The following is a 331,780-nucleotide window of genomic DNA, read 5'->3' as shown; positions in this document are numbered from 1 at the left end:
TGATAGCATTCTTCAGGAAGATCGTTATCCATAAACCCTACTTGATTCAATTTAGAGAACTTTGTTGATCTTTATTTGGGAAGCAACCTATAAATTATATGATCTTTAATTTTTTTGCTAGGATTTTTCTTAAAAAATAAATTCGTTATTTATCAATTCATTATGTTAATGGGCGGTTAGCAAATTCACCCCACCAAGCCATTAATTCTACACGTTTGGTAAGATATGTTGAACGATTGTATGCTTTGCGCACTTCATTTTTATCGGTATGAGCCAGCGCAGCCTCTATAACATCAGCGTTAAAACCAGCTTCATTTAAAGCAGTACTTGCAATAGAACGCATTCCATGAGCAACAAGTTTTCCACCGTAGCCAATTCTTTTTAACGCAGCATTAGCCGTTTGGCTATTCATTGGTAGTTTTGGATCATTTCTGCTTGGAAATACATGCTCAAGATGAGCACTGATAGGCTTCATAAGCTCCAAAATTTCTAACGCCTGAGAAGATAAGGGGACAACGTGTTCACGCTTAACCTTCATCCTCTCTGCCGGGATTATCCAAAGCTTGGCATTGAGATCTATTTCTATCCATCGAGCACCTGAAGCCTCAGAGGGACGAACAAGTGTTAGCAACTGCCACTCTATTAAACAGCGAGTTGAAACAGACAGATTGGACATCATAAGCGAGCGCATAAGCTTTGGCAGTTCCTCTGGCCGCAGCGTGGGCATGTGCATTTTTTTAGGCTTTTCAAAAGCCATTCCAATCCCTGATGCAGGATTAGCATCGATCAACCCAGTATTAACCGCAAAAATCATTATCTCGTTAATACGCTGAACTAAGCGGCGAACCGTTTCAAGAGCGCCCCTAGCCTTAATCGGTTCCAGTGCTTCAACCAGCTTACGAGCTTTGATTTCCTGCACCGGTATCTCACCAACAGCAGGAAAAACATCTTTTTCAAGTGAACGCCAGATATCCTTTGCGTAATCCGGCGTAACGCTGGCCTTTTTCAAAGCAAACCAGTTAGCGGCAACGGTTGAGAAAATACTATCTAATGCGATCTGGTGCTGTTCTGTGACTTGTTTAGCCTGCGTCTGTGGGTCGATACCATTAGCGAGTAATGCGAGGTAATCAGTGCGCAGGCGTCGGGCATCGGCCAGCGACAGAGCAGGGAAGGCACCGAGGCCCATCATGGTGCGCTGTTTTGTCGCTGGCCTTTGATAACGGAAACGCCAAAGCTTCTTTCCTGTGGTTTTCACTACCATAAAAAGTCCGTCGCCATCATGCAGCGTCAGATCTTTATCAATGGCTTTGGAACGAAGTATTTCTGTGTTGGTGAGAGGGCGCGTAGTCCTTGCCATGCGGGGCTTTCCTGCGTGAATTGGTATACGTTATTGGCATACATTTTAACGTATACCAATTCGTATACCAATAATCACTGGATTTAGCCGGAATTCCTCGGACAATTACAGACACAAAAAAGCCCGCAGGGCTTGTGCCGTGCGGGCTTTCAGGATTTCACCGGACGTGTCCGGATCATTATGTGGTGGAGCTGGCGGGAGTTGAACCCGCGTCCGAAATTACTACACCGTCGGCACTACATGCTTAGTCCAGTCTTTACATTCGCCGGTCAGCTGCGGACGGACACGCCACTGACAGACTAGCCTGATTAAGTTTAACGCTTCAACCCCAGGCAGGGCATCCACGCGATCTCTTTTGGGTTTGACCTCTCTTGATCCCCGTCCTAAGAGCGGAGGCTAGGGAGAGAGGGCTCTCAGCAGGTTATTAAGCTGCTAAAGCGTAGTTTTCGTCGTTTGCGACTATTTTTTTGCGGCTTTTTACGAGGCCAACCGCCCCTCGGCATGCTCCTAAGGCTTCACAATCCCGTCGAATCCAGAATCAGCCCCAGAACTTCAAATACTAGCAAAAAAGCGTATCGAATTCCAGTATTTAACGATTGGCATTCTTCATAATACGCGCTTTGTCCATTTGCCATTCACGATCTTTGATGTCGTTACGCTTGTCGTGCTCTTTCTTACCGCGAGCCACGCCGATTTTTAACTTACACCAGGCGTTTTTCCAGTAGAGCGACAGCGCGACAACGGTATAGCCCTCGCGATTAACGCGGCCATACAGTGAATCCAGCTCACGCTTTTTCAACAGCAGTTTACGGCTGCGGGTAGGATCGCAGACTACATGCGTTGAAGCCACGGCGAGCGGCTGGAAGGTTGAGCCGAACAGATAGGCTTCGCCATCGCGCAGCAAAATGTAGCTGTCGCTGATGTTCGCTTTACCTGCACGGAGTGATTTAACTTCCCATCCCTGTAGCGACAAACCGGCTTCGAACTCTTCTTCAATGAAGTATTCGTGGCGGGCGCGCTTGTTCATGGCAATGGTGGCAGAACCGGGTTTGTGTGCTTTTTTCTTTGTCATAATGCCGCGTATTTTACATCACTTGGTCGGTTATCGCATCCCCAGTCCAGCGGGGCAGCAGGAAACAGGGTATTCTAGCACACCATGACAATGAGGAATTTTTGTTTAATCGCTGAAAATGCTATTATTTAGCGGTTTTGTGACGAACAGGAACCATTATGGCTCAGATTAGTCGTTCGGCGCTGGTCCCCTTTAGCGCCGGACAAATGTACCAACTCGTAAACGATGTCGATGCCTATCCGCAGTTTCTGCCGGGCTGCACCGGTAGCCGCGTGCTGGATGCCTCTGAAAATCAGATGACGGCGTCAGTCGACGTGTCTAAAGCGGGCATCAGTAAAACCTTTACTACCCGTAATACGCTGACCGACAACCAGAGCATTCATATGCAGCTGGTCGACGGCCCGTTCCGCAAGCTGACCGGCGGATGGCGCTTTATCGATCTCGGCGATGATGCCTGTAAGGTCGAACTTAGCCTGGAGTTTGAGTTCACCAATATGCTGGTTGAAATGGCATTCGGTCGCATCTTCAAAGAACTGGCCAACAGCATGGTGCAGGCGTTCACGCAACGCGCCAAAGAGGTTTACAGTGCCTGATATCTCGGTTGAGGTGGTGTACGCCCTGCCTGAAAAACAGTATCAGCAGTACGTAAAGCTGGAAGAGGGCAGTACGGTCGAGCAGGCCATCAAAAAATCAGGTTTGCTTGAGCTGCGGCCTGATATCGACCTTGCCAGCAATAAAGTGGGCATTTACAGCCACCCGGTGAAACTGACGGATATCGTGCAGGAAGGCGATCGGGTTGAGATCTACCGTCCGCTGATTGCCGACCCGAAAGAACTGCGTCGTCAACGCGCAGAACGCGCGGCCAGCAGCAAGAAATAACCGGTCAGATCGAAGAACATGAAAAAGGCGCTGATGAGCGCCTTTTTGCTTTCTGCGGGTTAATCACCGCCGCGATGGCGACGGTCAGAATCAACCGTTAGCCTTCTTGCGAGGACAGGGCAGGTTTATTGTCGATGTTGGTCAGCACACCGTTGCGGTCGAAGGTCAACGTCAGTGTCTGCTGTTTGACCTTCTCATGGCCAGGTTCCTGACGGAATACGTAGTACCAGACATTGCTACCAAACGGATCTTTCATCATCGGCGTACCCAGTGTATAGGCCACCTGCTGCTGAGTCATGCCGGTATGAATCTTGGCAACATCATTGGCAACCAGATAGTTTCCCTGATTGATATCGGGACGATAAACCACGCGCTCTAAAGTGGAGCATCCGGCGGTCATCATCAACATTACCACTGCCGCGGCAGTCAGCGTTTTACAGCGCATCTATACATTCCTTTTCTGGGGCCAAACGCCTTTTACAGGCTGTTCTTCTGCCATCAAATTCTGAACTCTGCCTGCGGCAGGCTTTATTATTCAGGCGACAATAGCTGTCGATGATAATAAACCTTTTCGCTATTGGAAACCTCTACAGAGCATGCATATGACCACGCTGTGTTAAAAAAGTGCATATCAGGCGGCTAAAAGTTCTTTAGCATTAGCCAGCGTGTTGCGGGTGACCTCGCTGCCGCCCAGTAAACGCGCCAGTTCCTGCAAACGTGCGCGCTTGTCCAGCGGCTGCATATGGGTTTCCGTCATTTCGCCGTCAGTCTCTTTGCTGACAAAGAAGTGCTGATGTCCGCAACCGGCGACCTGCGGCAGATGCGTAACGCACATCACCTGTGTTGATTCGCCCAACTGGCGCAACATCTTGCCGACGACGGCGGCGGTAGGGCCGCTGATGCCCACGTCAACTTCGTCAAAGATCATCGCCGGGGTTTCCATCTTGCGGGCCGTAATCACCTGAATGGCCAGCGCAATTCGTGACAGCTCACCGCCGGAAGCAACTTTGCCCAACGGCTGTAAAGGCTGCCCGGGGTTGGTCGTCACCTGGAAATCAATGCGGCTTGCGCCATCCGCCGTTAACTGATCGGGATTAAACACCAGGTCGATGGCAAAGCGGCCGTGCGGCATCGAAAGCAAATGCATGCTCTGGGTAATTAACTGCTGAAGCTCATCCGCAAAGCGGCTACGTTGTTCGTGCAGTCGTTCCGCGCACTGTAAGGCCGCCTGATAATGTTCGGTGACCAACGTTTGCAGACTTTCCTGATCGCTTTCCTGCTGGGATAACAACTCTGCTTCATCCAGCAATTGCTGATGGAGAGCGGGTAAGCCTTCCGGCGTGACATGGTGCTTACGCGCCAGCGCGATTTGCCGCGAGATACGCTGTTCCAGTTCATAAAGGCGATTGGGATCCAGATCGAGGCTGTCGCAGTAGTGACGCAGTTCGTCGCTGGCTTCGCTCAACTGAATGGCCGCTTCTTCCAGCAGGTTATAAACCCCGCTGACCTTGTCATCCAGTGCGGTAAGCTCTGACAGCATCTGGCGTGCGCTGTACAGCATACTGTTGAGGTTGGTGTCATCGCTGTCCGCCAGAAGCTGAAGTGCCTGCTGGCTGGTTGAAAGCAGCTGTCCGCTGTTGGCCAGGCGTTTGTACTCTTCGTCGATCTGCTCGAACTCACCTGCCTGCGGGGCAAACTCGTTCAGTTCTTTGAGCTGGTACTGCAGTAATTCGCGACGGGATTCACGTTCCTGCGCCTGCTGCTGATGCTGCGCCAGGGTACGGCAGCTCTGATGCCAGGTCTGATACGCCGCACGCATCTCAACCAGCAGCGCGTCATGCCCGGCATAGGCATCCAGCAGGTGTTTTTGATGGTCGGGCTTGAGCAGCAACTGGTGCGCGTGCTGTCCATGAATCTGAATCAGCAACTGGCCTAAATCGCGAAGCTGTGAAAGCGGAACCGCCGTGCCGTTAATAAAACCGCGTGAGCGGCCATCGGCACTGATCACGCGGCGCAACAGGCACTCATTGCCATCATCCAGTTGGTTGTCGCTGAGCCAGCGCTGAGCGGAAGGCGAGGCTTTGATTTGAAAGCGCGCGCATAAATCTGCGCGGTTGGCACCCTGACGCACCATATCGGCATCCACGCGACCGCCGAGGCACAATCCGAGCGCATCGATAGCAATAGATTTACCGGCACCGGTTTCACCGGTAATGGCCGTCATGCCACGTTGAAAATCAATGTCGAGCTCACGAACGATAGCGAAATTGCTGATGGTCAGTTGTGCCAGCATAGCGTCACCTGTATGAATAAACACATATGGTTTTTCATACAGTATAAACTGGTTTTTTATCCAGTAAAGAGGGCGCGCTCACTTTCAGAACAATTTTTTTGACCAGCCCAGTTTGGAACTCAGCGTGTTGAAATAGCTGTAGTTTTTGGGATGGATAAGATTGAGATGGTTTTCGCTGCGGCGGACCAGCACATCTTCCCCTTCCTGAATAGGCAGCGCAATCTGGCTGTCGCAGCTGATTTCCAGGTCGTTGCGGCGGGCCGAAAAGCGCAGGCGAATGGTGCTGCTGCTGTTAATCACCAGAGGCCGGGCCGATAAGGTGTGCGGAAACATGGGCACAATCGTTATCGCGTCCAGCGACGGCGTTAAGATCGGGCCCCCTGCGGACAGGGAATAGGCCGTAGATCCGGTCGGCGTAGAAATGATCAGGCCGTCTGAGCGCTGTGAAAAGGCAAAAACCTCATCAATGTACACTTCAAACTCGATCATGTGGGCGACTTTGCCCGGATGGAGTACCACTTCATTAATTGCGCTGCCGATGCGGGGTGAACAGTCGGTTTTGCATACCTGCGCTTCCAGCAGAAAGCGGCTTTCCACAAAATAATTGCCGTTCAGCACGTCATCAAGCTGATGGTGCGCGTTATCCGGATCCAGATCCGTCAGAAATCCCAGATTGCCGCGGTTGATGCCAATCACTTTTATGTCATACCGCGCCAGTACTCTGGCTGCGCCTAGCATATTACCGTCACCGCCGACCACGACGGCTAAATCCGCCTGCTGGCCGATTTCTGCCAGCGTGCCAGTCTGGACATCGTCCAGTGAGAGTTCCTGCGCAATCTGCTGTTCGACAATGACACGGTAGCCCTTACCGGTCAGCCAGCGGCACAGCATTTCATGCGTGGTGAGCGCGGTGGGATGGCGTGGATGGCCCACAATTCCAATGCAGTTAAAGTGTTTGTTCATCGAGTGGGTCTTCCTCATAAGCCAAATCGGCACGATGATGTGACGTGTTCCCTTGAAACCGCCAAACCAATCCCCATAATAAGCCAACCAGCGAAGTGAATGTGCAAAACGCGGAGAAATTCATGAGTAGTAAAGAACAGAACACCCCAAACGAGCAAGTCTCAGAAGAAATTCAACAGGAACAACAGCAACCTCAGGACGCGGAGACAGCAGGTGAGGTGGATCCGCGTGATGAGCGCATTGCTCAGCTCGAAGCTGAGTTAGCGCAGTTGCAGAACGGCGTGCGTGACGCGCAGCTGCGTGCACAGGCAGAGATTGAAAATGTGCGTCGTCGTACCGAGATGGACATTGAAAAAGCGCACAAATTTGCGCTGGAGAAGTTTGCCAACGAGCTGCTTCCGGTGATTGACAGCCTGGAGCGTGCGCTGGAGCTGGCGAACAAAGAAGATGAGAAATCCGCTTCGATGGTGGAAGGCATTGAGCTGACGCTGAAATCGCTGCTGGGCGCAGTGCGTAAATTCGGTGTTGAAGTGGTCGGTGAAACCGGCGTGCCGTTCAACCCTGAAGTCCATCAGGCGATGTCGATGATGGAATCTGACGAGGTCGAGCCTAACCACGTGATGATGGTGATGCAACGCGGTTATACCCTGAATGGGCGTCTACTGCGTCCGGCCATGGTTGCAGTGGCCAAGGCGAAAGCCTGATTGTAGCCTCATCTCACAACGGCCGCGTCAGTGCGCGGCCGTTGTGTTCAGGCTGCCGGTTCAGGTAAAACCGGTGTCCAGTCAACAGGATCTCTGCCGCTTTCTTTTAACAGGGCGTTAGTTTTTGAGAAATGCTGGCAGCCAAAAAAGCCGCGGTGTGCCGAAAGGGGAGAAGGATGCGGTGCCTGCAACACATGATGGCGCTGGCGATCAATGATGCTGCCTTTCTTCTGCGCATGCGAACCCCACAGTAAAAAGATTACCCCTTCACGCTGCGCGTTAATCGCGTCAATCACCCTGTCGGTAAAGGTTTCCCAGCCCAGCCGGGCATGAGAATGCGCTTTGCCCGCTTCCACCGTTAACACGGTATTCAGCAACAGCACGCCTTGCTCTGCCCAACTGGCCAGATAGCCATGACTGGGTTTCTCAAAGCCCGGAATATCCTGCTGCAGCTCTTTATACATGTTCTGAAGGGAAGGCGGAATGGGCACGCCCGGCAATACAGAAAAAGCCAGACCATGTGCCTGATTCGGCCCGTGGTAAGGATCCTGACCCAAAATCACCACTTTCACATCGCCTAACTCCGTTAAGCGAAAGGCATTAAAGACGTCTTTCTGCGGCGGATAAACGGTCACGCCTGCAGCCCGCTGGTTAGCGACCTGTTTCAGGGTTTCAATGAAATAGGGCTTCTCTTTCTCTTCAGCCAGCACATCGTGCCAGGTCAGCTTTGCAGCCATAATCAACTCCCTTGTGTTCTGAACGCTAAGCTTAGCTGTTCAGTATCCAGACATGAAGCCTAAAATTAGTTTAAAAATTCAATAAAATGTAGTCCCGCTACGTTTTAAAAATCAATCGCTTAGCAATGTGGCCAAAAAGTGCCCGATTGTACTTGATTCAGGTCAAAACTAACGTCATGAGCGAGTGATATACCAGTTGCTCATCATTGATTTATTGACGGTATTGGTCCAGCCAATGCCTTGCAGGAGAAACTGAGATGATCACAGGTATTCAAATTACCCAGTCACACAATCCGGCCTTAGTGAATTCGTTCTGGCTGTTAGATGAAGAAACCGCTCAGGCACGTTGTCTGTGTGCCGTAGCAGGCTATCAGGACGATCAGATTGTCGCGATTGGTGAGTTAGGGGACATGGCTTACCGTGAAGTACCGGTCGAGATTAAACCCCAGGTGCGCGTGGAAGGCGGGCAGCACTTAAACGTTAACGTCCTGCGCCGTGAAACGCTGGAAGACGCCGTGAAACATCCTGAGAAGTATCCGCAGCTGACCATTCGTGTTTCCGGGTATGCCGTGCGCTTTAATTCGCTGACGCCTGAACAGCAGCGTGACGTCATTGCCCGTACCTTTACGGAAAGTTTATAAACTGCCTGTGTGCTGAAATAAAACGCAGCGCCAGAAGGACAAATCTCTACGCGTTAACAGACAGATAGAACATGACTGTCGTCGGGTGAAATATCCAGCCGGGCGGCTTTATGATGTTTGATGCTGAATGGAGACGAAACCGGGCTTTACCCACCTGAACAATGAAAAATCGCCTCTCAGGAGGCGATTTTTTTAGAAGCGTGCTGTTTTATTCCGCATTCTCACTGCCGGATGAGCTGCCACTTGGCTTGCGGCGTTTACCGACATTTTTAAGATCGCGATGGCGTTTTTTCACCCGCGGTTTCTCTTCTTCTTTGGCTTTTCGCTCTGCACGCTTCGCAAGCGCCTTTTTCGACGGTTTTCCGGTGGTTTTTGGCGAAGGCGCACGCGTGACCGGACGCAGCTCGTCAATCACCCGTGCTTTAATCGGCTCGTCAACGTAGCGGCTGACTTTACCCAGCAGCAGATGGTCATGGGCTTCGACCAGCGAAATGGCGATGCCTTTACGACCGGCACGGCCCGTACGGCCGATGCGGTGCAGATAGGTATCCGCCGTGCGTGGCATATCGAAGTTAATCACGTGGCTCACATCCTCCACGTCAATCCCGCGTGCGGCGATATCGGTGGCGACCAGCACGTTTACCCGACCTTCCACCAGACGTTTAATCGCCTCATTGCGTTTAGCCTGGACCATTTCCCCTTCCAGGTAGCTGGTGCGGATTCCGGCATCATGCAGCCAGCTGACCAGTTCATGCAGGCGTTCACGTTTACGCACAAACACAATGGATCGGGTCACTTCCGGCTGCTTTAACAGGTGAACCAGCAGTTTGGTTTTGTGCTCAAGATCGTCGGCGCGGTGATACCACTGCTGAATTTTCTTACGCTCGCGACGGCTGGGATCGGCTTCCAGTTCAACCGGCTCGTTCAGCAGGCGCTCGGCAAAATCTTTAATATGCTCGCCTTCCAGCGTGGCGGAGAACAGCATCGTCTGTTTACGCCAGCGCGTTTCACCCGCGATGGTTTCGATATCCTGGGCAAATCCCATGTCCAGCATGCGGTCTGCTTCATCCAGGATCAGCGTTTCCACTGCGCGGCAGTCAAAGTTTTCTTCTTTGATGTACTGCAGCAGACGGCCGGTGGTGGCAACCACAACGTCCTGATTTTCGCTGAACACTTCGGCGTGGTTCATAAAGGCCACGCCGCCGGTGATAGTGGCGATATCCAGATGCGTATGTTTCGCCAGTTCCCGCGCCTGGTCGGCAACCTGCATCGCCAGTTCACGGGTGGGCGTTAAAATTAAAATACGTGGCGGGCCAGACTTCTTGCGTGGAAAATCGAGCAGGTGCTGCAACGCCGGTAATAAATACGCGGCGGTTTTCCCGGTCCCGGTAGGTGCCGAACCCAGAACGTCGCGGCCCTCCAGCGCGGGGGGAATGGCAGCAGCCTGAATTGCTGTCGGGCGCGTATAGCCTTTCTCCTGCAGCGCTTCAAGCAGGCTTTCGTCGAGTTCAAGTTCGGAAAATGTGGTTACGGTCATGTTCTACCTCAGTTTGGGGCGCTGATTATAGACAGATCGGACATAATCTTCATCTGTTTATCGGTATTGACTGCGTCAGATTACGTCAACGGCGTGAATTCCCCAACCTGGCACGTTACACTTGGCGCCAGCTATACGGCAGAAAAACAGGTGAATGGTCGCTGAGTATGATGCAGGACAAGCCGCAGGCGCGGCCGCAGTTAAAAAAGAACGGGTTTACTTTCAAGCAGTTTTTTGTCGCACACGATCGCTGTGCAATGAAGGTCGGTACTGATGGCATTCTGCTGGGCGCGTGGGCACCGGTCGCCGGGGTAAAGCGCATCCTTGATATCGGTACCGGTTCGGGCCTGATTGCGCTGATGCTGGCCCAGCGAACGCATTCTGATGTGGTGATCGATGCGGTGGAGCTCGATGCCGACGCTGCGCAACAGGCCAGCGAGAATGCCTGTCAGTCACCCTGGGCTGCGCGTATTCATGTTCATCAACAGGATATCGCGCAGTGGGCGGAAAACAGCAATACGCGCTATTCACTGATCGTCAGTAATCCGCCTTACTTTGCACCTGGCGTGGCCTGCTCAACGTCGGCACGCGACAGCGCACGCGCGACCGGTACCTTAAACCATCAGACCTTATTACGTTGCGCAGCGTTGCTCATAGAAGAAGAGGGCTTCTTTTGTGTGATATTGCCTGAGACGACAGGGCAGGAGGTGATTGCGCAGGCACAATCGGAGGGCTGGCATCTGCGCTTTCGCTTCGATGTGGCGGAATATGCTCACCGTCCGCCGCATCGTGTATTGCTGGGGTTTTCACCCAGTCCGGGTGAAACCCTGTTTGAACGCCTGGCTATCCGCGATGCCGACCGGCAGTATTCTGACGCCTGGCAAAGCCTGACGCGTGACTTCTATTTGTTTATGTGATCGCCGGGCTGCAGGACGGTCGGTTGCGCTTCCGCCAGCGTATCGGGATAGTCGCGAATAAAATGCAGTCCGCGGCTCTCTTTGCGTTGCAGCGCACAACGCACCATCAGCTCTGCCACCTGTACCAGGTTGCGCAGTTCCAGCAGGTTGTTTGACAGCCGGAAGTGGCGATAGTACTCGTCGATTTCCTGTTGAAGCAGGCTGATGCGGCGCAACGCGCGTTCCAGCCGCTTAGTGGTACGGACAATGCCGACATAATCCCACATAAACAGCCGTAGCTCATGCCAGTTATGCTGAATGACCACGCGCTCATCGGCATCATCCACCTGGCTTTCATCCCATGCCGGTAAACGATCTACGGTCTCCGTTTCAGGTAAGATCCGCATCAGATCCTCCGCGGCAGACCAGCCATATACCAGACACTCCAGGACAGAATTTGAGGCGAGGCGGTTGGCACCGTGCAGCCCGGTATAACTGACTTCACCGATTGCATATAAACAATCGATGTCGGTGCGGCCATGCCGATCGACGACCACGCCACCACAGGTGTAATGCGCGGCGGGCACCACAGGGATTCTGTCCTTTGTCAGATCAAAGCCAAAGGTCAGCAGTTTTTCGTAAATCATCGGGAAGTGGGAACGGATGAAGGCCGGCGGCTGGTGGCTGATATCCAGATACATGCAGTCTACGCCCAGCCGTTTCATTTCATGATCGATGGCGCGGGCGACGATATCGCGCGGGGCCAGCTCCGCGCGTTCGTCGAAGTCAGGCATAAACCGCGAACCATCGGGCCGCACCAGCCAGGCGCCTTCGCCGCGCAGGGCTTCCGTCAGCAGAAAGTTTTGCGCCTGCGGATGAAACAGGCAGGTAGGGTGAAACTGGTTAAATTCCAGGTTAGCGACCCGGCATCCTGCTCGCCAGGCCATCGCAATGCCGTCACCAGAGGCGACATCGGGATTCGTGGTGTACTGATAAACTTTGGCCGCGCCGCCCGTGGCCAGCACGACGGCGCGCGCCTGGCAGGTTTCGACCCGTTCGCGATTGCGGTTCCAGATCCAGGCCCCCATTACCCGGCGGGGGCCCGGTAAGCCCAGTTTGTCTGACAGGATCAGATCCACCGCGTTAGTGCGTTCCAGGATGCGGATATTCGGATGACGCAACGCCTGGCCGACCAGCGTGGTTTCCACTTCCCGGCCGGTGGCGTCGGCGCTGTGCAGAATACGGCGATGGCTGTGGCCGCCTTCTCGCGTCAGGTGGTAACGCATTTCACCGCCGGCCTGAGGATCGGTATCAAACGCCACGCCATGATCGATCAGCCACTGCACGCAGTGCCGCGCATTGCTGGCGACAAATGAAACAGCCTCACGATCGCACAAGCCCGCCCCGGCAATCAGCGTGTCTTCAACGTGAGAATCCACGCTGTCAGTTTCATCAAACACTGCCGCAATGCCGCCCTGCGCATACAGCGTTGAGCCTTCATTAACCTGCGCTTTACTGAGCACAGTGACCCGGTAATGCGAGGCCAGCCGCAACGCCAGTGACAGTCCCGCCGCACCGCTGCCCACAATAAGCACATCACACTGATAATCTGAGGGGGAGAATATTGTCATAGTGTTTAATTTACTAAACAAGAATGACCCGAGCATAAGCCTTTGATGGTTTTTTGTGAAGTATTTTGAACACGCAAGCAGGCGTAATAGCGGGCTAAATCTAATTTATGAGATATATCAAATGGTTAGTTGTTTAACCGTTTAAAATCCGTTTTTCATACCAAACTTAATCGAATACAAGGATTTAAAGATGAAAAAGCGGCTGTCATAGGTTACTCTGCCTGCGATTTGCGCGTGTTACATTGAACGAAAATCAACAAACTGTGTAATCCTGCAGCAAAGCGGCCGAAAATGAACTTTTCGCCACGTAATGACTCAAAGCGCATGCTTGCTCAATAGCTGTGTGCTGGCAGTTCCTTAACGCATAAGAAAGTATTTGGGGAGACTTTACCTCGGATGAGCGAGCAGTTAGCGGACCAGGTTCTGGTTGAACGGGTTCAGAAGGGGGATCAAAAAGCTTTCAACTTACTGGTGATCCGTTACCAGCATAAAGTCGCGAGCCTGGTCTCACGGTATGTGCCTTCAGGCGATGTGCCTGACGTCGTTCAGGAATCATTTATTAAGGCGTATCGGGCACTGGATTCTTTCCGTGGCGATAGCGCGTTTTACACCTGGCTGTATCGGATTGCCGTGAATACAGCCAAAAACTATCTGGTTGCTCAGGGACGCCGTCCGCCTTCCAGCGATGTTGATGCAATTGATGCGGAAAATTTCGAAAGTGCGGGTGCGTTAAAAGAAATTTCGAACCCTGAGAACTTAATGTTGTCTGATGAACTGAAACAAATCGTCTTTCGTACCATCGAGGCGCTTCCTGAGGACTTGCGAATGGCAATTACCCTCAGGGAACTTGACGGTCTGAGCTATGAAGAGATCGCCGTCATTATGGATTGCCCGGTGGGCACGGTAAGGTCACGTATTTTCCGTGCACGTGAGGCCATTGATAATAAAGTTCAACCGCTTATCCAACGTCAGTGATAACGGCTACTGGAAGGGTATTAGGCATGCAGAAAGAAAAACTTTCCGCTTTAATGGATGGTGAGGCTTTAGATAACGCGCTGATTTCAGCCCTGTCTAAGGATGCAGATCTACAAAAAAGCTGGGAACGCTACCATCTGATTCGCGATACCATGCGCGGCGATGTTGGTGAACACCTGCATTTTGATATTTCTGCTCGCGTTGCCGCTGCCATCGAAAACGAGCCACAGCGTAATGTGACGTCCCTGATTCCTGAAGCACAGCCCGAGCCTTCTCGCTGGGAAAAAATGCCGTTCTGGCACAAAGTTCGCCCCTGGGCGGCCCAGATTACGCAGGTCGGCGTCGCCGCCTGTGTTTCCCTGGCGGTAATTGTGGGTGTTCAGCACTATAACCAACCCACCAACGGCAGCGTGGAAAGCTCTGACTCACCGGTATTCAACACCTTGCCAGTGATGGGCAAAGCGTCACCTGTCAGTCTGGGTGTCCCTTCGGATATGTTTGGTTCAGGCAATGCCTCACAACAGGTGCAGGACCAGCGTCGCCGCGTGAACGCCATGCTGCAGGACTACGAACTTCAGCGTCGTCTGCACGCCGATCAGCTGCAGTTCGAAACCAATGCGCCAAAACAAGCGCAGGCCAATGTACCGGGTAATCAGTCATTAGGAATGCAGCAGCAGTAATGAAGCCGCTATGGTATGCCGTTAGTCTTCTGACGGGCAGCCTGTTGTGGTCCACTGCCGCCCCAGCGCAGGTTTCTGCGTCTGGGGCGTTATTACAGCAGATGGAGCAGGCAAGTCAGACGCTCAACTACGAATTCGCCTACATCAACGTTTCCCGTCTTGGTATGGAATCGCTCCGTTATCGTCACGCAGTAATCGACGATCGCGTCTATGCACAGATTCTGCAGATGGACGGTCCGCGTCGCGAAGTCATTCAGCGCGGCAACGACATCAGCTATTTCGAACCGGGTATTGAGCCTTTCTCGCTTCCCGGCAATCACATCGTCGATGCGTTGCCATCGATTATCTACGCCGACTTTGCCAAGCTTGATGCGGCTTATGACTTTATTACCGTCGGCCGTTCCCGCATTGCCGATCAGATGTGTGATGTGGTGCGCGTAGTGTCGCGCGATGGCACGCGCTACAGCTATGTTGTATGGCTGGATGTGGATACCAAGCTGCCGCTGCGCGTAGATCTGCTGGATCGTGACGGTGAAACGATGGAACAGTTTCGCGTGATCAGCTTCGCGGTGGATGATGGCGTACGCAACCTGATGCAGGGCCTTGAAAAAGCCAATCTGCCGCCGTCGCTCTCATTAACCAAATCAGACAACGCGACGCTGGACTGGGAGCCCGCCTGGCTTCCCGCAGGGATGACGCTCGTTTCCCAAAGCCGGCGTATGCTTCCCGCGTTAAATAAATCCCTTGAATCCCGGCTGTACAGCGATGGTCTGTTTAGCTTTGCTGTAAACGTTACGCCGGCAGATAAAAACAGCGTCGCACAGACATTGCGCACGGGACGTCGTACGGTGGAAACCGTAATACGCGATAATTACGAAATTACGGTCGTTGGCGAGTTACCGCCTGCGACGGCCAAACGTATCGCGGACAGTGTTAATCCTGGGGCAAAAAAATGATGAGAGAATGGGCCACCGTGGTGGCATGGCAGGATGGTATCGCCACACTGCATACCGAAGCCAAAACCTCCTGCAACAGCTGCCAGGCACGCAAAGGCTGTGGCAGCCATATGCTGAATAAGCTGGGGCCAAAGAATGCGCATGTGATGCAAATCGCCAGCAGCAAGCCCCTGGCTCCGGGCCAACGTGTCGAACTGGGCATCAAAGAGAGCAGCCTGCTCGGTTCGGCACTGCTGGTATACATGACGCCGCTGTTTGGCCTGTTTCTGTTCGCAGGTCTGTTCCAGGCCCTGTTCGGCAGCGACCTGGCCGCCGCCTGCGGCGCGCTGTTAGGCGGAGTTGGCGGCTTTATCGTCGCCAAAGGCATTTCCATGAAATTTGGCGATAGTGAGGCCTTCCAGCCGGTTATCCTTAATATCGCCTTGCCCCCAGATGCGCTTCGTGTTGAAAGCGAAGCCTGACCCCTGCTTAAGCCGCACTTGTTGCGGCTTTTGTCTTAAGCCTGACGTGCAAAAAACTGTTTCGTTTCCACGACGTTCCATTCTTTTATGCGCGGCCTTAACAGTGTAATATGCGTCGTCATTAATGAGGCTGACAGGATTGTGGGTTAAGAGCGATCTTCCTGAATGTGTCTGTGCTCAGGTTTCTAACTGATTCTCTACGTGAAGATATCTCTATAAATGAAGCACATAAGAAATTTCTCCATCATCGCCCACATTGACCACGGTAAATCCACGCTCTCTGACCGCTTGATTCAGATCTGTGGCGGATTAACTGACCGCGAGATGGCCGCGCAGGTTCTGGACTCAATGGACCTTGAGCGTGAACGTGGTATTACCATCAAAGCACAGAGCGTGACGCTCGATTACAAAGCCCAAGACGGTGAAACTTACCAGCTCAATTTTATCGACACGCCGGGACACGTTGACTTCTCATACGAAGTTTCCCGCTCACTGGCCGCCTGTGAGGGTGCGCTGCTGGTGGTGGATGCCGGACAGGGCGTTGAAGCGCAAACCCTGGCTAACTGCTACACCGCGATTGAGATGGATCTGGAAGTCGTGCCGGTGCTGAATAAAATCGATTTGCCTGCCGCCGATCCTGAACGTGCTGCACAGGAAATCGAAGATATTGTCGGTATTGATGCCACCGATGCCGTGCGTTGCTCGGCGAAAACCGGTGTCGGCGTACCTGAAGTGCTGGAGCGCCTGGTGCGCGATATTCCGCCGCCAGAAGGCGATCCGGAAGGGCCGCTGCAGGCACTGATTATCGACTCCTGGTTCGATAACTACCTGGGTGTTGTCTCGCTGGTTCGTGTGAAAAACGGCACCATGCGTAAAGGCGATAAAATCAAGGTACTGAGTACCGGCCAGGTTTATAACGCCGATCGACTGGGCATTTTCACGCCGAAGCAGGTTGACCGCACTGAACTGAACTGTGGCGAAGTCGGCTGGCTGGTCTGCGCCATTAAAGACATTCTGGGCGCGCCGGTGGGCGATACCCTGACAACAGCACGTAACCCGGCGGACAAAGCGCTGCCTGGCTTTAAAAAAGTGAAGCCGCAGGTTTACGCCGGTCTGTTCCCGATTAGTTCTGATGACTACGAAGCGTTTCGTGATGCGCTGGGCAAGCTGAGCCTGAACGATGCTTCTCTGTTCTACGAGCCAGAGAGTTCAACCGCGCTGGGCTTTGGCTTCCGTTGCGGCTTCCTGGGTCTGCTGCACATGGAGATCATTCAGGAACGTCTGGAACGTGAGTACGATCTCGATCTGATCACGACCGCACCGACGGTGGTGTACGAAGTGGAAACCACGGGCGGCGAAGTCATTTATGTGGACAGCCCCTCGAAGCTGCCACCGCTCAATAACATTGAAGAGTTGCGTGAACCGATTGCGGAGTGTCACATGCTGCTGCCGCAGGAATACCTGGGCAACGTCATTACGCTGTGCATCGAGAAACGTGGCGTTCAGACAAATATGGTTTACCACGGCAATCAGGTTGCGCTGACCTATGAGATTCCAATGGCTGAAGTGGTGCTCGACTTCTTTGACCGTTTGAAATCAACATCGCGCGGCTATGCTTCACTGGACTACAATTTTAAACGTTTTCAGGCCTCTGACATGGTGCGCGTCGACGTGCTGATTAACTCAGAACGCGTTGATGCGCTGGCGCTGATTACCCACCGTGATAACGCACCTTATCGTGGACGTGAGCTGGTTGAGAAAATGAAAGACCTCATCCCACGTCAACAATTTGATATTGCGATTCAGGCGGCAATCGGCAACCACATTATCGCTCGCTCAACCGTCAAACAGCTGCGTAAGAACGTCCTTGCCAAGTGTTACGGCGGTGACGTCAGTCGTAAGAAAAAGCTGTTGCAGAAGCAGAAAGAGGGTAAGAAGCGAATGAAGCAGGTCGGTAACGTTGAACTGCCGCAGGAAGCATTCCTCGCCATTCTGCATGTCGGAAAAGACAGCAAATAAGGATCTTAAATGGCTAATATGTTCGCGCTAGTCCTGGCGATAGCGACATTGATTACTGGTATTCTCTGGGTGATCGATCGTATCAAGTGGGCACCACAGCGCCGGGCGCTGCAGGCGGCGGCACAGGCGCAGTCAGGCGGCACGCTCGATAAAAAAACGCTGGCAAAAATGGCACCTAAGCCGGGCTGGATTGAAACCGCTGCCTCCGTATTTCCGGTGCTGGCCGTGGTATTCTTTGTGCGCTCATTTGTATATGAGCCTTTCCAGATCCCGTCAGGATCGATGATGCCCACGCTGCTGATTGGTGACTTTATTCTGGTCGAGAAGTTTGCTTACGGCATTAAAGACCCGATTACGCAAACCACGCTGATTCCTACCGGTCATCCTAAGCGTGGCGATATTGCGGTCTTTAAATACCCAAAAGATCCCAGCCTGGACTACATCAAGCGCGTGATTGGCCTGCCGGGCGATCGTGTAACCTATGATCCCTACAGTAAAACGCTGACTATTAATCCGGCCTGCGATAATGGCAAGCCTTGCAGCAAAGCGTTGCCCGTCACCTACAGCAACATTGAGCCAAGCAAGTTTGTTCAGACGTTTAGCGGGTTTGATGGTAACGAAGCCGGTAACGGGTTCTACCAGGTGCCGCTGAATGAAACCATGCGCGGTGGATTACGTCTGGCCACGCGCAAAGAAACGCTGGGCAATGTGACGCATGACATTCTGTTGGTGACGGAAGCACAAAGCCAGGCGAGCATGTACTATCAGCAGCCCGGCCAGCCGCAGGCGAGCTGGGTTGTGCCGCAGGGGCAGTATTTCATGATGGGTGATAACCGTGACAACAGCGCCGACAGTCGCTACTGGGGCTTTGTTCCCGAGCGCAATCTGGTCGGTAAAGCGGTCGCCATCTGGATGAGCTTTGAAAAACAAGAAGGCCAGTGGCCAACCGGCGTACGACTGAGTCGTATCGGCGGTATCCATTAAGCCAGCCTGAGAGTCAGGCAAAATAGGGTGGCCTCCGTCATGGGGGCCACTGCACACCAAACAGAATGTGTTGGATTCTCAGCCCTGTTTGGTATGCAGAGTGACAGACGCAAAACAGAACTGGAATCGCATGAACCCCATCCTGATTAACAAGCTTCAGCGCAAACTGGGCTACACTTTTACACATTCTGAACTTTTACAGCAGGCGTTGACGCATCGCAGCGCCAGTAGCAAGCATAACGAACGCCTGGAGTTTTTAGGCGATTCGATTCTGAGCTACGTGATTGCAAATGCGCTCTACCACCGTTTTCCGCGTGTGGATGAGGGCGACATGAGCCGCATGCGCGCGACGCTGGTGCGCGGTAATACGCTGGCAGAGATGGCGCGTGAATTCGATTTGGGTGAATGCCTGCGTCTGGGGCCCGGCGAATTAAAAAGCGGCGGCTTCCGTCGTGAATCTATTCTGGCGGACACCGTGGAAGCGCTGATTGGTGGTGTCTTCCTCGACAGTAATATTCAGACGGTCGAAAAGCTGATCCTTGACTGGTATCAGACACGCCTGGACGAAATCAGTCCGGGTGATAAACAAAAAGATCCGAAAACGCGCCTGCAGGAATACCTGCAGGGCCGTCATCTGCCGCTGCCAAGTTACTTAGTGGTGCAGGTTCGTGGCGAAGCCCACGATCAGGAATTTACCATTCACTGTCAGGTGAGTGGCATGGCAGAACCGGTGGTGGGCGTGGGCTCCAGCCGCCGTAAAGCTGAACAAGCAGCGGCTGAACAGGCGCTGATTAAACTTGGTCTGGAATAACAGTATTATCCCGGCGCCGCAACCGGCGCTGAAAACCTCAGGACTCGAATGAGCGAAAATGTTACATACAGCGGCTTTGTCGCGATAGTTGGCCGGCCTAACGTCGGTAAATCCACCTTACTGAACCAGTTACTGGGGCAGAAGGTTTCAATTACGTCGCGTAAGCCGCAAACCACCCGTCACCGCATTATGGGCATCCATACGGAAGGCGCTTATCAGGCGATTTACGTGGATACGCCCGGCCTGCATATGGAAGAGAAGCGGGCGATCAACCGCCTGATGAACCGTGCGGCCAGCAGTTCTATCGGTGACGTTGAACTGATCATCTTTGTGGTTGAAGGCACGCGCTGGACGCCCGACGACGAGATGGTGTTAAACAAGTTGCGCGATGGCAAAGTGCCGGTTCTGCTGGCGATCAATAAAATCGACAACATCCAGGATAAAAGCGTCCTGTTACCGCACCTGCAGTTCCTCAGCGAGCAGATGAACTTTATTGATATCGTGCCGGTTTCGGCCGAAAGCGGTAAAAATGTCGACACCATCGCCGCCATCGCCCGCAAGCATCTGCCGGAATCTGACCATCACTTCCCGGAAGATTACATTACCGATCGCTCACAGCGCTTTATGGCATCCGAAATTATCCGTGAAAAGCTGATGCGTTTCCTCGGTGCGGAACTGCCTTACTCGGTCACAGTCGAAATCGAACAGTTTGTGTCTAACGCGCGCGGCGGTTATGACATCAACGGTTTGATTCTGGTCGAGCGCGAAGGGCAGAAAAAAATGGTGATTGGCAATAAAGGCGCCAAAATCAAAACCATTGGTATTGAAGCGCGTAAGGACATGGAAGAGATGTTCGATGCCAAAGTGCATCTCGAACTGTGGGTTAAAGTTAAATCCGGCTGGGCAGATGACGAACGTGCGCTGCGTAGTCTGGGTTACACAGACGATCTCTGAATAAATGGAAGGCTGGCAACGCGCCTTTGTGCTGCATAGTCGTCCTTTCAGCGAAACCAGTCTGCTGCTTGACCTGTTTAGTGAAAGTGAAGGCCGTGTTCGTGTCCTTGCAAAAGGAGCACGATCACGGCGTTCTCAGTTAAAAGGCACGCTTCAGCCTTTTACCCCGCTGCTGGTGCGCTGGAGCGGTCGTGGTGAGGTGAAAACGCTGCGCAATGCCGAAGCGGTTTCGCTTGCTCTCCCCCTCAGTGGTATCACGCTTTACTGCGGCCTGTACGTCAACGAGCTGTTGTCTCGGGTACTGGAACAGCACATCCCCTTTTCCGACCTGTTTTTTGACTATCTGCAATGTATCCAGACGCTGGCCGCCGCCGAGGGTTCACCCGAACCTGCACTGCGTCGTTTCGAGCTGGCGCTGTTGGGGCACCTTGGCTATGGCGTGGATTTCCTGCACTGCGCAGGCAGTGGTGAACCGGTCAGTGAAGACATGACCTACAGCTACCGGGAAGAGAAGGGCTTCATCGCCAGTCTGGTGCTCAATCAGCGCAGCTTTACAGGTAAACACCTGCAGGCGCTCTCCACGCGTGAATTTCCTGATGCGGATGCCCTGCGCGCGGCGAAGCGCTTTACCCGCATGGCGCTAAAACCCTATCTGGGGGGCAAACCGTTAAAAAGTCAGGAGCTTTTCCGTCAGTTTACACCGAAAAAAAAGCCCGATATTGCCGGCGAGCCCTGATGCGGGTCGTAGCGGAATCGCATCAGGGCGCGTTACACTCCATACAATGACCATAATGAACCGAGGATTGTCATGGCTGAGTTACTGTTAGGCGTTAACATCGACCACATTGCTACCGTCCGCAACGCGCGTGGCACCCATTACCCTGATCCGGTCCAGGCGGCTTTTATCGCCGAACAGGCGGGCGCGGATGGGATCACGGTGCACCTGCGGGAAGATCGCCGCCACATTACCGACCGCGACGTGCGTATTCTGCGTGATACCATCGAAACGCGGATGAATCTCGAAATGGCGGTCACCGATGAGATGCTGAACATCGCATGTGACATCAAACCGCACTTCTGCTGCCTGGTGCCGGAAAAGCGTGAGGAAGTGACCACCGAAGGCGGACTGGATGTCGCCGGACAACAGGAAAAACTTAACGCCGCGGTAAAAAAACTCAGTGAGGCGGGCATTTTGGTATCCCTGTTTATCGATCCCGATCACCGGCAAATCGAAGCGGCTGTCACCAGCGGCGCGCCTTATATTGAAATTCATACCGGTGCCTATGCTGAAGCACCTGAAGGCCCGGCACGCGACGCTGAGCTGGCCCGGATCCGTCAGGCGGCCACCTTTGCGGCCAGCCGCGGATTAAAAGTTAACGCCGGTCACGGTCTGACTTACCACAATGTCCTGCCGATTGCCGCGCTGCCGGAAATGCATGAGCTGAACATCGGTCATGCGATCATTGGTCGGGCGGTGATGAGCGGCCTGCCTGACGCCGTCAAAGCCATGAAACAGCTGCTGCGAGAAGCGCGTCGCTAATGGCTATTCTGGGACTGGGCAGCGATATCGTCGAAATAGAGCGGATTGCCGATGTGATTTCTCGCTCTGGCGATCGACTGGCGCGTCGCGTGCTGAGTGAGGCCGAATGGCAGCAGTATCAGCAGCATCGTCAGCCGGTGCGTTTTCTGGCTAAACGTTTCGCCGTTAAAGAAGCGGCAGCCAAAGCGTTTGGCACCGGCATTCGCGGCGGACTGGCATTCAATCAGTTTGAAGTTTACAACGATGCGCTGGGTAAACCGCTCCTGCGTTTTTTCGATCATGCTGCTGAGGTGGCGCAGCGGCTGGGTGTACAGCATGTCCATGTCACCCTGGCCGACGAGCGCCACTATGCCTGTGCTACGGTCATTATCGAAAGCTAACCGTGCAGGGCAACAAACTTATCCCACAGCGCATCGCGTGATTCGATGTGCTGGGGATCCGTCACAATGGTGTTATCAATAGGGCAAACCCGCTGGCAGGTCGGCACATCATAATGTCCCACACATTCGGTACAGCGGCTCACCTCAATCTCATAAATCATCTCACCCATCGAAATAGCCTGGTTCGGGCATTCGGGTTCACACATATCGCAGTTAATGCATCGTTCTGTAATCAGTAAAGACATCGCGGTTTCCCAATCGATAAATACTTTTTGTCGTTTTGGCGACATAATCTGTTGCGGTAGTAAATATTCCTGATGAGATATGTCGAACCCTTAGACGACTTTTGTAACTTTCTAATTGCAAGCCTGGCTGGTCATTAACATAAAGTTGGAATGTTAAAGGTCATGCGGAGTCGGCTGACACTAGCATATTCTTTCAACGTCAAACATGATGCGAATAACTAAAAAAAGTCATACGCACCATTAATGTTCGTTACTTACTGATTATTCGATGATTTAAATCTATATAGTCTTCATGGAGAGTAAGCATAAAAGTATAACTTTTAGCAAATTCAGCGATACACGTGCGGGGACAGCGCCGCGTGTAGAAAAAACCACCACAGCGAGAATTGTAAGGATTATGCAGAAAAAAGGGGTGATAGAAATATTTTGTCATAAAAATGACAGAGATCAGGTGCGTGATTAAGAGTTTTCCGATAATATGCATTCATCAATAATATCGATGGATTGTGTCAGGTGAAAAAAAGAATTTTTTTGATAGCCGGCGTGGCTGTTCTGGCTGCAACAACCGCTTATGGAAGCTTATCCGCGGGTGGATCTCGGCCTGATTTCGTTACAGCAGCAGAAAATAAAACGAATAACTTCCTGCAATACAGCTATGGTAAGGGTAAATGTAAAGCCGCGCCCGGAACGGCAATGAGCTGGGACATGGAATGTAAGTATGACGGTGGCAAGAAAGTGGTTAAATTCGCTCTCTACTCCGCTGAGCATGCAACAAAAAAATCTGTTGATACCTTTTATCTCGTTGCAAAAAATCAGGCTGCAGTCGACTCAGCCAGCACAGGTATGGGGCAATATTTGCCTATTTCTACGCAAGATATAAGCAGTAGTTAGTCGGCCTTAATACACAGCTAATACTCAATTCAGTTTTAGAAGCCAGCGATATCGCTGGCTTCCTTCATTGTACTTTACAACAATCGCAATATCAGATGCGTTTTCCCTTCTTCCTAAATCAGCTTCTTCACCAGCGCCTCGCTGTGGCGAATATGGCTGGACGCGCGCTCAGGATCGTTCTGTACCAGCGCCATAAAGAGCAGGTCCGTTAACGCCAGCTGGGCGGTAGTCGAGGAGATCGCGGCGCTGCGCGTACTCTGTTCTTCTGCAACGGTGTACAGGCAGTGCGTGGCGCACTGCTGCAAAGTGTTAGGCGTAAAGCCGGTAAAGGCCAGCACGTCCGCGCCCACCCGCACTGCTTCCTGCGCGGCCAGGTTAATCTCACGACGTTCACCCGTGTAAGAGATCGCCAGCAGCACATCGCCGGATGACATGGCCTGTACGCTGGCCAGCAGCGCGTGCATGTCCTGCTCCGCGACGGCATTGATGCCAATCTTCATTAGCTTCCAGGAAAAATCCTTTGCCACCAGGCCGGATGCGCCGATTCCGACCAATAAAATACGGCGTGCGCGCTTAAGCAGCTGCAAGACGGCATTCAGCTTCTCTTCGCTGTTAATATCCAGGGTCGCGCGAATGGCCGACAGCTTTTCTGTCAGTAATTTTTCACCCACAGCCTTAAGGGGATCGTCACTGAGGATCTGATTATGCACGGTGATGGCATCTTTATCGGCCAGCGATTCGCTCAGTGCCAGCTTGAGTGCCGGAAAACCTTTATATCCCAGTTTTTGCGCAAACTTAACGACGCTGGACTGACTGACGCCAGCTTCTTCTGCCAGCTTTTGTGAACTTAAATGCCGTGCCCGATCCGGTTGTGACAGTAAAAAATCCGCCAGCCGGCGTTCGTTCAGCGCCAGTGAAGGATAAAGCTGGCGAATGCGCAGCAATGAACTCATGCTCAGTCCTCATGATGTAGCGGTGCGTCCGCAAGGAATAAATGATTCTAAAAGCATTGTAGCCACTGGAATAAAAAATGACAGTCATCGCCTCGCTGCGCGAAGATGACTACAATAGAGGCTGTTGATGCATATTCGTTAAAAAGGAGAGTTGTTTGACCAACGAGAGACAACGTCGCGTGGTGTTTTTCGACCTTGATGGCACATTGCACCAACAGGATATGTTTGGCACTTTCATGCGCTATTTGCTGCGCCGTAAACCCCTGAATCTGCTACTGGTCGTGCCTTTGCTGCCCGTCGTCGGCGCAGGGCTGCTGTTCAAAGGGCGTGCGGCCCGCTGGCCGATGAGCCTGTTACTCTGGTCAATCACTTTTGGCCGATCTGAAACCACCCTGTTACGACTGGAGGCCGAGTTTGCTCAGTGGTTTCGCCAGCGCGTGAAAGCGTTTCCGGTGGTGCAGAAGCGTCTCAGCGAGTACCTCAGCAGCGATGATGCGGATGTGTGGCTGATTACGGGCTCGCCGCAGTCGCTGGTGGAGCAGGTCTATTACGATTCGGCGTTTCTGCCCAGAGTAAAGTTGATTGCCAGCCAGATGCAGCGCGGCCTGGGGGGGCGCGTGCTGAAATTGCGCTGTCTGGGCCACGAAAAAGTGGTGCAGTTAGAAGAGCAAATCGGCACACCACTGCAACTCTATAGTGGTTACAGCGACAGCAAGCAGGACAACCCGTTATTGTTCTTTTGTCAGCATCGCTGGCGCGTCACGCCGGCAGGTGAATTGCAGCAGTTAGAATAACCTGTACTGAGCTTCGGTTTTGCCGGCATGCCCGGTATAATGCGCCGCTTTTTGCTGCCGGGAGTGGTTCGTGTGACACAAGAACAAGATGAATACTGGATGCGCCGGGCGCTGACGCTGGCGCAACGCGCATGGGATGAGGGCGAGGTGCCGGTAGGCGCCGTCCTGGTTCACGGCGACCGCGTCATTGGCGAAGGCTGGAACCGGCCTATCGGTCAGCATGATCCCACCGCGCACGCAGAGATTATGGCGCTTCGTCAGGGCGGGAAAGTACTGGAAAATTACCGTCTGCTGGATACCACGCTTTATGTGACGCTGGAGCCGTGCGTCATGTGCGCCGGCGCGATGGTGCATAGCCGGATAGGTCGTCTGGTTTATGGCGCGCACGATGTGAAAACCGGCGCAGCCGGTTCGCTGATTGACGTGCTGGGCCATCCGGGGATGAACCATCAGGTAAGGTTAGATCACGGCGTGCTGGAAGACGCGTGCGCGGCGCTGCTGAGCGACTTTTTCCGCATGCGTCGTCAGCAACAAAAAGCGCTGCGACAGGCGCAGCGCGAAAGCTAATTCATTGCCACTTGTGGCGAAACGGCAGGATAGCCTTTGCCCATCTCCGCTTCCAGCGCGGCCTGCTGGGCAAGGCGCTTTTCCTGCTCCTGCAAATAGCCCACCAGGCTAATCTCATATTTACGAATATTTTCCACGTAGTTATACGCTTCCTGGCCCCGCGCGTAGCCGTAGGTCGTTTGCGCGTAATAACGCTTCTGGCTCAGCATCGGCAGGCGCAGTTTCACATCAGCCCAACTGTCCGGGTTGCCACCCTGTTTTGCCGTGAGCTTACGGGCATCCAGCATATGAGCATAACCCATGTTGTAGGCGGCCAGCGCAAACCAGATACGTTCGTCTTCCGGAATGGACTGCGGGACTTTATCCATCATATTTTGCAGATACTGGCTGCCGCCGCGAATACTTTGCTCAGGATCGGTTCGATCGCCCACTTCCACGCTGTCGGCAGTATTGCGCGTCAGCATCATCATGCCGCGCACGCCGGTCGGTGATGTCGCCTGCGGATTCCAGTGTGATTCCTGATAGGAGATAGCGGCCAGCAAACGCCAGTCGATATTACTGGCGTATTTCTCAAATAACGGTTTGATATCAGGCAGAACCGTATCAATCGCACGCAGGAAGGTGCGCGTATCCACATAATCAAAAGTGCCAACGTGCCCGAGGTATTTCTCTTCCAGCCGCGCCATTGCGCCTTCTTCGCCCATGCCATTAAAGAAATCCAGCATGGCTGCGTTCAGGCTGTCGTCGCTTTCGCGGGGCATATACCACGTCACCGGCTCTTCATCCGTGACGTCAAAGGCGACCGCCAGTTGTGGATGGATGCGCTGAAGCAGTGCGATGGTGACGGAATCGCCAATCGTATAATCCAGCTTGCCCTCGGCGACGGCCTCAAGTAGCGCTTTCGGGCTTTGATCGGTCGAGATAGCCCAGTCAAGGTCGGGATAGTGATCCGCTCTGGCGCTCTTGAGTGTAGACAGATAAGCCGATCCGGAGGCAACGACGAGCCGTCCCTTTAAATCGCCCAGGTTTTTCGGGCGAGTTTTATCCACACGATAAACCAACTGCTGGGAAACGCTGTAATAGCTGGGGCCCGTCTGATAGCGGTTCAGTCGCTCATTATTATAGATAAGGCCTGCGGCCAGCAAATCGGCTTTGCCGTCGTCAAGCGCATCAAACAGGTCGCTGATATTCGCGCGCACCGTGATTTCCAGCCTGACGCCCAGATAACGGGCGAAACGCTTCGCCAGCTCGTAATCCATCCCGGCCGGTACTTTATTCACGGTGTAGTAAGTCAACGGTGAGTTTACGGTACTGACCCGTAGCACTCCCCGTGATTTAATCTGTGAAATCGTATCCTGCCCGCTCCCATGCCAGGGAATGGACGGCCACAGTGCCAGTGCTAACAGCACGGTGAGCAGACCGATAAACAGATAATTTAATTTCAGGCGTTTCAAATAGTTATCTCTCGATGGCTCCAAGGCCTCTGTCTTTTAAGGCAGTATTGATTTTGTTTTAACTCCCAGAGCGAGGGGCATTTTGCGCAACAAACTTAGGCAGAGCAACTTATAAAGCAATTTTTGCGCAATTATCAGCCAAATCTTGTTGGCCATAAATTTTGCGCAAACGGTTTCGTCGCGGAGTGGCTTTCTCTATAATACGCCCCGTTTTCCCCCTGTTGCGCCCAATGAAGCGTCGCACCCGGCGTTTCAAAGACGAGAGATCTTATGATGGAAATTCTGCGTGGTTCGCCCGCCCTGTCGGCATTTCGTGTAAACAAACTGCTGGCCCGCTTTCAGGACGCTCATCTGCCGGTGAGTGATATTTACGCTGAGTACGTCCATTTTGCCGATGTCAGCGCGCCGTTGAGTGAGGATGAAAAATCCCGTCTGCAGCGCCTGCTCAAGTACGGTCCTTCTCTCGCTGAACATGCGCCACAAGGGCGTTTGCTGCTGGTCACGCCACGTCCAGGCACCATTTCGCCATGGTCTTCAAAAGCGACAGATATTGCGCATAACTGCGATCTGTCACAGGTCCGTCGACTGGAGCGCGGTCTGGCGTTTTATGTTCAGGCACCCCAGTTGACGGAAACCCAGTGGCAAACGCTGTCAGCGCTGCTGCATGACCGCATGATGGAAACGGTGTACAGCGACCTCCATCAGGCCGAACAACTGTTTGCCCACCACGAACCTCAGCCGGTCAAAAGCGTTGATGTGTTGGGTGAAGGCCGTCAGGCACTGGTTCATGCCAATACATCGCTGGGCCTGGCGCTGGCAGACGACGAAATTGACTACCTTCTGGCAGCCTTTACGAAGCTGGGCCGTAACCCTAACGACATCGAACTCTATATGTTTGCTCAGGCGAACTCCGAGCACTGTCGTCACAAGATTTTTAACGCCGACTGGATTATTGACGGCGAAAAACAGCCGAAATCGCTGTTTAAAATGATTAAGAACACCTTTGAGCAAACGCCGGATTATGTCCTGTCGGCTTATAAAGACAATGCGGCGGTAATGGAAGGCTCTGAAGTAGGACGCTTCTTTGCGGATGCCGAAAACGGGGAATATGGCTACCACCAGGAGGCGGCGCATATTCTGATGAAGGTCGAAACGCATAACCATCCTACGGCGATTTCGCCGTGGCCTGGCGCGGCAACCGGCTCCGGCGGCGAAATTCGTGACGAAGGGGCGACCGGACGGGGCGCGAAGCCGAAAGCCGGTCTGGTCGGCTTCTCGGTGTCGAACCTGCGTATTCCGGGCTTCGAGCAGCCGTGGGAAGAGGATTTTGGCAAGCCCGCGCGCATCGTCAGCGCACTGGACATTATGACTGAAGGCCCTCTGGGCGGCGCGGCGTTTAACAACGAGTTTGGCCGTCCTGCATTGAATGGCTATTTCCGTACCTATGAAGAACAGGTCAACAGCCACAACGGCACCGAACTGCGCGGTTACCACAAGCCGATTATGCTGGCGGGTGGCATCGGGAACATCCGTGCCGATCACGTCCAGAAAGGCGAGATTACTGTCGGGGCAAAGCTGATCGTACTGGGCGGCCCGGCAATGAATATCGGTCTGGGCGGCGGAGCGGCCTCATCTATGGCATCGGGCCAGTCTGACGCTGATCTCGACTTTGCCTCCGTACAGCGTGATAACCCGGAAATGGAACGGCGTTGCCAGGAAGTGATTGACCGCTGCTGGCAGTTAGGCGACGACAACCCGATTCTGTTTATCCACGATGTCGGTGCGGGCGGGCTGTCGAACGCCATGCCTGAGCTGGTCAGCGATGGCGGTCGCGGTGGACGTTTCAACCTGCGTGATATCCTCAGCGATGAGCCAGGGATGAGCCCGCTGGAAGTCTGGTGTAATGAATCGCAAGAGCGTTACGTCATGGCGGTGGCACCCGAAAAGCTGGCTGAATTTGCGGCGATTTGCGAGCGTGAGCGCGCGCCTTTTGCGGTTATCGGTGAAGCCACAGAAGAGCAGCATCTGACGCTCAACGACAGCCACTTTGATAACAGCCCAATTGATATGCCGCTGGATGTGCTGTTGGGGAAAACCCCGAAAATGACACGCGATGTCGTCAAACAGCAGGCGCAGGGCACACCGTTACACCGTGATGGCATCGTCTTAACGGAGGCGGTGAATCGCGTTCTGCACTTACCGACCGTGGCGGAAAAAACCTTTCTGATCACCATCGGCGATCGCAGTGTGACCGGCATGGTGGCACGGGATCAGATGGTAGGACCCTGGCAGATCCCGGTAGCCAACAGTGCGGTCACGACCGCCAGCCTCGACAGCTATCATGGTGAAGCGTTCGCTCTGGGCGAACGCGCGCCGGTGGCGCTGCTCGACTTTGCCGCCTCAGCACGACTGGCTGTTGGTGAAGCGCTGACAAACCTGGCCGCCACGCCCGTGGGGTCATTGAAGCGTGTGAAACTCTCGGCAAACTGGATGTCAGCCGCGGGTCATCCGGGCGAAGATGCGGGCCTGTATGACGCCGTGAAAGCTGTCGGTGAGGAGTTGTGTCCGGCACTGGGCATTACTATCCCGGTGGGTAAAGACTCCATGTCGATGAAAACCCGCTGGCAGGAAGGCACTGAACAACGCGAAATGACGTCGCCGCTGTCGCTGGTGATTACCGCCTTTGCTCGTGTCGAAGATGTTCGTCGCAACGTGACGCCTCAACTGATGGCGGATCAGGACAACCTGCTTCTGCTGATCGATCTGGGTAACGGTGCCAATACCCTGGGCGCAACCGCGCTGGCGCAGGTGTATCGTCAACTGGGCGACAAGCCTGCCGATGTACGTGATGCACAGCAGCTGGCAGGCTTCTTTAATGCGATGCAGGCGCTGGTCAGCCAACAGAAACTATTGGCCTACCATGACCGTTCCGATGGGGGCCTGCTGGTCACGCTGGCAGAAATGGCCTTTACCGGCCACTGCGGTGTAGATGTTGATATCGCGGCGCTGGGCAGTGATGCGCTGGCGGCGCTGTTTACTGAGGAACTGGGCGCAGTCATTCAGATCAAGGCCGCCGATCGTGAAGGTGTCGAGCAGATTCTGGCTCAACATGGACTGGCGCAGTGCAGCCATGTGCTGGGCAGCGCACAGCCGGGCGATCGCTTCGTGATTCGTTCAGGCGGCAGTGCTGTGTACAGCGAAAGTCGCACCACGCTGCGTACCTGGTGGGCGGAAACCACCTGGCAGATGCAGCGTCTGCGTGATAACCCGGCCTGTGCTGATCAGGAACATCAGGCAAAACAGGACGACAACGATCCGGGTCTTAACGTCAGCCTGAACTTCAGGCCGGAAGAGGACGTTGCCGCGCCGATGATTGCGACAGGTGCCCGTCCGCGCGTGGCCGTGCTGCGTGAGCAGGGTGTTAACTCTCATGTGGAAATGGCCGCAGCCTTTGACCGCGCAGGCTTTACCGCCGTGGACGTTCATATGAGCGATCTGCTGGCAGGACGCATCGATCTGGAACGTTTCCAGGCGTTAGTGGCCTGTGGTGGCTTCTCTTACGGTGACGTACTGGGAGCCGGTGAGGGCTGGGCGAAATCTATCCTGTTCAACCCGCGTGTGCGCGATCAGTTCGAAGCCTTCTTCCATCGTCCGCAAACGCTGGCGCTGGGTGTTTGCAACGGTTGCCAGATGATGTCCAACCTGCGCGAGCTGATTCCTGGCAGCGAACTGTGGCCGCGCTTCGTGCGTAATCAGTCTGAGCGCTTTGAAGCGCGCTTCAGCCTGGTTGAAGTGGCCGCCAGCCCGTCATTACTGCTGGATGGCATGGCGGGTTCGCGGATGCCTGTTGCGGTATCACACGGAGAAGGTTTTGTAGAAGTGCGCGATGGTGCTCACCTGGCGGCGCTGGAATCCAAAGGGCTGGTGGCGCTGCGCTTTGTGGACAATAGCGGTAAGGTGACGGAAACCTATCCGGCCAACCCGAACGGTTCGCCAAATGGCATCACTGCCGTGACCAACGAAAGCGGGCGCGTCACCATTATGATGCCGCATCCTGAGCGTGTTTTCCGTACGGTCAGCAACTCCTGGCATCCGGCGGAGTGGGGGGAAGACAGCCCATGGATGCGCATTTTCCGTAACGCGCGCAAACAACTGGGTTAATTGCCGTAAAAAAATGGGGAGGCTAGGTGCCTCCCTTTTTTTATGGGCACGAGATGTTGGCAAAAGGAGACAGCCGTCACCTTTTGATGTCGCTGATTGGTGACATCTATCTCTATGATTTTATTATACGGCAGAGGTACGATGAAAATGTGTTGGCATTTGGCGACACATTTGCCAGACCGGATGGTCTGAACGGGCCGCTTTCACTGCTCGCTTACCTGCAAGAGCCTGAACAGAAAGGGGCTTTTATTGTTGGCATGATCTTTGCTACAATTATCGCGCTGCTCATTCACTTGTTTATGAATGCCACCGCGCTGCGGTCAGAGCTCATAAAGCCCGAATGACGCACCAAACGGAGCCTGCCGTCCACCACACCGATAATCGTATGCATTGCATCGTTATCAAGCATCGGACGTAACGTTGAGTTAGGCTCCACCCATTCTCACGCGCGGCTAAGGCGGCGCGTCTGCGGCGGGCCAGATGGTCTGCCGTTTTCTTTTCTGCCTCTTTCTTCTCCGGGCCGACTCCGCTAGCATCCGGTAAGCGTATCTTTATGGAAGCCGTCGCGTGAAAAAATGGCGTTTTTTCCCCCAATCTCTGCGTCAGCTGGTGCTGATGGCCTTTTTGCTGGTGCTCCTGCCCTTACTGGTACTGGCCTGGCAGGCATGGGAAAGCCTCTCCGCACTCAGCAATCAGGCGGCGGACACTAACCGCAACACCTTTACCGATGTCCGGCGCAGCGAAGCCATGGCACGAACCGCCATTGAGCTGGAGCGCAGCTATCGTCAGTATTGCGTACTGGGTGATGCCTCGCTGGCGAAGCTGTATCAGACGCAGCGGATTCGTTACAGCCAGATGCTCAGCTCCCATGCTGATAATCTGCCCGATTTACCGGCTTTTAAGACGCTACGGGACACGCTGCCGCTGTTGGAAACCCTGCAGTGCCAGAACGGTAATCCGATGGGCAGTGCTGCGCAGGCGCTTGACCGTTTTTCCGCAACCAACGCACAACTGGTGCACGACACGCGGGAGGTGGTATTCGCCCGCGGCTTACAGCTTCAGCGCGAAATCGCCGATCGCGGTCAGTTCTTTGGCTGGCAGGCGCTGATTCTGTTCATTATCAGCCTGACACTCACGCTGCTGTTTACCCGCATGATCATCGGTCCGGTCAAAAGTGTCGAACGGATGATTAACCGCCTTGGCGAAGGGCGGGAACTGGGCAGCAGCATGGTGTTTCGGGGGCCACGGGAATTGCGTTCGCTGGGGCAACGTATTGTCTGGCTGAGCGAGCGGCTGCACTGGCTTGAATCTCAGCGACACGAATTTTTACGCCACCTTTCACACGAACTGAAAACCCCGCTGGCCAGTTTGCGTGAAGGCACGGCGCTTCTGGCGGATGAAGTCGCGGGCGTGCTAAATCCGGAGCAGAAAGAAATCGTCTCCATACTCGATACCAGCAGCCGTCATTTGCAGCACCTGATTGAACAATTGCTCGACTACAACCGCAGGCTCGCTGATGGGCCAATCACGCTTGAGGCGATCAAACTGGACGATATCGTGCATGACGTTGTGAATGCCCACGCCCTTTCGGCGCGTAACAAACAGATGCATGTTGAGATCGATCTGAAGGCCACAGATTGCCTGGCTGAGCCTATGCTATTAATGAGCGTAATTGATAACCTCTACTCTAACGCCGTGAACTATGGCAATGAATCCGGTAACATCTGGCTTCGTAGCCAGCAGCAGGGCGATACAGTCATCATTGAGGTCGCTAACAGCGGTACGCCCATTCCCGAGCATGAGCAGGCAATGATCTTTGAGCCCTTTTTTCAGGGCAGCCATCAGCGCAAAGGGCCGGTTAAAGGCAGTGGGCTGGGGTTAAGTATCGCAAAGGATTGTCTGCGCCGTATGCACGGCAACCTGCAACTGGTCAGCCGCGATGACGCGGATGTTTGTTTTCGCATTGAACTGAATACCACCGCCGGGAAAGTCTGAAGTATGAAATTTTTTGCCGCGATTCTTATAAGCGCACTGAGCACCCTGATGCTCAGCGGCTGTGCCTCCTCACCGGCGACCTCGGCATCCCAGCCCGCACCAAACTCTGTCGCGGTGCCTGAAACGCGCCTGGTGGATTATCTGACAACCCGCTGTAGCGATATCTGGCATATTGAAAACACTGCCGCGCTTGCCAATCCCCTTTACTGGATGCGCAGTATTGACTGCGCCGAACGACTTTCGCCCGCGGAAGCCCGCGCCGAGGCGCACCGCTGGCCAGTAGACAGCTGGTCGCGAGCCTTTAAACAGGGCGTACTCATGGCAAATGGCAACGTAACGCCACTGGAACGGCGCGACTATATCACCGAGCTGGACAGCTACAGTGAGCAGTTCCCGCAAAACCTGCGGGCACTCATCCAGCTCTGGCGCAGTAACCAGGCGGCACAGCTGGATTTAAGTGCGCTACGTTCGCGGTACGTCCATCTGCAGCAGAGCAGCGATGCGCAGACGGATGCGCTGCGTCAGCAGCAGATAAAATTACGGCAGCAGTTAAGCGATACGCAAAGCAAGCTGGAGCGGTTAACCGATATCGAACGCCAGCTTTCGTCGCGCAAAACCTCAGAGATGCCAGAAGGCAGTCATGGAACGGCGTTGCCACAAGAGGAAGAGCAGTAATGATAAAACATGCGGCACATCTGCTGCTGGTGGATGATGATCCCAGCCTGCTGAAACTGTTAGGGATGCGGCTGAGCAGCGAAGGCTATCAGGTGACCACCGCAGCCAGTGGGCCTGACGCGCTTCGGCTGTTGCAGAAAGAGAAAATCGATCTGGTGATAAGCGATTTGCGCATGGATGAGATGGACGGCCTGGCGCTTTTTGGCGAAATCCAGAAACGCCATATGGGCTTGCCGGTCATCATTTTAACCGCACACGGTTCGATTCCAGAGGCCGTCGCGGCAACCCAGCAGGGCGTATTTAGCTTTTTAACCAAACCGGTCGATCGCGATGCGCTTTATAAGGCAATCGATGAAGCGCTCGCGCAGCGCGTCCCGGTCAGCGACGACCGCTGGCGGGAAGCCATCGTAACACGCAATCCTCAGATGCTGCGCTTACTTGAACAGGCGCACATGGTTGCCCAGTCGGATGTCAGCGTGCTGATCAACGGGCAAAGCGGGACGGGTAAAGAGGTGCTGGCGCAGGCTATCCATGCGGCCAGTCCGCGCGCCGACAAGCCGTTCATCGCGATCAACTGTGGTGCCTTGCCCGAGCAGTTGCTGGAATCGGAGTTATTTGGTCACGCGAAAGGTGCCTTTACCGGTGCGGTCAGCGCACGCGACGGCCTGTTTAAAGCGGCCGAAGGCGGGACGCTGTTTCTGGACGAAATCGGCGATATGCCGCCCGCGCTGCAGGTTAAACTGCTGCGGGTCATACAGGAGCGTAAAGTCCGGCCGCTTGGCAGCAACAACGATATTGATATCAATGTGCGGATTATCTCCGCCACGCACCGGGATTTACCGAAAGCGATGGAGAAAAACGAATTCCGTGAAGATCTCTTTTATCGCCTGAACGTCGTTAACCTGAAAATACCGGCGTTGCATCAACGTACCGAGGATATTCCGCTGCTGGCTAATCATCTGCTGCGCCAGGCCGCGGACCGTCACAAACCGCAGGTGCGCAGTTTTTCGGTGGATGCGATGAAGCGCCTGATCTCCGCCAGCTGGCCTGGTAACGTGCGTCAGTTAGTGAATGTGATTGAACAGTGCGTGGCGCTCAGTTCCTCGCCGGTGATTAGCGATGCGCTGGTAGAGCAGGCACTGAGCGGCGAAAACAGCGCATTACCAACCTTTGTCGAGGCGCGTAATCAGTTTGAACTCAATTACCTGCGCAAGCTGTTGCAGATGACCAAAGGAAATGTGACCAACGCGGCGCGTCTGGCTGGACGTAACCGTACTGAATTCTATAAGCTGCTGTCACGTCACGAACTGGACGCCAGTGACTTTAAAGAGTAATTTTCTGCCGCACCAGCCTGCAGCATGGCCAGCGACATTTATACTTAAAAAATCCCTCTGACCACGGAGGGCGCGAGGAAAGGGTCTGACATGAAAAAGATCGATGCAATAATTAAACCATTCAAACTTGATGATGTGCGCGAAGCGCTTGCTGAAGTCGGCATCACCGGGATGACCGTAAGCGAAGTGAAAGGCTTTGGCCGTCAGAAAGGGCACACGGAACTCTACCGTGGGGCAGAGTATATGGTGGACTTTCTGCCGAAGGTAAAAATTGAAATGGTGGTAGGCGATGATATCGTGGACACCTGCGTCGAAACCATCATGCGCACCGCGCAAACCGGCAAAATTGGCGACGGCAAAATCTTCGTTTTCGATGTCGCTCGCGTGGTGCGTATCCGTACCGGTGAAGAAGACGAGGAAGCGATTTAATCGTGTCCTTGTCGAAAGCCCGCCTGTCGCGGGCTTTTTTATTATTACATCACCTTATGCGGACCAAACACCTCATAGTGAATCCTGTCCGCCGTCACGCCGACCGCCAGCAGCTGCTGAATGACGAACTGCATAAAGCCCAGCGGCCCACAAAGATAGAAGTGGGTATTCACCTCCTGCAGACGTGGTGAAACGCTCGCCAGATCCATAAGGCCTTGCGCATAATAACGACCTGCATCACCCTGATTTGGCTCGCGATACCAGATATGTTGGGCAAAATCAGGCAACAGGGCACCGGCTGCGCGCACTTCATCTGCAAAGGCATGCTGCTGGCCGTTTTCAGCGGCATGTAACCAGTTGACCGCTGCCGGGTGCTGCCGGGCAGCCAGCGCATGCAGCATGGCCAGCATCGGCGTTTGCCCTACGCCCGCTGAAATCAACGTGACCGGCGTCGTCGGACTTGCCTGGAGAAAAAAATCCCCGTGTGGAGGCGTCAGCTGAATCTCATCGCCTGCTTTGGCTTGTTGATGCAGCCAGCCTGAGACTCTTCCCCCGGCTTCCTGTTTTACCGCAATTCGGTAGGTCTGCGCATTGCTGACGGTGGTGAGTGAGTACTGACGAATTTGCTGATAACGGAAGCCCGCTGGCTGCAGATGCAGTGACACATACTGCCCCGGCCTGAAGGACGCAATGGGTTTACCATCAACAGGAGCGAGGGTAACGCTTTTGATCACGTCACTTTGTTGCTCAATCGCGCTGATGAAGAAGGCTCTCGTGCCGCGCCAGCCGCCTTGCTGGTGTGCCGATGCCTGATAAAGGGCTTCTTCACGCTGGATAAAGATATCGGCCAGCACTGTGTAGGCGCGTCTCCAGGCGGCGAGCACCGCTTCGCCAGGATTCAGCATGGCGTCGATAGAGGCGAGTAAATACTCACCCACAATTTTATATTGCTCAGGCTGGATCGTCAGGCTGGCGTGCTTTTGGGCAATTTTTTCGACGGCTGGCCGTAGCGCCGTCAGATTGTCCAGATTGGCCCCGTAGGCGCAAATCGCATTAAACAGCGCTTCACGCTGTGCGCCATTGCGCTGGTTAGCCCTGTTAAAGACATGCTTTAACTCTGGATGATGAGAGAGCATCTGACCGTAAAAATGGGCCGTCAGATCGGGGCCGCATGCCGCAATCGCGGGAAGGGTGGATTTCACAATGTGAATCGTCTGGGCATCAAGCATGGGAATACCTTACTTAAAGTTGCATTTTAAATGCATCTTATAGCCGGGTGTTTTGTTCTGTAAATAGCGTTGTGGTTTACAGGAAGACTGAGCGGCAAATTTTCAGACGGAGAAATGGAAAATTTCCGTTACAGGGTGCGGGGAAAAACAGCGGGAAACCGCTTGCAAAGCGAGCCAAAAACACATCGCCAATGCGAAGCCAAACGTTTGCGTAAAAAGAGGGGATTGGCCCTACCGTCCCCTGGTAAAAGGGTTTACACTGTCTGCCTTCGCCCTTTGGGGGCGTAATTTGCCGATTTAAAGATAGCCAGTCAGGAGATGCGGATGTTAAAGCGTGAAATGAACATTGCCGATTATGATGCCGAGTTGTGGCAGGCGATGGAGCAAGAGAAAGTGCGTCAGGAAGAGCACATTGAACTGATTGCTTCTGAAAACTACACCAGCCCGCGTGTAATGCAGGCGCAAGGTTCACAGCTCACCAATAAATATGCTGAAGGCTATCCTGGCAAACGTTATTACGGCGGCTGCGAGTATGTAGATATTGTTGAGCAGTTGGCTATCGATCGTGCGAAAGCGCTGTTTGGTGCAGATTATGCCAACGTACAGCCGCACTCAGGTTCACAGGCTAACTTTGCTGTGTTTACCGCCCTGCTGCAGCCAGGCGATACCATTCTGGGTATGAACCTCGCGCACGGTGGTCATCTGACGCACGGTTCGCCTGTTAACCTGTCGGGCAAACTCTACAATGTCGTGCCTTATGGTATCGATGAAACCGGTAAAATTGACTACAACGAACTGGCTGAGCTGGCAAAAACGCACCAGCCTAAGATGATCATTGGCGGTTTCTCTGCGTATTCGGGTATTTGCGACTGGGCCAAAATGCGCGAAATCGCAGACAGCGTTGGTGCCTGGTTGTTTGTGGATATGGCGCACGTTGCGGGTCTGATTGCGGCTGACGTTTACCCGAACCCTTTACCGCACGCGCACGTTGTGACTTCTACAACCCACAAAACGCTGGCCGGTCCGCGTGGCGGCATCATTCTGGCGAAAGGTGGCGACGAAGAACTGTACAAAAAGCTTAACTCTGCGGTTTTCCCTGGCGGCCAGGGCGGCCCGCTGATGCACGTCATTGCGGGTAAAGCCGTGGCGTTCAAAGAAGCGATGGAACCCGAGTTCAAAACCTACCAGCAGCAGGTGGCAAAAAACGCGAAAGCGATGGTCGAGGTCTTACTGGAACGCGGTTATAACATCGTGTCAGGCGGCACTTACAACCACCTGTTCCTGATTGATCTGGTGAGCAAAAACCTGACCGGTAAAGAAGCGGATGCGGCACTGGGCCGTGCCAATATCACCGTGAACAAAAACAGCGTGCCGAACGATCCGAAAAGCCCGTTTGTCACCTCCGGTGTACGTATCGGTACCCCAGCGGTCACGCGTCGTGGCTTTAAAGAAGCGGACGTGCGTGAACTGGCCGGCTGGATTGCTGACGTGCTGGACGATGTGAACGACGAAGCCACGATTGAACGCACGAAGCAAAAAGTGCTGGATATCTGTGCGCGCTTACCGGTTTACGCCTGATCCCGTCAGGTGAGTCAACGGTTGAAAAAGGATGGCCCCGGCCATCCTTTTTTATTGCCCGTCTCACGTGGCTCTGACAAAGTATCGACCTCTTAACACGACCGGTCACACTATTGCTGGAGGGAACATGGCAATCGGCTCCGCCAGATGGCTTGGATTAAGCTATTTCACCTACTTTTTTTGTTACGGTATTTACCTGCCTTTCTGGGGCGTCTGGCTAAAAGGCGTGGGACTGAACCCCGAACAAATTGGCCTGCTGCTTGGCTGCGGCATGGTGGCGCGTTTTGTAGGCAGTTTGTTCATCGCCTCGCAGGTTAAACATCCTTCTCAACTGATTACGGCGTTGCGGCTGCTGGCGCTGCTGACCTGTCTTTTTGCCGTGGGATACTGGACTGGACAACAGTGGTTGTGGCTGCTGTTAGTGATGACCGGCTTTAATCTGTTTTTCTCCCCGCTGGTGCCTTTAAGTGACGCGCTGGCGGCGACCTGGACGCAACAAATTGGTCTGGCCTACGGGCCGGTGCGCCTCTGGGGTTCTCTGGCCTTCGTCATCAGTTCGTCGTTGACCGGTATGCTGGTGACAGCTTTTTCATCCCAGGCGATTTTAATGCTACTGTCAGCGGGCGTCATAAGTATGCTGGCGGGTATGTTGCTGACGCCGCAAACACACCCTCAGGGCAGCGAACGCAAGAGCAACGTCAGCGGTGGCTGGCAGGCCTGGCGCGATCTGATAAGGGAAAACGCGGTCTGGCGTTTCATGGTGTGCGTCACCCTGCTGCAGGGAGCGCATGCGGCCTATTACGGCTTCAGCGCGATCTGGTGGCAGGAAAGTGGCTATTCCGCCTCGCGCATTGGTTATCTGTGGTCGCTTGGCGTGGTGGCAGAAATTGTGATCTTTGCGCTGAGTCACCGTCTGTTTCACCGCTGGCAGGCGCGGGATTTACTGCTGCTGTCCGGCGTTTGCGCGTTAATTCGCTGGAGCCTGCTGGGGGCCAGCACGGCACTGCCGGTGTTGATTGTGGCGCAAATTCTCCACTGCGGTACGTTTACGGTCTGCCATCTTGCAGCCATGCGTTTCATTGCTTCACGGCAGGGTGCGGAGGTGATTCGGTTGCAGTCGCTCTATTCGGCGCTGGCGATGGGCGGCGGTATCGCCGTGATGACGATGATTTGTGGCGTGCTGTTTACCCATCTTCATGGACAGCTGTTTTGGGTGATGGCGCTGGTGGCGCTGCCTGCGCTGTTTCTTCGCCCGCGTCAGGACTCCAGCAAATAACGAATGCGTTGCTGATGATATTCGGTCAACGGCAATTCTGCATGGATCAGCGGGGGCGAAAACAGCGGCAGGGAGGTGACATAAGGCGAGATGATCAAATCAACTTCGCGCGGCGCGCCGTCGCGCTGAAAGTCATCCACATGCTGATAGGTGATATTAACGGGTAATAAGGTGATTTCCCGGATCTGCTGCTCAACGTCCTGTTCCAGCGCCGGATCGTCACCCGTCAGGAGCAGCACCTGTTTTTCCTGAAGGGCGCTGCTCTGCATCAGCCATGCACCAAAAATAATGGTTATCAGACTGACTTCTTCCGGTTTAAAACAAATCGCGTATTCCTGCTCAAACGTCACCAGCGCCTGCTGAGTGGTTCGCAGCAGGCGCGGATAAAGCCTGGTTACGTCTTGTGCCACACTGTCATCAATGCCAATAGTAAAGTAAGTGCGATCCAGCGCCTGCGCCAGGTGCGTATACAGTTGCTGCTGGAGTTCGGCACGTTCAGGAAAAGGGGTGCCTGACGAAGCCTCGAAGTCATCGATCAGCTGATGCGTGGCGCGCATGAGCCGCTGTTCACTGGCGTGACGGATGGCGTCCGGATGCGGCGCGTGGATGAGGCTGAACAGTAATGTCCAGAAGTCGGTTTCACTCGCATCCGGTGCGAGATGGCACCGTTTTTTCCAGTGACGAATGACATCAGTGGCCGCGCGGCGCTCCGCCTTCATCGCCAGCCAGGCCTGCTGTTGTGCAGTAAAGAGGGCAGGCTGGCGCTGGCACAGGCCGTATTTCATAAATATTTGTAAAAAGAGTTGATCGCGTGTACTGAAAGGGCGATCAAGGCACAGGCTGCAGTGCTGGATGAGTGCCTGTAGATTGGTTTCATCGTAGAGCGCCTTCTCAATTTTCATTTGCTTAAGGCGCTGGCGAAGCGGTGTCGCAAAATGCTCACAGACAAACGTCTGCGACAGACGCAAACTGCGCCGCAGGTTATGTATAAGACAAATTCGTCTGTCCAGCTCTGTACCATGAATGCGCAAGCTGCCATCCACCATTTGGTGAAGTTCCAGTTGATGATAGCGCTGTATCTCATCACCCACGGCGGCAATATCTTGCCTGGCGGTGGCAGCATCCACGCCGTTAAGCAGGCTTAACCGCGTGAGCGTCAGCACGGGAGTGGGCAGAAACAGCAATAACAACAGGTGGCAGCGGCGCTGAGAAACGGTGAAGAGTGGTGCTGAAGATGTAGCAGAACTCATCAATCAATATTCCCGCTGGCTATTTTTAGCTAAGAATAGTCAACTGCCCTGACCGGTGAATGGTTTACCCGGTTTTTTGTTCAGAGGTTTAAGGCGGGTCACAAAATTTTGTTACTTATGAAACCTTTTTATCAGGAACGTTACTTTATAACATTATGAAACGCATGTTTTTCGCACTGCTAACCCTGATAAGTTCGTCAGTACTGGCACATCCTCACAGCTTTATTGATATGAAAACGGAACTGGTTGCTGACGGCGATCGGTTTACGGGCTTGAAAATGATCTGGACCATGGATGAGATTACCTCCGCCGATCTTCTTTACGACGCGAGCGATGCGAAACCGGGCACCGTGGTCTGGAAAAAACTGGCAGCCGGCGTAATGGCGAATGTGCTGGGACAACATTATTTTTCTGAAATCTGGCATAACAAGCAGCGGGTGAAGTTCTTGAATCTACCAAAAGAATACAATCTGTCACGCAGTGGCAACAAAGCGGTGCTGGAGTTTGTGTTGCCGCTGGCCGAGCCACCTACATTAACCGGTCAGCGCTTTGAGATTCTCACCTTCGATCCCACATATTTCGTCGACATGTTCTATGACAAGCCTGACGCCTTAACCGTGCCGCCAGCGTTGCAGTCACGCTGCGCCTTCACCTTGCATACGCCAAAGCCGAATGACTCGTTGAAGCAGTATGCCTTATCGCTCGACAAGGCCGATGCGCCACCCGAAGAGATGGATCTGGGCAGGCAGTTCGCGCAAACGGTGATTCTGACATGTCACTGACGACCATAGCGCGGCCCAAAAAACGGCTGTGGCCACTGGCAGTATTCATGGTCGGGCTGGTGACGGCGGTCAGCGCGATCTGGCTGTACTGGCCGCAAATTCTGCTGCAAAGTGTGCTCTGGCAAAAAATCCTCAACCGCGAGATGACGCAGCTCCTGCAACAGGTTGCCGAACATCCGCACCGGGCTGGCCTGTCATTACTGGCGTTTAGTCTGGTGTACGGCATCCTGCATGCGTTAGGACCTGGGCACGGTAAGGTTGTTATCACCACTTTCCTGGCCACTCATCCGGCAAAACTGAAAACCAGCATGAAGCTGACGCTGCTGGCATCGCTGTTACAGGGTTCGGTCGCGATTGTTCTGGTAACCCTGATGCTGGTGGTATTGCACACCTCATCACGCCAGTTGCATCTGAGCAGTTTCTGGCTGGAGAAGGGCAGTTATCTTCTGGTGATTGCCCTGGGAATCTGGACAGGTTATCGGGCGGTCAACTCTCTGTGGCGACTGTTCCGACCGAAACCGGCGATGAACATTCGTGCTCTGCATCCACACCATCATCATGATGATCAGTGCGGCTGCGGTCATGCTCATCTGCCCAGTGCACAGCAGGTAGCCGGTGCCGTTAACGTGAAAACCCAGTTACTGGTGGTGCTGTCGATGGGGCTGCGGCCCTGTTCAGGAGCCATCATGATGCTGCTGTTTGCTAAGGTGATTGGCGTTTACCTCTGGGGCGTCCTCTCGGCGGCGGTGATGGCGATGGGAACGGCCCTGACCATTTCGGCGATTGGTCTGCTGGTGCAGCGATCGCGTTCGCTGGCGCAACGGCTGAGTGCAAACAGCCACATAAGCGATCGCGCACGCAGTCTGTTGCCTCTGTTGGCTTTGCTGGGAAGCGTCATGTTAATCGTTGCGGGCTGTGCGTTATGGCAATCTGCTCAGCCGGGGTTGGCGGGCGGCATCCGGCCTTTCTGATTTCTATAGCAGCGAAAAGCGTTTTTCGCTGCTCATTCTGCAATATATTCCTCACTATTTTTTATTTTTCTGCTGACTGTTTAGTGGTGAAATTTGTTTTCACTGTCTACGCTGTTAATAGTTAAATCACCTCCCAATAATGGGATGAATAAAAACGGAACGATTCCGTGCTTTGCGAGGAAAATATCTCATGGCTGATACCCGTATTAATAATGGCTACACCGATCCGCTGGTAACTGGAACAGCGGGTTTGCCCCTAAAACGTATTTCATGGAGTGCCGTTTTTGCCGGTGTTATTTGCGCACTGATAATTCACATATTATTAACTCTGCTGGGAACAGCTATCGGCGCGACGACTATTGATCCCCTGCAGGAAGGCAATCCGTTTAAACATCTGGGCACCGGTGCGCTGGTGTGGACGGCGATTGAAATGCTTCTCGCCATCGTCGCGGGCGCCTATGTTGCCGGACGTCTGGCACAGCGCGAAGGCGCGCTGCATGGGTTACTGATGTTTGGCATAAGCACGGTGATAACGATTTATTTAGCCATCAGTCTTGCCAGTAGCGTATTAGGCGGTGCGATGAACATTCTGGGCACGGGCTTCCAGGCTGTCGGTCAGGGTATTTCAGCCGCTGCGCCATCTGTTACCCAAATGGCAAAAGACAAGCTGCAGGAAAACAATATTAATTTAAATGACATGCAGCGTGAGCTGGAAACGACGCTGCGTCAAACAGGCAAGCCTGAATTACAACCTGAAAAACTGAAGCAGGATGCGAATAATGAAGCGCAGAATGCAGAGAACCAGGCAAATAACACCGCTAATCATCCGCAAACCGCAGACACGGATTTAGCTAACTGGTTTAAAGGCGTTATTGATCGTCATGCTGATACATTACAGGCAGCCGATCGTGAGGCGTTGAAAAATATTATTAAAGCGCGCACCGGCAAAAGCGATCAGGAAGCAGAGCAGATCGTTAATCAGGCAGAGCAGAGCTATCAGCAGGCTATGCAGAAATATCAGGAGCTGAAACAGCAGGCAGAGCAGAAAGCCCGTGAAGCCGGTGAGCAGGCGGCTAAAGCGACAGCGAAAGCCAGCTGGTACGCCTTCTTTATCCTGATTATTGAAGCAGTCCTGGCAGGCGTGATGGGCATGGTGGGACGTCGTACTCAGCCACGTCAGGTGTTGGCGAACGAACGTCGCTAACCGAAAGGCGTTAAAAAAGGCGGCACAGAATGTGCCGCCTTTTTCTTTAGCGCTTCAGCGCTTCGCTCAGTTCATCGCGCATGGACGACAGCAGCGCTTTAACCACACGAGGATTACCGGCCACAATGTTACCTGAATGCAGGTAACCATGATTGCCGGTGAAGTCAGTAACCAGTCCGCCCGCTTCACGCACCAGCAGTTCACCCGCGGCAAAATCCCACGGTTTCAGACCGATTTCAAAATAGCCATCCACACGACCTGCGGCAACATAGGCCAGGTCCAGTGCGGCAGAGCCGGTACGACGGAAGTCCGCACACTGTGTGAACAGTTTGGTCATGATGTTCATGTAAGCCGGCGCGTGCTGTTTTAGCTTGAACGGGAAACCGGTCGCCAGAATGGTGCCATCCAGATCGCGAGCGATGCTGCCGCGCAGACGGTAGCCGTTAAGCTGCGCGCCCTGGCCACGTACGGCACTGAACAGTTCATTACGCATAGGATCATATACCACCGCCACTTCAGTACGGCCTTTAATGCGTACGGCGATAGAAACAGAGAAGTGGGGCAGGCGTTTGATAAAGTTGGTCGTGCCATCCAGCGGATCGATTACCCATTGAATGTCCTGATCTTCACCTTCAAGTTCACCACTCTCTTCAGTAATAATGGTGTGCTTCGGGTAGGATTTACGAATCACTTCGATAATCAGGCGTTCTGCGTCGCGGTCAACATTGGTTACGAAGTCGTTACTGCCTTTCTGGCTGGCTTCGACGGCGTCCGGGGTTTCATAATTCTTGGCAATTAAATTTCCGGCCTTGCGCGCTGCGCGCACGGCAATGTTGAGCATTGGATGCATCGGTATCTCTCGCTGGATGTTAAAGAACGGGGAAAACGGCGCGGAGTATAGCAGGGTGTTCGGTAAATGTCCTGCTTTATGTTAGAGTACGCGTCATCATTTTCTGACCGATCCCAATTATGCTGCAAAATATTCGTATCGTACTGGTAGAAACTTCTCACACCGGCAACATGGGCTCCGTCGCGCGCGCGATGAAAACTATGGGCTTAACTAACCTCTATTTGGTCAATCCGTTAGTGAAGCCGGATTCACAGGCTATCTCGCTGGCTGCCGGGGCCAGTGACGTGATTGGCGAGGCGAAAATTGTCGACTCACTGGATGACGCGATTGCCGGATGCAGTCTGGTGGTCGGCACCAGTGCACGTTCCCGCTCGCTGCCGTGGCCGATGCTGGATTCACGTGAATGTGGCCTGAAAAGTATTGAAGAGGCCCGGCAGGCCCCCGTCGCCCTGGTGTTTGGTCGTGAGCGTGTCGGGCTGACTAACGATGAATTGCAAAAGTGCCATTATCATGTGGCCATCCAGGCGAACCCGGAATACAGCTCGCTTAACCTGGCGATGGCGGTGCAGATCATTGCCTATGAAGTCCGCATGGCCTGGCTGCAGGCGCAGGAAAACGCCAGTCCCAAAGCGCAGTACGAGGAATCACCTTATCCGCTGGTTGACGACCTGGAGCGTTTCTACCAGCACATGGAACAGATGATGCTGGAAAGCGGATTTATCCGTGAAGCCAATCCCGGCCAGGTAATGAGCAAGCTGCGTCGTCTGTATACGCGTGCCCGTCCTGAGCGCGACGAACTCAATATTCTGCGCGGGATGCTCGCCTCGTTTGAGAAGCGTAAAGGACCGAAACAAAACGGCCCTGAATAGTTGAGTAAAACGCCAGGTTAAATAGTTGAGTAAATTACTTGGTTAAATAGTTGACCAAATTACTCGGGAATGTCAGACTTGCCGTCATCTTCGCTAATCCTCCGATAACCGGACGCTATTGAGGTTGTATGCTATGAGACTGACATCCAAAGGACGTTACGCTGTTACCGCTATGCTGGACGTTGCCCTGCATTCTCACCAGGGCCCTGTTCCACTGGCTGACATCTCTGAACGCCAGGGTATATCGCTCTCTTATCTGGAGCAGCTGTTCTCGCGGTTACGTAAGCACAATCTGGTATCCAGCGTTCGTGGTCCGGGTGGCGGTTATCTGCTGGGCAAAGAAGCCAGCGCGATTGCGGTGGGTGAAGTGATCACTGCGGTTGATGAATCTGTGGACGCCACCAAATGCCAGGGCAAAGAAGGCTGTCAGGGTGGCGAGCGCTGTCTGACCCATGTGTTGTGGCGTGACCTGAGCGTCCGTATTAGCGAATTCCTGAACAACATTACGCTGGCTGAGCTGGTGAATAATCAGGAAATCCTGGATGTGGCCGACCGCCAGAATGCTAACGACAATCGTCGTTTCCAGCACGCCCGCGCACAGGAAATCAACGTTAACCTCCGCGCCTCCTAATCCTCTGCTTCTCCGGCCCTTACTGCTAACGCGGCAGGGGCTGAATCTGCTATAAATACGTATGATTTTTTATACGGAGCTGTAGCGCAATGAAATTACCGATTTACCTGGATTATGCCGCCACGACGCCGGCCGATCCGCGTGTGGCCAGCAAAATGATGCAATTCCTGACGCTGGATGGCACGTTTGGTAACCCGGCCTCCCGTTCGCACCGTTTCGGCTGGCAGGCAGAAGAGGCGGTGGACGTTGCGCGCAATCAGGTCGCGGAGCTGGTCAATGCCGACCCACGTGAAATCGTCTTCACCTCCGGGGCCACCGAATCCGACAATCTCGCCATTAAAGGCGCAGCCCATTTCCACCAGTCGCGTGGTAAACACATCGTCACCAGCGTAACCGAACATAAAGCGGTCATCGATACCTGCCTGCAACTTGAACGTGAAGGTTTTGAGATCACCTGGCTGACGCCAGCAGCGAATGGCCTGATCGCGCCTGACGACCTGCGCGCCGCGCTACGTGACGACACGGTGCTGGTTTCCATCATGCATGTGAATAACGAAATCGGTGTGATTCAGGATATCGCTGCGCTGGGCGCCCTGTGCCGGGAGCGGGGCATCCTGTTCCACGTCGATGCGACGCAAAGCGTCGGGAAACTGGCTATCGATCTCGCTGAACTGCCTGTTGATCTGATGTCGTTTTCCGGTCATAAAGTTTATGGTCCTAAAGGCATTGGCGCGCTCTATGTCCGTCGTAAGCCGCGTATCCAGATTGATGCGCAGATCCACGGCGGCGGTCACGAGCGCAATATGCGATCGGGCACCTTACCGGTGCACCAGATTGTCGGCATGGGTGAGGCTTACCGCATTGCCAAAGCGGTGCGTGAAGAAGAGATGGCTCGCTTGTCGCTGTTGCGTGACAAACTGTGGCACGGCATCCGTGAGACAGGCGGCGTAACGGTGAATGGTGATTTGCAACACAGCTGCGCCAACATACTTAACGTCAGTTTTGCTGATGTTGAAGGTGAGTCGTTGATCATGGCGCTGAAAGATCTTGCGCTGTCGTCCGGATCGGCCTGTACTTCCGCCAGTCTGGAACCTTCCTATGTTCTGCGCGCACTCGGTCTGAACGAAGAACTGGCCCACAGTTCACTTCGCTTCTCACTGGGGCGGTTCACCACTGAAGAAGAGATCGATTATGCCATTGCGCTGGTGCAGAAGTCCGTGACGCGCCTGCGTGAACTCATGAAGTCATAATCAGGCCTGAAGAGGCTGACCACTGCGCACCGGCAACGCCTGCGGTGTGCGGCGTAACATCTGTATGAAAAGCCATCGCAAAACAGGCTGGATGAAACGAATAACGAATACGGAGCCCTACAATGAGTACACAACCGATGAATATCACGCTCAGCAACCAGCCCGCCGATGCGCGCTGGGGTGAAAAAGCACTGTTAAGCAGCAATGAAAACGGTATGACCGTGCACCTGCGTGAAGCCGATGCGTTGATGAGCATCCAGCGTGCCGCGCGTAAGCTGGATGGGCAGGGCATCCGTCATGTTGCCCTGACGGGCGAAGGCTGGCATCTGGAGCAGTGCTGGGCCTTCTGGCAGGGCTATCGCAGCCCGAAAGCCAAAAACAGCGTTGACTGGCCGCAGTTGGGTGAACATGAACAGGCGGAGTTTGATCGCCGCCGTAAGATCGTAGGCTGGGTGCGCGATACGATTAACCTGCCTGCAGACGATTTAGGGCCAGAGACGCTGGCGCACAGTGCCGTAGATTTACTGAGCGAGTTAGGTGGCGAAGCGGTCAGCTATCGCATAACCAAAGGCGATGATTTACGTGAGCAAGGCTATATGGGCCTGCACACGGTAGGACGGGGCTCAAACCGTCCGCCGGTTTTCCTGGCACTGGATTTTAACCCCACCGGCGATAGCGAAGCGCCGGTTTACGCCTGCCTGGTCGGTAAAGGGATTACCTTCGATACCGGTGGCTACAGCCTCAAAACCAGTGCCACCATGGACTCCATGAAGTCAGATATGGGCGGTGCCGCGACGGTGACCGGTGCACTGGCCATGGCCATCGTGCGCGGACTGAAAAAGCGCGTCAAACTCTACCTGTGCTGCGCGGATAACATGGTCAGCAGCAACGCCTTTAAGCTGGGTGACATCATTCGTTACCGCAATGGCAAGTCGGTAGAAGTGATGAACACCGATGCGGAAGGTCGTCTGGTCCTCGCAGATGGTCTGATCGATGCCAGCGAGCAGAATCCGACGCTGCTGATCGATGCGGCAACGCTGACCGGTGCCGCGAAAACGGCGGTGGGCAACGATTATCACGCCTTGTTTACCTTCGACGATGTGCTGGCGCAGTCGGTGATGGGCAGTGCGGTCAGTGAAAACGAACCGTTCTGGCGTTTGCCGCTGGCAGAGTTCCATCGCAGTCATCTGCCGTCAAACTTTGCCGATCTGAATAACATTGCCAGCCCGGCACATTCTGCCGGTGCCAGCAGCGCGGCGGCGTTCCTGTCCTATTTCGTCAGCCACTATCAGCAGGGCTGGTTACATATCGACTGCTCGGCGACGTACCGTAAGAGCGCGGTCGATCAATGGTCGGCAGGCGCAACCGGCCTGGGCGTGCGCACTATCGCCAACCTGTTACTGAAATAAATGCAATCTCCGCGGTGACCTGGTCACCGCTTTTTGAAGGTAGAAGTGAATGATGAACCGTCTTGAAGAGGTGCTGAAGCTGGCCGCCACGGAGCCTGCCCATCGTCCTGAGTTTTTTCAGCTACTGCTGGAGGCGGATGCATGGGTGCCGGGGGAAAGCACCCAGCAGCAGTTGGATGCCAGCACGCCTGTCGACCTGCAGCACTGGGAAAAAGAAGATGGCAGCAGTGTGATCCCGTTTTTTACCTCCGAACAGGCGATGAGCGAGGCGATCAACGATGAGCAGCCTTATGTGCGGCTGCCGGTACGTACGCTGTTTGAAATGACCCGTGGCGAAACGCTGTTTCTTAATCCAAAGTTGCCCACGGGCAAAGAGTTTTCTGCGGCGGAAATCAGTCATCTGCTGGGGGAAGAGGGTAGTGCCCTGATGCAGCAAACGGTGCTGGAAGGCGGTCAGTCACTGCTGCTGTCAGAAATCGCGGAACCGCCCGCGCAGATGATCGACTCGCTGACGCAGTTGTTCAGCAAATACAAGCAGGTTAAACGCGCTTTCATTGCCAGCATTCGTGAACAGGCAGATGATGCGCCTAATCTGTTGATTGGTATTGAAGCGGACAGCGATATTGAGGCAATTATTCAGGCGGCCGGCAGCGTAGCCACCGATACATTACTGGATGATGCACCCATTGATGTGTGTGAGATTACGGCAGAGGACCGCGGAATCAGTCACTTCTTTACCGCGCACATTACGCCCTTTTATGAACGCCGCTGGGGCAGTTTCCTGCGTGAGTTCAAAGGTGGTCAGCGGATCATCTGACACACTGCGCGGCCTGTTCGGCCGCGCGTTTACCGTTACTTCGCAATCGGCAAATCATCCCGGCTGCCCCATTCGGACCAGGATCCGTCATACAGCGTCACTTCCCTTGCACCCAGGGCCGTCAGCGCCAGAATCAACACCACCGCAGTCACGCCAGAGCCACAGCTGGCTACGATGGGTTTGCTGATATCCACACCGGCTTCCGCAAAGCGTGAACGAAGTTCGGCTTCCGGCTTGAGTGCGCCCTGCTCGACCAGGGTATTCCAGGGCAGATTAAGGCTGTTGGGAATGTGCCCACGGTGCAATCCCGGACGCGGTTCATCGACCTCAGCATTAAAACGGTTCGCCGCGCGCGCATCGACAATTTGCGCGCCGCCTTCATGGCTAATCAGCAAGACATCCGTCAGGCGTTTCACCAGGCCTTCATCGAACTGTGCATCAAACTCACCTTCCGGCAGACTGACCTCGCCCTCAGCCAGCGCATAACCCGCCGTTTTCCAGCCCTGCAGACCGCCAGCCAGAATGGAGACCTGTGCCACGCCAAAGGCGCGCAGCATCCACCACGCGCGGGGCGCAGAAAACAGATTGCCTTCATCATAAACAATCAAATGCTTATCACTGTTGATGCCCAGTTCGCGCATCGCCACCGCGAAGCTTTCGGCCCGGGGTAACATGTGGGGATAAGGGCTGGTGTGATCGGAAAGCGTTTCAATATTGAAAAAAGGCGCACCAGGCAAATGCTCCGCCAGATATTCTTTTTGAATATCGCGCGTGGCTTCCATGCCCGGCGGCAGCATACGCGCATCCAGAACCTGGAGCGTGCCGTCATTAAAATGTTCTTGTAACCAGTCGGCGGACACAAACAGTGGCGTCGTCATAACAACCTCTTCTCTGCAATCTGTGATGCCAGTGTCGGGCAATGTGCCCACCATCTCAAGAGAAGCGTTGATTAAATGCGAAGGTTGATGTGAAATCGTGCAGCATTATAAAACAATTCCCCTGGGGCACGGTGAAGGATTTACCATGAAACAACGCATTAACCGGTTGCTGTTCAGCATGCTGATCGGCGGGGCGCTGCTGTCTGCCGCCACGTTACCTGCTTTTTCCGTCAGCGCTGAAACGCCTGCCGCCAGTGCGCAGGTCAGTAAGCCGCTGAGCATTATCGACCTCTCCGAGCTCCAGCTCGATGGTGCCGCCGCACTGGTGTTAACGTTCAATCAGCCGCTTGATGATAAGCAGGACGTGGCCAAAAAAGTCCGGCTGACGGACGATCAGCGCGGCAAGGTGGATGGCGGTTGGGAGCTGTCCGGGAATCGCAAGGCGCTGCGTTTTCGCCATCCTGAACCCTCACGGCACTTTACTGTGACCGTCGATCCGGGCTTGCGCGCCGCCAGTGGTGAAACGCTGACCGCGGCTTACAGCCAAAAAATCACCACGCGCGACATTGAGCCGATGGTGGGCTTCGCCAGTCGCGGTTCTTTGCTGCCATTGCGTATTGCGCAGGGCCTGCCGGTGCTGGCCTTGAATGTCGATCAGGTGGATGTCGATTTTTTCAGGATTAAAAACGCGGGCCTGGCGCAATTCCTGTCCCAGTGGAATAACGGGAGTAATCTCTCAACCTGGCAATCTCAGGAGCTGCTTAAAACCAGTGAGCTGGTTTACAGCGGCCGCTTTGAGCTTAACCCGGCACGTAATACGCGGGAAAAACTGCAGCTGCCGCTAAAAGACATCAAGCCGCTTCAGCAACCGGGCGTTTATCTGGCCGTGATGAAACAGGCCGGCACGTATCATTACAGTATGCCAGCCACGCTCTTCACCCTGAGCGATATCGGCCTGTCACTGCACCGTTTTCCGGGCCAGTTTGAGCTGTTTGCCCAGAGTCTGGAAAACGGCGATCCGCTCTCAGGCGTCAATGTCAGAGTCCTGAACGATAAAGGGCAGGTCCTGCAAAACGGCACCAGCGACAGCAGCGGGCATGTGCGTCTGAAAGCCGAAGACAAGGGCAAGTTCCTGTTGGCAATACAGGGCGATCAAACCTCCCTCATCGATCTGGCTCGCCCGGCATTAGATTTAGCCGAATTTCCCGTGGCGGGACCGGAGGGCTATGACAAGCAGCTGTTCGTGTTTGGCCCGCGCGATATCTACCGTCCCGGCGAAACGGTGATCGTCAATGCGCTGCTGCGTGATGCTGATGGCAAACCGTTACCGGCCCAGCCGGTTAAAGCCGAAGTGGTACAGCCCGACGGTGAAGTGGTGCGCACCTTTGTCTGGCAACCGCAGGACGGGTTGTATCAGCAGCGATTCAGCCTGCCCACGACCGCCATGACCGGTGGCTGGATGCTGCGACTTAACACCGGTGATAACCTGCCGCGTCAGTGGCATTTCCGCGTCGAAGATTTCCTGCCAGAGCGCATGGCGCTGACGCTGAAAAACGATGAGCAACCTCAGCCTGCCGATGCGGATATCACCTTTAACGTTGAGGGGCGTTATCTCTATGGTGCGCCTGCGGCGGGGAATGCGCTGCAGGGGCAGCTCTATCTACGTCCTGCCCGGGACGCGGTGGCAGCGCTGCCTGGCTATCAGTTTGGGGATATCACTGAGGAGGGCGTCAAACGCAGCCTGGGTGATGTGGATATCAAACTGGATGCGAACGGCAAAGCCCAGCTAACCGTCGAGAATCAGTGGGACCAGCTTCACTCGCCGCTAAACCTGATTTTACAGGCCAGCCTGCTGGAAACGGGTGGACGGCCTGTGACCCGACGTGCCACTCAGGCGATCTGGCCCGCGGAGGCGCTGCCGGGCATTCGCCCCCTGTTCGGCAACAAGTCGATTTACGATTACCGCAGTGACAGTTATCGCGATGAGCCGACCGTGCCGGAAAACAGCCTGGCCGATTTTGACATTGTTTACGCCAACAGTCAGGGCGAAAAGCTGGCGGCAGAAAAGCTGAATGTGCGCTTGATTCGCGAACGTCGTGACTACTACTGGAGCTTCTCTGACAGTGAAGGCTGGCAGTCACGCTACGACGCGAAAGATCTGCAGGAAGATGAGCGATCGATTACGGTGCCCGCTGAGGGCAGTACCAAAGTCAGCTTCCCGGTCGAGTGGGGCAGCTACCGACTGGAAGTGCAGGCGGGTGAAAAAATTGTCAGCAGCGTGCGTTTTCAGGCGGGCTATGACTGGCAGGATAATACTAATGGTACGGGCGCTCTGCGCCCGGATCAGGTCAAACTCCGCTTAGACAAAGCCGCTTATCAGCCCGGAGAAACCGTGCATCTGCAGGTGGAATCGCCCACGGCCGGTAAGGGCTATCTGATGGTTGAGTCCAGCAGCGGCACGCTGTGGTGGCAGCCGCTGACCGTTCCGCAGGGCGGGACGACGGTGGATGTGCCGATTGCCAACAGCTGGCAGCGTCACGATCTCTATTTTAGTGCCATTGTCGTACGGGAAGGGGACAAGACCAGCGGCGCTACGCCAAAACGTGCCGTCGGACTGCTACATCTGCCGATGGCGACCGACGCGCGCCGCCTGACCCTGACGCTGGATGCGCCCGAAAAGGTTCGCCCTGAGCAGAACCTGACGGTCAATGTGCAGGCCAGTCGTGAAGGCGGCCCGCTGCCGGATAAGGTGCATGTGCTGCTGTCGGCGGTGGACAGCGGGGTTTTGAGCGTGACGGATTACAAAACCCCGGATCCCTGGCAGGCCTTTTTCGGCCGTAAACGTTATAACGTCGACCAGTACGATGTGTTTGGGCAGTTGATTGAAGGCGGCGGACGCCTGGCAGCGCTGCGCTTTGGCGGCGACGGCGAAGACGACACGCTGACGCGCGGCGGCAAGAAACCCGTTACCCACGTCAACATTGTGGCGCAGCAGCTACAGGCTGTTACGCTGGATAAAAACGGCAAGGGCTCGATCACGCTCCCTGTCCCGGCATTTAACGGTGAACTGCGCCTGATGACGCAGGTCTGGAGCGATGACAGCTTTGGCGCGGCAGAGCGCAAGCTGGTTGTGGCGGCGCCGCTGGTCAGTGAACTGGCCACGCCGCGCTTCCTGGCCAGCGGCGACAGCGCATCGCTGGCGCTGGATATCACCAACCTGACTGATTTACCGCAAACGCTGAAGGTGGATCTCGCAGCCCGGGGGCTGATTGCGCTGTCCGGCGCGGCCACGCAAAACGTGACGCTGGCCAAAGGTGAGCGGAAAACGCTACAGGTGCCGGTCACCGCGCAAAATGGTTTTGGTGACGGTGACGTTCAGGTCACGATTTCGGGCCTGAATCTGCCGGGTGAGCAGGTGCGGCCCAGCCAGCAGCAGTGGAAAATTGGCGTCAGGCCCCCTTATCCGGCCCAGACGCTCAGTTTTGACGCGGTGATCAACGGTGAGCAGCCGTGGCAGGTAACGGCGGCAGCCTTTGCCGGCCTGGACGCGGCTACGCTCAGTGGACAACTGACGCTGAGTAATCGCCCACCGTTGAATATTGCGCGCTATATCAGTGCGCTTTATGCCTATCCCTACGGTTGTCTGGAGCAAACGGCGAGCGGGCTGTGGCCATCGTTGTACACCAGCCAGGCGCAACTTACCGCCATGGGTATCAAAACCAGCTCTGATGAGGTTCGCCGGGCAGCGGTGGAAACCGGTATTGCCCGGTTGGCGGGCATGCAGCGCGCGGACGGCAGCTTTGGTTTATGGGGCAAACAGAGCGAAGAAGAATTCTGGTTAACGCCTTACGTGACGGATTTCTTACTGCGCGCCAGTGAGGCGGGCTATGCGTTGCCTGATGAGGTCGTCAGCCGGGCGAACGCGCGCCTGCTGCGTTATCTTCAGGACCCGGCGCAGATCACCGGAGGCGGCAGCCAGCACGTCGAAGCGTTACGTTTCAGCGTGCAGGCTTATGCCGGACTGGTGCTGGCGCGCCAGCAGCGGGCACCGCTGGGTGCCTTACGTGCGCTGTATGAAAAGCGTGACAAGGCCCAGTCGGGCCTGGCGCTGATGCAGTTGGGCATTGCGCTGAAGCTAATGGGTGATGAACAGCGTGCGCAACTGGCAGTGATGCAGGGGGCAACGCTGCCACGCGCTGAGAACCGCTGGTTTGGCGACTACGGCAGTACCGTGCGCGATCAGGGCATGATGATTGCGCTGCTGGCTGAAAATCAACTGCAGCCGGACCTGCAAAACGGCCTGCTGCTGTCACTGTCTAAAGAGGTGACGGGCAAGCGCTGGTTCTCCACTCAGGAGAATAATGCCCTTTACCTGGCGGCCCGGACGCTGCAAACCGCCAACGGGCAACGCTGGCAGGCGCAACTTTCGGGTAGCGATCAGCCTGTGAGCGGAGATGCGCCGCTAAATAAAGGACTGGATCATCAGCAACTGACTCAGGGCGTTGACGTACGTAATGTCGACAGCACGCCGCTGTACGCCAGTCTGAACGTGGTCGGCTATCCACTGAGTCCGCCTGCGCCAGTCAGCCATATGATGGCGATTAAACGCGAGTACTTTACGCTGGATGGGCAGGCTGCCGATTTGAATAATCTGCGCAGCGGGGAACTGCTGGTGGTGCGCCTGACGGTCTCAGCCAAACGCAGCATTAGCGATGCGCTGGTGGTGGATTTATTGCCCGCCGGTCTGGAGCTGGAAAATCAGAACCTGGCGGACAGCAGTGCCAGTCTGGGGGACAGCGCCGATGCCTTAAAAGAGAGCATGATGGATATGCAACAGGCCAGCATCAGGCATATTGAGTTCCGTGATGACCGCTTTGTTGCCGCTCTGGCCGTCGATACGTATCGTCCCACCACGCTGATTTATCTGGCGCGGGCAGTCACACCGGGGCGCTATCAATTGCCCCCGCCGCAGGTGGAATCCATGTACGTGCCCGAATGGCGCGCCATTGGCAGCACACCGCAGCAGCTGCATGTACAGTAATCGGGTGCGTGCGTGATCAGGCACATCAGAAAGCGGTGGCTGCTGGCGCTGCCGCTTTGTGTTCTGGGGCTGCTGCTTGCGCTGCTGATACTGGACCGGCTGTCACCACTGCCGCTTAAAGCGGTCCAGCCTGCGCGAGTAGTGGTCGCGGAGGACGGTACGCCGCTGTGGCGATTTGCCGACAGTCAGGGGATCTGGCGCTATCCGGTCACGCCCGAAGAGGTTTCGCCCGCCTATATCCAGGCGTTGCTGACCTATGAAGATCGCTGGTTCTGGTATCACCCTGGTATTAATCCGCTGTCTGTGCTGCGGGCCGCCTGGCAGAATCTTCGCTATCGTAGTGTGATTTCCGGTGGCAGCACCTTAACGATGCAGGTGGCACGGCTTATCGACCCGCAGCCGCGGACGCTGCGCGGCAAGCTGATTCAGACATGGCGTGCCCTCCAACTGGAGTGGCACCTGTCAAAACGCGACATCCTGACGCTTTATCTTAATCGCGCGCCCTTTGGCGGCACGCTGGAAGGCATTGGCGCAGCCAGCTGGAGCTGGCTGGGCAAATCCCCGTCGCAGTTAACCCGCGGGGAAGCCGCCTTGCTGGCCGTGCTGCCGCAGTCACCCAGCCGCCTGCGGCCCGACCGCTGGCCGGAACGGGCTGAGGCGGCACGTAATAAAGTGCTGGACCGTCTGGCGCAATATCACGTCTGGTCTGCGCGTCAGGTGGCCGAGATCCGCCAGGAGCCGGTCTGGCTGCCACCACGGCAAATGCCGCAGATGGCGCCCTTGCTGGCCCGGCGGCTGTTGTCGATCAGCACTCACGAAAAAGTCGTCTCAACGCTGGACCCGTCGCTGCAGCGTGAGCTGGAAAGTATGACGCTGAACATCAAAAATCAGCTGCCGCCGCGCACCTCGCTGGCCATTCTGGTGGTCGATCACACCACCATGGCCGTACGTGGGTATGTTGGCTCCGTTGACTTTGCTGACGACAACCGCTTCGGGCACGTCGATATGATTGCCAGCGTACGCTCACCGGGATCGATCTTAAAACCCTTTGTTTATGGCATGGCGCTGGATGACGGGCTGATTCATGCCGAGTCGCTGCTGCAGGATGTGCCGCGCCGTTTTGGCGACTACCGTCCGGGTAACTTCGATACCGGTTTTCATGGGCCGGTCAGCGCCAGCGAAGCGCTGGTGCGTTCCCTTAATCTGCCTGCGGTGCAGGTGCTGGAAGCGCTGGGTCCCAAAAATGTCGCGGCCCGCCTGCGCAATGTCGGGCTTAACCTGCGCTTTCCGCCCGGCGCCGAGCCGAATTTGTCATTGATCCTGGGGGGCACCGGCGCGCGCATGGACGAGATCGTTGCGGCGTACAGCGCTTTCGTGCGTCAGGGCAACGCCGCGCAACTGCGCTGGATGCCCGATCAACCGTTGCAGCAGCGGCCTCTGCTTTCGCCCGGCGCGGCGTGGATTATCCGCCATGTCCTGGCGGGTGAAGCGCAGCCTGCGGGCAAAGGGAACCTGCCTGCGGTTGTACCGCTGGCGTGGAAAACCGGCACCAGCTATGGCTATCGCGATGCCTGGGCGGTGGGCATGAATCCCCGCTATCTGATCGGCGTCTGGGTTGGCCGTCCCGATGCAACGCCCGTCGCAGGGCAGTTTGGTTTTGCGTCTGCCGTTCCCGTGATGAATCAGGTAAACAGCGTACTAATGAACCGTTTAGCCGGACAGGAGGTGCCCGTTGATCCTCGTCCCGCATCGGTTACGGTGGCCAGCATCTGCTGGCCGGGCGGACAGCCGCTGCCTGTGGGTGATGAAAACTGCCGCCAGCGCCGCCAGAGCTGGGTGTTGAATGACACGTTGCCGCCCACCTTGCTGGCATCGGGCCAGGAAAGCCTCAGCGGTTTACGGTTGCGCTACTGGCTAAATGACCAGGGCCGCCGCGTGGCGGCTGACTGTCCGCACGCTGTCAGCCACGATCGTTTACTGTGGCCCTTACCGCTGGAAGCCTGGCTACCGTTGCAGGAGCGACGGCGTCAGCGGTTACCGGCTATCGACAGTCAGTGCCCGCCACTCACGCAGGGCAGCAGTGCGCCGCTGATTGTCACAGGCGTCATTGACGGGCAACGGGTGCAGCCGTTGCCGGGTAATTCCACCCTGGTCATGCCGGTGGCGGCACAGGGCGGGCAGGGTAATCAGCGCTGGTGGTTTTTGAACGGTGAACCCGTGACGGCGGAAAACCAGAGCGGCACGCTGTCGCTGCGTCTTGATCGCTCAGGTGACTATCAACTGGTGGTGATGGATGAAGCCGGGCAGCTTGCGACCGTTAACTTCACACGGGGATGATGGTTTTTTGCGCTAAATCAGATTTGAAAGCCTTCCGCATCGACACAGATCAAGATTTTTCAAGAAATTATGGGTTCTGTGATAGGCAACGTCACACTCAACCCCTATAATCGGCGCCGTTTCTTAGCCGGGGCGTGCGCCCTCGGTTTCTTCAGAACGTCAAGACAGAGGTCATCATGGCAATCGAACGTACTTTTTCTATCATCAAGCCAAACGCCGTCGCGAAAAACGTGATCGGTGCTATCTACAACCGTTTTGAAAGCGCAGGCTTCAAAATCGTTGGCGCAAAAATGCTGCAGCTGAGCAAAGAGCAGGCTGAAGGTTTCTACGCAGAGCACCAGGGCAAGCCGTTCTTCGACGGTCTGGTTGAATTCATGACCTCTGGCCCGGTTGTGGTTTCTGTACTGGAAGGCGAAAATGCCGTTCAGCGTCACCGTGACCTGATGGGTGCAACTAACCCAGCCAACGCACTGGCCGGTACACTGCGTGCTGACTATGCTGACAGCTTTACCGAAAACGCTACTCACGGTTCTGACTCTGCAGAGTCTGCAGCCCGTGAAATCGCGTACTTCTTCGGCGAAAACGAAATCTGCCCACGTACCCGTTAATTACTGACGCGTACACGGCTTTACAAAAATCTGCTGACCCGCGGTCACTCGCACCTGTTATCGGGCAGCAGATGTTGTACAATATTGCGCCTTCATTGAGCCAGCTTAGTGAAGGCGTAATTTTTTCTTTTCCCAACCGCGCCATAACGTGTAACAACGAGGCCAGAGAACACTATGTCCGAACAGATTGTGACGCCCGCGTCCACCTCACCGCTTTCCGTTTCGCCCAAAAGCCAAAAAATTAACCTGCTGGATCTTAACCGTCAGCAGATGCGCGAATTCTTTGTGTCCCTGGGTGAAAAACCGTTCCGTGCCGATCAGGTGATGAAGTGGATTTACCACTACTGCTGCGACGATTTCGAGCAGATGACCGACATCAATAAAAAGCTGCGTAACCGCTTAATGGAACTCACCGAAATTCGCGCGCCGGAAGTGGCCGAAGAGATGCGTTCAACGGACGGCACCATTAAGTGGGCTATTCGCGTGGGCGATCAACTGGTGGAAACGGTATATATCCCGGAAGGCGACCGTGCCACGTTGTGCGTGTCCTCCCAGGTGGGCTGTGCACTGGAATGTAAATTCTGCTCAACGGCGCAACAGGGCTTTAACCGCAATCTGCGCGTCTCCGAAATTATCGGCCAGGTCTGGCGTGCGGCAAAAATTGTCGGTGCAGCCAAACTGACCGGCCAGCGTCCTATCACTAACGTCGTGATGATGGGCATGGGCGAACCTCTGCTCAACCTGAATAACGTCGTCCCGGCAATGGAAATCATGCTGGATGATTTCGGTTTCGGTTTATCAAAACGCCGTGTGACGCTGTCGACCTCGGGCGTGGTTCCGGCTCTCGACAAGCTGGGTGACATGATTGACGTGGCGCTGGCTATCTCGCTGCATGCGCCCAATGATAAACTGCGCGATGACATCGTGCCGATTAACAAGAAGTACAACATCGAAACCTTCCTGGCGGCAGTCAAACGCTATATTGGTAAATCCAACGCCAACCAGGGACGTGTCACGATTGAGTATGTGCTGCTGGACCACGTGAACGACAGCACCGATGATGCGCATGAGCTGGCGGCACTGCTCAAAGAAACGCCGTGCAAAATTAACCTGATCCCCTGGAACCCCTTCCCGGGCGCACCTTATGGTCGTAGCTCAAACAGCCGCATTGACCGCTTCGCTAAGGTGCTAATGGACTATGGCTTTACCACCATTGTGCGTAAAACCCGCGGGGACGATATTGATGCCGCCTGTGGTCAGCTGGCGGGTGAAGTTATCGACCGCACCAAACGTACCCTGCGTAAGAAGATGGCCGGTGAAGCCATATCTGTGAAGGCGATCTGAAAGGCGGACGAACAGGGTTTCTGATCGGTTACCGGCGTGGCAGGCTGCTGCTCACCACACGGATGACAGGGAGGAAACCTTATGCGCAAAGGAGCAGGTGCGCGGCTACTGGCCGTTTTTGTTGTAAGCGGTTGTGTCAGTTCACCGTCGCAACCCGGGGCCGCAGAATTGCGTTTACAGCTGGGTATGCATTACCTTGCCGTAAACGATTACAGTGCGGCGCGCCGTAATTTCCTTCGCGCGCAGGCGGCAGCGCCAAAGGATTATCGGGTGCAGCTGGCCTTTGCCAGGCTCGCTCAGCGTCAAGGGCAAACTTCTGCTGCGCATCTTCATTTTTTACAGGCGCAGCAAATTGCCCCATATAATGGTTACATCGCTAACAATTACGGTGCGTTTCTTTGCACTTTAGGGCAGTATGATGAAGCGCATCAACAGTTTATCCGGGCAAAAGATGCGCAGGAAGGAGACGCCCGCATCGATGCGTACGAACTGTCGGGATATTGTTATCTGCGGGCAGGGGACAGACAGTCAGCGCGAGCAGCATTGTCTTATGCGCGTGATGCGGACAGAAGTAAGGGAGAATCGCTGCTGGCTGAAGCTGAAAGAGCGGTCGAACATGACCAATGGGCTAACCTGGCGCTATTGTTAGAGCTTTACCAGCCGCTGCCGGAGACGGCACGCAGCCTGGCGTTACACATACGTTTCGCCGCGCAACAGGGAAATCACGCAGACGTTTCACGTTATGGCGACCAGTTAGCGCGACGTTTTCCGCAATCGATACAGTACCAGCGTTATTTAGCTAATGAATACTGAAGCCACTCAAGAAAATTCTGCAGTTCATTCCACAGGTGCCCGCCTGCGTATCGCCCGTGAGCAAATGGGACTTACGCAGCAAAATGTCGCTGAACGCCTGTGCCTTAAACTTTCTACCGTGCGTGATATTGAAGAAGACAAGTCACCTGCGGATTTAGCCTCTACCTTCCTGCGCGGTTATATTCGTTCCTATGCGCGTCTGGTGCATATTCCTGAAGAGGAACTGCTGCCGATGATGGCAAAACAGACGCCAGTGCGGGCAGCCAAAATCGAACCGATGCAAAGCTTCTCATTGGGTAAACGCCGCAAGAAGCGGGACGGCTGGTTAATGATCTTCACTTGGCTGGTGGTCTTTGTTGTCGTTGGTCTGACGGGGGCCTGGTGGTGGCAAAACCATAAAGCCTCTCAGGATGAACTGGTGTCGATGGCCGATCAAAATGGCAGCAGCGGTGACAACAGCCAGTCGATTCCCTTAGGGCAAAACAGTGGTTCGTCCTCCGCGCCAGCGGATAACAGTACCAGCGTGCCGTTAACCAGTGGAAACAGCGCGGCGACCTCTGCTCCTGCTAACAGCGGCACAGCGGCCAGCACGCCCGCTGAAAACGACAACGCAAATGCAGCCACCTCCTCTTCGGCAGAGAACAATGCCGTGGTTTCACCCAGTCAGGCACCCGTAGAGAACACTACCGCACCGACGTCGCCGAACGCTACGCAGCCCATGCCTGTGGGCGCAGCGGCCGTCAGCGAACCTGCCGCCGATCCGAATGCGGTGGTGATGACTTTCACGGCTGATTGCTGGCTGGAAGTCAGCGATGCGACGGGCAAAAAACTGTTTAGCGGTATTCAGCGCAGTGGCGGTAAACTGAGCCTGTCAGGAACGGCCCCGTATCGTCTGAAAATTGGTGCGCCGGCAGCTGTTCATGTCGAATATCAGAATAAACCCGTTGATTTAAGTCGCTTTATCCGTAATAACCAGGTTGCTCGCCTGACGTTGGGTGCGCAATAACAGCGTAACGCGTGTTCCGGGCAATTGTGGAGAAGAAATATGCATAACCAAGCACCCATTATCCGCCGTAAGTCCAAACGTATTTACGTCGGCCAGGTGCCGATTGGCGATGGTGCGCCCATCGCCGTTCAGTCAATGACGAACACCCGCACCACCGATGTGGCCGCGACGGTCAGTCAGATCAAAGCCCTTGAGCGCGTGGGGGTGGATATCGTTCGCGTGTCGGTGCCCACGATGGATGCCGCCGAAGCGTTTAAACTGATTAAGCAGCAGGTCAATGTCCCGCTGGTCGCCGATATCCATTTTGACTACCGTATCGCGCTGAAAGTGGCGGAGTACGGTGTGGATTGCCTGCGCATCAACCCCGGCAACATTGGTAACAACGAGCGTATCCGCTCTGTTGTTGACTGTGCCCGCGATAAAAATATTCCCATTCGCATCGGGGTTAACGCCGGATCGCTGGAAAAAGATCTGCAGGAAAAATACGGCGAACCTACGCCGCAGGCCCTGCTGGAATCGGCCATGCGTCATGTCGATCATCTGGATCGCCTCAACTTCGATCAGTTTAAAGTCAGCGTAAAAGCCTCGGATGTGTTCCTGGCCGTTGAGTCCTATCGTCTGCTGGCCAAACAAATTGAGCAGCCGCTGCACCTGGGGATCACCGAAGCGGGCGGCGCACGCGCGGGGGCAGTAAAATCCGCCATTGGTCTGGGGTTACTGCTTTCAGAAGGCATCGGCGACACACTGCGTATCTCGCTGGCCGCTGACCCGGTAGAAGAAGTCAAAGTGGGCTTTGATATCCTGAAGTCGCTGCGTATCCGTTCACGCGGCATTAACTTTATTGCCTGCCCGACCTGTTCTCGTCAGGAGTTTGACGTGATTGGCACGGTAAACGCGCTGGAGCAGCGACTGGAAGACATTATCACGCCGATGGATGTCTCTATCATTGGCTGTGTGGTGAATGGCCCGGGCGAAGCGACAGTGTCTACGCTGGGCGTGACCGGCAGCAACAAGAAAAGCGGTTTCTACGAAGACGGTGTCCGTCAGCGTGATCGTCTCGACAATGACAATATGATCGATCAACTGGAAGCACGCATTCGCGCCAAAGCGGCGATGCTGGATGAAACCCGTCGTATCGACGTACAGCAACTGGAAAAATAATCCTTTGCGCGTACGGCATGCACGACTTTTTTAGCTGAGCCTGTGCGGTTTCATCCTCATGAGGTATGATGCCGGACAGGTTTTTTTGCATTAAGAGATTTTAACGTGGCGAAGAATATTCAAGCGATTCGCGGGATGAACGATTTTCTGCCTGCGGATACGGCCATCTGGCAACGAGTTGAAGATGTCCTGAAGTCCGTGCTGGCGAGTTATGGTTACAGCGAAATTCGCTTACCTATTGTAGAGCAAACTCCCCTGTTCAAACGTGCAATCGGTGAAGTCACCGATGTGGTTGAAAAAGAGATGTACACCTTTGACGATCGTAATGGCGAAAGCCTGACGCTTCGTCCGGAAGGGACGGCAGGCTGCGTGCGTGCCGGTATCGAACACGGCTTGCTTTACAATCAGGAACAGCGCCTGTGGTACATGGGCCCTATGTTTCGCTACGAGCGTCCGCAAAAAGGGCGCTATCGCCAGTTCCACCAGATTGGTGTGGAAGTCTTTGGCCTGCAGGGGCCGGATATTGATGCCGAGCTGATTATGCTGAACGCCCGCTGGTGGAAAGCGTTAGGTATCGCCGACCATGTGCGCCTTGAACTGAACTCTATCGGTTCACTTGACGCGCGCGCCAGTTACCGCGAGGCGCTGGTTGCCTTTCTGGAACAGCATAAAGAGGCGCTGGACGAGGACTGCAAACGCCGCATGTACAGCAACCCAATGCGCGTGCTTGACAGTAAAAACCCGGATATTCAGACGCTGCTGAACGATGCGCCTCAGCTTGGTGACTTCCTCGATGAAGAATCACGTGCCCACTTCGATGGCCTGCGCGCGCTGTTAGATGATGCCGGTATCGCTTACACGGTGAATCAGCGCCTGGTACGTGGGCTCGATTATTACAACCGCACGGTGATTGAATGGGTCACCGACAGCCTTGGCTCGCAGGGCACCGTGTGCGGCGGCGGACGTTACGATGGCCTGGTCGAACAACTGGGCGGACGTGCGACGCCAGGTGTCGGTTTTGCCATGGGCATGGAGCGTCTGGTGTTGTTAGTGCAGGCGGTGAACCCAGAATTTGAACCCGCGCGTAATGTCGATGTCTATGTTATCGCCTCAGGTCAGGGCGTTCAGTCAGCGGCAATGCAGCTGGCCGAAAAATTGCGTGATCAGCTGCCCGACATGAAGCTGATGACTAACTTCGGCGGCGGGAACTTCAAGAAGCAATTTGCACGCGCAGATAAGTGGGGCGCTCGCGTGGCGCTGGTGCTGGGTGAAGATGAACAGAAAGCCGGCCAGGTCGTGATCAAAGATCTGCGCAATGGCGAACAGCAAACGCTGGCGCAGGCGGATGCTGCGGCTGCACTGCGCACGCTGTTACAGTAAGCGCGTTATGGCACAACCATTGAAAGGAGAGGGATTGCGTGGAAGTGTATAGCAATGAGAACGAACAGGTTGATGCGCTGCGTCGCTTTTTCGCCAACAACGGTAAAGCATTAGCCATTGGTGTGGTTATCGGTATTGCTGCATTAGGTGGCTGGCGTTACTGGTCGAGCCATGAGCAGGACTCTGCTAAAACCGTGTCGGCTGAGTACCAGAAACTCACCAGCGCCATGCAGGTCAGCAAGCCTGAAACGCTGGAAGCCGTTAACACGTTTGCCCGCGAAAACAGCAACACTTATGGTGCCCTGGCGGCGCTGGATCTGGCGAAGCAGTATGTCGACAGCAATCAGCTGGACAAGGCCGAGAGCCTGCTGCAAAACGGATTAAAAGACACCAAAGATGCCAATCTGCAGGCGGTAATTAACCTGCGCCTGGCACGCATTCAACTGCAACAGAATCAGGCTGATGCGGCACTTAAAACCCTTGACGGTGTGAAGGGTGATGGCTGGACAGCCATTGTGGCTGACATCCGCGGCGAAGCGCTGCTGAGCAAAGGCGATAAGCAGGGCGCGCGCGATGCATGGAGTAAAGGCGTCGAATCTGACGCGTCTCCGGCGCTGAAGCAAATGATGCAGATGAAGATGAATAACTTAAGCTAAGCCAGTCAAGAGAGAGCGCATGGAATTACGTAAATACCTGCTGCCGGGGCTGATTTCAGTCACCCTGCTCAGCGGTTGCTCGCTGTTCAGCGGCGAAGAAGATGTAGTGAAAATGGCCCCATTGCCGAAAGTGGAAAACCAGTTCACGCCGAAGACAGTATGGAGTACAGGCGTGGGCGACGGGATTGGCGATTTCTATTCCAACCTGCATCCGACCTGGCAAGACGGCACCGTTTATGCGGCTGACCGCTTTGGTATCGTAAAAGCGCTCGATGCAGCGGATGGCAAAGAAAAATGGAAAGTCGACCTCTCTGAGAAAACCGGCTTCTTCTCTAAAAACCTGTCTGCCATGCTGTCTGGTGGTATTACCGTCAGCGGCGATCGCCTGTATATCGGCAGTGAGCGCGGTCAGGTTTATGCCCTGAACACCAGTGATGGTTCGATTGTATGGCAAGCCAAAGCGGCTGGCGAAGCGCTGTCGCGTCCTGTGGTCAGCGATGGCCTGGTGCTGATTCATACCAGTAACGGTATGTTGCAGGGTCTGGATCAGGCGACCGGGGCGGTGAAGTGGACCGTGAACCTGGACATGCCTGCGCTGTCGCTGCGCGGTGAATCAGCCCCGTCAGTTGCCTTTGGTGGCGCGATTGTGGGCGGCGACAACGGACGCGTCAGCGCCGTGATCATGAATCAGGGCCAGTTGATTTGGCAGCAGCGTATTTCACAGCCGAGCGGGGCGACGGAAATCGACCGCCTGAGCGACGTGGATACCACGCCGATCATTGTAAATGGTGTGGTTTACGCGCTGGCGTACAATGGCAACCTTTCCGCACTGGATCTGCGTTCAGGGCAGATTTTGTGGAAACGTGAAATTGGCGGCGTGAAAGATCTGATTGTCGATGCCGGGCGTATCTATCTGGTAGATCAGGACGATCGTGTGATTGCCCTGAATGCGGATGGCGGTGTCGCTATCTGGCGTCAAAGCGAGCTGCTGCATCGTAATCTGACCTCACCGGTGCTGTATAATGGCTACATCGTCGTCGGTGACGGCGAAGGCTACCTGCACTGGCTGAACACCACGGATGGCCGCTTTGTTGCCCAGCAAAAACTGGACAGCTCGGGCTTCCAGACTGAGCCTGTTGTCGCCAGCGACAAGCTGCTGATTCAGTCGAAAGATGGTGAAGTTTATGCCATTACCCGCTAACGGGTAAGTTGTCAGGCAGGGTTATCCTTCCGGCACAGCGGCTCCTGATTTCATCAGGGGCCGTTTCGTTTTTAGTCAGGCATGGTATCCTTTGCGCCGTAAGCCTGAACTGAACGGCTAAAGCCGTTATAATCACGCCATTCGGGCGAATTAATACATTATTGAGGCATTGTTATGGTACCTGTGGTCGCGCTGGTTGGGCGTCCCAATGTGGGAAAATCTACGCTGTTTAACCGTTTAACTCGCACACGAGATGCGCTGGTAGCGGATTTTCCTGGACTGACTCGCGATCGCAAATATGGTCGCGCCGAAGTGGAAGGGCGCGAATTCATTGTTATCGATACCGGCGGTATTGATGGCACCGAAGACGGTGTTGAAACGCGTATGGCGGAACAGTCGCTGCTGGCGATTGAAGAAGCCGACGTGGTGCTGTTTATGGTGGATGCCCGTGCAGGCATGATGCCCGCCGATCAGCAAATTGCAAAACATCTGCGCGCACGTCAAAAAGCGACATTCCTGGTCGCGAATAAAACGGACGGGCTCGATCCGGATCAGGCGATTGTGGATTTCTATTCACTGGGTCTGGGGGAGATTTACGCTATCGCCGCGTCCCACGGCCGTGGTGTGACCAGCCTGCTGGAGACGGCGCTGCTGCCGTGGATGGAAAAGGTTGATCCCGTAGAAGTCACCGAAGAAGATGAAAACGAAGCCTACTGGGCCGCGTTAGCCGCAGAAGAGAACGGTGAGGAAGAGGAAGAAGAGGACGATTTCGACCCGACCACACTGCCGATCAAGCTGGCGATTGTCGGACGTCCAAACGTCGGTAAGTCTACGCTGACTAACCGCATTCTGGGTGAAGATCGCGTGGTCGTTTATGACATGCCAGGCACCACGCGCGACAGTATCTACATCCCGATGGAACGTGACGATCGTGAATATGTGCTGATCGATACCGCCGGGGTGCGTAAGCGCGGCAAAATCACCGATACGGTGGAGAAATTCTCGGTCATCAAAACCCTGCAGGCGATTGAAGACGCTAACGTGGTAATGCTGGTGATCGATGCGCGCGCCGGCATTTCCGATCAGGATTTGTCACTGCTCGGCTTTATCCTGAACAGCGGCCGCTCACTGGTGATCGTGGTGAATAAGTGGGATGGTCTGTCGCAGGAAGTGCGTGATGAAGTCAAAGAGACGCTGGACTTCCGTCTGGGCTTCATCGACTTTGCGCGCGTGCACTTTATTTCTGCGCTGCATGGCAGCGGTGTAGGCAACCTGTTTGAATCGGTAACCGAAGCGTACGACTGCTCAACGAAGCGTGTAAACACCTCGCTGCTGACGCGCATCATGAACATGGCGGCAGAAGACCATCAGCCACCGCTGGTGCGTGGTCGCCGCGTTAAGCTGAAGTACGCCCACGCGGGTGGCTATAACCCACCGATTGTGGTGATTCACGGCAACCAGGTGAAAGATTTACCGGACTCCTACAAGCGTTACCTGATGAACTATTTCCGTCGTTCTCTGAACGTAATGGGCACGCCAATCCGCATTCAGTTTAAAGAGGGTGAAAACCCGTATGAAGGCAAGCGTAACCTGTTAACGCCAACGCAACAGCGTAAGCGTAAGCGTCTGATGGCGCACATGAAGAAAAATAAGCGTTAACTAATCGAGGGCCAGATGGCCCTCTTTTTTTGCCCTGGCATTGTGCTTATTTACACAATGGTGAAAAACGCTGCGCCAGAACTGTGGGCATTTCGTACCCGACAGCGGCAAGGTCCACTGCACAGGATGGGATATCCGCTGTCACAGGGCGCCTGTCTGTCCCGATTGTCATCAATCCTTACGTGACTGAGGCGAGGTGACTGATGACGTCTTCCAGCATGCGGGTTTACTTTCCCGATACCGACTGACGTACATCCTTGTCCCCTTAAAAGCTCAAAACATCACTTTAGTTGTCCGCTGGGCTACTCTCTGGATCGGCGTGGCCTTATCCAGCGTAAAAATTTGTAGCGAAAATGCTATTGCTTAGTAACAAACAGGTTTAAAACTTCACTGCATAACGTACCAGGTGGTACAATTTCGCCGCGTCATGACGGAGTATCGCCTGCTCTGGCTTCCTCCGGAAACATATCATTCATTTCATGGACGCAGGTCTGATTTAATTGGAATTAAAACAACGCTGTCTCATTAACCTGCAACGTTAACCGCGATACGCGCGAAAAGCGGCGGGCGAAAGAGCGGACTTTGTTTATCAGGAGAGTAAGTGTTATGGCTGAAACATCCTCTCGATCCGGTAAAGGATTGAGAATATGGTCTGTGCTGCTCGGGCTGGTGCTACTGGCAACCGGCCTGTTCTTTGCTGTTGGCGGGGGACAACTCGCAACGCTTGGCGGCAGTTGGTATTTCCTGGTTGCGGGCATCGTTATCGTGCTGTCAGCCATTCAGTTTTTCCGGGCAAAATCCTCAGCGGTTGTGCTTTTCCTGCTGGTATTTTTAGGGACTCTGGTCTGGGCGGTGGTGGACGCTGGCCTGGTCTTCTGGCCACTGGTTTCTCGCCTGATGGTGCCCGCCGGTTTAATGATTCTGGCCTTCCTTACCTGGCCCGCCTTACGCAAGCGCGAGAATAAACCTTCGCTGGCAAAACTCTCTTATGCGCTGTCTGCCGTCATCGCCGTGGGTATGGTGGCTACATTAGTCCAGATGTTCCAGCCGCATCCAACCGTGGCGGCAACGGGTCCTGAACTGCCGCTGATTCCGGTAGAGAAATCGAAGCAACAGCAAAACTGGGATAACTACGGTAATACCGCTGGCGGCAGCCGTTTTGTCGCGCTCGATCAGATTACCCGTGACAACGTGAAGGATCTGCAGGTTGCCTGGACTTACCGTACGGGTGACATTCCCGAAAGCCCAACCGGTAACGGTGCGGAAGATCAGGAAACGCCGTTGCAGGTCGGTAATACACTTTACCTGTGCACGCCGCACAATAATGTCATCGCCGTCGAAGCTGACAGTGGAAAGCAGATCTGGAAGCGTGAAATCAACGCACAGGCTGAAGTCTGGCCGCGCTGCCGTGGTCTGGCCTATTTCGACGCGACGAAACCGCTGAACCAGCCAACGCAGCCCGGCTCAACGCCAGTACCGGCCGTAACGCTGGCGGCAGGAGACAGCTGTCAGCGCCGTATTCTGATGAATACTATCGATGCGCGCCTGATTGCGATCAACGCCGACAACGGTGAATTCTGTGAAGACTTCGGTAACCATGGCATCGTCGATCTGAAAGCGGGCTTAGGTGATGCGCCGGATCCGCTTTATCAGCTGACTTCAGCCCCAACGCTTGCCGGAACCACGGTGGTCGTGGGCGGCCGCGTGGCGGATAACGTGAAAACCGACATGCCTGGCGGCGTGTTGCGTGGTTTTGATGTGATCACCGGTAAAATGCGCTGGGCGTTTGACCCGGGCAATGTCGATCCTAATGCCATCCTGATGCCTGGCAAGGACTATACGCGCAGTACGCCGAACTCCTGGGCGCCGATGTCGTACGATGCGGCCATGAACACCGTGTTCATTCCTATGGGCAGCTCCTCCGTTGACCTGTGGGGAGCCAATCGTACCGCGCTGGACCATAAATATGGAGCCTCGGTACTCGCGCTGGACGCGACAACCGGTAAAGAGAAGTGGGTTTATCAGACCGTTCATAACGATCTGTGGGACTTTGACCTGCCGATGCAGCCCAGCCTGATCGACTTCCCGATGAAGGATGGCAGCACCAAACCTGCGGTCGTCATCGGCGGTAAAACCGGCATGATTTTTGTGCTGGATCGTCTGACCGGTAAGCCGCTCACCAAGGTTGAAGAGCTGCCGATGCCGCAGGGTGACATCCCGAACGAGCAATATACAAAAACCCAGCCGCATTCGACCGGTATGCCGATGATTGGTAATCAGACGCTGAAAGAGTCGGATATGTGGGGCGCAACCCCGTTCGATCAGCTGGCCTGCCGTATCGCGTTTAAGTCAATGCGCTACAACGGCCTGTTTACCGTACCTGGCACTGATAAGTCGCTGAGTTTCCCGGGTTCACTGGGCGGGATGAACTGGGGCAGTATGTCCACCGATCCGAATAACAACCTGTTGTTTGTTAACGACATGCGTTTAGGATTGTGGGTACAGATGATCCCGGTTGATACCAGCAAAATTTCACGCGGCAGCAACGGGGGGGAAGCCATCAATACCGGTATGGGCGCGGTTCCGTTGAAAGGCACGCCTTATGCCGTGAACAAAAACCGCTTTATGTCACCGTTGGGTATTCCTTGTCAGGCGCCACCGTTTGGTACCCTGTCTGCGATTGACATGAAAACCCAGAAAATCGTCTGGCAGGTGCCGGTAGGTACGGTAGAAGATACCGGTCCGTTCGGCATCAAAATGCGCGCGAAAATGCCTATTGGCATGCCGACGCTGGGCGGTACGCTGGCGACGCAGGGTGGACTGGTGTTTATTGCCGGTACTCAGGACTACTACCTGCGCGCGTTCGATAGCGCCACCGGTAAAGAAGTCTGGAAAGCCCGTTTACCTGTCGGCAGTCAGGGTGGACCGATGAGTTATGTCTCACCGAAAACCGGTAAACAGTACATCGTGATTTCCGCCGGCGGCGCACGCCAGTCGCCGGATCGTGGTGACTATGTGATTGCTTATGCGCTGCCAGACAGCAAATAAGCGACGATAAAACAAAAGGGCCATCGTGGCCCTTTTTTTTGCGTAACGGAAAACCCGTTTTCCCGACAGGATAAGCTGCGGGTTCATAAGACGTGCCGCAGGGCAAACCCGAAGCCGCCTTCTGAGAAGGCGGCTTTGTTACTTACCGTCGCGCAACAGCGACTTGAGTTCTGGCGGCGCCTGTTGCTCGGGAACCAGTATGACGACCGTGCCGGACTGCTGGCGCGTGGCATATTGAATCTGGATGCGGAAGTAACGTTGATCCCCGCGTCCCACCTCTGCTGCTTTTTCCTCGGGTTCGCCCAAAGGCATCGCCCGTTCCAGTACCTGACAGACGTGCGCTTTTTCGGGAGGCGGAAGTTCGCCCAACGGAAATCGACGCTCATTCCGTAAGCCAGGAATAAAAGCAAAGCCGCCTTCTTGCGTTACCACAATCGTTGCGTCATCGGTGAGCTCGGGGAGTTGACTCATAACACGCCTACCTCTTTCCACGCTTGTTCAATTGCGCTCGCCACCGTGGTGTCGAAGCGCTTTTTACCATGCTGCACGGTGAGCTGTGCAAAGGCTTTGAAGTCAGCATCCTGATGTAAATCTTTATCGCACAGCGTGTCGTACCACGCCTGACCCGCTCGCTCCCAGGCATATCCGCCCAGGGCTTTTGCGGCCAGATAAAAGGCACGATTAGGGATCCCGGAGTTCAGGTGCACACCGCCGTTATCCTCACGTGTTTTAATATAGTCCTTCATGTGGCCTGGCTGAGGATCTTTCCCCAGCATCGGGTCATCGTAAGCGGTGCCGGGATGTGACATTGACCGCAGACCTTTACCATTGATGCCTTTTGCCAGCAGCCCTTCACCGATGATCCAGTCGGCCTTATCGGCTGTCTGTTTCAGACTAAACTGTTTCACCAGCGAACCAAACACATCAGACATGGACTCGTTCAACGCACCGGCCTGTTCAAAATAGATCAAACCGGCTTCGGTTTCTGTGACGCCGTGCGACAACTCATGCGCCACCACATCAATCGCAATCGTGAAGCGGTTAAAGATTTCGCCATCACCGTCGCCAAACACCATTTGCTGACCGTTCCAGAACGCGTTTTGGTACTTCTCACCGTAGTGAACCGTCCCAGCTAGTTTCAGACCGTGATTATCCAGAGAATTTCGTTTATAGATTTGCCAGAAAAAGTCGTGTGTGACACCAAGATAGTTCCAGGCTTCGTCGGCAGCAACGTCACCATTTGAAGACTGGCCTTCTTTACGCACCAGCGTGCCAGGTAATGTTTCCTGGTTTTTGGCATCATAGATTTCACGCTCAATCTTCCCGGCCTGCGTGGTTTTTGGCGCTGCCGTCTTTTTCCAGTGTTCAGCCATCAGGTGCTGAACATGGGTCAGTGTACGACGTGCCTGCTCCTGCTGGTGGCCGGTGCCGTGATCGATAATCTTGCGAAGAATATAGGGAGGAATAACGCTGAAAGCCATTTGAGACTCCTTGGCATGAGGGATGTACCAAGAAGTATAGTTAAGAAATGCTTTTCTTTCGTCTCGGTTTTTCAGGAATAAGTTGCGTGACCTGGCTTTCAACCCAGCCATCATCAAGGCGGGTGCGTAACCGATCGCCCTTATTCAACTGACCAGTTTTTTTCACGACCTGTCCATGGGTATCCGTCGTAACGCTGAAACCCCGCGCCAGCGTGGCGAGCGGGCTGACGCCTTCCAGTTGCGCGGCAAGCTGACCAAAACGTTGTTTATCGCGGTTAAGCATTTTTTCCATGGCCTGCTGCAGACGATAGTGCCAGTTCTGCAGACTTTTTTGTGCCTGATACAGGCGTTCTTGTGGCTGCTGTTGGGCCAGCCGCTGTGCCAGGCGATCCTGCTGACGGCTGGCGTGGCGAAGCCGTGTTTCCATCGCATCGCCCAGGCGCTGTTGTAGCCGGAACAGCAGGGTCTGCTGGCGCGCGAGGCGCAACTGCGGATGTTGCTGCTGCAGGCGATGGTCTAAACGGCTGAACAGACGCTGCTGACGCGCCAGATAGTAATCCATTGCCATTTCCAGCCGCTGCTGTTGTGACTGAAGTTGACGCAACAGCTCAAGCTGATTACGGCTGACAATTTCGGCCGCAGCCGATGGCGTTGGGGCGCGCAGGTCAGCGACAAAATCAGCAATCGTGACGTCAGTTTCATGCCCGACAGCACTGACCACGGGAATGTGGCTGGCAAAGATAGCGCGCGCCACGCGCTCGTCATTAAAGCTCCACAGATCTTCCAGCGAACCGCCGCCGCGTCCCACGATTAACACGTCGCACTCTGCACGCTGGTTAGCGATTTCAATCGCACGTACGATCGCGGCAGGCGCATCTACGCCCTGTACGGCGGTGGGATAAATCACGACCGGTAGTGAGGGATCGCGACGGTGAAGCACGCGCAGTACATCGTGCAGCGCCGCGCCGGTAGCAGACGTTATGACGCCGACCTGCTTTGCCGGTTGCGGCAAGGGCTTCTTATGTTCTGGTGCGAACAGGCCTTCCTGTGCCAGCTTTGCTTTCAACTGTTCGAACTGCTGCTGGAGCAGGCCTTCACCGGCGGGATGCATGCTTTCAATAATCAGCTGATAATCGCCGCGCGGCTCATACAGCGTGATATTGGCGCGAACTAAGATCTGCTGACCATGTTGCGGGCGAAAGGTCACACGACGGTTGCTGTTACGAAACATCGCGCAGCGCACCTGTGCACCATCATCTTTCAGCGTGAAGTACCAGTGGCCAGAAGCCGGCTGGGTAAAATTAGAGATTTCGGCACTCAGCCACACCAGGCCCATCTCATTTTCCAGCAGCTGACGCACTGTGGTATTGAGACGACTTACGGTAAAAATATTGGCGTTCGGTGGCAGCGACATGTGACGAAGATCAAATTCCAAATCAGTAGGTTAATTAGTCGATACTACAGGCCCTGTTGCGCGGATCAAGACTTTTTCTAAAAAACTAGTGGAGGCAATCGATTACGCCCTGTATAATGCCGCGGCAATATTTTATCTATTCTCACGCACCCGAGGTGGAGTATTGCCATGTTAAGAATCGCTAAAGAAGCACTCACTTTCGACGACGTCCTGCTCGTTCCTGCTCACTCCACCGTCCTGCCTAATACGGCCGACCTCAGCACGCAACTGACCAAAAATATTCGCCTGAACATTCCCATGCTTTCTGCTGCGATGGATACCGTGACCGAAGCGGGCCTGGCGATTGCGCTGGCACAGGAAGGCGGTCTGGGCTTCATTCATAAAAACATGTCAATTGAACGCCAGGCAGACGAAGTCCGTAAAGTCAAAAAACATGAAAGCGGCGTGGTTACCGAACCACAGACCGTACTGCCCACCACTACACTGGCCGAAGTTAAAGCGCTGACCGAGCGTAATGGTTTTGCCGGTTACCCTGTGGTGAACGCGAAAAACGAACTGGTGGGCATCATCACCGGTCGTGATGTGCGCTTTGTGACCGATCTGAACCAGCCTGTCACTGCCGTGATGACGCCGAAAGAGCGTCTGGTGACGGTGAAAGAAGGCGAAGCCCGCGACGTCGTTCTGCAAAGAATGCACGAAAAACGCGTCGAGAAAGCCCTGGTCGTGGACGACAGCTTCCATCTGCTGGGCATGATCACCGTAAAAGATTTCCAGAAAGCCGAACGTAAGCCTAATGCCTGTAAAGATGCGCAGGGCCGTCTGCGTGTGGGTGCTGCTGTCGGTGCCGGTGCGGGCAACGAAGAGCGCGTGGATGCACTGGTGGCTGCCGGTGTTGACGTCTTACTGATCGACTCTTCTCATGGCCACTCTGAAGGTGTACTGCAGCGCATCCGGGAAACCCGCGCGAAATACCCTGATCTCGAAATCGTCGGCGGCAACGTGGCGACTGGCGCAGGTGCGCTGGCGCTGGTTGAAGCGGGCGTAAGCGCCGTTAAAGTGGGCATCGGTCCGGGATCCATCTGTACGACCCGTATCGTTACCGGTGTCGGTGTTCCGCAGATCACCGCCGTTTCTGACGCTGTTGCGGCGCTGGAAGGCACGGGCATCCCTGTTATCGCTGACGGCGGTATCCGTTTCTCAGGTGATATCGCCAAAGCCATCGCGGCAGGTGCTTCCTGTGTCATGGTAGGTTCTATGCTGGCAGGTACAGAAGAATCGCCGGGTGAAATCGAACTTTACCAGGGCCGTGCCTTTAAATCCTATCGTGGGATGGGGTCACTGGGTGCGATGTCTAAAGGTTCATCAGACCGTTATTTCCAGACCGACAACGCCGCTGACAAGCTGGTGCCGGAAGGCATCGAAGGCCGTGTAGCCTATAAAGGCCGCCTGAAAGAGATCGTGCATCAGCAAATGGGCGGTCTGCGTTCATGTATGGGTCTGACCGGTTGCCCGACCATTGACGATCTGCGCACTAAAGCAGAATTCGTCCGTATCAGCGGTGCGGGCATCAATGAGAGCCACGTGCACGATGTGACCATCACCAAAGAGTCGCCGAACTACCGCATGGGTTCATAACCCCGCAAGATTTCCCGCCCGGCGACAGCCGGGCGCTTTACTTTATCAAGTCACCGTTTTGGAAAACCCTCAATGACGACGGAAAATATCCATAAGCACCGCATTCTGATTCTCGATTTTGGTTCTCAATACACGCAACTGGTGGCGCGTCGCGTCCGTGAGCTTGGCGTGTACTGTGAACTCTGGGCCTGGGACGTTACCGAAGCGCAGATTCGCGAGTTCAATCCCAGCGGTATCATCCTGTCGGGTGGCCCGGAAAGCACCACCGAACACGACAGTCCGCGCGCACCTGACTACGTTTTCACGGCTGGCGTGCCCGTGCTGGGCGTCTGTTATGGCATGCAAACCATGGCTATGCAGCTGGGTGGTAAGGTCGAAGGCTCTAACGAGCGTGAATTTGGCTATGCGCAGGTAGAGGTGAACACCGCCAGCGCACTGATTCGCGATATCGAGGATGCTATCAGCGCATCAGGCAAACCGTTGCTGGATGTCTGGATGAGTCACGGTGACAAGGTGACCGCGATTCCGGCTGACTTCGTCACCGTTGCCAGCACGGAAACCTGTCCGTTTGCGATTATGGCGAACGAAGAGAAGCGCTTCTATGGCGTGCAGTTCCACCCGGAAGTCACCCATACGCGCCAGGGCCTGCGCATGCTGGAGCGTTTCGTTATCGATATCTGCCAGTGTGAAGCGCTCTGGACACCGGCCAAAATCATTGAGGATGCCGTTGAGCGCCTGCGTGCACAGGTGGGCGACGACAAAGTCATTCTGGGCTTGTCCGGTGGTGTCGATTCCTCTGTGACCGCGATGCTGCTGCACCGTGCGATTGGTAAAAATCTGACCTGCGTTTTCGTGGATAACGGTCTGTTGCGTCTGAACGAAGCGCAGCAGGTGTTGGATATGTTTGGCGATCACTTTGGTCTGAACATTGTTCACGTCGATGGTGAAGCGCGCTTCCTGGATGCGCTGGCCGGAGAAAGTGACCCTGAAGCGAAGCGTAAAATCATTGGCCGCGTTTTCGTCGAAGTTTTTGACGAGCAGGCGCTGCGCCTGGAAGACGTGAAGTGGCTGGCACAGGGCACCATCTATCCGGATGTGATTGAATCCGCTGCCTCTGCCACCGGTAAAGCCCACGTCATCAAATCACACCACAACGTCGGCGGCCTGCCAAAAGAGATGAAGATGGGCCTGGTCGAGCCATTACGTGAGCTGTTTAAAGACGAAGTGCGTAAGATCGGTCTGGAACTGGGCCTGCCGTACGATATGCTCTATCGCCATCCGTTCCCGGGCCCGGGTCTGGGCGTACGCGTACTGGGTGAGGTGAAAAAAGAGTACTGTGACCTGCTACGCCGTGCGGATGCCATCTTTATTGAAGAGCTGCATAAAGCCGATCTCTACAATAAAGTCAGCCAGGCCTTTACGGTGTTCCTGCCCGTCCGTTCCGTGGGCGTAATGGGCGATGGCCGTAAATACGACTGGGTCGTTTCACTGCGTGCGGTCGAAACCATCGACTTCATGACTGCCCACTGGGCGCACCTGCCGTATGATTTCCTGGGCCGCGTGTCCAATCGTATCATTAACGAAGTGAACGGCATTTCCCGCGTGGTCTATGACATTTCCGGTAAGCCACCGGCGACGATTGAGTGGGAGTAATCCCGCTTCCGGCATAGCCTGACAGTCGGTTATATCAAGCACGAAGCCCGCATGATTGCGGGCTTTTTTATTCTCCGTCCTTCGGCTGTCTTGCGAGACCCTGTCGAAACCCATAAGGCACAGCCTCTGCTGATGCGGAAAAGGGTAACGCGGGGCACCAGGTCGACATATAAGGCAAAAAAATCAGCCGGCGTTATCCGGCTGATTTTATTAACAGTATTTCTGCCGGAGAGAAGGAGACGCACCTCCCCGGTCGGGCAATGCTTACTTAAGATGTTCCTTCAGCTCCACGGACGCCTGGCTTATCGCTGTGCGTACCGTTGGCTCTTTACTCAGGGCATTCAGCAAACCAAAGTCGTGGATCATGCCGTTGTAGCGGGTAACGGTTACCGGCACGCCGGCCGCGTCCAGTTTACGGCCAAACGCTTCCCCTTCGTCGCGCAGGACATCCAGTTCGGCGGTCTGAATCAGCGTCGGCGGTAAACCCGCCAGTTCTTCTTTGGTCGCGCGCAGCGGCGAGGCCAGAATGCTGTTCCGATCTTTTTCTGAGGTGGTGTAGTTGTCCCAGAACCACTTCATCATGTTACGGGTCAGGAAGTAGCCATTGGCAAACTGCTTATAAGAAGCATCGTCAAAGTTTGCATCGGTGACAGGCCACAGCATTACATCGTAGCGAATAGCCGGGGTTTTATTCTGCTTAGCCTGCAGCGCAACGGCGGCAACCATATTTCCGCCTACGCTGTTCCCCACCAGAGCCAGGCGCTTACCGTCCACCCCAATTTCAGCGCCGTGTTCGGCTACCCATTTTGTTGCCTCGTAAGCCTGGGTAATGGCGACCGGATAGTGCGCTTCCGGCGAAGGCGTGTAGTTTACAAACACGGCCGCAGCACCGGATTCATTCACGAGATCGCGTACCAGACGTTCATGTGTCGGAAAATCACCCAGCACCCAGCCACCGCCGTGGAAAAACATAAACACAGGCAGTACGCCAGCGGCATGGGCTGGTTTGACTATTGTCAGCGTCAGCGGTTTACCCAGTGCCGTAATGGTCTTTTCAGAAATCTGTGCAGGCGGCAGCGCGGCACCTTTCTGCGCCCCTGTAAGCACCGCGCGGGCTTCTTTAGGGGATAAGGTTTCAATCGGTTTTCCGCCGCTACTGTTAAGCGCGTGAAGAAATGCCGCCACGCCAACGGTGGGCTCCGGTGCGTTTTCGACCGGACTGGCCCATGCTGATGTCATCTGGCTGGCTAACAGTAAAGCACCTGCGGTGAGTTTCACTTTCATTGGGGTTTCCTTGTATTTGCTATTAAGTAGTGTGCTATTTAGTTTGGCTACAATGCCAGTGAATTATCATCTTGTAAACAACTAAATAGTGAGCGATATAAATTTTTACTGTCTCACGGTGGGATGAACGCGCCAAAACAGCGCCAAATAGCGGGGGCGGAATAAAAAATAACTCTGTTTATTAGTGGCTTAAAACGGTGGGTGATAATTTAACGCCTGCTGTTTTTTTGCGCGCTACACTCATGTTGAAGCCGCTACGTTCGCGAACAGGCTATCCATTATTGGTACGTCTTGATCGAGCCGAGTTAAATCAGGGCAGTGCAACAGCCGCGCTTGCGCCGCTGATATGGAAAATGTTCGGTGTCGAGGGGGAGACTGACACGCTCGGTAAACAGCTTTTGCCAGAAGCACAACCGCGCTACCGGGACTGGTTGCAGCGCATTGCGGATCAGGCTAGCGGTCAGTCCCCTTAGCGCACTGGCGTAACCGGGGAGGAAAACCGTGCAAAAACCTTTGCGTCACCTTGCCATGCGTTTCAGCGCAGAAATGCTGATTTATGCGTTAATGGGATGCTCGCCGCTGATCATCGCGCTTACGGCAGGGCAGGTTGCCAGTGTGGCCGGTTGTCCGCTGAATGAGAGCCGCGCGTATCCCTGCTTTATTCTGGGATACGATACCGGCCAGCTCCTTTACAGGATGGGCGTTTCAGGCTGGTTCAGTCTGTATAGCCTGCCGCTGGGGGCGATGCTCATGATGCTACGCACCGCAGCCTTCTTTGGGCAACTGTATTCACATTACCGTGCCAGGGGCAGCTAACGTGTCATGCCGCCGCAGGCGAAGTGAAGTCAAAGCCGGTGCTTTATTGCACTATAACAGCCTGTCTCTGATCCCCGGGAACCCTCATGCTGACCCTGAAAATTTTTTGTCTCTGCTTTCTTACCGTCATTGTGCTGTCGCTCGCGGCCAGTCTGGCGCAGGCGACGCGCGGCGCTGATGCCCTGAATCAGGGCGGTTGGGCGACTGCCCGGCGGGATTCGGCAGGGCTCGCTCCCGATCCGCATGTTAACGCCAGTCAGGCCATCATTCAGGTTTATGCCGCGCCGACCTATGGCTGGAAGGGTGCCGTTGCGGTGCATCCGTGGATTATTTTTAAACGCGCAGGTGAAACCCGCTATACGCGTTATGAAGTCATCAGTTGGGGCAGTGGCGATAAGGTAAGGCGCAATGCCTCTTTGCCAGATGGTTACTGGTACGGTGCAAAACCGCGTTTGCTGGTGGAGCACCGTGGCCCTGAAGCGCAGAACCTGATTCCGCAGATTGAAGCCGCCATCAAAACCTATCCCTGGCCCACGACCTATCATGCCTGGCCCGGACCGAACAGTAATACTTTTATGGCGCACATTGGGCGCAATGTGCCCGCGCTGAAACTGAATCTGCCTGCTAACGCTCTGGGGAAAGACTATCGGCCATTATGGCGTCCGGTTGGCTTACCGCCTTCAGGTCGCGGGGTTCAACTGTCCCTGCTTGGCGTGGCGGGCGTAACGATCGGCGTGCAAGAGGGCGTTGAGTTTAATCTGTTAGGGCTGAGTGCTGGCGTCGGATTTGCGCCGTTTCAGCTGCGCCTGCCTTTTATCGGCGGTGTAGGGCATAACAACCTGCAACATGATCATCCCTGATTGCCGGCCAGGGTGAGGCGTCGGGCGCATTGACGTCCTGCCCTCGTCTACCCTGACGCGCTAACGGCCCACAGGTTAGCGCGTCCCGGCAGAAACGGTCAGCAGACGCCGAAATCACCATCTTCGTGATAAAGATTCACGCTGTCTGCTTTAATTTCAATTTCCTTTTTGCTGGCATCATCTACGCGCGCGCACCAAAGCGTGTCGCCTTCTGCACGCAGCACGACCATTTTAGGACCGCCCGTTTTCGACTGAACCAGGTCATCAGGGTTAAACATATTTCCTCCGTTGTTTTCTGATGGTTATGTCTGGCATCGCAGCCTCGCATTTTTTGCGCGGCCTTTTCCATTTTAGACACAACCCGTTTTACCTGCCGTCCGACTGCTCGCATCCTGTCCGCACATCACAAAAATACCGCAAGGTTGTCAGTTGACAACCGTAAAAATATAAGGAATGCTACGCGCCATGGTGGACAGAAAGCGGCACCCGAATAAAGAGATTGAGGCAGCATTACGTTACGCAGAATCTTACGGATGGCGGGTTATTGCCTCCGGTCATCATGCATGGGGAAAGCTGTATTGCCCCTCAAATCTTGAGACATGCCGGTGTGGGGAATTTTGTCTGACCTGTATCTGGCACACACCAAAAAGCGCGACGAACCATGCAAAAGCATTGCGGCGCGTCGTAGATAACTGTAGTGAGATAAAAAAACGCAAGCGAGGGCATTAACATGACGGAATACTGTTTCACCTTGCGGTTTGAACTGCCTGAAACGCCAGCATCCATTGATACACTACTGGAAAAACTGGCCGAGGCAGGATGCGATGATGCGCTGGTGGGCGCGGGAACCGCTGGCAAGCTGGCGCTGGAGTTTACCCGCCAGGCGATGTCGGCCAGCGATGCGATCGACAGTGCGATCCGGGATGTACAGGTTGCCATTCCTGGCGCGATCATGATCGAAGCGGCACCGGACTTTGTCGGCTTAACCGATGTGGCTGACCTTATTGGCGTGTCGCGTCAAAATATGCGCAAACTGATGCTGACGCACAGCAAACAGTTTCCGCTGCCGGTGCATGATGGCAAAACTGCTATCTGGCATTTAGCCGACGTGCTGGAGTGGCTGGGGCAGCGCAATCACTACCAGCTACCCGCGGTCACCTGCGAACTGGCGCAGGTAACCCGTCGGCTTAACGTGTTGGGTTCCGTACAGCGCTACGGTTACCAAAAAACTAAGCCCTAGTGCGGCAACAGGAAAAGCGTCGCCAGGCCCAGGAAAATAAAAAAGCCACCGGTATCGGTAATGGCCGTAATCAGAACGCTGGAGCCCACGGCGGGATCGCGTTTCATTTTGGTCATTACCAGCGGCACCATCACGCCCATGATGGCTGCCAGCAAAAGATTCAGCACCATCGCCAGCATCATCACGCCGCCCAGTGCCATATTGCTGTACATGAGCCAGGTGATGGCACCCATAATCCCGCCCCAGAACAGGCCGTTAATCAGGGCGACGCCAATTTCTCGCTTAAACAGAAACGAGAAGTTGCCCGGTTCAACCTGATGCAGCGCCAGGGCGCGGACAATCATGGTAATGGTCTGGTTACCGGTATTGCCGCCGATGCCGGCGATAATCGGCATTAAAGTCGCAAGCGCGACAATCTGTGAGATAGTGCCCTCAAACAGCCCAATCACGCGGGAAGCGATAAAGGCTGTGCAGAGGTTGATGGCCAGCCAGGCCCAGCGATTTCGCACCGACTTACGGACCGGAGCAAAGACATCCTCTTCCTGGCTGATCCCGCCCATTTTGCGGATGTTGCTTTCATTTTCTTTGTTTACCAGGTCGACCACATCTTCAATCGTGATACGGCCAATGAGCTTGCCCTGGGCGTCCGTCACCGCTGCGGAAATCAGGTTATAGCGTTCAAAGGCACTGGCGGCGTCTTCGGCTTTATCGTCCAGCTGAAAGGTGGTGGGATGGGAATCCATCACCTCGCTCACCAGGGTTTTGGGTTTATTCAGCAGGATATCCGTCAACAGCAGTTCGCCGAGCAGCTGATTCTGTTCATTGGTAATGAAGATTTTGTCCGTGCCATCGGGCATGCTTTTGCCTTTGCGCAAAAACCGTTGCACGGTCGCCAGCGTGACGTCCTCGCGTACTGTGAGGATATTGAAGTCCATCACCCGACCCACGCGATCGCGGTCAAACTTCATCACGCTCAGAATACGCGCCCGTAGTTTGGGCTCCAGAGAGGTCAGTAAGCGCCCGGTGAGGCCGCGCGGCAGATAGCGCACCAGCCAGGCCTGGTCGTCAATATCCAGCGGCGCGATAGCCTGGAGAATATCGCGGTCGCTCATCTCGTCGGTCAGGCTGTCCCAGACGGTTTCTGACGCTTCAACCAGCACATGGCCGCGTTTTTCCGGCGGCACCAGGCTCCAGAGCGCCAGGCGGGCTTCTTCAGGCAATGCTTCAAGGATGTCGGCCAGGTCAGCCGCATGGAGCTGGTCGATGTCTTGTTGCAGAATTTCCCGATGTATCACATTTTCACGTTGCTGCTCAGGCGAGAGATGACCGGCTTTATTCCGTAGTGTCTCGCTGAGACCCTGCTCATTGAGCAGCAGCGTCAGAATACGATGACGAATTTCATTTAAACGTTGAGTGTGTGAGGCAGACACATTGCATCCCTTTAGTCTGAAAGCACCTGCACGAAGTGTAGCCTTTTGACTGAAAAAGGGAGGCAAAAAATCGTCCCGCAGGCGGGAATGCGCGCGGATGTGTCAGCGAAAAGCCTGTAAGGGATTAACGACTGCTGGAAAGCGTCGGGATAGCAGGCGCGGATTCAGTTTGCTTTTGCTGATGATGCTCGAAGGCCGCAGGCAGGATAAAAACGAGACGGCTAAACAGAATGATAAAACTGATGAGTAAAACAACCCGCGTCATACTGACGCTTTTTTTACGTCTTCGGGGAGAAAGGGCGCTGTTCACGCAAAGAAATTCCTGTAATAACCCAGACCGGGCGACAGCAATATTTAGTCACAGTCGCCCGGGTAAATCAACCGCTGTTTAAAAAAAATACAACGGCTCAATAGCTGGCTTTCTGGGCCAGCAGGGTCGCAAAACGGCAGTTAATCCGGTTGCCGTTTTCATCTTTGCGATGAAGCTGTCCCCAGTTTTCGTTGTATTTCACAATGTGCCAGTTGCGGTAGTAATGGCTTAACTCACCGGATTTAAACGCGAAAGGGAAGTCAGACGGACAGGGCGCATCCTCGGTATTCATCGCGGCCACAATCAGGTTAAAGCCGTTTTTCACGGTACAGGCTTGCATATCCGCGATGAGCTGGGGAATGGTGGCCGGTTGCAAAAACATCATGACCACCGTCGAGATGACCACCTGCCAGGCCCCGTTAAAACGCACCTGATTTAAATCCTGCAGCGCCGTATGAATGCCGGTCAGCCCTTCAGCGGCGATGATCTGATTGAGCCGTTCCAGACTGGCGGGATTGTGATCCCAGGCCGTCACGTCAAAACCATGTTGGTTAAGGAACAGCGTATTACGTCCGCTTCCGCACCCCAGATCAAGCGCTTTTCCTGGTGTCAGTTTAGGCAGCGCCTCGGCCACCTCCGAGTGCACAGGGGTTAAGCCATAGGTTTCTGAAAAATAGTTATCGGTTCGCAATGTCATGATTATCCGTTCGGTAATGCGGGCAGCAAGTGCCCGCACAATCAGGCTTCTGCCAGAATCAGCTTCCAGCCGGTGACCTCATTCCAGTAGTTTTGCTCACGCTCCAGATCGAGCTGGACCAGGTTATTTTGACTGAAATAGCCCGCCGGGAAGGTAAGCGTCCAGTGGCCCTCATCACAGGTCAGCGTTAACGCGTCAGGACGTGTAGTCGCCTGGCGCTGGTTGTTCAGTAAGGTGCCAAGGCGCAGCAGGAATATCAGCGGCAGAAACTGTTTTTTCTTAAACAGCGTGACGCGAGGCAGTTCATCCACTTTGACGGCTTTACGGTGGAATCTGACCAGTGCTGCCAGCAGCATCTGCTGATCCTGGTTGAACCCCGGCAGGTTGGTGTTCTGCAAAATATAGGCTGAGTGGCGTTGCATACCGCTGTGGTTGATCGTCAAGCCGACTTCGTGCAGCATCGCCGCCCATTTCAATAGCGCCGCCAGCTGAGGATTCGCGAGTTTGGGATTCTGGTCGCGCCATTGCAGATAGAGCTGCTCGGTGGTTTCCAGCACTCGACGCGCCTGGTCGCTGTCGATGGCATAGTGATTCGCCAGGCTCTGAGCGGTGCGGCTGCGAATATCCCGATGGCGGAAACGGCCTTCCATCTCATAAAGTACGCCTTCACGCAGCGCGCCATCGCTCAGGGTCAGTTCACGAATCGCCAGCGCATCAAACACGCCGCAAAGAATCGCCAGCCCCGGAACAAATACGCTTTTGCGCTCTTCAGACAGGCCTGGCAGACTCAGCGCAGCGAACGATTTATGCTTGATCACTTCATCATAAAGCTTTGTCAGTCGCTCTGGCGTAATCAGCTTCTCTTTCTCGCCCATCGCCAGCAGCACTTCGCAGGCCGCTTTGATGGTGCCGGAAGCACCAAGGGCATATTGCCAGCCGTGCAGACGATATTGCCACGCCAGGGTTTCCAGCTTCTGCGTGGCGGCCAGCCGGGCGCGACGGAAGTTTTCAACGCTGATTTCGCCGCCAGGGAAGTAAAGCTGGGCAAAGCTGACGCAGCCCATACGGCGGCTTTCGACCAACTGGGGCTCAAAATCTTCACCGATGACGAGCTCTGTCGAGCCGCCACCGATATCAATCACCAGCTTGCGTCCTTTTTCCGGTTGCGTATGTTCGACGCCCATAAAGATCAGGCGCGCTTCTTCGTGACCGGAAATCACCTCTATTGGATAAGGAATGACCTCTGCCGCGCGCTGTAAAAACGTCTCAGCGTTAACCGCCTGACGCAGCGTATGTGTGCCGACAATCGTCACGTTGCTGGCATTAAAGCCCTGCAGGCGTTCGGCAAACAGTGCCAGGCAGTTCAGACCGCGCTCCATGGCGTCTTCGCTCAGGTAATTTTTGGCATCCAGGCCATCAGCAAGATGCACGCGCTGCTTCAGTCGCCCCAATACCTGCAAAGCCCCATCCACCACACGGGCAATGACCATGTGGAAACTGTTTGAACCGAGATCGATGGCCGCAAACTCTTGAGGTTTCGGCGTACTTTTTTGGGATATTGGCATAGGCGTTATTCAGGTTGTTCCAGCTTCTTAATGTATTCGTAAATCGCCATTTGCGACCGCACCTTACGACGATTGCCGCGCTGAACGTATTGGTTACTCAGCTCTTTATCCACGACGCGCGCTTTAACCGTGTCGCTGAGCTGAATGGCAATGATGTCCAGAATGCGCTGCTTTATTTGTGGATCCAGGATAGCCACGGCCACTTCGATACGGTAATCAATGTTACGCGTCATCCAGTCAGCCGAGGAGAGAAACACTTTCTTGTCCCCACCGTTTTCAAAGATATAAACGCGGTCATGTTCCAGGAAGCGATCAACGATACTGATCACACGAATATTTTCACTGATCCCAGGCAAGTCCGGAATCAATGAGCACATCCCACGAACCAGTAAATTAACATTTACGCCAACGCTGGAGGCCGTATAAAGCCTGTCTACCAGCCCTTTGTCCACCAGGTTGTTAATTTTAAGAGTTATGCCACTGGGGCGCTTTTGTTGGGCATTCGCAATCTCGTTATCGATCAAATCATACAGCATCCGACGTGAGTTTTGCGGAGAAACCATCAGGTGATCAAACGTCACCGGGCGGTACGGGTTTTCGATAAAGTTAAAGACCCGGCGCACTTCATTGGTGATCCGCGCATCGGCGGTCAGCAGCGAGTAGTCCGTGTACAGACGCGCGGTTTTCTCATTAAAGTTACCGGTGCCGATGTGGGCATAGCGCACGATTTCTTCGCCTTCACGACGGGAAATCAGGAACAGTTTGGCGTGAATTTTCAGGCCAGGCGCCGAGAAAATAACGTGAACACCGGCTTCTGTCAGGCGCTTAGCCCAGTAAATATTGGCTTCTTCATCGAAACGCGCCTGAAGTTCGACGACCACCGTCACTTTCTTACCGTTATAGGCGGCGTGAATCATCGCATCCATGATGCGGGAATGCTTGGCGACGCGGTAAATATTAATTTTAATCGCCAGCACGCTGGGGTCGAATGATGCCTGGCGTAGCAGTTCCAGCACATGCTCGAACGTGTGATACGGATAATAAAGCAGGACGTCGCGATTACGAATGGCGTCAAAACCGTTGCGGAAGCCGTCAAAACCAATGTGGCGAATCTGCGGCATCGGACGGTTAATCAGGTTGTTTTTCCCGACGTTAGGAAACCCGATAAAGTCTTTGAAGTTGTGATAGCGTCCGCCTGCCAGCACGGAGTCGTAGTTGGAAATCGACAGCTTGTCGCACAGCAGCGCCACCATAGAATCCGGCATATCGCGCTGATAGACAAAACGCACAGGTTCTGCCGTCAGACGCTGTTTCAGGCTGGAGGACATTAGTTCCAGCAGGCTGGACTCCATTTCGGTGACCAGATCGTACTCCGCATCGCGCGTCATTTTCATTGAATAGGCGTTCAGCGTGTCGTAATCGTAGAAACCTTTGAAAATATCATCCAGGCAGTAGCGCAGGATATTATCTAACAGGATCATCGGCTTGCGGCGGCGCGGCGGCTCCGCAGGCAGGTTAATAAAACGCGGGACCTTGTCTGACGGGATTTCCAGCAACGCGTACTGAATATCGCTGCCGCGAATGATCTCGACCGCCAGATAGGTGTAATCGTCTTTCAGAAACTCCGTCAGGTCGGTTTCATGGGTAATCAGGATCGGCGTGATGTGCTGACGCAGTTCATGCTTAAAGTAGTGACGCAGCCAGCTTTGCTGATTAGGTGAAAGCTGACGTTCGTTAATCAGAAAGATTTGATTGCGCGCCATTTCCAGCAACAGGTCGTTGTAGAGCGCATCAAATTCCTGATCCGATTTCAGTACGCGCTGCTGAATCTTCTTCAACAGGTGGCGCGGTGTGCTGGCGGAGCCTTGCTCTTCGCCAATCAGGATGCGTCGTTTCAGGTCGGCAAACCGGACCTTGTAAAATTCGTCGAGGTTATTTGAGTAAATACCTAAGAAACGCATACGTTCAATCAGCGGATTACTTTTGTCTGCCGCTTCCTGCAAAACACGTTCGTTAAAGCACAACCAGCTCATTTCTTTTTCAATATAAAGCTTTACCTGACCCATTCTCACTCCGTATGACGGTTGCAGGACTGACGACGCTACAGTATCCATCAGCATTATGGCGAGAGTATGGCAGGCTTGTCCAACAGCAAAAGTTGTCTTATCAAGCCGCTACGGGCAACATAGCGACTCATTTTCGCCGCATAATCAGGGCCGCATGAGCGTAAACCATATTCCCGTCCAGTTTAGCGATCGCCGACGTCGTGCTATTGACCGTTACACGCGGCGCCTCGTCACGTGCTGCGGGGTCGCTATTCTGTTACTGATGATGCTGCTGTTCTTTTGGTTGCTCTGGGTGGTCCTGCCGTTATTTAGCGCACCGGGTGTGCACAGTCTCAGTCATCAGCGGCTCTGGGATGCATCGCCCGCACTGGCCATTGGTAATAAAGGCAGCGTTGGCTGGCGTATCAGTCGTGATGGCAAGGCACGATTTATACCGCTGAATGGCCAACCGCCTGAGCCCGCGCTGATGCTGACGCCCGCGCCGCAACAGGTGGTAACGAGCGCCGATGGCAATACGGTGCTGCTCAACGCACAGGGCAGTTTAACCCTGTTGCAGCCGGTGATAAGCAAAGGCGAAGGCGAGTGGCATTTTCCGTTGGGCGATAGCGGCTTTCGTCTGCCCCAGGGCGACGTAAAAGAAATGGCTGTCGCCACACTTCGTCCCGATCAATGGCGGATTGCAGCGCTCACTGACGCGGGCGTCAGTCTGTTAACGCTGGAAACTAACCGCCAGGCTGCGCTCATCCAACTGCCGGGTCTGCAGCCTGCGCATCTGGTGCTTTCGCCTAAAGGCGACCTGCTGTACACCACCGAAGGCCGCCTGCTGCGGGTCTGGCAAATCGATGACGGACGGGCCTGGCTGCGGGAAACGCAGATGCTGCCGGAAGTGCCCCAACATATGCAGTTACTGGCCGGAGGCCAAACGCTGTTAATTCAGGACAGTCACGGTATTACGCAATGGTTTTCCATTGCTGGCGATAACGGCCTGCGCCTGCACGCCATCCGCACGTTCGCACACAGCGCCGGACAGGGTCTGATCGTCAGTGAGGCGCAGCGCCGGGTTTTCGCTACCTTTGATCAAACCGGTCTGCTTAAGGTCTTTGCCAGCAAACAGGATGGGCCCATTCTGCAACACCAGTTAGCACCCGGCATCCTGCAGGCGCAGTTTTCGCCGCAGGGTGACAGCCTGTTGCTGGAGCGATCGTCAGGTTGGGAAACCCTTAAACTGACCAATCCCTGGCCGGATGTGACCTGGCGTAACTTCTGGCAAAAAATCTGGTATGAAAACTATCCCAAAGCCGACTGGGTCTGGCAGTCCACCAATGCCGGAGACAGCTATCAGGCGAAGTTCAGTTTAATTCCGATGGTGGTGGGCACGCTGAAAGCGGCCAGTATGGCGCTGCTTTTTGCCACGCCGCTTGCCCTGGCGGCCGCGATGTACACCGCCTGGTTTATGGCACCCGGTTTACGTCGTTGGGTGAAGCCTGCGATAGAGATGATGGGGGCGTTGCCCAGTGTGGTGATTGGGTTGATTGCCGGATTATGGTTAGCGCCCCATGTCGGTCAGGCATTAACAGGAATTCTGTTGCTGCCGGTCACGCTGGCGGGCAGTCTGCTTGGCTGCGGTATTCTGGCCCGCCGCTTACCGGCCCGCTGGCGGCAGCCGGGCCATGAGGTTATCCTGCTGCTGCCCGTGCTGCTTATTGTCGCGGCGTTAACGCTCTGGCTACCGACGCTTATCGTGCCGGATGCCGGTGACTGGCTGCCGCATTACGCGCAGCGTAATCTGCTGATAGCGGCGCTGGCGATGGGGTTTGCGCTGGTGCCGATGATTTTTACGCTGGCGGAAGATGCGCTGTTCAGCGTTCCGGCGTCGCTGGGGCAGGGCTCACTGGCGCTGGGCGCCACGCCGTGGCAAACCCTGACGCGGGTCGTGCTGCCGGGAGCGTCAGCCGGCATTTTTGCCGCGCTGATGATTGGTTTCGGACGGGCCGTAGGCGAAACCATGATTCTCTTAATGGCCACCGGGAACACGCCGCAAACTGAAGGCGGCCTGTTCAGTGGCCTGCGCACGCTGTCAGCCAATATCGCGATTGAAATGCCTGAGGCGGCCGTTGGCAGCGCACATTACCGGATTCTGTTTTTAAGTGCGCTGTTGCTGCTGGTCTTCACGTTGATGATCAATACGGTTGCCGAGCTTATCCGCCAGCGTCTGCGCCTGCGTTTTAGCCAGTATAAGGAGCAGGCATGAAGGCGATACGACAAAACGATCGCTGGCGTTGGCTTACGGCGGGTGCCGTGACGGTCTGTTTACTGGCCTTTACCCTGTTGATCGCGCTGCTGGGATGGCAAGGGCTGCGCGCGTTCTGGCCCCATCCCGTCGATCTCTATCAGTTCACACTGCCTGATGGCAGCAAAACCCGTGTACTGGGCGAAACGCTTGAGCGGCAATCGCATTATCCGGCGCCTGACGCCGCGTCAGACGGCAAACCGGGCGACGTACATCGCTATCTGATTAAGACCGGCAACCGGGACTGGGCCGCGCCTGACTTTCGGGCGGTGCTGAGTCAGCAGGCACCGATTGTCAGCCAGCCGGACGACGTGATGGTGCTGCAGCGGCGCAGTCAGGGGAATGCCTATGGCTGGTTTGTCGGCCTGCGGGAAGAGAATGATGTTCTTACGGCAAAAGACATTATGGCGCTTCTGCAACAGCGCCTTGAACAGGTAAAGCTTATCGAGCAGCAGGCCAGCGAGATGCGTCGGGTCGATATTGCCCGGTTGAATGAACAACTGGACCAGTTGGACGATCAGGCTGAGCATCAGCGCGCGGCAAAGCAGTTCGATTTGCAGGCGCAGTCAGAATACGAGGCCAACCAGGCGGCGCTGCAACGCCGCCTTCTTCAGCTCAATGACAGGCTGAACAGCCTGCAAGCGGAAAGCCAGCGTGATGCGCTGATTCTGCGCGATGTGAACGGCACTGATCATCGCATCCCTCTGTCGCAGATTGTGGAAGCCTGGCAACCCAACGCGATGAGCCTGACGCAAAAAATGGGGCATTTCTGCCAGCAGGTGTGGCGCTTTATTAGCGATTCGCCTGCCGAAGGAGAAAGCGAGTTTGGCGTGTTTCCGGCGATATTTGGCACGGTGCTCATGGTGCTGCTGATGTCTGTAGTTGTGATGCCGCTGGGCGTTATCGCGGCGCTGTGGCTACATGAATATGCGGAACGCAACGCGTTGACCCGTCTGGTACGCATCGCCGTGGTCAACCTGGCGGGCGTACCCTCGATTGTTTATGGCGTATTTGGGCTGGGCTTTTTTGTCTGGCTGGTGGGCGGCACGGTGGACCAGCTGTTTTACAGCAGCACCTTGCCCGCCCCGACATTTGGTACGCCCGGTTTGCTGTGGGCGTCGCTGACACTGGCCCTGCTGACCTTGCCGGTGGTGATTGTCGCGACGGAAGAAGGGCTTTCCCGCATTCCCGACAGTCTTCGGCAGGGCTCGCTGGCGCTGGGGGCGACCCAGGCCGAAACGCTCTGGAACGTGGTATTGCCTATGGCCGTTCCGGCCATGTTAACCGGCCTGATTCTGGCCGTGGCACGTGCCGCAGGCGAGACCGCGCCTCTGATGCTGGTGGGCGTGGTTAAAATGGTGCCGGAACTGCCGGTAGATGCGGTGTTCCCTTACCTGCACCTCGACAGAAAATTTATGCATCTGGGCTTTCAGATCTACGATCTCGCCTTTCAGAGCCCTAATACCGAAGCCGACCGGCCGCTGGTTTTCGCCACGGCGCTGCTTCTGGTGCTAATTATTCTGTTGCTGAACCTGTTAGCTATGGGCCTGCGTCACCGCCTGCGTGAACGCTATCGCCTGATGACTCAATAACTGACGATGACTATGATGCCCGAAACTGATATTGCGCTAACCGTTGATCATCTGTCGCTCTGGTACGGTGAGCGCCAGGTGCTTCAGGATGTCTCGCTGCAACTGCCCAAAAATCGCATCACCGCATTGATTGGCCCGTCCGGCTGTGGCAAATCAACGCTGCTGCGCTGCTTTAATCGTATGAACGACGTGATTGATCGCTGCCGCATCGAAGGGGACATTCTGCTGGATCAGCAGTCGATTATGCGACCTGCTCAGGATGTCTCTGCGCTGCGTCGCCGGGTCGGGATGGTGTTTCAGCGGCCCAATCCGTTCCCCAAATCGGTTTACGAAAATGTGGTGTACGGACTGCGGCTGCAAGGGGTGCGCGATAAGCGCGTACTGAATGAAGCCTGCGAACGGGCACTCCGGGCGGCGGCGCTGTGGGGCGAGGTGAAAGATCAGCTGGCACAGAATGCGCTGACGCTTTCCACGGGGCAGCAACAAAGGCTGGTTATCGCCCGCGCTATCGCGATTGAGCCGGACGTCCTGTTACTTGATGAGCCAACATCCGCGCTGGACCCGATTTCTACCCTGGTGATCGAAGAACTGATGAGCACGCTCAGGCAGCATTTCACGCTGGTGCTGGTCACCCACAACATGCAGCAGGCTTCACGCGTGTCGGATTACACAGCCTTTATGCATCAGGGATCGCTGGTGGAGTTTGACACCACAGACAGGATTTTCACCACACCACAGGTGCGCCGGACAGAAGATTACATCACCGGGCGTTACGGTTGAAAGGGCAGGGAGCCTGGCTCCCTGAGCATTAATCGTGGGCGTAGCCCTGAGCGGGTAAGGGATGACCATCCAGCCAGGCTTTTCCCTCACGCATGGTCAGTCGGCCTTCGGTAAACCAGTTAATTACCAGTGGGTAGATGGCATGTTCCTGATGCTGCACGCGTTCGGTAATCTCGGCCTCGCTGTCTTCAGCAAACACCGGCACCCTGGCCTGCAAAATGACCGGGCCACCATCCAGTTCATCGGTCACGAAGTGCACGGACGTACCGTGCTCCTTATCGCCGTTTTCCAGCGCCTGGCGGTGCGTATGCAGACCGGGATATTTCGGCAGCAGCGACGGATGAATGTTCAGCAGACGGTCAGAGTAATGCGCCACGAAGCCCGGACTCAGAATGCGCATATAACCCGCCAGCACCACCAGATCCGGTGCATACGCATCGATCTCACGCATCAGTTGCCGATCAAAACTGTCGCGATCGTTAAAGTCACGTGCATCCAGCGCTTTTGCCGGGATCCCGGCCTCCTGCGCGCGAACTAAACCATAGGCGGAGGTTTTGTTACTGAACACGGCAGCGACGCTGCCGTGAATACGCCCGTTTGCACAGGCGTCGAGGATGGACTGAAGGTTACTTCCGTTACCCGAAATCAGTACAACCAGCTTTTTCATGAATGAATAACCACACGCTCTTCCGAGTCTGAGGCGTTAATCACACCAATTTTCCAGGCGTTTTCCCCGGCAGCACGCATCAGGTCAACGGCCTTATCCGCGTCAGCCGGGCTCAGCGCGATGATCATGCCCACGCCGCAGTTGAAGGTGCGATACATCTCATGACGACTGACATTGCCCGCCTGCTGCATCCAGCCGAACACGGCAGGCCACTGCCAGCTTTTCTCGTCAATCACCGCCTGAGTATTGTCGGGCAGGACACGCGGAATGTTTTCCCAGAAACCGCCACCGGTGAGGTGAGCAATCGCGTGCACATCCACCTGCTCAATCAGGCTGAGGATGTTTTTGACGTATATGCGCGTCGGCGCCAGTAAGTGATCGGCCAGCGGTTTGCCTTCCAGTTGCTCAACCAACGGATCGGTGCCGCTGACTTCCAGAATCTTACGCACCAGGGAATAGCCATTTGAGTGCGGGCCGCTTGAGCCCAGGGCGATCAGCACATCACCGTCCTGAACCTTGCTACCGTCAATGATTTCTGACTTTTCAACCACACCGACGCAAAAGCCCGCGACATCGTAATCTTCGCCATGATACATGCCCGGCATTTCAGCGGTTTCGCCGCCCACCAGCGCACAGCCTGACTGCAGACAACCTTCGGCGATACCGGTGATGACCGCCGATGCGGTTTCCACATCCAGCTTGCCGGTCGCGTAGTAATCCAGGAAGAAGAGAGGCTCCGCGCCCTGTACCACCAGGTCGTTAACACACATAGCAACCAGATCGATACCAATGGCATCGTGACGTTTGAGATCCATCGCCAGACGCAGCTTGGTGCCCACGCCATCGGTGCCGGAGACCAGCACAGGCTCACGGTATTTTTGCGGCAGCGCACAAAGCGCACCGAAGCCGCCTAGTCCACCCATGACTTCCGGGCGACGCGTCTTTTTCACTACGCCTTTAATACGGTCAACCAGAGCGTTACCAGCATCAATATCAACACCGGCGTCTTTGTAGCTGAGAGAGGTCTTATCGGTCACTGCGAGGTCCCCACGCGAGTTGCGGTTGGTGGTTTAATATAAAGCGCGGCAATTCTATCAGCGCAGGCAAACGTTTGCGAGTCTCAGATTGCGTCCCCGACAATTTTCATCAATCCTTATTTTATGCGGTGGATTGCGCAAGCACATGTGGCGCGATGTTAAAAAGGCGGTATAATCCCGCGATTTTTTTTTAGCTCAACTCACTCCGGGAGAACAACAATGAAGATCGTGGAAGTTAAACACCCGCTGGTCAAACATAAACTGGGACTGATGCGTGAGCATGATATCAGTACGAAGCGTTTCCGTGAGCTGGCCTCTGAAGTGGGCAGTCTGCTGACCTATGAAGCCACGGCCGATCTGGAAACCGAAAAGGTCACCATTGAGGGCTGGAATGGCCCGGTTCAGGTTGATCAAATTAAAGGCAAAAAAATCACCGTTGTGCCCATCCTGCGTGCCGGCCTGGGCATGATGGAAGGCGTACTGGAGCACGTGCCCAGCGCGCGCATCAGCGTGGTAGGCGTGTACCGTGACGAAGAAACGCTGGAGCCTGTACCTTATTTCCAGAAGCTGGTGTCCAACATTGAAGAGCGCCTGGCGCTGGTGGTCGATCCGATGCTGGCGACGGGCGGCTCCATGATCGCCACTATCGATCTCCTGAAAAAAGCCGGCTGCAGCAGCATTAAAGTGCTGGTGCTGGTCGCTGCGCCAGAAGGCATTGCCGCACTGGAGAAAGCGCACCCGGACGTGGAGCTGTACACCGCCTCCGTGGACCAGGGCCTGAACGACAAGGGCTACATCATTCCGGGCCTGGGTGACGCGGGCGATAAGATTTTCGGCACCAAATAATGACCTGTTCAGGCGGCTTCATGCAGCACCTTGCTGTCAGCCTGCAGGCGCAGGCCGAGCCGCTTTTTTTCGCAACAGCCAATAACCTTCATCAGCCGACCAGAGAGTCGGCTTTTTTTTGACCAAAAACAGACTATCAACTCAAGGGGACTTTTAATGACTCGTCGCGCTATCGGCGTTAGCGAACGGCCGCCATTACTGCAAACGATTCCGCTCAGCCTGCAACATCTGTTCGCCATGTTCGGCGCAACGGTGCTGGTACCCATCCTCTTTCATATCAACCCGGCTACGGTACTGCTGTTTAACGGTGTCGGGACGCTGCTGTATCTGTTTATCTGTAAAGGCAAGATCCCCGCTTATCTGGGATCCAGTTTTGCCTTTATTTCACCTGTTTTACTCCTGCTGCCGCTGGGTTACGAAGTGGCGCTGGGGGGATTTATTCTCTGCGGCGTGCTGTTCTGTCTGGTCGCGTTGATCGTCAAAAAAGCCGGTACCGGCTGGCTGGATGTGATGTTTCCGCCTGCAGCAATGGGCGCTATTGTGGCGGTCATTGGTCTGGAGCTGGCGGGCGTCGCAGCAAACATGGCAGGCCTGCTCCCTGCTGAAGGTCATGCGCCTGACGGGACAACCGTGCTGATTTCGCTGGTCACCCTGGCCGTCACCGTTTTTGGCTCGGTGTTATTTCGTGGCTTTATGGCCATTATCCCGATTTTGATCGGCGTGCTGGTGGGCTACGCGCTTTCCGCTTTTATGGGCATTGTGGACTGGCGCGGCGTGGAAAATGCGCCGTGGTTTGCATTACCGACGTTTTATACGCCGCGTTTTGAATGGGTGGCGATGTTAACGATCCTGCCCGCCGCGCTGGTGGTGATCGCCGAACACGTGGGCCACCTTGTGGTCACGGCCAATATTGTTAAGCGTGATCTGGTCCGTGATCCCGGCCTGCATCGTTCCATGTTCGCCAACGGTTTATCGACCGTCATCTCAGGTTTCTTTGGATCCACGCCAAACACCACCTATGGTGAAAACATCGGCGTAATGGCCATTACCCGCGTGTACAGCACCTGGGTGATTGGCGGCGCGGCCATTTTCGCGATTTTGCTCTCCTGCGTGGGCAAACTGGCAGCGGCTATACAAGCGATCCCGGTGCCGGTCATGGGCGGCGTGTCCTTGCTGCTGTACGGCGTCATCGGTGCCTCCGGTATTCGTGTCCTGATCGAATCCAAAGTGGACTACAACAAAGCGCAAAACCTGATTCTGACCTCCGTGATCCTGATCATTGGCGTCAGCGGCGCGAAAGTGCACATCGGTGCCGCCGAGCTGAAAGGGATGGCGCTGGCGACGCTGGTTGGCGTTGCGCTGGCGTTGATTTTCCGCGTCATTTCCCTGCTGCACCCGGAAGAAGTGGTGCTTGATGCAGAAGAGACACGCGACACATCGTCATGATGAAGGCCTGAAGACGCGGGCAGGGACGCCCGATTCATCTCTTCGCAAAAACTATGATAGACTGCCCCCGATTTTTGCCTGTTCGCTTGCTGAGGTGCTTCTGAACACGCCGGCACAATTGTCATTGCCACTCTATCTACCTGACAACGAAACCTTTGCCAGCTTCTGGCCGGGGGAAAACCCCTCGCTGATCGCTGCGATCAAGGGGGCGCTAAGCCAACAACATGGCAGCTATCTCTACTTCTGGTCGCGCGAAGGAGGAGGGCGCAGCCATCTGCTGCACGCTGCCTGCGCTGAAATGTCCGCGCGTGGTGAAGCCGTGGGCTATGTACCGCTGGATAAGCGCACCTGGTTTGTTCCAGAGGTGCTGGACGGCATGGAACAACTGCCGCTGGTTTGCATCGACAATATCGAATGCATCGCGGGAGAAGAAGCCTGGGAAATGGCGATTTTTAATCTCTATAACCGCATCCTGGAAACCGGCAATACCCGGCTCTTTATTACCGGCGATCGTCCCCCGCGTCAGCTGAACCTGCATTTACCCGATCTGGCATCACGGCTCGACTGGGGGCAAATCTACCGTCTGCAGCCGCTCTCCGATGAAGATAAGTTACAGGCTTTACAGCTTCGCGCCGGACTGCGTGGGTTCGAACTGCCTGAAGACGTCGGCCGGTTTTTACTGAAGCGGCTGGATCGGGAGATGCGCACGCTGTTTGATACGCTGGATCGTCTGGATAGCGCCTCTATCAGTGCGCAACGCAAACTCACGATCCCGTTTGTTAAAGAAACGCTTGGACTTTAAAGAATCGCCAGTACCGCCTCGAGCGGACGGCCTAAGCGGGCCCGATCGCCATTGATCACAATGGGCCGCTCAATCAGAATGGGATTTTCCACCATCGCGTCCAGCAAAGCGCTTTCGCTTAACGCTGCCTGATCCAGCGCCAGGGCGGTATAGGTCGGTTCGTTGCGGCGCATCAACTGACGCGCGCTCTCCATGCCCAGTTTCTGCAGCAGAATCTGCAACGTCGCTTTGTCGGGCGGCGTCTCCAGATAGCGCACAATCACCGGCTGGATGCCACGCTGCTCCAGCAGTGCCAGAGTTTCCCGACTCTTACTGCAACGGGGATTATGATAAAGCGTCACCATACTGCTTATCCTTTCTGATATTGCTTAAAGCGTTGCTGCAACTGGCGCAACTGATCGATGCGCGCATCATAACGCGCCTGTTTCAGGCTCCCCAGCGGCACCTGGGCACTGGCCTGGCTCAGGGCACTGATGGCCTGAGCGATCTGACCATTTAAGGCCAGACTTTCGGCACGGGCAAACAGCTCTTCGTCGGTATGGCCCTGCTGTGCTGAAGCCTGAGCCAGCAAATCCCATCCGTTGGTGTCATCTTTGTGTGTCCATGTATAGCGGTTCAGAATGCGGCTGGCATTGGCGGGTTGCTTCGCTTCAACATAAGCGTTCGCCAGGTTGAGCTGAACGACCGGGCTGGTTTTAGCCGCCTGCGTCGCGGTCAACAGTGCAATGGCCTGCTGTGGCTGATTCAGGCCGATATCAATATCCGTCATCAGGTCAAGCAGCCAGACGTTCTCAGGCTGCTTAGCCAAAAGTGGCGTCACAATCCTTTTGGCTTCGCCATAGTTTTTGGCCTGCAAAAACTGCACCGCCTTACCGTACCGGGAAGCCAGCTGCTCGCGTGCATTACCGTTGGCATACTGGTTCAGTAACTCATCGGTCAGTTGATTACGGCCGGTCGGATACATGCCCAACGTGCGCACCTTTGCCAGATAAAAGTCCTGAGAAGACTGGACTACCACCGCGCGCATCTGGTTTGCCCGGTTGCGCGCATCGGCGAGACGGCTGTCTGGTAAGGGGTGAGTCAGCAGAATTTCAGGCGGTTTGGAAGAAAACCGGCTCTGATCGGCCAGTTTTTGCAGAAAGTCCGGCATGGCCTGCGGGTTAAAGCCCGCGCGCTGCAAAACCTGAATACCAATGCGGTCGGCTTCCTGTTCGTTATTCTGCGTAAAACTGATGATGCCCTGCTGGGTACCCGCCAGTGTACCGGTTAAGGCGGCCATGCCCGCCTGTGGGCTGGCCATCGCCAGCAGGATCGATCCCAAAGCCCCTACCCAGGTCAGCGGGGCATTGCGCTTTTGATCTTCCATCGCCCGCGCCAGGTGGCGCTGCGTCACGTGGGAGATCTCGTGCGCCATCACCGAGGCCAGCTGGCTTTCAGTATCGGTGAAGCGGAATAGCGCGGCGTGCAACACCACATTGCCACCAAAAAACGCAAAGGCGTTAAGTTCATCATTTTGAATCAGGAAAAAGTGGAAAGGCGTTTTAACCGCGTCCGCGTGAGAAACCAGCCGTTGACCGAGCTGATTGATGTACTGATTTAGCAGAGGATCGTTAATCAGCGGGGCGCTGGCACGTAGTTGCCGCACATAGAAATCCCCCATCTGCAACTCCTGATTAATCGACAGCGTAGAGCCTGCGGTCGTGCCCATATCCGGCAGGGAGTCGCTGATATCCGCCTGCGAGGTCAGCGGACAGGATAACGTGAGTGCAGGGAGTAGCGCAGCAATCAGCGTTTTTTTTAACCGGTTCAACATGCCTGAATCCTGTAATGAATCCCTGAATGGGACAGGTAAGCCGCTAATATGTTCTGTTTTACCCACGAATAGCGAGGCGTCCTGTGTATCTTAACCACAGGGCATGAAGAATGAAATGACGTTGTCGCGCGCACTGCGCGGCAGGATTGTGATAATGCTTCAAACCTGACGAAAAAATTTGACGGTGTAATGATCTGCAAAGCGCCTGAATAACAGCCTGTCCGGATGAAAATGTCCGACAACGTTGGCATAAACGCAAGGGCCGAATACAAAGATACACGCGGACTGACATGCGGGCCGGGTAGCCACACGGCGGACGCGCTGAAAAGCAACAAAAAAACTGAACATACTGGCCATTTTCCCAGGTATTCTCTGAAAAAAAGGCCCTGTACCGTAACGATTATCAGAAAGGTAAATTAAAAATATTGATGGTGAAAATGCCTTTATTGCCGACAGGCTATTTATGGCTGGCAAGGAAGCGCCAGGAAATCGCGTTATCCAATCACGAATCGTGACACGCTTTATGAACCACCTTAAATAAGAAAGAAAAAACACGGTCGATAAAAAATACTTTTTATCACGCTCCGTTTTTATTTTATGGCCGTCCCGACAAAATGCTATTAAGAATTTCAGCTGCTCTCCGCGCTGTACCACTGTGATATAGATAAGCCGCCGTCATCTTCAGGAGCCGCCGACGTTGCGGTAGCACGGTATACATCAGATTTAAACAGCAGGAGAGTGAGTGATGCGACCAGCAGCCTTTATTATGGTAGCGGCGGTAGCGGGATTTATTGGCGGGAATGTTATGCAGTTGCCAGTATTAGTCGACAAGGTCAGCGGTAAAGTTGCCAGTAAAACAGAACCCAGTGATTACTGGAGCACTCCGGCCATTCAGGGCTATGGAAAAATACATTATGTGGATACACCCGCGTATAAACCCGGCACGGTAGCGGATCTCAGTAATAAAATTGTTTTTCAAATTAATCGCAGTGAAGGCGATATTCGTCGGCCTAATCTGGGGCTGGAGCGCGTGGCACGCGTCACGAATCTCTATTACGCCGCAGGTGTACCGTTAGGTAAACTGAATTTCGTCGTGTCAATTAACAGTGATGCCGTTCCCGCCGCACTGAATAATGAACAGTTTCATAAAGCATACGGGGTGGATAATCCTAACCTCCAGTTAATTAGCGCACTGGAAAAGGCGGGCGTGAAAGTGTCCATTTGCGATCAGTCAGTGGCGTTTCACCATTTCGAGCGTGACTGGATTGATACGCGCGTCACCCACACGATCTCCAGCGGCACCACCGTTGCCACGCTGCAAAACCAGGGTTATGCCTTTTTGATGCTGTAAGTCTCGCGATGGCGGTGCGCGCCGCTGTCACCTTAACGTCATCTTTCCGCGATGTGCATGTCATAAAACGCCTTTAGTGTAAGCGCCAATGAGATCGATCTCATTGGCGACTGACGAGGGTGAAATGAGTGACTTAATTCGTGTGGCAGAACGGGCTGGGGTTTCGCGCGCCACCGCCGCACGTGCCTTTTCCGATCCCCATCTGCTTAAACCCGGCACGCTGAAAAAGGTGCTGGATGCCTCGGAAGCACTGGGTTTTCGCCCCAACCATATTGCGCGCCAGCTCCGTACGCAGAGTTCGACCACTCTGGGCGTACTGCTGCCATCACTCAGTAACCCGGTGTTTGCGTTACAGCTTCAGGCGATGGAGCACCAGGCCCGGCTGGCGGGTTATGGCCTGCTGGTCGCGACAACGGATTATCAGCCAGAACGTGAGGCGGCGATCGTTGAACACATGCTGCGTCAGCGCGTAGCAGGGATGGTCCTGACCGTGTCAGATGCTGACAGCAGCGCCGTATTACCCACCCTGGCTGAAGCCCGCATGCCTTTCGTTCTGGCGCATAACATGCCGCAGAACACCGCCTGGCGCAGCGTCTGTGTGGATAACCGCCGGGCAATGGCAGAAGCCACTGCGCACCTGATCGCGCTGGGCCATCGGCATATTGTCATGGCGGCAGGGCCGATGTTGCAGTCTGACCGTGCACGTCAGCGCTACCTCGGCTATTGCGATGCGATGCAGCAGGCAGGCTTTACGCCCAGCGCGCTGGTTGATATGCCCAGCCACATTCACGCCCTGTTCGATCCCTTTTTACCGTTGATGACGGGCAGCGATCCGCTGACCGCCGTAATTTGCAGTAACGACCTCCTGGCCATCAGCCTGATGGGGGCGGCCGCGCGTGCAGGCATTAACGTACCGCTACAGCTGTCTGTTATGGGCTTCGATGGTATTGCCATCGGTGAACAGCTTTCGCCTTCACTGGCCAGCGTGGTGCAGCCCAGCGAGCAGTTGGGTGCCTGCGCCATCGATATGCTTCTCGATTCGTCTGCTGAGGCTTCGCGCTTACTGGACCACCACCTGCGTTCAGGCGAGAGCATCGCAGCAATTTTTCATTCTTCAACATCAGGAAAACATCATGTCTACACACAATAAAATTGCGCTGTTTGCCAGCGCGGCGTTGCTTACCGCCTGTGCATTATCCAGCCCGCTGGCGCAGGCCGAGGAGAATGCGATTTGCTACAACTGCCCACCGGAATGGGCAGACTGGGCGACACAGCTCCAGGCGATCAAAAAAGACACCGGTATTGTCGTGCCGCAGGATAATAAAAATTCCGGCCAGGCCCTGGCGCAGCTCGTCGCCGAAAAAAATAACCCCGTCGCCGATGTGGTGTATTACGGTGTCAGTTTTGGGATTCAGGCGGCACAGGCGGGCGTGGTGACCGACTACAAACCCGCCAACTGGGATCAGGTTCCGGCAGGGATGAAAGACCCGCAGGGTAAGTGGGTCGCGCTGCACTCTGGCACCATGGGGTTTATGGTTAACGTCGATGCTCTGGGCGGCGCGCCGGTGCCGACGTCCTGGGACGACCTGCTGAAGCCAGAATACAAAGGCATGGTGGGTTATCTGGATCCCGCCAGTGCGTTTGTCGGCTATGTCGCCGCCGTGGCGGTGAACCAGGCGAAAGGGGGCACGATGCAGGATTTTACCCCCGCGCTGACGTGGTTCAAAAAGCTGCAGGCCAACAAGCCGATTGTGCCTAAACAAACCGCCTATGCCCGCCTTATCTCTGGCGAAATCCCGATTTTGCTGGATTACGACTTCAATGCCTATCGCGCGAAGTATAAAGATCACGCCAACGTCGTCTTTGTCATTCCTCAGGAAGGCACGGTGACGGTGCCTTACGTCATCAGTCTGGTAAAAAACGCCCCGCATGCTGCCAATGGCAAGAAAGTGATGGACTACGTGCTGTCGGATAAAGGGCAGGCGATTTGGGCTAACGCCTATCTGCGCCCGGTGCGGCCTTCTGCGATGTCCGCAGAGGCTAAAAAGCGCTTCCTGCCCGACAGCGATTACGCGCGCGCCCATACTGTTGACTACCAGCAGATGGCTGATGCACAGAAAGCCTTCTCTGCCCGTTATTTGAGTGAGATTCGGTAATGGCCTTGTCGAATGCCCGCAGCGGTTTACCGGTGGCCTCGCGCCACCGGTCTCGCCGACGTGAGCAGGGGGCCAACTGGCCATGGATGCTGCTGCCGGCCTTACTGTTTTTTGCCGCCTTCTGGCTGTTGCCTTTTGCCCGTTTATTACAGATGGGCATGACGCCGGATCGCAGCACCCGGCACAGTGGTTACTGGACAGTGATTACCCAGCCCCAGTATCTGCAAAGCCTGTTTAACACCGTCCTGTTGTCGCTGGCGGTCACACTGGTCACGCTCGCGATTGCCAGCGTGGTGGGCTGTTTTCTGGCTCGCCAGCGCTTCGCCGGGCGCGGCACCTTACTGGCGTTGCTCACGTTCCCCCTGGCGTTCCCGGGTGTGGTGGTCGGGTTTTTAGTGGTGATGCTGGCGGGACGGCAGGGCGTGCTGGCGCAGATCAGTATGCAACTAGTTCATGAACGCTGGACGCTGGCCTACTCGCTCACGGGGCTGTTTATTGGCTATCTCTACTTTTCACTGCCCCGCGCCATTGTCACGCTGGTCGCCGCCAGTGAAAAACTGGATCGTTCGCTGGAGGAGGCCGCCCGCTCATTGGGCGCCAGCCAGTGGCGCATTATTTGTGACGTGATTGTGCCGGGCCTGAAACCGGCACTGCTCTCCAGCGGTGCACTGTGTTTTGCCACCAGTATGGGCGCATTCGGCACCGCCTTTACGCTGGGCACCGACCTGAGCGTACTGCCGCTCACGATTTACGGCGAGTTTACTAACTATGCCAACTTCGCCACGGCGGCGGCGCTGTCGGTGGTCATGGGCGCGGTGGCCTGGCTGGGATTGATGCTGGCACGTGTACTGACCCAATCCCGGGAGGAGAAGACCTCATGAAACGGCGTGGACTGTTCTGGCTGCAAATCGCGATCACGACGCTGACCGCCCTGTTCATGATTGTGCCGGTGGTGTTATCCATGCTGGCGGGCGTCACGCAAAACGACTTTGTCGGCCTGCGTAGTGGGCTGACGTTGAAGTGGGTTGAACAGGTGTGGGACATGTACAGCGACACGTTTTGGCTGTCGCTGATGATCGCGGTGAGCTGTTTGCTTGTCACGATGGTTGTCGGCGTGCCCGCCGCCTGGGGATTACTCAAGTCGCCGTCGCGCTGGTCGTCACGTATTGAAGAGTGCCTGATGCTGCCCGTGGCGCTACCGGGCCTGGCGACGGCGCTGGGGATTATCCTGCTGTACGGCCAGTTTTCCGGCCTGCGCGACAGTTGGGTCTTTATCCTGATTGGCCATGTGCTGTTTACGCTGCCGTTTATGATTCGCCCGGTTCTGGCCGTGATGCAGGCTATCCAGTTGCCCCGACTGGAAGAGGCAGCCGCCAGCCTAGGGGCAGGCTTCTGGCAGCGTTTTTTCACCGTGGTGGTTCCCAACTGCCGTAACGGCATTCTTGCCGGGGCTTTTATGGTGACAACGCTGTCGGTCGGCGAATTCAATATTACCTGGATGTTACATACACCGCTGACCAAAACGCTGCCTGTGGGCCTGGCCGACAGCTATGCCTCCATGCGGCTGGAAGTCGGCTCGGCGTACACCTTGATCTTCATTTTAATGATTTTACCCCTGCTGCTGATGCTTAACGCCTGTAATCACTGGCTTGAACGTCAGTCACGTCAGCCACTCAGCGAGGAAAAGGCATGAATAACGATGCTGTTAACGTTACGTTGCGCGGCTGCGCGCGCCGTTTTGCGCATCACCAGGCGCTGCATCCTCTGGATCTCAGCGTGCACGCTGGCGAAACCCTGGTGCTGCTGGGGCCATCGGGCTGTGGCAAAACCACGACGTTGCGCATTATCAGTGGCCTGGAGCGTACCGATGCGCCGGGTGAAGTCTGGTTTGACGATCGCAACGTGACCGATTTGCCGATTGAAAAACGTAACGTCGGGATGGTGTTCCAAAACTATGCGCTGTTTCCCAATCTCAACGTGGCGCAAAACGTGGCCTACGGCCTGAAAGTGCAGGGCATCCCGCGTGCCGAACGCGAGGCACGAGTCCAGGAGATGCTGGAACTGGTCGATCTGACTGCACTGGCCCAGCGCCATATCGATAAACTCTCTGGTGGTCAGAAGCAGCGCGTTGCGCTGGCAAGAGCCCTGGCGGCCCGGCCTAAAGTGTTGCTCTTTGATGAGCCGCTGGCGGCGCTGGACGCCAAACTGCGCGAACGCCTGCGCGCAGACATCGGCGATCTGCTGAAAAAGCTGGCGATTACCGCCGTCTATGTGACGCACGATCAGCAGGAAGCCATGGCACTGGGCGACCGTATTGCGGTCATGGAGCAGGGCCGCCTGGTCCAGATTGCGACGCCGCAGGCCATTTATCAGCGTCCGGCTTCGCGCTTTGTGGCGGACTTCGTGGGCGCGATTAACTGCATTGAAACCGATGAGCAGGGGCAGCCGGTGAGATTCTGTCGTCCAGAGGATGTCCTGCTGGCAGAAGCGGGGCGCTATGCCCGACACGGCTGTATCGTCGCCAGCACCTTTCTCGGTGCCTCTCAACGCCTGCAGATCGATATTGGCCTGGATAAGCCCATCCAGGTTGAGCGTCACGCGCGCGAAAACTGGCATGCCGGGCAGCGTATCAGCTGGTCACTGGCCGGGCAGGCCGCGCTGGAATTTACCGCTTAAGGAGTGAAAGAGTGTCCGCTAATCCTACGCTGATCGCACAGATCAGTGACTTACATATTAAAGCGCAGGGGCGTTTGTCGTATAAGAAAGTCGATACGCACACGGCGTTACTGCGGGCCATCGCCACGCTGAATGCACTGCAACCGCGTCCTGACGTGGTCGTGATTACCGGTGACCTGGTGGATTTCGGCACCGCCGCAGAGTACCAGACGCTGCGCCAGGCGCTGGAGGGGCTGGAACGGCCCTTTTACCTGATGGCAGGTAATCATGACGACCGCCAGGCCCTGCGGGCCGCGTTTCCCGATCACACTTATCTGCAACAGGGCCCGACGCTCAACTGGCGGCTTATCGTCAGGGACGTCCAGCTACTGGCGCTGGATTCCAGCGTGCCGCACCAGCCATGGGGTGAACTTGATGATCGGCAGCTTCGCTGGCTGGATGACGCACTCACTGCGTCACCAGACATGCCCACATTCGTGATGCTGCACCATCCGCCGTTTGTCTGCGGTATTGATCATATGGACCGTCAGCGATTACGTCAGCCCGAAGCACTGGCGGCGATTATTGCCCGCCATCCCCAGGTTGAACGGGTGCTGTGTGGGCATGTACATCGGGCTGTTCAGACGCGGTTTGCCGGCACGCTGGCCTGTATTGCGCCCGGCGTTTCTCACCAGGTTGCGCTGGATCTGCAACCGGATGGCCCGGCCAATTTTGTGCTGGAACCGGCGGGGTTTTTGCTGCATCGCTGGCAACGGGAGCAGGGCATGACCACCCACCAGTGCGCAATCGGCGACTACGACGGCCCCTGGCCCTTCTATGACGAAAACGGTTTAATCGATTAAATGCGCGTCAGGGCGATTTTTTGAACTGTACTGTGCTTAAGCCTGCTCAAAATGTCCTACAGCGTGTAGACTTACAGGCTGTAGAACCGCGATATGATAAAAACAACAGAGCCAGGCACAGCACAATGAATTTTCGCACTGTGGCGTCAACGCCATGTTAATGAATTTCCGTCCAAGAGCTGACTTACGCACGCTTATTGCGCTGCTGGTCATCATCAGCATCGTTATCACCCTGGCCAATAATTTATATGCCACATGGCGCGTGCAGCGCATGGTGCTGATCGACAGTACGCTGGAAGCCAACCGCGCCTACGCGGCTAAGCTGGCCTCGACCAGTGAGGTTTTTTTTCGTCTGGCGCAGTCACAGTTGCACTTTAGTGCCAATGTACTGGGAAAGGATTTCGATAACGAAGAACTGTTAAAAACGGAAGTGAATCGCCTGCGCGAGCAGACGGACAGTTTTAACTCGGTGGCCGTCGTGGATGAAAACGGTACGGTGCGGGCCATCTCGCCGGAGTCGCTGACCCTGACCGGCATGCATCTGACCAGTGATGCGTCACGTGAAGCGCTGCAAACCCGGCAGCCCATGATCAGCAAGCCCACGGTTTCCGCCGCCAATAACCTGCTTATCTTTGTCTCATGGCCCATCTGGAACAGTCAGGGACACTATCTCGGTTATGTCGGCGGCACCATTTACCTGAAAAAGAAAAGCATTCTGAATGCCCTGCTGGGTGAACAGTTTTACCGGGACGGCACCAGCGTCTTTGTGCTCGACAGCAATAATCAGGTGCTCTATCACCAGAACCGGCAACTGGTTGGCAAAACCATACCGCCGCTGTTGAGCGACCGTGAACGGCAGGAAAAAGATAACGGTTCACTGGTGTTAACAGAAACCGACAAACCCACCCGGCTGGCGGGCTATGCCATCGTTCCAACCACGGGCTGGATGGTCGTGGCGCTAAAACCGGTAGACGCGACGCTGCAACCGCTGTCGGGTCTGATACTTAAAGTCCTGAAACACTCGGTTCCCTTCGCGCTTCTGACCTTGCTGGTGGCGGTGATTCTGGCCCGGATGATCGCTATGCCGCTCTGGCAACTGGCCCGCAAAGCCAGCAAGATTGATGGTCAGAGCGCCACCAACGATATCGGCGGCATTCATGCCTGGTATTTTGAGGCGGCGCAGGTGAAACGTGCCCTGCTGACCGGTATCGGGCTGGTGCAGGATAAGATTGGCCGTCTGAGCTCTGAGGCACAAACCGATCCGCTGACCCAGCTCCTCAACCGACGTGGCCTGAATGCCGTGCTCGATTATTTCCAGACGCTGCAACAGCCTTTTGCCGTGCTGGCACTGGATATCGATCATTTCAAAAACGTTAACGATAACTGGGGCCATGACGTCGGCGACCGGGTGATCCAGCAGGTGGCCAGAACGCTCCAGCAAAGCGCCAGAAAGCAGGATATTGTCAGCCGTAACGGCGGGGAAGAGTTCCTGATGCTGTTACCGGATACCAGTCTGGCCGACGCCGAGGCCATCGCTGAGCGCATACGTCTGAGCATCGCAGGCGAGGCGGTGGAAAATGTCGGCAATATCACGCTCTCAATTGGCGTGGCCGAATGGAGTGCACGCCGCGTGCCGCTGGAAACCAGTCTGAAGCGTGCCGACGATGCGCTCTATCAGGCCAAAAACGCAGGACGTAACTGCACTGTCGTCGCGAAATAGCGCGAAAGCGGCGCACCCCTTTCATCGTCTGAAGGCAGAAACGATGCCCGATGCAGCAGGGCTGCGCTCAGGAATTGATATGTTCCCGGCAGTAGCGTCGCTTCCAGCTGGCGGGCGTTAAGCCCGTTAGCTTGCGAAAAATCTGGCGAAAGTATCCGACATCATTAAAGCCACACTGACGCGCCACATCGGTTAACGAGAGGGAATCCCCGGTCAGCAATTTTTCTGCCATGACGATACGCTGGCGGTGAATGGCTTCCGTCAGCGTTAAGCGGAAAACGCGCCGGTAAACCCGCCCAAGGTAATCTGCATTACAGTGCAGCGTTTTCGCCAGACCCGAGGTGGACAGGGGCAAATGATACTGCGTGCGAATCAGCTGATTCGCCTTCCAGGCCAGATCGGCACCGGGGCTGTCAACGGTGTTCTCTTGCATGGCCGGGACGGTAAGCTGCTGCAGGATAAGCAGTAAAATACACTCCAGCGCCACGCTACGGTGAATATTCTGCTGTTCACTGAGAAACTGCCGGAACAGGGCAATGACATAAGCCGGATCGCCTACGCGCGTATGTTGAGGAAGGTGCAGCAGGCTCTGGTGTAACGTTGTCTGCGGTACAGGATGTTTCAACCAGTCGAAATGCAGCCAGTAAAATTTCAGATCAGGCGGAAATACGCCTTCTCCCACATGCCAGTGCCCGGGCCTGAGCAGTAAACTTTCTCCCGCCGTCACGCGAAACAGCACGTCGTCCTCACGGATAGTGAGTTGCCCACGCTCAACGAAAATAATTTCCCAGGAGGTCAGTCTGCGCGCCGGATGTGACCCTGTCCCGCGCGAAATAAACAGACCGCCGTTTTGCACCCGAACCGGAAACGCGATGGATAAGTCGAACATCATGATGCCTTTTCCCGCTGCTGATAGCGTTTTTTAGACTCTTCTCCCTGATTATTAACTAAAAATAGCCGCCGTGTCTGATCAAGCTCACAGTTTAACGCTCAGGTCGGAATCCTCCCTTTTTTATACTTTTTCGTTCTCTTGTGGGTTAGCCGATTCCTGACAGAATACATCGGGTAAGGCGCCAAAACACCGATAAGCCCGTTATAAAGCGGGCAACCCTCTCTGTCCTGCATGAGGAAGACTTTATGACGTCTACGACACTTGAACAGAACACACTGGCGCAGTCGAACACACAGCAGATACTGTCCCTGCGTGAAAAAATCGGCTACGGACTGGGTGACGCCGGTGGCACCGTCATTACCTGCCTGATAACGAATTTTCTAACCTTTTTCTACACCGATGTGTTTGGCTTAACGCCAGCGCTGGTCGGTACGCTGTTTATGGTGCTGCGCATTTTTGATGCGATATCAGATCCGGTGATGGGCGTGATAGCGGACCGCACGCACAGCCGGTGGGGCCGCTTTCGTCCCTGGCAACTGTGGATAGCCCTGCCTGTCGGAATTATTGGCACGCTGACTTTCACCGCGCCCGCGCTTAGCATGGACATGAAAATGGTCTGGGCCTTTGCGACCTATCTGCTGCTCTCACTCAGCTATACCGCCATCAATGTGCCCTATTGCGCGCTGATTAACACCATGACGACGCGCCACTCGGAAGTGTTGTCCTGTCAGTCCTGGCGCTTTGTATTGTGTGGTGTGGCTGGCTTTCTGGTCTCAGTAGGGCTGCCGTGGCTGGTCGCTGAACTGGGAAAAGGAAACGCGGTGCTCGGCTATCGCGCAGGGGTCGGGATCCTGTGCGGACTGGCGGTGGTGATGTTTCTGTGCTGTTTCTTTTGGGTGCGGGAGCGCGTACCGCTGGATACGTTGGGCAAGTTCACCCTGCGGGAACATCTGGCCGGGTTACGCAAAAACGATCAGTTGTTACTGATGCTGCTGATGTCCTTTTTGCTGATTAACGTCTTCAACATCCGCGGCGGCGGCTACATGTACTTCATTACCTATGTCCTTCAGGGAAGCACGGCCTATACCTCCCTGTTTTTTACCATGGTGACCTTAGCCTCCATTTTGGGCTCGTTCATCGTGAATCCGCTTTCCAGACGCATTGATACCGTCCGGCTTTACTTCTGGACCAATATCGTGCTGGCGGCGGTGGCGCTGTGCATGTGGTTTCTGCCGGTTGGGCCGGCGTGGCAGGGTCTCTGGCTGGTGGTCATTCTGAGTAATGGTGTCATTCTTGGGTTTACCCTGCCGCTGCACTTCGCCCTGATGGCCTTTGCCGATGACTATGGCGAGTGGAAAAACGGCGTCCGGTCATCGGGGATGAATTTCGCCTTTAACCTGTTCTTTATCAAGCTGGCATGGGCATCCAGTGCCGTCATCATCAGCCTGCTGTTTATTGCGGTGGCCTATAAACCGGGCACAGGCAATCAAACCCCGGCTTCGCTGCATGCGATTACCGCAATGGAAACGCTGTTACCGGCCCTCTTTCACCTGCTGCTGGCCTTTACCGTCCGTGCCTGCAAGCTGACTAACCCGATGATGGCGCAGATTTCGCATGACCTGCGTATTCGCCATGTCCAGTCTTAAGGAGAGCATGATGTCTGTAAATGAAGTCGATCTGCATAAGCTCCAGATTCACGATCCGTTTCTTGGTCAGTATCAGCATCTGGTGCGGGACGTGGTGATCCCTTATCAATGGGCCGCGCTTAACGATCGTGTTGACGACGCCGAACCGAGCCATGCCATAGCCAATTTCCGCATTGCGGCGGGCCAGCAGACGGGCGAATTCTATGGGATGGTGTTCCAGGACAGCGACGTGGCAAAGTGGCTGGAAGCCGTGGCCTGGTCACTGTGTCAGAAGCCGGATGCTGAGCTGGAGAAGACCGCCGATGAGGTCATAGAGCTGGTCGCGGCGGCGCAATGTGAGGATGGCTATCTCAACACCTACTTTACGGTAAAAGCCCCGCAGGATCGCTGGACGAATCTGGCCGAGTGTCATGAGCTCTACTGCGCCGGACATATGATTGAGGCGGGCGTAGCGTTTTTTCAGGCCACCGGCAAACGACGACTGCTGGCGGTGGTGTGCAAACTCGCCGATCACATCGACAGCGTGTTTGGCCCCGGCGAGCAGCAGCTGCACGGTTATCCTGGTCACCCGGAGATCGAACTGGCGCTGATGCGGCTGTATGACGTGACCCAGGAGCCGCGCTACATGGCGCTGGCCGACTATTTTGTCACGCAGCGGGGAACGCAGCCGCACTTCTATGATGATGAGTACCAGAAGCGTGGTCAGACGTCGTACTGGCACACCTATGGGCCCGCGTGGATGATCAAGGACAAGGCTTACAGCCAGGCGCACCAACCTCTTGCGGAACAGCAGCAGGCGGTGGGGCACGCCGTGCGCTTTGTCTATCTGATGACCGGTGTCGCGCACCTCGCACGGCTGAGCCAGGATGAATCGAAACGACAGGACTGTCTGCGTCTGTGGCACAACATGGCGCAGCGACAGCTCTATATTACCGGCGGCATCGGTTCGCAGAGCAGCGGTGAAGCGTTCAGTAGCGATTACGACTTACCGAACGATACGGTTTATGCCGAAAGCTGTGCCTCGATTGGGCTGATGATGTTTGCCCGTCGCATGCTGGAAATGGAGGCGGACAGCCAGTACGCCGATGTCATGGAGCGCGCCCTGTATAACACAGTGCTGGGTGGTATGGCGCTGGACGGAAAACATTTCTTTTACGTCAATCCGCTGGAAGTCCATCCGAAAAGCCTGCCTTTTAATCATATTTACGATCATGTGAAACCGGTTCGTCAGCGCTGGTTCGGCTGCGCCTGCTGCCCACCCAATATCGCCCGTTTGCTGACCTCTCTCGGCCACTATGTTTATACGCCGCGCGAGGATGCGCTGTTTATCAATCTCTATATTGGTAACCGGGTCGAGATCCCGGTTGGCAATCAAACGTTGGGCTTGAGGATCAGCGGTAATCTTCCCTGGCAGGAAACCGTCACGATCACCATCGATTCCACCCAGCCTGTGAACCATACGCTGGCCTTGCGCCTGCCCGACTGGTGTACGTCGCCGCAGATAACCTGTAACGGGACGGAAGTGAACGAGGCGGCGCGCAAAGGTTACCTGTATCTGACCCGTCACTGGCAGGAAGGCGATACGGTAACGTTAACCCTGCCCATGCCGGTGCGCCGGGTTTACGGTAATCCGCTGGTGCGCCATGTGGCGGGCAAGGTGGCCGTTCAGCGCGGGCCCTTGATCTATTGCCTGGAACAGGCGGATAACGGCGAGCAGTTACATAATCTGTGGCTGCCTGCGTCGGCGACATTCCGTACCTTTGCAGGGAAGGGGGTTTTTGCGCACAAGGTGCTGATTCAGGCGGAAGGGATCAGAAAAGCGGCGCGTGAACCTGAGCAACAGCTGCTGTGGCATTACGATCAGGCACCTGCGCTGGCGCAACCCCAGACCTTAACCTTTATTCCCTGGTTCTGTTGGGCCAATCGCGGAGAAGGGGAGATGCGTATCTGGGTGAATGAGGCATAACGGCGTCATCTCTGCCAGCAGCCGGGCCCGGTGTCCGGTCTGAAATGCCGCAGGCGCGATCTGACTCGTAGCGTCTGCGGTGTTCAACGGCCTGTCGCCAGCGGCGAGGATTTTTCGTCAGCGCGGTTTTCGCGCCTTTTCAGCCCCCAAATATCCGGTACAATCGTGGCCCCTTATGACGTCATGGACCCAACGGCATGCTGGCTTTATTGATTCAATGGTACAAACGCCGTTTTAGCGACCCACAGGCGATTGGCCTGCTGGTGATTCTGCTGGCGGGATTTTGCATTCTGTTCTTCCTGAGTGGCCTGCTGGCACCGTTGCTGGTGGCCGTGGTGCTTGCTTATCTGCTTGAGTGGCCAACCGTGCGTCTGCAACGTATTGGCTGCACGCGCAGCTGGGCCACCAGCATTGTGTTGGTGCTGTTTGCCGGCATCCTGCTGGTGTTAGTGCTGATCGTCGCGCCTGTGGCGTGGCAGCAGGGCATTAACCTGACGCGGGATCTGCCTAACATGCTCAACAAGCTCTATCTCTACGCGGCCGATTTGCCCCGACGTTTCCCGGCGCTGGTCGATGCCGGCATTATTGATGTGATTGTCGAGAACCTGCGTGGTCGTCTGAGCGGCGTGGGTGACTCACTGGTGAAATACTCACTGGCCTCGCTGGTCGGGTTGATGACGCTGATGATTTATCTGGTGCTGGTGCCCCTGATGGTGTTCTTTCTGCTGAAAGACAAAGACCAGATGCTGAACGCCGTGCGACGTGTTCTGCCGCGAAACCGTGGTCTGGCCGCCGAAGTGTGGCAGGAAATGAATCAGCAAATCACCAACTATATTCGTGGCAAGGTGCTGGAGATGATCGTCGTCGGCATCGCCAGCTGGCTGGCGTTTCTGTATCTCGGTCTCAACTACTCTCTTCTGCTGGCGGTGCTGGCGGTGCTGGTGGGCATATCGGTCCTGATTCCCTATATTGGCGCCATGCTGGTAACGATACCGGTCATTGGCGTCGCCCTGTTTCAGTGGGGGCTGGGCACGGAATTCTGGACATTGCTGACCGTCTACCTGGTCATCCAGGCGCTGGACGGCAATGTGTTAGTTCCGGTGTTGTTCTCCGAAGCGGTTAATTTGCATCCGCTGGTGATTATATTATCCGTGGTGATCTTTGGTGGGTTATGGGGCTTCTGGGGCGTATTTTTTGCGATTCCGCTCGCCACGCTGGTGAAGGCGGTGGTGCATGCCTGGCCGGATGCCACGCTTGACGAAACGCTGAGTCGGTAAACAATCAGGGCGCGGTTTTCACCGCGCCCTGAGAGGCTCATGCAGACTTAAGATAGTCCATCACGATGTCGTGGTGATTGGACGTTTTGAAATCGTCGAACACTTTTTCAATCTTGCCGTTGGCATCGACCAGGAAACTGATGCGGTGGATGCCGTCGTAGGTTTTACCCATAAAGGTTTTTTCACCCCAGACGCCAAACTGCTGGCATACCTGGTGATCTTCGTCCGACAGCAGCGTGAAGTTAAGCAGCTCTTTTTCTGCAAAACGTGACAGCTTTTCCGGTTTATCCGTACTGATTCCCAGGACTTCAACGCCCGCCTTTTTTAGCTCATCCATGTTGTCACGCAGACCACATGCCTGAACGGTACAGCCTGGCGTCATGGCTTTAGGGTAAAAGTAGACCAGAACGCGCTGACCCTGGAAGTCGGCTAAATTCACTTGTTCGCCATCCTGATCGGGCAAGCTAAATTTCGGTGCGGTATCACCGGCTTTCAGTGGATTCATCACATCTCTCCATTTTTTCGGTTCATGCTGTGGTTAATACACCATGAGGCGAGAAACAGCCAAATGGAAAATTATCAATTTCAGACGGTTTCCTCACCTGACCGTACTTTTAACGTAGCAGAACAGTCTGCGAGGCGCTCGTCTTTACCTGCCGGGTACAACCAGTTCGTGGGTGTCCGCATCGCTCAGACTGTAAAGCCGTAACGAACTCTGTGCATTCAGTTCCTGACATAACGCATTAAACGCCAGTTCAAATGCCGGGCCGTCGCTGCGCGTCGGGCTGTGTGCCGTCATCTGAATATAGAGTGTGGCGGGCTTGCCGTGTTGAGCAGGCTGAATACGTGAAACCAGTTCCGCAATGTTCATCTGGTGCTTATCAGTGAGATCCGTAAAGCGCTCAATGATATGCGGTGAGTCAGCCACCTCGACCTGGATAAAGGCCGTGTCGGGCATCGGTGGGCGTGCGGTAGCGTGCGTACGCTTCATCACGATCAGCAGTTCCAGCTCTGCGCCTTTGAGCGGGAGCGTGGACTCAATCAGCGTGATCGCGTTCCAGCTGCCGGACAGCAGCATAATGAACGTGAATTCATCCCCAAGCATGGCAAGGCGACTGTCTTCGATGTTGCAACCGCAACTGCTGACGTGGCGAGTAATCGTATTAACGATACCCGGACGGTCAACACCCAGAGCGGTGATCACCAAGTGATGGGGTTGAGATTGCGACAAAATAGGATTCCCTGTGCATTTGCTAATAACCATAAGGTAAACATAAAAAAAACTGCTGACAAGCGCGGGAATAGCGGAGCTTGCTTGCTTTTCCCTAAGTGTAAACCGTACCATGAAGCACTTGTTTGTCGAGGGGATCGCCAATGTTTACGGGAAGTATTGTTGCACTCGTTACGCCGATGGATGACAAAGGTAATGTCTGCCGTGCGAGTTTGAAAAAACTGATTGATTACCATGTCGCCAGCGGTACTGCGGCGATCGTTTCCGTCGGCACCACCGGCGAATCAGCTACCCTGAGCCATGAAGAACATGGTGATGTGGTGCTGCAAACCCTGGATCTGGCGGATGGGCGTATTCCCGTGATTGCCGGCACCGGCGCCAATGCGACAGCGGAAGGCATCTCGCTGACCAAACGATTTGAAAATTCAGGCGTTGTTGGCTGCCTGACGGTCACACCTTACTATAATCGTCCTACCCAGGAAGGCTTATACCAGCACTTTAAAGCGATTGCCGAGAGCACCAGCCTGCCGCAGATGCTGTATAACGTCCCTTCCCGTACCGGTTGTGATATGTTGCCGGAAACCGTTGCCCGCCTCGCTGAAATCAAAAATATTATCGGAATCAAAGAGGCAACCGGGAACTTATCGCGTGTCAGCCAGATCCAAGAGCTGGTTGATGATGCGTTCATCCTGGTGAGTGGCGACGACGCCAGCGCACTGGACTTTATGCAACTGGGCGGTAACGGCGTCATTTCGGTGACGGCAAACGTAGCAGCACGCGAAATGGCCGAACTGTGCAAACTGGCACAGCAGGGCAATTTCGTTGAAGCTCGCCGTCTGAATCAGCGTCTGATGCACCTGCATCAGACGCTTTTCTGTGAACCTAATCCAATCCCGGTTAAATGGGCGGCAAAACAGCTAGGATTAATCGCTAATGACACGCTGCGTCTGCCAATGACGCCACTGACGGCGGTTGCACAGCCAAAAGTGGAGCAGGCGCTGGTGAAAGCGGGTTTGCGATAATTTAGGGAGTGTGAATGAATTACTCAGTAAAGCGGTCAACGATTGCAACGGTGGTGGGGCTTTCCACCCTGATGCTGTTGTCGGCCTGTTCGAACGATCAGCGTTATAAGCGCCAGGTCAGCGGTGATGAATCTTACCTGCAGGCCAGCGGGCTGCGTGAGTTAAAAGCGCCGCCGGGCATGATTCTGCCTGTTCAGAACGGCGAATACGATATCCCACCGTCAACCAGTCAGGCACCGGTTGGCAAGCAGCTGGATATCCGTCCACCGGCGCAGCCGCTGGCCTTGATGAACGGCTCACGCGCGCAGTTCAGCAATAACACCGGCGCACTGATTTTCGACAACAACCGTGGATCAATTTGGTCGCAGGTTGTGGGCGTTGTGCAGGCGAAAAACTTCCCGATTGCGTCGCGCAATGACGCCGGACAGCAGCTGACCACCGACTGGGTGCAGTGGAACCGCGCAGATGAAGACAAGCAATATCGCGGGCGTTACCAGATCAGTGTGAAATCACAGAGCTATCAGCAGGTGCTGACCGTGCGTCTGCTGGAACTGCAGCAGGAAGGCACTAACATCACCTCGCCAGAGCAGATCCAACGCTATACCGCGCAGATGCTGAATGAGATTGCGGCGGGCATGGACAAGGTTGCCACGGCGAATGAAAACGCCGCAGCGGGCCGCGTGAACGGTGCGATTGATGTGCAGAGTGCAGCGGATGATACCGGCCTGCCTATGCTGGTATTACGTACGCCGTTCAACGTCGCCTGGCAGCGCCTGCCTGCGGCAATGAAACGCGTCGGCATGGACGTCACGGACACGACCCGTTCAACCGGCAGCATGAAAGTGACCTACAAAGCGCCGGGCAGCAGCACCTGGGACAGCCTTGGCGCCAAAGATCCTGAACTGCCAAACGGCGATTACAAGGTTCAGGTTGGCGATCTCGATAACCGAACCAGTCTGCAATTCATTGATCCTAAAGGCCATGTGCTGACGCAGGCGCAAAATGATGCGCTGGTGTCGGTGTTCCAGGCCGCAATGAACAAATAAAATTACCCCAGGCCGGAGATTCTCCGGCCTTTTTATTTTGTTTTTTGGCATAATAGCGCACGTCGAGGTAATCGATTGCGTCACGGCAATCGACCTGAATATGTTGCCTCAGAACCGGATCTTTCATGTTTGGAGTTAATAAGATGCAAAAGCGAGCTGAGTTGTATCGCGGTAAAGCGAAAACCGTATACAGCACCGATAACCCGGATCTGCTGATACTTGAGTTCCGCAACGATACATCAGCAGGCGATGGTGCCCGCATCGAGCAGTTTGATCGCAAAGGCATGGTCAACAATAAGTTCAACCATTTCATCATGACGAAGCTGCAGGAAGCGGGCATTCCGACGCAGATGGAAGCCCTGCTGTCGGATAACGAAGCGCTGGTGAAAAAGCTTGAGATGGTACCGGTAGAATGCGTCGTTCGTAACCGCGCAGCGGGTTCGCTGGTTAAGCGCCTGGGCGTTGAAGAGGGCATGGTACTGAATCCCCCGCTGTTCGACCTGTTCCTGAAGGATGACGAGAAGCATGACCCGATGGTCAACGAATCCTACTGCGAAACCTTTGGCTGGGTCAGTAAAGAAAACCTGGCGCGGATGCGAGAGCTGACGTACAAGGCGAACGACGTACTGAGCAAACTGTTTGATGATGCCGGGCTGATCCTGGTGGACTTCAAGCTGGAGTTTGGCCTGTTTAAAGGCGAGGTCGTGCTGGGTGATGAATTCTCCCCGGACGGTGCGCGCCTGTGGGACAAAGAAACGCTGGATAAAATGGACAAAGACCGCTTCCGTCAGAGCCTGGGTGGCCTGATTGAAGCTTACGAAGCGGTGGCCCGTCGCCTGGGCGTGAAGCTGGACTGAGTCTGCCCTTCGTCTGCCGGCAAAAGGAGAGCGCGGGCTCTCCTTTTTCATTTTGGTGGAAAGCTGGTGATTGCGGCCCCACACAACTAAAATCATGCCATCTGCATAACAGGCCACAGGGAGCAAAACATGCGCTGGCAAGGACGTCGCGAAAGCGACAATGTTGAAGACCGCCGTAATCAGTCATCAGGCATGGGAGGAGGACGCATTCCTCTGCCACGCGGTAAAGCGGGCATTATCATGCTGATTCTGGTCGCCGTCGCGGGTTATTACGGTTATGACCTGACGCCGTTGCTGACGGGCGGCGAGGCGACGCCGGGTAGCCAACAGCAACAGCGCAGCGCCGATCCCCATCAGGATGAAGCGGCCAAATTTACCTCGGTCATTCTGGCGACGACCGAAGATACCTGGGACAAGCTGTTCAGACAAATGCATAAGCAGTACACGCCACCCAAACTGGTAATGTATCGCGGTGCCACGCGCACCGGCTGCGGGACCGGGCAGTCGGTTATGGGACCGTTTTATTGCCCGGCAGACCAGACCGTCTACATCGATCTTTCGTTCTATGACGAAATGAAACACAAACTGGGCGCAGGCGGTGATTTTGCGCAGGGTTATGTGATTGCACACGAAGTCGGCCACCATGTGCAGAAGCTGCTGGGCATTGAGCCCCGTGTACGCCAGATGCAGCAGGGCGCCAGCCAAAGCCAGATCAATCAGCTGTCCGTTAAAATGGAACTTCAGGCCGACTGCTTTGCCGGCGTCTGGGGCCACTATATGGAACAGGAGAAGATCCTTGAGGTGGGCGATTTGCAGGAAGCCCTGAATGCCGCCGAAGCTATTGGCGACGATCGCCTGCAGCAGAAAAGTCAGGGGCGCGTGGTGCCCGACAGCTTTACCCATGGTACATCGCAACAGCGCTATACCTGGTTTAAGCGTGGCTTTGACACCGGCAATCCTGGCCAGTGCGATACCTTCGCCGGTAAAGGATGACGCTGGCGGCCGCCAGCCGCGCGATGGCGTCGGCGGGCATACGGCGGGTAGCCGTTATCAGTGGTGATGCTGACTACAGCCTGACGATGGCTGCGCGCTGGTTCGACGCACTGGCGGGCGACTGGCTGTGCCTGAGTGACGTCCCTCTCGGCCCCGGCCCGCATTGTGTGCCAGCGGCGTTCCGTACCTTACTGGGGCGTGAGTTTCATCATGCCGTCTTCGATGCCCGATCGGGCTTTCATGCCGAGGCATTCGCCGCGCTGGCGGGCACGCTGACGGCTGGCAGCTGGCTGCTGCTGTTAGTGCCGCCGTGGCGACAGTGGCCACAGCAACCCGACGCGGACAGCCTGCGTTGGGCCGACGTCAGCGAACCCATTGCCACACCTCACTTTATCCGCCATCTGCAACGCCTGATCGAACAGGATGCGCAGGGACTCTTACTGCGGCAGCCGTCGCCACTTAACGTGCCCGACTGGCCAGCCTTACCGGAATGGCACAGTCAGGCAACCGTCCAGCAGCAGACAATCCTATGCCAGCTGAACGGCCTTTCTGCAGGCGTGGCGGTCCTGACCGCTGCACGCGGCAGAGGGAAATCGGCTCTGGCCGGGATGCTCGCCCGCCAGAACACACGTTGCCTTATTACCGCCCCGGCAAAAGTGGCCACGGGCGTCCTGTCTGCCTTCGCGGGTGAGCACTACCGCTTTATGGCGCCCGATGCCATTCTGGCTCTGGAAACCGTGCCAGACGTTGACTGGCTTATTGTCGATGAGGCGGCGGCGATTCCCGCACCGCTGCTGCATGCGCTGGTAGCGCGTTTTCGTCGCGTGTTGCTGGTAACGACCATTCAGGGTTATGAAGGCAGCGGACGTGGCTTCATGCTGAAGTTTTGTGCGGAGCTGGAGCAGGTGCGCCATTTTACGCTGGATGAACCGCTGCGCTGGGCGCTCAACGATCCGCTGGAAAACTGGCTGAATCAGGCGCTACTGTTTGAAGAAACGCCCGATATGCCCCCTGCGAGAGTGGGCGGTCCGCGTCGGGCGGAACGCACGGATATGCCCGCCTTACGGGCGGCTTATCAGCTGCTTACCAGCGCTCATTATCGCACCTCACCGCTGGATTTACGCCGTCTGCTGGATGCGCCAGGTATGCACCTGTGGCTGGCGGGCACTGTCCCGGCATTGCAGGGCGCGCTCTGGCTGGTGGAAGAGGGCGGACTGAGCGAGGCGTTAGCTCAGGCAGTATGGGCGGGCCACAGACGGCCGCGCGGCAATCTGGTGGCGCAGTCACTGGCGGCCCATGCCGGTTTCACCGACGCCGCCACGCTGCGGGCTTTACGTATCAGCCGGATTGCCGTGGCACCTCGCGGACGCCGTCAGGGAACCGGCAGGCAACTGGTCACGGCGGCCTGCGCGGCGGCGACCGGATACGACTATATCTCGGTGAGTTTCGGCTACACTGAAGCGTTATGGGCGTTTTGGCGCGCCTGTGGCTTTACGTTAGCGCGCATTGGCAGCCAGCGCGAAGCCAGCAGTGGTTGCTATGCCGCGATGGCGCTGCTGGGACTGACGTCGTCCGGCAGGCAGTTGCAGCAGAAAGCGGCGCAGCAGCTGGCGCGGGACTGGTCATTTCTCAGCGCACATATACCACTACCACTGGCATTGCCCTTGTCCGCAGCCGATGACTGCGCGTTTACCCCGTTTGATGCCCGGCTCGCAGCCGGGTTCGCCTGGGCACAACGCCCGTTTGAAGCAAGCCTGGCGGTGCTCCAGCGTCTGGTCATTGTCAGCCAGGCTCCGTTACGCCTTCTCAGGCAGGCCGTCAGGGCCGACACCAATCTGTCCCGGCTGGCGCAGACCGCGCAGCTAAACGGACGCAAGGCGTTAATCACCGCACTGCGCGCGGAAGCCGCAGAAGCACTTCTGGCGTTGCAAAGCATTGATGGCGAAGGGTTTCGTCAGCAATTGCAATAAATCCACCAACTCGTTCAAATATTCCCAATATGATCCTGCGCCAGGGCGCGTAGAGTAGTAGCAGGAGGTCGATATGACACTGAGATATGTAATTGTTCAGCAACCCCCAAAAGTTGCCCAGCTGTTTTTGCTTTACCATGCCGTGGGTGATAACCCTGACGCCATGGGGGAAATTGGCAGCTGGTTTGCGAAAACCTTCCCTGCGGCGCTGGTCGTGTCGGTGGGATCGCCAGGGCCTGGCGGTCAATGGTTTAGTGAGGCCGGACTTCATGATAAAAGCGAGCAGCAGTGCGTTAACGCCAGTATGCCGCAGTTTGTTGAGTCCGTTCGTCACTGGCAGCAGCAGAGCGGCATAAGTCCGGAAGCCACGGCGCTGGTCGGGTTTTCACAGGGCGGAAGCATGGTGCTGGAGGGCATCAAAGCGCACAACGATCTGGCGGGCCGCGCAGTGGTGTTCAGCGGACGTTTTATTACCCTGCCGGAGAGCGCCAGCACCCGCACGACGGTGCATCTGATTCATGGCGATTATGATGACCGCGTGCCACTGGCACATGCTCATCAGGCCGAACAGCGTTTAACCGCACTCGGCGGTGACGTCACGCTGAATGTTGTGGACGATCTGGCCCACGCCATCGACCACCGCAGCATGAATTTTGCCCTGCATCATCTGCAGTACACGGTGCCGAAACGCTACTTTGACGAGGCGTTGGGCGGGGCTAAACCCGGCGATGATGATGTGATTATGACAATGTAACCGGGCACGCCCTCGCGACCGCGAGGGCGCAAACGCGTTATTTCTTCTTCGGCCAGTCTTCGTCGTCATCCCATTTGTCGTTGAAATCACGATGAGGCGGGAGATCGGGCTTGTTATCCATAAACTTTTTGTGATCGATGCGTTTCAAATCCTTATACACATTCATCAGCACACCGACCATCAGCAGGACCACCAGGATCCACCAGTAATCTTTAATAAACTCCACAGGCCCGCTCCTTTCCTCGCTGTCAGGCGATCAATTGTTCCATGATGCGTTGATACATCCGGCTCAGCATCTGCAAATCGGATGCTTTCACGCACTCGTTGATTTTGTGAATCGTGGCATTCACAGGCCCCAGTTCGACCACCTGCGACCCCATGCGGGCAATAAAACGCCCATCAGAGGTGCCACCAGACGTCTGCAACTGCGGCTTAATTTCATTATAGTGCGTAACGGCGTTGACTACGGCATCCACCAGTTTACCGCGTGACGTCAGGAAGGGCTGACCGGACAGCTTCCATTCAATGGTGTAGCGCAACTGATGGCGATCCAGCAGTTCTGTCACACGTTGCTGGATCAGGCTGTCGGTGAGTTCGGTACTGAAGCGGAAATTGAACTGCACGAACAGTTCACCGGGGATCACGTTATTGCTGCCGGTGCCTGCCTGGATATTGGCGATCTGCATACTGGTGGCCGGGAAGAACGCGTTGCCCTGATCCCATTCGGTCGCCACCAGTTCATTCAGCGCGGGCATCGCGCGGTGTACCGGATTATCGGCAAGCTGTGGGTAGGCCACATGGCCCTGTACCCCATGTACCGTCAGGTTAGCCGTAATCGAGCCACGGCGGCCGTTTTTCACGACGTCGCCCACGATTTCGCTGCTGGAGGGTTCGCCGACCAGGCAATAATCGAGACGTTCGTTACGCGCCATCAGCCGCTCGACCACTTTGACCGTGCCGTTGGTGCCGCTGGCTTCTTCGTCAGAAGTAATCAGAAACGCCAGTCGCCCTTTGTGGTGAGGATTGACTGCGACAAAACGTTCTGCGGCAACCACCATGGCGGCCAGCGAGCCTTTCATGTCGGCAGCACCACGACCAAACAACATGCCGTCGCGAATGGTCGGCTCAAATGGCGGATTGATCCAGCGGCTGGCGTCACCCGGTGGCACCACATCGGTATGACCAGCAAAGGCCAGGGTTTCCCCTTCACCGCGCGTAGCCCAGAAGTTCAGCGTGTCGTCGATGTTCATGGTTTCGATGTGGAAGCCGATTGCCTGCAGGCGGGCAATCAGCAGCGCCTGGCATCCGGCGTCATCGGGGCTGAGAGAGGGACGACGAATAAGCTGCTGCGTCAGCTCAATGACCGGACAAAACATATTATGACTTCTCCTGAAGAAGATTCTGGTAAAGGGTTTCACTGAAACCCAGCAGCAAGGTGCCATCGGCGGTGCGCAGCACAGGGCGCTTAATGATCGCGGGCTGCGCCAGCATCAACGCTTTGGCGCTGGCGGCATCCGTAATGCTGTCACGCTCGGATTCGGGCAGCTTGCGCCAGGTGGTACCGCGCGTATTCAGCAGGTCCTGATAACCGAGGACATCGATAAACTGCTGGAGCTGTTCGTCGGTCAGGCCGTCAGCCCGGTAATCATGAAAGCGATAATCCACGCCGGCCGCCTCTAAAAAACGCCGTGCTTTTTTGATTGTGTCGCAATTTTTAATGCCAAACATGACCCATTGCCCGCTCATCGCCTACTCCTGTCCCGTAAAAATGCGCTGAGCAGTTTACCATAGTGTGATCTTATGCAGCATCCGCCAGCGGCGCTCCGCATCGAATAAAATACGTAAACAGACAGCCCTGAGGTGTACGTAAACGGTTTCAGTTTGAGCGCTAATGATTTCCTGGTTTATCACTTCTCCTTTAAGAATTTCCTTAAATGCCATTTTTAGGCTACGTCCTGGTTAAGCACCCCGCGAAACCTGTCAGGCTAAGGCTTTGCTGAAATGTGCGTCAGCCAGCAAATCAGAAAAGACTCAGCTTTTTTGCGTCTTTGCCGATAGTACTAACAGGTGTAAACGTATTCACCAGGCGAAAAAAAAGGCGTAATATTGCCACTACAATAAGAGAGGGTTCTATGATTGACACCGAAATGGGGAACTGGAAAGAATTTATCGAAGCGATGTTACGTAACAAGTAACACGTGACGAGAAAAGCAGGGCACTTTCCCCTCTGCTGTAGTTCTTACCACACACAGAAATAAAACGGCCGCTGTTTCCAGAGGCCGTTTTTTTTGCCTGTCTGGTTCGCCAGACAGGCGGGCAGGTTAGTCGGGATGTTTCTCTTTCAGCGGGAAACGACGACGCACCAGCACAAAGAACAGCGGTACAAACAGGATGGCTAACAGCGTGGCGGAAATCATTCCCCCCATCACGCCGGTGCCCACGGAGTGCTGACTGCCTGACCCTGCGCCGCTACTGATCGCCATTGGCAGGACGCCGAAGATAAAGGCCAGTGAAGTCATCAGGATCGGGCGCAGACGCTGGCGTGAAGCCGCAAGCGTGGATTCAATCAGCTCGCCGCCCTTGCTGTTAAGCTCGTTGGCGAACTCGACAATCAGGATGGCGTTCTTCGCCGAAAGCCCGACGACGGTCAGTAGGCCGACCTGGAAATAGACGTCGTTTTCCAGCCCGCGCGTCCAGGTGGCGATCAGGGCGCCGACCACACCCAATGGCACAACCAGCATCACAGAGAACGGAATCGACCAGCTCTCATACAGGGCCGCCAGACAGAGGAACACGACCAGCAGCGAAACGGCGTACAGCGCCGGAGCCTGAGAGCCGGACAACCGCTCCTGATACGACGCCCCCGTCCACTGGAAGCCCACACCGAGCGGCAGGGATTCAACCAGCTTCTCCATTTCGTTCATCGCGGTACCGCTACTCACGCCCTCTGCGGCTTCTCCCACGATCTCCAGTGAGGAGTAGCCGTTATAGCGTTCCAGACGCGGCGAGCCCGTTTCCCAGCGGCTGGTGGCAAAGGCCGAGAAGGGCACCATGGTGCCACTGCTGTTACGCACGTACCATTTGTCGATATCATCGGGCAGCATGCGATAGGGCGCATCAGCCTGCACATACACTTTTTTTACCCGCCCCCGATCCAGAAAGTCGTTCACGTAGCTTGAGCCCCAGGCGGTGGCGAGCGTGTCGTTAATGGTATCCAGCGACACGCCCAGCGCCTGCGCTTTACGCTCATCAATATCAATTTGCAACTGTGGGCTATCATCAAGGCCGTTATGACGGACACGGGACAGAAGCGTATCTTTGCTGGCTTTGTCCAGTAGCATGTCGCGCATGGCCATGAGCTTGTCATGCCCGATGCCGCCATGATCCTGTATCTCCAGGTCGAAGCCCGATGAGCTACCCAACCCGGTAATGGCCGGCGGGCTGCTCGCAATGACCATGGCCTCATTGATGTGTTTAAAGGCTTTACCCGCGCGCTTAATGATGGCGAACGAGGTACGATCGGCGCCCGGTCTGTCACCCCAGTCTTTCAAACGGATAAACAGACGCGCGACGTTTTGTCCATTCCCGCCGGGGCCTGAACCGATCGTTGAGAAGACCGACAGCACGTTATCTTTCTCTTTCGTCAGGTAGTATTTTTCCACTTTGGCCACCACCGCCGAGGTCTGATCCATGCTGGAACCGGCGGGCAACTGGACCTGCGTCAAAATCATGCCGCGATCTTCCTGTGGCAAAAACGACGAAGGCAGGTGAAGAAACAGAAACGCCATGACGCCAATTATCCCCACATAAAGCAGCAGCCAGCGGCCGCCTGTGTGCAGAATGCGGGCAACGCCACGCTCATAGCGATCGGCATTGCGGTTGAAATGATAGTTAAACCAGCGGAAGAAGCCGCGCTCGCCGTGGTGTTCACCTTTGGCGATGGGTTTGAGCAGCGTGGCACACAGGGCTGGCGTCAGGATCATTGCGACCAGCACGGACAGGATCATGGCGGAGACAATCGTCACCGAAAACTGGCGGTAGATGGCGCCGACGGTGCCGCCAAAAAAGGCCATGGGAATAAAGACGGCGGACAGCACCAGCGCAATCCCCACCAGCGCGCCCTGAATTTGCCCCATTGATTTTCGGGTGGCTGCGCGCGGCGAGATCCCTTCCTCGCTCATGATACGTTCGACGTTTTCGACGACCACAATGGCATCGTCCACCAGCAGGCCTATCGCCAGCACCATGGCGAACATGGTCAGGGTGTTGATACTGTAGCCGAAGGCAAAGATCACACAGAAAGTGCCAAGCAGCACCACCGGCACGGCGATGGTAGGGATTAACGTGGCCCGGAAGTTCTGCATAAACAGATACATTACGCCAAATACCAGCAGAATGGCTTCCAGCAGGGTTTTGACCACATCGGTGATTGAGGCTTTGACAAAAGGCGTGGTTTCATAAGCGATCTTCGCTTCCAGCCCATGCGGAAAATAGTGTGATAACTCATCCAGACGTGCCCGCACCAGCTTATCCGTGTTCATCTCGTTGGCACCGGAGGCCAGTTTGATGCCCAGTCCGGAGGCGGCCTGGCCATTGTAGCGGCTGAGGGAATCGTATTTTTCAGCGCCGAGTGCCACCGTTGCGACATCGCCCAGCGTGACGACGGAGCCATCGGGATTATTCTTCAGGGTAATCGCTTTAAACTGGTCGGGCGTTTGCAGCATCGACTGCGCGTTCACCGTGGCGTTCAGCGCCTGATTATTGACTGCCGGCAAACCGCCTACCTGGCCGACGGCCACCTGAGTGTTCTGGGATTTGATGGCATTCACCACATCATCGGTGGTCAGGGCATAGGCGGTCAGCTTGTAGGGATCGAGCCAGATGCGCATGGCATATTGGGTGCCGTAGGCATCCACTTCACCGACACCATCAATTCGGCTTATGGGATCCTGAATATTACTGGCGACATAATCAGCAATATCTTGTTTGTTCATGCTGCCGTCAGTGGAGACAAATGCCACCATCAAAATATTACTGTCACCGGTTTTATTGACGGTCACACCTTGTGACTGCACCGGTTGAGGTAACTGACGCAGGGCTGCCTGTAACTGATTCTGGACCTGCTGACGTGCTTCGTCGGGATTGGTGCCGGCAGTAAAGGTGAGGGTGATTTGCGCCTGGCCGGTATTGCTGCTGTTCGAGGACATATACATCAGATTATCGATACCGGTCATATTCTGTTCGATAACCTGGGTAACGGTATTTTCCAGCGTTTGCGCCGAGGCACCAGGATAGGTCGCGGTTATACGCACGTTGGGCGGCGCTAAGTCGGGATATTGCTCAACGGGAAGCGAAATAATGGCGAGCGTGCCGCAAAGACACAATAAAATTGCCAAAACCCAGGCAAAAATAGGGCGGTCGATAAAGAAATTCGACATGGAATCGGCACTCCTCACTGCTTTTATTATTAATATGACCGATGCAGCGCGTAACGTACGAAAGTATTCCATGACATCACGCACGACCAGGCGACTACTTTACGTGCGGGCAGGGTTTGAAAAGTGGAGAAATTATAAAGAATGTGTAAATTGGCGCGCTTTTTCTCAACGATGTCGACGTTCAAGCCACAGGATGGTCGCCGCAACGCGTGAGCGAACCTCAAGTTTGCGCAGGATATTGCGAAGATGTACCTTCACCGTCTCTTCTGAAATTTGCAAGGTATCAGCAACGGCTTTGTTGGACAGGCCTCGCGCCACCTCCTGAAGCACGTCGCGTTCGCGTTCGGTCAGCAAACGGAACGGATCGTCGCTGTTGTGACGCGTCGCGAGCGAATGCCGGACCGCCTCGCTAAAGACATTTTCGCCCTGTGTGGCCTGTACGATCTGGTTTAGCAGGATTTCCGGTTCACTGTCTTTCAGCAAATACCCATCGGCTCCCGCATCCACCATGGCGAAGATATCACTGCGCGCATCCGACACCGTCAGCACCAGTATCCGCGAGTGGATGCCTTCATGACGAAGCGCTTTCAGCGTGTCCAGGCCCGACAACCCTTTCATATTCAGGTCGAGCAGGATGACGTCCGGTGTCAGGCGACGGGCCTCGGCCAGTGCTTCGGTGCCGTTGCTGGCTTCCGCGACGACCTGAAGCGTCGGGTCAAGCGCCAGTAACTGCCGAATACCGCGACGCATAAGCGGATGGTCGTCCACAATCATGATTGTTAAAGTCGGTTGTTCCATGTTTTCTCCCTGTCACCTGACGCTGCAGGTTGTCGCATGGGCAATGCGGTTCGTCAAGCGGCGGCTGCAGCGACCCTCTGTGGTGCTGTCATTGTAATGATTAACCCGATGGCCTGCCGTTGATCTGCCACATGCCCTGTGATGCGAGATGCAATAAAAGTAAAGCCGTGTTACGTGCGGCTAGTCAATCTCTGATGCCGGACGTGGTGGAAAGCGCAAAACAATCTGTGTTCCACACGGCTGCGAACGAATGTCTAACTGGCCAGACAAGCATGCTGCGCGCTCGGTCATGGTGATGAAACCATAATGCCCCGGGGGTTCTTCTGTGCTGATCATGCCCGTGCCGTCATCAGTGATTGTCAGTGAATGCTCACCTGTATCCGTGATCTGGTAGTCGACGGTAATCAAACGGGCATTCGCATGGCGAATGGCATTCAGGACGGCTTCCCGGGCAATTTGCAGGACGTGGACCTGTTGCCGGGCATCCAGTTGCTGCAGGCCTGGCTGGCAGGTCAACCGGATATCAGCTACAGTCTGAGACTGAAGCGGCGCAATCATCACGTGCAGAGCAGCCTCCAGATCGGCCTTTTCGATCGTCAGACGAAAGGTCGCCAGCAGTTCGCGTAGCTGGCGGTAAGCCTCTGCCAGTTCGCGATCAAAATCTGCAATGATCGCCTGTGCCGACTGATCGGAGGCGGACAGGCTGCGCCGAAGCTGCATCAGCTGTATCCGCAGGTAAGTCAGTGACTGCGCCAGCGAGTCGTGCAGTTCACGTGCAATCGTGGCGCGCTCCTCAATCAGCAGCATTTGCTGGTACTGCTTCTGGGTTTGCCAGATCCAGATCGACCGTCCCAGCATCGCGGCCAGGCTGCCCATTAGCGCGGCGGAAGGGGCCGCGCCGCCGGTTTGCCAGCGCAGCGTGCCAACACGTTGATCGTCCTGTTTCAGCGGTAAATGCTGCCAGGCCAGCGCGGGATCGTGCTGGCCCGCCTCACAGGTAAACTGCTCGCCCTGAAGCTGAATGAAGGCAATATTCTCTTTGCCGACGATGCGGTTCAGCACATCATCGAAAAGCGCCGGTTGCAGCGAACGGCTGGTCAGGATTTGTGAGCTTTCATAGAGTAAGGAGAGCGTATGATTCGCCTGGGTTAAGTCCCGGGTTTTGTCGCGGACCCGTTGTTCCAGTTGCTGATAATGGCACTGTAATTGTGCAGCCATGCTGCTGAAAGTCTGTGACAGGACTTTCAGCTCGTTCTGCTGCTGCACATGCAGGGGCGGAAAGGCAAAATTGCCGCTTTCCACATAGCGGCTGGCTCTGACCAGTGCATTGAGGGGTTTAACGACCCGCTGGCGGGTAAAGCGGATCGTCATCAGAGCGAGCGCAACAATGGCGATCACGCCCGTCAGGCTGCTGATGGCCACGACGCGCATTTTCAGTTCGGCGTAGCGCTGTAGCGCCAGTACGAAGCGGTTAATTTCGTCAACGTAGTTGGGCATTTGTTGCCGCCAGGCATCTGACGCGTTCGCCTGCAGATGCTGTGCCAGACCGGGCCAGCCTTCGCGTAAACGCTGATAGTGATTAATAACCTTGCGCGGCACCCAGGGGCGATCGAGTTCCTGTAGCACGGCGGCATCGAGCGTTTGTTGATATTGCGCCAGGTGCGCCGTCAGCAGCTGCGGATCTGCTCTGGCATCCCAGGCCAGGCGGTAACTTTGCATTCGCAGCGATCCGGCCAGATTAATGGCTTCCGCATCGCGCAGGCTACTGGAAAGCGTCAGCAGCGCCAGGCCGGTCGTCAGTAACGCCAGCAAGACAATCCACGTTAACGACAGCGCGATACTTCTGGTAACAGAGCGTTTAACAATCACGACAATAACACCTTTACTGACAGGGAATCATAAGAGCGGTGCCAGAGACACCCGACGACTTATTACAAAATGCCCGAAAACAGCGGCGCTGTGTACGCAAACTCACCCCCGTTGACGTTTCCCAGGAATGTCCACTTACGGATGAACATTACTGCCATAGCTTTACACCTTGCCCATGTTGGCTTTCATTGCCTCGCTAATACTCAACACCATGTTTTACTCAGTGACCCACGCAAGTTCGGAGGAAGTATGAAACGATTACCTGTGTACCTTAGCGCTGCTCTGTTGGCCACTGCTTCATTCTCTACTCTTGCTGCCACGGCAGTGGACCGGCAGGAAGCCCAGGGGCTGCAACGTATCGGCAGCGTCTCGGTGACAAATGTGAACGGCTCTCTGGATGATGTCACCCGCCAGCTTTCGCAGGAGGCCAAATCAGAAGGTGCCCGCCATTTCCGTGTCATCGGGGTTGATAACCCCGGCGACTCCAGCCTGTGGACCGGCACTGCCGAAATTTACCGCTAAACCCCTCTGTTACCTTCCCTGTAGCCCTTACCGGTCGCCTGTCGGCCGGTTTTTTTGTGATCTCAGAAAAGTTTTTTACAAATCGTCCGGCTTATCTCCTCGGTATATTTTGCTTCGATGTTGCATAACGGTTAGGATTCATCGCCGTAAATTCCCGCGCTGCTTTTCGTTAACTCACAGGCAAACGCACAGAGGAAGAAAACCCATTTCGCACTGCTAAACGCAATCGTTTGGATGCGCGATGACTTATGGTCAGGACAAACAGGAAGGCTATGAAATCTACGAAGAAAACCGCAGCAGACATGCGCGCTGCGAAACGACGCTGGCTCAATTCCCACGACTCCGGCTATAAGAAAGCCATGGGTAATCGTCACGTACAGATGATCGCTATCGGTGGCGCAATTGGTACAGGTCTGTTCCTGGGCGCAGGTGCCCGCTTACAGGCTGCGGGTCCCGCTCTGGCGGTAATCTATCTGGTCTGTGGCATTTTCTCCTTCTTCATTCTGCGCGCGCTGGGCGAACTGGTTTTACACCGTCCCAGCAGTGGAAGCTTTGTTTCCTATGCACGCGAGTTTATGGGTGAAAAAGCCTCCTATGTGGCAGGCTGGATGTATTTTGTTAACTGGGCCATGACCGGGATTGTCGATATCACCGCCGTGGCACTGTATATGCACTACTGGGGCGCGTTTGGCGATGTCCCACAATGGGTGTTTGCCCTGGGCGCGCTGGCGATTGTCGGTACCATGAACATGATCGGCGTAAAGTGGTTTGCCGAAATGGAGTTCTGGTTCGCGTTAGTCAAGGTGCTGGCGATAGTGATATTTCTGGTGGTCGGCGTGGTGTTCCTGGGCAGCGGTAAACCGCTGGACGGCAATGCAACAGGTTTCCACCTGGTCACGGATAACGGCGGCCTGTTCCCGCACGGCCTGTTACCGGCGCTGGTGCTGGTGCAGGGGGTGGTCTTTGCCTTCGCTTCGATCGAACTGGTGGGTACGGCCGCAGGTGAGTGTAAAGATCCGGAAACCATGCTGCCGAAAGCGATCAACAGCGTAATCTGGCGTATCGGTTTGTTCTATGTCGGTTCCGTGGTGCTGCTGGTGCTGTTACTGCCGTGGAATGCCTATCAGGCCGGGCAAAGTCCGTTTGTGACCTTCTTCTCTAAACTGGGCGTGCCGTATATCGGCAGCATCATGAATATCGTGGTCCTCAGCGCCGCGCTGTCCAGTCTGAACTCCGGTCTGTACTCGACAGGCCGTATTCTGCGCTCCATGTCGATGGGCGGCTCAGCACCGAAATTCATGTCTAAAATGAGCAGCCAGCAGGTGCCTTATGCCGGGATTCTGGTTACCGTTTGCGTCTATGTTGTCGGCGTAATACTCAACTACTATGTGCCGTCACAGGTGTTCGAGATTGTCCTGAACGTCGCGTCACTGGGGATCATTTCGTCCTGGGGCTTTATCGTGCTGTGCCAGCTGCGTCTGCGCAAAGCTATTAAAGAAGGCAAGGCCGACGACGTCAGCTTTAAGCTGCCGGGCGCGCCTTTCACTTCCTGGCTGACGCTGCTGTTCCTGTTCAGCGTGCTGGTCTTAATGGCGTTTGACTATCCAAACGGCACGTACACTATTGCCTCTATTCCGCTGATTGCGGTGATTCTGGTTCTGGGCTGGTTTGGTGTGCGTAAGCGCGTTAACGAAATTGCCGCCACGGAGCACGAGCATCACGAGCACGATGGCAAATCATCCTGACGGTGATCTTGCCTGAAATATCAATGCCAGCCTGCGTGCTGGCATTTTTTTTCGGTGTTTCGGGCGGTCTTGATGATTGCGTGCGCAGACACGTAATTCAGATAGTTTTCTTGCATCCCACGACCTATCATCATTGGCTCCCTTCTTACTTGCGGAGCGCCTATGTCGTCCAGAATCACTATCATCAAAGATAAGCTGCTGTCTGAGAACTGGTTTGTGTTGCGTAACATCACCTATGAGCTAACCGACAGCCATGGCGACGTCGTGCGTCACAAACGCGAGGTGTACGATCGCGGCAACGGTGCGACAATTCTGCTCTATAACCGTGAAAAAAACAGTGTGGTGCTGACGCGCCAGTTCCGCGTGGCGACCTACGTGAACGGTAATGAAGACGGAATGTTAATTGAGGCCTGCGCGGGTTTACTGGATGACGACTCGCCAGAGGATTGCATCCGTAAAGAGGCCATTGAAGAGACCGGCTATGCGGTAGGCGAGGTCGAAAAACTGTATTCGGTCTACATGTCACCGGGCGGCGTCACTGAACTGATTCACTTCTTTGCGGCGGAATATCACGAATCCCTGCGCGAGAACGCTGGTGGCGGTGTCGAAGATGAGGCCATTGATGTGCTGGAAATGCCTTTTCCTCAGGCCATGGCGTGGGTGAAAGACGGACGCATTCGTGATGGTAAAACCATCATGTTATTGCAGCACGCCCTGATCGCAGGCAGGCTAACGCTGTAATCCTGCACGAAGCCGATGCGCAAACCATCGCATCGGCTTTCCGCTTTATACGCACGTCATCACGCTGTCGGCGACGCACTCCGGGTGCGCCTGCAGACGCGCCAGTGCCTCGGCATACGAAGGCATCGAATGGGCCGCACCCGGTCGCTCCACACATAATGAGGCAAACGCGGCCGCATACAGCGCCGCCTGATCCAGCGCAACGCCCGCCGCGAGCCTGGCCGCCAGCGCGCCGTTAAACGCATCACCCGCGCCGGTCGTATCCAGCGGGGTGGCAGGAAACACGGGAATATGCCGTTGCTGCTGGCCGTCAGACAGTAACGCACCCGCCGTCCCCAGTGTAATAATGATCTGGCGCGCCCCTTTGCGATGCAGAATTTCTGCCGCCTGCCGGGCACTGCGGATATCGTTGACGTTGATGCCGGTCAGCAGCCTCGCTTCCGTACTGTTCGGGGTCAGCAGATCGACTTTTGCCAGCAACGTATCGCTGATTTTTTGAAACGGCGCGGGATTAAGAATCACAAAGGTATTGGCGGCCCGCGCATTATCAATCATGCGCTGTATCGCGCTCAGGTTGTTCTCGAGCTGGACCAGCAGAATGTCCGCCGCCGCGACGGTGGGTTTGCAGCGCGTGACTTCCGCCGCCGTCACGGTAAGGTTGGCGCCTGGATAGACGGAAATCATGTTTTCGGCGTCGTTTCCGGCAACGTAGATCAACGCATTGCCGGTGGGTTTCTCCTTACAGGTGAACAGTGTAATCGCATCAAACCCGGTTTTTTCCAGATGGCGGCGGGCAAACACACCAAAGTCGTCCTTGCCCACTTTGCCAATATAGTGCACCCGGGCACCCGCGCGCAGTGCGGCGGTGGCCTGATTCGCACCTTTACCGCCCGGTCCCATCATGCTGTGCTGAGCAATCAGCGATTCGCCCGGCAGGGGAAAGCGGCGCATACCGGCGACAATATCCAGATTGAATGAACCAAACACACAGACTTTGCCTTTCATTTTCGCTCCCCAAAGTGGCGTTCGGCAGCCAGGCAGGCACCACGGCAGCCCGTGTAATCGGTGGCATGACTGAACACGATCCGTAAACCGTGGCGCGTGACGGGCGGCCGCAAACTGCGCTGAATGTGGTGTTGTAACTGCGCCAGCGGAAAACCGGCCATCGCCAGCACGCCACCGCCCAGAATCAGGTATTCCGGATCGAGGATGTTCATTTCACTGGCGATCAGGTGCGCCAGCCGCTGGACGAAGGCCTGCAGATCGGGATGATCCCCGTGTCGCGCAAACAGTTGTGACAGGGCGGTGTCCGGCTGATGCGTCGCCGCCCACTGGCTCAGCCAGTGACCGGAGATCAGCGTTTCCGCACAGCCGCGATTGCCGCACGGGCAGGGCAGGTCATTGCCGGGCAGGGGAATATGCCCCAGTTCACCCGCGCCGCCATGATGACCATGATAAAAGCGGCCTTCCAGCCACAGGCTGTTGCCTAAACCGGTGCCGGGATACAATCCCACCGCGTTGTCGGGCAGGGCATCAAGCTGTAGCAGATCCCATAACATCAGGTGGTTGACGTCTTTATCCATGGCGACCGGCACGCCCAGTCGCTTGCTCAACTGGGCTGCCACAGGTTGCCCATCCAGTGCCTGAATAAAGGGTAACGAGATAACCTGCTGACGATCGCGGCTGAGAATACCCGGGAGCCCGAGCATTACGCCGCTAATCGCTTGTGACGCCAGCGTGTCAATAATCACATCGCCCAGGGCGTGAAGCGCATCCGTTTGCTGTGCCCAACTGGCGGTCGCTATTTTACGGAATCCGCACCAGTGCTGGCCGTCTTCCATCAGTTGCAGTCGGGTGCTGGTGCCACCGATATCCATTCCAAGCCAGCGTTGTTTCATGCAGACTCCTGTGCCAGTCCCTGTGCGGCATCAATGCTGCTGCGCATCATGTCCCAGGCGGTGCTGAGATCGTCATGCACGTTGAACAGGCCTGAGGTGCCGACAATCAGCACGTCTGCGCCCGCCTCCAGTAGCGTGCGGTAGGTTCGTTGATTACAGGAGCCGTCAATTTCGATGAGGAAGTCATAGCCCTGTGCCTGTTTCAGGGCCTTAAGCTGCTGGATCTTCTGCACCATCTCGGGAATAAATGGCTGCCCGGCATAACCCGGATCGACCGTCATTACGGTGATCTTCTCCAGCAGATGAATATAGTGATGAATAAACGACACGGGCGTAGCGGGATTTAAAACCACGCCCGGCTTTTTCCCCAGATGGCGGATCAGGTTGATCACCCGGAAGGCATCGCGGTTGATGGTCTCCGCATGCGGACAGATATAGTCTGCTCCCGCTTTCGCGACGGCCTCGATAAAATCGGTCGGCTGTTCCACCATCAGGTGAACGTCTATCGCTACGGGCGTATGCGGACGAATTTGCTCAATAAAGAACGGCGACAGCGTGATGTTTTTGACGTAATGCCCGTCCATGATATCAACGTGCAGGAAATCAGCGCGGGTGTTCAGGACCGCCAGCTGCTGTTTAATCTCCATCAGATTCATGCACATTAATGACGGCGAGATTTGAATACGCATCATACTTCCTTTTTCTCAGTCAAGGGATTCAGGGCCGCGCTTAAACGTTTGCTGCGCGTTACGGCCCGGCTTTCATTCAGTCGGGCTTTGCCCTGTTTAACGGCCAGCACCACAATCAATACCGCGCCCCACATTGCCAGGCTGACGTGCGGACTGATGTTCATCAGACTGAACCCGGTGGAAAGAATTTGTAGCGCGATCAGCGCCAGCACGACGCCGGTGACCCGGCCAAAGCCGCCATTGGGATCGGTGCCACCAAGGATGATGGCCAGCACGGTGAGTAAGAGATAGGCATCGCCATAACCCATGCGGGCGGAGTTAAAGCGCGCCATCATCACCAGCCCCGCCAGTACGCACAACAGGCTGGAAAGGATATATACCAGCATCACCATGCGGTGCGTGTTGATGCCGCTAAACCAGGTCGCGTTGATGTTGCTGCCGCCCATATAGATGCACTTACCGGCGCGGGTTTTGCCCAGAAACAGGGCCAGCAGGGCGGCCGCCAGCAGAAAGAGCCACAGGGGCAACGGCACGCCCAGTAAGGTATCGGCACCCAGAGCCCTTACAACGGGAGGCATACCGCTTACCGCCGCGCCTTTGGTCAGCCAGATACCGATGCCGTTAATCGTGATCATGGTTGCCAGCGTCACCAGGATGGGATGTGCGCCAATGCGCGTTACCATGACGCCGGTAATCAGGCCAATGAGTGCAGCAATCAGCATCGCACCCAGTACTGCCAGCAGTAACCACACGAGTTGCTGAGCGGTTCCGGCCCCGTCCGGCACCCTGTTTAGTAAGACCCAGGCGATAAACAGGCTGGTCAGATTGGCGGTGGTGATAAGCGCCAGATTGAGTCCGCCACTCAGGATGGCAATAAACATCGCCAGGGTGAGTAAGCCCAGTTCCGGCAGTTGGAACGCCATGCTGAGGAAAGTGGCGTCGGTAAAAAAGCGGCCGGGTAACAGAATGCCGAACAGCGCCAGCGAGAAGGCAATCAGAAGCAGCAGGCCAACATTGGTGCCATCCGGTTTTAACGCAGCGAATCTTTTCATCTCTGTTTCTCTCCTCAGACAAAGCTGACGTCAGTTTCTTTGCGCTTCTTAAAGTGGGTGACAGCAATGGCGGCCATGATGACGGTACCGACCACGATGTTCATGAAGTAGTTGGATACGCCAATCAGGTTGAGTCCGTTCTTCAGAACCGCGATCAGGAAAACCCCCATCAAGGTGCCACTGACGGTGCCCTTGCCGCCCATCAGACTGGCTCCGCCCAGTACGGTTGCCGCCAGCACATCCAGCTCACCACCCACCAGGGCGTTGGGGACGACTTCACCCATGCGGTAGACCTGAACCAGTCCGCCAATCGCGGCCATGGCCCCCAGCCAGCCATAGGCAAAGAGGGAGATCAGGCCAACGCGAATCCCGATACGCCGTGCGGATTCCGCATCGCCGCCCACGGCATAGAGTTGACGACCTAAATGTGTTTTGTTGAGGAGCAACGCTGTCAGCGCCGCAATGAGCAACAGGATGAGCAGCGGCAGGCCGAGCTGAAAGGCTTGTCCCTGCCATTCGAACGGCAGCACGTTACGCAGCGTGATCCACCAGTCCGGAAGCTGATACAGGCTGCGTCCACCGGTCACCCACATCAGCAGGCCATACAGCAGCGACTGCATACTAATGGTGATGATGATGGAGACGACCCGGAGCCAGGTGATCAGCCAGGCGTTAATGACACCAAACAGCGTGCCGCAGGCTATCGCCAGTGCAATACTCAGCGGCGCGTTAGCAAACTGGTAATGCACAAACAGCGAGGCGATCAGGTACTGCACCACAGAGGCGACGGCCGCAAAGGAAATATCAATGCCGCCGGTCACCAGCACGACAAACAGTCCGAGGGCGAAAATGCCGGTAACCGCGTAACTCTCGGCCAGATCCAGCAGGTTTTGCACGGTCAGAAACTGGTCGCTGGCGAAGGAGAAAATCACAATGAACAGCAACAATACCCACGTCAGCCAGCCCTGGCTGGAATGAGGACGTAAACGGGAAAAATCAGGCATTGATCACCTCCGCCAGTTGCTGTTGCGCTATGCGGTCTGGTTGATATTCGGCCTGGATGGTGCCCTCGCGGAAATGCAAAATGCGGTCGCAGTTGTACCAGACCTCGGGGACTTCATCGGAAATCAAAATGATCGACAGGCCTTCGCGTGCCAGTTCGTGAATAAGTTGATAAATACTCGCTTTTGCCCCCACATCCACGCCGACGGTGGGCGAATCGAGGATGAGCAGGCGCGGCTGCGTCAGGACCCATTTCGCCAGCACAATCTTTTGCTGATTGCCGCCGGACAGCGTTGAGATGGCTAACTGTGGATCGGCAACGCGCACGCCCAGTTGCTGAATCCACTGAAGAATCAGCTTGTTCTTGCGGTATTCATCAATCAGGTGGAAGCGGTTTTGCAGCTGGTTAAGAATGGGCAGCACCATATTGTCGGCCACCGATTGTTGCTGAATCAGCCCCAGCGTCAGGCGATCCTCAGATACATAGCCAATCCCGGCTTTGATGGCATCTTCATGACTGCGAAAGCGCACGGGTTTACTGTCCAGCCAGATCCTGCCGCGGTCAGGCCGGGTCATGCCGAACAGGGAAAGCGCCAGCTCAGTACGTCCCGATCCCAGCAGACCACACAGCCCCAGCACCTCACCTTCGTACAGCCGAAAATTAACATCGTGGTACTGACCTGCACGGTGCAGGTTTTCCACTTCCAGAATGACCCGATCACCGTTGCGCGTAGAAGTTTTTAACTGATAATCAAGTTTTTGCCCGGTCATCAGCTCGGTGAGATGGTGCGGCGTCATAGCCTGCGCCGGCCAGCAGCCAACCTTGCGGCCGTCGCGAATGACGGTTACGCGATCTGATATTTCCAGCACCTCGTCCAGGCGATGGCTGACAAAGACCACACAAATCTTTTTCTGTTTGAGATAGCGTACCGTGCGCAGCAGTTGATTGACTTCGGTACGGGTGAGGGAAGCGGTGGGCTCATCCATGATCACCAGCCGCGCATCCGCCGCCAGCGCGCGACAAATGGCGACCTGTTGTCGCTGAGCGATGGAAAGGTGTGCGACACTCTCGTCAAGATTGAGGTCAAACTGCAGTTCCTCAACAATACGCCGGGCACTGTCAACCAGGGTTTTGCGCTGATGCCAGCCAAATAACCCGCGCAGATTGTGTTCAAATGCGATGTTTTCGGCCACGCTCAGGTTCGGGAACAGGGACAGATCCTGATAGATGACCTGAATACCAAAGTCTCTGGCCTGCTGAGTCGAGAGGCGGGGCAAGCAGTCTCCGTCACCTAAACGAATTTCGCTGCCACGATCCGGCGCATGTACGCCGGATATCACTTTAATGAGCGTACTTTTGCCACAACCATTGGTACCGGCAAGGCAGTGCACTTCGCCCGCCAGCAAGGTCAGCGAGATATCGCTCAGAGCACGATTCCCCCCAAAGGTTTTCGACAGTTTTTCCAGGGTGATAAGCCTTTGCGGCGCGACCGATTGCATCATTACAGCCCCAGCTTGATCAGGTTAGGCAGGTTAGCTTTATCCAGACTTTCCGTGTTGTTGCCCAGAATGGTGTGCGTTGTCTGATCCACTTTCACCTTGCCCAGGCCGTCAATCGTCATACCGTCCGTAATCGGTTCGTTCTTCTCCACCTTCTCGGCAATACGGATAAACACTTCACCGGCGGTATGTGGATTCCAGATATAGCCGCCCTTGATCGCCCCGCGGTTAACCAGTTGCGCGCCCTGACCCGGACTGAACGCCCCAATGACACAGACCTGATTGGTTTTATTGCGGTTCATAACGGCGCGACCGGCACCAATAGGGCCCTGCGAACCGAAGGCTAAAATGCCTTTCAGATCGGGATACTTAGACATCAGTTCATTGGTGGTACGGATGGACTCGTCCAGGGATTCGCCTACGCCAAATTTGTCCGTAACCAACTGCATGTTGGGATAGTGCTGCTTTTGATAATCCAGCGCGGCATCGGTCCACTGCTGATGAAGCGGCACCGTCAGGCTCCCCACGTATATGGCGTATTTCCCTTCGTCATGCATACATTGCGCCAGCGCTTTCATATGATTGATGCCGTGCGTTGCGGCATCCACTAATTCAAAGTCCCAGTTTGCAAACTTCTGGCCTGGCGATTCGTGGGTAATGACTTTGATGCCGGCTTCACGGGCGCGCTGCAAGACGGGCTCAAGCACTTTGGGGTCGTTGGGGACGACGCCGATAATGTCCACTTTCTGGGCAATCAAATCTTCAATGGCACGCACCTGCAGGGCTGGATCGGCTGCGGTCGGCCCCACCATCCAGGCGTCAATGCCGCGTTTGGCCGCTTCGCTTTTAATTCCGGCTTCCATAGCGTTGAACCACGGAATACCACCGATTTTCACCACGATGCCCATGCGTATTTTGTCCGCCGCATGGGACTGAAAAGCCAGTAATGCGAACAACGAACAGGCGATAAGCTGTTTTTTCATAAAGGCTCCATTTAATTATTTATAAGCTGCACAGACTGGGGGCGCTGCGAGCAGTCAATAATATTGACGCCGTTCCAGGCCAGTTCCTGTTCCAGCTCTTTATCTTTCAACTGGTCAGTAATGAGAAAATCCACATCACGGTAATGGCAAATACGCGCGAATGAGGGCCGAAGAAACTTAGAGCTATCCAGTAATAAATGTTTTCGTTCTGCTGCCAGAATCAGCTGTTGTTTTAAATGTGCATGACGTTCATTTCCTTCGCGTAAATAACCGTCATTGCCCAGACTGCTGCATGAAAAAAAGATCTTATTTATTTGAAACTCTTTTAACGGCTGCTCGGTAACAATGCCGTGAAAATCTTCATAACGATCTGAATATTCTCCGCCCAGACAAATGGTGCGAATACTGCCGCGCGCTGCCAGCGTCTGGACAATGCGTAACGAATTGGTTAATACCGTTAATTCAATATCCGGTAATTGCCGTGCCAGATAAAAACACGTGGTACTACTGTCGAGTAATAAGCAGTCGCCCACACTAATAAAATCCAGCGCGCGTTTCGCGATTGCCATTTTGGCGTCAACATGTTCGTTTACGCGTTGACGAAAAGACGATTCAGATTCATTAATCTCGCGATTATTAACCTGTAGCGTTGCACTGTGTCGTTTAGCCGGAACCGCACCACCATGGCTTCGCTGTAAAATACCTTTCTTTTCCAGTTGTGCTAAATCGCGGCGAATCGTTTCCTGAGAAACCCGACATAACGCGGTGAGTTCAGCGACAATAACCCGTCCGTTACACATTAATTCATCGATAATTCTCTGCTGGCGTTCAATCGGCAACATAATGGCCTCCGATGGCTATAAAGTACTGGAAGGCACGCGGCAAAAATGTGGCCTGAGCGTGGGTACGCAGGACCTGTTTTTGCAACGCGCATAAAGAGATCAGTGTTGGGTTTTAATGAAACGAAATGAAAGCAATAATATTATTTAGTGATTTGTCTCACTAAATAAGGGTTATTTAGCGGTCTCAGGATCCGCTGTGAACATTTTATCCTGCATTCTGCGGCGACTCTATCATGCCCGCTTTTGCCCGTTTATGTGTATTTGACCGCTTTGCCTGTCCGGATAGTCCGACGAATCCGATTGAGAGAACGCTGACGAATACGCATGATGACCGCATTGCGCACGACAGGGCGCTACGGCTGTTGCAAAATGGATGTTTTTTAGGCAGTTAGCTGCGCTTGCTGGGCACTTCACAGAATGCGAACGTCGTGACGTGCGCGATTACGCTATCATCTTCCACTCAGAGAAGTTGGGGCTCGATTTTCTTAATGTGGTACAGGATGAAATCGCTGTTTGCGTTGCCTTTATTCATGGTCGCCGCCGTCCAGGCTGAACCGGTGCAGAAACTGTTTTCTGACTGGCAGTTAACCTGCAATAACGCGGCCTTTTGCGTTGCGCGCAGCACGCAGGGTGACCGTGGTTTGGTGATGACCCTGTCGCGACATGCCGGGGCGGATGACCAGCCCCTGTTACGTATTGATTACGGCAGTGCCTATAGTGGTGCGCTGCCGGGGCCGGCGCTCAAAGATAATCTGCTGGTAGATCAGCGTCGTCTTCGTCCTGATTTCAAGCACTGGGACGTAGAGCCGCATCATCTTGCCACCCGCAACCCGATTGCCATTAACGAATTTCTTGAACTCACCATGGATGCAAAAAATCTGCAGCTGACGTTCAGCGCCAGCCCACAGGTTTCATTGCGTGGCATGAAAGCGGCCCTGTTGTACATGGACGACGTACAGGGGCGGGTGAATAGCATGAGCGCCTGGGTTCGACGGGGCGAACGCAACGGCGTGCCTGCTGCTCCGGCGATTCCGCAGCTGCCACCTCCCATGGCCGCGCCTGTACCGCTGACGCGGGAAGAAACCAGTGGCCTGATTGATTACGGCACCTGGCGGGTTAATTCAGATACCTGTTCGCTCGATCCACTGCGACGCGAAGTCAGCGTCTCGCCGCTGACGGACAAAAAAGCCTTGCTGCTGGTGAGCTGTGAGATGGGGGCGTATAACGTGATCGATCGGGCGTTTGAAGTGACGCGCGCGCCGCCCTATGTGGCACGCGGTGTCAGCCTGACTTTACCCTTTACGCCGCCCGAGGGAGGAGAGCGCCAGCTGGAGCTGATTAATGCGGATTACGATGCGGCAACCGGCCAGCTTTACACCTTTGGTAAAGGGCGGGGACTGGGCGACTGCGGTACAGCGTCCCGCTGGCAGTTTAACGGTGAGCACTTTGTGTTAGCGGAATATGCCGAAGAATCAACCTGCGATGCCTGGCACAGCAGCGATGACTGGCCCACGCTCTGGGTAAGCCAGTCAGCCTCTGCGGATGGCAGCCGTTAAGGAATCGCCTGCACCATCATGGGGGAACCGGTCTGATTGCCCACCAACTCCGCCAGCAGGTTATTTACACCGTCACTCATTGGCGTGAAGCGGGTCAGGGGAGATCGGGTCACCACCACAAAAACGCCCACATTATTCTGCGGCACCATCGCTATATAGGTGATGAAACCCCCGCCACCGCCGGTTTTCTGAATGATCCCCGGACGCCCCTTTGACGGTCCCATATAAACCCAACCCATGCCGAGAGCGTCGGCTTTACCTGGCACGTCCATTCCATCCACCTTGTGAAGCTGATCGCGACGGTAGATTAATGTCTGCAGGCGATCGATCTGTGGCGTGCGGCGATTCACGGAGGAGTTCAGAAACTGCTGCATCCAGCGTCCCATATCATCCGGCGTTGAATAGACGCCACCGCTGCCGATAGCCGCCAGCGTGTTATTACACGGACTGGCTCCTTTTTCCGCCACCATTAAACGGGCGCACTGTTCGGGTGACGGGGTAAACGTGGTGTCCTTCATGCCCAGCGGGCGGGTGATCAGCTGCTGAAACAGGGCCGGATAAGGTTTATCCGCCGCACGTGACAGCGCATCACCCAACAGATCGTAACCCAGGTTGGAATAGGCCGCATTGGTGCCGGGTGCCGCTTTCAGGCTGGCGGTGTTCAGCCAGTTCCAGCGCTCACTTTGCGTAGGCCAGACAAAAACCGGACGATGCGGCTTACCGCCGGGCTGCTCGCGCGGCAGGCCACTGGTGTGAGTGGCGAGGTTAATCAACCGAATCGGTTGACCGTCGAAACCAGGGACCCGTTTTCCCGGAGGCGCATACTTACTCAGCGGATCGTCCAGACGAATCTCGCCGCGCTCGGCCATTTTTACCATCACCTCACTGGTCATTAATTTACTGAGCGAGGCAATACGAATTAACGAATCCTTTTGCGGACGAATATTGTTGCCGGGCCGGGTATCACCAAAGCTGGTAAAGACGCGCTGATTACCGTCTATTGCCACCAGGGCCATGCCGGTGGCACCACTGGCATAAAAGATATGCTCTGCATAGCGATCGACAATCTGGGAGGCCAGTAAGGGATCGGGCGCAACCTGCGCCGTGCTTTTAAGGGGAAGCAAAGAAACCAGTAAAGCCAGTAAATAAGGAGTGCGCATTTTCAACGGAGAGGGCTTCGCTATAGGAGTCGGGTGAAAACCTATAGTAATCAGTTTAAGGATGACGGGAAGAGCAAAGCACAGTTTTTTTTATTTCAGATTACAGTCAGCTGGCGATGGCGGCCATGGACATCAGCGGACGGGGGATATGTTTTGCCCCGCAGAGGCCGCCGGACCGAGCCGCTGCACTGGCGGCGTGGCGCGCCGCAGTTCATGGCCGTTTGTACATGCGCCTGGGATGGCCCACTTTGCCATACAGCATTTCTACCGTCAGAAAGCCGGTTTCCACGCAGTGCTCCAGATAGCGACGGGCGGTTGTTTTACTGAGCCCGGTTTCGGTCATCACCTCATCAACCGAAAAAAGCCGCGTGGTGGCTGGCGTAAAAAGTGTCTGGACCCGCGCGAGAGTCGTTTCCTCAATACCTTTGCTGCCGTTATCGTGCGGGTAGTTCTTCGCCTGTAGCTGATAAAGGACATCGACATTTTTCTGATCGACAATCTTCCATGTGCGCTGCTGGTCTGCGAAAGCGATAAAGTTGGCAAGCGAGCGGTTAAGCCGTTTCCAGGACACAGGTTTAAGGACGTAATCGAAGGCACCGTTGCGGATGGCCTGGCTACAGGTATCCATATCACTGGCCGCCGTAATAAAAATAATGGAACAGTTTGCGTGGGCCAGCAACGGATCGCCAATCAGGGTGATGCCTTTGCCATCGGGCAGATAATTATCCAGCAATAGCAGCTGTGGCGCACTGATGGCAAGCTGCTGTCTGGCTTCTGCCAGTGACCCGGCGATACCGATCAGCCTGAGTTCAGGGTGTTTACCAATCAGTTCGGCATGAAGCTGAGCCAGTTCAGGCTCATCTTCCACAATCAGGACAGTCACAGGCTCATGTTGCATCGCGGACCTTCTCCGTTTCCGTTACGGGACAGCGGTGGGTTTGCGCGCAGGGGATAAACAGCGAGAAAATGGCGCCACGTGGCACATTGTCGCTGACCTCAATGGTGCCCCCTGCGCGGGTAATATAGCTTTTTGTTAAATACAGCCCGATACCGTGATCGCCCCGGGTTTTCGTGGTGACGCCACGTTCAAACATGTGTTCGCGGATGGCAGGTGCAATGCCCACGCCGTGATCCGCCACTTCGATGATCAGCTCACGGGCGCTGAGCTTAATCAGCACTTCAACAGGTTCATGAGGCATCGGGGCGCGTTGCGTGGCTTCAATCGCGTTGTCCAGCAAATTGCCAATGACCGAGATCAGTTCAGCCTCTGACAGTGGGGGAAAGGGCTTGTCCATCAGGCATGCGGGATCAAAGTGGAGGATAACGCCTTTTTCTCTGGCGCGTGCCGCTTTGCCCAGTAACAAGCCGCACAGCAGTGGCGAGCTGAAGCGTGCGGAGACAAAGTCCAGCCACTCCTGCTCGTGTTCTGACTGCGCCTCAATGTAGTCAATCGCGTCTTCAAAACGCCCCATGTGCAACAGCCCGGAAAGCGTGTTCATTCGGTTAAGCTGCTCATGCCGCATAATGCGCAGATTATCGACATAACGTTTCACCTGGCTGAGCTGGGCGCTAAGGGAGTCGATGTCGTTAAAATCGCGGAAGGAGATTACCCAGCCCATCAGCGCGTCCTCCAGCATGATACGTACCCGGCTGGCGATGACGGTGAGCGCGTTAAACTGGCTAATCTCATCGTGGGTATCTTTCTCCAGCATCACGGGCTGCGATAAAAAGGGGACGGGCGAAATGATCTGGCTGACAGACTGCCCTCGCAGCGCCTCGGCGGACTGTGAAAGGCCTAACAGCTTTCGGGCGGCCTGGTTGATCACTTCGATCTGCAGGTGTTCATTGATGACAATCACGCCTTCATAGATCGATTCCATCATGGCGTTTTGCTGACGGACCATCAGGCCGATCTCGCGCGGTTCCAGCGAGAAAATCTGTTTTTTAATATTGCAGGTGAAAAACCAGGAGAAAATAAACAGGGCGATAAGCACCAGGGCCGCCACGATCAGCAGGTTGATCATGTTGCTGAACGTGATGGCATCCAGATAGCGGGCGAGATAACCAACGGACACGATACCGACCACCTGCCCGCGATCGTTCAGGATAGGCGATTTGCTGCGCAGGGAGATTCCCAGTCCGCCTGTCCGGATGGTGGTGATACTTTTCCCTGCCAGTACTGCCGCGTTGTCTCCGCCGACCAGGGGTTTGCCAACCCGGTCCGCCGTCACCGAGTGAAAAAGGTGCAGGCCACGGTTATCGCCAATCACCATAAAACTGGCATCGCTTTTCCGGGCAATAGCCCTCATCAGCATATTAATGGCCGGGATATCCCGATCCGCCACCGCTTTTCTCAGTTCCGGAATCAGCGCGATTTCGTCTGCCTGCACCTTCGCGCGCATGCTCATCGCCTGATAAAGCTGCCGGGTGATGCTGACGTAGTAATAGCTTCCCAGTAACACGAACAGGACAGACGAAAAAACAACGAGCGAAAGAAACAGCTTTGTTTGAAATGACAATTTCATGACTGTCACGCGCATTTTGGAATAATAACTTCAATGTATCATCTTTTTAACAACAGACACTACATGCGTTTATCTGTTTGATATTAATGGGATTAAATCGTTTTCAGAGGGCAGGGAAGCGTCAGCAAAGGACAAACAACGGCTGCGGGGAATAAAAACCATAAACACCACGACGATTACCAGGATGCGGATCACGCTCTGGAAATAACACCATTAAAACTTTATGCCAGATACCTTCTCCTTCACGTAATTCCGCTTTTTTTCACGGCATTCTGAAAAAAAACGATGATGCAAAGAGGTTAATAATGCGCTCACCTGATAATTCTTTTCTGTCTGATACGCTGGCCCGTTCACCGCGCAGGAAAACCCTGAAGGAGCAGTGGTGGCATATTATGGATAACTGGAAAGTCGGGATTATCCCTCTTCCTCTGTTTGTGCTGGCCGGTGTGCTCATTGCACTGGACTGCCTGAGCGGGAAACTGGCCAGCGATATCGTCGTCATGGTCGCCACGCTGGCCTTTTTTGGTTTTGCCTGCGGTGAATTTGGTAAACGTCTGCCGGTGGTGGGCCGTCTGGGCGCCGCAGCTATCTGCGCAACCTTTATTCCCTCTGCGCTGGTCTATTACGGGTTACTTCCCGATATTGTGGTGACCTCAACAACGCAGTTCTATAAATCGACCAATATTCTCTATCTCTATATTTGCTGCATCATCGTCGGCAGCATCATGAGCATGAACCGTACGGTGCTGATTCAGGGCTTTCTGCGCATCTTTTTCCCCATGCTGTGCGGTGAAATCGTGGGCATGATTGTCGGCATGGGCGTCGGATTAGCGTTGGGGCTGGAGCCGTTCCAGATTTTCTTTTTTATCATTCTGCCCATTATGGCGGGTGGCGTCGGCGAAGGGGCCATTCCGCTCTCCATCGGCTATGCGGCGTTGCTCCATATGGATCAGGGCGTGGCGCTGGGCCGTATCCTGCCGATGGTGATGCTGGGGGGCGTGACCGCCATTATTATTTCCGGCTGCCTGAACCAACTGGGTAAACGTTATCCGCACCTCACCGGGGAAGGCCAGCTGATGCCGAATGTCACGAACGTTGAGCCCGAGCCGCTGCAGTCCGTTTTTTCCGGTAAAGTTGACGTAACGGCCATTGCCTCCGGGGCGCTGCTTGCGGTGCTGCTCTATATGGTAGGGATGCTGGGGCAGAAGCTGACAGGGCTGCCTGCGCCGGTAGGGATGCTGTTCCTGGCCGTGCTGGTGAAACTGGTCAATGGCGTTTCGCCCCGTATTCTGGCCGGTTCTCAGGTGGTCTATCGCTTTTTCCGCACCGCAGTGACCTATCCCGTCCTGTTCGCTGTCGGTGTGGCCATTACGCCGTGGCATGTGCTGGTCACCGCGTTTACGCTCACCAATCTGCTGGTCATTATCAGCACGGTCAGTGCGCTGGTCGCAACGGGCTTTTTTGTCGGGAAAAAGATTGGCATGCATCCCATTGATGTCGCCATTGTTTCCTGCTGCCAGAGTGGGCAGGGCGGGACGGGCGATGTAGCCATTCTTACCGCCGGTAACCGCATGGGCCTGATGCCGTTTGCTCAGATCGCGACGCGTATCGGTGGAGCCATCAACGTTTCGCTCTCTTTGCTGCTGCTGAGCCACTTTTTAAAGTAACGGTTGTTAAGGTCAGCAAGGCGACCTGTAAGGTGCCTTGCTGACGCGTTTCGTCTGCTTCAATCGTATGTTACCAGGGCGCGAGCACTTCACTTCATATGTTTAATGACGAGAGGGCTTTGCACTTTTAAGGGTCTTTAGCGTCAGTTGAATCCCGTCTCAGGCATTCTGATAAAGATCCCAGCGGTTGCCATAGATGTCTTCAAACACTACCACCGTGCCGTAGGCTTCCTGTCTGGGTTCCTCACAAAAGTGCACCCCTTTTGCCTTCATAGCGTGATAATCCCGCCAAAAATCATCCGTCTGAAGAAACAAAAAGACACGGCCACCGCACTGGTCTCCGATAAAACCGGCCTGACGTTCGTTTGATGCGCGCGCCAGCAGAAGATGGCAGTCGCTGTCGGGGTTCGGTGAGACGACAACCCAGCGCTTGCCCGGTTGGGGCGTGTCTTCAATTAGGGTGAAACCCAGTTGATCCCGGTAGTACTCAATGGCGCGGTCGTAATCATCAACCACCACGGCAATATAGCCCATGCATCGCTTTTGCGTTCTCATCCTTTACCTCGTCAGCGGATCACCAGAAAAACTGAGTTCACCTCACTGTCGCTGAAACGGAACGGGCGATGCAACGTTAATCACACTTATTGTTTCTGTGCTGCCAGCCATTGAGCGTCCGGGCGAGGAAAAGGATTTGATTGCAACGGGCACGGCGAAAAACGTGGTTACCGAAGAAGGTGGGTTTTCAGAAAGCAGCACGCCAGCGTCAGGCTGGCGTGCTGAGAGCAAAACCGCGATCCGGCTGAGGAAGCCGGATCGCGTGAGTGCGAGGATTATGCCGGTTTCAGCAGGGCTTCGGCATGGCTGACGATGTTTTCTATCGTGAAGCCAAACTCCGCGAACAGCTTTTCTGCTGGCGCAGATTCACCGAATGTAGCCATCCCGACAATGGCACCGTCCAGCCCGACATACTTATACCAGTAATCTGCAATGCCTGCTTCCACGGCCACGCGTGCTTTCACAGCGGAAGGCAGCACAGATTCGCGATAAGCCGCATCCTGCGCGTCGAACAGATCCGTTGAAGGCAGTGAAACGACCCGCACCTTATGGCCGCCGGTCGTCAGCTTCGTTGCTGCGCCCAGCGTGATCTCCACTTCAGAGCCGGTGGCAATCAGAATGACGTCTGGCGTGCCCTCACAGTCTTTCAGGACGTAACCGCCGCGTTTGATATTCGCCACCTGTTCCGCCGTACGCTCCGGCTGTGCCAGATTCTGACGCGACAGGATCAGGGCGGTAGGCCCATGATGACGCTCAATCGCAGCCTGCCAGGCTACAGCGGTTTCCACCTGATCGCACGGACGCCAGACGCTCATATTCGGCGTAACGCGCAGGCTGGCAATCTGCTCTACCGGCTGGTGGGTTGGACCATCTTCACCCAGACCGATTGAGTCATGGGTATAAACCAGAATCTGGCGGGCCTTCATCAGGGCCGCCATGCGCGCGGCATTACGGGCGTACTCGACGAACATCAGGAAGGTCGCGGTATAGGGCACAAAACCACCGTGGTGGGCAATACCGTTACCAATGGCTGTCATACCAAATTCACGCACACCGTAGTGGATGTAGTTCCCGGCCGGATCCTCTTTGATGGATTTTGAACCTGACCAGATGGTGAGGTTACTGGGGGCGAGGTCGGCAGAGCCGCCCAGGAATTCAGGCAGCATTTTGCCGTAGGCTTCCAGTGAATTTTGCGAGGCCTTGCGGCTGGCGATTTTTTGCGGATTCGCCTGCAGATCGGCAATGAATCGGGCAGTTTCCGCTTCCCAGTTTGCGGGCATTTCGCCGTTCATACGCCGCGTATATTCTGCGGCCAGTTCAGGATAAGCCTGCTGATACGCGGCAAACTTATCGTTCCAGGCTTTTTCGCGCGCCGCGCCAGCTTCTTTGGCATCCCACTGCTGGTAAATCTCTTGCGGGATTTCAAACGCCGGATAATTCCAGCCCAGTTGCTTGCGCGTCAGGGCGACTTCTTCTTCACCCAGCGCGGCCCCGTGTGCCTCTTCTTTACCGGCTTTATTCGGTGAACCAAAGCCAATAACCGTGCGGCAGATAATCAGTGACGGCTTATCGGTGACGCTTTGCGCTTCTTTAATTGCGGCTTTAACGGCCTCGGCATCGTGACCATCAATTTCACCGACCACGTGCCAGTTATAGGCTTCGAAACGTTTGTGCGTGTCATCCGTAAACCAGCCTTCGGTCTCTCCATCGATGGAAATGCCGTTGTGGTCATAGAAGCCGATCAGTTTGCCCAGACCAAGCGTTCCGGCCAGTGAGCAGACTTCGTGGGAAATCCCCTCCATCAGACAGCCGTCGCCCATAAACACGTAGGTGAAGTGGTCAACGATATCGTGTTGTGGACGGTTAAACTGCGCAGCCAGCGTCCGTTCCGCAATGGCCAGACCCACGGCGTTTGCCAGACCCTGACCCAGCGGACCGGTCGTGGTTTCCACGCCCGGCGTGTAGCCAATTTCCGGGTGGCCCGGTGTTTTGGAGTGCAGCTGGCGGAAGTTTTTTAGCTCTTCAATCGGTAAATCGTACCCGGTCAGGTGCAGCAAACTGTAAAGCAGCATTGAGCCGTGACCGTTAGACAGGATAAAGCGGTCGCGATCCAGCCAGGCGGGGTTGGTCGGATTATGCTTGAGGAAATCGCGCCACAGCACTTCGGCGATATCTGCCATGCCCATTGGCGCACCAGGATGACCGGATTTTGCTTTTTGTACCGCATCCATACTTAATGCGCGAATCGCATTCGCCAACTCTCTGCGTGAGGACATAAAGGGTCTCCCTTGTTAAGCATCAGGGCGGGAGTGAGCCCGCCCGGTAAAAGAGGGGAAAAACTACAGGCGCGCCGCCAGCACATCTTCCAGTTTTTGCTGGTCAACGGCGAACTGGCGAATACCGTCTGCCAGTTTTTCGACCGCCATAGGGTCCTGATTATGTTCCCAGCGGAACTCCGCTTCGGACAGCGGCGACGGCTGATGGAAACATTCAGTGGAAGGCTCAAGCTTACGCTCTACGGGCGCCTCGCTGTTCTGCAACTCCTCCAGCAGGTTAGGTGACAGCGTCAGCCGATCACACCCGGCCAGCGCCAGTACCTGTTCGACCTTACGGAAGCTGGCACCCATGATGATGGTGTCATAGCGATGCTTCTTATAATAATCGTAAATACGGCGCACCGATTTCACGCCCGGATCTTCGTCGACGTTATACGGGTCCATGGGCTTGCGGCTGTTGTACCAGTCATAGATACGGCCGACAAACGGCGAAATCAGATAAACCCCGGCTTCGGCGCAGGCGCGCGCCTGGGCAAAGGAGAACAGCAGCGTCAGGTTGCACTGGATACCATTCTTTTCCAGCTCTTCTGCGGCTTTAATGCCTTCCCATGTGGAGGCCAGTTTGATCAGGATGCGAGAGCGATCAATGCCGTGCTCTTCATACATGCGGACCAGCTTTTCTGCTTTCGTGACGCACATGCCACGATCGAAGGAGAGGCGCGCATCCACTTCGGTCGAAACACGGCCTGGTATGCTTTTCAGAATTTCCATACCGAGGTTAATGGCCACTTTATCGCTGGCGTTAATAATCTGCGTTTCTTTGCTGCCACCCTGTTTTTTCGCGTAGTCGATGGCGTCATCAATCAGATGTTTGTAAGGCTGGAGAGCAGATGCTTTCAGGATAAGCGAAGGGTTAGTCGTCGCATCTTGTGGGTGATAATTACGGATGGACTCAATATCGCCACTGTCAGCCACCACGGTCGTGAACTGTTTAAGGGCTTCAAGCTGGTTCATTTCTACACTCCTTGAAAAATACGTTGTAACAAAAGGGAACACCTCTGGCCTCGTGCCCTAATCAGTGCAGACATTACCCGTCGTAGTAACGCCGACTCACCACATTGCAACAGACCAGGTGCAGTGAAAATGCGTTTTCTCTGAATGTTGTGCGATGAGGGTTGTGCGCAACCACCCGAGATGACATTTCTGCGGATAATGACTGTCCAGCCATTAAGGATAGCAGCCATGAAAAATGACGCAGGGTAGACTGTGGCAATCTGTGCGTTAAGAAAGAAGGTTCTTTGAACCGCCTCACCGCTTTGTGATGGTGTGCTTTCTATACTGAACATCCACTTACCTGGCGAAGAAGGATGTCAAATGGATGACCAACTGAAGCAGAGTGCGCTTGATTTTCATCAGTATCCCACTCCCGGAAAAATTCAGGTTTCCCCCACCAAACCTCTTGCCACCCAGCGGGATTTGGCGCTGGCCTATTCTCCTGGCGTGGCGGCGCCCTGTTTAGAAATCGCCGCCGATCCGCTGGCGGCGCACAAGTACACCGCGCGCGGCAATCTGGTGGCGGTGATTTCAAACGGTACGGCGGTACTGGGGCTGGGGAACATCGGCGCACTGGCCGGGAAACCGGTGATGGAAGGCAAGGGCGTTCTGTTTAAGAAATTCGCGGGCATTGACGTTTTTGATATTGAGGTCGACGAACAGGATCCCGATAAGCTGATCGAGGTGATTGCCGCGCTGGAACCCACGTTTGGCGGAATCAATCTTGAAGATATTAAAGCGCCCGAGTGTTTTTATATCGAACAGCAACTGCGGCAGCGCATGAAAATTCCGGTGTTTCACGATGACCAGCATGGCACGGCCATCATCTGTACGGCGGCGGTGCTGAACGGACTACGCATCGTCAACAAGGCTATCGCTGATGTACGGCTGGTGGTGTCAGGCGCGGGCGCATCGGCCATTGCCTGTATGAACCTGCTGGTCGCGCTGGGCTTGCAGAAAGACCATATTCAGGTGTGCGATTCGAAAGGGCTGATTTACCGTAACCGCGAACCCAATATGGCGGCCACCAAAGCCGATTATGCCGTGGAGGATCACGGCAAGCGCACGCTGGCCGACGTGATCGAGGGTGCAGATATTTTCCTGGGCTGTTCCGGTCCGGATGTCCTGACGCAGGATATGGTGAAAAGCATGGCGAAAGATCCGCTGATTCTGGCGCTGGCAAATCCCCATCCCGAAATTCTGCCGCCGTTGGCGAAAGCCGTACGGCCGGATGCGATTATCTGCACCGGACGTTCTGATTTTCCTAATCAGGTGAACAACGTGCTCTGCTTCCCGTTTATCTTTCGTGGCGCGCTGGATGTGGGGGCCACCGCCATCAATGAAGAGATGAAGCTGGCGGCCGTACACGCCATTGCCGAACTGGCACAGGCGGAACAAAGCGACGTAGTGGCTTCGGCCTATAGCGATCAGGACCTGCGCTTCGGACCGGACTATCTGATTCCCAAACCCTTTGATCCACGTTTAATCGTGCAGATAGCCCCTGCCGTGGCGAAAGCGGCGATGGCGTCCGGCGTGGCAACCCGGCCTGTGGCCGACTTTGATGCCTACCGGGAGCAACTCACGGAGTTTGTGTATAAGACCAACCTGTTTATGAAGCCGATCTTTTCCCAGGCGCGTAAAGCCCCGAAGCGGGTGGTGATGGCGGAGGGCGAAGAGGTGCGGGTGCTGCATGCTACGCAGGAGCTGGTCTCGCTGGGGCTGGCGAAACCCATCCTGATAGGTCGCCCCAACGTGATCGCCATGCGGTTAGAAAAACAGGGGCTCAAAATTGAGGCTGGAAAGGATTTTGAAATCGTGAATAACGAATCCGATCCCCGCTTTAAAGCGTACTGGAATGAGTATTACCAGATGATGAAGCGGCGCGGTGTCACCCCCGAGCAGGCGCAGCGCGCCGTTATTGGCAATCCGACCCTCATCGGTGCCATCATGGTCTACCGTGGTGAGGCCGATGCGCTGATCTGCGGCACCATCGGCGATTATAACGAGCACTACGAGATTGTGGAGCGCGTGCTGGGCCTGCGGAGTGATGTGAAGGTGGCCGGTGCCATGAATGCGCTGTTACTGCCGAATGGCAACACGTTTATTGCGGATACTTACGTCAACGCCGATCCTACACCGGAACAGCTGGCGGATATTACGTTGATGGCGGCGGAAACCGTCCGTCGCTTTGGGATTGAGCCGCGCGTGGCGTTGCTGTCGCACTCCAGCTTTGGCACCTCCAGTGCGCCTGGTGCGCAGAAAATGCGCGATGTGCTGGCGCTGGTGCAACAGCGCGCGCCTGAGCTGGAAATCGACGGGGAGATGCACGGCGATGCGGCGCTGGTGGAAAGCATCCGGCGGGAAATCATGCCCGACAGCCCGCTGAAAGGCAGCGCAAACCTGCTGATCATGCCCAACGTGGAAGCGGCGCGCATCAGCTACAATCTGCTGCGCGTGTCCTGTTCGGAAGGCGTAACGGTCGGGCCGGTGCTGATGGGCATGACCCGGCCGGTGCACGTGCTGACGCGCATCGCGTCCGTGCGCCGGATCGTCAATATGGTTGCGCTGGCGGTGGTGGAAGCGCAGACGCAGCCGCTGTAATCAACCGGGGCGGCGACCCGGGTTGCCGCCCCGGCACGTTCCTGAGCCGGCAGCGTGGATTACTCAGGCAGGTTGAGCCAGTTTTTCACCGGCAGGAAGTCACGGTAGAGCGCGGCCTCGGGTGAGTCAGGTTCAGGATGATAGTTATATTCCCAGCGCACCATGGGCGGCAGGGACATCAAAATGGATTCCGTTCTGCCTCCGGTTTGCAGGCCAAACAGCGTGCCCCGATCCCACACCAGATTGAACTCTACATAGCGACCCCGGCGGTAAAGCTGGAACTGCCGTTCGCGGTCGCCATAAGGCATGTGCTTGCGGCGCGCCACAATCGGCTGGTAAGCGTCCAGAAAGCCCCGGCCGACGGCCTGAATAAGGGCAAAACTTTGTTCAAAGCCCGGCTCGTGGATATCGTCAAAAAACAGCCCACCAATACCGCGTTGCTCGTCGCGGTGTTTCAGATAGAAATAGTCGTCGCACCACTTTTTAAACCGGGGATAGACATCCTCGCCAAAAGGCTGGCAGATATCGAAGGCGGTCTGATGCCAGTGCAGCGCATCTTCTTCAAACCCGTAAAACGGCGTCATATCAAAGCCGCCGCCAAACCACCAGATCGGCTCGGCACCGGGTTTTTCGGCAATGAAAAAGCGCACATTCGCATGACTGGTCGGTACATACGGGTTGTTGGGATGGATAACCAGCGAAACGCCCATGGCTTCGAAACTGCATCCGGCCAGCTCAGGACGATGTGCCGTCGCGGAAGCTGGCATCTGGTCGCCATGAACGTGGGAGAAATTCACGCCAGCCTGTTCAAACACGGCACCATTACGCAGCACACGGCTTCGTCCACCGCCACCGCCGGGGCGTTCCCAGCGGTCTTCAGTGAACTGCGCGCCACCGTCTTCGGCAGTCAGCTTGCGACAAATCTCATCCTGCAAATCCAGCAGGAACGTTTTTACGCGGGAGATATCAGGCATGGGATAGGCTTCTCTTAGTAAAAATTGGCCGTGATTATAGCTGATCTACTATGACATTCGACGATCATACTCATCAAAGTAGTTAATGATACCTGTGGCGATAGCCGAGGCAATCTTCTGCCGAAAGGCGGTCGTGCCCAGCAACTGCTCTTCGCGCGGATTGGTAATAAAAGACGTTTCCACCAGCACCGAGGGAATGGACGGCGACTTCAGCACGGCAAAGGCGGCCTGTTCGGTATGCTGACTGTGAAGGTGATGCACCGGGCGAATCTGGTCCAGAACGTGTTTGCCCAGGGTCAGGCTGTTTCTGATGGTGTCCGTTTGCACCAGATCGAACAGAATCTGCTGTAAATACTGGTCCTGCTGTTCCACGTTGGCTCCGCCGACCTTGTCCGCGTCATTTTCACGTTTCGACAGGTAACGCGCCATGCTGCTGCTGGCACCCCGATTGGATAACGCGAACACAGAGGCACCGCTGGCATCCGGGCTGGTATAGCCATCCGCATGGATTGACATAAACAGGTTCGCACCGTGCTGATGCGCAATCTCCACCCGCTGGTAGAGCGGAATGAAATGGTCGCTGTCACGCGTCAGGCGGACCTCGATACGCGGATGTGACTGCAGCAGACTGCGCACATTACTGGCGATGTCTAAAACAATGTGTTTTTCTTCGGAACCCTCTTCGCCGACCGCACCCGAATCGATACCGCCGTGGCCCGGATCGAGCATCACGATGCGCTTGCCGTTGTTAACCCGCGGCCTGGGCGACGAGGGTCGGGTAGAGAGCGAAGCCTGCTGTTCCTTCGCCTGCACCGCGCGCGGGGACAATATGGCGAGCGCCAGCCCGGACAGCAGCAGCTGGCGACGATGAATTAAACGTTTGAGTAAGTGCATGTGCATGTCCCTGAGCAATCATAATGCACCGTGTTATAGCGTAACATTATGCCCGGTGCGATCTTTCAACCATTTCAGGTTATTACTTTGTTTTTCAGCCTGGTAACAGGCAATTTCTTTTTTTTTAACGTTGCCGTCAGCAGCCAGGGTTGCACCCGCCGAAGAAAGCGTGATAATCAGCAAATTGAGGTGAACTGCAGGTACAGAAGATGGAAATCCGCACCTTCCGCCAGGAAGATTTTGAAGAAGTGATCACGCTCTGGGAACGCTGCGATTTGTTACGGCCATGGAACGATCCGGAGCTGGACATCGAACGCAAAATGCATCATGACGCCGACCTGTTTCTGGTGGCGGAAGTCGGGGGCGAAGTCGTCGGTACCGTAATGGGCGGTTACGATGGTCACCGTGGCGCGGCTTACTATCTGGCGGTGCATCCGGATTATCAGGGCCGCGGCTTTGCCAATGCCCTGATGAATCGCCTGGAGAAAAAACTCATTGCGTGCGGTTGCCCTAAAATTCACCTGATGGTGCGGGAAGAGAACGACCAGGTCGTTGCCTTCTATGAAAAGCTGGATTATGAAACGGTCGATGTGGTGTTGCTGGGCAAACGTTTAATCGAAGATCGTGAATATTAATTCGGTCTGGCCGCCTGAGGAGTACGACGACAAAGGGCAACTGCGCCTGCCGTTTCTTTTCTGGCTGATTCTGCTATTGCAGTCGCGCACCTGGTGGCTCCTGGTGATGGCTGGCGCGTCACGCCAGCAGGGAAACGATCTTCTGGCCCTTTTCTATCCGGATCGCCAGGCGTTCTGGTCAGGACTGGTGTTGGGTCTGCCAGCGCTGTCGGGGCTGTTGCTCACGGGCTACCGGTCGCGTTTACCCCGAGTGTGGCGCAGCTGGCGCCTGGTGCTGGTGGTATCGTTAGGGGCGAATTTGCTCTGGCAGAGCGTACAACTCGTCCAGACCGATCTGCTCAGCTCACCGTTGCCGCTGCTGTTTACGCTGTTTGATCTGCTGGCACTGCTGTGGTTACTGATCAGTGTCCGGCTTCGCGCCTGCTTTTTGCCGCCACACGATCCCGAATAAACTTTTTGTCGCTTTGCGACTCCAATCCGTTTTGCCCAGGTCTATTTATTAACAGGAGTTTTCATGAAAGCTGTTCGTTACACGATACTGACGGTGGCCATGCTGGTCAGTGGGTGTGCCAGTTCCTCCGGCCCTGACGCCAACAGCAGCCAGCAGGTACGCTGGTGGAATCCATTGAGTTACCACTGGTCTTCTGCGCTGCCATGGAACTGGTTTGGTCCTTCACTGACGATCAGCGATCAGGGCGTTGGTGGGATCAACAGTGCCACGGCGATGAACGAATCGGCCATCAAAGACGGGCTTAAGGGCAACTACGATCTGCGTCAGGGCATGCGTGGCCAGAACGGTCAGGTGGTGTCCTTCTGGCAGGCGATGAAGGACGGTCAGGTTAAGCTGGTCATTTATGGTCAGTCACAGGTTGACCGCATTGAGGTGACGGACAACGACATTGCCAGTGCCGACGGCAGCAAAATTGGCGATGCGTTTAGCGCCAGATATGACAAAGCCTTTAATAACTGCATTGTGGCTGCCGGGTTAGACAATCATGACGTCGAATGCCGTGTGCCTGGCAGCCCGCATCTGCGCTACGTTTACAGCGGGACCTGGCACGGTCCGGAAGGATTACTGCCCGCCGATGACACGCTGAAAAGCTGGAAACTCAGCAAGTTCGTCTGGCAGCGTTAAGCCCCGTAATTTTTGCCTCCCGCAGGGCGTTCAGTGCGCCCTGCCAACCCAATTCTGTTTTTGCGCATTCTTTTCCCGCCGCCTTATGCCTTTTTCGACTTTGAAATCAACAAACGATATATAAAACCGTTACGGGTTTACGCTGAGTTATAAATAAACTGCTGTATCTGCGGATGAGATCTGCATCAAATTTCTTCAGGGTGAACCATGACCTTCAAAGCGATGAAAAAAATCGTGAGCGGAATCGCGCTGTCGCTGGGCCTTGCTGGCGCCGCGCACGCCACAGAGCTGTTAAACAGCTCTTATGACGTTTCACGTGAACTGTTCGTCGCCCTGAACGCGCCTTTTGTCAGCCAGTGGGATGCGCAACATCCGGACGATAAACTCACCATCAAAATGTCGCATGCGGGTTCTTCTAAACAGGCGCTGGCCATCCTTCAAGGGCTGCGTGCCGATGTGGTGACCTATAATCAGGTGACGGATGTACAGGTGCTGCATGACAAAGGCAAACTGATCCCGGCCGACTGGCAAACGCGCCTGCCGAATCACAGTTCACCGTTTTATTCCACCATGGCGTTTCTGGTTCGCAAGGGTAACCCTAAGCAGATTCATGACTGGTCCGATTTAACCCGTAACGACGTGAAGCTGATTTTCCCGAATCCGAAGACCTCGGGTAACGGGCGTTATACCTATCTTGCCGCCTGGGGTGCCGCAGAGAAAGCGGACGGCGGCGACCAGGCAAAAACGCGCGCCTGGATGACACAGTTTCTGAAAAACGTCGAGGTTTTCGACACAGGCGGACGCGGCGCCACCACCACCTTTGCTGAACGCGGCTTAGGGGATGTGCTGATCAGCTTCGAATCTGAGGTCAACACCATTCGTAATCAGTACGGTAAAGAGGATTACGAAGTCGTGGTGCCAAAAACCGATATCCTGGCGGAGTTCCCCGTCGCCTGGGTCGATAAAAACGTTGAACACAATAAAACAGCCGACGCGGCGAAGGCTTATCTGACCTGGCTGTATTCGCCCGAGGCACAGAAAATCATTACGGACTTTTATTATCGCGTGAACAATCCGCAGCTGATGGAGCAGCAAAAAGATCGCTTTCCAGCCACACAGCTGTTTCGGGTTGAAGACGTATTTGGTAGCTGGAATAACGTTATGAAAACCCATTTCGAAAGTGGCGGTGAACTGGATCAACTGTTAGCGGCGGGGCGTGGATAATGTTTGCAGCCAGCCAAAAACGTGTTTTGCCCGGTTTCGGCCTGAGCCTGGGCACCAGTCTGCTGTTTACCTGCCTGATTCTGCTGCTGCCCATCAGCGCCCTCATCATGCAGTTGTCGCAGATGACATTGCAGCAATACTGGGACGTGGTGACCAATCCCCAGCTGATTGCAGCCTATAAAGTGACGCTGCTGTCGGCCGGCGTTGCCTCATTGTTCAATGCCCTGTTTGGCATGCTGATGGCCTGGGTTTTAACGCGTTATCGCTTCCCGGGTCGCGCGCTGCTGGATGGTTTAATGGATTTGCCCTTTGCATTGCCAACCGCCGTCGCAGGGTTAACCCTGGCCGGTCTGTTTTCGGTAAACGGCTGGTACGGTCAATGGTTTGCTCATTTCGACATGAAGATTTCCTACACCTGGATTGGTATCGCGCTGGCGATGGCCTTCACCAGTATCCCGTTTGTTGTCCGGACGGTGCAGCCGGTGCTGGAAGAGTTAGGTCCGGAATACGAAGAGGCGGCGCAGACACTGGGCGCAACGCCCTGGCAAAGTTTCCGTCGCGTTGTGCTGCCGGAAGTGGCTCCGGCGTTGCTGGCGGGCACTGCGCTGTCGTTTACCCGCAGCCTGGGCGAGTTTGGCGCGGTGATCTTTATCGCGGGCAATATTGCCTGGAAAACAGAAGTGACCTCACTGATGATTTTCGTCCGTCTGCAGGAGTTTGATTATCCGGCCGCCAGCGCCATCGCGTCGGTCATTCTGGCGGCGTCGTTGCTGCTGCTGTTTGCCATTAATACCTTACAGAGCCGCTTTGGCCGTCGTCTGGGAGGTCACTGATGGCCGATATTTCGCAACTCAATCATGCCGATCGCCAGCCCGTAAACTGGGGTAAATGGCTGCTTATCGGCACGGGTGTGCTGATCTCGGTGCTGCTGCTGGTGGTGCCGATGGTCTCCATCTTCTGGGAAGCGCTGCACAGCGGGCTTGGCCTGACTCTGCGTAACCTGACCGACAGCGATATGCTGCACGCGATTTGGCTGACCGTACTGGTGGCGCTGATTACCGTGCCGGTTAATCTGGTCTTCGGCACCTTGCTGGCCTGGCTGGTCACCCGCTTTACGTTTCCCGGTCGCCAGCTGTTGTTAACCCTGTTTGATATTCCGTTTGCGGTCTCGCCGGTTGTGGCTGGCCTGATGTACCTGCTGTTCTGGGGCATTAACGGTCCGGCAGGCGGCTGGCTGGATGCCCACAATATTCAGGTGATGTTCACCTGGCCGGGTATGGTGCTGGTCACCGTCTTCGTGACCTGTCCGTTCGTGGTTCGCGAACTGGTGCCGGTCATGCTGAGCCAGGGCAGTCATGAAGATGAGGCTGCGGTGCTGTTGGGCGCGTCGGGCTGGCAGATGTTTCGCCGTGTGACGTTACCGAATATTCGCTGGGCAATGCTGTACGGCGTGGTGCTGACCAATGCCCGCGCCATTGGCGAGTTCGGTGCGGTATCTGTGGTATCCGGCTCCATTCGCGGCGAAACCTACACTTTGCCGCTTCAGGTCGAATTACTGCATCAGGATTACAACACGGTGGGTGCCTTCACTGCCGCCGCGTTGCTGACCGTCATGGCCATCCTGACCCTGTTTTTGAAAAGCATTGTACAGTGGCGCTTAGAGCAGCAGCACAAACGCCTGCAACTGGAGGAAAATCATGAGCATTGAGATTAAACAAATCAACAAATCCTTTGGTCGCACAGCGGTGCTGAACGATATTTCACTGGATATCCCGTCGGGCCAGATGGTGGCGTTGCTGGGGCCGTCCGGTTCCGGTAAAACGACCCTGCTGCGAATTATCGCCGGGCTGGAGCATCAGAACAGCGGCCAGATTCGTTTTCATGAGCATGACGTCAGTCGCCTGCATGCCCGCGATCGTAAAGTCGGGTTTGTTTTTCAACACTATGCGCTGTTCCGCCATATGACCGTGTTTGACAACATTGCCTTTGGCCTGACCGTGCTGCCGCGTCGTGAGCGGCCATCCAGTGCCGAAATCAAAAATCGTGTAACACGTCTGCTGGAGATGGTGCAGTTGTCGCATCTGGCAAACCGCTTTCCGGCTCAGCTCTCGGGTGGTCAGAAGCAGCGCGTGGCGCTGGCAAGAGCACTGGCCGTCGAGCCGCAAATTCTGCTGCTGGATGAGCCTTTCGGTGCGCTGGATGCCCAGGTGCGTAAAGAGCTGCGCCGCTGGTTACGCCAGCTTCATGAAGAATTAAAATTCACCAGCGTGTTTGTCACGCACGATCAGGAAGAGGCAATGGAAGTTGCCGACCGCGTCGTGGTGATGAGTCAGGGCAGCATCGAGCAGGTGGGCACGCCGGATGAGGTCTGGCGCGATCCGGCGACGCGCTTCGTGCTGGAATTCCTGGGCGAAGTTAACCGCTTTGACGGTGAGGTTCATGGTTCCCAGTTCCATGTCGGGGCGCATCACTGGCCGTTAGGCTATACCTCCGCCCATCAGGGCGCGGTTGATCTGTTCCTGCGTCCCTGGGAAATTGATGTTTCGCGTAAAAGCAGCCTGGAAACCCCTTTACCGGTACAGGTCCTTGAGGTGAGTCCGCGTGGCCATTTCTGGCAGTTGGTCGTTCAGCCTGCGGGCTGGCAGAGCGAACCTTTCTCGCTGGTGTTCGACGGTGACCAGACCGCGCCACTGCGCGGCGAGCGCCTGTTTGTCGGGCTGCAACAGGCCCGGCTCTATCAGGGCGCCACGCCATTGCGGGCAGTTGCCTTTGCGCACAGCGCCTGATATTTTCTTTTTCACGCAGGGCGGGACAATGTCCCGCCCTTTTTTAATGTTTATACCGCCATACCTCAGGCTCTGGCCTGATTCGTAACGGTATCGTTTCGCCAGGATATGCACCGTGACCACTCTGGAACACACAATCGGTAATACACCGCTTATCAGGTTACAGCGCCTGACGCCTGACAATGGCAGTGAGATCTGGCTGAAACTGGAGGGCAACAACCCCGCCGGTTCCGTCAAAGATCGCGCAGCCTGGTCGATGATTCATCAGGCGGAACGGCGAGGCGAGATAACACCGGGCGATCAGCTGATTGAGGCCACCAGTGGCAACACCGGTATCGCGCTGGCGATGATCGCGGCGATGAAAGGCTACCGGTTGCGCTTACTGATGCCGGATAATATGAGCCAGGAGCGGCAGGATGCGATGCGTGCCTATGGGGCCGAGTTAGTCCTGATAGGTCGGGAGCAGGGCATGGAGGGCGCGCGTGATTTAGCCCAGGCGATGGCGGCGCGCGGTGAGGGAACGGTGCTGGACCAGTTTAATAACCCAGACAATCCACTGGGCCACTACCAGACCACGGGACCGGAGCTGTGGACCCAGTCGAATCAGCGCATGACGCATTTTGTCTCCAGTATGGGCACCACCGGCACGATTACCGGCGTAGGGCGGTTTTTAAAAGAACATAAGACGGGCGTGAAAGTGATTGGCCTGCAGCCTAAAGAAGGCAGTAGCATTCCTGGGATTCGCCGCTGGCCTCAGGCGTATTTGCCCGGCATTTACCGGCCCGAGTTGGTGGATGAGGTAATTGATATGGGGCAGCAGGAAGCCGAAGAGACCATGCGGGCGCTGGCCCGGCGTGAAGGTATTTTCTGCGGCGTCAGCTCAGGCGGATCGGTCGCGGGCGCACTGCGTATTGCCAGCGCCCATCCTGGAAGCGTCGTGGTGGCCATTGTTTGTGACCGTGGCGATCGCTATCTCTCTACCGGCGTTTATCAGTAACGCCACGCAGCCATTACGCCCTCTGAAGGCTTATGCTGCGCCGTCGGCTGCCTGAGTCTTGTTTATTTGGCTAAGCTTACTGGCATCTGTAAGGATCGCGTAAAACTGGCTGCGCGTTTCGCTGGCCCGGTTCAAAATAGCGCCAGTGACGTAAGAGAGATAACAATGAAAATCCTGCTGGTAGATGACGACGTAGAATTAGGCACGATGCTGAGCCAGTATCTGATCACGGAAGGCTTTGATACGCAACTGGTGTTAACCGGCACTGCCGGTGTGCAGGGGGCGCTGTCCGGTGAGTACAGCGCCATGATTCTGGATATTATGCTGCCGGATATGAGCGGCACCGATGTCCTGCGGCAGGTGCGCCAGCAAAGCCGTCTGCCGGTGATTATGCTGACGGCCAAGGGCGACAATATTGATCGGGTTATCGGCCTGGAAATGGGGGCCGATGACTATATGCCCAAGCCGTGTTATCCCCGTGAGTTGGTGGCGCGCTTGCGTGCCGTACTGCGTCGGATTGAAGAGCATGCGCCTCTGCAGGATAAAAAAGAGACGCTGCAATGGGGAGAGTTAACACTCAATGCGGCCAACCGCGTGACGGAATGGCAGGGGAAAGCCTTTGATCTGACCGCCTCTGAATTTAATCTGCTGGATTTGCTGCTGCGCTCACCGGACCGGGTGGTGACGAAAGACGAGCTGTCTGAGAAAGGCCTGGGACGACCGCGTGAAGCGTACGATCGCAGCGTGGATGTGCATATTAGTAATATCCGTCAGAAGCTCAGCGCGCTCACCGCCGACAGCATCACCATCGAAACCGTTCGCAGCATTGGTTATCGCATTCGATGAATCAAACTTACCGTGGGCGCATGTTCTGGAAAATCCTGCTGGGGTTCTGGCTGGTTTTCCTGATTATCAGTCAGCTGATCTGGCTGGGTTTCTCACTTTCCGGTACGCGGCATCATCCCCCTGAATATTTGGTCACCCAGCGGCTGGCTGACGCGCTGATGGCGTCAGCCGTGTCGGTGCTGGAGCGGGGCGGCCCGTCAGCGCTGGATGCGATGATGGCGGAGTGGGCCCCGGAAGATCGGGCATTTTTGCATGTACGCGCACTGGATAATCTCCGCAACGCAGAGGCACCGCCGCTTGCGCCCGAAACGCCCGAAAAATCCTTTTTTCCCGACCATCTTGTGCGCCAGGCACAGAGCCCGGACGGCAAGAGCTATGAGCTGCTGTACGATCTGAAAGGAATACGCACAATGAGCCGGGAGGGGCGGCCACATAATTTCCTGAATATTCCTGAGCCCATGTTCATTTTCGCCGGGTCTGTGGGGTTGCTGTTTAGCCTGCTGCTGGCATGGAACCTGACGCGCCCTATGCGACAACTGCGTGAAGGTTTTTCGCGGGTAGCCAATGGCGATTTAAGCATCAGGCTCTATCCTGCGCTGCGTAAGCGTCATGACGAGCTCTCCAGCGTGGCGCAGGCGTTCGATGCCATGGTTGAACGCCTGGACACGTTGGTGCGTGCCCGTGAAGCCCTGCTTCATGACATCTCTCATGAACTGCGCTCGCCGCTTGCCCGTCTGCAGCTGGCAACGGGCCTGGCGCGACAGCGGCCAGAAAACGTGAATGACTCGCTGGATCGCATCGACGAAGAGGCACAGCGGCTGGATAAGATGATTGGTGAACTGTTAACCCTGGCGCGTGCCGAGCATGAAAGTGTGCCGGGCGAACACTATTTTGATTTGGCCGGCTTATTAGAGGCGGTGGTTACCGATCTCCGTTATGAAGCGCAGATCCCCGGCGTCGAGGTCGTGTTTAACGTTGATGAGCAGGCCGATCATACCGTACGCGGGAATGCTGAGTTATGCCGGCGAGGCATTGAGAACGTGCTGCGTAATGCTTTACGCTTTTCGCTGCCGGGTCAGCGCATTGAGGTCAGCCTGCAGGTTGAGCAACAGTGGCTGGCGATTCAGGTGCGGGATCAGGGGCCAGGCGTCGATGAGAATAAGCTGTCCAGCATCTTTGATCCCTTTGTCCGGGTCAATTCGCCGTTACTGGGTAAAGGCTACGGGCTGGGGCTGGCAATTGTGCGTAAAGTGGTCCTGGCGCATCATGGCGAGGTCAGGGCGGTTAACCGGCCTGAAGGCGGACTGGAGCTGACACTGCGTTTGCCCCGCTGGCAGCCGCATTAAGCGCAGAGACGTGAAGCATAGAAGCATAAGAGAACGGCACCCTGAGGTGCCGTTTGTGTATTACTTTTTGATGCGAATCACCGGGGTTTCACCCACGACGACCTGACCAGACAGTTTTGTCAAATCCTTGATTTCATCCATATTGGAAATGACAACAGGGGTCAGTGTGGATTTTGCTTTCTCTTCCAGCAGCGGCAGATCGAATTCGATCACCACGTCGCCTTTTTTAACCTTCTGACCTTCTTCGGCGATGCGTTTGAAGCCTTCGCCTTTCAGTTCGACGGTATCGATGCCGAAATGCACGAACAGCTCAATGCCATTATCGGATTCGATTGAAAAGGCATGGTTGGTTTCGAAAATCTTGCCGATAGTCCCATCAACCGGCGCAACCATTTTGTTGCCGCTTGGTTTGATCGCAATACCGTCACCCACGATTTTTTCTGCAAACACCACATCTGGTACGTCTTCAATATTCACGATTTCGCCAGACAGAGGCGCTACGATATCAATTGTCCCAGCGCTATCTGTTTTTTCGCCAAAAAGTTTAGAAAACAAACCCATGATCTTCTCCTAAGCAGTAATTTGGGGCCAGCATCTCGTGGATCAGCAGAGCGTTTTTTCTTTAATGAACTTGTTCACCAGGTTCATCAAGTCTTCCGCCGTAGGTTGAGCCAGTGCCTGCTCTGCCAACGCCTTCGCATCTTCGAAATGTGTATTACGAATAATTTTCTTGATGCCAGGGATAGAAATGGCACTCATGCTGAATTCGTCCAGCCCCATTCCCAGTAACAGTAGTGTAGCACGTTCGTCACCTGCCAGCTCACCACACATGCCAGTCCATTTACCTTCAGCATGAGACGCATCAATGACTTGCTTGATGAGGTTCAGTACCGAAGGCGTCATCGGGTTATACAGGTGCGAAATCAAATCATTACCACGATCTACTGCAAGAGTATACTGCGTCAAATCGTTTGTCCCAATGCTAAAGAAGTCGACTTCTTTCGCCAGGTGACGTGCAATCACGGCAGAGGCAGGCGTTTCCACCATAATGCCCACTTCGATTGACTCGTCAAACGCTTTACCTTCTTCGCGTAACTGCGCTTTCAGCAGCTCCAGTTCCGCTTTCAGCGTACGCACTTCTTCAACCGAAATGATCATCGGGAACATGATGCGCAGCTTACCGAAAGAAGAGGCACGTAAGATAGCACGCAGCTGTGCATGCAGAATTTCCTTACGATCCATCGCAATACGGATGGCGCGCCAGCCCAGGAACGGGTTTTCTTCTTTAGGCAGGTTCATGTAAGGCAGGTCTTTATCACCGCCAATATCCATGGTACGGACGATCACGGCCTGCGATCCCATGGCTTCTGCGACCGCTTTATACGCCTGAAACTGCTCTTCTTCGGTCGGCAGTGAGTCGCGATCCATAAACAGGAACTCAGTGCGGTACAGGCCAACACCTTCTGCGCCGTTGCGCTCGGCACCGGCGATATCGCGTACCGTACCGATGTTGGCGCAGACTTCAACCTGATGGCCATCCAGCGTAACAGCCGGCAGATCTTTCAGCTTCGCCAGCTCGTGTTTTTCAGACAGATACTGATTCTGAACCGCTTTCAGCTCTTCCTGAACTGCCTCAGACGGATTAACGTGAATCGCATTGTTCACCCCGTCCAGAATGATGAAATCGCCGTTTTTGATGGTGGCGGTCACGTTACCGGTGCCGACAATCGCCGGGATTTCTAACGAGCGTGCCATGATTGAGGTGTGCGAGGTACGGCCACCCAAATCGGTAATAAAGCCCAGCACCTTTTTCAGATTCAGCTGTGCGGTTTCGGATGGCGTTAAATCTTTCGCCACCAGAATAGATTCTTCCTGGATTGCGCTCAGGTCGACAATGTGCAGACCTAAAATGTTTTGCAGCAGACGCTTACCGATGTCACGCACGTCTGCCGCACGCTCTTTCAGGTATTCGTCGTCCAGCTCCTCCAGGGCTTTTGCCTGGGCGTCGATGACGGAGTTCACAGCAGCATCAGCAGTGGCGTGATCTTTTTTGATCAGGTCGATGATTTCCTGCTCCAGCTCTTCGTCTTCCAGCAACATAATGTGGCCTTCGAAGATGGCTGCTTTTTCTTCACCCAGGGATTCGCTGGCTTTGATACGAATGGCTTCAAGTTGCTCAGCCGCTTTGCTACGCCCTTGCAGAAAGCGCTGAACCTCCTGCTCAACCTGGTCATCTGAAATTTTTTTACGGTTGATGACGATCTCGTCTTCTTTCAGCAGCAGAGCTTTGCCGAAAGCGATACCTGGTGATGCTAAAATGCCTGAAATCATAACCCTACCTTTTTATCACGATGGCTGACTGGACTCGTTGCGTTGCCATAGTCGTGTGACACGTACTCTACGAAAGCAATAACGCGGACAGGTTGTCCGCGATCAAGATGTTGCACACAATGGCGCAGAAGAGTCGTTTTAAGCGGAGCAGAAAGGAGATTACTCCAGTTCCGCCATCAGCTTAACCAGATGCTCTACGGCTTTTTGCTCATCTTCACCTTCCGCAGAAAGTGTGACAACGGTGCCCTGAGTCAGACCCAGAGTCTGCAGCTTAAACAGGCTTTTGGCGCTGGCCGATTTGCCGTTGGAGGTCACGGTGATTTCTGACTGGAAGGCTTTAGCTTCTTTGACAAATTGCGCAGCAGGGCGAGTATGCAGTCCGTTTGGTGCGGTAATGGTAACTTCTTGCTGGAACATTCTATTTCCCCAACGTTTTCAGGATGAGTGTTATGGATCTAAAGTCTAGCCTGGAGCCGTAACTTTAGCCTGTGTAGGTGCGCGGGTATACAACTTACAATCGAACAAATGCGCTTGAATGAGTGTTTCATTCCCGCTGCGTGTCAAAACACGAGTTGAGCACGTCACCGGGTAATTATGCCGTGATTCGCCCTTTCACTAAATCTGAAACTTGATTCAGCTTGATCCACTTCAAAGGAGGATTAATTTCAGGCATCGAAATAATTGGCAGTCTAAATACCAGAGCCACACGACTGAAATCAATTGGCTGCATGGTAAAAGTGAGATCTGCGCCACAAAAAAGCACCCGTCAGGGTGCTTTTTAAGCGTTTGTCCAGGGCGAACTACGGGCTATTGCAGCTCTTTTTCCGTGAAAAGATCGGCGAACAGCGCGGTGCTGAGATAGCGCTCACCGGAAGAAGGAAGAATGACAACGATGTTTTTGTTGGCGTAGGCTTCATCTTCCTGCAACTTCAGCGCGGCGGCAACGGCGGCACCCGAAGAGATACCGGCCAGAATGCCTTCTTCTTCCATCAGGCGACGGGCCGTGGCGATCGCTTCATCATTAGTGATGCCGACAGCTAAATCGATCAGCGCCAAATCCAGGTTACCCGGAATAAAGCCCGCGCCAATCCCCTGAATCTTATGCGGGCCGGGTTTGAGCTCTTCGCCCGCCATCGCCTGCGCAATCACCGGTGAGTCAGTGGGTTCTACGGCCACGGTGATCAAGGATTTCTTACCCTGGGTGTTTTTGATGTAACGGCTTACGCCTGTCAGCGTGCCGCCGGTCCCCACACCGGCAATGAACACATCCACTTCACCATCCGTGTCTTCCCAGATTTCGGGACCGGTGGTTTTCTCGTGAATTTCCGGGTTGGCCGGGTTACTGAACTGCTGCAGCAGCAAATACTTGTCGGGATCGCTGGCCACGATCTCTTCGGCTTTGGCGATCGCGCCTTTCATGCCTTTTGCGCCTTCGGTCAGGACCAGATTTGCGCCCAGGGCTTTAAGCAACTTACGGCGCTCAACAGACATGGTGTCCGGCATGGTCAGCGTCAGTTTGTAACCGCGCGCGGCGGCCACGTAGGCTAATGCAATACCGGTGTTACCGCTGGTCGGTTCAACCAGTTCAATACCTTGCTTAAGAATACCGCGTTTTTCTGCGTCCCAAATCATGTTGGCACCGATACGGCATTTCACACTGAAGCTCGGGTTACGCGACTCAACCTTCGCAAGGATGCGGCCGTTACCGATGCGGTTCAGTCGAACCAGCGGCGTATGACCAATTGTCAAAGAGTTGTCTTCATAGATCTTACTCATAGCCTGTCCTTAACTGTATGAATTATTGGGAACCCTCTGAGCATACCTGTTCTGCCCCGTGGCGGAAGGAAAGAAATCATATATCTATATGTCTCATGGCGATAAGAGCTGCCAAAAATTGCATAAGGGTAGTTGATATGTTCAGCGCAGGCTTTCACGAGCCAGGTTCGCCCGGTAGCGATCAACCCACATCGCGGTGGCCCCGCACACGGCGACCGGCATAATGGCCAGGTTCACCACGGGAATCATTGTAAAGAGGCTCACCAGCGCGCCAAACTGCATATTGGCTGTCTTGTGCTGGCGTAAGGCATGACGCATCTGCTGAAAACTGACTTTATGGTTATCGAAAGGATAGTCGCAATACTGAACAGACAACATCCAGGCGCTGAACATAAACCACAGCACGGGTGCCACCGTCTGCCCAAAACCCGGAACCAGATAAAGTAATAACAGGCACAGTGCGCGGGGCAGGTAGTAGCCCAGCTTTTGTAATTCGCGTTTCATGATGCGTGGCATGTCTTTAACCATGCCCAGCCAGCCGCTGTCAGGCAGTGGTTTACCCGTCAGCCGCCCCTCAAGTTGTTCCGCCAGCAGGCCGCAAAACGGCGCGGCAATCAGGTTGGCTATCGTTGAAAAGAAATAGCTAAACACCAGCACCACCGAAATCACCGACAGCGGCCACAGCACATAGCTGAGCCATTGCAGCCAGTCCGGCACATGCGAAATCAGTTTGGGGATCCACTCGTCAAGACGGAAAAATAACCAGACAAAGGCGCCGCCTAGCAGCAGGATGTTGACCAGCAAGGGGATGATGACGAAGCGCCGTATGCCCGGTAACCTGATTAGCTTCCAGCCCTGGCTAAAATAGTGCACGCCATTAAAAGAGGAAACGGAATTATTCACAGCCATCGAGCCAGTTCTCCTGAAGATGTTAAGGCGCGCCTACTATAACCTGGCTTTTTCTGCTGACCAGGTGCCGTTTGGGTAAAAAAACAGCGAAAAAGTGGCGGTGAGCTATCTTATTTGTGAGAAAATACTGCACAGACTTGCACTTATCTGGCAGGGCAAATACAGTTAGAGAATAAAGTTTGCCGCGGTGGCAAGGTATTGGAACAACAGAGAATACAATGATGCAGGATTTGCGTCTGATATTAATCGTTGTTGGCGCGATCGCCATTATAGCGCTTCTTATTCACGGACTGTGGACCAGCCGTAAAGAACGCTCTTCAGTCTTCCGCGATCGCCCGCACAAACGTTTGAAACAACGTGATGAACATGATGATGAGACGCTGACCGACGACGTTGATGACGGCGTCGGTGATGTGCGTGTGCGTAATACGCGCGGGCACCAGGAGCCTCATTTTGACGACATCCGCGAGCCACAGCCTGAAGTGCGGCGTGAGCCTGTTAAGGAGCGCCCGCGTCAGCCTTCTGCGCCGCAGCCTGAAAGCGATCCTCTTTTTGACCCGGCACCGCAACCGGAACGTGCGCCACAACGGCCTGCACCGACTCGCCAGCCACCAGCCTTTACCGCACCGCCGGTTCAGGCCGATCCGTTGCTGGATAGCGATCCGCTGGACAGCGTTCAGCCCAATCCTGTTTATCAGGCCGAACCTGAGCCTGACTATGAGCCAGAGCCTGAGGTGGTCAGTCCGCCGCCGCAGCCGAAACAACCTGAACCTCGTCCGCAGACCAGCAGTAAGCCCAAAGAAGCGGTGCTTGTGCTGCATGTCGCGGCGCACTCAGGCGGTCAGCTGAATGGTGAAGCCTTGCTACAGGGCATTTTGCAGGCCGGTTTTCAGTTTGGTGAAATGAACATTTTCCATCGTCATCTCAGCCCGGCAGGCAGCGGTCCTGTGCTGTTTAGTCTGGCTAACATGGTGAAACCCGGTTCCTTCAATCCTGACGAAATGACCGACTTCACCACGCCCGGCGTCTCCATTTTCATGATGGTGCCGTCGTATGGCGATGCGAATCAGAACTTTAAGCTGATGCTACAGTCCGCGCAGCGTATCGCGGACGATGTGGGCGGTGTGGTACTGGATGACGAACGCCGGATGATGACGCCGCAAAAGCTGGAAACCTACAAAGCGCGTATCCGCGATGTGGTCGAATCCCGCGAGTAATCCACACTTTTTCAAATTATTATGATGAACCCCCGCCTGTCGGGGGTTTTTTATCTGATGGGGTTATATGAAATCCGTCCAGGAACACATCACTGAACTGCGCACCACGTTGCGCCATCACGAATATCTGTATCACGTTATGGACGCGCCGGAAGTGCCGGATGCGGAATACGATCGCCTCATGCGGGAACTGCGGGATCTGGAAGCACAGCATCCTGATCTGATCACGCCTGATTCTCCCACGCAGCGCGTAGGGGCCGCCCCGTTGATGGTATTTGAGCAGGTACGCCATGAAGTGCCGATGCTGTCACTGGATAACGCGTTCGATGAAGCCAGTTTCAGGGCCTTCAATAAGCGCGTCCAGGATCGTCTGAAAAGCACCGACGATCTCACCTATTGCTGTGAACTCAAACTGGATGGCCTGGCGGTCAGCCTGTTGTATGAAGATGGCTTATTAACGCGCGCGGCGACGCGCGGCGATGGCACAACAGGCGAAAATATCACGACGAATGTGCGGACGATTCGTGCCATTCCGCTGCGCCTCAAAGGGGACAATATTCCCGCCAGAGTAGAAGTGCGGGGAGAAGTGTTTATGACGCAAAGCGGCTTTGAAAAACTCAATGCCGAGGCGCGCCGTACAGAGGGCAAAGTCTTTGCCAATCCACGCAATGCGGCAGCGGGCTCGTTGCGCCAGCTGGATCCCCGTATCACCGCGAAACGACCGCTAACGTTCTTCTGCTATGGACTGGGCCTGCTGGAAGGGGGCGAGATGCCCCGCAGCCACATGGCGCGACTGCAACAGTTCAAAGCCTGGGGCCTGCCGGTCAGCGACCGTATTCGTCTGGTGCGGAACGCCGATGAAGCGCTGGCGTTTTATCATGAGGTTGAATCAGAGCGGGCCACGCTGGGTTTTGATATCGACGGCGTGGTGATTAAAGTCGATTCGCAGGAATTGCAGGAAAAGCTGGGCTTTGTCGCGCGCGCGCCGCGCTGGGCCGTGGCGTTCAAGTTTCCTGCGCAGGAGCAGATGACGATTGTGCGTGACGTCGAGTTCCAGGTGGGGCGGACGGGCGCTATTACACCTGTTGCCCGGCTGGAACCCGTTCAGGTGGCAGGCGTGATGGTCAGCAATGCCACATTGCATAATGCCGATGAAATTGAACGTCTTGGCCTGCGCATTGGCGACAAAGTCGTGATTCGTCGTGCCGGCGATGTGATTCCTCAGGTGGTCAACGTTGTAACCAGCGAACGGCCTGACAATGCCCGTGAGATCGTGTTTCCCTCTCAGTGCCCGGTATGCGGTTCCGATGTTGAACGCGTTGAGGGCGAGGCGGTCACGCGGTGTACCGGTGGCTTAATCTGTGGCGCACAGCGCAAAGAAGCGCTGAAGCATTTTGTGTCGCGGCGCGCCATGGACGTTGACGGCATGGGTGACAAGATTATCGATCAACTGGTCGAGAAAGAGTACGTCAAAACCCCGGCCGATCTGTTCCGGCTCAGCCGTGAAACCCTGACCGGGTTAGATCGTATGGGCGCGAAGTCGGCGCAGAATGTGGTCGACGCGCTGGAAAAAGCCAAATCCACTACGCTGGCGCGTTTCCTCTATGCGCTGGGTATTCGCGAAGTCGGCGAAGCCACGGCGGCAAACCTGGCCAGTCATTTTGGCGATCTGCAAAAGGTCATGGATGCCGATCTGGACGCGCTGATTGCGGTTCAGGATGTGGGCACGGTCGTTGCGAAGCACGTGCGGCACTTCATGGAAGAAGAGAGCAACCGCGAGGTGATCCGGCAGCTGGTTGAAGATATCGGTATCCACTGGTCCCAGGTGGTGGCGGTGAACCCCGGCGAGATCGACAGTCCGTTTGCAGGCAAGACCGTAGTGTTAACGGGCTCACTCTCGCAGATGAACCGGGACGATGCCAAAGCGCGACTGATCGAACTCGGTGCCAAAGTCAGCGGCAGCGTATCGAAAAAAACCGATTTGCTGATCGCAGGAGAAGCTGCGGGTTCGAAGCTGACAAAAGCGCAGGAGCTGGGCATTGAGATCATTGATGAAGCCGAAATGATCCGGCGACTCGGTGCCTGAGATGGATAAGCAGGCGCTGGTCGAGATTGCGAATACGGCTATGCCGTTTGGCAAATATAAAGGCCGGATGCTGATTGATTTGCCAGAGCTCTATCTGCTCTGGTTCGCCCGCAGCGGCGAGTTTCCGGCTGGTCGTTTGGGGGAGCTGATGCAGCTTACCCTGGCGATAAAAATAGAAGGGCTGGAAGGGTTAGTTAAACCTTTAAAGCGTGGTGACTGAGTTCGCGGCCTCGCATGAGGCCGCGTGTCTGAACGTGTTTCCGTTATTTCTGCGATTCCACGACAGCCGCTTTGCTTTTCTCCGCCTGCAACGCATTGGTTCGCTTGTAGCGTCCGGCAATAAACGAGCACACCATCAACTGAACCTGGTGAAAAATCATCAGTGGCAGGACGATGATACCCACCGCGCTGGCGGGGAACAGGATATTGGCCATCGGCACGCCGTTCGCCAGGCTCTTTTTCGAGCCACAGAACAACACCACGATTTCATCGGGACGACTGAAGCCAAACAGGCGCGCAGCAAGATAGTTAATAATCAGCACCAGCGTCAGGAGCAGAATGCAGCCCGCCAGAATCCACAGCAGCGTATCAATCCCGACGCGTTTCCAGATGCCGTTCACCACCGCTTCGCTGAACGCGGAATAAACCACCAACAGAATGGACGTCTGATCGGTGATGCCAATCAGGCTACGGTTCCTTTCCACCCAACCGCTAATCCAGCGGCGTGACAGATGACCTAAAACAAACGGCACTAACAGTTGCAGCATGATTTTACCCACCTGCTCAAGGCCATCGCCTGGTCCGTTACTGTTGACGTCCATCACCAGATTAACCAGCAGCGGGGAGACGAAAACACCTAACAGGCTGGATGCCGATGCGCTGCACACAGCCGCAGCCACATTGCCGCCGGCCATTGAGGTGAACGCGATGGCCGACTGGACGGTGGCAGGCAAAATGCAGAGGTAAAGGAAGCCGGTATAAATTTCTGCGCCGACGTTAACCGGATGCCACCAGACAATCAGCAGCCCCAGCGCCGGGAACATAACAAACGTACTGCACATGATCCAAAGGTGAAGCCGCCAGTGGCTGCTGCCTGCGATGATTTTTTCGCGTGACAGTTTGGCACCATGCATGAAGAACAGCAGGGCGATGGCGGCGGTGGTCAGGTACGTGAAAAAGTCCACGAAGCCGCCTCTCGCCGGAATGAAAGAGGCCAGAAGTACAGTGATGATCAGCTTGATCATCATCGGGTCAATACGGAGAAATCCCATCGTTAAAATCCGGTTAAATTAAGTCTGGAGTGATTGTGCGTGATGAGGGTTTAGAAATAAAATTGATTTATTAAATGAATCTATGCGAGAAATTAATGAATTACTCCCTACGTCAGTTACGCACCTTTGTGGCCGTTGCGCATTATGGTGGCTTTAGCCAGGCAGGGCAGGCGATTGGGCTGAGTCAGTCTGCGGTCAGCCACAGCATTAAAGAGCTGGAAGCGGAAACGGGCGTCCGCTTGCTGGATCGCACGACGCGCGAGGTGGTGCTGACCGAAGCCGGGCAGCAGCTGGCTTCACGTATGGAAAGGTTGCTGGAAGAGATAAACACCACGCTGCTGGATATTCGTAGCTATGGCGAACAACGCAGTGGTACGGTACGCATCGCGGCGAGTCAGACGATCTCAGCCCACCTGATGCCGCAATGCCTTGCCGCCAGTCAGCAGAGCTACCCGGAAATAAAGATCATCCTGCACGATCGGGTGCAGCAGGCCGTGCTTCAGAGCGTACGTCACGCCGAAGTCGATTTTGGCATTGTGATTGGCCCGCTGAATGACAGTGAATTCGACTGCTGCGCCATACTGGATGAACCCTTTTTACTGCTGTGCCGGGAGGATGATCCGCTTGCTGAGGTCGGGCAGGCAAGGTGGCCGATGTTGGAGGGACGTACGATGGTGCTTCAGGATTATGCGTCGGGCAGCCGGATATTAATTGACGCGGCGTTACGTCAGCAGAACATCAGTATCAATGTGGTTCAGGAAATCGGTCATCCGGCCACGCTGTTTCCTATGGTGGATGCAGGTATCGGGATCAGCATTTTACCCGCGCTGGCGTTACCGCTTCCTGCGGGGCGCGCGTTAACGGTAAGACGTCTCTATCCTGAGATCAATCGCAGCCTGACATTAATTAAGCGCAAGAATCGCTCGTTAACGCCTGCGGGCGAGGCCATATGGCAGGAGGTGCGTCAGCAGGGAGCTCTGCTGACGCAACAACGTGCTTCCAGTCCTGCGTTTTAAATATAGACGTCGAGCTGATTATTTTGGGTAGGGCGATTGACGCCGTCGGCTGACACGGTTTTACCTTCTTTTTCCGCCTGTTTCGCTTCGGCTTTTTGTTGCTCTTTGCGTTGCAGCTGCTGGATTTGCGCTTCTAAAACCTGAATCTGCGCTTTGATAGTATCCTGCTGCTTCTTCTTTTCTTCGGTGGTCAGTGTTTTATCATCGCCCAGACTTTTTAACTGGTCGTTCAGGCGCGAAATCTGCTTATTCAGACTGGCAATTTGTGCTGCCGTGTCTGATGAGGCGCTTGTCGTATCTGACGTTGAGCCACTGCCGATGCTCGGTGTGCTGGTTGAAATAGTTGTCATGATGATCTCCTTGCAATTAGACGTTTTAGGTTATCGGATGTGCGCGGCAAAAGCTTAATGCCTCAAAATGTTAAATTTACGAAAAGTTTTTTACAGATTAACGTTAGTCCTTACCATTCAGTTGAGTAGACGGGTAACGGTGGCGGATACGGCTGTTGGTTTCATTATTTCGGCAGTGGGAAAAAGCAGGGCGGGTAACTGAACCTGCGGCAGAGTCTCATTCCGCACGTCAGGCAGCGGAGCGCAGAAGCGAAAAAAGCGCCATAAGGCGCTTTTTCCTGAATTTGGTGGGTCGTGCAGGATAGCCTTCGGCCCGGCGGGCCTCGCCCTTCGGGTGATGCTGGCGCATCAGCCTGAATCGCTGTGCGATTCAGTCGAACCTGCAGCAGGTTCTCATCCTGCACTTTTTGCGCATAGCAAAAAGGCGCCTTTAGGGCGCCTTTCTACATTGGTGGGTCGTGCAGGATTCGAACCTGCGACCAATTGATTAAAAGTCAACTGCTCTACCAACTGAGCTAACGACCCGAAGTGGTGGGTGATGACGGGTTCGAACCGCCGACCCCCTCCTTGTAAGGGAGATGCTCTACCAACTGAGCTAATCACCCACTTCGGTACTGCTTCACAAGAGTGTCATCTGACTAAGATATGGTGGGTGATGACGGGTTCGAACCGCCGACCCCCTCCTTGTAAGGGAGATGCTCTACCAACTGAGCTAATCACCCATATCTTATCTCTTGTCACTGCGGGCCATCTTAAACCTTCTTAAGAGTGGTGGGTGATGACGGGTTCGAACCGCCGACCCCCTCCTTGTAAGGGAGATGCTCTACCAACTGAGCTAATCACCCCCGCTGTGTGGAGTCGCATTATAGGGATAGTTGATTTTGAGTCAACGCTTTTTAAAACTTAATTGTGCGTTCGGTTTAATTTTAAACATCTCGCAGGGATTTTATCCAATATGCTGGTTTTCTTAGCAGAAATGCGGGCTTTGCTGCCGCTCTGCTACGTTGCATGCATTGAGGATTCATCATCAGGTGCTAGAATGTGCGCACTGTTTTCGCGTCTAACCTGTTTTTTGTCATCCAGACAAGAACCCGCGCATTTAAGGCAATACTGAATGAAAATCAAAACTCGCTTCGCGCCAAGCCCTACTGGCTTTTTACATGTAGGCGGTGCTCGTACCGCACTCTATTCATGGCTCTTTGCTCGTCATCATCAGGGCGAGTTTGTGCTGCGCATCGAAGATACCGATCTGGAGCGTTCAACACCGGAAGCCATTGAAGCCATTATGGACGGTATGAACTGGCTGAGTCTGGACTGGGATGAAGGCCCGTATTATCAGACCAAACGCTTTGATCGCTACAACGCCGTCATTGATGAAATGCTGGAAGCAGGCACGGCTTATAAATGCTACTGCTCTAAAGAGCGTCTCGAAACGCTGCGTGAAACCCAAATGGCGAACGGTGAAAAACCGCGTTACGACGGGCGTTGCCGCGACAGCCACGAGCACCATGCCGCAGACGAGCCTCATGTGGTGCGCTTCCGTAACCCGCAGGAAGGCTCGGTCATTTTTGATGACCAGATTCGTGGCCCGATTGAATTCAGTAATCAGGAACTGGACGACCTGATTATTCGCCGTACCGACGGCTCGCCAACCTACAACTTCTGTGTCGTGGTTGATGACTGGGATATGGGCATTACGCATGTTGTGCGCGGTGAAGACCATATCAATAACACACCACGTCAGATCAACATTCTGAAAGCCATCGGGGCTCAGGTACCGGTTTACGCGCATGTTTCCATGATCCTGGGCGATGACGGTAAAAAACTGTCTAAGCGCCATGGTGCAGTCGGTGTTATGCAGTATCGTGATGATGGTTACCTGCCGGAAGCGCTGCTCAACTATCTGGTGCGTCTAGGCTGGTCCCATGGCGATCAGGAAGTGTTCTCCGTTAAAGAAATGACAGAGCTGTTTAGCCTGGACGCGGTGAGCAAATCTGCCAGCGCCTTTAATACGGAAAAACTGCAGTGGTTAAATCATCATTATATTAATGCGCTGCCACCTGAGTACGTTGCCACGCATCTGCAATGGCACATCGAACAGCAAAATATTGATACACGTACCGGCCCGGAGCTGGCGAAACTCGTTACGCTGTTGGGGGAACGTTGCAAAACGCTGAAAGAGATGGCGGCATCCTGCCACTATTTCTACCAGGACTTCACAGAGTTCGATGCGGATGCCGCGAAAAAGCATTTACGTCCGGTCGCCCGCCAGCCACTGGAACTGGTTCGCGATAAACTGGCTGCATTGACTGACTGGAATGCCGAAACGGTGCATGCCGCTATCCAGCAGGCTGCCGATGAGTTAGGCGTCGGTATGGGTAAAGTCGGTATGCCATTGCGTGTAGCCGTTACCGGAGCAGGGCAGTCACCGGGACTGGATGTGACGGTCGAAGCGATTGGCCGCAGCCGTAGCGTTGAGCGTATTGAGAAAGCGCTGGCCTTTATTGCTGAGCGCGAAGCGCAGAGCGAATAATCTTTCTTTTTGACGGCTGGCGGTGATGTTATCAGGACACTTACTGACAACACCCGACTAAAGTCTGAGCCGCGGGACGTGATTGTCAGCGGCGCAAAAAAACCGGAAGCCTCGCGCTTCCGGTTTTCTTATTCTTCACGAATGCCCAGACGCTCAAGCACACCTTTTATCCCTTCCCGCAAAATCAGGGCCATAAGTTGATCCTGTTCATTCTGGCTCATTTGCTGGACAGAACTTATTAATAACGCAGGTAATGAATTAGGTGGAGGAGTATAATTGCCTGTAGGTTCATTGAGATTACGTGTCGACTGAATAAAGCTTTTTACGCGCTCATCAATGTGGATCAGTCTCGCTTTTCCGCCCTGAACGCCGGGTTTTGGCGTCGTCGTCCAGTTCTCGCGTTTGATCCATTTGTTCACCGTCTGCCGACTGTAGCCCGTTTCGATTGCCAGTTCTTCCGGAGTAAGCCATTCCTTTTTCACGATGCTGTCCCTGTTCAATACATTAGCTATACATATTACAGGAAATCGTAACGGGTGAAAGTAACGGAAAACGAAATTGCCTTTTGTCTCTCAACAAAAGGCAATGAGGAATTATTGCGCAGTGTGTGCCTGTTCGGCAGCGGGGCGGAACGCCAGGAAGTAAGCCAGACCCACGAAGACGGCACCGCCTACAGCATTACCTAAAAATACCGCCACAAAATTCGGGAAGTATTCAGCCCAGGTCATCTGACCGGCGAAAATCGCCGCAGGAATAATGAACATGTTGGCGACAACGTGCTGGAAACCAATCGCCACGAACGCCATCACCGGGAACCACATGCCAAAAATTTTACCGACGACATCTTTACTGGCGAATGCCAGCCAGACGGCCAGGCACACCAGCCAGTTACAGCCAATGCCGGAGATAAAGGCATGCAGGAAATCGGCATGCACCTTCGCATTCGCAATCGCCAGCGTTTTTTTCAGGTAATCACCTTCGGTCATGGCCAGCATGTGACCAAAGAACCAGGCAATCGCGATGCTGCCGAGGAAGTTCGCAATCGTTACCCAGAACCAGTTACGTAATACGCTGTAACCGCTAACACGGCGGGCAAACCAGGCAATGGGCAGCGTCATCATGTTACCCGTTAGCAGCTCGCCCCCGGCCAGAATGGTCAGGATCAATCCCACCGGGAACACGGCAGCCCCTAAAAAGCCACCAAATGACCCCCAGTCTGCGGGTAAAGAGTTAATGACGTGAACATCCAGCAGGAACCCTGTAGCAATAAAGGCACCGGCCATGAAACCAAGAATGATAAGGGAGCTAATGGAGGCATGGCTTTTGGCCACCCCTGCCTGAATCGCCAGTTGGGCGATCTCTTTAGGTGTATGCAGCGACATATATTCTCTATTGATTTTAGTGGTGGAGCGAAAACGCCTGGTTGAAGAACGGTGCGCTGGAGAAAACCATGCAGCCGTATTAAATAGCGGGCTAAGTTTTACACGACATTACAGGGAAGACAAGATAATTCCTATAACATATTTAACGATGCATTAACTTAACGCCGATCAAAAAGGTTTAACCCCGACCAGACACCTTACATCATATTAACAAGCTCTTTTTCTGCGCAAACGGACGTCATCGCGTTAAGTTTGCCGTCTTTTTCAGCGATCAAACACAGAATGTGATTTTGCCGTTGACACTCCCTGGGGGGTTTCATATTATGCCGTCCGTCGCGTAACACGACGGTTTTTTCGGTTCGGGGCTATAGCTCAGCTGGGAGAGCGCTTGCATGGCATGCAAGAGGTCAGCGGTTCGATCCCGCTTAGCTCCACCAAACTTCTCCCAAAAGTTTGGCACTGAAAAAACGATTTCCAGATGTGGGGGTATAGCTCAGCTGGGAGAGCGCTTGCATGGCATGCAAGAGGTCAGCGGTTCGATCCCGCTTATCTCCACCAACTTTCTGCTTGTTCATCAAATCAATAAGTCATCAGAACGCAATGTACTGGTTTTTCTCATCTTATTTCCAATCTTGTTCGTGCTGTCATGTGAAAATCGCCTCTCTTTAGCTTTTGACTTTGCCACTCGGCTCAGCAGCGATTAAAGACGTCAGCGAGATTGACGCACATCCACCTTCAACATCTCTTCCAGCACCGTCTGACCGCATTATTCAGGCGCGATGCGTTACCCTGTTTTGCTTCGAGAACATAATCCTAAGCTCTTTGCTCACGCCTCAGATGCACCAGTAGCACGAGAATATGTGTCTCCCTGGACAGCCGCTCACGTCGCTATATTTGTGACTGCTTCAAGGACTGGGGTTTGAAGGAAGGGGGACTGCCCTTTCATTCTGCAAGGATTCAACTCAGGAGAAAGTATGAACCTCAGACCCGTGATTGATTACTTTGAGCAAACAGTTCGGCCAACTGTGGACGAGTTTTATGCAGATGAGATGAACATGCGTCGAGGACCTATAGCAGCAATCGTCCTCTACCATGTTTATGATTACGCAAAATCCAATGGTTTTGGAAAACCAGGTGATAGCTTGCAGGGTAAAAATAAGATGTTATATGAAGTGGTTCATGCTGTGGCGAATGCATCAAAACATTTTCAGTTACATCAGCACGCAATCGCACGGCACGTTGAACAGATTGCATCTGATCATAACGAAGGACTTTTTAGTGCGCCTTTTGGTGACGGTGTATTCACTGAAGCTAATGGCATTTATTTAATTTTGGATGAACCACAGTCGCATGATGGACGAGATTTTGAACGCGTCGAACTCAAATCAGCGATTAAATTTGTTTTTACTTTCTGGGAGAGTGAGATAATGCGATTCAAAGAGGATTATAAACATAATCCATATTAGTCTTTATCTTATGGATTTTAATGAGGGTTTCGGTTCCCCTCCAAACTCGCTTGATTGGAAAATTCAATCTAAGTATGATTTTTTCATCGAAAGGTAGGGGGCACGAATGATCGAGTGCGAGATGGATTACAGCAAGGTAAGTGCTGACGGTAGAACTGTTAAATTACTTTGTTATGGTGTAGGAACCTTTGATGTCTTCTCGGGCGAAAACCCGACGACTAACATTGCCGAATGCGCATATAAGAATAAAGCTGCGCTTCCTCCGGGCACATACTGGATTGTTCCCCGCCCGACAGGCAGTATGAGTAACCGTGTACTTAGTGCAATTAAAGACTGGCGTAACGGCACCGATCACAGTGAGTGGTTTGGTCTTTATAATGACGCTACTATGAGTGACCATCTCTATGTACATGGCTCTGAGCGTGGTGGTTTCAGGCTGCATCCTTTGAGACCGGATGGAAGTGGGGAGTCATGGGGATGTATAACATTCTATAAAATCCCACAGTTCAACATTCTTCGTAATGCATTACTTAAGACAGAAATGATGCAGGTGAAAGCCGGTGTTAAAGCATATGGACGTGTGACTGTTAAAGGGAGAACAGATTATGACAATTGCAAAATCAACTAATCGCAGGAATTCTGTTTTACTTTTCATTTTGATATACGTGGCTTGCCTTGCCATTGTCTTTTTTGTCCGCCCCGTTTGGCAGTTTACAGAGAAACTGTCCCACTACATTGATGATATATTGAATGCAACAGGTGTTGCGATGGCCGATGGTGAATTTGACCCGGCCGGGTTATGGGTTATTTTTGGTATTCCTCTAATATTATCTATAGCGATTTTTTTTATAATTAGGATAGTGAAAAAAAGATATAAATAAATCGCTAAATGAGTGTGGATGACCACACTCTGTATAAATGCTGTTGAGAACAAGGTCTAATAAGAGTCCGTAACTTCAATGGTGGTGTAATCTCTCAGTTTCACCTGTAAATTAACTATTCATTTTAAAACACCGCCTGGCTCATACGGACGGGTGAGTTGAGCCTGCGTCGCCTTCTCGTTTTATCGGGCGCTTTTCATATTTCCCTCGTACGTTCTCGTTACGATTGTTCTAACTGCTGAACCAGCCATCCCCTGAACGCGTCAAGCTGCGAGATAAATTCCCTGGCTGATGCGCCGGGCTGATAACTTTCGGCGAGAAAGAAGGCGATGGCAGCTTCCTGGTCGGGATAACGCAGAACAAAGCGCGATACATGCTCGGCAAGCGTTGCAGGCCAGTCCGCGTCGCTATCCTGGCGCAGCATATTCGTTGAGCGAATAACTTTTCTGGCGGCGGCGCGTTGCCACTGCTGGCGGCCGGGCAAGGCGCAGGACAGTTTCGCGACATACTCGTCTAAAACCTTTGTGAAATCGCCATTTAGTGCCCTCGCCAGCGCTTTCGAGGGTCTGAACCGGTTAAAACGCACCGATAAATCTTCACCGTAAAGGCAGCGGCAGTGATGCTTTAGCCAGTATCCCCATGTATTAAGGTTGTTCGGATCCATCACCTCACTTAGCGTGCCTTTATCAACGTCGATTTTACTGACGACAGGATGCCTTGCCGTAAGCCTCTCTTTTACGGCCGCCAGGCTGTCGCGCGTAGCGGGCGCGAGCGGATGACGAAAGACAAGACAGACATCCAGATCAGACTGCCCTTCGACGGCTGTGCCAAACGCAACGCTGCCATAGAGCCACAGGCTGTGAAGATCATCGCCGACGGTCAGACGGAGTTGATGAATAGTATCGTCAACGATTGCCTGAAACGCCGGTTGAAAGGCGGTCACAGGTGGAACGGCGATGTAACCCTCGGCATCCAACGCCATAAACGCTCCTTTAAGAAGAGAGAGGACTGTGTGGCAAGGGGCAGACTGCAAACTGCTGTCAATGCAAAGTAGCAGGGTGACTCAGGAAGGGTAAAGCGTAAGCGTTAAACCGTCTCTGGTTAAAAGCAACAAGGCGAGCCAGTTGGCTCGCCTTGTCTGTTGCGTAAGCCCGGAATCAGAATGCCAGCACCAGGCCTGCAATGGCTGCGGACAGCACGCTGACCAGCGTTGAGCCATACAGCAGTTTCAGGCCGAAGCGCGAAACGACGTTGCCTTGCTCTTCATTCAGGCCTTTAATCGCGCCCGCGACGATGCCGATAGACGAGAAGTTAGCAAAAGACACCAGGAAAACCGACAGAATACCTTCGGCATTTGGCGACAGCTGGCTGGCGATTTTCTGCAGATCCATCATCGCCACAAACTCATTGGAAACCAGTTTCGTTGCCATGATGCTGCCAACCTGCAGCGCTTCGCCTGATGGCACGCCCATCACCCAGGCAAAAGGATAGAAGACGTAACCCAGCACGCCCTGGAACGTGATACCGAAAATGAAGTCAAACAGCGCATTCAGGCCAGAAATCAGGGCGATAAAACCAATCAGCATTGCTGCGACGATGATGGCTACACGGAAACCAGCCAGGATATATTCGCCCAGCATTTCAAAGAAGCTCTGACCCTGGTGCAGATCCTGCAACTGCAGGTCTTCTTCGTTATCGACGCGGTAAGGGTTGATCAGCGACAGTACGATAAAGGTACTGAACATGTTCAGCACCAGCGCAGCAACCACATACTTAGGCTGCAGCATGGTCATGTAGGCACCCACAATCGACATGGACACGGTGGACATCGCGGTCGCCGCCATCGTGTACATACGACGCTGTGACATTTTGCCCAGAATGTCTTTATACGCGATAAAGTTCTCAGACTGTCCCAAAATCAGAGAGCTTACGGCGTTAAACGATTCCAGTTTACCCATGCCGTTGATCTTAGACAGCACCGTACCGATGCCGCGAATCACCCACGGCAGGATGCGGAAGTGCTGAAGAATCCCGATCAGCGCCGAAATGAACACAATCGGACACAGGACGTTCAGGAAGAAGAAGGCCAGACCTTTATCGTTCATGTTGCCAAAGACAAAGTTGGTGCCCTGAGCGGCATATTTCAGAAGATGATCGAAGAAACCGGCGAAGCCTTTGACGAATCCCAGACCGGCTTCTGAGTTCAGGAAGAACCAGGCCAGAATGATTTCGATAACCAGAAGCTGAATAATGTAGCGAACCCGAATACTTTTTCTGTCGTGGCTGACCAGCAAGGCCAGCACACTGACTACCACTAGTGCTAAAAGAAACTGCAAAATATGGGACATGTTTGCTCCAAATTTGAGGAGGATTGTATTTTGCTGCGTATTCTATGTAACGGCTTACCGAAAAACGAGATCTCATCCACAATATAAGTATTCACTATCGCCAAATTTCTCAGAAAACTCTCAGCGATCACGTCCTGTAACCAAAATATTCACATGGATTTCACTTAAATCTATTGTCTGTAATTTGCACAACACGTAGAGTGACTAAAATACGTTGTATAAGTAGGGCTTTCTTAGCCCTGATTTATAGCAATGGCTATACTTTATAGCATTATCTATCATAGCGATTAGCGAAACCGAATTTCACTCGTACCTGTGTCGCCTTAAGCTACACAGGTTAACTCAGACAGGGTACCCGATATGCTAGAAAGCCGTGCCGCAGAACGCGCAGCGCGTGGCGCCAGAAAAATCAAACTCGCTTTACTGGGGCCTGCCTTTATCGCCGCGATCGGCTATATCGATCCGGGCAACTTCGCGACCAATATTCAGGCCGGTGCCGCGTATGGCTACCAGTTGCTGTGGGTGGTGGTGTGGGCCAACATTATGGCCATGCTTATCCAGCTGATGTCAGCAAAGCTCGGTATTGCCACGGGCAAGAATCTGGCGGAACACATTCGCGATCGGTTCCCGCGTCCGGCCGTGTGGTTTTACTGGGTGCAGGCAGAGATCATCGCGATGGCGACCGATCTGGCGGAGTTTATTGGCGCGGCTCTGGGATTCAAACTGCTGCTGGGCGTCTCACTGATGCAGGGCGCGGTCCTTACCGGTGTGGCCACCGTTCTGATTTTGATGCTGCAAAACCGCGGGCAAAAGCCGCTGGAGCTGGTGATCGGCGGATTACTCCTGTTTGTTGCGGCCGCTTATATTGTTGAACTGTTTTTTTCCCAGCCAAAAGTCAGCGAACTGGTGACAGGCATGGCGCTGCCTTCACTGCCGAATGCCGATGCGGTTTTCCTGGCGGCCGGTGTGCTGGGTGCAACCATTATGCCGCACGTCATCTACCTGCATTCTGCCTTAACGCAGGGAAAAAGCCGCGACAGCCAGGCGCAACGTTACTCTTCCACTAAGCTGGATGTGGCGATCGCGATGACCATCGCCGGTTTTGTTAATCTGGCGATGATGGCCACGGCCGCTGCGGCTTTTCACTTTAGCGGCCACAGCGGTATTGCGGAACTCGATCAGGCTTATACCACCTTGCAGCCCTTGCTCGGTCATGCTGCCGCGACGGTATTCGGCCTGAGCCTGGTCGCGGCGGGGTTATCCTCCACCGTGGTGGGTACGCTGGCGGGCCAGGTGGTAATGCAGGGCTTTATCAATTTCCATATCCCTCTCTGGGTCCGTCGTGCCGTCACCATGGTGCCGTCATTTATCGTGATCTGGGCGGGCTGGGATCCCACGCGTGTGCTGGTGATGAGCCAGGTCTTGCTGAGCTTTGGTATTGCACTGGCGCTGATCCCTTTGCTGGTCTTTACGGGGAACCGTGAGCTGATGGGCGAAGCCCTGGTAAACAGTCGTCTGATGCAGAACACCGGTCGAATCATTGTGGTGCTGGTGGTCAGCCTGAATATTTACCTGCTCGTCGGACAGGCCATGGGCATGTAGCCTTACCCGGCAGCGATCGGGCACGGCTTTAAGCGCTGAATGCCACAGTTTATAATGTCACTCTCTTCCCGAGTCAGGAGTGACATCATGCGCACGCCAGATTACCCTTCAGACGACCATGTGAAATGGGCCGCCGTTGACGATTATTTTTCACAGTTGTTAGCGCCGCCCGATAACCACCTCAGCGCGGCCCTCCAGGCAAACAGTCAGGCCGGGCTGCCAGCTCATGATGTTTCGGCGGTGCAAGGTAAAATGCTGGCGCTGTTAATCAGCATTCAGAATGCCTCACGTGTGCTCGAAATCGGCACACTCGGCGGCTACAGCACGATCTGGATGGCGCAGGCGCTGGGCGAGGGGGGAACTATCACCACGATAGAAGCCGATCCCCGCCATGCGCAGGTTGCCCGCGAAAATATTCATCAGGCTGGCCTGTCCGACCGGGTTAGGCTGCATGTGGGGGCGGCGCTGGATGTCCTGCCGCATCTGCAGGCTCCCTTTGATCTCATTTTTATTGATGCGGACAAAAAAAATAATCCCGGCTATCTTCGCTGGGCCATTCGGCTCTCCCGGCCCGGCAGTCTCATTATCGTCGATAACATTGTTCGCGGCGGTGCCGTGATTGATGCCGGTTCTACCGACGGCAACGTGCAGGGCGTACGTGAGTGTCTGCGGCTGCTGGCCAGCGATCCCCGACTGGAGGCGACCGCGATTCAGACCGTGGGCGAAAAAGGCTGGGATGGCTTTGCGCTCGCCCGGGTGAAAAGCCGCGAGGAGTAAGCGCAGGTTGTCTGCCGGCACGCAGGCCGGCAGAGGACGGTTAGCGGTAGTGATGCGGCTCAGGGTGCGCATGACGCCAGTGGCGTCGTTCATGTTCCCACTGGCGTTGCCGTTCACGCGCGTGCCAGCGACGTTCCCGTTCCGCTTCCTGATGACGTCGCCAGGCATCATGCCGCCACCAGCGTCTTTCCTTATAAGCGTAGCGATCGTTAAACCAGCGCGGTTCACGCCAGCGGTCGCCATCCCAGTAATAACCCCGGCGGTCCCGGTCGCCCAGATGCAGCGTGACGCCTGGAGCCAGGCGTATCTCATTTCCCGAGGCTTGTGCTGTGTGCATCGCCAGCGGCGTTAACACTGCTATGAAAGCAGCAAAGCATACTCCACGTATCATTATCTTCTCCTGCAGCAGCTTATGATTACTGCTGTCACGTCATTCTGACGGTATTGCACAAAGAAGCCTGCACATGTTGTCTGAAAATACGCGAAAAACAGGGCTTTGAGAGTTTTCTGGCACAGCCGCCCGCGTGCGCGGGCAAACCGTATCAGGCCAGTATCGCCTCAATGGCGGCGAGTTCGTCTGTCGAGAGCGGTGACTGGGTCAGCATCTGCACCGCGTCATCAATTTGTGCCGTTTTACTGGCCCCGATCAGCACGGAGGTAATGCGCGGATCGCGCAGCACCCACGTTAACGCCATTTGCGCCAGTTTCTGCCCACGCTGTTCTGCCAGATCGTTCAGCTTACGCACCCTGGCCATTTTCTCTTCCGTCAGCTGATTTTCATTCAGGAACTTACTGCCGCTGGCGACGCGGGAATCGGAGGGAATACCCTGCAGATAGCGATCGGTCAGCACACCACCCGCGAGGGGCGAAAATGCGATACAGCCTGTGCCATGCTCATCCAGCGTCTGCAATAAGCCCTGTTCCGGTGTGCGTTCAAACAGGGAGTAGCGGGGCTGATGAATCAGGCAGGGTGTCCCCAGATCGCGCAGAATCGTCATCGCTTCAGCAGCCCGCTCTGCCGGATAGCTGGAAATGGCGGCATACAGCGCCTTGCCCTGACGGACAACGTGATCCAGCGCCCGCATGGTTTCTTCCAGCGGCGTTTCCGGATCGGGACGGTGATGGTAAAAGATGTCAACGTAATCCAGGCCCATTCGACGCAGGCTCTGGTCCAGACTCGCGACCAGATACTTGCGCGAACCCCAGTCGCCGTAAGGGCCTTCCCACATGGTATAACCGGCCTTGGTCGAAATAATCAGCTCGTCGCGATGCGCCTGAAGATCGTCGCGCATAATGCGACCAAAATTGCTTTCTGCGGAACCGGGCGGCGGACCGTAGTTATTCGCCAGGTCAAAATGGGTGATGCCGCAGTCAAACGCATGGCGCAGCAACTGCCGGCTGGTCGCTAATTGGGTGCTGTCACCAAAGTTATGCCACAGGCCCAGTGAAATCGCAGGAAGCTTCAGTCCACTGCGTCCACTTCGACGCCATTGCATATGCTGATACCTGTCGGGGCGAGGAAAAGCTGTCATAGAAAAGTCCTGAGTGAAAACGATTAAATGTGCCAAAACAGTGGGAGTGTATACGGTTACACTCAGGATTAATCCGTGTCAGATCGCATATCTGCCGAATAATCCACGGTCGTAACGCTTGCTTGCCATGTAATCCATTGGCGAAATGACAGGCACTGTTCGCTAAATTAACGCCATGTCAGATACTTATCAAAACACTCCCCTAAAGGAATTCGCTATGTCCTCTTATACGGTTGGTGATTATCTGTTGGCGCGTTTGCAGGCGTGCGGTATTCGACATCTGTTCGGCGTACCGGGTGACTTTAATCTGCAGTTTCTGGATCGGGTGATTGCGCATCCGACAATAAGTTGGGTGGGATGTGCCAATGAGCTGAATGCCGCTTACGCTGCGGATGGCTATGGACGCTGTTCGGGTATGGCGGCGTTGCTCACCACCTTTGGCGTAGGGGAGCTCAGCGCAATCAACGGTCTGGCAGGCAGCTTCGCAGAGTACGTGCCCGTGATTCATATCGTGGGCGCGCCGTCGAGCCAGGCGATGCAGCAGGGAGACTGCGTGCACCACACCTTAGGGGATGGCGATTTTGGCCATTTCATCCGCATGGCAAAAGAGGTTAACGTCGCCACCGCGCAACTGACCGCTGAGAATGCCACCGCCGAAATTGACCGGGTTTTGAGCAGCGTTATCCAGCAACATCGTCCGGGCTATCTGCTGTTGCCTGTCGATGTTGCCCAGGCCGAAACCGCTGCGCCCGTTCATCCCCTGGTATCGTCGGCTTCGTCACCCGAATCCCTGCGCAGCGCGTTTCGCCAGGCCGCCGAGCGGTTACTGGCACCGGCGCAACGCGTTTCACTCCTGGCCGATTTCCTGGCGCAGCGCTGGCAACAGCAACCGGCGCTGGCTGCGTTACGTGCCGGGCGTGCTTTTCCGTGCGCCACACTGCTGATGGGCAAAGGCGTGCTGGATGAGCAGCAGCCGGGGTTTGTGGGCACTTACGCAGGTGAGGGCAGTGAAGGCCCGGTACGCCAGCAAATTGAAGAGGCAGACGTCACGCTCTGCGTCGGCGTGCGCTTTACGGATACGATTACCGCTGGATTCACTCAGCAATTTCGCCCCGATCGGCTGATCGACGTGCAGCCACACAGCGCCAGCGTCGCGGGACAGACGTTTGCCCCGTTGTCGATGGCCGATGCGTTGCAGACATTACTGCCGTTGTTCGAACGCTATGGCGCAGGCTGGCAGTCCGCCGGGCCAGTGAAACCGGCGGCGCCTGTCCCTGACGCGACTATCATCAGCCAGTCTGCCTTTTGGCAGGCCATGCAGTCTTTTATCCAGCCCGGCGATATTATTCTGGCGGATCAAGGCACCGCGGCGTTTGGCGCGGCGGCGCTGCGCCTGCCTGCCGGGGCGCAGCTGCTGGTACAGCCGTTATGGGGATCCATCGGTTATACTCTGCCAGCCGCGTTTGGTGCCCAGACGGCACGCCCGTCACAGCGCGTCATCCTGATCATTGGCGATGGTTCGGCACAGTTGACCATTCAGGAACTCGGCTCGATGCTGCGGGATGATCAGCATCCAATCATTTTTCTGCTCAATAATGAAGGCTATACTGTGGAGCGGGCCATTCATGGTGCAGACCAGCGTTATAATGATATTGCCCAGTGGAACTGGACAGCGCTGCCGCAGGCATTCAGTTTACACTGTCAGGCACAAAGCTGGCGCATCAGTGAAACCGTGCAACTGACCGCACTGATGGCGCAACTGACACAACAACACAGACTGTCGTTTATTGAAGTCGTGATGCAAAAAGATGACCTGCCGCCCCTGTTACGTAAAGTCTCAGCCTGTCTGAGCCAGCGCAACGGCGGATGAGATTCGGAAAGTTGCCTCTGTGCAGGCCAGACTAACGCGGTTAGGCTGTTGCACACACGAGTCAGACGCTCACCTCAAGCTTCGGTGGGCGTTGTTGTTTTATCGGCAGGATTTTATAGTGTCCTCCAACTCTTTAAGACCCCCAAGCGGAGCACCAGAAGAATGACAACTTATGCCTTGGTCGGCGATGTCGGCGGCACCAATGCCCGCCTCGCTTTGTGTGAGGTGGAAAGCGGCAGCATCTCCCAGACCAAAACATTCGCAACATCAGACTACGACAGCCTCGAAGCCGTCATCCGCCATTATCTTGATGAACAAAAGCAGGATATTAAAGACGGCTGTATCGCCATTGCCTGCCCGATTACCGATGACTGGGTTGAAATGACCAACCACGACTGGGCCTTCTCGACTAAAAAGTTGAAGGCGAACATCGGTTTTGAACACCTGGAAATTATTAACGATTTCACCGCTGTCTCCATGGCGATTCCTATGCTCGGCGAAGAGCATGTCATCCAGTTTGGCGGTAAATCGGCGGTGAAGGATAAACCGATCGCGATTTACGGTGCGGGAACCGGCCTCGGCGTCAGCCATCTGGTACACGTCGACCAGCGCTGGGTCAGTTTACCCGGTGAAGGGGGACATGTTGATTTTGCCGCTAACAGCGAAGAAGAAGATCAAATTCTGGAAGTCTTACGGGAAGAATTAGGTCATGTTTCAGCAGAACGTGTGTTGTCAGGCGCTGGTCTGGTCAATCTCTACCGTGCGATTGTAAAAGTCGATAACCGTGAGCCGGAGAATCTGAAGCCACGCGAAGTCAGTGAGCGCGCCCTGGCGGACAGCTGCACCGACTGCCGTCGTGCCTTATCGCTGTTCTGCGTCATCATGGGACGTTTTGGCGGTAATCTGGCGCTGAACCTCGGGACCTTCGGTGGCGTTTACATCGCGGGCGGGATCGTGCCGCGTTTCCTGGAGTTCTTCAAAGCCTCGGGTTTTCGTGCCGCTTTTGAAGACAAAGGGCGCTTCCGTGACTATGTTGCCGATATCCCGGTTTATATGATCACGCATGACCAACCCGGGCTGTTGGGTGCCGGTGCGCACCTGCGCCAGACGCTGGGTCGTATTCTCTAGTTTGCATGCTCTGTCCTGCCCGACGCAAGGGCAGAGCCGCCTTTCCCTCTCACAACCGCATCAGTAGCCGAAACGCTTTTACTTTGCTGCGGCTGACCGGTACCTGTACTTCCATATCCCGCAACTTCAGCAGATAGGTATTGTTAAACCAGGGTTCGATTTCCCGGATTTTGTTGAGGTTGACGCAGTAGGACCGGTGGCAGCGAAAGAACAGGTGTTCGGGCAGGCGTGAGCAGAATTCCGTCATTGTCATCGACATCACATAGGCTTCACGGCGGGTATAGACGAAGGTTAACTTCTCGTGCGCCTCAACGTAGTAAATGTCATTCACGTCGGTCACGATAATGCGTTCATCTTTGGTCAGATTCACGGTCAGTACGCTCTGCGCCATTGGCGTCTGAGTGGGCGCGTGCTGTTGCTGCCAGGTGGCTTCCAGCTTGTTCAGCATCGTGACGATACGGGATTCATGATACGGTTTCAGAATATAGTCAAACGCTTCCAGTTCAAAGGCTTCCACGGCATGCTCTTTCCAGGCCGTGATAAACACAATCAGGGGCTTATGAACAAACTGATGAATACTCTTTGCCAGTAACATGCCATCCAGAGAGGGAATATTGATGTCGAGAAAGATCACATCAACCCGATTCTGCTGCAGATATTTGAGGACATCCAGACCGTCATCAAAGCAGGCCGCTATCTCAATCTTACTGTGTTGCTGAATCATCCAGCTCAGCTCTTGCTGGGCCAGAAATTCGTCCTCGACGATGATGGCTTTCATGCAAGGTTCCCCACCAGTAACTGCCCGGTTTTGCTCAGTGTAAACGCGATTTCGGTGCCGGGCTGATGACGCGCAATGTGTAGCCCTTCGCCCGAGAGTAACTTCACCCGGTGATGGACATTTAACAGGCCAATTTTATTGCCGGGCATTTCGTTGCGAGCCACACGATCAATCACCTCGTCACTGATCCCTTTACCGGTATCACGCACGGCGATGCGCACGCGGTCGCCCAGGTCTCGCACACTTAACGTCACCACACCTTTACCTTTACAGGGCTGAATGCCATGAACAATAGCATTCTCCACCAACGGCTGAATCAGCAGGCTGGGCAGGGAAAAATGCAAATCCTCGTCAATGTCATAAATCATGGTTAACTTATCGCCAAAGCGCGCCTGCTCAATCGCTATATAATCTTTTACCTGCCAGAGTTCTTTCTTGATATCGATAAGCTCATCGTCATTCAGTTCGAGGTTGTAGCGCAGATAGCGCGATAAGTTGATGACCAACTGGCGCGCCGTATCGGGATTGAGCCGGATAGATGACGAAATGGCATTCAGCGCATTGAACAGGAAATGCGGATTAATTTTGCTCTGCAGGGCACGCAGTTCCGCTTTATTGGCCATTTCGCGCAGTTGCTCCGTACGCGAGACTTCCAGCTGCGTCGAAATAATCTGGGACAGGCCTACCGCCATCTCTTTCAGCGAGCCGGTGATGCGGTGCGCACGACGGTAATAAATCTTCAGCGTGCCGGTCACCTTGCCTTTTTCCCACAAGGGGATGACGATCATGGAGTGAATATCTTTCGTCCGGTGGGCTTCGTCATTGTTTTTGATGATGATCTTCCCACTGTGCATCGCCTGCGCCGTCGTCGGGCTGATCCCGTCGTCACCATGCTGGTAATTGTGTTCACCGTAGCCAACATAGGCCAAAATCTTCTGCTTGTTGGTCATCGCGACGGCATCGGCCTTGATTTCCCGTCGAATGATGTCACAGACACGGCGCAGGGAATCGCTGTTGACCTGACGGAACAGCGGCAGGGTCTGGTTAGCGATATCCAGCGCCAGTTTTGCCTGACGTGCCGCAATAGCCTCTTTTTCACCTTCCACGCTCTGCACCAGCAACACGATTAAGCCAATGCTGGCGGCGCCCAGAATCATCGGCAGGGCAATTTCAGAAACAATGGTCAGCCCGAGCGCGGTGGGCGTGGCCCACAACACGATAAGCAGCATGGTCAGACTTTCGCAAAACATGCCGCCCAGAATCCCTACCAGCCAGCGCCGTTCGCGTTGCACCCGGCGATGAATGGCACCGGCGACAATGCCGGCGATGATGCTGGTCATCAGGCAGGGCACTGACGTCACACCATGAATATCTATCAGGAAGCGGTGCAGACCGGCAATCACACCGGTGGTAATGCCAACCCAGGGACCAAACAAAATACCGCCAGCCATCACGGCGATCACCCGTACGTTGAGCAATGAACCGTCGACATTGACCCCTGACCAGGTACTGAAAAGTGCAAACAGTGAAAAAATGGCAATCACGGCCGCTTTTTCCAGCGCCGTATGCTCATCTTTCTGCAGGATCTGACGAAAAGGTGGGGTTCGCGTCAGAAAAAACAGGCAAATCAGCATCAGCGCCGCACGGTCAAAGACGGCCAGAAGCATAGTAAAGTGTGAAGTCACAGGCGACTCTTCAGCGAGGTCAAAGAAGGTTATGATAAAAAATGTGATGATGTTGTGCCAGCGTGCCTGACAGCCAGCCGGGCAGTTCATGTTTTAGATCAATTTATTCAAAAGCTGAAAAAGAGGAAATGTTGAGCTCATTTAAGAGGAACGTTTTTCCGCTGCCAGTGCGGCCCGGTCCACTGTGGTCAGGCCCGGTGACTTTATTACGTGTTATCGCCCGGAGTGATGTATGCATCTGACTACCTCGCGTTTGACGTTAACCTCTTTGCAGCCTGAAGACTGGCAGCTGTTTCGTGCGGTACATGAAGATCGCGATACTATGCGCTGGGTAAGTGACATTCCCGATGAAGATGATATCCGTGAGCGGTTTCGTCAGCGTCTGGCACCCTGGCAACCCGGCAGTTTTCACATGTTATGCCTGGTCATCAGGCGGCGCGACAGCGGGGAAGCCATCGGGTTATTGGGTTGTACGCCTGAATGGCAGCCCGCCCGTCAGGCGGAGGTGGGATATATGCTGCTGCATCGCCACTGTGGTCAGGGGTTTGGCAGTGAAGCGCTGGAGGCGCTGTGTGCGTGTTTGTTCGACGCCGATTTTCTCAAACTCCGGGCGCTGGTGGTGGAAGGAAACTGGGCTTCCCGGCGAATTCTGGAAAAAAACGGCTTTCTGCTGAAACGGACGCTGCAAAATAATTATCTGCTGAATGACCGCTGGGTGAATGACTGGCTGCTCGAGCGGCTCAATCCGGGAAAATAAAAAATTTCCTGCTTCTCTCGACAAAGTTGTTATTAGCGCGTTATGTTCTTGTTGAGGTCACCGCAGTGACCAGCGTCGCTCGGACGGTCCGGGCGCTAACGTTTCCAGAGGATACCATGGCTGATAACAGCACCACTCGTCGTTTCTCGCGTATTGAACGCCTGCCCCCTTACGTCTTTAACATTACCGCTGAACTGAAGATGGCTGCGCGTCGGCGCGGCGAAGATATCATCGACCTTTCAATGGGTAATCCCGATGGCGCGACGCCGCCGCACATTGTCGAAAAACTGTGCCAGGTGGCTCAACGTGAAGATACGCACGGCTATTCCACATCGCGCGGTATTCCTCGCCTGCGGCGTGCTATTTCACGCTGGTATCAGGAGCGTTATCAGGTAGATATTGATCCCGAATCGGAAGCGATAGTCACCATTGGTTCCAAAGAAGGTCTGGCTCACCTGATGCTGGCCACGCTTGACCATGGTGACACGGTGCTGGTGCCGAATCCCAGCTATCCCATTCATATCTATGGGGCCGTTATCGCAGGCGCTCAGGTGCGCTCCGTCCCGCTGGTGGAGGGCATTGATTTCTTCAATGAGCTGGAGCGTGCTATTCGCGAGAGCTATCCTAAACCTAAAATGATGGTGCTGGGTTTCCCGTCGAATCCCACTTCTCAGTGCGTAGAGCTGGACTTTTTTGAGCGCGTCATCGCGCTGGCCAAACAGTACAACGTGCTGGTCATTCACGATCTGGCCTATGCCGATATCGTCTATGATGGCTGGAAAGCGCCGTCCATTATGCAGGTGCCTGGCGCACGGGATGTGGCCGTCGAATTTTTCACCCTGTCAAAAAGCTATAACATGGCCGGCTGGCGCATAGGTTTTATGGTGGGCAACAAAGAGCTGGTCGCCGCCTTAGCCCGAATCAAGAGCTACCACGATTACGGCACCTTTACGCCCTTACAGGTCGCGGCGATTGCGGCCCTGGAAGGGGATCAGCAGTGCGTGCGCGATATTGCCGAACAGTATAAACGTCGCCGCGACGTGCTGGTGAAAGGGCTGCATGAAGCGGGCTGGATGGTGGATATTCCCAAAGCGTCGATGTACGTCTGGGCAAAGATTCCGGATCATTATGCGCATCTGGGCTCGCTGGAATTTGCCAAGCACATGCTGCAGGAAGCGAAAGTATGCGTTTCACCCGGCGTGGGCTTCGGTGATTATGGCGATACGCACGTCCGTTTTGCACTGATTGAAAACAGCGATCGTATCCGACAGGCGGTAAGAGGCATTAAGGCGATGTTTCGCGCCGACGGCATTTTGCCGGGCAGCGTGAAAAGTATGGAAGAACAGATTTAACATCCCATTGGGGCGACCACCTGTCGCCCCTGTGGAATGCCTGCAGAGACTACAGCATCAGCACAAAGGTGCCGACCCAAAGTAGTACAAAGAAAGAAATTCCCATCAGCGCATATTTCACAAGCGAACTCCTCTGAGCGGTTACGATATTGGCGATCCCATCCAGCGCAACGCGGACAGAAAGGATAAGGTCGCCGTTCAGATTTACGGTCAACGATCTCCCGTACGAACTGAATAACTCAGAACAGGATCGGGGCTAATCTACGCGTATTCAGACCGAAAATAAATAGTTTGGTTCTGAGAGTTTGTTCACATTTTTATCGAACGTCAATGTCTGGCACTGCCGACATGCCTACGCGGAGTTGCGCCAGGTTTTTCTGGTCCTGGTCCAAGACAATTTTAACCGGTAATCGCTGAACCACTTTCGTGTAGTTGCCGGTCGCATTATCGGGAGCAATCGCCGCAAATGTCGCGCCTGTCGCGGGGGCAAGACTGTCGACGTGACCGGTAAAAATCTGGTCAGGCAAAGCATCTACCCTGATGCGGACGGGTTGACCCGGACGCACATCCTGCAACTGCGTTTCCAGATAATTCGCGGTGATATAGGTTTGTTGTAACGGCACCACCGCCAGCAAACGGGTACCGGCGGAAACATAGGCGCCCAGGCGCACTGCGCGCTGTCCCACCATGCCGGCCACCGGGGCCACAATGCGGGTGTAAGACAGATTAAGACGTGCCTGGTCGACGCTGGCTCGGGCGGCAGCAACATCCGCTTCGGCGGATCGGACGGCTGCCTGCAGCACGCCAACCTGCTTAATTGCAGAAGCGAGCGCGGCTTCACTCTGACGCACCGCGGCGCTGGCAGAGCGCTGCGCCGAGCTGGCTTTTTGCTGCTCGTCAGCGGCAACGGTGCCGCGCTGATAGAGACGGTTATAGCGTTCGGCACTCTGTCCGGCATATTGCGCCGAAGCCTGACTGGCGGAAACGCTGGCCTTCTGTTCATCAATGACCGACTCCTGCTGCTCCAGCTGTGCTTTGCTGCTCAACAGTTTGGCTTCACTGACCTGCAATGCGGCCTCCGCGCTTTCCAGTGCCACTTTGTAATCGCGATCGTCCAGCGTCGCCAGGAGTTCACCGGCGGCAACCTGCTGGTTATCTTTCACCCTGACGCTGGCGATGTACCCCGACACTTTGGGCGCAACAAGGGTGTAATCGGCATTGACCCAGGCATCATTGGTACGGTGATCGTTACGGGTCATCACGGACCAGACAATCAGCGCCATCGCCAGCAAAACCAGCAGCAGCAGGGAAAGCAGCACGGTTTTTCTCATTACTAAAGCACGCATATACAGTTATCTCGACGTGGAGGTTGCAGGTTGAATCAAGGTTTGGGGCGGCCAGACGCGTTTGGGCAGCCAGGCGGTGACGACCAGCAGCAGCAGCGCAAAACCGATCAGCAGCAGCCAGGTATCACTCAGGCCGAGCACCAGCGCCTGGTGCTTTATCTGGGTAGCAAAGCCGCGCAGATTCTCGACGGAACTCACGCTGCCATCGGGCAACAGCGGAAACTGACTGCTGGCCTGACTGCTGTTGGGGGCGGTCATCAGCCACGGCCTGCTGCCCGCCTGGTTGACGAGGATACTGGAGTGAAACTGTTCACGATGGCTGACAAACCATGACACCAGGGTAGAGGCCGCAATGCTGGAAAACCCGCGTACCGTGTTGAACATCGCCGAGGCAAAAGGTCCTTCAGGCGGTGCTACCACGCTGGTCGCGCTCATCAGCACGGGCAGAATCACCATCGGCTGGCCTACGGCCTGCAACGCCTGAATCAGCCAGAAGTTATCCCGCGCCCAGTCCGTTGTGATCTGCATACCGAGCAGGCAGGAGGCAATCAGGAAGCACAAGCCCACTGCCAGCATCCAGCGACAGTCAATCCAGCGGATATTCAGCAGGGCGGCAAGCAACGGTGCCACAATGAGCTGGGGCAACCCAATGGTCAACGCCAGCGGCGCGAACTGGGCGATACGAAAGCCATCGACCTGGGCAAAATAGCTGGAAGGCAGGGCAGAGCCGGACAGCGACACGATCAGGACGCCGGCCAGCACCAGCAGGCCGTGCAGCAGGTTAGGTCGCCGCAGCATCTGCAACTTAAACAGCGGCAGGGGATGTAACCACTCATTGATTAAAAAGACGATGAGTAACGGTACGGCGGCCAGCAGCATAGCGGCAATCAGCGGAGAATCCAGCCAGTCAAGCCGTTCGCCCTGGCTGAGTACCAGAATGATTAACGCCATCCCGCTACAGCCTGTGAGCATCCCGAACAGATCGATCTGCTGAAAACGTTCTGTGCGCAACGGATCCTGAGGCAATCCCCAGCCGGTTAATACGAGGGCTATCAGCATACCGGGCACAACCTGCCAGAAGACAAACATCCAGCTGACCTGATCGGTCCAGAAGGCGGCCAGCGACGCGGCCATATTCGGCCCGAAGGTGGCAGTAAGGGCATAGGCGCCTAATCCATAGAGCTTGAACGGCGGTGGCAGAAAACGCAGGGCGACGGTCATCAGCATCGGCGGCAGCGCGCCGCCAAAGAGCCCCTGGATCACGCGTAATGCCATAAACAGCACAGGATCGGTCATCAGCGGTAACAGTATTCCGGACAGCATAAAGCCGACCGAAACAAATAACGTAAAGCGGCGCAGGGAAAACGTCACCGCGAACCACGGCGCAATCATCATGGCGGCCACTTCGGCAGCCTGATAAGCCGAAACAATCCAGCTTCCGTCGTCGTAGCCCATACCGAGAGCAGCACGAATATCGGCCAGCGCAATATCACTGACGCGATCGTTGAGCCCGGAGGTCAGCGCCGCGATCCAGACGCCAAGCAGGCCCAGGGCGAGACGTAAGGTAAAGGGATGCAGCGGCGGCGCAGTGCCAGGCTGGGTCGTCATAGCAGGTGTCTCATTGTTTTTTTGGTTCGATGTATTGCGATGCGATACAGGCGGGGCGATATTACATGGCAATATGCTGTATTGCAATGTGGTACACGCTGTAAAACGTGCGCTTTTCGGGTTACAGTAAGCCAGCTCAAAAAGGACGACGCTATGACTCAACAATCATCCAGCCGCGAAGATGAAAAAACGGGCGGTATTCAGGTTATTGCGCGCGCGGCTAAAATTCTTAATGCTCTGGGCGAGCATCCCGGTGGCATGAGTCTGGGCGAAATCGCGCATGCGGTTGATCTGCCGCGTTCTACCGTACAGCGCATTGTGGCCGCGCTGGACAGCGCCGAACTGGTTCGAAGCAGTGGGGCGGGCGGATTGCGTCTTGGGCCAGCTTTACTGAAGCTGCTCGCCAGCGTGAACACGGATGTGGTCGATTTGGTCAAGCCGCTGCTGGAAAAACTGTCGGCGGATACCAATGAAACGGTCTCCCTGTCCCGCGCCAGTGGTGCGCAGCTTGCCGTCATTCATTATGTTGTGGCGTCGCGCGAGCTGCGGGTGGTTCCCCGTATCGGACTGGAGCTGCCGCTCTACAGCACCTCGGGTGGCCGCGCCTTGCTGGCGCTGGAAAGCGATGAAGACGTCCGGACGCTGGTGGGAGATGCCTGGCGCGAACTCACGGACAAGACGGTTAAGACGCAGGCAGCACTGTTAGAGATGCTTCGGGAAGTGCGTGAAACCAGCATTTCCTACGACCGTGGTGAAACCCTTGAAGGCGTTTCAACCATGGCCTTTGCGCTCGATACACTGTTTGGCCGCTTTGCGGTCTCCTTACTGGTGCCCACGGCGCGGTTTAAGAAGCATGAATCACGCTATCGTGAAGAAATGTTGCTGTGCAAACAGGCTCTGATTCGTGAAATTGGCAAAATTGCCGCTGTTGAAGGATGAGTGCTCAATGAAAACAGTATTAATGGCTATCGATAATTCACCGGTCGCGAAGAAAGTGGTGTCGTTAACGATCGAAGAAGCACAGGCGCATGATGCACAAGTGATTGTGCTGTGTTGTATCGATCCCGCCTATTCATCCTGTAGCCAGCCCATTGATATTGATGCCGGTGAAGATCCGGCAGATTTTGTGGCCGCGCAGGATGAGCAAAATACCGCTGAAATGGTGGTACGTCATGCCCTGGCACCCTTGCTCCAGGCCGGCATTAAGGCGCGAGGTATGATTCTGGCCGGCGAAGCGGCGGAGACAATCGTGGCCCAGTCCCAGCAGCTCAATGCCAGCATGATTATTATGGGGCGACGTCATTTATCGCCCTTTAACCGGTTATTAAAAGGATCTGTGAGTGCCGCTGTGGTTGAACGCGCGCATTGCCCGGTACTGATCGATGTGCGTAAGGATTAACAACGTAGTATGACTCTCCTGCTTTTTCTTACGCTGGCCGCCTTTGTGCTGCTGGCGATTATCATCGTTATGTTAGTCAGAACCACCCGGCTTAAAGCGTGGCAGGGCGTGGTTCTTTTTATCCTGCCGCTGTTGTTGTCGAATGTTTTATGGTTCAGCTGGATCCAGCCTCAGCAGCAGCAGGAGAAACGCTACGAGCGCGCGGCAGATTATATGGCACAGGCTACGGTATATCGGGTGCTGCGCACTCAGGAACCCGCGCTGTGGCAAATACTGACGCGCGATCTGGCGCGCAAACTGCGTGAAGGCGAACCCATGTTGCAGGCAACGGGCGAACTGCGCGGGTTGTTGACGGATGTGATCAATCAGCGCCTTATGCGGGGTACTGACGCGGCCGTATTGAAATATATTGGCGTCTCTGTGGAAGAAATGCAGACGCTCAATAAAATTGACCCGGGCCTTTGTTTTCAGTTTCTTTATCCGCAGGTGAAGGGCGGTATCAATCTGGTTGAAACTCTGCCCGCCAGCCTGAACCAAAAAGATGCCGATGCCACCGAGTATTTGCTGCTTAACAGTCTGGGGGACGAACAACCGCTGGACCGCAAGCAGGCGCAGCACGATCTCAAAACCATCGTCGACCATCTCTACCTGAAGTGGGGCAATAAGCTGCAACAGCTGAATATGCCTGCCGATGCCGCCGTTGATCGGTCTTCCATGTGTGCCATGTCTGTCGATCTTTATAGTGCCATCCTCGCACTCCCGGACAAGCAAGCCGCCAATCTGCTTCGTAGAATGATTGCGCTTTCAGGCGAAGGTTAAAAAGAAAAAAGCCCGCCAGTGGCGGGCGAAATGCTGAGAGAGGCTTTTTTTAGAGTAATTCCTGGTGTTGTTCGTGAGGCTTTTCACTGGAATCAGTGTCGCAGTTTATTGGCATAACCTGCCAGTTGTTTAACCGTATTGAATCAATTGGTAAAACTTCGTAAATACGCAGTTGTTCGCGTACTAATCCTATAGATGCGCATTTTGCAGCGCCTTACACTGCGTCAAAATGTGAGGAAATAAAATGAAAATGGCAATTATGGGTGCATTTGCACTTATTTTTCTGAGCGGTTGTACCGCCAGTAAACCCGGGGCGTTTGAACGTGTTGATGAAGATCCCAGTTCAAATACCGTACAATATCGTTTCGACCCGCTGAAAGTGAATCGTGATGCAATGGAAATTGATATCGCGAATTACTGCAGCAATAAAGGTTTTGATAAAGTAGAGTCACTCCCTGTTCAGGACAGCACAATACCAGGTTTAAAGAAAACCTGGTATCAGTGTAATTACGCAGTGAAAAGTTAATGAATAAATGAGGTGGGATTATATCCCACCTTCTTTTTATATTATGCTGTGTGAAATCTTTGCCCTTCAGTGAATATCATTTTGTTTTATGCCTCCTTTCTGCTGCGCTGGAACGTCTGCGGATAACGCCTCCTGTCCAGGAGAAATAAAGGCTACCGACTGAGGGAACAGCGCGGCGGTAACGATATCTGGCATACGGCACCTCCTCTTTTTCAATACTCAGGATAATACGCCGAAAAAGTGCAGCAAAAATGCAGCCTGTGTAGAGTTATTTCGATAAATATGTCGCGATATTTCAAAAAAGAACGCGAAAAAGAGGGTGAGCGCATATTCCAATCGGAATAGACCGAATAGGTATTAATATGCGTGAGACCTGTCTTAAAAACAAGGCTGACGTGCATGTGTGAAGATGGAAATTAGCGCTACAGTAATATCAGGACAATTAAAGGGAGACAAACATGACGCATAGGGTAAAAAACGTTCTGCCGCTTCAGGCAGAGCTGGCAGAATGTCCGCTCTGGGCTGTGCAGGAACAGGTGCTGTGGTGTGTGGATATTCTGGCACCGGCCATCCATCGTTTCGATCCGGCGAGTGGTGAGCTCTCCACATTTCCCCAGGCAGAAGAAGTCGGATGCATCGGCCTGCGGGAACAGGGCGGTATCATTGCCGCACTGCGTAGCGGCGTCTGGCTGCTGGACGAGCAGGGGAAACCGCAAAAAAAAGTGGCGGATAATCCCGGTATCGCCGGGAAAAGCCGCTTCAATGATGGCCGCGTGGATCCCTGGGGTAATTTCTGGTGCGGCAGTTTATGGGAGCCACAGGATAAAAACGGCGGCTTGCTTTGTCGCGTAACGCCTGATTTGACGCTTGAGGTGAAGGCACGCGACATCAAAATTTCCAATGGCGTTGCCTTTTCTCCTGACCGTCAGTGGATGTATCACAGCGATACGCCGAATGAAGTGCTCTATCGCTATCCGCTTGATGCTCAGGGCGAGCCGGGGCAGCGTGAAATCTTCCGGCGGTTTGATGCCCGTGGTGGCTTGCCCGATGGGGCGGCTGTCGACAGTGAGGGCTATTACTGGTCAGCCCTGTTTGACGGCGGACGCGTCGTGCGTATTGATCCGCACGACGGTGAAATCGTCGATGAGATTACACTGCCGGTGAAATGGCCCACCATGGTGACGTTTGGCGGCAGCGATCTCAAGACGCTGTTCATCACCAGCTCACGCGAAAACCTCAGCGAAGAGGATCTCGCCCGCTATCCGCAGTCGGGCGATATTTTTGCGGTGGATGTCGACGTGGCCGGTATGGAAGAGCCGCGTTTTCGCGGCTGATGATGAGGGCCAGGCTTATCTGGCCCTGTAACGTTACTGACGCTGCAACAGCGGTTCATGGGCTGGCTGGCTCTGCGGCAGGCGGATAGTCAGTGACAGCACCAGTGATATAACCAGCAGGGTCATAATGAGGCTGAAAGTGACCGTAAAGCCGCCAAACAGTGAAGCCACCAGCGAACCCATTACGCTGCCAATGCCAAAGCCGAGATAAATCAGGCCATAATTTTTGGTCAGATTATTCAAGCCGAAAAAGTCACTGACCAGCGAAGGGAAGACGGTAATGGTGCCGCCGAAGCTAAACGCAATGCAGGCCAGGGACAGGAAAAACGTGGTTTGATTCATCTGTGTAAACAGCATCAGGCTCATACCGATCAGTGAAACCAGTTGGGCCAGTGAGATCACGCGAATACGCATCATTTTATCGGACAGCACGCCCAGTACTAACCGACCACTCAGGTTTGCTACCGCGATGACCGTGACGGCGTTAGCGGCGGTCTGGGTGCTGAGGTGAACCAAACCTTCCCCGATGTCTTTTGCAACGCCAATCACATACAGCCCGCTCATACAGGCAGTCAGAAACATCAACGCCAGCATCCAGTACTGTGGCAGACGCACCGATTCGGCCAACGTATACTGACGCGTCGCTTCTGCCTGGGTAGCTGACGCAGATTGCAGCGGCGCATCGCGCATCATCAGTCCGCCAGCAATAATCATCGCCATTGCCAGCAGGCCCCAGAGCACAAAGGTCTGTTCAAGCCCAAATCGTGCCAACAGTGCCCCGCAAATGAATTTAAATCCCAGACTTCCCAGACCGTAAGCGCCAATGGCGCAGGCCGATATCATGCCTTTGCGTTCAGGAAACCATTTCACACAGTTGGATAGCGTCATCAGATACCCTGCGCCATCGGCCAGACCTAACAACACGCCCGCGCTCAGGTACAGCATCATCAGATTATCTGCATGGGCGGTCAGCCCTAATCCCAGCGCCATCAATATACCTGCGCCGATAGTGACCTTACGGACGCCAAAACGCTCCTGCAGCTTGCCAGCCAGTGAAGAAGAGATGGCCAGCCCCAGGCTCAGTAAACCAAATGAAAATGCGATCTGGCTTACGGGCGCATCCAGTTTTTGCGCGAGCTGACCATTGAATAAGCTCCAGGTATAAACGGACCCCAGCGCTAACTGGGTTATCACCGTACCGATAAGTGTGAGCCAGCGTGTACGCTGGTGGGCAGTCTGTTGAGTCGCGTTCATTATGTTACTCCCAGGGGGAAACTGAATACTGGCGTCAGAATAACCAAAACCCCTACGCGCGAGGGCGGAAAGCGCATGAACGGAATGCAACGCGGAATGAAATGCTGTCAGGGCGGAATGAATGGCCGCGTGGGGTAAGTGTAACGAGGTGAGTCAAGGTAATGAAGGCAGGTAAACAGCAGTAAGGGAATGTTACGGCCAACCTGTTTTCCCGGCAGGCTTAGCATTTTTTTGCCAGGCTTAAAGTCCATTCAACAGGAGGAAATATGAAAGACCGGACATATGAATCCATCACCAGTGAGGATGAAGTTTGCTGCATTATCGGTCAGGCAGTGATCGAACTGAGCGCAGAACAGCAGCCTGTCACGAAATCTACCCTGGCACTGAAATTATTGTCAATGGCGGACCGCGACAGTGACGATGAGCGGGTTCTGCTCTACTGGATTGCGCGCAAAGCGATCAATCAACCCCAGCATCTTGTCAATGCGCAGCAAAAACGGGCATGACGCCCAGACAGGAAAGGGCGCCATGCCCGCTACGGTTCCGTTTTGTTTACACAGGACACATCACCGTAAAATCATGGTAGCGCCAGGGACGGCGAAGACGCATTCCGTCGCGCCCGGTGAGCACGACACCGTAAAACGTGACTTTCTCTGTGCATCGCTGCTCTCGCTTTCTCTGCTAAGAGAGGTCATTACCGCCAGTGCGAAGCGGCACGATAGCGAACCGAACATTTCCCACCTCCTCGCCTGCGATCACACTCAGACATACTCTGCACGCTGACAGAAACAGTTGACTATGGGACAAAGACACAAGTTTTCCTGTGCCCGGAGGCGTTATGCATTTCACATCCTTCAACTCAGCCTGCTTGCTGCTGGCGCTGACGTGTACGTCGTGCAGCCAGTCATCTTCTGGTCACATCCCTGCGGGTAAATGTGATGCGGAAGCGACCTACAATCTTCATTTGTCGCGCTTTGACGAAACGGCGCAACAGTTGGCGCACGGTACCGGGTGTTTTATCCAGACGGATTTGTCGCGCACTGGGGCTGTTCAGGTGAATCCTGTAGAGGGCACCATGACGCTTCGTGAAGCGCTCGGACAGGCTATAAAAGGCACGCCGTTGAAGATTGTGGCGCAAACGCCGGATGTCATTACTGTCGAAAAATAATCGCGAATCACGGAGGTCACACCATGCGCAGAGGCGCTGCTTTGCTTATTTTGTTGTTAACCGCATCAGTCTGCTATGCCGCGCCAGGGGGCAACGGTGGGGAAGGTGGAAATGGCGGAGCGGGTGGTATGGGAGGCACAGGCGGTAACGGCGGTGCGGGCGGTAACGGCGGAAGTATGGACAATCAACCTGGCGGTGCTGGGTTGCCTGGCCACAATGGTCAGCGCGGCATGAATGGTTGTCCCGGCGGTACTGCGCCCTCTCAGGACGGCAGATTTTATCTGCCCGGCACACATGAGCAATGTAATCCGGCGCATCCAAAGTCGCATCCTAAACGGCATCACATCGTATCGTCCGGGCAGATGGAACGAATCTGATGATCGGCTGGCCCCGCGCCTGTGTATCACCGGCTTGTGCGCAGGCAAGGCAGACATGCGCCGACAGGTCGGGCTGGTTCGTGGCTACGCACTAAGCGATTAACTGGCGCGTTCAGCAATCGCAGGGATGGGGTTGTTGCGGGAGAAAAGACAAACATGCATCACGCACTATTGCCCGTGGGCGGCCTTTTTTATCGCGCTGTGTTAACCGCGAAGGCGCAGGCGGTGCTTGCCGCACCCGGCCCGCAAAGCGCGGGGCGTTATCATCGCCACGGGCAACCGGCCTTGTATATGAGTCCGCTGCCGGAATGGTCCATCATGGCGGTATCGGGCTATATGCGTGAGGATGGCCTTTCACGCGTCCTGATTCCACTACGCCTGTCAGGGGCCTGGCTGGTAGATCAGCGCGATAAGGCTAAATGTGAGCAACTGGGAATCCTGCCAGAAGCCGCTGACGGCAGTTGGCGAACGGCGCTGCAGCAGGGGCGAATCCCGGATTCATGGCACAACGCAGATAAAGCCAGAGCAACAGGCGCGGATGGGATTATTGACCGTTCGCGTCTTATTCCCGGCGGCTGGCATATCTGTCTTTTTCAGTGGAACACGCCTTCTGCACCACGCGTGGCGGTAAGCGGCAAGCCCATCCCGATCACGCTTTCACCGGCTGGCCCCAAGTGGGGATTATAGTGCGGGCAAATTAAACCAAACCTGTCCCACGCTGCGGTCGCAAATAAACCGACGCTCGCTGCGGACTGGCTCTCATTTCACAGAGACCTGTTTATCCGCGGCCAACTCAGAGAACCGTTGCCGATGTTTGCCGCGTCGGTTTCCTTCATTCCGTCACCGCCGCTGAGCGGTCAGTTGACCCCGTCGCGATGCCCGTTATCCTGCTGAGCAACATTATGCAGGACCATGGCGGCGGCTCCGAATGCGACCGTATCCGTGGCCGCGACGTCCGGCAGACAGATTTCAGGCTGCACGACAGGTGTGCCGTTTAACGTATCCACAGTGGAAAAGTCGAGCCAGGCCGCAAGCCGTTCACGCACCATCTGCGGAAGTGTCCCACCCAGATAGATCGCCGCTGGCGCGAGGACCGCATTCAGCATAAAGCCCAGCCGGGCGATCTCCGGGCCAGTACGTGCGATCCATTCGTCGAGAACCGCTGTGTTTTCGCTAAGAAAATGGTGCCAGACAGCCTCAGCGCGGCCTTCAGGTATCTGGCCAAGGCGATGCTTACACCACGCCGCAAGGTCAGTAAAAGAGGGGCGGGGCCTGTCGAGTGGCAGCAGCAGCCCAATTTCGCCCGCATTGCCCAGATGACCGCGATAACGTTGTTTTCCCAGGATAAGGCCACTGCCGACGCCCTCTGACAGATAGAGATAGATAAAATCGTTATGATTAGCCGCATTACCCAGCGTCATTTCGCCCATGGCGGCAGCATTGGCATCATTTTCGATTAACACCGGACAGCCCAGAGCCTGCTGAATGGCTTCGAACAGCCCGGGTTCATCCCAGGAAAGCACTTCGGGAGCCAGATGGAGCGGAGCCTGACCGCGCTGGAAGCGCGTCGGCATGGCAATGCCTGCGCCAATCAGTAAATGACCCGGTATGTGGTTTCTCTCAAGCAACGTTTTGTGGCCCTTCTGTATCTCTGAGCGGGCGCGGGCAAAGGTATCATAGTGGCCGGTCAGTTCAATTTCGTCGACCCGTTTCCCTTTGAAATCAAGCAGCATCAGCGTAACAGAGAAGCGGCTGGCATGAATCCCAACGGCATAGCCGATGGAGGAATTAAGCATCAGATCAATGTGGGGCGCGCCCCGGCCAGATGAACGCCGGGCTCCTTCGATGATGATACCTCGCTTGATGAGATCGCGGGTCATCATGCTGACGGCCGCCGCTGTCACCCCGCAACAATCGGCGATCTCAGCACGTGATGCGGCGTCGTTGCGACGCAGATAACGTAGTACGGCCGACTGGGTCGTGCCGATTCCTTCCCAATGCTTTGATGAAGTCAACGCATCTTCTCCCTGTCGTTTTCACATGGTCATGAACCTGTCATTTAAATAAATTAACTTACTTAAATAATAGGCACAACGGGAATAAACACCATGTCAAAAAAACTCACTGTCCTCGCCACCCTCGTGATGTCCGCGTTGTGTGTTGGCATGACCCACGCAGAAGAGATAACGATCAAACTCGCCACGCTCGCCGAGCGTAGCGCACCGAACCGCATTACCAACATTGAAGATGCAGCCGACATCATGAACAAGCAATTTAAGGCTGCGGGCGTCGACAAACATATTGTGATTCAGGCCAATAGCAGTGCTGTCAAAGGCTGGGACGACTTCGCCATGGATATGCTGAAGGCGATGTCCGTCGGACAAGGGCCGGATATCTATGTGCTGCCCCATGAATGGATTGGTCAGTTTGCGAAGGACGGCTATGCCATGCAAATGAACGATAAGATCGCGGCGGCACCGTGGGTCTATGGCGACATCCTGCCCGTCCTGTGGGCGTCGGCAAAGGCAAACGATGGAAAGATCTATGGCATACCGCAGGATGCTGAAATACGCATGTTTTTTTACAACAAAGATATGTTGAGAAAAATCGGCAAGGATGAAGCCTTTATCAACGCCATACCGGCCAGGGTGGAGTCCGGTGATTTTACACTGGACGATCTGACGGCCCTTGCCAAAGAGGTCGTGGACGGTAAAGCGGCTCAGTACGGCATGTTGCACCGGCCGAATGTCGGTATTGATTATCTGATGGTTTTTCAGTCTTACGGCGTGAAATTTATGGATGACAAGACCGGCAAGCTCATCTTCCCTAAAGCAGAAATGGCGGATGCGCTTGGCTGGTATGAGCGCAATGCGAAGCAGGGAGTGACGCCGGTCGATAACACGGCGATGAGCTGGGATGCCATTCAGAACGCGTTCAAGCAGGAGAAGGCCTTTATCTTTCACCAGGGCGTCTGGGCGGTTGCCTGGCAACTGGGCGACAAAAATGGCGCGGTCTGGCCGACAGACAAAGAAGGGTATTTTCATAAGATAGGCTGGATCCCGGCGCCTGCGGCCAAAAAGGGCGGTCAGCCCTCAAACCTGTCGCATCCGCTTCTCTATACGGTGAACGCCAAAAGCAAAAATGCTGACATTGCTGCCGAACTGGTGGCACTGGCGACGTTGCCTTATTTCAACAACGAACATGCTGTGACGTCCTATCACACGGCCATCAGCAACGCGCAAACGGCGATGCCGAAATACCGCGATAACTGGGTGCTGTCAGCCGCTTCGCCCATGATGGTACATGCGAAGTTCGTGCCTAATCATATCCAGTTTGGCAGCTATAACAAGGTACTGTTCAGCGGTCTCCAGGCGGTTGAAACAGGAAAAATGACGGCAAAACAGGCCGTTGATTTTATCGCCGAAGAGCTCGAACTGCAGTTTGGCGACGATATAGAAATCCGGTCGTCTGTCGCCAAAAAATAGTGCTTAGCCTGTAAAGCGTCGCTTACTCTCCAGGGAGATGTGGTCATGTCTCAGTTTCAGCCTCGGGCGCACCGGCCGGCCCGACCTGTGTTCTATCTCGCGCCTGCTATCGCGCTGTTGGCCGTCTTTTTCCTGGCGCCCATTATCGTCAATACCGTCATCGCCTTTACCGATATGGGCGCTGATCTGCGGGTCGGTCACTTCACGCTGCAAAACGTCGAGCGGATTGTCTTACGCGATGCGCGCATGCCTGCGGTGCTGCTGACGACGCTGATTTATGTCACGGCGACGCTGTTTATTTTTAACGTCGGGCTGGGTGTCCTGTTGGCGATAACAACGACGGCCATTCCCGACAGGCTGGGTAATCTTTTTCGCGGTCTCTGGCTTTTGCCACGCATGTCGCCGGCCGTCCTCTACAGTATTCTGTGGATATGGGTTGCCGATCCTACGCCGTCTGGTTTGCTCAATCAGGTAACCGGATCCTTCGGTCTGCCGCTCATGAATCTGCGTAATGATTTCCCCTTGTTTCTCATCATTGTGGCAAATGGCCTGGTCGGGGCATCGTTTGCCATGGTCATTCTGACTTCATCCATTCGTTCCATCCCTGCACATCTTGCCAATGCGGCGCGAGTGGATGGGGCGAGCGAATGGGGCGTGCTGCGCTATGTAGTGGCCCCCGCACTGTCTCAGCCCATTCGGTTTATCACCATCTATCAGGGGCTCTCCTTGCTGACGACCTACGAGTACATTCTGCTCATCACCGGTGGCGGTCCCGTCTACGATTCGACGCCTTATGCGCTCTATATCTACCGTCGCGCCTTTGAAAATGGGGCTTACGCCTATGGCGCGGCGCTGGCGCTTGGCCTGATGGTGATCGGCGTAGGCGTGACCTTAATGCAATGGCGGGTCAGTAATATGCGCGCGACGTTTGCCGCGCCGAAAATCGAGGTATTGTGATGTCACTCGTTCCAAACCCGGCAGTGGCCAAATCGAAATGGGCGCGTCTTGAACGCAGAGGCACAATCAACCGTGTCGGCTTCCTTTCTGCGCTCATTCTCTTCCTGACGGTGATGTCAGTGCCGATTCTGCTGCCTTACCTCTGGCTTCTGGCCAAATCGCTGACCACGTCTGATGCGTCCGTCAGCCGGCTGGTTCTGTGGCGCACCAGCGCAATTGCGGGCGTCGCGTATATCGGAGCGATCGCGCTTGCTTTCCTGGCAGAGCGTTTACGCAGACCGGTATTGTCCTGGGCTGCGCTGGGGATCGTTGTGCTGCTGCTTGTGATGATTTTTCTGATGCCACACATGACGTTGCACAACTACCGTTTTCTCTGGATGCGCGACATCGCGAATACGGGCACCACGCGCGTGGACCTGATGCCATCGGCCTGGACGGCACTTGGAAGCTCGCTGATCTTTGGCGTTTCACAAACGCTGATTGTCACGATCGTCGCTACCCCAGCCGCCTACGCGTTATCGCGCTTTGCCTTTGCCGGGCGGCAAAATTTTCTGCGTGGCTTGCTGCTGTTACATGCTTTCCCCGCGCTGGCGCTCACCATCGCCATCTTTATCCAGCTTCACTTTATGGGCCTGCTCAACCATCTTTTCGGTGTGGTGATGGTGATGAGTGCGCTGGAGCTGCCTTATGCGATCTTCGTCCTGAAGGGCTTTTTCGACGCAGTGCCCTGGGATATTGAAATGAGCGCGGTGACCGACGGTGCGACCCGTTTTCAGGCTTTTCGTATGGTGGTATTGCCCCAGGTGCGTAGCGGACTGATTGCGATTGCCACCTTCACCTTTTTACGTGGTTGGGAGGAGTACGTTTTTGTCCAGACGCTACTTATCGACAAAAGCCAGATGACGATGAGCCTCTACCTGTTCTTTGTCGCACAGGATAATACGGGTGCGGATTACGGCATGATCGCCGCTGTGGGCATCATTTATTTACTCCCTGTGCTCGTTCTCTACACCTTTACGCAGAAATACATCACTCAAATGAGTTTTGGCGGTATCAAGGGATAATTGTCATGGCCTCGATCACTCTTAACAATGTCAGCAAAAACTGGGGCGAGACTCAGGTCCTGAAACCGATGAATCTTACCATTGAGAACGGCGAATTCGTCGCCATTCTCGGCCCCTCAGGATGCGGTAAATCGACAACGCTGTTTCTGCTGGCAGGGCTCTATGCGCCGACCAGCGGTGAGATCGCGTTTGACGGGCACAACGTTAATCGCATCGATGCCCGCGATCGCAACGTCGGTATCGTCTTCCAGTCTTATGCGCTTTACCCGAACCTGACGGTACGCGAAAACATCGCTTTTCCGTTACGTTTTAAAAAAACAGGTAAGGAGCACATTGCCAGGCGCGTGGAGGAGGCGGCTAATCTGGTGCAAATAAGCGCACTGCTTGATCGACGCCCGTCGCAGCTTTCAGGGGGGCAGCAACAGCGCGTGGCGCTGGCGCGGGCACTGGTCAAGGAACCGAATATTCTGTTACTTGACGAACCGCTTTCTAACCTCGATGCGACGCTCCGTATCACCATGCGGACGGAACTCAAGAATCTCCAGAAACGTCTCGGCTTCACCACCTTGATCGTCACCCATGACCAGCTGGAAGCCATTACCATGGCCGATCGGATCATCTGTATGAATCATGGCGAGATAGTGCAGATTGGGACACCTGATGACCTGTACAGACGTCCGGCCGATCGCTTTGTTGCAGGGTTTATCGGCTCGCCGCCGATGAATCTTGTGGAAGGACAGGCAGTCGGCGGGTTTCTGCACCTGGGGCAAACGACACTCGAACTGAACCACGAATACGACGGCCCCGTTTGTTTTGGTCTGCGTCCGGAAGATATCAACCTTATTACCGCTGACGAGGCTCCCTTGTGTGGGGAGATCATGACCGTTGAGCCGATGGGACGTGAAGTTTTCTACACGATTGACACGCCGGCCGGCACGCTTCGCGCGCTGGAATATGGTGAAGCGGTGCGTCATGCGCCTGGTTCCCGGGTAGGAGTAGCGTGCCAACCCGAACTGACTCTGATCTTCAATGCTGTCGGTAAACGCATCGTCGATCTTCATGCCAACCTCGCCGTAACCGGCCACCCCAGCAGACAGGTTCACGCTGGCTAGCTTACAGGACAAGATTTCCATGACCCGAATCGTATCACACCGTGGCGCCAACCATTTTGCGCCAGAGAACACCTTCTTTGCCGCCGATCTGGCGCTTGAACAGGGGGCTGATTACATTGAGCTGGATGTACGGGAGAGCGCCGATGGTGTGCTCTACGTTATCCATGACGAGACGCTGGATCGCACCACGAACGGGACGGGCCCTGTTGGGCATGCTCTGTCGCGCGATATTGATGCACTGGATGCGGGAAGCTGGTTCGATGAGCGTTTTAAAGACGCCAGGGTGCCGCGACTTGATGCCTATCTCGAACATCTGCGCGGCCGCGCGGGCGTTTATATTGAGCTGAAATACTGCGATCCGGTCAAAGTGGCTGCACTGGTACGCGATCTCGGTATGGTCCGTGATACGTTTTTCTTTTCGTTTTCCGAAACGATGCGCGCTGGCCTTCAGGCCGTTGCGCCGGACTTTCGCAAAATGATGACCCTCAATATCGCGATGTCTCCCTCTCTCGTTGCCACCGTGCATCATGCATCGATCATTGAGGTAAACGTAGAGCAGATGCGTCATCCCGGTATTCTTGAAGCAAGCCGTAAGACCGGGCTTGAGATTATGGTTTATTACGGTGATGACGATATAGCGATTCATCAGGAAATTGCGGCGGCGGGCGTCGATTATATTAACCTCAATCGCCCGGATCTCTTTAGCCACACACGGCGATAGGTTTACAGAACGACTGAACGATAAGGTTCTGCGTCGCTACCCGTGTTTACGGGTATGACGGGTAAACAGAGAAGGGCAGCTGCGGTACTGCCCTTCGACATTATCTGGCAGGCCCCGGCCCTGGAGGGCGCCTGACAATGATGTTATATCGACGCGTTTTGATCGCGTAAATATGCCCTGCACCGTTCCCTTCCGTTTAATTGTAAACCTCTCGTTCCCAACGCAAACAACATCGTGACACCAGCTGATTTCATCATCTTCGCTAGCTGCAGGTGAGTGCACCGGCCGGATTTATTCTGGCTGACGTAAGTGATGGCATCGCATAACTCGCGGTCAGATGCGGTGACAGGTGACAAGCACGCAGATAACGATAATCTTTCCTCTCTCCGATGTCTGAAATACGTTTATACAGACAGGTGACATACATTGATTTCAGTTTTTTTTCAGCGAAAATAACCAGGATTGATTTACGTCAATAAAAGAAATTATGCTGACATGACGGTCTCGTCCTATTCCCCCTTTTCACACTCGCTTCCTGAAAGTTATTTTTTTAACAATGAAAAATTAACGTTCTCATGTGACTGGTGTGATTTTTCACATGTCATGCTCTGAAATACATTGATCACTTACTGAACATCCTTATTCCATAGGCTCTGAAGGGGTTTTTAAATAAAAATAATATAAATCATAAAGATGATAAAATATTGTTAAAGCATATCTCTGTAACCTTTAGTTACATATTTTTATTTCCTGTCATGCATGAAACGTTCATAAACTCCGTCTCCAGGTGCTTGCTGGACGTTTTTTTATTTCTGAAAAGTACCTGAAAAATACCGTGTCGACGTGCTGGTGAATGGAATGCGCCCGCTTTACATCCCGGGGTTTTGATTCCTGTCAGATGACGGGAACCGGGATAGTGCTAATAAAGGGTTTGCTTTTCTTTTAATTTCTCGCTGGCAGTGACCGCTTCTATAACTTCATAGAACAGGGACAGCTATGTCTAATTCTTCCTTTCAGTCCGAAATACCCAAAGCACGTATTAATCTGAAACTTGATCTGCATACCGGCGGCGCGAGCAAGAAAACCGAGCTCCCTCTGAAATTGCTGATTGCGGGCGATTTCAGCCATGGGCAGGAGACAGCACCGTTATCTGAGCGAAAAAAAGTTAATCTGAACAAAAATAATTTCGACGCTGTGCTTTCCGAATATTCCCCGAAAGTCAGTCTTACCGTTAAAAACACGCTTGCTGGTGACGGTAGCGAAGAAAATATCCGTCTGACCTTTCAGAGCATGAAGGATTTCTCGCCGGAGCAGGTCTCCCGACAAATACCTCAGCTCAAAGCCATGCTTTCCATGCGCAATTTACTTCGTGATTTAAAGGCCAACCTGCTGGACAACCAGGCATTCCGAAAAGAGCTGGAAAAAATCCTGCTCGATCCGGCATTAAGCGCCGAACTCCGGTCTGAGTTGTCTGCGCTGGCCCCGAAACAGCCATAGGCTCACGGTGCTTTAACGGATTAATAACGGATTAATAAGGAAGATGTTGATGTCTGTAAAAAATGAAAATGCCGCGGGTGGCGAGAGTGTGGTGCTGGAGCGTCCTGCTGCCGGGGTTTATGCGTCACTGTTTGAAAAAATCAATCTGAACCCGGTGACACCGGTGACGTACCGGAAAGCTGTTTTGCGGTGCAGGGCTATGGCGCAAGCCGTCCAATCGCAACCAATGACACGCCGGAGGGCCGTGCGCTCAACCGCCGTGTCGAAATCAGTCTGGTACCGCAGGCAAACGCCTGTCAGGTACCGGACCACACCCAGGCGTCATCTCAGGATGATGACGCATCACTACACAATGGAGAGTAATTCCATGGCAATTCCTGTTTATCTCTGGCTGAAAGACGACGGCGGCGCGGACATTAAAGGGTCTGTGGACGTGCAGGACCGTGACGGCAGCATCGAAGTGGTGGCGCAGGAGCATAACCTGTACATCCCGACCGATAACAACACCGGCAAGCTGACCGGTACCCGTATCCACACCCCGTTCCTGTTCACCAAGGAAATCGACTCGTCCAGCCCGTACCTGTACAAGGCGGTGACTACCGGTCAGACCCTCAAGTCTGCGGAATTCAGGTGGTACAAAATCAACGATGCGGGCCAGGAAGTGGAGTACTTCAACACCAAACTGGAAAACGTGAAGGTGGTGAAAGTGAATCCGCTGATGCACGACATCAAGGATCCTTCTTTCGAGAAGCATAACCACCTTGAGCAGATCGAGTTGCGTTACGAAAAAATCACCTGGACCTACAAAGACGGCAACATCATTCATTCCGATTCCTGGAACGAACGCGCCACCGCGTAAGTCACGAGCGGGCAGAGCTTCTCTGTCCGCTTTTCTTTTTGCTGAGCGTCCGCCGCTGCGGGCGTTCAGCAAAAACATTATATCCCGGAAACAGACCTTATGGGCCTCGGTAACGGCCAGGGGCGGTATCGGACCTTGCACAGAAAGAGAAAGCCTTTGAAGAAACTGTCAGTAATGAAGTGGCTCGCGGCTTGTATCAGGAGAAGAAACAGCTTTCCGGCCAGTGGGATCACTTTCACAATGCCAGAAATAAAGCCTCCCGGGCAATGCAACGTATTGTGGACTCCGCGTATAAATTCAAAGTCAAAACCCTGCTTTCCGGCACCACGGTGAATAACTGGCAAAGCAAGTATGATCAGCTCAGGAAGGAGAGAGACGCTTACGCGGCCATTAGCGAGAAAATCACCTTTCTGGAACTTGAAGATAATGCCGACTGGGAAGGCGTAAAACAGCAGTTTCTGGATAAGGTCGCCCTGCTGGAAAAAGCGCAGGAAGAAAAAGAGTATCAGGCAGAGCTCAAGCGTCAGATGAGGGAAGAAAAACAGCGTCAGGATGAACTGGAGCAGCAGCAGCGCGAAGCGGAAGAAGAGGAGCAACGCCTTGCTGAGCAGCAGCGTTTACTGGAGGAAGCCCTGCTCGCCGCTGAAGGTGCTCACAGGGAAGAGCTGGAAAGACAGCGTCTGGCGCTGGAGCAGAAAATCCAGGACGTTCATCAGCAGTATGAACGCGCCAAATCTATGGCACAGCTCACGAAACAGGGACATGTATATGTGATTTCGAATATCGGCTCCTTCGGTGAAAACGTATTTAAAATCGGTATGACCCGACGGCTGGAGCCTATGGAGCGTGTGAAAGAACTGAGCGGGGCAGCCGTGCCGTTTGATTTTGACGTCCACGCCATGATTTCCTGCGATGACGCCCCTGCGCTTGAAAAGACACTGCATGACCATTTGGAAAACTACCGGATTAACCGGGTTAACCTGCGTAAGGAATTCTTCCGGGTCGAGCTCAGCCGGATTATTGATGAAGTGGAACGTCACCACGGGAAGGTCGAATATATTGCTGACCCGGTGGCGCTACAGTATCTGCAGAGTCTCGAATGTGCAGAAAACGAAGCCGCATAAGCAATAACTTTCAATAGCTCCTTATTCGTCAAATGGACAACTGGTCATGAATGACATCACCCCGCGTAAAATCAAAACCGGCGGCGACCCGCGCACGCTACCGGATTATGCCGCTCTGCGTGATGAGCTAAGTAAGCTGAAGCATCCTGCGCGCCCGGATGTGAACTGGCCGTATGTCGAAAAACGCTGTCTCTCACTGTTTGAGCAGAATGGTGTGGAACTGCAGACGGCGGCCTGGTATACGCTTGCCCGAACGCAGCTGGCCGGCTTGTTCGGCCTCAATGAAGGTCTGGCGATACTGGATGCGCTGATAAGCCATCAGTGGGGCACGCTCTGGCCGCAGCCGGTACATGCCCGCATGGAAATCCTCAGCAGTCTGAGCCAGCGTCTGCAGCAACGGATGCGCGCGCTCCCGCTGAATTACAGCGACCTTGGTCAGCTGTACAAGGCAGAGCAACGTCTTGCCGCTATGGGCGAGGTGCTGCAGCGCCTGGAGCTTAAACATCTGAGCCAGCTCGATACGTTACGTATACTGATGCATAACAGCGCTGTCCGGCTGGAAAACAGTGACGACACAACCCGGGCAGGGGCAGCTGTGCTGCCAGCTAGTGTGATCAACGATGCAGCCGCCTTCGCAGCCGACGGTGCAGAAGAAACCGCCAGCGCGATGAAATGGGTGTATGTTGCCCGCCCTGAATATCAGGCGAATGTGGAAGTACTGGCGACTCTTCCCGCGCCGGTAAAAAAGTGGAAATCTTTCGTTGCCGGTATGGGTGCCATGCTGGCGATAAGCGTGGCCGCAGCGGGAAGCTGGCAATATGTAAACCGGCCAAATCCGCTGCAGGCTCAGTTGGCGGCATCTCTGGCACCTTTACCTGCAACGCTCACGCCAGAACAGGTGGATCTATTGCGTCAGCAGACTGCTTTGCCGCAGAACGTGATCGCCCAGACACAGCAACAGCTGAACCGTCTGGATAAGCTTCCGCCGGGCTGGAGCATTGACTACAGTCGACAACTTGTAGAGCAGGCTCAGGCGCTCTGGCCGGAGCAGGCAAAGTCTCTGGCACAGCAATGGCAACAACAACGCAGTGCTGCCGCATTACCGGCAGAGCAGCTTAATGGCTGGTCTCAGGGAATGATGACACTACAAAAACTGAGCGACAGATTAAATGGCCTCGATGAACAGAAGGGTAAATACATAACGGTCAGTGAGCTGAAATCAGTGGTTTTTGCCACGATGCAGTTCTTTAATCAGTCCATACCGGCTGAAGAACAGCTGCGCGTACTGTCGCAACATCCAGCGGGCAAACCGTTACCTGCAGCTGCCCAATCTCAGCTGGAAATGCACCTGAAACAACTGACAGCCCGCTATGCCGAACTGAAACAGCAGGCAGAAAAATAAAACCTCTCGTCTGGCAAAGCGAGCACGCCGTTTTCTGTCGGGTTTTCTGATTTACGCAGGGCGCTTAAGAAGCGAGTGGGTAGCGATCCACATAAAGGCGCTTCATTTTCTTTCTGATTCTGAGAATGTCCCCGACTTGATTATTTAGGAAGATTGCGTGTTATCGGCCAGGCGTTACACTTTTCTTCAGTCTGTCGACAGGGGCAAGCTGGTCGCAAAAAACACGATGAGATGTTGACCGCTTGCCTAAAAGTGCCGGCCGTTCTGAGCCTTAATAAAGCGTGAATGCTTAAACAGGAAATGTGTATGTGTAATCGTTCATGTTGAAATGCGCAGAAACTGGCCGTCGTCACCCAGGCAGAGCAGAGGCGGTATTAAAGATAAGAAGGATGAGTGAATTTGGTGAATGTCAGAAGGCTGTACGTGGTGTCCCCTGCAGGAATCGAACCTGCAACTAGCCCTTAGGAGGGGCTCGTTATATCCATTTAACTAAGGAGACGCCAGCGTAGTATACCGCAGTTAAGCGGCAGGATTCACTACACTGCCGCGCGTTTGCTCATTCTGTCAGCAATTTAGCGTTCTTCTTGCTGCTGCTGACGTTTTTTCTCCGCTTTGCGCCGTTCTGCCTTCGCCTTTGCCTGAGCAGCTTCGCCCATATCATTGCGAATCTGGGCGTGACTTATCAGGGCGAAAATCAGCGTACCGCCCGTCAGGTTACCCAACAGGGTTGGAACAGCAAAAGGCCAGAGAAACGCGGTCCAGGGCACGCTGCCGTTAAACACCAGGTAAAGCACCTCAACGGAACCCACCACGATATGTGCCAGATCGCCCAGTGCGACCAGCCAGGTCATCATCACAATGACAAACAGTTTGGCCGCTCCCGCATAAGGGAACATCCAGACCATTGTGGCAATGATCCAGCCGGAGATCACCGCGTTAGCAAACATCTCGCCCGGCGTATGTTCCATCACCTTCATGCTGATATCCGTAAAGGCCTGGCGAGTGGCTTCATCAAAAATGGGCATTTCGTTAAACGCTAAGGCGGCGAACGCGGTACCAATAAGGTTGCCCAGTAGCACAATGCCCCACAGGCGAAGCAATAAACCAAGATTGCTTGTGGTGGGTTTGTGCATAACGGGCAGAACGGCCGTCACGGTGTTTTCAGTGAAAAGCTGCTGCCGTGCCATAATCACAATCACAAAGCCAAAGGTGTAGCCAAGGTTTTCCAGTAAATAGGCGCCGGGGACGCCGTCCAGATGAACCTGAAAAATGCCCTTGGCCATCAGTGAAGCCCCCATTGACAGCCCGGCCGCAATCGCTGACCACAGCAGCGCCATGCCATCCCGCTCCAGCTCTTTTTCCCCGTCCTGTCGAATCTCTTCGTGGATAGCGGCGGCACGCGAGGGCAGGGCGTCTTCATCTACTTCAATATCCTCCTTTCCCTGTTCTTTTTCTTCGCTGTCTACATCGTTAGGTCCCTGACTTATGCTTGATGAAGGCTTCATGTTTTCTCCTGGTAACAGTACAAATGCGTTATAAGCGTAGTCGTTTTTTGGCTAACGAAACTGTTTCTGCGACAGCGAACAAACGTGACAACCTTCTGCCGTGGTGCGCTTTTTATCCACCAGACGCGCTGAAAAGCACGAATATCTAAGCCCTGCGCAAAAGGGGAGCGCGCACAGCCTTCGGCACGCTGTAACATTGTGCTATCATTTGCGCCTTATTTGGCTGGCGCGATTTACCCCTCCATGTTGGAAATCATTAATCTGCTTTGTGTGCGTGATGAGCGCGCGCTCTTTGAGGCGCTTACGTTTCGCGTGTCGGCAGGTGACATCGTACAAATTGAAGGGCCAAACGGGGCCGGGAAAACGTCGCTGCTGCGTATCCTGGCCGGACTGAGCACGCCTGAACATGGTGAGGTGCGCTGGCAGTCGCAGCCGATTCACCGGCAACGCGACACCTGGCATCAGGCCATGCTTTACCTGGGGCATCTGCCGGGGATCTCATCGGCGTTATCGGCGCTGGAAAATCTGCGCTTTTATCATCCAGACTGCCGCGATGAACACCTTTTTACTGCACTGGCCAGCGTCGGCCTGGCAGGTTATGAAGAGGTCGCGGCCGCGCAGCTCTCTGCCGGACAACAGCGGCGCATCGCCCTGGCCCGGCTGTGGCTGACCCGGGCAACCTTATGGATCCTGGACGAACCTTTAACCGCCCTCGATCACACGGGGGTAGAGACGTTAATGAGCCGCTTTGTGGCGCACACGCAGCAGGGGGGGGCTGTCATCGTGACCAGCCATCAGGCGCTACCGGGGCTGACGGGGCAGATCAATACTATCCGCCTGCATGCCGTGGAGTGGCAGTAATGTTGTGTCGTCTTATTCAGCGCGAATTACGTATCGCCTGTCGTCGCGGCGCCGAAGTGATGAATCCACTGTGGTTTTTCCTGATTGTCATCACGCTCTTCCCGTTGGGTATCGGTCCCGATCCTCATCAGCTGGCACGGATCGCACCCGGCATTGTCTGGGTTGCGGCATTGCTCTCTTCGCTGCTCGCGCTGGAAAGGCTGTTTCGTGATGACCTTAACGACGGCACGCTGGAGCAACTTTTATTGTCGCCTGTACCGCTGCCGGTCACGGTGCTGGGGAAAATCATCGCCCACTGGCTGGTCACGGGCTTGCCGTTAATTCTGCTTTCGCCCCTGGCGGCCCTGTTGCTGTCCCTGGATATGCCGGGCTGGCGGGCGGTGGCACTGACGCTGCTGTTAGGAACACCGACGCTGAGTTTTCTCGGCGCGATTGGCGTGGGGCTGACCGTTGGGTTGCGTCGCGGCGGCGTGCTGCTCAGCCTGTTGGTTCTGCCACTGGCTATTCCGGTACTGATTTTTGCCAGCGCGGCCATCGACGCCGCAGGTCAGGGGTTAGCCATTGGCGGTTACCTGGCGTTGCTGGGGGCGATGCTGGTCGCGAGTGCGACGCTGGCCCCGTTTGCCACCGCCGCGGCGTTGCGGATTACGCTGCACTAAATCAGCACGCATCAGACGTGTTATTCGCGTTTATTTAAAAGTGAGCAAGTAAACATGTGGAAAGGATTACATCAGCTGGCGAAGCCCGAACGGCTATATCAGTTGTGCGGTCGGCTGGTGCCGGGGTTCGCCCTGACCAGTGCGGCGGTACTGCTGCTGGCCTGGATATGGGGATTTGGCTATGCACCGGCAGACTACCAGCAGGGTGACAGTTTTCGCATTATGTATATTCATGTTCCGGCGGCCATGTGGTCGATGGGGATATACAGCGCGATGGCCGTTGCGGCGTTTACTGGTCTGGTCTGGCAGATGAAAATGGCCGATTTAGTCTCAGCGGCGATGGCACCGATCGGTGCGGTGTTTACCTTTATTGCGCTGGTTACCGGTTCTGCCTGGGGCAAGCCGATGTGGGGAACCTGGTGGATATGGGACGCCAGGCTCACATCAGAACTGGTGCTGCTGTTTTTATATCTGGGCGTCATTGCGCTGTATCAGGCGTTCGACGACCGTCGCATGGCCGGGCGCGCCGCAGGGGTGCTCATTCTGGTCGGCGTGATCAATCTGCCCATCATTCATTTCTCTGTGCAGTGGTGGAATACCTTGCATCAGGGATCGTCCGGCTTACTGCAACAGGCTATCGCGCCGCCGATGCGCACGCCGCTGCGCTGGGCCATCCTGGGTGACCTGCTGTTGTTTATCACATTAACGCTGATGCGCTTACGCAACCTGATTCTGCTGACGGAACGTAAACGTCCCTGGGCGATTGCCCTGGCAAAGACAAGGAGCAAAGAATGACGCCCGCTTTTGCCTCATGGCATGACTTCATTGCCATGGGCGGTTACGCCTTTTACGTCTGGCTGGCGGTGGCAGGGGCGCTGGTGCCGCTTTGTGGCCTGATTGTACACAGCTGGTGGTCACACAGACGTTTGCTGGCGGACATTCGCCAGCGTGATGCCCGGGAGCGCCGTCTGCGCGCGGCCAGTGTTAAACGTGCCGGGACTAAAACGGCAGGAGAAGCGAAGTGAATACCCGCCGTCGTAATCGCCTGTATGTCGTCGTGGCGATACTTACCGGACTTGGACTGGCTACCGCGCTGGTAATGTATGCGCTACGGTCCAATATCGATCTGTTTTATACGCCAGGTGAAATCCTGGAGGGGAAAGGTGATGCACACATCAGGCCGGAACCCGGACAGCGTCTGCGCGTGGGCGGCGTGGTGATGCCCGGCAGCGTCACGCGAGATCCCCGAACGCTGGCCGTCTCCTTTCAGCTTTACGATGGCCGTGGTGTGGTCAGTGTAAACTTTGTGGGCATTTTGCCCGATCTGTTTCGCGAGGGGCAGGGCGTCGTTGCACAGGGCGTCCTTGAACCCGGCAACCTGATCAACGCCAAAGAAGTGTTGGCGAAACATGATGAAAACTACACGCCACCTGAAATCACCGCCGCGATGAAGCCCGCACCACCCGTGCAACAGGCCGCGACTCACCCGGCAGGACAGACACCATGATGCCAGAACTGGGCAGTTTTTTACTCTGTCTCGGCGTCGCGTTGGCGCTGCTGCTCAGCGTGTATCCGCTGTGGGGGGCCTGGCGTCAGGATGTGCGCCTGATGGGCATGGCGCGTCCCCTGGCCGTTGGCCTGTTCGGCTGTATGGCGGGAGCTTTCGGGTTGCTGGTCTGGGCGTTTATCGTTAACGACTTTACCGTAAGCTATGTCGTTAACAACTCGAATTCCCTGCTGCCGGTCTATTACCGCATTGCGGCCACCTGGGGTGCGCACGAAGGCTCTCTGCTGCTATGGGTGCTGCTGCTGAGTGGCTGGACGCTGGCCGTGGCGATCTTCAGCCGCGGCATGCCGCAGGACGCACTGGCGCGCGTGCTGGCGGTGATGGGCATGATTACGCTGGGCTTCCTGTTATTTATCATCCTCACCTCTAATCCGTTCAGTCGCACCCTGCCGGACTTTCCCGTTGATGGCCGCGACCTCAATCCCATGCTGCAGGATATTGGCCTGATCTTCCATCCGCCGTTGTTATACATGGGCTATGTCGGTTTCTCGGTGGCCTTTGCTTTTGCCATTGCCTCCCTGATGGCCGGAAGACTGGATACCGCCTGGGCGCGCTGGTCGCGTCCCTGGACCACCGCAGCCTGGCTGTTCCTGACCATAGGTATTGTGCTGGGCTCTGCGTGGGCCTATTACGAGCTGGGCTGGGGCGGCTGGTGGTTCTGGGATCCGGTTGAAAACGCATCCTTTATGCCCTGGCTGGCTGGCACGGCGTTAATGCACTCACTGGCGGTGACCGAAAAGCGCGGCACCTTTAAAGCCTGGACCGTATTGCTGGCGATTACCGCGTTCTCCCTGAGTCTGCTCGGGACCTTCCTGGTGCGATCCGGCGTGCTGGTCTCGGTGCACGCGTTTGCCTCCGATCCGGCGCGGGGCATGTTTATTCTGGCCTTTTTGGTGATTGTTATTGGCAGCTCGCTGCTGCTCTATGCCCTCAAAGGAGGGCAGGTCCGCAGCCGGGTACAAAACGCCTTGTGGTCGCGCGAATCCTTTCTGCTGGGCAATAACGTCCTGTTGATTGCGGCCATGCTGGTGGTGCTGCTCGGTACGCTGTTACCGCTGGTCCATAAACAACTCGGTCTGGGCAGCATCTCCGTGGGCCAGCCCTTTTTTAATACGCTGTTCAGCTGGCTGATGGCACCGCTGGCCTTAATGTTGGGGATTGGGCCGTTAGTGCGCTGGCGCCGTGATGAACCCCAGAAGCTGGTACGGCGTTTGCTGTTAGCACTGGCCGTCACGCTGCTGGCCTCCGTGCTGTTGCCCTGGTGGCTACAGGATCGGGTAGAGGCAATGACGGTAGTGGGCCTGCTGATGGCGGTATGGATCATCGTGTTAACCCTGATGGAACTGCATGAACGTGCGACGCATCGTCATTCTTTTTTCACCGGACTACGCCATTTGTCACGCAGCCACTGGGGCATGGTGCTCGGCCATTTAGGTGTCGGCGTCACTGTGATTGGGATAGCGTTTAGCACGCAATACAGCGTTGAACGTGATGTGCGCATGAAAGCGGGCGACAGTGTTGATATCCATCGCTACCACTTTGTCTTCCGCGATGTTAAGGATCTGCAAGGGCCCAACTACAGCGGCGGCGTGGCGGTGATTGATGTGACGCGGGACGGGCAGCCTGAAGCGATGTTGTATGCGGAAAAACGCTTTTATTCAGCGGCGCGCACGATGATGACCGAGGCGGCAATTGATGGTGGCTTTACCCGCGATCTCTATGCGGCGCTGGGTGAGGAACTCGATGACGGCAGTTGGGCGGTGCGCATTTACTATAAACCCTTTGTGCGCTGGATTTGGTTCGGTGGACTGTTTATGGCTGCCGGCGGTCTGCTCTGTTTACTGGATCCGCGTTATCGTGCGCGTAAAAAAGGCGAGCGCGAGGTGCGGGCATGAAAAAGATTCTGTTTATTCCCCTGATCCTGTTTTTACTGCTGGCCGCCGCGCTGCTTTGGCAACTGTCACGCAATGCGGCGGGCGACGATCCTACGCGGCTGGAGTCGGCGTTAATTGGTAAACCGTTGCCGGTGTTCCGGCTCGAAGCCCTGGAAACGCCAGGTAAAACCTACAACCAGCAAACGCTTATCACCGGCAAACCGCTTTTACTCAACGTCTGGGCAACATGGTGCCCGACCTGTCGGGCAGAACATCACTATCTGAATACGCTGGCAGAGCAGGGCGTGCGGGTAGTCGGGCTCAATTATAAAGACGATCGGCAAAAGGCGGTGACCTGGTTAAACACGCTGGGTAATCCTTATGCGCTCAGCCTGTATGATGGCGACGGTATGCTGGGCCTGGATCTTGGCGTATATGGCGCACCGGAAACCTTTCTGATCGATGGCAACGGCATTATTCGCTATCGCCATGCCGGAGATCTGAATCCGCGCGTCTGGCAGCAGGAAGTAAAGCCTTTATGGGATAAATACAACACGGAGAGCGGCTCATGAAAGCGCTGGTGACGATGCTTTGCGGCTTGCTGTTTAGCGCCAGCCTGTGGGCGGCCATCGATACCTATGCATTTGACTCCGTCGCGCAGGAAGAACAGTACCGTGATATCACCGCCTCCCTGCGCTGCCCCAAATGTCAGAACAACAGCATTGCGGATTCCAACGCCATGATTGCGGCGGATATGCGGTTGAAAGTTTATCAGCTGATGAAACAGGGACAAACGCGTCAGCAGATCCTCGACTATATGGTGGCGCGCTACGGCAATTTCGTCAGCTACCAACCGCCCGTAACGCCATCCACCGTGATTCTGTGGCTGGGACCTGCGCTGTTTGTCGCAGGCGGCGCGGGCGTAATCGTCTGGCGCAGTCGCCAGCGTAAGACCTGTAGCGAACTGAGTGATGAAGAGCAACAGCGGCTTGAAGCCATTTTGAAATCGGACAGGGAAGCATAATGGCAGCCTTTTTAATCGCGATATTGGTACTGCTGTTCGCGGCCTGTGTGCTGTTCCTGGCCGCAGGCTGGCGTCCGCGCGCGTCCCACTTAGTCACGCGTAACAGCCTTAATAAGGATTTTTATCACCAACGGCTGGCCGAACTGGCGCAGGATGAGGATCAGGGCGTGATTGCCGAGCGGGACGTGATGGCGCGCGAGCTACAGCAGTCACTGTTGAGTGATATTCCGCCCGCACCGGATGCACAGTCGCGCAGCAGTCGCCGTTGGGTATTGTTACCGGGCATTATTGTCTTACTGGTCGTGCCGCTGGTGTGCTATCTCAACACCGGCGGTTTTGTGCCGTTCAGCGGCTGGCTGCAGGTGCAGAAAGCGTATCCTGCGCTGCGTGCGCAGGTGCTGGATCCTCACGCTAAGCCGCTGACGCCGGAACAGCTTTCACGCTTACAGCTCGGTTTGCGCAGCCATCTGCAAACCGAGCCTGATAACCTTAGCGACTGGGCAATGCTTGGCCGTCTTGGTATGGTGCTGAATAACGCGACGACCGCCCGTCAGGCGTTCGAGCACGCGCTGCAGTTGGCACCGAATAATCAGGTATTAAAACAGGATTACGCCGAGGTTCTGGCCCGGTCGGGCGATCCACAGGAAAACCGTCAGGCAGAACTTGTGTTGCAGGATCTGCGTAAACAGGATCCGCATAATGCCCGGACGCTGAGCCTGCTGGCTTACGCTGCCTTTGAACAGCAACACTATGCTCAGGCGATTGCGGCCTGGCAAACCTTACTGAACGCGCTGCCGGCGGACGATCCCCGGCGCGACAACATTGCGCGCAGTATTGAGCAAGCCAGAACGGACGCCGGACAACAAGCGAGCCAGTTGACGGTAGATGTGACGCTTTCTCCCCAGGCAGAAAACATGTTACCGCCGGGCGGAGTCATGTATATTTCGGTTACTGACGGTATGTCGCCCGTGCCGGTGGCCGTGAAGCGTCTTGCTGCCGGGCATTTTCCCGTGTCGCTGACGCTGGATGACAGTAATGCCATGATGCAGGGGCGCCGTCTTTCGGCGCAGAAACAGATCCAGGTTCGCGTCAGGATTTCACGTAATGGCCGCGCGAACCCTGAGCCGGGTGACTGGTTCGGTGTCAGCGCCGTCGTGCCCTGGGACGGTCATCAGCATGTGACCGTTGAGATTAATGCGCAGCAGCCTTAGACCGATATTCTCTGGCTCTGTCTGAATCTGTAAACCGCACCCTGGATATCAGCTATGCTTGCTTAACGCGCTGATCTACCCGAGAAAGGCGGCAGGGTATACATCACTTATATGCACAGGGAGAAAAAAATGGATCACCGCCTGACCAGCCTGGCCTTGGCCAGTGTGCTTCTGGTGGGTTGTGCCAGTTCAAAGCCGGAGACCGATGCGCCAGCCGGGCGTAGCGATCCGTTTGAAGGCTTTAACCGCACAATGTTTAACTTTAACTACAATGTGCTGGACCCGTATGTGGTGCGTCCGGTGGCTGTGGCCTGGCGCGACTATGTGCCCGTCCCGGCACGTGCTGGCCTGAGCAACTTCCTGGGCAACCTGAGCGAACCCGCCAGTATGGTGAACGCTATTCTGGTCGGTGAGCCGCGCAATGCCGGTATTCACTTCACGCGTTTCTTCCTGAATACCGTGCTGGGCCTGGGCGGCTTTATCGACGTTGCAGGCAAAGCGAACCCTGAGCTGGCGCGCCAGGGGCCGCAACGCTTCGGTACCACGCTGGGGCACTATGGCGTGGGCTACGGTCCTTACGTGCAGTTGCCTGGCTATGGCAGCTTTACGGTGCGTCAGGACGGCGGCGATTATGTGGATACGCTTTATCCGGTGCTGGGCTGGTTGACCTGGCCGATGTCCGTGGGTAAATGGGCACTTGAAGGGGTGGAAACGCGTGCGCAACTGCTGGACTCCGATGCCATCCTGAAACAGCAGCGCGATCCTTACGCCTTTATGCGTAACGCCTATTTTGAGCGCTATGACTTCCTTGCGCGTGGTGGCAAGCTGAAGCCCGAAGATAATCCGAACGCAGCGGCAATTCAGGACGATCTCAAAGATATCGATTCTCAGTAATGTGAGGCCGCCCGGAAAAGGGCGGCTTCAGGCTGAAGTGATTTATACGAATGTTCTGTCAGGGCTCGCCAGGCGGAGCAAAAAAAAGCGACACAGTGTGTCGCTTTTTTATGCGGTCAACATATCAGAATTTGTAGTTGAAGCTCGCGCCGTACAGCCAGGCTTTCCCACTGGAATTAAAGGTGTAATTGCCTTCCTGAATGGTAACTTTCTGACCATGCATATAAGAGACGCCGACATCGACGGAAGCATCGTCATTAAATGCATAGGAGGCACCCGCACTCAGCCACAAGCGATCCTGATCCGGGATGGAGATGGAACGCTTGTCAGCCGGAACCGGGCTGTCATCAAAGGCGATACCGCTGCGGAAGGTCCAGTTTTTATCGTACTGGTAAGTGGTACCCAGGGCGATACGGTAGGCATCATGGAAGCCTTCATCTTTATAGAACAGCGTCTGACCATTCGAACCGGTCGCTTTCAGCTCCTGGAACTGGCTCCAGCTGGTATAGGCCAGGCTATAGTGAACGGCCCATTGTGGCGCGACTTTATGCCAGCCTGAAACTTCCCACATTTCTGGCAGATTCAGGGTTAATGAACCCGGAATCGTGTTTCCGCTTGTGCCAAAAGGTGCGCCGGGAATGTTAAATGCGTTGATGGCCGCAGGAAGATTACTTTTGTAATCCCCATCAAAGTCAACTTTCACCTCAGAGCGGTAGGTAAAACCAAAACGGTTATTATCATCAACTTCATAAAGTACACCGGCGTTCCAGCCGTAACCCCATTCATTCCCCTTTAGTCGGGTAATTTGGGTATCCGCAGGAATGCCCAGCGCGGAGAACGCCTCTCCGGCATAACGCTCAATTTTCGCTTTAGCATAAACGGCATCAAAACCCACACCAAAGCTGAAGTGTTCATTCAGGCGGTAGGCGGTGCTGAGGTTAAGATTCACGGTCGTCAGGTCTGTTTTACCGCCGAATCCGCCTGCGGTATAACCGTTATTAAATTCTGTCGCCAGACCGTAGTTTGAGGTGGCAGAGGCCCCTACCCACCATTGGTCATTAATCGGCTGGACATAGTGCAGATCAGGGATCCACTGATTAGGCGCGATATTTTTCGCATCTAGGCTCCGTCCTGTTGGACTCTGGCCGCTGATATCCACTTGAGGATCGATATAAACCGCACCGAGTGAAAATTCAGGGCGATCCATCAGCGCCATGGTCGCCGGGTTACGGCTGGCTGAGGCCGCCGTATCACCCATTGCGCCTTCGCCTGAATAAGCACGACCTAAACCAATGGAAGAAAATTCATTTAACTGAAATCCGGCTGCGTAAACGTTAGAGGAAATAAGCGCTACCGCAGCTGCCACGGCTGACTTTGCGAACAGGTTTTTATGGTTCATGACCACAACCTCATGTGAATTATTATTTAACGTTGTGACGTCGTGTAACAAGGAACGGCGGATTGTATGGACTGATGACGGTCGGACATATCAGACCAGTGCGGAGAGTATAGGTCCGACCTGTACACATGTTGCAATATTGTTTTTAAATTATTTCCAATTTGATAGATGAAAATTCGATCTGCTTAACACTTCTCTGCGGGAAACGAGGCAGGCAGCAGGCGCAAAACTGATTCAGATCAAATTATATTGTGATATTCGTCACTTAGCGTCGCGTGCATAGCGGGGGAGAAATCCAAAGCGTAGAATTTTTCGCAGCGAAGGCTTTTCCCTTTAGTTGTGAAACCAGGAGATTACCATGACGGATGCTCTGAAAAAATGTCGCGCGACCGAAACGGCGGCATGCTGTTGTGTGGATGTCGGTACCGTAATGGACAACACCGATTGTACCGCCAGTTGGTCAGCGTGGTTTGGCCAGCGCGCGGAAGCCGACAGCAAACTGGCTGAACTGAGCGAAAGGGCGCGTCAGGTCGAGTCCGATCCCTGTGTCATAGATGCGCGATTCACAGAAGAGACGGGCGGCGTGCGGCTTGATGTTGCTTTTACTTTTAGCTGTCAGGCAGAAACCCTGATTTTTCAGTTAGGTTTACGCTGAACCGCTTAACGCCGCTGCCCGGCGGCGTTTGTCATTTTCGTGTTTCTCATCTCACTTTTCTCTTCCTGATGTTGGCGGCGTAGCCGCTTGTGGTTAACACTGTGGATCAGGTCAGACCTCTTTTGGCAATGATGCCCCGGTCACGATGCACAGGTGGATACAATGAGCAAAGCGCAGTCACTGTTGACGCGTACGGGCGAGCGCATCGCTATCACTCACGGATTACGTACGCCTTTTCTCCGTCAGGCGACAGGATTTCATGGCATTCCCGCCGTAGAGCTGGGCCGGATGGTGGTCAGCGAAATGGTGGCCCGGAGTGAGTTACCGGTCGGGATGATTGAGCAACTGGTGTTTGGTCAGGTGGTGCAGATGCCAGAGGCTCCCAACATCGCGCGGGAAATTGTGCTGAGCAGTGGTCTCAGCGTCAGTACCGATGCGTACAGCGTCAGCCGAGCCTGTGCGACCAGCTTCCAGGCGGTGGCTAACGTCACGGAAAGCCTGCTGGCAGGCACGATTTCGGTCGGTATTGCGGGCGGCGCGGATTCCTCTTCCGTCCTGCCGATTGGCGTCAGTAAAACGCTGGCTCGTGCGCTGGTGGATATGAACAAAGCAAAAAGCCTTTCCCAAAAGTTTCAGATTCTGCGCCGCCTGCGTCCCGGCGATCTGTTACCGGTGCCGCCTGCCGTGGCCGAATACTCCACAGGATTACGCATGGGCGATACCGCAGAACAGATGGCGAAAACGCACGGCATCAGCCGGGAAGAACAGGATGCGCTGGCTCTGCGTTCGCATCTGCGCGCAGCACAGGCCTGGCAGTCGGGCGTGCTGAATCAGGAAGTCATGGCCGCCTTCGTCCCGCCCTTCAAGGCCCCCATAGACCAGGATAATAACGTGCGAATGGATGCGAAAGCGGCTGACTATGCCCGTTTACGTCCGGCGTTTGATCGCCAGCACGGCACGGTAACGGCAGCCAACAGCACGCCGTTAACGGACGGGGCGGCGGCGGTGATATTGATGCGTGAAGGCCAGGCCAAAGCGCTGGGATTACAGCCGCTGGGCTATCTGCGCAGCTACGCCTTTACCGCCATTGATGTCTGGCAGGACATGCTGCTTGGGCCCGCTTACGCCTCGCCGCTGGCGCTTGATCGTGCTGGCATCACGCTGGCTGATCTGACGCTTATTGATATGCATGAAGCGTTCGCGGCGCAGACCTTGAGTAATATCAAGCTGTTTCGTGACGAACGTTTTGCCCGCGAGGTATTAAACCGCTCGCACGCGCTGGGTGAAATCGACGATGCACGTTTTAACGTCCTGGGCGGCTCCATCGCCTATGGTCATCCTTTTGCGGCGACCGGCGCGCGCATGATCACGCAGACCTTAAATGAATTGCGTCGGCGCGGAGGCGGGCTGGGACTGGTCACGGCCTGTGCCGCCGGAGGATTAGGTGCAGCCATGGTTCTGGAGGCCGAATAATGGAACAGCGCGCGTTTACTTTGCAGATGCGGGACGATCATGTTGGCGTGATCACCATTGATGTGCCCAATGAAAAAATGAATACGCTGAAGGCGGAATTTGCGGTCCAGATTGCCAGCCTGATTAGCGAGGCACGCCAGCATCCGCAGCTGCTCGGGCTGGTACTGATTTCCGGCAAGCCTGACAACTTTGTAGCAGGTGCCGATATCAGCATGATTGATCGCTGTCAGCGTGCGGATGAAGCCGAAGCTCTGGCAAGGCAAGGGCAGGAGGTAATGGCCGCGATTGCCGCCTTACCGTTTCCCGTGGTGGCCGCCATTCACGGGGCCTGCTTAGGCGGCGGTCTTGAGCTGGCGCTGGCCTGTCATTCACGCATCTGTACGCTGGATGATAAAACCCGTCTGGGACTGCCGGAAGTGCAACTGGGATTACTGCCCGGTTCGGGTGGCACGCAGCGTCTGCCGCATCTGATTGGCGTGCAAAAGGCTTTACCTCTCATCCTGACGGGGAAAAGCCTGCGCGCGAAACAGGCGAAGAAGCTGGGGATTGTCGATGACGCGGTGCCGCAGGCGATCCTGCTGGATACCGCTATCGAAAGCGTTAAAAAAGGCAAACGCCGCCGCGCACCGCTTCCGCTGCGCGACCGTCTGCTGCAGGGGCCGATCGCCCGCCAGGCGTTGTTTGCGCTGGTCAGGCGGGAAACGGAACGCAAAACCCAGGGGAACTATCCGGCCGCGCAACGTATCATCGATGTGGTGCGCATTGGGCTTGAGCAAAGCAGTCAGGCAGGTTATGCCGCCGAGGCGCGCGCCTTTGGCGAGCTGGCCATGACGCCGGAATCGGCGGCGCTACGCAGCCTGTTTTTTGCCTCCACCGCGCTGAAAAAAGAGAACGGAACTGAGGCGCAGCCCCGGCCAGTCGAACGTGTTGGTGTGCTGGGCGGCGGGTTGATGGGCGGCGGCATTGCCTGCGTCAGCGCAATTCATGCCGGTCTGCCCGTGCGCATCAAAGACATCAGCCTGAACGGCATTAATCATGCGCTGCAGACCAGTTGGGCGCTGCTGAGTAAAAAAGTGCAGCGTCGTCAGCTCACCCCGGCGCAGCGCCAGCAGCAGATGGCGCGCATCAGCGGCGGTACCGACTATCAGGGGTTTACCCAACGTGACATCGTCATCGAGGCGGTGTTTGAAGATCTGGCGCTGAAACAGCAAATGGTGGCAGAGGTGGAAACGCACTGTCAGCCCCAGACGATTTTTGCGTCCAATACCTCTTCCCTCCCGATTGCCGACATTGCGGCGAAGGCCGCGCGTCCTGAGAATATTATTGGCCTGCACTACTTCAGTCCGGTGGAGAAAATGCCGCTGGTTGAAGTTATCCCGCATGCGGCGACCTCGCCTGAAACGCTCGCCAGCACCGTCACGCTGGCACGGAAACAGGGCAAAACGCCGATTGTGGTCGCTGACAGACCGGGCTTTTACGTCAACCGTATTCTGACGCCCTACATCAACGAAGCGATGCGCTGTCTGCTGGAGGGCGAACCTGTTGAACATATTGACCGCGCACTGGTGACGTTTGGCTTTCCGGTTGGGCCGGTTCAACTGCTGGATGAGGTGGGCATCGATGTCGGCAGTAAAATCTCGCCCGGGTTGCAGCAGGCTTACGGTGAACGGTTTGCGGCACCGCCTGCTCTGGCGGCCGTGATCAACGACGGACGCAAAGGGCGAAAAAATCATAAGGGGTTCTATCTGTATGAATCGTCACGTTTGCAACGTAAAAAGCCGGATCCCACCGTGTACGACGTATTGCAGATTAAACCCGCAAGCGTGCAGAGTGGGGCACACATCGCAGAGCGCTGCGTGATGATGATGTTAAATGAGGCGGTGCGCTGTCTGGATGAGCAGGTTATCCGCTCGCCCCGTGACGGTGATATTGGTGCGGTGTTTGGTATTGGCTTTCCCCCGTTTCTGGGCGGGCCATTTCACTATATTGATCGCCTTGGTGCTGGGGAAATCGTCAACAGATTAACGCGGCTTGAGCAGCAATATGGTGACCGCTTTGCACCTTGTGAAAGACTGCAGCGGGCAGCGCAACAGCAGACAAAGTTTTACACTTCTCCATAAATATGAATATCCATCCTGATTCAGGGGGTTAGTCGTGTGTCGCACCATCATGATGCGACGCCGTAATCGGGCAGGTGCTTATTTAATAAACAACCGGTTGACTATACTGAAGCCATTAGGGTAAAACACGACGTTCATTCGCAGAATGAAGCGCCTGACGCGAAGGTGTCAGGCGATGTCGACAAACAACAGCGGTGCTTTATGCAAGTTTTTATCATGCGTCACGGCGATGCGGCGCTCGACGCTGCCAGTGATTCAGTCCGGCCCTTAACGCTTTGTGGATGTGATGAATCACGCCAGATGGCGAACTGGTTAAAAGATCAGGCTGTTGACATTGAACGTGTCCTGGTCAGCCCTTATCTGCGTGCGCAACAAACGCTCGCGACAGTTCGTGAGGCGCTGCCCTTACCAGACGGGGCGGATATCCTGCCGGAGTTAACGCCTGGCGGCGATCCGGGGCTGGTGGGCTGCTATTTGCAGACGCTGGCAAATGAAGGGGTGAAATCGGTGCTGGTGATCTCTCACCTGCCGCTGGTCGGTTATCTGGTGTCGGAGCTGTGTCCTCAGGAAACGCCACCGATGTTCGCTACTTCGGCCATTGCCTGCGTGGATTTTGACCCGGCGGAAAGCCAGGGCAAGCTGCTCTGGCAGGTCAGTCCTAAAAAACTGGCAAAAGCGATGTAAACGCTGTCGGGCCATCCTCTGGCCCGACACTGAAAACGTTTGACTCACTTCACCCGTTTTCTTTCCACACGTTACGCAATCACAAAACGCGACACCGATCCTGCCAGCGTTTGCGCCTGATCGTGCAGCGCACTGGCGGCAGCGGACGACTGCTCCACCAGCGCGGCGTTCTGCTGCGTCACGTTATCCATCTCAATAATCGCGACGCCTACCTGCGCAATGCCGCGATTCTGCTCTTCCGACGCATGAGAAATTTCGTTCAACAGATCCGTCACGTTACTGACCGAGTTGACGATCTCCCCCATGGTGTTCCCCGTCTGACTCACCAGTTGCGAACCGGCATTAATACGCGCCACAGAATCATGAATCAGCGCTTCAATCTCCTTCGCCGCCTGCGCACTGCGTTGTGCCAGATTACGCACTTCGCTGGCTACCACGGCAAAGCCCCGACCTTGTTCTCCGGCCCGTGCCGCTTCTACGGCGGCATTGAGTGCCAGGATATTAGTCTGAAACGCGATACTGTTTATCACGGAGGTGATTTCTGAGATTTTGCCAGAGCTGGTGGTGATCTCATTCATGGTGCTGACCACATCCGTAACCAGCTGCCCACCGCGGCTGGCGGTGTCGAAGGTTTGCTGCGCCAGTCGACTGGAATGATGAATGTTGTCTGCGTTCTGCTTAACCGTTGCGGTCAGTTGCTCCATGCTGGCTGCGGTCTGCGCAAGGGCGGCGGCCTGGCTTTCTGTGCGGGCTGACAGATCATTATTGCCGGAGGCAATCTCCGCTGAAGCCTGACTGACGCTGGTCACGCCACTGCGGATACCGCTGATAATGCGACGCAGCTCATCGCTCATTTCACCGACTGCATGCATCAGTTCGCCCAGCTCATCCCGACGGGACGATTTCAGCACGGTGCTGAGGTTGCCACGCGCCATTTGATTAGCGACGTGCAGCAGTTCAGCGAGAGGACGCGTCAACTGGCGGGTAATAAACAGGGCGATAAGAATGCCTGCTACGATAGCGGCGATGATAATCACCGTCATCAGCCAGACGGCCTGATTCGCGTCGTGATTGGTCGCATCTAACTGTTGGGTAAACAAGGCGTTGCTCATGTCGGTCAGGATTTTGCCCGCAGCCGCCAGTTGCACAGTGGCTGCGTCACCAGCCGCCACCGACGCCATCAGCGCATTGATATCGCCCTGTTTGGTCTCAAGCTGTGCGCTGACTTTTTCAAGCGCAGCACTGTCTGCGGCGTTAAGGCGCGGTTTGACCTGAGCCATCAGCTGCACGGTTTCCGACAGGAAGTTGCTCAGGGCGTTGCGATCTTCTTCTTTGTGCTCAAGGCCAAAGAGTTTGACACGTACCGCCACGCCGCCCAGGTGTTTATTGATTTCCTGTAACGCCGCGCTCGTCTGCGGGTCACTGCTGTTGCTTGCGGCCAGTTGGCTGATAGCCCGCATCTCATCCGCCACGGACAGGTTCTGAAGCGCCTGTGCCCCATTACGGACAGCCTGTACCGTATCGGCGCGTTTCTGCCGGTAAGTGGCAATAGCGGACGGCATCGCCGTAATCATCGCCTGCTGACTGTCATCCCAGTGAAAAACGCCCAGGTTTTTCAGATTCTGATCCACCTCTTTCAGCAGATTTTCGTTAACGTCGATGAATTTTTCATCATGCGTTTTCACGAACTGCAGTCGGGCATCTTTGGCCTGTGAAAACCGGTCATTAACGCTTTTCAGCTCCCTGAGCTTTTCGGCCCGGACGCTGATGTCGTTCAGATTTTTAATCCCGCATATCGCTACGGCCAGACTCAAAAGTAAAATCAGTCCAAAACCGAGCATCAGCTTTTTGCCCACTTTCAAATTCTCAAAAAAATGACTTAACCCGCTCATTCAAAAAGTTCCCTTGGTCAATGTGCCGAAATAATCAAACGTAATGTGCCTAAATGCTTAGACGTTATCGGCAGCGAGTAAATTGTATTCAGTATAAATAATTACATAAGCAAATAGTCTGCGTCAGTCTGAACAAAAACGGGCAGAACAGAGGACCAAAAACAGGCGCAAAAGTGAAAGAAAGCGGGCGTCGGTTAAACCGATTTCCCCCGGCAAAGGGGGGAAGAAACGGCGGGGTGAAAAAGACGTCTCAGGGCAGGAATATCAAGGCAGCTCTGGCGGTTGCCACTCTTCGACTTCAATCAGGACCAGCAGCGCGGCGTCGCCACCAAACATTTTGGGTGCCTGATGAAACGCCATTACCCAGGGATGCTGGGCCAGCCACAGCGGCGTTTGTTGCTTTAAAATATGTTTACCATGTCCGGTCATCACGCTGGCACAAAAAAGGTGTTCGCGACGGCAGGCGGCAATCAACGCGCCCAGTTCCTGTTTAGCCTGCATTTGTGTGAGTCCATGCAGATCGAGAAAAATTTCTGGCGTGTAATCGCCCCGACGCAGCTTTTTCAGCTCGAAATGGCTTACGTCCGCACGGACATAGCGCGTCGCCCCTTCTGTGGACAGCAGCGGCTGGAACTCATCGGAAAAATAATGGCTGTTGTCCGCTTGCTCAGACAGCAGGCGTTTAACCGGCACGTCGCGGGTTTTGACCACCGGCTTATGCACGATAGTATCTTGTTTCAGTTCTCGCGTGCCGGTCATTAACTGACGGAACAGCGCTTGATCATCCTGGCTCAGGGTCGGTTTTTTACGCATGGGTCGTGAATCATGTCTGAGGTGGCTGATTAACAGCAGAAGCCATTACCTTACCGTTTACTGTCATTAATTGTCAGCTTTTTCACCTTGCTGCGCTGAATTCTGCTCGGCTTCGTGGCAAACTATCGGCCGATTTAGTTAAAGGCCTGCGGAGGGCTATGTGGACAAAATTTTCGTCGATGAGGCAGTGAACGAACTGCACACCATTCAGGATATGCTGCGCTGGTCGGTCAGCCGCTTTACCGCGGCTGGCATCTGGTACGGACACGGCACAGATAATCCCTGGGACGAAGCCGTCCAGCTGGTTCTGCCCACGCTTTGGTTACCGCTTGATATTCCGGAAGACATGCGCAATGCCCGCCTGACCGCCAGTGAACGTCATCGCATTGTCGAACGCGTCATTCGTCGCGTTAACGAACGCATCCCGGTTGCCTATCTGACTAATAAAGCCTGGTTCTGCGGCCATGAATTCTATGTCGATGAACGCGTTCTGGTTCCCCGTTCGCCGATTGGGGAGCTGATTGAAAACCGTTTTGCCGGCTTAATTCCTGAAAAGCCGCGTCATATTCTGGACATGTGCACCGGAAGCGGCTGTATTGCCATCGCCTGTGCTTACGCCTTCCCGGACGCCGAAGTTGACGCGGTGGATATCTCCCACGATGCGCTGGCGGTGGCGGAACAAAATATCGAAGAGCATGGTTTGATCCACCATGTCACGCCGATTCGCGCCGATCTGTTCCGCGAATTGCCGCCTGTGCAATACGATCTGATCGTGACCAATCCGCCCTATGTGGATGCCGAAGATATGGACGATCTGCCGGGCGAATATCACCATGAGCCTGAGCTGGGTCTGGCGGCCGGAAGCGATGGTCTGAAGCTGGTCCGCCGTATTCTGGCCTGTGCGCCGGGTTACCTGAGCGAAAACGGCGTGCTGATTTGCGAAGTCGGCAACAGTATGGTGCACATGATGGAGCAGTATCCCGATGTGCCTTTCACCTGGCTGGAGTTTAACAACGGTGGTGACGGTGTCTTTATGCTCACCCGTCAGCAAATCGTTGATGCACAGCACCATTTCTCATTCTATAAAGACTAAAAAGAGGGGCGAGCGTTCGCCCGTCAAACCGTAACAAGGAATCTCAATGGCCGGAAACAGCATCGGACAGTTCTTTCGCGTCACCACCTTTGGCGAATCTCACGGCATTGCTCTGGGATGTATTGTTGATGGCGTGCCGCCCGGCATTCCGTTGACCGAAGCCGATATCCAGCACGATCTGGACCGCCGCCGTCCGGGCACTTCGCGTTATACGACGCAGCGCCGTGAACCGGATCAGGTCAAAATTCTGTCAGGTGTGTTTGAAGGTGTCACCACAGGGACCTCGATTGGCCTGCTGATTGAGAACACCGATCAACGTTCGCAGGATTACGGCGCCATTAAAGATCTGTTCCGACCCGGCCATGCGGATTACACCTACGAACAAAAATACGGTACGCGCGACTATCGCGGCGGTGGCCGTTCATCGGCACGTGAGACGGCGATGCGCGTGGCGGCGGGCGCCATCGCCAAAAAATACCTGCACATGCAGCACGGGATCGTGGTGCGGGGCTATCTGGCGCAGATCGGCGACGTGGCCTGTGAACTTAAAGACTGGACCATCGTTGAAGAGAATCCGTTCTTCTGCCCGGACGCCGATAAGCTTGAGGCGCTGGATGAACTGATGCGCGCGCTGAAAAAAGAGGGCGATTCTGTCGGTGCCAAAGTCACGGTCATGGCGGAAAATGTCCCACCGGGCCTGGGTGAACCGGTCTTTGATCGCCTGGATGCGGATCTCGCGCATGCGCTGATGAGCATTAACGCCGTGAAGGGCGTTGAAATTGGCGACGGCTTTGCCGTGGTGAATCAGCGCGGCAGTCAGCATCGCGATGAAATTCGGGCTAACGGTTTTCAGAGTAACCACGCAGGCGGCATTCTCGGCGGTATCAGCAGCGGTCAGACCATCAGCGCCAATCTGGCGATGAAGCCGACCTCCAGCATTACCGTGCCAGGCAAAACCATCACCCGTGACGGGGAAGAAGTGGAGATGATCACGAAAGGCCGTCACGATCCCTGCGTGGGCATTCGTGCGGTGCCGATTGCCGAAGCCATGATGGCAATTGTGCTGATGGACCATCTGCTGCGCCAGCGTGCGCAGTGTGGCGATGTCAACTCCACCGTGCCACGTTGGTAACCTGATGAAAGTGATGCTGATGCTCAGCGCGCTGTTACTCAGCGCGGCAAGCCTGGCGGCGACGCCATGGCAGCGTATTCAGCACCCTGTCGCGGGTGCACCGAATGCGATTGGCAGCTTTGCCAACGGCTGTATTGTCGGCGCGCAGACTCTGCCGCTTAACTCACCGGATTATCAGGTCATGCGTCAGGATCAGCGCCGCTATTTCGGTCATCCCGACCTGATTCTGTTTATCCAGCGCCTGGCCATGCAGGCGCACAATCTGCAACTGGGCAACGTGCTGATTGGCGATATGGGCATGGCTGCCGGCGGACGCTTCAGCAGCGGCCATGCCAGCCACCAGACCGGACTCGACGTGGATATCTGGCTACAACTGCCGAAAACCCGCTGGAGCGCACAGCAGTTACTGAAACCTCAGCCGCTGGATCTGGTGGCCGCCGATGGCAGGAACGTCGTTGCGCGTCACTGGCAGCCTGAAATCGCCAGTCTGATTAAACTGGCGGCGAAAGATGAAGATGTCACGCGCATCTTCGTCAATCCGGCGATTAAAAAGCAGCTTTGCGCGGATGCGGGTACAGATCGAAGCTGGTTACATAAAGTACGGCCCTGGTTCGCGCACCGCGCCCATATGCACGTCCGTTTGCGCTGTCCACAGGGCAGCCCGGATTGTGAGGAGCAGGCTCCCCCGCCTCCCGGGGATGGCTGCGGGGCAGAGTTGCAGAGCTGGTTCCTGCCAAAGCAGCCGGGTTCTGCGCCTGTGAAGCGTGAACCCCCGCCGCTGCCGCCTGCCTGTCAGGCGCTGCTGGATAAACATTTACTGTAAGGGTTCCCATGGAGTGGTTCATTGCCAGCCCGCTGGCGGTTGTCCTGCTATTTTTTATTGCGCTACTGGCTGGATTTATTGATTCGATTGCGGGCGGCGGTGGCCTGCTCACGCTTCCTTCTCTTCTGGCGGCCGGGCTGTCGCCGGCGCAGGCGCTGGCGACCAACAAACTCCAGTCGGTCGGCGGCTCTTTCTCTGCCAGCCTGTATTTTGTACGGCGGGGAGCCATTACGTTGCGTGAGCAACGGCTGAATATCGCCATGACCTTTCTGGGCGCGGTGGGCGGCGCGGTGCTGATTCAGCATCTTCAGGCCGATTTCCTGCGGCAAATCCTGCCGCTGCTGCTGATCGCTATCGGTATGTGGTTTTTGTTAATGCCGCGCATTGGCGAGGAAGACCGGGTGCATCGTCTCAGGGGGCTGCCTTTTGCCCTTATCGGCGGTGGCTGTATCGGTTTTTATGATGGTTTTTTTGGCCCGGGAGCTGGCTCGTTTTATGCGCTGGGCTTTGTGACGCTGTGTGGCTTTAACCTGGCGAAAGCGACTGCGCATGCCAAACTGCTTAACTTCACCTCAAATTTTGGCAGCCTGCTGTTCTTTATCTTTGGCGGGAAAGTGGTGTGGGGCACCGGCCTGATCATGATGCTGGGCGCGGTCTGTGGCGCACGACTGGGCGCAAGGCTGGTTCTGGCGCGTGGGCAAAAGCTGATTCGTCCGATGGTGGTGATCGTTTCGGCGGTCATGAGCATGAAATTGCTCTGGGACAGCCACGGCAGTGAGGTTCTGGCCTGGCTGGCGGCGCTGAATCTGTAATACTTTACGTGAATATTGAATGACAACACATGACTACCCGCAGCTCATTACGCTGTTTGACCGCTGCTTTAGCGAAGACTTTCAGACCCGTCTAATTAAAGGCGATGATGAACCGATTTATCTTCCTGCAGACAGCGAATCACCATGGAACCGGGTGGTGTTCGCCCATGGTTTTTACGCGAGTGCGCTGCATGAAATTTCGCACTGGTGCATTGCCGGTGAAGCCCGGCGCAAGTTAGTCGATTTTGGCTACTGGTATTGCCCGGACGGGCGGGATGCGCAAACGCAAAGCCAGTTTGAATCGGTTGAGGTGAAGCCGCAGGCCCTGGAGTGGATGTTTTGCGTTGCCGCAGGCTTTCCCTTCAATGTCAGTTGTGACAATCTCGATGGCGATTGTGAGCCCGATCGCATTGCTTTTCAGCGTAAAGTTCATGCCCAGGTCATGAGCTACCTGGCGTCGGGCATTCCTGCCCGTCCCGCACGCTTTATTTCAGCCCTGGCTGAATTTTATGGCAGGCCTTCTCTGACCGCATCACAGTTTCCATGGCCGGAAGATGTGTAATGCAGAAGGGATTATTTAACAGAGGAATTGAGATGATCGCAGAATTTGAAGCGCGTATTCTGGCCCTGATTGACGATATGGTTGAGCACGCCAGTGACGATGAGCTGTTTGCCAGCGGTTATCTGCGTGGCCATTTAACCCTGGCAGTCGCGGAAGTGGAGCAACTGGATGACCACACGCCGCAGGCGCTGCAGATTCAGGTCACCCGCAGCCTGCAAAATGCCATTGCCGCCGGAGAGTTATCGCCACGGGATCAGGCGCTGGTCATTGGCATGTGGGATAATCTGTTTTTACAGGCGCGTCAGCAGACTGCCTGAGTGAGCAGGGCGGCATGCCGCCCTGGTGCTATTTCCCCGCTTTTTTGCCCTTCAGCAGCTTTCTGACCCAGTAACGATTAGGATTCAGCGCCGCCAGCGTGCTGGCATCCAGCGGCTGAGGTTCGCCGCTCAGCTGTGCCGCCAGGACTTCTGCCGCCAGCGGTGCGCTGCACAGCCCGCGCGAGCCAAGTGCGCCGAACAGATAAAGGCCGGGAAAGTACGGCGCCGCTGGGATCGCCGCTCCGCGGGCATTCTGCTGCGCCAGATCGGCATAAAGCGCAAGCGTCGCTGCGTAATCCGGCACACAGCCCACCATCGGTAAGTGATCCCGCGTGGCACAACGTACGCCGCTGCGCGCTGCGTTCTGACTGACATCCACCGCATTAACCCAGTCGCTGTGCGGCAGGCAATGCTGCAGGCGGCGGTGATTCTCCTGCTGATCCGCTTCACGAAAGGCGGTGGAGGTCTCGCCCCGGTGATAGCTGGCCCCGATACAGTGCGTCGCAAACTGGGGACTGGCGGGCGTGAGATAGCCATCGTAGCAGAGCACCGTCCTGAGCGCCGACAGCGCAGGCGATACGGGAACATGGCTGACCTGACCGGCCACCGGATACACGGGCAGCGCGTCGGTCTGGGGCAGGTCGGTGAGGTGATGGCCGTTCGCCAACACCACGGCAGCGTGATGCACATCGGGCTGCTCGCTAAAGGTTAACGTCCAGCCCTGCGCATTCTGACTGAGCGCGGTGACGCGATGCAGCCAGTGTACACGCAATCCCAGTTGCTCGCCCCTGGACAGCAGGGAAGAGGTCAGTTCGGCCGGGGCTAACCAGCCGCCCATCGGGTAATAGATGCCGCCGCAGTGCAGCGCAACCTTCGCCAGCGCCTCGGCTTCCTGTTGCGTCACGCCATGGGCAATTTCTTCAGGTAATCCCATCGCCAGCATCTGTTCAATCTTGCTGGCACTTTTATCGTCCCAGCCGAGCTGCAGGACGCCGCTCCAGTCGTGTTCGAACGGCAGATCCAGCGCGTCATACAGGCGACGGGCAAACGTGAAGGCGGCGGGGAAAAAGGTGGCAAGCGCCGGATCGTGCTGATTAAGCAAAGGGTATAGTGCGCCCTGACGATTGCTGGATGCGCCCAGCGCGGGGGCTTCGTCGGCGCAATACAGCGTAACGCGCCAGCCGCGGCGCAGTAAAGCCAGGGCCAGCGTCGCACTGGCGATACCGCCGCCCACCAGAGCGACCTCTTTTTCAGACGGCGCAGGCCGGGCATACCAGGGTTGGCGCGGGTACTGTGCTGGTGCCTGTTCAAGCGAGCCGCACAGCATTTCCCGTTTTGGACCAAATCCTTTACGGCGCGTGACCGCAAAGCCCGCTTCCTGCAAGCCACGACGTACGAAACCGGCGGCCGTAAAGGTGGCAAATGTGCCCCCTGGCCGGGCCAGCGCCGCCATCGACTGAAACAGTTCCGGCGTCCACATATCGGGATTTTTCGACGGCGCAAAGCCATCTAAAAACCACGCGTCGACCTGACGATGCAGACTGTCATCAAAATTATTAATTAGCGCATTAATATCGCCTAACCACAGATCCAGCGTGATGCGGCCGGCATCGAATAACAGCCGCTGGCAGCCGGGCAGGGCCAATGGCCACTGACGCTGGAGTTGGTCGGCCCAGGGCGCAAGTTCAGGCCAGTGCTGATGGGTCGCCATCAGATCGGCCTGGGTCAACGGAAATTTTTCAAAGCTGATGAAATGCAGTCGCTTCAGCGCCGCATCGGGATGATGACGCTGGAACTGGTCAAACGCCTGCCAGAGCGTAAGAAAGTTAAGGCCAGTGCCGAAGCCGCTCTCGGCCACAATCAGCAGGTCGCGTGGATGGTGGTGAAATCGTTGGGGGAAATCATTGCCACCCAGAAACACGTAGCGCGTCTCTTCCAGACCATTGTCGTTGGAAAAGTAGACGTCGCCGAAGGCTCGGGAAACAGGTGTACCCTGTTCATTCCAGCTCAGTTGGGCATGTTCAACCGGAGACAGTTTCACAGTAAAGGCTCATTTTTCAGGGAATGGCAGGAGTTTATCGGCCGGGGGAAGATGACGCAAATTTACAAAGGAATTGGCTGATCGGACTTGTTCGGCGTACAAGTGTAAGCTAGAGTGCTCGTCAAATAACAGAAGTGTTGAGGAAGATTGAATGAAACGTGCTGTGATTACTGGCTTAGGGATCGTTTCCAGTATTGGTAATAACCAGCAAGAGGTGCTGGCATCTCTGCGTGAAGGCCGCTCAGGCATCACTTTTTCCCAGGAGATGAAAGATTCCGGCATGCGTAGTCACGTCTGGGGTAACGTTAAACTCGATACCACCGGCCTCATTGATCGCAAAATTGTGCGGTTCATGAGTGATGCGTCCATCTATGCTTACCTGTCAATGGAAGAAGCTATCAAAGATTCTGGCCTGAGCAACGAAGCCTACCAGAACAACCCTCGCGTAGGTTTGATTGCAGGTTCCGGCGGCGGTTCTCCACGTTTTCAGGTTTTTGGCGCGGATGCGATGCGCAGCCCACGCGGCCTGAAAGCCGTTGGCCCTTATGTGGTGACCAAGGCGATGGCATCCGGTGTTTCTGCCTGCCTGGCCACACCGTTTAAAATCCACGGCGTAAACTACTCTATCAGTTCAGCCTGTGCGACCTCTGCACACTGTATTGGTAACGCGGTTGAGCAGATTCAACTGGGCAAGCAGGATATCGTTTTTGCCGGCGGCGGCGAAGAGCTGTGCTGGGAAATGGCCTGTGAGTTCGATGCGATGGGCGCCCTGTCGACCCGTTACAACGACACGCCAGAAAAAGCGTCACGTACCTATGACAACGAGCGCGACGGCTTCGTTATCGCAGGCGGCGGCGGTATGGTCGTGGTGGAAGAGCTGGAGCATGCGCTGGCTCGTGGCGCGCACATCTATGCTGAAATCGTGGGCTACGGTGCCACCTCTGATGGTGCTGATATGGTCGCACCGTCAGGTGAAGGCGCTGTACGCTGCATGAAGATGGCGATGCAGGGCGTGGACACGCCAATCGACTATCTGAACAGCCATGGTACCTCTACGCCAGTGGGCGATGTCAAAGAGCTGGGTGCTATTCGTGAAGTGTTTGGCGAAAACACACCGTACATCTCTGCGACCAAAGCCATGACCGGCCACTCCTTAGGAGCGGCGGGTGTGCAGGAAGCGATTTACTCACTGCTGATGCTGGAGCACGGCTTTATCGCCCCAAGCATTAACATCAGCTCGCTGGACGCCGCAGCAGAAGGCATGAACATCGTGACAGAGCCGACGGAAAAAGCCCTTACCACCGTGATGTCTAACAGCTTTGGTTTCGGCGGCACCAACGCCACCCTGACCCTGCGTAAATACCAGGCATAAGTGTGGCGAAGCGTCATGTTGCGCGCAGCATGACGCACACACATCCAAAAGGTCGGCGATTGCCGGCCTTTTTTGTTTCGGTCCATTAGTCACGTTGACGGGATGCGCTGCGTGACAGCAGCCTGACCAGACTGTCACATCCCGCCACAATTTCATCCGGCGTGAGCGCCGCAAAACCTAATATCCAGCCTTGCCGGTTTGTTTTTTCGCTATACAGCGGGCTGAGCCGGGGTAACAGTAAGCCCGCGTTTGCCGCCTGTACGGTCAAAGCGCCTTCATCCCCCTGTAACAGGTTAACAGCCAGCTGCAGTCCGCCCGGACAGGGAAAGGGGGTGAGCCAAGGCGTCAGACGCTGTTCAATCTGTTCCAGTAAGCGATCGCGACGGCACTGGTAAAGCTGACGCATGAGGCGCAGATGACTGGCGAAGTGCCCCTGCTGCATAAACGCGGCGGTCACCGCCTGGGGAAGCAGGGCGCTGTGACCATCCAGAATGCTGCGTACGCGACCCGAGGGTTCCACCAGCGCCTCGGGCACGACCATCCATGCCAGGCGCAGGGACGGGAACAGGGATTTTGAAAACGTGCCTAAGGTTATCACCCGCTGATCCCTGTCGAGTGCGTGCAGCGCGGGAGCGGGGCGCTCATCATAGTGAAACTCACTGTCATAATCGTCTTCGATGAGCCAGCTACCGTTGCGGCGAGCCCAGTCGAGCCATGCGAGACGACGTGGCAGACTCAAGGCAACACCTGTCGGATACTGATGGGAGGGCGTCAGGTACATCAGCTTTGCCGCGCCAGGCTGAGGGACGGCGCCCTGGCCATCCACACTTATTCCTCTCACGCGGGCACCCGCAGCCAGAAAGGCGTTGCGTGCGCCCGCATAACCCGGCTCCTCCATCCACACGTTATCGCCAGGGTCGACCAGCATCAGCGCCAGTAGCTGAAGGGCCTGCTGCGAGCTGGTCAGAATCACGACCTGCTCAGGCTGGCAGTGAATGCCGCGCGACAACGCAAGGTAATCAGCCAGCGCGTGGCGCAGTGGCATATAGCCTGACGGATCGCCATAGCCCATCACGCTCTGGCCTTCGCTGTGCTGGATACGTGCGGTTAACCGCCGCCAGACCGCATGAGGAAACGCCCGCAACTCCGGAGAACCCGCTGCAAACGCACAGGGAAACGGCGCGTCCTGGCAGCCGCCTGTCGCCAGGACCTGCTGGCCGCGTCGTGACAACCGGGCCATGCGGCTGGCGCGAATGCGGGGAGCTTTGTCAGGGAGAGTGATGGCAACAAAACTGCCCCGGCCTGTTTCCCGCCGCAGATAACCCTCGCTTTCGAGCTGGGCGTAAGCCGCTTCCACCGTCACGCGTGACAGCGTTAAATCCGTGGCCAGCTGACGTGTAGAGGGCAGTTTCTGTCCGGCCTGAAGGTGCGCGGTTTCTATCCACTGACGCAGCGTGGCGCACAGGCGGTCACGCAGACCGCCCGTGGTCTGATGATGAAACAGTTGCAGAAGCGGTGACGACATAATGGTCTTATCAACAGGTTCAGATGGGTCTTAGTCAGGCATCCACTTTGCCGTACACTGCCGTCATCACACAACAGGAGAAATGCCGATGTCATCCGTTTTACGTTTCCCTCCCGCCTCACCGTCGCAAAGCGTGGCGTATCTGCAGGCTAAACTGGCGTATTACACCGATGCCTGGGATCTGGCTGAGGATCTTTCCCGTCAGGTTCAGGGGATTGTGGTCGTGGATGCGCGAAAGGCAGAGGCATATCGCGGCGGTCATATCTGTGGCGCGATCTCTTTCCCACACCGGGAAATGAACGAAGCCAGCACGGCCCGCCTGGATCGTAATAAAGTGTACGTCACCTACTGCGATGGGATTGGCTGCAATGGCTCAACCAAAGCGGCGCATCAGTTAGCCTTGTTGGGCTTTCAGGTGAAAGAGCTGACTGGCGGGCTGGATTTCTGGAAGCGGGATGGTCACCCCATGGCATGGGGCGATGAGGCGGGCGAATGGCCGCAGACAACGGCTGCGGCATCCTGTGGTTGCTGACTTACAGCACCAGCCAGAGCAGAAAGGCCAGTACGATCAGCCCGACGACCGCGGCCAGTAAGGGGCGCTCAGCCAGCGGTTTCAGCGCGGGCGGCAGCGAGGCGGAAATCGGTGCCCAGATGGGGTGCGGATTCAACTCACTGTCGGCCAGCGCCTGCTCATGGGCTCGCTCTGCGCGCCGTGAAAACAGGAAGTTAAGCAGGTCCTGCGTCTGGGTCGGCGTCAACACCGTCTGCGGGGTAGCCTGGAACCGTTGCTGGCTGTAATCCTCCAGCATCTGCTGCTCACGCTTGTCCAGAGGATGTTTCAGTGAGCTTTCAATCAGCTGCAGCGTTGGCGCGCTGTGCTGGCTCAGCGTCTGACGCACCTGGAGATACTGAGTCAGTAACGGGTAATGGCGTGAAGGAATCGGATCGCCACTGGTCAGGTTCACCAGCTTCAGCGCCGCCGTCCAGATTTTGCCGCTGGATTCGCCGGTGGCGGCCGCCAGGCGGACGATCTGCTGATTCAGCGCCTGGTGTTCGGCGGGCAGCAGAGAGCGATCGCTGGTGCGACTCTGTTGCGGCTGGGGGATTGCCATCTGACCATTTTGCAGCATGGTTAACACCTGACGCAGCTGGTCCTGCGTCAGGGCACTCAGCACCGTCTGACCAAACTGCTGACGGATAAAATCACTGACAGCCTGACGATTGTTTCCTTTCGGCAGCAATTCGGTCAGTTGCGTCATCAGCTGACGTGTGGCATGGCCATTTTGCACCTGCGCCAGGCGGGCGTTGAGAAACTGCTCGGCAGCCGGGAAGTGGCGCGACTGCAGTTCCGCTTCACTCTTCACACCCACTTCATGGCGCAGCCCAGCCCAGAGCTCCGGCGCTTTTAACGTGCTGAGGGACATGATGCGCACAATCAAACGCTCAAGCGTCGTACGCTGGGCAGGCGACAGCGGTTGTTCACCGGCAACGCTGCCCGGACGTGAAGTGTCAGTTTGGGGATTAACAGATGAACGATCGCCGACCGGCACACCGGGGCCGCTGACAGGTTGCATGGCGGATTCCTTGGAAAACAGACTAGCGTGGGGTGCGCCGGAAACAGAATACGCTATGATAACAAAAGCCCCCTGGAAATCCACGGGGCTGATGTGTTTCAACCAAAGATTTACTTACTGATGCGCAGGCGTGGCTTTACGGCGCAGACGTTTCCATACAAACGGAACAATCAATACCGCCACGGCCAGGATCAGCAGCACTTTGGCAATCGGGCTCTCCCACAAAATCGCCATTTCACCATTGCTGATAGACAGCGCACGGCGCAGGTTCTGCTCCAGCATTTCGCCCAACACGAAACCTAAGATCAGCGGTGACATCGGGAAGTCCATTTTTCGCAGGATATAGCCAAAAACACCAAGCCCGACCATCAACAGCAGGTCAAAGGTGGTGCTGTGTACGGCGTAAACGCCAACCGCAGAAATGGCGGCAATGGCCGGTACCAGAAACCACAGCGGAATGGTCAGCATGCGCGCGAACACGTTGATCATCGGGATGTTCATAATCAGCAGCATCACGTTGCCAATTAACAGCGCCGCAATGAGCCCCCAGACGATATCCGGCTGTTCGGTAAACATCGCCGGACCGGGCGTGATGTTATATAACGTCAACGCGCCGACCATCACCGCGGTGGTGCCAGAGCCCGGAATGCCCAGCGTCAGCATCGGAATAAACGATCCGCACGCCGAAGCGTTGTTGGCGGCTTCCGGCGCAGCAACACCACGAATATCGCCCTTACCAAACTGGTCGCTGCCGCTGATTTTTTTCTCTGTCATGTAGGCGATTGCGCTGGCGATGGTGGCACCGGCACCGGGCAAGACACCGACAAAGAAACCAATAAACGATGATCGCAGCGTCGCCCCGGTCGACTGGGCAGCTTCTTTCATGTTGAACATCATGCGGCCACTGGCGCGTACCACCTTTTGTCCCGTATGGGTGGATTCCAGCATCAGCAAAATTTCGCTCACCGAGAACAGGCCAATGACTACCACGACAAACTGAATGCCGTCGGAGAGGTGAACGCTGTCAAAGGTAAAGCGGTAAACGCCGGTGTTGGCATCCACGCCGACGGTCGCCATGCTTAAGCCAATCAGGGCGGACAGAAATGACTTGAGCGGATTCTGGCTCATCATGCTGCCCAGGCAGGCAATGGCAAACACCATCAGCGCAAAATACTCCGCCGGGCCAAACGCCAGCGACCAGCGCGCCAGCAGCGGGGCGAACAGGATGATGCCGATAATCGCAATGGTGGAGCCGACAAACGAACTCACGGCAGAGACAGACAGCGCTACGCCCGCTTTTCCCTGCTGTGCCATGGGGTAGCCATCCAGCGCGGTCATAATCGCGCCAGCGTCGCCGGGCACATTGAGCAGTATCGACGAGATGCGTCCGCCGTATTCGCAGCCCAGATACACCGTTGCCAGTAAAATCAGGGCAGACTCCGCAGGCAGGTGCAGCGCAAAGGCCAGCGGCATCAGAATGGCCACGCCGTTGATCGGACCCAGACCGGGCAGCAGGCCAACAATCGTTCCGATAAAGCAGCCAGTTAAGGCAATCAGCAGGTTTTGCGGTGTCATGGCAACGGCAAAACCCTGCATGAGAAAAGACCAGATATCCATTTTTTTCTCCTTAGCTCATCAGGCTGCCAGCCGGCAGGGTGACATCCAGCAGATGGTCAAAGGCGTAAAACAGCGCCCACCCCATAACCGCGCCGGACAGGACGGCGGCCCACCAGCGCGCGCCAAACAGCATGCCGATGCCTAAGGTCAGGAGCGCGGTGGATAACGGGAACCCCAGACGTTCAAACAGCCAGCCATACACGAACAGCATGACGGCCAGCGCCACCAGACGTTTCATCGTCTGCGGTGCGGGCCACTGGATAGCATCGGGCTTTCTCAGCAGCAGCATGACGGCACACAGCGCCATCAGGGTGAGCAACGCCAGCGGAAAAGGCCGCGGGCCGACGGGTTCATAACTGTATTCACTCTGGATTTGCCAGGCGACAACTAACCCTGCCAGACATAACACCAGCCACAGCGTGGCAAAAATACGATCGCTCATGATGCGCTCCGGTTACTTAGCCAGACCAAAGGATTTCGCCTGCTCACGGTAAGCGGCCACCTGATTCTTCACGTATTTATCCAGTTCTGCGCCAAAGAGATTGAACTCAAACAGGCCACGCAGTTCGCGCTGTTGCCTGAATTCGGGCGTTTGCACCATTTTTTCGAACGCGTTCTGCCACCACTGGTAATCCGCGTCGCTGACCTTCGGCCCCAGATAGAAGCCACGAATAATGGGCCATTCCACGTTAAACCCTTGCTCTTTCGCCGTCGGAATCGTGGCCAGCTGATCGGGCAGACGCTTGTCGGCCATCACCGCCAGGACGCGCAGTTTACCGCCTTGCAGGTGCGGCACCATTTCGCTGAGATCGCCCGACATCACCTGAATATGATTGCCCAACAACGCGGTGACGACTTCGCCCCCGCCTTCAAAGGCGACATAGCGCATTTTACGCGGATCGATACCGGCTTCTTTCGCCACCAGCGCGGTTTTCATCCAGTCCTGACTGCCGATGGAGGCACCCGCACCGACCACCACTTTGGTCGGATCTGCCTTCATGGCCGCCATTAATTCGCCCAGATTTTTCCACGGCGCGTCTTCCCGCACGGCGATCATGCCGTAATCTGTGCCGATGGCCGCTAACCACTTCACATCATCGACCGAGTAACGACCAAATTTTCCCTGCGACAGATTCAGCAGTGAGCCGCCCGAAAAGGCGACCACAGTGCCTGCTTCAGCCGGGCGCTGAGCCACAATAGCGTTATAGGCCACAGCACCCACGCCGCCAGGCATGTAGGTAATGCGCATCGGTTTTTCGATCTGTTTGGTTTCCATGAGTGAAACCTGAATCAGCTTACAGGTCAGATCGAAACCGCCACCCGGTTTGGCGGGGGCAATGCATTCGGTCCTGTCGGGGGCAGCGGCATTACCTGGCGACGGCAATATGAGAGCCAACAGGGCAGAGGCGAGGGCGGTGTGGATTATTTTTTTCATCGTGCGCTCCATCTTTCTTTCAGAGTGTGATTACTACCGACAATTCGGCGTTATTGAATTGTTAAATCGGTAACCTTTCATTTACCTTTCAGCCATCAGGTTTAGTGAAAGGATGTGATATGCGTCTCTTACTGGTGGAAGACACGGCCGAGCTGGCGCGATGGTTACAGAAGGCGTTAACGCAAAAAGGGTTTGCTGTGGACTGGGTCGCGGACGGCGTTTCGGCGGATCACAGCCTGCAAAGTGAAGATTATGCGCTGGTCGTACTGGATGTTTCCCTGCCGCGTCTGGACGGCATTGAGGTGTTAACCCGGTTACGTCGGCGTGGACAAAATGTCCCGGTGTTGCTGCTGACCGCACGCACAACGCTGGACGACCGCGTGCGCGGCCTGAATACCGGCGCGGATGACTATCTGACCAAACCCTTCGAACTGGATGAGCTGGATGCGCGCCTGCGTGCGTTGCTGCGTCGTGCGCAGGGACACTCGGCCCGGCACCAGACCCTGGGCCAGTTGGTGCTGAACGGTGAAGGCTACTTTTTGCTGGCAGAGAAACCGCTGGCGCTGACACCGCGTGAATCCAGCGTACTGACCACGCTGATGCAGCGTCGGGGCCGCCCGGTCTCGCGGCAGCATTTGTATGAACAAACCTTCACCCTGGCGGATGACGCCAGCCCGGAAAGCATCGAGCTGTATGTACACCGGGTACGCAAAAAGCTGGCGGGCAGTAACGTGGGCATTGTGACGCTGCGCGGACTGGGCTACAGCCTGGAAACCCTGGCATGCGACTGATCACCTCGCTACGGGGCGAGTTACTGGCCTGGCTGGGGCTGCCGCTTTCCCTGCTGTGGGTGCTTTCTGTTTACACGCACTATCAGAGCGGACTGGCGGCGGCGAATCAGGCCTACGATCGCTCTCTGCTGGCCTCTGCGCGCACAGTCGCTGAACGGCTGGTGGTGCGTAACCAACACCTGGAGGTCGACGTGCCCTGGGTGGTGCTCGACAGCTTTGAGCGCAACATGAATGATCGCCTGTTTTATCAGGTGATTTCGCCGCAGGGGAAAACGCTGTCCGGCTATGACGGGCTTCCCCCGATCCCCGTCACCAGCGCGATGTCAGAGACCTATCCCGCGCTGGTCCATTTCTATGACGGCTATTATCAAAAGCAGCGCATCCGGGTGGCGGCCTTGTGGCAGCCCGTCAGCGAGACGGGCGCGGAAGGTATGGCGCTGGTGCTGGTCGCGGAAACCATCCATTCCCGTGAGGCTTTCGCGAAAGGGCTGATGCGCACGGCTTTGCTCAGCCAGAGCGCGCTGGTGTTAATTGCCGTGTTGCTGGCAAGCCTGATGCTACGCCGGGTGTTGCGGCCTTTACGCCGTCTGTCCCGCATTGTGCTGCGCCGCGATGGTGCTGAACTGACGCCGCTGCCGTCCCTGCCGTGGTCGGAGCTACAGCCGCTTATCGTGGCATTTAACCGCTATCTGGAACGGCTGCGGGGATTGCTGGCGCGTCAGGATCGGTTCAGCGCCGACGCCGCTCATCAGCTTCGCACGCCGCTCACTATTCTGAAAACCCAGATCGGCACGGCGCTGGACAGCCATCAGCCCGAACAGTGGCGGGAAAGCCTGCAGAGCATGCGCTACACGCTGGATGACACCATCCTGCTTACCGACCGGCTGCTGCAACTGGCGCGTATCAAAGCCCGACACGGCGAAGATAAACCCATAGTGAAAGTGGATCTGGCGACGGTGGTGCGCGAGGCGTGCCTGAGCCGCTATGCGGCTGCGCGTGCAAAACAGATTGACCTGGGTTACGAAGGTGATGCGCACGGCGACGTCAAAGGCGATGCGCTGCTGCTGGGCGAGCTGTGCGCCAACCTGCTGGATAACGCTATTACCTATACGCCGGTGCAGGGTACGGTGACGGCGCGCCTGGAGAGCGGCAGATTATACATTGAGGATTCAGGTCCGGGCATTCGCCCGGAAGAGCAGCAAAGCGCGTTACGGCCATTTATCCGGCTGGATAACGCCGCGATGCAGACGGGAGCAGGTATCGGGCTGGCGCTGGTGCACGATATTTGCGCCTGGCATGGCGCAACCGTCACGCTGGATAGCAGCCCGTCACTCGGTGGGCTGCGTGTCACTATCCGGTTTAATGCGGATCGGCCTTAAGCGATTCCCGTCGCGTTAACGGCCTGCGCAGACGCTGTGCCAGCAGAACGCCCGCCAGCGTCAGACCGCCGCCAATCCAGTGATAGCTGTGCAGATGTTCATGCAAAAACAGCACCGCAATCAGGGCGGTAAAGAGCGGTGTCAGATTCATAAAAATACTGGTGATGCTGGCCCCCAACTTTTGTACGCCATGAATCCACAGCCAGGGGGCCAGAATGGAGGCGAACAGGCCGGCAAAGGCCACCAGGGGAAGATTCCGTGGCGTGAGCGAGACATCCGGTGTCATCAGAAAACCGGGCAGCAACAGCATCACGCCAGCGGCAATTTGCACATACAGACTCTGCCAGACGGGCAGGGGAATCGACCAGCGTTTTGTCATCACGCCGTAAAGCGCATAGCAGGCTGAGGCCGCCAGCATCAGAGCTTCGCCCGTACCGATACCGTGATGCAGCAGTTGGTCAGGCTTGCCTTCACTGACCAGCCAGATTAAGCCACAGAAGGAGATCAGACTGCCGGCCAGAATCCCCACAGTCGGGGCAATCCGCAGAATAAGGACACTGAGCAGCACGGTGAGTAGCGGGATGAGCGCGGCGATAATGCCCATAAACAGGGCACTCACGCTATGGGCGGCGTAATAGGCCAGACTCTGATACAGCGCCATGCCCAGCAGGCCCAGAATCATCAGTCGTCCCAGATGCGGCCGGATCGTCTGCCATTGCCGCAGCACGCCCGGCAGGACAAAAGGCGTCAGCACCAGCAACGCCAGCAGCCAGCGATAGAACGAAATTGCGGCAGGCTCAATGGCACCTGCCGATAATTTATTCACGATAGCGTTAACCGACCAAATCAACACCGCAAACAGCGGAAATAAAAAGACCATAACAAGGCTCCCGTCTCAGACCCGCGGCAGTGTACGCCTGTGATGCCCCTTTCTGCCAGCCTTACCCGCCCCTGCACTGCGTGGTTAGGCGAATGTCAGGCTTTTGTGCCAGAATAGCGGCCTTCAATACAAAGACAGGAAAGCCGTGGTGAAAATTCTCGTCGATGAAAATATGCCGTATGCCCGTGAACTCTTTAGTCGTACGGGCGATGTGGTCGCCGTACCTGGCCGACCGCTTCCTGAAGCCGAGCTGGCGGATGCCGATGGTCTGATGGTGCGTTCCGTCACCCAGGTCAACGCCGCGTTGTTGCAGGACAAACCCGTTAAGTTTGTCGGCACTGCCACGGCGGGCACGGATCATATTGACGAAGCGTGGCTGCAGCAGGCGGGCATCGCCTTCTCTGCGGCCCCCGGCTGTAACGCGATTGCGGTGGTTGAATACGTGTTTTCTGCCTTGCTGCTGCTGGCAGAGCGGGACGGTTTCCAGTTGCGCGATCGTACTGTTGGCATCGTGGGCGTGGGAAATGTGGGCGGACGCCTGCAGAAGCGGCTGGAAGCCTGGGGCGTAAAAACCCTGTTATGCGATCCCCCGCGCGCCGATCGGGGTGATTACGGCGAGTTTCTCTCGCTTGATGCGCTGGTGCAACAGGCCGATATTCTGACCTTTCACACGCCGCTGTTTAAATCCGGCCCCTATAAAAGCTGGCATCTGGCCGATGCCGCGCTGCTGATGGCCCTGAAACCGAAGACGATTTTGATTAACGCCTGCCGTGGCCCGGTGGTCGACAATGCCGCACTGCTTGAGGTGCTGAACCTGCGTCACGATCTGAGCGTGGTGCTGGACGTCTGGGAACCGGAGCCGGATCTCTCTCTCGCGTTGCTGGATCGGGTTGATATCGCCACGGCGCACATTGCCGGTTACACCCTTGAGGGCAAGGCGCGCGGCACCACCCAGGTGTTCGAAGCCTGGTGCGACTTTATTGGTCAGCCGCAGCAGGTGCCCCTGAGCAGCCTGTTGCCTACGCCAGAGTTCAGCCAGATCAGCCTGAATGGGCCGCTCGATCAGCCAACGCTGAAACGTCTTGTGCATCTGGTGTATGATGTGCGCCGCGATGATGCGCCCCTGCGAAAAGTGGCGGCAAAACCGGGTGAATTTGACCGCCTGCGCAAGCAGTATGAAGAGCGTCGCGAGTGGTCATCATTGCAGGTGAACTGCGATGAGGCCGCGACCGCAGAAATGCTCACTCAGTTGGGCTTTAACGCCGTATTATCCTCCACCTGATTGTCAGCCTGCGTAAAACGCGGGCACAGGTGTAGGGATAAATCTGAATCCCTGGGCGGTGACATCACCGCCTTCTGTTTTTATGTCATTGTCTGAGGTAAACCAACATGTCTGACGGCTGGAATATTGCGCTTCTTGGCGCAACAGGCGCAGTAGGGAACGCTGTACTGGAACTGCTGGCTCAACGCCAGTTCCCGGTTGGTGAATTGTATTTGCTGGCAAGCGATAACAGCGCCGGTGAAAGTAAACGTTTTGAAGGGCGCTCTCTGCGGGTTGAAAACGCCGCGGAGTTTGACTGGTCACAGGCGCAGCTGGCCTTCTTTGTTGCCGGTCGTGACGCCTCGGCCCGTTATGCGGAAGAGGCGGCGAGTGCGGGTTGCCTGGTTATCGACAGCAGTGAGCTGTTTGCCCTGTCGCCGGACGTACCGCTGGTGGTGCCGGATGTGAATCCGCAGGTGCTGGCCGATTACCGTAATCGCAATATCATCAGCGTGGCCGATAATCTGGTGAGCCAGCTGCTGACGGCTATCAAACCGCTGGTCGATGCCGCCGGTTTAGGCCGTTTGCAGGTCACCAATCTGATCTCCGTCTCCACGCACGGCAAAGTGGCTGTGGATGCGCTGGCCGGGGAGAGCGCCCGCCTGCTGAACGGCGTACCGGCGGATGACCACCATTTTGGTCGTCAGCTGGCTTTTAACCTGCTGCCACAACAGGCCGATGCAGAGGGCAGCGTGGAGAGCGAGCGTCGCCTGGTTGATCAGGTGCGTAAAGTGTTGCAGGACGACGGTTTGCCCGTGGCGGTCAGCAGCGTTCAGGCACCAGTGTTTTATGGCAATGCCCAGATCGTCCACATTGAAAATCTGCGCCCGCTGTCAGCAGACGAAGCCAGAGCAGAGCTGGCCCTGGCCGCCGATATTCGCCTGAGCGACGAAGAGGACGTTCCCACGCCGGTAACGGATGCCTCAGGTAGCGATGCGCTGAGTATCGGCAGTGTACGTAATGACTACGGTATTCCGGAGCTGTTGCAGTTCTGGTCCGTGGCGGACAACGTTCGTTTCGGTGGCGCGCTGATGGCGGTGAAAACCGCAGAGAAGCTGGTGCAGGAGTATATGTACTGATGTCGGAAGGTCAGACAAGAAAGCTGGCACTGGGCATTGAGTACGACGGCAGCCGATACTACGGCTGGCAACGGCAGCAGGAAGTGCGCAGCGTGCAGGAAAAGCTGGAGCGGGCGCTGTCGAAGGTCGCAGACCATCCGGTGAGCGTATTTTGCGCCGGGCGTACCGATGCTGGCGTGCACGGCACCGGACAGGTGGTGCATTTTGAGACCGTGGCGCAGCGAGCGGATGCCGCCTGGACATTGGGTGTCAATGCCAATCTGCCGGACGATATTGCTGTACGTTGGGTGAAAGCCGTGCCGGACGAGTTTCATGCACGGTTCAGCGCCACAGCCCGGCGTTACCGTTACCTGATTTACAACCAGCGCTTACGCCCGGCTATCCTGGGCAAGGGCGTGACGCACTTTTACTATCCGCTGGATGTGGAAAAGATGCAGCGCGCCGGGCAGAGCCTGCTGGGCGAGAACGATTTTACCTCATTTCGCGCCGTACAGTGCCAGTCGCGTACACCATGGCGCAACGTGATGCACCTGAACGTCAGTCGTCACGGGCCCTATGTCATTGTGGACATTAAAGCCAACGCTTTTGTGCACCATATGGTGCGCAACATTGTCGGTAGTCTGATGGAAATTGGCTGTGGTAATCAGCCAGAATCCTGGATGGCAGAACTACTGGCCGCCAAAGATCGCACGCTGGCGGCGGCCACGGCAAAAGCCGAAGGGCTTTATCTGGTGGCGGTGGATTATCCCGCGCACTTTGCTTTACCTCAGCCGCCGATGGGGCCGTTGTTCCTCGCGGATTAATCAACCTTAGCTAAAGGGATCGTTATGGAGTTCATCCATTTTGTGGTCGATTTTATTTTGCACATTGATGTGCATCTGGCCGAATTAGTCGCGCAGTATGGCATCTGGATTTACGCCATTTTGTTCCTGATTCTATTCTGCGAAACCGGCTTAGTGGTCACGCCGTTTTTGCCAGGCGACTCGCTGCTGTTTGTCGCGGGGGCACTGGCGGCATTGCCCGGTAACGATCTGAACGTCCACCTGATGGTCGCGCTGCTGGTTATCGCGGCGATCCTGGGTGATGCGGTGAACTACACCATCGGTAAACTGTTCGGTGAACGCCTGTTCAGCAACCCGAACTCGAAAATTTTCCGCCGCAGCTATCTGGATAAAACCCATGCGTTTTATGCCCGTCATGGTGGAAAAACCATTATTCTTGCCCGTTTCGTGCCGATTGTGCGTACCTTTGCCCCTTTTGTCGCCGGCATGGGCCACATGTCCTATCGGCATTTTGCCCTGTTTAACGTTACCGGTGCGCTGGCATGGGTGCTGCTGTTTTCGTATGCAGGCTATCTGTTTGGCGATTTGCCAGTGGTGCAGGAAAATCTTAAGCTGCTCATCCTGGGCATTATCGTGGTATCGGTTCTGCCGGGCATTATCGAAATCTGGCGTCATCGCCGCCAGGCTAAGCAGCAAAATTAACCCTGAGCAGGCTTACCGCTCAGGGGTAAGACCAGATTTTTATCCACAGTCTTAACTGGTTGTGGTTTAATGAGCGACATTTACCGTCTGCTGAAGCGGTTTTCAGCAGCATCAAGACGACTGGACCAGGTCAGTTTTTAACAGAAAGGTCATCAATGAGCTGGATTGAACGCATTCTTAATAAAAGCAATATTACGCCTGCACGTCGTGCCAACATTCCGGAAGGAGTGTGGACGAAATGCGACAGCTGTGGCCAGGTACTTTACCGTGCCGAGCTGGAGCGTAATCTTGAGGTCTGCCCGAAGTGCGACCACCACATGCGCATGCACGCCCGTGAGCGTCTGGCGAGCCTGCTCGATCAGGGCACGCTGGTTGAACTGGGCAGTGAGCTGGAACCCAAAGATCTGCTGAAGTTCAGGGATTCCAAAAAGTACAAAGATCGTCTGGTTGCGGCACAAAAAGCGACAGATGAAAAAGATGCGCTGATCGTCATGAAAGGCCAACTGCACGGTATGCCGGTTGTCGCGGCAGCCTTTGAGTTCGCGTTTATGGGCGGTTCAATGGGCTCTGTTGTCGGGGCGCGTTTTGTTCGCGCGGTCGAGCAGGCGCTGGAAGACAACTGTCCGCTTATCTGCTTCTCCGCCAGCGGCGGTGCCCGTATGCAGGAAGCGTTAATGTCACTGATGCAGATGGCGAAAACTTCTGCGGCGCTGGCGAAAATGCAGGAACGCGGTCTGCCGTATATTTCGGTGCTGACTGACCCAACCATGGGCGGTGTTTCCGCCAGCTTCGCGATGCTGGGCGATCTGAACGTGGCCGAACCGAAAGCGCTGATTGGCTTTGCGGGTCCACGCGTTATTGAGCAGACCGTGCGTGAAAAACTGCCACCGGGCTTCCAGCGAAGTGAATTTCTGATTGAAAAAGGCGCGATTGACATGATCATTCGTCGTCCGGAAATGCGCTTTAAACTGGCAAGTCTGCTGGCAAAAATGATGAACCTGCCGGCACCGTTGCACGATGGTGAAGAGTTCGCACCTGCGACGTCCCACCCGGAGAGTAACGAGGCCTGACAGGAGACAGAAGGCGCGCCGGTCGCGCCTTCCACCCATGCACCCTATACCTTGTTGCTTTCACCAGGTATAAATTTGCAAAACGGGACATATGGACAATCTTCACCTCCCTCAAGCCACGTCGCCTTTGGCCACGTGGCTTTATTATCTTGAGCACCTCCACACTCAGGCAATTGAACTGGGCCTGGACCGTATTCGCCAGGTGGCGCAACGTCTGGACCTGCTGAAGCCTGCCCCTTTTGTTTTCACCGTTGCCGGTACCAATGGTAAAGGCACTACCTGTCGGACGCTTGAAACCCTGTTGATGGCCGCGGGCTATCGCGTGGGCGTTTACAGCTCGCCGCATCTGGTGCGTTATACGGAGCGTGTCCGGGTGCAGGGACAGGAGCTGAGTGAAGCGCAACACAGCGCCAGTTTCGCTGATATTGAAGCGGGACGCGGTACTATCTCCCTGACCTATTTTGAATTCGGCACGCTGTCGGCGCTTAACCTGTTTCAGCAGGCGAAGCTTGACGTGGTCATTCTGGAAGTCGGGCTGGGTGGGCGGCTGGACGCAACGAATATTGTGGATGCCGATGTCGCGGTAGTGACCAGTATTGCGCTGGACCATACCGACTGGCTTGGCCCGGATCGCGACAGCATTGGTCGGGAAAAAGCGGGCGTATTCCGTCAGGGTAAACCTGCGGTGGTGGGTGAGCCTGCTATGCCGGTGACGATTGCCGATGTCGCCAGGGAAAAGGGCGCTCAGCTCATTCAGCTTGGCCGTGACTGGCACTATCATGCGCAGGCAGAAAGCTGGTCTCTGCGCGATGCGCACGGTGAACTGAGCGATCTACCGCTGCCGCAGGTGCCCCTGCCGAATGCGGCAACGGCGCTGGTGGCGCTGCGTGCCTCGGGGCTCAACGTCAGCGACGCACATATCCGTGCCAGCCTGCCGCTGGCGGTGTTACCCGGGCGCTTTCAGACCGTCAGTGAGTCGCCTCGCGTGATTCTGGATGTAGCGCATAACCCGCATGCAGCAGGCTACCTGGCATCGCGCCTGGCTGCCTTGCCGACGCGGGGGCACGTTCACGCCGTGGTCGGGATGCTGCATGATAAAGATATCGCCGGGACGCTGTCCGCGCTGGCTCCGCAGGTCGACTTCTGGTACTGCGCGCCGCTGTCCGGCCCGCGCGGTGCCAGTGCAGAACAACTCATGGCACACGTAACGTCTGCCCGGGCATTCGCAGATGTCGAACAGGCCTGGCAACAGGCGCGGCGGCAGGCTGAACCGCAGGACATCATCCTGGTATGCGGCTCTTTCCTGACCGTCGCGCAGGTGATGGAATCGATTGAAACGGAGAGAGGACGTGGCGAGTAAGTTTCAAAACCGTTTAGTCGGTACCGTTATTCTGGTGGCCATCGGCGTGATTGTGTTGCCGGGGCTGCTGGATGGTAAGAAAAAACACTATAAAGAAGAGTTTGCGGCGATTCCACTGGTCCCGAAACCGGACGACCAGCAGGACAGCGAAATGGTGCCGCCGGTCACCCAGTCGCTGCCAGCCCATCCGCCTGCCGGCGCGGGCAGTGCGGTAAGTCATCCTGACGGGGGCAACTCACAGGCGCAAGAGGGCAGCACGCAGCCCGAGCAAAACAGTGCGCCGAGTGTCGTATCACCGCCGCCTGTACATTCGACGACAGCGAAAGAAAAACCAGCTGAGACGACAAAACCGAAACATACCGAGCAGGCTAAACCGAAGCCGGTAGAACAGACGCAGAGCAAACCGGTCGAGAAAACCAAACCGGTTGAGCAAGCGAAGCCCGTTGAAAAAACCAGGCCGGCCGAGCAGGCAGCGCGCACCGAGGAAGCGGCCCCGGCAGAGCAACCGAAAGAGACGCAACCCTCGGGACAGGCGTATGTTGTCCAGTTGGGCGCGCTGAAGAACGCCAGCAAGGTCAACGAGATTGTCGCGAAGCTGCGCCTGTCGGGTTACCGGGCCTATACGGTGCCGTCAACGCCGGTGCAGGGACAAATCACCCGCATTTATGTGGGACCGGATGCGTCTAAAGCGAAAATGCAGGCGGCAGTGGGCGAGCTGAAAAACGTCTCGGGTCTAAGCGGCGTGGTTAAACCCTACAGCGCGCGTTAAACCCGCGATTGGCGCTGCCGATAAGAATAACAGGCAGCGACAATCAGCTCTGGCTAAGCGGGGCGGGCAACGGTTAGCCTGGCTTTTCAAGGGGTTAACCGGATAACAATCTCACAGGCGAAGTTCGTTTTTTTCTTCGCCTTTTTTATGGATGCAGAACCTGAAAACCCCTACGCAAACGTTTTCTTTTTCTGTTAGAATGCGCCCCGAACTGGATGCAGGGGTGCAATGGCACTGGCGCTGGAAGAGTTCATGATCTGGATTGATTACGTCATTATTGCGGTAGTTGGTTTTTCGGCTTTGGTCAGCCTGGTTCGAGGGTTTGTCCGCGAAGCCTTATCTCTTGTTACCTGGGGATGCGCGTTTTTTGTCGCCAGTCATTACTATGCCTACCTTGCTGTCTGGTTTACAGGTTTTGACGACGAACTGGTTCGGAACGGAATCGCCATTGCGGTGCTGTTCATTGCGACCCTGATTGTGGGGGCGATAGTGAACTACGTTATCGGCTCGCTGGTAGAAAAAACCGGCCTGTCGGGAACCGATCGGGTATTAGGCGTTTGTTTCGGGGCCTTGCGTGGTGTGCTTATTGTAGCCGCTTTGCTGTTCTTCCTGGATACATTCACGGGTTTTTCAAAAAGCCCGGACTGGCAGCAGTCTCAACTTATTCCCGAGTTCAGTTCTATAATCAGGTGGTTTTTTGACTACCTGAAAAGCACGTCGAGTTTTTTGCCCCGGTGAGACCATCGGGCGTACGGCTTAATGAGGAAATGACAACATGTGCGGTATTGTCGGTATCACCGGTTTCATGCCGGTAAACCAGTCGATCTATGACGCGTTAACGGTGCTCCAGCATCGTGGGCAGGATGCCGCAGGCATTTGTACGATTGATGCGCTCAACTGCTTTCGCCTGCGTAAGGCCAACGGCCTGGTCAGCGATGTTTTCGAAGCCCGTCATATGCAGCGTTTACAAGGCAACATGGGGATTGGTCATGCACGCTATCCTACAGCGGGCAGCTCCAGCGCTTCTGAAGCGCAACCGTTCTACGTCAACTCGCCGTACGGGATTTCTCTTGCACACAACGGTAACCTGACCAACGCACATGAACTGCGTAAGCAGCTGTTCGAAAAAGGCCGCCGTCATGTGAACACCACGTCAGACTCAGAGATCCTGCTGAATATCTTCGCGCAGGAACTGGATCGTTTTCAGCACTATCCGCTGGAAGCCGACAACATTTTTGCCGCTATCGCCGCCGTGCATCAGCAGGTTCGCGGCGCGTATGCGGTGGTCTCGATGATTATCGGTCACGGCATGGTCGCCTTCCGCGATCCTAACGGGATTCGTCCGCTGGTGCTGGGCAAACGCGTCATTGCGGATGGCCGTACCGAGTATATGGTGGCCTCAGAGAGCGTCGCGCTGGATACACTGGGTTTTGAATTCATCCGTGACGTCGCGCCGGGTGAAGCGGTTTACATCACGGAGCAGGGCCAGCTTTCGACCCGCCAGTGTGCCGAGAACCCCAAAAACAATCCGTGCCTGTTCGAATACGTCTATTTTGCCCGACCGGACTCCTTCCTGGACAAAATTTCGGTCTACAGCGCGCGCGTCCGCATGGGCACCAAGCTGGGCCAGAAAATTGCCCGTGAATGGGAAGATCTGGATATCGATGTGGTGATTCCGATTCCGGAAACCTCCATGGATACGGCACTGGAAATCGCCCGCATCCTTGATAAGCCTTACCGCCAAGGATTTGTGAAAAACCGCTATGTCGGTCGTACCTTTATCATGCCGGGTCAGCAGCTGCGCCGCAGCGCCGTGCGCCGCAAACTCAATGCTAACCGCGCCGAATTCCGCGATAAAAACGTCTTGCTGATCGATGACTCTATCGTGCGTGGCACCACGTCTGAGCAGATTATTGAAATGGCACGCGAAGCAGGGGCTAAAAAGGTTTATCTCGCCTCTGCGGCTCCGGAAGTGCGCTTCCCTAACGTCTACGGCATTGATATGCCGAGCGCCACTGAGCTGATTGCCCATGGCCGCGAAGTCGAAGAGATTCGTCAGATTATCAAAGCAGATGCGCTGATTTTCCAGGATCTCAATGACCTCATCGAAGCCGTACGCGAAGAGAATCCCGATATCGTTCAGTTCGAGTGCTCCGTTTTTAACGGGGTTTACGTTACTAAAGATGTGGATCAGGGCTACCTTGAATATCTGGAATCCCTGCGTAACGACGACGCGAAAGCCATTGCGCGGCAGAACGAAGTCGAAAATCTTGAACTGCATAACGAAGGCTAATCAGGCCTGATGCAAAAAAAGAGGGCGGGACTTATCCCGCCCTCTGTGTTTTTTGTCGCGCTGCGCTATTATGGTGCACTTTGCCACTGCAAGGTTGAACGATGAAACGACTCATTATTGGTATTTCCGGCGCAAGCGGTGTGATTTACGGCGTGCGGTTACTGCAGGTCTTGCAGCAGGTCAGCGACGTGGAAACCCATCTGGTCATCAGTCACGCGGCGCGTCAGACGCTGAGCCTGGAAAGTGACTACAGTCTGCGCGATGTTCAGGCGCTGGCCGATGTGGTTCATGATGTGCGCGACATTGCCGCCAGCATTTCCTCCGGGTCGTTTAAAACCCTGGGCATGGTGATTTTACCGTGTTCAATGAAAACCCTGTCGGGCATTGTGCACAGCTACAGCGATTCCCTGCTGACGCGCGCGGCGGACGTGGTGCTTAAAGAGCAGCGCAAGCTGGTACTCTGCGTGCGTGAAACGCCGCTGCATATTGGCCACCTGCGGATGATGACGACTGCCGCTGAATTAGGGGCGATTATCATGCCGCCGGTACCGGCGTTTTATCATCGTCCGACAACAATTGACGAACTGGTCGATCAAACAATTAACCGGGTTATCGATCAGTTCGACATTGAACTGCCTCAGGATTTGTTTGTGCGCTGGCAAGGTGCATAAGGTTCAGCTTGTGCACTTATTTAGTGCAAAAGCGCGGGAGCGATCACTGTTCCTGCATTTGATGAACTAAAAGTTCACAACATCGCTTTTTCTCTGTGACTTCACTGATATATTCCTTTCACAAACCCAGCCTTTATGTGGCAAAAACGGCGGGCTGGGTGCGCGGCAGACCTGCATAACTGGCACGAAACGTGCACAGGTTACTGGCAGTGTTCGTTGCAAACACACATCATGCATCACATAACAATAATTTGCTGAGGGTAATCTATGAAGAAGCGTGTTCTGGCTCTTTCTTTAATGTTGGGCCTGTCCAGTGTGGCCAGCGTATTTGCAGCCGTACCGGTCTCGATTCGTGTCGGCACTGACCCAACATACCCGCCGTTTGAGTCAAAAAACGCGCAAGGACAGTTAGTCGGTTTTGATATCGATCTGGCTAACGAAATCTGTAAACGTATTCAGACCAAATGTACCTATGTGGAAAGCGACTTTGACGCGCTGATTCCGTCGCTGAAAGCTAAAAAAATCGACGCTATCATCTCCTCACTCTCTATCACCGCGAAACGTCAGGAAGAGATTGCTTTCTCTGACAAACTCTATGCGGCCAACGCCCGTTTAGTCGCGCCTAAAGGTTCGAAAATTCTGCCGACGGTTGAATCGCTGAAAGGCAAAAACGTCGGTGTGCTGCAAGGCACCACGCAGGAAACCTATGCTAACCAGTACTGGCGTCCAAAAGGTGTGACCGTCACGCCTTATGCGAACCAGGATCTGGTGTACCAGGATCTGACTGCGGGCCGTATTGATGCCGCATTCCAGGATGAAGTGCAGGCGGCTGAAGGCTTCCTGAAGCAGCCTGTCGGTAAAGACTACGCTTTTGCCGGTCCGGCCGTGAAAGATGACAAGATTTTTGGCGTCGGTACCGGTATAGGATTACGTAAAGATGACACCGAGCTGAAAGCGGCCATTGATAAAGCGTTTGAATCCATGCGCAAAGACGGTACGTACGACAAAATTGCGAAGAAATACTTTAATTTCAACGTGTACGGTGACTAACCTGTCGACTTTGCCTCTGGTAATCACCTGACCGGATAACGCCTGGTTGCCCTGGCCGCACTGGCCCCGGCAACCTCTGCGTTGTGGTTGATGCCTTACCAGAAGCAACGCTGCCCGCCCACGTGGCGGGTTCAGCGCCGTTTCCACCCCACGACAGGATCTTTTCCATGTTGTATGGCTATTCTGATGTCATTTTAAAAGGCACGTTGGTCACGCTGGAGCTGGCACTGAGTTCCGTGCTGCTGGCGGTGATTCTCGGGCTGATTGGCGCAGGCGCGAAGCTGTCACGTCATCGCCTGCTGTCGCTTATTTTTGAGGGCTACACGACGCTGATTCGTGGCGTGCCCGATCTCGTCCTGATGCTCCTGATCTTCTACGGTCTGCAGATAGTGCTGAACCACATCACCGATGCGCTGGGTCTGGCGCAGTTCGATATCGATCCTATGGTCGCGGGCATTATCACCCTGGGCTTCATCTACGGGGCCTATTTTACCGAGACGTTTCGCGGGGCCTTCATGGCCGTGCCCAAAGGGCAAATTGAAGCCGCGACCGCGTTTGGTTTTACCGGTTCCCAGGTTTTCCGTCGCATCCTCTTTCCGGCGATGATGCGTTATGCGCTGCCCGGGATTGGTAATAACTGGCAGGTGATCCTGAAAGCGACCGCGCTGGTCTCGCTGCTGGGGCTGGAAGATGTGGTTAAAGCCACGCAGCTGGCGGGCAAGAGCACCTGGCAGCCGTTTTATTTCGCCATCGTCGCGGGTGTGATCTATCTGGTGTTTACCACGCTGTCTAACGGCGTGCTGTGGTGGCTCAATCGCCGCTACACGGTTGGCGTGAAGAGGGCAGAGCTATGATTGAGATTATCCACGAGTACTGGAAATCACTGCTCTGGACTGACGGTTACCGCTTCACCGGCGTGGCGATTACGCTATGGCTGCTGATTGTTTCGGTGGTGCTGGGCGGCTGTATGGCGGTACTGCTGGCGATTGCACGCGTGTCGCCGAATCGCTTTATCAGCCTGCCGGTCTGGCTCTTTACCTATGTTTTTCGCGGTACGCCGCTGTATGTTCAACTGCTGGTATTCTATTCCGGCATGTATACGCTGGAGATCGTGAAAGGCACCGAGTTGCTGAATGCGTTTTTCCGCAGCGGACTGAACTGTACCTTACTGGCGTTTACCCTGAATACCTGCGCCTATACGACGGAGATTTTCGCCGGTGCGATTCGTGCTGTGCCTCACGGGGAAATTGAAGCCGCGCGCGCGTATGGTTTTTCAACGTTTAAACTGTATCGCTGCATTATTTTGCCTTCTGCGCTGCGCACCGCCTTGCCGGTTTACAGCAATGAGGTGATATTGATGCTGCACTCGACCGCGCTGGCCTTTACGGCAACCGTGCCTGATTTGCTCAAAATCGCCCGGGACATCAACGCGGCAACGTATCAGCCCTTTACCGCGTTTGGCATTGCGGCCGTCCTGTACCTGATTATTTCCTACACACTGATTAGCCTGTTCCGCCTGGCGGAGCGTCGCTGGCTGGCCCATGTGAAACCTTCTTCATCGCATTGAGTAAGACTATGGCTGATAACAAATTAAGCGTCACCGAACTGCATAAACGTTACGGTGAACATGAAGTATTAAAAGGCGTGTCTTTACATGCTAATGCGGGCGATGTCATCAGTATTATTGGATCGTCCGGCTCAGGGAAAAGTACCTTTTTGCGCTGTATTAACTTCCTCGAAAAACCGAGCGAAGGCACCATTACGGTCAATAACACCGCCATTTCGCTGGTCCGTGATACCGACGGTCAGCTAAAGGTGGCCGACAAAGAGCAGTTGCGCCTGCTGCGCACCCGCCTGACGATGGTGTTTCAGCACTTTAATTTGTGGAGCCACATGACGGTGCTGGAGAATGTCATGGAAGCGCCGATTCAGGTGCTGGGCCTGAGCAAAGCCCAGGCGCGCGAACGCGCTGTCACCTATCTGAATAAAGTCGGCATTGATGAGCGGGCGCAGTCAAAGTATCCGGTGCATCTGTCAGGCGGCCAGCAGCAACGTGTGTCGATTGCCCGCGCGCTGGCGATGGAGCCCGAGGTGCTGTTGTTTGATGAGCCAACTTCTGCCCTTGACCCGGAACTGGTCGGGGAAGTGCTGCGCATCATGCAGAAGCTGGCCGAAGAGGGCAAAACCATGGTGGTGGTGACGCATGAAATGGAGTTTGCCCGTCACGTTTCCAGCCATGTGATTTTCCTGCATCAGGGTAAGATTGAAGAGCAGGGGCCGCCGACAGAGTTGTTCGGCAATCCCAAAAGCCCGCGCCTTCAGCAGTTCCTGAAAGGTTCTCTTAAGTAAGCCGATCCGCGCCTGTTGAGCCATCGCTTAACAGGCGCGTGGCGGTAGATTCGTCCGTGACCAGACCCGAGATCCAGCCGCCTGTTAATGCCGCCCGAATGGCGGCAAATTTGCGCTCGCCGCCTGCAAAACCGATGATCGGACGCGTTGTCCGGCTTTCCAGCGTGACGCTGGTGAGCAGCGCATCGGTCTCGCCCATCACACGTTCACCCTGTTGATTGAAAAAGTGGCCAAGCATTTCGCCAACGACGCCGCGCGCGTTGAGTGCCTGAACCTGGCTGTCGGTGATAAACCCTTCAGCATGGAGCGGACAGCCGGGTGTGACTTCGCCGATGCCGAGAAAGGTCATACTGGCCTGTAACGCCCGGCTGACCACGCGTTGATAGACCTGATGCTGGCACCACATCTGTTTATCTTCCGGACTGTCGGCATACAGCGGCGCAGGGATAAAGAAATACTTGCCCTGCATTTTTTCAGACAGCTTGAGCGGCACGTCATAGCGGGTGCCGGAGTCGTCTCGCGCAATAGCACCAATCATGGAAACGCACTGGTGCTGGGGCCGCTCCACCCAGGGCAGGGCATCAATAATCGCCCGCAGAGTTTTACCCGAACCGATACCAAACACCTGCGGCTGGTCATCGTTGATAAACTGCGACATAACCTCTGCGCCTTCGACCGCCAGCATTTGCTGAATCGCGTGGTCATCCAGCCCGGCAGAAGGGACGACACGACAGTGCTGCAGGCCAAAGGCTTCCTGCACCGCGTGTGCCAGGCGCAGGCAGTGCGTGACAGGATGGTCAATCTTGACGCTGACCATACCCATTTCGCGTGCGCCTGAAATCAGGCGCTGGGCAACCTGCCTGGAGAGTCCCAGCGCCCGGGCAATCTCTTGCTGTGTTAACCCGGCCACGTAATACATCCAGGCGGCTCGTGCAGCCAGTTCCTGCTTTTTCTCTTCTTTGTTCATCACGGCATTCCCTTCTCAGCGAATCGCTAGTTTATCGCGTATAGCCGGCAAAAACCTATCAGGGCAAAAGCTCAGATATCGGGCAATTGCTTTTATCGTGAGATCTGTCACAGATAATACTCGTAACCTCTAATTAACATACAGCGTTCGGGCAATTGCCCTCTGTTATGACAAATGCTTATTGAGGTGACTATGACAACATCCGTGTGGATGCATATTGGGGCAGGCTCTTTTCATCGCGCTCATCAGGCATGGTATCTGCACCGGCTGATGCAGCAAGGGGACAGTCGGTGGCACATTGCGCTGGGGAACATCCGTGAGGATGCGTCACCGCTGTTGACCCAGTTGGCTGCGCAGCACGGCGAGTATGTGCTGGAAACGGTCACGCCGCAGGGCGAACGCGACTATGAAACGATTACCTCGATTCGCAAGATTCTGCCCTGGGATAACGCGCTTCGCGCCCTGGTGCATCAGGGCGCCGATCCTGCCACCCGGATCCTTTCTTTTACCGTGACGGAAGCCGGTTACTACCTGACGACGGAACATGCGCTGGATCTACAGCAGCCCGATATTCGCGCGGATCTGCAGGGCGAGGCGCGCACCCTTTACGGTGCGCTGGCGCGGATCCTGGCGGCGCGCGTCGCGAACGGCGGCGGCCCCGTTACCTTGCTGAACTGCGATAATCTGCGCCATAACGGTGAGCGTTTCCGCCAGGGCTTTTTGGCGTTTCTTAACGCACAAGGGAACGAGGCGCTGGCTGACTGGGTGCGGACTCACACCACCTCGCCGAATACCATGGTGGACAGGATCACACCGCGTCCTACGGCGGATATTGCCGGACGTGTGCTGGCGGCCACGGGTAAAGATGACGCGGTGCCGGTGATGGCGGAATCCTTTATCCAGTGGGTGATTGAGGATGACTTTATTGCCGGGCGTCCGGCGCTGGAGCAGGTCGGCGTTGAGCTGGTGGAGTCGGTGTTGCCCTGGGAAGAAGCCAAGATCCGCATCCTCAACGCCACTCATAGCGCGATTGCCTGGGCGGGCACGCTGATCGGCTTGCGCTACATCGACGAAAGTACCCGGCAGAAAGCGATTCATCAGATGGCCCGGGAGTATGTCTCGCAGGATGTCATCCCGTCGTTGTCTCCCAGCCCTTTAAATCTGGCTGAATACCGCGATGTCGTACTGTCGCGCTTCAGTAACCCCTGGATCAAAGACACCAACCAGCGTGTGGCGGCGGATGGCCTGTCGAAAATCCCGGCGATGGTCACGCCCACTTTGCAGGCGTGCTATCAGCGCGGAACGCCACCTGCGGCCAGCGTGGTGTTACCGGCCCTGTTTTATCTGTTTTTGCAGCGCTGGGCGCAGGGCGAACTGCCTTACGACTATCAGGATGGTGTTCTGCAACCCGACGTGATTCAGCAGTGGTTCACCCAGCCCGATCCGTTGCGGACCTATATGACGCAGCCTTCCCTGTTTGGGGCGCTGGCGACTTCCGCCGATTTTCATGCACGCCTCACCGCTACCGTGGCCGGGCTCACGACATGGCTGGCCCAGCCGGAACAGAAACTGGCTGTGGCATAGGGGAACGACATGTACCTGGGTATCGATATTGGCACATCCGAGCTGAAAGCGCTGATTCTGAATGCGCAGGGCGACATTGTGGCATCTGAACATGCCACCTTGCAGGTGCAGCGGCCGCATCCGCACTGGGCAGAGCAGCATCCGCATGACTGGTGGCACGCCTGCCAACAGGTGATGGCGCGTCTGCGTCAGCAGGCGCCTCAGGCCTGGTCGGCTGTCACGGCGATAGGCCTGTCCGGCCAGATGCACGGTGCGGTGCTGCTGGATGAACAGGGCGACATTTTGCGGCCCTGTATTTTGTGGAACGACACGCGCAGCGCGGCGGAATGTAACTGGCTACATCAGCACCATCCCGAGATGATGCAAATCAGCGGCAACATGATCATGCCGGGCTTTACGGCACCCAAACTGCGCTGGGTTGCGCAGCACGAGCCCGCCTGCTTTAGCCGCATCAGCAAAGTGTTGTTGCCGAAAGATTACCTGCGCTGGCGGTTAACCGGACGGTGGGTGACGGATCCCTCCGATGCCGCCGGGACATTATGGCTGGACGTGGCGACGCGCGACTGGTCAGACGCGCTACTGGCCGCGACAGGGCTGCGTCGCGAGCAGCTGCCTGAAATCGTGGAGGGCAATGCGGTCAGCGGCACGTTGCGACCTGACCTTGCCCGCGAATGGGGCCTGTCGACAGCGGTGATCGTTGCCGGCGGCGGTGGCGATAACGCTACGTCAGCGGTCGGCGTCGGTGCCATTCACCCTGGCGATGCGTTTATTTCCCTTGGAACCTCCGGCGTGATTTTTGTGGTCAACGATCGGCTACGGGCCGATCCGCAGTCCGGTGTGCATGCGTTCTGCCATGCGCTGCCTGGTCGCTGGCACCAGATGAGCGTCATGCTCAGTGCTGCAAGCTGCCTGCGCTGGGTATGTCAGCTGCTGTCGGTCAGTGAAAATCAACTGCTTGAGGACGTGGCTGAGCTGAGCCCAACACAGAAACAGCGGGCCCCACTTTTCCTGCCCTATCTCTCTGGCGAGCGCACGCCGCATAACGACCCTGATGCCACGGGCGCGTTTTATGACCTGCGCCACGAAACTCAGCGCGCCCTCCTGGGGTACGCGGTGCTGGAAGGTGTCGTGTTTGGCCTGGCCGACGGTCTGGCCGTTCTGGGCGACGGACGGCAGGACATCACGCAGTTCAGCCTGACCGGTGGCGGCGCGCGCAGCAGCCTGTGGGCGCAGCTGATTGCCGATGTGCTGGACTCTCCGGTGGTGACGCATCCGGCCAGCGCGTCCGGCGCGCTGGGCGCGGCGCGACTGGCCTGGCTGGCGACGGGCGGGGATGAAGCGACCGTGTGCCGCAAACCGTCCGTGCAGGCGCGCTATCTGCCGGACCCCGAATTTCGCGCGGTGCTGCAACAACGTCTGGCACGATTCCGCGCGCTATATCACCAACAAGTTCAGACCCGTTCACTGGCCTGATTAACCTGTAACCGAACAGAGAAGGACCATCGTTATGCATGCAACTGCGTACTGGTTTGGCTTGCCCAAACAGCTGATCTGGGGATTCGTCGCCATTGCGATTTTTATGGCAGGAGACGGTTTCGAAATGGCATTTCTGTCACGCCATATCACCGATATGGGCTTCACGCCGGGCCAGTCGGCGCTGGTGTTTACCTGTTACGGTTTAGCGGTCGCGCTGGCCGCCTGGGCCTCCGGCGTGGTGGCGGAACTGATTACGCCTCAGCGCGCCATGTTAATCGGTTTTGTCTTGTGGATTGTCATGCATGCCCTGTTCATGAGCCTGGGGCTGGGACTGCGTAATTATCCCCTTATGCTGCTGTTCTACGGCATTCGCGGCCTGGCTTATCCGCTGTTTATCTATTCTTTTATGATGCTGCTGGTCCAGGTGTTACCGCGTGAACGCCTCGCGGCGGCGACGGGCTGGTTCTGGGCAATGTATTCGGTAGGGATTGGTGTGGTCGGGAGCTATCTGCCCAGCCTGATTATTCCCTCTCTTGGTGAAACCGGGACATTATGGCTGGCGATTGCCTGGGTGGCCTGCGGTGGCGTACTGGCGTTTTTTAGCCTGCGCCATGTGCCGGTCGACCGCTCACGCGTGAACTTACCGATGCGCGAGAAAATGACGGAAATGTCCCGGGCGGTGACCATCCTGTTTACTAATCAGCATGTGTTTTACGCCTGCCTGATCCGCATTATTAATACGCTGTCGCTGTTTGGTTTTGCCATCATCATGCCGCTGCTGTTTGTGGATCGGCTGGGTTTCACCTTGTCGGAATGGTTACAAATCTGGGCGGTGTTTTTCTTTGTCACCATCTTCACCAATATCTTCTGGGGCATCATGGGCGAGCGGATTGGCTGGATCCGTCAGGTGCGCTGGTTTGGCTGTCTGGGCATGGCGCTCTCCAGTCTGGCATTCTACTATCTGCCCGTTTATGCCGGTCATAACTTCATGGTCGCCCTTATTCCGGCCGTCATGTTGGGGATTTTCGTCGCGGCGTTTGTGCCGATGACGGCCGTCTTTCCCACGCTGGAGCCGCATCATCAGGGCGCGGCGGTCTCGGTTTATAACCTGTCAGCGGGGATGAGCAATTTTGTCGCGCCGGCCATCGCCTCTATGCTGTTGCCGTTTTTTGATATCGTCGGGGTGGTGTGGGCTTATACCGGCTTGTATCTGTTTGCCGGGGTGCTGACGTTTATTATCCGTGTGCCGCAGCCTCATCATGGCGCGCAACGTACAGCGCGCAAGTCAGGGTCCGCAGTAACATCGCAATAGAAGAAGGGGAGCCACAGGCTCCCCCGGCATTACCCCTTAACCACGTCCTTTAAGGCATCATGCAGGTCATACCAGCGGAAGCGAAACCCTGCGGCCTCCAGCCGTTTAGGCAGCACATGTTGTCCACCGAGCACCAGCACCGAGGATTCGCCCATCATCAGCTTAATGGCGCTGGCGGGCGTGCGCATGAAAGCCGGGCGGTGCATGACCTCGCCCAGCGTGGCGGCAAACTGCTCGTTGCGCACCGCATAGGGCGCGACCATGTTATACGGGCCCTGGCAGTCGTCATGATCCAGAAGCCACAGGATGCCGTTGACCATGTCATCGATGTGGATCCACGGCATATACTGTTTACCGCTGCCGAGCGGGCCACCGACGCCGAGCCTGAACGGCAGTTTCATTTTGCTCAGGGCGCCGCCCTCACGCGCCAGCACCACGCCGGTGCGCAGCAGGCAGACGCGCGTCCGGTCCCTTTGTGCCGTCAGTGCCAGCTGTTCCCAACGGGCACAGAGCGTATGCGTAAATTCATTCTGGCCGGGATCCTCTTCGGTCAGGACTACTTCACCACTGTTGCCGTAAAAGCCGGTCGCCGACCCCGAAATCAACACGCGCGGCGGCGTGGTGCTGGCATTGATGAGTGAGGCAATACGTTCTGTGATTTGCCAGCGGCTCTCGCACAGTTGCTGCTTATGCGGCTCGGTCCAGCGTTTATCGGCAATCGGTTCACCGGCCAGGTTGATCACGGCATCCACCCCATCCAGCGAATGCTGCTGTGCGAGGCCAGACCAGAAGGCGATATTTTCGCCCAGCGTTTCCCGTGCGGCTACGACATCGCGGGTCACCACGCTGATCGTGTGACCACGCGCCTGTAACTGCGGAATAAGATGGCGGCCAATAAGCCCGGTTCCACCGGTCATTAAGATATGCATAGTGCGGCTCCGTCTGATTTTTTATTTTTTGCTTACTTCATCATAGAAGAGTCGTTCCCGGCTGGCGTGAGCCGCTTCGTAATTTCGTGCGGTGGCGGCAAACATCGGACCAGCACCGGGTTGTTTTCAGAAATAAAAATCGGTAAACATGATGCACCCCTGTCAGCGATATCGAGGTAGCAGATGAATTACCCCTCCATTACCCTGTGGTCAGATTCATCGTTTTTCAGTCCTTATGTGATGTCGGTTTACGTTGCGCTGACGGAAAAGGGGATCCCTTTTAGCGTCAGGCGCATTGATTTATCCCAAAACCAGCAGCTTGACGACACCTACCGTAGCCTGTCACTGACCTGCCGTGTGCCAACGTTACAGGTTGATGAGTTTATGCTGAGTGAGTCCTCAGCCATTTGTGAATACCTTGAAGAGCGCTTTGCCGCGCCAGAATTTGAACGGCTCTATCCTAAAGATCGCGAGAAACGCGCGCGCGCCCGGGAGATTCAGGCCTGGCTACGCAGTGATTTGCTGCCGATCAGACAGGAGCGTCCCACAGAAGTGCTGTTCGCCGCAGAGCGCTTTGCGCCGCTTACGCCCGCTGCGCTTCAGGCGGCCGATAAGCTGATAAGTGCCGTACAGCGGCTGTTACCGGAAGGGCAGCAAAACCTTTTTGGTGAGTGGTCGATTGCAGATACCGATTTGGCTGTCATGCTTAATCGACTGGCGCTTCACGGTGATCCCCTGCCAACCCGTTTACAGCATTATGCTGAGTTTCAGTGGCAGCGTGCATCGGTGCAGTTGTGGTTGACGGAGAGCGGTAAACATCGCTAGCGATCGGCGCTTGCTCAAGTTGTCATAAGTGATTACCTTACGACACACTATGATATAGATGTGGCAAACAGCGCGTGCATGAAGACACGCTAAACAGGAAAGGGTTACGGATGGTGGATCAAACTGCTGGTGGCGAGATCGAGTGGGTCGATATCGTAAGCGAAGAGAATGAAGTCGTTGCGCAGGCTACGCGCGCGCAGATGCGTGCACAATGCTTACGTCACCGCGCGACCTATATCGTGGTTCACGATGGTATGGGGAAAATACTGGTTCAGCGCCGTACTGAAATCAAAGATTTTATGCCGGGTAAACTGGATGCGACGGCAGGCGGCGTGGTGCAGAGCGGTGAGGATATGCTGGAATCTGCCCGACGTGAAGCGGAAGAAGAGCTGGGTATTGCCGACGTGCCCTTTGCGGAGCATGGCAAGTTCTATTTTGAAGATGAGCACTGCCGCGTCTGGGGCGGATTGTTCAGTTGCGTCTCTCACGGCCCGTTTGCGATGCAGGAAGAAGAGGTCGATGAAATCTTCTGGATGACGCCGGATGAAATCACCGCCCGTTGCGACGAGTTTACCGATGATTCACTCAAAGCGCTGTCGTTGTGGCTGAGCCGCAATAACGAAAACAGCAACTGAGTTTTCTGCTTTGCGAACGCCTTGCCGTTCGCAAAGCATCCTTCCTTCTTTTGCGGCAACGCGCTCCACAATACGATTGACGGCAGTCTTTTCCTGGCGGGCAGCGTCATTCTTCCTCGGGCGTCGGCTTTCGCTTTTCCGCCACCGCGCCAGTCTGTCTTGACGATGTCTCAGTCGGGTATTGCATTAAGACGTTTGATCGTTAACCCATTGTGGGGATCGTGGCTGACATCACGCGCCTGTGCCCGGGATCAATAAAAAATCGCCCTCTCAGTGGAAAGGGCGGTGTGGTGCGTGCGCAAAGCAAGTCACGAGGATCAGACCGGCTGCGCCTGACGCATTTTTTCGCCACGGCGGCGCAGCACTTCCATCACGATCAGGAGCAACAGAGAGGCCGCAATCATAATGGTGGCCGCCGCTGCAATGGTGGGATCGAGGTTCTCGCGGATACCGGCAAACATCTGAATCGGTAGCGTCCGCTGCGTAGGGCTGGCAAGAAACAGCGTGACGACCACTTCATCAAAGGAGGTCGCGAAGGCAAATAACGCCCCGGAAAACACGCCCGGTGCAATCAGCGGCAGGGTGACTTTACAAAACGCCAGCAGTGGTGAGGCGCCGAGACTGACGGCGGCGCGCGTCAGGTTGGTGTCATAACTTTTCAGGACGGCCACGACCGTGATCACCACAAACGGGACGCCCAGCAGCGCATGAGCCAGAACCAGCCCGAGATAGCTGTTTAGCAGGGACAGTTTGGCAAAGAAGAAAAACATGCCCACCGCGATGATCACCACCGGCGCCACCATCGGTGAAATGATGACTGCCATCACCAGCGCTTTACCGCGAAAGTCACCCCGTACCAGGCCCATCGCGGCCAGTACGCCCAGCACGGTGGCCAGCAGGGTGGCCAGCGGAGCCACCAGCAGGCTGTTCATCAGCGCGCCCAGCCATTCGTTAGAATGGAAAAACGCGTCGTACCAGCGCAATGAAAAGCCACTGAGGGGATAGCTTAAAAACGAACTGGCGTTAAACGACAACGGCACGATCACCAGCACCGGCACTATTAAAAACAGCAGGGCGGCGGCACCGTAAAAATTAAACAGGTAACGCCAGACCCGCAGCAGCGTGGAACCTTGTTGACTCATCATTTGCTCCTTAACGCACCGCAGCTTCAGAAGAAGTGCGGGTAACGCGCGAATAGACCACATACAGTAACGTGACAATGATCAGTAACTGGCTGCCCAGGGCGGCGGCCATGCCCCAGTTCATCGTGCTGTTAGTAAAGAAGGCGACAAAGTAGCTGACCATCTGGTCGTCCGGGCCGCCCAGCAGGGCTGGCGTCACGTAGTAGCCAATCGCCATCATAAACACCAGCAACGCACCTGCGGTGATCCCGGCAAAGGTCTGCGGCACATAGACGCGCCAGAAGGCGACAAACGGATGCGCGCCCAGCGACACCGCCGCGCGGACGTAGCTGGGGGATATGCCTTTCATTACGGCATACAGCGGCAGCACGATAAAAGGCAGCAATATATGTGTCATGGAGATGTAAACCCCCACCCGGTTAAACACCAGGGTGAGCGGGCTGTCGATAAGCCCGGTGCCCATCAGCGTGCGGTTGATTAATCCGCCGGACTGTAACAGCACAATCCAGCTGGCCGTCCGCACAATCAGTGAGGTCCAGAAGGGCAGCAGCACCATAATCATCAACAGATTGGCCCGGTTAGAAGGCTGTTTCGCCAGCCAGTAGGCCAGCGGATAACCCAGCCCCACGCACAATAACGTCACGACGGTGGCCATCCATAAGGTGCGCAGCAGGACGTTGACATACAGCGCCTGATCCGGCGACTGCGCGGTGATTTCACCCGTTCTGGCATCGACTTTATGGTCAAACACCGACAGCAGGTAATAGCTGGTATAAGGCTTTGCTACGCGCTTCAGGGTTTGCCAGGTGGATAACTCGCCCCACAGGGGCTGTTTGTCGATAAGGGTGGCTTTGACGTTAAGGCCATCCTCGGGCGCCTGGCGCGGTACGGCCAGGATCAGGCGGCGAAACGCGTTATCTTCATAACTTAACCGCTTCGCAATCCCCGAAATCTGCCCCTGTTCGCGTGCCGCGCTGACTTCTTTTGCAAGCAGTGCATACAGGCTCTCATCCGGTAGTGCTTTACCGTCCCATTTCGCCAGGGCCTGGCTGGTTTGGGGTAAGGCGTCATTAAGCTCAGGATTGCTCACGCTCATGCTGAGGATAGAGCCGATAGGGAATAAAAAGCACACCACGACGAAAATCAGTAACGGGGCCACTAAAAACAGAGAGCGTTGTGTTTTTAACCAACCTGCCCGGTTGAACGAGTGGCGCAGGCTGAACGCGCGTTCTCTACGTCTGACGGGCGCTGAATCCATCACGGGGTTTTGACTCATGCCGACCTCCTGAAAAGGGGCTACCGGATCGCGTCCGGCAGCAGGTTATTTCGCGGCCCAGGCGTTAAAACGCTGTTCCAGTTCTTCACCATGCTCCAGCCAGAACGTGGCGTTAACCTGTACGGCTTTGGCCATGTTTTCGGGCGCTGTTGGCAGTTGAGCCAGACGATCCGCCGCCAGCAGTTTGCCTGCTTTGATATTGGCGGGGCCATAAGGAATATTTTCGGCATAGAGCTTTTGGTTCTCAGGCTGCAGCGAGAAGGCGATGAATTTCTCTGCCAGCGCTTTATGTTTTGAGCCTTTCACAATCGCCCAGTTATCGAAGTCATACAGGTTGCCATCCCAGACGATTTTAAAGTTATGGCCTTCTGCCTGGGCGGTGCCGATACGGCCGTTATAGGCCGAGGCCAGCGTCACGTCGCCTGATACCAGCCACTGCAGCGGCTGTGCCCCGGATTCCCACCACTGAATATGGGGCTTGAGTACATCAAGCTTCTTAAAGGCGCGATCCACGCCCGCAGGTGTGGCCAGCACCTTATAAACATCTTCACGCTTCACGCCATCCGCCATCAGCGCGATTTCCAGGGTATATTTTGCGCTCTTGCGCAGCGCACGTTTGCCCGGGAATTTTTCTACATCCCAAAAATCGGCCCAACTCGTGGGGGCGGTTTTCAGTTTGTTGCCATCGTAGGTCAGTACCGTTGACCAGACGAAGAAACCGGCCCCACATTCGCTGACGCTGCCTTTGGCAAAGTCCGCTTTATTGCCAATTTTGCTCCAGTCCAGGGTTTCAAACAGACCTTCTTCACAACCGCGCTCCAGTTCCGGAGTTTCCAGTTCGACGACGTCCCAGCCGATCTGTTTGGTTTCGACCATGGCGCGGATGCGGGCCATCTCACCGTTATATTCGCCTGCTTCGATGCTGTCTTTTCCCGCGGCCATGAACGGCTTATAGAACGCTTTATCCTGTGCGTCTTTATTCGTCCCGCCGAAGGACACTACCGTGAGGGTTTCCGCCTGTGCCTGCAGCGCCACGGCTGCCAGCACCATTGCCGCTATTTTTTTCATCATCCCCGAACTCCTGAATTATTCTTGTCAGGCAGAACTCACTGCCTGGTGTTTGCGTTGCAATCCTGATGCCATCAGCTCAGCTGACTGCGGAACGGGCAGCCAGCCAGCTCAACTTAGTGTTGACCGAGAATGCGGTTCAGCAGATTTAATGCCGTGCGGAACTGCGCATCCGGGATGGTCAGCGGATAAAGGAAGCGAATCACGTTACCGTGGACACCGCAGGTGAGCAGAAGTAAGCCTTCGTCCAGTGCCGCCTGCTGGATGGCTTTGGCGATGTCCGCGCGCGGTTTTCCTGTGCTGTCGCAGAACTCAGCCGCAATCATCGAACCCCGCCCACGCACGTCCGCCAGCGCGTTACAACCCGCGCCTTTCAGCGTTTCGGCCAGCTGCCCGCCCAGTTGCAGGGCGCGCTCGCACAGGTTCTCCTCACGAATCACCTCCAGTACGGCCAGTGCGGCTGCAATGGCAGGAGGACTTCCCGCATAGGTGCCACCCAGCCCGCCGGGTAACGGGGCATCCATAATCTCAGCCCGTCCGGACACGGCCGACAACGGCATCCCGCCGGCCAGGCTTTTCGCCATGGTAATCAGGTCAGGCTGCACATCGGAATAGTACTCACTGGCAAACAGTTTCCCGGTGCGGGCAAAACCACTTTGAATCTCATCGGCAATCAGCAGGATGCCGTGTTCATCGCACAGCTTACGCAGCGCGGTGACGAAGGCCGCCGGTGCGACATTGAAACCGCCTTCACCCTGGATCGGCTCATAAATGATCGCTGCGACCTGCTGCGGGCTGATATCGCAGCGAAAAATCGTTTGTACACTCTCCAGCGCGTCCTCGACGCTACAGCCATGCAGTGCATTCGGGTAGCGGGCATGAAATACTGAGCCAGCAAAAGGACCGAAACCGGTTTTGTACGGGGTCACTTTGCCGGTCAGCGACATCGTCATGTTGGTGCGCCCGTGAAACGCGCCGGTAAACGCGATGATGCCGGGACGGCCGGTCGCCGCGCGGGCAATTTTTACCGCGTTCTCAACCGCTTCCGCGCCGGTGGAGAAAAAGGTGGTTTTAGCAGGGCCGTTGAAGGGCACCCGCGCATTCAGTTTTTCCGCAAGGGCGATGTAATTTTCATAGGGCACGATCTGAAATGCAGTATGGGTAAAACAGTCGAGCTGTTCTTTGATGGCGGCGATGACCTTAGGATGACGGTGTCCGGTGTTCAGTACGGCAATGCCGGCACTGAAATCGATGATTTCGCGGCCCTCGTGATCCCACAGCGTGGCGTTTTCAGCTTTCACCGCATAGAAATCGCACATGACGCCCACGCCGCGTGGCGTGGCATTGAGACGACGGACCTGCACTTCACTGTTACTCATAACGCGACCTCGTGGTGTTTGTTTCCATATTGTTACAGTGGAATTTGCCTTCTTGGTTTTAGCGTTTTCAGGGTTTTATAATCCAGAGCCAGTTTTTTTTATTTTGAGGTACCAATTTTGCGAAGCTTACTCGGTGACCTGCTTGCACAACGGCTGGCCGCGCTGTCCGGCGGTACGCTGAATAAGCGACTGTATGACGCGCTGCAGGCGGCGATTCAGGATGGATCCATTGCCACCGCAACACGGCTGCCCGCCAGCCGCGACCTTGCTCGCGAACTCGCGGTCTCACGCAATACCGTACTGGCCGTGTATGAACAGTTGCAGTCAGAGGGGTACTTACAAACCCGCACAGGTAGCGGCACGTTTGTCAGTGCGGTGCTGCCTGAAGAGGTGCCAGGCGGGCCGCTGGTCAGGCCGGTCTCGCCGCCAATGAAGCCCGTCAGGCTGTCCCGTCGGGGATCGCGATTACTGGCAAACAGCGGTGCCGGAAGTCATCAGTGGGGGGCGTTTATGCCCGGCGTACCGGATGTCAGTCACATGCCGCACGACATCTGGCGCAAAATCCAGCTTCGTCTGAGCCGACGCCTGCCCGTTGAGAACCTGAGCTATGCCAGCCACGGCGGCTGCACCGAGCTGCAACAGGCGCTGGCCGATTACCTGCGGGTGATTCGTTCCGTCAACTGCAGCCCCGAGCAGGTACTGGTGACCGCAGGCACGCATCAGTCGCTGGATCTGCTGGCAAAGATGCTGTGCGATCCGGGTGACCGGGCGCTGGTAGAGGAACCTGGCTACTGGGGCATTCGTAACGTGCTGGCGGTGAACGGCGTTACGCTGATCCCTACGCCGGTTGACGAGCAGGGGCTGGTGCTGCCCCCGGAGCAGCCTGACAGCCCTGCGCCGCGTTTAATCTGCGTGACGCCTTCCCATCAGTATCCACTGGGTGCGGTGATGAGCCTGCAACGGCGGCATGAGTTACTGGAGCGTGCGAAGCGCAGCGGCAGTTGGGTAGTGGAAGATGACTACGATGGCGAGTTCCGTTTTTCCGGCAGCCCGATGCCCGCGCTGCAAGGGCTGGCGGCGGATGCGCCTGTCATATACCTGGGGACGTTCAGCAAAACGTTGTATCCCGGCATTCGACTCAGTTACATGGTGGTGCCTAAATCCATGGCTACGCGTATGAAAATGGCGCACTCCGAGCTCTATCGCGGCGGTTATGGGCTGGTGCAGCTCACGCTGGCCGCGTTTATCCGCGAAGGGCACTATGCGGCTCATGTACGGCGGATGCGGCAGATCTACAGTCGTCGCCGCGCGGCGCTGGTCGCCGTGATCAGCCAGTCGCTGGGGGCCGACTGGATTGTGCATCACAGCAATGCGGGGCTGCATCTGGTGCTCAGACTGCCCGACAGCATCGACGATGTGGCGTTCAGCGCTGAGCTTGAACAGTGCGGTGTGCTGACGCGCCCGCTGTCTTCCTACTACCTGCAAGGCACGCCGCAGCGTGGGTTACTTTTGGGCTATGCCTGCGTTGACGAAGCGGATATCCCCAGTGCGTTCGCGCCTGTCCTTGCCCGTCTGGAACACCACCTGCAAATCGCCTCAGTTTCCCCCTGAGGCACCACAAGTGTGCAACCTCTTACCTTGCCTGATTCTGTGATCTCATTCACGTTAATGTAATGTTAAATTTAAAAAGGTAATAAAATACAATGGCCTGCAAGAAGGCTTTGCAAGCCTGTTCGTTTTATTTTGTCAAATTCTGCTTGTGCGAATCAGCGGCGTTATGGTAGTGCTAAAAAAAGGCCCGCCAGGATTCGCATGTCAAACGGATGATGCATGAATCGTGCCGAAACCCTTTCCATCCTGTTTTCGAGAATACGCCATGAGAAATTTTGTCAGTTTCAGGAATATCAAAAAGAGCTACGACGGCGACAAGCTGGTGGTGCGCAACCTTAATCTGGACGTGGCAGAAGGGGAGTTTTTGACGCTGTTAGGGCCCTCAGGATCGGGGAAAACCACCAGCCTGATGATGCTGGCGGGCTTTGAAACGCCCACCGATGGCGAGATTCTGCTGCGTGATAAACCCCTGCACACGCTGCCGCCCCATCAGCGTGATATCGGCATGGTGTTTCAGAATTATGCGCTGTTTCCCCATATGACCGTGGCGGAGAATCTGGCATTTCCCCTATCCATACGTCGCCTGAGCAAAGCGGATATCAAAGTGCGGGTTAAGCGCGTGCTGGATATGATTAAACTGACCTCGCTGGCCGATCGCTATCCTGCCCAGATGTCGGGTGGCCAGCAGCAACGTGTAGCGCTGGCGCGGGCACTGGTTTTTGAACCCAGGCTGATCCTGATGGATGAACCGTTAGGGGCACTGGATAAACAGCTGCGTGAGCATATGCAGATGGAAATCAAGCAACTGCACAACCTGCTTGGGCTGACCATCGTTTACGTCACGCATGACCAGAGCGAAGCAATGACCATGTCAGACCGGGTCGCGGTGTTTAATGATGGCATGATTCAGCAGATGGACAGCCCGAGTAAGCTTTATGAGCAGCCAGATAATGCCTTTGTTGCACAGTTTATCGGCGAAAATAACTGCCTGTTAGCCACACAATCGGGCCAAAAGGGCGAGTATTATCAGGTGGCACTGGATAATGGCGTTCATCTGGACGCGCTGAAAGTCCGACCCAGTTCGCCTGGCAAACGTATCCAGCTCAGCATCCGGCCCGAACGCATCAACGTGAACGCACCAAAACCGGGCGACCAGTCTGTGCAGGCTACCATTCAACAGTTTATCTATCTGGGTGATCATGTCCGCATGCTGACCGACGTGGCCGGGCAGGGGAATTTTATGGTGAAACTGGCCTCATCCGATGTCGCGCCTGAGTGGAAACCGGGGAGCGAGGTTATGCTTTCCTGGCAGCCACAGCATTTACGTGCACTGGATGTGACATTGCAATAAAAAAAGAGCATGCGGGCGGCATGCTCTTTGTTCTCACTACCGGTCAGGCGGTTTGTTACTGGCCTTCCGCCTGGAGTGACTGAATCGCTGTCAGGGCAATGGTATAGACGATGTCGTCCACCAGCGCACCGCGCGACAGGTCGTTAACGGGTTTACGCATCCCTTGCAGCATCGGCCCGATAGAAATCAGATCGGCTGAGCGCTGCACCGCTTTATAGGTGGTGTTACCGGTATTCAGATCCGGGAAGATAAATACCGTTGCGCGACCCGCGACCTGCGAGTTTGGCGCTTTCGATTTCGCGACGTCTTCCATAATCGCCGCGTCATACTGCAGCGGACCGTCAATGACCAGATCCGGGCGTTTTTCCTGTGCCAGACGGGTAGCTTCGCGCACTTTTTCGACGTCGCTTCCTGCCCCGGAGTTACCGGTCGAGTAGGAGATCATCGCCACGCGCGGATCAATACCGAAGGCTTTGGCGGAATCGGCAGACTGGATAGCAATTTCAGCCAGCTGTTCAGCGGTAGGATCCGGGTTAATCGCGCAGTCGCCATAGACCAGCACCTGCTCCGGCAGCAGCATAAAGAATACCGACGAGACCAGAGAGCTGTTCGGGGCGGTTTTAATCAGTTGTAACGGCGGACGAATGGTATTGGCCGTGGTATGCACCGCACCTGAAACCAGGCCGTCTACCTCGCCACGCTCCAGCATCATGGTACCGAGCACCACGTTGTCTTCCAGCTGTTCCTGCGCCACCACTTCGGTCATGCCTTTGTTTTTACGCAGTTCAACCAGACGCGGAACGTAGTTCTGGCGAACCACTTCAGGGTCAACAATCTCAATGCCTTTACCCAGCTCAACGCCCTGTACTGCGGCCACGCGCTGAATTTCATCCGGGTTACCTAACAGCACGCAGGTAGCAATGCCGCGATCGGCACAGATCGCGGCCGCTTTCACGGTGCGAGGCTCATCGCCTTCTGGCAGGACGATGCGTTTACCGGCTTTACGTGCCAGCTCGGTCAACTGATAACGGAATGCCGGCGGGGACAGACGACGGCTGCGTTCAGAGGTGGCGGTCAGCGACTCAATCCAGTCTGCATTGATGTAGCCTGCGACATATTCCTGCACTTTCTCAATGCGCTGTGTGTCGTCTACCGGCACTTCCAGATTGAAGCTTTGCAGACTCAGTGATGTCTGCCAGGTATTGGTTTTGACCATAAAGACCGGCAGACCGGTCTGGAACGCGCGTTCGCACAGTTTGGCGATCCGCTCGTCGATCTCGTAGTTACCGGTTAACAGAATAGCCCCAATCTCTACGCCGTTCATGGCGGCCAGACAGGCGGCAACCAGTACATCCGGACGGTCTGCGGAGGTGACCAGCAGCGAGCCTGGACGGAAGTGCTCAAGCATATGAGGAATGCTGCGGGCACAGAAGGTTACCGACTTCACGCGGCGCGTCTGAATTTCACCTTCATTAATGATGCGCGCGTTCAGGTGGCGGCACATATCAATCGCGCGGGTCGCGATCAGATCAAAGCTCCACGGCACGCAACCCAGGATGGGCAACGGGCTGTTGGCAAACAATTGGTCGGGATTGATATTGGCAATGCTGGCCTTCGTGGAATCATCGAAGATTTCAGACAGGTCGGGACGCGTCCGGCCCTGTTCGTCGACCGGCGCGTTCAGCTTGTTAATAATGACGCCGGTGATGTTTTTATTCTTCGCACCGCCAAAGCTGCTTTGCGTCAGTTCGATACGTTCTTTAAGCTGGGCCGGCGAGTCATTACCCAGCGCGGTCACAAACACAATTTCAGCGTTCAGCGTTTTGGCAATTTCGTAGTTAAGGGCGCTGGCAAACTGATGTTTGCGCGTGGGCACCAGGCCCTCCACCAGCACCACTTCTGCATCCTGCGTATTCGCATGATAGCGGGCAATAATTTCTTCCATCAGCACGTCCTGCTGATTGGACCCCAGCAAGGATTCAACGCGTGACATGGGCAGCGGTTCTGCCGCAGGAATACCGGAATTTTTGCGTACGATGCTGGTGGTTTGGTCGGGCGCATTGCCACCGGCGCGTGGTTGAGCAATGGGTTTGAAAACGCTCAGTCGAACGCCTTTACGTTCCATGGCGCGAATAACGCCAAGGCTAACGCTGGTCAAGCCGACGCTGGTGCCGGTCGGAATGAGCATAATTGTACGTGACACAATTGCACCTCTCAGAGTTCACTGGGTGTCAAAATAACACCGTCAGCCTGAGCTGACGGAGAAAGGATATCAGGCGGTAAGACGCGCGGCGTCCCTGGCGATGACTAACTCTTCATTCGTTGGGATAACCAGTGCCGGGCGCGTGCCCTCTTTGTTGATGAAGCCCGCTTTACCAAAACGCGCGGCCAGGTTGCGGTCATGATCGAGTTCAAAGCCCAGCAGAGCCAGTTTCTTCAGCGTTAACTCGCGGACCATCGCCGCATTTTCACCGATACCACCGGTGAAGATCACGCCATCAAGACGGCCGTCCATCAGCGCAGTATAGCTGCCGATGTATTTGGCGAGGCGATGGCAGAATACGTCCATTGCGCGTTTGGCATCGTCTTTCGTGGCGTAATTATCTTCAACGTAGCGGCAGTCGCTGGTGACTTCGGTCAGCCCTAACAGACCGGACTCTTTGGTCAGCATCTTGTTGATAGCATCCACGTTCATGCCCAATGTATCGTGCAGGAAGAAGATGATGGCCGGATCAATATCACCGCTGCGGGTGCCCATCACCAGGCCTTCCAGCGGCGTCAGCCCCATGGAGGTATCCACACATTCGCCGTTACGGATGGCAGAAACCGATCCACCGTTACCGAGGTGACAGGTGATGATATTCAGGGTTTCCAGCGGCTTATTCAGCATTTTTGCCGCTTCGTGGGTCACATAGTAGTGGCTGGTACCGTGCGCACCGTAGCGACGCACGCCGTGATCTTTGTAGAGCGCATAGGGCAGCGCATAGAGATAGGATTCTTCCGGCATTGTCTGATGGAAAGCGGTGTCAAAAACCGCCACATTCTTGTCAGACAAATGGGGGAAGTTTTTCATCGCTTCATCAATGCCGATCAGGCCCGCAGGATTATGCAGCGGTGCAAAAGAAGCGGCATCTTTGATACCCTGAACGACAGCGTCAGAGATCACGACCGATTGCGTCAATTTTTCACCGCCGTGGACGATGCGATGACCTATTGCAGCGATTTGTGCCGAAAGCTCTGGTTTTTGTGCCAGAATTGTTTTAACAATGAAATTCAGTGCTTCGCTGTGGGCAGCGCCAGCACCTAAAGGTGCTTCCTGTTTTTGGCCGTCAAGCTTCCACTTGATCCGCGCTTCGGGCAGGTGAAAACATTCAGCCAGACCTGACAGAAATTCGTCTCCGGTGGTGGGATTCAGAATGGCAAACTTAAGGGATGAGCTGCCGCAGTTCAGGACCAGTACTAACTTACTCGACATGGAAGTACCTATTTGTTAAAAGTGGCTAAAAAAAACGCAATCAGACATACAGCGTAGCCTATTGAAGCTGCCAGATTAATGACAAAAGTCATACCCGGGTCAAAATAATGCGTTATACGCAAAAAAAAAGTTGAGTTTTTACGCATAAATTTTAAATCACGCTTAAAACGGGTCTTATCGCCTCTGTGACAAAGAAGGTTGCGACACTGACGCGACTAAAACGGCGTCAGAATAGCCGGAGTCACCTTTAAAGACAAAAAGATTTGAAGGATGTTACGTAAAGTTGTGTCGTTATAGTTATTTTTCAAAAAATACAGCATTAGTTGAGGCGAGCCATGGCGAATCAATCTAACACGGGCTGGTTCCGGATGTTTCAGCGCGGACAGCATTATATGAAGACGTGGCCCAATGATAAACGTCTGGCACCGGTCTTTCCCGAAAACCGGGTATCATCGGCCACACGTTTTGCCATTCGCTTTATGCCCCCGCTGGCGGTGTTTACACTGACCTGGCAGATCGCGATGGGTGGGCAACTGGGCCCTGCCGTCGCGACAGCGCTTTTCGCCTGCAGTTTACCGATGCAGGGATTGTGGTGGCTGGGCAAACGTTCAGTCACGCCGCTGCCGCCGACGCTTCTGCGCTGGTTTCATGACGTGCGCACCAAACTGGAAGCCGCAGGGCAGGCGATTGCGCCGGTTGAAGGCACGCCAACCTATCAGGCGCTTGCCGATCTGCTGAAGCGCGCCTTTAAGCAACTGGACCGGACTTTTCTGGACGATCTCTAACCTGCAGCGTGCCGAAATATTGCATGTGAATCTGTGGTTAAATCAATGAAAAGCGATGTGGCAACCTCCGCATCGCTCCCCCTGTGTCATCATCCTTCCATCGTATAAAACCTGAACAGCCTCTGGGCTGAGGGAGAGAAAGATGGAAATGACCCACGCACAACGCTTAATTCTGGCGAACCAGTACAAAATGATGGCGATGCTGGAGCCTGAGAATGCGGAGCGCTTTCGGCGTTATCAGACCATTATTGAGCGCGGCTACAGCCTGCAGATGCGTGAACTGGATAAAGAGTTCGGCGAACTCTCTGAAGCCACCTGCCGTACGCTCATCGACATCATGGAAATGCACCATGCGCTACAGATTTCCTGGTCTAATCTGAAAACCGAAGGAGAGATCGATACCCGGCGCCTGGCGTTTCTGGGATTTGATGCGGCTACGGAATCCCGCTACCTTGGCTATGTACGCTTTATGGTGAATACGGAAGGGCGCTACACGCATTTTGATTCCGGCACGCACGGCTTCAATGCACAAACACCGATGTGGGAAAAGTATCAACGCATGCTGGCTTTATGGCAGACTTGTCCCCGCCAGTACCATTTAAGCGTAAACGAGATTGCGCAAATCATTAACGCCTGATGAGGAGTGACGTGTGGAGTACAGTGGTTTTTTGTTTGATTTAGACGGCACCTTAGTGGATTCATTACCGGCGGTTGAACGTGCCTGGTCTAACTGGGGCGCACGTCATGGCATTGCGGCTGATGAGATTCTGGACTTCATTCACGGTAAACAGGCAATCACCTCCCTGCGTCATTTTATGGCCGGTCAGTCAGAGGCCGCGATTCAGGCCGAGTTCCTGGCACTGGAAAAAACGGAAGCGGAAGATACGGACGGTGTGAAGGCGTTACCAGGTGCCCTGGCGCTGCTCACTCAGCTTAATGAACTGCAGATCCCCTGGGCGATTGTTACTTCAGGTTCTGTGCCAGTGGCTCATGCCCGCCACAAAGCGGCGGGCCTGCCTCTGCCTGCGGTCTTCATTACGGCTGAGCAGGTAGCAAAGGGTAAGCCTGAACCCGATCCCTACCTGCTGGGTGCCGAAAGGCTGAAACTGTCTCCAGCCGACTGTGTTGTGGTTGAAGATGCGCCTGCTGGCGTGATGGCCGGGCTGTCGGCGGGCTGTGCCGTCATTGCTGTCAATGCGCCAGACGAGACACCGCGACTGGATGACGTGGCGCTGCGCCTGACTTCACTGGCGTCACTAATCATTACCAGACAGCCAGCGGGTAAGTTTGCCTTTCACAGCCAGCCTTAAGTGCAGAGTGGCGGCATCGGGCCGCCCGAATCAGAGCGGTGTATCTTGCGAGATTTCGTCCAGAGACAGGCTAAAGCTTGGGATAAACACCTCAACAAAATAGCTCATTTCAGGCGAGCGACGCTGAGTCAGGGTTTTTTCCAGCCGCGCCTTGGCGAGTAAGAATTCATTGTTGCCTGCCGACAACTCTTCCAGGCATTTAACGTAGGCGCAGAGTGCGTCGGCCTGCTTCACTACCGCTTTCTCATCTTCACTGTGCAGATGTTCATCAATCAGCGGGCGATAAACGTCCTGCAACTCGTCGGGCAGCATCTCAATCAACTTCTGCTGCGCGATTTTCTCAATCTTTTTGTATTCATGGGCAATTTGCGCGTTGTAATACTTCACCGGGGTAGGCAAATCGCCCGTGAGCACTTCACTGGCATCATGGTACAGCGCCATCATCGCGATGCGCTCGGCATTCAGGTTACCGTTAAACTTTTTGTTCTTGATGATGGCCAGCGCATGGGCGACCATCGCCACCTGTAAACTGTGTTCAGAGACGTTTTCGGTCCGCACGTTACGCATCAGTGGCCAGCGGTTAATCAGTTTGAGGCGTGAGAGGTGGGCGAAGAAATGGCTTTGAGTCATGGTCGTTCCTGTTTACGACAGGGGAGAGGTCAACTCTCCCCAAAATGACATCAGTATAGATGCAACAGGACTACTGGCGGTAGCCTTGCAGGAAACGGCCAAACTTATTGATGGCCATTTCCAGGTCATCGACGCGCGGCAGGGTTACGATACGCAGATGATCGGGCCACGGCCAGTTAAACGCGGTGCCCTGCACCAGCAGCACTTTTTCCTGTAACAGGAAGTCCAGCACCATCTTCTGGTCGTCCTGAATATTGAATTTTTTGGCATCAATTTTCGGGAACATGTACAGCGCTCCCTCCGGCTTCACACAACTGACGCCGGGAATATCGTTGATCAGTTCCCAGGCACGCTGACGCTGTTCGTAGAGACGACCACCCGGTGCGATGAACTCGCTGATGCTCTGATATCCCCCCAGGGCGGTCTGAATTGCGTGCTGCGCCGGAACGTTGGCGCACAGGCGCATGGAAGCCAGCATTTCCAGCCCTTCTATATAGCCTTTTGCGTGCTTTTTCGGACCATTCAGCACCATCCAGCCCTGACGGAAGCCCGCCACGCGGTAGGTTTTTGACAGGCCGTTAAACGTGACCGTTAACAAGTCCGGTGCCAGTGCGGCAATAGAGTGGTGCTGTGCGGCATCGTAGAGGATCTTATCGTAGATCTCGTCAGCAAATATAATCAGGTTATGCTGACGGGCTATCTCAACCACGTCCATCAGCAGCTCTTTGCTGTAAACCGCACCGGTGGGGTTGTTGGGGTTGATGATAACAATGCCGCGAGTGCGTGGCGTAATTTTGCTACGAATATCGTCCAGGTCCGGGAACCAGCCGGCGGACTCATCACACAAATAGTGCACGGCTTTTCCGCTCGACAGCGACACGGCTGCCGTCCAGAGCGGATAGTCCGGTGCCGGAACCAGCATTTCATCTCCGCTGTTCAGCAGCGCCTGCATCGCCTGAACGATCAGTTCTGAGACACCGTTTCCAATGTAGATATCTTCTACTGTGACATCGCGCATATCCCGCGCCTGATAATGCTGCATGATGGCCTTTCGGGCGGAATAGAGCCCTTTGGAATCGCAATAACCTTGTGCACTGGGCAGGTTACGGATCACATCCACCAGAATTTCATCGGGCGCTTCAAAGCCAAACGGCGCGGGGTTACCGATGTTCAACTTGAGAACTTTATTACCTTCTTCTTCCAGGCGCTTGGCCTCTTTTAAAACCGGCCCACGAATGTCATAACACACATTGTCCAGTTTGCCGGATTTATCAATTTGAAAAGTCATTTTTGGCCGCCTTAATATGCAGAATCCTTTTGCCTGCCGCTGAAAACAAACCTGCACAATGTACTCTCCTCACGAACACAAAAGAAGGGCGCGAGGTGGTTTTGGCGTCTTCAGCATCTTTGTCTCCGTCCAGACGACGTAATGCATATTGCTTATGACCCTGTATGGTTTAAAAGTCTGCTTTAGTCATCATTAATGGTTTTTTATGCTGCCTGATAAAAAGGCTTTGTTTGGCGCGTTGCTGTTTTTTTTATGCCGACAGGGAACGTAATTGACATAGTGAAATCAGAACAGGCCTAATGCGTCATAAATGAAATAGTTTAATTATGCTTTATTGATGCATAAATTTTGCACGATAGTGCATAGCGTAAGTAGGGTGTGACAGCCGTGCATTAATCGTTAATACGGTTAACTATTTTATCTCTAAGGACTTTTTTCCGTTTTTTGAAGCCAGGCTAAAAAACAGAGAGCATCTTTAGTACAGGTTTACCTGTCTAAAAGTCTTATTCACTGTTTTTGGACGGGTTGAATGCGCACAGGACGTGTTGGAAAATGCGATCCGATCAAAATTTGCAATGCTTTTCATAAAAACATTTCCATTTTGCGGTCAAAAATGATTAAGTATAATTTACTATTTGATGTGATTAAACGCGATACAGCGTGTGTGTATGACAGACCCATTTACCCCGGCGTAATGACTTTTTTGGGGTTGAAAAAGACAACTACACAGCTTCCCGCAATTTTGCATCCAGTGCCTTCGGTACAGAAGTTGTCTCTGTCTTCAGGTCACGGCTTCCGTGTTTTACAGGAACGTGCCGTGCGCCTTCGTAAGTAAATTTTATGTCGGCCCTGTGTTGGGACGGCATGAAGCATCATTACCGCTTATCGCTTTGATAAGCTTGTAATAACACCAGGATAGTAGTTCTTAAAACTCTAATAAGTGAAGAAAAACATGACTAATGCAAATCGTCCGATACTTAATCTTGATCTCGATCTGCTTCGAACTTTTGTTGCTGTTGCGGATTTAAACACCTTTGCAGCCGCGGCTGCTGCGGTATGCAGAACGCAATCGGCAGTAAGTCAGCAGATGCAGCGTCTGGAACAACTGGTCGGTAAAGAGTTGTTTGCCAGGCATGGCCGCAACAAATTATTAACAGAACATGGCATTCAGCTTCTGGGTTATGCCAGAAAAATTCTGCGTTTTAACGATGAAGCCTGCACATCGCTGATGTACAGCAATATTCAGGGCGTTCTGACAATCGGTGCGTCAGACGATACGTCCGATACCATTCTGCCGTTCCTGTTAAACCGCGTTACCTCTGTTTATCCCAAACTGGCCATTGACGTTCGTGTGAAACGCAATCCATTTATGATGGAAATGCTGAATCAGGGCGAAGTCGATCTGGTTGTTACCACCTCCAGTCCGGGTAACTTTACACATCAGGTACTGCGGACATCGCCAACCCTGTGGTATTGCGCAGCGGACTATGTGTTCCAGCGTGGGGAAGCGATCCCACTGGTATTGCTGGATGAACCCAGCCCTTACCGTGATATGGCGATTGACCATCTGAACGAAGCAGGCATTCCCTGGCGCATCTCTTACGTCGCTTCAACGCTGGCAGCGGTGCGTGCTGCCGTTAAAGCTGGTTTAGGCGTGACCGCGCGTCCGGTGGAGATGATGAGCCCTGAACTGCGCGTAATGGGTGCAGCAGAAGGATTACCGGTGCTGCCAGATACTCAGTATCTGCTGTGCCGCAACGCGGACAACGACAACGAACTGGCGCTGGCCATTTTCAACGCCATGCAGTCTACCCACGATCCCTACAACATGATCGGCAATGCCGATGGTGCCTTACTGCTGGACGACGAAGAGTAAATCCCGTCTTCTTTCGCAAAAAATGCGAAATCTGCCGGCACGTTAATCTGAGTAAATGCGCCTTTTGTTCTGTAACCGGAACAAGAGGCTTTTTTTTGCTGCTTTTCTGACCCGCGGTTTTCTTTTTCAGTTCTGTTCTGTCAATTACCTGTTCATACTCTGATCAACAGGGCGAGTGGGGAAGGGAAAGCACGAAGTGGAGATTTGTTGATGCGAATCAGGCTGATAACTGATTAAATTTAACACAAAAATGATAATTCTGTGTTCTGGATCAACAAAATAGCCCTTCTAAAAGCAAGGCAATCTCGCCGAATCCTGTCAAACTATGCGCGTTGATAACGCGATCCACACGTTGAAATACCCGCTACACTGAAATTACCCCTACAGACTGAAGCGATTTAGCTGGAAACACGCGCGTCATATGTTAATAATATGATGCAGGTGTAAAATAATGTTTGGATACTTTTGTCAAAGTTGACAAAAGGTTATAGAAAGGAGTAAAAAACCACATAAAATTGCTGCTTATTGCACAGTAACAGCAAAATTTGTAAGGTTTTTATCCTTCCCTTTGAATCGATGTGGTGAGTTTGCTGCCAGAACCAGAGCAGGATGCCAGCGCCACTTTTGATGAGTAAGCAATGAGTATGTCAACTACCACCGAAATCATCGCTCAGCATTGGGCATTCATCGTTTTTATCGTCATCGCATTTGGCCTCTGTGCGTTTATGTTGACCGGAGGATGGCTGTTAGGCGGCAGAGCTCGTGCCCGTCATAAAGACACGCCTTTCGAATCCGGTATTGAATCCGTGGGTGATACTCACATCCGCTTATCCGCCAAATTCTACCTGGTGGCGATGTTCTTCGTTATCTTCGACGTCGAAGCTCTCTTTTTATACGCATGGGCGACCTCAATCCGTGAAAGTGGATGGGTCGGCTTTGTGGAAGCCGCAATTTTCATTTTGGTGCTCCTGGCGGGCCTGGTTTATCTGGTGCGCATTGGCGCGTTGGACTGGACTCCTGCACGCCGCCGAATCGTGGTTAAAACTCCCACGGTAAGTCACACCAATCCTCACAAGCAGTAAAAGAGAGGCAATAAGATGGACTATACGCTCACCCGCATAGACCCGAACGGTGGTGAGAACGACCGTTACCCTCTGCAAAAGCAGGAAATCGTCAGCGATCCGCTGGAGCAGCACGTTCATCGCAGCGTTTACATGGGCAAGCTCGAACATGCCCTGCACGACATGGTGAACTGGGGACGTAAGAATTCCCTGTGGCCCTACAACTTTGGTCTTTCCTGCTGCTACGTTGAGATGACCACCTCCTTCACCGCCGTGCACGATGTGGCGCGTTTTGGTGCTGAGGTTATGCGTGCCTCACCGCGTCAGGCCGACTTTATGGTTATTGCCGGTACGCCGTTCACTAAAATGGCCCCGGTGATTCAGCGTTTGTACGATCAGATGCTGGAGCCGAAATGGGTCATTTCCATGGGGGCCTGTGCTAACTCAGGCGGCATGTACGATATCTATTCTGTCGTGCAGGGCGTGGATAAATTCCTGCCGGTTGACGTTTACATTCCAGGTTGCCCACCGCGTCCTGAAGCCTACATGCAGGCTCTGCTGTTACTGCAGGAGTCGATTGGTAAAGAGCGTCGTCCTCTGTCCTGGGTGGTCGGCGATCAGGGCGTTTACCGTGCCAATATGCAGTCTGAGCGTGAACGTAAGCGTGGCGAGCGTATTGCAGTAACCAACCTGCGTACACCAGACGAAGTTTAAGTTAACCGTATGGATGGAATCAGTGCCTGCAGCGACAATACACAAATTAATGCATGGCACCATCCTGACGCCTTCATTTGAGCGCCTGTTAGCAGGCCGGAATGGTGAGTAACGTATGACAGATTTGACCACGCAAGATCTCGCTCAGCCGCTATGGCAAACCCGGGATCATCTGGATGACCCGGTAATTGGCGAATTGCGTAATCGTTTTGGGCCGGATGCCTTTACTGTTCAGGCAACACGTACCGGGATTCCGGTGGTATGGGTTAAGCGTGAACAGCTACTGGAAATCATCACTTTCCTGCGTAAATTACCCAAGCCTTACGTCATGCTCTATGACCTGCATGGTATGGACGAACGTTTACGCACCCACCGCGCCGGATTACCTGCCGCGGATTTTTCCGTTTTCTACCACCTGCTTTCGATTGAACGCAATCGCGACATCATGCTCAAGGTGGCATTGTCTGAAAATGATATGCACGTGCCGACCATCACGAAAATTTTCGCCAATGCGAACTGGTATGAGCGCGAAACCTGGGAGATGTTCGGCATCACTTTTGACGGTCACCCGCACCTGACCCGCATCATGATGCCGCAGACGTGGGAAGGGCACCCGCTGCGTAAGGATTACCCTGCGCGCGCCACCGAATTCGATCCTTTCACGCTGACCAAACAGAAAGAAGATCTGGAAATGGAAGCGCTGACGTTCAAGCCAGAAGACTGGGGCATGAAACGCAGTACTGCCAGTGAAGACTTCATGTTCCTCAACCTGGGTCCTAACCATCCCTCCGCGCACGGTGCGTTCCGCATCATTTTGCAGCTGGATGGTGAAGAGATTGTCGACTGCGTTCCGGATATTGGTTATCACCACCGTGGTGCCGAGAAGATGGGCGAGCGTCAGTCCTGGCACAGCTATATTCCCTACACTGACCGCATCGAATACCTCGGTGGCTGCGTCAACGAAATGCCTTATGTGCTGGCGGTAGAGAAACTGGCCGGCATCGTGGTGCCCGATCGCGTTAACGTAATCCGCGTGATGCTTTCAGAGCTGTTCCGCATCAACAGTCACCTGCTGTACATCTCCACCTTTATTCAGGACGTCGGGGCCATGACGCCGGTGTTCTTTGCCTTTACCGACCGTCAGAAAATTTATGACGTGGTGGAGGCGATTACTGGTTTCCGTATGCATCCGGCCTGGTTCCGTATTGGCGGCGTCGCACATGACCTGCCGAAAGGCTGGGAACGCCTGTTGCGTGACTTCCTGGACTGGATGCCAAAACGTCTGAAAGAGTATGACAAAGCGGCGCTGCGCAATACCGTACTGATGGGCCGTTCGCAGGGCGTAGCCGCCTATAACATGGAAGAAGCGCTCGCCTGGGGCACAACCGGTGCCGCACTACGTGCAACGGGTCTCGATTTTGACGTGCGTAAATGGCGCCCCTACTCAGGCTATGAAAACTTCGATTTTGAGGTTCCTGTGGGCGCCGGCATCAGTGATGCCTATACGCGCGTACAACTGAAAATGGAAGAGATGTGGCAGTCGCTGCGTATCCTGGAGCAGTGCCTGAACAACATGCCGGAAGGGCCGTTTAAGGCGGATCATCCGTTAACCACGCCGCCACCGAAAGAGCGTACGCTGCAGCACATTGAAACCCTGATCACCCACTTCCTGCAGGTTTCCTGGGGCCCGGTCATGCCGGCCAACGAATCTTTCCAGATGATTGAGGCGACCAAAGGGATCAACAGTTACTACCTGACCAGCGACGGCAGCACGATGAGTTACCGCACGCGTGTGCGTACACCGAGCTTCCCGCACCTGCAGCAGATTCCATCGGTAATCCGTGGCAGCCTGGTATCCGACCTGATCGTATACCTCGGTAGTATCGACTTTGTTATGTCAGACGTGGACCGCTAATTATGCACGATCAACACATTGCTATTAAAACGATCGACCCTAACGAGGTCTTCGTGCTGAGTGCGGAAGAGCACCATGCGATTGAGCACGAAAAACACCATTACGAAGATGCGCGCGCTGCCTCCATTGAAGCACTGAAAATTGTGCAGAAGCAGCGCGGCTGGGTGCCTGACGGTGCGATCCATGCGATTGCAGAAGTGTTAGGGATTCCTGCCAGCGACGTAGAAGGCGTGGCAACGTTCTATAGTCAGATTTTCCGTCAGCCTGTTGGCCGCCACGTGATTCGCTACTGCGATAGCGTGGTGTGCCACATCACCGGTTTTCAGGGGATTCAGGCGGCACTGGAAGAAAACCTGAATATTAAGCCTGGCCAGACGACAACCGACGGTCGCTTTACCTTACTGCCGACCTGTTGCCTGGGTAACTGTGATAAAGGTCCAACCATGATGGTGGATGAAGATACCCACGTTCATCTGACGCCGGAAGGCATCGCCTCTTTGCTGGAGCAGTATCAATGACAATCAAACAGATCATTCGTACTGCTGAAACCCATCCCCTGACCTGGCGCATGCGCGAGGATCAGCAGCCGGTATGGCTTGATGAGTATCGCAGCAAAAACGGCTATGCCGGTGCGGAAAAAGCCCTGAAAGGGATGGCACCTGACGAAATCGTCTCACTGGTAAAAGATTCCGGTCTGAAAGGGCGCGGCGGTGCCGGATTCTCGACGGGCCTGAAGTGGAGCCTGATGCCGAAAGATGAATCCATGAACATCCGTTACCTGCTGTGTAACGCCGATGAAATGGAGCCTGGCACGTATAAAGACCGCCTGTTGATGGAACAGATGCCGCATCAGCTGGTGGAAGGCATGCTAATCAGTGCGTTTGCCCTGAAAGCTTACCGGGGCTACATCTTTCTGCGCGGCGAATACATTGAAGCCGCAGTGCATCTGCGTCGTGCGATTGCGGAAGCCACTGAAGCAGGCCTGTTGGGCAAAAACATTCTGGGTACCGGTTTTGATTTTGAACTGTTCGTCCACACCGGTGCGGGACGTTATATCTGCGGTGAAGAAACGGCACTGATTAACTCCCTGGAAGGTCGCCGTGCCAACCCACGTTCCAAGCCGCCTTTCCCGGCAAGCGCGGGCGTGTGGGGCAAGCCGACCTGCGTGAACAATGTTGAAACGCTGTCGAACGTGCCGGCTATTCTGGCCAACGGCGTCGAGTGGTACAAAGGTCTGTCAAAAAGCGACGACGCCGGTACGAAACTGATGGGCTTCTCCGGCCGGGTGAAAAACCCTGGCGTGTGGGAACTGCCATTTGGTATCACCGCACGCGAAATCCTTGAGGATTATGCCGGCGGTATGCGCGACGGCCTGCGTTTTAAAGCCTGGCAGCCGGGTGGCGCGGGGACCGACTTTTTAACGGAGCAGCACCTCGATCTGCCCATGGAATTTGCCAGCATTGGTAAAGCCGGCAGCCGTCTGGGTACCGCTCTGGCAATGGCCGTGGACCATGAAATCAACATGGTTTCACTGGTGCGTAACCTGGAAGAGTTCTTTGCCCGCGAATCCTGCGGTTGGTGTACGCCATGCCGTGATGGCCTGCCGTGGAGCGTGAAGATTCTGCGCGCGCTGGAGCAGAAAAAAGGCCAGCCGGGGGACATTGAGACCCTGGAGCAGCTTTGCCGCCAGCTTGGCCCGGGCAAAACCTTCTGTGCCCACGCGCCGGGTGCGGTCGAGCCGCTGCAGAGCGCCATTAAATATTTCCGTGAAGAGTTTGAAGCCGGCATTGCGCCGCAGGTGTTTGGCAATACCCGATCTATCGGCGGTATTCAGCCAAACCTGCTGAAAGCGCGCTGGTAATTCGCCGTTATCCACGGGAGCTGGCCCTGTGCCGCCGTCCCTGTTGCAGTGTGCAGGGGCAAGAATTTGATTAACGCTCGTTTCTGACGAGCCTGACGGAAGCATGTCACTATGGCTACAATCCATGTAGACGGTAAAGAATATGATGTGAACGGAGCGGACAACCTGCTACAGGCATGTCTGTCTCTGGGCCTTGATATTCCTTATTTTTGCTGGCATCCGGCGCTGGGAAGCGTGGGTGCCTGCCGCCAGTGTGCGGTGAAGCAATTCCAGAACGCTGAAGACACCCGCGGCCGCCTTGTCATGTCCTGTATGACACCGGCGTCCGATGGCACCTTCATCTCAATTGATGATGGCGAAGCGAAAGAGTTCCGTGAAAGCGTGGTGGAGTGGTTAATGACTAACCACCCGCATGACTGTCCGGTATGTGAAGAGGGCGGTAACTGTCATCTTCAGGATATGACGGTCATGACAGGCCACAGCTTCCGCCGCTATCGCTTCACCAAACGTACTCACCGCAATCAGGATCTCGGTCCGTTCATCTCGCACGAAATGAACCGCTGTATCGCCTGCTACCGCTGCGTGCGTTACTACAAAGATTATGCCGACGGTAAAGATCTGGGCGTGTATGGTGCGCACGACAACGTGTATTTTGGTCGTCCGGAAGACGGCACGCTGGAAAGCGAGTTTTCCGGTAACCTGGTCGAAATCTGCCCGACCGGCGTGTTCACCGATAAAACCCACTCCGAACGCTATAACCGTAAATGGGATATGCAGTTCGCGCCAAGCATCTGTCAGCAGTGCAGCGTAGGCTGTAACACCAGCCCCGGTGAGCGCTACGGCGAACTGCGTCGTATCGAAAACCGCTATAACGGCAGCGTTAACCACTACTTCCTGTGCGATCGTGGTCGCTTTGGCTACGGTTATGTCAATCTGAAAGATCGTCCTCGCCATCCGGTCCAGTTGCGTGGCAACGACAGCGTGAAGCTGAATGCCGAGCAGGCCGTTAACGCCGGAGCCGATGTCCTGCGTCAGGCGAAGCGCGTCATTGGTATTGGTTCGCCGCGTGCCAGCATCGAAAGTAACTTTGCTCTGCGCGAACTGGTCGGTGCGGAAAACTTCTCTACCGGTATGCCCGCGGGCGAACAGGCGCGTCTTGAACTGCTGCTGAAAGTGCTGCGTGAAGGCGGCATTTATACGCCTTCACTGCGCGAGATCGAGAGCTACGACGCGGTGCTGGTGTTAGGCGAAGACCTGACACAGGTTGGCGCACGCGTGGCCCTGTCAGTGCGTCAGGCAGTAAAAGGCAAAGCCCGCGAAATGGCCGCTGCGCAGAAAGTCGCAGACTGGCAGATCGCCGCGATCCTCAATATCGGTCAGCACGCTAAGCATCCGTTATTTGTCACCAACGTCGATGAAACCCGTCTGGACGACATCGCGGCATGGAGCTACCGTGCCCCGGTTGAAGAACAGGCGCGTCTTGGCTTTGCGATTGCCCACGCGCTGGACGACAGTGCGCCAGCCGTCAGCGACTTCGACAGTGCGCTGAACGGTAAGCTGGATGTGGTGGTACAGGCGCTGGCCGGTGCCAAAAAACCGCTAATCATTTCCGGTGTGCATTCAGGCAGCAGTGCCATGATCGAAGCGGCCGCGAACGTGGCCAAAGCCCTGAAAGCGCGCGGTGCAGACGTCGGTATCACCCTGCTGGCTGGTCATGCTAACAGCATGGGCCTGGGCCTGATGGGTGGCAATACGCTGGATCAGGCACTGGAACAACTGCAGAACGGCGAAGCCGATGCGGTCGTGGTGCTGGAAAACGATTTGTATCGCCATGCGCCAAAAGCGCAGGTCGATGCGGCGCTGAACCATGCGGCTAACGTGATTGTGGTCGATCATCAGCGCACCGCCACGGTGGAAAAAGCCGGACTGGTGCTTTCCGCTGCCAGTTTTGCCGAAAGCGACGGTACGTCAATTAACCATGAGGGCCGCGCACAGCGCTTCTTCCAGGTGTACGATCCTGCCTACTACGATAACAGCATTGTGATGCTGGAAAGCTGGCGCTGGTTGCACTCGCTGCACAGCGCGCTGGAAAGCCGTCACGTTGACTGGACGCAACTGGACCATGTCATTGATGCCGTTGTGGCAAGTCTGCCACAACTGAAAGGGATCAAGGATGCGGCGCCGGATGCCAGCTTCCGTATTCGTGGTCAGAAGCTGGCGCGTTCTCCGCACCGTGCCAGTGGGCGTACTGCTGCGCGCGCGAATATCAGCGTGCATGAGCCGCGTCAGCCGCAGGATCAGGACACCATGTTTGCCTTCTCGATGGAAGGAAACAACCAGCCGAGCGCACCGCGTTCGCAAATTCCGTTTGCGTGGGCACCAGGCTGGAACTCACCGCAGGCGTGGAACAAATTCCAGGATGAAGTGGGCGGGAAACTGCGTCATGGCGATCCCGGTGTGCGTTTGTTCGAAGCCAGCGATGCGCAGCTTGCCTGGTTCAGCAGCGTGCCAGAAGCCTATGCCACGCAAGGTCAGTTCCGCGTCGCGCCTTACTACCAGTTATTCGGAAGTGAAGAAATGACGCAGCGTGCGCCGGTTATCCAGCAGCGCATGTCGGCACCAACCCTGGTTCTGAACCCGGAAGATGCCGCGAAGCTGGGCGTGAATAACGGTGCAGCAGTGGAATTAACCTGTGCAGGTGAAACCGTACGTTTGCCAGTGCGTTTCTCGGCTTCTTTGCAGGCAGGGCAGGTTGGGCTTCCACTCGGTATGCCGGGTGTCCCGCCCTTCCTGGCGAATGCAAAAATTGATTCTCTGCAGGAGGCGGCGCAATGAGCTGGTTAACACCGGATGTTATCGACATTCTGATCGCCATTGGTAAAGCGCTGGTGATTTTGCTGGTCGTGGTGGCCTGCGGTGCGTTTATGAGCTTCGCCGAGCGTCGTTTGCTCGGCCTGTTTCAGAACCGCTATGGGCCAAACCGTGTGGGCTGGGGCGGATCGTTGCAGCTGGTTGCTGACATGATCAAGATGTTCTTTAAAGAGGACTGGGTTCCCCCGTTCACCGATCGCTTTATCTTTACGCTGGCGCCGGTCATCGCGTTTGTTTCCCTGCTACTGGCCTTTGCTATCGTCCCGGTTTCACCGACCTGGGTGGTGACCGATCTCAATATCGGGTTGCTGTTCTTCCTGATGATGGCGGGCCTGGCTGTGTATGCCGTGCTGTTTGCGGGCTGGTCGAGTAATAACAAATACTCGCTGTTAGGTGCGATGCGTGCCTCTGCGCAGACCTTGAGTTACGAAGTGTTCCTGGGTCTGTCACTGATGGGCGTGGTAGCGCAGGCGGGCTCGTTCAACATGACCGATATCGTCAACAGTCAGACGCATCTGTGGAACATCATCCCGCAATTCTTTGGGTTTGTGACCTTCTGTATCGCGGGTGTGGCCGTTTGTCACCGCCATCCGTTTGACCAGCCCGAAGCCGAGCAGGAACTGGCTGACGGTTACCATATTGAATATGCCGGTATGAAATTTGGTCTGTTCTTTGTCGGCGAATATGTCGCGATTACCACCGTTTCAGCGCTGATTGTGACGCTGTTCTTTGGTGGCTGGCTCGGGCCTTTCCTGCCGCCGTTCATCTGGTTCGCCCTGAAAACGGCGTTCTTTATGATGATGTTCATCCTGATTCGTGCTGCGCTTCCGCGTCCACGCTATGACCAGGTGCTGTCGTTCGGCTGGAAAGTGTGTCTGCCGTTGACGCTGTTGAACCTGCTGGCGACCGCCGCAGTGATTCTTTATACAGCGCAGTAAGGGGTAACAAATGACGTTAAAAGATATTGTCGTAGGCTTCGGCACGACAGTGCGCAGTATCTGGATGATTGGCATGCACGCCTTCGCGAAACGCGAAACCCAGATGTATCCAGAAGAGCCGGTCTACCTGCCACCGCGTTACCGTGGCCGTATTGTGTTGACCCGCGATCCTGATGGTGCAGAGCGTTGTGTTGCCTGTAACCTGTGTGCGGTAGCCTGTCCGGTAGGCTGTATTTCGCTGCAAAAAGCGGAAACCAAAGACGGCCGCTGGTATCCAGAGTTCTTCCGTATCAACTTCTCACGCTGCATTTTCTGCGGCCTCTGCGAAGAGGCCTGCCCAACCACCGCTATCCAGCTGACGCCGGATTTCGAACTGGGCGAGTTCAAGCGTCAGGATCTGGTATACGAAAAAGAAGACCTGTTGATCTCGGGGCCGGGTAAATATCCGGAGTACAACTTCTACCGTATGGCAGGTATGGCAATTGACGGTAAAGATAAGGGTGACGCAGAGAACGAAGCGAAACCTATCGACGTCAAAGGCTTACTACCTTAAGGAGCAGGGCATGGAATTTGCGTTTTATCTTTGCGGACTGGTGGCGGTGGTGACGACGTTGCGCGTGATCACCCACACTAATCCGGTACATGCGTTGCTGTACCTGATCGTTTCGCTGTTATCGGTGGCTGGCGTCTTCTTCTCTCTGGGTGCCTACTTTGCAGGTGCACTGGAAATTATTGTGTATGCCGGTGCCATCATGGTGCTGTTCGTGTTCGTTGTGATGATGCTTAACCTGGGCAAAGCCACGCAGAAACAGGAGCGTGAATGGTTAAGTCCGTCGTTGTGGATTGGTCCGGGCCTGGTTTCGTTGCTGCTGCTGGCAGTGATGATCTACGCCATCATGACGGCACATGACCAGGGTATTGACGGCAAAATTATCGATGCGAAAGCGGTGGGCATTAGTCTGTTTGGCCCGTATGTGCTGGCGGTTGAACTGGCATCAATGCTGCTGCTGGCCGGCCTGGTTGTGGCTTTCCACCTGGGCCGCGAAGAGCGCCAGGGCGAAGTCCTGAGCAACCGTTCAAACGATGCCGCGCAGGCGAATAAGGAGCAAGCATGATTCCCTTACAACATGGATTGATTCTGGCGGCGGTGCTGTTTGTGCTGGGGCTGACCTCGCTGGTGTTGCGCCGTAATCTGCTGTTTATGCTGATAAGCCTGGAAATCATGATCAATGCCGCGGCGCTGGCGCTGGTTGTTGCAGGCAGCTACTGGGGACAGGCTGACGGTCAGGTGATGTATATTCTGGCTATCAGTCTCGCCGCAGCGGAAGCCAGTATTGGGCTGGCCCTGCTGCTTCAGCTCTATCGTCGTCGTCAGACGCTGAACATTGATACTGTGAGCGAGATGCGCGGATGAACCTTCTCTATTTAACTGTCTTATTTCCGCTAATCGGCTTTCTGCTGTTAGCGTTCTCCCGTGGCCGCTGGTCAGAAAACCTGTCCGCGACCGTGGGCATGGGATCGGTCGGGCTGGCTGCGCTCACCACGGTGTTTGTGGGTTTCGACTTCTTTGCCCACGGGCAGCAGGTCTTCACTCAGGCGCTGTGGACCTGGATTCATGTCGGCAATTTTAATATTCAGGTCAATCTGACGCTGGATGGCCTGTCGCTCACCATGCTGTCTGTGGTGACCGGTGTCGGCTTCCTGATCCATATGTTCGCCTCGTGGTATATGCGTGGAGAAGAGGGATATTCACGCTTCTTCGCTTATACCAACCTGTTTATCGCCAGCATGGTTGTTCTGGTTCTGGCGGATAACCTGATGCTGATGTATCTGGGTTGGGAAGGGGTAGGGCTGTGCTCCTATCTTCTGATCGGCTTCTATTACAGCAATCCGGAAAACGGCAAGGCGGCGATGAAGGCATTCATCATCACGCGCGTCGGTGATGTCTTCCTGGCATTTGCGTTGTTCATCCTTTACAACGAACTGGGTACGCTCAACTTCCGCGAAATGGCGGAACTGGCTCCGGCACACTTTGCGGCGGACAACCATATGCTGCAATGGGCCACGCTGATGCTGTTGGGTGGCGCAGTAGGTAAGTCTGCGCAGCTGCCGCTTCAGACCTGGCTGGCCGATGCGATGGCAGGTCCAACGCCGGTTTCCGCGCTGATTCACGCCGCCACCATGGTGACGGCAGGGGTTTACCTGATTGCCCGCACCCACGGCCTGTTCCTGTTGACGCCTGAAGTGCTGCATCTGGTCGGCATTATCGGTGCGATTACGCTGGTACTGGCGGGTTTTGCTGCTCTGGTCCAGACGGATATCAAACGTGTACTGGCTTACTCTACCATGAGTCAGATCGGCTACATGTTCCTGGCGCTGGGCGTGCAGGCGTGGGATGCCGCCATTTTCCACCTGATGACCCATGCCTTCTTTAAAGCCTTGCTGTTCCTGTCCTCAGGTTCGGTTATCCTGGCCTGCCACCACGAGCAGAACATCTTTAAGATGGGCGGACTGCGTAAAAGCATCCCGCTGGTGTACACCTGCTTCCTGGTCGGCGGTGCTGCCCTGGCCGCATTGCCGCTGATTACCGCCGGTTTCTACAGTAAAGATGAAATCCTGTTTGGTGCACTGGCGAACGGCCATTTGAACCTTATGGTCGCGGGTCTGGTAGGGGCGTTCCTGACCTCAATCTACACCTTCCGCATGATCTTTATCGTCTTCCACGGCGAAGAGAAAATCCATGCACACGCGGGCAAAGGCATTACCCATCATCTGCCACTGATTGTGTTGCTGGTGCTCTCAACGTTTGTGGGTGCATTAATTACCCCACCGCTGGCGGGCGTTTTACCGGCCAATGAGTTTGGTGAGAACGGTAAAGTCACGCTGGAGATCGCGTCCGGCCTGGTCGCGGTTGCGGGCATCGTTATCGCCGCTGCCCTCTGGCTGGGCAAGCGTCAGCTGGTCAGCAGCGTGGCCAACAGTGCGCCGGGCCGTTTCTTCGGCACCTGGTGGTTCGCCGCCTGGGGCTTTGACTGGCTCTACGACAAAGTCTTTGTCAAACCGTATCTGGGCATTGCGTGGTTGTTAAAACGCGATCCTCTTAACGGCCTGATGAACCTGCCTGCGTTGCTTTCACGTATCGCCAATAAAGGTCTGGTGGTCAGTGAAAACGGGTATTTGCGTTGGTATGTCGCGTCGATGAGCGTTGGTGCCGTCGTTGTGCTGGCGCTGCTGCTGGTAATTTAAAGATTGATGAGCGGGTAGGTGTGAAAACTTACCCATTAAGAATGTCAAAGATTGTCTGATGTAAGGGCGTAATCGGCGCAGTCCGTTTTGCCACCGCCAGCGCACAGCAACCGGAGCGTACTGAAGTACGTGAGGATTGCGAGCACTGCCGGGGGCGAAACGGGTAAGTGAGATAGCCCGAGCCAGGACAAAAAAAAGGGAAGTATGCCGTGTTATTACCTTGGCTAATTTTCATACCCTTCTTCGGTGGTTTCGTCTGCTGGCTCACCGAGCGCTTCGGCGCGAAGGTGCCTCGCTGGATCGCACTGATCACCATGGGGCTGACGTTGGCGCTCTCGCTGCAACTCTGGTTGCAGGGGGGCTATTCACTGACGCAGGCAGCGGGTATTCCGCAGTGGCAATCGAGCTTCTCAGTACCCTGGATTCCCCGTTTCGGCATTAATTTCCATTTAGCGCTTGATGGCCTTTCGCTGTTAATGGTGGTGCTGACCGGACTGCTCGGCCTGATGGCGGTGCTGTGTTCCTGGAACGAAATTGAAAAGTATCAGGGCTTCTTTCATCTGAACCTGATGTGGATCCTGGGCGGCGTTATCGGCGTGTTCCTCGCCATTGACATGTTCCTGTTCTTCTTCTTCTGGGAAATGATGCTGGTGCCGATGTACTTCCTCATCGCGCTGTGGGGACATAAAGCATCGGACGGTAAAACCCGTATTACCGCCGCGACCAAATTCTTTATTTATACTCAGGCATCCGGTCTGGTGATGTTGATTGCGATTCTGGCGCTGGTGTTTGTTCACTACAACGCCACGGGCGTCTGGACGTTCAACTACGAGCAGTTGCTGAAGACGCCAATGTCGCACACCGTGGAGTACCTGCTGATGCTGGGCTTCTTCATCGCGTTTGCGGTGAAAATGCCGGTTGTCCCGCTTCATGGCTGGCTGCCTGATGCGCACAGTCAGGCTCCGACCGCAGGTTCAGTTGACCTGGCGGGTATCCTGCTGAAAACCGCCGCCTACGGCTTACTGCGCTTCAGCCTGCCGCTGTTTCCAAACGCCTCGGCAGAGTTTGCACCGATCGCGATGTGGTTAGGGATCATCGGGATTTTCTACGGTGCCTGGATGGCGTTCTCGCAGACGGATATCAAACGCCTGATTGCTTACACCTCGATTTCGCACATGGGCTTTGTCCTGATTGCGATTTACACCGGTAGCCAGTTGGCCTTCCAGGGCGCGGTTGTACAGATGATCGCGCACGGCCTGTCAGCAGCGGCGCTGTTTATCCTGTGCGGACAGCTGTACGAACGTCTGCATACCCGTGATATGCGTCAGATGGGCGGTTTGTGGTCGCGCATCAAATGGATTCCAGGGTTATCCCTGTTCTTTGCTGTCGCCAATCTGGGTATGCCAGGTACGGGTAACTTCGTCGGGGAATTCATGATCCTGACCGGCAGTTTCCAGATCGTTCCGGTCATTATCGTGATTGCGACCTTTGGCCTGGTTTTCGCCTCGGTCTATTCGCTGGTGATGATGCAACGTGCCTACTACGGTGAAGCGAAATCGAAAGATCCGCTGCCGGGCATGTCGGCGCGTGAATTCCTGACCATTGGGGTGCTCGTGGTCCTGCTGGTGCTGCTGGGTGTTTATCCTCAGCCGATTCTGGATACCTCACATGCTGCAATGAGCAATATTCAGCAGTGGTTTACCGCTTCAATTTCAACTACAAGGCCGTAATTCGCCATGACAATAACTCCTCAACAATTGATCGCGTTGCTGCCGCTGTTAATCGTCGGATTGACGGTGGTGGTTGTGATGCTGTCCATTGCCTGGCGACGCAACCACTTTGTTAACGCCACGCTAACAGTGGTTGGCCTGAACCTGGCGCTGCTGTCACTGTATTTTGTCGGTCAGGTTGGCGCGATGGATGTCACGCCGCTGCTGCGTGTAGACGCGTATTCGATGTTCTATACCGCCCTGGTGATGCTCGCCAGCCTGGCAACCTGTACTTTTGCCTATCCGTGGCTGGCCACGTTCCCGGACAACAAGGACGAGTTTTATCTGCTGGTTCTGATTGCTGCACTGGGCGGTATTGTGTTGTCAGCGTCTAACCACCTTGCATCACTGTTTATCGGGATTGAACTGCTGTCACTGCCGTTGTTTGGTTTGATTGGTTACGCCTTCCGTCAGAAACGTTCGCTGGAAGCGGCCCTGAAATACACCATCTTGTCGGCGGCGGCATCGTCTTTCCTGCTGTTTGGTATCGCGCTGATTTACGCTGACTCGGGCAACCTGGGCTTCGTCAGCCTGGGTAAAAGTCTGACGGACAGCATGATTCAGGAGCCGCTGCTGCTGGTCGGTCTGGGCATGTTGATTATCGGTCTGGGCTTTAAACTGTCACTGGTGCCATTCCATCTGTGGACGCCGGACGTTTATCAGGGCGCACCCGCACCGGTTTCTACTTTCCTTGCCACCGCCAGCAAAATTGCGATCTTCGGAGTTATCATGCGCCTGTTTATGTACGCGCCGGTGACCGACAGCGAAGCCGTACGGACGGTACTGGCCGTGATTGCCTTTGTCTCCATCCTGTTCGGTAACCTGATGGCGATTTCACAAAGCAATATTAAGCGCCTGCTGGGTTACTCTTCTATCGCGCATCTGGGTTATCTGCTGGTCGCGCTGATTGCGGTGAAAGATCATCAGCTGTCGCTGGAAACCGCAGGGGTTTACCTGGCTGGTTACCTGTTCAGCAGCCTCGGCGCGTTTGGTGTGGTAAGCCTGATGTCCAGTCCTTATCGTGGCCCGGATGCCGATTCGCTTTACTCCTATCGCGGGCTGTTCTGGCACCGTCCGATTCTGTCGGCCGTGATGACCGTGATGATGCTGTCGCTGGCGGGTATCCCCATGACGCTGGGCTTTATCGGTAAATTCTACGTGATTGCCTCTGGCGTGAGCGCCAACCTGTGGTGGTTGACCGGTGCGGTGGTGGTCGGCAGTGCGATTGGTCTTTACTACTATCTGCGCGTTACCGTCAGTCTTTATCTCAGCCCGCCTGAATTGCTGAGCCGCGATACGCCAGCCAACTGGGCCTTCACCGCCGGTGGCGTGGTTGTCTTGATCTCCGCGATTCTGGTGTTGGTGCTGGGCGTTTATCCGCAGCCGTTAATCAGACTGGTGCAGATGGCCCAGCCGCTGATGTAATGTCACGCTGTTGCGATCAATCAGGCCTTCGGGCCTGATTTTTTTTGTCTGAAAATCGACAAAGGTGATTTTTGCATAGCCTTCGCAATATCACGTCGCGTCCGCTTTTCTCTTCGTTTTCATTCTGCATCTTCATTCTGTTTCCACAGTTTCATGCTGAAATGGGGCGAACAGATAAGGGGGAGCATTGCTTATGGATCGCCGACATTTTCTGCTGGGGTGTACCGCAACGCTGCTGACGGCAAAAAGCACACTGTCATTCGCCGCGCAGGCCGCTGTCGCCCAAACCGTTATTCCCCTCTGGCCCGGCACGCCACCCGGCGGTGGCGGGCCAGAGGGGCCGGTTGAGACATCGCCTTCAGGCGCAGAGCGTCATATCGCCGTACCCACCTTAACCGTCTTACGGCCGGGCATGGGGAACGGTCATGTTGTCCTGATCGCCGGCGGTGGCGGCTATAAACGGATAGAAATGGCAAAAGAAGCCTGGCCCGCGGCTCGCTGGTTAACGGCGCGCGGCTACACTGCGGCGATATTACGTTATCGTCTGCCGTCCGAACACTGGGGCGATGGTAACCGGGTTGCCCTGCAGGATGCGCTGCGTGCCCTGCAACTGGTCAAAGCGCAGGCAACAGGGTTAACGGTGCTGGGGTTTTCGGCCGGTGCGCATTTGCTCGGGATGGCCATCAGCCCGATGGGCGCGCGCATGGGGGCGGTGACAGAGGCACAGGACAGCGCACCTGTTCAGGTTGACGGTGCCGCGCTGATTTATCCCGTCATTACGCTGGAAGCGCCTTATACGCACACATCCACTCACCGCATTTTGCTGGGGGCGCATCCTACGGCGGCAGAAGACGCTGCCTGGTCGGTGCAGAATACGGTGACAGCAGCATCACCGCCTTTTTTTCTGGTGCAGGCCGAAGATGACCCGATATCCGATCCCCACAACACGCTGATCATGGCGCGAGCCTGTCAGCAACATCACGTAAATGTGGAGATGATCCGCTACCCAACCGGCGGGCACGGTTTTGGTATGGGGAAACCCGGCACACCCACCATGGCCTGGCCTGCGCGTTATCAACACTGGCTGCAAAGCCGCTAGCAGGCTACAGTGAGGGGTCGGTTATTGAATGAGGATGAGACATGCATATCAGTTGGCTGGATCTGCACCAGCAGGCATTAAGCGTCCCGCAGCTTTATGCAGTACTGGCGTTGCGCTGTGAAGTCTTCGTCGTGGAGCAGCAGTGCGCCTATCTGGATGTGGATGGTCAGGATTTGCAGGGCGAGAATCGTCACCTCCTCGGCATGGCGCAGGATGACCTGCTGGCCTATGCGCGCATCCTGTCGCCCCGGCGCGCCGAGACAGAGGTAAAAATTGGGCGCGTCATCATCTCCAGCAAAGCCCGTGGCCTGAATTTAGGTAACCAGTTGATGATGCAGGCGATAGCCAGCTGTGAACAGCACTGGCCGGAGCATGCACAGTTTCTTTCTGCCCAGGCGCATCTTGCGGGGTTTTATCAGCGTCATGGTTTTGTCGCGGTCAGCGACAGCTACCTTGAGGACGGTATTCCCCATATTGATATGCGCAGAGCAGGGGGGAAATAAACCGCGCTAACGACCTGACGGTTTTATTCCTCCCTCAGCCTGTCGCGTGTTCTTTTCACGTACGCAAAAAAAATGCATCCCGGCGCCAGGCCTGAGATGCATTATGCCGTGAGATGGCCGTGTTAGCTGACGGTCATCTGGCGATCGTCAACGTATTTACGCTGGTCTGGCGGGGGCGGCACATACTGATAGAGCCACGTTTCGCTCAGCGTTTCGTCTTTGGTGCGCAGGAACAGACGCATCTCAACGGGCTGTACGCTGTCGCTGTCAGGATACCAGTCAAAGAGGATACGGTACCCTTTGATCGGCTCAACATACAGAATCTCAACCTGCTTAAAGGTGCCGGAGGACACGGTAATCACCGGTTCAATGCCCTTTGGTGCGGCGGCCTGCAAATCGCCGCCGATAAAGTCGACAGCAAAACGGCGGCACCACACATCCGGGAAGTGCTCGCCTGGCGCCCAGCCTTCGGGGAAGCCGCCGATGCCGGTGCGGGTTGCATCCACACGCGCCAGTTGGCTCTGTACAGGCGGCAGTGCGCTCCAGTAGAGTTTGTACGAAAAGCTGAACGCGTTGCCCGCTTTGATCGGTTCGGCGGGCTGCCAGAAGCAGACGATGTTATCGAGCGTTTCACCGGTCGTGGGGATTTCCATCAGGTTGATGGCACCTTTACCCCACTTACCAACCGGTTCCACCCACAGGCTTGGCCGCTTGTTATACCAGCCAATCACGTCCTGATAATTCTCAAAGTCATGATCAAGCTGAAGCAGACCAAAACCACGCGGGTTTTCATCTTCGTAGGCGTTGAACTGCAGGCGCTGAGGGTTATTCAGCGGACGGGCAATCCATTCCCCTTTCCCGCTCCACATTGCCAGACGATCGGAGTCGTGAATCTGGGGATGGTAGGTGTTACACATCCGACGCTCGTTGGTGCCGCAGCTGAACATACTGGTCATCGGCGAAATGCCTAACTGACGAATATCCTTGCGGGCAAAGAGATGATTCTCAATGTCCATCACCACGCGTTCGGCTTCGCAGTGAATCACAAACTTGTATGCGCCGGTGATGCTGGCCCCATCCAGTAAGGCATAGCAGGTGAAGGTTGTGTCTTCGGCTTTCGGCGTTTCAAACCAGAACGCCGTAAAGTCCGGAAACTCTTCCTGACCATTGCTGAAGGTGTTAATGGCGACGCCACGCGCGGACAGGCCGTACTGGTAAGTATCATCGACAGCACGGAAGTAGCTGGCACCGAGGAAGGAGACGATATCGCGGCGGGCCAGTTCGGGTTTTTTAAAGGCACGGAAGCCCGCAAACCCCAGATCGGTTTTGCCTTCCAGCTGTTTAGTGTCGACTTTCGCATCGTTGTAGTTAAACAGCTCGGTGCGGAAGTGGATTTCGCGTGCCTCACGGCTGGCACTGTCGACGGAAAACATGCGGATGCGGCGTTTAAAGCCCATGCCGACGTGGAAAAACTGCACATCAAGCTCGCGATTCGGAATGTTGTTCCACAGCGAGTGATTAGCATCGTACTGAATATCGTTGTAAGCCTGCGGCGTCAGGTTAGCCAGCGTTTGCGGCAGCGGGCCCGGTGGACCACCCCACGGCTTTTTGGCCAGTGCGGCCGCGTTCTTTTTTAACTCGTCGAAATCGAAGCGCACTGCGATTCCGTCAGCAATGCCATCATCTGCCCAGGCGGATTGCGCGAATAGCGTTGATAAGCCTGTCATACCGCTCACCGCGGAGAAGGCCATTGACGCTTTCATAAACATTCTTCGATTCATGCCGGAGATCATTCCTTAGCTTTTCGAGTTTGTTGTGACTGTCGTGTCGAAGCACAGAGCCTGATTATTACAGGCAACAGCAGGGTACGACAGTCGGCTTAGAGAAAAATTCAGTTCGCTGAAAATTTATCAGATAAATCAAATAAACGAAGCGAAATTGCTTTAAGCAAGTCATCTCTTACACTTCTTTGCGTAATCACAGCCTGCCATAAGTTGACGCGCGTGCGCTTTCCTTGCGCCGATTTTCAGGTGATTCCTGGTAAGGGGCCGCGCAAAGCCCTCATTTATGGCTATAGTTAACCAGGTGCATTGCAATTCACATGGAGGAAATGATGGTAAAACAGACTGAATCTTTCGACACGGGCTATGACGACGATATCGCACTGCTGACTGAAACGCTGGAAGAAGTGCTGAAGTCATCAGGTGATCCGGCCGATCAGAAATATATCGAACTGAAAACCAAAGCTGAACGCGCGCTGGAAGATGTTAAATCACGTGTCAGCCAGGCCTCGGATAGCTATTACTACCGTGCCAAACAGGCCGCGTACCGTGCTGATGATTACGTCCATGAAAAACCGTGGCAGGGCATTGGCATCGGTGCTACTGCAGGGCTGGTATTAGGCCTGCTGCTGGCGCGTCGCTAATCTCAATCGCCTAAAACGGGCAGGCGCTGTCCTGTCCGTTCTCCCTCTCTGGTTCTTCCGCACTTCTGTCACCTGCCTGAAAATGCCGTTACCCGGTTAATTCCTGTCCGCAGATTGTGTTTTGTTCAGGGGCTTTCTAAAGTAAAGCGACAGGCACAAGGAGAATGAATGTGATAAGAGTTGAAATGCTGTCCACGGGCGATGAAGTGTTACATGGACAAATCGTCGATACCAACGCCGCCTGGCTGGCTGATGTGTTATTTCAACACGGGCTGCCAATGACCAGCCGGACTACGGTGGGTGACGCAATGTCGTCGCTGGTGGAAACGCTAAAGGCCCGCAGTCTTGAGGCGGACGTGCTCATCGTGAATGGTGGACTGGGTCCAACCACTGACGACCTTAGCGCCCAGGCCGCGGCCAAAGCGAGCGGGGTAGGGCTGGTGATGCAGGAAGCCTGGCTGGAAACGATGGAAGCCTGGTTTGCCAGCCGCGGACGGGTTATGGCTGAGAGCAACCGTAAACAGGCAGAAATTCCCGCTAACGCCGAAATGCTGGATAACCCGGTCGGCACCGCCTGTGGCTTTGCCCTGCAACTCAATCGCTGCTGGATGTTCTTTACGCCAGGCGTTCCCTCTGAATTCAAGGTGATGGTCGAACAACAAATCATTCCGCGTCTGAAAGCGAAGTTCGACCTGCCTGAACCGCCCGTTTGCCTGCGGCTGACCACCTTTGGCCGGGGAGAAAGCGACATTGCGAATGAACTGGAACCCTTGCCGCTGCCAGAGAACGTGCTGATGGGCTACCGTTCTTCCATGCCGATTATCGAAATCAAACTTACGGGGCCAGCCGAACAGCGCGTCGCGATGGAGCAGGTCTGGCAGCAGGTACGTTTGTTGCTGGCCGAGTGTACGATATTTGAAGGCACTGAGGGGCTGCCTGCACTGCTGGCGCGGGAACTGCATCAACGTCACTGGCGGCTGGCGATCAGCGAACAGTACACCGCAGGGTTACTTCACTGGCAACTGGCTTCGGCTGACGTGCCCCTGAGCGCCAGCGAAATTCTGCCGCAGCAGGACGAGAGTCTGGATGTTCAGGTCATGCGCACCCAGGCGCTGGCGACGCGCTTGCAGACTCAGCTTGCCCTGTCCGTCGGCAGCCTGAGCGAAGACGCGATCTCTGTGGCGCTCCATACACCGGAAGCGACCTGGGGACAACGTGTTAAATTCAATAGTGGACGTCACAACCTGGAAACCCGTCAGAAAGTGGTGGCGATGATGGCAATGAACATGCTGCGGCGCTGGTTACACGGCAGCGAGGTCAGCACAGGGCACGGCTGGATTGATGTGCTTGAAACTATCAAGCATTAAAAAAACGGACCGGTGCCAAACGGCACCGACCGCCTTCTTTTTCTGCTCCCCGCGTTTCCTCAACTAACACGCTGTTTAGCGCCGTAGCCCCGTCGCCAGCACGGTAAAGGTCGCTGTGACTTTAGCCAGCGTGGCCTGGGGCTCGGCGCTGGCGGCCACCCACAAGGCGGCAGTAAACGCCGCACCATTCAGCAAGCGGGCAGCGGCTTCAACATCCACGGGCTTCAGCACGCCGCTCGTGACCATCTCCTCCAGTGCATGCTGGGTTGCGGTCAGGCAGGCGTTCTGGCTGGGCCACAGGGAGGGATCGCCAAGAAAGGCCGGGCCATCCAGTAATACAATACGCTGCACTTCGGGGTCCAGCGCCATCTCGATATAGGCGATACCTTCCGCCAGCAACTGGTTCCAGCTGTCGCCCGCACTGGCCGCGCGCGCTTTTGCACGCTGGGCGATGTCACTGTCGACTTCCGCGACCACAGCGGCGAGAAGGCCACGTTTATCGCCAAAATTGTGATAAAGCGCACCGCGCGTTAAACCAACGCTCGCCGTCAGCTCATCCATGGACGCGGCAGCAAACCCCTTTTCGGCAAAGGCTTTACGTGCGGCGGCAATCAGTTTAAGGCGATTTTCTTCCATCGTGACCGCACGAGGTCGTCCTGCCATGGTTCTCTCCTTTTCGTATACGTCGCGTATCTGAAATTGACATACGGGGCGTATGTGTGGTTTATTTCACATACGGGAAGTATATTAAATCATGTCGTCATGAGGCGCATGATTTCCTGATAACAACTCACCAGAGGGTAAAACAATGAGCAATCGTGAAGCAGTTTTCCCGGCGGGCCGTCATGCGCTGTATGAAAGGCATGGCTATTCCGCTGCGATCCGCTCGGGCGACCTGCTGTTCGTCTCGGGTCAGGTTGGCAGTCGCACGGACGGATCGCCTGAACCGGATTTTGCTGCTCAGGTGCAACTGGCCTTTGAGAATCTGCGCCAGACACTGGCGGCGGCAGGCTGTTCGTTCGATGATCTTATTGATGTCACCACGTTTCATACCGACCCTGAAACGCAGTTCGCTACCATTATGGAAGTGAAAAAAGCGATATTTCCGCAGCCACCTTATCCTAACTGGACGGCGGTCGGCGTTAACTGGCTGGCAGGATTCGATTTTGAAATCAAAGTCATTGCCCGTATCCCCTGAGTCAGCACCCGGCGAAAAAAAACCGTCATCCGGTTGGGATGACGGTTTTTTTAAACGCTTTGGCTCAACCACTAGAGTTCAAGCTCGATTTCACCTTTCGCCTTACAGCAGCAGGGCAGGATCTCCCCCTGTTCAATAAAGGCCAGCGGGGTTTCCGCGTAGTCGACCTCGCCGCGCAGTAACCGCATACGGCAGGAGCCGCAGTAACCTTCCCGGCACTGAAACTCCACGCACAGGTTGTTGGCTTCCAGCATGGTCAACAGATTAGGATGATCGTCTGCGCACTCCAGTCGGGTGCCGGAACTGCGCAGAATAACAACAGAACGGCTCATCGTTATAACTGGAAGTCGTCGAAGTCGTTTTCGCCCACTTCTGAATCAATCTGACCCACCAGGTAAGAACTGACTTCCACTTCCTGCGGGGCAACCTGAACGTTATCGGACACCAGCCAGGCGTTGATCCAGGGAATCGGGTTCGAGCGCGTTTCAAACGGCAGATCGAGGCCAACCGCCTGCATACGAATGTTGGTGATGTATTCGATATACTGGCACAGGATATCTTTGTTCAGACCGATCATGGAGCCGCCGCTGAACAGGTAATCTGCCCACTCTTTCTCCTGTAAGGCCGCTTTCTTAAACAGCTCGAAGCACTCTTCACGGCATTCGGCGGCAATTTCTTTCATTTCAGGATCGTCTTCACCGGTGCGCAGCAGATTCAGCATGTGCTGGGTGCCGGTCAGGTGCAGAGCTTCGTCGCGTGCAATCAGCTTGATGATTTTGGCGTTGCCTTCCATCAGTTCTCGCTCAGCAAACGCAAAAGAGCAGGCAAAGCTGACGTAGAAGCGGATCGCTTCCAGCGCATTGACGCTCATCAGGCAAATATACAGCTGCTTTTTCAGCGCGCGCACGTTAACCGTAATGGACTTACCATTGACCTGATGCGTACCTTCACCCAGCAAATGCCAGTAGTTAGTCATCTCAATCAGGTCATCGTAGTACTTAGAGATGTCCTGCGCACGCGCCAGAATCTGCTGGTTGGTGACGATATCGTCAAACACTACAGACGGATCGTTCACGATGTTGCGAATGATGTGGGTGTACGAGCGAGAGTGGATCGTTTCGGAGAACGCCCAGGTTTCGATCCAGGTTTCCAGTTCCGGAATCGAGATCAGCGGCAGCAGTGCCACGTTCGGGCTGCGTCCCTGAATCGAGTCCAGTAACGTCTGGTATTTCAGGTTGCTGATGAAGATATGCTTTTCATGATCGGGCAGGGCCTGGTAGTCGATGCGATCGCGCGAGACATCGACTTCTTCAGGACGCCAGAAGAACGAAAGCTGCTTTTCGATCAGTTTTTCAAAGATATCGTATTTCTGCTGATCAAAGCGCGCCACGTTAACGGACTGACCGAAAAACATAGGCTCTTTCAGCTGGTCATTTTTGTTTTGTGAAAAAGTGGAGTAAGCCATAAAAAACTGTCCATGGTAGACGAGGCTCAGCACCGGCCTCGCGGAAAAATGTGGGCGGGAAAGGCTCCCGCCCGACCGTCAGATCTTACAGGCGCCGCTTTCGCAGCCATCATCCTGAATAGAAGGTGCCAGATCGTCCTGCGCATCTTCCGCACCATCACGGGTGTTTTGGTAGTAGAGCGTTTTCACGCCAAACTTGTAGGCGGTCAGCAGATCTTTCAGCAGTTGCTTCATCGGCACTTTGCCATTCGGGAAGCGCGACGGATCGTAGTTGGTATTTGACGAAATCGCCTGATCGATGAATTTCTGCATTACGCCAACCAGTTGCAGGTAGCCATCATTGGACGGCATATCCCACAGCAGTTCGTACTGATCTTTAAGACGCTCATATTCCGGCACCACCTGACGCAGGATACCGTCTTTAGACGCTTTAATACTGATATGGCCGCGCGGCGGTTCGATACCGTTGGTGGCGTTTGAAATCTGCGACGAGGTTTCAGACGGCATCAGGGCAGAAAGCGTCGAGTTGCGCAGGCCGTGGGTTTTAATCTGCTCGCGCAGGGTTTCCCAGTCCAGGTGCAGCGGCTCGTTGCAAATCGCATCCAGATCTTTCTTGTAGGTATCAATCGGCAGCACGCCCTGTGCATAGGTGGTTTCATTGAACCACGGGCAGGCGCCTTGCTCTTTAGCCAGCTCATTTGAGGCTTTCAGCAGGTAGTACTGAATGGCTTCAAACGTTTTGTGCGTCAGGCCATTCGCGCTGCCGTCGGAGTAGCGCACACCGTGCTTCGCCAGGTAGTAAGCAAAGTTAATGACGCCAATGCCCAGCGTACGACGACCCATCGCACCCCGTTGCGCGGCCGGAATCGGGTAATCCTGATAATCCAGCAGTGCATCCAGCGCGCGTACGGCCAGCGTTGCCAGCTCTTCCAGATCGTCCAGGCTGTCAATCGCACCAAGGTTAAATGCTGACAGCGTACAGAGCGCAATCTCACCGTTTTCGTCGTTGACGTCATTGAGCGGTTTAGTTGGCAGCGCAATTTCCAGACACAGGTTCGACTGGCGTACTGGCGCAATACTGGCGTCAAACGGGCTGTGTGTGTTGCAGTGGTCAACGTTCTGGATGTAGATACGGCCGGTAGAGGCGCGTTCCTGCATCATCAGCGAGAACAGATCCACCGCTTTCACACGCTGCTTACGAATGCTGCTGTCTTGTTCGTATTTGGTGTAAAGACGTTCAAATTCGTCCTGATCGGCAAAGAACGCATCGTACAGGCCAGGTACGTCTGACGGGCTAAACAGCGTGATGTCCTCGCCCTTCAGCAGGCGCTGGTACATCATTTTGTTGAGCTGCACACCGTAGTCCATGTGACGCACGCGGTTACCTTCCACACCACGGTTGTTTTTCAGGACTAACAGGCTTTCCACTTCCAGATGCCACATCGGATAGAACAGCGTCGCTGCGCCGCCACGGACGCCGCCCTGCGAACAGGATTTCACCGCCGTCTGGAAGTGCTTGTAGAACGGGATACAACCGGTATGGAAAGCTTCACCGCCGCGAATCGGGCTGCCCAGCGCGCGGATACGACCCGCGTTAATACCAATACCTGCGCGTTGTGAAACGTATTTCACAATAGCGCTGGAGGTCGCGTTGATGGAATCCAGGCTGTCGCCACATTCAATCAGGACACAGGAGCTGAACTGACGGGTTGGCGTACGCACTCCCGACATGATTGGCGTCGGCAGGGAGATTTTAAACGTGGAAATCGCATCGTAGAAACGCTTGATGTAATCCATCCGGGTCGCACGCGGATAGCCTGAGAACAGGCAGGCGGCTACCAGAATGTACAGGAACTGGGCGCTTTCATAGATCTCACCGGAGACGCGGTTCTGAACCAGATATTTGCCTTCCAGCTGTTTCACGGCCGCGTACGAGAAATTCATGTCGCGCCAGTGGTCGATGAAGCCGTCCATCTGCTCGAACTCTTCACGGCTGTAGTCTTCCAGCAGATGGCGATCGTATTTGCCCAGGTCAACCATCTTAACGACCTGATCGTACAGTGCGGGTGGCTCAAACTGGCCGTACGCTTTTTTACGCAGGTGGAAGATCGCCAGACGGGCGGCAAGATACTGATAGTCAGGGGCATCGCGAGAAATAAGGTCTGCAGCGGCCTTGATGATCGTTTCATGGATGTCAGAGGTTTTGATGCCATCATAAAACTGAATGTGGGAACGCAGCTCTACCTGTGAAACCGACACATTGTTCAGCCCTTCAGCTGCCCAGTCGAGGACACGGTGAATTTTGTCGAGATCAATGCGCTCCTGGCGGCCATCGCGTTTAGTAACGAGCAGACTTTGGTTCATGTCGCGTTTTTACCTTTGCGTGAGTATCCAATAATTAAAAGAAATCCCGATTTATACACAGCATATTCATTGTGAATAATGTTGTGGATAAACACTACATCTTGGGGTTGTCGAAGATAAGTATAACAATATGGAGGCTTATTCTAGTATTTTGCTGGCGCTTAACAAGAGGAAAAAATGATGTCTGCGGGGGTTGTATTTTCTGCGGGTTTTCTTAGGCCGCGTCTCGTAAGGCCGCAGGTCTTGTCAACCAGTCTGAGAAAATATTGCGATTTATGATCGACCGCTGATTTTTCAAACATTGCGCGACTTTTTCCAGCATTGGTCTATGCGAAAGCCTGTTTTGAGCCATAGCCGTCGTGCCACAGGGCTTAACGCGTAGCGGCAGGGAGGATAGCGTTTTGTGATGACAGTGGGATGACAGCAGCGTGGGCAAAGCCGCACGCTGCACAGGAATTACGCCTCGCCGTGATGCGTGTGGATCATGTAGTTCACGTCCACACCTTTGCCCAGACGGAACCGATCGGTAAGCGGGTTGTAGTGCAGGCCTGTCATGTTGCGTTCACGCAGTGGGGTTTCATCCACCCAACCCAGCAGCTCAGAGGGACGGATAAATTTCTTCACATCATGCGTCCCACGCGGCACCATGCGCAGGACATATTCCGCACCGAAAATCGCCATCAGCCAGGCTTTGGGATTACGGTTAATGGTCGAGAAGAACACCTCGCCACTGGGTTTAACCAGCTGCGCGCAGGCGTGCACCACCGAACGTGGATCCGGCACGTGCTCAAGCATCTCCATGCAGGTCACCACATCGTACTGGCCTGCATGCTGGCTGGCATGCTCCTCGACCGTTTGTTGCACATAGTCGAGCGTCACGCCGCTCTCCAGCGCATGCAGTCGTGCCACCTCAAGTGGCTCCGCGCCCATATCCAGCCCGGTGACGATTGCACCTTCCCGGGCCATGCTTTCCGCCAGGATACCGCCACCACAGCCGACATCGAGCACTTTTTTACCGAACAGCCCGTGACTGTGTTGCGCAATGTAGCCCAGCCGCAGGGGATTAATACGGTGCAGCGGTTTAAATTCGCCCTCCAGATCCCACCAGCGCGAGGCAACGGCCTCGAACTTGGCAATTTCCTGTGCATCGACATTGTGCTGAGGGTTCTGTGGTTGTGCATTCATTGAATCGTGACTCCTGACAAAATGTGACATCAGTATAAACGCTTAACTTATCATGGCGCACCTTATCAACATGAGTAAAAGCACCTTAATAAGGTGGTTAACGTTCACCAGTGAATTGCGGTGTGATATACTTTCGCACCTTTAAAATCCGGGATTAGTAGAGGGATAGCGGCTCCATGAGCGACCTTGCGAGAGAAATTACACCGGTTAATATCGAAGAAGAGTTAAAAAATTCTTACCTCGATTACGCCATGTCGGTCATTGTTGGCCGAGCTTTACCCGATGTGCGTGATGGCCTGAAGCCAGTACATCGCCGCGTACTCTACGCGATGAGCGAACTGGGTAATGACTGGAACAAACCCTATAAAAAATCTGCCCGCGTCGTCGGTGACGTTATCGGTAAATATCACCCGCATGGTGATTCTGCCGTTTACGACACCATCGTACGTATGGCCCAGCCTTTCTCCCTGCGTTACATGCTGGTGGACGGTCAAGGCAACTTCGGATCCATCGACGGCGACTCCGCTGCGGCGATGCGTTATACCGAAGTGCGCATGTCTAAAATCGCCCACGACCTGTTAGCTGATCTGGAAAAAGAGACCGTTGATTTCGTACCGAACTACGACGGTACCGAGCAGATCCCTGAAGTTCTGCCCACCAAAATCCCTAACCTGCTGGTCAACGGATCGTCCGGTATTGCCGTCGGTATGGCCACCAACATTCCGCCGCATAACCTGCGCGAAGTGATTAACGGCTGCCTGGCTTATATTGAAGATGAAAACATCAGCGTTGAAGGGCTGATGGAACACATTCCGGGGCCTGATTTCCCGACGGCGGCCATTATCAACGGGCGTCGCGGCATTGAAGAAGCCTATCGCACCGGTCGCGGTAAAGTTTACATCCGTGCCCGTGGTGAAGTGGAAGTGGATGCCAAAACCGGACGTGAAACCATCGTCATTCACGAGCTGCCCTATCAGGTGAACAAAGCGCGCCTGATAGAAAAGATTGCCGAGCTGGTGAAAGAAAAGCGCGTCGAAGGAATCAGTGCCCTGCGCGATGAGTCTGATAAAGACGGCATGCGTATCGTCATTGAAATCAAGCGTGACGCCGTTGGTGAAGTGGTTCTCAATAACCTCTATTCCCTGACTCAGTTGCAGACCTCTTTCGGTATCAACATGGTCGCTCTCCATCAGGGCCAGCCGAAGATTATGGCGCTGAAGGAGATTCTCGAAGCCTTCGTTCGCCATCGCCGTGAAGTGGTGACACGCCGTACTATTTTCGAACTGCGCAAGGCGCGCGATCGGGCACATATCCTTGAAGGTCTGGCGATTGCGCTGGCTAACATCGATCCGATTATCGAACTGATTCGCCGCGCACCAACGCCAGCGGAAGCAAAAGCGGGTCTGATCTCGCAATCGTGGGCGCTGGGCAATGTGGCCGCGATGCTGGAACGTGCAGGCGATGACGCGGCCCGTCCAGAGTGGCTGGAAGCGCAGTTCGGTATCCGTGATGGTCAGTATTACCTGACAGAACACCAGGCGCAGGCCATTCTGGACTTACGTCTGCAGAAGCTGACCGGCCTTGAGCATGAGAAGCTGCTGGACGAGTACAAACAGCTGCTGGATCAGATTGCAGAATTACTGCACATCCTGTCCAGCTCAGAACGTCTGATGGAAGTCATTCGCGAAGAGCTTGAGCTGATGCGCGATCAGTTCGGCGACGACCGCCGCACTGAAATTACGGCTAACAGCGCCGACATCAACATCGAAGACCTGATCAATCAGGAAGATGTTGTGGTGACATTGTCGCATCAGGGCTATGTGAAATATCAGCCGCTGAGCGACTATGAAGCCCAGCGCCGTGGCGGTAAAGGCAAGTCTGCCGCCCGAATCAAAGAAGAAGACTTTATCGATCGTCTGCTGGTGGCGAATACCCACGACACGATCCTGTGCTTCTCCAGCCGTGGCCGGCTCTACTGGATGAAAGTCTACCAGTTGCCTGAAGCCAGCCGTGGTGCACGTGGGCGTCCTATCGTTAACCTGTTGCCGCTGGAAGCCAACGAACGTATTACGGCGATTCTGCCGGTACGTGAATACACCGAAGGCTTTAATATCTTCATGGCTACCGCCAGCGGGACCGTGAAGAAAACGGGTCTGCAGGAGTTTAGCCGCCCACGTAGCGCAGGCATTATCGCGATTAACCTGCGTGATGACGATGAGCTGATCGGTGTGGCGCTGACGAACGGTAACGATGAGGCGATGTTGTTCTCTGCGGCCGGTAAGGTGGTGCGCTTTGCAGAATCCGCGGTACGTGCCATGGGCCGAACGGCTTCGGGCGTACGGGGCATTAAGCTGGCGCAAAATGATCGCGTAGTTTCGCTGATCGTGCCGCGTGAAGAGGGCGCTATTCTTACGGTTACGCAGAACGGCTACGGTAAGCGTACCGCGAACAGTGAGTACCCGACCAAATCCCGTGCAACGCAGGGCGTGATTTCCATCAAAGTAACTGAGCGTAATGGCCCGGTTATTGGTGCGGTACAGGTTGTCGACAGCGATCAGATCATGATGATCACCGATGCCGGCACACTGGTAAGAACCCGTGTCTCCGAAGTTAGCATCGTGGGCCGTAATACCCAGGGTGTGATCCTGATTCGTACAGCCGAAGACGAGAATGTTGTCGGTCTGCAGCGCGTAGCGGAACCGGTGGAAGAAGAAGAGCTGGATGCTATCGATGGCAGCGTGGCGGAAGGGGACGATGATATCGTACCTGAAGTCGACAATGACGACGATGATGAACCGGCAGTGGACGACGACGAGTAAGTTACCCGTCGTACGTTAAACCGCAACGGCAGGTCAGGGGTAACCCGGCCTGCCGTTTTTTTTGGCTGTGAAGACAGCGAGAGGAGAGGTGGGCGGCAGGTCAAACATTCTCAAACTGCGCCCTGAGCCCGGAGTCGACTGGCTTTTTCGCTGCGATAAAGCTAGTGTATGAACATCAAAAATCCAACAATGCGACTAACCTTGCCACCTGCGAGTCACCTTTGAAATATCTAGTTTCTTTCCGCACGACGCTGCGCATTTCGCGCTATCTGTTTCGCGCGCTGGCACTGCTCATCTGGTTGCTGGGCGCTGTTCTGACGACGTTCTATATTATCAGCGTCCTGCATGACAAAGAGAACAAGGTACGTCAGGAGTTTGCCAGTAACTACGGCACCATTGACTGGTACGTCCGTCATTCTGCGGGCATGATGCGTGAACTCAAATATATTGCTGAAAACCGGCTCGCCAGACCTGCACCCATCGGTCAGTCCCAGGCGGACAATCTGATTCAGCCACAGTTTATGCCGTTATATTCCGGTGACGACTGTGCCTCCATGAGCACCACCTGGCGCAACTCGCTTGATTCCTTAGGTAACTACATTAACTACTGGAAAAGCAATTTCGCCTCATCCTACGAGCTGAACCGGGTCTTCCTGATTGGCGGCGATAACAGGTGCCTGGCTGACTTTACCGTCAGCAATAACAATAATAATGTCAGTCGCGATCGCAGTCTGAAGCTTCTGCGGGAAAACCTGCAGCGTTACCGTAACAGCCCGGAAGAGGACCAGCGTAATCCGGCTTACTGGGTGAGCAGCTCCGCTCAGCCTGGTGTAGGCAGCTTCTCTGTGGTGATGCCGGTCTATGTGGCCGATAAACTGCAGGCTTTGCTGGGCGTAGAGCAAAATATCCGCCTTGATGAATTTATCCAGCCCGGCAGCCTGCCGGTGACCGCGACCATAACCGACGAAAATTATACGCCGTTGCTGACGTCACGCCGGGGAGGCGTAGGTTTCTCGCTAAACGAATTACCCGACGATAAAACCTGGTTTGGTTATCTGGACGGTTATCGCCAGCTGGTGCTCAAGAAACCCTTACCGCCATCAGAACTCAATGTGATCTGGTCGGTGTCAACGGATGTCCTGGTCGATCAGCTCAGGCTCATGATGATTAACGCGGTGCTGCTCAATATCATGAGTGCGGTACTGCTGTTTACGCTGGCCTGGTTATTTGAGCGGCGCATGTTTTTGCCTGCGGAAGAGAATGCACACAGGCTGGAAGAGCATGAGCAGTTTAACCGTAAGATCGTGGCGTCAGCACCGGTCGGGATCTGTATTCTGCGCACCAGCGATGGCACCAACATTCTGAGCAATGAGCTGGCGCATAACTATCTTACGTTGCTGACGCAGGAAGACCGCAAGCGGTTAAATGAAATTATCGGCGGCCAACAGGTCAACTTTGTGGATGTCCTGACGGGCAGCAACACCAATCTGCAAATCAGCTTTGTGCATTCCCGATATCGCAATGAAAACGTCGCCATCTGCGTGCTGGTTGACGTGTCCACGCGCGTTCGTATGGAGCAGTCATTGCAGGAGATGGCGCATGCCGCTGAACAGGCCAGCCAGTCGAAATCGATGTTTCTGGCCACGGTCAGCCATGAACTGCGCACGCCGTTATACGGCATTATTGGTAATCTGGATTTATTACAGACACGACAGTTGCCCAGCGGTATCGACTCGCTGGTCACCGCCATGAACAACTCCTCCAGTCTGCTGTTAAAAATCATCAGCGATATTCTCGATTTCTCGAAAATCGAGTCGGAACAGTTGAAGATTGAACCGCGTCCTTTCTCCCCGCGTGAAGTGATTACCCATATTGTCGGTAACTATCTGTCGCTGGTGGTGAAAAAACGCCTGACACTGTACTGCTATATTGAACACGATGTTCCGCAGTTCCTCGATGGCGATCCCCTGCGTCTGCAACAGGTGATTTCTAACCTGCTCAATAATGCGATCAAATTTACGCATACCGGCTGCATTATCCTGCATGCATACGTCACCCAGGGCTATCTGGCCTTTCGTATGCGTGATACCGGCGTCGGGATTCCCGCAAAAGAGCTCACCCGGTTATTCGATCCGTTCTTCCAGGTCGGAAATGGCGTCCAGCGCAATTTCCAGGGCACCGGGCTGGGCCTGGCGATTTGTGAAAAGCTGATCAACATGATGGACGGTGATATCGAGGTAGAGTCAGAGCCGGGAATGGGAAGCCAGTTTATCGTGCGTATCCCCATCTACAATGGTAAGCAGCCGTCCATTCCACTGCTTGACGGGCTGCAGGATAAGAAAATCTGGCTGGCAATGCGCAATGAGTACCTGGCCCAGTATCTGGACAGGCTGTTGAAGCAACATGGTTTCCAGGTCGCCGATATGCTGGCAAACCCTGGCAGTGATGATGTGGTGTTAACCGACTATGCAATGGAGACATTCCCCCAGGTGCGTGCGGTTATCACGTTTGACGGCGCGCATGTGGATATGCCGCGTGAGCCGCAGGCAGGGCGCTGGATCCACAGCACGGCAACCCTGCATGAACTGCCGACTTTACTGGCACGTATTTACCGCATTGCCGTGGAAACCGAGAGCACGGACGCGCTTTCTCTGAGCGGGCCGGTCGAAGAGAAAATCCATAATGACGACATTATGGTGCTGATCGTTGACGATCATCCTATCAACCGCATGCTGCTGTCAGAGCAGCTTGGCACGCTGGGTTATCAGGTGAAAACCGCCCAGGACGGTGTTGACGCCTTAAATGTCTTAAGCCGTAATACAATTGATATTGTGCTGACCGATGTGAACATGCCCAATATGGACGGTTATCGTCTGACTCAGCGCCTGCGTCAGTTAGGGCATGTGTTCCCGGTGATAGGCGTCACGGCGAACGCGCTGGCCGAAGAAAAGCAGCGTTGTATGGACGCAGGGATGGACAACTGCTTGTCGAAGCCCGTGACGCTGGATGTGCTGAAATCAACGCTGGGTCTCTATGCGGAGCGGGTACGTAAAGCCCGGCAGGGATAAAAGAGAAGCGGAAGAAGGCGGTGCGAGTGCACCGCCTGAAAACTTACTCTTTGTCGATCTGAGTCGCGCTGACTGATGACAGATAGTTGAGCAGGGCAATATCGTTATCCACACCCAACTTCATCATGGCCGATTTTTTCTGGCTACTGATGGTCTTAATACTGCGGTTCAGCTTCTTCGCAATTTCCGTTACCAGGAAGCCTTCAGCGAAGAGACGTAATACTTCGCTCTCTTTAGGCGAAAGACGCTTATCGCCATAACCGCCGGCACTGATTTTCTCCAGCAGTTTCGCCACGCTTTCCGGCGTATATTTCTTGCCTTTCTGCAGCGCAGCCAGCGCTTTAGGCAGATCGGTTGGCGCACCTTGCTTCAGAACGATACCTTCGATATCCAGATCCAGCACGGAGCTGAGGATGGCCGGGTTGTTGTTCATGGTCAGAACAATGATCGACAGATCAGGATAATGGCGTTTGATATATTTGATCAGCGTAATACCGTCACCATACTTTTCACCCGGCATAGAGAGGTCGGTGATCAGCACATTGGCATCAAGCTTGGACAGGTTGTTAATCAGTGCTGTTGAGTCTTCAAACTCACCCACAACGTTAACCCACTCAATTTGTTCCAGAGATTTTCGAATACCGAAAAGAACAATTGGGTGATCATCGGCAATAATTACATTCAGGTTATTCATCTTATTGGTTACCTTGCTGCAGCAGTTGATTGACATAAGCGTCAATATTACTGGTGGTATTTTTAATGTTTGAATCGTCACACACTTTGATGTGGTGTTCTAATTCTTCACAAAGCTGTTTGCCCGGTGTCAAATTAAGCATAGCAAACACGCCTTTAAGGCGATGGGCAGTCTGAGCAAGCGAGGCATAATCGTTTATCGCTGACTCAGTATACAATCTCTTTACATCATCCGGTACTGTCTCAGTAAACAGCTGGAAATAGCCTCCACTTAGCAGTGGCGTGCTGGCGTCATCTTCTTCAGTGTTATCCTCCATTACATCGTGGGACAATTGCTTCTCAATCAGTGCCAGTAATGCATCCAGTAGTGCATTACTGAGATTGAAATTGACGCGATACTGTTGATCGTTCAGCGCATGATGGCCCGGTTCGTCTTCTGCCAGTAACAATGCCCAGCCACTCAGTTTGCCCGGATCGTCGGTGATCTGTACGTCGTGATCCTGACCCGAAATACGTTCATCAGGCGTCAGGCAGCGCGCGCCCCAGTTTTCCAGATGGCGACAAACAATTTTGTGGACATCTTCAACGGCGATCTCCACCAGCGCGGTTACGCCTTCCAGGATTTTCTCTTCCTCCTCATCACGCTGTTCCTCAAGCGTGAGGGGCAGTTGAATGTTATAGCGTGTGCCGATATCGGCTTTCGCCACAATCTCCAGGCTACCGCCCATTTGTTTACATAACTGCTTGCACAGGAAAAACGCCATACCGGACGCCTGACCATAACGATCCTGACTGGTATCGCCCAGGAACGGGAAGTCCACGTTCGCCAGTTCATCCACGGTCAGTCCGGCACCGGTATCCACCAGTTCAATATAGACCCGGTCAGGCTGGTTCTCTGCCGTCTTCACCGCCAGGGTAATCTTGCCCCAGCGGGTGGTAATCAGCGCATAATGCATCAGCGTGGTGAGGATTTTGCGCAATGCACGTCGATCGCCAAAGCGCATCTCGTCATTTGCCAGATGATTATTCACCACCAGGGACAGGCCTTTGCGACGCAGCAGCGGCAGGCTCTCCAGCATAATTTCGTCCAGTAACTCTTGCAGGTTAAATACCGACGCATCAGGTGACCAGTCATGCGCTTCAAGACGATTGAGCAGCACGATATCGTCCACCAGACGAGCCAGTGACTGGCTCTCATCCAGAATATCCAGCACGCTTTCGTCATTATCACGCTGACTCAACTGCACCAACTGCGAGACGATTTTTTCCAGCGGCTGGTTTAACGCATGGCCAAGGTGATGCAGCAACTGCTGACGCATCTGGTGGTTGCGATCCAGCACCTGCTGTGCTTTTTGCAGTTTCTTGTTGACCAGTAATTCCCGATCCTGATCGCGCATCATAAACAGCTGTGTATGCGGCGATAAAACGCTACGCGCATGGCGTATTTCATACACTTCGTTGTTGATCGTAGCCTGTAATACACCCTGATGCTGATCGGACATATTGATGATCTTTTGCAGGTTCAGGTGAGGCAAAAGATGCTCGGCGATCTTATTACTTAACAAGGTACGGTTACTCGCAAAGTCGTACACCAACAGGCCCACAGGTAAGCTGGCCACAATCTCCTGATTGAGTACGCGAAGGGAGTCCAGTTCAGCACTCTGGTTTTCACTGGGACGAAGCGATTGTTTGCGTAGTAACAATACGCCACTCAGTGAAAGTAAAAACAGCACCAGGTTAATCAGTAGTGGCCACATCAGGTTATGCGCACTGTCGAGCAGCAGGCGAACAAGGGGGACCCGGTAAACCAGCTGCAGCGAGGTGCTGGGCAGGGCTGCGGCTATCTCAATGTCGTGGCTGACCAGCGAAACCTGGGTTGTCTCAAGGCCTTCCTGGTTTGTACTGGTGTTATTGGTAAAGCTGGCATCCTGACGCAACTGGAAGTTCTCTACCGGCATATTAAGCGGGATTAAGTCATTCACAGGCAAATCAAACGCGACGACAGTGGCCAGATGGCCGGGCTGATTAAACGTCGTACGCAGGGTAAAGTAGTGATCGTTCTGGAAAGCAAGATGACGCAGAGGCGAAAAGCTTTCGCGTTCATCCAGCGCATTCGCCTGCTGCAGCATTTCAGCACGGCGCGCATCCACTAATGAACTTAACGCATTCTCTTTATAGCGAGTGGCCAAATCTTTCAGCGGCAGGGTCGATATCATAATCAGACTGTTGTCCTGACCATTTAAGAAATACATCGACCAGGTCGGCGATTCGGCACCCCACAGCGTATCAAGATAACTGGACATCCGCATCGTCATATCCAGCGTGCTGCTGTCATGCGAACCAAAGATCAGCGCTTCGGTTTTACGTCGGGTTTTTTCGAGGTAATAGACATCAGGACGCAGACGCGTCTCTTGTAAATTGCTGGCAGGGACGGAACCTGCCGCACTGGCCGAGAGGTTTTCATAAATTTGCCAGGTCACAAAACGATAGGTATCAATACGTTTTTGTACGTCGTGCGCCATATCGGCCATGGCATAGCGTTTATCGGTTAGCCAGGCATTAATTGAATTTTGCACCATACAACCCAGCGCCAGTAACAGTACCAGGTTAAATACGATAAAAAAGCGGGTGACATTGCTGGATGTCAGAGGAAACTTATACAACATAGCGTCTCAGATACCTGATTTATCGCGCAACGTTGCGCGCACTGACAGCCACAGCCAACAAGAGCAGTGCAATCAGTAAAAATGCACCGCTAAGGCTAATCCATTGAGAGATGAACCCGATCAACGCCGGACCAGAAAGAATACCTGCATATCCCAACGTTGTCATGGCTGAAATCGCCAGGTTAGCGGGCATTGCATGCTGATTACCCGCCGCGTTAAATAACATAGGCACGGTATTGGATAAACCAAATCCCACCAGTAAGAAAGCCAGTAATGACGCTTCCGGCCAGGGCAGCAGGACGGCGAGCGCCAGGCCCGACGCCGCGGCCAGCGCGCCCATGACCATCACCGGATAGCGGCCAAAACGTTGAATAATCTTATCGCCAGTAAAGCGTCCTGCCGTCATCGCTACAGAGAATACGGCATAGCCCAGACCTGCATGTGCCGTCGACATTGACGGATTTTGCAGCAGCAACAGGGCACCCCAGTCCAGTACTGCGCCTTCTGCCAGAAACAGGATAAAGCACAGTACGCCCAGAAAGGCGACACGCCCGCGCGGAATCACCAGCCAGGGCTGATCAGGCTGATGTAAGCGCTGGTTCATATAGCCGGACAGTCGCCACAGCAGCAATGCGACCATCACCGCCATAACGATCAGAACCGATAAGAGAGGGGTCAATGTCAGACCTAACAGCAGACTTACCGCACCGGCACCTAAAATGCCTCCCAGGCTGAAAAACGCGTGAAAGCCTGACATCATGGGGCGTCCTGCGGCTTTTTCTACTTCCACCGCCTGATAATTCATTGCAACGTCCAGCATCCCCAACCCGGCACCAAACAGCATGAGTGCTGCGGCCATCACCAGATGGGAAGGCGCGGTTGCCAGCACAGGTAGCATCAACAGGACCAGCAGCGTCGAACTCATCATCACCCGCCGGCAGCCAAAGCGGGCGACCAGCGTGCCTGTGACGGGCATCGCAAGCAGTGAACCAATCCCCAGGCAGAGCAGCAGGGCACCGAGGGATGCTCCTTCTAACTGCAAGCGATCGCGCGCATAAGGTACCAGTGGTGCCCAGGCTGACATGCCCAGTCCATTAATTAAAAAAATGGTACGCGTACCGGCGCTAAGGCGGCGTTCAGAACAGGTTGATTTTGCGGCATCCAGTGCTGTCATGGCTCTTATTTCATCTGTATCGAAGCAAAAAAGTGTAGCATCAAATTGCTGCAAAACGCTGTGAGAACACAGGCTTAACAGTTCATCATTTTACGTAGATGATTTTCGCGCAGCGCCAGTGTACCGACTTTTAGCGGTGCCAATGATTTTTCCAGAACTTTCCTGGCTTACTTTCCCTCCTGCCGCGACGTTGTATGACCGTGGTCACATTTTCGCTACGTGTATTGCTTAGTTAAATTTGAGTATGCCTTCAGCCTGTCAAGGCCTAAAAAAAACAGGTTAATCCGTAACTTTGCGCATTTTTTAGAAACATTTAGCAACATCTGAAAGCGATGCGCGGCACATTTTTGCCACTTTTTTACTGACAAAACCAAAATTTGGCTAATGTTATCTTGGTTAAATCATAAACAAAACTGCATATTACGATTGATTTTTGCCCTGACTGTGATGAATATTATTTTCATGATGTTGCCAAAAGTAAGTTCGGATTAATTAAAATTTAAACAATTATTACGCTTCGCTTAGATTTTTTGCCATCGCTCTTGATTTTTTTACCTATTGTCGCGCCAGGTTGAAACGTTTTCAGGTTCGCAGCAAGTAAAACGTGGAAAAGTTACCCATAAATTATTTTTATGGTTTTCATTTCAGTTAATTAGCTTCTCTGGTGGAGTAAGGTCAAGATGGCAGAAATCACTCAAACTCGGGTGGATATCATTTCCCGTGCAAATGGTACGCTCATTTCACAGGTCGATGGCGTCTCAGCACAAACGATTACCCTCAGTGAACCCAGCGTTGTCCGTATTAACGGCACACGTGAAGTGGTGACGCAATTTCAACGGCAGGGTGATGACCTTATCGTTCAGATGCGTGACGGCAGCACGGTTCGCTATAAAAACTTCTTTCTGGATGATGCTGCCGGCGATCACAGTGAACTGGTGTTTGACGATGGTGTGAATCCCCCAGAGCATGCGCTTTTCCCCACGGCGGTTGACGCAACAGATTACGCCGCCACAACCATGACGCCCACCTATGAATCTCTCGACAGTGTCGATCCCCTTCTCCTGGCTGATAACAGCAATATTTCTACCGGACTAATGACCGCCAGCGGTGTGGGCCTGCTTGGTCTGGCGGGCGTTGCACTGGGTACCAGTCGGGGCGGAGGAGGAGGTGGTGGTGGTGACAACCCGGCCGCACCGGGAACGCCCGGTGCGCCAACGCTCACCGTCAACCCTTTCGCCGGGGATAACGTGCTGGACAACACCGAGAAGGCGTCAGATCAAACGCTTTCGGGCACCACAACCAATGTGGAGGCAGGCCAGACCGTCACCGTGACGCTGGGCGGACAGACCTACACCACCACGGTAGGAACAGACGGCAGCTGGAGCGTGACGGTGCCGGCGGCGGCGCTGCAGGCGCTGGCGGCGGGCACGGCGACCATCGCGGTCACGGTGAGCAACGCGGCGGGCACCGCGGCCACGACTGCCGAAACCATCACCGTGGAGGCGCCGGTGACCTCACCGGGCGATCCGACGGTGGCCCTTGCGCCCTTTGCCGGGGACAACATTCTGGACAACGCGGAGAAGGCCACGGATCAGACCGTCTCGGGCATCACCGCCAACGTGGAGCCGGGCCAGACCGTGACCGTGACGCTGGGCGGACAGACCTACACCGCCACGGTAGGAACAGACGGCAGCTGGAGCGTGACGGTGCCGTCCGCGGCGCTGCAGGCGCTGGCGGCAGGCACAACGACCATCGGGGCGACGGTGAGCAACGCGGCGGGCACCGCGGCCACGACTGCCGAAACCATCACCGTGGAGGCGCCGGTGACCTCGCCGGGCGATCCGACGGTGACCCTCGC

Annotated in this window: 297 protein-coding genes, 7 tRNA genes, 2 other RNA genes and 3 pseudogenes; 198 read left to right on the top strand and 111 right to left on the bottom strand. The window is 55.1% G+C overall.

Annotated elements, in window-relative coordinates:
- Positions 1-160: 160 nt before the first annotated feature.
- The 3 genes from RAC65_RS10415 to smpB all read right to left on the bottom strand — a co-directional run bounded on the left by RAC65_RS10415 (position 161) and on the right by smpB (position 2,429).
- Positions 161-1,357 (bottom strand): integrase domain-containing protein, encoded by a 1,197-nt coding sequence (locus tag RAC65_RS10415; protein ID WP_375096667.1) that lies wholly within the window; start codon positions 1,355-1,357, stop codon positions 161-163.
- Between the two features lie 183 nt (positions 1,358-1,540).
- Positions 1,541-1,903, bottom strand: a transfer-messenger RNA (tmRNA) gene (ssrA, locus tag RAC65_RS10410).
- A 43-nt stretch (positions 1,904-1,946) separates the two neighbouring features.
- Positions 1,947-2,429 (bottom strand): SsrA-binding protein SmpB, encoded by a 483-nt coding sequence (gene smpB / locus RAC65_RS10405; RefSeq protein WP_033740943.1) that lies wholly within the window; start codon positions 2,427-2,429, stop codon positions 1,947-1,949.
- Between the two features lie 158 nt (positions 2,430-2,587).
- On the opposite strand from smpB, the gene RAC65_RS10400 reads away from it, so the two are divergent.
- Positions 2,588-3,022 carry a type II toxin-antitoxin system RatA family toxin gene (locus RAC65_RS10400; protein ID WP_006120491.1) on the top strand — a complete coding sequence of 145 codons (435 nt, stop codon included), beginning with the start codon at positions 2,588-2,590 and terminating at the stop codon, positions 3,020-3,022.
- On the top strand, positions 3,015-3,308 hold the full coding sequence (locus tag RAC65_RS10395) for an RnfH family protein (RefSeq protein WP_006120493.1): 294 nt from the start codon (positions 3,015-3,017) through the stop codon (positions 3,306-3,308). Before RAC65_RS10400 ends, RAC65_RS10395 begins: the two co-directional genes overlap by 8 nt.
- A 97-nt stretch (positions 3,309-3,405) precedes the next feature.
- Here RAC65_RS10395 and bamE read toward each other — a convergent pair whose 3' ends face one another.
- From bamE to nadK, 3 genes are all read right to left on the bottom strand, one after another.
- Positions 3,406-3,753, bottom strand: coding sequence for an outer membrane protein assembly factor BamE (gene bamE / locus RAC65_RS10390; RefSeq protein ID WP_185199093.1), 348 nt, complete (start codon positions 3,751-3,753; stop codon positions 3,406-3,408).
- Positions 3,754-3,939: 186 nt separating this feature from the next.
- Entirely contained in the window at positions 3,940-5,601 is a 1,662-nt protein-coding gene (gene recN, locus RAC65_RS10385; RefSeq protein WP_375096666.1) for a DNA repair protein RecN, read from the bottom strand.
- Between the two features lie 84 nt (positions 5,602-5,685).
- Positions 5,686-6,564, bottom strand: a complete 879-nt coding sequence (gene nadK, locus RAC65_RS10380; protein ID WP_006120497.1) for an NAD(+) kinase — start codon at positions 6,562-6,564, stop codon at positions 5,686-5,688.
- A gap of 122 nt (positions 6,565-6,686) precedes the next feature.
- Here nadK and grpE point away from each other — a divergent pair, with 122 nt between their 5' ends.
- On the top strand, positions 6,687-7,268 hold the full coding sequence (gene grpE, locus RAC65_RS10375; RefSeq protein ID WP_375096665.1) for a nucleotide exchange factor GrpE: 582 nt from the start codon (positions 6,687-6,689) through the stop codon (positions 7,266-7,268).
- Positions 7,269-7,315: 47 nt separating this feature from the next.
- Here grpE and ung read toward each other — a convergent pair whose 3' ends face one another.
- Positions 7,316-8,005 carry a uracil-DNA glycosylase gene (gene ung, locus RAC65_RS10370; RefSeq protein ID WP_006120500.1) on the bottom strand — a complete coding sequence of 230 codons (690 nt, stop codon included), beginning with the start codon at positions 8,003-8,005 and terminating at the stop codon, positions 7,316-7,318.
- A gap of 257 nt (positions 8,006-8,262) precedes the next feature.
- On the opposite strand from ung, the gene grcA reads away from it, so the two are divergent.
- A complete protein-coding gene (gene grcA, locus RAC65_RS10365) occupies positions 8,263-8,646 on the top strand; it encodes an autonomous glycyl radical cofactor GrcA (RefSeq protein WP_039340033.1) in 384 nt (127 codons plus the stop codon).
- A 208-nt stretch (positions 8,647-8,854) separates the two neighbouring features.
- Here the strand turns inward: grcA and srmB are convergent, their stop codons facing one another.
- Positions 8,855-10,183, bottom strand: a complete 1,329-nt coding sequence (srmB, locus tag RAC65_RS10360) for an ATP-dependent RNA helicase SrmB (protein ID WP_033740936.1) — start codon at positions 10,181-10,183, stop codon at positions 8,855-8,857.
- A 167-nt stretch (positions 10,184-10,350) separates the two neighbouring features.
- On the opposite strand from srmB, the gene RAC65_RS10355 reads away from it, so the two are divergent.
- On the top strand, positions 10,351-11,100 hold the full coding sequence (locus tag RAC65_RS10355; RefSeq protein WP_039340031.1) for a tRNA1(Val) (adenine(37)-N6)-methyltransferase: 750 nt from the start codon (positions 10,351-10,353) through the stop codon (positions 11,098-11,100).
- On the opposite strand, the gene nadB is transcribed toward RAC65_RS10355, so the two are convergent.
- The gene (gene nadB / locus RAC65_RS10350; RefSeq protein WP_375093563.1) at positions 11,085-12,746 is read right to left on the bottom strand and encodes an L-aspartate oxidase; all 1,662 of its coding nucleotides are present in this window, start codon (positions 12,744-12,746) and stop codon (positions 11,085-11,087) included. The two genes, RAC65_RS10355 and nadB, sit on opposite strands and share 16 nt — an antisense overlap.
- Before the next feature lie 360 nt (positions 12,747-13,106).
- Between nadB and rpoE the strand changes: the two genes are divergently transcribed.
- The 11 genes from rpoE (at position 13,107) to acpS (ending at position 22,470) form a co-directional block, all read left to right on the top strand.
- On the top strand, positions 13,107-13,685 hold the full coding sequence (gene rpoE, locus RAC65_RS10345; protein ID WP_006120509.1) for an RNA polymerase sigma factor RpoE: 579 nt from the start codon (positions 13,107-13,109) through the stop codon (positions 13,683-13,685).
- A 26-nt stretch (positions 13,686-13,711) separates the two neighbouring features.
- Entirely contained in the window at positions 13,712-14,365 is a 654-nt protein-coding gene (rseA, locus tag RAC65_RS10340) for an anti-sigma-E factor RseA (RefSeq protein ID WP_033740931.1), read from the top strand.
- Positions 14,365-15,321, top strand: coding sequence for a sigma-E factor regulatory protein RseB (gene rseB / locus RAC65_RS10335; protein WP_006120511.1), 957 nt, complete (start codon positions 14,365-14,367; stop codon positions 15,319-15,321). Before rseA ends, rseB begins: the two co-directional genes overlap by 1 nt.
- Complete coding sequence (gene rseC / locus RAC65_RS10330) at positions 15,318-15,782, top strand: SoxR-reducing system protein RseC (RefSeq protein WP_006120512.1); 465 nt, start codon at positions 15,318-15,320, stop codon at positions 15,780-15,782. The genes rseB and rseC overlap by 4 nt, the downstream gene beginning before the upstream one ends.
- Positions 15,783-16,001: 219 nt before the next feature.
- Complete coding sequence (gene lepA / locus RAC65_RS10325; RefSeq protein ID WP_039340027.1) at positions 16,002-17,801, top strand: translation elongation factor 4; 1,800 nt, start codon at positions 16,002-16,004, stop codon at positions 17,799-17,801.
- Between the two features lie 9 nt (positions 17,802-17,810).
- Positions 17,811-18,785: a signal peptidase I gene (lepB, locus tag RAC65_RS10320; protein WP_006120515.1), complete on the top strand. Its 975-nt coding sequence runs from the start codon at positions 17,811-17,813 to the stop codon at positions 18,783-18,785.
- Positions 18,786-18,915: 130 nt separating this feature from the next.
- The gene (gene rnc / locus RAC65_RS10315; RefSeq protein ID WP_006120517.1) at positions 18,916-19,596 is read left to right on the top strand and encodes a ribonuclease III; all 681 of its coding nucleotides are present in this window, start codon (positions 18,916-18,918) and stop codon (positions 19,594-19,596) included.
- Between the two features lie 48 nt (positions 19,597-19,644).
- Positions 19,645-20,550, top strand: coding sequence for a GTPase Era (era, locus tag RAC65_RS10310; RefSeq protein WP_033740928.1), 906 nt, complete (start codon positions 19,645-19,647; stop codon positions 20,548-20,550).
- A 4-nt stretch (positions 20,551-20,554) separates the two neighbouring features.
- The gene (gene recO / locus RAC65_RS10305; RefSeq protein WP_039340024.1) at positions 20,555-21,286 is read left to right on the top strand and encodes a DNA repair protein RecO; all 732 of its coding nucleotides are present in this window, start codon (positions 20,555-20,557) and stop codon (positions 21,284-21,286) included.
- A gap of 72 nt (positions 21,287-21,358) precedes the next feature.
- A complete protein-coding gene (gene pdxJ, locus RAC65_RS10300; RefSeq protein ID WP_033740925.1) occupies positions 21,359-22,090 on the top strand; it encodes a pyridoxine 5'-phosphate synthase in 732 nt (243 codons plus the stop codon).
- Positions 22,090-22,470: a holo-ACP synthase gene (gene acpS / locus RAC65_RS10295; protein ID WP_006120525.1), complete on the top strand. Its 381-nt coding sequence runs from the start codon at positions 22,090-22,092 to the stop codon at positions 22,468-22,470. Before pdxJ ends, acpS begins: the two co-directional genes overlap by 1 nt.
- Here the strand turns inward: acpS and RAC65_RS10290 are convergent.
- Positions 22,467-22,715, bottom strand: coding sequence for a YfhL family 4Fe-4S dicluster ferredoxin (locus RAC65_RS10290; protein ID WP_033741000.1), 249 nt, complete (start codon positions 22,713-22,715; stop codon positions 22,467-22,469). The genes acpS and RAC65_RS10290 overlap by 4 nt on opposite strands.
- 513 nt (positions 22,716-23,228) lie before the next feature.
- On the opposite strand from RAC65_RS10290, the gene RAC65_RS10285 reads away from it, so the two are divergent.
- On the top strand, positions 23,229-23,606 hold the full coding sequence (locus RAC65_RS10285; RefSeq protein WP_375096664.1) for a hypothetical protein: 378 nt from the start codon (positions 23,229-23,231) through the stop codon (positions 23,604-23,606).
- A gap of 113 nt (positions 23,607-23,719) precedes the next feature.
- Here RAC65_RS10285 and RAC65_RS10280 read toward each other — a convergent pair whose 3' ends face one another.
- A complete protein-coding gene (locus RAC65_RS10280) occupies positions 23,720-24,559 on the bottom strand; it encodes a MurR/RpiR family transcriptional regulator (protein ID WP_006120655.1) in 840 nt (279 codons plus the stop codon).
- Positions 24,560-24,714: 155 nt separating this feature from the next.
- On the opposite strand from RAC65_RS10280, the gene yfhb reads away from it, so the two are divergent.
- Together yfhb and tadA are read left to right on the top strand one after the other, a co-directional pair.
- A complete protein-coding gene (yfhb, locus tag RAC65_RS10275; RefSeq protein WP_006120654.1) occupies positions 24,715-25,353 on the top strand; it encodes a phosphatidylglycerophosphatase C in 639 nt (212 codons plus the stop codon).
- Positions 25,354-25,425: 72 nt separating this feature from the next.
- Positions 25,426-25,920, top strand: coding sequence for a tRNA adenosine(34) deaminase TadA (tadA, locus tag RAC65_RS10270; RefSeq protein ID WP_006120653.1), 495 nt, complete (start codon positions 25,426-25,428; stop codon positions 25,918-25,920).
- On the opposite strand, the gene mltF is transcribed toward tadA, so the two are convergent.
- The gene (gene mltF / locus RAC65_RS10265) at positions 25,917-27,374 is read right to left on the bottom strand and encodes a membrane-bound lytic murein transglycosylase MltF (protein WP_375096663.1); all 1,458 of its coding nucleotides are present in this window, start codon (positions 27,372-27,374) and stop codon (positions 25,917-25,919) included. The two genes, tadA and mltF, sit on opposite strands and share 4 nt — an antisense overlap.
- Before the next feature lie 270 nt (positions 27,375-27,644).
- Between mltF and purL the strand changes: the two genes are divergently transcribed.
- The 6 genes from purL (at position 27,645) to glnB (ending at position 35,968) form a co-directional block, all read left to right on the top strand.
- The gene (gene purL / locus RAC65_RS10260; protein WP_375096662.1) at positions 27,645-31,535 is read left to right on the top strand and encodes a phosphoribosylformylglycinamidine synthase; all 3,891 of its coding nucleotides are present in this window, start codon (positions 27,645-27,647) and stop codon (positions 31,533-31,535) included.
- Positions 31,536-31,561: 26 nt separating this feature from the next.
- Positions 31,562-31,879 (top strand): hypothetical protein, encoded by a 318-nt coding sequence (locus RAC65_RS10255; RefSeq protein WP_375096661.1) that lies wholly within the window; start codon positions 31,562-31,564, stop codon positions 31,877-31,879.
- A gap of 223 nt (positions 31,880-32,102) precedes the next feature.
- Positions 32,103-33,530 (top strand): HAMP domain-containing sensor histidine kinase, encoded by a 1,428-nt coding sequence (locus RAC65_RS10250; protein WP_006120650.1) that lies wholly within the window; start codon positions 32,103-32,105, stop codon positions 33,528-33,530.
- A gap of 3 nt (positions 33,531-33,533) precedes the next feature.
- Positions 33,534-34,205 (top strand): two-component system QseEF-associated lipoprotein QseG, encoded by a 672-nt coding sequence (qseG, locus tag RAC65_RS10245; protein ID WP_033740913.1) that lies wholly within the window; start codon positions 33,534-33,536, stop codon positions 34,203-34,205.
- Positions 34,205-35,539 (top strand): two-component system response regulator GlrR, encoded by a 1,335-nt coding sequence (gene glrR, locus RAC65_RS10240; RefSeq protein ID WP_006120648.1) that lies wholly within the window; start codon positions 34,205-34,207, stop codon positions 35,537-35,539. Before qseG ends, glrR begins: the two co-directional genes overlap by 1 nt.
- A gap of 90 nt (positions 35,540-35,629) precedes the next feature.
- Positions 35,630-35,968 (top strand): nitrogen regulatory protein P-II, encoded by a 339-nt coding sequence (gene glnB, locus RAC65_RS10235; RefSeq protein WP_003848647.1) that lies wholly within the window; start codon positions 35,630-35,632, stop codon positions 35,966-35,968.
- 44 nt (positions 35,969-36,012) lie between these two features.
- On the opposite strand, the gene hmpA is transcribed toward glnB, so the two are convergent.
- On the bottom strand, positions 36,013-37,197 hold the full coding sequence (hmpA, locus tag RAC65_RS10230; RefSeq protein ID WP_375096660.1) for an NO-inducible flavohemoprotein: 1,185 nt from the start codon (positions 37,195-37,197) through the stop codon (positions 36,013-36,015).
- Positions 37,198-37,521: 324 nt separating this feature from the next.
- Between hmpA and glyA the strand changes: the two genes are divergently transcribed.
- Positions 37,522-38,775: a serine hydroxymethyltransferase gene (gene glyA / locus RAC65_RS10225; RefSeq protein WP_033740908.1), complete on the top strand. Its 1,254-nt coding sequence runs from the start codon at positions 37,522-37,524 to the stop codon at positions 38,773-38,775.
- 127 nt (positions 38,776-38,902) lie between these two features.
- Positions 38,903-40,051: a 3-phenylpropionate MFS transporter gene (locus tag RAC65_RS10220; RefSeq protein ID WP_006120644.1), complete on the top strand. Its 1,149-nt coding sequence runs from the start codon at positions 38,903-38,905 to the stop codon at positions 40,049-40,051.
- Here the strand turns inward: RAC65_RS10220 and csiE are convergent.
- Positions 40,033-41,301, bottom strand: coding sequence for a stationary phase inducible protein CsiE (csiE, locus tag RAC65_RS10215; RefSeq protein ID WP_375096659.1), 1,269 nt, complete (start codon positions 41,299-41,301; stop codon positions 40,033-40,035). The genes RAC65_RS10220 and csiE overlap by 19 nt on opposite strands.
- A gap of 155 nt (positions 41,302-41,456) precedes the next feature.
- On the opposite strand from csiE, the gene RAC65_RS10210 reads away from it, so the two are divergent.
- The 3 genes from RAC65_RS10210 (at position 41,457) to RAC65_RS10200 (ending at position 44,258) form a co-directional block, all read left to right on the top strand.
- Positions 41,457-42,083 carry a DUF1007 family protein gene (locus tag RAC65_RS10210; protein ID WP_054633326.1) on the top strand — a complete coding sequence of 209 codons (627 nt, stop codon included), beginning with the start codon at positions 41,457-41,459 and terminating at the stop codon, positions 42,081-42,083.
- On the top strand, positions 42,074-43,054 hold the full coding sequence (locus tag RAC65_RS10205; protein ID WP_039340000.1) for a nickel/cobalt transporter: 981 nt from the start codon (positions 42,074-42,076) through the stop codon (positions 43,052-43,054). Before RAC65_RS10210 ends, RAC65_RS10205 begins: the two co-directional genes overlap by 10 nt.
- 190 nt (positions 43,055-43,244) lie before the next feature.
- Positions 43,245-44,258, top strand: a complete 1,014-nt coding sequence (locus RAC65_RS10200) for a TIGR04086 family membrane protein (RefSeq protein ID WP_033740904.1) — start codon at positions 43,245-43,247, stop codon at positions 44,256-44,258.
- Positions 44,259-44,304: 46 nt separating this feature from the next.
- On the opposite strand, the gene suhB is transcribed toward RAC65_RS10200, so the two are convergent.
- Positions 44,305-45,108: an inositol-1-monophosphatase gene (gene suhB, locus RAC65_RS10195; RefSeq protein WP_006120639.1), complete on the bottom strand. Its 804-nt coding sequence runs from the start codon at positions 45,106-45,108 to the stop codon at positions 44,305-44,307.
- A gap of 119 nt (positions 45,109-45,227) precedes the next feature.
- Between suhB and trmJ the strand changes: the two genes are divergently transcribed.
- The 5 genes from trmJ (at position 45,228) to sseB (ending at position 50,084) form a co-directional block, all read left to right on the top strand.
- Positions 45,228-45,977, top strand: a complete 750-nt coding sequence (gene trmJ / locus RAC65_RS10190; protein ID WP_375096658.1) for a tRNA (cytosine(32)/uridine(32)-2'-O)-methyltransferase TrmJ — start codon at positions 45,228-45,230, stop codon at positions 45,975-45,977.
- 133 nt (positions 45,978-46,110) lie between these two features.
- Positions 46,111-46,608, top strand: a complete 498-nt coding sequence (iscR, locus tag RAC65_RS10185) for a Fe-S cluster assembly transcriptional regulator IscR (RefSeq protein WP_006120637.1) — start codon at positions 46,111-46,113, stop codon at positions 46,606-46,608.
- A gap of 89 nt (positions 46,609-46,697) precedes the next feature.
- Positions 46,698-47,858 (top strand): IscS subfamily cysteine desulfurase, encoded by a 1,161-nt coding sequence (locus RAC65_RS10180; RefSeq protein WP_033740900.1) that lies wholly within the window; start codon positions 46,698-46,700, stop codon positions 47,856-47,858.
- Between the two features lie 122 nt (positions 47,859-47,980).
- Positions 47,981-49,267 carry an aminopeptidase PepB gene (pepB, locus tag RAC65_RS10175; RefSeq protein ID WP_375096657.1) on the top strand — a complete coding sequence of 429 codons (1,287 nt, stop codon included), beginning with the start codon at positions 47,981-47,983 and terminating at the stop codon, positions 49,265-49,267.
- A gap of 52 nt (positions 49,268-49,319) precedes the next feature.
- Positions 49,320-50,084 (top strand): enhanced serine sensitivity protein SseB, encoded by a 765-nt coding sequence (sseB, locus tag RAC65_RS10170; protein ID WP_185199544.1) that lies wholly within the window; start codon positions 49,320-49,322, stop codon positions 50,082-50,084.
- 35 nt (positions 50,085-50,119) lie between these two features.
- On the opposite strand, the gene sseA is transcribed toward sseB, so the two are convergent.
- A complete protein-coding gene (gene sseA / locus RAC65_RS10165; protein WP_006120633.1) occupies positions 50,120-50,962 on the bottom strand; it encodes a 3-mercaptopyruvate sulfurtransferase in 843 nt (280 codons plus the stop codon).
- A gap of 145 nt (positions 50,963-51,107) precedes the next feature.
- Between sseA and RAC65_RS10160 the strand changes: the two genes are divergently transcribed.
- From RAC65_RS10160 to RAC65_RS10105, 12 genes are all read left to right on the top strand, one after another.
- On the top strand, positions 51,108-56,003 hold the full coding sequence (locus RAC65_RS10160; RefSeq protein ID WP_375096656.1) for an alpha-2-macroglobulin: 4,896 nt from the start codon (positions 51,108-51,110) through the stop codon (positions 56,001-56,003).
- A gap of 12 nt (positions 56,004-56,015) precedes the next feature.
- Positions 56,016-58,340, top strand: coding sequence for a peptidoglycan glycosyltransferase PbpC (gene pbpC, locus RAC65_RS10155; protein ID WP_375096655.1), 2,325 nt, complete (start codon positions 56,016-56,018; stop codon positions 58,338-58,340).
- Positions 58,341-58,516: 176 nt separating this feature from the next.
- On the top strand, positions 58,517-58,948 hold the full coding sequence (gene ndk, locus RAC65_RS10150) for a nucleoside-diphosphate kinase (protein ID WP_003848684.1): 432 nt from the start codon (positions 58,517-58,519) through the stop codon (positions 58,946-58,948).
- A gap of 174 nt (positions 58,949-59,122) precedes the next feature.
- On the top strand, positions 59,123-60,292 hold the full coding sequence (locus RAC65_RS10145) for a bifunctional tRNA (adenosine(37)-C2)-methyltransferase TrmG/ribosomal RNA large subunit methyltransferase RlmN (RefSeq protein WP_033740892.1): 1,170 nt from the start codon (positions 59,123-59,125) through the stop codon (positions 60,290-60,292).
- Between the two features lie 81 nt (positions 60,293-60,373).
- Positions 60,374-61,105 (top strand): type IV pilus biogenesis/stability protein PilW, encoded by a 732-nt coding sequence (pilW, locus tag RAC65_RS10140; protein ID WP_033740890.1) that lies wholly within the window; start codon positions 60,374-60,376, stop codon positions 61,103-61,105.
- On the top strand, positions 61,095-62,111 hold the full coding sequence (gene rodZ, locus RAC65_RS10135; protein ID WP_375096654.1) for a cytoskeleton protein RodZ: 1,017 nt from the start codon (positions 61,095-61,097) through the stop codon (positions 62,109-62,111). The genes pilW and rodZ overlap by 11 nt, the downstream gene beginning before the upstream one ends.
- 39 nt (positions 62,112-62,150) lie before the next feature.
- On the top strand, positions 62,151-63,272 hold the full coding sequence (gene ispG, locus RAC65_RS10130) for a flavodoxin-dependent (E)-4-hydroxy-3-methylbut-2-enyl-diphosphate synthase (RefSeq protein WP_033740886.1): 1,122 nt from the start codon (positions 62,151-62,153) through the stop codon (positions 63,270-63,272).
- Positions 63,273-63,377: 105 nt separating this feature from the next.
- Positions 63,378-64,652, top strand: coding sequence for a histidine--tRNA ligase (gene hisS / locus RAC65_RS10125; RefSeq protein WP_006120624.1), 1,275 nt, complete (start codon positions 63,378-63,380; stop codon positions 64,650-64,652).
- Between the two features lie 38 nt (positions 64,653-64,690).
- The gene (locus tag RAC65_RS10120) at positions 64,691-65,308 is read left to right on the top strand and encodes a YfgM family protein (RefSeq protein WP_006120623.1); all 618 of its coding nucleotides are present in this window, start codon (positions 64,691-64,693) and stop codon (positions 65,306-65,308) included.
- A gap of 19 nt (positions 65,309-65,327) precedes the next feature.
- Positions 65,328-66,509: an outer membrane protein assembly factor BamB gene (bamB, locus tag RAC65_RS10115; protein ID WP_006120622.1), complete on the top strand. Its 1,182-nt coding sequence runs from the start codon at positions 65,328-65,330 to the stop codon at positions 66,507-66,509.
- A 174-nt stretch (positions 66,510-66,683) separates the two neighbouring features.
- Positions 66,684-68,168: a ribosome biogenesis GTPase Der gene (gene der, locus RAC65_RS10110; RefSeq protein ID WP_006120621.1), complete on the top strand. Its 1,485-nt coding sequence runs from the start codon at positions 66,684-66,686 to the stop codon at positions 68,166-68,168.
- A 606-nt stretch (positions 68,169-68,774) separates the two neighbouring features.
- Positions 68,775-71,216: a glucose/quinate/shikimate family membrane-bound PQQ-dependent dehydrogenase gene (locus RAC65_RS10105; protein ID WP_058707705.1), complete on the top strand. Its 2,442-nt coding sequence runs from the start codon at positions 68,775-68,777 to the stop codon at positions 71,214-71,216.
- A gap of 138 nt (positions 71,217-71,354) precedes the next feature.
- Here the strand turns inward: RAC65_RS10105 and RAC65_RS10100 are convergent, their stop codons facing one another.
- From RAC65_RS10100 to xseA, 3 genes are read right to left on the bottom strand one after another with little or no spacing between them, the layout of a single operon-like run.
- Complete coding sequence (locus tag RAC65_RS10100) at positions 71,355-71,687, bottom strand: protealysin inhibitor emfourin (protein ID WP_033740881.1); 333 nt, start codon at positions 71,685-71,687, stop codon at positions 71,355-71,357.
- On the bottom strand, positions 71,684-72,697 hold the full coding sequence (locus tag RAC65_RS10095) for a M4 family metallopeptidase (protein ID WP_033740879.1): 1,014 nt from the start codon (positions 72,695-72,697) through the stop codon (positions 71,684-71,686). Before RAC65_RS10095 ends, RAC65_RS10100 begins: the two co-directional genes overlap by 4 nt.
- Before the next feature lie 40 nt (positions 72,698-72,737).
- The gene (gene xseA, locus RAC65_RS10090; RefSeq protein ID WP_006120618.1) at positions 72,738-74,111 is read right to left on the bottom strand and encodes an exodeoxyribonuclease VII large subunit; all 1,374 of its coding nucleotides are present in this window, start codon (positions 74,109-74,111) and stop codon (positions 72,738-72,740) included.
- Positions 74,112-74,279: 168 nt separating this feature from the next.
- On the opposite strand from xseA, the gene guaB reads away from it, so the two are divergent.
- Both guaB and guaA read left to right on the top strand, forming a co-directional pair.
- Positions 74,280-75,746: an IMP dehydrogenase gene (gene guaB / locus RAC65_RS10085; protein ID WP_033740877.1), complete on the top strand. Its 1,467-nt coding sequence runs from the start codon at positions 74,280-74,282 to the stop codon at positions 75,744-75,746.
- Between the two features lie 72 nt (positions 75,747-75,818).
- Positions 75,819-77,399, top strand: a complete 1,581-nt coding sequence (gene guaA, locus RAC65_RS10080) for a glutamine-hydrolyzing GMP synthase (protein WP_006120616.1) — start codon at positions 75,819-75,821, stop codon at positions 77,397-77,399.
- Positions 77,400-77,663: 264 nt separating this feature from the next.
- Here the strand turns inward: guaA and RAC65_RS10075 are convergent, their stop codons facing one another.
- The gene (locus tag RAC65_RS10075) at positions 77,664-78,683 is read right to left on the bottom strand and encodes an alpha/beta hydrolase (RefSeq protein WP_375096653.1); all 1,020 of its coding nucleotides are present in this window, start codon (positions 78,681-78,683) and stop codon (positions 77,664-77,666) included.
- A 501-nt stretch (positions 78,684-79,184) separates the two neighbouring features.
- Here RAC65_RS10075 and RAC65_RS10070 point away from each other — a divergent pair.
- Positions 79,185-79,499, top strand: a complete 315-nt coding sequence (locus RAC65_RS10070; protein ID WP_152607481.1) for a hypothetical protein — start codon at positions 79,185-79,187, stop codon at positions 79,497-79,499.
- Between the two features lie 86 nt (positions 79,500-79,585).
- Positions 79,586-80,359 (top strand): DUF3750 domain-containing protein, encoded by a 774-nt coding sequence (locus tag RAC65_RS10065; RefSeq protein ID WP_054633337.1) that lies wholly within the window; start codon positions 79,586-79,588, stop codon positions 80,357-80,359.
- A 98-nt stretch (positions 80,360-80,457) separates the two neighbouring features.
- Here the strand turns inward: RAC65_RS10065 and RAC65_RS10060 are convergent, their stop codons facing one another.
- A complete protein-coding gene (locus RAC65_RS10060) occupies positions 80,458-80,637 on the bottom strand; it encodes a hypothetical protein (RefSeq protein ID WP_033740871.1) in 180 nt (59 codons plus the stop codon).
- Positions 80,638-80,824: 187 nt separating this feature from the next.
- Between RAC65_RS10060 and RAC65_RS10055 the strand changes: the two genes are divergently transcribed.
- Positions 80,825-81,088 carry a hypothetical protein gene (locus RAC65_RS10055; RefSeq protein ID WP_133745432.1) on the top strand — a complete coding sequence of 88 codons (264 nt, stop codon included), beginning with the start codon at positions 80,825-80,827 and terminating at the stop codon, positions 81,086-81,088.
- A gap of 1 nt (position 81,089) precedes the next feature.
- Positions 81,090-81,599 (top strand): helix-turn-helix transcriptional regulator, encoded by a 510-nt coding sequence (locus tag RAC65_RS10050; RefSeq protein WP_375096652.1) that lies wholly within the window; start codon positions 81,090-81,092, stop codon positions 81,597-81,599.
- Here RAC65_RS10050 and mgtE read toward each other — a convergent pair.
- From mgtE to ppk1, 5 genes are all read right to left on the bottom strand, one after another.
- On the bottom strand, positions 81,596-83,029 hold the full coding sequence (gene mgtE, locus RAC65_RS10045) for a magnesium transporter (protein ID WP_375096651.1): 1,434 nt from the start codon (positions 83,027-83,029) through the stop codon (positions 81,596-81,598). The two genes, RAC65_RS10050 and mgtE, sit on opposite strands and share 4 nt — an antisense overlap.
- A 124-nt stretch (positions 83,030-83,153) precedes the next feature.
- Positions 83,154-83,339 (bottom strand): YfgG family protein, encoded by a 186-nt coding sequence (locus RAC65_RS10040; protein WP_006120471.1) that lies wholly within the window; start codon positions 83,337-83,339, stop codon positions 83,154-83,156.
- A gap of 97 nt (positions 83,340-83,436) precedes the next feature.
- Positions 83,437-84,075 carry a tellurite resistance methyltransferase TehB gene (gene tehB, locus RAC65_RS10035; protein ID WP_071988775.1) on the bottom strand — a complete coding sequence of 213 codons (639 nt, stop codon included), beginning with the start codon at positions 84,073-84,075 and terminating at the stop codon, positions 83,437-83,439.
- Between the two features lie 2 nt (positions 84,076-84,077).
- Entirely contained in the window at positions 84,078-85,601 is a 1,524-nt protein-coding gene (gene ppx / locus RAC65_RS10030; protein ID WP_033740864.1) for an exopolyphosphatase, read from the bottom strand.
- A gap of 5 nt (positions 85,602-85,606) precedes the next feature.
- Positions 85,607-87,667, bottom strand: a complete 2,061-nt coding sequence (gene ppk1, locus RAC65_RS10025) for a polyphosphate kinase 1 (protein ID WP_006120467.1) — start codon at positions 87,665-87,667, stop codon at positions 85,607-85,609.
- Positions 87,668-87,821: 154 nt separating this feature from the next.
- Here ppk1 and RAC65_RS10020 point away from each other — a divergent pair, with 154 nt between their 5' ends.
- From RAC65_RS10020 to pstB, 3 genes are read left to right on the top strand one after another with little or no spacing between them, the layout of a single operon-like run.
- Positions 87,822-89,918: an ABC transporter permease subunit gene (locus RAC65_RS10020; protein WP_375096650.1), complete on the top strand. Its 2,097-nt coding sequence runs from the start codon at positions 87,822-87,824 to the stop codon at positions 89,916-89,918.
- Entirely contained in the window at positions 89,915-91,549 is a 1,635-nt protein-coding gene (gene pstA, locus RAC65_RS10015; protein WP_375096649.1) for a phosphate ABC transporter permease PstA, read from the top strand. The genes RAC65_RS10020 and pstA overlap by 4 nt, the downstream gene beginning before the upstream one ends.
- 12 nt (positions 91,550-91,561) lie before the next feature.
- The gene (pstB, locus tag RAC65_RS10010; protein ID WP_033740860.1) at positions 91,562-92,329 is read left to right on the top strand and encodes a phosphate ABC transporter ATP-binding protein PstB; all 768 of its coding nucleotides are present in this window, start codon (positions 91,562-91,564) and stop codon (positions 92,327-92,329) included.
- A 28-nt stretch (positions 92,330-92,357) separates the two neighbouring features.
- Here the strand turns inward: pstB and purN are convergent, their stop codons facing one another.
- Positions 92,358-92,996 carry a phosphoribosylglycinamide formyltransferase gene (gene purN / locus RAC65_RS10005; protein ID WP_205950635.1) on the bottom strand — a complete coding sequence of 213 codons (639 nt, stop codon included), beginning with the start codon at positions 92,994-92,996 and terminating at the stop codon, positions 92,358-92,360.
- The gene (purM, locus tag RAC65_RS10000) at positions 92,993-94,033 is read right to left on the bottom strand and encodes a phosphoribosylformylglycinamidine cyclo-ligase (RefSeq protein ID WP_110268127.1); all 1,041 of its coding nucleotides are present in this window, start codon (positions 94,031-94,033) and stop codon (positions 92,993-92,995) included. The genes purN and purM overlap by 4 nt, the downstream gene beginning before the upstream one ends.
- A 219-nt stretch (positions 94,034-94,252) precedes the next feature.
- Here purM and upp point away from each other — a divergent pair, with 219 nt between their 5' ends.
- The 3 genes from upp to hda all read left to right on the top strand — a co-directional run bounded on the left by upp (position 94,253) and on the right by hda (position 97,127).
- Entirely contained in the window at positions 94,253-94,879 is a 627-nt protein-coding gene (upp, locus tag RAC65_RS09995) for a uracil phosphoribosyltransferase (protein WP_013026702.1), read from the top strand.
- A 156-nt stretch (positions 94,880-95,035) separates the two neighbouring features.
- Complete coding sequence (gene uraA / locus RAC65_RS09990; protein WP_375096648.1) at positions 95,036-96,325, top strand: uracil permease; 1,290 nt, start codon at positions 95,036-95,038, stop codon at positions 96,323-96,325.
- Between the two features lie 94 nt (positions 96,326-96,419).
- On the top strand, positions 96,420-97,127 hold the full coding sequence (gene hda / locus RAC65_RS09985; protein ID WP_033740991.1) for a DnaA inactivator Hda: 708 nt from the start codon (positions 96,420-96,422) through the stop codon (positions 97,125-97,127).
- Here hda and arsC read toward each other — a convergent pair.
- Both arsC and RAC65_RS09975 read right to left on the bottom strand, forming a co-directional pair.
- Positions 97,124-97,471, bottom strand: a complete 348-nt coding sequence (arsC, locus tag RAC65_RS09980) for an arsenate reductase (glutaredoxin) (protein ID WP_375096647.1) — start codon at positions 97,469-97,471, stop codon at positions 97,124-97,126. The two genes, hda and arsC, sit on opposite strands and share 4 nt — an antisense overlap.
- A gap of 5 nt (positions 97,472-97,476) precedes the next feature.
- Positions 97,477-98,940 (bottom strand): M48 family metallopeptidase, encoded by a 1,464-nt coding sequence (locus RAC65_RS09975; protein ID WP_033740854.1) that lies wholly within the window; start codon positions 98,938-98,940, stop codon positions 97,477-97,479.
- Positions 98,941-99,685: 745 nt separating this feature from the next.
- Here RAC65_RS09975 and RAC65_RS09970 point away from each other — a divergent pair.
- The 8 genes from RAC65_RS09970 to RAC65_RS09935 all read left to right on the top strand — a co-directional run bounded on the left by RAC65_RS09970 (position 99,686) and on the right by RAC65_RS09935 (position 107,685).
- Positions 99,686-100,291: a DsrE family protein gene (locus RAC65_RS09970; RefSeq protein WP_375096673.1), complete on the top strand. Its 606-nt coding sequence runs from the start codon at positions 99,686-99,688 to the stop codon at positions 100,289-100,291.
- A 124-nt stretch (positions 100,292-100,415) separates the two neighbouring features.
- Positions 100,416-101,441, top strand: a complete 1,026-nt coding sequence (locus RAC65_RS09965) for a substrate-binding domain-containing protein (protein WP_039339930.1) — start codon at positions 100,416-100,418, stop codon at positions 101,439-101,441.
- Positions 101,425-102,447 carry an ABC transporter substrate-binding protein gene (locus tag RAC65_RS09960; RefSeq protein ID WP_039339928.1) on the top strand — a complete coding sequence of 341 codons (1,023 nt, stop codon included), beginning with the start codon at positions 101,425-101,427 and terminating at the stop codon, positions 102,445-102,447. The genes RAC65_RS09965 and RAC65_RS09960 overlap by 17 nt, the downstream gene beginning before the upstream one ends.
- Positions 102,447-103,328 (top strand): ABC transporter permease, encoded by an 882-nt coding sequence (locus RAC65_RS09955; RefSeq protein ID WP_033740851.1) that lies wholly within the window; start codon positions 102,447-102,449, stop codon positions 103,326-103,328. The genes RAC65_RS09960 and RAC65_RS09955 overlap by 1 nt, the downstream gene beginning before the upstream one ends.
- Positions 103,325-104,140, top strand: coding sequence for an ABC transporter permease (locus RAC65_RS09950; protein WP_039339924.1), 816 nt, complete (start codon positions 103,325-103,327; stop codon positions 104,138-104,140). Before RAC65_RS09955 ends, RAC65_RS09950 begins: the two co-directional genes overlap by 4 nt.
- The gene (locus RAC65_RS09945; RefSeq protein WP_033740849.1) at positions 104,137-105,123 is read left to right on the top strand and encodes an ABC transporter ATP-binding protein; all 987 of its coding nucleotides are present in this window, start codon (positions 104,137-104,139) and stop codon (positions 105,121-105,123) included. The genes RAC65_RS09950 and RAC65_RS09945 overlap by 4 nt, the downstream gene beginning before the upstream one ends.
- A gap of 11 nt (positions 105,124-105,134) precedes the next feature.
- The gene (locus RAC65_RS09940) at positions 105,135-105,965 is read left to right on the top strand and encodes a phosphodiesterase (protein WP_375096646.1); all 831 of its coding nucleotides are present in this window, start codon (positions 105,135-105,137) and stop codon (positions 105,963-105,965) included.
- Positions 105,966-106,119: 154 nt separating this feature from the next.
- Positions 106,120-107,685, top strand: coding sequence for a sensor domain-containing diguanylate cyclase (locus RAC65_RS09935; protein WP_033740847.1), 1,566 nt, complete (start codon positions 106,120-106,122; stop codon positions 107,683-107,685).
- Positions 107,686-107,752: 67 nt separating this feature from the next.
- Here the strand turns inward: RAC65_RS09935 and RAC65_RS09930 are convergent, their stop codons facing one another.
- Positions 107,753-108,574, bottom strand: coding sequence for an AraC family transcriptional regulator (locus RAC65_RS09930; protein WP_039339919.1), 822 nt, complete (start codon positions 108,572-108,574; stop codon positions 107,753-107,755).
- A 248-nt stretch (positions 108,575-108,822) separates the two neighbouring features.
- Here RAC65_RS09930 and RAC65_RS09925 point away from each other — a divergent pair, with 248 nt between their 5' ends.
- From RAC65_RS09925 to RAC65_RS09915, 3 genes are all read left to right on the top strand, one after another.
- Positions 108,823-110,223: an MFS transporter gene (locus RAC65_RS09925; protein ID WP_058707716.1), complete on the top strand. Its 1,401-nt coding sequence runs from the start codon at positions 108,823-108,825 to the stop codon at positions 110,221-110,223.
- A gap of 10 nt (positions 110,224-110,233) precedes the next feature.
- Positions 110,234-112,189, top strand: coding sequence for a glycoside hydrolase family 127 protein (locus RAC65_RS09920; protein WP_375096672.1), 1,956 nt, complete (start codon positions 110,234-110,236; stop codon positions 112,187-112,189).
- 197 nt (positions 112,190-112,386) lie between these two features.
- Positions 112,387-113,466, top strand: coding sequence for an AI-2E family transporter (locus RAC65_RS09915; protein ID WP_375096645.1), 1,080 nt, complete (start codon positions 112,387-112,389; stop codon positions 113,464-113,466).
- A gap of 37 nt (positions 113,467-113,503) precedes the next feature.
- Here the strand turns inward: RAC65_RS09915 and bcp are convergent, their stop codons facing one another.
- Together bcp and RAC65_RS09905 are read right to left on the bottom strand one after the other, a co-directional pair.
- The gene (bcp, locus tag RAC65_RS09910; RefSeq protein WP_006120436.1) at positions 113,504-113,971 is read right to left on the bottom strand and encodes a thioredoxin-dependent thiol peroxidase; all 468 of its coding nucleotides are present in this window, start codon (positions 113,969-113,971) and stop codon (positions 113,504-113,506) included.
- A 144-nt stretch (positions 113,972-114,115) separates the two neighbouring features.
- A complete protein-coding gene (locus tag RAC65_RS09905; protein ID WP_375096644.1) occupies positions 114,116-114,730 on the bottom strand; it encodes a glycine cleavage system transcriptional repressor in 615 nt (204 codons plus the stop codon).
- Between the two features lie 110 nt (positions 114,731-114,840).
- Between RAC65_RS09905 and dapA the strand changes: the two genes are divergently transcribed.
- From dapA to ypfH, 6 genes are all read left to right on the top strand, one after another.
- Positions 114,841-115,719: a 4-hydroxy-tetrahydrodipicolinate synthase gene (gene dapA, locus RAC65_RS09900; protein WP_033740842.1), complete on the top strand. Its 879-nt coding sequence runs from the start codon at positions 114,841-114,843 to the stop codon at positions 115,717-115,719.
- 14 nt (positions 115,720-115,733) lie between these two features.
- The gene (bamC, locus tag RAC65_RS09895; RefSeq protein ID WP_033740841.1) at positions 115,734-116,765 is read left to right on the top strand and encodes an outer membrane protein assembly factor BamC; all 1,032 of its coding nucleotides are present in this window, start codon (positions 115,734-115,736) and stop codon (positions 116,763-116,765) included.
- Between the two features lie 143 nt (positions 116,766-116,908).
- Positions 116,909-117,622 (top strand): phosphoribosylaminoimidazolesuccinocarboxamide synthase, encoded by a 714-nt coding sequence (gene purC, locus RAC65_RS09890; protein ID WP_033740988.1) that lies wholly within the window; start codon positions 116,909-116,911, stop codon positions 117,620-117,622.
- A 129-nt stretch (positions 117,623-117,751) separates the two neighbouring features.
- Positions 117,752-118,615 (top strand): neutral zinc metallopeptidase, encoded by an 864-nt coding sequence (locus tag RAC65_RS09885; RefSeq protein ID WP_006120429.1) that lies wholly within the window; start codon positions 117,752-117,754, stop codon positions 118,613-118,615.
- Positions 118,612-120,585 (top strand): tRNA(Met) cytidine acetyltransferase TmcA, encoded by a 1,974-nt coding sequence (locus RAC65_RS09880; RefSeq protein WP_375096643.1) that lies wholly within the window; start codon positions 118,612-118,614, stop codon positions 120,583-120,585. The genes RAC65_RS09885 and RAC65_RS09880 overlap by 4 nt, the downstream gene beginning before the upstream one ends.
- A gap of 73 nt (positions 120,586-120,658) precedes the next feature.
- Positions 120,659-121,339: an esterase gene (ypfH, locus tag RAC65_RS09875; RefSeq protein ID WP_006120422.1), complete on the top strand. Its 681-nt coding sequence runs from the start codon at positions 120,659-120,661 to the stop codon at positions 121,337-121,339.
- Between the two features lie 37 nt (positions 121,340-121,376).
- Here ypfH and RAC65_RS09870 read toward each other — a convergent pair whose 3' ends face one another.
- From RAC65_RS09870 to RAC65_RS09860, 3 genes are read right to left on the bottom strand one after another with little or no spacing between them, the layout of a single operon-like run.
- Positions 121,377-121,565, bottom strand: a complete 189-nt coding sequence (locus RAC65_RS09870) for a YpfN family protein (protein WP_006120420.1) — start codon at positions 121,563-121,565, stop codon at positions 121,377-121,379.
- Positions 121,566-121,587: 22 nt separating this feature from the next.
- The gene (gene dapE, locus RAC65_RS09865) at positions 121,588-122,715 is read right to left on the bottom strand and encodes a succinyl-diaminopimelate desuccinylase (RefSeq protein ID WP_324021087.1); all 1,128 of its coding nucleotides are present in this window, start codon (positions 122,713-122,715) and stop codon (positions 121,588-121,590) included.
- A 1-nt stretch (position 122,716) separates the two neighbouring features.
- A complete protein-coding gene (locus tag RAC65_RS09860; protein WP_133745420.1) occupies positions 122,717-123,085 on the bottom strand; it encodes an ArsC family reductase in 369 nt (122 codons plus the stop codon).
- 386 nt (positions 123,086-123,471) lie between these two features.
- Between RAC65_RS09860 and ypfM the strand changes: the two genes are divergently transcribed.
- A complete protein-coding gene (ypfM, locus tag RAC65_RS09855) occupies positions 123,472-123,534 on the top strand; it encodes a protein YpfM (protein ID WP_139015967.1) in 63 nt (20 codons plus the stop codon).
- A gap of 126 nt (positions 123,535-123,660) precedes the next feature.
- On the opposite strand, the gene acrD is transcribed toward ypfM, so the two are convergent.
- The 3 genes from acrD to narQ form a co-directional block, all read right to left on the bottom strand.
- Positions 123,661-126,777 carry a multidrug efflux RND transporter permease AcrD gene (acrD, locus tag RAC65_RS09850; protein ID WP_033740838.1) on the bottom strand — a complete coding sequence of 1,039 codons (3,117 nt, stop codon included), beginning with the start codon at positions 126,775-126,777 and terminating at the stop codon, positions 123,661-123,663.
- Positions 126,778-126,942: 165 nt separating this feature from the next.
- The gene (locus RAC65_RS09845) at positions 126,943-127,575 is read right to left on the bottom strand and encodes a response regulator (RefSeq protein WP_033740837.1); all 633 of its coding nucleotides are present in this window, start codon (positions 127,573-127,575) and stop codon (positions 126,943-126,945) included.
- Between the two features lie 180 nt (positions 127,576-127,755).
- Positions 127,756-129,444, bottom strand: coding sequence for a nitrate/nitrite two-component system sensor histidine kinase NarQ (narQ, locus tag RAC65_RS09840; RefSeq protein ID WP_375096642.1), 1,689 nt, complete (start codon positions 129,442-129,444; stop codon positions 127,756-127,758).
- A gap of 249 nt (positions 129,445-129,693) precedes the next feature.
- Here narQ and RAC65_RS09835 point away from each other — a divergent pair, with 249 nt between their 5' ends.
- The 3 genes from RAC65_RS09835 to nudK all read left to right on the top strand — a co-directional run bounded on the left by RAC65_RS09835 (position 129,694) and on the right by nudK (position 132,452).
- Positions 129,694-129,966, top strand: coding sequence for a DUF1471 domain-containing protein (locus RAC65_RS09835; protein WP_006118378.1), 273 nt, complete (start codon positions 129,694-129,696; stop codon positions 129,964-129,966).
- A gap of 272 nt (positions 129,967-130,238) precedes the next feature.
- Positions 130,239-131,711, top strand: coding sequence for an L-asparagine permease (ansP, locus tag RAC65_RS09830; RefSeq protein WP_033740834.1), 1,473 nt, complete (start codon positions 130,239-130,241; stop codon positions 131,709-131,711).
- Between the two features lie 162 nt (positions 131,712-131,873).
- Positions 131,874-132,452, top strand: coding sequence for a GDP-mannose pyrophosphatase NudK (gene nudK, locus RAC65_RS09825; RefSeq protein ID WP_375096641.1), 579 nt, complete (start codon positions 131,874-131,876; stop codon positions 132,450-132,452).
- Between the two features lie 45 nt (positions 132,453-132,497).
- Here the strand turns inward: nudK and RAC65_RS09820 are convergent, their stop codons facing one another.
- The 8 genes from RAC65_RS09820 to RAC65_RS09785 are packed head-to-tail and all read right to left on the bottom strand — an operon-like array spanning position 132,498 to position 140,418.
- The gene (locus RAC65_RS09820; RefSeq protein WP_033740832.1) at positions 132,498-133,457 is read right to left on the bottom strand and encodes a ribokinase; all 960 of its coding nucleotides are present in this window, start codon (positions 133,455-133,457) and stop codon (positions 132,498-132,500) included.
- On the bottom strand, positions 133,454-134,350 hold the full coding sequence (gene alsK / locus RAC65_RS09815; protein WP_039339900.1) for an allose kinase: 897 nt from the start codon (positions 134,348-134,350) through the stop codon (positions 133,454-133,456). Before alsK ends, RAC65_RS09820 begins: the two co-directional genes overlap by 4 nt.
- Positions 134,347-135,039: a D-allulose 6-phosphate 3-epimerase gene (gene alsE, locus RAC65_RS09810; RefSeq protein WP_039339898.1), complete on the bottom strand. Its 693-nt coding sequence runs from the start codon at positions 135,037-135,039 to the stop codon at positions 134,347-134,349. Before alsE ends, alsK begins: the two co-directional genes overlap by 4 nt.
- Positions 135,039-136,091, bottom strand: a complete 1,053-nt coding sequence (locus tag RAC65_RS09805) for an ABC transporter permease (protein ID WP_375096640.1) — start codon at positions 136,089-136,091, stop codon at positions 135,039-135,041. Before RAC65_RS09805 ends, alsE begins: the two co-directional genes overlap by 1 nt.
- Positions 136,092-136,105: 14 nt before the next feature.
- Positions 136,106-137,095: an ABC transporter permease gene (locus RAC65_RS09800; protein ID WP_375096639.1), complete on the bottom strand. Its 990-nt coding sequence runs from the start codon at positions 137,093-137,095 to the stop codon at positions 136,106-136,108.
- On the bottom strand, positions 137,088-138,593 hold the full coding sequence (locus RAC65_RS09795; protein ID WP_375096671.1) for a sugar ABC transporter ATP-binding protein: 1,506 nt from the start codon (positions 138,591-138,593) through the stop codon (positions 137,088-137,090). The genes RAC65_RS09800 and RAC65_RS09795 overlap by 8 nt, the downstream gene beginning before the upstream one ends.
- A 2-nt stretch (positions 138,594-138,595) precedes the next feature.
- A complete protein-coding gene (locus RAC65_RS09790; protein WP_054633363.1) occupies positions 138,596-139,576 on the bottom strand; it encodes a substrate-binding domain-containing protein in 981 nt (326 codons plus the stop codon).
- 11 nt (positions 139,577-139,587) lie between these two features.
- Entirely contained in the window at positions 139,588-140,418 is an 831-nt protein-coding gene (locus RAC65_RS09785; RefSeq protein WP_006118387.1) for a DeoR/GlpR family DNA-binding transcription regulator, read from the bottom strand.
- 488 nt (positions 140,419-140,906) lie between these two features.
- On the opposite strand from RAC65_RS09785, the gene RAC65_RS09780 reads away from it, so the two are divergent.
- Entirely contained in the window at positions 140,907-141,974 is a 1,068-nt protein-coding gene (locus RAC65_RS09780; protein WP_039339889.1) for a DUF1176 domain-containing protein, read from the top strand.
- Here RAC65_RS09780 and ampH read toward each other — a convergent pair.
- The 3 genes from ampH to RAC65_RS09765 all read right to left on the bottom strand — a co-directional run bounded on the left by ampH (position 141,971) and on the right by RAC65_RS09765 (position 145,659).
- Positions 141,971-143,134: a D-alanyl-D-alanine-carboxypeptidase/endopeptidase AmpH gene (ampH, locus tag RAC65_RS09775; protein ID WP_324021525.1), complete on the bottom strand. Its 1,164-nt coding sequence runs from the start codon at positions 143,132-143,134 to the stop codon at positions 141,971-141,973. The genes RAC65_RS09780 and ampH overlap by 4 nt on opposite strands.
- Positions 143,135-143,345: 211 nt before the next feature.
- Entirely contained in the window at positions 143,346-144,032 is a 687-nt protein-coding gene (locus tag RAC65_RS09770; protein WP_033740823.1) for a response regulator, read from the bottom strand.
- Positions 144,022-145,659, bottom strand: a complete 1,638-nt coding sequence (locus RAC65_RS09765; RefSeq protein ID WP_324021097.1) for a sensor histidine kinase — start codon at positions 145,657-145,659, stop codon at positions 144,022-144,024. The genes RAC65_RS09770 and RAC65_RS09765 overlap by 11 nt, the downstream gene beginning before the upstream one ends.
- 305 nt (positions 145,660-145,964) lie before the next feature.
- Here RAC65_RS09765 and RAC65_RS09760 point away from each other — a divergent pair, with 305 nt between their 5' ends.
- Complete coding sequence (locus tag RAC65_RS09760; protein WP_033740821.1) at positions 145,965-147,326, top strand: 2-hydroxycarboxylate transporter family protein; 1,362 nt, start codon at positions 145,965-145,967, stop codon at positions 147,324-147,326.
- A gap of 159 nt (positions 147,327-147,485) precedes the next feature.
- On the opposite strand, the gene RAC65_RS09755 is transcribed toward RAC65_RS09760, so the two are convergent.
- From RAC65_RS09755 to tal, 3 genes are all read right to left on the bottom strand, one after another.
- Positions 147,486-147,881 (bottom strand): VOC family protein, encoded by a 396-nt coding sequence (locus RAC65_RS09755; RefSeq protein WP_039339885.1) that lies wholly within the window; start codon positions 147,879-147,881, stop codon positions 147,486-147,488.
- Positions 147,882-148,156: 275 nt separating this feature from the next.
- On the bottom strand, positions 148,157-150,157 hold the full coding sequence (tkt, locus tag RAC65_RS09750; protein ID WP_375096638.1) for a transketolase: 2,001 nt from the start codon (positions 150,155-150,157) through the stop codon (positions 148,157-148,159).
- A 63-nt stretch (positions 150,158-150,220) separates the two neighbouring features.
- Positions 150,221-151,171 carry a transaldolase gene (tal, locus tag RAC65_RS09745; RefSeq protein ID WP_033740815.1) on the bottom strand — a complete coding sequence of 317 codons (951 nt, stop codon included), beginning with the start codon at positions 151,169-151,171 and terminating at the stop codon, positions 150,221-150,223.
- Positions 151,172-151,531: 360 nt separating this feature from the next.
- On the opposite strand from tal, the gene maeB reads away from it, so the two are divergent.
- Positions 151,532-153,811: an NADP-dependent oxaloacetate-decarboxylating malate dehydrogenase gene (gene maeB / locus RAC65_RS09740; protein ID WP_324021100.1), complete on the top strand. Its 2,280-nt coding sequence runs from the start codon at positions 151,532-151,534 to the stop codon at positions 153,809-153,811.
- A 59-nt stretch (positions 153,812-153,870) separates the two neighbouring features.
- On the opposite strand, the gene hemF is transcribed toward maeB, so the two are convergent.
- Together hemF and amiA are read right to left on the bottom strand one after the other, a co-directional pair.
- Positions 153,871-154,785, bottom strand: coding sequence for an oxygen-dependent coproporphyrinogen oxidase (hemF, locus tag RAC65_RS09735; protein WP_033740812.1), 915 nt, complete (start codon positions 154,783-154,785; stop codon positions 153,871-153,873).
- A 48-nt stretch (positions 154,786-154,833) separates the two neighbouring features.
- Positions 154,834-155,679 (bottom strand): N-acetylmuramoyl-L-alanine amidase AmiA, encoded by an 846-nt coding sequence (amiA, locus tag RAC65_RS09730; RefSeq protein ID WP_033740810.1) that lies wholly within the window; start codon positions 155,677-155,679, stop codon positions 154,834-154,836.
- Between the two features lie 209 nt (positions 155,680-155,888).
- Here amiA and RAC65_RS09725 point away from each other — a divergent pair, with 209 nt between their 5' ends.
- From RAC65_RS09725 to RAC65_RS09680, 10 genes are all read left to right on the top strand, one after another.
- Positions 155,889-156,314: a GNAT family acetyltransferase gene (locus RAC65_RS09725; RefSeq protein ID WP_375096637.1), complete on the top strand. Its 426-nt coding sequence runs from the start codon at positions 155,889-155,891 to the stop codon at positions 156,312-156,314.
- Positions 156,304-156,765 (top strand): DUF2919 domain-containing protein, encoded by a 462-nt coding sequence (locus RAC65_RS09720; protein ID WP_033740808.1) that lies wholly within the window; start codon positions 156,304-156,306, stop codon positions 156,763-156,765. Before RAC65_RS09725 ends, RAC65_RS09720 begins: the two co-directional genes overlap by 11 nt.
- A 63-nt stretch (positions 156,766-156,828) precedes the next feature.
- On the top strand, positions 156,829-157,449 hold the full coding sequence (locus RAC65_RS09715; protein ID WP_033740806.1) for an RpoE-regulated lipoprotein: 621 nt from the start codon (positions 156,829-156,831) through the stop codon (positions 157,447-157,449).
- Positions 157,450-157,656: 207 nt separating this feature from the next.
- On the top strand, positions 157,657-158,673 hold the full coding sequence (locus RAC65_RS09710) for a sulfate ABC transporter substrate-binding protein (RefSeq protein WP_054633371.1): 1,017 nt from the start codon (positions 157,657-157,659) through the stop codon (positions 158,671-158,673).
- Entirely contained in the window at positions 158,673-159,506 is an 834-nt protein-coding gene (cysT, locus tag RAC65_RS09705) for a sulfate/thiosulfate ABC transporter permease CysT (protein WP_110268148.1), read from the top strand. The genes RAC65_RS09710 and cysT overlap by 1 nt, the downstream gene beginning before the upstream one ends.
- Positions 159,506-160,381 (top strand): sulfate/thiosulfate ABC transporter permease CysW, encoded by an 876-nt coding sequence (cysW, locus tag RAC65_RS09700; protein ID WP_006117805.1) that lies wholly within the window; start codon positions 159,506-159,508, stop codon positions 160,379-160,381. Before cysT ends, cysW begins: the two co-directional genes overlap by 1 nt.
- Entirely contained in the window at positions 160,371-161,459 is a 1,089-nt protein-coding gene (gene cysA, locus RAC65_RS09695) for a sulfate/thiosulfate ABC transporter ATP-binding protein CysA (RefSeq protein ID WP_006117804.1), read from the top strand. Before cysW ends, cysA begins: the two co-directional genes overlap by 11 nt.
- A 115-nt stretch (positions 161,460-161,574) precedes the next feature.
- Positions 161,575-162,456, top strand: coding sequence for a cysteine synthase CysM (gene cysM / locus RAC65_RS09690; RefSeq protein ID WP_033740803.1), 882 nt, complete (start codon positions 161,575-161,577; stop codon positions 162,454-162,456).
- A 165-nt stretch (positions 162,457-162,621) separates the two neighbouring features.
- Positions 162,622-163,302: a response regulator transcription factor gene (locus tag RAC65_RS09685; RefSeq protein WP_006117802.1), complete on the top strand. Its 681-nt coding sequence runs from the start codon at positions 162,622-162,624 to the stop codon at positions 163,300-163,302.
- Positions 163,299-164,648, top strand: coding sequence for an ATP-binding protein (locus RAC65_RS09680; protein ID WP_006117801.1), 1,350 nt, complete (start codon positions 163,299-163,301; stop codon positions 164,646-164,648). Before RAC65_RS09685 ends, RAC65_RS09680 begins: the two co-directional genes overlap by 4 nt.
- A 60-nt stretch (positions 164,649-164,708) precedes the next feature.
- Here the strand turns inward: RAC65_RS09680 and crr are convergent, their stop codons facing one another.
- From crr to cysZ, 5 genes are all read right to left on the bottom strand, one after another.
- Complete coding sequence (gene crr / locus RAC65_RS09675) at positions 164,709-165,209, bottom strand: PTS glucose transporter subunit IIA (RefSeq protein WP_006117800.1); 501 nt, start codon at positions 165,207-165,209, stop codon at positions 164,709-164,711.
- A gap of 42 nt (positions 165,210-165,251) precedes the next feature.
- Positions 165,252-166,979, bottom strand: coding sequence for a phosphoenolpyruvate-protein phosphotransferase PtsI (gene ptsI / locus RAC65_RS09670; RefSeq protein WP_006117799.1), 1,728 nt, complete (start codon positions 166,977-166,979; stop codon positions 165,252-165,254).
- A gap of 159 nt (positions 166,980-167,138) precedes the next feature.
- Complete coding sequence (gene ptsH / locus RAC65_RS09665) at positions 167,139-167,396, bottom strand: phosphocarrier protein Hpr (protein ID WP_003848868.1); 258 nt, start codon at positions 167,394-167,396, stop codon at positions 167,139-167,141.
- A 390-nt stretch (positions 167,397-167,786) separates the two neighbouring features.
- Positions 167,787-168,755, bottom strand: coding sequence for a cysteine synthase A (gene cysK, locus RAC65_RS09660; RefSeq protein ID WP_033740801.1), 969 nt, complete (start codon positions 168,753-168,755; stop codon positions 167,787-167,789).
- A 141-nt stretch (positions 168,756-168,896) separates the two neighbouring features.
- Entirely contained in the window at positions 168,897-169,664 is a 768-nt protein-coding gene (gene cysZ, locus RAC65_RS09655) for a sulfate transporter CysZ (protein ID WP_375096636.1), read from the bottom strand.
- A 218-nt stretch (positions 169,665-169,882) separates the two neighbouring features.
- Between cysZ and zipA the strand changes: the two genes are divergently transcribed.
- The 3 genes from zipA (at position 169,883) to RAC65_RS09640 (ending at position 173,187) form a co-directional block, all read left to right on the top strand.
- Positions 169,883-170,881 carry a cell division protein ZipA gene (gene zipA, locus RAC65_RS09650; RefSeq protein ID WP_375096635.1) on the top strand — a complete coding sequence of 333 codons (999 nt, stop codon included), beginning with the start codon at positions 169,883-169,885 and terminating at the stop codon, positions 170,879-170,881.
- A 67-nt stretch (positions 170,882-170,948) separates the two neighbouring features.
- Positions 170,949-172,967, top strand: a complete 2,019-nt coding sequence (gene ligA / locus RAC65_RS09645) for an NAD-dependent DNA ligase LigA (RefSeq protein WP_375096634.1) — start codon at positions 170,949-170,951, stop codon at positions 172,965-172,967.
- Position 172,968: 1 nt separating this feature from the next.
- Complete coding sequence (locus RAC65_RS09640; protein ID WP_375096670.1) at positions 172,969-173,187, top strand: DUF3820 family protein; 219 nt, start codon at positions 172,969-172,971, stop codon at positions 173,185-173,187.
- Between the two features lie 43 nt (positions 173,188-173,230).
- Here the strand turns inward: RAC65_RS09640 and RAC65_RS09635 are convergent, their stop codons facing one another.
- Positions 173,231-174,238 (bottom strand): bile acid:sodium symporter family protein, encoded by a 1,008-nt coding sequence (locus tag RAC65_RS09635; protein WP_006117793.1) that lies wholly within the window; start codon positions 174,236-174,238, stop codon positions 173,231-173,233.
- A gap of 95 nt (positions 174,239-174,333) precedes the next feature.
- On the opposite strand from RAC65_RS09635, the gene RAC65_RS09630 reads away from it, so the two are divergent.
- Positions 174,334-175,254: a LysR family transcriptional regulator gene (locus tag RAC65_RS09630; protein WP_033740794.1), complete on the top strand. Its 921-nt coding sequence runs from the start codon at positions 174,334-174,336 to the stop codon at positions 175,252-175,254.
- On the opposite strand, the gene RAC65_RS09625 is transcribed toward RAC65_RS09630, so the two are convergent.
- From RAC65_RS09625 to RAC65_RS09600, 6 genes are all read right to left on the bottom strand, one after another.
- Positions 175,251-175,604: a FlxA-like family protein gene (locus RAC65_RS09625; RefSeq protein ID WP_006117791.1), complete on the bottom strand. Its 354-nt coding sequence runs from the start codon at positions 175,602-175,604 to the stop codon at positions 175,251-175,253. The two genes, RAC65_RS09630 and RAC65_RS09625, sit on opposite strands and share 4 nt — an antisense overlap.
- A 285-nt stretch (positions 175,605-175,889) precedes the next feature.
- Positions 175,890-176,022, bottom strand: a non-coding RNA gene (locus tag RAC65_RS09620) — RtT sRNA.
- A 31-nt stretch (positions 176,023-176,053) separates the two neighbouring features.
- A tRNA-Lys gene (locus tag RAC65_RS09615) sits at positions 176,054-176,129 on the bottom strand.
- Between the two features lie 4 nt (positions 176,130-176,133).
- A tRNA-Val gene (locus RAC65_RS09610) sits at positions 176,134-176,209 on the bottom strand.
- A 41-nt stretch (positions 176,210-176,250) separates the two neighbouring features.
- Positions 176,251-176,326 (bottom strand) — tRNA-Val (locus tag RAC65_RS09605).
- A gap of 47 nt (positions 176,327-176,373) precedes the next feature.
- A tRNA-Val gene (locus RAC65_RS09600) sits at positions 176,374-176,449 on the bottom strand.
- Positions 176,450-176,718: 269 nt separating this feature from the next.
- Between RAC65_RS09600 and gltX the strand changes: the two genes are divergently transcribed.
- Positions 176,719-178,137 (top strand): glutamate--tRNA ligase, encoded by a 1,419-nt coding sequence (gene gltX / locus RAC65_RS09595; RefSeq protein WP_058707734.1) that lies wholly within the window; start codon positions 176,719-176,721, stop codon positions 178,135-178,137.
- 128 nt (positions 178,138-178,265) lie between these two features.
- Here the strand turns inward: gltX and RAC65_RS09590 are convergent, their stop codons facing one another.
- Together RAC65_RS09590 and RAC65_RS09585 are read right to left on the bottom strand one after the other, a co-directional pair.
- On the bottom strand, positions 178,266-178,619 hold the full coding sequence (locus RAC65_RS09590) for a YfeC-like transcriptional regulator (RefSeq protein WP_033740792.1): 354 nt from the start codon (positions 178,617-178,619) through the stop codon (positions 178,266-178,268).
- Positions 178,620-178,730: 111 nt separating this feature from the next.
- Positions 178,731-179,519: a formate/nitrite transporter family protein gene (locus RAC65_RS09585; RefSeq protein WP_006120379.1), complete on the bottom strand. Its 789-nt coding sequence runs from the start codon at positions 179,517-179,519 to the stop codon at positions 178,731-178,733.
- A 361-nt stretch (positions 179,520-179,880) separates the two neighbouring features.
- Between RAC65_RS09585 and RAC65_RS09580 the strand changes: the two genes are divergently transcribed.
- From RAC65_RS09580 to RAC65_RS09560, 5 genes are all read left to right on the top strand, one after another.
- A tRNA-Ala gene (locus RAC65_RS09580) sits at positions 179,881-179,956 on the top strand.
- 45 nt (positions 179,957-180,001) lie between these two features.
- Positions 180,002-180,077, top strand: a tRNA-Ala gene (locus tag RAC65_RS09575).
- 416 nt (positions 180,078-180,493) lie between these two features.
- On the top strand, positions 180,494-180,985 hold the full coding sequence (locus tag RAC65_RS09570) for a hypothetical protein (protein ID WP_375096633.1): 492 nt from the start codon (positions 180,494-180,496) through the stop codon (positions 180,983-180,985).
- A gap of 121 nt (positions 180,986-181,106) precedes the next feature.
- Complete coding sequence (locus RAC65_RS09565) at positions 181,107-181,613, top strand: DUF2778 domain-containing protein (protein WP_239001171.1); 507 nt, start codon at positions 181,107-181,109, stop codon at positions 181,611-181,613.
- The gene (locus RAC65_RS09560) at positions 181,591-181,866 is read left to right on the top strand and encodes a hypothetical protein (RefSeq protein WP_054633379.1); all 276 of its coding nucleotides are present in this window, start codon (positions 181,591-181,593) and stop codon (positions 181,864-181,866) included. Before RAC65_RS09565 ends, RAC65_RS09560 begins: the two co-directional genes overlap by 23 nt.
- 220 nt (positions 181,867-182,086) lie before the next feature.
- Here RAC65_RS09560 and RAC65_RS09555 read toward each other — a convergent pair whose 3' ends face one another.
- A complete protein-coding gene (locus RAC65_RS09555) occupies positions 182,087-182,848 on the bottom strand; it encodes a nucleotidyltransferase domain-containing protein (protein ID WP_172912880.1) in 762 nt (253 codons plus the stop codon).
- Between the two features lie 175 nt (positions 182,849-183,023).
- Positions 183,024-184,214, bottom strand: a complete 1,191-nt coding sequence (locus RAC65_RS09550; RefSeq protein ID WP_006120376.1) for a NupC/NupG family nucleoside CNT transporter — start codon at positions 184,212-184,214, stop codon at positions 183,024-183,026.
- 357 nt (positions 184,215-184,571) lie between these two features.
- Between RAC65_RS09550 and RAC65_RS09545 the strand changes: the two are divergent.
- Positions 184,572-185,816, top strand: a pseudogene (locus RAC65_RS09545) (Nramp family divalent metal transporter); the annotation flags it as partial.
- Between the two features lie 87 nt (positions 185,817-185,903).
- Positions 185,904-186,593 carry an O-methyltransferase gene (locus RAC65_RS09540; protein WP_375096632.1) on the top strand — a complete coding sequence of 230 codons (690 nt, stop codon included), beginning with the start codon at positions 185,904-185,906 and terminating at the stop codon, positions 186,591-186,593.
- A gap of 40 nt (positions 186,594-186,633) precedes the next feature.
- Here RAC65_RS09540 and RAC65_RS09535 read toward each other — a convergent pair whose 3' ends face one another.
- Entirely contained in the window at positions 186,634-186,984 is a 351-nt protein-coding gene (locus RAC65_RS09535) for a DUF2502 domain-containing protein (RefSeq protein ID WP_054633383.1), read from the bottom strand.
- A gap of 151 nt (positions 186,985-187,135) precedes the next feature.
- Entirely contained in the window at positions 187,136-188,125 is a 990-nt protein-coding gene (gene mgrA / locus RAC65_RS09530; protein WP_375096631.1) for an L-glyceraldehyde 3-phosphate reductase, read from the bottom strand.
- A gap of 217 nt (positions 188,126-188,342) precedes the next feature.
- On the opposite strand from mgrA, the gene RAC65_RS09525 reads away from it, so the two are divergent.
- Both RAC65_RS09525 and glk read left to right on the top strand, forming a co-directional pair.
- Positions 188,343-189,995, top strand: coding sequence for a thiamine pyrophosphate-binding protein (locus RAC65_RS09525; RefSeq protein WP_375094109.1), 1,653 nt, complete (start codon positions 188,343-188,345; stop codon positions 189,993-189,995).
- Positions 189,996-190,157: 162 nt separating this feature from the next.
- Positions 190,158-191,123, top strand: coding sequence for a glucokinase (gene glk / locus RAC65_RS09520; protein WP_039339845.1), 966 nt, complete (start codon positions 190,158-190,160; stop codon positions 191,121-191,123).
- 49 nt (positions 191,124-191,172) lie between these two features.
- Here glk and RAC65_RS09515 read toward each other — a convergent pair whose 3' ends face one another.
- Complete coding sequence (locus tag RAC65_RS09515; RefSeq protein ID WP_058701245.1) at positions 191,173-191,901, bottom strand: LytTR family DNA-binding domain-containing protein; 729 nt, start codon at positions 191,899-191,901, stop codon at positions 191,173-191,175.
- Entirely contained in the window at positions 191,898-193,568 is a 1,671-nt protein-coding gene (locus RAC65_RS09510) for a sensor histidine kinase (RefSeq protein ID WP_039340149.1), read from the bottom strand. Before RAC65_RS09510 ends, RAC65_RS09515 begins: the two co-directional genes overlap by 4 nt.
- A gap of 250 nt (positions 193,569-193,818) precedes the next feature.
- Here RAC65_RS09510 and RAC65_RS09505 point away from each other — a divergent pair, with 250 nt between their 5' ends.
- A complete protein-coding gene (locus tag RAC65_RS09505) occupies positions 193,819-194,343 on the top strand; it encodes a GNAT family N-acetyltransferase (protein WP_039339839.1) in 525 nt (174 codons plus the stop codon).
- A 116-nt stretch (positions 194,344-194,459) separates the two neighbouring features.
- On the top strand, positions 194,460-195,695 hold the full coding sequence (gene alaC / locus RAC65_RS09500) for an alanine transaminase (RefSeq protein ID WP_006120363.1): 1,236 nt from the start codon (positions 194,460-194,462) through the stop codon (positions 195,693-195,695).
- Between the two features lie 49 nt (positions 195,696-195,744).
- Here alaC and ypdK read toward each other — a convergent pair whose 3' ends face one another.
- The 3 genes from ypdK to RAC65_RS09485 form a co-directional block, all read right to left on the bottom strand.
- Positions 195,745-195,816: a membrane protein YpdK gene (gene ypdK, locus RAC65_RS09495; RefSeq protein ID WP_006120362.1), complete on the bottom strand. Its 72-nt coding sequence runs from the start codon at positions 195,814-195,816 to the stop codon at positions 195,745-195,747.
- 196 nt (positions 195,817-196,012) lie between these two features.
- On the bottom strand, positions 196,013-197,041 hold the full coding sequence (locus RAC65_RS09490) for an HlyD family secretion protein (protein ID WP_058701247.1): 1,029 nt from the start codon (positions 197,039-197,041) through the stop codon (positions 196,013-196,015).
- A gap of 6 nt (positions 197,042-197,047) precedes the next feature.
- On the bottom strand, positions 197,048-198,649 hold the full coding sequence (locus tag RAC65_RS09485) for an MFS transporter (protein WP_058701248.1): 1,602 nt from the start codon (positions 198,647-198,649) through the stop codon (positions 197,048-197,050).
- Between the two features lie 153 nt (positions 198,650-198,802).
- Between RAC65_RS09485 and RAC65_RS09480 the strand changes: the two genes are divergently transcribed.
- The 5 genes from RAC65_RS09480 to RAC65_RS09460 all read left to right on the top strand — a co-directional run bounded on the left by RAC65_RS09480 (position 198,803) and on the right by RAC65_RS09460 (position 202,727).
- Positions 198,803-199,588, top strand: a complete 786-nt coding sequence (locus RAC65_RS09480) for an IclR family transcriptional regulator (protein WP_006120359.1) — start codon at positions 198,803-198,805, stop codon at positions 199,586-199,588.
- A 7-nt stretch (positions 199,589-199,595) separates the two neighbouring features.
- Positions 199,596-200,048, top strand: coding sequence for a universal stress protein (locus tag RAC65_RS09475; protein WP_006120358.1), 453 nt, complete (start codon positions 199,596-199,598; stop codon positions 200,046-200,048).
- 9 nt (positions 200,049-200,057) lie between these two features.
- Positions 200,058-200,867 (top strand): hypothetical protein, encoded by an 810-nt coding sequence (locus tag RAC65_RS09470; protein WP_033740770.1) that lies wholly within the window; start codon positions 200,058-200,060, stop codon positions 200,865-200,867.
- Between the two features lie 244 nt (positions 200,868-201,111).
- A complete protein-coding gene (locus RAC65_RS09465) occupies positions 201,112-201,393 on the top strand; it encodes a hypothetical protein (protein ID WP_006120355.1) in 282 nt (93 codons plus the stop codon).
- Between the two features lie 458 nt (positions 201,394-201,851).
- Positions 201,852-202,727 (top strand): SMP-30/gluconolactonase/LRE family protein, encoded by an 876-nt coding sequence (locus RAC65_RS09460; protein ID WP_110268161.1) that lies wholly within the window; start codon positions 201,852-201,854, stop codon positions 202,725-202,727.
- 33 nt (positions 202,728-202,760) lie between these two features.
- Here RAC65_RS09460 and RAC65_RS09455 read toward each other — a convergent pair whose 3' ends face one another.
- Positions 202,761-203,981, bottom strand: a complete 1,221-nt coding sequence (locus RAC65_RS09455) for an MFS transporter (RefSeq protein WP_375096630.1) — start codon at positions 203,979-203,981, stop codon at positions 202,761-202,763.
- A gap of 266 nt (positions 203,982-204,247) precedes the next feature.
- Between RAC65_RS09455 and RAC65_RS09450 the strand changes: the two genes are divergently transcribed.
- The 4 genes from RAC65_RS09450 (at position 204,248) to RAC65_RS09435 (ending at position 206,213) form a co-directional block, all read left to right on the top strand.
- Entirely contained in the window at positions 204,248-204,487 is a 240-nt protein-coding gene (locus tag RAC65_RS09450) for a hypothetical protein (protein ID WP_006120349.1), read from the top strand.
- 332 nt (positions 204,488-204,819) lie between these two features.
- The gene (locus tag RAC65_RS09445) at positions 204,820-205,149 is read left to right on the top strand and encodes an STN domain-containing protein (RefSeq protein WP_033740761.1); all 330 of its coding nucleotides are present in this window, start codon (positions 204,820-204,822) and stop codon (positions 205,147-205,149) included.
- 96 nt (positions 205,150-205,245) lie between these two features.
- The gene (locus tag RAC65_RS09440; RefSeq protein ID WP_185199127.1) at positions 205,246-205,383 is read left to right on the top strand and encodes a hypothetical protein; all 138 of its coding nucleotides are present in this window, start codon (positions 205,246-205,248) and stop codon (positions 205,381-205,383) included.
- Positions 205,384-205,682: 299 nt separating this feature from the next.
- Complete coding sequence (locus tag RAC65_RS09435) at positions 205,683-206,213, top strand: RES family NAD+ phosphorylase (protein ID WP_058707743.1); 531 nt, start codon at positions 205,683-205,685, stop codon at positions 206,211-206,213.
- A gap of 170 nt (positions 206,214-206,383) precedes the next feature.
- On the opposite strand, the gene RAC65_RS09430 is transcribed toward RAC65_RS09435, so the two are convergent.
- Positions 206,384-207,541, bottom strand: coding sequence for an ROK family transcriptional regulator (locus RAC65_RS09430; RefSeq protein WP_375096629.1), 1,158 nt, complete (start codon positions 207,539-207,541; stop codon positions 206,384-206,386).
- 93 nt (positions 207,542-207,634) lie between these two features.
- Between RAC65_RS09430 and RAC65_RS09425 the strand changes: the two genes are divergently transcribed.
- From RAC65_RS09425 to RAC65_RS09380, 10 genes and pseudogenes are all read left to right on the top strand, one after another.
- Positions 207,635-209,011, top strand: a complete 1,377-nt coding sequence (locus RAC65_RS09425) for an ABC transporter substrate-binding protein (protein WP_006120344.1) — start codon at positions 207,635-207,637, stop codon at positions 209,009-209,011.
- 45 nt (positions 209,012-209,056) lie between these two features.
- A complete protein-coding gene (locus RAC65_RS09420) occupies positions 209,057-209,968 on the top strand; it encodes a carbohydrate ABC transporter permease (protein ID WP_033740753.1) in 912 nt (303 codons plus the stop codon).
- The gene (locus RAC65_RS09415; RefSeq protein WP_054633394.1) at positions 209,968-211,032 is read left to right on the top strand and encodes a carbohydrate ABC transporter permease; all 1,065 of its coding nucleotides are present in this window, start codon (positions 209,968-209,970) and stop codon (positions 211,030-211,032) included. The genes RAC65_RS09420 and RAC65_RS09415 overlap by 1 nt, the downstream gene beginning before the upstream one ends.
- 5 nt (positions 211,033-211,037) lie before the next feature.
- Positions 211,038-212,144, top strand: coding sequence for an ABC transporter ATP-binding protein (locus tag RAC65_RS09410; RefSeq protein WP_262959333.1), 1,107 nt, complete (start codon positions 211,038-211,040; stop codon positions 212,142-212,144).
- 19 nt (positions 212,145-212,163) lie between these two features.
- Positions 212,164-212,865: a glycerophosphodiester phosphodiesterase gene (ugpQ, locus tag RAC65_RS09405; RefSeq protein WP_006120339.1), complete on the top strand. Its 702-nt coding sequence runs from the start codon at positions 212,164-212,166 to the stop codon at positions 212,863-212,865.
- Positions 212,866-213,861: 996 nt separating this feature from the next.
- On the top strand, positions 213,862-214,362 hold the full coding sequence (gene tssB, locus RAC65_RS09400) for a type VI secretion system contractile sheath small subunit (protein ID WP_205958697.1): 501 nt from the start codon (positions 213,862-213,864) through the stop codon (positions 214,360-214,362).
- Positions 214,363-214,518: 156 nt separating this feature from the next.
- Positions 214,519-214,725, top strand: a pseudogene (locus RAC65_RS09395) (flagellar motor protein MotB); the annotation flags it as partial.
- Positions 214,726-214,729: 4 nt separating this feature from the next.
- Positions 214,730-215,221: a type VI secretion system effector Hcp gene (hcp, locus tag RAC65_RS09390; protein WP_282498050.1), complete on the top strand. Its 492-nt coding sequence runs from the start codon at positions 214,730-214,732 to the stop codon at positions 215,219-215,221.
- A gap of 122 nt (positions 215,222-215,343) precedes the next feature.
- A pseudogene (locus tag RAC65_RS09385) lies at positions 215,344-216,345 on the top strand (GIY-YIG nuclease family protein); the annotation flags it as partial.
- Positions 216,346-216,391: 46 nt separating this feature from the next.
- Positions 216,392-217,747 (top strand): VasL domain-containing protein, encoded by a 1,356-nt coding sequence (locus RAC65_RS09380; protein WP_375096628.1) that lies wholly within the window; start codon positions 216,392-216,394, stop codon positions 217,745-217,747.
- A 424-nt stretch (positions 217,748-218,171) separates the two neighbouring features.
- Here RAC65_RS09380 and RAC65_RS09375 read toward each other — a convergent pair.
- A tRNA-Arg gene (locus RAC65_RS09375) sits at positions 218,172-218,246 on the bottom strand.
- 73 nt (positions 218,247-218,319) lie between these two features.
- Complete coding sequence (locus RAC65_RS09370; protein WP_039339756.1) at positions 218,320-219,252, bottom strand: formate/nitrite transporter family protein; 933 nt, start codon at positions 219,250-219,252, stop codon at positions 218,320-218,322.
- Positions 219,253-219,495: 243 nt separating this feature from the next.
- Here RAC65_RS09370 and ccmA point away from each other — a divergent pair, with 243 nt between their 5' ends.
- The 10 genes from ccmA to mlaA all read left to right on the top strand — a co-directional run bounded on the left by ccmA (position 219,496) and on the right by mlaA (position 227,342).
- On the top strand, positions 219,496-220,113 hold the full coding sequence (gene ccmA / locus RAC65_RS09365) for a cytochrome c biogenesis heme-transporting ATPase CcmA (RefSeq protein WP_039340141.1): 618 nt from the start codon (positions 219,496-219,498) through the stop codon (positions 220,111-220,113).
- On the top strand, positions 220,113-220,772 hold the full coding sequence (gene ccmB / locus RAC65_RS09360) for a heme exporter protein CcmB (protein ID WP_033740735.1): 660 nt from the start codon (positions 220,113-220,115) through the stop codon (positions 220,770-220,772). The genes ccmA and ccmB overlap by 1 nt, the downstream gene beginning before the upstream one ends.
- A gap of 54 nt (positions 220,773-220,826) precedes the next feature.
- Positions 220,827-221,567: a heme ABC transporter permease gene (locus RAC65_RS09355; protein WP_110268180.1), complete on the top strand. Its 741-nt coding sequence runs from the start codon at positions 220,827-220,829 to the stop codon at positions 221,565-221,567.
- Entirely contained in the window at positions 221,564-221,797 is a 234-nt protein-coding gene (ccmD, locus tag RAC65_RS09350) for a heme exporter protein CcmD (protein WP_006120099.1), read from the top strand. The genes RAC65_RS09355 and ccmD overlap by 4 nt, the downstream gene beginning before the upstream one ends.
- On the top strand, positions 221,794-222,279 hold the full coding sequence (gene ccmE, locus RAC65_RS09345) for a cytochrome c maturation protein CcmE (protein WP_006120098.1): 486 nt from the start codon (positions 221,794-221,796) through the stop codon (positions 222,277-222,279). Before ccmD ends, ccmE begins: the two co-directional genes overlap by 4 nt.
- Positions 222,276-224,234, top strand: a complete 1,959-nt coding sequence (locus RAC65_RS09340; protein WP_375096627.1) for a heme lyase CcmF/NrfE family subunit — start codon at positions 222,276-222,278, stop codon at positions 224,232-224,234. The genes ccmE and RAC65_RS09340 overlap by 4 nt, the downstream gene beginning before the upstream one ends.
- Positions 224,231-224,785, top strand: a complete 555-nt coding sequence (locus tag RAC65_RS09335; protein WP_006120096.1) for a DsbE family thiol:disulfide interchange protein — start codon at positions 224,231-224,233, stop codon at positions 224,783-224,785. Before RAC65_RS09340 ends, RAC65_RS09335 begins: the two co-directional genes overlap by 4 nt.
- A complete protein-coding gene (locus RAC65_RS09330) occupies positions 224,782-225,237 on the top strand; it encodes a cytochrome c-type biogenesis protein (protein ID WP_039339742.1) in 456 nt (151 codons plus the stop codon). The genes RAC65_RS09335 and RAC65_RS09330 overlap by 4 nt, the downstream gene beginning before the upstream one ends.
- Positions 225,237-226,448 (top strand): c-type cytochrome biogenesis protein CcmI, encoded by a 1,212-nt coding sequence (ccmI, locus tag RAC65_RS09325; RefSeq protein WP_283786077.1) that lies wholly within the window; start codon positions 225,237-225,239, stop codon positions 226,446-226,448. The genes RAC65_RS09330 and ccmI overlap by 1 nt, the downstream gene beginning before the upstream one ends.
- Positions 226,449-226,577: 129 nt before the next feature.
- Complete coding sequence (gene mlaA, locus RAC65_RS09320; RefSeq protein WP_033740717.1) at positions 226,578-227,342, top strand: phospholipid-binding lipoprotein MlaA; 765 nt, start codon at positions 226,578-226,580, stop codon at positions 227,340-227,342.
- 124 nt (positions 227,343-227,466) lie between these two features.
- On the opposite strand, the gene fadL is transcribed toward mlaA, so the two are convergent.
- The gene (fadL, locus tag RAC65_RS09315) at positions 227,467-228,741 is read right to left on the bottom strand and encodes a long-chain fatty acid transporter FadL (protein ID WP_205955526.1); all 1,275 of its coding nucleotides are present in this window, start codon (positions 228,739-228,741) and stop codon (positions 227,467-227,469) included.
- A gap of 358 nt (positions 228,742-229,099) precedes the next feature.
- On the opposite strand from fadL, the gene RAC65_RS09310 reads away from it, so the two are divergent.
- The 4 genes from RAC65_RS09310 (at position 229,100) to sixA (ending at position 233,673) form a co-directional block, all read left to right on the top strand.
- Positions 229,100-229,396, top strand: a complete 297-nt coding sequence (locus RAC65_RS09310) for a YfcZ/YiiS family protein (RefSeq protein WP_006120091.1) — start codon at positions 229,100-229,102, stop codon at positions 229,394-229,396.
- A 162-nt stretch (positions 229,397-229,558) separates the two neighbouring features.
- Positions 229,559-230,869, top strand: coding sequence for an acetyl-CoA C-acyltransferase FadI (gene fadI / locus RAC65_RS09305; protein ID WP_039339733.1), 1,311 nt, complete (start codon positions 229,559-229,561; stop codon positions 230,867-230,869).
- The gene (fadJ, locus tag RAC65_RS09300; protein WP_375096626.1) at positions 230,869-232,989 is read left to right on the top strand and encodes a fatty acid oxidation complex subunit alpha FadJ; all 2,121 of its coding nucleotides are present in this window, start codon (positions 230,869-230,871) and stop codon (positions 232,987-232,989) included. The genes fadI and fadJ overlap by 1 nt, the downstream gene beginning before the upstream one ends.
- Before the next feature lie 201 nt (positions 232,990-233,190).
- Positions 233,191-233,673 carry a phosphohistidine phosphatase SixA gene (gene sixA, locus RAC65_RS09295; protein WP_006120087.1) on the top strand — a complete coding sequence of 161 codons (483 nt, stop codon included), beginning with the start codon at positions 233,191-233,193 and terminating at the stop codon, positions 233,671-233,673.
- Positions 233,674-233,744: 71 nt separating this feature from the next.
- On the opposite strand, the gene RAC65_RS09290 is transcribed toward sixA, so the two are convergent.
- Complete coding sequence (locus RAC65_RS09290; RefSeq protein ID WP_375096625.1) at positions 233,745-235,565, bottom strand: methyl-accepting chemotaxis protein; 1,821 nt, start codon at positions 235,563-235,565, stop codon at positions 233,745-233,747.
- Positions 235,566-235,829: 264 nt separating this feature from the next.
- On the bottom strand, positions 235,830-236,378 hold the full coding sequence (gene smrB, locus RAC65_RS09285; protein ID WP_039339724.1) for an endonuclease SmrB: 549 nt from the start codon (positions 236,376-236,378) through the stop codon (positions 235,830-235,832).
- A 160-nt stretch (positions 236,379-236,538) separates the two neighbouring features.
- Between smrB and prmB the strand changes: the two genes are divergently transcribed.
- Genes prmB through RAC65_RS09255 form a run of 6 tightly spaced genes read left to right on the top strand, consistent with a single transcriptional unit; the run spans position 236,539 to position 241,117 of the window.
- Positions 236,539-237,471 (top strand): 50S ribosomal protein L3 N(5)-glutamine methyltransferase, encoded by a 933-nt coding sequence (gene prmB / locus RAC65_RS09280; protein WP_006120083.1) that lies wholly within the window; start codon positions 236,539-236,541, stop codon positions 237,469-237,471.
- A 46-nt stretch (positions 237,472-237,517) separates the two neighbouring features.
- Positions 237,518-238,603, top strand: a complete 1,086-nt coding sequence (gene aroC / locus RAC65_RS09275) for a chorismate synthase (protein WP_033740703.1) — start codon at positions 237,518-237,520, stop codon at positions 238,601-238,603.
- Between the two features lie 4 nt (positions 238,604-238,607).
- Positions 238,608-239,426: a penicillin-insensitive murein endopeptidase gene (mepA, locus tag RAC65_RS09270; RefSeq protein WP_375096669.1), complete on the top strand. Its 819-nt coding sequence runs from the start codon at positions 238,608-238,610 to the stop codon at positions 239,424-239,426.
- Positions 239,427-239,434: 8 nt separating this feature from the next.
- On the top strand, positions 239,435-240,238 hold the full coding sequence (locus RAC65_RS09265) for a sulfite exporter TauE/SafE family protein (protein ID WP_006120080.1): 804 nt from the start codon (positions 239,435-239,437) through the stop codon (positions 240,236-240,238).
- Between the two features lie 19 nt (positions 240,239-240,257).
- The gene (locus tag RAC65_RS09260; RefSeq protein WP_039339723.1) at positions 240,258-240,800 is read left to right on the top strand and encodes an elongation factor P hydroxylase; all 543 of its coding nucleotides are present in this window, start codon (positions 240,258-240,260) and stop codon (positions 240,798-240,800) included.
- Between the two features lie 32 nt (positions 240,801-240,832).
- On the top strand, positions 240,833-241,117 hold the full coding sequence (locus RAC65_RS09255) for a YfcL family protein (RefSeq protein WP_006120077.1): 285 nt from the start codon (positions 240,833-240,835) through the stop codon (positions 241,115-241,117).
- 28 nt (positions 241,118-241,145) lie between these two features.
- On the opposite strand, the gene mnmC is transcribed toward RAC65_RS09255, so the two are convergent.
- Positions 241,146-243,158, bottom strand: coding sequence for a bifunctional tRNA (5-methylaminomethyl-2-thiouridine)(34)-methyltransferase MnmD/FAD-dependent 5-carboxymethylaminomethyl-2-thiouridine(34) oxidoreductase MnmC (mnmC, locus tag RAC65_RS09250; protein ID WP_375096624.1), 2,013 nt, complete (start codon positions 243,156-243,158; stop codon positions 241,146-241,148).
- A gap of 151 nt (positions 243,159-243,309) precedes the next feature.
- Between mnmC and fabB the strand changes: the two genes are divergently transcribed.
- Complete coding sequence (gene fabB, locus RAC65_RS09245) at positions 243,310-244,530, top strand: beta-ketoacyl-ACP synthase I (protein WP_033740697.1); 1,221 nt, start codon at positions 243,310-243,312, stop codon at positions 244,528-244,530.
- Between the two features lie 85 nt (positions 244,531-244,615).
- Here the strand turns inward: fabB and RAC65_RS09240 are convergent, their stop codons facing one another.
- Complete coding sequence (locus RAC65_RS09240; protein WP_058701309.1) at positions 244,616-246,055, bottom strand: PLP-dependent aminotransferase family protein; 1,440 nt, start codon at positions 246,053-246,055, stop codon at positions 244,616-244,618.
- An 88-nt stretch (positions 246,056-246,143) separates the two neighbouring features.
- Between RAC65_RS09240 and RAC65_RS09235 the strand changes: the two genes are divergently transcribed.
- Positions 246,144-246,587, top strand: coding sequence for a rhodanese-like domain-containing protein (locus tag RAC65_RS09235; protein WP_110268188.1), 444 nt, complete (start codon positions 246,144-246,146; stop codon positions 246,585-246,587).
- A gap of 1 nt (position 246,588) precedes the next feature.
- On the opposite strand, the gene flk is transcribed toward RAC65_RS09235, so the two are convergent.
- From flk to RAC65_RS09215, 4 genes are all read right to left on the bottom strand, one after another.
- On the bottom strand, positions 246,589-247,629 hold the full coding sequence (gene flk / locus RAC65_RS09230) for a flagella biosynthesis regulator Flk (RefSeq protein ID WP_033740689.1): 1,041 nt from the start codon (positions 247,627-247,629) through the stop codon (positions 246,589-246,591).
- A gap of 114 nt (positions 247,630-247,743) precedes the next feature.
- The gene (locus RAC65_RS09225; protein WP_033740688.1) at positions 247,744-249,246 is read right to left on the bottom strand and encodes a tripartite tricarboxylate transporter permease; all 1,503 of its coding nucleotides are present in this window, start codon (positions 249,244-249,246) and stop codon (positions 247,744-247,746) included.
- A gap of 10 nt (positions 249,247-249,256) precedes the next feature.
- Positions 249,257-249,688 (bottom strand): tripartite tricarboxylate transporter TctB family protein, encoded by a 432-nt coding sequence (locus tag RAC65_RS09220; protein WP_375096623.1) that lies wholly within the window; start codon positions 249,686-249,688, stop codon positions 249,257-249,259.
- Between the two features lie 12 nt (positions 249,689-249,700).
- Positions 249,701-250,681: a tripartite tricarboxylate transporter substrate binding protein gene (locus RAC65_RS09215; RefSeq protein WP_058701311.1), complete on the bottom strand. Its 981-nt coding sequence runs from the start codon at positions 250,679-250,681 to the stop codon at positions 249,701-249,703.
- A 119-nt stretch (positions 250,682-250,800) separates the two neighbouring features.
- Here RAC65_RS09215 and tctD point away from each other — a divergent pair, with 119 nt between their 5' ends.
- Together tctD and RAC65_RS09205 are read left to right on the top strand one after the other, a co-directional pair.
- Positions 250,801-251,472 carry a transcriptional regulator TctD gene (gene tctD, locus RAC65_RS09210; RefSeq protein WP_033740685.1) on the top strand — a complete coding sequence of 224 codons (672 nt, stop codon included), beginning with the start codon at positions 250,801-250,803 and terminating at the stop codon, positions 251,470-251,472.
- Positions 251,463-252,851, top strand: a complete 1,389-nt coding sequence (locus RAC65_RS09205) for a sensor histidine kinase (protein ID WP_375096622.1) — start codon at positions 251,463-251,465, stop codon at positions 252,849-252,851. The genes tctD and RAC65_RS09205 overlap by 10 nt, the downstream gene beginning before the upstream one ends.
- Here the strand turns inward: RAC65_RS09205 and RAC65_RS09200 are convergent.
- Positions 252,832-253,731: a DMT family transporter gene (locus RAC65_RS09200; protein ID WP_039339713.1), complete on the bottom strand. Its 900-nt coding sequence runs from the start codon at positions 253,729-253,731 to the stop codon at positions 252,832-252,834. The two genes, RAC65_RS09205 and RAC65_RS09200, sit on opposite strands and share 20 nt — an antisense overlap.
- Before the next feature lie 148 nt (positions 253,732-253,879).
- Here RAC65_RS09200 and pdxB point away from each other — a divergent pair, with 148 nt between their 5' ends.
- The 14 genes from pdxB (at position 253,880) to hisP (ending at position 267,177) form a co-directional block, all read left to right on the top strand.
- The gene (pdxB, locus tag RAC65_RS09195) at positions 253,880-255,013 is read left to right on the top strand and encodes a 4-phosphoerythronate dehydrogenase PdxB (RefSeq protein WP_375096621.1); all 1,134 of its coding nucleotides are present in this window, start codon (positions 253,880-253,882) and stop codon (positions 255,011-255,013) included.
- 107 nt (positions 255,014-255,120) lie between these two features.
- Positions 255,121-256,131, top strand: a complete 1,011-nt coding sequence (locus RAC65_RS09190; RefSeq protein ID WP_039339710.1) for an aspartate-semialdehyde dehydrogenase — start codon at positions 255,121-255,123, stop codon at positions 256,129-256,131.
- Complete coding sequence (truA, locus tag RAC65_RS09185; protein ID WP_006120062.1) at positions 256,131-256,934, top strand: tRNA pseudouridine(38-40) synthase TruA; 804 nt, start codon at positions 256,131-256,133, stop codon at positions 256,932-256,934. Before RAC65_RS09190 ends, truA begins: the two co-directional genes overlap by 1 nt.
- Positions 256,935-256,958: 24 nt before the next feature.
- Positions 256,959-257,615 carry a DedA family protein gene (locus RAC65_RS09180; RefSeq protein WP_033740676.1) on the top strand — a complete coding sequence of 219 codons (657 nt, stop codon included), beginning with the start codon at positions 256,959-256,961 and terminating at the stop codon, positions 257,613-257,615.
- Between the two features lie 155 nt (positions 257,616-257,770).
- Complete coding sequence (gene accD, locus RAC65_RS09175; protein WP_033740674.1) at positions 257,771-258,685, top strand: acetyl-CoA carboxylase, carboxyltransferase subunit beta; 915 nt, start codon at positions 257,771-257,773, stop codon at positions 258,683-258,685.
- A 91-nt stretch (positions 258,686-258,776) separates the two neighbouring features.
- Positions 258,777-260,045, top strand: a complete 1,269-nt coding sequence (folC, locus tag RAC65_RS09170; RefSeq protein ID WP_375096620.1) for a bifunctional tetrahydrofolate synthase/dihydrofolate synthase — start codon at positions 258,777-258,779, stop codon at positions 260,043-260,045.
- Complete coding sequence (gene dedD, locus RAC65_RS09165) at positions 260,035-260,814, top strand: cell division protein DedD (RefSeq protein ID WP_033740672.1); 780 nt, start codon at positions 260,035-260,037, stop codon at positions 260,812-260,814. Before folC ends, dedD begins: the two co-directional genes overlap by 11 nt.
- A gap of 252 nt (positions 260,815-261,066) precedes the next feature.
- Positions 261,067-261,552 (top strand): colicin V production protein, encoded by a 486-nt coding sequence (gene cvpA / locus RAC65_RS09160; protein ID WP_026021019.1) that lies wholly within the window; start codon positions 261,067-261,069, stop codon positions 261,550-261,552.
- 37 nt (positions 261,553-261,589) lie between these two features.
- Positions 261,590-263,107, top strand: a complete 1,518-nt coding sequence (gene purF / locus RAC65_RS09155) for an amidophosphoribosyltransferase (RefSeq protein WP_033740671.1) — start codon at positions 261,590-261,592, stop codon at positions 263,105-263,107.
- A 101-nt stretch (positions 263,108-263,208) separates the two neighbouring features.
- On the top strand, positions 263,209-263,778 hold the full coding sequence (locus RAC65_RS09150) for a UbiX family flavin prenyltransferase (RefSeq protein ID WP_006120055.1): 570 nt from the start codon (positions 263,209-263,211) through the stop codon (positions 263,776-263,778).
- 267 nt (positions 263,779-264,045) lie between these two features.
- Positions 264,046-264,828: a lysine/arginine/ornithine ABC transporter substrate-binding protein ArgT gene (argT, locus tag RAC65_RS09145; protein WP_039339706.1), complete on the top strand. Its 783-nt coding sequence runs from the start codon at positions 264,046-264,048 to the stop codon at positions 264,826-264,828.
- Positions 264,829-264,995: 167 nt separating this feature from the next.
- Positions 264,996-265,682: a histidine ABC transporter permease HisQ gene (locus RAC65_RS09140; protein WP_033740669.1), complete on the top strand. Its 687-nt coding sequence runs from the start codon at positions 264,996-264,998 to the stop codon at positions 265,680-265,682.
- Positions 265,679-266,395 (top strand): ABC transporter permease, encoded by a 717-nt coding sequence (locus RAC65_RS09135; protein WP_033740667.1) that lies wholly within the window; start codon positions 265,679-265,681, stop codon positions 266,393-266,395. The genes RAC65_RS09140 and RAC65_RS09135 overlap by 4 nt, the downstream gene beginning before the upstream one ends.
- Before the next feature lie 8 nt (positions 266,396-266,403).
- Positions 266,404-267,177 carry a histidine ABC transporter ATP-binding protein HisP gene (gene hisP, locus RAC65_RS09130; RefSeq protein ID WP_033740666.1) on the top strand — a complete coding sequence of 258 codons (774 nt, stop codon included), beginning with the start codon at positions 266,404-266,406 and terminating at the stop codon, positions 267,175-267,177.
- Here the strand turns inward: hisP and RAC65_RS09125 are convergent.
- On the bottom strand, positions 267,170-268,144 hold the full coding sequence (locus RAC65_RS09125) for a sugar-binding transcriptional regulator (RefSeq protein WP_006120048.1): 975 nt from the start codon (positions 268,142-268,144) through the stop codon (positions 267,170-267,172). The genes hisP and RAC65_RS09125 overlap by 8 nt on opposite strands.
- Before the next feature lie 192 nt (positions 268,145-268,336).
- Here RAC65_RS09125 and dalD point away from each other — a divergent pair, with 192 nt between their 5' ends.
- Genes dalD through RAC65_RS09110 form a run of 3 tightly spaced genes read left to right on the top strand, consistent with a single transcriptional unit; the run spans position 268,337 to position 272,516 of the window.
- A complete protein-coding gene (dalD, locus tag RAC65_RS09120; protein ID WP_375096619.1) occupies positions 268,337-269,728 on the top strand; it encodes a D-arabinitol 4-dehydrogenase in 1,392 nt (463 codons plus the stop codon).
- A gap of 9 nt (positions 269,729-269,737) precedes the next feature.
- Entirely contained in the window at positions 269,738-271,201 is a 1,464-nt protein-coding gene (xylB, locus tag RAC65_RS09115; RefSeq protein ID WP_375096618.1) for a xylulokinase, read from the top strand.
- A gap of 34 nt (positions 271,202-271,235) precedes the next feature.
- Positions 271,236-272,516, top strand: a complete 1,281-nt coding sequence (locus RAC65_RS09110; RefSeq protein WP_033740658.1) for an MFS transporter — start codon at positions 271,236-271,238, stop codon at positions 272,514-272,516.
- Positions 272,517-272,545: 29 nt separating this feature from the next.
- On the opposite strand, the gene RAC65_RS09105 is transcribed toward RAC65_RS09110, so the two are convergent.
- A complete protein-coding gene (locus RAC65_RS09105; RefSeq protein ID WP_375096617.1) occupies positions 272,546-273,445 on the bottom strand; it encodes a TIGR01777 family oxidoreductase in 900 nt (299 codons plus the stop codon).
- Positions 273,446-273,628: 183 nt separating this feature from the next.
- Here RAC65_RS09105 and yfcF point away from each other — a divergent pair, with 183 nt between their 5' ends.
- Together yfcF and yfcD are read left to right on the top strand one after the other, a co-directional pair.
- The gene (gene yfcF / locus RAC65_RS09100) at positions 273,629-274,270 is read left to right on the top strand and encodes a glutathione transferase (RefSeq protein WP_162286771.1); all 642 of its coding nucleotides are present in this window, start codon (positions 273,629-273,631) and stop codon (positions 274,268-274,270) included.
- Positions 274,271-274,380: 110 nt separating this feature from the next.
- Entirely contained in the window at positions 274,381-274,905 is a 525-nt protein-coding gene (gene yfcD / locus RAC65_RS09095) for an NUDIX hydrolase YfcD (RefSeq protein ID WP_033740653.1), read from the top strand.
- A gap of 317 nt (positions 274,906-275,222) precedes the next feature.
- On the opposite strand, the gene RAC65_RS09090 is transcribed toward yfcD, so the two are convergent.
- The 4 genes from RAC65_RS09090 to RAC65_RS09075 form a co-directional block, all read right to left on the bottom strand.
- Complete coding sequence (locus tag RAC65_RS09090) at positions 275,223-276,047, bottom strand: ABC transporter permease (protein WP_375096668.1); 825 nt, start codon at positions 276,045-276,047, stop codon at positions 275,223-275,225.
- A 10-nt stretch (positions 276,048-276,057) separates the two neighbouring features.
- A complete protein-coding gene (locus tag RAC65_RS09085) occupies positions 276,058-277,323 on the bottom strand; it encodes an ABC transporter permease (protein WP_205956787.1) in 1,266 nt (421 codons plus the stop codon).
- Between the two features lie 45 nt (positions 277,324-277,368).
- Positions 277,369-278,394: an ABC transporter substrate-binding protein gene (locus tag RAC65_RS09080; RefSeq protein ID WP_375096616.1), complete on the bottom strand. Its 1,026-nt coding sequence runs from the start codon at positions 278,392-278,394 to the stop codon at positions 277,369-277,371.
- Positions 278,395-278,507: 113 nt separating this feature from the next.
- Positions 278,508-279,770, bottom strand: coding sequence for a 4-aminobutyrate--2-oxoglutarate transaminase (locus RAC65_RS09075; protein WP_375096615.1), 1,263 nt, complete (start codon positions 279,768-279,770; stop codon positions 278,508-278,510).
- Between the two features lie 117 nt (positions 279,771-279,887).
- On the opposite strand from RAC65_RS09075, the gene RAC65_RS09070 reads away from it, so the two are divergent.
- Both RAC65_RS09070 and RAC65_RS09065 read left to right on the top strand, forming a co-directional pair.
- Complete coding sequence (locus RAC65_RS09070) at positions 279,888-281,381, top strand: PLP-dependent aminotransferase family protein (RefSeq protein ID WP_033740646.1); 1,494 nt, start codon at positions 279,888-279,890, stop codon at positions 281,379-281,381.
- Between the two features lie 265 nt (positions 281,382-281,646).
- Positions 281,647-282,732: an ABC transporter ATP-binding protein gene (locus tag RAC65_RS09065; protein ID WP_039339690.1), complete on the top strand. Its 1,086-nt coding sequence runs from the start codon at positions 281,647-281,649 to the stop codon at positions 282,730-282,732.
- Between the two features lie 55 nt (positions 282,733-282,787).
- Here the strand turns inward: RAC65_RS09065 and pta are convergent, their stop codons facing one another.
- Both pta and ackA read right to left on the bottom strand, forming a co-directional pair.
- The gene (gene pta, locus RAC65_RS09060) at positions 282,788-284,935 is read right to left on the bottom strand and encodes a phosphate acetyltransferase (protein ID WP_006120035.1); all 2,148 of its coding nucleotides are present in this window, start codon (positions 284,933-284,935) and stop codon (positions 282,788-282,790) included.
- 69 nt (positions 284,936-285,004) lie between these two features.
- Complete coding sequence (ackA, locus tag RAC65_RS09055; RefSeq protein ID WP_033740641.1) at positions 285,005-286,207, bottom strand: acetate kinase; 1,203 nt, start codon at positions 286,205-286,207, stop codon at positions 285,005-285,007.
- A gap of 335 nt (positions 286,208-286,542) precedes the next feature.
- On the opposite strand from ackA, the gene yfbV reads away from it, so the two are divergent.
- From yfbV to RAC65_RS09040, 3 genes are all read left to right on the top strand, one after another.
- The gene (gene yfbV, locus RAC65_RS09050) at positions 286,543-286,992 is read left to right on the top strand and encodes a terminus macrodomain insulation protein YfbV (RefSeq protein ID WP_054633417.1); all 450 of its coding nucleotides are present in this window, start codon (positions 286,543-286,545) and stop codon (positions 286,990-286,992) included.
- A 142-nt stretch (positions 286,993-287,134) separates the two neighbouring features.
- A complete protein-coding gene (locus tag RAC65_RS09045) occupies positions 287,135-287,629 on the top strand; it encodes a YfbU family protein (protein WP_006120032.1) in 495 nt (164 codons plus the stop codon).
- A 13-nt stretch (positions 287,630-287,642) separates the two neighbouring features.
- Positions 287,643-288,302, top strand: a complete 660-nt coding sequence (locus RAC65_RS09040) for a sugar phosphatase (RefSeq protein WP_033740639.1) — start codon at positions 287,643-287,645, stop codon at positions 288,300-288,302.
- A 30-nt stretch (positions 288,303-288,332) separates the two neighbouring features.
- Here RAC65_RS09040 and yfbR read toward each other — a convergent pair whose 3' ends face one another.
- Positions 288,333-288,932, bottom strand: coding sequence for a 5'-deoxynucleotidase (gene yfbR / locus RAC65_RS09035; protein WP_006120030.1), 600 nt, complete (start codon positions 288,930-288,932; stop codon positions 288,333-288,335).
- Between the two features lie 70 nt (positions 288,933-289,002).
- Positions 289,003-290,220, bottom strand: a complete 1,218-nt coding sequence (locus RAC65_RS09030) for a pyridoxal phosphate-dependent aminotransferase (protein ID WP_033740636.1) — start codon at positions 290,218-290,220, stop codon at positions 289,003-289,005.
- Between the two features lie 952 nt (positions 290,221-291,172).
- Here RAC65_RS09030 and lrhA point away from each other — a divergent pair.
- From lrhA to RAC65_RS08950, 16 genes are all read left to right on the top strand, one after another.
- The gene (gene lrhA, locus RAC65_RS09025; protein ID WP_033740635.1) at positions 291,173-292,096 is read left to right on the top strand and encodes a transcriptional regulator LrhA; all 924 of its coding nucleotides are present in this window, start codon (positions 291,173-291,175) and stop codon (positions 292,094-292,096) included.
- A 638-nt stretch (positions 292,097-292,734) separates the two neighbouring features.
- The gene (locus tag RAC65_RS09020; RefSeq protein WP_006120027.1) at positions 292,735-293,178 is read left to right on the top strand and encodes an NADH-quinone oxidoreductase subunit A; all 444 of its coding nucleotides are present in this window, start codon (positions 292,735-292,737) and stop codon (positions 293,176-293,178) included.
- 15 nt (positions 293,179-293,193) lie between these two features.
- Entirely contained in the window at positions 293,194-293,871 is a 678-nt protein-coding gene (locus tag RAC65_RS09015; protein ID WP_006120026.1) for an NADH-quinone oxidoreductase subunit B family protein, read from the top strand.
- A 115-nt stretch (positions 293,872-293,986) separates the two neighbouring features.
- Entirely contained in the window at positions 293,987-295,786 is a 1,800-nt protein-coding gene (gene nuoC / locus RAC65_RS09010; RefSeq protein ID WP_006120025.1) for an NADH-quinone oxidoreductase subunit C/D, read from the top strand.
- Between the two features lie 2 nt (positions 295,787-295,788).
- Positions 295,789-296,304, top strand: a complete 516-nt coding sequence (gene nuoE / locus RAC65_RS09005) for an NADH-quinone oxidoreductase subunit NuoE (RefSeq protein WP_006120024.1) — start codon at positions 295,789-295,791, stop codon at positions 296,302-296,304.
- A gap of 2 nt (positions 296,305-296,306) precedes the next feature.
- A complete protein-coding gene (nuoF, locus tag RAC65_RS09000) occupies positions 296,307-297,647 on the top strand; it encodes an NADH-quinone oxidoreductase subunit NuoF (RefSeq protein WP_170317973.1) in 1,341 nt (446 codons plus the stop codon).
- A gap of 111 nt (positions 297,648-297,758) precedes the next feature.
- Positions 297,759-300,482, top strand: coding sequence for an NADH-quinone oxidoreductase subunit NuoG (gene nuoG / locus RAC65_RS08995; protein WP_054633420.1), 2,724 nt, complete (start codon positions 297,759-297,761; stop codon positions 300,480-300,482).
- Positions 300,479-301,456, top strand: a complete 978-nt coding sequence (gene nuoH, locus RAC65_RS08990) for an NADH-quinone oxidoreductase subunit NuoH (RefSeq protein WP_058701324.1) — start codon at positions 300,479-300,481, stop codon at positions 301,454-301,456. The genes nuoG and nuoH overlap by 4 nt, the downstream gene beginning before the upstream one ends.
- A 10-nt stretch (positions 301,457-301,466) precedes the next feature.
- On the top strand, positions 301,467-302,009 hold the full coding sequence (gene nuoI, locus RAC65_RS08985; RefSeq protein ID WP_006120020.1) for an NADH-quinone oxidoreductase subunit NuoI: 543 nt from the start codon (positions 301,467-301,469) through the stop codon (positions 302,007-302,009).
- Between the two features lie 10 nt (positions 302,010-302,019).
- Complete coding sequence (gene nuoJ / locus RAC65_RS08980) at positions 302,020-302,571, top strand: NADH-quinone oxidoreductase subunit J (protein ID WP_006120019.1); 552 nt, start codon at positions 302,020-302,022, stop codon at positions 302,569-302,571.
- Entirely contained in the window at positions 302,568-302,870 is a 303-nt protein-coding gene (nuoK, locus tag RAC65_RS08975) for an NADH-quinone oxidoreductase subunit NuoK (RefSeq protein WP_028724970.1), read from the top strand. The genes nuoJ and nuoK overlap by 4 nt, the downstream gene beginning before the upstream one ends.
- A complete protein-coding gene (gene nuoL, locus RAC65_RS08970; RefSeq protein WP_033740625.1) occupies positions 302,867-304,702 on the top strand; it encodes an NADH-quinone oxidoreductase subunit L in 1,836 nt (611 codons plus the stop codon). The genes nuoK and nuoL overlap by 4 nt, the downstream gene beginning before the upstream one ends.
- A gap of 209 nt (positions 304,703-304,911) precedes the next feature.
- Entirely contained in the window at positions 304,912-306,432 is a 1,521-nt protein-coding gene (gene nuoM, locus RAC65_RS08965; protein ID WP_033740623.1) for an NADH-quinone oxidoreductase subunit M, read from the top strand.
- A gap of 6 nt (positions 306,433-306,438) precedes the next feature.
- Positions 306,439-307,896 carry an NADH-quinone oxidoreductase subunit NuoN gene (nuoN, locus tag RAC65_RS08960; RefSeq protein WP_006120015.1) on the top strand — a complete coding sequence of 486 codons (1,458 nt, stop codon included), beginning with the start codon at positions 306,439-306,441 and terminating at the stop codon, positions 307,894-307,896.
- A gap of 193 nt (positions 307,897-308,089) precedes the next feature.
- Positions 308,090-308,995 carry an alpha/beta hydrolase gene (locus RAC65_RS08955; RefSeq protein WP_054633422.1) on the top strand — a complete coding sequence of 302 codons (906 nt, stop codon included), beginning with the start codon at positions 308,090-308,092 and terminating at the stop codon, positions 308,993-308,995.
- A gap of 41 nt (positions 308,996-309,036) precedes the next feature.
- Entirely contained in the window at positions 309,037-309,498 is a 462-nt protein-coding gene (locus RAC65_RS08950) for a GNAT family N-acetyltransferase (protein WP_039339662.1), read from the top strand.
- A 122-nt stretch (positions 309,499-309,620) separates the two neighbouring features.
- On the opposite strand, the gene RAC65_RS08945 is transcribed toward RAC65_RS08950, so the two are convergent.
- Positions 309,621-311,279, bottom strand: a complete 1,659-nt coding sequence (locus RAC65_RS08945) for a glucan biosynthesis protein D (protein WP_006120012.1) — start codon at positions 311,277-311,279, stop codon at positions 309,621-309,623.
- A gap of 332 nt (positions 311,280-311,611) precedes the next feature.
- Between RAC65_RS08945 and elaB the strand changes: the two genes are divergently transcribed.
- Positions 311,612-311,923, top strand: a complete 312-nt coding sequence (elaB, locus tag RAC65_RS08940; protein WP_033740963.1) for a stress response protein ElaB — start codon at positions 311,612-311,614, stop codon at positions 311,921-311,923.
- Between the two features lie 170 nt (positions 311,924-312,093).
- Complete coding sequence (locus tag RAC65_RS08935) at positions 312,094-313,290, top strand: nicotinamide mononucleotide deamidase-related protein YfaY (protein WP_006120010.1); 1,197 nt, start codon at positions 312,094-312,096, stop codon at positions 313,288-313,290.
- A gap of 75 nt (positions 313,291-313,365) precedes the next feature.
- On the opposite strand, the gene RAC65_RS08930 is transcribed toward RAC65_RS08935, so the two are convergent.
- Entirely contained in the window at positions 313,366-313,953 is a 588-nt protein-coding gene (locus RAC65_RS08930) for a TetR/AcrR family transcriptional regulator (RefSeq protein ID WP_058701326.1), read from the bottom strand.
- Between the two features lie 145 nt (positions 313,954-314,098).
- Here RAC65_RS08930 and RAC65_RS08925 point away from each other — a divergent pair, with 145 nt between their 5' ends.
- Complete coding sequence (locus tag RAC65_RS08925) at positions 314,099-314,488, top strand: RidA family protein (RefSeq protein ID WP_006120008.1); 390 nt, start codon at positions 314,099-314,101, stop codon at positions 314,486-314,488.
- Positions 314,489-314,559: 71 nt separating this feature from the next.
- On the opposite strand, the gene yfaE is transcribed toward RAC65_RS08925, so the two are convergent.
- The 4 genes from yfaE to ubiG all read right to left on the bottom strand — a co-directional run bounded on the left by yfaE (position 314,560) and on the right by ubiG (position 319,502).
- On the bottom strand, positions 314,560-314,820 hold the full coding sequence (gene yfaE / locus RAC65_RS08920; protein WP_006120007.1) for a class I ribonucleotide reductase maintenance protein YfaE: 261 nt from the start codon (positions 314,818-314,820) through the stop codon (positions 314,560-314,562).
- 2 nt (positions 314,821-314,822) lie between these two features.
- Entirely contained in the window at positions 314,823-315,953 is a 1,131-nt protein-coding gene (gene nrdB / locus RAC65_RS08915) for a class Ia ribonucleoside-diphosphate reductase subunit beta (protein WP_006120006.1), read from the bottom strand.
- 78 nt (positions 315,954-316,031) lie between these two features.
- On the bottom strand, positions 316,032-318,317 hold the full coding sequence (nrdA, locus tag RAC65_RS08910) for a class 1a ribonucleoside-diphosphate reductase subunit alpha (protein WP_033740614.1): 2,286 nt from the start codon (positions 318,315-318,317) through the stop codon (positions 316,032-316,034).
- 456 nt (positions 318,318-318,773) lie between these two features.
- Positions 318,774-319,502 (bottom strand): bifunctional 2-polyprenyl-6-hydroxyphenol methylase/3-demethylubiquinol 3-O-methyltransferase UbiG, encoded by a 729-nt coding sequence (ubiG, locus tag RAC65_RS08905; protein ID WP_058701327.1) that lies wholly within the window; start codon positions 319,500-319,502, stop codon positions 318,774-318,776.
- A 176-nt stretch (positions 319,503-319,678) separates the two neighbouring features.
- Here ubiG and gyrA point away from each other — a divergent pair, with 176 nt between their 5' ends.
- Entirely contained in the window at positions 319,679-322,321 is a 2,643-nt protein-coding gene (gyrA, locus tag RAC65_RS08900; protein WP_058701328.1) for a DNA topoisomerase (ATP-hydrolyzing) subunit A, read from the top strand.
- Between the two features lie 221 nt (positions 322,322-322,542).
- Positions 322,543-325,389, top strand: coding sequence for a two-component system sensor histidine kinase RcsC (rcsC, locus tag RAC65_RS08895; RefSeq protein WP_058701337.1), 2,847 nt, complete (start codon positions 322,543-322,545; stop codon positions 325,387-325,389).
- A 43-nt stretch (positions 325,390-325,432) separates the two neighbouring features.
- On the opposite strand, the gene rcsB is transcribed toward rcsC, so the two are convergent.
- From rcsB to RAC65_RS08880, 3 genes are read right to left on the bottom strand one after another with little or no spacing between them, the layout of a single operon-like run.
- Positions 325,433-326,083 (bottom strand): response regulator transcription factor RcsB, encoded by a 651-nt coding sequence (gene rcsB / locus RAC65_RS08890; protein ID WP_006120001.1) that lies wholly within the window; start codon positions 326,081-326,083, stop codon positions 325,433-325,435.
- A gap of 1 nt (position 326,084) precedes the next feature.
- Positions 326,085-328,748 carry a phosphotransferase RcsD gene (gene rcsD, locus RAC65_RS08885; RefSeq protein ID WP_375096614.1) on the bottom strand — a complete coding sequence of 888 codons (2,664 nt, stop codon included), beginning with the start codon at positions 328,746-328,748 and terminating at the stop codon, positions 326,085-326,087.
- Positions 328,749-328,767: 19 nt separating this feature from the next.
- Positions 328,768-329,922, bottom strand: coding sequence for an MFS transporter (locus tag RAC65_RS08880; protein ID WP_033740605.1), 1,155 nt, complete (start codon positions 329,920-329,922; stop codon positions 328,768-328,770).
- A 680-nt stretch (positions 329,923-330,602) separates the two neighbouring features.
- Between RAC65_RS08880 and RAC65_RS08875 the strand changes: the two genes are divergently transcribed.
- On the top strand, positions 330,603-331,780 hold a 1,178-nt coding region (locus RAC65_RS08875; RefSeq protein ID WP_375096613.1), incomplete at its 3' end, for an Ig-like domain-containing protein.

Source organism: Pantoea sp. BS_8, from assembly GCF_041954965.1.
Taxonomy (GTDB): domain Bacteria; phylum Pseudomonadota; class Gammaproteobacteria; order Enterobacterales; family Enterobacteriaceae; genus Pantoea; species Pantoea stewartii.
The sequence above is the reverse complement of the archived record's forward strand: the minus strand, read 5'-3'. Positions and strand labels throughout refer to the sequence as shown.

Bases quoted from the DNA above. Each gene is read 5' to 3' on its own strand.
- RAC65_RS10415 (WP_375096667.1), bottom strand. From the start codon at position 1,357: ATGGCAAGGACTACGCGCCCTCTCACCAACACAGAAATACTTCGTTCC.
- smpB (WP_033740943.1), bottom strand. From the start codon at position 2,429: ATGACAAAGAAAAAAGCACACAAACCCGGTTCTGCCACCATTGCCATG.
- RAC65_RS10400 (WP_006120491.1), top strand. From the start codon at position 2,588: ATGGCTCAGATTAGTCGTTCGGCGCTGGTCCCCTTTAGCGCCGGACAA.
- bamE (WP_185199093.1), bottom strand. From the start codon at position 3,753: ATGCGCTGTAAAACGCTGACTGCCGCGGCAGTGGTAATGTTGATGATG.
- recN (WP_375096666.1), bottom strand. From the start codon at position 5,601: ATGCTGGCACAACTGACCATCAGCAATTTCGCTATCGTTCGTGAGCTC.
- nadK (WP_006120497.1), bottom strand. From the start codon at position 6,564: ATGAACAAACACTTTAACTGCATTGGAATTGTGGGCCATCCACGCCAT.
- grpE (WP_375096665.1), top strand. From the start codon at position 6,687: ATGAGTAGTAAAGAACAGAACACCCCAAACGAGCAAGTCTCAGAAGAA.
- ung (WP_006120500.1), bottom strand. From the start codon at position 8,005: ATGGCTGCAAAGCTGACCTGGCACGATGTGCTGGCTGAAGAGAAAGAG.
- grcA (WP_039340033.1), top strand. From the start codon at position 8,263: ATGATCACAGGTATTCAAATTACCCAGTCACACAATCCGGCCTTAGTG.
- srmB (WP_033740936.1), bottom strand. From the start codon at position 10,183: ATGACCGTAACCACATTTTCCGAACTTGAACTCGACGAAAGCCTGCTT.
- RAC65_RS10355 (WP_039340031.1), top strand. From the start codon at position 10,351: ATGATGCAGGACAAGCCGCAGGCGCGGCCGCAGTTAAAAAAGAACGGG.
- nadB (WP_375093563.1), bottom strand. From the start codon at position 12,746: ATGCTCGGGTCATTCTTGTTTAGTAAATTAAACACTATGACAATATTC.
- rpoE (WP_006120509.1), top strand. From the start codon at position 13,107: ATGAGCGAGCAGTTAGCGGACCAGGTTCTGGTTGAACGGGTTCAGAAG.
- rseA (WP_033740931.1), top strand. From the start codon at position 13,712: ATGCAGAAAGAAAAACTTTCCGCTTTAATGGATGGTGAGGCTTTAGAT.
- rseB (WP_006120511.1), top strand. From the start codon at position 14,365: ATGAAGCCGCTATGGTATGCCGTTAGTCTTCTGACGGGCAGCCTGTTG.
- rseC (WP_006120512.1), top strand. From the start codon at position 15,318: ATGATGAGAGAATGGGCCACCGTGGTGGCATGGCAGGATGGTATCGCC.
- lepA (WP_039340027.1), top strand. From the start codon at position 16,002: ATGAAGCACATAAGAAATTTCTCCATCATCGCCCACATTGACCACGGT.
- lepB (WP_006120515.1), top strand. From the start codon at position 17,811: ATGGCTAATATGTTCGCGCTAGTCCTGGCGATAGCGACATTGATTACT.
- rnc (WP_006120517.1), top strand. From the start codon at position 18,916: ATGAACCCCATCCTGATTAACAAGCTTCAGCGCAAACTGGGCTACACT.
- era (WP_033740928.1), top strand. From the start codon at position 19,645: ATGAGCGAAAATGTTACATACAGCGGCTTTGTCGCGATAGTTGGCCGG.
- recO (WP_039340024.1), top strand. From the start codon at position 20,555: ATGGAAGGCTGGCAACGCGCCTTTGTGCTGCATAGTCGTCCTTTCAGC.
- pdxJ (WP_033740925.1), top strand. From the start codon at position 21,359: ATGGCTGAGTTACTGTTAGGCGTTAACATCGACCACATTGCTACCGTC.
- acpS (WP_006120525.1), top strand. From the start codon at position 22,090: ATGGCTATTCTGGGACTGGGCAGCGATATCGTCGAAATAGAGCGGATT.
- RAC65_RS10290 (WP_033741000.1), bottom strand. From the start codon at position 22,715: ATGTCTTTACTGATTACAGAACGATGCATTAACTGCGATATGTGTGAA.
- RAC65_RS10280 (WP_006120655.1), bottom strand. From the start codon at position 24,559: ATGAGTTCATTGCTGCGCATTCGCCAGCTTTATCCTTCACTGGCGCTG.
- purL (WP_375096662.1), top strand. From the start codon at position 27,645: ATGATGGAAATTCTGCGTGGTTCGCCCGCCCTGTCGGCATTTCGTGTA.
- qseG (WP_033740913.1), top strand. From the start codon at position 33,534: ATGAAATTTTTTGCCGCGATTCTTATAAGCGCACTGAGCACCCTGATG.
- glrR (WP_006120648.1), top strand. From the start codon at position 34,205: ATGATAAAACATGCGGCACATCTGCTGCTGGTGGATGATGATCCCAGC.
- glnB (WP_003848647.1), top strand. From the start codon at position 35,630: ATGAAAAAGATCGATGCAATAATTAAACCATTCAAACTTGATGATGTG.
- hmpA (WP_375096660.1), bottom strand. From the start codon at position 37,197: ATGCTTGATGCCCAGACGATTCACATTGTGAAATCCACCCTTCCCGCG.
- glyA (WP_033740908.1), top strand. From the start codon at position 37,522: ATGTTAAAGCGTGAAATGAACATTGCCGATTATGATGCCGAGTTGTGG.
- RAC65_RS10220 (WP_006120644.1), top strand. From the start codon at position 38,903: ATGGCAATCGGCTCCGCCAGATGGCTTGGATTAAGCTATTTCACCTAC.
- csiE (WP_375096659.1), bottom strand. From the start codon at position 41,301: ATGAGTTCTGCTACATCTTCAGCACCACTCTTCACCGTTTCTCAGCGC.
- RAC65_RS10210 (WP_054633326.1), top strand. From the start codon at position 41,457: ATGAAACGCATGTTTTTCGCACTGCTAACCCTGATAAGTTCGTCAGTA.
- RAC65_RS10205 (WP_039340000.1), top strand. From the start codon at position 42,074: ATGTCACTGACGACCATAGCGCGGCCCAAAAAACGGCTGTGGCCACTG.
- RAC65_RS10200 (WP_033740904.1), top strand. From the start codon at position 43,245: ATGGCTGATACCCGTATTAATAATGGCTACACCGATCCGCTGGTAACT.
- suhB (WP_006120639.1), bottom strand. From the start codon at position 45,108: ATGCATCCAATGCTCAACATTGCCGTGCGCGCAGCGCGCAAGGCCGGA.
- trmJ (WP_375096658.1), top strand. From the start codon at position 45,228: ATGCTGCAAAATATTCGTATCGTACTGGTAGAAACTTCTCACACCGGC.
- iscR (WP_006120637.1), top strand. From the start codon at position 46,111: ATGAGACTGACATCCAAAGGACGTTACGCTGTTACCGCTATGCTGGAC.
- RAC65_RS10180 (WP_033740900.1), top strand. From the start codon at position 46,698: ATGAAATTACCGATTTACCTGGATTATGCCGCCACGACGCCGGCCGAT.
- pepB (WP_375096657.1), top strand. From the start codon at position 47,981: ATGAGTACACAACCGATGAATATCACGCTCAGCAACCAGCCCGCCGAT.
- sseB (WP_185199544.1), top strand. From the start codon at position 49,320: ATGAACCGTCTTGAAGAGGTGCTGAAGCTGGCCGCCACGGAGCCTGCC.
- sseA (WP_006120633.1), bottom strand. From the start codon at position 50,962: ATGACGACGCCACTGTTTGTGTCCGCCGACTGGTTACAAGAACATTTT.
- RAC65_RS10160 (WP_375096656.1), top strand. From the start codon at position 51,108: ATGAAACAACGCATTAACCGGTTGCTGTTCAGCATGCTGATCGGCGGG.
- ndk (WP_003848684.1), top strand. From the start codon at position 58,517: ATGGCAATCGAACGTACTTTTTCTATCATCAAGCCAAACGCCGTCGCG.
- RAC65_RS10145 (WP_033740892.1), top strand. From the start codon at position 59,123: ATGTCCGAACAGATTGTGACGCCCGCGTCCACCTCACCGCTTTCCGTT.
- pilW (WP_033740890.1), top strand. From the start codon at position 60,374: ATGCGCAAAGGAGCAGGTGCGCGGCTACTGGCCGTTTTTGTTGTAAGC.
- rodZ (WP_375096654.1), top strand. From the start codon at position 61,095: ATGAATACTGAAGCCACTCAAGAAAATTCTGCAGTTCATTCCACAGGT.
- ispG (WP_033740886.1), top strand. From the start codon at position 62,151: ATGCATAACCAAGCACCCATTATCCGCCGTAAGTCCAAACGTATTTAC.
- bamB (WP_006120622.1), top strand. From the start codon at position 65,328: ATGGAATTACGTAAATACCTGCTGCCGGGGCTGATTTCAGTCACCCTG.
- der (WP_006120621.1), top strand. From the start codon at position 66,684: ATGGTACCTGTGGTCGCGCTGGTTGGGCGTCCCAATGTGGGAAAATCT.
- RAC65_RS10105 (WP_058707705.1), top strand. From the start codon at position 68,775: ATGGCTGAAACATCCTCTCGATCCGGTAAAGGATTGAGAATATGGTCT.
- RAC65_RS10100 (WP_033740881.1), bottom strand. From the start codon at position 71,687: ATGAGTCAACTCCCCGAGCTCACCGATGACGCAACGATTGTGGTAACG.
- RAC65_RS10095 (WP_033740879.1), bottom strand. From the start codon at position 72,697: ATGGCTTTCAGCGTTATTCCTCCCTATATTCTTCGCAAGATTATCGAT.
- xseA (WP_006120618.1), bottom strand. From the start codon at position 74,111: ATGTCGCTGCCACCGAACGCCAATATTTTTACCGTAAGTCGTCTCAAT.
- guaB (WP_033740877.1), top strand. From the start codon at position 74,280: ATGTTAAGAATCGCTAAAGAAGCACTCACTTTCGACGACGTCCTGCTC.
- guaA (WP_006120616.1), top strand. From the start codon at position 75,819: ATGACGACGGAAAATATCCATAAGCACCGCATTCTGATTCTCGATTTT.
- RAC65_RS10075 (WP_375096653.1), bottom strand. From the start codon at position 78,683: ATGAAAGTGAAACTCACCGCAGGTGCTTTACTGTTAGCCAGCCAGATG.
- RAC65_RS10065 (WP_054633337.1), top strand. From the start codon at position 79,586: ATGCTGACCCTGAAAATTTTTTGTCTCTGCTTTCTTACCGTCATTGTG.
- RAC65_RS10060 (WP_033740871.1), bottom strand. From the start codon at position 80,637: ATGTTTAACCCTGATGACCTGGTTCAGTCGAAAACGGGCGGTCCTAAA.
- RAC65_RS10055 (WP_133745432.1), top strand. From the start codon at position 80,825: ATGGTGGACAGAAAGCGGCACCCGAATAAAGAGATTGAGGCAGCATTA.
- RAC65_RS10050 (WP_375096652.1), top strand. From the start codon at position 81,090: ATGACGGAATACTGTTTCACCTTGCGGTTTGAACTGCCTGAAACGCCA.
- ppx (WP_033740864.1), bottom strand. From the start codon at position 85,601: ATGCCAATATCCCAAAAAAGTACGCCGAAACCTCAAGAGTTTGCGGCC.
- ppk1 (WP_006120467.1), bottom strand. From the start codon at position 87,667: ATGGGTCAGGTAAAGCTTTATATTGAAAAAGAAATGAGCTGGTTGTGC.
- RAC65_RS10020 (WP_375096650.1), top strand. From the start codon at position 87,822: ATGAGCGTAAACCATATTCCCGTCCAGTTTAGCGATCGCCGACGTCGT.
- pstA (WP_375096649.1), top strand. From the start codon at position 89,915: ATGAAGGCGATACGACAAAACGATCGCTGGCGTTGGCTTACGGCGGGT.
- pstB (WP_033740860.1), top strand. From the start codon at position 91,562: ATGATGCCCGAAACTGATATTGCGCTAACCGTTGATCATCTGTCGCTC.
- purN (WP_205950635.1), bottom strand. From the start codon at position 92,996: ATGAAAAAGCTGGTTGTACTGATTTCGGGTAACGGAAGTAACCTTCAG.
- upp (WP_013026702.1), top strand. From the start codon at position 94,253: ATGAAGATCGTGGAAGTTAAACACCCGCTGGTCAAACATAAACTGGGA.
- uraA (WP_375096648.1), top strand. From the start codon at position 95,036: ATGACTCGTCGCGCTATCGGCGTTAGCGAACGGCCGCCATTACTGCAA.
- arsC (WP_375096647.1), bottom strand. From the start codon at position 97,471: ATGGTGACGCTTTATCATAATCCCCGTTGCAGTAAGAGTCGGGAAACT.
- RAC65_RS09975 (WP_033740854.1), bottom strand. From the start codon at position 98,940: ATGTTGAACCGGTTAAAAAAAACGCTGATTGCTGCGCTACTCCCTGCA.
- RAC65_RS09970 (WP_375096673.1), top strand. From the start codon at position 99,686: ATGCGACCAGCAGCCTTTATTATGGTAGCGGCGGTAGCGGGATTTATT.
- RAC65_RS09965 (WP_039339930.1), top strand. From the start codon at position 100,416: ATGAGTGACTTAATTCGTGTGGCAGAACGGGCTGGGGTTTCGCGCGCC.
- RAC65_RS09960 (WP_039339928.1), top strand. From the start codon at position 101,425: ATGTCTACACACAATAAAATTGCGCTGTTTGCCAGCGCGGCGTTGCTT.
- RAC65_RS09955 (WP_033740851.1), top strand. From the start codon at position 102,447: ATGGCCTTGTCGAATGCCCGCAGCGGTTTACCGGTGGCCTCGCGCCAC.
- RAC65_RS09950 (WP_039339924.1), top strand. From the start codon at position 103,325: ATGAAACGGCGTGGACTGTTCTGGCTGCAAATCGCGATCACGACGCTG.
- RAC65_RS09945 (WP_033740849.1), top strand. From the start codon at position 104,137: ATGAATAACGATGCTGTTAACGTTACGTTGCGCGGCTGCGCGCGCCGT.
- RAC65_RS09935 (WP_033740847.1), top strand. From the start codon at position 106,120: ATGTTAATGAATTTCCGTCCAAGAGCTGACTTACGCACGCTTATTGCG.
- RAC65_RS09930 (WP_039339919.1), bottom strand. From the start codon at position 108,574: ATGTTCGACTTATCCATCGCGTTTCCGGTTCGGGTGCAAAACGGCGGT.
- RAC65_RS09925 (WP_058707716.1), top strand. From the start codon at position 108,823: ATGACGTCTACGACACTTGAACAGAACACACTGGCGCAGTCGAACACA.
- RAC65_RS09920 (WP_375096672.1), top strand. From the start codon at position 110,234: ATGTCTGTAAATGAAGTCGATCTGCATAAGCTCCAGATTCACGATCCG.
- RAC65_RS09915 (WP_375096645.1), top strand. From the start codon at position 112,387: ATGCTGGCTTTATTGATTCAATGGTACAAACGCCGTTTTAGCGACCCA.
- bcp (WP_006120436.1), bottom strand. From the start codon at position 113,971: ATGAATCCACTGAAAGCCGGTGATACCGCACCGAAATTTAGCTTGCCC.
- RAC65_RS09905 (WP_375096644.1), bottom strand. From the start codon at position 114,730: ATGGTTATTAGCAAATGCACAGGGAATCCTATTTTGTCGCAATCTCAA.
- dapA (WP_033740842.1), top strand. From the start codon at position 114,841: ATGTTTACGGGAAGTATTGTTGCACTCGTTACGCCGATGGATGACAAA.
- bamC (WP_033740841.1), top strand. From the start codon at position 115,734: ATGAATTACTCAGTAAAGCGGTCAACGATTGCAACGGTGGTGGGGCTT.
- purC (WP_033740988.1), top strand. From the start codon at position 116,909: ATGCAAAAGCGAGCTGAGTTGTATCGCGGTAAAGCGAAAACCGTATAC.
- RAC65_RS09885 (WP_006120429.1), top strand. From the start codon at position 117,752: ATGCGCTGGCAAGGACGTCGCGAAAGCGACAATGTTGAAGACCGCCGT.
- RAC65_RS09880 (WP_375096643.1), top strand. From the start codon at position 118,612: ATGACGCTGGCGGCCGCCAGCCGCGCGATGGCGTCGGCGGGCATACGG.
- ypfH (WP_006120422.1), top strand. From the start codon at position 120,659: ATGACACTGAGATATGTAATTGTTCAGCAACCCCCAAAAGTTGCCCAG.
- dapE (WP_324021087.1), bottom strand. From the start codon at position 122,715: ATGTTTTGTCCGGTCATTGAGCTGACGCAGCAGCTTATTCGTCGTCCC.
- RAC65_RS09860 (WP_133745420.1), bottom strand. From the start codon at position 123,085: ATGAGCGGGCAATGGGTCATGTTTGGCATTAAAAATTGCGACACAATC.
- acrD (WP_033740838.1), bottom strand. From the start codon at position 126,777: ATGTCGAATTTCTTTATCGACCGCCCTATTTTTGCCTGGGTTTTGGCA.
- RAC65_RS09845 (WP_033740837.1), bottom strand. From the start codon at position 127,575: ATGGAACAACCGACTTTAACAATCATGATTGTGGACGACCATCCGCTT.
- RAC65_RS09835 (WP_006118378.1), top strand. From the start codon at position 129,694: ATGAAACGATTACCTGTGTACCTTAGCGCTGCTCTGTTGGCCACTGCT.
- ansP (WP_033740834.1), top strand. From the start codon at position 130,239: ATGAAATCTACGAAGAAAACCGCAGCAGACATGCGCGCTGCGAAACGA.
- nudK (WP_375096641.1), top strand. From the start codon at position 131,874: ATGTCGTCCAGAATCACTATCATCAAAGATAAGCTGCTGTCTGAGAAC.
- RAC65_RS09820 (WP_033740832.1), bottom strand. From the start codon at position 133,457: ATGAAAGGCAAAGTCTGTGTGTTTGGTTCATTCAATCTGGATATTGTC.
- alsK (WP_039339900.1), bottom strand. From the start codon at position 134,350: ATGAAACAACGCTGGCTTGGAATGGATATCGGTGGCACCAGCACCCGA.
- alsE (WP_039339898.1), bottom strand. From the start codon at position 135,039: ATGCGTATTCAAATCTCGCCGTCATTAATGTGCATGAATCTGATGGAG.
- RAC65_RS09805 (WP_375096640.1), bottom strand. From the start codon at position 136,091: ATGAAAAGATTCGCTGCGTTAAAACCGGATGGCACCAATGTTGGCCTG.
- RAC65_RS09800 (WP_375096639.1), bottom strand. From the start codon at position 137,095: ATGCCTGATTTTTCCCGTTTACGTCCTCATTCCAGCCAGGGCTGGCTG.
- RAC65_RS09795 (WP_375096671.1), bottom strand. From the start codon at position 138,593: ATGCAATCGGTCGCGCCGCAAAGGCTTATCACCCTGGAAAAACTGTCG.
- RAC65_RS09790 (WP_054633363.1), bottom strand. From the start codon at position 139,576: ATGAAAAAACAGCTTATCGCCTGTTCGTTGTTCGCATTACTGGCTTTT.
- RAC65_RS09785 (WP_006118387.1), bottom strand. From the start codon at position 140,418: ATGTTGCCGATTGAACGCCAGCAGAGAATTATCGATGAATTAATGTGT.
- RAC65_RS09780 (WP_039339889.1), top strand. From the start codon at position 140,907: ATGTGGTACAGGATGAAATCGCTGTTTGCGTTGCCTTTATTCATGGTC.
- ampH (WP_324021525.1), bottom strand. From the start codon at position 143,134: ATGCGCACTCCTTATTTACTGGCTTTACTGGTTTCTTTGCTTCCCCTT.
- RAC65_RS09770 (WP_033740823.1), bottom strand. From the start codon at position 144,032: ATGCAACATGAGCCTGTGACTGTCCTGATTGTGGAAGATGAGCCTGAA.
- RAC65_RS09765 (WP_324021097.1), bottom strand. From the start codon at position 145,659: ATGAAATTGTCATTTCAAACAAAGCTGTTTCTTTCGCTCGTTGTTTTT.
- RAC65_RS09760 (WP_033740821.1), top strand. From the start codon at position 145,965: ATGCGCTCACCTGATAATTCTTTTCTGTCTGATACGCTGGCCCGTTCA.
- RAC65_RS09755 (WP_039339885.1), bottom strand. From the start codon at position 147,881: ATGAGAACGCAAAAGCGATGCATGGGCTATATTGCCGTGGTGGTTGAT.
- tkt (WP_375096638.1), bottom strand. From the start codon at position 150,157: ATGTCCTCACGCAGAGAGTTGGCGAATGCGATTCGCGCATTAAGTATG.
- tal (WP_033740815.1), bottom strand. From the start codon at position 151,171: ATGAACCAGCTTGAAGCCCTTAAACAGTTCACGACCGTGGTGGCTGAC.
- maeB (WP_324021100.1), top strand. From the start codon at position 151,532: ATGGATGACCAACTGAAGCAGAGTGCGCTTGATTTTCATCAGTATCCC.
- hemF (WP_033740812.1), bottom strand. From the start codon at position 154,785: ATGCCTGATATCTCCCGCGTAAAAACGTTCCTGCTGGATTTGCAGGAT.
- amiA (WP_033740810.1), bottom strand. From the start codon at position 155,679: ATGCACTTACTCAAACGTTTAATTCATCGTCGCCAGCTGCTGCTGTCC.
- RAC65_RS09725 (WP_375096637.1), top strand. From the start codon at position 155,889: ATGGAAATCCGCACCTTCCGCCAGGAAGATTTTGAAGAAGTGATCACG.
- RAC65_RS09715 (WP_033740806.1), top strand. From the start codon at position 156,829: ATGAAAGCTGTTCGTTACACGATACTGACGGTGGCCATGCTGGTCAGT.
- RAC65_RS09710 (WP_054633371.1), top strand. From the start codon at position 157,657: ATGACCTTCAAAGCGATGAAAAAAATCGTGAGCGGAATCGCGCTGTCG.
- cysT (WP_110268148.1), top strand. From the start codon at position 158,673: ATGTTTGCAGCCAGCCAAAAACGTGTTTTGCCCGGTTTCGGCCTGAGC.
- cysW (WP_006117805.1), top strand. From the start codon at position 159,506: ATGGCCGATATTTCGCAACTCAATCATGCCGATCGCCAGCCCGTAAAC.
- cysA (WP_006117804.1), top strand. From the start codon at position 160,371: ATGAGCATTGAGATTAAACAAATCAACAAATCCTTTGGTCGCACAGCG.
- RAC65_RS09685 (WP_006117802.1), top strand. From the start codon at position 162,622: ATGAAAATCCTGCTGGTAGATGACGACGTAGAATTAGGCACGATGCTG.
- RAC65_RS09680 (WP_006117801.1), top strand. From the start codon at position 163,299: ATGAATCAAACTTACCGTGGGCGCATGTTCTGGAAAATCCTGCTGGGG.
- crr (WP_006117800.1), bottom strand. From the start codon at position 165,209: ATGGGTTTGTTTTCTAAACTTTTTGGCGAAAAAACAGATAGCGCTGGG.
- ptsI (WP_006117799.1), bottom strand. From the start codon at position 166,979: ATGATTTCAGGCATTTTAGCATCACCAGGTATCGCTTTCGGCAAAGCT.
- ptsH (WP_003848868.1), bottom strand. From the start codon at position 167,396: ATGTTCCAGCAAGAAGTTACCATTACCGCACCAAACGGACTGCATACT.
- cysK (WP_033740801.1), bottom strand. From the start codon at position 168,755: ATGAGTAAGATCTATGAAGACAACTCTTTGACAATTGGTCATACGCCG.
- cysZ (WP_375096636.1), bottom strand. From the start codon at position 169,664: ATGGCTGTGAATAATTCCGTTTCCTCTTTTAATGGCGTGCACTATTTT.
- zipA (WP_375096635.1), top strand. From the start codon at position 169,883: ATGATGCAGGATTTGCGTCTGATATTAATCGTTGTTGGCGCGATCGCC.
- ligA (WP_375096634.1), top strand. From the start codon at position 170,949: ATGAAATCCGTCCAGGAACACATCACTGAACTGCGCACCACGTTGCGC.
- RAC65_RS09640 (WP_375096670.1), top strand. From the start codon at position 172,969: ATGGATAAGCAGGCGCTGGTCGAGATTGCGAATACGGCTATGCCGTTT.
- RAC65_RS09635 (WP_006117793.1), bottom strand. From the start codon at position 174,238: ATGGGATTTCTCCGTATTGACCCGATGATGATCAAGCTGATCATCACT.
- RAC65_RS09630 (WP_033740794.1), top strand. From the start codon at position 174,334: ATGAATTACTCCCTACGTCAGTTACGCACCTTTGTGGCCGTTGCGCAT.
- RAC65_RS09625 (WP_006117791.1), bottom strand. From the start codon at position 175,604: ATGACAACTATTTCAACCAGCACACCGAGCATCGGCAGTGGCTCAACG.
- gltX (WP_058707734.1), top strand. From the start codon at position 176,719: ATGAAAATCAAAACTCGCTTCGCGCCAAGCCCTACTGGCTTTTTACAT.
- RAC65_RS09585 (WP_006120379.1), bottom strand. From the start codon at position 179,519: ATGTCGCTGCATACACCTAAAGAGATCGCCCAACTGGCGATTCAGGCA.
- RAC65_RS09570 (WP_375096633.1), top strand. From the start codon at position 180,494: ATGAACCTCAGACCCGTGATTGATTACTTTGAGCAAACAGTTCGGCCA.
- RAC65_RS09565 (WP_239001171.1), top strand. From the start codon at position 181,107: ATGGATTACAGCAAGGTAAGTGCTGACGGTAGAACTGTTAAATTACTT.
- RAC65_RS09560 (WP_054633379.1), top strand. From the start codon at position 181,591: ATGACAATTGCAAAATCAACTAATCGCAGGAATTCTGTTTTACTTTTC.
- RAC65_RS09555 (WP_172912880.1), bottom strand. From the start codon at position 182,848: ATGGCGTTGGATGCCGAGGGTTACATCGCCGTTCCACCTGTGACCGCC.
- RAC65_RS09550 (WP_006120376.1), bottom strand. From the start codon at position 184,214: ATGTCCCATATTTTGCAGTTTCTTTTAGCACTAGTGGTAGTCAGTGTG.
- RAC65_RS09540 (WP_375096632.1), top strand. From the start codon at position 185,904: ATGCGCACGCCAGATTACCCTTCAGACGACCATGTGAAATGGGCCGCC.
- RAC65_RS09535 (WP_054633383.1), bottom strand. From the start codon at position 186,984: ATGATACGTGGAGTATGCTTTGCTGCTTTCATAGCAGTGTTAACGCCG.
- mgrA (WP_375096631.1), bottom strand. From the start codon at position 188,125: ATGACAGCTTTTCCTCGCCCCGACAGGTATCAGCATATGCAATGGCGT.
- RAC65_RS09525 (WP_375094109.1), top strand. From the start codon at position 188,343: ATGTCCTCTTATACGGTTGGTGATTATCTGTTGGCGCGTTTGCAGGCG.
- glk (WP_039339845.1), top strand. From the start codon at position 190,158: ATGACAACTTATGCCTTGGTCGGCGATGTCGGCGGCACCAATGCCCGC.
- RAC65_RS09515 (WP_058701245.1), bottom strand. From the start codon at position 191,901: ATGAAAGCCATCATCGTCGAGGACGAATTTCTGGCCCAGCAAGAGCTG.
- RAC65_RS09510 (WP_039340149.1), bottom strand. From the start codon at position 193,568: ATGCTTCTGGCCGTCTTTGACCGTGCGGCGCTGATGCTGATTTGCCTG.
- RAC65_RS09505 (WP_039339839.1), top strand. From the start codon at position 193,819: ATGCATCTGACTACCTCGCGTTTGACGTTAACCTCTTTGCAGCCTGAA.
- alaC (WP_006120363.1), top strand. From the start codon at position 194,460: ATGGCTGATAACAGCACCACTCGTCGTTTCTCGCGTATTGAACGCCTG.
- RAC65_RS09490 (WP_058701247.1), bottom strand. From the start codon at position 197,041: ATGCGTGCTTTAGTAATGAGAAAAACCGTGCTGCTTTCCCTGCTGCTG.
- RAC65_RS09485 (WP_058701248.1), bottom strand. From the start codon at position 198,649: ATGACGACCCAGCCTGGCACTGCGCCGCCGCTGCATCCCTTTACCTTA.
- RAC65_RS09480 (WP_006120359.1), top strand. From the start codon at position 198,803: ATGACTCAACAATCATCCAGCCGCGAAGATGAAAAAACGGGCGGTATT.
- RAC65_RS09475 (WP_006120358.1), top strand. From the start codon at position 199,596: ATGAAAACAGTATTAATGGCTATCGATAATTCACCGGTCGCGAAGAAA.
- RAC65_RS09470 (WP_033740770.1), top strand. From the start codon at position 200,058: ATGACTCTCCTGCTTTTTCTTACGCTGGCCGCCTTTGTGCTGCTGGCG.
- RAC65_RS09465 (WP_006120355.1), top strand. From the start codon at position 201,112: ATGAAAATGGCAATTATGGGTGCATTTGCACTTATTTTTCTGAGCGGT.
- RAC65_RS09460 (WP_110268161.1), top strand. From the start codon at position 201,852: ATGACGCATAGGGTAAAAAACGTTCTGCCGCTTCAGGCAGAGCTGGCA.
- RAC65_RS09455 (WP_375096630.1), bottom strand. From the start codon at position 203,981: ATGAACGCGACTCAACAGACTGCCCACCAGCGTACACGCTGGCTCACA.
- RAC65_RS09450 (WP_006120349.1), top strand. From the start codon at position 204,248: ATGAAAGACCGGACATATGAATCCATCACCAGTGAGGATGAAGTTTGC.
- RAC65_RS09445 (WP_033740761.1), top strand. From the start codon at position 204,820: ATGCATTTCACATCCTTCAACTCAGCCTGCTTGCTGCTGGCGCTGACG.
- RAC65_RS09435 (WP_058707743.1), top strand. From the start codon at position 205,683: ATGCATCACGCACTATTGCCCGTGGGCGGCCTTTTTTATCGCGCTGTG.
- RAC65_RS09425 (WP_006120344.1), top strand. From the start codon at position 207,635: ATGTCAAAAAAACTCACTGTCCTCGCCACCCTCGTGATGTCCGCGTTG.
- RAC65_RS09420 (WP_033740753.1), top strand. From the start codon at position 209,057: ATGTCTCAGTTTCAGCCTCGGGCGCACCGGCCGGCCCGACCTGTGTTC.
- RAC65_RS09415 (WP_054633394.1), top strand. From the start codon at position 209,968: ATGTCACTCGTTCCAAACCCGGCAGTGGCCAAATCGAAATGGGCGCGT.
- RAC65_RS09410 (WP_262959333.1), top strand. From the start codon at position 211,038: ATGGCCTCGATCACTCTTAACAATGTCAGCAAAAACTGGGGCGAGACT.
- ugpQ (WP_006120339.1), top strand. From the start codon at position 212,164: ATGACCCGAATCGTATCACACCGTGGCGCCAACCATTTTGCGCCAGAG.
- tssB (WP_205958697.1), top strand. From the start codon at position 213,862: ATGTCTAATTCTTCCTTTCAGTCCGAAATACCCAAAGCACGTATTAAT.
- hcp (WP_282498050.1), top strand. From the start codon at position 214,730: ATGGCAATTCCTGTTTATCTCTGGCTGAAAGACGACGGCGGCGCGGAC.
- RAC65_RS09380 (WP_375096628.1), top strand. From the start codon at position 216,392: ATGAATGACATCACCCCGCGTAAAATCAAAACCGGCGGCGACCCGCGC.
- RAC65_RS09370 (WP_039339756.1), bottom strand. From the start codon at position 219,252: ATGAAGCCTTCATCAAGCATAAGTCAGGGACCTAACGATGTAGACAGC.
- ccmA (WP_039340141.1), top strand. From the start codon at position 219,496: ATGTTGGAAATCATTAATCTGCTTTGTGTGCGTGATGAGCGCGCGCTC.
- ccmB (WP_033740735.1), top strand. From the start codon at position 220,113: ATGTTGTGTCGTCTTATTCAGCGCGAATTACGTATCGCCTGTCGTCGC.
- RAC65_RS09355 (WP_110268180.1), top strand. From the start codon at position 220,827: ATGTGGAAAGGATTACATCAGCTGGCGAAGCCCGAACGGCTATATCAG.
- ccmD (WP_006120099.1), top strand. From the start codon at position 221,564: ATGACGCCCGCTTTTGCCTCATGGCATGACTTCATTGCCATGGGCGGT.
- RAC65_RS09340 (WP_375096627.1), top strand. From the start codon at position 222,276: ATGATGCCAGAACTGGGCAGTTTTTTACTCTGTCTCGGCGTCGCGTTG.
- RAC65_RS09335 (WP_006120096.1), top strand. From the start codon at position 224,231: ATGAAAAAGATTCTGTTTATTCCCCTGATCCTGTTTTTACTGCTGGCC.
- RAC65_RS09330 (WP_039339742.1), top strand. From the start codon at position 224,782: ATGAAAGCGCTGGTGACGATGCTTTGCGGCTTGCTGTTTAGCGCCAGC.
- ccmI (WP_283786077.1), top strand. From the start codon at position 225,237: ATGGCAGCCTTTTTAATCGCGATATTGGTACTGCTGTTCGCGGCCTGT.
- mlaA (WP_033740717.1), top strand. From the start codon at position 226,578: ATGGATCACCGCCTGACCAGCCTGGCCTTGGCCAGTGTGCTTCTGGTG.
- fadL (WP_205955526.1), bottom strand. From the start codon at position 228,741: ATGAACCATAAAAACCTGTTCGCAAAGTCAGCCGTGGCAGCTGCGGTA.
- RAC65_RS09310 (WP_006120091.1), top strand. From the start codon at position 229,100: ATGACGGATGCTCTGAAAAAATGTCGCGCGACCGAAACGGCGGCATGC.
- fadI (WP_039339733.1), top strand. From the start codon at position 229,559: ATGAGCAAAGCGCAGTCACTGTTGACGCGTACGGGCGAGCGCATCGCT.
- fadJ (WP_375096626.1), top strand. From the start codon at position 230,869: ATGGAACAGCGCGCGTTTACTTTGCAGATGCGGGACGATCATGTTGGC.
- sixA (WP_006120087.1), top strand. From the start codon at position 233,191: ATGCAAGTTTTTATCATGCGTCACGGCGATGCGGCGCTCGACGCTGCC.
- RAC65_RS09290 (WP_375096625.1), bottom strand. From the start codon at position 235,565: ATGAGCGGGTTAAGTCATTTTTTTGAGAATTTGAAAGTGGGCAAAAAG.
- smrB (WP_039339724.1), bottom strand. From the start codon at position 236,378: ATGCGTAAAAAACCGACCCTGAGCCAGGATGATCAAGCGCTGTTCCGT.
- aroC (WP_033740703.1), top strand. From the start codon at position 237,518: ATGGCCGGAAACAGCATCGGACAGTTCTTTCGCGTCACCACCTTTGGC.
- mepA (WP_375096669.1), top strand. From the start codon at position 238,608: ATGAAAGTGATGCTGATGCTCAGCGCGCTGTTACTCAGCGCGGCAAGC.
- RAC65_RS09265 (WP_006120080.1), top strand. From the start codon at position 239,435: ATGGAGTGGTTCATTGCCAGCCCGCTGGCGGTTGTCCTGCTATTTTTT.
- RAC65_RS09260 (WP_039339723.1), top strand. From the start codon at position 240,258: ATGACAACACATGACTACCCGCAGCTCATTACGCTGTTTGACCGCTGC.
- RAC65_RS09255 (WP_006120077.1), top strand. From the start codon at position 240,833: ATGATCGCAGAATTTGAAGCGCGTATTCTGGCCCTGATTGACGATATG.
- fabB (WP_033740697.1), top strand. From the start codon at position 243,310: ATGAAACGTGCTGTGATTACTGGCTTAGGGATCGTTTCCAGTATTGGT.
- RAC65_RS09240 (WP_058701309.1), bottom strand. From the start codon at position 246,055: ATGTCGTCACCGCTTCTGCAACTGTTTCATCATCAGACCACGGGCGGT.
- RAC65_RS09235 (WP_110268188.1), top strand. From the start codon at position 246,144: ATGTCATCCGTTTTACGTTTCCCTCCCGCCTCACCGTCGCAAAGCGTG.
- flk (WP_033740689.1), bottom strand. From the start codon at position 247,629: ATGCAACCTGTCAGCGGCCCCGGTGTGCCGGTCGGCGATCGTTCATCT.
- RAC65_RS09225 (WP_033740688.1), bottom strand. From the start codon at position 249,246: ATGGATATCTGGTCTTTTCTCATGCAGGGTTTTGCCGTTGCCATGACA.
- RAC65_RS09220 (WP_375096623.1), bottom strand. From the start codon at position 249,688: ATGAGCGATCGTATTTTTGCCACGCTGTGGCTGGTGTTATGTCTGGCA.
- RAC65_RS09215 (WP_058701311.1), bottom strand. From the start codon at position 250,681: ATGAAAAAAATAATCCACACCGCCCTCGCCTCTGCCCTGTTGGCTCTC.
- tctD (WP_033740685.1), top strand. From the start codon at position 250,801: ATGCGTCTCTTACTGGTGGAAGACACGGCCGAGCTGGCGCGATGGTTA.
- RAC65_RS09205 (WP_375096622.1), top strand. From the start codon at position 251,463: ATGCGACTGATCACCTCGCTACGGGGCGAGTTACTGGCCTGGCTGGGG.
- RAC65_RS09200 (WP_039339713.1), bottom strand. From the start codon at position 253,731: ATGGTCTTTTTATTTCCGCTGTTTGCGGTGTTGATTTGGTCGGTTAAC.
- RAC65_RS09190 (WP_039339710.1), top strand. From the start codon at position 255,121: ATGTCTGACGGCTGGAATATTGCGCTTCTTGGCGCAACAGGCGCAGTA.
- truA (WP_006120062.1), top strand. From the start codon at position 256,131: ATGTCGGAAGGTCAGACAAGAAAGCTGGCACTGGGCATTGAGTACGAC.
- RAC65_RS09180 (WP_033740676.1), top strand. From the start codon at position 256,959: ATGGAGTTCATCCATTTTGTGGTCGATTTTATTTTGCACATTGATGTG.
- accD (WP_033740674.1), top strand. From the start codon at position 257,771: ATGAGCTGGATTGAACGCATTCTTAATAAAAGCAATATTACGCCTGCA.
- folC (WP_375096620.1), top strand. From the start codon at position 258,777: ATGGACAATCTTCACCTCCCTCAAGCCACGTCGCCTTTGGCCACGTGG.
- cvpA (WP_026021019.1), top strand. From the start codon at position 261,067: ATGATCTGGATTGATTACGTCATTATTGCGGTAGTTGGTTTTTCGGCT.
- purF (WP_033740671.1), top strand. From the start codon at position 261,590: ATGTGCGGTATTGTCGGTATCACCGGTTTCATGCCGGTAAACCAGTCG.
- RAC65_RS09150 (WP_006120055.1), top strand. From the start codon at position 263,209: ATGAAACGACTCATTATTGGTATTTCCGGCGCAAGCGGTGTGATTTAC.
- argT (WP_039339706.1), top strand. From the start codon at position 264,046: ATGAAGAAGCGTGTTCTGGCTCTTTCTTTAATGTTGGGCCTGTCCAGT.
- RAC65_RS09140 (WP_033740669.1), top strand. From the start codon at position 264,996: ATGTTGTATGGCTATTCTGATGTCATTTTAAAAGGCACGTTGGTCACG.
- RAC65_RS09135 (WP_033740667.1), top strand. From the start codon at position 265,679: ATGATTGAGATTATCCACGAGTACTGGAAATCACTGCTCTGGACTGAC.
- hisP (WP_033740666.1), top strand. From the start codon at position 266,404: ATGGCTGATAACAAATTAAGCGTCACCGAACTGCATAAACGTTACGGT.
- RAC65_RS09125 (WP_006120048.1), bottom strand. From the start codon at position 268,144: ATGAACAAAGAAGAGAAAAAGCAGGAACTGGCTGCACGAGCCGCCTGG.
- dalD (WP_375096619.1), top strand. From the start codon at position 268,337: ATGACAACATCCGTGTGGATGCATATTGGGGCAGGCTCTTTTCATCGC.
- xylB (WP_375096618.1), top strand. From the start codon at position 269,738: ATGTACCTGGGTATCGATATTGGCACATCCGAGCTGAAAGCGCTGATT.
- RAC65_RS09110 (WP_033740658.1), top strand. From the start codon at position 271,236: ATGCATGCAACTGCGTACTGGTTTGGCTTGCCCAAACAGCTGATCTGG.
- RAC65_RS09105 (WP_375096617.1), bottom strand. From the start codon at position 273,445: ATGCATATCTTAATGACCGGTGGAACCGGGCTTATTGGCCGCCATCTT.
- yfcF (WP_162286771.1), top strand. From the start codon at position 273,629: ATGAATTACCCCTCCATTACCCTGTGGTCAGATTCATCGTTTTTCAGT.
- yfcD (WP_033740653.1), top strand. From the start codon at position 274,381: ATGGTGGATCAAACTGCTGGTGGCGAGATCGAGTGGGTCGATATCGTA.
- RAC65_RS09090 (WP_375096668.1), bottom strand. From the start codon at position 276,047: ATGAGTCAACAAGGTTCCACGCTGCTGCGGGTCTGGCGTTACCTGTTT.
- RAC65_RS09085 (WP_205956787.1), bottom strand. From the start codon at position 277,323: ATGAGTCAAAACCCCGTGATGGATTCAGCGCCCGTCAGACGTAGAGAA.
- RAC65_RS09080 (WP_375096616.1), bottom strand. From the start codon at position 278,394: ATGATGAAAAAAATAGCGGCAATGGTGCTGGCAGCCGTGGCGCTGCAG.
- RAC65_RS09075 (WP_375096615.1), bottom strand. From the start codon at position 279,770: ATGAGTAACAGTGAAGTGCAGGTCCGTCGTCTCAATGCCACGCCACGC.
- RAC65_RS09065 (WP_039339690.1), top strand. From the start codon at position 281,647: ATGAGAAATTTTGTCAGTTTCAGGAATATCAAAAAGAGCTACGACGGC.
- ackA (WP_033740641.1), bottom strand. From the start codon at position 286,207: ATGTCGAGTAAGTTAGTACTGGTCCTGAACTGCGGCAGCTCATCCCTT.
- yfbV (WP_054633417.1), top strand. From the start codon at position 286,543: ATGGCGAATCAATCTAACACGGGCTGGTTCCGGATGTTTCAGCGCGGA.
- RAC65_RS09045 (WP_006120032.1), top strand. From the start codon at position 287,135: ATGGAAATGACCCACGCACAACGCTTAATTCTGGCGAACCAGTACAAA.
- yfbR (WP_006120030.1), bottom strand. From the start codon at position 288,932: ATGACTCAAAGCCATTTCTTCGCCCACCTCTCACGCCTCAAACTGATT.
- RAC65_RS09030 (WP_033740636.1), bottom strand. From the start codon at position 290,220: ATGACTTTTCAAATTGATAAATCCGGCAAACTGGACAATGTGTGTTAT.
- lrhA (WP_033740635.1), top strand. From the start codon at position 291,173: ATGACTAATGCAAATCGTCCGATACTTAATCTTGATCTCGATCTGCTT.
- RAC65_RS09020 (WP_006120027.1), top strand. From the start codon at position 292,735: ATGAGTATGTCAACTACCACCGAAATCATCGCTCAGCATTGGGCATTC.
- RAC65_RS09015 (WP_006120026.1), top strand. From the start codon at position 293,194: ATGGACTATACGCTCACCCGCATAGACCCGAACGGTGGTGAGAACGAC.
- nuoC (WP_006120025.1), top strand. From the start codon at position 293,987: ATGACAGATTTGACCACGCAAGATCTCGCTCAGCCGCTATGGCAAACC.
- nuoE (WP_006120024.1), top strand. From the start codon at position 295,789: ATGCACGATCAACACATTGCTATTAAAACGATCGACCCTAACGAGGTC.
- nuoG (WP_054633420.1), top strand. From the start codon at position 297,759: ATGGCTACAATCCATGTAGACGGTAAAGAATATGATGTGAACGGAGCG.
- nuoH (WP_058701324.1), top strand. From the start codon at position 300,479: ATGAGCTGGTTAACACCGGATGTTATCGACATTCTGATCGCCATTGGT.
- nuoI (WP_006120020.1), top strand. From the start codon at position 301,467: ATGACGTTAAAAGATATTGTCGTAGGCTTCGGCACGACAGTGCGCAGT.
- nuoJ (WP_006120019.1), top strand. From the start codon at position 302,020: ATGGAATTTGCGTTTTATCTTTGCGGACTGGTGGCGGTGGTGACGACG.
- nuoK (WP_028724970.1), top strand. From the start codon at position 302,568: ATGATTCCCTTACAACATGGATTGATTCTGGCGGCGGTGCTGTTTGTG.
- nuoL (WP_033740625.1), top strand. From the start codon at position 302,867: ATGAACCTTCTCTATTTAACTGTCTTATTTCCGCTAATCGGCTTTCTG.
- nuoN (WP_006120015.1), top strand. From the start codon at position 306,439: ATGACAATAACTCCTCAACAATTGATCGCGTTGCTGCCGCTGTTAATC.
- RAC65_RS08955 (WP_054633422.1), top strand. From the start codon at position 308,090: ATGGATCGCCGACATTTTCTGCTGGGGTGTACCGCAACGCTGCTGACG.
- RAC65_RS08950 (WP_039339662.1), top strand. From the start codon at position 309,037: ATGCATATCAGTTGGCTGGATCTGCACCAGCAGGCATTAAGCGTCCCG.
- RAC65_RS08945 (WP_006120012.1), bottom strand. From the start codon at position 311,279: ATGAATCGAAGAATGTTTATGAAAGCGTCAATGGCCTTCTCCGCGGTG.
- elaB (WP_033740963.1), top strand. From the start codon at position 311,612: ATGGTAAAACAGACTGAATCTTTCGACACGGGCTATGACGACGATATC.
- RAC65_RS08930 (WP_058701326.1), bottom strand. From the start codon at position 313,953: ATGGCAGGACGACCTCGTGCGGTCACGATGGAAGAAAATCGCCTTAAA.
- RAC65_RS08925 (WP_006120008.1), top strand. From the start codon at position 314,099: ATGAGCAATCGTGAAGCAGTTTTCCCGGCGGGCCGTCATGCGCTGTAT.
- yfaE (WP_006120007.1), bottom strand. From the start codon at position 314,820: ATGAGCCGTTCTGTTGTTATTCTGCGCAGTTCCGGCACCCGACTGGAG.
- nrdB (WP_006120006.1), bottom strand. From the start codon at position 315,953: ATGGCTTACTCCACTTTTTCACAAAACAAAAATGACCAGCTGAAAGAG.
- nrdA (WP_033740614.1), bottom strand. From the start codon at position 318,317: ATGAACCAAAGTCTGCTCGTTACTAAACGCGATGGCCGCCAGGAGCGC.
- ubiG (WP_058701327.1), bottom strand. From the start codon at position 319,502: ATGAATGCACAACCACAGAACCCTCAGCACAATGTCGATGCACAGGAA.
- gyrA (WP_058701328.1), top strand. From the start codon at position 319,679: ATGAGCGACCTTGCGAGAGAAATTACACCGGTTAATATCGAAGAAGAG.
- rcsB (WP_006120001.1), bottom strand. From the start codon at position 326,083: ATGAATAACCTGAATGTAATTATTGCCGATGATCACCCAATTGTTCTT.
- rcsD (WP_375096614.1), bottom strand. From the start codon at position 328,748: ATGTTGTATAAGTTTCCTCTGACATCCAGCAATGTCACCCGCTTTTTT.
- RAC65_RS08880 (WP_033740605.1), bottom strand. From the start codon at position 329,922: ATGACAGCACTGGATGCCGCAAAATCAACCTGTTCTGAACGCCGCCTT.